Source organism: Stappia sp. 28M-7 (assembly GCF_014252955.1).
In the GTDB taxonomy this organism is placed as follows: domain Bacteria; phylum Pseudomonadota; class Alphaproteobacteria; order Rhizobiales; family Stappiaceae; genus Stappia.
On sequence record NZ_JACMIA010000001.1, the window covers coordinates 3,510,357 to 3,961,338 of the forward strand.

General features: G+C 66.9%; 421 protein-coding genes, 1 tRNA gene and 2 pseudogenes (2 of these 424 only partly in view). 202 read left to right on the forward strand and 222 right to left on the reverse strand.

Annotated elements, in window-relative coordinates; genetic code table 11:
- From H7H34_RS15710 to metH, 4 genes are all read left to right on the forward strand, one after another.
- Positions 1-1,608 carry the 3' portion of a mechanosensitive ion channel family protein gene (locus tag H7H34_RS15710; protein ID WP_185925726.1) on the forward strand. The gene continues 621 nt to the left of window position 1, outside the view, so only the last 1,608 of its 2,229 coding nucleotides appear in the window; its start codon lies off the left edge, out of view; its stop codon occupies positions 1,606-1,608.
- A gap of 239 nt (positions 1,609-1,847) precedes the next feature.
- The gene (locus H7H34_RS15715; RefSeq protein ID WP_245165097.1) at positions 1,848-2,900 is read left to right on the forward strand and encodes an ArsR/SmtB family transcription factor; all 1,053 of its coding nucleotides are present in this window, start codon (positions 1,848-1,850) and stop codon (positions 2,898-2,900) included.
- Position 2,901: 1 nt separating this feature from the next.
- Complete coding sequence (metF, locus tag H7H34_RS15720) at positions 2,902-3,819, forward strand: methylenetetrahydrofolate reductase [NAD(P)H] (RefSeq protein ID WP_120267117.1); 918 nt, start codon at positions 2,902-2,904, stop codon at positions 3,817-3,819.
- Between the two features lie 8 nt (positions 3,820-3,827).
- Positions 3,828-7,559 (forward strand): methionine synthase, encoded by a 3,732-nt coding sequence (gene metH, locus H7H34_RS15725; protein WP_120267116.1) that lies wholly within the window; start codon positions 3,828-3,830, stop codon positions 7,557-7,559.
- A 90-nt stretch (positions 7,560-7,649) separates the two neighbouring features.
- Here metH and H7H34_RS15730 read toward each other — a convergent pair whose 3' ends face one another.
- Positions 7,650-8,729: a DUF2336 domain-containing protein gene (locus tag H7H34_RS15730; RefSeq protein ID WP_185925727.1), complete on the reverse strand. Its 1,080-nt coding sequence runs from the start codon at positions 8,727-8,729 to the stop codon at positions 7,650-7,652.
- Between the two features lie 242 nt (positions 8,730-8,971).
- Between H7H34_RS15730 and tsaA the strand changes: the two genes are divergently transcribed.
- Entirely contained in the window at positions 8,972-9,520 is a 549-nt protein-coding gene (tsaA, locus tag H7H34_RS15735) for a tRNA (N6-threonylcarbamoyladenosine(37)-N6)-methyltransferase TrmO (protein ID WP_120267114.1), read from the forward strand.
- Here tsaA and H7H34_RS15740 read toward each other — a convergent pair.
- On the reverse strand, positions 9,498-10,574 hold the full coding sequence (locus H7H34_RS15740; RefSeq protein ID WP_185925728.1) for an acyltransferase family protein: 1,077 nt from the start codon (positions 10,572-10,574) through the stop codon (positions 9,498-9,500). The genes tsaA and H7H34_RS15740 overlap by 23 nt on opposite strands.
- A gap of 122 nt (positions 10,575-10,696) precedes the next feature.
- Here H7H34_RS15740 and H7H34_RS15745 point away from each other — a divergent pair, with 122 nt between their 5' ends.
- Together H7H34_RS15745 and H7H34_RS15750 are read left to right on the forward strand one after the other, a co-directional pair.
- Complete coding sequence (locus H7H34_RS15745) at positions 10,697-11,659, forward strand: LysR substrate-binding domain-containing protein (protein ID WP_371811406.1); 963 nt, start codon at positions 10,697-10,699, stop codon at positions 11,657-11,659.
- A 15-nt stretch (positions 11,660-11,674) separates the two neighbouring features.
- On the forward strand, positions 11,675-12,016 hold the full coding sequence (locus tag H7H34_RS15750) for a DUF2293 domain-containing protein (RefSeq protein ID WP_185925729.1): 342 nt from the start codon (positions 11,675-11,677) through the stop codon (positions 12,014-12,016).
- 10 nt (positions 12,017-12,026) lie between these two features.
- On the opposite strand, the gene H7H34_RS15755 is transcribed toward H7H34_RS15750, so the two are convergent.
- Together H7H34_RS15755 and ettA are read right to left on the reverse strand one after the other, a co-directional pair.
- Positions 12,027-12,641 carry an MOSC domain-containing protein gene (locus H7H34_RS15755; RefSeq protein WP_120267110.1) on the reverse strand — a complete coding sequence of 205 codons (615 nt, stop codon included), beginning with the start codon at positions 12,639-12,641 and terminating at the stop codon, positions 12,027-12,029.
- A 176-nt stretch (positions 12,642-12,817) separates the two neighbouring features.
- Positions 12,818-14,467: an energy-dependent translational throttle protein EttA gene (gene ettA / locus H7H34_RS15760; RefSeq protein WP_120267109.1), complete on the reverse strand. Its 1,650-nt coding sequence runs from the start codon at positions 14,465-14,467 to the stop codon at positions 12,818-12,820.
- Positions 14,468-14,727: 260 nt separating this feature from the next.
- On the opposite strand from ettA, the gene H7H34_RS15765 reads away from it, so the two are divergent.
- The 3 genes from H7H34_RS15765 to H7H34_RS15775 all read left to right on the forward strand — a co-directional run bounded on the left by H7H34_RS15765 (position 14,728) and on the right by H7H34_RS15775 (position 16,734).
- Positions 14,728-14,985, forward strand: a complete 258-nt coding sequence (locus H7H34_RS15765; RefSeq protein WP_185925730.1) for a hypothetical protein — start codon at positions 14,728-14,730, stop codon at positions 14,983-14,985.
- Positions 14,986-15,326: 341 nt separating this feature from the next.
- A complete protein-coding gene (locus tag H7H34_RS15770; RefSeq protein ID WP_185925731.1) occupies positions 15,327-15,989 on the forward strand; it encodes a sulfotransferase family 2 domain-containing protein in 663 nt (220 codons plus the stop codon).
- Positions 15,990-16,080: 91 nt separating this feature from the next.
- Entirely contained in the window at positions 16,081-16,734 is a 654-nt protein-coding gene (locus H7H34_RS15775; RefSeq protein WP_185925732.1) for an FkbM family methyltransferase, read from the forward strand.
- On the opposite strand, the gene H7H34_RS15780 is transcribed toward H7H34_RS15775, so the two are convergent.
- Positions 16,677-17,435 (reverse strand): hypothetical protein, encoded by a 759-nt coding sequence (locus H7H34_RS15780; protein WP_185925733.1) that lies wholly within the window; start codon positions 17,433-17,435, stop codon positions 16,677-16,679. The genes H7H34_RS15775 and H7H34_RS15780 overlap by 58 nt on opposite strands.
- Before the next feature lie 85 nt (positions 17,436-17,520).
- Between H7H34_RS15780 and H7H34_RS15785 the strand changes: the two genes are divergently transcribed.
- Positions 17,521-18,525 carry a glycosyltransferase 61 family protein gene (locus H7H34_RS15785; RefSeq protein WP_185925734.1) on the forward strand — a complete coding sequence of 335 codons (1,005 nt, stop codon included), beginning with the start codon at positions 17,521-17,523 and terminating at the stop codon, positions 18,523-18,525.
- A 19-nt stretch (positions 18,526-18,544) separates the two neighbouring features.
- Here the strand turns inward: H7H34_RS15785 and H7H34_RS15790 are convergent, their stop codons facing one another.
- Together H7H34_RS15790 and H7H34_RS15795 are read right to left on the reverse strand one after the other, a co-directional pair.
- Positions 18,545-19,582, reverse strand: a complete 1,038-nt coding sequence (locus H7H34_RS15790) for a hypothetical protein (RefSeq protein ID WP_185925735.1) — start codon at positions 19,580-19,582, stop codon at positions 18,545-18,547.
- Positions 19,583-19,735: 153 nt separating this feature from the next.
- On the reverse strand, positions 19,736-20,146 hold the full coding sequence (locus H7H34_RS15795) for a BA14K family protein (RefSeq protein ID WP_185925736.1): 411 nt from the start codon (positions 20,144-20,146) through the stop codon (positions 19,736-19,738).
- A 317-nt stretch (positions 20,147-20,463) separates the two neighbouring features.
- Here H7H34_RS15795 and H7H34_RS15800 point away from each other — a divergent pair, with 317 nt between their 5' ends.
- Both H7H34_RS15800 and H7H34_RS15805 read left to right on the forward strand, forming a co-directional pair.
- Positions 20,464-20,877 (forward strand): MbcA/ParS/Xre antitoxin family protein, encoded by a 414-nt coding sequence (locus tag H7H34_RS15800; protein WP_185925737.1) that lies wholly within the window; start codon positions 20,464-20,466, stop codon positions 20,875-20,877.
- A 2-nt stretch (positions 20,878-20,879) separates the two neighbouring features.
- Positions 20,880-21,620, forward strand: a complete 741-nt coding sequence (locus H7H34_RS15805) for an RES family NAD+ phosphorylase (RefSeq protein WP_185925738.1) — start codon at positions 20,880-20,882, stop codon at positions 21,618-21,620.
- A 9-nt stretch (positions 21,621-21,629) separates the two neighbouring features.
- Here H7H34_RS15805 and H7H34_RS15810 read toward each other — a convergent pair whose 3' ends face one another.
- Both H7H34_RS15810 and H7H34_RS15815 read right to left on the reverse strand, forming a co-directional pair.
- Positions 21,630-23,069, reverse strand: a complete 1,440-nt coding sequence (locus H7H34_RS15810) for a GGDEF domain-containing protein (protein WP_185925739.1) — start codon at positions 23,067-23,069, stop codon at positions 21,630-21,632.
- Between the two features lie 327 nt (positions 23,070-23,396).
- Positions 23,397-24,404, reverse strand: a complete 1,008-nt coding sequence (locus H7H34_RS15815; protein WP_371811407.1) for a L,D-transpeptidase family protein — start codon at positions 24,402-24,404, stop codon at positions 23,397-23,399.
- Positions 24,405-24,564: 160 nt separating this feature from the next.
- On the opposite strand from H7H34_RS15815, the gene H7H34_RS15820 reads away from it, so the two are divergent.
- Complete coding sequence (locus H7H34_RS15820) at positions 24,565-24,978, forward strand: MerR family transcriptional regulator (RefSeq protein WP_185925741.1); 414 nt, start codon at positions 24,565-24,567, stop codon at positions 24,976-24,978.
- A gap of 110 nt (positions 24,979-25,088) precedes the next feature.
- Positions 25,089-27,326 (forward strand): heavy metal translocating P-type ATPase, encoded by a 2,238-nt coding sequence (locus tag H7H34_RS15825; protein WP_185925742.1) that lies wholly within the window; start codon positions 25,089-25,091, stop codon positions 27,324-27,326.
- Positions 27,327-27,378: 52 nt separating this feature from the next.
- On the opposite strand, the gene secD is transcribed toward H7H34_RS15825, so the two are convergent.
- The 6 genes from secD to H7H34_RS15855 form a co-directional block, all read right to left on the reverse strand.
- Positions 27,379-29,901, reverse strand: coding sequence for a protein translocase subunit SecD (gene secD / locus H7H34_RS15830; RefSeq protein WP_185925743.1), 2,523 nt, complete (start codon positions 29,899-29,901; stop codon positions 27,379-27,381).
- Between the two features lie 77 nt (positions 29,902-29,978).
- Positions 29,979-30,392 carry a hypothetical protein gene (locus tag H7H34_RS15835; RefSeq protein WP_185925744.1) on the reverse strand — a complete coding sequence of 138 codons (414 nt, stop codon included), beginning with the start codon at positions 30,390-30,392 and terminating at the stop codon, positions 29,979-29,981.
- Positions 30,393-30,419: 27 nt separating this feature from the next.
- Entirely contained in the window at positions 30,420-30,632 is a 213-nt protein-coding gene (locus tag H7H34_RS15840; RefSeq protein WP_120267095.1) for a hypothetical protein, read from the reverse strand.
- 87 nt (positions 30,633-30,719) lie between these two features.
- On the reverse strand, positions 30,720-31,106 hold the full coding sequence (locus H7H34_RS15845) for a hypothetical protein (RefSeq protein ID WP_120267094.1): 387 nt from the start codon (positions 31,104-31,106) through the stop codon (positions 30,720-30,722).
- 53 nt (positions 31,107-31,159) lie between these two features.
- Positions 31,160-32,074, reverse strand: coding sequence for a methylisocitrate lyase (gene prpB / locus H7H34_RS15850; RefSeq protein ID WP_185925745.1), 915 nt, complete (start codon positions 32,072-32,074; stop codon positions 31,160-31,162).
- 158 nt (positions 32,075-32,232) lie between these two features.
- A complete protein-coding gene (locus H7H34_RS15855) occupies positions 32,233-34,548 on the reverse strand; it encodes an autotransporter domain-containing protein (RefSeq protein ID WP_185925746.1) in 2,316 nt (771 codons plus the stop codon).
- Positions 34,549-34,694: 146 nt separating this feature from the next.
- Here H7H34_RS15855 and H7H34_RS15860 point away from each other — a divergent pair, with 146 nt between their 5' ends.
- The 4 genes from H7H34_RS15860 to H7H34_RS15875 all read left to right on the forward strand — a co-directional run bounded on the left by H7H34_RS15860 (position 34,695) and on the right by H7H34_RS15875 (position 40,370).
- On the forward strand, positions 34,695-36,842 hold the full coding sequence (locus H7H34_RS15860; RefSeq protein WP_185925747.1) for a sensor histidine kinase: 2,148 nt from the start codon (positions 34,695-34,697) through the stop codon (positions 36,840-36,842).
- Positions 36,839-37,537: a response regulator gene (locus H7H34_RS15865; RefSeq protein ID WP_185925748.1), complete on the forward strand. Its 699-nt coding sequence runs from the start codon at positions 36,839-36,841 to the stop codon at positions 37,535-37,537. The genes H7H34_RS15860 and H7H34_RS15865 overlap by 4 nt, the downstream gene beginning before the upstream one ends.
- A 113-nt stretch (positions 37,538-37,650) precedes the next feature.
- The gene (locus H7H34_RS15870) at positions 37,651-39,612 is read left to right on the forward strand and encodes a PAS domain S-box protein (protein WP_185925749.1); all 1,962 of its coding nucleotides are present in this window, start codon (positions 37,651-37,653) and stop codon (positions 39,610-39,612) included.
- Positions 39,613-40,151: 539 nt separating this feature from the next.
- On the forward strand, positions 40,152-40,370 hold the full coding sequence (locus tag H7H34_RS15875; RefSeq protein ID WP_185925750.1) for a DDE-type integrase/transposase/recombinase: 219 nt from the start codon (positions 40,152-40,154) through the stop codon (positions 40,368-40,370).
- 239 nt (positions 40,371-40,609) lie between these two features.
- Here the strand turns inward: H7H34_RS15875 and H7H34_RS15880 are convergent, their stop codons facing one another.
- The 8 genes from H7H34_RS15880 to H7H34_RS15915 all read right to left on the reverse strand — a co-directional run bounded on the left by H7H34_RS15880 (position 40,610) and on the right by H7H34_RS15915 (position 49,136).
- On the reverse strand, positions 40,610-42,178 hold the full coding sequence (locus tag H7H34_RS15880; RefSeq protein WP_185925751.1) for an acyl-CoA synthetase: 1,569 nt from the start codon (positions 42,176-42,178) through the stop codon (positions 40,610-40,612).
- 119 nt (positions 42,179-42,297) lie between these two features.
- Positions 42,298-43,314, reverse strand: a complete 1,017-nt coding sequence (locus H7H34_RS15885) for a zinc-dependent alcohol dehydrogenase family protein (RefSeq protein WP_185925752.1) — start codon at positions 43,312-43,314, stop codon at positions 42,298-42,300.
- A 3-nt stretch (positions 43,315-43,317) separates the two neighbouring features.
- Positions 43,318-44,481, reverse strand: coding sequence for an acyl-CoA dehydrogenase family protein (locus H7H34_RS15890; protein ID WP_185925753.1), 1,164 nt, complete (start codon positions 44,479-44,481; stop codon positions 43,318-43,320).
- Positions 44,478-45,443, reverse strand: coding sequence for a branched-chain amino acid ABC transporter permease (locus H7H34_RS15895; protein WP_185925754.1), 966 nt, complete (start codon positions 45,441-45,443; stop codon positions 44,478-44,480). Before H7H34_RS15895 ends, H7H34_RS15890 begins: the two co-directional genes overlap by 4 nt.
- Complete coding sequence (locus tag H7H34_RS15900; RefSeq protein WP_185925755.1) at positions 45,440-46,300, reverse strand: branched-chain amino acid ABC transporter permease; 861 nt, start codon at positions 46,298-46,300, stop codon at positions 45,440-45,442. Before H7H34_RS15900 ends, H7H34_RS15895 begins: the two co-directional genes overlap by 4 nt.
- A 4-nt stretch (positions 46,301-46,304) precedes the next feature.
- Positions 46,305-47,525 (reverse strand): ABC transporter substrate-binding protein, encoded by a 1,221-nt coding sequence (locus tag H7H34_RS15905; RefSeq protein WP_185925756.1) that lies wholly within the window; start codon positions 47,523-47,525, stop codon positions 46,305-46,307.
- A gap of 67 nt (positions 47,526-47,592) precedes the next feature.
- Positions 47,593-48,294 (reverse strand): ABC transporter ATP-binding protein, encoded by a 702-nt coding sequence (locus H7H34_RS15910; RefSeq protein ID WP_158194542.1) that lies wholly within the window; start codon positions 48,292-48,294, stop codon positions 47,593-47,595.
- Positions 48,294-49,136 (reverse strand): ABC transporter ATP-binding protein, encoded by an 843-nt coding sequence (locus H7H34_RS15915; RefSeq protein WP_245165101.1) that lies wholly within the window; start codon positions 49,134-49,136, stop codon positions 48,294-48,296. Before H7H34_RS15915 ends, H7H34_RS15910 begins: the two co-directional genes overlap by 1 nt.
- Positions 49,137-49,200: 64 nt before the next feature.
- Between H7H34_RS15915 and H7H34_RS15920 the strand changes: the two genes are divergently transcribed.
- Positions 49,201-50,109, forward strand: a complete 909-nt coding sequence (locus tag H7H34_RS15920; protein WP_185925757.1) for a LysR substrate-binding domain-containing protein — start codon at positions 49,201-49,203, stop codon at positions 50,107-50,109.
- A gap of 132 nt (positions 50,110-50,241) precedes the next feature.
- Positions 50,242-50,373 (forward strand): hypothetical protein, encoded by a 132-nt coding sequence (locus tag H7H34_RS23635; protein WP_256431550.1) that lies wholly within the window; start codon positions 50,242-50,244, stop codon positions 50,371-50,373.
- A 47-nt stretch (positions 50,374-50,420) separates the two neighbouring features.
- Here the strand turns inward: H7H34_RS23635 and H7H34_RS15925 are convergent.
- Positions 50,421-50,582, reverse strand: a pseudogene (locus tag H7H34_RS15925) (IS3 family transposase); the annotation flags it as partial.
- Positions 50,583-50,589: 7 nt separating this feature from the next.
- On the opposite strand from H7H34_RS15925, the gene H7H34_RS15930 reads away from it, so the two are divergent.
- The gene (locus H7H34_RS15930) at positions 50,590-50,799 is read left to right on the forward strand and encodes a hypothetical protein (protein WP_185925758.1); all 210 of its coding nucleotides are present in this window, start codon (positions 50,590-50,592) and stop codon (positions 50,797-50,799) included.
- Here H7H34_RS15930 and H7H34_RS15935 read toward each other — a convergent pair.
- Together H7H34_RS15935 and H7H34_RS15940 are read right to left on the reverse strand one after the other, a co-directional pair.
- Positions 50,796-51,515 (reverse strand): imm11 family protein, encoded by a 720-nt coding sequence (locus tag H7H34_RS15935; RefSeq protein ID WP_185925759.1) that lies wholly within the window; start codon positions 51,513-51,515, stop codon positions 50,796-50,798. The two genes, H7H34_RS15930 and H7H34_RS15935, sit on opposite strands and share 4 nt — an antisense overlap.
- 143 nt (positions 51,516-51,658) lie before the next feature.
- A tRNA-Ile gene (locus H7H34_RS15940) sits at positions 51,659-51,734 on the reverse strand.
- Between the two features lie 180 nt (positions 51,735-51,914).
- Between H7H34_RS15940 and H7H34_RS15945 the strand changes: the two genes are divergently transcribed.
- From H7H34_RS15945 to H7H34_RS15965, 5 genes are all read left to right on the forward strand, one after another.
- The gene (locus H7H34_RS15945; RefSeq protein WP_120267089.1) at positions 51,915-52,997 is read left to right on the forward strand and encodes an AI-2E family transporter; all 1,083 of its coding nucleotides are present in this window, start codon (positions 51,915-51,917) and stop codon (positions 52,995-52,997) included.
- A gap of 333 nt (positions 52,998-53,330) precedes the next feature.
- Positions 53,331-54,314: a TRAP transporter substrate-binding protein gene (locus H7H34_RS15950; protein ID WP_120267088.1), complete on the forward strand. Its 984-nt coding sequence runs from the start codon at positions 53,331-53,333 to the stop codon at positions 54,312-54,314.
- A gap of 1 nt (position 54,315) precedes the next feature.
- Entirely contained in the window at positions 54,316-54,861 is a 546-nt protein-coding gene (locus H7H34_RS15955; RefSeq protein ID WP_185925760.1) for a TRAP transporter small permease, read from the forward strand.
- On the forward strand, positions 54,858-56,105 hold the full coding sequence (locus tag H7H34_RS15960) for a TRAP transporter large permease (protein WP_120267086.1): 1,248 nt from the start codon (positions 54,858-54,860) through the stop codon (positions 56,103-56,105). Before H7H34_RS15955 ends, H7H34_RS15960 begins: the two co-directional genes overlap by 4 nt.
- A gap of 234 nt (positions 56,106-56,339) precedes the next feature.
- Positions 56,340-57,080, forward strand: coding sequence for an SIMPL domain-containing protein (locus H7H34_RS15965; RefSeq protein WP_120267085.1), 741 nt, complete (start codon positions 56,340-56,342; stop codon positions 57,078-57,080).
- A 100-nt stretch (positions 57,081-57,180) separates the two neighbouring features.
- On the opposite strand, the gene H7H34_RS15970 is transcribed toward H7H34_RS15965, so the two are convergent.
- On the reverse strand, positions 57,181-57,780 hold the full coding sequence (locus tag H7H34_RS15970) for a GNAT family N-acetyltransferase (protein ID WP_185925761.1): 600 nt from the start codon (positions 57,778-57,780) through the stop codon (positions 57,181-57,183).
- A gap of 122 nt (positions 57,781-57,902) precedes the next feature.
- Here H7H34_RS15970 and speD point away from each other — a divergent pair, with 122 nt between their 5' ends.
- On the forward strand, positions 57,903-58,442 hold the full coding sequence (speD, locus tag H7H34_RS15975) for an adenosylmethionine decarboxylase (protein WP_120267083.1): 540 nt from the start codon (positions 57,903-57,905) through the stop codon (positions 58,440-58,442).
- Complete coding sequence (gene speE / locus H7H34_RS15980) at positions 58,439-59,311, forward strand: polyamine aminopropyltransferase (RefSeq protein WP_185925762.1); 873 nt, start codon at positions 58,439-58,441, stop codon at positions 59,309-59,311. The genes speD and speE overlap by 4 nt, the downstream gene beginning before the upstream one ends.
- A 562-nt stretch (positions 59,312-59,873) precedes the next feature.
- On the opposite strand, the gene H7H34_RS15985 is transcribed toward speE, so the two are convergent.
- The 3 genes from H7H34_RS15985 to H7H34_RS15995 form a co-directional block, all read right to left on the reverse strand.
- On the reverse strand, positions 59,874-60,971 hold the full coding sequence (locus H7H34_RS15985; protein WP_185925763.1) for an NAD(P)/FAD-dependent oxidoreductase: 1,098 nt from the start codon (positions 60,969-60,971) through the stop codon (positions 59,874-59,876).
- A gap of 50 nt (positions 60,972-61,021) precedes the next feature.
- On the reverse strand, positions 61,022-61,432 hold the full coding sequence (locus tag H7H34_RS15990) for a ketosteroid isomerase-related protein (protein ID WP_185925764.1): 411 nt from the start codon (positions 61,430-61,432) through the stop codon (positions 61,022-61,024).
- 132 nt (positions 61,433-61,564) lie between these two features.
- Entirely contained in the window at positions 61,565-61,996 is a 432-nt protein-coding gene (locus H7H34_RS15995; protein ID WP_185925765.1) for a VOC family protein, read from the reverse strand.
- 176 nt (positions 61,997-62,172) lie between these two features.
- On the opposite strand from H7H34_RS15995, the gene H7H34_RS16000 reads away from it, so the two are divergent.
- The gene (locus H7H34_RS16000) at positions 62,173-62,799 is read left to right on the forward strand and encodes a TetR/AcrR family transcriptional regulator (RefSeq protein WP_305792126.1); all 627 of its coding nucleotides are present in this window, start codon (positions 62,173-62,175) and stop codon (positions 62,797-62,799) included.
- Positions 62,800-62,818: 19 nt separating this feature from the next.
- On the opposite strand, the gene H7H34_RS16005 is transcribed toward H7H34_RS16000, so the two are convergent.
- Entirely contained in the window at positions 62,819-63,526 is a 708-nt protein-coding gene (locus H7H34_RS16005; protein WP_185925766.1) for a glutathione S-transferase family protein, read from the reverse strand.
- A gap of 125 nt (positions 63,527-63,651) precedes the next feature.
- Between H7H34_RS16005 and H7H34_RS16010 the strand changes: the two genes are divergently transcribed.
- On the forward strand, positions 63,652-64,527 hold the full coding sequence (locus H7H34_RS16010; protein ID WP_185925767.1) for a LysR family transcriptional regulator: 876 nt from the start codon (positions 63,652-63,654) through the stop codon (positions 64,525-64,527).
- Between the two features lie 15 nt (positions 64,528-64,542).
- Here the strand turns inward: H7H34_RS16010 and H7H34_RS16015 are convergent, their stop codons facing one another.
- From H7H34_RS16015 to H7H34_RS16045, 7 genes are all read right to left on the reverse strand, one after another.
- Positions 64,543-65,241 (reverse strand): hypothetical protein, encoded by a 699-nt coding sequence (locus H7H34_RS16015; protein WP_185925768.1) that lies wholly within the window; start codon positions 65,239-65,241, stop codon positions 64,543-64,545.
- 164 nt (positions 65,242-65,405) lie between these two features.
- Entirely contained in the window at positions 65,406-65,795 is a 390-nt protein-coding gene (locus H7H34_RS16020; RefSeq protein WP_120267075.1) for a DoxX family protein, read from the reverse strand.
- Positions 65,796-66,239: 444 nt separating this feature from the next.
- On the reverse strand, positions 66,240-68,390 hold the full coding sequence (locus tag H7H34_RS16025; protein ID WP_185925769.1) for a hypothetical protein: 2,151 nt from the start codon (positions 68,388-68,390) through the stop codon (positions 66,240-66,242).
- Positions 68,391-68,484: 94 nt separating this feature from the next.
- Positions 68,485-69,996: a DUF930 domain-containing protein gene (locus H7H34_RS23655; RefSeq protein WP_185925770.1), complete on the reverse strand. Its 1,512-nt coding sequence runs from the start codon at positions 69,994-69,996 to the stop codon at positions 68,485-68,487.
- Positions 69,997-70,420: 424 nt separating this feature from the next.
- Positions 70,421-72,466, reverse strand: a complete 2,046-nt coding sequence (gene rpoD, locus H7H34_RS16035) for an RNA polymerase sigma factor RpoD (protein WP_120267073.1) — start codon at positions 72,464-72,466, stop codon at positions 70,421-70,423.
- A 561-nt stretch (positions 72,467-73,027) separates the two neighbouring features.
- A complete protein-coding gene (gene dnaG, locus H7H34_RS16040; RefSeq protein WP_185925771.1) occupies positions 73,028-75,103 on the reverse strand; it encodes a DNA primase in 2,076 nt (691 codons plus the stop codon).
- A 171-nt stretch (positions 75,104-75,274) separates the two neighbouring features.
- Positions 75,275-75,730, reverse strand: a complete 456-nt coding sequence (locus H7H34_RS16045; protein WP_120267071.1) for a GatB/YqeY domain-containing protein — start codon at positions 75,728-75,730, stop codon at positions 75,275-75,277.
- Between the two features lie 243 nt (positions 75,731-75,973).
- Between H7H34_RS16045 and carA the strand changes: the two genes are divergently transcribed.
- The gene (gene carA, locus H7H34_RS16050; RefSeq protein ID WP_185925772.1) at positions 75,974-77,185 is read left to right on the forward strand and encodes a glutamine-hydrolyzing carbamoyl-phosphate synthase small subunit; all 1,212 of its coding nucleotides are present in this window, start codon (positions 75,974-75,976) and stop codon (positions 77,183-77,185) included.
- Positions 77,186-77,732: 547 nt separating this feature from the next.
- Here the strand turns inward: carA and H7H34_RS16055 are convergent.
- The gene (locus H7H34_RS16055) at positions 77,733-78,185 is read right to left on the reverse strand and encodes a MerR family transcriptional regulator (protein WP_120267069.1); all 453 of its coding nucleotides are present in this window, start codon (positions 78,183-78,185) and stop codon (positions 77,733-77,735) included.
- A gap of 455 nt (positions 78,186-78,640) precedes the next feature.
- Entirely contained in the window at positions 78,641-79,684 is a 1,044-nt protein-coding gene (locus H7H34_RS16060) for an AraC family transcriptional regulator (protein ID WP_120267068.1), read from the reverse strand.
- Positions 79,685-79,945: 261 nt separating this feature from the next.
- On the opposite strand from H7H34_RS16060, the gene H7H34_RS16065 reads away from it, so the two are divergent.
- The 3 genes from H7H34_RS16065 to greA all read left to right on the forward strand — a co-directional run bounded on the left by H7H34_RS16065 (position 79,946) and on the right by greA (position 84,349).
- A complete protein-coding gene (locus H7H34_RS16065; RefSeq protein WP_245165102.1) occupies positions 79,946-80,263 on the forward strand; it encodes a helix-turn-helix domain-containing protein in 318 nt (105 codons plus the stop codon).
- A 167-nt stretch (positions 80,264-80,430) separates the two neighbouring features.
- Positions 80,431-83,745: a carbamoyl-phosphate synthase large subunit gene (gene carB, locus H7H34_RS16070; RefSeq protein ID WP_185925773.1), complete on the forward strand. Its 3,315-nt coding sequence runs from the start codon at positions 80,431-80,433 to the stop codon at positions 83,743-83,745.
- Between the two features lie 130 nt (positions 83,746-83,875).
- Positions 83,876-84,349: a transcription elongation factor GreA gene (gene greA / locus H7H34_RS16075; RefSeq protein ID WP_120267065.1), complete on the forward strand. Its 474-nt coding sequence runs from the start codon at positions 83,876-83,878 to the stop codon at positions 84,347-84,349.
- Between the two features lie 1,551 nt (positions 84,350-85,900).
- On the opposite strand, the gene H7H34_RS16080 is transcribed toward greA, so the two are convergent.
- Both H7H34_RS16080 and H7H34_RS16085 read right to left on the reverse strand, forming a co-directional pair.
- Positions 85,901-87,694 (reverse strand): hypothetical protein, encoded by a 1,794-nt coding sequence (locus tag H7H34_RS16080; protein ID WP_185925774.1) that lies wholly within the window; start codon positions 87,692-87,694, stop codon positions 85,901-85,903.
- A gap of 211 nt (positions 87,695-87,905) precedes the next feature.
- Positions 87,906-88,376, reverse strand: coding sequence for an Lrp/AsnC family transcriptional regulator (locus H7H34_RS16085; protein WP_067217655.1), 471 nt, complete (start codon positions 88,374-88,376; stop codon positions 87,906-87,908).
- Between the two features lie 225 nt (positions 88,377-88,601).
- Here H7H34_RS16085 and H7H34_RS16090 point away from each other — a divergent pair, with 225 nt between their 5' ends.
- From H7H34_RS16090 to H7H34_RS16100, 3 genes are all read left to right on the forward strand, one after another.
- On the forward strand, positions 88,602-89,630 hold the full coding sequence (locus tag H7H34_RS16090) for a mitochondrial fission ELM1 family protein (protein ID WP_185925775.1): 1,029 nt from the start codon (positions 88,602-88,604) through the stop codon (positions 89,628-89,630).
- 20 nt (positions 89,631-89,650) lie between these two features.
- Positions 89,651-90,616 (forward strand): thioredoxin-disulfide reductase, encoded by a 966-nt coding sequence (gene trxB / locus H7H34_RS16095; protein WP_185926564.1) that lies wholly within the window; start codon positions 89,651-89,653, stop codon positions 90,614-90,616.
- 63 nt (positions 90,617-90,679) lie between these two features.
- The gene (locus H7H34_RS16100; RefSeq protein WP_185925776.1) at positions 90,680-91,576 is read left to right on the forward strand and encodes a LysR family transcriptional regulator; all 897 of its coding nucleotides are present in this window, start codon (positions 90,680-90,682) and stop codon (positions 91,574-91,576) included.
- 688 nt (positions 91,577-92,264) lie between these two features.
- On the opposite strand, the gene msrP is transcribed toward H7H34_RS16100, so the two are convergent.
- The 8 genes from msrP to H7H34_RS16140 all read right to left on the reverse strand — a co-directional run bounded on the left by msrP (position 92,265) and on the right by H7H34_RS16140 (position 103,823).
- A complete protein-coding gene (gene msrP, locus H7H34_RS16105; RefSeq protein ID WP_185925777.1) occupies positions 92,265-93,230 on the reverse strand; it encodes a protein-methionine-sulfoxide reductase catalytic subunit MsrP in 966 nt (321 codons plus the stop codon).
- Between the two features lie 148 nt (positions 93,231-93,378).
- On the reverse strand, positions 93,379-94,764 hold the full coding sequence (locus H7H34_RS16110) for an MDR family MFS transporter (protein WP_185925778.1): 1,386 nt from the start codon (positions 94,762-94,764) through the stop codon (positions 93,379-93,381).
- Between the two features lie 156 nt (positions 94,765-94,920).
- A complete protein-coding gene (locus tag H7H34_RS16115; protein WP_245165103.1) occupies positions 94,921-96,051 on the reverse strand; it encodes a PQQ-dependent sugar dehydrogenase in 1,131 nt (376 codons plus the stop codon).
- 135 nt (positions 96,052-96,186) lie between these two features.
- Complete coding sequence (locus H7H34_RS16120; protein WP_185925780.1) at positions 96,187-98,256, reverse strand: elongation factor G; 2,070 nt, start codon at positions 98,254-98,256, stop codon at positions 96,187-96,189.
- Between the two features lie 273 nt (positions 98,257-98,529).
- Positions 98,530-99,729 (reverse strand): pyridoxal phosphate-dependent aminotransferase, encoded by a 1,200-nt coding sequence (locus H7H34_RS16125; protein ID WP_185925781.1) that lies wholly within the window; start codon positions 99,727-99,729, stop codon positions 98,530-98,532.
- 146 nt (positions 99,730-99,875) lie between these two features.
- The gene (locus H7H34_RS16130; RefSeq protein WP_120267057.1) at positions 99,876-101,591 is read right to left on the reverse strand and encodes a TadG family pilus assembly protein; all 1,716 of its coding nucleotides are present in this window, start codon (positions 101,589-101,591) and stop codon (positions 99,876-99,878) included.
- Positions 101,592-101,605: 14 nt separating this feature from the next.
- Complete coding sequence (locus H7H34_RS16135; protein WP_199680957.1) at positions 101,606-102,034, reverse strand: TadE/TadG family type IV pilus assembly protein; 429 nt, start codon at positions 102,032-102,034, stop codon at positions 101,606-101,608.
- Positions 102,035-102,695: 661 nt separating this feature from the next.
- Positions 102,696-103,823: a nitrogen regulation protein NR(II) gene (locus H7H34_RS16140; RefSeq protein ID WP_120267055.1), complete on the reverse strand. Its 1,128-nt coding sequence runs from the start codon at positions 103,821-103,823 to the stop codon at positions 102,696-102,698.
- 254 nt (positions 103,824-104,077) lie between these two features.
- Between H7H34_RS16140 and H7H34_RS16145 the strand changes: the two genes are divergently transcribed.
- From H7H34_RS16145 to H7H34_RS16185, 9 genes are all read left to right on the forward strand, one after another.
- Positions 104,078-104,356, forward strand: a complete 279-nt coding sequence (locus H7H34_RS16145; RefSeq protein WP_185925782.1) for a hypothetical protein — start codon at positions 104,078-104,080, stop codon at positions 104,354-104,356.
- Positions 104,356-104,568: a hypothetical protein gene (locus H7H34_RS16150; RefSeq protein ID WP_185925783.1), complete on the forward strand. Its 213-nt coding sequence runs from the start codon at positions 104,356-104,358 to the stop codon at positions 104,566-104,568. The genes H7H34_RS16145 and H7H34_RS16150 overlap by 1 nt, the downstream gene beginning before the upstream one ends.
- A gap of 328 nt (positions 104,569-104,896) precedes the next feature.
- Positions 104,897-105,271: a DUF3775 domain-containing protein gene (locus H7H34_RS16155; RefSeq protein ID WP_245165104.1), complete on the forward strand. Its 375-nt coding sequence runs from the start codon at positions 104,897-104,899 to the stop codon at positions 105,269-105,271.
- A gap of 131 nt (positions 105,272-105,402) precedes the next feature.
- A complete protein-coding gene (locus H7H34_RS16160; RefSeq protein WP_158592601.1) occupies positions 105,403-105,561 on the forward strand; it encodes a hypothetical protein in 159 nt (52 codons plus the stop codon).
- Positions 105,562-105,619: 58 nt separating this feature from the next.
- Complete coding sequence (locus tag H7H34_RS16165; RefSeq protein ID WP_185925784.1) at positions 105,620-106,573, forward strand: DMT family transporter; 954 nt, start codon at positions 105,620-105,622, stop codon at positions 106,571-106,573.
- Positions 106,574-106,590: 17 nt separating this feature from the next.
- Positions 106,591-107,559 (forward strand): heparan-alpha-glucosaminide N-acetyltransferase, encoded by a 969-nt coding sequence (locus H7H34_RS16170; RefSeq protein WP_209006240.1) that lies wholly within the window; start codon positions 106,591-106,593, stop codon positions 107,557-107,559.
- A 180-nt stretch (positions 107,560-107,739) separates the two neighbouring features.
- Complete coding sequence (locus H7H34_RS16175; RefSeq protein WP_209006241.1) at positions 107,740-108,906, forward strand: anhydro-N-acetylmuramic acid kinase; 1,167 nt, start codon at positions 107,740-107,742, stop codon at positions 108,904-108,906.
- On the forward strand, positions 108,903-109,334 hold the full coding sequence (locus H7H34_RS16180) for a DUF6665 family protein (RefSeq protein WP_185925785.1): 432 nt from the start codon (positions 108,903-108,905) through the stop codon (positions 109,332-109,334). The genes H7H34_RS16175 and H7H34_RS16180 overlap by 4 nt, the downstream gene beginning before the upstream one ends.
- Before the next feature lie 167 nt (positions 109,335-109,501).
- A complete protein-coding gene (locus H7H34_RS16185; RefSeq protein ID WP_120267050.1) occupies positions 109,502-110,512 on the forward strand; it encodes a DUF1402 family protein in 1,011 nt (336 codons plus the stop codon).
- A 118-nt stretch (positions 110,513-110,630) separates the two neighbouring features.
- Here the strand turns inward: H7H34_RS16185 and H7H34_RS16190 are convergent, their stop codons facing one another.
- Both H7H34_RS16190 and H7H34_RS23750 read right to left on the reverse strand, forming a co-directional pair.
- On the reverse strand, positions 110,631-111,290 hold the full coding sequence (locus H7H34_RS16190) for an MBL fold metallo-hydrolase (RefSeq protein ID WP_120267049.1): 660 nt from the start codon (positions 111,288-111,290) through the stop codon (positions 110,631-110,633).
- 543 nt (positions 111,291-111,833) lie between these two features.
- Positions 111,834-112,538, reverse strand: coding sequence for a hypothetical protein (locus H7H34_RS23750; protein WP_245165563.1), 705 nt, complete (start codon positions 112,536-112,538; stop codon positions 111,834-111,836).
- On the opposite strand from H7H34_RS23750, the gene H7H34_RS23755 reads away from it, so the two are divergent.
- From H7H34_RS23755 to H7H34_RS16220, 6 genes are all read left to right on the forward strand, one after another.
- Positions 112,503-112,679 carry a cold-shock protein gene (locus H7H34_RS23755; RefSeq protein ID WP_067218356.1) on the forward strand — a complete coding sequence of 59 codons (177 nt, stop codon included), beginning with the start codon at positions 112,503-112,505 and terminating at the stop codon, positions 112,677-112,679. The two genes, H7H34_RS23750 and H7H34_RS23755, sit on opposite strands and share 36 nt — an antisense overlap.
- A gap of 249 nt (positions 112,680-112,928) precedes the next feature.
- On the forward strand, positions 112,929-113,450 hold the full coding sequence (locus tag H7H34_RS23505) for a GNAT family N-acetyltransferase (protein WP_185925787.1): 522 nt from the start codon (positions 112,929-112,931) through the stop codon (positions 113,448-113,450).
- On the forward strand, positions 113,447-114,298 hold the full coding sequence (locus H7H34_RS16205; RefSeq protein ID WP_185925788.1) for a 23S rRNA (adenine(2030)-N(6))-methyltransferase RlmJ: 852 nt from the start codon (positions 113,447-113,449) through the stop codon (positions 114,296-114,298). Before H7H34_RS23505 ends, H7H34_RS16205 begins: the two co-directional genes overlap by 4 nt.
- Positions 114,299-114,400: 102 nt before the next feature.
- Positions 114,401-114,847 carry a cytoplasmic protein gene (locus H7H34_RS16210; protein WP_185925789.1) on the forward strand — a complete coding sequence of 149 codons (447 nt, stop codon included), beginning with the start codon at positions 114,401-114,403 and terminating at the stop codon, positions 114,845-114,847.
- Between the two features lie 29 nt (positions 114,848-114,876).
- Entirely contained in the window at positions 114,877-115,575 is a 699-nt protein-coding gene (locus tag H7H34_RS16215) for a ribonuclease T2 family protein (RefSeq protein ID WP_209006242.1), read from the forward strand.
- Positions 115,553-116,626 (forward strand): DUF1176 domain-containing protein, encoded by a 1,074-nt coding sequence (locus H7H34_RS16220; RefSeq protein WP_185925790.1) that lies wholly within the window; start codon positions 115,553-115,555, stop codon positions 116,624-116,626. The genes H7H34_RS16215 and H7H34_RS16220 overlap by 23 nt, the downstream gene beginning before the upstream one ends.
- A gap of 12 nt (positions 116,627-116,638) precedes the next feature.
- On the opposite strand, the gene H7H34_RS23510 is transcribed toward H7H34_RS16220, so the two are convergent.
- Entirely contained in the window at positions 116,639-116,893 is a 255-nt protein-coding gene (locus H7H34_RS23510) for a hypothetical protein (protein ID WP_120267043.1), read from the reverse strand.
- A 309-nt stretch (positions 116,894-117,202) separates the two neighbouring features.
- Between H7H34_RS23510 and H7H34_RS23515 the strand changes: the two genes are divergently transcribed.
- Positions 117,203-117,817 (forward strand): glutathione S-transferase family protein, encoded by a 615-nt coding sequence (locus H7H34_RS23515; protein ID WP_185925791.1) that lies wholly within the window; start codon positions 117,203-117,205, stop codon positions 117,815-117,817.
- Positions 117,818-117,826: 9 nt separating this feature from the next.
- Here the strand turns inward: H7H34_RS23515 and H7H34_RS16235 are convergent, their stop codons facing one another.
- Together H7H34_RS16235 and H7H34_RS16240 are read right to left on the reverse strand one after the other, a co-directional pair.
- Positions 117,827-118,654, reverse strand: a complete 828-nt coding sequence (locus H7H34_RS16235; RefSeq protein WP_185925792.1) for a phosphate/phosphite/phosphonate ABC transporter substrate-binding protein — start codon at positions 118,652-118,654, stop codon at positions 117,827-117,829.
- Between the two features lie 153 nt (positions 118,655-118,807).
- A complete protein-coding gene (locus H7H34_RS16240; protein WP_120267040.1) occupies positions 118,808-119,479 on the reverse strand; it encodes an outer membrane protein in 672 nt (223 codons plus the stop codon).
- A gap of 390 nt (positions 119,480-119,869) precedes the next feature.
- On the opposite strand from H7H34_RS16240, the gene H7H34_RS16245 reads away from it, so the two are divergent.
- The 4 genes from H7H34_RS16245 to H7H34_RS16260 all read left to right on the forward strand — a co-directional run bounded on the left by H7H34_RS16245 (position 119,870) and on the right by H7H34_RS16260 (position 124,195).
- Positions 119,870-120,859 (forward strand): calcium/sodium antiporter, encoded by a 990-nt coding sequence (locus tag H7H34_RS16245; protein WP_185925793.1) that lies wholly within the window; start codon positions 119,870-119,872, stop codon positions 120,857-120,859.
- A gap of 67 nt (positions 120,860-120,926) precedes the next feature.
- Entirely contained in the window at positions 120,927-121,715 is a 789-nt protein-coding gene (locus H7H34_RS16250; RefSeq protein WP_245165105.1) for an SDR family oxidoreductase, read from the forward strand.
- A complete protein-coding gene (gene uvrC, locus H7H34_RS16255; RefSeq protein WP_185925794.1) occupies positions 121,712-123,802 on the forward strand; it encodes an excinuclease ABC subunit UvrC in 2,091 nt (696 codons plus the stop codon). The genes H7H34_RS16250 and uvrC overlap by 4 nt, the downstream gene beginning before the upstream one ends.
- A gap of 96 nt (positions 123,803-123,898) precedes the next feature.
- Positions 123,899-124,195 (forward strand): HlyU family transcriptional regulator, encoded by a 297-nt coding sequence (locus H7H34_RS16260; RefSeq protein ID WP_120267037.1) that lies wholly within the window; start codon positions 123,899-123,901, stop codon positions 124,193-124,195.
- Between the two features lie 7 nt (positions 124,196-124,202).
- On the opposite strand, the gene H7H34_RS16265 is transcribed toward H7H34_RS16260, so the two are convergent.
- Positions 124,203-124,916 (reverse strand): GNAT family N-acetyltransferase, encoded by a 714-nt coding sequence (locus H7H34_RS16265; protein WP_185925795.1) that lies wholly within the window; start codon positions 124,914-124,916, stop codon positions 124,203-124,205.
- 218 nt (positions 124,917-125,134) lie between these two features.
- Here H7H34_RS16265 and pgsA point away from each other — a divergent pair, with 218 nt between their 5' ends.
- The 4 genes from pgsA to H7H34_RS16285 all read left to right on the forward strand — a co-directional run bounded on the left by pgsA (position 125,135) and on the right by H7H34_RS16285 (position 127,833).
- Complete coding sequence (pgsA, locus tag H7H34_RS16270) at positions 125,135-125,707, forward strand: CDP-diacylglycerol--glycerol-3-phosphate 3-phosphatidyltransferase (protein WP_120267035.1); 573 nt, start codon at positions 125,135-125,137, stop codon at positions 125,705-125,707.
- 31 nt (positions 125,708-125,738) lie between these two features.
- Complete coding sequence (moaD, locus tag H7H34_RS16275) at positions 125,739-125,990, forward strand: molybdopterin converting factor subunit 1 (RefSeq protein ID WP_120267034.1); 252 nt, start codon at positions 125,739-125,741, stop codon at positions 125,988-125,990.
- Between the two features lie 7 nt (positions 125,991-125,997).
- Positions 125,998-126,492 (forward strand): molybdenum cofactor biosynthesis protein MoaE, encoded by a 495-nt coding sequence (locus tag H7H34_RS16280; RefSeq protein WP_185925796.1) that lies wholly within the window; start codon positions 125,998-126,000, stop codon positions 126,490-126,492.
- A gap of 105 nt (positions 126,493-126,597) precedes the next feature.
- On the forward strand, positions 126,598-127,833 hold the full coding sequence (locus H7H34_RS16285) for a multidrug effflux MFS transporter (protein ID WP_185925797.1): 1,236 nt from the start codon (positions 126,598-126,600) through the stop codon (positions 127,831-127,833).
- A gap of 83 nt (positions 127,834-127,916) precedes the next feature.
- Here the strand turns inward: H7H34_RS16285 and H7H34_RS16290 are convergent, their stop codons facing one another.
- Positions 127,917-128,819, reverse strand: coding sequence for a branched-chain amino acid aminotransferase (locus tag H7H34_RS16290; protein ID WP_185925798.1), 903 nt, complete (start codon positions 128,817-128,819; stop codon positions 127,917-127,919).
- 307 nt (positions 128,820-129,126) lie between these two features.
- Between H7H34_RS16290 and H7H34_RS16295 the strand changes: the two genes are divergently transcribed.
- Genes H7H34_RS16295 through H7H34_RS16305 form a run of 3 tightly spaced genes read left to right on the forward strand, consistent with a single transcriptional unit; the run spans position 129,127 to position 131,809 of the window.
- Positions 129,127-129,654 (forward strand): MarR family winged helix-turn-helix transcriptional regulator, encoded by a 528-nt coding sequence (locus H7H34_RS16295; RefSeq protein WP_120267030.1) that lies wholly within the window; start codon positions 129,127-129,129, stop codon positions 129,652-129,654.
- Between the two features lie 11 nt (positions 129,655-129,665).
- Positions 129,666-130,391 (forward strand): response regulator, encoded by a 726-nt coding sequence (locus H7H34_RS16300; protein ID WP_120268267.1) that lies wholly within the window; start codon positions 129,666-129,668, stop codon positions 130,389-130,391.
- Complete coding sequence (locus H7H34_RS16305; RefSeq protein ID WP_185925799.1) at positions 130,382-131,809, forward strand: ATP-binding protein; 1,428 nt, start codon at positions 130,382-130,384, stop codon at positions 131,807-131,809. Before H7H34_RS16300 ends, H7H34_RS16305 begins: the two co-directional genes overlap by 10 nt.
- A gap of 21 nt (positions 131,810-131,830) precedes the next feature.
- On the opposite strand, the gene H7H34_RS16310 is transcribed toward H7H34_RS16305, so the two are convergent.
- The 5 genes from H7H34_RS16310 to H7H34_RS16330 form a co-directional block, all read right to left on the reverse strand.
- On the reverse strand, positions 131,831-132,193 hold the full coding sequence (locus H7H34_RS16310) for a tRNA-binding protein (protein ID WP_120267028.1): 363 nt from the start codon (positions 132,191-132,193) through the stop codon (positions 131,831-131,833).
- A gap of 100 nt (positions 132,194-132,293) precedes the next feature.
- On the reverse strand, positions 132,294-132,995 hold the full coding sequence (locus H7H34_RS16315; RefSeq protein ID WP_185925800.1) for a TetR family transcriptional regulator: 702 nt from the start codon (positions 132,993-132,995) through the stop codon (positions 132,294-132,296).
- Positions 132,996-133,140: 145 nt separating this feature from the next.
- Entirely contained in the window at positions 133,141-133,962 is an 822-nt protein-coding gene (gene proC, locus H7H34_RS16320) for a pyrroline-5-carboxylate reductase (protein ID WP_185925801.1), read from the reverse strand.
- On the reverse strand, positions 133,959-134,459 hold the full coding sequence (locus H7H34_RS16325; RefSeq protein ID WP_120267025.1) for a type III secretion system chaperone family protein: 501 nt from the start codon (positions 134,457-134,459) through the stop codon (positions 133,959-133,961). The genes proC and H7H34_RS16325 overlap by 4 nt, the downstream gene beginning before the upstream one ends.
- A gap of 314 nt (positions 134,460-134,773) precedes the next feature.
- Complete coding sequence (locus H7H34_RS16330; protein ID WP_120267024.1) at positions 134,774-135,058, reverse strand: accessory factor UbiK family protein; 285 nt, start codon at positions 135,056-135,058, stop codon at positions 134,774-134,776.
- 180 nt (positions 135,059-135,238) lie between these two features.
- Here H7H34_RS16330 and lgt point away from each other — a divergent pair, with 180 nt between their 5' ends.
- The 7 genes from lgt (at position 135,239) to H7H34_RS16365 (ending at position 141,560) form a co-directional block, all read left to right on the forward strand.
- Positions 135,239-136,084, forward strand: a complete 846-nt coding sequence (gene lgt, locus H7H34_RS16335) for a prolipoprotein diacylglyceryl transferase (RefSeq protein ID WP_185925802.1) — start codon at positions 135,239-135,241, stop codon at positions 136,082-136,084.
- On the forward strand, positions 136,081-137,190 hold the full coding sequence (locus H7H34_RS16340; protein WP_371811408.1) for a class I SAM-dependent methyltransferase: 1,110 nt from the start codon (positions 136,081-136,083) through the stop codon (positions 137,188-137,190). The genes lgt and H7H34_RS16340 overlap by 4 nt, the downstream gene beginning before the upstream one ends.
- Before the next feature lie 68 nt (positions 137,191-137,258).
- Positions 137,259-138,029, forward strand: coding sequence for a peptidoglycan editing factor PgeF (gene pgeF / locus H7H34_RS16345; protein WP_185925803.1), 771 nt, complete (start codon positions 137,259-137,261; stop codon positions 138,027-138,029).
- Positions 138,030-138,032: 3 nt separating this feature from the next.
- On the forward strand, positions 138,033-139,190 hold the full coding sequence (locus tag H7H34_RS16350; protein ID WP_185925804.1) for a M24 family metallopeptidase: 1,158 nt from the start codon (positions 138,033-138,035) through the stop codon (positions 139,188-139,190).
- A 98-nt stretch (positions 139,191-139,288) separates the two neighbouring features.
- A complete protein-coding gene (locus H7H34_RS16355) occupies positions 139,289-139,807 on the forward strand; it encodes a hypothetical protein (protein ID WP_209006244.1) in 519 nt (172 codons plus the stop codon).
- Positions 139,808-140,052: 245 nt separating this feature from the next.
- Complete coding sequence (locus H7H34_RS16360; protein WP_120267020.1) at positions 140,053-140,985, forward strand: ribose-phosphate pyrophosphokinase; 933 nt, start codon at positions 140,053-140,055, stop codon at positions 140,983-140,985.
- A 170-nt stretch (positions 140,986-141,155) separates the two neighbouring features.
- Positions 141,156-141,560, forward strand: a complete 405-nt coding sequence (locus tag H7H34_RS16365; RefSeq protein WP_120268264.1) for a DUF411 domain-containing protein — start codon at positions 141,156-141,158, stop codon at positions 141,558-141,560.
- A gap of 6 nt (positions 141,561-141,566) precedes the next feature.
- Here the strand turns inward: H7H34_RS16365 and H7H34_RS16370 are convergent, their stop codons facing one another.
- From H7H34_RS16370 to H7H34_RS16385, 4 genes are all read right to left on the reverse strand, one after another.
- Positions 141,567-142,415 (reverse strand): ABC transporter permease, encoded by an 849-nt coding sequence (locus H7H34_RS16370; protein WP_185925805.1) that lies wholly within the window; start codon positions 142,413-142,415, stop codon positions 141,567-141,569.
- On the reverse strand, positions 142,402-143,175 hold the full coding sequence (locus H7H34_RS16375) for an ABC transporter ATP-binding protein (protein WP_120267018.1): 774 nt from the start codon (positions 143,173-143,175) through the stop codon (positions 142,402-142,404). The genes H7H34_RS16370 and H7H34_RS16375 overlap by 14 nt, the downstream gene beginning before the upstream one ends.
- Before the next feature lie 36 nt (positions 143,176-143,211).
- Positions 143,212-144,246 (reverse strand): ABC transporter substrate-binding protein, encoded by a 1,035-nt coding sequence (locus H7H34_RS16380; protein ID WP_185925806.1) that lies wholly within the window; start codon positions 144,244-144,246, stop codon positions 143,212-143,214.
- Between the two features lie 176 nt (positions 144,247-144,422).
- Positions 144,423-145,028, reverse strand: coding sequence for a hypothetical protein (locus H7H34_RS16385; RefSeq protein WP_185925807.1), 606 nt, complete (start codon positions 145,026-145,028; stop codon positions 144,423-144,425).
- A gap of 296 nt (positions 145,029-145,324) precedes the next feature.
- Here H7H34_RS16385 and H7H34_RS16390 point away from each other — a divergent pair, with 296 nt between their 5' ends.
- The 7 genes from H7H34_RS16390 (at position 145,325) to H7H34_RS16420 (ending at position 150,536) form a co-directional block, all read left to right on the forward strand.
- A complete protein-coding gene (locus tag H7H34_RS16390; RefSeq protein WP_120267015.1) occupies positions 145,325-145,945 on the forward strand; it encodes a 50S ribosomal protein L25/general stress protein Ctc in 621 nt (206 codons plus the stop codon).
- 44 nt (positions 145,946-145,989) lie between these two features.
- Positions 145,990-146,712: an aminoacyl-tRNA hydrolase gene (gene pth / locus H7H34_RS16395; protein ID WP_185925808.1), complete on the forward strand. Its 723-nt coding sequence runs from the start codon at positions 145,990-145,992 to the stop codon at positions 146,710-146,712.
- 6 nt (positions 146,713-146,718) lie between these two features.
- Positions 146,719-147,819 carry a redox-regulated ATPase YchF gene (gene ychF / locus H7H34_RS16400; protein WP_185925809.1) on the forward strand — a complete coding sequence of 367 codons (1,101 nt, stop codon included), beginning with the start codon at positions 146,719-146,721 and terminating at the stop codon, positions 147,817-147,819.
- 95 nt (positions 147,820-147,914) lie between these two features.
- A complete protein-coding gene (locus H7H34_RS16405; protein ID WP_185925810.1) occupies positions 147,915-148,274 on the forward strand; it encodes a hypothetical protein in 360 nt (119 codons plus the stop codon).
- A 60-nt stretch (positions 148,275-148,334) separates the two neighbouring features.
- Positions 148,335-148,793 carry a MaoC family dehydratase gene (locus tag H7H34_RS23520; protein ID WP_185925811.1) on the forward strand — a complete coding sequence of 153 codons (459 nt, stop codon included), beginning with the start codon at positions 148,335-148,337 and terminating at the stop codon, positions 148,791-148,793.
- Entirely contained in the window at positions 148,790-149,272 is a 483-nt protein-coding gene (locus H7H34_RS23525; protein ID WP_120267011.1) for a MaoC family dehydratase, read from the forward strand. The genes H7H34_RS23520 and H7H34_RS23525 overlap by 4 nt, the downstream gene beginning before the upstream one ends.
- Before the next feature lie 163 nt (positions 149,273-149,435).
- The gene (locus tag H7H34_RS16420; RefSeq protein WP_185925812.1) at positions 149,436-150,536 is read left to right on the forward strand and encodes a hypothetical protein; all 1,101 of its coding nucleotides are present in this window, start codon (positions 149,436-149,438) and stop codon (positions 150,534-150,536) included.
- A 12-nt stretch (positions 150,537-150,548) separates the two neighbouring features.
- On the opposite strand, the gene H7H34_RS16425 is transcribed toward H7H34_RS16420, so the two are convergent.
- The 10 genes from H7H34_RS16425 to H7H34_RS16470 form a co-directional block, all read right to left on the reverse strand.
- Positions 150,549-151,031, reverse strand: a complete 483-nt coding sequence (locus H7H34_RS16425) for a GNAT family N-acetyltransferase (protein ID WP_120267009.1) — start codon at positions 151,029-151,031, stop codon at positions 150,549-150,551.
- A gap of 53 nt (positions 151,032-151,084) precedes the next feature.
- Positions 151,085-151,771 carry a 5,6-dimethylbenzimidazole synthase gene (gene bluB, locus H7H34_RS16430; protein WP_209006245.1) on the reverse strand — a complete coding sequence of 229 codons (687 nt, stop codon included), beginning with the start codon at positions 151,769-151,771 and terminating at the stop codon, positions 151,085-151,087.
- Positions 151,768-152,316 carry an adenine phosphoribosyltransferase gene (locus tag H7H34_RS16435; protein WP_120267007.1) on the reverse strand — a complete coding sequence of 183 codons (549 nt, stop codon included), beginning with the start codon at positions 152,314-152,316 and terminating at the stop codon, positions 151,768-151,770. Before H7H34_RS16435 ends, bluB begins: the two co-directional genes overlap by 4 nt.
- A 124-nt stretch (positions 152,317-152,440) precedes the next feature.
- The gene (locus H7H34_RS16440; protein ID WP_185925813.1) at positions 152,441-153,316 is read right to left on the reverse strand and encodes an S-methyl-5'-thioadenosine phosphorylase; all 876 of its coding nucleotides are present in this window, start codon (positions 153,314-153,316) and stop codon (positions 152,441-152,443) included.
- 127 nt (positions 153,317-153,443) lie between these two features.
- The gene (locus H7H34_RS16445) at positions 153,444-154,328 is read right to left on the reverse strand and encodes a cytochrome c1 (protein WP_120267005.1); all 885 of its coding nucleotides are present in this window, start codon (positions 154,326-154,328) and stop codon (positions 153,444-153,446) included.
- A gap of 29 nt (positions 154,329-154,357) precedes the next feature.
- Positions 154,358-155,620 carry a cytochrome b gene (locus tag H7H34_RS16450; RefSeq protein WP_120267004.1) on the reverse strand — a complete coding sequence of 421 codons (1,263 nt, stop codon included), beginning with the start codon at positions 155,618-155,620 and terminating at the stop codon, positions 154,358-154,360.
- Positions 155,621-155,648: 28 nt separating this feature from the next.
- Positions 155,649-156,209: a ubiquinol-cytochrome c reductase iron-sulfur subunit gene (gene petA / locus H7H34_RS16455; RefSeq protein ID WP_245165106.1), complete on the reverse strand. Its 561-nt coding sequence runs from the start codon at positions 156,207-156,209 to the stop codon at positions 155,649-155,651.
- A 278-nt stretch (positions 156,210-156,487) separates the two neighbouring features.
- Positions 156,488-158,329, reverse strand: coding sequence for an ABC transporter ATP-binding protein (locus H7H34_RS16460; protein WP_185925815.1), 1,842 nt, complete (start codon positions 158,327-158,329; stop codon positions 156,488-156,490).
- Positions 158,313-158,759, reverse strand: coding sequence for a hypothetical protein (locus H7H34_RS16465; RefSeq protein WP_185925816.1), 447 nt, complete (start codon positions 158,757-158,759; stop codon positions 158,313-158,315). The genes H7H34_RS16460 and H7H34_RS16465 overlap by 17 nt, the downstream gene beginning before the upstream one ends.
- 675 nt (positions 158,760-159,434) lie before the next feature.
- A complete protein-coding gene (locus H7H34_RS16470) occupies positions 159,435-161,300 on the reverse strand; it encodes an ABC transporter ATP-binding protein (protein WP_371811409.1) in 1,866 nt (621 codons plus the stop codon).
- Between the two features lie 220 nt (positions 161,301-161,520).
- Here H7H34_RS16470 and H7H34_RS16475 point away from each other — a divergent pair, with 220 nt between their 5' ends.
- The 3 genes from H7H34_RS16475 to H7H34_RS16485 are packed head-to-tail and all read left to right on the forward strand — an operon-like array spanning position 161,521 to position 164,148.
- Entirely contained in the window at positions 161,521-162,012 is a 492-nt protein-coding gene (locus H7H34_RS16475; protein ID WP_185925817.1) for a tRNA (cytidine(34)-2'-O)-methyltransferase, read from the forward strand.
- A 51-nt stretch (positions 162,013-162,063) separates the two neighbouring features.
- A complete protein-coding gene (gene hemF / locus H7H34_RS16480) occupies positions 162,064-163,011 on the forward strand; it encodes an oxygen-dependent coproporphyrinogen oxidase (RefSeq protein WP_185925818.1) in 948 nt (315 codons plus the stop codon).
- 15 nt (positions 163,012-163,026) lie between these two features.
- Positions 163,027-164,148, forward strand: coding sequence for an AAA family ATPase (locus H7H34_RS16485; RefSeq protein WP_185925819.1), 1,122 nt, complete (start codon positions 163,027-163,029; stop codon positions 164,146-164,148).
- A gap of 18 nt (positions 164,149-164,166) precedes the next feature.
- Here the strand turns inward: H7H34_RS16485 and H7H34_RS16490 are convergent, their stop codons facing one another.
- Genes H7H34_RS16490 through H7H34_RS16505 form a run of 4 tightly spaced genes read right to left on the reverse strand, consistent with a single transcriptional unit; the run spans position 164,167 to position 167,012 of the window.
- Entirely contained in the window at positions 164,167-165,411 is a 1,245-nt protein-coding gene (locus H7H34_RS16490; protein ID WP_371811410.1) for a CCA tRNA nucleotidyltransferase, read from the reverse strand.
- Between the two features lie 25 nt (positions 165,412-165,436).
- Entirely contained in the window at positions 165,437-165,697 is a 261-nt protein-coding gene (locus H7H34_RS16495; protein ID WP_185925820.1) for a DUF6111 family protein, read from the reverse strand.
- Complete coding sequence (locus H7H34_RS16500) at positions 165,697-166,356, reverse strand: CoA pyrophosphatase (RefSeq protein WP_371811411.1); 660 nt, start codon at positions 166,354-166,356, stop codon at positions 165,697-165,699. Before H7H34_RS16500 ends, H7H34_RS16495 begins: the two co-directional genes overlap by 1 nt.
- A gap of 35 nt (positions 166,357-166,391) precedes the next feature.
- A complete protein-coding gene (locus tag H7H34_RS16505; RefSeq protein WP_371811412.1) occupies positions 166,392-167,012 on the reverse strand; it encodes a DUF1285 domain-containing protein in 621 nt (206 codons plus the stop codon).
- Positions 167,013-167,218: 206 nt separating this feature from the next.
- Between H7H34_RS16505 and H7H34_RS16510 the strand changes: the two genes are divergently transcribed.
- Genes H7H34_RS16510 through H7H34_RS16525 form a run of 4 tightly spaced genes read left to right on the forward strand, consistent with a single transcriptional unit; the run spans position 167,219 to position 174,106 of the window.
- Positions 167,219-168,223, forward strand: a complete 1,005-nt coding sequence (locus H7H34_RS16510) for an AAA family ATPase (protein WP_120266996.1) — start codon at positions 167,219-167,221, stop codon at positions 168,221-168,223.
- Positions 168,224-168,229: 6 nt separating this feature from the next.
- On the forward strand, positions 168,230-169,186 hold the full coding sequence (locus tag H7H34_RS16515; protein ID WP_120266995.1) for a DUF58 domain-containing protein: 957 nt from the start codon (positions 168,230-168,232) through the stop codon (positions 169,184-169,186).
- Positions 169,183-172,017, forward strand: coding sequence for a DUF4159 domain-containing protein (locus tag H7H34_RS16520; RefSeq protein WP_185925821.1), 2,835 nt, complete (start codon positions 169,183-169,185; stop codon positions 172,015-172,017). Before H7H34_RS16515 ends, H7H34_RS16520 begins: the two co-directional genes overlap by 4 nt.
- Before the next feature lie 10 nt (positions 172,018-172,027).
- Positions 172,028-174,106 carry a hypothetical protein gene (locus tag H7H34_RS16525; RefSeq protein WP_185925822.1) on the forward strand — a complete coding sequence of 693 codons (2,079 nt, stop codon included), beginning with the start codon at positions 172,028-172,030 and terminating at the stop codon, positions 174,104-174,106.
- A 91-nt stretch (positions 174,107-174,197) separates the two neighbouring features.
- On the opposite strand, the gene H7H34_RS16530 is transcribed toward H7H34_RS16525, so the two are convergent.
- Complete coding sequence (locus H7H34_RS16530) at positions 174,198-174,710, reverse strand: GNAT family N-acetyltransferase (protein WP_158193371.1); 513 nt, start codon at positions 174,708-174,710, stop codon at positions 174,198-174,200.
- 421 nt (positions 174,711-175,131) lie between these two features.
- On the opposite strand from H7H34_RS16530, the gene H7H34_RS16535 reads away from it, so the two are divergent.
- Positions 175,132-176,109 (forward strand): glutathione S-transferase family protein, encoded by a 978-nt coding sequence (locus H7H34_RS16535; protein WP_185925823.1) that lies wholly within the window; start codon positions 175,132-175,134, stop codon positions 176,107-176,109.
- 4 nt (positions 176,110-176,113) lie between these two features.
- On the opposite strand, the gene H7H34_RS16540 is transcribed toward H7H34_RS16535, so the two are convergent.
- Entirely contained in the window at positions 176,114-176,587 is a 474-nt protein-coding gene (locus H7H34_RS16540) for an NUDIX domain-containing protein (RefSeq protein ID WP_185925824.1), read from the reverse strand.
- A 489-nt stretch (positions 176,588-177,076) separates the two neighbouring features.
- Between H7H34_RS16540 and H7H34_RS16545 the strand changes: the two genes are divergently transcribed.
- On the forward strand, positions 177,077-177,988 hold the full coding sequence (locus H7H34_RS16545; protein ID WP_185925825.1) for a metallophosphoesterase family protein: 912 nt from the start codon (positions 177,077-177,079) through the stop codon (positions 177,986-177,988).
- 55 nt (positions 177,989-178,043) lie between these two features.
- Here H7H34_RS16545 and H7H34_RS16550 read toward each other — a convergent pair whose 3' ends face one another.
- Positions 178,044-178,664 carry a hypothetical protein gene (locus H7H34_RS16550; protein ID WP_120266989.1) on the reverse strand — a complete coding sequence of 207 codons (621 nt, stop codon included), beginning with the start codon at positions 178,662-178,664 and terminating at the stop codon, positions 178,044-178,046.
- A gap of 146 nt (positions 178,665-178,810) precedes the next feature.
- On the opposite strand from H7H34_RS16550, the gene H7H34_RS16555 reads away from it, so the two are divergent.
- Positions 178,811-179,284, forward strand: coding sequence for a YbaK/EbsC family protein (locus H7H34_RS16555; RefSeq protein ID WP_185925826.1), 474 nt, complete (start codon positions 178,811-178,813; stop codon positions 179,282-179,284).
- Positions 179,285-179,326: 42 nt separating this feature from the next.
- Here the strand turns inward: H7H34_RS16555 and H7H34_RS16560 are convergent, their stop codons facing one another.
- A complete protein-coding gene (locus H7H34_RS16560) occupies positions 179,327-179,950 on the reverse strand; it encodes a GNAT family N-acetyltransferase (protein ID WP_185925827.1) in 624 nt (207 codons plus the stop codon).
- 138 nt (positions 179,951-180,088) lie between these two features.
- On the opposite strand from H7H34_RS16560, the gene aguB reads away from it, so the two are divergent.
- The 3 genes from aguB (at position 180,089) to H7H34_RS16575 (ending at position 182,562) form a co-directional block, all read left to right on the forward strand.
- Positions 180,089-180,979: an N-carbamoylputrescine amidase gene (gene aguB, locus H7H34_RS16565; RefSeq protein WP_185925828.1), complete on the forward strand. Its 891-nt coding sequence runs from the start codon at positions 180,089-180,091 to the stop codon at positions 180,977-180,979.
- Positions 180,976-182,070 carry an agmatine deiminase gene (gene aguA, locus H7H34_RS16570; protein WP_185925829.1) on the forward strand — a complete coding sequence of 365 codons (1,095 nt, stop codon included), beginning with the start codon at positions 180,976-180,978 and terminating at the stop codon, positions 182,068-182,070. The genes aguB and aguA overlap by 4 nt, the downstream gene beginning before the upstream one ends.
- Before the next feature lie 147 nt (positions 182,071-182,217).
- The gene (locus H7H34_RS16575) at positions 182,218-182,562 is read left to right on the forward strand and encodes a hypothetical protein (RefSeq protein ID WP_120266984.1); all 345 of its coding nucleotides are present in this window, start codon (positions 182,218-182,220) and stop codon (positions 182,560-182,562) included.
- A 61-nt stretch (positions 182,563-182,623) separates the two neighbouring features.
- On the opposite strand, the gene flhA is transcribed toward H7H34_RS16575, so the two are convergent.
- The 9 genes from flhA to H7H34_RS23760 all read right to left on the reverse strand — a co-directional run bounded on the left by flhA (position 182,624) and on the right by H7H34_RS23760 (position 194,815).
- The gene (gene flhA / locus H7H34_RS16580) at positions 182,624-184,711 is read right to left on the reverse strand and encodes a flagellar biosynthesis protein FlhA (RefSeq protein ID WP_371811455.1); all 2,088 of its coding nucleotides are present in this window, start codon (positions 184,709-184,711) and stop codon (positions 182,624-182,626) included.
- Positions 184,712-184,878: 167 nt separating this feature from the next.
- The gene (gene flbD / locus H7H34_RS16585) at positions 184,879-186,252 is read right to left on the reverse strand and encodes a sigma-54-dependent transcriptional regulator FlbD (RefSeq protein ID WP_120266982.1); all 1,374 of its coding nucleotides are present in this window, start codon (positions 186,250-186,252) and stop codon (positions 184,879-184,881) included.
- A 19-nt stretch (positions 186,253-186,271) separates the two neighbouring features.
- Positions 186,272-186,619 (reverse strand): flagellar motor switch protein FliN, encoded by a 348-nt coding sequence (gene fliN, locus H7H34_RS16590; RefSeq protein WP_120266981.1) that lies wholly within the window; start codon positions 186,617-186,619, stop codon positions 186,272-186,274.
- A complete protein-coding gene (locus H7H34_RS16595) occupies positions 186,616-187,335 on the reverse strand; it encodes a FliH/SctL family protein (RefSeq protein WP_208996590.1) in 720 nt (239 codons plus the stop codon). The genes fliN and H7H34_RS16595 overlap by 4 nt, the downstream gene beginning before the upstream one ends.
- 24 nt (positions 187,336-187,359) lie before the next feature.
- The gene (gene fliG / locus H7H34_RS16600) at positions 187,360-188,424 is read right to left on the reverse strand and encodes a flagellar motor switch protein FliG (RefSeq protein WP_120266979.1); all 1,065 of its coding nucleotides are present in this window, start codon (positions 188,422-188,424) and stop codon (positions 187,360-187,362) included.
- Positions 188,421-190,049 carry a flagellar basal-body MS-ring/collar protein FliF gene (gene fliF, locus H7H34_RS16605; protein ID WP_120266978.1) on the reverse strand — a complete coding sequence of 543 codons (1,629 nt, stop codon included), beginning with the start codon at positions 190,047-190,049 and terminating at the stop codon, positions 188,421-188,423. Before fliF ends, fliG begins: the two co-directional genes overlap by 4 nt.
- 882 nt (positions 190,050-190,931) lie before the next feature.
- Positions 190,932-191,207: a CtrA inhibitor SciP gene (gene sciP, locus H7H34_RS16610; protein ID WP_067217848.1), complete on the reverse strand. Its 276-nt coding sequence runs from the start codon at positions 191,205-191,207 to the stop codon at positions 190,932-190,934.
- 306 nt (positions 191,208-191,513) lie between these two features.
- On the reverse strand, positions 191,514-192,179 hold the full coding sequence (locus H7H34_RS16615; protein ID WP_120266977.1) for a flagellar hook assembly protein FlgD: 666 nt from the start codon (positions 192,177-192,179) through the stop codon (positions 191,514-191,516).
- A 59-nt stretch (positions 192,180-192,238) separates the two neighbouring features.
- A complete protein-coding gene (locus H7H34_RS23760; protein WP_185925831.1) occupies positions 192,239-194,815 on the reverse strand; it encodes a flagellar hook-length control protein FliK in 2,577 nt (858 codons plus the stop codon).
- Between the two features lie 76 nt (positions 194,816-194,891).
- Here H7H34_RS23760 and H7H34_RS16625 point away from each other — a divergent pair, with 76 nt between their 5' ends.
- The 3 genes from H7H34_RS16625 (at position 194,892) to H7H34_RS16635 (ending at position 197,107) form a co-directional block, all read left to right on the forward strand.
- Positions 194,892-195,095: a hypothetical protein gene (locus H7H34_RS16625; RefSeq protein ID WP_158592598.1), complete on the forward strand. Its 204-nt coding sequence runs from the start codon at positions 194,892-194,894 to the stop codon at positions 195,093-195,095.
- A 123-nt stretch (positions 195,096-195,218) separates the two neighbouring features.
- Positions 195,219-196,403, forward strand: a complete 1,185-nt coding sequence (gene mnmA / locus H7H34_RS16630; RefSeq protein ID WP_185926577.1) for a tRNA 2-thiouridine(34) synthase MnmA — start codon at positions 195,219-195,221, stop codon at positions 196,401-196,403.
- A complete protein-coding gene (locus H7H34_RS16635; RefSeq protein WP_208996589.1) occupies positions 196,403-197,107 on the forward strand; it encodes a class I SAM-dependent methyltransferase in 705 nt (234 codons plus the stop codon). Before mnmA ends, H7H34_RS16635 begins: the two co-directional genes overlap by 1 nt.
- A gap of 93 nt (positions 197,108-197,200) precedes the next feature.
- On the opposite strand, the gene H7H34_RS16640 is transcribed toward H7H34_RS16635, so the two are convergent.
- From H7H34_RS16640 to H7H34_RS16650, 3 genes are all read right to left on the reverse strand, one after another.
- On the reverse strand, positions 197,201-199,372 hold the full coding sequence (locus H7H34_RS16640; RefSeq protein WP_185925832.1) for an esterase-like activity of phytase family protein: 2,172 nt from the start codon (positions 199,370-199,372) through the stop codon (positions 197,201-197,203).
- A gap of 105 nt (positions 199,373-199,477) precedes the next feature.
- Positions 199,478-200,299 carry a class I SAM-dependent methyltransferase gene (locus H7H34_RS16645; RefSeq protein WP_120266973.1) on the reverse strand — a complete coding sequence of 274 codons (822 nt, stop codon included), beginning with the start codon at positions 200,297-200,299 and terminating at the stop codon, positions 199,478-199,480.
- Positions 200,296-201,171, reverse strand: coding sequence for a metal-dependent hydrolase (locus H7H34_RS16650; RefSeq protein ID WP_185925833.1), 876 nt, complete (start codon positions 201,169-201,171; stop codon positions 200,296-200,298). Before H7H34_RS16650 ends, H7H34_RS16645 begins: the two co-directional genes overlap by 4 nt.
- 175 nt (positions 201,172-201,346) lie before the next feature.
- Here H7H34_RS16650 and H7H34_RS16655 point away from each other — a divergent pair, with 175 nt between their 5' ends.
- The 3 genes from H7H34_RS16655 to yghX all read left to right on the forward strand — a co-directional run bounded on the left by H7H34_RS16655 (position 201,347) and on the right by yghX (position 204,901).
- Positions 201,347-203,254, forward strand: a complete 1,908-nt coding sequence (locus H7H34_RS16655) for a PhoX family protein (protein WP_185925834.1) — start codon at positions 201,347-201,349, stop codon at positions 203,252-203,254.
- Positions 203,255-203,520: 266 nt separating this feature from the next.
- Positions 203,521-203,820 (forward strand): GNAT family N-acetyltransferase, encoded by a 300-nt coding sequence (locus tag H7H34_RS16660; protein WP_120266970.1) that lies wholly within the window; start codon positions 203,521-203,523, stop codon positions 203,818-203,820.
- Positions 203,821-203,980: 160 nt separating this feature from the next.
- The gene (gene yghX / locus H7H34_RS16665; protein ID WP_185925835.1) at positions 203,981-204,901 is read left to right on the forward strand and encodes a YghX family hydrolase; all 921 of its coding nucleotides are present in this window, start codon (positions 203,981-203,983) and stop codon (positions 204,899-204,901) included.
- A gap of 96 nt (positions 204,902-204,997) precedes the next feature.
- Here yghX and H7H34_RS16670 read toward each other — a convergent pair whose 3' ends face one another.
- The 8 genes from H7H34_RS16670 to H7H34_RS16705 all read right to left on the reverse strand — a co-directional run bounded on the left by H7H34_RS16670 (position 204,998) and on the right by H7H34_RS16705 (position 217,284).
- A complete protein-coding gene (locus H7H34_RS16670) occupies positions 204,998-208,672 on the reverse strand; it encodes a PLL family lectin (RefSeq protein WP_185925836.1) in 3,675 nt (1,224 codons plus the stop codon).
- Complete coding sequence (locus H7H34_RS16675; protein ID WP_185925837.1) at positions 208,641-209,588, reverse strand: hypothetical protein; 948 nt, start codon at positions 209,586-209,588, stop codon at positions 208,641-208,643. The genes H7H34_RS16670 and H7H34_RS16675 overlap by 32 nt, the downstream gene beginning before the upstream one ends.
- Entirely contained in the window at positions 209,581-210,681 is a 1,101-nt protein-coding gene (locus H7H34_RS16680) for a hypothetical protein (protein WP_185925838.1), read from the reverse strand. Before H7H34_RS16680 ends, H7H34_RS16675 begins: the two co-directional genes overlap by 8 nt.
- Before the next feature lie 6 nt (positions 210,682-210,687).
- Positions 210,688-213,036, reverse strand: coding sequence for a hypothetical protein (locus H7H34_RS16685; RefSeq protein WP_185925839.1), 2,349 nt, complete (start codon positions 213,034-213,036; stop codon positions 210,688-210,690).
- Positions 213,037-213,287: 251 nt separating this feature from the next.
- Positions 213,288-214,211: a metal ABC transporter permease gene (locus H7H34_RS16690; RefSeq protein ID WP_185925840.1), complete on the reverse strand. Its 924-nt coding sequence runs from the start codon at positions 214,209-214,211 to the stop codon at positions 213,288-213,290.
- On the reverse strand, positions 214,211-215,458 hold the full coding sequence (locus tag H7H34_RS16695; protein ID WP_371811413.1) for a metal ABC transporter permease: 1,248 nt from the start codon (positions 215,456-215,458) through the stop codon (positions 214,211-214,213). Before H7H34_RS16695 ends, H7H34_RS16690 begins: the two co-directional genes overlap by 1 nt.
- Positions 215,455-216,282 (reverse strand): metal ABC transporter ATP-binding protein, encoded by an 828-nt coding sequence (locus H7H34_RS16700; RefSeq protein ID WP_120266962.1) that lies wholly within the window; start codon positions 216,280-216,282, stop codon positions 215,455-215,457. Before H7H34_RS16700 ends, H7H34_RS16695 begins: the two co-directional genes overlap by 4 nt.
- 15 nt (positions 216,283-216,297) lie before the next feature.
- Entirely contained in the window at positions 216,298-217,284 is a 987-nt protein-coding gene (locus tag H7H34_RS16705) for a metal ABC transporter solute-binding protein, Zn/Mn family (RefSeq protein ID WP_185925841.1), read from the reverse strand.
- Positions 217,285-217,565: 281 nt separating this feature from the next.
- Between H7H34_RS16705 and H7H34_RS16710 the strand changes: the two genes are divergently transcribed.
- The 5 genes from H7H34_RS16710 (at position 217,566) to H7H34_RS16730 (ending at position 222,752) form a co-directional block, all read left to right on the forward strand.
- Positions 217,566-218,357: a DeoR/GlpR family DNA-binding transcription regulator gene (locus H7H34_RS16710; protein WP_185925842.1), complete on the forward strand. Its 792-nt coding sequence runs from the start codon at positions 217,566-217,568 to the stop codon at positions 218,355-218,357.
- Positions 218,357-219,436: an ABC transporter ATP-binding protein gene (locus H7H34_RS16715; RefSeq protein WP_185925843.1), complete on the forward strand. Its 1,080-nt coding sequence runs from the start codon at positions 218,357-218,359 to the stop codon at positions 219,434-219,436. Before H7H34_RS16710 ends, H7H34_RS16715 begins: the two co-directional genes overlap by 1 nt.
- A 131-nt stretch (positions 219,437-219,567) precedes the next feature.
- A complete protein-coding gene (locus H7H34_RS16720; RefSeq protein ID WP_199680944.1) occupies positions 219,568-220,863 on the forward strand; it encodes an ABC transporter substrate-binding protein in 1,296 nt (431 codons plus the stop codon).
- 159 nt (positions 220,864-221,022) lie between these two features.
- Positions 221,023-221,904 (forward strand): carbohydrate ABC transporter permease, encoded by an 882-nt coding sequence (locus tag H7H34_RS16725; RefSeq protein WP_185925844.1) that lies wholly within the window; start codon positions 221,023-221,025, stop codon positions 221,902-221,904.
- Positions 221,901-222,752, forward strand: coding sequence for a carbohydrate ABC transporter permease (locus tag H7H34_RS16730; RefSeq protein WP_097173785.1), 852 nt, complete (start codon positions 221,901-221,903; stop codon positions 222,750-222,752). The genes H7H34_RS16725 and H7H34_RS16730 overlap by 4 nt, the downstream gene beginning before the upstream one ends.
- 85 nt (positions 222,753-222,837) lie before the next feature.
- Here the strand turns inward: H7H34_RS16730 and H7H34_RS16735 are convergent, their stop codons facing one another.
- Complete coding sequence (locus tag H7H34_RS16735; RefSeq protein ID WP_185925845.1) at positions 222,838-224,814, reverse strand: vWA domain-containing protein; 1,977 nt, start codon at positions 224,812-224,814, stop codon at positions 222,838-222,840.
- A gap of 293 nt (positions 224,815-225,107) precedes the next feature.
- Here H7H34_RS16735 and H7H34_RS16740 point away from each other — a divergent pair, with 293 nt between their 5' ends.
- Positions 225,108-225,752, forward strand: a complete 645-nt coding sequence (locus tag H7H34_RS16740) for an AprI/Inh family metalloprotease inhibitor (protein WP_185925846.1) — start codon at positions 225,108-225,110, stop codon at positions 225,750-225,752.
- A 40-nt stretch (positions 225,753-225,792) separates the two neighbouring features.
- Here the strand turns inward: H7H34_RS16740 and H7H34_RS16745 are convergent, their stop codons facing one another.
- Together H7H34_RS16745 and H7H34_RS16750 are read right to left on the reverse strand one after the other, a co-directional pair.
- A complete protein-coding gene (locus tag H7H34_RS16745; RefSeq protein WP_185925847.1) occupies positions 225,793-226,845 on the reverse strand; it encodes a helix-turn-helix domain-containing protein in 1,053 nt (350 codons plus the stop codon).
- 75 nt (positions 226,846-226,920) lie between these two features.
- Positions 226,921-227,610 (reverse strand): MOSC domain-containing protein, encoded by a 690-nt coding sequence (locus H7H34_RS16750; RefSeq protein ID WP_185925848.1) that lies wholly within the window; start codon positions 227,608-227,610, stop codon positions 226,921-226,923.
- Between the two features lie 281 nt (positions 227,611-227,891).
- Here H7H34_RS16750 and H7H34_RS16755 point away from each other — a divergent pair, with 281 nt between their 5' ends.
- The 9 genes from H7H34_RS16755 (at position 227,892) to H7H34_RS16795 (ending at position 237,763) form a co-directional block, all read left to right on the forward strand.
- Positions 227,892-228,614, forward strand: coding sequence for a FadR/GntR family transcriptional regulator (locus tag H7H34_RS16755; protein ID WP_185925849.1), 723 nt, complete (start codon positions 227,892-227,894; stop codon positions 228,612-228,614).
- Entirely contained in the window at positions 228,604-229,629 is a 1,026-nt protein-coding gene (locus tag H7H34_RS16760; RefSeq protein WP_185925850.1) for an ABC transporter ATP-binding protein, read from the forward strand. Before H7H34_RS16755 ends, H7H34_RS16760 begins: the two co-directional genes overlap by 11 nt.
- The gene (locus tag H7H34_RS16765; protein ID WP_185925851.1) at positions 229,626-230,729 is read left to right on the forward strand and encodes an ABC transporter ATP-binding protein; all 1,104 of its coding nucleotides are present in this window, start codon (positions 229,626-229,628) and stop codon (positions 230,727-230,729) included. The genes H7H34_RS16760 and H7H34_RS16765 overlap by 4 nt, the downstream gene beginning before the upstream one ends.
- A 25-nt stretch (positions 230,730-230,754) precedes the next feature.
- Positions 230,755-232,266 carry an ABC transporter substrate-binding protein gene (locus H7H34_RS16770; protein ID WP_185925852.1) on the forward strand — a complete coding sequence of 504 codons (1,512 nt, stop codon included), beginning with the start codon at positions 230,755-230,757 and terminating at the stop codon, positions 232,264-232,266.
- A 65-nt stretch (positions 232,267-232,331) separates the two neighbouring features.
- Positions 232,332-233,279, forward strand: coding sequence for an ABC transporter permease (locus H7H34_RS16775; protein ID WP_185925853.1), 948 nt, complete (start codon positions 232,332-232,334; stop codon positions 233,277-233,279).
- Positions 233,280-233,305: 26 nt separating this feature from the next.
- Complete coding sequence (locus H7H34_RS16780) at positions 233,306-234,175, forward strand: ABC transporter permease (protein WP_185926580.1); 870 nt, start codon at positions 233,306-233,308, stop codon at positions 234,173-234,175.
- A gap of 49 nt (positions 234,176-234,224) precedes the next feature.
- A complete protein-coding gene (locus tag H7H34_RS16785) occupies positions 234,225-236,012 on the forward strand; it encodes a gamma-glutamyltransferase family protein (protein WP_185925854.1) in 1,788 nt (595 codons plus the stop codon).
- Positions 236,013-236,027: 15 nt separating this feature from the next.
- Complete coding sequence (locus H7H34_RS16790; RefSeq protein WP_185925855.1) at positions 236,028-236,780, forward strand: DUF1028 domain-containing protein; 753 nt, start codon at positions 236,028-236,030, stop codon at positions 236,778-236,780.
- Positions 236,781-236,845: 65 nt separating this feature from the next.
- Entirely contained in the window at positions 236,846-237,763 is a 918-nt protein-coding gene (locus tag H7H34_RS16795) for a glycosyltransferase domain-containing protein (protein WP_185925856.1), read from the forward strand.
- A gap of 18 nt (positions 237,764-237,781) precedes the next feature.
- Here H7H34_RS16795 and H7H34_RS16800 read toward each other — a convergent pair whose 3' ends face one another.
- The 5 genes from H7H34_RS16800 to H7H34_RS16820 are packed head-to-tail and all read right to left on the reverse strand — an operon-like array spanning position 237,782 to position 242,757.
- Entirely contained in the window at positions 237,782-239,251 is a 1,470-nt protein-coding gene (locus H7H34_RS16800) for an aldo/keto reductase (protein WP_185925857.1), read from the reverse strand.
- Positions 239,248-240,249: a branched-chain amino acid ABC transporter permease gene (locus H7H34_RS16805; RefSeq protein WP_120266945.1), complete on the reverse strand. Its 1,002-nt coding sequence runs from the start codon at positions 240,247-240,249 to the stop codon at positions 239,248-239,250. Before H7H34_RS16805 ends, H7H34_RS16800 begins: the two co-directional genes overlap by 4 nt.
- The gene (locus H7H34_RS16810; protein WP_067217926.1) at positions 240,246-241,157 is read right to left on the reverse strand and encodes a branched-chain amino acid ABC transporter permease; all 912 of its coding nucleotides are present in this window, start codon (positions 241,155-241,157) and stop codon (positions 240,246-240,248) included. Before H7H34_RS16810 ends, H7H34_RS16805 begins: the two co-directional genes overlap by 4 nt.
- The gene (locus H7H34_RS16815) at positions 241,154-241,927 is read right to left on the reverse strand and encodes a branched-chain amino acid ABC transporter ATP-binding protein (RefSeq protein ID WP_120266944.1); all 774 of its coding nucleotides are present in this window, start codon (positions 241,925-241,927) and stop codon (positions 241,154-241,156) included. The genes H7H34_RS16810 and H7H34_RS16815 overlap by 4 nt, the downstream gene beginning before the upstream one ends.
- On the reverse strand, positions 241,924-242,757 hold the full coding sequence (locus tag H7H34_RS16820; protein WP_245165107.1) for an ABC transporter ATP-binding protein: 834 nt from the start codon (positions 242,755-242,757) through the stop codon (positions 241,924-241,926). Before H7H34_RS16820 ends, H7H34_RS16815 begins: the two co-directional genes overlap by 4 nt.
- Positions 242,758-243,041: 284 nt before the next feature.
- Here H7H34_RS16820 and H7H34_RS16825 point away from each other — a divergent pair, with 284 nt between their 5' ends.
- Genes H7H34_RS16825 through H7H34_RS16845 form a run of 5 tightly spaced genes read left to right on the forward strand, consistent with a single transcriptional unit; the run spans position 243,042 to position 246,984 of the window.
- The gene (locus tag H7H34_RS16825) at positions 243,042-243,809 is read left to right on the forward strand and encodes a GntR family transcriptional regulator (protein WP_120266942.1); all 768 of its coding nucleotides are present in this window, start codon (positions 243,042-243,044) and stop codon (positions 243,807-243,809) included.
- Positions 243,806-244,186 (forward strand): TIGR04076 family protein, encoded by a 381-nt coding sequence (locus tag H7H34_RS16830; protein WP_120266941.1) that lies wholly within the window; start codon positions 243,806-243,808, stop codon positions 244,184-244,186. Before H7H34_RS16825 ends, H7H34_RS16830 begins: the two co-directional genes overlap by 4 nt.
- 13 nt (positions 244,187-244,199) lie before the next feature.
- Positions 244,200-245,252: an aldo/keto reductase gene (locus H7H34_RS16835; RefSeq protein ID WP_120268253.1), complete on the forward strand. Its 1,053-nt coding sequence runs from the start codon at positions 244,200-244,202 to the stop codon at positions 245,250-245,252.
- Entirely contained in the window at positions 245,249-245,692 is a 444-nt protein-coding gene (locus H7H34_RS16840; protein WP_120266940.1) for a hypothetical protein, read from the forward strand. The genes H7H34_RS16835 and H7H34_RS16840 overlap by 4 nt, the downstream gene beginning before the upstream one ends.
- A 17-nt stretch (positions 245,693-245,709) precedes the next feature.
- The gene (locus H7H34_RS16845; RefSeq protein ID WP_185925858.1) at positions 245,710-246,984 is read left to right on the forward strand and encodes an ABC transporter substrate-binding protein; all 1,275 of its coding nucleotides are present in this window, start codon (positions 245,710-245,712) and stop codon (positions 246,982-246,984) included.
- Between the two features lie 96 nt (positions 246,985-247,080).
- Here H7H34_RS16845 and H7H34_RS16850 read toward each other — a convergent pair whose 3' ends face one another.
- From H7H34_RS16850 to H7H34_RS16880, 7 genes are all read right to left on the reverse strand, one after another.
- On the reverse strand, positions 247,081-247,908 hold the full coding sequence (locus H7H34_RS16850; RefSeq protein ID WP_185925859.1) for a 3-oxoadipate:acetyl-CoA acetyltransferase: 828 nt from the start codon (positions 247,906-247,908) through the stop codon (positions 247,081-247,083).
- A 136-nt stretch (positions 247,909-248,044) separates the two neighbouring features.
- The gene (locus tag H7H34_RS16855) at positions 248,045-250,075 is read right to left on the reverse strand and encodes a putative bifunctional diguanylate cyclase/phosphodiesterase (protein WP_185925860.1); all 2,031 of its coding nucleotides are present in this window, start codon (positions 250,073-250,075) and stop codon (positions 248,045-248,047) included.
- Between the two features lie 4 nt (positions 250,076-250,079).
- On the reverse strand, positions 250,080-250,565 hold the full coding sequence (locus H7H34_RS16860) for a putative pterin-binding protein (protein WP_185925861.1): 486 nt from the start codon (positions 250,563-250,565) through the stop codon (positions 250,080-250,082).
- Between the two features lie 369 nt (positions 250,566-250,934).
- Positions 250,935-251,735, reverse strand: coding sequence for an FAD binding domain-containing protein (locus tag H7H34_RS16865; RefSeq protein WP_185925862.1), 801 nt, complete (start codon positions 251,733-251,735; stop codon positions 250,935-250,937).
- Between the two features lie 137 nt (positions 251,736-251,872).
- Positions 251,873-254,242, reverse strand: a complete 2,370-nt coding sequence (locus H7H34_RS16870) for a xanthine dehydrogenase family protein molybdopterin-binding subunit (protein ID WP_185924131.1) — start codon at positions 254,240-254,242, stop codon at positions 251,873-251,875.
- Between the two features lie 226 nt (positions 254,243-254,468).
- Entirely contained in the window at positions 254,469-254,960 is a 492-nt protein-coding gene (locus H7H34_RS16875; protein WP_120270924.1) for a (2Fe-2S)-binding protein, read from the reverse strand.
- A gap of 125 nt (positions 254,961-255,085) precedes the next feature.
- Complete coding sequence (locus H7H34_RS16880; RefSeq protein ID WP_185925863.1) at positions 255,086-255,823, reverse strand: SRPBCC family protein; 738 nt, start codon at positions 255,821-255,823, stop codon at positions 255,086-255,088.
- Positions 255,824-256,074: 251 nt separating this feature from the next.
- Here H7H34_RS16880 and H7H34_RS16885 point away from each other — a divergent pair, with 251 nt between their 5' ends.
- Positions 256,075-257,250: an FIST N-terminal domain-containing protein gene (locus H7H34_RS16885; protein ID WP_371811414.1), complete on the forward strand. Its 1,176-nt coding sequence runs from the start codon at positions 256,075-256,077 to the stop codon at positions 257,248-257,250.
- Entirely contained in the window at positions 257,247-258,599 is a 1,353-nt protein-coding gene (locus tag H7H34_RS16890) for a hybrid sensor histidine kinase/response regulator (protein ID WP_185925865.1), read from the forward strand. The genes H7H34_RS16885 and H7H34_RS16890 overlap by 4 nt, the downstream gene beginning before the upstream one ends.
- A gap of 23 nt (positions 258,600-258,622) precedes the next feature.
- On the opposite strand, the gene H7H34_RS16895 is transcribed toward H7H34_RS16890, so the two are convergent.
- From H7H34_RS16895 to phnG, 16 genes are all read right to left on the reverse strand, one after another.
- Positions 258,623-259,357, reverse strand: coding sequence for a response regulator (locus H7H34_RS16895; RefSeq protein ID WP_245165108.1), 735 nt, complete (start codon positions 259,355-259,357; stop codon positions 258,623-258,625).
- 146 nt (positions 259,358-259,503) lie between these two features.
- Positions 259,504-260,238: an FkbM family methyltransferase gene (locus H7H34_RS16900; RefSeq protein WP_185925866.1), complete on the reverse strand. Its 735-nt coding sequence runs from the start codon at positions 260,236-260,238 to the stop codon at positions 259,504-259,506.
- A 163-nt stretch (positions 260,239-260,401) separates the two neighbouring features.
- A complete protein-coding gene (gene phnN / locus H7H34_RS16905; RefSeq protein ID WP_185925867.1) occupies positions 260,402-260,983 on the reverse strand; it encodes a phosphonate metabolism protein/1,5-bisphosphokinase (PRPP-forming) PhnN in 582 nt (193 codons plus the stop codon).
- A 3-nt stretch (positions 260,984-260,986) separates the two neighbouring features.
- Entirely contained in the window at positions 260,987-262,126 is a 1,140-nt protein-coding gene (locus tag H7H34_RS16910; protein ID WP_120269300.1) for an alpha-D-ribose 1-methylphosphonate 5-triphosphate diphosphatase, read from the reverse strand.
- Positions 262,127-262,156: 30 nt separating this feature from the next.
- Positions 262,157-262,849: a DUF1045 domain-containing protein gene (locus tag H7H34_RS16915; RefSeq protein ID WP_185925868.1), complete on the reverse strand. Its 693-nt coding sequence runs from the start codon at positions 262,847-262,849 to the stop codon at positions 262,157-262,159.
- A 124-nt stretch (positions 262,850-262,973) separates the two neighbouring features.
- Positions 262,974-264,320, reverse strand: coding sequence for a phosphonate ABC transporter, permease protein PhnE (phnE, locus tag H7H34_RS16920; RefSeq protein WP_185925869.1), 1,347 nt, complete (start codon positions 264,318-264,320; stop codon positions 262,974-262,976).
- Position 264,321: 1 nt separating this feature from the next.
- Positions 264,322-265,179 carry a phosphonate ABC transporter, permease protein PhnE gene (gene phnE / locus H7H34_RS16925; protein WP_185925870.1) on the reverse strand — a complete coding sequence of 286 codons (858 nt, stop codon included), beginning with the start codon at positions 265,177-265,179 and terminating at the stop codon, positions 264,322-264,324.
- A gap of 81 nt (positions 265,180-265,260) precedes the next feature.
- Entirely contained in the window at positions 265,261-266,166 is a 906-nt protein-coding gene (phnD, locus tag H7H34_RS16930; RefSeq protein ID WP_185925871.1) for a phosphonate ABC transporter substrate-binding protein, read from the reverse strand.
- Between the two features lie 77 nt (positions 266,167-266,243).
- Positions 266,244-267,095 (reverse strand): phosphonate ABC transporter ATP-binding protein, encoded by an 852-nt coding sequence (gene phnC / locus H7H34_RS16935; RefSeq protein WP_120269304.1) that lies wholly within the window; start codon positions 267,093-267,095, stop codon positions 266,244-266,246.
- 122 nt (positions 267,096-267,217) lie between these two features.
- Entirely contained in the window at positions 267,218-267,838 is a 621-nt protein-coding gene (locus H7H34_RS16940; protein ID WP_185925872.1) for a DapH/DapD/GlmU-related protein, read from the reverse strand.
- Positions 267,839-267,848: 10 nt separating this feature from the next.
- Entirely contained in the window at positions 267,849-268,580 is a 732-nt protein-coding gene (gene phnL, locus H7H34_RS16945) for a phosphonate C-P lyase system protein PhnL (protein WP_185925873.1), read from the reverse strand.
- A gap of 2 nt (positions 268,581-268,582) precedes the next feature.
- Positions 268,583-269,359: a phosphonate C-P lyase system protein PhnK gene (phnK, locus tag H7H34_RS16950; protein ID WP_171901438.1), complete on the reverse strand. Its 777-nt coding sequence runs from the start codon at positions 269,357-269,359 to the stop codon at positions 268,583-268,585.
- 5 nt (positions 269,360-269,364) lie between these two features.
- Positions 269,365-270,294 (reverse strand): alpha-D-ribose 1-methylphosphonate 5-phosphate C-P-lyase PhnJ, encoded by a 930-nt coding sequence (locus H7H34_RS16955; RefSeq protein WP_185925874.1) that lies wholly within the window; start codon positions 270,292-270,294, stop codon positions 269,365-269,367.
- A complete protein-coding gene (locus H7H34_RS16960; RefSeq protein WP_185925875.1) occupies positions 270,291-271,409 on the reverse strand; it encodes a carbon-phosphorus lyase complex subunit in 1,119 nt (372 codons plus the stop codon). The genes H7H34_RS16955 and H7H34_RS16960 overlap by 4 nt, the downstream gene beginning before the upstream one ends.
- Positions 271,409-272,035 (reverse strand): phosphonate C-P lyase system protein PhnH, encoded by a 627-nt coding sequence (phnH, locus tag H7H34_RS16965; protein ID WP_120269309.1) that lies wholly within the window; start codon positions 272,033-272,035, stop codon positions 271,409-271,411. The genes H7H34_RS16960 and phnH overlap by 1 nt, the downstream gene beginning before the upstream one ends.
- On the reverse strand, positions 272,035-272,502 hold the full coding sequence (gene phnG / locus H7H34_RS16970; RefSeq protein ID WP_185925876.1) for a phosphonate C-P lyase system protein PhnG: 468 nt from the start codon (positions 272,500-272,502) through the stop codon (positions 272,035-272,037). The genes phnH and phnG overlap by 1 nt, the downstream gene beginning before the upstream one ends.
- 301 nt (positions 272,503-272,803) lie before the next feature.
- Between phnG and phnF the strand changes: the two genes are divergently transcribed.
- The gene (gene phnF, locus H7H34_RS16975; protein ID WP_185925877.1) at positions 272,804-273,550 is read left to right on the forward strand and encodes a phosphonate metabolism transcriptional regulator PhnF; all 747 of its coding nucleotides are present in this window, start codon (positions 272,804-272,806) and stop codon (positions 273,548-273,550) included.
- A 20-nt stretch (positions 273,551-273,570) separates the two neighbouring features.
- Here phnF and argE read toward each other — a convergent pair whose 3' ends face one another.
- On the reverse strand, positions 273,571-274,734 hold the full coding sequence (gene argE / locus H7H34_RS16980) for an acetylornithine deacetylase (protein WP_185925878.1): 1,164 nt from the start codon (positions 274,732-274,734) through the stop codon (positions 273,571-273,573).
- Positions 274,735-274,753: 19 nt separating this feature from the next.
- Positions 274,754-275,938, reverse strand: a complete 1,185-nt coding sequence (gene doeA / locus H7H34_RS16985) for an ectoine hydrolase DoeA (RefSeq protein ID WP_185925879.1) — start codon at positions 275,936-275,938, stop codon at positions 274,754-274,756.
- A gap of 180 nt (positions 275,939-276,118) precedes the next feature.
- Here doeA and H7H34_RS16990 point away from each other — a divergent pair, with 180 nt between their 5' ends.
- From H7H34_RS16990 to H7H34_RS17000, 3 genes are all read left to right on the forward strand, one after another.
- Complete coding sequence (locus tag H7H34_RS16990) at positions 276,119-276,604, forward strand: Lrp/AsnC family transcriptional regulator (protein WP_199681246.1); 486 nt, start codon at positions 276,119-276,121, stop codon at positions 276,602-276,604.
- Between the two features lie 144 nt (positions 276,605-276,748).
- Positions 276,749-278,236, forward strand: a complete 1,488-nt coding sequence (locus tag H7H34_RS16995) for an NAD-dependent succinate-semialdehyde dehydrogenase (protein WP_185925880.1) — start codon at positions 276,749-276,751, stop codon at positions 278,234-278,236.
- Positions 278,237-278,267: 31 nt separating this feature from the next.
- Positions 278,268-279,638, forward strand: a complete 1,371-nt coding sequence (locus tag H7H34_RS17000) for an aspartate aminotransferase family protein (protein WP_185925881.1) — start codon at positions 278,268-278,270, stop codon at positions 279,636-279,638.
- An 83-nt stretch (positions 279,639-279,721) separates the two neighbouring features.
- On the opposite strand, the gene H7H34_RS17005 is transcribed toward H7H34_RS17000, so the two are convergent.
- Positions 279,722-280,216 (reverse strand): MarR family winged helix-turn-helix transcriptional regulator, encoded by a 495-nt coding sequence (locus H7H34_RS17005; RefSeq protein WP_371811415.1) that lies wholly within the window; start codon positions 280,214-280,216, stop codon positions 279,722-279,724.
- A gap of 215 nt (positions 280,217-280,431) precedes the next feature.
- Between H7H34_RS17005 and H7H34_RS17010 the strand changes: the two genes are divergently transcribed.
- From H7H34_RS17010 to H7H34_RS17020, 3 genes are all read left to right on the forward strand, one after another.
- On the forward strand, positions 280,432-282,207 hold the full coding sequence (locus H7H34_RS17010; protein WP_185925882.1) for an N-acetylglutaminylglutamine amidotransferase: 1,776 nt from the start codon (positions 280,432-280,434) through the stop codon (positions 282,205-282,207).
- Positions 282,208-282,340: 133 nt separating this feature from the next.
- Complete coding sequence (ngg, locus tag H7H34_RS17015; protein WP_245165468.1) at positions 282,341-284,092, forward strand: N-acetylglutaminylglutamine synthetase; 1,752 nt, start codon at positions 282,341-282,343, stop codon at positions 284,090-284,092.
- Positions 284,089-285,255 carry an osmoprotectant NAGGN system M42 family peptidase gene (locus tag H7H34_RS17020; RefSeq protein ID WP_185925884.1) on the forward strand — a complete coding sequence of 389 codons (1,167 nt, stop codon included), beginning with the start codon at positions 284,089-284,091 and terminating at the stop codon, positions 285,253-285,255. The genes ngg and H7H34_RS17020 overlap by 4 nt, the downstream gene beginning before the upstream one ends.
- Positions 285,256-285,264: 9 nt before the next feature.
- Here the strand turns inward: H7H34_RS17020 and H7H34_RS17025 are convergent, their stop codons facing one another.
- Both H7H34_RS17025 and H7H34_RS17030 read right to left on the reverse strand, forming a co-directional pair.
- Positions 285,265-286,218 carry a dihydrodipicolinate synthase family protein gene (locus H7H34_RS17025; protein WP_185925885.1) on the reverse strand — a complete coding sequence of 318 codons (954 nt, stop codon included), beginning with the start codon at positions 286,216-286,218 and terminating at the stop codon, positions 285,265-285,267.
- A 5-nt stretch (positions 286,219-286,223) separates the two neighbouring features.
- Positions 286,224-288,434 (reverse strand): xanthine dehydrogenase family protein molybdopterin-binding subunit, encoded by a 2,211-nt coding sequence (locus tag H7H34_RS17030; protein ID WP_371811416.1) that lies wholly within the window; start codon positions 288,432-288,434, stop codon positions 286,224-286,226.
- Positions 288,435-288,605: 171 nt separating this feature from the next.
- On the opposite strand from H7H34_RS17030, the gene H7H34_RS17035 reads away from it, so the two are divergent.
- Positions 288,606-289,406 (forward strand): aspartate dehydrogenase, encoded by an 801-nt coding sequence (locus tag H7H34_RS17035; RefSeq protein WP_185925886.1) that lies wholly within the window; start codon positions 288,606-288,608, stop codon positions 289,404-289,406.
- Between the two features lie 53 nt (positions 289,407-289,459).
- A complete protein-coding gene (locus H7H34_RS17040) occupies positions 289,460-290,413 on the forward strand; it encodes a LysR substrate-binding domain-containing protein (protein ID WP_158193456.1) in 954 nt (317 codons plus the stop codon).
- Between the two features lie 7 nt (positions 290,414-290,420).
- Here the strand turns inward: H7H34_RS17040 and H7H34_RS17045 are convergent, their stop codons facing one another.
- The 6 genes from H7H34_RS17045 to H7H34_RS17070 form a co-directional block, all read right to left on the reverse strand.
- A complete protein-coding gene (locus H7H34_RS17045; protein WP_185925887.1) occupies positions 290,421-291,683 on the reverse strand; it encodes a TRAP transporter large permease in 1,263 nt (420 codons plus the stop codon).
- Positions 291,680-292,228 carry a TRAP transporter small permease gene (locus H7H34_RS17050; protein ID WP_185925888.1) on the reverse strand — a complete coding sequence of 183 codons (549 nt, stop codon included), beginning with the start codon at positions 292,226-292,228 and terminating at the stop codon, positions 291,680-291,682. Before H7H34_RS17050 ends, H7H34_RS17045 begins: the two co-directional genes overlap by 4 nt.
- Positions 292,229-292,342: 114 nt before the next feature.
- Complete coding sequence (locus H7H34_RS17055; protein ID WP_185925889.1) at positions 292,343-293,329, reverse strand: TRAP transporter substrate-binding protein; 987 nt, start codon at positions 293,327-293,329, stop codon at positions 292,343-292,345.
- A gap of 90 nt (positions 293,330-293,419) precedes the next feature.
- The gene (locus H7H34_RS17060; protein WP_185925890.1) at positions 293,420-293,962 is read right to left on the reverse strand and encodes a 3-hydroxyanthranilate 3,4-dioxygenase; all 543 of its coding nucleotides are present in this window, start codon (positions 293,960-293,962) and stop codon (positions 293,420-293,422) included.
- 248 nt (positions 293,963-294,210) lie between these two features.
- The gene (locus tag H7H34_RS17065) at positions 294,211-295,092 is read right to left on the reverse strand and encodes a MurR/RpiR family transcriptional regulator (protein WP_185925891.1); all 882 of its coding nucleotides are present in this window, start codon (positions 295,090-295,092) and stop codon (positions 294,211-294,213) included.
- Between the two features lie 46 nt (positions 295,093-295,138).
- Positions 295,139-295,528 (reverse strand): Rid family hydrolase, encoded by a 390-nt coding sequence (locus H7H34_RS17070; RefSeq protein ID WP_067335743.1) that lies wholly within the window; start codon positions 295,526-295,528, stop codon positions 295,139-295,141.
- A gap of 228 nt (positions 295,529-295,756) precedes the next feature.
- Here H7H34_RS17070 and H7H34_RS17075 point away from each other — a divergent pair, with 228 nt between their 5' ends.
- From H7H34_RS17075 to H7H34_RS17105, 7 genes are all read left to right on the forward strand, one after another.
- Positions 295,757-297,298 carry an ABC transporter substrate-binding protein gene (locus H7H34_RS17075; RefSeq protein WP_120269322.1) on the forward strand — a complete coding sequence of 514 codons (1,542 nt, stop codon included), beginning with the start codon at positions 295,757-295,759 and terminating at the stop codon, positions 297,296-297,298.
- A 115-nt stretch (positions 297,299-297,413) separates the two neighbouring features.
- A complete protein-coding gene (locus H7H34_RS17080; RefSeq protein WP_067219777.1) occupies positions 297,414-298,361 on the forward strand; it encodes an ABC transporter permease in 948 nt (315 codons plus the stop codon).
- 43 nt (positions 298,362-298,404) lie between these two features.
- Positions 298,405-299,256, forward strand: coding sequence for an ABC transporter permease (locus H7H34_RS17085; RefSeq protein ID WP_185925892.1), 852 nt, complete (start codon positions 298,405-298,407; stop codon positions 299,254-299,256).
- Position 299,257: 1 nt separating this feature from the next.
- Positions 299,258-300,259: an ABC transporter ATP-binding protein gene (locus H7H34_RS17090; RefSeq protein ID WP_185925893.1), complete on the forward strand. Its 1,002-nt coding sequence runs from the start codon at positions 299,258-299,260 to the stop codon at positions 300,257-300,259.
- Positions 300,256-301,257 carry an ABC transporter ATP-binding protein gene (locus H7H34_RS17095; protein WP_067219769.1) on the forward strand — a complete coding sequence of 334 codons (1,002 nt, stop codon included), beginning with the start codon at positions 300,256-300,258 and terminating at the stop codon, positions 301,255-301,257. The genes H7H34_RS17090 and H7H34_RS17095 overlap by 4 nt, the downstream gene beginning before the upstream one ends.
- Complete coding sequence (locus tag H7H34_RS17100) at positions 301,257-302,726, forward strand: M81 family metallopeptidase (RefSeq protein ID WP_245165110.1); 1,470 nt, start codon at positions 301,257-301,259, stop codon at positions 302,724-302,726. Before H7H34_RS17095 ends, H7H34_RS17100 begins: the two co-directional genes overlap by 1 nt.
- Before the next feature lie 17 nt (positions 302,727-302,743).
- Positions 302,744-303,823: an alanine racemase gene (locus H7H34_RS17105; protein ID WP_185925894.1), complete on the forward strand. Its 1,080-nt coding sequence runs from the start codon at positions 302,744-302,746 to the stop codon at positions 303,821-303,823.
- A gap of 25 nt (positions 303,824-303,848) precedes the next feature.
- On the opposite strand, the gene H7H34_RS17110 is transcribed toward H7H34_RS17105, so the two are convergent.
- Positions 303,849-304,550 (reverse strand): GntR family transcriptional regulator, encoded by a 702-nt coding sequence (locus H7H34_RS17110; RefSeq protein ID WP_185925895.1) that lies wholly within the window; start codon positions 304,548-304,550, stop codon positions 303,849-303,851.
- A gap of 269 nt (positions 304,551-304,819) precedes the next feature.
- Between H7H34_RS17110 and uxaC the strand changes: the two genes are divergently transcribed.
- The 10 genes from uxaC (at position 304,820) to H7H34_RS17160 (ending at position 315,224) form a co-directional block, all read left to right on the forward strand.
- Positions 304,820-306,226, forward strand: a complete 1,407-nt coding sequence (gene uxaC / locus H7H34_RS17115; protein WP_185925896.1) for a glucuronate isomerase — start codon at positions 304,820-304,822, stop codon at positions 306,224-306,226.
- 33 nt (positions 306,227-306,259) lie between these two features.
- Complete coding sequence (locus tag H7H34_RS17120; RefSeq protein WP_120269327.1) at positions 306,260-307,240, forward strand: TRAP transporter substrate-binding protein; 981 nt, start codon at positions 306,260-306,262, stop codon at positions 307,238-307,240.
- Positions 307,241-307,320: 80 nt separating this feature from the next.
- Positions 307,321-307,830, forward strand: coding sequence for a TRAP transporter small permease (locus tag H7H34_RS17125; protein WP_120269328.1), 510 nt, complete (start codon positions 307,321-307,323; stop codon positions 307,828-307,830).
- Positions 307,831-307,833: 3 nt separating this feature from the next.
- Positions 307,834-309,114: a TRAP transporter large permease gene (locus H7H34_RS17130; protein WP_158193470.1), complete on the forward strand. Its 1,281-nt coding sequence runs from the start codon at positions 307,834-307,836 to the stop codon at positions 309,112-309,114.
- Positions 309,115-309,132: 18 nt separating this feature from the next.
- Positions 309,133-309,450 (forward strand): cupin domain-containing protein, encoded by a 318-nt coding sequence (locus H7H34_RS17135; RefSeq protein ID WP_185925897.1) that lies wholly within the window; start codon positions 309,133-309,135, stop codon positions 309,448-309,450.
- Between the two features lie 30 nt (positions 309,451-309,480).
- A complete protein-coding gene (gene kduI / locus H7H34_RS17140; protein WP_185925898.1) occupies positions 309,481-310,305 on the forward strand; it encodes a 5-dehydro-4-deoxy-D-glucuronate isomerase in 825 nt (274 codons plus the stop codon).
- Complete coding sequence (kduD, locus tag H7H34_RS17145) at positions 310,302-311,045, forward strand: 2-dehydro-3-deoxy-D-gluconate 5-dehydrogenase KduD (protein ID WP_185925899.1); 744 nt, start codon at positions 310,302-310,304, stop codon at positions 311,043-311,045. The genes kduI and kduD overlap by 4 nt, the downstream gene beginning before the upstream one ends.
- Positions 311,035-312,483 (forward strand): mannitol dehydrogenase family protein, encoded by a 1,449-nt coding sequence (locus H7H34_RS17150; RefSeq protein ID WP_371811417.1) that lies wholly within the window; start codon positions 311,035-311,037, stop codon positions 312,481-312,483. The genes kduD and H7H34_RS17150 overlap by 11 nt, the downstream gene beginning before the upstream one ends.
- On the forward strand, positions 312,476-313,669 hold the full coding sequence (uxuA, locus tag H7H34_RS17155) for a mannonate dehydratase (protein WP_185925901.1): 1,194 nt from the start codon (positions 312,476-312,478) through the stop codon (positions 313,667-313,669). Before H7H34_RS17150 ends, uxuA begins: the two co-directional genes overlap by 8 nt.
- The gene (locus tag H7H34_RS17160; protein WP_185925902.1) at positions 313,662-315,224 is read left to right on the forward strand and encodes a UxaA family hydrolase; all 1,563 of its coding nucleotides are present in this window, start codon (positions 313,662-313,664) and stop codon (positions 315,222-315,224) included. The genes uxuA and H7H34_RS17160 overlap by 8 nt, the downstream gene beginning before the upstream one ends.
- 167 nt (positions 315,225-315,391) lie before the next feature.
- Here H7H34_RS17160 and H7H34_RS17165 read toward each other — a convergent pair whose 3' ends face one another.
- From H7H34_RS17165 to H7H34_RS17195, 7 genes and pseudogenes are all read right to left on the reverse strand, one after another.
- Complete coding sequence (locus tag H7H34_RS17165) at positions 315,392-315,601, reverse strand: cold-shock protein (protein WP_120269336.1); 210 nt, start codon at positions 315,599-315,601, stop codon at positions 315,392-315,394.
- Positions 315,602-316,037: 436 nt separating this feature from the next.
- Positions 316,038-316,952, reverse strand: a complete 915-nt coding sequence (locus H7H34_RS17170) for a LysR family transcriptional regulator (protein ID WP_185925903.1) — start codon at positions 316,950-316,952, stop codon at positions 316,038-316,040.
- A gap of 125 nt (positions 316,953-317,077) precedes the next feature.
- A complete protein-coding gene (gene arsH, locus H7H34_RS17175) occupies positions 317,078-317,812 on the reverse strand; it encodes an arsenical resistance protein ArsH (RefSeq protein WP_185925904.1) in 735 nt (244 codons plus the stop codon).
- Positions 317,809-318,234: an arsenate reductase (glutaredoxin) gene (gene arsC / locus H7H34_RS17180; RefSeq protein ID WP_185925905.1), complete on the reverse strand. Its 426-nt coding sequence runs from the start codon at positions 318,232-318,234 to the stop codon at positions 317,809-317,811. The genes arsH and arsC overlap by 4 nt, the downstream gene beginning before the upstream one ends.
- Positions 318,231-318,596 (reverse strand): annotated as a pseudogene (locus tag H7H34_RS17185) (ArsR/SmtB family transcription factor). Before H7H34_RS17185 ends, arsC begins: the two are co-directional and overlap by 4 nt.
- Positions 318,597-318,719: 123 nt before the next feature.
- The gene (locus H7H34_RS17190) at positions 318,720-320,450 is read right to left on the reverse strand and encodes a Na/Pi cotransporter family protein (protein WP_185925906.1); all 1,731 of its coding nucleotides are present in this window, start codon (positions 320,448-320,450) and stop codon (positions 318,720-318,722) included.
- Positions 320,451-320,467: 17 nt separating this feature from the next.
- Positions 320,468-320,716: a hypothetical protein gene (locus H7H34_RS17195; protein WP_185925907.1), complete on the reverse strand. Its 249-nt coding sequence runs from the start codon at positions 320,714-320,716 to the stop codon at positions 320,468-320,470.
- Here H7H34_RS17195 and H7H34_RS17200 point away from each other — a divergent pair.
- The 7 genes from H7H34_RS17200 to H7H34_RS17230 all read left to right on the forward strand — a co-directional run bounded on the left by H7H34_RS17200 (position 320,715) and on the right by H7H34_RS17230 (position 329,446).
- Positions 320,715-321,506, forward strand: coding sequence for an inositol monophosphatase family protein (locus H7H34_RS17200; protein WP_185925908.1), 792 nt, complete (start codon positions 320,715-320,717; stop codon positions 321,504-321,506). The genes H7H34_RS17195 and H7H34_RS17200 overlap by 2 nt on opposite strands.
- A 101-nt stretch (positions 321,507-321,607) precedes the next feature.
- Complete coding sequence (locus H7H34_RS17205; protein ID WP_120269343.1) at positions 321,608-322,651, forward strand: ABC transporter substrate-binding protein; 1,044 nt, start codon at positions 321,608-321,610, stop codon at positions 322,649-322,651.
- Positions 322,635-324,806 (forward strand): ABC transporter permease, encoded by a 2,172-nt coding sequence (locus H7H34_RS17210; RefSeq protein WP_371811419.1) that lies wholly within the window; start codon positions 322,635-322,637, stop codon positions 324,804-324,806. The genes H7H34_RS17205 and H7H34_RS17210 overlap by 17 nt, the downstream gene beginning before the upstream one ends.
- Positions 324,806-325,867 carry an ABC transporter ATP-binding protein gene (locus H7H34_RS17215; protein ID WP_185925909.1) on the forward strand — a complete coding sequence of 354 codons (1,062 nt, stop codon included), beginning with the start codon at positions 324,806-324,808 and terminating at the stop codon, positions 325,865-325,867. The genes H7H34_RS17210 and H7H34_RS17215 overlap by 1 nt, the downstream gene beginning before the upstream one ends.
- 248 nt (positions 325,868-326,115) lie before the next feature.
- On the forward strand, positions 326,116-327,297 hold the full coding sequence (locus tag H7H34_RS17220) for an acyl-CoA dehydrogenase family protein (RefSeq protein WP_067219714.1): 1,182 nt from the start codon (positions 326,116-326,118) through the stop codon (positions 327,295-327,297).
- Positions 327,294-328,613 (forward strand): MmgE/PrpD family protein, encoded by a 1,320-nt coding sequence (locus H7H34_RS17225; RefSeq protein ID WP_185925910.1) that lies wholly within the window; start codon positions 327,294-327,296, stop codon positions 328,611-328,613. The genes H7H34_RS17220 and H7H34_RS17225 overlap by 4 nt, the downstream gene beginning before the upstream one ends.
- Positions 328,610-329,446 (forward strand): HTD2 family dehydratase, encoded by an 837-nt coding sequence (locus tag H7H34_RS17230; RefSeq protein ID WP_185925911.1) that lies wholly within the window; start codon positions 328,610-328,612, stop codon positions 329,444-329,446. The genes H7H34_RS17225 and H7H34_RS17230 overlap by 4 nt, the downstream gene beginning before the upstream one ends.
- Positions 329,447-329,506: 60 nt before the next feature.
- Here H7H34_RS17230 and H7H34_RS17235 read toward each other — a convergent pair whose 3' ends face one another.
- Positions 329,507-330,445: a LysR family transcriptional regulator gene (locus H7H34_RS17235; RefSeq protein ID WP_067219707.1), complete on the reverse strand. Its 939-nt coding sequence runs from the start codon at positions 330,443-330,445 to the stop codon at positions 329,507-329,509.
- A gap of 21 nt (positions 330,446-330,466) precedes the next feature.
- Positions 330,467-331,591 (reverse strand): zinc-binding dehydrogenase, encoded by a 1,125-nt coding sequence (locus H7H34_RS17240; RefSeq protein ID WP_067219706.1) that lies wholly within the window; start codon positions 331,589-331,591, stop codon positions 330,467-330,469.
- 273 nt (positions 331,592-331,864) lie between these two features.
- Between H7H34_RS17240 and H7H34_RS17245 the strand changes: the two genes are divergently transcribed.
- The 8 genes from H7H34_RS17245 to H7H34_RS17280 all read left to right on the forward strand — a co-directional run bounded on the left by H7H34_RS17245 (position 331,865) and on the right by H7H34_RS17280 (position 339,854).
- On the forward strand, positions 331,865-332,830 hold the full coding sequence (locus H7H34_RS17245) for a cyclase family protein (protein ID WP_185925912.1): 966 nt from the start codon (positions 331,865-331,867) through the stop codon (positions 332,828-332,830).
- Positions 332,831-332,892: 62 nt separating this feature from the next.
- Positions 332,893-334,179, forward strand: coding sequence for an ABC transporter substrate-binding protein (locus tag H7H34_RS17250; protein WP_185925913.1), 1,287 nt, complete (start codon positions 332,893-332,895; stop codon positions 334,177-334,179).
- A 165-nt stretch (positions 334,180-334,344) separates the two neighbouring features.
- Positions 334,345-335,250, forward strand: coding sequence for a branched-chain amino acid ABC transporter permease (locus H7H34_RS17255; RefSeq protein WP_185925914.1), 906 nt, complete (start codon positions 334,345-334,347; stop codon positions 335,248-335,250).
- A 10-nt stretch (positions 335,251-335,260) separates the two neighbouring features.
- Positions 335,261-336,214 carry a branched-chain amino acid ABC transporter permease gene (locus H7H34_RS17260; RefSeq protein WP_185925915.1) on the forward strand — a complete coding sequence of 318 codons (954 nt, stop codon included), beginning with the start codon at positions 335,261-335,263 and terminating at the stop codon, positions 336,212-336,214.
- Positions 336,211-336,960, forward strand: a complete 750-nt coding sequence (locus tag H7H34_RS17265) for an ABC transporter ATP-binding protein (protein WP_067219696.1) — start codon at positions 336,211-336,213, stop codon at positions 336,958-336,960. The genes H7H34_RS17260 and H7H34_RS17265 overlap by 4 nt, the downstream gene beginning before the upstream one ends.
- Positions 336,960-337,637, forward strand: a complete 678-nt coding sequence (locus H7H34_RS17270) for an ABC transporter ATP-binding protein (RefSeq protein WP_185925916.1) — start codon at positions 336,960-336,962, stop codon at positions 337,635-337,637. The genes H7H34_RS17265 and H7H34_RS17270 overlap by 1 nt, the downstream gene beginning before the upstream one ends.
- Positions 337,637-339,091, forward strand: coding sequence for an aldehyde dehydrogenase family protein (locus H7H34_RS17275; RefSeq protein WP_185925917.1), 1,455 nt, complete (start codon positions 337,637-337,639; stop codon positions 339,089-339,091). The genes H7H34_RS17270 and H7H34_RS17275 overlap by 1 nt, the downstream gene beginning before the upstream one ends.
- A 13-nt stretch (positions 339,092-339,104) precedes the next feature.
- The gene (locus tag H7H34_RS17280) at positions 339,105-339,854 is read left to right on the forward strand and encodes an SDR family oxidoreductase (RefSeq protein WP_097174792.1); all 750 of its coding nucleotides are present in this window, start codon (positions 339,105-339,107) and stop codon (positions 339,852-339,854) included.
- A gap of 102 nt (positions 339,855-339,956) precedes the next feature.
- On the opposite strand, the gene H7H34_RS17285 is transcribed toward H7H34_RS17280, so the two are convergent.
- A complete protein-coding gene (locus H7H34_RS17285) occupies positions 339,957-340,796 on the reverse strand; it encodes an HpcH/HpaI aldolase/citrate lyase family protein (protein WP_185925918.1) in 840 nt (279 codons plus the stop codon).
- A gap of 242 nt (positions 340,797-341,038) precedes the next feature.
- Here H7H34_RS17285 and H7H34_RS17290 point away from each other — a divergent pair, with 242 nt between their 5' ends.
- The 3 genes from H7H34_RS17290 to H7H34_RS17300 all read left to right on the forward strand — a co-directional run bounded on the left by H7H34_RS17290 (position 341,039) and on the right by H7H34_RS17300 (position 343,791).
- On the forward strand, positions 341,039-342,172 hold the full coding sequence (locus H7H34_RS17290; RefSeq protein ID WP_185925919.1) for a CaiB/BaiF CoA transferase family protein: 1,134 nt from the start codon (positions 341,039-341,041) through the stop codon (positions 342,170-342,172).
- A complete protein-coding gene (locus H7H34_RS17295; RefSeq protein ID WP_371811420.1) occupies positions 342,159-342,863 on the forward strand; it encodes a class I SAM-dependent methyltransferase in 705 nt (234 codons plus the stop codon). Before H7H34_RS17290 ends, H7H34_RS17295 begins: the two co-directional genes overlap by 14 nt.
- A gap of 121 nt (positions 342,864-342,984) precedes the next feature.
- Positions 342,985-343,791: a class I SAM-dependent methyltransferase gene (locus H7H34_RS17300; RefSeq protein WP_185925920.1), complete on the forward strand. Its 807-nt coding sequence runs from the start codon at positions 342,985-342,987 to the stop codon at positions 343,789-343,791.
- Positions 343,792-343,794: 3 nt separating this feature from the next.
- Here the strand turns inward: H7H34_RS17300 and H7H34_RS17305 are convergent, their stop codons facing one another.
- Positions 343,795-344,727 (reverse strand): LysR family transcriptional regulator, encoded by a 933-nt coding sequence (locus H7H34_RS17305; RefSeq protein ID WP_185925921.1) that lies wholly within the window; start codon positions 344,725-344,727, stop codon positions 343,795-343,797.
- A 163-nt stretch (positions 344,728-344,890) separates the two neighbouring features.
- Here H7H34_RS17305 and H7H34_RS17310 point away from each other — a divergent pair, with 163 nt between their 5' ends.
- The 4 genes from H7H34_RS17310 to H7H34_RS17325 are packed head-to-tail and all read left to right on the forward strand — an operon-like array spanning position 344,891 to position 349,397.
- Entirely contained in the window at positions 344,891-345,859 is a 969-nt protein-coding gene (locus H7H34_RS17310) for a TAXI family TRAP transporter solute-binding subunit (RefSeq protein WP_185925922.1), read from the forward strand.
- 24 nt (positions 345,860-345,883) lie between these two features.
- Positions 345,884-347,749: a TRAP transporter permease gene (locus tag H7H34_RS17315; protein ID WP_185925923.1), complete on the forward strand. Its 1,866-nt coding sequence runs from the start codon at positions 345,884-345,886 to the stop codon at positions 347,747-347,749.
- Positions 347,746-349,083 (forward strand): acyclic terpene utilization AtuA family protein, encoded by a 1,338-nt coding sequence (locus H7H34_RS17320; protein ID WP_185925924.1) that lies wholly within the window; start codon positions 347,746-347,748, stop codon positions 349,081-349,083. The genes H7H34_RS17315 and H7H34_RS17320 overlap by 4 nt, the downstream gene beginning before the upstream one ends.
- Positions 349,084-349,085: 2 nt before the next feature.
- On the forward strand, positions 349,086-349,397 hold the full coding sequence (locus tag H7H34_RS17325; protein WP_067219676.1) for an AtuA-related protein: 312 nt from the start codon (positions 349,086-349,088) through the stop codon (positions 349,395-349,397).
- 7 nt (positions 349,398-349,404) lie between these two features.
- Here the strand turns inward: H7H34_RS17325 and H7H34_RS17330 are convergent, their stop codons facing one another.
- The 7 genes from H7H34_RS17330 to H7H34_RS17360 form a co-directional block, all read right to left on the reverse strand.
- On the reverse strand, positions 349,405-351,291 hold the full coding sequence (locus H7H34_RS17330) for a bifunctional sugar phosphate isomerase/epimerase/4-hydroxyphenylpyruvate dioxygenase family protein (protein ID WP_185925925.1): 1,887 nt from the start codon (positions 351,289-351,291) through the stop codon (positions 349,405-349,407).
- Positions 351,288-352,391, reverse strand: coding sequence for a Gfo/Idh/MocA family protein (locus H7H34_RS17335; protein WP_185925926.1), 1,104 nt, complete (start codon positions 352,389-352,391; stop codon positions 351,288-351,290). The genes H7H34_RS17330 and H7H34_RS17335 overlap by 4 nt, the downstream gene beginning before the upstream one ends.
- An 80-nt stretch (positions 352,392-352,471) precedes the next feature.
- Positions 352,472-353,998: a tripartite tricarboxylate transporter permease gene (locus H7H34_RS17340; RefSeq protein WP_185925927.1), complete on the reverse strand. Its 1,527-nt coding sequence runs from the start codon at positions 353,996-353,998 to the stop codon at positions 352,472-352,474.
- Between the two features lies 1 nt (position 353,999).
- Complete coding sequence (locus H7H34_RS17345) at positions 354,000-354,482, reverse strand: tripartite tricarboxylate transporter TctB family protein (protein WP_158592700.1); 483 nt, start codon at positions 354,480-354,482, stop codon at positions 354,000-354,002.
- Positions 354,483-354,549: 67 nt separating this feature from the next.
- A complete protein-coding gene (locus H7H34_RS17350) occupies positions 354,550-355,542 on the reverse strand; it encodes a tripartite tricarboxylate transporter substrate binding protein (protein ID WP_185925928.1) in 993 nt (330 codons plus the stop codon).
- 137 nt (positions 355,543-355,679) lie between these two features.
- Positions 355,680-356,606: a LysR family transcriptional regulator gene (locus tag H7H34_RS17355; RefSeq protein ID WP_185925929.1), complete on the reverse strand. Its 927-nt coding sequence runs from the start codon at positions 356,604-356,606 to the stop codon at positions 355,680-355,682.
- A gap of 60 nt (positions 356,607-356,666) precedes the next feature.
- Positions 356,667-357,446, reverse strand: a complete 780-nt coding sequence (locus H7H34_RS17360; protein WP_185925930.1) for an amidohydrolase family protein — start codon at positions 357,444-357,446, stop codon at positions 356,667-356,669.
- 87 nt (positions 357,447-357,533) lie between these two features.
- Here H7H34_RS17360 and H7H34_RS17365 point away from each other — a divergent pair, with 87 nt between their 5' ends.
- From H7H34_RS17365 to H7H34_RS17380, 4 genes are read left to right on the forward strand one after another with little or no spacing between them, the layout of a single operon-like run.
- A complete protein-coding gene (locus H7H34_RS17365; RefSeq protein WP_185925931.1) occupies positions 357,534-358,265 on the forward strand; it encodes a GntR family transcriptional regulator in 732 nt (243 codons plus the stop codon).
- A 29-nt stretch (positions 358,266-358,294) separates the two neighbouring features.
- Entirely contained in the window at positions 358,295-359,251 is a 957-nt protein-coding gene (locus H7H34_RS17370; protein ID WP_185925932.1) for a tripartite tricarboxylate transporter substrate binding protein, read from the forward strand.
- A gap of 1 nt (position 359,252) precedes the next feature.
- On the forward strand, positions 359,253-359,699 hold the full coding sequence (locus tag H7H34_RS17375) for a tripartite tricarboxylate transporter TctB family protein (protein ID WP_120269368.1): 447 nt from the start codon (positions 359,253-359,255) through the stop codon (positions 359,697-359,699).
- 1 nt (position 359,700) lies between these two features.
- A complete protein-coding gene (locus H7H34_RS17380) occupies positions 359,701-361,209 on the forward strand; it encodes a tripartite tricarboxylate transporter permease (protein ID WP_185925933.1) in 1,509 nt (502 codons plus the stop codon).
- Positions 361,210-361,481: 272 nt separating this feature from the next.
- Here the strand turns inward: H7H34_RS17380 and H7H34_RS17385 are convergent, their stop codons facing one another.
- From H7H34_RS17385 to H7H34_RS17415, 7 genes are all read right to left on the reverse strand, one after another.
- Entirely contained in the window at positions 361,482-362,897 is a 1,416-nt protein-coding gene (locus tag H7H34_RS17385; protein ID WP_371811421.1) for a M20 family metallopeptidase, read from the reverse strand.
- A gap of 1 nt (position 362,898) precedes the next feature.
- The gene (locus H7H34_RS17390) at positions 362,899-364,482 is read right to left on the reverse strand and encodes a gamma-glutamyltransferase (RefSeq protein ID WP_185925935.1); all 1,584 of its coding nucleotides are present in this window, start codon (positions 364,480-364,482) and stop codon (positions 362,899-362,901) included.
- A 42-nt stretch (positions 364,483-364,524) separates the two neighbouring features.
- A complete protein-coding gene (locus H7H34_RS17395; protein WP_185925936.1) occupies positions 364,525-365,547 on the reverse strand; it encodes an ABC transporter ATP-binding protein in 1,023 nt (340 codons plus the stop codon).
- Complete coding sequence (locus tag H7H34_RS17400) at positions 365,544-366,530, reverse strand: ABC transporter ATP-binding protein (protein ID WP_185925937.1); 987 nt, start codon at positions 366,528-366,530, stop codon at positions 365,544-365,546. Before H7H34_RS17400 ends, H7H34_RS17395 begins: the two co-directional genes overlap by 4 nt.
- A 5-nt stretch (positions 366,531-366,535) precedes the next feature.
- On the reverse strand, positions 366,536-367,435 hold the full coding sequence (locus H7H34_RS17405; protein ID WP_120269374.1) for an ABC transporter permease: 900 nt from the start codon (positions 367,433-367,435) through the stop codon (positions 366,536-366,538).
- 6 nt (positions 367,436-367,441) lie between these two features.
- Positions 367,442-368,359 carry an ABC transporter permease gene (locus H7H34_RS17410; protein ID WP_067219642.1) on the reverse strand — a complete coding sequence of 306 codons (918 nt, stop codon included), beginning with the start codon at positions 368,357-368,359 and terminating at the stop codon, positions 367,442-367,444.
- Between the two features lie 175 nt (positions 368,360-368,534).
- Positions 368,535-370,031, reverse strand: a complete 1,497-nt coding sequence (locus H7H34_RS17415) for an ABC transporter substrate-binding protein (protein WP_245165111.1) — start codon at positions 370,029-370,031, stop codon at positions 368,535-368,537.
- Between the two features lie 195 nt (positions 370,032-370,226).
- On the opposite strand from H7H34_RS17415, the gene H7H34_RS17420 reads away from it, so the two are divergent.
- Entirely contained in the window at positions 370,227-371,003 is a 777-nt protein-coding gene (locus H7H34_RS17420) for an IclR family transcriptional regulator (protein ID WP_120269376.1), read from the forward strand.
- Between the two features lie 46 nt (positions 371,004-371,049).
- On the opposite strand, the gene H7H34_RS17425 is transcribed toward H7H34_RS17420, so the two are convergent.
- Genes H7H34_RS17425 through H7H34_RS17450 form a run of 6 tightly spaced genes read right to left on the reverse strand, consistent with a single transcriptional unit; the run spans position 371,050 to position 377,024 of the window.
- Entirely contained in the window at positions 371,050-372,315 is a 1,266-nt protein-coding gene (locus H7H34_RS17425) for a four-carbon acid sugar kinase family protein (RefSeq protein WP_185925938.1), read from the reverse strand.
- 5 nt (positions 372,316-372,320) lie between these two features.
- Positions 372,321-373,619 (reverse strand): ribulose-bisphosphate carboxylase large subunit family protein, encoded by a 1,299-nt coding sequence (locus H7H34_RS17430; RefSeq protein ID WP_185925939.1) that lies wholly within the window; start codon positions 373,617-373,619, stop codon positions 372,321-372,323.
- 8 nt (positions 373,620-373,627) lie between these two features.
- Complete coding sequence (locus tag H7H34_RS17435; RefSeq protein ID WP_185925940.1) at positions 373,628-374,167, reverse strand: VOC family protein; 540 nt, start codon at positions 374,165-374,167, stop codon at positions 373,628-373,630.
- Between the two features lie 8 nt (positions 374,168-374,175).
- Positions 374,176-375,453 carry a TRAP transporter large permease gene (locus tag H7H34_RS17440; RefSeq protein ID WP_185925941.1) on the reverse strand — a complete coding sequence of 426 codons (1,278 nt, stop codon included), beginning with the start codon at positions 375,451-375,453 and terminating at the stop codon, positions 374,176-374,178.
- Positions 375,450-375,974 carry a TRAP transporter small permease gene (locus H7H34_RS17445; RefSeq protein ID WP_120269381.1) on the reverse strand — a complete coding sequence of 175 codons (525 nt, stop codon included), beginning with the start codon at positions 375,972-375,974 and terminating at the stop codon, positions 375,450-375,452. The genes H7H34_RS17440 and H7H34_RS17445 overlap by 4 nt, the downstream gene beginning before the upstream one ends.
- Positions 375,975-376,004: 30 nt before the next feature.
- Complete coding sequence (locus tag H7H34_RS17450) at positions 376,005-377,024, reverse strand: TRAP transporter substrate-binding protein (RefSeq protein ID WP_185925942.1); 1,020 nt, start codon at positions 377,022-377,024, stop codon at positions 376,005-376,007.
- A gap of 202 nt (positions 377,025-377,226) precedes the next feature.
- On the opposite strand from H7H34_RS17450, the gene H7H34_RS17455 reads away from it, so the two are divergent.
- From H7H34_RS17455 to H7H34_RS17475, 5 genes are all read left to right on the forward strand, one after another.
- Positions 377,227-378,240, forward strand: coding sequence for a LacI family DNA-binding transcriptional regulator (locus H7H34_RS17455; protein ID WP_185925943.1), 1,014 nt, complete (start codon positions 377,227-377,229; stop codon positions 378,238-378,240).
- 202 nt (positions 378,241-378,442) lie between these two features.
- A complete protein-coding gene (locus H7H34_RS17460) occupies positions 378,443-378,634 on the forward strand; it encodes a PLD nuclease N-terminal domain-containing protein (RefSeq protein ID WP_120269384.1) in 192 nt (63 codons plus the stop codon).
- 114 nt (positions 378,635-378,748) lie between these two features.
- On the forward strand, positions 378,749-378,943 hold the full coding sequence (locus tag H7H34_RS23765) for a NepR family anti-sigma factor (protein WP_120269385.1): 195 nt from the start codon (positions 378,749-378,751) through the stop codon (positions 378,941-378,943).
- Complete coding sequence (locus tag H7H34_RS17470) at positions 378,940-379,518, forward strand: sigma-70 family RNA polymerase sigma factor (RefSeq protein ID WP_120269386.1); 579 nt, start codon at positions 378,940-378,942, stop codon at positions 379,516-379,518. Before H7H34_RS23765 ends, H7H34_RS17470 begins: the two co-directional genes overlap by 4 nt.
- A gap of 1 nt (position 379,519) precedes the next feature.
- A complete protein-coding gene (locus tag H7H34_RS17475) occupies positions 379,520-381,157 on the forward strand; it encodes a sensor histidine kinase (RefSeq protein WP_120269387.1) in 1,638 nt (545 codons plus the stop codon).
- Between the two features lie 308 nt (positions 381,158-381,465).
- On the opposite strand, the gene H7H34_RS17480 is transcribed toward H7H34_RS17475, so the two are convergent.
- The gene (locus H7H34_RS17480) at positions 381,466-381,645 is read right to left on the reverse strand and encodes a DUF1328 domain-containing protein (RefSeq protein ID WP_067219609.1); all 180 of its coding nucleotides are present in this window, start codon (positions 381,643-381,645) and stop codon (positions 381,466-381,468) included.
- A 709-nt stretch (positions 381,646-382,354) separates the two neighbouring features.
- On the opposite strand from H7H34_RS17480, the gene H7H34_RS17485 reads away from it, so the two are divergent.
- The 3 genes from H7H34_RS17485 (at position 382,355) to H7H34_RS17495 (ending at position 383,783) form a co-directional block, all read left to right on the forward strand.
- Positions 382,355-382,900: a PRC-barrel domain-containing protein gene (locus tag H7H34_RS17485; RefSeq protein ID WP_158592702.1), complete on the forward strand. Its 546-nt coding sequence runs from the start codon at positions 382,355-382,357 to the stop codon at positions 382,898-382,900.
- Between the two features lie 107 nt (positions 382,901-383,007).
- Entirely contained in the window at positions 383,008-383,349 is a 342-nt protein-coding gene (locus tag H7H34_RS17490; protein ID WP_120269389.1) for an ElaB/YgaM/YqjD family protein, read from the forward strand.
- A 5-nt stretch (positions 383,350-383,354) separates the two neighbouring features.
- Positions 383,355-383,783 (forward strand): hypothetical protein, encoded by a 429-nt coding sequence (locus H7H34_RS17495; protein ID WP_120269390.1) that lies wholly within the window; start codon positions 383,355-383,357, stop codon positions 383,781-383,783.
- Positions 383,784-383,792: 9 nt separating this feature from the next.
- Here H7H34_RS17495 and H7H34_RS17500 read toward each other — a convergent pair whose 3' ends face one another.
- On the reverse strand, positions 383,793-384,332 hold the full coding sequence (locus H7H34_RS17500; RefSeq protein ID WP_120269391.1) for a sigma-70 family RNA polymerase sigma factor: 540 nt from the start codon (positions 384,330-384,332) through the stop codon (positions 383,793-383,795).
- Entirely contained in the window at positions 384,329-384,511 is a 183-nt protein-coding gene (locus H7H34_RS17505) for a NepR family anti-sigma factor (RefSeq protein WP_120269392.1), read from the reverse strand. Before H7H34_RS17505 ends, H7H34_RS17500 begins: the two co-directional genes overlap by 4 nt.
- Before the next feature lie 136 nt (positions 384,512-384,647).
- On the opposite strand from H7H34_RS17505, the gene H7H34_RS17510 reads away from it, so the two are divergent.
- Entirely contained in the window at positions 384,648-385,442 is a 795-nt protein-coding gene (locus H7H34_RS17510; protein ID WP_120269393.1) for a response regulator, read from the forward strand.
- A gap of 77 nt (positions 385,443-385,519) precedes the next feature.
- Here H7H34_RS17510 and H7H34_RS17515 read toward each other — a convergent pair whose 3' ends face one another.
- Positions 385,520-385,717 (reverse strand): CsbD family protein, encoded by a 198-nt coding sequence (locus H7H34_RS17515; RefSeq protein WP_120269394.1) that lies wholly within the window; start codon positions 385,715-385,717, stop codon positions 385,520-385,522.
- 171 nt (positions 385,718-385,888) lie between these two features.
- Here H7H34_RS17515 and H7H34_RS17520 point away from each other — a divergent pair, with 171 nt between their 5' ends.
- Positions 385,889-387,496, forward strand: a complete 1,608-nt coding sequence (locus H7H34_RS17520; RefSeq protein ID WP_185925944.1) for a CHASE domain-containing protein — start codon at positions 385,889-385,891, stop codon at positions 387,494-387,496.
- A 165-nt stretch (positions 387,497-387,661) separates the two neighbouring features.
- A complete protein-coding gene (locus H7H34_RS17525) occupies positions 387,662-388,801 on the forward strand; it encodes an AI-2E family transporter (RefSeq protein ID WP_208996731.1) in 1,140 nt (379 codons plus the stop codon).
- On the opposite strand, the gene H7H34_RS17530 is transcribed toward H7H34_RS17525, so the two are convergent.
- The 7 genes from H7H34_RS17530 to H7H34_RS17560 all read right to left on the reverse strand — a co-directional run bounded on the left by H7H34_RS17530 (position 388,768) and on the right by H7H34_RS17560 (position 396,138).
- Entirely contained in the window at positions 388,768-389,547 is a 780-nt protein-coding gene (locus H7H34_RS17530; protein ID WP_185925945.1) for an iron ABC transporter ATP-binding protein, read from the reverse strand. The genes H7H34_RS17525 and H7H34_RS17530 overlap by 34 nt on opposite strands.
- Positions 389,544-390,512, reverse strand: coding sequence for an iron chelate uptake ABC transporter family permease subunit (locus tag H7H34_RS17535; protein ID WP_256431593.1), 969 nt, complete (start codon positions 390,510-390,512; stop codon positions 389,544-389,546). The genes H7H34_RS17530 and H7H34_RS17535 overlap by 4 nt, the downstream gene beginning before the upstream one ends.
- 46 nt (positions 390,513-390,558) lie before the next feature.
- The gene (locus H7H34_RS17540) at positions 390,559-391,560 is read right to left on the reverse strand and encodes an ABC transporter permease (protein ID WP_185925946.1); all 1,002 of its coding nucleotides are present in this window, start codon (positions 391,558-391,560) and stop codon (positions 390,559-390,561) included.
- Between the two features lie 43 nt (positions 391,561-391,603).
- Positions 391,604-392,530 (reverse strand): siderophore ABC transporter substrate-binding protein, encoded by a 927-nt coding sequence (locus tag H7H34_RS17545; RefSeq protein ID WP_185925947.1) that lies wholly within the window; start codon positions 392,528-392,530, stop codon positions 391,604-391,606.
- Positions 392,531-392,577: 47 nt separating this feature from the next.
- The gene (locus H7H34_RS17550; RefSeq protein WP_185925948.1) at positions 392,578-393,573 is read right to left on the reverse strand and encodes an alpha/beta hydrolase; all 996 of its coding nucleotides are present in this window, start codon (positions 393,571-393,573) and stop codon (positions 392,578-392,580) included.
- A 6-nt stretch (positions 393,574-393,579) separates the two neighbouring features.
- Entirely contained in the window at positions 393,580-393,867 is a 288-nt protein-coding gene (locus H7H34_RS17555) for a DUF2218 domain-containing protein (RefSeq protein ID WP_067219570.1), read from the reverse strand.
- A 90-nt stretch (positions 393,868-393,957) separates the two neighbouring features.
- Entirely contained in the window at positions 393,958-396,138 is a 2,181-nt protein-coding gene (locus tag H7H34_RS17560) for a TonB-dependent siderophore receptor (RefSeq protein WP_185925949.1), read from the reverse strand.
- A 232-nt stretch (positions 396,139-396,370) separates the two neighbouring features.
- On the opposite strand from H7H34_RS17560, the gene H7H34_RS17565 reads away from it, so the two are divergent.
- Positions 396,371-397,375: a helix-turn-helix domain-containing protein gene (locus H7H34_RS17565; protein WP_185925950.1), complete on the forward strand. Its 1,005-nt coding sequence runs from the start codon at positions 396,371-396,373 to the stop codon at positions 397,373-397,375.
- 140 nt (positions 397,376-397,515) lie between these two features.
- On the opposite strand, the gene H7H34_RS17570 is transcribed toward H7H34_RS17565, so the two are convergent.
- The 12 genes from H7H34_RS17570 to H7H34_RS17625 form a co-directional block, all read right to left on the reverse strand.
- On the reverse strand, positions 397,516-398,325 hold the full coding sequence (locus tag H7H34_RS17570; protein WP_185925951.1) for a phosphodiesterase: 810 nt from the start codon (positions 398,323-398,325) through the stop codon (positions 397,516-397,518).
- Positions 398,326-398,352: 27 nt separating this feature from the next.
- Entirely contained in the window at positions 398,353-399,381 is a 1,029-nt protein-coding gene (locus tag H7H34_RS17575; RefSeq protein ID WP_185925952.1) for an ABC transporter ATP-binding protein, read from the reverse strand.
- On the reverse strand, positions 399,378-400,169 hold the full coding sequence (locus H7H34_RS17580) for an ABC transporter permease (protein ID WP_120269404.1): 792 nt from the start codon (positions 400,167-400,169) through the stop codon (positions 399,378-399,380). Before H7H34_RS17580 ends, H7H34_RS17575 begins: the two co-directional genes overlap by 4 nt.
- A gap of 4 nt (positions 400,170-400,173) precedes the next feature.
- A complete protein-coding gene (locus H7H34_RS17585) occupies positions 400,174-400,977 on the reverse strand; it encodes an ABC transporter permease (protein ID WP_120269405.1) in 804 nt (267 codons plus the stop codon).
- A 117-nt stretch (positions 400,978-401,094) separates the two neighbouring features.
- A complete protein-coding gene (locus H7H34_RS17590; protein WP_208996774.1) occupies positions 401,095-402,081 on the reverse strand; it encodes an ABC transporter substrate-binding protein in 987 nt (328 codons plus the stop codon).
- A 40-nt stretch (positions 402,082-402,121) separates the two neighbouring features.
- Positions 402,122-403,186 carry a LacI family DNA-binding transcriptional regulator gene (locus tag H7H34_RS17595; RefSeq protein ID WP_185925953.1) on the reverse strand — a complete coding sequence of 355 codons (1,065 nt, stop codon included), beginning with the start codon at positions 403,184-403,186 and terminating at the stop codon, positions 402,122-402,124.
- A gap of 303 nt (positions 403,187-403,489) precedes the next feature.
- Positions 403,490-404,587: an ABC transporter ATP-binding protein gene (locus H7H34_RS17600; protein WP_185925954.1), complete on the reverse strand. Its 1,098-nt coding sequence runs from the start codon at positions 404,585-404,587 to the stop codon at positions 403,490-403,492.
- A gap of 15 nt (positions 404,588-404,602) precedes the next feature.
- Positions 404,603-406,333: an ABC transporter permease gene (locus H7H34_RS17605; protein WP_083206194.1), complete on the reverse strand. Its 1,731-nt coding sequence runs from the start codon at positions 406,331-406,333 to the stop codon at positions 404,603-404,605.
- A gap of 96 nt (positions 406,334-406,429) precedes the next feature.
- A complete protein-coding gene (locus H7H34_RS17610; protein WP_185925955.1) occupies positions 406,430-407,713 on the reverse strand; it encodes an ABC transporter substrate-binding protein in 1,284 nt (427 codons plus the stop codon).
- 267 nt (positions 407,714-407,980) lie between these two features.
- Positions 407,981-409,330, reverse strand: coding sequence for a sigma-54-dependent transcriptional regulator (locus H7H34_RS17615; protein WP_209006246.1), 1,350 nt, complete (start codon positions 409,328-409,330; stop codon positions 407,981-407,983).
- Positions 409,317-411,431, reverse strand: a complete 2,115-nt coding sequence (locus tag H7H34_RS23770; RefSeq protein WP_185925956.1) for an ATP-binding protein — start codon at positions 411,429-411,431, stop codon at positions 409,317-409,319. Before H7H34_RS23770 ends, H7H34_RS17615 begins: the two co-directional genes overlap by 14 nt.
- A complete protein-coding gene (locus H7H34_RS17625) occupies positions 411,428-412,819 on the reverse strand; it encodes an ABC transporter substrate-binding protein (protein ID WP_185925957.1) in 1,392 nt (463 codons plus the stop codon). Before H7H34_RS17625 ends, H7H34_RS23770 begins: the two co-directional genes overlap by 4 nt.
- A 278-nt stretch (positions 412,820-413,097) precedes the next feature.
- On the opposite strand from H7H34_RS17625, the gene H7H34_RS17630 reads away from it, so the two are divergent.
- The 4 genes from H7H34_RS17630 (at position 413,098) to H7H34_RS17645 (ending at position 417,986) form a co-directional block, all read left to right on the forward strand.
- Positions 413,098-413,877, forward strand: coding sequence for a DeoR/GlpR family DNA-binding transcription regulator (locus tag H7H34_RS17630; protein WP_185925958.1), 780 nt, complete (start codon positions 413,098-413,100; stop codon positions 413,875-413,877).
- A 136-nt stretch (positions 413,878-414,013) separates the two neighbouring features.
- Positions 414,014-415,021, forward strand: coding sequence for an ABC transporter substrate-binding protein (locus H7H34_RS17635; RefSeq protein WP_185925959.1), 1,008 nt, complete (start codon positions 414,014-414,016; stop codon positions 415,019-415,021).
- 221 nt (positions 415,022-415,242) lie between these two features.
- Positions 415,243-416,301 carry a putative 2-aminoethylphosphonate ABC transporter ATP-binding protein gene (locus tag H7H34_RS17640; RefSeq protein WP_185925960.1) on the forward strand — a complete coding sequence of 353 codons (1,059 nt, stop codon included), beginning with the start codon at positions 415,243-415,245 and terminating at the stop codon, positions 416,299-416,301.
- On the forward strand, positions 416,298-417,986 hold the full coding sequence (locus H7H34_RS17645) for an ABC transporter permease subunit (RefSeq protein ID WP_185925961.1): 1,689 nt from the start codon (positions 416,298-416,300) through the stop codon (positions 417,984-417,986). Before H7H34_RS17640 ends, H7H34_RS17645 begins: the two co-directional genes overlap by 4 nt.
- Before the next feature lie 343 nt (positions 417,987-418,329).
- Here the strand turns inward: H7H34_RS17645 and H7H34_RS17650 are convergent, their stop codons facing one another.
- Positions 418,330-420,000 carry a sensor histidine kinase gene (locus H7H34_RS17650; RefSeq protein WP_185925962.1) on the reverse strand — a complete coding sequence of 557 codons (1,671 nt, stop codon included), beginning with the start codon at positions 419,998-420,000 and terminating at the stop codon, positions 418,330-418,332.
- Between the two features lie 281 nt (positions 420,001-420,281).
- On the opposite strand from H7H34_RS17650, the gene H7H34_RS17655 reads away from it, so the two are divergent.
- Complete coding sequence (locus H7H34_RS17655; protein WP_185925963.1) at positions 420,282-420,572, forward strand: BON domain-containing protein; 291 nt, start codon at positions 420,282-420,284, stop codon at positions 420,570-420,572.
- A 40-nt stretch (positions 420,573-420,612) separates the two neighbouring features.
- Here H7H34_RS17655 and H7H34_RS17660 read toward each other — a convergent pair whose 3' ends face one another.
- The 6 genes from H7H34_RS17660 to coxB all read right to left on the reverse strand — a co-directional run bounded on the left by H7H34_RS17660 (position 420,613) and on the right by coxB (position 427,333).
- Positions 420,613-421,326 (reverse strand): endonuclease/exonuclease/phosphatase family protein, encoded by a 714-nt coding sequence (locus H7H34_RS17660; RefSeq protein WP_185925964.1) that lies wholly within the window; start codon positions 421,324-421,326, stop codon positions 420,613-420,615.
- Between the two features lie 10 nt (positions 421,327-421,336).
- Positions 421,337-422,821, reverse strand: a complete 1,485-nt coding sequence (locus tag H7H34_RS17665) for a phospholipase D-like domain-containing protein (RefSeq protein WP_185925965.1) — start codon at positions 422,819-422,821, stop codon at positions 421,337-421,339.
- 271 nt (positions 422,822-423,092) lie between these two features.
- Complete coding sequence (locus H7H34_RS17670; protein WP_185925966.1) at positions 423,093-423,605, reverse strand: superoxide dismutase family protein; 513 nt, start codon at positions 423,603-423,605, stop codon at positions 423,093-423,095.
- A 118-nt stretch (positions 423,606-423,723) separates the two neighbouring features.
- Complete coding sequence (locus H7H34_RS17675; protein ID WP_120269419.1) at positions 423,724-424,053, reverse strand: hypothetical protein; 330 nt, start codon at positions 424,051-424,053, stop codon at positions 423,724-423,726.
- Complete coding sequence (gene ctaD / locus H7H34_RS17680) at positions 424,053-426,641, reverse strand: cytochrome c oxidase subunit I (RefSeq protein ID WP_185925967.1); 2,589 nt, start codon at positions 426,639-426,641, stop codon at positions 424,053-424,055. The genes H7H34_RS17675 and ctaD overlap by 1 nt, the downstream gene beginning before the upstream one ends.
- Positions 426,638-427,333, reverse strand: coding sequence for a cytochrome c oxidase subunit II (coxB, locus tag H7H34_RS17685; RefSeq protein WP_185925968.1), 696 nt, complete (start codon positions 427,331-427,333; stop codon positions 426,638-426,640). The genes ctaD and coxB overlap by 4 nt, the downstream gene beginning before the upstream one ends.
- Before the next feature lie 51 nt (positions 427,334-427,384).
- On the opposite strand from coxB, the gene H7H34_RS17690 reads away from it, so the two are divergent.
- Entirely contained in the window at positions 427,385-427,885 is a 501-nt protein-coding gene (locus H7H34_RS17690) for a DUF2231 domain-containing protein (protein WP_185925969.1), read from the forward strand.
- On the opposite strand, the gene H7H34_RS17695 is transcribed toward H7H34_RS17690, so the two are convergent.
- The 3 genes from H7H34_RS17695 to H7H34_RS17705 form a co-directional block, all read right to left on the reverse strand.
- The gene (locus H7H34_RS17695) at positions 427,866-428,360 is read right to left on the reverse strand and encodes a CopD family protein (RefSeq protein WP_245165113.1); all 495 of its coding nucleotides are present in this window, start codon (positions 428,358-428,360) and stop codon (positions 427,866-427,868) included. The genes H7H34_RS17690 and H7H34_RS17695 overlap by 20 nt on opposite strands.
- Positions 428,360-429,088 (reverse strand): cytochrome c oxidase assembly protein, encoded by a 729-nt coding sequence (locus H7H34_RS17700; protein ID WP_185925970.1) that lies wholly within the window; start codon positions 429,086-429,088, stop codon positions 428,360-428,362. The genes H7H34_RS17695 and H7H34_RS17700 overlap by 1 nt, the downstream gene beginning before the upstream one ends.
- 66 nt (positions 429,089-429,154) lie before the next feature.
- Positions 429,155-429,676, reverse strand: a complete 522-nt coding sequence (locus tag H7H34_RS17705; RefSeq protein WP_185926645.1) for a hypothetical protein — start codon at positions 429,674-429,676, stop codon at positions 429,155-429,157.
- 178 nt (positions 429,677-429,854) lie between these two features.
- Here H7H34_RS17705 and H7H34_RS17710 point away from each other — a divergent pair, with 178 nt between their 5' ends.
- Together H7H34_RS17710 and H7H34_RS17715 are read left to right on the forward strand one after the other, a co-directional pair.
- Entirely contained in the window at positions 429,855-430,043 is a 189-nt protein-coding gene (locus H7H34_RS17710; RefSeq protein ID WP_120269425.1) for a DUF3008 family protein, read from the forward strand.
- A gap of 81 nt (positions 430,044-430,124) precedes the next feature.
- Positions 430,125-430,403: a BON domain-containing protein gene (locus H7H34_RS17715; RefSeq protein WP_120269426.1), complete on the forward strand. Its 279-nt coding sequence runs from the start codon at positions 430,125-430,127 to the stop codon at positions 430,401-430,403.
- A gap of 69 nt (positions 430,404-430,472) precedes the next feature.
- Here the strand turns inward: H7H34_RS17715 and H7H34_RS17720 are convergent, their stop codons facing one another.
- Together H7H34_RS17720 and H7H34_RS17725 are read right to left on the reverse strand one after the other, a co-directional pair.
- Entirely contained in the window at positions 430,473-430,745 is a 273-nt protein-coding gene (locus tag H7H34_RS17720; protein WP_120269427.1) for a hypothetical protein, read from the reverse strand.
- A 254-nt stretch (positions 430,746-430,999) separates the two neighbouring features.
- Positions 431,000-431,302, reverse strand: a complete 303-nt coding sequence (locus H7H34_RS17725; RefSeq protein WP_185925971.1) for a hypothetical protein — start codon at positions 431,300-431,302, stop codon at positions 431,000-431,002.
- Between the two features lie 267 nt (positions 431,303-431,569).
- Between H7H34_RS17725 and H7H34_RS17730 the strand changes: the two genes are divergently transcribed.
- The gene (locus tag H7H34_RS17730; RefSeq protein ID WP_185925972.1) at positions 431,570-433,027 is read left to right on the forward strand and encodes an alpha,alpha-trehalose-phosphate synthase (UDP-forming); all 1,458 of its coding nucleotides are present in this window, start codon (positions 431,570-431,572) and stop codon (positions 433,025-433,027) included.
- 500 nt (positions 433,028-433,527) lie between these two features.
- The gene (locus H7H34_RS17735) at positions 433,528-434,523 is read left to right on the forward strand and encodes a lysylphosphatidylglycerol synthase domain-containing protein (protein WP_185925973.1); all 996 of its coding nucleotides are present in this window, start codon (positions 433,528-433,530) and stop codon (positions 434,521-434,523) included.
- Between the two features lie 58 nt (positions 434,524-434,581).
- Here the strand turns inward: H7H34_RS17735 and H7H34_RS17740 are convergent, their stop codons facing one another.
- From H7H34_RS17740 to H7H34_RS17775, 8 genes are all read right to left on the reverse strand, one after another.
- Positions 434,582-434,896 carry a hypothetical protein gene (locus tag H7H34_RS17740; protein WP_120269431.1) on the reverse strand — a complete coding sequence of 105 codons (315 nt, stop codon included), beginning with the start codon at positions 434,894-434,896 and terminating at the stop codon, positions 434,582-434,584.
- Positions 434,897-434,941: 45 nt separating this feature from the next.
- On the reverse strand, positions 434,942-435,991 hold the full coding sequence (gene pyrC / locus H7H34_RS17745; protein WP_067336113.1) for a dihydroorotase: 1,050 nt from the start codon (positions 435,989-435,991) through the stop codon (positions 434,942-434,944).
- Positions 435,988-437,271: a Zn-dependent hydrolase gene (locus H7H34_RS17750; protein ID WP_371811423.1), complete on the reverse strand. Its 1,284-nt coding sequence runs from the start codon at positions 437,269-437,271 to the stop codon at positions 435,988-435,990. Before H7H34_RS17750 ends, pyrC begins: the two co-directional genes overlap by 4 nt.
- A complete protein-coding gene (locus tag H7H34_RS17755) occupies positions 437,268-438,212 on the reverse strand; it encodes a dihydroorotate dehydrogenase (protein WP_067336119.1) in 945 nt (314 codons plus the stop codon). The genes H7H34_RS17750 and H7H34_RS17755 overlap by 4 nt, the downstream gene beginning before the upstream one ends.
- Positions 438,206-439,057 carry a dihydroorotate dehydrogenase electron transfer subunit gene (locus H7H34_RS17760; RefSeq protein WP_120269433.1) on the reverse strand — a complete coding sequence of 284 codons (852 nt, stop codon included), beginning with the start codon at positions 439,055-439,057 and terminating at the stop codon, positions 438,206-438,208. The genes H7H34_RS17755 and H7H34_RS17760 overlap by 7 nt, the downstream gene beginning before the upstream one ends.
- Complete coding sequence (locus H7H34_RS17765) at positions 439,054-440,340, reverse strand: TRAP transporter large permease (protein ID WP_185925974.1); 1,287 nt, start codon at positions 440,338-440,340, stop codon at positions 439,054-439,056. Before H7H34_RS17765 ends, H7H34_RS17760 begins: the two co-directional genes overlap by 4 nt.
- The gene (locus H7H34_RS17770; protein WP_120269435.1) at positions 440,337-440,840 is read right to left on the reverse strand and encodes a TRAP transporter small permease; all 504 of its coding nucleotides are present in this window, start codon (positions 440,838-440,840) and stop codon (positions 440,337-440,339) included. Before H7H34_RS17770 ends, H7H34_RS17765 begins: the two co-directional genes overlap by 4 nt.
- A 366-nt stretch (positions 440,841-441,206) precedes the next feature.
- Positions 441,207-442,229, reverse strand: a complete 1,023-nt coding sequence (locus H7H34_RS17775) for a TRAP transporter substrate-binding protein (protein WP_120269436.1) — start codon at positions 442,227-442,229, stop codon at positions 441,207-441,209.
- Positions 442,230-442,467: 238 nt separating this feature from the next.
- On the opposite strand from H7H34_RS17775, the gene H7H34_RS17780 reads away from it, so the two are divergent.
- Positions 442,468-443,388 carry a helix-turn-helix domain-containing protein gene (locus H7H34_RS17780; protein WP_245165115.1) on the forward strand — a complete coding sequence of 307 codons (921 nt, stop codon included), beginning with the start codon at positions 442,468-442,470 and terminating at the stop codon, positions 443,386-443,388.
- Positions 443,389-443,424: 36 nt separating this feature from the next.
- Here the strand turns inward: H7H34_RS17780 and H7H34_RS17785 are convergent, their stop codons facing one another.
- Positions 443,425-444,147, reverse strand: coding sequence for a GntR family transcriptional regulator (locus tag H7H34_RS17785; RefSeq protein WP_185925976.1), 723 nt, complete (start codon positions 444,145-444,147; stop codon positions 443,425-443,427).
- A gap of 177 nt (positions 444,148-444,324) precedes the next feature.
- Here H7H34_RS17785 and H7H34_RS17790 point away from each other — a divergent pair, with 177 nt between their 5' ends.
- The 6 genes from H7H34_RS17790 to H7H34_RS17815 all read left to right on the forward strand — a co-directional run.
- Positions 444,325-445,362, forward strand: a complete 1,038-nt coding sequence (locus H7H34_RS17790; RefSeq protein ID WP_120269439.1) for a C-terminal binding protein — start codon at positions 444,325-444,327, stop codon at positions 445,360-445,362.
- A gap of 84 nt (positions 445,363-445,446) precedes the next feature.
- Positions 445,447-446,463: a TRAP transporter substrate-binding protein gene (locus tag H7H34_RS17795; RefSeq protein WP_067219392.1), complete on the forward strand. Its 1,017-nt coding sequence runs from the start codon at positions 445,447-445,449 to the stop codon at positions 446,461-446,463.
- 98 nt (positions 446,464-446,561) lie between these two features.
- Entirely contained in the window at positions 446,562-447,161 is a 600-nt protein-coding gene (locus tag H7H34_RS17800; RefSeq protein WP_185925977.1) for a TRAP transporter small permease subunit, read from the forward strand.
- Positions 447,154-448,482, forward strand: coding sequence for a TRAP transporter large permease (locus tag H7H34_RS17805; protein WP_185925978.1), 1,329 nt, complete (start codon positions 447,154-447,156; stop codon positions 448,480-448,482). Before H7H34_RS17800 ends, H7H34_RS17805 begins: the two co-directional genes overlap by 8 nt.
- Before the next feature lie 43 nt (positions 448,483-448,525).
- The gene (locus H7H34_RS17810) at positions 448,526-450,133 is read left to right on the forward strand and encodes a GMC family oxidoreductase (protein WP_185925979.1); all 1,608 of its coding nucleotides are present in this window, start codon (positions 448,526-448,528) and stop codon (positions 450,131-450,133) included.
- A 50-nt stretch (positions 450,134-450,183) separates the two neighbouring features.
- Positions 450,184-450,982, forward strand: the 5' portion of a protein-coding gene (locus H7H34_RS17815; protein WP_185925980.1) for a fumarylacetoacetate hydrolase family protein. It continues 50 nt past the right edge of the window; 799 of the gene's 849 nt are visible here — the first part of the coding sequence; its start codon is at positions 450,184-450,186; the stop codon falls past the right edge of the window.

Genomic DNA, 450,982 nt, shown 5'->3' on the forward strand with positions numbered 1-450,982 from the left:
AGCCTCTATCGCTGGCTGATGGCGACCGGCGCCGTCTCCACCCTCGCCATTGCGCTGCACGAATGGCTGGATGCCATGGGCCTCGATCCAGGCGGCCACAGGCTGCTTGCGATCCTCTCGGTCGGCCTGACCTGCCTGATGCTGTCCGCGGTCGCCGTCGCCCATCGCGGCGCCCTCGGCCGGCTGCTCTCCGGCGGTCCGGCCGGCGGGGACAACGATCGCCGCCGGATGCTCCAGCGCGTCTGGCTGCCCCTGCTCCTGGTCTATTTCCTCGCCGCCTTCATCGTCTCCTCCGGCCGGCTTTTGCTGGAGCGCGAGGCCGCCATCGGCCTCGTCGGCGCGCCCGTTCTGGCCGGGGTGATCTGGGCGGCCGCCTACGGCCTCATGGTGCTTGTCATCGACCGCCTGCTGCTCCCCCGCCTCGACAGCACCGACCGCCAGACGCAGCGCAGCGAGGATTTGGCCCGGGCAGAAGAGGCCGCGGGCGAGCATCCCGACAGCGACGCGGTTGCGGCCCAGGCCACCGCCGAGGCGGTAGAGGCCGAGGGAGAACGCTCGCCCTACCGCGACCTGCTCGACCACGGCGCGGCGATCCTGTCGGCGGTGATAGCTCTCGCCTACGTGCTCGCACGCTGGGGGATAGATCCGCGCGACAAGAGCTCCATCGTCGGAAACCTCTTCGAGATCGGCGTCGTCACCTTCCTTGCCTATATGTGCTACCGGGCGGTGCAGCTGACCATCGACCGGCAAATCAACCGGGAGCGCGCGCTCTCGGGCGGGCGCAGCGAGGAGATGGAGGTGGGCGGCGTCGGCGAGAGCCGTCTTGCGACCCTGCTGCCGATCTTCCGCCATTTCCTGCTGATCACCATCGTCGTGATCGGCGGCATGATCGTGCTGTCGCAGCTCGGCATCGACATCGCCCCGCTCTTTGCCGGTGCCGGCGTCGTCGGCCTTGCCGTCGGCTTCGGCGCGCAGACGCTGATCCGCGACATCTTCTCCGGCGCCTTCTTCCTGATCGACGACGCCTTCCGCAAGGGCGAGTATATCGATCTGGGCAGCGTCAAGGGCACCGTGGAAAAGATCTCGATCCGCTCCATGCAGCTGCGCCACCACAACGGCCCGCTGAACACCGTGCCCTTCGGGGAAATCAAGCATGTGAAGAACTTCTCCCGCGACTGGGCGGTGATGAAGCTGGCTTTCCGCGTCACCTACGACACGGACGTGGAAAAGATGCGCAAGCTGATCAAGAAGTTCGGCGAAGGCCTGATGCAGCATCCCGACTACGGACCGAAATTCCTCCAGCCGGTGAAGTCTCAGGGCGTCACGGCGCTGGAGGATTCCGCCATGATCGTCCGCGTCAAGTTCATGACCCGTCCCGGCGACCAGTTCGAGCTGCGAAAGGTGGTCTATTCCGGCATCCGCGACCTGTGCGAGGCCAACGGCATCCACTTCGCCCATCGCGAGGTGACCGTGCGCGTCGCCCAGGATCCGTCCGATCCGCGCCAGTTCTCCGACGCGGAAAAGCAGGCGATCGCCGGCGCGGTGCGGCCCCTGCTGGATCAGCCTGCCGCGACGAACCCGCTGACGGATGCCTCGGAATCGCGATGAAAACAGCGGTTCTGCAGGCACAGAGCCATCCAGCGGGCCGGGAGCCTGTCCGCCACGCCCCCTGCGCCGTACCGGGGACAAGCAGCACACGTCACCAGCGCGGCGGCGCCCTCCGCCATGTGGACGGGCGCACACGCACAGCATCCGGCCCTTGCCTTAAGGGCGATACAGGTATAAAGATATCTTTATATCTTCCTGCGAGATCGCATTTCGAGCGGGACCGCCTTTCGAGGATGCGCATGACCACCAACGCGAACACTGCCGGCATGACTGCCGCCACCGGAGCCGGCGAGCCCTTGCTCAGCGCCGAACAGCTGCTGGCCGGCCTGCGCACGGTCGGCGAGGATACGCGGCTGCGCCTTCTCGCCTTGCTGGCCGACGGCGAGCTCACCGTGAAGGATGCGACCGTCATTCTCGGCCAGAGCCAGCCGCGCATCTCGCGCCATCTCAAGCTCCTGACCGAGGCCGGTCTCGTCCAGCGCTTCCCGGAAGGCGCCTGGGTATTCTATCGGCTCGGCGACGGCCCGATGGGCGATCTCGCCCGCCTGCTGCTGTCCCGCCTCGACCCGCAGGACGCGGTTCTGGCCGGCGACCGGGTGCGCCTTGCCGCCACCCGCCGCGCCAAGGCCGAGGCTGCCGCCGCCTTCTTCGCCTCGCGCGCCAAGACCTGGGACCAGGAGCGTTCGCTGCATGTGCCGGAAGCAGCCGTGGAGCAGGCCCTGCGCGAGATGGTCGGCGAGCGGCCGTTCCGCTCGCTGCTGGATCTTGGCACCGGCACCGGCAGCCTGATCTCGCTTTTTGCCGGCCAGTACGAGCAGGCGGTCGGCCTCGACGCCAGTCACGACATGCTGACCGTCGCCCGCGCCAATCTCGCCCGCCAGGGCCTGCGCAACGTGCAGGTTCGCCAGGGCGACATCTACGCGCTCAACATTCCGGCCGAAAGCCACGACCTGATCACCCTTCATCAGGTGCTGCATTTCCTCGACGACCCGGGCCGGGCCATCGAGGAGGCGGCGCGGGTGCTCAGGCCCGGCGGCCGGCTGCTCATCGTCGACTTCGCGCCGCACGAACTGGAGTTCCTGCGCGATCAACACGCCCATCGCCGCCTCGGATTCTCGCGCGATCAGATGGACCGCTGGCTGCATGCAGCCGGCCTCGAAGTGGTCGAGACCCGCGACCTCAACCCGGAAGCGGGCGAGGCCGACCGGCTCACTGTCACCATCTGGCTCGCCCGCGATCCGCGGATCATTTCCGATCTTCCAGAACTTAGCCTGACCCAGGAGGTCGCCTGATATGTCATCGCCCGAGAGATTCCGCCGCTTCGAGCTGGACCAGGGAACCGGGGTTTCCGTCTCCTTCGAATTCTTTCCGCCGAAGACCGACAAGATGGAAGCCTCGCTGTGGTCGGCCGTCCAGCGGCTTGAGCCGCTCGGCCCCTCCTTCGTCTCCGTGACCTACGGCGCCGGCGGCTCCACCCGCGAGCGCACCCACCGCACGGTCGAGCGGATGCTGACCGAGACGCGCCTGGCCCCGGCCGCGCATCTGACCTGCGTCGGCTCCTCCCGCGCCGAGGTGGACGAGATCGTGCGCGCCTATCACGAGATCGGCGTGCGCCACATCGTGGCCCTGCGCGGCGATCCGCTGGAGGGACTGGGCGCCATCTACCGTCCGCATCCGGATGGCTACGCCTATGCTTCCGACCTGGTGGCCGGCATCCGCCGCGTCTCCGACGATTTCGAAGTGTCCGTCTCCGCCTATCCGGAGCGCCACCCCGAGAGCCCCGACTGGTCGGCCGAGATTGACAACCTGAAGCGCAAGGTGGACGCCGGCGCGACCCGCGCGATCACCCAGTACTTCTTCGACAACGACCTGTTCGAGACCTTCATGGAGAAGGTGCGCGCGGCCGGCATCAACATCCCGATCGTTCCGGGCATCCTGCCGATCGTCAATTTCGAGACGACCATGGTGTTCTCCGCCAAGTGCGGCACCTCGATCCCGCACTGGCTGGCACGGCGCTTCGCCGGCCTCGACCAGGACGCGGAGACGCGCAAGCTGGTCGCCTCGGCGGTGGCCTGCGAGCAGGTGCTGGACCTGGTTGACCGCGGCGTGACCGACTTCCACTTCTACACCATGAACCGCGCGGACCTGACTTTCGCGATCTGCCACATGCTGGGCCTGCGCCCGGCTCCCCTGGAACAACAGGCGGCCTGAGACTGATCATGCAAGACAAGACCAAGACCGCGGCGTCGGCCCTGACCGCTGCCGCGCGCGACCGCATTCTCGTCCTCGACGGCGCCATGGGCACGATGATCCAGGCGCTCAAGCTGGATGAGGCCGGCTATCGCGGCGACCGGTTCAAGGACTGGTCGCAGGACGTGAAGGGCAACAACGACCTGCTCAACCTGACGCAGGGCCCGGCGATCCGCGACATCCACGTCGCCTATCTGGAGGCCGGTGCCGACATCGTCGAGACCAACACCTTCTCCTCCACCACCATCGCCCAGGCCGACTACGCCATGGAGGAGCTGGCCTACGAGCTGAACCTCGTCGGCGCCCGGCTTGCCCGCGAGGCCTGCGACATCGTCACGGCCCGCGACCCTGCGCGCCCGCGCTTCGTCGCCGGCGCGCTCGGGCCGACCAACCGCACGCTGTCGATCTCCCCGGACGTCAACAATCCGGGCTATCGCGCCGTCACCTTCGACGAGATGCGGGAAGCCTATGCCGAGGCGGTGCGCGGCCTGATCGACGGCGGCTCGGACATCCTGCTCGTCGAGACGATCTTCGACACGCTGAACGCCAAGGCCGCTCTCTTCGCCATCGACGAGGTGCTGGAGGAAAAGGGCGTGAGTCTGCCGGTGATGATCTCCGGCACGATCACCGACCTGTCCGGCCGCACCCTGTCCGGCCAGACGCCGGAGGCCTTCTGGTACTCGGTGCGCCATTCCAGGCCGTTCTCCATCGGCCTCAACTGCGCGCTCGGCGCCAAGGAAATGCGCGCCCACGTAGCAGAGCTTTCGCGCGTTGCCGACACGCTGGTCTGCGCCTATCCGAATGCCGGCCTGCCGAACGAGTTCGGCGAGTATGACGAAAGCCCCGAGGCGATGGCCGAGCTGGTCGGCGAGTTCGCCGCGAGCGGCCTCGTCAACATCGTCGGCGGCTGCTGCGGCACGACGCCGGATCATATCGGCGCCATCGCGCAGGCCGTTGCCGGCCACGCCCCGCGCAAGCCGGCCGAACCGCCGCGCCGCATGCGCCTGTCCGGCCTCGAGCCCTTCGTGCTGACGCCGGAGATCAACTTCGTCAATGTCGGCGAGCGCACCAACGTCACCGGATCGGCCCGCTTCCGCAAGCTGATCAAGGAGGGCAACTACGCCACGGCGCTGGAAGTCGCCCGCCAGCAGGTGGAGAGCGGCGCCCAGATCATCGACGTCAACATGGACGAGGGCCTGCTCGACTCCAAGGAGGCGATGGTCACCTTCCTGAACCTGATCGCCGCCGAGCCGGATATCGCTCGCGTGCCGGTGATGATCGACAGCTCCAAGTGGGAGGTGATCGAGGCCGGCCTGAAATGCGTCCAGGGCAAGGCGGTGGTGAACTCCATCTCCATGAAGGAAGGCAAGGACGCCTTCATCGCCCAGGCGAAGCTGGTGCGCCGTCACGGCGCCGCGGTCGTCGTCATGGCCTTCGACGAGCAGGGCCAGGCCGACACCCAGGCCCGCAAGACCGAGATCTGCCAGCGCTCCTACGAGATCCTGGTGAACGAGGTCGGCTTCCCGCCCGAGGACATCATCTTCGATCCGAACATCTTCGCCGTCGCCACGGGCATTTCCGAGCACGACAATTACGGCGTCGATTTCATCGAGGCGACCCGCTGGATCCGCCAGAACCTGCCGCATGCGCATGTCTCCGGCGGCGTGTCCAACCTGTCCTTCTCCTTCCGCGGCAACGAGCCCGTGCGCGAGGCGATGCACTCGGTGTTCCTGTACCACGCGATCGCGGCCGGTATGGACATGGGCATCGTCAATGCCGGTCAGCTCGCCGTCTATGACGACGTCGATCCGGAGCTGCGCGAGCTCTCCGAGGACGTGGTGCTCAACCGGCGCTCCGATTCCACCGACCGGCTGCTGGAGATCGCGGAGCGCTTCCGCGGCCAGGGCGGCAAGCAGAAGGTGCAGGACCTGTCGTGGCGCGAACGCGCCGTCGAGGACCGCCTGTCCCATGCGCTGGTCAACGGCATCACCGACTATATCGAGGAAGACGTGGAAGAGGCCCGCGCCAAGGCTGCGCGCCCGCTGCACGTCATCGAAGGGCCGCTGATGGCCGGCATGAACATCGTCGGCGACCTGTTCGGCGCCGGCAAGATGTTCCTGCCCCAGGTGGTGAAGTCCGCCCGCGTCATGAAGCAGGCCGTGGCCTACCTGATGCCCTACATGGAGCAGGAAAAGCTCGAGCAGGGGCTCGAGGACATGCCGAGCGCCGGCAAGATCCTGCTTGCCACCGTCAAGGGCGACGTCCACGACATCGGCAAGAACATCGTCGGCGTCGTGCTCCAGTGCAACAATTTCGAGGTGATCGATCTCGGCGTCATGGTGCCGGCGGCCAAGATCCTCGAGACCGCGCGCAAGGAGAAGGTGGATGTGATCGGCCTGTCGGGCCTCATCACCCCGTCGCTGGACGAGATGTGCCACGTGGCGGCCGAGATGGAGCGCGAGGGCTTCGACCTGCCGCTGCTGATCGGCGGCGCGACGACCAGTCTCATCCACACGGCGGTGAAGATCCATCCGAACTACCGCCGCTCCCAGGCCGTCTACGTGACGGATGCGAGCCGCGCGGTCGGCGTGGTGTCGAAACTGCTGAACAAGACGGACCGCGACGGCTATGTCGAGGCGCTGCGCGCAGACTATGCCAAGGCGGCGGAGGGGCACTCGCGCTCGCGCGGCCAGTCCCGCCGCACCAGCCTGGAAGAGGCGCGCAAGAACCGCTTCCGCCCGTCCTTCGACAGCTACCGGCCGCAGCGCCCCTCGTTCCTCGGCATCCGCCCGATCGAGGTGCCGCTGCAGGATCTGGTGGATGTCATCGACTGGACGCCCTTCTTCTCCACCTGGGAGATCAAGGGCACCTATCCGGCGGTGCTGACCGACAACCGCTACGGCCCGGCTGCCAAGGCGCTCTATGACGATGCCCGCAAGATGCTCGACGAGATCGTCCGCGACAAGCTGGTGCAGCCCAAGGGCGTCGTCGGCTTCTGGCCGGCGGCCGCGCGCGGCGACGACATCGTGCTCTACGAGGACGAGGAGCGGACCCGCGAGCGCACCGTGCTGCACACGCTGCGCCAGCAGATGGCCCGCGCCGAAGGCACCCGTGCCAACGTGGCGATGTCCGACTTCGTCGCGGCCGAGGACAGCGGCATCCCCGACTGGGTCGGCGGCTTCGCGGTGACCTCCGGCCACGGCGAGGAGGAGTTCATCTCGCGCTACGTCAAGGCAGGCGACGACTACAACAAGATCCTGGCCCAGGCCCTGTGCGACCGTCTCGCCGAAGCCTTCGCGGAGAAGCTGCACCAGATCGTGCGCACCTCGCTTTGGGGCTATGCCCCGCAGGAGGACGCGAGCGTCGAGGAGCTGATCGGCGAGAAGTATCAGGGCATCCGCCCGGCGCCGGGCTATCCGGCCCAGCCGGATCACACGGAAAAGGGCACGCTGTTCGAGCTGCTGGACGCCACGCAGACTGCCGGCATCCAGCTGACCGAGAGCTATGCCATGTGGCCGGGCTCGTCGGTCTCGGGCCTCTACTTCGCCCATCCCGACAGCCACTATTTCGGCGTCGGGCGCATCGAGCGCGACCAGGTCGAGGACTATGCCCTGCGCAAGGGCTGGGACCTTGCCACGGCCGAGCGCTGGCTCGCCCCGATCCTGAACTACGATCCGCACAAGCTGGAGGCGGCGGAGTAATCCGCCCCCTCGCAGCCTGCTGCAGAAAACACGAAGGGCGGGACCATGGTCCCGCCCTTTGTCGTTCAACGCTCTGGTTCGAGCCGCCGATCAGGCGACGCGGCCGTGCCACTGGCTCAGCAGCAGGCGCGCGGACTGCGGCTTGATGCCCTTGTAGCGGTCGAGGATGCGCGTGCGGTCCTCGGCCTGCAGGCGGTAGCGCCACGGCCCCATGCCAAGCAGTTTTTCCACTGTTGAAAGTGCGAGACCTGCCGCCTTGGCGACAATCAGGAACGGATCCGTGTCGGTGCGCACCATCCAGTGTTTGGCTTCCTCGATGCCGATATCACCGATCATCGCGAAGGTCGCGACCGCCTCGGGGAACCGGTCTTCCTCGGCAAACCGAACCAGCGTGTCCTCATTGATGCCGGGTCCGCGGGCCAGCGCATACACGCGGCCGATCGCGGTCTCGAAGTCGTAGCGGCCCAGCCAGAACTCGTTGGACAGCTTCTGCGCGGCGACACGGGCGGCACGCGGGACCTCGCCGCCCTCGGACGTGCTGGTTTCGAGCAGGCGCATGCGCACCCGCTCGCTGGCCAGCGCCGCCAGTGTCGACACCGCACGCTCGTCAAGGTCATCGCGGTCGGCAAGCGCCATCTGCAGGTCCTCGTCGAGGCCGGAAGACTGGATAAGCCCGAGAACGCCGCGGGCGGAAAGGCTCGCGCCGCCATTGCGCGCCACCGTGCGATGCACGGCCGCGCTGCCGGTCTCCACCAGAACGTCGGTGACCATCTCGGACAGGATCTCGCGGGCAGCGATGGCGACCTTGTGGTCCTCGCCGCGCTTGAGCGCGATATTCACCAGGTCCGAATCGCGCAGCACGGTGGACTGCTCCAGCACCGGGCGGGCAACCTCGATCTCGTCGTCGGCAAGACGGCGGATGGTTCCCTCCGGTGCCCGGCGCAGCGAGGCCAGACGGCCGGCGATGAAGGCGCGGGCCTGCATCTCCACCATGTCGGACAGGCGCACCAGCACCGCGTCGTAGACCTCGATCTGCTCATCCGAGCATTTCTCGGACGTCAGCGAGAAGAGAGTCGCCACATTGCGCGCAAGCTCGTTGCGCCGCGCCATGTCAGGCTCGTTCGCCAACGCCTCGAAGTTCACGAGCTCGGTATTTGGCATGTTTGACATTGCTATTTCCCCGACCGAGAAGCTTGATTTCGGCGTGAATAGCACGAGTCGATTAAACAAAAAGTCGACGGGAACAGCTCATTACTTACCTATATTTTATGAAAACACTTGATAAATACAAAGTAAGTTCGATTAAAATTTGAATCGTCGCAGGATGCGGCAAATCGCGAGCAGACGACGGCAGGAAGGCGTGGGATAACTGCCGGCAAGGAACGCAAGGGATCATCGGTGCGGAGGCCAAGGTGAGCGACAGATCTGACGATGAAACGGCAGCACGGCCCGGCGAGGAAGCGTTCGATCACGACCCGGCGCAAGGGCCGTTCGACGCCGGTCTTGTCTTCATCGGACATGTTGAAACGCCCTGGACGACGCGGGCCGAGTGCCCGCGCAACGGCCGCGCCACCGATGCCGTCTGCCGCGTCCGTCTCAAGCCGGAATATCGCAAGGGGCTGAAGTCGGTGGAGGAATGCAGCCACCTCATCCTGCTGTACTGGATGCACAAGGCCCGCCGCGATCTGGCGGTGCTTGCGCCCGGCTTTGCCGATGAGACCCATGGCTGTTTCGGCCTGCGCGCGCCGGTTCGCCCGAACCCGGTGTCCCTGTCGGTCGTGCAATTGCTGGACATGACCGAGGACGGCTTCCTGGTGCGCGGTCTCGATTGCCTGAACGGGACGCCGCTCGTCGACATCAAGCCCTATTTCGCAACCACCGACAGCGTGCCGGACGCGCAGGTGCGCTGGCGCGAGCGGCTGAAAGAGACAGGGGTGATCAGCCCGCCGGGCGACGCCTGAACGACAGGACCCGCAATCGCACCCACTCGCCTGCCCCGCGTATCGCTCGCGCCGCCGGCCGCTCCACGCCCACGGTCAAAAGCAGCGCCACAAGCGCGATCACAGCAAGAATGACAATGGCTGAAACGCCAAGCCCGAGCGCCGGCGCCAGCAGGAAGAAGCCCGCATAGCCGATGTGCTGGTGCAGCAGGTAGAACGGATAGGTCGCCCGCCCGGCCACCGCGACCGGCCCGACCGGCAGCCAGGGTGCGTCCAGCCGCGTTGCCAGCGCCAGAACGAGGAGCGAGACGGCGACGATGCCGGCAACGGCAAGCGGAGAAAACGGCTCGCCGCGATAGAGCTCGACCAGTCCGTCTGCGAACAGGATCGCTGCGGCGACGGCCTGCACGAAGGCCGCGGCAAGAACGAAGATCGCCCCTGCCTCCCCGCGTTCGCGCGCCCGCAGCATCATCCCGAAGGCGAAGAACCCGGCGAAGTCGGTCAGCAGAAGCCGGCGGAGGATGTCGCTGTCGATCACGGTCTGGTCGAGAGCTGCAATCGCCAGCCAGCCGAGGGCGATGGCGACCTGATGGCGCGACCACAGGCCGACGAGCATCAACAGCCCGACCCAGCCGTAGAACAGGATTTCGGCGACGATGGACCAGTAGGCCCCGTCCATGAACGGCTGGCCGAGAAACGGCGACAGCATGGTCAGGTTGGCAAGATACTGCGGCAGCGACAGCGGGAAGCCGAGCGCCGGCACGGCAAGGGTGACCAGCGCCGTGAGCGTCATCGCCACCACATAGACCGGCCACAGCCGCGCGATGCGGGCAACGGCGAAGGTGAAGGGATCGCGCCCTTCCGTCGAGATCGAGATGACGTAGCCGGAAATGGCGAAGAAGACGGAGACGCCGAGATAGCCGAACCGCGCCCAGTCGCCCGGCTCGCACGCCCCGGCGACAGGCCCGGCCTCACCGGTCACCTGCATGCGAAAGCCGTAGTGGAACCAGGCGACCGCCGCCACGGCCGCAACCCGCATCAAGTCGAGACCCGGCCGTCTTGCCGCAGCACTCATTACATCCCCCTCGCCTCAGGCCCCGAGTATCGCCATTTTCCGGTTAAGGGGAATTGAAACGGCAGGCCATCCGCCTGATCAGCACCAATCGCATTGAAGGCTGCCCGCGATAAGTTTATCCAATGACAATGATCACGCTTCGCCAGCTGCGCTATTTCGATGCGCTCGCCCGCCACCTGCATTTCGGGCGCGCCGCCGAAGCCGTTGCCGTGTCCCAGCCGGCACTGTCCATGCAGGTGCGCGAGCTGGAGGCGACCCTCGGCATCGCCCTGGTGGAGCGCCGCACCTCGGGAATCCGCCTGACGGCGGAGGGAGAGGAAATCGCCCGCCGGGCGCAGCGCATCCTGTCCGAGACGCGGGATCTTCTCGACTATGGCCGGCACGCCAGCGAGGTGATGAGCGGGACGCTCCGCCTCGGCATCATTCCCTCCATCGCCCCGTATCTCCTGCCGCGCATCCTGCCGACGCTGACCCGGAGCCATCCGCATGTCGAGCTGCAGCTGCGCGAGACGCTGACGCAGGCGTTGGTCGGCGAACTGCTGCAGGGCGAACTCGACGTCATCCTGGCGGCCCTGCCCGTCGCCGGCGCCGAATTCGAAACCCGGCCGCTGTTCCAGGATCGCTTCCTGCTGGCCGTGCAGTCGCGTCCCGATCTCGACGAACGCCAGCGCGTCGACCCGCGGACCGTCAACGGTTCCTCGCTGCTGCTGCTGGAAGAAGGGCACTGCCTGCGCGATCAGGCGCTGAACTATTGCGAGGGATTGCAGCCGACCGCCCGCTCCGGCTTCGGCGCCACCAGCCTGTCGACGGTGATGCAGATGGTCGCCGCCGGCTATGGCGTGACGCTGCTTCCCGAACTCTGCGCCTCGGTGGAGGTGCGCGACGAACGGGTGGCGCTGCTGCGCTTCGAGGAACCGCAGCCGCAAAGGACGGTCGGGCTGGTCTGGCGGCGCTCCTCCCCGCGCAAACGCGACTTCGAGGCACTCGGCAGCTGCATTCTCGAAGCTCTGGATCCCGGCGCCCAGCTTCTGCCGCCGCTCGCTGTCGGCGAGGATTTTCGCACCGGACAGCGCCCCGATGCCTGAGCGGACCAGGCCGGCATGATCCTAGGGCGAAAAGCCTCGGGCGGCACCCGCCGCCAGAAGGAGATGCGCAAGGCGCTGCGGGTGACGGTGCCGCGCATTCCTTTCGCGGATGCCGAACCGGTGCTGGCCGGGGCGCTCGCCCCGCATCTGCGGCACCTGCCGCCTTCCGTGGCCGTGTGGCTCGCGCTCGTCGCCCATGTCCGCCATGCCCATAGCGACTACGACGCGCTGCTCGACGACGGCTACGAGCGCGACGCGGCCCGCTATTTCGCGCTGACCTCGATCAACGACACCCTGCTCGACTGGGGCGCGACACGGCAGGTCAGTGCCGACGAGGACGAGATCAGCGAGGATTGAGGGCGAACTCTCAGCGATAGAGCCAGTGCTCGGGAATATGCGCGGTGACCGCCTCGCCGGGACGGATGACGCCGGGCCGTTCCACATAGGCGACGAGACCGCGGCGGCGGCGCGCCGTCTTGGGGAACAGCAGGTCGAGCCCCTCGCGGTCGGGATAGTGTTCGGCGATGGAAGCCCCGGCGATCCGGCAGGGCATGTTGTCGCCATCGACCCGGAGCACCGCGCCGCCAGCGAAGACGAGACGCGTGCGCGGCGGGACCAGAGACAGGCGCGGCAGGCCCTCCAGAAGGACGTTGCCGCCGATCCACTCCGCCTCGATGCGCGGGAGGCCCATGTCGGCTGCGACCTCAGCCAGTTCCTCGGCGGACAGGATCGACACCTGTCGCTCGTTGCACATCTCGGTACCGCGCGGATACCAGGGCTCGCGCGAGCCCGAGCGGCGGGTGTAGCCGGTGTGGCGCCCTCCGGGGATGCCCTCGAAGCAGAGCTTCAGCGCCGCCGTCCAGGTGGTGCGGAAATCATCCGGCGTCTGGGTGGCGAGCACCTTGACCGTCGTTGCTGCGAGCTTGCGCGCCGGCACGCTGTGCAACTCGTCCATGTGCTCGCGTCCGAACAGATCCGCCATCGCTCACCTTCCTGCCTCATCGCCCGCAGGCAAAACCGGTGCGGGAAACCGAGGGATACAATGAGTCCTACGGCGAGGAAAGCCGCCCCCTGCCGCCGGGAAGGGGAGCGGAAACGAAAACGGCGGCGCGAGAACCGCGCCGCCGTCTCCTGCCAGAAGGGCGTTCCGCCTGCGCCTCAGCGCGTCAGCGGCTTGTACTTGATGCGGCGCGGATCGGCCGCATGGGCGCCGAGGCGACGCACCTTGTCCTTCTCGTAGTCCTCGAAGTTGCCCTCGAACCACTCGACATGGCTGTCGCCCTCGAAGGCGAGCATGTGGGTGGCAAGACGGTCGAGGAACATACGATCGTGGCTGATGACCACGGCGCAGCCGGCATAGTTCTCCAGCGCGTCCTCGAGGGCCGCCAGCGTCTCGGTGTCGAGGTCGTTGGTCGGCTCGTCGAGGAGGAGGACGTTGGCGCCCTGCTTCAGAACCTTGGCCAGATGCACGCGGTTGCGCTGGCCGCCCGACAGGTTGCCCACCTTCGCCTGCTGGGCCGGGCCCTTGAAGTTGAAGGACGAGCAATAGGCGCGCGAATTGATCTCCTTGCCGTCGAGATAGATGATCTCGTGGCCGTCGGAAATCTCTTCCCAGACCGTCTTGTTCGGGTCGAGCTTGTCGCGCGACTGGTCGACATATCCAAGATGCACGCTGTCGCCGATGGTGACGGTGCCCGAGTCCGGCTGTTCCTGGCCGGTCAGCAGCTTGAACAGGGTCGTCTTGCCGGCGCCGTTCGGGCCGATCACGCCGACGATGCCACCGCGCGGCAGCTTGAACGTCAGGTTCTCGATCAGGAGGCGGTCGCCGAAGCCCTTGGAGACGTTCTCCAGATCGATGACGTTGTTGCCGAGCCGCTCGCCGACCGGAATGAGGATCTGCTCGATGGTCGGCAGACGCTCTTCCTGCTTGGCCAGCAGGTCCTCATAGGCACGGATACGCGCCTTGGACTTGGTCTGGCGGCCCTTCGGCGACATACCCATCCACTCGCGCTCGCGGGAGATCGCACGCGAGCGGGCCATGTCCTCGCGGCCCTCCTGCTCCATGCGCTTGGTCTTCTTCTCCAGATAGACCGAGTAGTTGCCCTCGTAGGGGATGCCCTGGCCGCGGTCGAGCTCCAGAATCCAGCCCGTGACGTTGTCGAGGAAGTAGCGATCGTGGGTGATGATCAGCACCGAGCCCTTGAACTCGCGCAGATGCCGCTCCAGCCAGTGCACCGTCTCGGCGTCCAGGTGGTTGGTCGGCTCGTCGAGCAGCAAGAGGTCCGGCTCGGAAAGCAGCAGCTGGCACAGCGCCACGCGGCGGCGCTCGCCGCCCGACAGGTTGTCGACCGCAGCATCGGACGGCGGGCAGCGCAGGGCCTCCATCGCCATCTCGACCTTGCTCTCGAGGTTCCACAGATCCTCGGCGTCGATGATGTCCTGGAGCTTGGCGCCCTCTTCCGCCGTCTCGTCGGAATAGTTCATCATCAGTTCGTTATAGCGGTCGACGATCGCTTGCTTGTGGGCAACGCCCAGCATGACGTTCTCGAGCACCGTCTTGGTCGGATCGAGCTGCGGCTCCTGCGGCAGGTAGCCGATACGTGCGCCCTCGGCCGCCCACGCTTCGCCGGAATACTCCTTGTCGAGACCGGCCATGATCTTGAGCAGCGTCGACTTACCCGCGCCATTCGGGCCCAGGATGCCGATCTTGGCGTCCGGGTAGAAGGACAGGTGGATGTTGTCGAGGACCTTCTTGCCGTTATAGGCCTTCGACAGACCGTGCATGTGGTAGATGAACTGGCGCGCCATAGGTGCTTGCCGCTCCATTCTGGACATGAGGGGAAACTGGCCGCTTCTTAGTCGATGGAGGCCTTCGGGGCAAGGGAAAGTCCCCGGACGCCAGCCCCCTGGCCCCGCCTGGCCCGCTTTCGCGCCCCGCCCGCTCCCGCATTGCCGCCACCTTGCAGATGTGCCGGATCGGCACGACGGGCGCCTCCCCCGCGTTTACCTCCCGTTCACCGTCGACCAGCATTCTGGCGACGGGCTGGGCGCTCAGAAGGATTCAAGTCATGCGTATCCCGAGACCGGCCGGTCTTGCCGGCATTCTTGCTCTCTCCCTGCTTGTCGCGGCCTGCGGCTCGAACCGTTTCGAGCGCGGCGTGACGGGTGGCGCAATCGGCGGTGCAGCCGGTGCAGGCGCGCTGGCCCTGGCCGGCGGCCCCGTGCTGGTCGGCATGGCGGCAGGCGCCGTCGGCGGTGCAGCAATCGGTGCGCTGACCAACGAGTGCCAGATCGACCTCGGACCGCAGCGCCCGAACAACTGCTGAGACGCCGGCGCTACCGCGCCGAGGCAGGCTTTCCCCGCACAGACACACCGTCGGGACCGGCATGTCCAAGGACATGCCGGTCCCGCGGTTTTCGCGCGTCCGGAAGTTACCGGCGCACCGATCGCAGGCGCTCGCCCAACGCCCTGATATCGCAAGCATCTTCCGGAAACTGCCGCTGCATCCAAAGCCAATCGAGAAGCAGAACCCCTGCAACAAATGACGATAGCCAGATTTACCTTGAGCACCTGTACATAATCAGGTCATATTTTCGCCAAACAAGCAGGACCAATAGCAAAAACAAGGTTGATCCAAAGCCGGCGCGAAACGGGGCGGACAGAGATTTGCTTGTTCCGAAGGACACAAGACGGAGCTTCTTCAGGCGGGAGAAGAAGAACATCCTTTTCCTGCATGTGCCGAAGTGCGGCGGATCCTTCGTGGAGCAGGCGTTCCTGCCCTGGATCCGCAAATGTCCCTCGCGCCGCCTCCGCGATGCCCGCGGTCACCTCACATATCGCGAATACTCCGAGGTCTTCGATCGGCACCGGGTCGACCTCTCCGCCATGCATGTCTTCACTGTCGTGCGCAATCCTTGGGACTGGCACGTTTCCTGGTTCCACTACCTCAAGGAAGATCGCGGCCGCGGCAGGTCCGGCATGCCGACGGAGGTGGAGCTGTTCCAGAGCTTCGACTTTTCCGACTACCTGCGCTGGCTGGCGGACGACGAGGCGCCGACCTCCCCCACCCGCTACATCCGCAAGCAACAGCTCGACTACCTGACGGATGCGAACGGCAGGCTCGCTGTCCACCGTGTCCTGCGGCAGGAGCGACTGGCGGAAGACCTCGCGAAGATGACCGCGGATCTGCACCTGGCCGTCACCGTTCCCGAGAGCCGCGCCAACCAGTCCTCGCATGGCCACTATCGCCAGTATTACGATGACTTCGGGATCGATCTGATCGCACAGCGTCACAAGGACGACATCAAGACCTTCGGCTATTCGTTCTGAAGCGTCCTGAAACGGGCTGCGGACTTGCAATTCGCCGTCCAAGCTGCAATGGCTCAGCCGTTCCGTCCCTATCGCGAGTTCACGATCCCCAATGGGCTTCAACCTGATCCGTTTCGCCCTCGACCCGCACTATCGGGCCGTCAAGCGCTGGAAACTTGCAAAAGGCGACGACCGCCTGCTGACCGACGTGCCGCTGGACGGAAGTTCGCTGGTTGTCGATGCCGGGTTCTACAAGGGCGACTTTTCCGCCCGCATCTCCCAGAAGGGATCGCCGACGGTCCTGGCCTTCGAGCCGGCGCCCGAATTCTGCGAACGCGCCCGCCCGTTGCTTGCTGCCATGCCGAACGTGACGCTGGATTGCGCCGGCCTGTCGGACTTCAACGGCACGGCGAAGCTCGTCTACGACAACGACGGCAGCAGCACCCAGCGACAGCAGCAGGGCGAGAGCGTCGAGGTGCAGCTGCGCCGTGCCTCCGATATCGTGCGCGCGGCCGGTCGGCCGGTCGACCTGATGAAGCTCAACATCGAGGGCGACGAGTATCCGGTTCTGGAAAACCTGATTGCCGAAGGCCTGATGGGCGAGGTGCGCCATCTCGTGGTGCAGTTCCACCTGATCGACCAGACCAGCCGCCAGCGCTATGAGCGCATCGCCGAGGGCCTGTCGAAGACCCACGATCTTGCCTGGCGTTATCCGTTCGTCTGGGAACGCTGGGACCTGCGCGACAGCGTCTCGCCGAGCAGGTAGAGGCGGCGGCGAACGCCGTCGCTGAAGCGCAGCCGGCGGCCATCGAGATGGCCGACCGTGCGCGGATGGGCGTAGGGGCCATAGATGTAGCCCCCGCCGACATAAAGGCACAGCCCGCCTTCCAGCCCGACCGAGCTGCCGTCCGGCCCCTTCAGCAGCGGCAGCACCACCTCGCGATACCGCGCAATGTCGAGAATATGCGGATTGTTCGACCGCCCGCTGATCCGGCACAGCGGAAAATCGGCATCGCCCGCCGGCTCCATTCCCAGATCGTAAGCCGCCGGCCGGTTCCGCCGCTTGTTGAAGCGCAGGTAATCGATACCGCGGGCCCGCATCTCGTCCACCATCTGGTCGAGCGAATGATGGATTCGGCTCTTCACGAAGACGAAATCGTGTTCGAGCTGCATGGCATAGTCGCCCTCGCACACTTCGAGCGAGCGGGCAAAGCCGTCCAGCATCCCGTTGGTTTGCACCAGCTCGAAGGGGATGTCCGGCAGCCCGTCGCGGATCGTCGCGACCCAGGCCTCGAACATGTCGGGATTCGGATTGGGATCGATGAAGATGCGGGTGACGATGCGGTGGCGGCTGTCCTTGCCGAAGACATCGAAAAACGAGCGCACGGCATGCTGAGCGAGGCAGTGGGAAGGATCCCGCGATGCCACGTTGGTGAAGACGTTGAGGTTGAAGACCTCGGACTTCATGCGGACTCCATGCTTGCTTTCCCGTTGCGCCGACCGTAAGCGTGGCGCGTCCTTACCTATTTTGCAGCCTTATAGGTGGCCCGACGTGTCAAAGCCAGTCCCGCGACGCTGGATGAAGCGGCTGGACGCCGTGCTGATGCCTGCTCCCTACCGGGCGCTGGCAAGCCGCCTGATGCTGCCTGCCTGGCCGCGGGCGCGCCTTGCCGAAAGCCGCGTCGAGCGCATCCGCGAGGACGTGACCTCGACCCGGCTGGGCGCTGATCGTGTCGGTTGCCTGCGCGTTGCCGGCCCGCTCGACATCGATCCGCTCTCCGGTCTTCTCTTCGACGATGCCCGCCTGGTTTCCCCCCAGCCGGGCGAGGAACTTCTGCCCTGGCCGCAGGCCCGGCCGGATGTGACCCGCCGGCTGCGGATGAACCCGGTGATGCGCCCGCCGCTGAGCGTGCTGCATCATGGCGACGACGGCTCGCTTGCCGCCTTCTGCTCCGACGTGCTGCCGCGCTTCTTCGCGCTCGACCATCTGGAGCTGCCCCAGGATCTCCTCCTTGTGGTTCCGGTTTCCATGGGCATGACCGACCGTTTCCAGGACGCGATCACCGACGGCGTGTTCCGTCCCCGCCCTGTCGAGCTGATGCGTCAGGGCCGGGTCACCCGCTCCGATACGGTCTATGTGATCGAGCGCCCGCTCGGCCATGCCGGCGTTCTTGGCCGGATCGCCGCACGCCTTGCCGAGGTCTATCCGGTAGACGAGACGGCAGACGCTCCGGTGGATGTGCTGCTGTGCGAGGGCGGCCCCTCGCGCGCCGAACGGTTGCTGGCAGGCCATGCAGATTTGCGCGCGGCGGTGGCGGAAGGCCGCCTCAAGGTCGTCGACCCGGCCGATCTTCCCTTGCGCGCGCTGGTGCAGCGCCTGCGCCGTGCCCGCACGCTATTCGCCCCGTCCAGCGGCGAGCTGTCCGCAGCCGTACTGGCCGGCGGTTTCCTCCAGCGTCTCGTCGAAATCGCCGCCCCGTCTGGCCGGACCGATCCGCGCCCGTCAGTGATCGCCGCCGGGCTGGGTCTCGATCTCGAGCGCCTCGCCTCCCGGTAAGATCAGGCCGCGTTGGTGCCTAGCCGCGCTCGAACAGCTCCACATGCAGCCGGTCGGCCGCCCGCCGGAACGGCCTCAACGCCTGCGTGAGCCGGCGATAGGGTGCGCGGGCCGGCGGGCGGATCGCCTCCGCCTCGGCCAACAGGGTCGGCGCCCCCTCCCCGCGCCCGGCAATCACCTTCTGGAGCACCGGAAACACCTGATGCTCCTCCATCAGCCGGCGGCGGTTTTCGCGCATCGCCTCCTGCACCTCGGGCCGCGATACCGGATCGGCCTCCAGCACGTCCAGGAGCGTCTTCAGCGCCGTCCGGGGCCGGGTGATGTCCAGCGCGGTGAACCCGAGCGGATCGAAATAGGTCTCAACCCCCGGGCCGCCGGCGATGATGGGATAGGTCCCGGCGAGGAGCGGGTCGGCGAGCTTCTCCGTCCAGCAATGCGGATCGAGATTGTTTTCCAGGACAAGGTGATAGCGATAGCCGTCGAGGCCCTCGGCCTTGTCGGCGACCTCGCGAAAGCCTCGGCCGTAAATGTCGAGTCGCTCGCCCAGTATCGCCTTGGCACGCCGCAGGAAGCGAAGCCTGCGGACCTGGTTGCGGTTCAGTGTCTTGGTCGAGCAGACGGCGGAAATCAGTCCGCGCGCCGGCTCGCACGGCACGGGACGCGCGGCAAGTTCTGCAAAGCCGAGCCGCGTCGCCCCGCCAGCGGAGGCCCCGAGCCCCGTCCCGTAGAACCAGGGCGAGGACGGCTGCATGTGAAGGGCCTCGCCGTCGAAGCCCGGCAGGGGTGAGGATGTGACGGCAATTCCGAACTGCGAGATGAAGGCCGGATCGTAATGCTTGATCGACACCGGCTCGGGCAGGAAGACGATGCGGCGCTCGCGCGGCAACCGCGTCGCCAGCCCCCGCGGCGGCTGGTCGTAGACCACCAGCCAATCCGCGTCCTCCCCCGTGCCATTGCCGGGCGCAAGCCGGATATCGTCCCAACATCCGTCTCCCTCGCGGCTCTGGCGCAGGAGAAAATCAAACGATTGCGCTGCCGCGAGCTGAATGACGGTCATGCCCGAAAAGCCATATGTTGCGAGTCCCGCTGGAAAATTCGACTTCCGCAGCGTTACCGCATGGCGACGCCTTGGCAAGGCCGGAATGAAAAAAGGCCGCCGCCGGAAGAGGTTCTGGCGACGGCCGTCGATCATGACGTCGTATGCATGCTCTTAGCGGATATAGGGCGAGATGCAGGGACGACGCGGCCCGTTATAGGGCTGGAAGCTGTTGTCATAGGCCCGGTAGGACCGGTACCGTTGGTTGCACCAGGCAAAATGGGCCCTCGGAAAGCCGCGCGCACGCGGCCGCACGCGATAGCGCGGACGCGGTGCATAGACCGGCGGACCCCAGCGATACCGCGGGCGCCAGCGGTGGCGCGGACGCACCCGGTGCGGCCGGCCGCGATGCCAGGTCTTCTCGACAAGGCCGCCCTGACGGGCATCGGGCGCCACATCGACGAGCGGAGCAAGCGCCCTCGCAGCATTGCCGGCTGCGGCAGCCTCGGCCGGCGCACCGGATCCGAAGCCGATCATGGAGGCAACGGCAATCGCCGCCACCGCGCAAGTGTGTCTGAAACGCATGGTCCTGTCTCCTTTCGGCCTTGCGGTCCGGACCGCTGGTCCGGCAGCAGGCGCTGCCGGCGGGGGAAAGCGATACGGACAATCTCGCGGCGCCTTGCAGAGGTCTTCCGCGACACGACCCGACGCCTCGGCGTCGCACACCATCGCGATCAGCGATCATGATGGAAGAAGTTTAGTCCCGCGAGCAGGGCAGGACTGTGACGCAGATCATGCCGGCGACGTTCACATCCTAGAACGCTGCGTCGCCTCGGGAAGTTCCGCACATCTTGCCATTTGGCGTGAAAATACTATATCCTGTCAAATGACAGGAGACCTCCATGCCCGCACTTCGCCCCGTATCGCCCGTAACGCCCGAACCGCTCCCCCAGTTTTCAACTGCGGAAGTCCGCGCCATGCAGCGGGCGGTGGTCAATCTCTTCGAGCGCTGGGGGATCACCGACGAGCAGGCCAGCCGTCTCCTCGGCGATATCTCGGTACGCACCTACCAGCGCTGGAAGGCGGGCTCGCCCGGCCGCGCCGGCATCGACCTTGCCGAGCGCATGTCCAACCTCCTGGGCATCCACAAGGCCCTGCGCCTGCTGTTTCGCGAGGCAGAGCGCGGTTATGGCTGGGTGACGCGCCCCAACGCGGACTTCGCGGGCCGCTCCGCCCTCGACGTGATGCTGGACGGACGCATCACCGACCTGATGCGGGTCCGCCGCTATCTCGACGCCAGACGCGGCCAGTGGTGACGATGTCTCCGCCCCTGCCCGCAAGCCTTGCCACCACGCGGCTCGCCTGGCCGCGCTATCACCGGCTGATCAGCTCCGCCTATCCGCCCATCGACCTGTTCGAGGATATTGCCGACCCGGCCGACTGGGAACTGCTCGCCGCCGCCGAGGCGAAAAGCAATCCGCGTGTCGCCGAGACGATCGGCTCGCTCGACCTCGTGCCGCCGGCGCGGCGGGTCAGCGGCCCCGGCGCCTCTTATGTGATGGCCCCGTTCACCCATGTCTCGCCGGAGCGCAAGGGACGGTTCCACGACGGCAGCTTCGGCGCCTTCTATGCGGCAAAGGCCTTCGACACCGCGCTGTTCGAGGTTGCCCATCATCAGGCGCGGTTCTTTGCAGCCACGGGCGAGGCGCCCGGCTGGATCGCCGACATGCGCGAACTGGTCGGGGAGATCGATGCGGAGCTGGTCGATCTGACCGCCGGAGATCCGGCCATCGCCCCCCTGCTCGATCCCGACGACTATGGCCCCTCCCAGGCCTTTGCGGCGGAAGCGCGCGCCGCCGGACACAACGGCATCGCCTATCCGAGCGTGCGCCATGCGGGTGGCACCTGCTTCGCGGCTTTCCATCCGGATGTGATGAGCGTGCCGATACAGGCGAGCCACCTCACCTGCCACTGGGACGGTGCCCGCATCGACATGGTCAAGATCCATGAGGCAGCGGGCGAAGACCGGCGTGGCCGGATCTTCCGCATCGAGGCCTGACCTGCAGCCTCAGGCCGGCAAGGTCTCGCCCGTTTCCACCCTGTCCCGGCCGTTCCTCTTGGCCGCATAGAGCAGCTTGTCGGCCACCGGCAGAAGCTCGTCGATACCGCGCCCATCTCCCTGCGGAATGGAGAGGAGGCCGATGCTTGCCGTCACCACCAGGAAACCGCCATTCTCCAGCGGGATGGGAGTGCTGACCAGGTTGCGGATACGCTCCGCGAGCCCCAGCGCGTGCTGCGGGCTGCAATTGGGCACGAGGATGGCGAACTCCTCGCCGCCCATGCGCCCCAGAAGATCGCCGGTGCGCAAACATCCTCTCGCATGCTCGCCGAAACAGGCCAGAGCCCTGTCCCCTGCCGCATGACCGAACCGGTCGTTGACCGCCTTGAAGTGATCGAGATCGACCATCATCAAGGCGAAGGGAACGTCTGCGCGCTTATCCAGAATGCCTTGCGCGGTCGCGCGGAAGGAGTCGCGGTTGCGCGCGCCTGTCAGCGGGTCGTGCATGGCCATGTGATGGAGACGCGCCAGCAACTCGTTGCGGCCCTGCATGACGCAGGCGAGCATGATCGGCGCGAGCGCGACCAGCGAAATCCCCAGCCGGATCGAGACCAGATCCACTTCGTTGTCCGGGACGAACTGGCTGCCGACCAGGCCCGTGGATACGGCAGCGAGCGTCCACACGCCGGAAATCAGGGTGAGAGCCGCTGTCGGGAAGATGGGGTAGACGATCGCGCACCAAAGCAGGGCGGGAACCGGAAAGGCGACGGAGCCGGCCCCGCCGATCAACGACGCGGCGCCTCCGGCTGCGATCACCGCCAGAACGGGCAAGATATCGGCGCCCCGGATGGAAAGCCGCGAGGTCTTCCAGCGCCCGGCCAGCGTCGCCAGGGGCGGAGCCGAGAGCAGGACGGGCAAGATGGTGACGTAGTTGACGAACTCCGTGGCGAACCAGAACGACCAGCCGGTCGCAATGCTGCGCTGAAACAGCAGCGGGTTCGCCAGCATGCCGAACAGACCGGCAGAGGCCGCCGCCGCAGCAGCAATGAAGGCCAGCCAGAGCACGGATACCGGCTCCTTGAGCGCGCGTATCCTGTCCGGATGCCACAAATGCACGGCATACCCCACGCCTACACCGAAGAGGTTCGCGGCGGTGAGAACCGCAGTCATCTTGAGCGACGAGCCGGTCATCAGATCTGCGGCCATGTAGGCGATCGCCGCGCAAATCCAGCCGGATAGCCGCGCCGCTCCGGGCACGCGGATGAGCATCGCGAGCAGGATCGCGTTGGCGGGCCAGAGAGTCGCAAGGAAATCAGCCGGCCGCGTGTAGATGCCGAACAGGCAGGCAACCAGAACCACCGCCCCTATCAGCAGCGGCGTTCCCAGAGCAAGCGCGCCGCGTCGCCCATCGGCGCTTCTTTCAGGCGAAGTATCGGCACTCAAGGACACGGCGCCTCTCACAGCACGGTTTGCAACCCGGCTCCCCTCGCGGAAACCAGATGAGAATTATGCGACATTTTGAATGAGATCAACGCCGAGCTGGCGGATACATTAATAAAAAGGACAAATACGAAAATATTCTAAATTCCCCCTGTCAAAACAAAGCAAAATCCCAGAAAAGTCAAATAAAAATCAGCAACCCCGGCACCAACGACAGCCTCCGCAGGAGAGCTACGCTTGTCACTGGACGTAGGGGAAAAGCACCGAATGCTCGAGGCATCGGCGCCCGTCCCGGGTCTCTTCCTGACGTGCGGAGTATTGTAATTTATACGGATGTCATTCTTGGGCCATATGCGGATCGGCAAGCGCCGCGCTCGGCCGGCTGACCGGCACCGACGTGCGGGAGGTACGCCGCGACAGGGCCTCCTCGCCATCGCGCTGCAACAGGCGGCGGAAGGCCGGGTGCATGCCGCCGTCGGAATAGGCCGGCGCGTTGAGGGCAAGACCGCTGGAGATCAGCGACTGCATCGCCACCCGGTCCGCCTCCGACTTGCTCGCCACCGCTTCCGGCACCTTGCTGACCGCCGGGGGGCAGGCCGCAAGCGGGTCCCTCGGCTCGCCGCCCACGAATTCCTTGTCGAAGACATAGCGGCCGCCGCACATGGAGACCTTCGGCGGCTGACGGGTGACCTCGAAAATGTCGTAGCCGGTCTTGAGATTGCTCCAGAACGCGAAATTCCCGTCGTTGCGGTGCCGCGCCATGTTCGCTGGCGTCATGCGGAAGGGAAACACCTGGACCTGGAAAGCGGACTGCCCGCCCTTCAGCGCCTCGCGCACCACCGGGTAGATTTCCTCCACGCCCTCGTCGGTGAGCGCGTAGCAGCCCGAGGACGAACAGGCCCCGTGCACCATCAGCGCGCTGCCGGAATACCCGAGAGCCCGTTCCAGCTTGTTGGGAAAGCCGAGATTGAAGGCCAGATAGTACTGCGAGCGCGGGTTCAGAAGGCCGGCATTGACGTGATAGAAGCCCTCCGGCGCCTGGCGGTCGCCCTGCTTGCGCTTGGGACCCAGCTTTCCGGACCAGCGGCAGATCGGATAGGTCTTGAGCAGGGCGAACCGGCCCGAGCGGTCTTTTTTCCAGACCTCGAGCTCGCTCTCCTGCTTGAAGATTCGCACCACGACGGGCGCGGACGGCGACATCGACTTCTCCGACATCATCGAAAGAAGCTTCGAGGGGATCGGCTTCGAGCCCCTGCCGTCATCGGCATACTCGCTCGTCGCGCAGCCGCTCAACAGGGCTGCGATAACCAGGAAGGCAGCCGCTTTTGCAGGTTTAAACATCATTCGCTTGCCAGGATCTCGTTCGTGCCGCCCCGCCCGCCGACAGATGTCCAGTCTCATCGGTCACGGTTAATGCCAAGTTGCTCGCGCCGCAATTCGCGATTGCGTGAACTTGACGCCGCACCGCCGGCAGGCCCATATCTCTAGAAACTGGAGGTTTGCGATGTACTCTATCGGCGATCTTTCGCGGCAGACCGGCGTCAAGGTGCCGACGATCCGCTATTACGAGCAGATGGGCCTGCTGGAGGCCGCCGGCCGTACCGAAGGCAACCAGCGGCGCTACGACGCGGCGCATCTCGACCGGCTCGCCTTCATCAAGCATGCCCGCGACCTCGGCTTCACACTGGAGGCGGTCCGCGAGCTGATCGACCTCAGCGGCCACCCGGAGCGCCCCTGCACCCACGCCGACGAGATTGCCGCGCGCCAGCTCGACATCGTCCGCGACAAGATCGCGCGGCTGCAGCGGCTGGAAGGCGAACTGGCCCGCATGGTCGGCACCTGTCACGGCGATCACGTCAGGGATTGCTACGTGATCCGCTCGCTGGCCAATCACGAGATGTGCAGCACCGACCATTGACCCCCGGCCCTCCCTGGATATCGCTCGAGGAAAAAACTGCGTTGCAGCCCTTGATCCTCTAGTCGCTAGAGGTCTTATGGTCCTGCTCCTGACCAACAGGAGTTGACGAAATGAGCGCTACCGACCGCCTTGCCCGCTTCCGCGTGGAAGGGATGGATTGCGCCAGCTGCGCTACCAAGATCGACCGCGCTGTCCGCCGCCTGCCGGACATCGCCGATGTCCGCGTGTCGGTGGTCGCCGGCACCATGACCGTGACCCATGGCGAGGCTGCCGATCTCGCCAAGGTCGCCCGCAAGGTCGACAGCCTCGGCTACCGGACCTCGCTGCTCGCCCGCGACGCGGCGGCCGACAAGACGGGCGAGGACGCCAACGACGGGGCCGCCAGCTGCAGCAGTCACGACCACCACGGCCACGACCATCACGGCCACGACCACAAGCACGACCATGGGAGCGACCATGGCCACCATCACGCGCGGATCGACGGCCCGTGGTGGCGCAGCCCCAAGGCGCGCCTGACGATCCTGTGCACCCTGGCGCTGGCCGCGGCCTTCGCTATTGCCCACATCTTCCCCCAGACTGCGTTCTGGAGCTTCACCCTCGCCATGGCGGTGGGTCTGGTACCGATCGCCCGCCGCGCACTTGCCGGTGCACTGAACGGCAGTCCCTTTTCCATCGAGACCCTGATGACGGTGGCTGCGGCCGGTGCCGTCGTCATCGATGCTGCCGAGGAAGCGGCCGTTGTCGTCGTGCTGTTTCTGATCGGCGAGCTGCTGGAGGGCATCGCCACCGGCCGCGCCCGTGCCTCGATCCGCGCCCTTGCCGACCTGATGCCGAAAACCGCCCTTCTGGAACGGAACGGCACGACCGAGACCGTCCCGGCCGACAGCCTTGCCGTCGGGGCTGTGGTGCTGGTGCGTCCCGGCGACCGGGTCCCGGCCGACGGCACCGTCCTGTCGGGTGAAAGCGCCGTCGACGAGGCTCCCGTGACCGGCGAATCCGTGCCAAAGCGCAAGGAGCCCGGCGACACGGTCTTTGCCGGCACGGTGAACCAGGAAGGCGTCCTGCGGGTGGAAGTCACCGCCGCAGCCGCCGACAACACCATCTCCCGCGTCATCGCCCTCGTCGAGGAGGCTCAGGAGTCCAAGGCTCCAACCGAGCGCTTCATCGATCGTTTCTCGCGCTACTACACGCCGGGCGTCATGGTCGTTGCCGCATTGATCGCCGTGCTCCCGCCGCTCGTCGGCGGGGCGGAATGGGCTACATGGATCTATCGCGGCCTTGCGGTCCTGTTGATCGGCTGTCCCTGCGCCCTGGTCATCTCGACCCCGGCCGCCATCGCCGCCGCGCTGTCGGCCGGTGCCCGCCGCGGCCTCCTGATGAAGGGCGGCGCCGTGCTGGAGGGGCTCGGCCACATCGATCATGCCGCTTTCGACAAGACCGGCACGCTCACCGAGGGCAAGCCGCAGGTGACGGATATTGCCGGCATCGGCATGGACGAGCGCGAGGTGCTGCGCCTTGCCGCCGCCCTGGAGGCGGGATCGAGCCATCCGCTGGCCCGCGCCATCCTCGCCCGCGCCGAGCGCGAAGGCATCGCCATCACCCCCGCCTCGGACGCGGCGGCCCTTGGCGGCAAGGGCGTTACCGGCACGCTGGACGGGCGCCGGCTTCTCCTGGCCTCGCCCCGTGCCGCCGCCGAGACCGCCCCGCTCGAGGGCGCTCTGGAGGCACGGGTCGCCGCGCTCAACGACGCCGGCAAGACCGTCTCGCTGCTGCTGGCCGACGGCAAGATCGTCGGCCTCCTCGCCCTGCGCGACGAGCCGCGCGAGGATGCGGTCGAGGGTCTCGCGGCCCTGCGCCGGCTGGGGGCAGAGGCGGTGATGCTGACCGGCGACAACGCCCGCACCGCGAAAGCCATTGGCGGGACGCTCGGCATCGAGGTCCATGCAGAGCTGCTGCCTCAGGACAAGCAGCGGATCGTCGGGGAGATGCGTGCGAAAGGCTATCGGGTCGCCAAGGTCGGCGACGGCATCAACGATGCTCCCGCGCTTGCCGCTGCCGATATCGGCATCGCCATGGGCGGCGGCACCGACGTCGCGCTGGAAACCGCCGACGCGGCAATCCTGCATGGCCGCGTCACCGACGTTGCCGACATGATCGCCCTGTCGCGGGCGACCATGCGCAACATCTGGCAGAACATCACCATCGCGCTCGGCCTGAAGGCCGTCTTCCTGGTGACCACCGTGCTCGGCGTCACCGGCCTGTGGCCAGCGATCCTTGCCGATACAGGCGCCACCGTTCTGGTGACCGCCAACGCGATGCGCCTGCTCGCCTGGCGCGGAATGAAGTGAAGAGGTGCTCCCCGGGGCCTGGCGACAGGTCCCGGGGAGCACATTTCCGCCCTCAGGCCGTGCGCTCGGCCTCAGGCGCGGCAGCGGCTGCCGCCTCTTTCCTCCGCGTCCACCAGTCGCCGAGCAGAAGCAGGATCGGAGCTGCGATGAAGATCGACGAGCTCGTCGCGATCACCACGCCGAACAGCATCGGCAGGGCGAAGTTCTCCACCGCATTGCCGCCCCATATCGCCATCGGCAGCATCGCCAGAAACGTGGTAGCCGAGGTGAAGAGACAGCGGGCCAGCACCTGGTTGATGCTGAGGTCGATAATCGACCTGAGATCCCGCTTCTTCGACATGCGGATGTTCTCGCGCATGCGGTCGTAGACCACCACCTTGTCGTTCACCGAATAGCCGATGATGGTCAAAAGCGCGGCAATCGCCGTCAGGTTGAAGTCCAGCCCGAAGAGGGCGAAGAACCCGACCGTCTTGGTGGTGTCGAGCACCAGTGTCGCGATGGCGCCGATGGCGAAGTTCCACTCGAACCGCCACCAGATGTAGACCAGCATGGCAAGGCTCGCGAGAACCACGGCGATGACGCCGTTGCGCGCGAGCTCGCCGCTGACCTTCGGCCCGACCACTTCCGTCCGCTCGATGCCGATGCCCGGATCGATCCGTTGCAGCGTGTCGCGGACCTCGCTCACCGCACGCGTCTGGGCCGTCTCTCCGCCCTCCTGCCGCTGGATGCGGATCAGCACGTTGTCGCCGATCTGCTGCAGCGACACCTCGCCGAGATCGAGCTTGCCGAGTTCATCGCGCAGGCTCGCCAGACTGACGCTCGCGGGCGTCGATGCCTCCACCTGAATGCCGCCCTTGAAGTCGATGCCATAGTTGAGGCCCGGCTTCATGAACAGGCCGATGGAGGCCAGCGACAACACGATGGAAAGCCCGATGCCGAAGAAACGCGCCTTCATGAACGAGATCGAGGTCCCGTCCGGCACGATGCGGATCAGCGGCTCGACCGAGATGGTCTTGAGCTTTCGCCGGCGCACCCACTCGGTCATCAGGATGCGCACCACCGCAACGGCGGTGAACATCGACACGCAGATGCCGATCATCATGGTGATCGCGAACCCGCGCACCGGTCCCGAGCCGAACAGGAACAACAGACCCGTTGCGATCAGAGAGGTCACGTTGGCATCGACGATGGTGGAATAGGCCCGACCGAAGCCCCGGTCGAGGGCGGCGAAGGCGCTGGCTCCGCCCCTCGCCTCCTCGCGTATGCGCTCGTTGATCAGGATATTGGCATCCACCGCAAGACCGATGCCGAGGATAATGCCGGCTATGCCCGGCAGGGTCAGCGTCGCGCCCAAGAGGCTGAGCAGGCCGACGGTCAGCGCCACGTTGAGGAACAGCGCGAAATTGGCGAAGAGGCCCCAGCCGCCATACAGCGCGACCATGAAGACCACCACCGCCGCAAAGCCGGCAAGGCCGGTGACCACGCCCATCTCGATGACGTCGCCGCCGAGATCCGGGCCGACCGTGCGCTCCTCGATGACGACGAGCGGCACCGGCAGTGCCCCGGCGCGCAGCAGCGCCGACAGCACCACCGTATCCTCGACAGTGAAGGACCCGCTGATCTGGCCGGTCCCGCCGGTGATCGGCTCGCGGATCACCGGGGCGCTCAGCACCTTGCCGTCGAGCACGATGGCGAAGGGCTTGCCGACATTCTGGCTGGTGATGCGCGCGAACTGCCGTGCGCCGGAACTGTCGAAACGGAAGCTGACGAGAGGCTCGCGCGTGCGCTGGTCGAAGCCGGCGCGGGCATCGGTCAGATGATCGCCCCCGAGCGCCACCCTGTCCTCGACCGCAACGCGCCGGCCGGTCTTTTCCTCCGGCAGCAGGCTGACGCCCGCCGGCAACCGCGCGCCCGGGACGACATCCGCCACCATGTGGAAGGACATCTGCGCCGTGGAGCCGAGCAGCTCGCGCAGCCGGGTCGGGTCGTTGAGACCCGGCAGCTGGACCAGGATGCGGTCGGCGCCAACCCGCTGGATCGTCGGCTCGGCAACGCCCACCTGGTCGACGCGCTGGCGGACGATCTCGAGGCTCTGGTCGATCGCCTGGTTCAACCGGTCGCGAAAGCCCGCCTCGCTGAAGCCGAGCCGGATGCGATCTCCCTCGGTCGTCATCTCGATATCGGAGACCTGCGCGCCGAAGCCGCCATTGGCGACCGGCGTTGCCAGATCGCGCAGCTGCTTGGCGATGCCGGCGCGGGCCGACGCATCGGGTACGGAGACCACCACGCCTTCGCCGACCTGGCGCACGGTGCCTGCTACCCGCTCCTTGCGCAGCAGCGCCCTCGCCTCAGCGACAAGGCTCTTGAGCCGGTCGGCCTTGAGCGCATCGGCATCGACCTCGAGGACGAGATGCGACCCGCCTCGCAGGTCGAGGCCGAGCGTGACCTGTTGTTTGGGGAACCAGCCCGGCATCCGGTCCAGCTGGGCGGGTGTGAACACGTTGGGCAATGCGGCAAGCAGCCCGAAGAGAATGATGAGAGTGTAGGTCACAAGGACCCATCGGGACGTTTTCATTGTCTGATCCGAAGCAAAAGATATCGGGCGGGCGCCCACGGGACGCCCGGCAGGAACCGGCTTGGAAAGCCGGACGATCAGACAGAAAGGGGTGGTCCCCGCGCCCGCGCACAAAGCGGACCGGACGCGCACGCGGCCTCCCGCCCCGTCGCATTGACGGACAAGAGGCGCTGCGTGGGCAGATCGACGGGATTGCCGGCAAGCTGGTCGTGCGGATCGGGGCCCGCCGATGTGTTCAGGCCCTGGCGACGCAGGCTCGCCTGGAGCTGGTGGCGTGCCCGGTCGCGGTCGAGGATCGCACGGGGCGTCGTCGCTCCGCTGCCCGGACGGCTTTCGCCGCTGGCCTGCGAGGAAGCTGCCGGACCATCTCCAGGCACAGCTCCGCCCCCCGCCGCCGCCAGCAGAAGCAGCAGCGCAGGCAGCAGCAGCCAGGGCAAAACGCCCGCAGAGGCGGCGCGGTTACGCCGCCAGACGATCCGAAAGCGGTTCATGTGGTGCCGACAGGCCCGCTGAGGGCCTTAGCCCGCGGCCGCCGGCAACACGATTTCGGCAACGCCGGAAACCGTCAGGATCACGCCGCCCATGAGAAGCGCGGTGATCGCCAGCGCCATGACCGAGGCCATGCCCGGCTGGGCGGCAAGAACGGCGAACATGCCCTTCTCGCGGGGGGTGCTGTAGACGATGGAAAAGATTGCGGCCACGAAAATGGCCAGCCCAACGGTGATCTGCATGGGAAGTCTCCGCGTCGGCACGCCGGCATCCTGATGCGGCACGTGCCCTGAAATCGTTCGGCCGCCCGAAGGCGGCATCGACAGGTTTCAGGCGGAAACGGGAGGCGCGCGCGGAGCATGCGCTGCCCCGGTGCGGCCCGGTAGAGCCGCGCAGCAGGCAATCAGCGGCAAGCCGCCCGCCGCCACGATTTCGGCGGGCATCGGCATCGCCATGACGACGGCGTCGTCCTGATCGCTGCCGGAAGGAGACGGCGCCGGGAGGGCTCGCTGGCGGATGTCGTGATCCAGCTTCGGCAGCACGGCCGAGGTGGCCGCTCCGCTGTCGCTGGTCAGAACCGGCTGGGCGAGTTTCGGCGTCGGATAGCGCGCGCCGTAGGGAACGGCGGCGGCAAACGCAAAAAGCACCGCCAGGAACGCGATGATCCATCGCTCCAGGCGGAGCGGGCGTCTGGCATCCGTTCCGTTTGTCGTCATCGGCAAAGTCTACACGAGCGCCGGGCAAAAGACGACGGGAATAGTGGCCAGGCTCAGCCCGCCCCCTCCGGCAGGACGGTGGCGACGATGGACGCATCGAGCGCTTCGTACTCGGCAAGCCCGATGGTCTGGTAGAGCTCTGCCCGGCTCTGCATCTCACCCAGCATCGCTTGTGTCGAGCCGTCGCGCGCCAGCACCGTGTAGAGCTTCTCCTGCGCCTTGTTGGCAACGCGCAGCGAGGACACCGGCCAGATCACCATCCGGTAGCCCATCTCCTCGAACTCGCTCGCCGTGAAGAAGGGCGTGCGGCCGAATTCCGTCATGTTGGCCAGCAGCGGCACGCCGGGCATGCGGGCGGCGAACTCGCGGAACATCTCGGCCGTCGTCAGCGCCTCGGGGAAGATCGCATCGGCACCTGCCTCCATGTAGAGCTTCGCCCGTGCGACCGCGCCGTCGATGCCCTCGCTCGCGGCCGCATCCGTCCGCGCGACGATGTAGAGATGCCGCCGTGCCCTCGCCGCCGCCGCGACCTTCGCCGCCATGTCTCTCGCATCGGCGAGCTTCTTGTCGTTGAGATGCCCGCACTTCTTCGGCAGCAGCTGGTCCTCCAGATGCACGGCGCCGGCGCCGGCATCCTCGAACGTGCGCACCATGTGCATGACGTTGAGCGCCTCGCCATAGCCGGTATCCCCGTCGACGAGCAGCGGAAGACCGGCCGCGCGGGTGATCTGGCGGATGAAGAAGGCAACCTCGTCCACCGTGATGATGCCGAGATCGGGAATGCCCATCGAGGCGGTCATCGCCGCCCCGGAAAGATACAGCCCCTTGAAGCCTGCCGCCTTCGCCTGCAGCGCCGCCATGCCGTTATGGGCGCCCGGCAGCCGGGCGATGCCGCCCTGCTCCACCAGCGTGCGAAAACGCTCCCCGGCGGGACTGTCGGGCAGATGGCTGGAAACGAGATAGGGCATCGGCTTTCCTCGTGCGGACCTGCGGTGCCCTCGTCATGATGGCACCGCTCTCCCGACCGAAATAGCCTGCCGGCGAGGCTCTGTCAGCCCCGCCCGCCCCTTCCCGCCATATCTCCTCGGCAAGCCGGATGCGTCCTTGCCCCGGCCCAGTTCGCGGATCAGAACGTCACGCGCCAGTTGGCAGCCAACCATGCGCTGGCGCCTTCGCCCTTGGTGGTGGCGTTGCCCATCACCGACAGCGTCGATCCAGACACATCGACCTCGAAGCCCGCACCGGCGCGCAGCCAGTCTTGCCGGTACTTGGCCGCGCCCAGGTTGAACGCCCCCAGGCCCACCACCTGCCCGGTGACGTTCGACCCGCTGCTCTCGAAGCGGTGGACGCCCTCCAGCGTGCCGATAAGGCGGAACTGCTCCATGAGCGGATAGCGGGCATCGAAGCCGTAGCGGACTTCGGTGCTGGCATCGCACAGGCTGTTGAACGCCGCCGGGAAGGCGCCGCCCGCCTCCGTATAGGCGCCGAGGCAGGTGCGGGCATAGGAGAGTTCGCCATAGGGAGACACATGCGGAAACAGGTTTTCCCACTGGAGACGACCGCGAATGCCGTAGCCTTCCACATCCGTCTTGCCGGTGGACGTGTTGACCACACCGCCGGAAAGGTAGTTGCGGGCGATATCGGCATTGCCCCAAAGGCCCGTGCCGGTCATCACGGCCCACAGACCGCTGTTCTCGTCGCCCGTGATCTGGCCAAGGGCCTCCAGCTTGACGTAGCCGGCGCGCACCTCGCTCGAGCCGCCCAGCACCGTCGTCTGCTCGGCGCCGGTATAGCCGGCGACACCGTTCAGCTGCACCGGGCCGAAATTGTAGCCGACGCCGATCTCGCCGAGCCCGAGGCTGCCGTCGCGGCTGCCATGATCGTCGCGGCCCCAGTCGCCGCCCGCCCACATCGTGAACTTGCCGTCCGGCGCGCGGCGGTCGAGCGGACGCGACCCGGCGCCGTTGACGATCACGCCCATGGACTTGACGGACATGGTGTTGGTGGCGCCGGCGGAGCCGAGGCTGCTTCCCAGCGCCTGCAACGTGATGATGCCGGTGCCGCCAGTTCCTCCGGTACCGCCTGCGCCGCCAGTTCCGCCCGTGCCGCCGGTTCCGCCGGTTCCACCCGTGCCGCCGGTTCCACCAGTGCCACCGGTGCCACCAGTCCCGCCCGTCCCGCCGGTACCGCCTGTCCCGCCAGTTCCGCCAGTTCCGCCGGTGCCAGTGGGACCTGTGCCGGTGCCGCGGGCGATATAGACCTCGTCATCGCGCGTCAGGCCGATGACGATCGAGCCGTCCTCGTTGGTTGCTTCGGCGGTCATGGTGATGTCTGACCGGTTCGGTTCGCTGGGGAGACTGCTCACGATCGTCGCGCCGCTGTTCCGCAGCCAGTCCTCGACGGTCAACATCCCGTCGCCTTCGGTCCAACGGAAGCCATGGCCGGTGCTGCCGCTGGAGATATTGCCGACGATGACCTCACCGTTGCCGGAGACCGCCTGCGCCCAGGACAGGACGCTGGACGCGCCGTCCAGGCCGCCCAGCGAGAAAATCTCGCCATCGACCCAGCGGACCGCCTGCGCCGCATATCCCTCTACGGAGTGGCCGACGATCACCCGCCCGTCCCAGGAAACGCCGGTCGCGCCGGAGATGTTGGAGCGCGCCGTGCTGTCGGTCAGCGTCGGCAGGGCCACCATACCCGTCCCCTCGGTCCAGCGGAACGCCCGGAACCGGTCGTCGCTCGACAGAGCCGAGCCGACGATCACCGAGCCGTCATAGGAGGTTGCCGTCGCCTGGTCATTGCCGTACGTATCGCGGCCGTCGAGCCAGCCGAGGCTCTGCATGCCGCCGCTTTCGGTCCAGCGGAAGGCCTCGCCGCCGGTTGCGCCGACATATCCGACGACGACATTGCCGTCGCCGGAAACGGCCGTCGCCTCGGAGAACGGGTTGGTGTTGCCCTCCAGCGAACCGAGCGGCTGGAAGCCGCCTGCAGACGTCCAGCGATAGGCGCGCAGGCCGAACTCGCCGCCGGACACGCCGGGCGCCGCCCGGCCGACGATGACGCCGCCATCGGCGGAAATGCCGTTGGCGTTGTAATTCTGGCTCCCGTTCAGCGGCCGGGCGACCGACGGATCGCCGACCGGCCTCACGCCGTCCTGGCCGGTCCAGACGAAACCGCTGGTGATGCTGTTTCCGTAGCTGCGATACACCGTGCCGACGAAGGTGCCGCCATCGGCCGTCATGCCGCCGATGCGGGCCGGGTCGGTCAATCCGGGGCTGTAGCCGGGCTCGTCCGGGTCGCCGTAGAACAGGCGGATCACATGCGCGGGGCTCAGCAGATTGATATCGGCAACTTCCTGTGCGGAAAGCGGATACGCTGCCAGAAGCGACAGGGACGCCAGTGCAGTCGACTGAAAAAGTCCCTTGTATTTCTCAACCCTCATTGACAACGTACCCTCTCACTCACGCCATTCCATTGAAGAAATTCCCGACAACCTAGTGGAACAGGCGACGGCACGGCATCACCTGAACAGGTGAGCGACACGTGCTCGCCTCGCCTGATACGTCTTTGCGCGGAGACGCAAACCAGGTGCTCAAGAGACTGACCCCCTTCACGGTGCTGGCCGTCACGGCGACAGCCGGACTGATCGCCGCAACCCTCGTGCTGGTCACGGTGCTGAACCAGCCCTGGCTCGGCGTGGGGCTTTCGGCCGACGCGCAGTCCGGCCTCGTGCGGGTCGCCACGGTCGCGCCCGGCGGTCCCGCAACCGCCCTGCCCGCCGGCGTTCCGCTTGCGGCGGTCGGCGGCATCCCGATCGAGGCGGGCGATCTGGTCGAGGAGCCCGATGTTGCGGAAAGCTACGCCGCGCTGGAGCGGTTCTTCGACCGGCAAGGCGCCCTCCATGCCGCTCTCGCAGGCGGCAGCGTGATACTCGAGACCGGCGGGCCATCGGGACTGCAGGTCGAGGTGACACCGATAGCCGGCCGGCCGCTGTCCAGCCTTCCGCCGACCGTCTGGGTGCAGCTTGTCACCGGTCTCGTCAGCGTGATCGTCGGCGCCTGGGTCTGGAGCCTGCGCCGCAACGAGCTTTCGGCCGCCCTCTTGGCGCTGGCCGGGCTTGCCATCCTCGTCTCCGCCTTTCCCGCCGCGGTCTATTCCTCGCGCGAGATCGCCATGCCGGGCGGGCTCTTCCGTGTGCTGTCGGCCACCAATCATTTCGGCGCGCTGGCATTCGGCGTCGCCATGGTGGCGCTCTTCCTGTCCTATCCGCGCCGCCTCGTCCCCGCTTCCCTGCTCTGGCTGCTGCCGGCCGTCTACGGCGCGATCTGGGCACTGGACACGATCTGGATCGGGTTTCCGGGTCCGGCCGAAGGCCACCACCTGCCCACCGTGACCCTCATGGCCGGCATCCTGCTCGGCGCGCTGCTCCAGTACCGGGCCAGCCGCGACGATCCGGCCGCGCGCGCGGCGATCCGCTGGTTCGCCCTGTCGGTCGGCCTGTGCGCGGGCACCTTCGTCACCGTCGTGCTGATGCCGAACCTGTTCGGGATGCAGCCGACCATCTCGCAAGGCTATGCGTTCATCCTGTTCGGCATGCTGTTTCTGGGCGTTGCCGCCGGCGTTGCCCGCTACCGTCTGTTCGAACTGGAAGGCTGGGCCTTCTCCGTCCTTTCCTATTTCGGCGCGGTTCTGCTGCTGGTGGTCTTCGATGCCCTGCTGATCTCCTTCGTTGCGATCGACCGCCCCGAGGCCTTCGCCGTGTCGCTGCTCGGCGTGGCGCTCCTCTATCTGCCGTTCCGCGACTGGCTGGCGCGGCGGCTGATCAAGCGGCGGGAGATCGACCGGGAGGAGCTGTTCACCCGGATCATCGACGTGGCCCTGACCACGGACGCCTCCCGCGAAAGCCGCTGGCGGGAGGTCCTGCGCGACGCCTTCACCCCGCTGCAGATGTCCGCCGTCTCGGCCCCTGCGCCCGAAAAGCCCGCAATCTCCGAGGACGGCCTGTCGTTGCTGCTGCCCGGCCTGCCGGGCCTTGCCCCGCTCAAGCTGTCGCATGCGCATTCGGGCCGGCGACTGTTCAGCCCACAGGACCGGCGGTTTGCCGGCGAGCTCTACGCCATGCTCGCCCACGCCATCGCCAGCCGCGATGCGCACGAAAAGGGCGCTGCAGAAGAGCGGGTCCGCATCGCCCGCGACATGCACGACAACATGGGCGCGCAGCTGCTTTCCGCGCTCCACAGCGAGCGGCGCGAGCGCAAGGACACCTTGATCCGCGAGACGATCTCGGACCTGCGCGACATCGTCAACAACGCTGCGCGGGGCGGCAAGACGGCCTCGGACCTGCTCGCCGACCTCAAGGTCGAGGCGCTGGAGCGCCTGGCCGCCGCCGACATCCGGCTCGACTGGCAGGACACCTGCGAGGACGGCGAGCGGACGCTCGCCCCCAATGTCGCCTATTCCCTCCGCTCCGTGCTGCGCGAGATCATCAGCAACACGATCCGGCATTCCGGTGCCGACGCGATGCGGGTACGGATCGACATAAGCGACGGCCTGCTTCATTTGCAGGCGAGCGACGACGGCAGCGGCCTTTCCGAGGGCGTTCAGGGGAAGGGCAATGGCCTGTCCAACCTTGAGGCTCGGCTGCTGGCGCTCAAGGGCACGCTCTCCCTGGAGGATGCGGGGCCGGGCCTGACCGTGCGTGCCAGCTTCCCGCTCGGCGGAGGTGACGCGAAATGACCCGGATCCTGATTGTCGAGGACCTGGCGGAAGCGCGCAAATGGCTGCAAGGCGTCGCGCAGGAAGCCTTCCCCGGCCCGCATGAGATCGACGCCAGGACCACCTTGCAGGATGGCCTGGCGGCCGCGGCCCGGCACGAATACGACGTCGCGCTCATCGACCTGCGCCTGCCGGACGGGTCGGGCATCGAGGTGCTGCGCGCCTTGCGCCAGCGCAATTCCAGGACGCTCTGCGTCGTCACCACCGCCATGGCGGACGACGTCCATATCGTTGCCGCCCTGTCGGCCGGGGCCAACGGCTACCTGCTCAAGGAACAGCCCTCGGGCATGATCGTGCGTCAGCTGTCGCAGCTCGCCGACGGCATTCCCGCCCTGTCGCCGGCCATCGCCCGCCGCATCATGGAGCATTTCCAGCTGACCGGCCCGGCTGCGGAACCCGAGGAGAGCCTGACCGAGCGCGAGAAGGAAGTCCTCGCCCTGATCGGCCGCGGCATGCGCAATGTCGACGTCTCCGAGCAGCTGTCCCTGTCGGGCAATACGGTGGCGACGCATATCAAGTCGATCTACCGCAAGCTCGGCATCTCCTCCCGCGCCGAAGCGTCCTGGCACGCGGCGATGCTGGGCCTTGCCCCCGGCAAGACGGACACGCCCGACACGCAGGCGCCAAGCGGGGCAACCGAGGGCACGGCCGAATAGCTGCGGTCCCGGTCTCGGGGCGGGAGGGAAACCGGGCTGGCTTTGGTTAAAGGTTCGGAAACCGCGTCGGTCGTATTCCTTGGTCCGCTCGCCTGAACAAGGGTTCCCTCCAGATGCCGCTCTTCTCCAGTAGAAATCATGACCTGATCGAGGCTATCGGTCGGTCTCAGGCCATGATTCATTTCAGGCCCGACGGAACCATTATCGACGCCAACGAAAATTTCCTTTCGCTGATGGGGTATTCGCTCGGCGAAATAGAAAACAAGCACCACCGTATGTTCGTGGACGCAGCTTATGCTGCGAGCGAAGCGTATCGTTCCTTCTGGAAAGAGCTCGCCAGCGGGGAATTCAAGTCCGACGAATTCATGCGCGTGACCAGCAGCGGCGCTCAGGTCTGGATACAGGCGACATACAACCCGGTGTTCGACGGCAAGGGCGAGGTCTACCGCATCGTCAAGATCGCGACCGATATCACGGCCGCCAAATTGAAGAGCTCGGATGCGCAGGGGCAGCTGGCGGCAATCAACCGCTCGCAAGCCGTCATTCACTTCGACCTCGACGGAACCATTCTGGAAGCCAACGACAATTTCCTGAAGGCGGTCGGCTACACGCTCGACGAAATCAAGGGCCGGCACCACTCGATTTTCGTCGCGTCCGACGAGCGCGAAACGCAGGAATACAAGGCGTTCTGGAAGCAACTCGGCGCCGGGCGCTTCATGGCGGGCGAGTTCAAGCGGATGACCCGGGACGGCGATGAGATCTGGATCCACGCCACCTACAACCCGATCCTCGACGCGGCCGGCCGGCCTTTCAAGGTGGTGAAATTCGCATCCGACATCACGGCCGAAAAGCGCAAGAACGCCGAACATGAAGGCCTGATCGCAGCAATCGGCCGCAGCCAGGCGGTGATCTCGTTCAGCAAGGACGGCATCATCCTGGATGCCAACGAGAACTTCCTGAAGGCGGTCGGCTATCGCCTCGACGAAATCAAGGGCAAGCATCACCGCATGTTTGTCGAGGAAAAGTATGCCCAGTCCGAGCAATATGCCGAGTTCTGGCAGACCCTCGCCGGGGGCAAGCACTTGTCGGCGATCTATCAACGCTTCAACAAGGCGGGAAATCCGATCTGGTTGCAGGCAAATTACAATCCGATCTTCGACGCCTCCGGAAACATCATGAAGGTGACGAAGTTCGCGACCGACATCACCCAGAACATGACGGCGCGACAGGCGGCCATCGAGGCAGCCGAGGAAACACTGAACACGGTAGGGCAGACGGCGCATTCCGCGCAGCATGTGAACTCGTCCGCGCAGGGCATTTCCCGCGGCATGGAGAAAGCCCGCACGGCCGTCGAGGCCATGCACGGGCGTTCCGAGATTGCCGAGCGGTCGACCGAAAAACTTCGCTTGGCCGCTGCCTCCATGGACGGCGTGGTGCAGCTCATTTCCAAGGTCGCGGACCAGATCAACCTGTTGTCCCTGAACGCGACCATCGAGGCCGCCCGGGCGGGCGAAGCCGGCCGCGGCTTTGCAGTCGTCGCCAACGAGGTCAAGACGCTCGCAAACCAGACCTCCCAGGCAACGACGCGGATCTTCTCCGAAATCGCTGAAATGCAATCGGTCGCAGGTGCGGTGGACGAGGCCTTGAAGTCCATCCGCAGTTCGATCTCCGACGTGCAGGACCTCGTTCTGTCGACCACCAATGCGACCGAACAGCAATGCGTGTCCACCGACGAAATCAGCGTCCGTCTCCAGTCGGCGTCCACCAGCGTCGCCTCCGTGTGCGAAAGCCTCGACAAGTGGGTGATCGGCATGGAGAACCGCCGCCGCGACGAGCGCAAGCGCGTCCACCGGGATTGCCTGATCGGCGGCATCAACGGGGAGAAGATCCGCGGCTCCCTGCGCGACATCTCGGACTCCGGCGCGAGGATCTACGTCGCCGATGGCTCGGCGATCCCCGATCAGGTCGTCGTGGAACTGGAAGACAAGAGCGTGAAGCGCGGCACGGTCGTGCGCCGCAACGGGCGGGAGCTCGGCGTCGAATTCCGCACTGAAGCGGCCACCTTCGCAGCCTAGGTCGCGGCACGGGGAAGCAGAATCACAAGGCCGCGGCCCGGGCTCTTGCCTCGCTTCCCTTTGCGCGGCGAAGCGGGTTTCGCGTGAGCGAAAAGATGGTGGACGTGCTCGGCGAGACGTCAAACTAGGTGTTCGCTGAACTCGCCGAATGGGAAGCGCTCTTGAACGACACGTCGCGGGCAAAGCGGCCCGGTCCGCCGACATCTCCTCCGACACCTTGAGCGAAGTGCCGACATGTCCACGAAGACGCGTATGGCTGGCCCTGACAGGGCCAGGCCGAAGACCACACCCTTTTCCATCTCGCTCACCAAAGACGAGAAGCGTATCCGGCGGCTGGTGCGCCTGATGGGGCTCATGCCGACCTACCGCAGGCCCAACACCAGCAGGCCGGCGAAAGGACACAAGACCTGTCCCTATCTGCAGGCAGGTCTGCGGGTGGATCGTCCGAACCAAGTCTGGTGCTAGGACATCACCTGTCTGCCAATGTGGCGCGGGTTCCTCTACCTGTTGGCGATCATGGACTGCGCACTCGAAAGGTCTTGGCTTGGCGCATCTCGATTACGCTGGAGGCCGACTTCTGTCTCGACGCGTTGAACGAGGCCGTCCACAAGTTCGGGCCGCCGGAGATCATGAATACCGATCAAGGATCACAGTTCACGTCCTTCGCCTGGACCGACAGTCTGCGCCGGAGCGGTGTGCAGATCTCGATGGACGGCAAGGGGCGGTTCATCGACAACATCTTCAGCGAGAGGCTGTGACGAACCCCGAAATACGAGAGCGTCTACCTGCGCGCCTGGGAGACAGGATCGGAAACGAAGATGACCAGCCGGAAATGGATGACCTTTTACTAACAAGCAGCGCTCTCACTCAGCCCCGATCAGCAAGTGCCACGAGTAGCTTGAATTACGCCAGATCCCGTTCAAAGGATCGGGAGTAGGCCACCCTCTACAGCAATGACACACCGCGCCTGTGAGGCGACAAAGACCGGCAGGCTTCTCTATCCGGTGGAAAGCGCGGAGGGAGCGCCCTCAGGGGATTTCGCCGCCTGCCGATACTCCTGTTGCAACAGGCGCTTCAGCAGCTTGCCATTGGGCTCACGTGGCAGACGGAGGCGGAAATCCACCGTTCGCGGACACTTGATGGGGGACAACCGCATCCGGCAAAAGGCGATCAACTCTTCAGCCAGCGCCGGTGACGGCTGCGCTCCGTCCACGAGTTCGACGACCGCTTTCACCTCTTCTCCGAAGTCGGCGTTGGGCACGCCGAACACTGCCGCGTCGGCCACCGCCGGGTGCGTGACAAGAATGTTCTCGGTCTCCTGAGGATAGATGTTCACACCGCCGGAGATGATTACAAAGGACTTGCGGTCAGTCAGGTAGAGATAGCCGTCTGCATCGACCCGCCCGATATCGCCCAGCGTCGTCCAGCCCAGACGATTGCGTGCCTTGCGGGTCTTGTCCGGATCGTTGTGATACTCGAAGGGAACGCCGTTGGCGAAGTAGACCTCGCCTTCGCAACCGGGCGGCAGTTCTTCCCCCTCGTCATCGCAGATGTGTAGCCTGCCCAGCTTGGCACGTCCCACCGACCCGGGATGGGCCAGCCATTCTCCGGTATCGAGAGCGCAGAAACCATTGTTCTCCGTGCCCGCGTAATATTCCATCAGGATCGGCCCCCACCAGTCGATCATCTGCCGCTTGACCTCGATGGGGCAGGGAGCGGCGGCATGGACCGCCATCTGCAGGGAAGACAGATCGTAGCGGCGGCGCACCTCGTCCGGCAGCTTCAGCATCCGCACGAACATCGTCGGCACCCACTGGCTGTGCGTAATCCGATGCGCCTCGATGAGAGCCAGGGCTTCTTCCGCGTCGAACTTCGGCATGATGACCGCCGATCCGCCGCGCTTCAGCGTCGTCATGGTGTGTCGCAACGGCGCGGCATGGTAGAGCGGCGCCGGATTGAGGTAACGGGTCTGCGCGCCATAGCCGAACAGATCGCACAGAAGCTCGATCAGGAAGGTCATCCGGCCGGGAGGCTGCGCCGGCAGCGGCCATTTCACGCCCTTGGGTCGGCCCGTGGTCCCCGACGAATACAACATGTCGAGCCCTTGAGCCGGATCGGCAATCTCATGCGTGGGCATGTCCCGGCACATATCGTCCCAGCAGGCTGCGCCCACGCAGGGCTCACCCACCATATAGATCGGGACCTCCGGCGGCAGCTGGGCACGCAGCATGCTGGCGACCTCGGCAAATCGCCCGGAGGTGATCACCAGCTTCGCGCCGCAATCGCGCGCGATGTAGAGCACTTCGTCTGCGGAAAGCTGGGTGCTGGCCGTCGTGTAGTAGAGCCCCGACCGATCGGCAGCGAAACAGGTTTCCAGAAACTCGCGGCGATTCTCCATCAGGATGAGAATGTGGTCGCCGACGACAAGACCCTGCGCGCGCAGAAGATGCGCCCCCTGGTTGGACCGCCGGTCGAGTTCTGCGAAGGTAACGGTCTCTCCCGTGTCCGCCATGACATAGGCGAGCCGGTCCGGGTCGCGCCTGGCAACCTGATCGATGTACAACATGTTCGTGCTTTCGCTGGCTGGAGCCCGTCGGCCGGTCACACCCGGCTGGGATCTTTCTCGATAGACGGAGGCCGCTCGGCGGCCGGACCTGGAGCGCGCCGACTTTTCATGGAATTGCTCTAGAACTCGATGACTGTCTTGCCGAAGCGATCGGCCTGCGCGAAATGGGCCATTGCCTCCTTCAATCCCTCGAAGGGGAAGGAGCTGCCGACGAGCGGACGCACCTGATGCGCTGCCATCGCTCTCAACATGGCCTCGAAGTCGTCGCGATGGCCTACTGTCACCCCCTGAAGGCGGATCTGCCGGGTAACGATCGGACCCAGCGACATGCTCAGGTCCAGACCACTCAAAACACCGATCATCGCAATCGTACCGCCGGGTCGGATCGCCCTGAGCGATTGGCCCAGTGTCTGAGCTCCGCCCAGTTCCACGATTGCATCATACCCGCCCCGCTCGGCCACCAGCGCCCGGGTCGCGCGGGCCCAGTCGGCGTGCTCCCGGTAATTGACGAGATGGTCCGCGCCCATCTCGGCAACACGCGCCAGTTTCTCGTCGCTGGAGGACAGCACCGTCACGGTCGCACCGTGCAGCTTGGCGAACTGCAATGCGAAGAGCGCCACCCCGCCGGTACCCTGAAGGAGCACGTGATCGCCGGGGCGCAGCCGGGCTTCTCCGGACACCGCACTCCAGGCGGTCAGTGCCGCACACGGCAGGCTCGCGGCTTCCGCATCGTCCAGATACTTTGGTACTTTCACCACCCCCTCTTCCGACAGGCACACATATTCGGCCATCACGCCATCCAGAGGCCCACCCAACGCCGATGCGAAGGCTGCTGCCGAAGGAGACCCGGCCACCCAGTTCTGGAAGAAAGTCGGACAGACACGGTCGCCCAGCGCCACGCGGGTTACGTCGGCACCGACCTCCACCACCTCTCCCACGCCATCGGACAGCGGGATTAGCGGCAACTCGCCCGTAGCTCGGCCGTATCCACGCTCCGGCACGATCAGATCGCGGGCATTCAACGCAGCACGGCGCATCTTCAGCAGCACCTGCCCCCGCCCGGCTCGCGGCACTTCGCGCTGGCCCGGACGCAGATTGTCCAGCCCCCAGTCATCCCTGATTTCAAATACACGCAAGGTTCATCCCTCCCGAAAAAGCTCGGTTTTCCGGCGCCCGGTCAGCGCCGCCACCCGCTCCAGCAGCATCTCGGTCGAGCCATCCACCAGCCCCACCACCTGGGTCGCGGCCAGATGCGCCTTCATCGGCGTTTGTCCCGACAGTCCCGCCGCTCCCAGCGCATGGAGAAGCTCCGGCATCCAGCGCCCCAACGCGTGCGTTGCGGCGATTTTCGCCTGGGCTGCCAGAAGCTGGGCCGACGCTGCCTCTTGGGCGACGGCCTCTACCGCCGCCGCAGTCAGAGCCCGCGCCGCGGCAAGCGCAACCTCGCCCTCTGCCATCCGCAAGCGCCAATGCTGATGGGCTTGCAACGGTTGACCGAAACTCCTGCGTTCGCGACCGAAGCCGTGCGCACTCTCCAGCGCGGCAGCCAACATCCCGCAGCACATGGCCGCCACATAGGCACGCGCGCCGTTTATCTCGTTCAGGATTGCCCGGAATGCCCCACCCGGCGGCAACAGCATCTCACCCTCGGGCACCCGATAGGCGTCCAGCGTGAAACCGCCTGTAGGCGCCGGCACAAAGGCATCGACCGAACAAGCCGTGCGGCTCACCGCCGGATCGTCAAGTCTCACGAGGAAGGCTGCGATCCCATCCCGCTCGCCGACCATTCGGGTCTGGGCGTAGACAATCGACAGGCCCGCGACCGCTCCATTGGCGATCCACGCCTTCTCGCCGTGGAGGCACCAGCCGTCCTCGGTACGCTGCGCCATCGTGGAAATCGCAAAGAAGTCCGATCCGGCATGAGGCTCGGTCAGCGCGGTGCAGGCATGGTGCCGTCCTGCCAGAAGGTCCGGCAGGAGACGCGCCGCCAGCTCGGCCGGGGCCGTGACAGCCAACCTGGCCGCCACGTTGTGCGTATTGACCAGCGACAACGCAAAGCCGAAATCGACGCCTGCCAGGATCTCGCAGGCCTTGGCCTTTTCACGAAAGCCCAATCCAAGCCCGCCGACTGACCGGGCCACTTCGATACCGGTCAGCCCCAGATCGGCAGCCCGTCGCAGAAGCTGCGCATTCACTGCTGCGTCGAGCGGTCCCGCCGCCGCCTGTTCCGCCAGTTCCCCGGCGGCGAAGGCGCGCACCTGATCCAGGAACCCCCGGTCGCACTCCCAGTCGAGACCGGTCATCGCGCACGCCTCTTCTTCAGGAGGCCAAGCGCATCGCTGGCCAACCCGACGATCCCGCGCGGCATGAAGATCGTCGCCAGGATGAGAATCAGGCCATAGATCACCAGACGGAAGCTGTCGGCGAACCGCAGATATTCCGGCAGAAAGACGATTGCGAAGGCACCGATGATCGGCCCCGTGATCGTCCCGCTCCCCCCCAGGATCACGGCAAGAACCGCATCCATGGATTGTGCGATGGTGAAGATCTCGGGATTGATGAAGCTCTGGTAGTGGGCATAGAGCGCCCCGGCAAAACCGGCAAACATGGCGCTGACGACAAAGGCAAAGAGCTTGTACTTCCAGGCAGCCAGCCCGGCGGCTCCGACCAGTGTTTCGTTCTGACGGATCGCGACCAGGACCCGGCCCAGCCGGGAATTGACGATCAGGGCAGTCAGCGCGGTCACGCCCGTCGCTGCGATCAGAACAAAATAATAATAGGTCGTGCGGTCGGCGAAATTGATCACCCCGTCCTTGCCGGCGCCGGGCTTGGGAATCCCCATAAGGCCAGCCTCGCCATTGGTCAGATCGGTCAGATTCAGCAAGACGATGAAAATGACCATATTGAAGGCCAGCGTGACGATGGCGAAATAATGCCCCTTCACACGCAGGCTCGGATACCCCGCGACGAGCGCGAAAAGAGCCGTGATCAGCGGCGCAGACAGGATCGTCAACCAGACCGGAAGGCCGAAGTTCAGCCCCAGAAGGGCCGTTCCATAGGCCCCGATCCCCATGAACCCGGCCTGGGCAATCGACACATAGCCGGTGAAGCCCTGAATCAGGTTCTGCCCCTGCGCAACAATTACCCAGATCAGCGCAAGGACCGAGAGGTGGATGTAGTATTTAGTCGAAATGAAGGAAGGGAGGACGATCAGTCCGGCCAGAATTACCAGATAAAGCAACCCGTTTTTCCTGGTGAGCGTCATTTCGCGCCTCCGAGCAGACCTTGCGGGCGGAACAACAGGACGACAATCATCACGACGAAGGCAATGACGTCCTTGTAAGCTGAGGACAGAAAGCCGGCCGCAAGCGCCTCTGTGACGCCCAGCACGAGGCCGCCGATGATTGCTCCGGGAATAGAGCCGAGCCCCCCCAGGATCAGCACGGCAAAGCCCTTCACGACCATCGCCTCGCCGACACCCGGCGCGATGGCGAAGAGGGAGCCGACCATGACGCCCGCCGCAACGCCGAGCATGGTGGACATCGCGAAAACGATCAGCGGGATGCTGCGGACATTCACGCCCATCAGGATCGCCGCATCGCGGTTCTGCGCCACCGCCCGGATCGCCTGGCCGGTCTTGGTTCCCTCCACGAAGGCGGTCATGGCGATGACCAGCACCGTCGCAGCCAGGATGACGTAGAGCCGCGTTTCGGGGATGGTCACCCCCGCGATCTCGAACACCCGGTCGAAGCCGGTCGGGATCACCACCTGATCGGCCCCGAAAAGCTGGAGATTGATCCCTTCGACCATCATGGTCAGCCCGAGCGCGATGATGAAAGCATTGATGTGATTGGCGTTTCTGACCGGGCGGTAGGCAAGAAACTCAATGAGCCCGCCCACCCCCATGCCCACGACCAACGCGACCGGAATGGCAAGCCAGAGCGAAACGCCCTGGGAAGCCACGAGCACATAGACCAGATACCCGCCGAACATCGACACCGACCCGTGTGCGAAATGCGCGATGCCGAGGATGCCGAACACCGTGGTCAGGCCGAGGGCGATCAGCACATAGACACTGCCGATCGCCACGCCATTCGTGATCTGCTGAACAAGCTCCAGCATGGTCTCAACCGTCGATGGAGCTGAGGAAGCGGGAATAGTCCTCGGCAACCGAAGGCAACTCCTGCACGAACACCCATGCACCGTCCTGCCACTGGAACGCGCCGTTGGTGGTGTAGGCCTGTCCGTTGCCATCGAACATGCGTCCGTCGATGGGGATGTATTGCATCACCGCCTCCTTCGGCACCGGCAGGTCCCGCAGGGCCTTGGCCACGGCCGCGGCATCCTCGACCGTCCCGGCCTTCAGGATCGCATCGCGCAGCGCATAGAGTTGGTCATAGGCATAGGGCGAGCTTGGCGAGGGCTGGACACCAAAACGTGCCGTGAAATTCTCGTGGTAGGCGCGACCGGTTTCGCCCGTCGACTGCAGGGTCAGTTCGGTCGGCCGCAGGTCCCACACGCCTTCCATCTGCTCGGAGGAGGCGACGCGCAGGAACTGTTCCTCGCTGCCGCTGGTAAAGCCGTAGCGCGGCACATCGAGCCCCAGTTCCACCGACTGCCGGTAGACGAAGGCCGCTGGCTCGACATACCCGACTACCAGCAACGCATCCGGCTCCAGCGCCCGGATCTTGGTCAGTTGCGGGCTCATGTCGCGATCTTTCAGGCCAAAAGCCTCGCGCGTGACAATCTCACCGCCGCCTTTGACGAACTCGCGCTCGAAAGCGTCGACATACATGGCGTAGAACGAGGTTTCGAGGGCCCCGATCACAGCAACCCGCTTGTGGCCCTTCGAGGCGACGAAGGTTCCGGCTGCCGCCCCCGTGTAGTCGGCGGGCGGGCGGGTACGCACCAGATTGTCTATCCCGCGCGTGGTGATCGAGCGTTCGGCGGCATTGCCGACCAGCATCACCGCATCTTCATTCTGGATGAAGGAGGCCACCGCGCCGGTTGCCCCGGAACAGCAGAAGCCCAGCAGGAACCGCGCGCCATCCCGGTCGATGAGCTTGCGCACGCTGTTCGAGGCCTCGGTCGGATTGGCCTTGTCGTCATAGGACAGGACCGTGATCTTGTAGGTATCCTCGCCGAGGCGGATGCCGCCGGCTGCATTCACCTCTTCCGCGGCCAGTTCCACCGCCCGTGCCTGAGGCACGCCATAAACGGCGGCGGGCCCGGTCAGCGCATCGCTGACACCGACCACCAGGTCCTTTTCCGCCGCGCCGGCCAGAGACGTGGAGGCTGCGAGCACGGCAGCAGCAAGCCCCGCGCCGATCGTGGATCTGCGTTTCATGAGTTCCTCCCTAGTGTTGTTGTTCACGCCCGGTTCCGCCGGACGGTTTCGGTCTCCCGCGCTCCGCTCAATCGCCGAGATAGGCGCGGGCGACGTCCGGGTTTTGCTGCAACGCCTCGCCGGTTCCCTCCAGAACCACCTTGCCGACCTCGAAGAGGTAAGCGCGGTCCGCCAGCTTCAGCGCCATCAGCGAATTCTGTTCGACAAGCAGGATGGTCATGCCCCTCGCCTTGATCCGGGCGATGGTCTCGGCCACTTCCGCGACGATTTTCGGAGCCAGTCCGAGCGACGGCTCATCGAAGATGCACACTTTCGGTCGCGCCATCAGGGCACGGGCAATCGCCAGCATCTCCTGCTCGCCGCCCGACAGGGTGCCCGCGGCCTGCCGCGCCCGTTTCCGCAGGATCGGAAACATCTGCATCATTTCATCGAGATCGTCGGCCTGCTCCGCGTCGCGGCGGGTGTAGGCCCCCAGCTTCAGATTCTGGAGCACCGTCATTTCAGGAAAGACCTGACGCCCCTCCGGACACATGGTGATGCCCGCCCGCACGATCTCGTGACCGCTCGCTCCGGTGATGTCGCGGCCCTGGAACCGGACCGTTCCGCCGCGCGGCTTTACCAGACCGCAAACGGTTTTCAGCGCCGTGCTCTTTCCCGCGCCATTGGCACCGATCAGCGCAACGCATTCCCCCTGGTTGACGTGAAAGTCGATGCCGTGCAGCACCTCGATCTGGCCATAGCCAGCCTTCAGTCCGCTGACCTCCAGCATCACGCGGCCTCCCCGAGATAGGCGTCGACGACCCTTTGATCGGACCGGATTTCCCGTGGCGACCCTTCGGCGATCTTCTCTCCGAAATTGAGCACGGTGATGCGGTCGCACACTTTCATGATCAGGGACATGTGATGCTCGATCACCAGCACCGCGTGCCCGCGTGCCCCGAGCGCAAGAATGAGATGGCTCAACCGGTCCCGCTCATGCGAAACCATGCCGGCCGCCGGTTCATCCAGTAGAATGACCGCTGGGTCGGCGGCCAGCGCCGTGGCGATCATCAGGAATCTCTGATCAGCGGCAGAGACTTCCGCGATCCGGGTATCGGCGAGATCGGCAAGCCCGGTCAGTTGCAGGATCTCGTCCAGCCGGCCCCACAATTCCGGTTCCATGCGCGCCCCGGAGCGGAGCATCGACCAGACGCCGCGCCTGGTCCTCGCCGGCTCCGCGCCCAGCAGAACCTGCTCGCGAACCGTGAATTCGGGAAAGACACTGGCCGTCTGGAAGGTCCGCGTCAGGCCGGCCTGCACCCGGGCATATTCCGGCAGATGGTGCACCGGCTTGCCACGCAAGCGGATTTCGCCCGAGGTCGCGGGAAAGACCCCGGCCAGTGTGTTCACCGTGGTCGACTTGCCGCTGCCATTGGGCCCGATCAGTCCCATCACCTCTCCCCGGGCGATGCCGAAGGACAGGCCGTCGAGCGCCTTCACGCCGCCAAACGTCTTTCCGAGATCGCGAACGTCTAGTGCAAGGTCCACCGCATCCTCCCTGCCTGCGTCTCCTCCACGCAGGCCTCCATCCATCGGCACCTTAGTCAGCCTCCCTCCGGCGCGGAATTTCAAAAAACTGTCAAACTATCCAAAAATTCGATAGCCTGACGGCAAAGCGCGACGCCTCAATTCAGAATTGCAGAACGGAAGCCGACACTTGGATCAGATCAGAAACCTGAATTCTCTTCAGATTTTCTTCGCCGTTTCGGAGCTGAAGAGCGTCAGTGCGGCAGCGCGGGCCCTGACGACCAGCCAAAGCGCGGTCAGCTATCATATCAAGAAATTAGAGGATGACCTCGGCGTGCCGCTGTTCGACAGACGCTTCGACGGGCTGGAGCCGACGGCGTTCGGCAGCCTGCTCGCCAGCCATGTCGGCAAGGGATTTGCCGAGATCCGCGCAGGGCTCAAGAACATCGCCAGCCTGCGCAATGGACGCGAGGTCTGTGTGGCCATGGTTCCGATGTTCGCCAGCCGCTGGCTGGCCCCGCGCATTGCCCATTTCTGGGAGGCTCATTCCGATGTCCAGCTGAGCTTCGTTCACCATGGCAACAACTACACCGAGCTGCCGCGCGGCACCCTGAATGCGGACATGGGCGTGCAATGGGGCCTCGGCAGATGGCCGGGTTTTACCGCGCAGGAGATTTTTGCCGACGACCTCGTCGTTGTCTGTAGCCCCGTCTATCTGGAGCGAACCTGTATCAGAACGGAGGCGGACCTTGCCCATTGCCGGCTGCTGCATGTCAACGATCACGACCTGTGGGGCGAATGGTTCGGGGAGGTGCTCGGCTTCCCGCCCGATCCCCGGAACCGGATGCTGCTCGAGGACCGGAGTTTTCAGCTCAGTTCTACCCTCAACGGCGTCGGCGTCTCGCTGATGGTCAAGAGCTTCGTGCAGGATGAACTGGCCGCCGGAACCCTGGTCAACCCGCTGGGCCGCACCTATCCAACGCAGTGCCGCTATTATCTGGTCCAGCCGGAGAATTTCGCCCTGTCCGGGCCGGCCCGGAAATTCCGGTCCTGGCTGTTGCAGGAGACCAAGGGGTAGGCCTGTCGGCCGATCCACACCACGCCCGGTGCAACGCCGGCACAATAGCCGGCGTCGCTGCGCAGCGGCCGGCGCCCCACCTGGCCGATGAAATCCTGCCCCGAGCTCGCCTGACAGGAGGCGATCACCTGCATGGTCGGGGACCGTCTGGTCCCCGACAACGGCTTCGGCAGCCCCATCTTCAGGTCGCGCCAGATCGTGACCGTGGGCACCGCGCACCGGCAAGGCTTTCGCCCCGGTCGCCTGAACCGCGCCGATGAATGATCTCGGCGTTATAATGAATAGCACCGACTTTCGCGGATGCCCTTGGGTTACATTTCCTGCTGCGGTTCAAACTCTACGGGTGGAAGCATCCCGTTCCTGACGTTTTTGCGCTTTGGGCTGTAGAACATCTCGATATAGTCGAGCAGCCCCCGCCTCGCCTCCTCGCGTGTTCAGCAGGTCCTGCGCCGTATCCGCTCGCGCTTGAGGAGCCAGCCGATGACCGCCTGCTGGTCGAAGGGCCGCACGAAGCATTACGACTACTATCTTTGCGATACGCGCGATTGCCCCGATCACCGAAAGTCGGTACGCAAGGAGATCATCGAGGGCGAATTCGAAACGCTGTTGGCCGCGCTCAAGCCGAGCACGCATCTCTCCCACGCGATCTACGAGATGCCGCGCGACCAGCGGAAAAGCCGCCTTTTCTAAAGCTCGAGCTTTCCACGCGATGCGAGTGTTTGAGCGCGCAACTTCGGGCGGTATCCCCACAGCTCTCCCTTTTCCGCCTCCCAATCCAGAGCCGGCAGGATGTTTTCCTCGGGAAGCCAGGGGACGTCGATCTCCCTGCAGTAGGTTTGCTTAAGGAAGCGAATTTTTTCCTTTTTCAACGCTTTCTCGAACGCGTCGGAACAGAAGACCCCGCTACCAATCGGTTGCAGATAGAGACCTTTCCATAAATGACGCGTCTCGATTGCCATCCGGCTCAGTACAATTTCCTTTTCACGATCTATATCTATGCAAGGCTTGTCTATCTCCTCAAACCGGCCCCATCGAAATCTAGATTCTTTTACAAGAACAGTATCGACGGAGGTCATGCAGTTAAATACATAATAATTTTGCTCAATCGAAAACCCGCTTTTTCTTCGCAATTTCAGCGGAAAGAACTGGTGTATGCCGGGCTCAAATTGCTCGACCAGGTCCTTGAAGCGTTGACTGACTGCGTTGCATCCCGGCATCGGAAAGACGTCGGGCACTCGCTTCTTTGTCGTTTGCTGAGCAGAAACGGGGATTTTGGTGGGATCAACCCAAAACCCCAAGCTGAGCCCAAAAGCCTTATCGCCTCGGTTGCCAAACTTCTCCTCGTCGTCGAATTTGAATTGAGGAGTCGACCAAGCTTGGTAGACCAACTCAAGCAGCCATGCCATCGAGTTGCCCCTCTCCGCCTTTCAAAAGACCACACCCTTTTTCATGAGTGAATGTTTCCGATAGCAAACTGAGGCCGAGCATCGCTTGTCTGCCCGCCCTCGCGGAGCAAGCGAGCGAAGCGGGTTTTGCGTGAGCGAAAAGATGGTGGGCCCGGCAGGACTCGAACCTGCAACCAATCCGTTATGAGCGGACGGCTCTAACCATTGAGCTACAGGCCCATCGACAAGCTGGATGCCCGTCGCGCCGGGCGGGGCGGGAACGGCAATGCCCCGCGCGGCGTGCGATCCTTCCTACAACACCTTTTCGAGGGGTTGCAAGGCGGGGCGCGACGCGCGACAAGCGGAAATGCGCAAGGCTAGGCGCAGCGCCCGGGCCGCATGCGAGCAACAGGGAGCCCCATGCCGCAATTTCCGCTCCTGGTCGCCACGACGCTGGTGTCCATCACCCTGTTCGGCTGGCTTCTCGTGCTCGGCCGCTCGCTGCTGATCCCCTTCGTCATCGCCCTGCTCGTCTGGTATCTCATCGTCGCCCTGGCCGAGGCGATCCGCACCCTTCCGCTCGGCCGCGTGCGCCTACCGCGCCTCGTTGCGGTGCCGGCCGCGCTGGCCGTCATCTTCATCGTCTTCAGCATGGCAGTCGACATCCTTGCCGCCAACTTGACCGAGCTTGCTCGCGATGCGCCGGTCTACCAGGCCCGGCTCGACCAGCTTCTCGAGAGCGGCTCGATCTGGGTCGGCCTTGCCGACCCGATCCAGATGCGCGATCTCGTGCCCGACAACGCCCTCAACCGGGCGCTCAGCGCCGGCGCCAACGCGATCACCCAGATCGCCGGCTCCGCCTCGCTGGTCTTCATCTACGTGCTGTTCCTGCTGCTCGAACAGTCCACCTTCGACCGCAAGATGGCGCGGCTGTTCTCCTCGCGCGAGCGCATGGAGATCGCCTTCCTGATGCGCGAACGCATCACCGGGGCCCTGCGCCATTATCTCGGTATCAAGACCGCGGTCAGCGTGCTGACCGGCGCGCTGACCGCCGGCCTGCTGACGCTGCTCGATCTGCCCTATGCCGCGCTGTTCGGCTTCATCGCCTTCGCGCTCAACTTCATCCCCACCATCGGCTCGCTGATCGCGGTGATCTTCCCCAGCCTACTGGCGCTGGTGCATTTCGAGACGCTGACCCCCTTCCTGGTGATCAGCCTCGGCCTCGGCACCATCCAGTTCCTGATCGGCAACCTGCTGGAGCCGCGCCTGATGGGCAACAGCCTCAATCTCTCCGGCCTGGTGATCATGCTGTCCCTGTCCTTCTGGGGAGCGGTTTGGGGCGTTACCGGCATGCTGCTCTGCGTGCCGCTGACGGTGATGGTGCTGCTCATCTGCGCCCAGTTCCCGGCCTCGCGCCCCGTCGCCGTCCTGCTGTCCGCAGACGGCGAGGTCGGGGCCCCGATGGTGCCCAGCCGCCCCGGACCGCCCTCGCCGCCGGCGTGAGGCGTGCCGGCACGCCCCTCCCCGCACACGCCAGACCGCCACCTTGCAAATCCGCGCAAGGATCCTGCGCAATTGACCCTTTCCTCCGCCGAAATCGCCCCCAAACCAAGCAATTTCTAGCCTGGCACCGCACAACCAATCGTTATAAATACCTAAAATACCATCCTTGACGCGAAACGCTTGGCCAGTTTATGAAACCATGTGACCCTGACGTCGACGAAAGACTAATTCGGGAATGTCAGCCCCATCATTCACAGAACAAAGACACGCTTGCGGGTGTCGATTGACTTTGTGTCCTTCGCACACTCTTTAAACAATTTAGGAGGAAACAGGATGAATATCTTGAAGGCAGCCGCCGCTGCCGTGATCACGCTTGGCATCAGCGCGGTCCCGGCGCTCGCCGAGATCGACACCGTGAACCTGCGCCTGGCGCATGTCGTGAACGAGCAGGACGGCTTCCATGCCGCCGCGACCAAGTTCAAGGAGCTGGTTGCCGAGCGCTCCGACGGCAAGATCACCGTCGAGATCTTCCCCAATGCCACGCTGGGCGACGAGCGCACCCTGCTCGAGGGCATGCAGATCGGCACCGTGGACATGGGCGTGATCACCAACGGCCCGGTGTCCAACTTCCTGGAAGAGATGGCCGTGTTCGAGCTGCCCTTCCTCTTCCCCTCGCCCGAGGCCGCCTACAAGGTGCTCGACGGCGAAATCGGCCAGGAGCTGCTCGACCGCCTGTCGGAGGTCAACCTCAAGGGCCTCGCCTATGCCGAGCGCGGCTTCCGCAACCTGACCAACTCCAAGCGCCCGATCAACACCCCGGCCGATCTCAGCGGCCTGCGCGTGCGCGTGATGGAGAACCCGGTCTATATCGACAGCTTCCGCGAGCTGGGCGCCGACGCCATCCCGATGGCCTGGACCGAAGCCCTCACCGCCATGCAGCAGGGCACGATCGACGGCCAGGAGAACCCGGTCGGCGTCGTCTACTCGTTCAAGCTGAACGAGACCCAGACCAACATGACCATGACCCGCCACACCTATGCCCCGGCGATCTTCGTCATGGGCATGCCGAAGTGGAACGAGCTGTCGGAAGAGACCCAGCAGATCGTCCGCCAGGCGGCGCAGGAAGCGGCCGAATACGAGCGCGCGCTCAACGCCCGTCTTGAGGGCGAGCAGCTCCAGGCGCTCAAGGATGCCGGCATGACCGTGGTCGAGAATGCCGATCTGTCCGCCTTCTCCGCCGCCGTTCAGCCGGTCTACGAGAAGTACGGCGAGAAGTTCGGCGACTACCTGCCCCGCATCCAGGAGGCGCTGAAGTAAGATGCTGGCAGGGTTGGCGTGGATTGACCGTCTTCTGGGCGAGACGCTCAAGCCCGTGGTCTTCGTGGGGATGGCTGCGCTCGTCGCAGTCATCACGCTCCAGATCGTCTCGCGGGTGTTCTTCACATCCGTGAGCTGGACGGAGGAAGTCGCCCGCTTTCTCCTGATCTGGATCACCTTCCTCGGCGCCACGCTGGCCTATCAGCAGGGGCGGCATATCGCGGTCACGATCATGCGTGACAGCCTGCCGCCCGCGTTCAAACGGATCGTGACGGGGGCCGCAATCCTCGTCACGATCGCCTTTCTCGTGGCCCTGGCCCGGGTCGGCTGGCAGTACACGATGCTGCAGAGCTTCCAGAAGTCTCCCTCGCTGCGACTGCCGATGAACTACGTCTATGTCGTCATGCCGATCTCTGCCGCGCTGATTGCCTTCCTGTCGTCCATCGACCTGATCCGGCTGCTCGCTGGCGGCGGCATGCGCGAGACCCCGTCCGAGATCGACGTCGAGCTCGAAACGCAGATCCACGGGAAGGATCGCCGGGTATGAGCCTCCTTCTTTTCGGACTGTTCGTCCTGTTCCTGCTCATGGGGCTGCCGGTCGCCATCGTGATCGGGGCGGCCACCATGACGGCCCTCCACACGGACGGCACCTCGCTGATGGCCGTGCCGCAGCAGATGTTCTCGGGCATCAACTCCTTCGCCCTGGTCGCCGTGCCGATGTTCATCCTGGCCGGCGACGTCATGGCGCAGGGCGAGATTTCCAAGCGCCTCGTCGCCTTTGCCGACAGCCTCTTCGGCTTCATCAAGGGCGGGCTGTCCATCGTCTCCGTCTTTGCCGGCATGTTCTTCGCCGCGATTTCCGGCTCGGGCGCGGCGACCACGGCCGCCGTCGGTGCGAGCCTCGTTCCCGAACTGAAGCGCAAGGGCTACGACCCGGCCTCCGCCGCCTCGCTGATCGCCGCCTCCGGCACCATCGGCGTCGTCATTCCCCCGTCCGTGCCGATGATCATCTATGCGGTGATCGCCCAGGAATCGGTCGCCAAGCTCTTCCTCAACGGCTTCATTCCGGGCGTCGCCATGGGCGTCGGCCTGATCATCATCGCCGTGATCCAGGGTCACCGCCGCGCCTATCCCCGCGGCACGGAGCTGAACCCGCGCATCATCTGGCGCACCTTCGTCGCCGCCAGCTGGGGCCTGATGGCGCCGCTGATCATCCTGGGCGGCATCTTCTCCGGCATCTTCACCCCGTCGGAAGCCGCCGTCATCGCGGTGAACTACGCGATCCTGATTTCCTTCGTCATCCATCGCGACATGACGATGAAGCAGCTCTACGACATCGTGCTGCGCGCGGGCGTGACCACGGCGGTCATCATGTTCGTCATCGCGGCTTCGTCGGTGCTGAGCTGGACCCTGTCGAGCTGGCAGGTGCCGAACCAGATCGCCACCGCCGCCCTGTCGCTGTCGTCCAACCCCTATGTCCTGCTGCTGTTGATCATGGCGGTGATCCTGGTCGCCGGCGTCTTCCTGGAAACCGCCTCGGCGCTGATCATCCTGACGCCGATGCTGCTGCCGCTCGCGGCCCAGCTCGGCCTCGACACGGTGCATTTCGGCATCATCATCGTGGTGGGCCTTGCCATCGGCATGGTGACCCCGCCGGTCGCCATCAACCTGTTCGTCGCCTCGACCATCGCCGGGCTGCCGATCGAGCGGATCGCCAGGGCGGTGATGCCCTATCTCGCGACGCTGCTGGTGGTCTATCTGCTGATCGCCTTCGTGCCCTTCGTCTTCTGACGGGGGCCGCGCATCGACGTTTTCGGAACGGCCGCCGCGATCCTGTCGCTGCGGCCGTTTTCGCATGCGGCCCCATGCCGTCCGGCCGGGCCATGTGGATTGACCCGAAACGACCCGAAAACCACCGGGCGAGCGCCTTCCGTCCGCCGCAATTGCTCGCGATGGTCGCGCCATTCCGCGTCCTGCGCCCGAGGGCTGCGGCGGACCGATTCCGTTTTTTGAAGGAGATATTCGATGACCTCGCTCCAGACCGCCGCTCGCCTTGCCTTCGTCGGCTCGCTTGCCCTGGCCGCCGCCACCCTGCCCGCACGGGCGCAGGAGACGCCGCGCATCGCCACCATCGACATGGTCGGCACCGGCATGGTTAGCGCCGCCCCGGACATGGCGATGATCACCAGTGGTGTTGTCAGCGATGCCGACACCGCCGCCGAGGCGCTGGCCGCCAACACCGAGGCGATGTCCGCCGTGATCGCCCGCATCAAGGAGGCCGGCATCGAGCAGCGCGACATCCAGACCTCGGGCTTTTCCGTGCAGCCGCGCTACCGCCAGGTGAAGAGCTCCGCTCCGGAAGAGTACCGCAGCGAGGTGTTCGGCTACCGCGTCTCCAACAATGTCGGCGTGCGCGTGCGCGACCTTGCCAAGCTCGGCGGGCTGATCGACGTGATGGTGCGCGACGGCGCCAACCAGGTCGGCGGCGTCACCTTCATCGTCAGCGAGGAAGGCAAGCTCAAGGACAGCGCCCGCAAGGAGGCCATGGCCGACGCGATCCGCAAGGCGGAGATCTATGCCGAGGCGGCCGGCGTCAAGCTCGGCCGGGTCCTGTCGATCAACGAGCAGGACTTCGGCGGCCCGCGTCCGGTGATGATGATGGCCCGCGCCGAAATGAAGATGGACGGCGCGCCGGCGCCGATGGAAGCGGGCGAGAGCTCGCTCGAGGTGCGTGTCAACGTCACCTGGGAGCTGGTCCAGCCGTAACGGCTGCCTGCCCCCGCAAGACGCTCTCCGGCGCGGGTCATCCCGCGCCGGACTTGTTTTTACCGCCCGCTGCTACGCCGTCACCTTGCGCCGGCCGCTATCAGCCGGATAGCAGCCCATCGCGCATCCACACCTGCATCTGCTTGCGGCTGGAGGCCGTCTCGCCGACATCGGGCCAGTCGAAGCCGACCTTCAGCCCCTCCAGCGGCAGATAGCCGCGCTTGCGCCAGAACGGGTCGAGCGGGCTGTAGTCCTTCGGCCGCTCCGGGTGGTCCGCCGGGCGGATCACCGCGCAAAAGGCCGCGCGGTCGAAGCCGAGATTGCGCGCATGCGCCTCGCGGCCCTCGAAGAAACCGTGCCCCAGCCCCTGCCCCCGATACTGCGGATCGAGCACGGATTCCGCGAAATAGAAGACCGTCGCCGGATCGAGGCCGGCGGCCGCGAACGGGTCGCGGAAATCCGCGACTTCTTCGCCAAGGGGCTGTCCGGTCGCCGCGCCGACAAGTCTTTTGCCGGCTAACGCACCGACGACAACGGCGCCCTTTCCTTCCGCATATCGACGCAGGTAGCCACGCTCGTAGTCCAGCGATCCTTCGTAGAGATACGGCCATTCCCGGAACACCCTGACCCGCAATTCCGCTAGGTCGTCGAGCACCTTGTGAATTTCCTTACCCGTCAAAGTAACAAGCTCTGCCGTCATCGCCTCTCGCCGGTTTTCGGGGACTTGCGGAAAAACGTCCATTGCATCGCAGCACGAACCACCCTATAGCACCCCCGTTCGGGACTGAACCCGGGTTTCATCTGCTGGTTGGGGAGACCGCCATGTCTGACGACGGCCTCTTCCAATTGGGGATGGACTTGGAAGCACGTCACCATGAAGGCGCCGACGCATCGTTTGCGGACGCATATGCCTTCGACGTGCCGAGAAGCACCACCCATACGGAAGACAACGACACTACCGCGCCTGCGGCCAACACGCAGGACGACCGGCTCGATCACTTCATCGAGCGCGAGGGCGTCCGCTGTGCCGGTTCGCATCTGATCATCGATCTCTACGACGCCACGCGTCTCGACGATCTTCCCTTTATCGAGGAGACGTTGAAGACCTGCGTCACGGAGGCCGGTGCAACGCTGCTGCACATCCACCTGCACCCGTTCGAGCCTACCGGCGTGAGCGGCGTCGCGGTGCTGGCCGAAAGCCATATCTCGGTCCATACGTGGCCCGAGGCAGGCTATGCGGCCTTCGACGTGTTCATGTGCGGCGATGCCCGGCCGGAAAAATGCGTGGAGGTTCTCGAGCAGGCCTTCCGCCCCGGTCGCACCAGCGTCAGCGAATTGCTACGCGGCAAGGAGGTCGCATGAGCGACGGGCTGGTCTTCCGCGAGACGCTCTATCCTGGCGTCCAGGTGCAGTATTCGTGCGACGACATCCTGTACCAGGATCGCTCCGAGCATCAGGACCTCGTGCTGTTCGCCAATCCGGTGTTCGGCAAGGTCCTGATGCTCGACGGCGTCACCCAGGTCACCACCGCCGACGAGTTCATCTATCACGAGATGATGGCGCATGTGCCGATCCTCGCCCATGGCGAGGCGCGCGAGGTGCTGATCGTCGGCGGCGGCGACTGCGGCATGGCCGAGGAAGCTCTGAAGCACAAGGGCATCGAGCGACTGACCCAGGTGGAGATCGACGACGCCGTCGTCGAATTCTCCAAGGAGCATTTCGCCGATTTCAACGCCTCCGTCTTCCAGGATGACCGCTTCGATCTGGTCATCGCGGACGGTGCGCGCTTCGTGGCCGAGACCGACCGCCGCTTCGACGTGGTGATGGTGGATTCCACCGACCCGATGGGGCCGGGCGCCGTGCTCTTCACGCCCGAGTTCTATCGCGGCGTTCACCACTGCCTGAAGCCGGGCGGCGTACTGGTCACCCAGAACGGCGTCCCCTTCCTGCAGAAGGGCGAGCTGGTGTCCTCGATCGGCCACTTCTCGAAGATCTACCGCGACGCCTATGCCTATGTCGCGGCGATCCCGACCTATTTCGGCGGCCACATGGCGCTCGGCTGGGCAAGCGACAATCCTGCCCTGCGCCGCCAGCCGCTCGACGTGCTGGAACAGCGCTTCGAGGCAGCCGGCATCGACACCCGCTACTACACGCCGGAAGTGCACCAGGCCGCCTTCGCGCTGCCGCGCTTCATTCGCGATGCGGTCGCGGAAGGCAAGAGCGGCGCCTGACGCCTCTCTCCTTGCCGAGAACAGAAAAGCCGCCGCCCCTCGGGACGGCGGCTTTTTTCATGGCCTGACGCTGGGGGCGTCGTGCCTTCACGCCATCTTCTTCGTCTTTCCGGCAGGCCTCTCCTTTCGTCTTCCCGGACGAGGCCGAAGGCCGAAGATCCGGGACCGGAGAGCCACGGTGCCCGAGGCAGGCGTGAAGCGGTTCCACGAACGCCCTCGGCGCTCCGATCCCGCATCTCCGCTGCGCTGCGTGCGGGATGACGAGGAGAGGGTTTCCGGTATCCTCGCTGCCGCTCTGGCAACCAATAGGCCCCGGCTCGCGCTTCGCTTGACCGGGGTGACGGCAGAGGGGATGCAAGGCTTTTGCCAGTCTCTTCGGCTGTCATCCCGGCCGCGCGCAAGCGCAGAGACGGGACCCATTGGCACCCTCAGCGGGCGTGAGGCGGGAGCGCATCGCCACCTCCACGGCTGTCATACCTGCGAAGGCAGGTATCCAGTATCCACCGGGGCGGATGGTGCCGCGAAGCTAGCCGCCACCGGCGTTCTCGCGGCAACGCCCCCCTCAGTCGCGCGCCTCGAGCCACTCTCTCAAACCGGCCCGGTCGCCGGACAGAACCCCCTCGGCCACCCGCCGCCCGACCGCCGCGCCGAACTTGTAGCCATGGCCCGAGCAGGCCGAGACCACCGTCAGCCGGTCTTCTCCGGCGACGAAGAAATGCTCGTCCGCGGTGAACGTGTAGGCGCAGGTCACCACCTCGCTCACCCGGTACTCCTCGATGCGCGCGAACGGCGGGCCGAAATGACCGCGCAGCCGCTCGCCCTCGCCGGGCTCCGGCACACGCCGCTCGTCGGCGCCCGAGCGCACCTTGTGGATGCCCGCCCCCACCTTCAGCCCCGTGCCGCGCACCGGCGGCAGCACATAGCCGTCGACCGTGCCGCCGACATCGAGGATCACGGGCGAGGCCTCCCAGGCGGCAACGAGATCCGCCGGCGGGTCGAGATAGGCGACCGCCGTGCGATAGGAGGTCAGCCGGTCGGAAAGCTGCGGGAACAGCTGCAGCACCCAGGCCCCGGCCGTCACCACCACATGGTCGCCGGCAAGCTCCTCGCCCCCGGCAAGCCGCACCTTGCCCGACGCCGCATCCACCGCCTTCACCCGCGTTTGCGGGCGGATCGTCACGCCGGCGCGCTGCAGGAAGGCCAGCAGATCCTGCCCGATATGCCGGCACAGCAGCACGCCGCCTTCCGGGCTGGAGGCCGCCGAATGCACGCCGCCGGGATCGAGGAACGGGTGCCGGCGCACCGCCTCATCGCAGCTCAGGTCTTCCACCGGATAGCCGCCGGCCAGCAGGCTGTCGCGATACTCGATGGAGGAGTCCCGCCCGGTCTGCGACACCAGCAGGAACCCCGTATCGGCCAGATGCTTCGCGCCGAGGTCGGCCCACATCTCGTCCCAGGCCGCATAGGCCTCGTCGATCCGCCGCTGATAGCCGCCCTGCGCCCCGTAGGCACGGCGGATGATGCGGTGATGGTCGCCAGAGGCCGACAGCGGATTGGGGATCGGCCCCTGCTCCAGCAGCACCACCTCGACGCCGCGCTTTGCCAGCGACCATGCGGTGGACAGGCCGGCGATGCCGGCCCCGACGACGATGACCTTCATGGGAACTTGCCTCCTTGCGGGCGTGGGCCGCCTGCGGCTGCGGGCTCAGATCAGGCGCCGACCTGGGCGATCCACTCCTGCAGATTGTAATAGGTGGTGATGCGGGCGATCCGCCCCTCGCGAATGTCGAAGAACGTGCCGGCCGGCAGGCGATAGGTCTGGCCCGCCGCCGGCGGCAGGCCCTCGTCGGTGACCAGATAGGTGCCGGAGACGATGAACTCGGCCGCTGCGCGTGTGCCGTCATCGCTGGCGAAGATGACGATTTCCGACAGCTCTTCCTTGTAGCAGCGCGTCATGTGGTCGTTGAACGCGGCGAACAGCGCCTTGCCCTGCCGCCGCTCGCCCTGGTTCACGTCATGGGCGATGTCGTCGGTGACGAGCTCCAGCATCGCTGCCGTGTCGCCCGCGTTGAAGGCGGCATAATAGGCGTCGAGGAGCTTGAGGGTCGCAGCGTGCGGCATGTCTGGTTCCGGTGTTCGGGAGAGAAGAAGGCAGGCGTTGCGGCCGCATTCTGGCCTTCCCGTCCCGGCCTTGGCAAGCCGCAGCCATCCCCCTTGTCCACACCGTCCGCACCGTGCTCCCGCACCCGGCCCTCACTCGGTCGGAACGGCATCCTCCGCATACTGCGCCAGGAACGCCGCGCTCGGCGGGATCGGCTTGATCATGTCGATCAGCACGCCATTCGGATCGCGTGTGATAAAATGCCGCTGGCCGAAATCCTCGTCGCGGATATCCAAGAGGATCGGCAGGCCTGCCGCCTTCAGCCGCGCGTATTCGGCATCGACGTCCGCCACCTCGAAATTGAGCAGCAGGCCGGCGACCGACTGCCCGCGTGCAGGCGCCGGGATCGTCTCATGGCTGCCGTCCAGCACGGCAAGGTTCACGGACGGATCGCTTTCCGACTGCAGATGCACGTACCAGTCGGCGCTGAAGGCCCGGCGAAAGCCGAAATGCGTCTCGTAGAACCGCGCGGTCGCTTCCACCTCGCCGGTCATCACCACCGGATAATAGCTCGTCACCTTCATGGCCCGTCCTTCCTTGCTTTCCATCGGCAGCGCGCCCGCCGCCCCTGCGGCCCGGCCGCCTTGCCCGTCCCTTGGCGACAACAGCAAACCCTTGCCTGCCGGCGCCGCTCCATGTCACATACATGCAGCATGTATCCATATACATACAAACAGCCTGTATGTAAATAGGTGACCCGATGGACCACACGATGACGGAAAAGCCCGACCGGCGGCGCGGCAAGGGCCGGGGCAATTCCGAGCGCTCCGCCGAAATGCGCGGCGAGCTGATCGCCGCCGGCCGGCGGCTCTTTGCCGAAAAGGGCTTCGCCGACACCTCAACGCCGGAGATCGTTGCCGCCGCCGGCGTGACGCGCGGCGCGCTCTATCATCACTTCGCCGACAAGACCGCGCTCTTCGCCGCTGTTTTCGAGGCGGAGAGCCGGGAGGTCGCGCGCGAGATCGAGGACGAGTCGAACGATGCCGCATCGGCGCGCGAGGCGCTGCTTGCCGGCGCGCGGGCTTACTTTACGGCGATGCGCGCGCCCGGCCGCTGCCGCATCCTGCTGGTCGACGGCCCGGCGGCGCTCGGCCCCAATGAGGCCATCCGCCTCGACGCCCTGCATGCCGGCCGCACCCTGCGCGAGGGGCTGACGGAAGCCCTCGCGCAAGGAGCGCTGCGCGCCCTTCCCCTCGATGCGCTGACCGGCGTGCTCTCCGCCGCCTTCGACCGCGCCGCCCTCGACATCGCCTCGGGCGCGGACGAGACCGGCTTCCTCGCCGTCTTCGCAGCGCTTGTCGACGGGCTGCTCACCCCGGAGCGGTAAGACCCGCTCCGGGCACGCCTCAGGCCAGCCCCAGTTCCTTCAGCGCTTCCTCCAGCCTCACATGGCCGAGGAACCCGCCCGCGGAGGCCGCCTCCTCGCCCGCTTCCACGCCGGCGGCAAAGCGCACCGCCGGATCGTCCGCAAGCCGCGCGAACAATACCTGCAAGCGCGGGAAGGCGCTGCGATCCGGCACGCCGTGATATTCGGCCCAGCGCGCGATCCCGTAGAAATAGGCATCGGCCAGCGTCCGGCTCTCGCCCAGCAGATACGCCCCCTCGCCCAGCATTCGCTCCAACTGCGCATGGGCGCCCGTCAGCTTTGCCTGCGCATAGGCGACGAGCACCGCCTTCGCCTCGCCTTCGACGCCATGCTCATAGGCATGCCAGAGCGGGCTGAACCCGTCGAACAGCGCCGTGTTCAGAAAGGCCAGCATCTGGTTCAGCCGGTCGAAGCCCGCCGTTCCCTGGCGAAAGCCGAGACCTCTTTCCGCCCCCTGCGGCGCCAGATGGTTGAGGATCGCCATGCTCTCCGCCACCAGCCGGCCGTCGGCGGTGGCAAGGCTCGGCGTCTCGGCGACCGGGTTGATGCGCCGATAGGCCTCGCTGCGGATCTCCTCGCCGGCCATGTCGATGCGGCACAGCCGATAGGGGATCTGCAGCCATTCCAGCGCGACGATCGAGCCGAAGGAGCAGCCCGCCGGCACACCGTAGAACAGGATGGGGGTCATGATGTCTTGTCCCTTTGCTTGCGGGGCGAGAGGTCTCGCCCGGATGCCGGGACTATGCAATCATGGACGCTGGCTCTGTAGCCCACGATATGCCCGCTTCAAGTCCACAAATATGGACGCTGCCGATGTACAATCTCAACGACCTGCGCTTCTTCGTCCGAGCGGTGGAGGGCGGCGGCTTTGCCGCTGCGAGCCGCCTGTCCGGCACGCCGAAATCCACCGTCGCCAAGCGCGTTGCCGAGCTGGAGCGCCAGCTCGGCGCCCGGCTGGTGCATCGCAGCTCCCGCAGCTTTCGCCTCACCGATGTCGGCCGAGACGTCTACGAGCATGCGCGCGCGGCGGTGATCGAGGCGGAAGCGGCCGAGGCCGTCGTGCGCCGCCGTCTTGCCGAGCCGAGCGGCACGGTCCGCCTCACCGCATCCGTACCGGTCTCCCGCTTCCATCTGGCGCCGAAGCTCGCGACGATCCTGCAGCGGCACCCGAAACTCTCGGTGAAGCTGCATGTCAGCGACCGCTTCGTCGACCTTGCGCATGAGGATTTCGACATCGCCGTGCGCAGCCACCGCGCGGCGCTGCCCGATTCCGGGCTGATGCAGCGGCGCCTGTCGGAGGAAGCGGTGATCCTGGCCGCGGCGCCGGCCTATCTCCAGCGCACCGGTACGCCGCAGACCCCGGCCGACCTCGCCGGCCACGAGCTGATCGACATCGGCGACGGTGCCCCCTGGCAGCTCGAAGGGCCGGACGGCGCCCGCGCCGAAGTCCGCCCCGGCTCCCGCCTGTCGCTGAACGAAGCCGGCATGCTGCTTGCCGCCGCCTGCGCCGGGCTCGGCATCGCCTGCCTGCCGCAGCAGGTCGCCGCCGGCGCTCTGGAGCGGGGCGAGCTGCTCCCCCTCCTGCCCGGCTGGCGCGCCGGCACCATCACCACGACCATCCTCACTCCGCACCGCCGCGGCGTGCTGCCGGCCGTGCGCGCAGTGATCGAGGCCCTTGTCGAGGCGTGAGCTGCGCCCGTCCGGTCACGCCATGTCGAGCGGCACCAGGATGGCATCATCGTCGAGCCGCACCGGCGTTCTCGCCGGCCGCACGTCGTCCGGCACGGGTGCCGACAGCAGCTTCACCGGCAGCGGAAACGGCACCGAACGGCCCTCGGCCTCGATCTTCGCAAGCACCCCCTGAAGCATCTCGAGATGCTGGTGATTGGCATGGGTGCTCGGCCACATCGTCTGCTTCAGAACCGGCCCGGCGAACCCGCCCCCTTCCGAGCGCTCGCAGATCGCCCGCAGCAGGCGCACCTCGTCGCTGTCGTTCGGATCGAAGCCACTCCGGGCCCATCTCGTTCCGCCCGATGCGAGGTCGAGCGTCACGTCGTCGCTCATCAGGCTCAGGATGTCGATTGCCGTTGCCGCATCGCAGTCCGGCTGGCGCACCACCCACAGCAGGATCGGGTGTAGATGCTCCGCATGGTCCCAGTTGAGGTCGGGCAATATGTGCCAGAGATCCGGGCTTCGCGGCGCCCGCGTCTGCAGCCAGGCCAGGATCTCGGGCATTTCGATACGCGTCATGGCCGGCGGCTCTTCCGGCCGGGCAATGGTGGCGGCGGGCACGCGCTGCTGCGTCCGCCGCCTGGCTACGCGTGGCAGATGGCGAACGACCAGAAAGGCCGTTCCCGCGATCACGACAAGGTACCAGAACCAGATCGGCAATCCGTCGAGCATGGCAATCACCTCAAGAAAGCAATGCCACGACCATGCCGGCACGGCCTTAAGCCGGCCCTAACCCGCGCCCCAAAACTCATGGCCCAAAAACTCAGGCCCGAAAACGCAAACGGGCGCGGCAATGCTGCCGCGCCCGAAAGGGTCATGGTCTTGCGAAAACAGCCTCAGGCCGCGCCGCGCATCCGGTCGATGCTGATCGGGCCGGGGCCCGCCGCCGACAGGTACAGGAAGGCGAAGCAGTAGAGCGCCGCCAGCTCGCCGCCGTTGAGGAGCGGGTAGAAGTTCTGCGGCGCATGCACCATGAAATAGGCGACCGCCATCGTGCCGGAGGCGAGGAACGCGGCCGGCCGCGTGAACAGGCCGAGCACGATCAGCGCGCCGCACACGAGCTCGATCAGGCCGGCAGCGCCGCCCATGGTCATCGGCGAGGCGCCCGACATCTGCGTCGGCGGCAGGCTGAGATACTTGGTCGTGCCGTGCTGCAGGAACAGCAGGCCCGCCGCGATGCGGAAGACGCTGAGAAGCGGTCCGGAATAGCTCTTGAGGAACGTCATTCAAGCCTCCTTCGTGCCGCGCTCCCGATTGTGGGCGCCCGCCCTGCAAACAGGATGCAGGCAACGTCCCGGCACGGCAAGCGCCAGCCTAAGCCGATTTTCTCGGCGAGCGGGAGCCCCCTGACACGAATGTGAGGGGATAACCGGTGCGCGCGCCAGACCATAGCGCGGCCGCGCAGCCCTCGGCCGTCATTTCGCTCTCTGCCGACAGAGAGAGGCAGCGGCGCTGAAAACGCTCCGCCCTCGCGGTTCGTCCTCCCGGACGGCGCGCAGCGCCGAGCCGGGACCGGAGAGCCGAGCGCCTCTCGGCCACGCTCCCGAAAGACACCAGACCCGCCGTGCAGCAGTACACCAGCAGCGCCCCGGCGCGGCAATCACCAGCGCAACCCGATTTTCTCCCGAAACGGGAGTACCCCTGGCACGTATGTGAGGAGACAACCGGGATCAGGTGGCGGAGCCGTCATCGTCGTCGTCCGCCTCGGCTCTCGTCTTCGCCGCCTCTTCGTTCTCGGCGGTGTCGGGAGGAGCATTCTCCTTCTCCCACTTCTCAAGCAACTTGTCGGCCAGCTTCAGCAATCGGTCCACCTTGCCGAAACCGGCGGCCGCCGCCGCAACGCCAGCAACCGGGCCAAAGACCACCCCGATCAGTGACGAGATCGCAATGATCGTGGCGGGTCGCGCCATGGCTCCAACGCCATCGGCGATGCCATCGACGACCTTGGCCCGCGCCTTGTCGTAAACATCGGACGCAAGTCGCTTGGCCTCCCGAGTAAACGCGTTGTCGAGGGCAACACGCGCAACCGACGAGACCGAGTTGCGAACGACAAGTGCGTAGTCGGCAATCCGCTTCTGCCGCACAGCCGGAGGTGCAGGCTCGTTCGCCAGTGCCTCCATCGTGCGCAAGGCTTCGACGGCCGACGGCCCCACGACTTCGGGATGCCCGGCTGCCTCATCGACGATCTCGTCAAGACGAGCTTTGACGGCCTCAACCTCCGACGGTTCGATGGCAAGCGCCGTGATCTCGGCTTCCAGCTCGCGCAGCGAGGGAAAATAGCCTTGCAGATCCCTGGCCGTTTCGGACAGGTCTATCAGCGCCGCCAGCGCGTCCGGATAAAGGAACTGTTCCTCGTCGCCCGGACTGGAATACGCCTGAGCGTCAGCCTCCACCGAGCGGGCACGAGAGCGCAACAATGCCGGCCGCAAGTCCGCAACATTCTCGGGCAGTACAGAAATAAGGCCCTGAACGGACGTAAGGACCCGCTTGTCGGCGTTGCTCCGCTCCAGTCTTTCCGCCAGGGACCCAGCTTTCCGCCTCGTTTCATCCAGCAGGATCTGGGCACCTTCCGGATCGGACGCGATGTCCGCTGGAGGCACCGCTTCCAGTCGGTTGTCCTGCCAGCGGAAACGATAGGCGGCCGGCGCCTGCGCCTCGACATTGTGCAGGGCTTCGTCGACGGCGTGGGCCAGCTTCGCTTCGCCGTCCTCAGACGTACCGGCGGTTCTACCACCCTCCTCTTGCCACTTCGGATGGACGTAGACACCGGGCGCCGTACGGATGATCCGTCCGCTGCGCGCAAGATCGCTCAGCCGACCACGGATGGTGGTGTCTGCCGGTGGCGCCTCGAATGTCGCGAAATACCCCCGGATCTCGTCAAGCGACGCCGGACGGCCAACCTCTTCAAGAAACGAGACGATAAGCTCCGGGAACGTGCCCCCCTCGCTACGCTTTGCGTTGGACAGCCGGTAGTTCGCGATCTCCGCAATTTCACTCAGGATATCTTCAGCGGACCGCTCGTCAGTGATGGTCCAGAACTCGTTCGGCTGGGTGGCGATGGCGATATCCGCTGCCCTACCAAAAAGGCTGCGGGGGTTCGCGCTCTTCGGCTCGGGCAGAATCGCGCGATACCAATCGACGATCAGTCGCCATGGACCGTTCTTGACTTCATCTCGTGCAGCAAAACGGTCGAACGGATCGCGGACCCAAGGCGGAGAATGTTGTTGAAAAGAACTATCGTCTCGAAGGTCTGAAAAAATCCAGAGTGGCTCATTAATCAACTCACCGACTTCGCCAGTAAGTTGCAGCCAACTGCAATCATTGGAAGCAGCCATCCGAACAAGATTACCAGCTCCAACTGGTGAAATATTGACTGCAGAAGCAGCAGACCTGGCCGCCAAAGCGCTAATATTTACAGTAAAAGCAGCAGCAGCTCCATTGACGCTACCGCCACCAAACGCTCCACTGGCTGCTTGCGTAGCTCCAAGTGCCGCAGAAAAACGAGCATCAGCGACTGCCGCCGAAATGGATTTATAGGAGCTTATTGGCTGACTATGTATATCGGAGCGTTTATATTTTAACTTAATAATAGAAATAAAAATATCTCTAAAAGAAAAAATGACTAAATCACCCTTCTTGCGAGGATCTCCATCAAATTGAATTTGCTTGCCATATGCGGCATGAGCCCAAAACACCAGCGGAAACACCCGCAGTGCCGCGCGCACGGCAATGACCTGCGCCCACTCAGCCGGCTTGTCCGCCAGCCACGCTTCCAGTGCTTCCGGACTGTCGATCTCCGGCCGTTTTACGTCGTCCGCCAAGCCTGCCCCCGCAGTGCCGCGCCGCAGCGCGTTCCCCAACGCCAGTCTGGCGGGAGCCTCAAAAAACAACAACCTCTTTTCAGGGGGGTGAGGCTCAGTTGCCGGGGAAGCCGCGGGCCGACCATTCCGAGCGCGGGACCGGCGCGCCGACGCGGAAGGTGAAGCTTTCCACCCGCGTCACCTGCGTGTTCAGCTCGCAGCGGAAGGCAAGGTCGTACCACTGCCCGCCGGCGCGGAAGGCCGCCCGGCGCGGCTGCAGCACCGTGCCGCTTTCCAGCCGGAAAGAGGGCAGGAGATCGGGCTGATAGGGCGGCGTTGCCGTGCGCAGCTGCGCCCGCAGCTCGGTCATGCACAGAAGATCGACGCGCGCGGCCTGCGGCATGCCGTTCATCGCCGTACGCATGCGCGGATCGTCGGAAATGTCGCGCGAGAACAGGCGCGTTGCCGTGGTGCCGCCGGCCAGCTCGCCCTCGCCGCCCCCGCCGCTCGGCCGGGCAAAACTCAGCCCGCCGGAGCCCGGCGTCGTTGCGGCGATCGCCCGCGCCACCGCCTCGGCCTCCGATTGCGGATCGGCGCGGGAGCCTGCAAACAGCGGGATTTCCGCCGGCTTTGCCCGCGGCACGGCCGTCCCGCCCGCCGGCACACCGGCCCCTTCCGTCGGCGCGGCCAGCACGTCGAGATCGCTCGGTCCTTGCGCCTCCGCCTCGCTCGGGTCGGTCAGCGCCGCAACTTCCGTCTCCGCCTCGCTCTCGGCGTCCGGCGCGCTTTCGGGTGCGGCCTCGGGAGCAGCTGCGCCCTCCTGCGGCATGCCCTCTTCCTCGGCGCCCGGCGTCTCGGCCGCAAGCTCCTCGGCAGTGCCCGTCTCGCCGCTGTCCGCGGTTCCCTCGCTCTCCGCCTCGCCGGGACCTTGCTGCGCGCTGTCGCCTTCGGCCTCGCCCGCGGGCTGGTCCTGCCCCTCCGCGCTGGCGGACGTCTCGGGCGCCTCTTGCGGGGCGGTCTCGGCCGGCTCGTCCAGGCCCTCGCGCAAGGTAATCTCGCCGGCCTGGTCCTCGCTGCCGCTGTCCTCCTCGGCAAACTCGGTCACCGGCATCAGCACGCGCGGCACCGCCGCCTCGGCGGCTACCTCCGGCGCCTCGGGCGTTTCCGGTGTCTCTTCCGGCGTCTGTTCTTCCGGAGCCGGCGGCGGAGGTGGTGGTGGCGGCGGCGCGGCCTGCGCCTCCTCCTTCCGGCACGTCCTCTTCTTTCGGCGACAGGGGCGGCGGCGGGGCGGCGGCGGTGCGGGCGGCTCGGCCTGCTCTTCCGCCTGCTCCTCGGCTGCGGGCGGCTCGATCAGCACCACCTCGATAGGCTCGTCGACGGTCGGCGGCAGCGCGCGCACCGCGCCGGGGCCGAAGAACACCAGCCAGGCGGCCGCCCCGTGCAACAGCAGCGAAAGGGCAAGCCCCGCCCCGATTCGCCGCCGCAAGCCGGTTCCGCGCGCCGCCACGTCCGCCGTCTCGCCGGCAGCGCTTTCGGCAACGGGATCGGGCGCGACCTGCGGCAGGTCCTGCGACGCGGGCACGGCTTCGCCCCGCCGCTCGCCCGCCCGCTCGCTAGCGGGTGGCAAGGACGTGAAACCCGGCTCCTGCTTGTCGATTGGCTGTCTCAGGGTCAGGCCCCGTCGCTCCGTTCGGTGTGGTCGGGCACGGTGTTTCGTGCGCCCGCTGCTACGCCTACCCCAGCTTCGGGGAAAAAGGGAGGCCGCACCTGCGCGCACCGCCCGTCTCGCGCCTACGTGATCGACGCTCTCCCGCCTCATGCCTGCCAAAGGTGCCAATGGGTCCCGGGGCGCGCTTCGCTTGCCCTAGATGACAGCCCGTGAGACTGGCAAAAACCTCGCATCCCTTCTGCCGTCCCCCCGGACGAGCATCGCGAGATCCGGGGCCCAATCGTTCCCAGAGCGGCTGCGAGAGCAGCCCCCAAAAAAACACAGGGCCCGGCGTTGCCGCCGGGCCCCGAAAAATGCCTGAGCCCTGGCTCCGCCAGCGTCCTCAGCTGTCGAGGAACGAGCGCAGCTTGCGCGAACGCGAGGGGTGCTTCAGCTTGCGCAGCGCCTTCGCCTCGATCTGGCGGATACGCTCGCGCGTCACCGAGAACTGCTGGCCGACTTCCTCCAGCGTGTGGTCGGTGTTCATGCCGATGCCGAAGCGCATGCGCAGCACGCGCTCCTCGCGCGGGGTGAGCGAGGCCAGAACCCGCGTCGTCGTCTCGCGCAGGTTCGACTGGATCGCCGCGTCGATCGGCAGCACCGCGTTCTTGTCCTCGATGAAGTCGCCCAGGTGGCTGTCTTCCTCGTCGCCGATCGGCGTCTCGAGCGAGATCGGCTCCTTGGCGATCTTCAGCACCTTGCGGACCTTCTCCAGCGGCATCTGCAGCTTTTCGGCCAGCTCCTCCGGGGTCGGCTCGCGGCCGATCTCGTGCAGCATCTGGCGCGAGGTGCGCACGATCTTGTTGATCGTCTCGATCATGTGCACCGGGATGCGGATCGTGCGGGCCTGGTCGGCGATCGAGCGGGTGATCGCCTGCCGGATCCACCAGGTCGCATAGGTGGAGAACTTGTAGCCGCGCCGGTACTCGAACTTGTCGACCGCCTTCATCAGGCCGATATTGCCTTCCTGGATGAGATCCAGGAACTGCAGGCCGCGGTTCGTGTACTTCTTGGCGATGGAGATGACGAGGCGCAGGTTGGCCTCCACCATCTCCTTCTTGGCGATGCGCGCCTCGCGCTCGCCCTTCTGCACCATCGAGACGATGCGGCGGAACTCGGCTGTCTCCAGGCCGGTCTCCGAGGCAAGGCTCTGGATTTCCTGGCGCAGCTCGCGGATCGTTTCCTTCTCCTGGGCGACGAAGTTCTTCCAGCCCTTGGAGGCAAGGTTCGCGACCTTGCGGATCCAGTTCGGATCGAGCTCGTTGCCCTGGTACTGCTTCAGGAAGTCGCCGCGGTCGACGCCGTGGCTGTCGGCAAGGCGCAGCAGGCGCCCCTCGTAGCCCATGAGCCGCTTGTTGATGTCGTAGAGCTGCAGGACCAGCGCGTCGATGCGCTGCTGGTTGAGCGACAGGCTCTTCACATCGACGACGATGTCTTCCTTGAGCTTCTTGTAGCGGCGCTCCTGGGACGGCGACAGGGTCTTGTTGGCGAGCTTGTTCTCGACCAGCTGGTCCTGCAGGCGGCGCAGCTTCTTGTAGTCGTCGGCGATGCGGTCGAAGGTCTCCAGAACCTTCGGCTTCAGCTCGGCCTCCATCGCGGAGAGCGAGATGTTCGCCTCGAACTCGTCGTCCTCCTCGCCGTCGCCCTCGCCCTCGGTCTCGCCGGAGGCTTCGCCATCGCCCGCCGGGCGGGCAGAGCCCTCGCCGCGGGCCGTCGTCTCCTCGCGGGCCGTTCCCGATGCGCCGGAAGCGCTCGTCTCGCCCTCAGAAGCACCCTCCTCCTCGCTCTCCTCGGCATCGTCGCCGCGGAAATCGGGGCCGGCATAGGTCGCCTCGAGATCGATGATGTCGCGCAGAAGGACCTTGCCCTCGTTGAGCTCGTCCCGCCAGATGATGATGGCCTGGAAGGTCAGCGGGCTTTCGCAGAGCCCGGCGATCATCGCCTCGCGGCCGGCCTCGATGCGCTTGGCAATGGCGATTTCGCCCTCGCGCGACAGGAGCTCGACCGAGCCCATCTCGCGCAGATACATGCGCACGGGGTCGTCGGTGCGGTCCGTCGGCTCCTTGGCCGTGGTCTTGGCGACGGTGGTCGGTCCGGCCTCGACGATCTCGCCGCCCTGGTCGTCCGCCTGGGCCTCTTCGGCCTCTTCTTCCTCGATGACGTTGATGCCCATGTCGGACAGCATCGCCATCGTGTCCTCGATCTGCTCGGACGTGACCTCCTCGGACGGGAGCACCTCGTTGAGCTCCTCGTAGGTCACGTAGCCGCGCTTCTTGGCGAGCTTGATCATCCGCTTTACAGCGGCATCGGAAAGATCCAGAAGCGGACCGTCAGAGGTCTCGGTCGCGGTTTCCTGGGTCTCTTCCGCCTGGGTCGATTTGGCTGCCATGGTTGTCTCCGGCCCCGCCGGCCCGCGGGCCTGGCGCTGTCGTTCGTGTCACGCTCGTTGCCCGCCAGGCGGGCCCGGTTTCCGCTTTCCGCGCCTCAGGGCGCCGTGAAAGCCGGAGGACCGGCTGATTCATTTCGCGGCTGAATGCCGGATCCTTTCCCGGCCACGGCCTTGCGGCCATGCAGATCCCCTCCCTGCGACGCGCCGCCACGCCAGCCGGGACAGAATGTCAGTCTTAGTCGCTGTCCGTTAAGTGCCACTTAACCCTGCAACCCGGTTCGACAAGACAAGACACCGGACCAAGCCGTCGCACAATGAAGGCTCCGGCCGTCCGGTTCCGCACGGGATATCGGCAGGCAAGGTGATTTCGGGCCGCCGTGTCGGCTCCTGTCATGTCTTGCGACCTCTTGTCTCCTGGACCGGGTCTGCATGACGGGCCTGTCGCGGCTCTGGATGCTGCCTGAATTGCTTATGTAGCGCAAAGGTTCGGATTCGCAAGAGTGATTCGTTGGACGTCAACCAAAGAGGCGGCGCGATCCACAGCCGCGCGCCCCTCGTCCGTCAGCCGCCGGCGCCGGCAACCGCCCCGTGCGTGCCCCCGCCCTGCACACCTGCACCCTGGGCCATCGCGGCCCGGGCGCGCGCCGCAGCTCCCGCCGGGCTGGAGGACACCGGACGGGCCGAGCGGAAGACCTTGCCCCGCTCGGCGATCTCCTGCTCGTCGCGCGCACATTCCTCGCGCCGCCGGGCAAGGTCCTGCGAATGGGCGCGGATGCGCTCCCAGTCCGCCTCGTCCAGCCCGTCGCCGAGTGCGGCCAGCTCCGCCTCCAGATCCTGCTCCAGCGCCCGCAGCTCCAGCACGTCGAGATAATGGCAGAACAGATCCTCGATGAACTCCACCGGCGGCTCGTGCCGCAGGATCGGCAACCGCTGCAAGAGGTCGTGGAAGCGGGTGATCAGCCCGCGGCCTCCGCCGCCCCCGGCCTCCTCCGGCCCGTCCAGCGCCTCGGACAGGATCTGGAAGAAGCGCGTGTCCAGCGTCTCGAAGAAGCCGCTCACCGGCACGTCCTGCAGCTCGGTGGCGATGCGGCACAGCTCGTCGCGGAAGCGCGCATGCAGCACATCGCCGAACTGCGCCTGCGACAGCCGCTCCACATGCCGCTCCAGCAGCTCGGGATATTTCAGGCACAGCCCGCACAGCATCCGCTCATGGCCGAACATCGAGCTTTCGGGCAGGTCCGATCCGCGCGCCTGGCCGGAGGGCGCCTTCTGGGCGCCGCCCTGGCCGAAGCCCTGCCCGCCCCCCTGTCCGTTGCCCTGCCCACTGCCCTGGCCCCGCGCGGCACGCGCCTGCCGGTAGAACAGGTTGGACAGCCGCAGCCGGATATCGAGCTGATAGCCCCGGCGCACCCGCTCGTCGGCGATGGTGCGCACCAGGTCGTCGAGGCTCTTTTCCAGGGCCGCGCGCCGTTCGGGCGTGTCGATGCGCGCCGCATCCACCTCGCGCGACCACAGGACGTCGATCAGCGGCTGCGAGCCCTCCAGCGCCTTGGTGAAGGCGGCCAGTCCGCCGTCGGCGATCAGGTCGTCCGGGTCCTTGCCGTCGGGCAGGAAGACGAAGCCGAAGGAATGGCCGCTGCGCAGTCCCGGCAGGATGCGGTCGACCGCCCGGTGGGCGGCCGAGGTGCCGGCGGCATCGCCGTCGAAGCAGATCACCGGCTCCGGCGCCAGCCGCCACAGCCGGCCGACCTGCTCCTCGGTGAAGGCGGTGCCGAGAGCCGCGACCACATTGCCCATGCCCGCCTGGGCGATGGCGATGGCATCCATGTAGCCTTCCACCACCACCGCCTGGCCGGTGCGATGGGCGGGCTCGCGCGCCCGGTGGAAGTTGAAGACCATCGTGCCCTTGTGGAAGAGCGGGGTCTCGGGCGAGTTGAGATATTTCGGCTGGCCGTCCGGGTCGAGCGTGCGCCCGCCGAAGGCGATCACCCGGCCGCGCTCGTCCTGGATCGGGATCATCAGCCGGTTGCGGAAGCGGTCGTAGGTCGGCCGGCCGTCATCGGGGCGGATCACCAGCCCCGCCTCCACCATCGAGGCCTCGTCGACGCCCTTGCCTATCAGGTGACGCTTCAGCGCATCGCGCCCGTTCGGGGCATAGCCGATGCGGAACTCGCGCACCGTGTCCGGGCGCAGGCGGCGGCGGGAGATGTAGTCGCGCGCCTGCTCGCCGCCGCTCATCGCCAGCGCATCCTGGAAGAAGCGCGCCGCCATCTCGCAGATTTCCGCAAGGCTGGCGCGCTCGGCAGCACGGGCCGCCGCCTGCGGATCGGGCGCCGGCAGCGCCACGCCCGCCTGCTCCGCCAACCGCTCCACCGCCTCGGGAAAGGACAGCCCCTCCGTCTCGGTCAGGAAGCGGAAATGGTCGCCCGAGGCGCCGCAGCCGAAGCACTTGTAGCGGTTGCGCCGGTCGTCGACGTGAAAGCTCGGGGTCTTTTCCTGGTGGAACGGGCAGCAGGCCCAGAAGTCGCCGCGCGCCGGCTGGGACTTGCGCCGATCCCAGCTCACCCGCCGCGCGACCACCTCCGACAAAGGCACTCGGGCACGAATCTCATCGAGGAGACCGGGTGAAAATCGCATGGGCTTACAGGCTTTCGAAAACGGAGGATCGCCGGCGCGCGGCCCCCGGCGAGGGCGGCGGCGCCGAGCATCGGTTTCAGGGTAGGACAGCCGGGCGGAGATTTCCAGTCGCCGAGAGGGCGCGCCGCCATGCGGCCGTCCGGTGCGGGGCGCGAGACGGCTCGCGCCGGGCTATTCGCTGCGCAGCAGGTCCTTGACCAGGCAGCTTGCCCGCACGAAGTCCATCTGCCCCGGAAAGCGCTCCTTGAGCGCGCTCATGCAGCGGCCCATGTCGCGCAGGCCCCGCGCATTGATGTCGCGCACCACGTCCTCGCAGGCATCCTGCATCGCCCGCTCGTCGAACTGGCGCGGCAGAAACTCCTGGATGACCGCCATTTCCTCGCGCTCCTGGGAGGCAAGGTCCAGCTGGCCGGCTTCCTCGAAGTCGCGCACGGAGCTTTCGCGCTGGCGCAGCATCTTGTTGAGGATCTCGCGGATCTCCGCATCCGGCACGACGTCATGGCCCAGCTCGCGGGAGCGCGCATCGCGGTCCTTGATCGCCGCCAGCATAAGCCGCAGCGTCGCCGCCCGGCGCTTGTCGTCGCTCTCCACGGCGTCCTGCAACGCCGCATCGATACGTTCACGCATGATCTGCCCTGCCGTTTGCCCGGGCCGGAAGCGCGGAAACTTTCCTCAAAGCTTCGGCTCCACTGCCGGACACCTCGTTCATCATGTTGATTTACAAGGATTATTTTTGTATTGTGTGTTGGTTGACCCTCACGCGCGCTTCCCCTAGAGTGCCGCGCGACACGCACCGTTGACAGCCGAGCCCCGCTCCGTCAAGGCGCGTTCAGCGAAATCATGTCATCGAACCGATCGAGAAAGCAAGATATGACGACCGCCGACGTCTGGTCCGCGCCGCCGACCACGGCCGTTCTCGTCCTGGCCGACGGAACAGTGATCGAGGGCAACGGCTTTGGTGCCACTGGCCAGGCCTGTGCCGAAGTCTGCTTCAACACCGCCCTTACCGGTTACGAGGAGATCCTCACCGATCCCTCTTATGCCGGTCAGATCGTTACTTTCACGTTTCCGCATATCGGAAATGTGGGGACGAACGAGGAGGATGTCGAGACCGTCAACATGGCCTCGTCCTCCGGCGTGCGCGGCGCCATCGTGCGCGCCGATGTCACCGAGCCGGCCAACTACCGTGCCTCCCGGCATTTCGATGCCTGGTTGAAGGCGCGCGGCATCATCGGCCTGTCGGGCATCGACACCCGCGCCCTGACCGCCCTGATCCGCGAGACCGGTGCTGCCAACGCGGTCATCGCCCACGATCCGGACGGCAATTTCGACATCGAGGCCCTGAAGCTTGCCGCCCGCAACTGGCCGGGCCTCGTCGGCATGGACCTTGCCAAGGACGTCACCTCCTCGCAGAGCTACGGCTGGACGCAGACCCCCTGGGTCTGGGACCAGGGCTACGGCGAGCGTGAGGACGGCGAGTTCAACGTCGTTGCCATCGACTACGGCATCAAGCGCAACATCCTGCGCCTGTTGACCGATGCCGGCTGCAAGGTGACGGTGCTTCCCGCCGATGCGAGCGCCGAGGACGTGCTCTCGCGCAAGCCCGACGGCATCTTCCTGTCCAACGGTCCCGGCGATCCGGCGGCAACCGGCGAATATGCCGTGCCGGTGATCCGCGACCTGGTCGCCAGCGGCCTGCCGGTCTTCGGCATCTGCCTCGGCCACCAGATGCTGGCGCTCGCCCTTGGCGGCGAGACCGAGAAGATGCACCAGGGCCATCACGGCGCCAACCATCCGGTCTTCGACCGCACCACCGGCAAGGTCGAGATCACCTCGATGAACCACGGCTTCGCGGTCAACGCCAAGAGCCTGCCGGAGACGGTCGAGGAGACCCACGTCTCGCTGTTCGACGGCTCCAATTGCGGGCTGCGGCTCAAGGGCAGGCCGGTCTTCTCGGTGCAGTACCACCCGGAAGCCTCGCCCGGCCCGCGCGACAGCCACTACCTGTTCCGCCGCTTCACCAACCTGATGCGCGCCCGCGCCGGCACCCCGGCGCTCCCGGAAAAGGACGCCGCCGCCTGACAGGCGCGCCCCGGCCGAACCGGACATGATCACGACACGCCGCCCGCCTTGCGGGCGGCGTTTTCTTTTGCCCCCGGGAAGACGCGACGAGAGAAGCACGACCTCTCCTCCCCTCTGCCGTCACCCCGGCCAGGCGCAAGCGCAGAGCCGGGGCCTATTGGCTGCCAGAGCGGCGGCGAGGACACCGAAACCTCTCCTTCGTCATCCCGGACGGCGCGTCAGCGCCGAGCCGGGACCGGAGAGCCAAGGGCGTATGAGGCGCGCTCCCGAACGACACCGCCGCCGTGCCTCCCCGGTCCCGGATCTTCGGCCTTCGGCCTCGTCCGGGAAGACGCCAGCTGAGGCCGAAGCAGAAGGAAAGGCGCAGCAGGAAGGGCGTGAGCCCCAACGCTCCCCTCTCTCCCCCCAAAAAAATAGATGAGGGGGAGACAGCCGACAGAGGGGGGTGAACAGCGACAGCAACACCCGCCCACAACGAAAAGCGCCGCCCGGGGGGCCCGGACGGCGTTCGGTATCTTGCTCAGCCTGGGCGCGGTGGCCCGTCGGCTCAAGCCTGCGGATTGGCCTCGATCAGCGCGTCCAGCGCGGCGACCACTTCGGCGGTTTCCTTGGCCTGCTCCTTGAGCTGGGCCAGCTGCTCGCTCAGCAGTTCGTCCTGACGCGCGCACATCTCGCGCAGCGAACGCAGCTGCGACATGCGGCTGGTCTTGCCTTCGAGCAGGCCGATCACATCCCTGATCTCGACCAGGGTCAGGCCGATCCGCTTTGCCTGCAGGATCACCTTCATCCGGCCGATCTCGCGAGCGCCGTAGAAACGGCGCGCGCCTTTTCGCTCCGGGCGCAGCAGCGCCTTTTCCTCGTAGAAACGCAGCGCACGCAGAGTGACCCCGAAAGTCTCGGCCATCTCGGCGATGGAGAGCCGCGCCTCGTTCTTGCCGTCGATCTGGATCGGTCCCGCAAGGTCCGGTCCGAACGCAGAAGTCCTGGAGAGTTCCGTCATTTCACTATCCGTAATTCCCGATCGAAAGGCGCGGCCCGGAACGCGCACAACGGAAGGAACTATGCCATCGGCTTCGCATTTCGGCCTTCTCTTCCGGTGCCATTTTTTTATCCCTGCGCTCTTTTTCGAAAAAAACTCGCAGAAAAACAGCTCCGCGCAAAGAAGCGCTCAGGATGCCGGCTCGCGCCTCTGCGTCGAGAAACGCGTTATCTACCCGCGACAGCTTGCCGCTGTTTGAAATCTTCTTGGCAAAAACACGACCTACGCGAAGTCAGTAGAGCGACAAGCGCCAGATTAACGCGATGGTATACAAAATACAGTCGCGGCATCTTCGAGATAAACATTACATAAAACTAAAGTATATACGTGGTTAGACGGGCGGAAGCCCGCCTCCAGCGCGCAAGGCTGTAAAGTTGCTGGCCGCAACCGTTCTGGGATGAGGATTATCGCGAAGTTCACACTTTCAGGTCGCCGTTGCGGCATTCGCTGGGCGGACGCCCGAACCAGCGCCGCGCCGCCCGCGAGAAATTGCCCACCGCCGAAAAGCCCAGGCGGAACGCGATCTCCGAGATCGGCAGGTCGGTCTGCACCAGATAGTCGGCGGCCATGCGCCTGCGCACCCCGTCATGCAGGGCGTTGAACGTCGTGTCGCGCTCGGCCAGCTTGCGCTGCAGCGCCCGCACGCTGATCGCCATACCCCTCGCCACTTCGGAAATCGTCAGCAACGGATCGGCGATGCGCTCGGCGATGGCATCGTTGACCATCGCCACGAAATCCTCCGCCCGCCGCCGGTCGTCGAGCCGCCGGCGGTTGAGCTCGCAGAGCGCGTCGAACAGGTCGTCATCGCGCAAGGGGTTCTCTCCCCCTTGCGGATCGATACGGAAATGCAGGCTGTTGCGCGGCGCGCCGAAGCGCACCGGCACGCCGTAGAACATGTCGTGCAGCGTCACGTTGAGGGGGCGCGAGCGCGCCAGGCGCACTTCCAGCGGCTGCACGCTGCCGGCGCCGATGCGCATCAGCCGGCCGAACACCTTGCTCGTCACCCGGTCATGCAGCTGGTCGCGGCACACCAGTTCGGGAGAGAACCCGAAGGCGAGTTCCGCGGTCTCCCCGTCGAATTCGGCCCGCACCTCGGCCACATCGGCGACGATCCGCATGAAGCGCGCGCTCACCTCCAGCGCGGTGCGGAAATTCGGCGCATGCCGGACCGCCAGCGACACCGTGTCTTCCGGACCGTTGCCCAGCGAGCGGGTCCAGCCGAGGCCGAACGTGTCGTCGTCGGCCAGCCGGCTTGCCGCCTCCAGGGCGCTGGAATGGGCGCGCAGGCTGATGTGACCGCCCAGCGATGCGCTCACCGTCTCCGCCTCCAGCCCGCTCTCGCGCAAGACCGCGTCGAAGGGCACGCCGCGCAGCCGGCAGTAGTCGGCCAGTCCGATCTGGGCGCGAGAATGTATGAGAAGCGTATCCGCCGGCGCGGCCGCGTCGAATCTCATCAGCATTGCAGACACGATCCGTCAAAGGAGCCCGGCGGACTGCGCCGGAAGGGCAAGACCCGGGAAGCGGGCCGCCGCGCACATTATAAGAAAATGTCGGCATTATGTAAGTTCGCGTCGCCCGCGACCCAATCAGGGTAAATGGCCCGATTGCCGTTTGACATTTGCTCCGGCGCGTTGGATCAAGTCGGGCGCAAAAGTTGCGCTTCAGGCGCAGCGTTCCCCACCGGAACCGCAACAGCCCACGCAAGACCGACGAGACGGCCCATGGCGCCCCCTGCCCTCACAGCCACGATGACGCCCGAGCTGTTCCGCAAGTGGCGAAAGTCGCTCGGCCTGAAGCAGAAGGATGCCGCCGAGGTGCTCGGCCTCAAGAAGCGGATGATCCAGTATTACGAGAAAGGCGACCGCAACGGCCGCCCCGTCGAGATCCCCAAGGCCGTGCGCCTTGCCTGCTATGCGCTGACCGCCGGCATCGCCGATTTCGACGGCCTGACCCCGGTCCGCGGCCCCGTCCAGCCTGCCTCCCCTCCTGCCGCCGGACGCCCAGCGCGCGCCGCTTCCGACCCGGGTGCCGGCACGTGACAGCCCCCCGCCGCATCAGGAGCTGGAAACATGGCGAGGATGGGGTTTCACCTTTCGCGCTTTTTGCCTATAAGGCGCGCTCAGCCGTAGATTTCACCCAGTAAGACGCCAACGACCGGTTCCCGCCCGCGCGGAAGGATCCGGCGAAGGCCAGCCGCGAGCCCAGTATGCCCAGACGCACAGATATCTCCTCGATCCTGATCATCGGCGCCGGGCCGATCATCATCGGCCAGGCCTGCGAGTTCGATTACTCGGGAACCCAGGCCTGCAAGGCGCTGCGAGAGGAAGGCTATCGGGTCATCCTGGTCAATTCGAATCCGGCGACGATCATGACCGACCCGGATCTGGCCGATGCCACCTATATCGAGCCGATCACGCCGGAAATCGTCGCCAAGATCATCGAGAAGGAGCGCCCGGACGCGCTTCTGCCGACCATGGGCGGCCAGACCGCGCTGAACTGCGCCCTGTCCCTGAAGAAGATGGGCGTGCTGGAGAAGTTCAACGTCGAGATGATCGGCGCCACCGCCGAGGCCATCGACAAGGCCGAGGACCGCGAGCTGTTCCGCACGGCGATGGAAAAGATCGGCCTGGAGACGCCGCGCTCGCGTCTCGCCCATTCGCTGGGCGAGGCGCTCGACGCGCTCGACGACATCGGCCTGCCGGCGATCATCCGCCCCTCCTTCACGCTGGGCGGCACCGGCGGCGGCATCGCGTACAACCGCGAGGAATATCTCGACATCATCGAGCGCGGCCTCGACGCCTCCCCGACCACCGAAGTGCTGGTCGAGGAATCGGTGATCGGCTGGAAGGAATACGAGATGGAGGTGGTCCGCGACCGCGCGGACAACTGCATCATCATCTGCTCCATCGAGAACATCGACCCGATGGGCGTGCATACCGGCGATTCCATCACCGTCGCGCCGGCGCTGACGCTGACCGACAAGGAATACCAGATCATGCGCGACGCCAGCCTGGCGGTGCTGCGCGAGATCGGCGTCGAGACCGGCGGTTCCAACGTCCAGTTCGCGGTCAATCCGGAGAACGGCCGTCTCATCGTCATCGAGATGAACCCGCGCGTGTCGCGCTCCTCCGCGCTCGCCTCCAAGGCGACCGGCTTCCCCATCGCCAAGGTCGCGGCGAAGCTCGCCATCGGCTACACGCTGGACGAGCTGGAGAACGACATCACCGGCGGCGCCACCCCGGCCTCGTTCGAGCCGTCGATCGACTATGTCGTCACCAAGATCCCGCGCTTCGCCTTCGAGAAGTTCCCCGGCGCCGAGCCGACCCTGACCACCGCCATGAAGTCGGTCGGCGAGGTCATGGCCATCGGCCGCACCTTCGCCGAGAGCCTGCAGAAGGCCCTGCGCGGCCTGGAGACCGGTCTGACCGGCCTCGACGAGGTCGAGATCCCCGGCCTTGGCCAGAACGACGACAAGAACGCCATCCGCGCCGCGCTCGCCTCGCCGACGCCGGACCGCCTGCTCAAGTGCGCCCAGGCCTTCCGCCTCGGCACCGACCTGGAGCAGGTCTACCGCTCCTGCCATATCGACCCGTGGTTCCTGCGCCAGATCAAGGCCATCGTCGACGTCGAGGAGAAGGTGCGCACCCACGGCCTGCCGGACAACGCGGTCGCCATGCGCCAGCTCAAGGCGATGGGCTTCTCCGATGCCCGCCTCGCCTCGCTCGCCGGTCTCGACGAGGCCGACGTCAAGAAGCTGCGCGGCACGCTCGACGTGCACCCGGTCTACAAGCGCATCGACACCTGCGCGGCCGAGTTCGCCTCGCCGACCGCCTACATGTACTCCACCTACGAGACGCCCTTCGCCGGCAAGCTCGCCGACGAGGCGCGCCCGAGCGACAAGAAGAAGGTGGTGATCCTTGGCGGTGGCCCGAACCGGATCGGCCAGGGCATCGAGTTCGACTATTGCTGCTGCCATGCGGCCTTCGCGCTGCAGGATGCCGGCTTCGAGACCATCATGGTCAACTGCAACCCGGAGACCGTCTCCACCGACTACGACACGTCGGACCGGCTCTATTTCGAGCCGCTGACGGCCGAGGACGTGCTGGAGATCATCCGCACCGAGCAGACCAACGGCACGCTGCACGGCGTCATCGTCCAGTTCGGCGGCCAGACGCCGCTGAAGCTCGCCCAGGCCCTGGTCGAGGCCGACGTGCCGATCCTCGGCACCGCGCCGGACATGATCGACCTCGCCGAGGACCGCGACCGCTTCCAGAAGCTGCTGCATCGCCAGGGCCTCAAGCAGCCGCAGAACGGCATCGCCTATTCGGTGGAGCAGAGCCGGCTGATCGTCGCCGAGCTCGGCCTGCCGCTGGTCGTGCGCCCGTCCTATGTGCTCGGCGGCCGCGCCATGCAGATCATCCGCGACGAGGACGCGCTCAACGCCTACCTGCTCGGCACCCTGCCCGAGCTGGTGCCGGCCGACGTGCGCGCCAAGTACCCGAACGACAAGACCGGCCAGATCAACACGGTGCTCGGCAAGAACCCGCTGCTGTTCGACCGCTATCTCGACGGCGCCATCGAGGTCGATGTCGACGCGCTGGCCGATGGCAAGGACGTCTTTGTCTGCGGCATCATGGAGCATATCGAGGAGGCCGGCATCCACTCGGGCGACAGCGCCTGCTCGCTGCCGCCCTACTCGCTCTCCGAGGAGATGGTGGCCGAGCTCACCCGCCAGACCGAGGTGCTGGCCAAGGCGCTCGCCGTCGGCGGCCTGATGAACGTCCAGTACGCCATCAAGGACGGCGAGATCTTCGTGCTGGAGGTCAACCCGCGTGCCTCGCGCACCGTTCCCTTCGTCGCCAAGACCATCGGCGCGCCGATCGCCAAGATCGCCGCGCGGGTGATGGCCGGCGAGCCGCTCGCCTCCTTCGGCCTCAAGACCGAAAAGCTCGACCATGTCGCGGTGAAGGAGGCGGTGTTCCCCTTCGCCCGCTTCCCCGGCGTCGACACGGTTCTCGGCCCGGAGATGCGCTCCACCGGCGAGGTCATGGGCCTCAACGGCACGTTCGAGGTGGCCTTCGCCAAGTCGCAGCTGGGCTCGGGCACGCGCGTTCCCACCAGCGGCACCGTCTTCGTTTCGGTGCGCGATGCGGACAAGGAGCGGGTGCTCGATCCCATCCGCCGCCTGGCCAGGACCGGCTTCAGGATCATCGCCACGCACGGCACCCAGACCTTCCTGGAGAAGCAGGGAATTTCCTGCGACAAGGTCAACAAGGTGCTTGAAGGCCGGCCGCACATCGTTGATGCTATCAAGAACGGAGAGGTTCAGCTCGTCTTCAACACGACCGAAGGCGCACAGGCTCTCTCCGACAGCAGGTCGCTGCGCCGCGCGGCCCTGCTGCACAAGGTTCCGTATTACACGACCTTGGCTGGTGCGATCGCGGCCGCAAAGGGGATCGAGGCCTACGCTTCGGGCAACCTTGAAGTGGTTCCGTTGCAGGCCTATTTCACCAAGGCCTGATAGCTTCTGGTCCGGCTTGCCGGGCCTTAGGGAAATGTGGAACGTTCCGGCTGGGACACCCCCTGCCGGACGTCATTTTTTTTGACGCGAGACGCCTGCGGGCGGCGCGAAGAAGAAGGGTCGAAGACCTATGGAAAAGGTTCCGATGACAGGCGCTGGCTACGCCATGCTCGAGAAGGAGCTGAAGCAGCGTACGTCGGAAGAGCGGCCGCGCATCATCCAGGCGATCGCCGAAGCGCGCGCCCATGGTGATCTGTCGGAAAATGCCGAGTATCACGCCGCCAAGGAACAGCAGAGCCTGAACGAAGGTCGCATCAGCGAGCTTGAGGACAAGCTCGGCCGCGCCGAAGTGATCGACGTCAGCAAGCTGTCGGGCGACACCGTCAAGTTCGGCGCCACGGTGACCCTCATCGACGAGGACACCGAGGAAGAGAAGAAGTACATGATCGTCGGCGATGTCGAGGCCGACGTGAAGCTCGGCCGCATCTCGATCTCCTCGCCCATCGCGCGCGCGCTGATCGGCAAGGCCGTCGGCGACAGCGTCGAGGTGACCGCCCCCGGCGGCGCCCGCGCCTACGAGATCATCAACGTCACCTTCGGCTGATCGCCGCCCGATCGTCCGTTCCGGACAATCGGCCCCTTCCGGTCACATCGTAGATCGCTCATCCCACGGCTTCGCCGGGCCCATGCCCTGCGAAGCCGTTTTGCTGTGCGGGCGGCGCCGCCGGGCCGGTGAGGGAGAGGCAGGCCGGTACGCCTGGCGCTTGCGATGGCCGGGCCGGCAACCGGCGAGCCACGACGCCGCCCCCCTCGCAAAAAGCGCCTCCGCAGTCGCCCTCGGCTCTCCGGCACGACCTCTCCTTTCGTCATTCCGGGCAAGGCGAAGCCGCGACCCGGAACCGGAGAGCCACAGAGTCTGCCTCTATTGGCAAAGCACCTCCGCGACCGCCCTCGGCTCTCCGATCCCGGCTCGGCGCGATGCGCCGTCCGGGAAGACTATGGAAGAGTTGCGCGGGATCGCGCCGGCTGGCTCGCAGAACCATCGTGGCCGCTCTGGAAACGAATGGCCCCCGGATCTCCGGCTTCGCCTGCGTCCGGGGTGACGTCAGAGAGGGAGGCACCGCCACGCGCTACCGCGGCTCTCGCCGAGCATCAGGCTGCGCACGGGACCGACCGGGCGGCCGAAAGGGTGCCAAGCCGCTCCTCACCGCTCTGCCGTCATCCCGGGCAAGCGCAGCGCGACCCGGGATCCATTGGCACCCTCAGCAGACACGAGAGGGCAGAGCGCCCACCGCCCGCTCCCGCCCCTGCGGAGGGGGAGCCGCGCAGCCGATGGCCAGACCGGGAACCGGTGGCGCTACAGGTGCGTCGATTGTCTGACAGGACGAACCAATCGGCCTGTTCGGAGCCGCCGTCTCGATTTCAGCGGATTTCGAGAGCGATTTTCGCAAAATCCTTATCGAAATTTGCGACGCTAGATCAGGTCGAATAATCTAATTATTTCAATATCATAAACCTGAAAATCACACACCCGCTCGATTTTTTCGAGACACTGCTCTCAATCGCCGCCCGCTACTTATACCCGCGGCGGAAGCCGCCTATCCCCGCCGGGGGAAATCATCTATCCCCGTTTTTGCAGCCCTCTGGCGCATACCGCCAAGACCCCGCTTCGGGGCACTTTGTCCCCGCTCCCGCAGCCCTCGCGACGCCCACGCGCCCCTCCCGTCGTCATTCCGGGCATGGCGCAGCCACGACCCGGAACCGGCGAGCCACAGAGGCTGCCTCTCTTGGCAAAGCGCCTCCGCTAACGCCCTCGGCTCTGCGATCCCGCATCTCCGCTGCGCTGCGTGCGGGATGACGCTGGAGAGGTGTGCGAGAATGATTGGAAGAACGCTTTCGAGCACGCCGACAGGCTCTCAAGCCCATCGCGACCGCTCTGGGAACGAGTGGCCCCCGGATCTCCGGCTTCGCCTGCGTCCGGGGTGACGTCGAAGAGGGTGGCGCGGCCATGCGTCGGCAGTCATGCGTCGTGCCGCTCACGCCTCGCCAGCCTCCGCCCCGTCGAACAAATTTTCCGACAGACGAATACCATCTCCGCACACCTCTTCAAAGTATCGTATTTACTATCTAAAATAATTCATACGAAGAATCAATTTTATCTACACGTTCTAAGCGAGTATTTCTCACGAAATTCTAAGATAATTTCTTTCTGTGATTTAGAAAGACGATAATCCTCATTCTGAATAATAGATAGCCGATCGAAGTCGTCAAAATCCGTGAGTGCTACTATTTTCAAGAAAGTGAGATCTCCCACAACCGATTCGTCATCCAAAAGCTGATGGATCGCAGCGCTATTGATTTCCCCGACTTCTGCCAATCGGCACAGAGCCACCACTGCGGTTCGATAGCTTCCTGCCTGCCAGGTACGAAAAGACGAGTATTTCGGGGTGTCACGAGTCTCGAAGGCGGTTTTGGACGATCGAAATACCGCACGCAGAATAGGAAACGCTTCCTTGCCCAGAGCGGGAACACCAGCGAAGGCGAAAAAGGTCGCATCGATGGTGAGCGGATCATTCGCGAGCGTTGCCAATTGATTTTTGTGCTTCAAGAACTGGTCTGGCGGCAATTTTGCGATTGCGCGACCTGTGGAGCTCAAAGAGCTTCGAACTTTCTGGAGACCTTCGCTGTGCGCTATGTCTGCGTAATGCCGTGCGGCGGTAAACAGGCTCTCCGATAGAATAGACCATTGTTCAGTCGTATTCGGATTTAAGGCCTCGATCAGGCCAGGGGCGAGGTTGTGGGAAGCGAAGTCCTCCGACTCGATGAGGTTTCTCGCAATTTCAAAAGCGACTGCGGATCTATCATGTCCTTTTAGAACAACGCTTCTCACGTAACTCCAAACCACGGACTTTTGTTGAGTGGTGAGCTGCCCCTTCTTCAGGAGAGCCAGAACTCGGTTTCTGTAGGCCGGGTCTTGTAGAACGCTACGCGCTTCTAACAGTTGTTGTTCGGAGAGAAACAGATGCTCAAGCGCACGCATTGCCTGTATTGTGATCCTGCGACGGATGTACCCGCGTTCCGCGCTGGTTTGAGGTCCTCTTGCAATCGAAATTGGTGCCAAAATCGGCTTCGGCGGAAATGCGGACGTCGCGGTAAATTGAAAGATCTTGGAATATTTCCCGTCCGATAGCGCGAAAACGCTTGTTCTTTCGGCGTATATCGCCTCCGCAAAAGGATTAAACCCTAAAACTTTGATATTTTTGGTAGATTCTCTCTTATCACGTGTCACAAGGATAAGATCCGGCACAATTGTTTCGCCTACAAATTTCCTGATGCAACGGCCATTCTCGGCAAAATACGTTCTCAAATCGCCAGCAATACCCCATGCGGGATATTCACAAGAACCCAAATTCACCGGTAAAAGCTCGAACGAGTTACCCTTGAATTCGATCGGAAGCTCACCTTCCGCGGGACCTTTCGAGAAGGTAACTTTACGTGCGCCAGCCAAGAAAATCAGCGTCTCGCAGACGTGACCGCATTTATTTGCCGAGCCTTCACCAATTACAAAAACCGACTTTCCTGAAAAATCAATACTCTGAATGATATCCTCCGATGTGAGAGTCTTGGCCGTTGCAGTCAAATGAATTTCCATGATTTGGCAAATAACGGCGGATAAACCCAACGCAAGCAGGATACTCAATATTATGCTTCTTCCGATCTTGGAAGGCCAAACATAGACTTGCAGGAAGTAGAATGGCAGCGAAAGAGCCAGCGTCAGACCAACGGTCGGAATTACCCCAACAATGACTGCGACAGGGATCGTGATAAGCCCCATCAGAAGATGGAGGGTAAAAGTGGACCCCGGACCAAGCATAAAAACACCATAAATCACGACGAGGAAAACAAACGCAGGATAGGCGAAGACGGAAAATCTGCTGTTTGACGTCATATCATAGTCTCATTTCATTTATTTCTGATTTAAGCTTGCAAAAATTAATAACCCCAACGTAAAATTAAATCGTCTGGAGCAGGTTGATGTGGTTCCTGGATACTCCCACGCTGTTTGGCGAAGCGGATTGTTCGCGTTCCGTCCTGAGTTTCCTTTGCGCTGCGCCAAAGTCCTTGTGCGAACTCTCTCTGGAAGGAGTAGCACGCCCCCCTCACTCCTTCACCGGCACCACGGGTTCGTTCTTGGTCTGACGGATGGTGAGGGCCGTGCGCACGCTGTCGACATTGGGCGTGGCGGTGAGTTCGCGGATGATGAAGTTCTGGAAGGCCTGCAGGTCCGGCACCACGCATTTCAGGAGGAAATCTACCTCGCCGGACAGCATGTAGCTTTCGCGTACCTCGGGCCAGCTCTTGACCTTGTCCTCGAAGGCGTTGAGGTCGCTTTCGGTCTGCGAATGCAGGCCGACCATGGCGAAGGCGGTGACGTCGTAGCCGAGCTGTTTCTCGTCCAGCAGGGTGCGGTAACCGGTGATAAGTCCGGCCTCCTCAAGCGCGCGCACGCGGCGCAGGCAGGGCGGCGCGGAAATGCCGACGCGCCGCGCCAGCTCCACATTGGTGATGCGGCCATCCGCCTGCAGCTCTTTCAGAATGTGCCAATCAATCGCGTCGAGGCGAATTTTCACGCTGGTCTCCTTCACAAATCGCTGGCACAGACATGTCGTCACCCCATCCGCCACCGCGGCGGCCGGGCCGGTCGCCTCGCCCACGTTCCGGCAGGCGGGAGGACCGGCCGGACGGGCAAGGGACGCGGTGCCAGGCGCACGATGGGGCCGACAGATCGTGCCTCCTGGTCATCCGGGCACTTATGATTCTTTGCCGAAACCTGCAATACTATATCAACACAGGTCATGACGAAGAAATATCCGGAAAGCAAAACCTCACAGGAACCGGCGACCGCCTGGGTGCTGACCGACGGGAAGGCCGGCGACGAGACGCAGTGCCTGGCCGTGGCCGAAGCCCTGGGGCTGGCGGCCGAGCGTCGGCGCGTGGCACCGCGCGCGCCCTGGTCCTGGATCATGCCGCGTCTCGGCCTGATCGACCCGCGCGAGGCGCCCTCGCGCCCCGGCAGCCCCATCGCCCCGCCCTTTCCCGATCTCGTCATCGCCTCGGGGAGGCGCGCGGTCTCCTATCTCGCCCGCATCAAGCGCGACAGCGGCGGGCGCACCTTCACCGTGTTCCTGAAGGATCCGCGCACCGGAACGGGGGCGGCGGACCTGATCTGGGTGCCCGAGCACGACCCCTTGCGCGGGGAAAACGTGATCGCGACGGCAAGCGGCCCGCACCGGTTCTCGCAAGACCGCCTTGCCGCCGCGCGGGCTGCGCCCCTGCCAGACATCGCCGCCCTGCCCCATCCGCGCGTTGCCGTGCTGGTCGGCGGCGACAGCCGCAACCACCGTTTCACCGACGGGGACATGGCTGAGCTTGCGCGCGGGCTGGCGCAGATTGCCGAGGAAGGCGCCGCGCTGATGATCACCGCCTCCCGCCGCACCCCGCCGGCGCTGGCGCGCGCGCTTCGCAAGCTCGCGGACAGCGGGCCGCATGTGATGTGGAACGGGCACGGGGACAATCCGATGCTCGATTACCTTGCCAATGCCGATGCGGTGGTGGTGACGGCGGACAGCGCCAACATGGTCGGCGAGGCGCTGGCGAGCGGGCGGGCAGTACATGTTTTCCACCCCAGCGGTGGACACCGCAAATTCGATGCGTTTCTGGGGGCAGTTTCGGCAAGGAACGCCGTGCACCCCTTTCCCGGACCGCTTAAAGTGACTACCTACGAGCCGGTGGATTCTACCCCCGTGATCGCCGAGGCGATCCGGCAGCGCCTGGCAGCGCATCGCGCGAGCTTCGCGCAAGAACCGACCGGCGAACGAACATGACAGGCAAGGACGACGAGGCGATGGCCGAACAGCACCACAAACTCCTGATCGTCGGCTCCGGCCCGGCCGGCTATACCGCAGCCGTCTATGCGGCACGCGCCATGCTGGAGCCGGTGCTGATCACCGGCATCCAGCCGGGCGGCCAGCTGACCATCACCACCGAGGTGGAGAACTACCCCGGCTTCGCCGACCCGATCCAGGGTCCCTGGCTGATGGAAGAGATGCGCAAGCAGGCGGAAAACGTCGGCACGACAATCGTTTACGACACGATCCTGTCGGCCGACCTGTCGGTTCGCCCGTTCCGCCTGACCGGGGATAGCGGCACGGTCTACACCTGCGACGCGCTGGTGATCGCCACCGGCGCGCAGGCCAAGTGGCTGGGCATCCCGACCGAGCAGGAGTTCATGGGTGCCGGCGTGTCGGCCTGCGCCACCTGCGACGGCTTCTTCTATCGCGGCAAGGAAGTCATCGTGGTCGGCGGCGGCAACACCGCCGTGGAAGAAGCCCTGTATCTCTCCAATCTCGCCTCCAAGGTGACGGTGGTGCACCGGCGCGATTCCTTCCGCGCGGAGAAGATCCTGCAGGACCGCCTTGCCCGCAACGACAAGATCGAGGTGATCTGGGACAGCGTGGTCGAGGAAGTGCTGGGCGGCGGCATGCCGAAGGCGGTCACCGGCGCGCGCATCCGCAATGTCCACACGGGCGAGACCCGCGACATTTCCGCCGACGGCTTCTTCGTCGCCATCGGCCACGCGCCGGCGGCCGAGCTGTTCAAGGAGCAGCTGAAGATGAAGCCGTCTGGCTACATCTGGACCGCGCCGGACAGCACGGCGACCTCCATCCCCGGCGTTTTCGCCGCTGGCGACGTCACCGACGAGATCTACCGCCAGGCGGTGACAGCGGCCGGCATGGGCTGCATGGCGGCCCTGGAATGCGAGCGCTTCCTCGCCGAACTGGAGATTGCGGAAGTGCAGGCCGCCGAATAGGCTGTCTTCCGGGAGGCTTCGGCCTAAATCGCTGGAAACTGACGAGAACAGGCAGAGGGTGTCGTGCCGCTTGACTGGGACAAGCTGAGGATTTTCCACGCGGCCGCGCAGGCCGGCAGCTTCACGCATGCCGGTGACATGCTCAACATGAGCCAGTCGGCGGTCAGCCGGCAGGTCAGCGCGCTGGAGCACGACCTGAAGGTCCCGCTGTTCCACCGGCATGCGCGTGGCCTGCTGCTGACCGAGCAGGGCGAGGTGCTGTACCGCACCGCGCGCGAGGTGTTCATGAAGCTGGAGGCCGCGCAGGCCCGGCTGACCGACAGCCGCGAAAAGCCGACCGGCGCCCTCCGCATCACCACCACCGTCGGCCTCGGCTCCACCTGGCTGACCGAACGGCTCAACGAGTTCATCGACCTCTATCCGGAGATGGACCTCAGACTGATCTTCGACGACGACGAGCTCGATCTGGGCATGCGCGAGGCGGACGTGGCTATCCGCCTGCGCCAGCCCACCCAGCCGGACCTCATCCAGCGCAAGCTGTTCACCGTGCATTTCCACGTCTATGCCGCGCCGAGCTACATCCAGCGTTTCGGCGCTCCGAAGTCCGTCGCCGCCCTCGACGGCCACCGGATCGTCACCTTCGGCGAGCATGCCCCGCCCTATTTGCGCGACATGAACTGGCTGGAAACCGCCGGTTTGTCGCCGGGCGAGCAGCGGCGTTCGGTGCTGCGCGTCAACAACGTGGTGGCGATCAAGCGTGCGGTCCAGCGCGGCATCGGCATTGCCATGCTGCCCGATTATATCAACGAGGACAGCTCCGGCCTCGTGCAGCTGCTCCCCGAGGCGGAGGTGCCGAGCTTCGACACCTATTTCGTCTACCCTTCCGAGCTGAAGAACACTGCGCGCATCGCCGTGTTCCGCGACTTCCTGCTGGCCAAGGCAGAGCGCTGGACCTACTGAGCCAGGCTCGCCCCGCGCCCCTTTCTTGCTGCACCGCAAAATTGCGAAACAGGCCCCAATGCACCCCTCCATGCGGTCGTTCGAGCATCCTTGCGGGCAATCCTGCGAACATTTCGAATGCCGACGCAGCAGGCATCGGCGTCTCCGCTGCCGCATCCGGCGGCACGGAGCAGCTGCGACAGGCTGCCGCACTGGCGTGAAATCAGGCACTTCGCCCGCCATACGGGCAAGATATCCGGCCGATATGAACCCCTGCGCAGGGCTGACGCGACCGCCTTGCGGAATATGCATAGCAGCCCTGCAAGAGTGCTTCTTGCATAGGCGCGTTGTGCACTGCATATAAGCAACAGGCTGTTGGTCTGCTTCGTCGCTACCTCCTCCCAGCGACGTATGATGCGACCAGCTGTTCCCCTCTGGAAGGTGATTTCGCCACGCATGTGGCAAAATCGAATAACTGCCGGGCCTCTTGGCCCGGCATTTTTTTTGCCCGGATCACAGCCGCTTGTTATGCTGAGGACAGGGCCTGCCGTTTTCGGCCGCCCTCCCATTATGCCACCAGCCCCCAAGGCGGTGGATTAGATTTCCGGTATGCTGGCGCCTTGCCCTGAGGACGCGCCAAGCAAAAGGCCCGGCGCAGAGCACCGGGCCTTCGGATCGTCTGGAGAGAGCGGCCGAGTGGGGCGCACCCTCACATGTAGAGGTTCTCGCCCTCCAGCCCCTTGTAGAGGGCGGCGACCTGCTCGCCATAGCCGTTGAAGAGCTGGGTCGGCACCTGCTCGCCCGTCGGCAGCAGCTGCTCACGCGCCTGGCTCCAGCGCGGATGCGAGACCTCCGGATTGACGTTGGCCCAGAAGCCGTACTCCGCCGACTGGATCTCTTCCCAGAAGCTCACCGGGCGCTCCTCGACGAAGGAGAAGCGGACAATCGACTTGATCGACTTGAAGCCGTATTTCCACGGCACGGCAAGGCGCAGCGGCGCACCGTACTGCTTGGCGAGCGGCTTTCCGTAAACGCCGGTGACCATGAAGGCGAGCTCGTTGGTCGCCTCGGCCAGAGTCAGCCCTTCCACATAGGGCCAGGGATACCAGGACGCCCGCTGGCCGCTGGCCGTGTCGGGATCCATGAAGGTCTCCATGCGCAGGTACTTCGCCTCCGGCTTGGGCGAGGCAAGGCGCACCAGCTCGGCAAGGGGGAAGCCGGTCCACGGCACCGCCATCGCCCAGGCCTCGACGCAACGGAAACGGTAGAGCCGCTCCTCCAACGAGACCTTCTTCATCAGATCGTCGAAATCCAGCACCTGCGGATTGTCGCAGAGCCCGTCGATCTTCACCTCCCACGGGCGGATCTTCAGCGCCTGCGCGGCGGAGGCGATCTGCTTGTGCGAGCCGAACTCGTAGAAATTGTTGTAGACGGAGGTAACACCTTCCGGCGTGATCTCGCGGTCGAGCGTGTAGGCCTCGTTGCGGTTTGCCGGATAGAGCCCCGCATTGGGGTCTTCCTCGGCAAAGGCGCGGCGCGGGAGCCCTGCCCCGCCGGCAATGGAAGCGCCGGCGATGCCGAGCCCGGCAAGAACCGAACGGCGATTGAAGAAGACGGCCTCGGGCGTCGCCTCGCGCTCGGGCAGTTCCCAGCTGCGTTTGCGGATGATGTTCATCGTGATGCGTCCTCTTCCAGTCCCTTCAGGACGCCCTTTGCAGACGTCTGACACCGTTTGACCTAGCGTGCGCACCCCATCCCGGCAAATCAAGTGCGGTTGAACGGCCCGTGCGGACCCCGTGAGCGAGCGCCGCCGGCACCCGGTGTCACGGCATCTCGCGCAGCCGGTGGCCCGAGGCTTCCTGCCCCGCCGAAGCAGGCAGGAAGGCGAATATCGGCACGGAGATCAGCGCCAGCACCGCTGTCACCGCAAAGGCGACATGGAAGTTGACGAGGCCCAGCGTGTCGCCGGTGACCCAGCCCGTCGCCTCCAGCACGAAGCCGGCCAATGCCACGCCCAGCGCCAGCGAGACCTGCTGGAACACCGAACTGAGCGCCGTCGCCTGACTGGCCTCGTTCTCCTCGATGCTGGTGAACGCCAGCCCGTTCGACGAGGTGAAGAGGAAAGAGCGGGTGAGACCGGCGCCATAGAGCACCAGGACGAAGATCCAGATCGGCGTGCCGGGCACGAAACCGATCATGGCGAAGGTGAGCAGCGCGCCGCCCAGCGAGGCGATCACCAGCGCCATGCGGAAGCCGACGGCCGCAAGAGCCCGCTTGACGATGAACTTCATCGAGATGGCGCCGAACGCCCCGGTGAAGGTGATGAGGCCGGACTGAAACGCGTTGTAGCCGAAGCTCGTCTGCAGCATCAGCGGCATCAGGAACGGCATGGAGCCGGACGAGATGCGGAAGATGTTGGTGCCCAGCAGCGTCAGGCCGAAGGCGCGGTTGCGCAGCAAGGCCGGATCGAGGATCGGGTTCGCCCGCCGCCTTGCATGCAGCAGATAGGCAAGCAGGGCGGCAAAGCCGATGATCGTCGTCACAAGTCCCACCGCCGGCGGCAGGGCCGGCAGGCTGATCACCGAAAGGCCGAAGACGATGCCGGCGGCCGCCGTTCCGGTCAGCAGGAAGCCGGTCCAGTCGAGCTTCGAGGTCTCGCGCCTCGGGATCTCCGGCAGGTAGATGCCGCAAAGCCAGATGCCGGCGAAGCCGATGGGCACGTTGATGATGAAGATCCAGTGCCAGGACAGGTAGGTGGTCAGGAACCCGCCGAGCGGCGGCCCCGCCATCGGACCGATCAGCCCGGGAATGGTCATCAGCGTCATCGCATGCACCAGATCCTTCTTCTGGAAGGTCCTGACGAGGATGAGCCGGCCGACCGGCACCATCATCGAGCCGCCCATGCCCTGCAGGAAGCGCGAGAGCACGAAGGTCAGCAGCGAATTGGAGAAGGCGCAGGCGACCGAGCCGATGACGAAGACGACGATGGCCCAGCGGAACACGCGCTTGGCGCCGAACTTGTCGGCCACCCAGCCGCTGACTGGAATGAAGATGCCGAGCGCCACCAGATAGGACGTCAGCGCCAGCTTCAGCGCAATGGGGCTGGTGCCCAGGTCCTCAGCGATCACCGGCAGCGAGGTGGCGATGACGGTGGAATCCATCATCTCCATGAAGAACGCAAAGGCGATGATGAGGGGGATGCTGTTCATGTCGACCGGAGGCGCGGCAGGGGAAGGGATCGGGGCCGCACGTCCTCAATAGCCCGAAAGCGATTGTCTGCAAATGCATGAAACGGCAAAAGTGCCGCGACCGGAGAGCTGAAAGGCCGGGCAGATGCCCGGCCCTCCTGCCCGTTGTCGGCGCGATCAGGGCGCGCCGGAAATCCGGTAGATCCCGCCCTCGCCCTCGTCGGTGGAAAACCACAGGGCGCCGTCCGGCCCATTGCGCAAGGTGCGGATGCGCCCGTACTCGCCAGCGAGCAGCCAGTCCTCGGTAACGATCTTGCCGTCCGCCACTGCGAGCCGCGAGATCAGTTGATCTTTCAGGGCCCCGACGAACAGGTTTCCGCGCCACTCCGGCACTGCATCGCCGGTGTAGAAGGCCATCCCCGACGGGGCGATGGACGGATCCCAGTAATACACTGGCTGTTCGTAGCCCTCCGCCTCGGTGCCGACGCCGATGCGGAGCCCGGAATAGTGGCGGCCGTAGGAGATCACCGGCCAGCCGTAGTTCTTTCCCGCTTCCGGAATGTTGATCTCGTCGCCGCCTCGTGCCCCATGCTCCACGATCCACAGCCTTCCGGTCTTCGGCTCGATGGCCGCGCCCTGGATGTTGCGATGACCGATGGACCAGATCTCCGGCAGGGCCTCGCCACTCCTCGCAAACGGATTGTCGGGCGGGATGGACCCATCTGCGGCAATCCTGAGCACGGAGCCGGCATGATCCTGCGGATCCTGCGCACGGTCCTGCTGGCCGCGGTCGCCCAAGGTGACGAAGAGCGTCCTATCGGGCGCCGGGACGATGCGCGAGCCGAAATGCCGTCCGCCGGACGTCTTGCGGTTCATGCTGACGAGGACCTTCACGTCCTCCAGCTGCGCGGCACCGTCTGTAACCACAAGACGGGCGCGTGCGGCGGCCGTGCCTGTCCCGCCCGGCCCCGGCTCGGAGAATGTAAAATAGATCGTGCGCGTGTCATCGAAATCCGGAGCGGCAACGACATCAAGCAATCCGCCCTGCCCGGAGGCGCGAACCTCCGGCACGCCGGCGACCTCGATGCGGCTGTCGCCGTCGGGCGAGACGATGAGCATCCGTCCCTCGGCCTCGTTCACCAGAAAGGAGCCGTCTGGAAGAATGTCGAAGCCCCAAGGATAGGACAGGTCGCCGACGACCTGAGTGACCGAGAAACGGGTGTCGCCGGACGTATGCACGGTCTGGGCGGAAACGCTGACGCAGGCCGCGGCAAGAACTGCGCTGCCCGCAAGGACGGTGGTGACCAATCGCAAAGACATTCTCCCTCGGCATGAAATCCGAACCCCGCGGAAAATAGCTAGGGTGCAGGCAAGCGAAGACAATCTATCATTGTAAAAGAACGGGCGGGGCGCGCCAACGGCACGCCCCATGCCCCTGTCGTGTCACGCGGCCTGACGGCCGTGCCGGGCAAGCACCAGATCGGCAGCCTTGCCCGTCAGCTCCGCCAGGTGATCGAAGCGGCTGGAATAGGTGGCGACACCCGCCGTCGCCGAGCGCAGCTCGACGATGAGGCCGGACAGCTCGGTCGCCGGCATCAAGGCCTGCACCTCGTCCCAACCGCTCCATCCCGGCCTTGCATCGAAGCCGAGCAATTGCCCGCGCCGCGCGGAGACGATGGCATTGATCCGCGCCGTCGCCTCGCTGGGGCAGGCGATGGTGACCTGGTGGACCGGCTCCAGCAGAACCGGCCGGCAGTCCGGTAGCCCTTCGCGCATCGCCTGGATCGCCGCCATGCGGAACGCCTGGTCCGAGGAATCGACGCTGTGATAGGACCCGTCGGTGAGCGTCACCGCGATGTCGACGGTGGGAAAGCCCAGCGTTCCGCTCTTCAGCGCCTCCTCGACACCGGCCCGCACCGACGGGATATACTGCTTGGGGATGACGCCGCCGGTGATTGTGTCGTCGAAGACGAAGCCCTCGCCGCGCCCGAGCGGGCGGATATCGATGGCGACATCGCCGAATTGGCCATGGCCGCCCGACTGCTTCTTGTGCCGGGCGCGCACGGAAGCCCCAGCGCGGATCGTCTCGCGATAGGGGATTGCCGGCTCGCCGGTCTCCACCGCAAGGCCGTATTTGGCGGTCAGCCGTTCCAGCGCGACGCGCAGGTGCATCTCGCCCTGACCATCAAGACGGGTCTCACCGGTGTCCTGGGCCTGCGTGACGACAAGCGCCGGATCCTCCTCGCACAATTTGGCCAGGGCGGCGGAGAGCTTCACCTCGTCGCGGCGCTCGCGCGGCGAGATCGCAAGGCCGAGAACCGGCTGCGACATCTCCAGCGGAGCAAGCTGCGGCGCCGGGGCCGTACCGCCCAGCGTATCGCCTGTCCTGACGCCATCGAGCTTGCCCAGCCCGACCGTATCGCCGGCCTCCGCCTGCGGGCGTTTGGTCGCCTGCTGCCCGTTGACCCGGTAAAAGCCGGAAATGCGCACCTGCTCGCCGTCGGGCCGGGTCAGCGTGTCGGCATCGGCAAGCGTGCCCGCAATCAGCCGCGCGATCGACAGCTTGCCGGCATGCAGCGTGTGCACCGTCTTGAGGATCTGCACGATCGGGCCGGCCTCGTCGTCGATGCCGAGGCGCGCGCGTGTGGCGGCAACACCTGGCGCATCGTGTCGCAGCGCCTTGAGCAGCCGGCCGATGCCGTTGCCGTGCTCTGCAGAGCCGAACAGCACCGGGCAAATCAATCCCCCGCGCATCTCGGCGCCGATATCGGCAAAGATCCGCTCGCGCTCGGGCGAGATATCCTCCAGCAAGGATTCCATCAGAACGTCGTCGTGATCGGCCAGCGTCTCCAGCATCGAGAAGCGCGCCTCCACCTCCCGCGCCATCGTCTCGTCGGGGATATCGATCACCTGGCTTTCGGCATGCTCGCGGTAGACATAAGCCCGCTCCAGCGCCAGATCGATGAAGCCGGTGGCGATGCCATCGTTCCAGATCGGGATCTGGCGCAGCACCAGCGGCACCGCCGAGGCCGGCTGCAGCATGGCCAGCACGTCGCGCAGCCGCGAAGACGTGCGGTCGATCTTGTTGAGGAAGAGCAGGCGCGGAATGCCGCGATCCTCGAGCTGCTTGAGGATGACCTGCAACGCCGGCACCTTCTTCTCATCGGCCTCCGCCACGACGATGGCGAGGTCGATGCCGGGCATGACCCCGGCCATGTCGCCGAGAAAGTCGACGGCGCCGGGGCAGTCGAGAAAGGTGAAGCGCTCGCCCAGATGCTCCGCCTCGGCCACGTTGACCTCGACGCTCATGGCATGGGCCCTGGCTTCCGGTGCGCCGTCGCCCACCGTGTTGCCGGCTCCCACTGTTCCCTGTCTTGCTATGGCCCCCGTGCGGGCGAGCACCGCTTCCAGCAGCGTGGTCTTGCCGCTGCCGAACGGCCCGAAGATCCCGATGCACCGGGGCCCCGTTTCCCTGCCGCCGGCTGCACCGCCATTCACCCTGTCTGCGCCCATGTCGCGTCTCCTTCTCCCGTCGGCCCCGCAGGGCCGCTTGTTGTCAGGAGGAGCCGGGCGCGGCTAACCTAGCGGCACCGCGCACCGGCGCCGCCGCCCGCCGACAGCGGGCGGACGTTCATCGTCGCGCCGATGCCGCGGCGAACGCAAGGGAAACCTGTGCCGCACTGCCGCAATCCGGGCGCTTTGTGCCCCGCAACCATGCACAAAAGAAACGGCCGGCGACATCGCTGCCGCCGGCCGGAGGAAAGGCTCGAAAGCGCCTTGCGCGGCTTACTTCAGATTGCCGCAGAAGCGCTGGATGCGGGTGCAGGCTTCCTCCAGCGCCTCGGTCGAGGTCGCGTAGGAGATGCGGAAGTTGGGGCCGAGACCGAAGGCCGACCCCTGGACCACGGCAACGCCCTCGCTCTCCAGCAGCTCGGTGACGAAATCCTCGTCGGTCTCGATCACCTTGCCGGACGGCGCGGTCTTGCCGAGCGTGCCGGCGCAGGACGGGAAGACGTAGAACGCGCCTTCCGGCGTCGGGCAGCTCAGGCCCTTGGCCTGGTTCAGCATCGACACGACGAGATCGCGGCGGGCCTTGAACACCTCGTTGTTGGCCGGGATGAAGTCCTGCGGACCGTTCAGCGCCTCGACCGCCGCCCATTGGGCGATGGAGCTCGGGTTCGACGTAGACTGGGACTGCACCTTGGCCATCGCCTTGATCAGCTCGACCGGGCCGCCGGCATAGCCGATGCGCCAGCCGGTCATGGCATAGGCCTTGGAAACGCCGTTCACCGTCAGCGTGCGGTCGTAGAGCTTCGGCTCGACCTGCGCCGGGGTGGTGAACTCGAAGCCGTCATAAACAAGGTGCTCGTACATGTCGTCCGACATCACCCACACCTGCGGATGACGCAGCAGCACGTCGGTCAGCGCCTTCAGCTCGTCGCGCGTATAAGCGGCGCCCGACGGGTTGGACGGCGAGTTGAAGATGAACCACTTGGTCTTCGGCGTGATCGCCGCTTCCAGCGCCTCGGCGGTGATCTTGAAGGTCGACTTGTCCGCCTCCACGATCACCGGCTCGCCGCCGGCCAGCAGCACCATGTCCGGGTAGCTGACCCAGTAAGGGTTCGGCACGATGACCTCGTCGCCCGGATTGATGGTGGCGATCAGCGCGTTGTAGAGCACCTGCTTGCCGCCCGTGCCGACGGTGATCTGCGACGGCTCGTAGGAGAGGCCGTTCTCGCGATTGAACTTGGCGCAGATCGCCGCCTTCAGCTCGGGGATGCCGTCGACGGCCGTGTACTTCGTCTTGCCTTCGGTGATCGCGGCGATCGCCGCCGCCTTGATGTTCTCCGGCGTATCGAAATCGGGCTCGCCCGCGCCCAGGCCGATGACGTCGCGCCCGGCGGCTTTGAGTTCGCGAGCCTTGTTGGTCACGGCGATGGTAGCGGACGGTTTGACGCGCGAAAGTGCGTCGGCGATGAAGCCCATGATGCTCTCCCGATGAGGCAGGTGCCCGATGAGGCAGGTGGTTGAAGGCGCGCGGGAGACTACTTCCCGCGCTCCTGCCATGCAAGGGAGGATGGCCGCAATCTCGCGGATTTCCGCGGAAGCCGGCTCGCCGCCGGCTATCGGCTTCAGCCGGCCAGCATGCCGCCGCCGCAATGGGCGCCATGAACGCGGATGTCCGCTTCGCCCAGGTGCAGCCCAAGGGTCGACAGCACGCCGTAGACGACCGCATCCAGCGGCTCTGCCACGGTGCCGAGCAGATCGCCCACCGCCGCCAGCAGCGGTCCGGGCAGAACGAGGCCCAGCGTCACGACCTGCACCTCCATGTCGAGATTGCCGACCAGGGTGCTGACCAGCGAGCTGATCACGGAATTGGTGCTCACCCGCTTCACCGTTCCGCGCTCGATGTCGAGGCCGGTGAAGTTCAGCCGCGTCTCGGCAAGATTGCCGGCCGTGACATGGGCACGCCCGTCGACCCGGATCAGCGACGCATCGATGATCTTCGCCCGCGCCAGCTGCGGCGTGCGCGAGAAATCGTTCAGGTCCGCATCGCGCAATTCGCCGATCCAGGCCTCGGCGATGCCGGGCCGCGCGGCCACGGTCACCCGGGACGGTCCGCTCGAGGAACAGGCCATAGAGGCAAGTTGCGCCTGAGCATGGGCAAGATCCAGCACGAGCGGCAGGTTGACGCTCAGGTTCTTCAGGAGCCCCTGCCCGCCCATGGAGGCGACGATCCGCAGCCGCGCCTGCGCGGTCCGCACGCGGGTCGAATTGGGGCCGATGGCGATCATCGCCGTGCGCTGCGGCATTTCGCCGATGGCAAGGTCCACCTTGAGGCCGAGCAGGCCCGGCACCTCGGCCCCGAGATCGATCTGCACCTGCCGCTTGCCATTGGCCAGGATCGCCGAGGACGACAGGATCTGCATCGCCGAGACGCGGGCATCGAAGCCCGGTGCCGGATCGCCGATGGCGACGGTCGAGAACGGGCCGAGGTCGATCAGCGAGGACAGGGGAACCTTCGCCCCGAGCCCCCCGCCGAGCAACAGCCGCTTGAGAGCAAGGTTGGCCGCTGCATCGCCGCTCTCACCCGTCACCTTGGCCATTGCGGCGACGAGATCGCCGGCGGTGACGGACGCATCCAGCACATCCTGGAAGGTGCCGGCCTTCAGGTCGATCTGGGATGCGACCGCATCCATCATCCGTGCCACCTGAACATCGGCCGAGGCCAGGCCCTGGTAGTCCATCACCGTCAGCTCGACCCGGGTGCCCAGCAGCTTGCCGAGCAACTGGTTGGCGACGCCGTCGCGAAGAGCCAGCAGGCGCGAACCGACCGAAAATGCGGCGAGCTCGGAATTGGCTGCCAGGGACCGGACGCCGAGCGTCGCCGTCTGCGCGTTGAAGACCTTGGCGAAGTAGAGGCGCCCGGCCTTTTCCAGCGACACCTGGACCGCGTTGTAGGGGGTCGCGTTGGCGGCGAAACGCTGGGTGTGATCGATCTGCGGATCGGCGACATAGCGACCCCGCACGATGGTGTAGCGGGCATCCACCTGATTGGCGGCAAGCGTTGCTGCGACCGCCTCCTCCGCGCGTGCGATATCCGAGGCGCCGGCCACGGCGGCGATGTCGGCAACCCCCTGCAGGGACCGCCGCTCCAGATAAAGCGAGGCCATGTCGATGGCGATGGCCAGAAGTCCCATCATCACGAAGAAGAAGAAGCCGGTCATGATCGCGACCGATCCGGCGCGATCGCCGAAAAACCCGCCAGTGCCGCGCCAGCGTACCAGCCGCCTGGCGGCTTTCGCAGGAGCGGGAGAAGACGTGCCGGGAGGAACAGGGACGGGCATGGTCGGTCTCCTGGTCAATATCCGCCGCGCTTGATCACGGCGACACGCCGGATCGTCTGGTTCGGCAGAGGAAGAATGGGACCCAGGGTCCAGATCGGCAGGCGGCTGGCGTCATAGACGACCGCCACCCGGAACTGGGTGACATCGCCTGCGACCGGACCCGCATCGACGGAGACGTTGCCGGCGTCGATCAGTGCGTACTGGCCGGCGTTGCGCTGTACATGCTCGGTGACGATGCGAACCCGCTCCTGGTCGGTCAGGCCCGCGATCGACGCCCGCGCCGCATCGGCGGCGAGCTGGGCGACACTGTGGGTGGCACCGAAATAGATGCCGTATGCGATGATCCCGAGCATCACCAGAATGAAGACGGGAAGAACCAGGGCGAACTCGACGGCGGACGCGCCAGACCTTGCACGCAGGAAATGTTTTAGAACTGCAAGCACCTCAGCCTCCATTCCTTCAGAATGGCGGTGCAACATGCTACGGCCGTGCGCAGCATCGTCATCGCGACGGGAAGCCCCCGTCTCTCAACGATGATGCCGAGAACTTCAAATCCATTCTCGGCAAATACTTTACTCACAAGCCACAACAATCAGACATGAAGCACCAATGAGGCAAGTATAATTCATATGTTCATATAAGATTGCGTAAACGTTGCGGTATGTTAATAATTTCCCTCCGCAACATTTTAGAAAATTAGAATAAGTACCTACGAAAACCAACATCAGTTCCGTAGAGGAAATTTGGCTATCGGTTTGATGTAACGAAGGGTTTTTGCACGCACAGGTCGGCAGGGTCGGATCGCACCCTCACCCGCGGGTGAGCCTGGGATGGCTGTCCGCCGTTAAAAAAGTGCGTGCCGAAGGTGTTGAAAACGATGCGGCGCCCCACAGCCGGGCCGCAAAAACGACTCGGCCCGCAACAAAGCCCACCGTGCCCCTCATGCAGCCGCACATGGCACTGGCTGCGGGCACGAACGGACGCGCGCGGTTCAGCGCCTCCTCTGGTGCCGGAGCGGTCTGAAGCTCGGCACAACGCAAAACACGCGCCGGGCTGTGCCGCGGCGCGTGTGAATGAGCAATCGCAGGACGGGAAGTATGCGACCTAGTGCTTGGTCTCGATGAGCAGGTAATGGGTCGGGCCGCTCTCGATCAGCATGACCCGCATGCGCTTGCTCCGCGTCACGCCGTCGAAGCCGCTCACGGTCGCCTGCAGCGGCGTGCTGCCGCCCTTGCGCGCATGTTCGATCAGGCTGACGAAGGTCTTCGGGTGCAGCATCGTCTCGGTGATGGGCGCCGATTCCATCAGCTGCTCGGTCACCGCGAAGGTCTTGCGCGCCGAATTGTTCGCCGAGACCAGCATGCGTGTGCGCACATCGATCACCAGCATCGGCGCATGGACGCAGTTGAATATCTGCTGGAAGTCGACCCCGCGCTCCTTCACCTTGGTCGCGGAGAAGACCACGCCGCCGAGCCCCGCCGACACCCGGAACGGGATCACGTCGAAGTTCAGCGTGAAGGAATCGCCGCTGGCCAGGAAGAAGCGCTTGCTGCCATCCATCGGCGCGCGCCGCGCCAGCGCGGTCAGCACCACTGACGCCAGCGTCTTGCCGACGCGATTGGGAATGTGCGCGATGTTGCGGCCGATGCACAGCGACGAGTCGCCGATCTCGAACAACTTGTTGAACGGGTCGTTCGCGTATCGCAGATACCCGAAACTGTCGACCACGAGCACCGCCTTCTCGCTGTCTTCCACCAGATGGCGGATGAGGGGCGCGACACCGCGAACCGCCGTACCATTCGCCTCGTCCTCGACCTCCGCGCCGGACACGGCAATCACAAACGTGCGCCCGCCCTCGACCTGGTAGCGCATCGCCAACAGCGACAAGCCGGCGCCCAGATCGTCGCCGCCGAGCTCGATCGGACCGGCCGTGCCGTTCTTCACCGCCTGCTGGATAAGTCCGAGGATCTGCTTCTGGTCGTTTTGCGCCATATGGCGCAATGCGGTCGACAGCGACGCCTCATTCAGCCCCGAGCGGTGTTCGAAATCGAGCGAGCGCGGCTCCAGCCAGATGACCCTCTTCGCCTGGATGTCGACCGTGAAGAAGGACAGGCCGGCAATCGACATCGCCGGCGCCCCATTGCCGGCATTCGCGGCAACCGCCGCAGCCTCGCCCTCCGCCTCGGTCGCGGCAACAGCCGCAGGCCGGGCAGTCTTCTCCATTGCATCCATTTGGCTTTTCCGGTTGCTCTTATGCGGGCCGGAATCGGCACGCACATGACCCTGATCTATCTGGGAATGATCCTGTCAAAAAAGCTCCTGATATTCGGTAAAGGGGACGCACCAAATTTACAGGATCTGTTAACCGGACCGCCACGGTTCTGCCGCGAAATGACACAGGAAGCGCCCGATTGGCGGCTTTGGGAAGTCCAACTCGCCAGTCACTTTCTCCCCATCAGGCAAGTCCGAATGGACGGAGAAAAGTCATGCGTTCCACATCCAGCTCGTCCCGCCGCCGTTCCGGCACCCGCTTCGGCAAGACGCTCAGCGCCCTTGCCATTGCCGTCCTCGGAGCTTTGCCCGCCCTGCTGATCGCCTCCAGCGCCCGCGCCTCCGGCAGCCTCATCGTCGAGGACTGGACGATGGGCGTCCTGCTTGCCGCCTTCGGCAGCATGCTGGTGCTGGTGACCGTGCTCGGCAAGCGCCTGTCGCACGGTCTTCTGGCCAGCATCCGCTCCCGCTCGAACGACCACAGGAATTCGTGATGCGTACCCTCTCCCTCAGCGCCGCCGCGGGCCGCAGCGTCCGTGCCACCAGCCGGAACCGGAGCGACGAGGAACGGGCAGCCATGCTGCTGGCCACCGCCGTCGGCGTCGGCCTGCTCTTCGCCGCATCGCTCACCCTGTTCGGTGGCCCGCTGACCCATTCGCTCAAGGACCTTGCCCCGCCCAAGGTCGCGGTCACCCAGGACCGCTGACGGCACGGGGGCGCCCTGCGCCCCCCCTTCACTGGAAGGCCTGTCGCCTCGAATGAGGCCACTGGCAAAGCACCCCGTCAGCGCGTAGGCTCATCCGGGCAAGCCGCCGGCAAGCCCACAGGGGATAACCTGCCGGCTCGCGACACGTTGTTGCGATGGATCAAGGTACCGGCTGCGGCTTGCAGCAAGTGTCCGGACAGGGACGGACTTCGGCACGAGACTGCGCGGCGCGATCCCCCGCCAGCCAGGCCGACACCGCCCCGCGCAAGACGGGAGCTGAATGCAAGCCATGGCGGTCAATCTGACACTTTCTCCGGCGACAATGCGCATGCTGGTCCAAAAGGCCCGCGCAGCCTCGGCCTCGGACCTTGACGGCGGCTATGAAGACGGTCGCGACCGGGAGATCGAGTTCGACACCGACACGCTCCAGGACAGCCATGCCCATGACGGGCTCGCCGAAGAAGAAACCGACGACCTGTCGGCCGAGGAACTGGCCGAACTGATCGCGGATCTTAACGTCGACGAGGCCGCCGAGCTTGTGGCGACCGTGTGGATCGGCCGCGGCGACTACGAAGCCGACGATTTCGAGCAAGCGGTCGACGATGCCCGCGACCGGGCCTTCCGATCAACGGCCAAATACTTGATCGGCATGCCGCTTTTCGCCGATCACCTGGAGGCCGGCCTGGACGCGCTGGACCTTTGACGCCGCTGCGTCACCCACAGGCAAAGACGATTTCTCTGGATATCCTCTCTCCCGCCTCCCTTCGCCATTTACACATTGTTAACCATGACGGTTAACTCTTCGTTGGCGAGGGAAGAGGTCGGAGATACCGCATGAACTTCACGGACCGCATACAGGCAGACGAGAACACCGACCTTCACGCCGATACGCTCAGCGTACAAAAGCCTTCGCCTTGGCCGATCGCCCTTCGCGTCACCAGCGCTGCCTTCTTCCTGACGCTGGTCTTCTGCTACGCCTTCCCCAACGGCTGATTTTCAACGCTCCATCAAGGCGCTTGCGGGCGCTCCGCCTTTCCGGTAGCGGAGGCAGATGAGCCGCTCACTCGCCAACACGCTTCTGCTTCTGACCGCCCTGATCTGGGGGTCCGCCTTCGTGGCGCAGTCCACGGCGATGGAGCATGTCGGACCGCTGACCTTCACCGGCATCCGCTTCCTGATGGCAGCGCTCGCGGTCCTCCCCTTCGCCCTTTTCGAATCGCGCCTGCGCCGGGACCGGCCGCTCGACCTGCGAACCGCCGGTGCCTTCACCGCGCTCGGGCTGGTGTTCTTCGCGGCGATCTCCCTGCAGCAGATCGGCCTGCTCACCACCACGGTGACCAATGCCGGCTTTCTCACCGGCATCTATGTGGTGCTGACGCCGCTGGTCGCCCTGCTGGCCTTTCGCGAAAAACCGCATCCGGTGGTGTGGCCCGCCTCTCTGATCACGCTGGGCGGCATCTATCTGCTGGGCGGCGGCGCGCTGTCCGCGCTGACCACCGGCGATATCCTCATGCTCGTCTGCGCGATCTTCTGCGCGCTGCATGTCGGCATGATCGGCAGCGTGGTGCGCCACTGCGCGCGCCCGGTCTTGCTGTCGGTCTGGCAGTTCGCGGTGGTTGGAACGGCAGCGATCATCCCCGGCCTGCTGCTTGAGCCGGTCAGCATGGGCGCTGTGATGGCAGCCGGCCCGGAGCTTCTCTATACCGGCCTTGTTTCCGGCGGCCTTGCCTTCACCCTGCAGGCCATCGGCCAGCGCTGGACGCGGGCGGCGGACGCCGCGATCCTGCTGTCCTCCGAGGCGCTGTTCGCCGCCCTTTTCGGAGCCCTGCTGCTGGGCGAGCGGCTGGGTCCGGCGGGACTCGTTGGCTGCGCCCTGATATTCGCGGCGATCCTGGCGGTGCAGCTGGTGCCGATGTTCTCGCGCGCCCCGCGCGAGGTCGCAGCAGGTCCCGCCATCGTGCCGCCTGTCGTCCCGCCCAAGACCGAGCCGGCCAGCCCGGCCTGACAGCACGGGAGACGATCGTGACCGACACCGACACCGCATCCGCCCTTCCCCATTCCGGCAGGATCGATGCGCTGGACGTGGCGCGCGGGATCGCGCTCGCTGCCATGGCGGTTTATCACTTTTCCTGGGACCTGAAGTGGTTCGGAGTGGTCGACTGGCCCGTCGATTCCGGCCTCGGCTGGCGGCTCTTCGCCATATCCATCGCGGCGAGCTTTCTGTTCCTCGTCGGCGTCGGCCAGGTCCTCACCCATCGCAAGGGACTGCGGCTGGAGCGCGCCCTGCGCCGCGCCGGCAAGATCGCCCTTGCGGCCGCGGCCATCAGCCTGGCCACCTATTTCGCGCTCTCCGGACAATATGTCCGCTTCGGCATCCTGCATGCGATCGCCGCCGGTTCGCTGCTGGCGCTGCCGGCGCTTCGCGCGCCGCTCTGGCTGGTGGCCGGGCTGGCGATTGCCGCTCTCGCCCTGCCCCACGTCATTTCGCTGAGCTTTCCCGGCGATGCCTGGCTGGTGTGGACGGGCCTTCTCGCCGCCCCGCCGCTGGCGGTCGACTACGTGCCGCTCCTGCCGTGGATGGCGGCGATCCTGGCGGGCATCGTCGCGGCCCGGCTGGCGCTCGCCTTCGGGCTCTTCGCGCGCCTCGCGGCCTGGACCGCACAGGGGCCGGCAACGCGTCTTGCCGCACTCGCCGGACGCCATTCGCTGCTCGTCTACCTGGTGCACCAGCCGGTCCTTTTCGGCCTGGTGTGGACGGCGGCAGCCCTCGGCCTGACGCCGGACCGCTCGGCCGAGACCTTTGTCGAGCAATGCGTGCAGAGCTGTACCTTCACCGGAGAGGAAGCCGCCTGCCGCGCCACCTGCAGCTGTACGGTGGAGAGCTTGCGCGCCGACGGCACCTGGGACGCGCTGCTCGCCCGGCCCGAGGACCCCGGCCTCAACGACCTGCTGGCCGAGCGCTACCGCATGTGCCGATCCCGGGCAAACTGAAGGCCCGGCTCTCACCGGAACGTGACACAGGTCACTTCGCCGCCCGCCTCAACCGGTCATTCTCATGCTACACTTATGACGCGATTGAGGAATATCGCGAGCGATGACGGCGATTGCGCAAGTCGTGCGGCAGGCCAGCAGGGCCCGGCGGCGGCGCAATAGCCGGAGGGGAGCCTTTGAATGATCCGGCAGGAATGGACCGTCGGCCTGATGACCGGCACGGTGCTCGACGGCAATATCGACGTGGCGCTGCTGCGCAGCGACGGCGAGACGATTTCCGAGTTCGGCCCGTGGACGCTGGCGCCCTATCCGGCTGACCTGCGCCCGCTGCTGGTCGAAACCCTCGCCCAGGCTGCCGACTGGGGCTTTTCCGGCGACGAGCCGGAGATCTTCGCCAAAGCCGAAGCCCGCATCACTGAAGCCCAGTCCGAGGCCGTCGCAGCCTTCCTGGAGGAGGTCGGCCTACCGCATGCAGAGGTCGCCGCCGTCGGCTTCCACGGCCAGACGGTGCTGCACCGGGCTCCGACCGTGGCGCGGACCGGCCGCACCCGCCAGCTTGGCGATGGCGCGGCGATGGCCCGCCGCCTCGGCATCACCGTCGTCAACGATTTCCGCAGTGCCGACATGGCTGCAGGCGGCCAGGGGGCACCGCTTGCCGGCATCTATCATGCCGCGCTGCTGAAGCGCGCGGAAGCCGGCCCTGAGACCGCCGTGCTCAATCTCGGCGGCGTTGCCAACATCACCTGGGTCGATGCAGCCGGAGTGCCGCATGCCTTCGACACGGGCCCGGCCAACGCCCCGCTCAACGACTGGATCGGCCGCAAGGGACGCGGCAGCATGGACCGCGACGGCCGCATCGCCGCCGCCGGACAAGTGGACGAGGACCGCCTCGCCCGGCTGCTTGAACACTCCTATCTGACCGCGCCCTACCCGAAGTCTCTCGACCGCAACGACTTCACCTCCGCCATGGCCGACGGCCTGTCGGACGAAGACGGCGCCGCCACGCTGACCGCCTTCACCGCCGGCGCGGTCGCCAAGGCGCTCGACCGGCTGCCGGCCCGCCCGCAGCGGCTGGTCCTGTGCGGCGGCGGGCGCCACAATCCGGTCATGCGGCGCGAGATCGCAACCCGCGCCGGGGTCGAGGTGCTGATGTCGGAAGACTTCGGGTGGCGGGGCGATGCGGTCGAGGCCGAGTGTTTCGCGCTTCTCGCCGCCCGCACCTTGCGCGCCTTGCCGATCAGCTTTCCCACCACGACCGGTGTCGCCAGAGCCCAGGGCGGCGGGGTGATCCACACAGCGACGGCGCATGGGCAGACGAACACGCAGGCAAAGGCGGGCGGTTCATGACGCTCCGTCTCCCCGAAAGCCTGCGGCGGCGCCAGCCCGACGAAATGCTCGGCGACCTCTTCCGCGAGGAGGCCGAGACGGAGCGCATCGCCACCCTGGTGCGCCTCAACAAGGCGCTCGCAGCCTCGCTTCAGCGACTGCAGGCGAGCGCTCGGCGGTTTCACGAGGCCGAACCGGAAGCTGCAGATGACGCACGCCGGCGCTGGCATCGACGCCATGCGGAAGCTGGAGAGGCCCTGTGGAACGTGCTGATCCAGCGCGAGATATGCGGCCTGCGCCGACACGAGGCTTTTCTGCGCGAATTCGACGTGCCGCGCTCGGTCCAACTGCTGATGGGGCCGGCGGCAACGGCCATCGCCCCTCCCGATCCGCAACTGCCTGCCCACACCGCCCCCACCGCAAACGACCAGACACAGCGATCCGCATGACCTTTTCCTCCCCCCTCGCCAGTCTCAAGCCGTGGGCACGGCGCAACACCTTGAGAAATGTTCGCCCGCGTGAATGCAGGACCCTGCAACAACCCTTCCCACGCATCGGTTTGCCGGTATATGGACAGGGCATCCTGAACCCGCAGCGCCGGACAGCCGTGGCAACCATGAACAGACTTATTGCCCGAGGCCGGAAAACGGCTGTCAATGCGGTCCTCGCCACCGTGTTGCTCGCCTTCATGCCTGCGCCCGACGGATCCGACGGTTTTCCCGCCCTGACCAGCGAGGCGAACGCGGCAACCGCTGTCCCGCCGGGCAATCGCCATGCGACGCAGCCGCGCATTCCCTTCGCCTCTGCCCGTCGGACAGCCGCCGGCAATGCCGGCTATGACGCCAAGTTCGAGCGAATCGTGGGCGTCCTGCGCCGCGACAGCCGGTTGATCCGCGACATCAAGCGCGTGGCCGGGCTCTATGGCATCGACCCGGTACACATGCTGGGCGCCATCGTCGGCGAGCACACCTACAATTACGACAGCCTCGACAGTGCCCAGTCCTATTACGTCAAGGCGCTGAGCTATGCGGGCATCCGCATGGAGTTCTCGCTCGGCGGGGAACATGTCGAGGACTTCGTGAAGCGCCCGCAATTCGAGCGCTGCAATGCCGGGCGCAAAGACACCAACACGCTCTGGAACTGCTACCAGCGGGTGTGGGACAGCACCTTCCGCGGCAAGCGCGTCGACGGCACCCGCTTTCCGCCGAAGACCTTCAACGAGGCATTCTTCCAGCCGCTTTTCGCCGGCCAGAGCTTTGGCCTCGGCCAGTTGTCGCCGCTGACCGTGCTGATGATGAGCGACAAGGTGGCCAAGACCAGCGGGCTGGACAAGCTGTCACCGGCCAACGAGCAGGAGATCTATCGCGCGGCGATGGATCCGGGCCGCTCGCTCCACTACATGGCCGCGATCCTGCGAGACGCCATCGACGCCTACAAGGTCGTCGCCAATGTCGACATCTCGAAGAACCCGGGACTGACCGCCACGCTCTACAATCTCGGCGACCCCTGGGCGCGTGCGTCCGAGTATCGCCGCCGCCGGGCAGCAGGGACGCAGGCCTGGCCGGTCGAGAACTATTATGGCTGGCTGGTGAACGACAAGATCGAGGTGCTGCGCAGCCTGCTGTAACCGGGCAGGCCGGTCGCACGGGAAAAGCACCGTCCCCGACCTGCCCCCCAGCCGACATGCGGTCCGGCCGGAAGTGCCCGCCGGACCGCAACAGGGCTTGCTGCAAGGCGCAGCGCTCTCACCTCAGATACGGATTGGTCCGCCGTTCGTGACCGATGGTCGAGGCCGGGCCGTGGCCGGGCAGGAACGTGACGTCGTCGCCGAGCGGCAGCATCTTGTCGCGGATCGAGGCGATCAGCGTTTCATGGTTGCCGCCGGGCAGATCGGTGCGGCCGACGGAGCCGGCGAACAGCACATCGCCCGAAATCGCGAACCGCAATTCGGGATCGAAGAACACCAGATGCCCCGGCGCGTGGCCCGGGCAGTGCAGGATCTGGAAGCTGCGCCCGGCCATGGTCAGAGCATCGCCTTCCGACAGCCAGGTGTCGGGCTCGACCGAGCGCACGTCGCCCACGCCGAACTCGCGCGCCTGCTGCTCCACCCGCTCAAGAAGCGGCCGGTCCGCCTCATGCGGGCCGAGCACGGGAACGGACAGCCTTTCGGCAAGCTCCGCCGCCCCGCCCACATGATCGATGTGGCCATGGGTCAGGACGATCTTTTCCACCTTGACCCCGTGCTCCTCCAGTGCGCCGAGAATGCGCTCCACATCGCCGCCCGGATCGATCACCGCACCGGCCTTTGTCTCGCGGTCGAAGATGACCGAGCAGTTCTGCTGGAAGGCGGTGACCGGGATGACGATGATCTGGATGGGGGGCTCCTGGCCCTGCATTTCCGACATGACGGCTCCCGTCGGCTGAATGGGATGAATGCGCCCGGCCGCTGGACTTGCGCTGGCCGAACCTGCGGTCGCTGAAAGGTCTGCGCGCTCCCCCGGAGCCGCCACAGACACTGGCGCTCAGGTAACCCGCCCGCAGGCGGTCTGGCAACCGCCGGACACCGAAATGCCCGGCCGCGGGCACCGCACCTGTCATTTCGGTCAGGGCAAATGCCGCTCGCCCCCGTCTCGCATTTGCGAAAATGCCGCCGGCGACACGGGTTGCAAGGGTTTTCCTTGCCCGGAAGCCTCACAAGACCGTATGATATACGCGCGGTTGGCAAGGCTGGAGCGGTGCGCGGGTGCCGAAATCGTGAGTTCGGACGGTTCGGCAAGACACAAGTCATCGAAATTGGTCACGCTGCACGGTCGCGGCGGAATTCCTCTGGGGAAGTCGTGCGACGGAGTGTGGCTGACAGCCGCATATGGAACCTGGCGTGGCAAGGACTGAGAAGGCAGCCCTGCGCCGGACGATGAAGATCTGCGAGCGGCTGCTGCGGCAGGCTCTTACAAGGTGATGTGAACATGGAAGACTGGCGTTCGGACAATCGTCGGCAGGGAAAGCGGCGCGGCGGTTCGAAGGACTATGGTGGGGACGGGGACGAATTCGACGCTGGTTTCGACCATGGCAAGCGCAACAAGCCCGAACGGGGCGGACGGCGCGACAGTTTCGGCGAAGCTGGTTGGACTGCTCCGGAGCCGGGATTCGTGCCGGAAGAGCCGTTTGCGTCGGGCGACCGCTTCGGCGGCGGTGGCGACCGCGGTCCGCGCGGCGGCGGTGATCGTTTCGGCGGCCCGCGTGAAGGCGGTGGCGACCGCTTCGGCGGCGGCGGCGATCGCGGCCCGCGTGGCGGCGGTGACCGTTTCGGCGGCGGTGGCGACCGTGGTCCGCGCAGTGGCGGTGATCGTTTCGGCGGTCCGCGTGAAGGCGGTGGCGACCGCTTCGGCGGCGGCGGTGATCGCGGCCCACGCGGCGGCGGTGACCGGTTCGGTGGCGGCGATCGCTTCGGCGGTGGCGGCGACCGTGGTCCGCGCGGCGGCGGTGGCGGTGATCGCTTCGGTGGCCCGCGTGAGGGCGGCGATCGCGGCCCGCGTCGTGGACCTCCGGTGGAGCGCGGCCCGCGCCAGACTGGCGTCGTGAAGTTCTTCAAGTCCGACAAGGGCTTCGGCTTCATCATGCCGGATAACGGCGATGCCGATGTCTTCGTGCACATCTCGGCGGTCGAGCGCTCCGGCCTCACCAGCCTGGACAGCGGCCAGCGCGTCTCGTTCGAGACCGAGCCGGACCGGCACGGCAAGGGCCCGAAGGCCGTCGAACTGAAGATCGAGGAAGGCGGCGACGAGGAGGCGTAAGCCGCCTCGTATCGCTTGAACCTTACCGGGCTGCCGCGCCCCTGGCTTGCGGCACCCGAGCGAACAGATATGGCGGCGGCCAGCGATGGCCGCCGTCTTTCATTTTTCATGCCCCCTCACACAGCCCTCTCCCTCGCCACGCGCGCGGGAGACCTTCCTGCCCTCGCGCGCCTTGTGCCGTCCCGGCCTTGCAGCAGTCGCGAAATTGGAGGGCTTGCAAGGCGGGCGGCAAGCAGCCATAGACCGGACATGATCGACATTCGCCCCTTCACGCCCGCCGATACCGACGGAGCGCTCGCCGCAAACGAGGCGAGCCTGCCGGCGGTCAACAGCCTTGTCCCCGAGGAGCTGCGCGCCCTGGCAGCCCAGAGCCGCCACACGCTGGTCGCCGTGGGTCCGGACGGGGTCGTCGGCCTGATGGTCTGCCTCGACGAGACGGCCGAGTACGACAGCCGCAACTTCGCCTGGCTGAAGGACAATCTCGGCCGCTTCTCCTATGTCGACCGCATTGCCCTTGCGCCGGCTGCGCGCGGGTCCGGCACCGGCGAGCGCCTTTATCGCGCGTTGCTCGCCCTGCTGGCCGCCGATCCCGACAGGGCGGCCCAGCCGCTCGCCTGCGAGGTCAACACGCGGCCGGCGAATCCAGGCTCCCTGCGCTTTCACCGGCGGCTCGGCTTTACGGAGATCGGCGCCAACGACCATGGCGACAAGGCGGTCGTCTACCTGGCCCGGGCGGTGGTGCCTGCGGAACAGCAAGGAGTTTCAGCGTGAACTATCGGCACGCCTTTCATGCGGGCAATATCGGCGATGTGCTCAAGCACGCAACCCTTGCCCGCATCCTCACCTATCTGAAGACCAAGGACACGCCCTTCCGGGTCATCGACACTCATGCCGGTCTCGGCCTCTACGACCTGACCAAGGGCGATGCCCAGCGCACCGGCGAGTGGAAGCAGGGCATCGCCCGGGTGCTGGAGACGCCGCAGCCGCCCAAGGTGGCGGAACTGCTGGCGCCCTGGCTCGACGTGGTGCGCGAAGTCAACGGCGAAAGCGGCAAGCTGACGCTCTATCCCGGCTCGCCGCTGCTCGCCCGCAAGCTGATGCGCGAACAGGACCGGCTGACGGCGACCGAGCTGCATCCGCTCGATGCGGCCAAGCTCGCCGAACTCTTCGCCGGCGACTACCACACCAAGGTGATCGAGCTCGACGGCTGGCACGCGATCAAGAGCTTCGTTCCGCCGAAGGAAACGCGGGCCCTCGTCGTCGTCGATCCGGCCTTCGAGGAACAGAACGAATTCGAACGCATGGCCTCCGGCCTCTACAAGGCCTGGCGCCGTTTCGGCACCGGCGTCTACATGGCCTGGTACCCGATCAAGGACCGCAAGCTGGTCAAGCGCTTCTATGACGCCATGTCGGTCTCCGGCATCACCCGGATCTCGGTCGTCGAGCATTTCGCAGGCCGGCCGGCCCCCGACAAGCCGATGGCCGGCAGCGGCCTGATCATGATCAACGCCCCATGGGTGCTGCGCAGCGAGTTGCAGACGCTGCTGCCCTGGCTGACCGAAACCCTGCAGCAGGGACGCGGCGCCGAGTGGAAGGTCTTCGACCTGACCGGCGAGTAGCCGCGGACGAACGACCCGGTCGAGGCATCCGGGCGCTTGACCGGGGCAATCCGCTGACGCATCGTCCACGGGTCCAGTCCTGGCCGCCGAGGAGATCGCCGCATGACCGATTTTGCCCGCCCGCTTCTGCGCAGCCTGTCCGGCGCCGTCCTGGCCGTCGTCCTGGCCCTGCCTGCGGCCGCCGGCGAGCGGCCCTATTTCTCCTGGAACGGCGAGCCGCGCGTGCCCGACTGCGAGGCCATGTCCGTCCAGGGCGCCGTCATGGGCCACATTGCCGGCGCCGATCCGGTCTATAGCGGCGGCCTCAAGATCCGCGAGATGCATCGCATCGTCGAGACGGGCTACAAGGTCGACCAGCCGAGCCCCTATGCCCGCCGCTACTGCGAGGCGCGGGCGCAGATGAGCGACGGGCGCGAGCGCCGCGTCTACTACGCCATCATGGAGCACAGCGGCTTCGTCGGGGTTTCCTGGAACCTCCAGGCCTGCGTTGCCGGCGTCGACCCGTGGCGGGTCTATGACGCGCGCTGCCGGACGGTTCGCCCCCACTGAGCAGCCCCCGACACGGCAGGACAGGCATGATGCGGCAGACCGTCCGTTCGCAGCTTCGGAAGGGCTGCGCCCGCGCCTTGGCAGTGGTCCTTGCGATGGCAGCCCTTGTGCTTCTGGCCCCGACCGGGCCGATGCGCGCGGCGGCCGACGAGGCGGGCCGCTTCGACTACTATGTTCTGTCGCTGTCCTGGTCCCCGTCCTACTGCGCCCGGGCCGGACGCTCCGCAGACCCGATGCAGTGCCGGACCACTCGCCCATTCCGCTTCGTCCTGCATGGGCTTTGGCCGCAATACGAACGCGGCTATCCCGAATTCTGCCGCAACGACTACGGCCGCGACCTTTCGCACCGCACGGTCGACGGCATGCTCGACATCATGCCGAGCCGGGGCCTTGTCCGGCACCAATGGCGCAAGCATGGCAGCTGCAGCGGGCTGAGCCCGGAGGCCTATTTCGACCTCTCCCGCAAGGCACTGCAGAAGCTGCGGATCCCGGCCGCCTTCACGAACCTGGAGGCCGGCGGCCGCGTTGCGCCGGACGCGGTGGAGACCGCCTTCCGCCTCGCCAATCCGGGCCTGCGCGACAATGCCATCGCCGTCACCTGCGAGGCCGGACGGCTGAGCGAGGTGCGTGTATGCTTCACGCGAGACCTCCAGTTCCGCTCCTGCCGCTGGGTCGACCGGCGCGGCTGCACGCAAAGGCAGATCAATGTCCCCGCACCCGGCCGCTAGGCGGCACGAGCCCCGCGCACGCCTCTCCCTCCTCCGGGCGGCCGCCGTTGCCTTCTGCCTGCTGGCCGGACTGTCACCCGCGCCCGTTCGCGCCGAGGTCTTCGCCGACTGGCAGCTCGACTGCGAAACGCGCGAGACCTGCCGTCTGGCGACACAGGGTCGCGAGGAGCTGAGCGGCGAACCGCTTTTCGCACTCGCCCTTTCCCCCAGCGGCGATGCGCTCGCGCTGGAACTTGCTGTTGGCGCCGCTCGCCCGGACGACATCCGCGCCATGCAATGGGAGGTCGACGGCAACCTCGTCCATGTGCTGCGCCCCGGCGAATTCGCCCTTCATGGCGACGTCCGCCGCTTCTTCGTCACCGATGGCGCGACCGGGCGCAAGCTGCTGACCGCCATGCGCGGCGGCGCGCGCCTGCGCATCTCCTATCTCGATGCGGTCGCCGAGGCCCATGATGCGGTCTTCTCGCTGGACGGTCTGACGGCCGGACTGGAGGCGATGAGCGCACAGATGAGCCTGCCCGCCTCGCCGAAGGTCGCAGCCCCTGCTGCCCTTGCCGAGGTCGCCGCCCCCACGCGCAGCGAAGCGGTCGCCGCGCTCGGCATTCCCTACGCCGTTCTGGAGCGCCATGCCCGCAGCAGCGACTGCGAGGCAACGGACAGCGACGCCTTCCGCAGTGTCGGCGTCCCCATCGCCGCGCTGGGACAAACGGCGGTGCTCTATGCCATTCCCTGCACCGCCTCGGGCACGACGGTGACCTATCGCCTCTACATGCGCGACACCGGCGAGATCGGCGGCATCGAAACGCTGCACTTTGCCCTGCATGATCCGCGCTTCGGCTGGACCGGCACCGACCTTCTGTCGAATGTCCGCTTCGACCATGCCACCGGCCTGCTGGAGGCCGAGTATGTCGGCCCAGGCGACCGCGTGTGCGGCTATCGCGCCAGCTGGTCCTGGCAGGACCACGCCTTCAGGATGGAACGGTTCGAGGGGCCGGACGATTGCCGCAATGCCTCCAGACCCAACAGCTGGACGCGCCAGCATCCCCGCTGAGGCGCAAGCGGCTCAACGGCGCAGCATGCCCTCGATTTGCTGGCGGACGTGATGGGGCGATGCCTTCAGCGGCTCCGTCACCATCGCCAGCATGGGCGTCTGGTCGGAGAGCATCTCGTTGACCGCCTGATGATAACGGCTGAGCGGCAGGTCGATGATGTCCGGACGGTACGGGGCGAGCGACGGGCCGGACACCGCATAGACCGCGGCCGACAGGCAAAGCGCCTTGCAAAACGCTCCGAACGGAGTGTGAAGCGAAAGCCGCATGTCGGATCCTTAGTGAGTGGCGGACAAGGGGCGAGACGGGCCCGCAGCCCCGGTTTCCGCCACGCTAGGAACCGCCCTTTAACGAGACCTTACCGTCGCTCCGACAATTCGTATCAACAACGTGCTGAAACCTCTGTTGTTTTTCAAGCCGTGGACAGACAACGCAAAACCGCGTTAACCAGAGAACGTCGCTGCCAGCGAAAATTTCGGCAACGCCACGTCCCCCACCGTGCCGCAAGCCTGCCCTGCGACCGGGCTCCCCGATCCGCAGCACTGTTCCCGCGCCACAACAAAACCGGAGGCTCCCCCGTGCTCGTGCTTCGTTCTTCCCCGCCCTCGCCCTTCGGCCGCAAGATCAAGATCGCGGCAGCCAGCCTCGGCCTGAAGGACCGTATCAAGGTCGAGATGACCGACACGCTCGACCCGCAGGATTCGATCCGCGGCCAGAACCCGCTCGGCAAGATCCCTGCCCTCGTTCTGGAGAACGGCAAGGTGCTGTTCGACAGCCGTGTGATCCTGGAATATCTCGACCATCTCGCCGGCGGCGGACGGATCATTCCCAACGGCGAAGCCCGCTTCGACGCGCTGTGCCTTGCGGCCCTTGCCGACGGGCTGATGGACGCCGCCCTGCTGCAGGTCTACGAGGCGCGCTTCCGGCCCGAGGAACGCCGCCATGCCGACTGGCTGGCCTATCAGGGCGAGAAGGTCACCCGTGCGCTCAGCGTTCTCGAGGCGACCCCGCCGGTAGCGGTGCCGGCCGGCGGCACGCCCGATGTGGGTCAGATCGGCGTCGCCTGCGCTCTCGGCTACCTCGACCTGCGCTTTGCAGGCAGCTGGCGGGCAGATCATCCCAAGCTCATCGCCTGGCTCGACGCCTTCGAAGCGGCCGTGCCCTCCTTCGCCGAAACGCGCATCACCGCCTGAGGACGCAACTCAGGCAAGCACAGGATAACCGAGCGCGGCCGCATGCCGGTCGCGCTCGGCGATGACCTTGTAGTCATCCGCATCGAAGGCGGCAAAGCCGTGCAACGACAGCGCCGTGCGCAGGTCCTGCGGCGCGGCCGCAATCGCCGCCGCCGCAGCCTGACGCAGCATCGGAACCTTGTCGCGATTGCCCCGTGCGGTGATCATGGGAAGGCCCGGCGTCGGAGGCGTCGCCAGCAACACCCGGACGCTGCGCGCGGCTGGCTCATGCGCCTGCGCCAGCCGGTAGCTCATGGCATCGAGCGTCGCCGCATCCGCCTCTCCTGCGGCCACGGCCTTGAGTGCGGCCCGGTGAGATCCGGTCTCCATCACCGACGAAAAGAACGCCTTGCCCTCGGCAATCGGTGCAAGCACGTGCCGCAGCGCCCCCTCCCCCGACTGCGAGCCGGGGTGATTGTAGGCCAGCCGGCGCCCGCGAAGCTCGGCGAGCGAAGCCGCCGGGTCCTCCTCGCGCACCACAACGACCGAGCAATAATGGCCGGGCGGACAATCGGGCAGCCCGTAGTCGGGCGATCCGAGCACGCAGACACGGTCCAGGAGATGGCGCACCAGGGGCAGGCCGCACGTCTGGCCTAACAACAGGGACGGATCCTGCCAGCCGTCCATCAGCTCGCGCCCGCGCTCCAGCTGCTGGGGCGCACCGAGCCCGAGGTCGGCGAACGCTTGGCACAGGAGCGACCACAGGCGGTCGGTCTGCGTGCGGACTTCCGGCCAGTCGTACATCGGCAGGAAGGCGAAGATCTCGGAACTGTCGGGAGAAGGGGTGGTGTGGGGCAATGGGGAACCTCTTGCTGGGTTCCTTGAGGCTAGGAAGCCTTCACGCGGCTGGCAAGGCGCGCAAGCCGCTCGTCAGCGACCGAACGGTCCCCGAAAAGCGACAAGGGGAGCCGCATTGCGACTCCCCCTGGCGTCTGTTCGTCCCGGGAGGGATCAGAACTTGTAGCTGAGACCGAACCGAACCTGGTTGTTGTCCAGCTTGTTCTTGTAGGTCTGGCCACCGAGACCGAAGTTCGTGGTGCCGTAGTCCTGATACTGGTACTCGAGGCGAGCCGTCACGTTCTGGGTGACTGCACCCTCGACACCGGCACCCGCCGTCCAGCCGATACGGGCCACGCTATCGGAAGCGCCGTTGGCGGACGCATCGACGTCGGCGATCGCAAGGCCACCGGTACCGTAGACCAGGAAGCGGTCGAAGGCCCAACCGGCGCGTGCGCGCACCGTGCTGTTCCAGCTGCTCGAGGTCTTGTAGTTGACGCCGGCGACAGTGCGCGACTTCTCGATGTCGCTGAGGCTGAAGTCGGCTTCGGCACCGAGCAGGAAGTTCGGCGTGACCATGTAGTTGTAACCGGCATGGACACCGCCGGTGACGCCATTGTCATGGTTGTTGAATCGACCGGTTACACCGTTGGAGACGCTATAGTCGGACCAGTTCCAACCGAGATGCCCACCGAAATAGAACCCGGACCAGTCGAACCGTTCCGCAGGAACCGGATCCGTGTAGGTGTAGGGCTGTTCGGGCTGCGGAAGGTCGGCCGCGAAAGCCGGGGCACTCGCCGCAAATGCGGCGGCCGCAGCAAGGCCGGCAGCAGCTAGACGCTTCATGTGAATACTCCAGTTACCACGTGGAACAAGCGGGCATGCAGGACAGAATCCCGAGCACACCCGGCCCCCCAGACGCTCATCTATGACGGGTGAATGTGGCGCTGCCCGAGACAAAATGGGGAGATCCCGTGGCAATGGATGATTTTTCGGTGACATGGTAACCGATTGGTTACCATAGGGCATCGATAGAACAGACAGGGTCCGCGGCGCAGGGGAACGGGACCGCCCCACCACGACCGGGCTTTTCATCTCCGGGTAAATGCATATATAGGGCAGGTCTTCAGCGGGCAGCGCCCAGGCGCCGTCTGGCGCACCGCGCGAGACCGCAAAGTCCTTGCTGACCAGCACGTACGACAATCCGTCCACCTCGCAGCCGGGTGCCACAGCTTCATGCTCATCGACTATGTCAGCCTCGTGGGAGGTCTCGTCGTCCTGATCGTCGCCGGTGACGTTCTGGTTCGCGGGTCGGTGAGTGTTGCGGAGCGGCTCGGCATTCCCACGCTTGTGATCGGCCTGACGATCGTCGCCTTCGGCACCAGCGCTCCCGAGCTCGTGATCTCACTGCGCGCGGCAATCGATGGCCTCTCGGGCATCGCCATCGGCAATGTGGTCGGGTCCAATATCGCCAATGTGCTGGCGGTTCTCGGTTTGCCGGCCCTGTTCGCCGCCACGTCCTGCGACGAGAACGGCGCGGTCCGCAACTCGGTGTTCATGGTGGCGATCACCGCCATCTTCATCGGCATGGCCTTCCACAGCCCGATCTCGCGCCTCGACGGGACGATCCTGTTGGTGCTGCTTGCGCTCTTCCTGTGGGAATCGATGCGCGCCACCCGCAGGCACCGCGCCCAGAATGTCGGCGCCGCGGCCGTTGCCGACGGCGACGAGGACCTGCCCTTCGACGAGGTCGAGGGCGTGCCGGACAATATCGGCCTTGCCATCCTGTTCATCGTCCTCGGCCTGATCGGCCTGCCGCTCGGCGCGCATTTCACCATCGAGGGCGCCTCGGCACTGGCTCGCGACTGGGGCGTCTCCGATGCGGTGATCGGCCTGACCGTGGTCGCTCTCGGCACGTCGCTGCCCGAGCTCATGACCTCGCTGATGGCCGCGATTCGCGGTCACGCGGCCGTCGCGCTCGGCAATGTCATCGGCTCCAACATCTTCAATCTGGTCGCGATCATGGGCATCACCTCGATGGTCGTGCCGCTGCAGGTGCCGCCGGAAGTCCTGCGCCTCGACCTGTGGGCGATGCTTGCCTGCGCCCTGCTGGTGCTCGCCTTCGCCGCGTTCAAGGTGACCATCCGCTGGCCATCCGGTATCATTCTTTGCGCGTTGTACGCCCTGTACATTTTCGTCGTATTCCAGACGGGCAAGATCGCCTGATCGGGCTGTCCCGAATTCGCGTAAGACCCGCTGATCTCTCGTCCATTTCGACAACCAGCGAGTCGCCATGTCCGTTTCCCAGATGCCCGCCAGCAACGAGCAGTCTCCCGTAGCCCTGGTGACGGGCGCGGCCCTGCGCATCGGCAGGTCGATCGCCGAGGATCTCGCGGCCAACGGCTTTCGGGTGGCGATCCATGCCCACCGCTCGCTGTCCGAGGCGGAAGCCCTGGCAACCGATATCGCCGCACGTGGCGGGCGCGCCTGCATCGTTGCCGGTGACCTGACGCTTCCCGACACGCCGGGACGGATCATGGCAGCGGCCCGCGCGCAGCTCGGCCCCGTCCGCCTGCTGGTCAACAGCGCCTCGATCTTCGAAAAGGACGAGATCGGCGAACTGGAGCTGGACCGCTACGAAAAGCACATGGCGATCCATACCCGGGCACCGATCTTCCTGACCCAGGAGATGGCCAACGCCCTGCCGCAGGGGACGACCGGGCTCGTGGTCAACATCATCGACCAGCGCGTGTGGAAGCTGACGCCGCAGTTCTTTTCCTACACCCTGTCCAAGGCGGCGCTGTGGGCCGCCACCCAGACGCTGGCCCAGGGCCTTGCCCCGCGCATCCGCGTCAACGGCATCGGCCCGGGCCCGACCCTTGCCAACACGCGCCAGCAGGCGTCCGATTTCGCCCGCCAGTCGGAGGCGGTGCTGCTGGGGCGCGGCCCCTCCCTCGCAGAGTTCGGCCGGACGATCCGCTACCTTTGGGAAACGCCCTCGATCACGGGTCAGATGATCGCGCTCGATGGCGGCCAGCATCTTGCCTGGGAGACCCCGGACGTCGTAGGCATCGCCGAATGAGCGGACGCAAGAACGACCTCCCCCCCAACAACGAGCTGGCCGACGACGATCTGCCAGACGATGCGGTCGATGATCTGGACGCCGACGAGACCGCCGAGACCGGGGACGGTGCGACCGGTGAGGGCGGCGGGCGCGTGCCCATGCCGGTCTTCGAGGCAGAGCCCTCTCCGCTCGGCCCGGACGCGCGTGGCGTCGACGTCATCTCACATTTCGTGCGAAGGCTTCCGCTCGGGCCGGGCGTCTATCGCATGCTCGACGAGGAAGGCACCGTTCTTTACGTGGGCAAGGCGCGCTCGCTGAAGAAGCGGGTGACCAGCTACACGCGCCTGCAGGGCCAGTCCAACCGCATCATGCGGATGATCATGGCAACCGCGTCGATGGAGTTCGTGACCACGGGCACGGAAACCGAGGCGCTGCTGCTCGAGGCCAACCTGATCAAGCGCCTGCGGCCGCGGTTCAACGTGCTGCTGCGCGACGACAAGTCGTTCCCGTACATTCTCGTCACCGGCGACCACGAGTCCCCCGCTCTCGTCAAGCACCGCGGCGCCCGCCGGCGCAAAGGCAGCTATTTCGGCCCCTTCGCCTCCGCCGGTGCGGTCAACCGGACGATCAACGCGCTGCAGAAGGCGTTCCTGATCCGCAACTGCACCGACAGCTACTACGCCAATCGCAGCCGGCCCTGCCTGCTCTACCAGATCAAGCGCTGCGCAGGTCCGTGCACCGGCGAGATCGACCAGGAGGATTATGCCGGCCTCGTCGCGGAGGCGAAATCCTTCCTGTCCGGCCGCAGCCAGATGGTGAAGAAGGATCTCGCCCGCCAGATGGAGGCGGCCTCCGAGACGCTCGATTTCGAGCGCGCGGCGGTCTATCGCGACCGTCTCGCCGCCCTCTCCCATATCCAGTCGCACCAGGGCATCAACCCGCAGAACGTGGAAGAGGCGGACGTCTTCGCCATCCACGAGGAAGGCGGGCAGTACTGCATTCAGGTGTTCTTCTTCCGCACCGGCCAGAACTGGGGCAACCATGCCCTCTTCCCGCGCGCCGACCGCTCGCTGGACGTGGCGGAGGTGCTGGAGAGCTTCCTGGCGCAGTTCTACGACGACAAGCCGGTGCCCCGGCTGGTGCTGCTGTCGCACGAGATCGAGGAGCGGGCGCTGCTCTCCGCCGCCCTTTCCGAGCGCGCCGGACACAAGGTCGAGGTCGCCGTGCCCCAGCGGGGCGAAAAGCGCGAGCTGGTCGAGCACGCCCACAAGAATGCGCGCGAGGCGCTCGGGCGGCGGCTCGCCGAGACCAGCAGCCACGCGCGCCTGCTCAAGGGGGTGGGCGAGGCCTTCGGCCTGGCCGCAACGCCGCGCCGGATCGAGGTCTACGACAACTCGCATATCATGGGCACCAACGCGGTCGGCGGCATGATCGTCGCCGGGCCGGAAGGCTTCGCCAAGGGCCAGTACCGCAAGTTCAACATCCGCTCCGAGGACCTCGTTCCGGGCGATGACTACGGCATGATGCGCGAGGTGCTGACCCGGCGCTTCTCGCGCCTGCTCAAGGAGCATGCCGACGAGCGCAAGGCGGCGGCAGCGCCCGCCCCAGAAACGGCAAATCCGGACGAGGAGACGGCCGAGGACACCAGCGCTATTCCGGCATGGCCGGACCTGGTCTTCATCGACGGCGGCCTGGGACAGCTCAATGCGGCGCGCGAGACGCTGACCACCCTCGGCATCGAGGACGTGCCGCTGGTGGGCATCGCCAAGGGCCCGGACCGCGACGCGGGACGGGAGAAGTTCTTCATCCTGGGCAAGCCGTCCTTCATGCTGCCGGAGCGAGATCCGGTGCTCTACTTCGTCCAGCGGCTTCGCGACGAGGCCCACCGCTTCGCCATTGGCACGCACCGGGCGCGGCGCAAGAAGGACATCGCGCGCAGTCCGCTCGACGAGATCGCCGGCATCGGCCCCAGCCGCAAGCGCGCCCTGCTGCGCCACTTCGGCACGGCCAAGGCGGTCTCGAAGGCCGGCATCGACGACCTGATGGCTGTGGACGGCGTCTCCGAAACGGTCGCGCGCACGATCTACGACCACTTTCACGAATAGTGGCGGCGGTTCCAGGTCGCCGGCGAGGTTGAAGCGGCCGGCGGGACAGCAGACACTTGCCCCGGCGCGGGGCAGACAAAGACGGAAGGACGGGCAATGGTTTTCGGGAAGCTCTTCGGCGGACTGTTCGGCGGCGGCGGCGACAAGGGCCCGGCAGCCTCGCGCCACCAGACGCAGGAGTACAAGGGCTACCTCATCACGCCGGCGCCGACCGCGCGCGACGGCCAGTGGCAGGTTGCCGGCTCCATCGCCCGCACCTTCGACGACGGCGACACCAGGACTCACGACTTCATTCGTGCCGACCTGATGCCGAGCGAGGAACAGGCAGCGGAGTTCGCCGCGCGCAAAGCCCGTCAGATCATCGATGAGCAGGGCGACCGCATGTTCGACTGAGTCGCTCTCAGCGCGCCTGCGACCGGATATCCTCCAGACGCTGGATCTGCCGGCCCTGCAGGTCGAAATTCTCCGGCGCGAGCCAGGCTTCGCATGCCGTGCGCAGATGCGGCCACTCGCTGTCGAGGATCGAGAACCAGGCCGTGTCGCGGTTGCGCCCCTTGTAGATCATCGCCTGGCGGAACGTGCCCTCGTAGGAGAAGCCGAGCCGCCCGGCGGCCCGCCGCGAGGGAGCGTTCAGCGCGTCGCATTTCCACTCGTAGCGGCGATAGCCCAACTCGTCGAACACCCGCCGCATCATCAGGTACATCGCCTCTGTCGACTGCACGCTGCCTTGCATGAGTGGTGAGAAGTTGATGTGCCCGACCTCGATCACACCGTTCGCCGGGTCGATCCGCAGGTAGCTGGCAACGCCCAGTTCGCGCCCGTTCGCCTCATCCACCACCACATGGAACAGCGGATCCTCGCCCGTATAGGTCGCCTCGGCGAATTTCTCGAACTCCGCCTGCGTCGCGGCGGGGCTGTACCCGAGATAGGTCCAGTTGCGCCCTTCCCCATCCTCGCGATAGGCGGCGAAAAGCCCGGCGGCATGGCGTGGCTCATACGGCTCCAGACGGCAGGTCCTGCCCTGCATGGGCGTGCGCGGCGGCCGGGGACGCAGCGTCCAACCCGCAACCTCCGGCCCGATGGCCTGTCCGAATCCGTTCCGCCTCTCGATCATTTCGCGCCCTCGCCGACTGCCCGTGACCGTCTGTCACTGTCCCCAGATATACCCCTCCTTCATGTGGAAGGGAGCACCGGCCGGCCGCAGTTTCAGGGCACCGGTAGGGCCCCTGCACGCGCCTGCGTCAAGGAGGCCCGATTGACGCGATGGGGCCCGCATGCTTCAAGGACCATACCTATCCCTGCCACTCATGCAGTGCGAGACCCTGAAGCGACATGTCTCAATCCCATGTCTGGAGCCTTCCCAACATCCTGACCTACGGGCGCATCCTTGCGGTACCCGCGGTCATGATCTGCTTCTATTTCCCCGGCCACGGCCCGCGCTGGGTGGCCCTTGGCATCTTCATCGTCGCTGCCATCACCGACTTCTTCGACGGCTATCTTGCCCGGGCCTGGCAGCAACAGTCCCGCCTCGGCCAGATGCTCGACCCCATCGCCGACAAGCTGCTGGTCGCCGTGTGCCTGCTGCTGCTGGCCGGACAGGGTGACATCGGCGGCTGGTCGATGATCGCGGCAGCGATCATCCTGTGCCGCGAGATCCTGGTTTCGGGCCTGCGCGAGTTTCTGGCGGACCTGCGGGTCAGCGTGCCAGTCACCAAGCTCGCCAAATGGAAGACCACGGTCCAGCTCGTTGCCATGGCCTTCCTGCTGGCCGGCCCCGCCGGCGAGGTCGTGCTGCCCGGAACGCAGCTCCTTGGCCTGATCGCCCTGTGGATCGCCGCCCTGCTGACGCTATATACCGGCTACGACTACTTCCGGGCCGGCATCGGCCACCTGGTGCGGGACTAGGATACGAACCGCCGCAAGGACGGAGACGAGAATGCAGCTGCGCTACTTCGCCTGGGTCCGCGAGCGGATCGGCAAGGACGCCGAGACCGTGGACCTGCCCGGCGACATCACCACCGTCGCCGGCCTGCTCGACTGGCTGGCCTCCCGCGACGAAGGCTATGCCGGCGCCTTCGCGGACCGCGAGATCATCCGCGTTGCCCTCGACCAGGAGCATGCCGAGCATGATGCACCGCTGGCGGGCGTGCGCGAGGCAGCCTTCTTTCCGCCGATGACCGGCGGCTGAGCCTGCCATGACCGCTACGTCGAGCCCGTCCTCTGATGGCCTGCCGCCGGTCGAGGTCCGCATCCAGAGCGGCGACTTCGACGTGGCTGCCGAGATCGAGCAGCTTCGGCAGGCCAACCCGAATATTGGCGCCGTCGTCACCTTCACGGGCCTTTGCCGCGACGAGGGCGGGCGCCTTGCCGCGCTCGAACTCGAGCACTATCCCGGCATGGCCGAGGCGGAGATCACCCGCATCGCCCAACAGGCCTGCGCGCGCTGGCCGCTCGACGGGCTGACCGCGATCCACCGCCACGGCAAGATCGAGCCGGGCGGCAACATCGTTCTTGTGGTCGCCGCCTCCCGCCACCGCCGCGCCGCCTTCGAGGCGGCCGAGTTCCTGATGGACTATCTCAAGACCCGTGCGCCCTTCTGGAAGAAAGAGCACCTGAAAGACGGCAGCAGCGGCAACTGGGTGGACGCCCGCGACAGCGACACGCGCGACGCCGACCGCTGGAAGGCTTGACCTGCCGCCCATAAGGGAGGAAGTCTTGCCTATTCGTGGCAGACACGCCCCCCCTCCCAAACAGGCGCGCCCCGGATTGCCCCGGGGTCTGCGACCGGACCGCTCATGAACACCACAGCTACGCCCGTCGAGGTGATCGACGGCCCGCGCCACGGCCTTGGCTTCACGGAATTTGTCGTGATCGTCGCCGCACTGATGGCGCTGAACGCCCTCGCCATCGACGTCATGCTCCCCGCGCTCGGCGATATCGGCCGTGCCTTCGCCATCTCAGATCCCAACGAACGCCAGAAGATCGTCATCGTCTATCTGATCGGCTTCGGCTCCGCACAGCTCGTCTGCGGTCCTTTGTCGGACCGCTTCGGCCGGCGCCCCGTCCTGCTCGGCGGGCTCACCCTTTATGCCCTCGCCGGGCTTCTCAGCGTCTTCGCCCCGAACATGGAGCAGATGCTGCTTGCCCGTCTGCTGCAGGGCATCGGATGCGCCGCCCCGCGCGTGGTGGCGCTGTCGGCCGTGCGCGACTGCTATTCCGGCCCGCGCATGGGCAAGGTCATGTCGCTGGTCATGATGGTGTTCATGAGCGTGCCTGTGATCGCACCGTCCATCGGACAGTTGATCCTCTTCGTCGCGCCCTGGCGGGCCATCTTCCTGATGCTCACCTTCGGCGGCTTCGCCATGCTCGGCTGGTGCCTGCTGCGGCTGCGCGAGACGCTTCCCGTGGAGGAGCGCCGGCCGCTTTCCGTCGGCACCGTACTCGGCGCCTATCGCACCACGCTCGCCACCCGCACCACCTTCGGCTACATGTTGGCGACGACGCTGATCTTCGGCGCACTGTTCTCCTTCATCGCCTCTGCTCAGCAGGTCTATGTCGACCTGTTCGGCCTCGGCGCCGCCTTCCCGCTCGTCTTCGCGATGATGGGACTGGCGCTCGCGGCCTCGTCCTTCCTCAGCGCCTCGCTGGTGGAGCGCATCGGCCTGCGCCCGCTGTCGCACTGGGCGCTGGTCGCCTACGCGCTGCTCAACATCGTGCAGGTGGTCGCCGCGCTGACCTTCGGCTCGAACTTCTATGTCTTCACCGGCCTTCTGGTGCTTGGCGTCTTCTCCTTCGGGCTGATCGGTCCGAGCTTCAATGCCATCGCGATGGAGCCGCTCGGCCATATCGCCGGCGCCGCATCCGCCATGCTCGGCTTCGTCACCACCAGCGGCGGGGCGGCGCTCGGCTTCCTGGTCTCCAGCCGCTTCGACGGGTCGGTGCTGCCGCTCACTCTCGGCTTCGCCTGCTTCGCCCTGTCGGGTCTTGCTGTCGTCGCCTGGACCGAGCGCGGACGGATGTTCACCGTCTAGAGGCGCAAGATCCGGTTCCGAAACGCAAAAGGGCGGCCAAACGGCCGCCCTTCGCATATTCCGCGGTGAGATCCGAGGGGATCTCAGCCGGCAGCGGCGATCTTCGCCGCGGCCTTCGGCTGCACCTCGACGTGATAGTCTTCCATCAAGGTCTTGGTGATCGCATCGACGGTGAACGTGTACGGACCGACCTCGGAAACCGGGGTCACTTCCGCCGCCGTGCCGGTGAGGAAGCAGGCCTCGAAGCCCTCCATCTCGTCCGGCAGGATCGCCCGCTCGATCACCTCGAAGCCGCGCCGCTTGGCCAGGTCGATGACCGTGCGGCGGGTGATACCGTCGAGGAAGCAATCCGGCTTCGGCGTGTGGATCTTGCCGTCCTTCACGAAGAAGACGTTGGCACCGGTCGCCTCGGCGACCTGGCCGCGCCAGTCGAGCATCAGGGCATCGGCATAGCCCTTGCGCTCGGCCTCGTGCTTGGAGATCGTGCAGATCATGTAGAGGCCGGCCGCCTTGGAGCGCGAGGGGGCCGTCATCGGGTCCGGACGGCGATAGGCCGCCATGTCGAGACGGATGCCCTTCAGCCGCTCTTCCGGCTTGAAGTAGCTCGGCCACTCCCAGGCGGCAATCGCCAGGTGAATGGTGTTGGACTGGGCCGACACGCCCATCATCTCGCTGCCGCGCCAGGCCACCGGACGGACGTAAGCGTCGACCAGGTTGCCCTTGGCCAGCAGTTCGCGCGTCGCCTGGTTGATGGTTTCGGCGCTGTAGGGAATCTCGAAACCGAGAATACGGGCCGACTCGTGCAGGCGCTCGGTGTGCTCGCCGAGCTTGAACACCTCGCCGCCATAGGCGCGCTCGCCCTCGAAGACACTGCTGGCATAGTGCAGGCCGTGGCTCAGTACGTGGAGCTTGGCCTCGGCCCAGGGCACGAACACGCCATCATACCAGATGTGGCCTTCGCGTTGGTCAAAGGGCAGCTGCGCCATATGAACTACTCCCGAAACAGGCAACGGGCTCGATCCCGTTTGCGTTTGAATGAGATACCGGTCCGGCCGGCACCGTCAGGACTGCAATGTGGTTCCGTCTCGCGGCTTTGCGCGGCTCGTCAACTGTTTGTATGGTGACGGGCCGCTTGGCGCCTGAACACGCACGACACCGGAGTCGCACGCCTAGCCCGGAAAGCCGCGTTCTGCAACGCCTACGGACAACATCTACCATGCTTGAAGGGCGATGACGTACGATCGTTTCGCTGCAGACTGGATACGTGTAACAATCGGTCGGAAATAAGTCAATATGGCTGACGTAAATTTCTCGCAGGGCGCGAAACAGGGCCAGTCGGCCACCTCGGCGGAGATCCCCATCGACCTCATCGAGCTGCTGTTCTTCGCCTATCGCGACTTCACCGCGGATCCGGATGCGGCACTTGCCGAATTCGGTTTCGGGCGGGCCCATCACCGCGTGCTGCACTTTGTCAGCCGCAATCCGGGCCTGCGCGTCACCGACCTGCTGGCGATTCTCAAGATCACCAAGCAGAGCCTTGCCCGGGTACTGAAACAGCTGGTGGAGGAGGGCTATATCCTGCAGGAACCTGGCCCCCAGGACCGCCGCGAACGACTGCTCTTTCCGACAGTCGAGGGAGAGCAGCTGGCGGCTCGCCTCACCGACCTGCAGTCCCGCCGCATCCGCCGGGCGCTCGGTGCCATGCCGGCCGAGAGCCACGATATCGCCCGCCAGTTCCTGTACCATATGATCGATCCGGATCAGCGCGGCGACGTTGCCCGCCTGATTGACCGGCCGGCCCAGACGAGGGTGAGCCCGTGACGACCGACAGCATCGAGACCCAGGCCACCACCGGGACGCCGCCGGCCGCAAATCTGCAGGACGATGCGCCGCACCTGTTGCTGGTGGACGACGACACCCGCATCCGCACCCTGCTGAAGCGCTTCCTGACCGAACACGGCTTCCGCATCACGGTGGCCGCCTCGGCAGCCGAGGCGCGCCGGCGCCTGAACGGGCTGGCCTTCGATCTGCTGGTGGTCGACGTCATGATGCCGGGCGAGAGCGGGCTGGAACTCGCCGCCGACCTGCACGCCCGTTCCGACGTGCCGATCCTGATGCTGACGGCCCGCTCCGACGCCGCCGACCGGATCGCCGGACTGGAAGCGGGCGCCGACGACTATCTGGTCAAGCCGTTCGAGCCGCGCGAGCTGCTGCTGCGCATCCGTGCGATCCTGCGCCGGCGCTCCACTCCGGAAGTTCCCGAGCCGACCGATATCCGCTTCGGGCCTTACGTTTTCGATGCCGCGCGCCGGGAGCTTCGCCGCGGGGACGAGGTGATCCGCCTGACCGATCGGGAGAAGGAGATCCTGACGCTCTTCACCGAAAAGCCCAACGAGACCGTGCCGCGCACCGAAATCGTCGGCGACGACAGCGGCCTTGGCGAACGCACCGTCGATGTGCAGATCAACCGGTTGCGGCGCAAGATCGAGACGGATCCCGGCAACCCGCTCTATCTGCAGACCGTGCGCGGCATCGGTTACCGGCTCGTATGCGACTGAGCACACCGTTTCGCGGCGCCCTCGCCCGCCTTGGCGCCTTGCCTCTTCCGGCGGGCCTGCGGCGGATCGGCGAATTGCTGGCAGCTCCTTACCGCGCCCTGGCCGGCGCGCTGTACCGGCGCATGCCGAAAGGCCTTTTCACCCGCACGCTGCTGATCATCATCACCCCACTGGTGGTCATGCAGGCCGTGCTCGCCTTCGTCTTCATGGAGCGGCACTACAATCTCGTCACCCAGCGGCTTTCGGATGCGGTCGTGCGCGACATTGCGATGATCGTGCGACTGACCGAGGCCAGCCGCAGCGAGGAGGAGTTCCAGAAGATCACAGAGATGGCGCGTGCCGACGTCGGGCTTGCCATCACCTTGTTGCCGCCCGAACCGTTGCCGCCACCGCGCCCCAAACCCTTTTTCGACATCCTCGACCGCTATCTGTCGCAGCAGGTCGCGTCCCGGATCGGCAAGCCGTTCTGGATCGACACCGTCGGCCGCTCCAGCTTCGTCGAGCTGCGTATCAAGCTGGAAAACAACGTGCTGCGGGTCATCGCGCGTCGCAGCCAGACCTACGCGTCCAATTCGCATCTCTTCATCGTGTGGATGGTATCGACCTCGCTCGTCCTGGTGATCCTGGCCATGCTTTTCCTGCGCAACCAGACCCGCCCGGTGGAACGGCTGGCCAATGCGGCGGAGAGCTTCGGCAAGGGGCGGCCGATCGAGGATTTCCGCCCCAGTGGCGCGCGAGAGGTGCGCCGCGCCGCCCAGGCCTTCATTGAAATGCGGCGGCGGATCGAGCGCCAGATCGAGCAGCGCACGGCGATGCTGGCCGGCGTCAGCCACGACCTCAGAACCATCCTGACGCGCTTTCGGCTGCAGCTCGCGCTCTTCCCCGACAGCGAGGAAGTGCGCGCCCTACAGCGCGACGTCGACGAGATGAAGACGATGCTGGAGGACTACCTCGCCTTCGCCCGCGGCGAGGGAGACGAGCAGGCCCACCCCACCGATATCGGCCTGCTGTTCGAGGAATTGGAGGCGGAAGCCGAGATTCTCGGCGCCTCGGTGTCCTCGCACCTTCAAGGCCCTGCCGAGGTGACCTTGCGGCCAAGCGCCTTCAAGCGGGCGCTGACCAACCTGGTCACCAATGCGGCCCGGCATGGCAGCCGGCTCACCATCGAGGGGCGCAATGCAGATGGCTGGCTGACGATCACCATCGACGACGACGGCCCCGGCATCCCGGCCGAGGAGCTGGAAAACGTGTTCCGCCCCTTCTACCAGCTCGATCAGGCGCGCAACCGCGACAGCGGCGGCAGCGGCCTCGGGCTTGCCATCGCCCGCGACATTGCCCGCGCCCATGGCGGGGACATCGTGCTCGGCGACAGCGAAACGCTGGGCGGCTTGCGCGCCCGCGTCCGCATCCCGGTCTAGGTCGCGGACGCGGGCACGTCCTTAGTACAGACGGCCGCCGAGCGGCACGTCCTTGTCGGGCACCAGCAGCACGACCTCGCCATCCGCATCCGGAACACCGAGCGTCAGGACTTCCGACATCATCGGTCCGATCTGGCGCGGCGGAAAGTTGACGACCGCCATCACCTGGCGACCGACCAGCTCTTCCGGCGTGTAGTGGCGGGTGATCTGGGCGCTGGACTTCTTGAGGCCGATCTCGGCGCCGAAATCGATCATCAGCTTGATCGCCGGCTTGCGCGCCTCGGGAAAGGGCGCGGCCTCGACAATACGGCCGACGCGGATGTCGACCTTGAGGAATTCATCAAAGGAAATGGCCGGCGAAGCGGCCGCATGGTCTTTCGTCATGGTGGATAATGTCCTGGACGACAGTAGGCGGGAACGTGAAAGCCCGCGCGGACCTTTCGGTCGGCGCGGGAGGGGCGCGGCGCTCCCGCTACCTTAGTCGTCAGGCTGCGTTCGGGGAAGCCCCGGAGGGGGCAGCAGCCTCATCCCCGGCATCTGCCGTGCCGGGCGGCGGTGTCTCCTGCCGCGCACCGCGCTCGCGCGCCCTCGACAGGAACGGCTTCAGGAAGCGGCTCACCCGGTCGAGCCGGCCCATCCACACCTCGCCTTCGTCGAGCTGGCGGGCGAGCGCCGACATGGTACGGGCAAGGCCGGGATCCTTGTCGTCCAGCCACACATCGACGACGCGGGCAAAAGCCACGACAAGCGCTTGCGACATGACCGCAGCGCGCGGCCCGGCCGCCGGAATGCCCGCCGCCGTCAGCATCCAGCGCTGCGAGGTGACGGCCTCGCGGTTGATCTTGAGCGCCAGCTGCGGATCGCGCTGCACCGCCTTTCGCAGGGCGCGGATGGCATCCTTGTGAGGAGACAGGGTGTCCAGCCGCGTCATCAGCACGTCGAACAATCGCTCGCGCGCCGGTTCGCCCTCCATGTCCGGATCGATGGCATCGAGGACCTTCTGGTCCACATCGGACAGGAACGCCCTCAGGCATGCCGTCTTGCCGGGAAACTCCGCACGCAGCACGGACAGCTTGACGCCCGCCTCGCGCGCGACATCCGCCATCTCAAAGCCGTGCCAGCCCTTGTCGCCCAGGAGCGAAAGGAAGCTCGCGACGATCTTCTGCCTGGTTTTCGCGGTGGCCATGCTCATCTCCGGATCACGTGTGACCGCGTTTCAGCCGCAGCTGCGACAGGCCGGTCACGAACACCTGATGAAGATGTAGGAAACCCGGAGCGACTTTTCGAGCCTTGGCGGAAGAAAGCAGATGCGGCGGCGCAAGGCCGGCTGTTCAGCCGGCCAGCTCCTGCGAGCGCTTGCGCGCGGCCGCCACGGCCTTGTCCATCACCGGCTGCAGGCCGCTTTCCGGCTCCATCAGCACGGCGAGCGCGGCAGCGGTCGTCCCGTTCGGCGACGTGACGTTCTGGCGCAGCTCCGCTGCCGGCAGATCGGAGCGATACAGCAGCTCCCCTGCGCCGCACACGGTCTGGCGGGCGATACGCATCGCCAGGTCTTCCGGCAGGCCGGCCTTGACGCCGGCAGCGGCCAGCGCCTCGGTCAGGTAGAAGACATAGGCAGGGCCCGAACCGCTGACGGCGGTCACGGCATCGATCTGCTCTTCCTGCTCGATCCAGTCGGAAGCGCCGATGGCCGAAAGCAGCGCATCGACAGTCGCCCGCTGATCTCCGTCGGTGCGGTCGTTGGCATAGGCAACGCTCATGCCGCGGCCGACCTGGGACGGGGTGTTCGGCATGACGCGAACGATCGCCACATCGCCGAAGGCCTTGCGGAACGCCGCGACCGGCGTCCCGGCAGCGACCGAGACCACCAGCGTGTCCGCATCGACGGCGGGCGCCAGGCTCGGCAGCACGCTTTCCATGATCTGCGGCTTCAGGGCCACCAGCAGTACGCCGGCCTTCAGCCCTTCGGTGACGGCCTCCGCATGGCGGATACCGGACCTGGCCACCATATCGAGCAACTCGGCCGAGGGCTTCGGATCGACGACGAGAACGGATTCCGGCTCGGTGCCGGCAGCAAGCCAGCCCGACAGCATCGCGCCACCCATCTTGCCGGCTCCGACAAGGACGAGCGGACGCTCCTTCGAAAAACTCATGCTTCCCCCGCGGTTTCGAACAAGGCGGTGTCGATTGCCTCGGAGGCGCTTTTACCCGCCCAGACCACGAACTGGAAGGCCTGGTAGTAGCGCTCGCAGGAGTCGAGCGCGTTGGTGAGCAATCCCTCGATCTGCTTGGACGTCGCCTCGGCACCGCCGGCAAGCAGCAGCGACTGGCGGAAGATCACCACGCCTTCTCGGTTCCACAGGTCGAAATGCCCCATCCACAGCTGCTCGTTGACGAGCGCCAGCAGGCGCACGACCTCGGTGCGGCGCGGATCCGGCACCTTTAGATCGAAGGCGCAGGCCAGATGCAGCGCCTCCAGGTCCTCCATCCAGGAGAACGAGACGTGATAGTCGCACCAGTGGCCGGCAACGGAAATCGTGATCTCCTCGTCGCAGGAGCGCTCGAAGGACCAGTCGTTGATGGCGGCGATGTGCTCGATCGTGTCGACGGGGTTGGCGGGCCGTTCGAAGTCGATGTCGATGAGGCTCATGGGAGGTTCCTCTCGGCTTGCGGGCCATGCGCGGCGCTGCCCCAGCGCGTGGCCACCGTGTCGGTCCGCAGGGTGCTGGCCTGCCGCGAGCGAATGTCCGCGAGCCGCGATGACTGTTCGTGCCCCTCGGCATCGCCGTCCCGCGAATCTCCGCCTGACTTCAGTATATAGGGAGAACTTATTTCAAGGATATGTTCACTTTTCCTTTACGGATTTGAAGCTGTGGACGGCGAGCTGCCGCTACGGCTTTCTCCGCACCCGGCGAAAGACGCCGGGTGATCATCCTGCACCGATTCGCTCGTGCCGCCTCAGCCTCAGTCGTCTGCGGCTTTCGGCTTGGTCGAGCGCGGCTTGGCCGTCGGCGTCTCCAGCGCGGCGATGCGTGCCTCGAGCTCGTCGATCCGGTCGAGCGCACGTGCCGCCATATCCTTCACGACATCGTGTTCTTCGCGCTTGACCAGGTCCATGTCGGCCAGAAACCGCTCGGCCTGTGCCCGGAAGGCGGTCTCCACCTCGCGCCGCGCGCCCTGGGCGACACCGGCCATGTCCGTCATCAGCTTGGCGAAATCGTCGAGAACCCGGTTCGGTCCCTGTGTCATGGCCAGTCCTTCTCTGCTGCCGGCCCATCGGGCCGTGTCGTACTTTCTCCTAGGTAGTGCGCTTTTGTGCGCGACGAAACACCCCATCTCGGAGAAATCGCCGCAGCCTTGACGCACGCGGCCCGGAGCGGCAACGTCGCGCCGCATGTCGTGCCGGTCCGCCGGCCAGCCGGAGCCCCCATGCCGATCCTTGCCCTGCCCTTCCCCGCCATCGATCCCGTGCTGATCGAGCTCGGCCCCTTCGCGATCCGCTGGTACGCGCTCGCCTATATCGCCGGGCTGCTGCTCGGCTGGCGCTACATGCGCGGCCTCGTCTCCCGCGACGAATTGTGGGGCCGGACACCTCGCCCGTCCCTGCTCGATGTCGACGATTTCGTCGTCTATGCGACGATCGGCACGATCCTCGGCGGACGGCTCGGCTACGTGCTGTTCTATTCGCCCGGCTACTACCTGCAGAATCCTCTGGATATCCTCCAGGTCTGGACAGGCGGCATGTCCTTCCACGGCGGCTTCCTCGGCGTCGTCGTCGCCATGATCGTCTTCGCCTGGCGACGCGGCATCCCGCTTTGGACGCTGTTCGACCTCGCCGGCGCCGTCGCGCCCATCGGCCTGTTCTTCGGACGCCTTGCCAACTTCATCAATGGCGAACTCTGGGGCCGGGTCACCGACGTGCCCTGGGCCTTCGTCTTTCCCGGCGCGGGGCCTGATCCCCGCCATCCGAGCCAGCTTTACGAAGCCGCGCTCGAAGGCCTGCTGCTGCTCGTCGTCGCCCGCATCGTGGTGCTGCGCGGCGGCTTCCGCCGGCCGGGCCTCGTTGCCGGTACCTTTGCACTCGGCTACGGCCTGTCGCGCTCCTTCGTCGAGTTCTTCCGGGTGCCGGACGCCCATATCGGCTATCTCGGGCCGGGCCTGACGATGGGCATCCTGCTGTCGCTGCCGATGATCGCTGCCGGCCTGTGGGCCATCGCCCGGGCACTACGCAAGCCGCCCGCCGACGCCGACGCAACACCGGGCGGGCCTGCGTGACGTCCCCCGAACCGCAAGCGACACCGCTCGGCGCACGCATCCGCGCGCTGATCGAGGCGAGTGGCCCCATGTCCGTCTTCGACTTCATGGGCCTTTGCCTCGCCGATCCCGAGCATGGCTACTACATGCAGGCCGAACCTTTCGGAGCGGATGGCGACTTCATCACCGCGCCGGAGGTCAGCCAGTTCTTCGGCGAACTGGTCGGCGCCTGGGTCGTCCAGACCCATGCCGCCCTCGGCAGCCCGAAACCCTGCCATCTCGTCGAGCTCGGGCCCGGCCGCGGCACCTTGATGGCAGACATGCTGCGTGTCGCCGCCCTGCGCCCGGCCTTTCGCGAGGCAGCTTCTCTGCATCTGGTGGAGACCAGCCGGCGGCTGCGCGCCGTCCAGCGCACCACCCTGGGCGAGGCGGGAGCACGCACCCACTGGCACGACCGGATCGCCGACCTGCCCATGGACGCGCCGCTGATCGTCGTCGCCAACGAGTTCTTCGACGCCCTGCCCGTACGCCAGTATGTCAGGACCGCGCAGGGCTGGCGCGAGCGGGCCGTCGGTCTCGACGCCAGCCGCGCCCTGCACTTCGTCGCCGGCACCGGCAGCCTCGATCCCGGCTCGCTGCCGGCCGATCTTGCCGGTGCGGCAGAAGGCGCGATCCTGGAGACCCAGCCGCTCGCCAATGCGCTGATGGAGGAGCTTGCCGCCCGCATCGCCCGGCAGGGCGGCGCCCTGCTCGCCATCGATTACGGCTATGCCCGCGCCGCCACCGGCGAGACGCTGCAGGCCCTGCGCGCCCATCGCCATGTCCCGGTTCTCGCAGAACCGGGCCGGGCCGATCTCACCGCCCATGTGAACTTCGAGGCGCTGGCCCGCGCCGCCCGGACCGGCGGACTGCACCCGCGCCCGCTGATGACGCAGGGCGACTTCCTGCTCCGCCTCGGCCTGCTGGAGCGCGCCGGCCAGGTCGGCGCGGGCCGGTCTCCGGAAGAGCAGGAGCGCATCCGCGGCGAGGTCGAGCGGCTGGCAGCGCCCCAGGAGATGGGCGAGCTGTTCAAGGTGCTGGCGGTGGCACCAGATGATGCCGCGCTGCCGCTCTTCGATGGCGTTTGACAGCGGCTCCGCTTCAACCCACCATCCCGGCAAACTTACTCCCGCCACGAAACAGGCTGACAGGCCCCATGCTCACCTCCCCGGATCTTGCCGGCCTCCCCGGTATCTCGCACGGCTTCTTCACCCGGCAGGGCGGCGTCTCCGGCGGCATCTACGCCTCGCTCAACATCGGTCTCGGCTCGCAGGACGAGCGCGCCGCCGTCCTTGAAAACCGCACCCGCGTCGCCAGTCTGATGGGCGTTGCTCCGGGGGCCCTGCTCTCGCCCTACCAGCACCATTCTCCGGACGCGATCGTGGTCGATGCCCCTTGGGAAGCCGGCGCGCAGCCGCGCGGCGATGCGCTGGTGACCGATCGGCCCGGCATCGCGCTCGGCATCTCCACCGCCGACTGCGGCCCGGTGCTCTTCGCCGATCCGCAGGCCCGCGTCATCGGCGCGGCCCATGCCGGCTGGCGCGGTGCGTTTACCGGCGTCCTCGAGGCAACGCTTGCCGCCATGCAGCAGCTGGGAGCACGCAACGAGCGGGTCGTCGCCGTGCTCGGCCCGACGATCTCGAAGGAGAATTACGAAGTCGGCGAGGAATTCGTCACCCGCTTTCTCGAGGCGGACACCGCCAACCAGCGCTTCTTCTCTCCCTCGGAAAACGCCGGCCATGCGATGTTCGACCTGCCGGCCTACATCCTGGCGCGGCTGCAGGCGGCAGGTGTGGCAATCGCCGCCAATCTCGACCGCTGCACCTATGCGCAGGAGGACCTGTTCTTCTCCTACCGCCGCGCCACCCATCGCGGCGAGCCGGATTACGGCCGCCTCGTCTCCGCCATCACCCTCTCGGGAAGCTGATCCATGTCGCTCGCCTTCACGCGGGAGGAGTATGCCTCCCGGCTGGACGCCCTTCGCACCCGCATGACTGAGACCGGCCATGACGCCATGCTGCTCTTCGCACAAGAGAGCATGTTCTGGCTGACCGGCTACGACACGTTCGGCTTCTGCTTCTTCCAGTCGATGGTGGTGACCCGCGACGGGGCCATCGTCCTGCTCACCCGTTCGGCGGACCTTCGCCAGGCGCAGATCACCTCGGTCCTGGACGATATCCGCGTGTGGGAGGATCGTGACGGCGCCTCTCCGGTGCTGCAGCTGCGCGACCTGCTCGCGGAACTGGGTCTTGGCGGCGCGCGCATCGGCGTCGAATACGACACCCACGGCATGACCGGCCGCATCGCCATCGATATTGCGACGCTGATGTCCGACTTCGCGCGCCTGGAGGACGCCTCCATGGTCGTCCAGCGCCTGCGGGCAGTAAAGTCGCCGGCCGAGATCGCCTATGTCCGCCGTGCGGCCAGCCTGACCGATGCCGCCTATGAGGCCGCGCTGCCGCTGATCAAGGAGGGTGCGCGCGAGGGCGAGATCCTCGCCGCCATGCAGGGCGCGGTCTTTGCCGGCGACGGCGACTATCCGGGCAACGAGTTCATCATCGGCTCCGGGCCCGAGGCCCTGCTGTGCCGCTACCAGACCGGCCGCCGGGTGCTGGACCGCAACGACCAGCTGACGCTGGAATGGGCTGGCGCCTTCCGCCGCTACCATGTTGCCGCCATGCGCACGGTCATCGTCGGCGAACCGACCGGCCGGCACGTGGCTCTTTACGAGGCGGCCCGCGCCGCGCTTGCCGCGGTCGAGGAGTGCCTCGTTCCGGGCCGCACCTTCGGCGAGGTCTTCGAGGCCCATGCCCGCGAGATCGACGCGCGCGGGGAAGGCGCTCACCGGCTCAATGCCTGCGGCTATTCGCTGGGCGCACGGTTCGCGCCCAGCTGGATGGACTGGCCGATGGCCTATCGTGCGAATCCGGCGAGGATCGTGCCCGGCATGGTCATCTTCACGCATATGATCCTGATGGATTCGGACAGCGGCGCAGCCATGTCGCTCGGCCAGACCTACCTGACGCATGAGGGGCGCGCGGAGTGTCTTTCCAAGCTCCCCCTCGACCTGCCGGTCAAGGCGGGCTAAACGAAGAAACCTGAAACCGGTGCCGCGGACGCCAAGAGGCGCGTTCGATCCGCGGCCGGGCAAGGACCGATGACGGACACGGGGACCAGCAAGGCCAGATGAACGCGTTCCATTTCACCAGAAAAACCGTTCTGCGTGCCGCCGCGCCGGCATTCGCGCTCCTGCTGGCCGCCTGCGCCGGCAATCCCGTTCCCCCCGCCTATGTCTCCGATACACGGACACAGGCCTCGGCAACGCCCGTGCCCAGCGTCCCGGCCGACCAGGCGACCTTCGCCTTCGAGCCCTTCACCGGCGCTCCCGGCAACATCGCCGACGCCCTTTCGCGCCAGATCGGCGCCGAGGCGCGCAACCAGAATCTTCGCCTCGTCCGCCGCGTCGGGGCTCCCGCGACCTACCGCATCAACGGCTATCTGTCCGCCTCCGGCGACCAGTCGCAGACGACGCTCTTCTATGTGTTCGACGTCGTCGATGCCGGCGGCAACCGGCTCACCCGCATCGTCGGTCAGGAATCGGCCCCCGGTTCCTCCGGCGATCCGTGGTCGGGCATCGACGATGAGGCGCTGAACCGGGCTGCCCGCCGTTCCATCGCAGAACTGGCCGCCTGGCTGCGCCGTTGAGCGCGCCGAACGCCCAAATCAAGGAAAAATAGCCGACAGGTGCACTGGCCGGTTGTGCAAGGCGGGAGGCGTTGTTAAAACGCCGCCGCCTGTAGGAGGAAGGCTCGCCAATGCCGGACTCCGGTCTGGCCTGCCGCGCTTCGACCTAGGCCACGAAAGAAGACCAGACAGACCACCGTGTGACCCTGTCGTGCCGGCGCTGCGTTCCCCGTGCGGCGGCGGACCCAAGAAAGGACTTGCGGGCCATGAAGATCGTCGCGGGCAATTCCAATCGCGCGCTTGCAGAGGAAATCTCGTCCTATCTCGGGGCGCCCCTGGCAAAGTGTCAGGTGCGCCGTTTCGCCGACCAGGAGATTTTCGTCGAACTGCAGGAAAACGTGCGCGGCGAGGACGTTTTCGTCCTGCAGTCGACCAGCTTTCCCGCCAATGACCACCTGATGGAGCTGCTGATCGTCATCGACGCTCTGCGCCGCTCCTCCGCCAAGCGCATCACTGCGGTCGTGCCGTATTTCGGCTACGCCCGTCAGGATCGCCGCGCATCCGGCCGTACGCCGATCTCGGCCAAGCTGGTTGCCAACCTGATCACCCATGCCGGAGCCCACCGCGTGCTGACGCTGGACCTGCATGCCGGCCAGATCCAGGGCTTCTTCGACATCCCGACCGACAACCTGTTTGCCGCTCCGGTGATGACCCGCGACATCAAGGAGCGCTACTCGACGGACAACGTCATGGTCGTCTCCCCGGATGTCGGCGGCGTGGTGCGCGCCCGCGCGCTCGCCAAGCGCATCGACGCGCCGCTGGCGATCGTCGACAAGCGCCGCGACAAGCCTGGCGAGTCGGAAGTCATGAACATCATCGGCGACCCGTCGGGCCGCGACTGCATTCTGGTCGACGACATCGTCGATTCCGGCGGTACCTTGTGCAACGCCGCCGAGGCGCTGCTCGCTCAGGGCGCCAAGTCGGTCACCGCCTACATCACCCACGGCGTGCTGTCCGGCGGTGCGGTTGCCCGCGTGTCCTCGTCCAAGCTTAAGGAACTGGTCATCACCAATTCCATCGAGCCGACCGCAGCGGTCCTCGCCGCGCCGAACATCCGCACCATCTCCATCGCCCCGCTCATGGGCGAGGCGATCTCGCGCACCGCGCTCGAGCAGTCGGTGTCCAGCCTGTTCGGCTGACGGCAACGAAACAGCCGAAGATCTCTCGAATGCCCGGAGCCCTGCTCCGGGCATTTTCGTTTGACCTTCCCCCTGCTGGAAGGGCCACACTCGGGACGTTTCAACGCAAGGTCAGGAGACTTCCCGTGAAAGCGCGTCTTGCAAGCACACTCCTCGTTCTCGGTTCGCTGATGGCCGCCTATCCGGCCCTTGCCGGCGAAAAGGACATGACCGTGTGGAAGTCGCCATGGTGCGGCTGCTGCGAGGCCTGGAGCGAGGCGATGAAAGCCGCCGGCTACACCGTGCGCATCGAGAATCGCGAGGACCTTGCCCCGATCAAGGCAAAGGCCGGCGTGCCCGCCGACATGGAAGGCTGCCACACCGCGATGATCGACGGCTATTTCCTGGAAGGCCACGTACCGCTCTCGTCCGTGCAGCGTCTGCTGTCGGAGCGCCCCGCCGTTGCCGGACTGGCGGTACCGGGCATGCCGACCGGCTCTCTCGGCATGGGCGAGGACCCCGCGGCCCGCTACGACGTCCACTATGTGCAAAAGGACGGCGGTACCGGCATCTTCGAGGAAGTCGGGGCGCGCTGAGCAGCCTCAGCCGCGCCAGGCCAGCAGCCAGCGCTCGAGCCGGCCGATCAGCCAGCTGACGATCAGGCCGAGCACCGACAGGATCGCGACGCCCGCCAGCAGCTGGTCGGTGGCGAACAGGCTGCCGGCCATCAGGATATAGGCGCCGACGCCGTATTCGGCGCCGATCATTTCGGCCGCCACCAGCAGGATGATGCCGATCGAGGCGGAGATCCTGCAACCCGACAGGATCGCCGGCATGGCGCCCGGCAGGATGATCTTGCGCACGATGGACCACCAGGACAGGCCGAAGGACTGGCCCATGCGCACCAGGGTGCGGTCGACATTGTCGACGCCGCCATAGGTGGCGATGACGGTCGGGAAGAACGAGCCGAAGAGGATCGTCGCGACCTTCGAGCCTTCGCCGATGCCGAACCAGATCACGAACAGCGGCAAGAGGGCAATCTTCGGGATCGGAAACAGCGCCGAGACCAGCGGCAGAAGGCCGGCCCGCGCCAGCGAGAAGAGACCGATGGCGAGCCCGACGGCGATGCCGAGCGCGGTGCCCAGCGTCCAGCCGATCACGAGGCGCTGCAACGAGGCGGAAAGATGCCGCCAGAGCTGCCCCGATTCGACCAGATAGCTGAAGGCCTCGAAGGCCTCGCTCGGGGCCGGCAGCACCAGGTTGCTGATGACGCCGCTGCGCGAACAGGCCTCCCACAGCGCGATGATCGCCAGGAAGACGAGCGGGCCGATCAGCCGGATCGGCGCGGGACGGAATCCGCCCCCGCGATAGGGAACGGGGCGCAGGCCATCGCGCGGCGCCTCGCCGTCGCCGGTTGCCGCGCTGCCGGACGCCTGGTCAAGCGACGTCATGGGCGATCTCCCTGTCGGCGGCGCGCGCCTCGTCGCGCAGGAGCTGCCAGAGCTCGCGCTGCACCGCGTCGAGCTTCGGGTCGCCCGCCTCGCGCTCGCCGAGATCCCGGTCGATCTCCACGATGGTGCGGATACGCCCCGGCCGGCGCGACAGCACGACGATGCGATGGCCGAGCCGCACGGCCTCGGCCAGATTGTGGGTGACGTAGCAGGCGGTGAAGCGCTCGCGCTGCCACAGGGCGACGAGATCGTCCATCAGGAGTTCGCGGGTCTGGCTGTCCAGCGCCGACAGCGGCTCATCCATCAGCATCACCGCCGGGCGCACGCTGAGCGCCCGGGCGATGGCGACGCGCTGCTTCATGCCGCCGGAGAGCTGCCGCGGCAGCGCCTTGCGGAAATCGGAAAGCCCCGTGCGTTCCAGCACGTCGGCGACGATCTCCTCGCGCTCCGCCGCGGACAGCGGATGGTCTTCCAGGACCAGCGAGACATTCGCCTCGACGCTGCGCCAGGGCAGCAGCGCAAAGTCCTGGAAGACATAGGTCAGCGGGTTGAGCGAGCCGGCGGGCACCGGGCCGGCGAGCAGCACCTCTCCCTCGTCCGGCCGTTCCAGCCCGCCGATGAAGCGCAGCAAGGTGGACTTACCGCAACCGGACGGACCGATGATGCACACGATCTCGCCCTCGCTGACCGCAAGGTCGATCCCGCTCAGCACCTCGGTCGCACCATAGCGATGCGTGATCCCGCGCAGCAGGAGATCCATCGGCTGCGTTCCTTGCCTGCCCCAGCTCGTTCCGGCTCAGTTCGTCTCGACGAAGCTCGGATCGACGAGAAGGTCCATCGTCACCGTCTCGGGCACCAGCTTCTCCGACTTGAACCAGTCGAGCTGGTCGGCAATCGAGGTCATGTTGAGCTTGGCGCCCTCGTTGATCCGCATCGCGCCGTTGCGGATGGAGGGGGCCGCCTTCTCGTAGGGCTGGTCGTTGTAGACATACTTGTGCAGCAGCTGCACCAGCGCCTCGGCTTCCTCCTCGCTGGCCGTCTTGTCGATCAGCGCCGCGTTGAAGTCGGCCGCCCCCTTGGAGAAGGCCGCGAGGAAACGCTTGACCAGGTCCGGCTTGTCCTTGGTCATCGTGGTCGAGGTGAAGACCGTCGTCACCTGATAGTCCGGGATGTAGTCGGCGACCATGCCGATCGACTCGATCTCCGGCCCGGCGGCCAGCGGCTTGGCGATATGCGGGACGATGGCCCAGGCGTCGATCTGCCCGGTCTTCAGCGCGCCGATCACCGCGCCGACCTTCTGCAGCGGCCGCAGGGTGATCTCCGAGCGAGCGAAGCCTTCCTTGTCCGCGATCTTGTGGGCGATGTAGTGGAACGAGGAGCCGGTCTGGGTGATGCCGAAGCTCTTGCCCTTCAGCTGTGCCGGCGTGGTCAGGCCGGCATCGAAGGCGGCCTTGGAGACCAGGATCATCTGTCCGTCGACGCCCGGCTCTTCCTGGAGACCGCCGCCGACCACCTTGATCGCGCCCTTCTCGGCCAGGTTGATCAGGCCGCCGGAAATCGCGGTGATGCCGAAATCGACGTCGCCGGAGGCGATGGCCACCGCCATCGGCTGTGCCGCCTGGAAGAACTCGAAATTCACCTCCAGCCCCTCGTCGGCGAAATAGCCGCGCTCGAAGGCGATGAAGCTCGGCGCATGCGAGGTGAAGCGCAACGCCCCGACCGTGATCTCGTCGGCGGCGAAAGCCGTGCCGAGCGGAGCGATGCTCACGCCGGCGGCGATGCCGGCCGCTGCCGCCAGTTTCACGAATCCGCGTTTGGTCAAAGCCCTCATGTCACCCTCCCATATGGCCGGAAGTCCGCTCCGGTCCTGTTCAGTCCGTCGTGCGGACATCTTGCTGATATGTCGGCGCATCCCGCCGCGGGACGGCAAGGCGCCGGGGCAGGTGACCGCAGCAGGTCGGCCTTGTCAATCTGTGCAGGGTCGTTTCCCCTGCGCCGAGCGAAGGTTCACAGTTCTTCCACATCGACGCCGAAGGTCAGCGCGCCGATCACCTCTTTGGTCTGCGGATCGACGACCGGCAGACTCACCTGGCTTTGCACCGTGCGGGTCGAAAGGTCTTCCTCCAGAGCGCCGATATGCAGACTGTTCGGCCCGGCGAGGAAGGTCTTCTGCCATTTGTCCTCGTCGCCCTGCCAGTAGTCGGAGGTCGTCTGGCTGATGCCGACATTCAGACCGCGGGCGTCCATCAGGATGATTTCGGTGAACAGGCCCTGGCTCCGCTCCTGGATCTGGCGCAGGTAAAGCGACACCGGCCGGCCCATCGTCTCGGCGATCAGCGGACCCGCCTCCCCGCCTTTCTGCTCGGCCGCAGCCTCGGCCGCCCATTTCTCGTCCAGTTCCGCGATCCTGGCATCGGGGTAGGCCCCCGTCGCCCGGTTCTGCTCGCGCACGGCCTCCACCACCACGGGCGAGCGGGCGACCTCCACCAGCCGCGTCCTTGCCAGTTGTCCCAGTTCCGTCTCGAAGACGTTAAGCCCGACTGCGGCGTTGGGCCCCGTCAGCCCAACCACAAAAGCGCCCGCGATCGACAGCCTTGCAAACCAGCTCCTCATGCTCCCCCGATCTCCCCCTCGGCCCTTGCCTGGCGCACCCCGGCAAGCCTTTTGTCGGCATGGTCTTTCCAGTGCGCCGCAGACATGAAAATCCGCATTGCTGAAAACATGCAAGGTGAGAAAGCTCCGCAGCGTCATCGGGACTTGCGAAAACCCGCCTCGCGCTTGCCCTTTTCCGCGGCTTCCGCTATAGCACCGGCGCGCACCTGCACCCCTGGAGGCGGCGCAATCGGGTCGGCATTGAGGCCAGAGCACTGGCAGCCGCCCGCTTTCACGAAACATCAAGGAGAACTACCATGGCTGAAGGCTATGTGCTGAAGGCTTCGGTGAGGGACCGGGTTGGCAAGGGGGCCGCTCGTGCACTTCGCCGTGAAGGCCTCGTCCCCGCCGTGATCTACGGTGAGAAGAAAGCTGCCCTGCCGATCGCGATTCCGATCAAGGAGTCCACGATCGCCCTGCACCGCGGCGGCTTCATGACCAACCTCGGCACCATCGAGGTCGACGGCGTCGCTCACCGCGTCATCGCAAAGGACTACCAGCTCGATCCGGTTCGCGACGACCTGATCCATGTCGACTTCCTGCGCGTGTCCAAGGGCGCGACGCTGACCGTCGACGTGCCGGTCCACTTCATCAACGAAGAGAAGTGCCCGGGCATCAAGGCAGGCGGCGTGCTGAACGTGGTTCGCCACACGGTCGAGATGACCGTGCCGGCCGACGCCATTCCGGATGCGCTCGTCATCGACCTGGCCAAGGCCAAGGTCGGCGACTCGATCCACATTTCGGCCGTGGAGATCCCCGCCGGTTCCGCCCCGACCATCACCGATCGCGACTTCACCCTCGCGACGATCGCTGCTCCTGGCGGCGGCGCCGGTGCGTCGGATGAGGACGAGGCTGCCGAGGACGAGAGCGAGGACTGAGGTCCCGCTTGACCACCGGCGAGGGGAAGTGACGGGGAGTACCCATGCGCCTCATCGTCGGTCTCGGCAATCCGGGCGAGAAATACGCCCGCAATCGCCACAATATCGGTTTTCTGGCCGTGGACGCGATCCACGGCCGGAATTCCTCCTTCGCCCCCTGGCGAAACCGCTTCCAGGCGGAAATCAGCGAGGGCCTTCTCGACGGCGAGAAGGTGATGCTGATGAAACCCCAGACCTACATGAACGAGTCCGGCCGGTCGGTCGGCGAGGCCGCCCGCTTCTATAAGCTCGCGCCCGCCGATGTGATCGTGCTTTACGACGAGCTCGACCTGCCGCCGGGCAAGGTTCGCACCAAGGTCGGGGGCGGCAGCGGCGGCCATAACGGCATCCGCTCCATCGACGCCCATCTGGGCAAGGAATATTCGCGCGTGCGCCTGGGGATCGGGCATCCGGGGCACAAGGACCGCGTCACCGCGCATGTCCTCGGCGATTTCGCCAAGGTCGATGCCGAATGGCTCGACCCGATGCTCGACGCCATCGCCGCCGAAGCCGGCCTTCTGGTCGGCGGGCATCATTCGGAATTCTGCAACCGGCTGCATCTGGCGCTGGCCCCCGCAAAGGCGCAAAAGCCCCGCAAGGAGCAAGGCGCGGCCTCGGGCGGCACCTCCCGCAACCCGAACCCGCCGCTGCCGCGGCGCGGCAAGGACAGCGCGCCTAAGGGAGCGCTCGCAGAGCAGCTGGCACGCATGTTTGGAAAGAAGGACTGAGACGAGATGGGATTCCAGTGCGGCATTGTCGGCCTGCCGAATGTGGGCAAGTCCACGCTGTTCAACGCGTTGACCAAGACCGCTGCGGCTCAGGCGGCGAACTATCCCTTCTGCACCATCGAGCCGAACACCGGCGAGGTGGCGGTGCCGGATCCGCGCCTGAAGGACATCGCCCGCATCGCCAAGTCCGCCAGCATCGTGCCCACGCGTCTCACCTTCGTCGACATTGCCGGCCTGGTACGCGGCGCCTCCAAGGGCGAGGGCCTCGGCAACCAGTTCCTCGCCAACATCCGCGAGGTCGACGCCATCGCCCATGTGCTGCGTTGCTTCGAGGATGACGACATCACCCATGTCGACGGCCGCATCGACCCCATCGCCGATGCCCAGACCGTCGAGACTGAGCTGATGATCTCCGACATGGAGAGCCTCGAGCGTCGCTTGGCGCCGCTCAAGAAGAAGGCGACCGGCGGCGACAAGGACGCCAAGGCAGTGATCCCGATCATGGAAGGGGCGCTGGAGCTGCTGCGCGAGGGCAAGCCCGCGCGCCTGCTCGACGTCTCCACCCCCGAGGAGCGCAAGATCCTTGTCGGCCTCAACCTGCTGACCACCAAGCCGATTCTCTATGTCTGCAATGTCGAGGAGTCCTGCTCGGCCACCGGCAACGCCCAGTCCGAGCGCGTGCGCGAGATGGCAGAGGCGGAAGGGGCGGCCTGCGTCGTGATCTCCGCCGCCATCGAGGCCGAGATCGCCCAGCTCGACGATGCGGAACAGGCAGAGTACCTGGAGACCATGGGTCTCGAGGAGCCGGGCCTCGACCGTCTCATCCGTGCCGGCTACGACCTGCTCGACCTGATCACCTATTTCACCGCAGGCCCGAAGGAAGCGCGCGCCTGGACGATACGCAAGGGCACCAAGGCCCCGCAGGCGGCCGGCGTCATCCACAGCGACTTCGAGCGCGGCTTCATCCGCGCCCAGACCATCGCCTTCGACGACTACGTCACCCTCGGCGGCGAGGCTCCGGCGAAGGAAGCCGGCAAGGCCCGCGACGAAGGCAAGGAATACGTGGTCAAGGACGGCGACGTGCTGCTGTTCAAGTTCAACACCTGACCGACAGCCTGTTGATCGCACTCGCAGTTTCCCGGAAGACAGTCTAATGTCGAAACCGCCGCCGTCGTGGCGGTTTCGTCCTAAAAGGAAACTGCATGTTCCATCGCATGCTCGCGACCGCTTCGGCGGCGCTGCTTCTTTGCGCGTCCGCCGCATTTGCCGGCACGGGTGCCGAGGGCTACTTCCAGATCTACAACAACACGGACGACAACACCGTCGTCGGTTTCTACACCAATGATGGCAACGGCTGGTCGAGCAACTGGCTCTCCAGCAGGATCGGCCCGGACGAGTCGGCGCGCGCCGAGTTCACGGACGACAGCGGCTCCTGCGCGCAGACTTTCCGGGTCGGCTGGCTCGGCACCGATGGCGGCGAGGTGCTCGACGAGCCGATCGACATCGATATCTGCGAGGCCAGCAACGTCTATCTCGACGACAACGAGATCTATTACGACTGAGTGTCGGCGCGCGGCCGGAGGCTCTCGACAGCAGCCTCCGGCTGCGTATAGATCGATACCATGAGCACGTTCAGAAGCTTCGAGGACTTCGAGCCGGGCGAGACCATTGCCCTCGGCTCCAAGACCGTCACCCGCGAAGAGATCATCGCGTTCGCGGCCGAGTTCGATCCCCAGCCGTTCCATCTCGACGAGGCGGCGGGCGAGGCCTCCCTTCTCGGCGGTTTGGCGGCGTCCGGCTGGCACACGATTTCCATGCTGATGCGCCTGCTGTGCGACAACCTGCTGCTGAATTCCAGCGGCAAGGGCTCCCCCGGCGTCGATGAAGTGCGCTGGATGCGCCCGGTGCGCCCCGGCGACGTGCTGACCGCCAGCGCCGAGGTGATCTCCGCCCGGGTCCTCAACTCCCGCCCCGATCTCGGCATGGTCGACTTCCTGTTCACCGTCATCGACCAGACAGGCGCCACCGTCATGACCCAGCGCAACAAGATCCTGTTCGCACGGCGGGCGGGCGCGCAATGACCTGGTTCGAGGACATGGTCATCGGCGAGCGCCGCGAGCTCGGCAGCTATCATTTCACGCCGGACGAGATCATCCGCTACGCGCGCGCCTTCGACCCCCAGCCCTTCCACCTGTCGGACGAGGGGGCGGCGCAGACCCATTTCGGGCGCCTGTGCGCCTCCGGCTGGCATACCGGCTCGGTGTGGATGAAGCTGATGGTCGCACATATCCAGGCGGAATGCGAAAGGCTGGGCACGCCCTCGCGCCTCGGCCCCTCCCCCGGCTTCACCGACCTGAAGTGGATCCGCCCGGTCTTCGCCGGCGACACGATCACCTACAGCTCCACCCTGCTGGAGAAGCGCGAAATGCGCACGAGGCCCCAATGGGGCCTTGCGATCCACGGCAACGAAGGCGTCAATCAGGACGGCGTGACGGTCTTCTCCTTCACCGGCAAGGTGCTGGTCGCCCGCCGCTCCGAGACGGACGACACGGGCGGCTGAACCCACCGCAAGTGCAGACCTGCGAGCACGTCCCTGGCCGAGACCGCGGCCTGGGCCCAGGCAGATGTGGTGCCGTTAACGTCTTGTTCACCATTAACTCTTTTTTAACAGGTGTCAGCCGATACACATTGCATCTGATGGTTGCAAGGCCTTCCATGCCCCTGTGCCGACGGTCCGGTGCCATGCGGGCGATGATGTTGGCCTCCATCCCGGGCCGGAGGACGTCGCAGTGTCGGTGCTATCCTTTCTCAATACGGCCTCGACCCTTGCAGGGCTTCCCTCCCGCTCCAACGACCGCCTGTCCAACCCGTTCGCGAACCAGACCAATGCGACACTGGGACGGCTTGCCGATAGCGGCATCACGTTGAGCGAGGACTCGGTCAAGGAGATCGAGGATACCGTCGAGATCAGCCAGCAGCTGCAGCGCGCGGTTGACCAGATGAAGGACGATTCACGCTCGAACAAGGCCAGCGAGATCAAGCAGAAGATCGAGGAGCTGAAGCAGCGCCTGCAATTCGCGACGCCGAAGCAGGCCAAGGCGATGCTGCGCGAACTCAAGGCGCTTGCGCAGGACTTCAAGGGCGCGGCCTCGCAGCTGGGCGCGGATGCTGCCGAGCTGTCATCGGGCACCTCCGGCGTGAGCATGTCCCAAGCGCAAGGTGCAGCGGCCTCAGACGATGCAACAGGCCCGACGGCCTCGGGCGAAGCGCAAGGCACGGCCCAGCCCGGAGAGACGCAAGAGACCGAAGCAGCGGGCAAGGCAAGCAACGGGGCGAAGCCGTCCGGCGAGCCCGGAGAAGAGAGCGATGCGAACGCCACGGGCCAGAGCGACGACGAGCCGAGCCAGGAAGAGCTGAAGTCCGCCCTGCAGGCCTATATCGGCGCGCAGCACAAGGAAGAGGAGGCGGCAAACCGCTCCCGCGCCGTGGGGACGAAGAAAGAGCGCGAAGATCTGAAGACGCTCGGCGAGGAACTGAAGCAACTGGCGAAGAGGATCGCGGACCTCGCTCGCCGCGACCGAACAGACGAAACGGAAAGCCGACGCGACAAGTCGTCGATCGATCAGGCCGTCAACGACGCCAGGCAAGCCCTCAACAGCCCCGAGCTAACCCGGTCGCTCGGCCTGGCGCTTTCCGAAGGGCCGGGGAGCGCCAGGGCTCAGGTGTCGGGAGCGGCCACCGTCGCGCCCGCGCAGGCAAGCCTTGCCTATACCGCCGGGGTGGGCGTTTCGTCCCTCGCCTCCCCGCAGGCTCTGATTCTTTAGAGCACCCTGTCTTTAGAGCGCCCTGGCGAAGACCACCTCGTCGCGGATCGGAATGCCGTATTCGCCGAGCATCGGGATCTCCGGCTTCAGCTTGCGCTCCTCGTCGATCGCGCCGGGGACAATCTTCTCCAGCCGGAAGTCGCGGCGCTGGTAGAAGCGGAAGGCGTCGAGATTGTCGTTGGAGGTGCGCACCAGCAGCCGGCGGATCCCGTTTTCGACGGCAGCGCCGGCCACCGCCTTGAGCAGCAGCGTGCCGACCCCGCCCCAGCGGTTCAGCGAATCGAGCGTCAGGATCTCCCACTCGCTCTCCCGCTGGATCAGCGTAACGAGACCGACGATCTCCTCCTCCTCGTCCACCGCGATGAAGCCGGGCAGGCGCGAGGCATCGATCATCTCGCCCTCGATCAGGATGTCCGGGCTGGTCCATCGTCGGGTCAAAAGCTCGACCATCGCCGCGTGGTCGTCCTCCGTCGTGGCACGAATGGTTACGGTCATGACAGCGTCCTCGTGATGGGCGGGCACCGCGCCCGCCAGACTTGTACGAAAGATTAGCGCCGGAACAGCCGTTCGCCGAGCCCCTGCCGTGCCTGCCAGCCGGCACGCTCCAGTTCCGGATCGTCGTGCTCCTCCTGCGGATAGCCGATGCACAGATAGGCGATCAACCGCCAGCTGCCCGGCACATCCAGCGCTTGCGCAACTTCCGCAGGATCGATGATCGACACCCAGCCAAGGCCAATGCCCCGCGCCCGCGTGGCCAGCCACAGCGTGTTGACGGCACATACGCAGGAGTATGCGAGCATTTCCGGCATGGTCCGTCGGCCGAGGCCCTCGCCCTGATCCGTGCCCTCGTCGCAGAAGACGGCCAGCTGCACCGGCGCGACCGTCAGCCCTTCCAGCTTCAGCCGGGCATAGAGCTCGGCCCGCTCGCCGTCATAGGACGCCAGCGCGTCGGCATTCGCGGCAAGAAAGCTGCCCCGCACCGCCTCGCGCCGGGCGGGGTCGTCGACCAGCACGAAGCGCCAGGGCTGGCTGTTGCCGACCGACGGCGACATATGCGCCTGTGCCAGCAGCGTTTCCAGAAGCCCGTCCGGCAGGGCGCGCGGATCGAACCGCCGCACGTCCCGCCGCCAAGCCAGCAATGTCTGGAAGCCGGTCAGAAAGGCATCGTCGAACGCCGGCACTCCGCCGCCTTGCCCATCGCCGTGGGCCGGGTCGCGGGTGCCCTGCCCGGTCAATGGCCCGGAAATTCCACCAGCGTGCGCACCGGAACGCCAAGAGCTTCCAGTCGCGCCCGCCCGCCGAGATCCGGCAGATCGACGATGAAACAGGCCGAGACCACCTCGGCGCCCATCTGCTGCAGCAGCTTGGTCGCCGCTTCCGCCGTTCCGCCGGTCGCGATCAGGTCGTCCACCAGGATTACCTTCTCGCCCGGACGGATCGCATCCTTGTGCATCTCCATCTCGTCGAGACCGTATTCCAGCGAATAGGCGATGCGCACCGTCTCATGCGGCAGCTTGCCCTTCTTGCGGATCGGTACGAAGCCGGAGGACAGCTGATGCGCCACCGCGCCGCCGAGGATGAAGCCGCGCGCCTCGATACCCGCGACCTGGTCGACCTTGGAGCCGGCCCAGGGCTGTACCAGCGCATCGACCGCACGGCGGAACGCCCGCGCATTGCCGAGCAGCGTGGTGATGTCGCGAAACAGGATGCCCGGCTTGGGATAATCCACGATGGTGCGGATCGCCGCCGTCAGTTCCTGCGAGACCGTCTCAGTCGTCATTGCACGTCCGTCTTGTTGCTTGGGGCGCGCGTGCCCGACAGGCAGCCGCGCGACCGTTTGGTAAGGGAGTTTGCCACATTCGCCGGTTCGGCAAAGCGGTTTCGTTCGCAGCGCCTTGGTCGCCTCAGCGGGAGAGCACGCGGCCGGCGACCGCGTCCAGCTTCGCCACCAGCTCGGGATCGCGCGCCTCCGGTGCCGTCATCAACGCGTATTCCAGCGCCGTGTCGGAGCCGACCGGACACACCTCATGCGTGCGCGGCAGGTCCTGCGCCAGCCGCGCGACCAGCCGGCGGGCATTGTCCGCATTGTCGTGCAGAACCTTGATGATCGACTGGATGTCGACCGACCCGTGGTCGGGATGCCAGCTGTCGTAGTCGGTGACCATGGCGACCGTCGCGTAGCAGATCTCCGCCTCGCGCGCGAGCTTCGCCTCCGGCATGTTGGTCATGCCGATGACGTCGCAGTTCCAGCTCCGGTAGAGGTTGCTCTCCGCCAGCGAGGAGAACTGCGGGCCTTCCATGGCCAGATACGTGCCGCCCCGGTGGAAGGTCAGATCCTCCGCCTCGGCCGCCGCCGCGATATGGCCGACAAGGCCCGGCGAGACCGGCTCGGCCATCGACACATGGGCGACGCAGCCCTTGCCGAAGAAGCTCTTTGCCCGCGCGAAGGTACGGTCGATGAACTGGTCGACCAGCACGAAATGCCCCGGCGCCATCGCCTCGTTGAGCGAACCGACGGCCGAGACCGAAACCAGCGAGGTCACGCCGCAGCGCTTCATCACGTCGATATTTGCGCGGTAGTTGATGTCGGAGGGCGCGTAGCGGTGGCCACGGCCATGACGCGGCAGGAAGACGACCTTCAGGCCGTCGATCTCGCCGATCCGCACCGCATCCGACGGCTCGCCCCAGGGGCTTGCGACCTCGACCCATTCCGCGCCTTCAAGCGCCGGCAGGTCGTAAAGCCCCGATCCGCCGATCACACCCAGTACAGCCTTGTTCATCCGCGCAACTCCTCTGCCGTGCCTGCTGCGATAGCATTCCCGCCCCGCCCGTCAACCGGGAAGCGGACATGAAAAGGCCGCCGGATTGCTCCGGCGGCCGGTTTTTCAGGACTTTCGTCGGGGCCGCTTAGTGCTCGACGTCGCGCCAGATCGACTTCTTGGTGAAGTAGAGGAGCGAAGCGAAGATGACCAGGAAGATCATCACGCGGAAGCCCATGCTCTTGCGCTCCTCGAGCTTCGGCTCGGCAACCCACATCATGAAGGCAGAGACGTCGTGGGCGTACTGGTCCACGGTCATCGGCGTGCCGTCGGTGTACTCGACCTGCTCGTCGGACAGCGGCGGTGCCATGCCGATCGGGCCACCGGTCAGGGGCTGGCCGTGGCATTCCTCATTGGTGATCGAGCCGCCGATGAACTTCTCGTTATAGTAGCCCGAGAAATCCTCGCCGAAACAGGCCGGCGCGTCCTTGTAGCCCGTCAGCAGGTTGTAGATGTAGTCTGGGCCATGCTCCTGGTACTGCGTGAACATGTCGAACACGAAGCCCGGGAAGCCGCTGGCGACGGCACGAGCCTTTGCCAGCGTCGAGAAGTCCGGCGGATAGGCGCCGCCATTGGCGGCACGGGCCGCCTGCTCGTTCGGGAACGGCGAAGGCCAGCGGTCGGAAGGGATCGCTGCGACCTCCTCCATCTCGCCGTCGTCGTTCGGGCCCTTCATGACCGTGTACTCGGCGGCAACTGCCTTGACCTGGTCTTCGGTGAAGCCCGGGCCGCCCTCTTCCGCCAGGTTGCGGAAGGAGAGCAGCCGTGCGCCGTGACAGGAGGCGCAAACCTCCTTGTAGACCTTGAAGCCGCGCTGCAGCTGGGCCTTGTCGTACTGGCCGAAGGGGCCGGAGAACGACCACTGCTGGCGTTCGATGTGCGGGGCTTGGCCCGCGGCCATTGCCGGTGCGGCGACCGCCATTGCGGCCACGGCCAGCAGGGCGCCACGCACGGATTTGATCATCGTCTTCATTGAGGAGAACTCCCAATCCCGTCCGTGGTTCACTTCGTTTCCGGCGCCGCGACCGCACCGGCCGGCTTGCCGCCGCCGCTGAGCACGGCTTCCGAGATCGAGGCCGGCAGCTCCTTCGGCTTCTCAAGGAAGCCCAGCAGCGGCAGGATGATCAGGAAGTGAGCGAAATAATAGGCCGTCAGGATACGGGCCGCGATCACGTAGCCGCCTTCCGCCGGCATGGCGCCGAGGTAGCCGAGACCGACGCAGACAGCGGCGAAGATCCAGAAGAACTGCTTGAACAGCGGACGGTAGGTGCCCGAACGGACCTTCGAGGTGTCGAGCCACGGCAGGACGAACATCACCGCGATCGAGCCGAACATCAGGATGACGCCGCCGAGCTTGTCCGGAACCGCGCGCAGGATCGCGTAGAACGGCAGGAAGTACCACTCGGGAACAATGTGCGTCGGAGTGACCAGCGGATTTGCTTCGATGTAGTTGTCGGCGTGACCCAGGAAGTTCGGGATGTAGAACACGAAGTAGGCGAACAGGATCATGAACACCACGATCGCGAACAGGTCCTTCACCGTGTAGTACGGGTGGAAAGGGATCGTGTCCTGCTTGGTCTTCGGGTTGATGCCCGTCGGGTTGTTGTTGCCGGTGGTGTGGAACGCCCACACGTGCAGCAGAACCACGCCGAAGATCATGAACGGCAGCAGGTAGTGCAGCGAGAAGAAGCGGTTCAGCGTCGGATTGTCGACGGCGAAGCCACCCCACAGCCAGTTCACGATCGGCTCGCCGACCAGCGGCAGCGCCGAGAACAGGTTGGTGATCACGGTGGCGCCCCAGAAGGACATCTGGCCCCAGGGCAGCACGTAGCCCATGAACGCGGTCGCCATCATGATCAGGAAGATCACGACGCCGAGGATCCACGAGATCTCGCGCGGCGCCTTGTAGGAGCCGTAATACATGCCGCGGAACATGTGGATGAACACGGCGATGAAGAACATCGACGCGCCGTTGGCGTGCAGGTAGCGCAGCAGCCAGCCGAAGTTCACGTCGCGCATGATGTGCTCGACGGACGCGAAGGCCATCGCGGTGTTCGGCGTGTAGTGCATCACCAGCACGATGCCGGTGATGATCTGCGCGATCAGCACGAAGAACAGGATACCGCCGAAGGTCCACCAGTAGTTGAGGTTCTTCGGGGTGGGGAAGTCGACGAAGGAACCGCGAACGAGCGAAATAACCGGCAGGCGGCTCTCGAGCCACTTAGCCGCCGCGCTCTGCGGCACGTAATTGGAATGTCCAGCCATGGCTGCCTCTCCTGTGGATTGCCGCGTATCAACCGATCTGAATCACGTTGTCCGAGATGAACTCGAACGGCGGGATCAGGAGATTCTCGGGCGCGGGTCCCTTGCGGATGCGGCCGGCCGTATCGTAATGCGAGCCGTGGCAGGGGCAGAACCAGCCGCCGAAATCACCGGACTGACCGAGCGGAATGCAGCCAAGATGGGTGCAGACGCCGACCATGACGATCAGCGCCTCGCGACCTTCGACGCCGCGGTTGGCATCGGTCGCCTCCGCGTCGGCGGCAAGGTTGGCATTGCGCGCGTTCGTGTCGGGAAGATCGGAAATCGGGACGGCGTTCGCCTCCTCGACTTCCTTGGCGCTGCGGTTGCGGATGAAAACCGGCTTGCCGCGCCACATCACCTTGATTTCCTGCCCCTCCTCGATCGCCGAGACGTCGACCTCGATGGAGGCCAGCGACAGGGCAGACGCATCCGGGTTCATCTGGTCGATGAAAGGCCATGCGAGCGCGGCTGCGCCAACCGCCCCCATCGCACCGGTCGCGATATAGAGGAAATCGCGGCGAGTGGGTTCGACCGTATCCTGCTGTGCCAAGGTCGCGTCCTCTTTTAACCTATTTGCCCGACGAGAACGGCAAACGCCGCCGTCCCTGGCCCGGCCGAAACGGGGACGAAGGTCGGCGGAGTGCGTCGTCTGGGCGGCAGATGCGGCTGTCCGCATCTTTCCAAGCGGGGCTGTTATTGGCACCCTTGCCCGCGCTTGTCCAGATGATCATCGGTGTAGACGACTCTTTGTCGCGGTTTTTTGCCCAATGATTGCAGCAATCACGCCCGATTTTAGCCATGCGGGCGCCGCGACGGCCGCGGGCGGTATCACACCGCCTCGCGACCGCTGTCGATGAAGCCTCCCGACTGCCGGCTCCACAGGCTGGCATAGAGCCCGCCGCGCGCCAGAAGGTCCTCGTGCCCGCCATCCTCGACGATCCGCCCGCGATCCATGACGATCAGGCGATCCATCGCCGCGATGGTCGACAGCCGGTGCGCGATGGCGATCACCGTCTTGCCGGCCATCAGCTCGTTCAGGCTTTCCTGGATCGCCGCCTCGACCTCCGAATCGAGCGCCGAGGTCGCCTCGTCCAGCACCAGGATCGGCGCGTTCTTCAGCAGGACCCGGGCAATGGCGATCCGCTGACGCTGGCCGCCGGACAGCTTCACGCCCCGCTCGCCGACATGCGCCATCAGCCCTTTGCGCCCTTCCGGGTCCTCCAGGCTGTCGATGAAGCCGGCCGCATGGGCCCGCCGCGCCGCCTCCATCGCCTCCTGCTCGCCCGCGCCGGGCTTGCCGTAGACGATGTTGTCGAGCACCGAGCGGTGCAGCAGCGAAGTATCCTGCGTCACCATGCCGATCTGTGCGCGCAGGCTCGCCTGCGTCACCGAGGCAATGTCCTGCCCGTCGATCAGGATGCGCCCGCTTTCCACGTCATAGAAGCGCAGCAGCAGGTTCACCAGCGTCGACTTGCCCGCTCCCGAGCGCCCGACGACGCCGACCTTCTCGCCCGGACGGATCGTCAGGTCGAGTTGGTCGATGACGCCGGACTCCTTGCCGTAGTGAAAGCGCACGGCCTCGAACGCGATCGCACCCTTCGTCACGGCCAGCGCCGGAGCCTGCGGCCGGTCCGTCACCTCCCGCTCGCGCGAGATCGTGGTGATGCCGTCCTGCACCGTGCCGATGTTCTCGAACAGGCCCGACACTTCCCACAAGATCCACTGCGACATGCCGTGCAGGCGCAGCACCAAGGCCACCGCCACCGCGACATCGCCGGTGGTCACTGCCCGGGCCTGCCACAGATAGATGGACACCGCGCCGATGCCGAACAGCAGCAGCACGTTGATCGTGTGAAGCACCGTGTTGAGCACCGTCACCAGCCGCATCTGCCGGTATACGGTCTTCAGGAAGTCCCACATGGACGAGCGGGCGTAGTCTTCCTCCCGGTCGGTGTGGGAGAACAGCTTCACCGTGGAGATATTGGTATAGGCATCGACCACGCGCCCGGTCATCAGCGAGCGCGCGTCGGCCTGCACCTGCGACAGCTGCTTCAGCCGCGGCACGAAGAAGACCAGAACCGCCAGATAGGCGAGGAACCAGAGCATCAGCGGCACGGCCAGCCGCACATTCGACTCGCCGATCAGCAGCACCGCCGAGACGAAGTAGACCGACACATAGACCAGCACATCGAGAACGCGGGTCACGACCTCGCGCACCGCCAGCGCCGTCTGCATCACCTTGGTAGCGATGCGGCCGGCGAAGTCGTTCTGGTAGAAGCCGATGCTCTGGCGCAGCAGGTAGCGATGCACCTGCCAGCGGATCGCCATCGGATAGTTGCCGAGCAGCGTCTGGTGGAACACCAGTTCCCACGCCAGCGACAGCGCCGGCATGATCACCAGGATCACCACGCCCATCCAGACGAGCCGCCCGGCATTGTCCTCAAAGAAGGTCTCGCGATCCGCCGTCGACAGCCAGTTCACCAGGTCGCCGAGGAACGAGAAGACCATCACCTCGAAGATGGCGACGGCCGTGCCCAGCAGGCACACGCACAGCAGGATCGGCCAGATCGGCCGCGTGTAGTGCCAGCAGAAGGCCAGCAGCCCGGCGGGAGGCGCCGTTACCGGCTGCTCCCGGAACGGGTCGATGAGTTTTTCAAACCGGTCGAACATTGGGAAGATCCTCGTGAGACCTGCGCGTGCGATCCGTCCGCCGCTTTACCGCGTGCCGCCCGGCGGGAAACACCGGACGCTCCGCCGCCGGTGTCATCAGCACCGACAGGATGAACGCGGACACGGCGGCGGCAAGCACCGTCAGTCCCAGAAACAGGGTGAACAGCCTTTCGGCGAACTCGGTTGCGGGCACGCTGACGCCGGCGGAGACGACCGCATCGAGGCGGCCGAACTCCTGCAGGGCCTGCGGCACGAAGAGCGCAAGCGACAACGACAAGGTCAGCCCGACCGTGGCGCCGACGACAAGCACGGCATCGGTCAGGCGCCCCTTGCCATGGCCGGGGCTCTGGTTGCGATCGCGGGGACCGCCGGCTTGCGACAGCGGGGTTTCGGGCCGCGCGAACGGATCGAGCGGAAAACGGGAGTCCATGGGTAAGCTCCTGCGGAACTCGGCATCGGACAGTCCCGCAACGGACACGGACGTAAAGACCAGTGCATTCGCCGCGGATCGGCGAATTGCGTGCGGGACGGGACAGGCAGGGAACCGGCCGGAGCCGGATCGAAGGGGAAAACTAGACTGGCTGGAAAAGCTGGCGGCCTAAGCGCCGCGCACCGCAGATCCGGTCATTGGCGCCCCGGCAACCGGAGCGAGGGCGCACATGGAGGTGCGGAAATTGACTGCGATAAATGCCATCATGCACTCCCTCCTTGCTGTTGCGACCTGGTATGACCTGCGGGTTCAAAGGCGAACGGGCGTCCGCCGGCCGGTGTGCCCACGCATCCGCGTCATCGACGCTGAGGATGCCAGGAAACCGACACCGGCGACCATACACGATGACCGTCGGTTGCAAAGCGACAATTCGAACCCGAATGATTGAAGACGAGGCACTGTTGCGTTCATGCAACGTTCTCGCGCTGGTCTTGGCCAGCGCGGGGCAACGTTCTCGCACAGGCCCCGGCCAGCGCGGGGCAACGTTCTCGCATAGGCCCCGGCCAGCGCGGGGCAACGTTCTCGCATAGGCCCCGACCAGCACGGGGCAACATTCTCGCGCATGCCCCGGCCAGCGCGGGGCAAGATTCTCGCGCATGCCTGCAGAAGAGCGGCCTACACCACCTCTTCCGTGCCCTCCTCGTCGACGGCCAGAAAGCCGCCGGACTGGCGTGCCCACAACTCGGCATAGAGCCCGCCGCGCGCGATGAGATCCTCGTGGCGTCCTTCCTCGGCGACCCGTCCCTCGTCCAGCACGATCAGGCGGTCCATCGCCGCGATGGTCGACAGCCGGTGCGCGATGGCGATCACCGTCTTGCCGGCCATCAGCTCGTTCAGGCTTTCCTGGATCGCCGCCTCAACCTCGGAATCGAGCGCCGAGGTCGCCTCGTCCAGCACCAGAATCGGCGCATTCTTCAGCAGGACCCGGGCAATGGCGATGCGCTGGCGCTGACCGCCGGACAATTTCACGCCCCGCTCGCCGACCCGCGCATCGAAGCCGGTGTGGCCGCGACTGTCGGCCAGCGCCTCGATAAAGTCGAGCGCATGCGCGCGCCGTGCCGCCTCGCGGATTGCCGTCTCGTCCGCGTGCCTCGCCCCCAGGCCGATATTGTCGCGGATTGAGCGGTGCAGCAGCGAGGTATCCTGCGTCACCATGCCGATCTGCGCGCGCAGGCTCGCCTGCGTCACCGCGGAAATATCCTGCCCGTCGATCAGGATGCGCCCGCTCTCCACGTCGTAGAACCGCAGCAGCAGGTTCACCAGCGTCGACTTGCCCGCCCCCGAGCGTCCGACCAGCCCCACCCGCTCGCCCGGCCGGATCGTCGTCGTCAGGTCCTCGATCACCCCGCCCTTCTTGCCGTAGTGAAAGCGCACGCCCTCGAAATCGATCCGCCCGGCCTCGACCCGCAGCGCCGGTGCCTGCGGCAGGTCGGTCACGGTCACCGGCCGGGTGATCGTCTCGGCGCTGTCCTGCAGCGTGCCCAGCGCCCGGAACAGCCCGTTGAGCGTGCCGAGCAGCCGGCCCAGCAACACGTTGAGCCGCAGCACCAGTCCCAGCACCAGCGCCACGTCGCCGGTGGTCACCCGGCCCGCCTCCCACGCGAACACCGCCAGCACGCCGATGGCGGCGATCATGACGCCCGACAGCACGCTCATCACGCTGCGCACCGCCGTCAGCGTGCGGGTAAACCGGCGGATCGCGACAAGGAAGGTCTCGTAGCTCTCGCGGGTGCCGATCCCCTCGCGCTCGGTATCGCTGAACAGCTTGATCGTCTGGATGTTGCCATAGGTGTCGACGAACCGCCCCGTCACCCCGGACGAGGCATGGGCGCTGTCCTTGGCGGACTTGCGGATGCGCGGCACATAGATGACGGCCAGCCCGGCAAAGCCGACCAGCCACAGCGCCACGACGAGGCCGAACCACGGATCGAGCGCGGTCACCAGCGCCAGCGTCGACACCGCGAAGACGACGATGAACCAGATGATCTGCAGCAGACTGACCATGAAGTCGCCGGCCGCCTGTCCCGACTGCCAGACCTTCTGCGAGATGCGGCCCGCGAACTCGTCCTGGAAATAGGCCAGCGACTTGCCCACCACCTGCGCGTGGCCCTGCATGCGCACCAGGTTGAAGAAGCCGGGCACCACGACCTGCTCCTCCACCAGCGCGGTGAGCGCGGCGATGAGCGGGCGGACCACCAGCACGGTCAGGCCCATCAGGATCAGGATCGTCGCGTTCCCGGAGATAAAGTCCGCCCGCGTTCCGGCCTGCATCATGTCGACCAAGTCGCCGACGAAGACGTAGAGCGCCGCCTCGATCAGGGCGGTGATGCCGCCGAGCACCAGCATCACGAGAAAGGTCAGCCGCGCCTGCGAGACGAAGAACCACAGATAGCCGAAGCCCGTGCCCGGCACCGGACGGTCGGGGAGCGGGGCCAGCGGGTCGAGCCGCCCTTCGAACCAGGCGTACAGTCTTTCGAGCACGGAGGGCGGGTCCTTTGCTGTTGCCGGGAGGGCGAGGCGCGGGCAAGAAGGGGCGCAAGGGAGGTGCGCCCGAAAGCCTGCCCGGGAAACAGCCCCGGAAAACAGTCGGCAACCGATGGCGAAAGGCTACGGTCTGCGCCGGCAGGATGCAGGCGGATGGCGCTGCCCGCAACTGCATATGGGGCACCTCGCCCCGCTTCCAAGTCCGGACCTTACGCGCATGCCCGACCTTGTGCTTTTCCAGCCCGACATTCCGCAGAACACCGGCACGATCCTGCGGCTCGGGGCCTGTCTCGGGGTGACCGTGCATGTGATCGAGCCGGCCGGCTTCCCCCTGTCCGATCATGCCCTGCGCCGCGCCGGCATGGACTATCTGGAGCGCGCCGCCATGGTCCGCCATGTCGACTTTCCCGTCTTCGAGGCCTGGCGCAGGGAGCAAGACCGCCGGCTGGTGCTGCTGACCACTTCCGGGGCGACCTCGCATCTTTCCCATGCGTTCGAGGAGAGCGACCTGCTGATGTTCGGGCGCGAATCCTCCGGTGTTCCGCAAGACGTCCATGCCCTTGCCGATGCCCGTGTCACCGTGCCGATGGTCGCCGGCATGCGCTCGCTGAACGTGGCGGTCACCGCCGCCATCGTGCTCGGCGAGGCGCTGCGTCAAACCGGCGCCTTTCCCCCTCTCTCCCCCGCCTCCCCTTCCACCGGGCAGTGAGTTCTGCCATGAAGCGGGGACAGGACGCCCCATAGGACGAGGATTTCAGGAATGAGCGCAGCAACCACGGAAACCAGCGGCGAGACGCGCGGGGGCGCCATTCCGGACGGGATCGACGACAAGAAGGTCCAGGCCGAGACCTGGTTCCGCAGCCTGCGCGACCGCATCTGCGCTGCGTTCGAGGCGATCGAGGACGATTCCGCCGAGCACGCCGCCCTGCCGGGCGAGCTTGCCGATGAGCCGGCCGGCCGCTTCGAGCGCACGCCCTGGGAGCGCACCGATTCGACCGGGGCCAAGGGCGGCGGCGGCATCATGTCGATGATGAAGGGCCGGGTCTTCGAAAAGGTCGGCGTCCACATCTCCACCGTTCACGGCGAGTTCTCGCCCGAGTTCCGCGGCCAGATCCCCGGCGCCTCGGAGGATCCGCGCTTCTGGGCGTCCGGCATCTCGCTGATCGCCCACATGCACAATCCGCATGTGCCGGCGGTGCACATGAACACCCGCATGGTGGTCACCACCCGCCAGTGGTTCGGCGGCGGCGCCGACCTGACGCCGGTGCTGGATGCCCGCCGCACCCAGGAGGACGCCGACACACTCGCCTTCCACGCAGCCATGCAGGGCGCCTGCGAGGCCCATGCGGTCGCCGACTATCCCCGCTACAAAAAGTGGTGCGACGAGTATTTCTTCCTCAAGCACCGCAACGAGGCGCGCGGCATCGGCGGCATCTTCTACGACTATCTCAACTCCGGCGACTGGGACGCGGATTTCGCCTTTACCCAGGATGTCGGCCTCGCCTTCCTCGACATCTATCCCAAGCTCGTGCGCGCCAACTACCACAAGCCCTGGGGCGAGGCGGAGCGCGAGGAACAGCTGATCCGCCGCGGGCGCTATGTGGAGTATAACCTGCTCTACGACCGCGGCACGATCTTCGGCCTGAAGACCGGCGGCAATGTCGCCTCGATCCTGTCGTCCATGCCGCCCTTGGTGAAATGGCCGTGAGGCGAGGCTGACCCCATGTCCTTGCCGCCGCTGACATCCCTGTCGGTCACCGGCTACCGCTCCTTGAGCGCGCTGCACATGCCCGTCGGCGCGCTCAACGTCTTCGTCGGCCGCAACGGCACCGGCAAGACCAATCTCTACCGCGCCCTCTCCCTGCTGCAACAGGCGGCCCTCGGCCGCATCACCCGCGCCATCGCCGAGGAAGGGGGCGTGGAGAGCGTGCTGTGGGCCGGCACCCGCAAGCGCGGCGCCCCGGTGCGGCTGATCCTCAAGGCCCGGCTCGGCGACATGACCTATTCCATCGAGGTCGGCCTGCCGAACAAGATCTCGGATGCGGCGCTGCCGCTGGAACCGCTGGTCAAGGAAGAGAGCCTGACGCTCGCCACCGGTGCCCGCGAGGTGACCTTGATGCAGCGCGGCGGCCCCACGGCCTGGCTGCGCGCCGCCGACGGCACGAGGCTGACCTACGAGAACGAGCTTCTCGGCTCGGAAACGGCGCTCGGTGCCTTTCGCGACGGCGCCCGCTTTCCCGAGCTCGACATCGTGCGGCGCACCTTCGCCGACTGGCGCTTCTATCACGGCTTTCGCACCGACGAGGCCTCGCCGCTGCGCCAGCCGGCCCTTGCCCTGACGACGCCGACCCTCTCGTCCGACGGATCGGACCTTGCCGCCGTCCTCGCGACGCTGACCCTGGTGCGGGGCGATGCCCGCGACATGGAAGCCGCCATCGACGATGCCTTTCCCGGCGCCCGCCTCGGGGTCGAGGTCGTAGAGGGAACGGCGCGCCTGTCGCTGCGCTTTGCCGACATGCCGCGCGACTTCTCGGCCCGCGAGCTGTCCGACGGCACGCTCAACTATCTGGCGCTGGCCGGCGCGCTGCTCGCCTATCGTCTGCCGGCCTTCATCGCGCTGAACGAGCCTGAGGCGAGCCTGCATCCCGAGCTCCTGGCCCCGCTCGCCCGTGTCGTGGCGCGGGCCTGCGAACGCACGCAGGTCTGGATCGTCACCCATTCGCAAGACTTCGCCGACGCGCTGGCGCGCGAGGCCGGCGCCGTACCGCGCACGATCCTCAAGACCGAGGGCGCAACCAGCGTCGAGGGGCTGAAGATCACGGGCGAATTCGCCGACGACGACTGATTGTGTGCCCGAGCAGTCTCAGGCCCGGCCGAGCACCGCCGAAACCAGCGCCGCCCGGTCCAGCGAGAAGCCGCTGTCGATCCAGCGGCTCTCGGCCAGCCGCAATCCCTCGCCGACCTTCGGCCCCGGTGCGACGCCGGCCTTCGTCAGGTCGCCGCCCGAGACCGGCAGCCTTGGAACATCGAGTGCCGTCACCGCCTCCAGCAGCGCGCGCAGGGCCATATCCTCCGCGGCCAGTCCCGCCTCGGCAGCGGCCAGCAGCACACCGTCGCAGGCTGCCTCGCGGCCATGGCGATAGAGCAGCTCCAGCGCGGAAAGGCGCACCGCCTCGGGCTCCGCAGACCCGAGCTTTCCTCGCGCCATGTCGGCCGCAAGACGAGCCGCCTTCATCCGCCGCCGCTCGGCATTGGAGAGCCGCAGCCGGTCGGCCAGCGCGTCCAGCTCCGCCTCGCCCCCCTCGCTGAGGGCGGCGAGCGCCAGCGCCGGCTCGCGCGTGTTCACGCCAAGACCATCGAGTGCCCGCAAGCCCCTGAACGGGGCGAGCCCACCATGCGGCACCATCACCAGCGGCATGATGCCGGCGTCCGCCATCGCCTCCAGCGTCGCGACCGCGCAGCGCGCGCCGACCAGCTTGCGCATTTCCATGCCGATGCGCTCAGCCGAAAGGCCGGACAGCCCGTCCTTCAGCCTGGCACAGGCGGCCAGTCCCTCGGCATCGGGGGTGCCTTCGCCGTATTGGGCATGAAAGCGGAAGAAGCGCAGGATGCGCAGGTAGTCCTCGCCGATGCGCCGGTCCGCCTCGCCGATGAACCGCACCCGCCGCGCCGCAAGGTCGGGCAACCCGCCGACCGGATCGAACAGGACACCGTCGCGTGCGGCATAGAGCGCATTCATGGTGAAGTCGCGCCGCTCGGCATCGTGCTGCCAGTTGCGGCCGAAGCGCACGGTGGCGTGACGTCCATGCGTCTCCACGTCCTCGCGCAAGGTGGTGACCTCGAACGGGCGCCCGCCGCTGACCACCGTTACGGTGCCATGGTCGACGCCGGTCGGCACCGCCTTCAGCCCCGCCGCCTCGACCCGCCGGATGACGGTGGTAGGCTCGGCCGTGGTGGCGATGTCGATATCGCTGACGGGAACGCCGAGCAGCGTGTTGCGCACCGCTCCGCCGACCACCCGTGCCGCATCGCCCTCCTGCTCGAGCGCGTCAAACACGGCCTGCAGGTCGGGCGCGCCCAGCCAGTCGGCCTTGATCGAATCGTTCATGCCGCCTCCCAGCAACTGCTGCCGGCTATTCGTAGCGGCCGGGGATGAACTGGCCGTCGCGCATTTCCGCCGGCCGATAGCTCATCCCCTCCGGCAGGCCGCCATGCATCGTCAACATCACCAGGCCGCCGATGACCAGCAGGCCGCCGGCAATCACCAGCCACAGCATCGGCCCATCGCGCCAGTTCTCGGAGGTCTGGGCCTTCTTGTTGAGGAACAGCCAGATCGCGAAACCGATGAAGGGCAGCGAAAACAGCAGGAGTTGAGTGAGAATGATACGCAGCATCAGCGGCACACCGTGTCATAGAGGAGACGGAGGATACCGGCGGTAACCCCCCAGATGTACCGTTCGCCATAGGGCATGGCATAGAAATAGCGGGGCTTTCCGGCAAAGATCCGGGACTGCCGGAGGTGGTTGACGTCGTTCATCAGGAAGCGCAGCGGAACCTCGAAGACCTCCGCCACCTCGTCCGGATTGGCGGAGATTGACGCTTTCGGCGACACCAGGCCCAGCACCGGCGCGACCCGGTAGCCCGAGCCGGTCAGATAGGTCGGCAGCACGCCGATCGGCTGCACGGCCCGCGGCGCAAGGCCGATTTCCTCGTTCGCCTCGCGCAGGGCCGCATCGATGGGCCCGTTGTCCTCCGGGTCGATCTTGCCGCCGGGCAGCGAGATCTGCCCCGCATGGCTGGTCAGGTGATCGGTGCGCTGGGTGAGAATGATGGAGGCCCCGGCCGGCCGGTCGACCACCGGGATCAGCACCGCGGCATCGCGCGGCGGGCGCTTGGCGAAGGCGAACGGCCCCATGTCCGGATTGAGGATGTGGTCGCCCACCTCGTCCATCGCGGCAAGCGCAAGACGCAGCCGCGCCTGCTCGGCAAAGGCTTGGGCACTGTCCAGCACGGCGGCCATCTCCGGCGCCATGCTCGATGACAGGTCCGCCACTGCCCGCTCCTTGCGTTCCCGCTCGATATCCAGGCTCACCCTGCCCCGCCCGTTTCCATATTCGCCTCGCCGGCCGCAACCGCCGGAAAGAAGACGCCGCCGCTCCACACGCCGAGCATGGCGCGTCCATCGACGTTGTGTTCCTCGAAGAGTTCGGCCAGCTCATAAAGGAGCGGCCGCGCCAGCAGCGCATCCAGCCCCCCACGCACCCTGATATAGGGTTTCAGGCCGTCGGTACCAACTTCCCGTTCGAAACGAAGGGGATGGTCGGCATCCGCCTTCACCACATCGCCGACATTGGTGCGCAGGGTCAACAGCCGGTCGCGCCCCTCGCCTTGCGCATGCATCTCCACCGCGATGAAGGGCGCATCCTCGACCGTGATGCCCACCCGCTCGACCGGCGTCACCAGATAATGCCGCCCGTCCTCGTCGCGCCGCAGTACGGAGGCGAACAGCCGCACTAGGGCCTCGCGCCCGATGGGCGAGCCCATGTAGTACCAGCGGCCGTCGCTTGCGATCCGCATGTCGATGTCGCCGCAGAAGGGAGGATTCCAGTGTTCGACCGGCGGCGTGCCTCGCGTTTTGCCGGCGCGGGCGACGAGATCGGCCAGTCCGGCGGGCATCGTGCTCGTGTCCTCCGCCTGCCTTCGCGTCATCCCTGTTACATCTCCCATTGTCGCCGCCATCATTTGGCCCATACCCTATCATGACATGGGTTACCATTGCCGCATGGCTGGGTGAGTCCCGGACCGTTTCCCGCCGCAAGACTGCAACGGGGAGACGGCGGATGGCAACCGCGGGCCGGCCCCGGCGGAACGAGCGATGTCGCAGCTGCCGCGTGATCAGGAGGTATGAATCGACCATGAGCGCCGTCACTTCACCGGAAGTTGATCACGAGCAGGTCGCCCGCGATGCGGAGGCTGCGATGGAAAAGATCACCGCCGCCCGCACCGAGATCGCCCGCATCATCTTCGGCCAGGAAAGCGTCGTCGAGCGCGCGCTGGTGACCTTGCTGGCCGGCGGTCACGGCTTGCTGGTCGGCGTGCCCGGCCTTGCCAAGACCAAGCTGGTGGAAACGCTCGGCACCGTCCTCGGGCTCGATGCCCGGCGCATCCAGTTCACGCCGGACCTGATGCCCTCCGACATTCTCGGCGCCGAGGTGATGGACCAGGGCCGCGACGGCAGCCGCGCCTTCCGCTTCATCAAGGGGCCGATCTTCTCGCAGGTCCTGATGGCCGACGAGATCAACCGCGCCAGCCCGCGCACCCAGTCGGCCCTGCTGCAGGCGATGCAGGAATATCATGTCACCGTCGCCGGCCAGAGCTACGACCTGCCGCGCCCCTTCCATGTGCTGGCGACCCAGAACCCGCTGGAGCAGGAAGGCACCTACCCCCTGCCCGAGGCGCAGCTCGACCGCTTCCTGATGCAGATCGACGTGCACTATCCCGACCGCGAGGCGGAACGGCGCATCCTCATGGAGACGACCGGCGCGCAGGACGCGAAGGCGACAGCCGTCATGTCGGCGGAGGATCTCGTCACCTGCCAGCAGCTCGTGCGCCGCATGCCGGTCGGCGAGAGCGTCGTCGAGGCGATCCTCGAGCTTGTCCGCTCCGCCCGTCCCGGCGAGAGCGACGACGAGATCACCAGCCAGATCGCCTGGGGTCCGGGGCCGCGCGCCAGCCAGGCACTGATGCTCACCGTGCGCGCCCGCGCCCTGGTCGACGGGCGCCTCGCTCCTTCCGTCGATGACGTGCTGGCGCTGGCCGAGCCGGTCCTGCAGCACCGCATGGCGCTGACCTTCGGCGCGCGTGCCGACGGGCAGACGATCCGCGGGCTGATCGGCCGCATCAAGAGCCGGATCGGATAACGGCTCATGAGCGGCCTTGGGCGCTTCTCGCTCTCCTCGCCAGGCTCCGCGGCGCAGGACGATCATCAGGGAGCCGCCTGGCCGCAGGTCGTGGCCGGCGCGCGCTCGCTCGCCGAGGCCCTGCCCGATCTGCTGGTCGAAGCCCGCCAGGTGGCCATGACGATCAATGCCGGCTGGCACGGCCGCCGCCGCTCCGGCACCGGCGAGAATTTCTGGCAGTTCCGTCCCTTCATCGCCGGCGAGCCGGTGCGCCGCATCGACTGGCGCCGCTCCGCACGCGACGATCATCTTTATGTCCGCGAGCGCGAATGGGAGGCCGCCCACACCGTCTGGCTCTGGGCGGATCTCTCGCCCTCCATGGGCTTTCGCTCGCATCTGTCGCAGGTCCTGAAGCGCGACCGCGCCCTCGTGCTGCTGCTGGCGCTTGCCGACCTTCTCGCCGATACCGGAGAGCGCATCGGCCTGCCTGGTCTGCGCCGCCCCGCCGCCGACCGTCACGCGGCCGAGCGTATCGCCGATTCCCTCGGGCATCTCGCCGACCCGGTCAGCCTGCCGCCGACGGAGGACATCCGCCGCTTTTCGGAAGTGGTGCTGATCGGAGACCTGCTCGATCCGGTCGAGGAGACGCTGACCTGGATGCGCAAGGTCGCCGCCACCGGTGCCCGCGCCCATGTGGTCATGGTCCTCGATCCGATCGAAGAGACCTTCCCCTTCACCGGCCGCACCGAGTTCCGCGATCCCGAAACCGGCTTCAAGCTGACCAGCGGCAAGGCCGAGCAGTGGCGGCGCGCCTATCGCGACCGGCTGGAGGCGCATCGGCAGGCGCTGTCGGATGCCGCACGCCGCGCCGGCTGGACCTTCGTCGTCCACCACACCGACCGCCCGGCATCCGAGCCGATGCTGCTGCTGCACAGCCGCCTCAGCGGCATTCCGATCCACGGACCGGGAGGCGCCGGCCGATGAGCTCCTTCCTGCCCCTCGGCTTCACCGCCCCGCTCGTGCTCGCCGCCCTGCTGCTGCTTCCGGTGATCTGGTGGCTGCTGCGGCTGATCCCGCCGAGCCCGCGCCGCGTCTCCTTTCCGCCCGCACGCCTCCTCGCCGATATCGACAAGCGCGAGGAGACGCCGGACAACAGCCCCTGGTGGCTGACCCTTTTGCGCCTGCTGCTCGCCGCCGCGATCATTCTTGCCCTTGCCGGGCCGATCTGGCGCCCGCTTGCCGATGCACCCTCCGGCTCCGGTCCCCTGTGGATCGTCCTCGACAACGGCTGGGCCTCCTCCTCGGGCTGGGAAACCCGCCGCCGCACGGCAGAACGGCTTGTCGAGACCGCCGCCGACACCGGCCGCCCGGTCCTGCTCGCCGCAACCGCGGAAGGGGCCGACCAGCCCCTCGTGCCTCAGAACGCCCGCGTCGCGCTGGAGCGGCTGCGCGTGCTCGAGCCGCGCTCCTGGCCGGCCAACCGGGGCGAGCTGACCATCGGCCTGCGCAAGGCCGCGCAGGAAACCCGTCCCGGTTCCATCGTCTGGCTGGCCGAGGACGCGGCGAATGCCGGCACCGCGCGCTTCGTCGCGGATCTCGGCGCCCTTGCCGGCGAGAACGAGCTCACCGTCATGACCGGTCTCGGCCGGCCCACCGTGCTGGCCGATGCCCGCAACGACATCGAGGCGCTGACCGTCTCCGTGCGCGCGGACGCCCCGTCCTCCACGCCGCGCACCATCCGCGCGCTCGACATGCGCGGCCTCACCCTGGGCGAGACGGATGCCTCCTTCGACGAGGACGGCGTGACCGGATCGGCCCGGTTCGACTTCCCCGTCGAGCTGCGCAACGACGTCGCCCGGCTGGAGCTGGTCGGCGAGGACAGCGCCGCCGGCGTGCAGTTGCTCGACGACCGCTGGCAGCGCCGCACCGTCGGCATCGTCTCCGGCGCCTCCGCCGATCAGGCACAGCCGCTGCTGTCGCCGCTTTATTATCTGGAGCGTGCGCTCTCGCCCTTTGCCGAGTTGCGCCGCCCGCGCGAGGAGAACCTCGCCGAAGCCCTGCCGGACCTGATCGAGCAGGGCGTCTCCGTCATCGTGCTGGCCGATGTCGGCCGCCTGCCGGAAGGCGCGCTGGAGGCGGTCGCGGCCTGGGTCGAGCAAGGCGGGGTACTGGTCCGCTTCGCCGGCCCGCGCATGGCCGGCGGCACCGACGATCTGGTGCCCTCGCCCCTTCGCGCCGGCGACCGGACGCTGGGCGGCAGCCTGTCCTGGGAACAGCCTCAACCGCTGGCAAGCTTTTCGGACACCTCGCCCTTCGCCCGCCTTGCCGTTCCGGCCGACGTGACGGTCAACCGGCAGGTGCTGGCCGAGCCCGGCCCCGATCTTGCCGACCGCACCTGGGCCTCGCTGGCCGACGGCACGCCGCTCGTCACCGCGTCGGCGCGCGGACGCGGCACGCTGGTCCTCTTCCATGTCACCGCCGACACCGGCTGGTCGAACCTGCCGATCTCCGGCACCTTCGTCTCCATGCTGCGGCGGATCGTGGCGCTTTCCTCGGCCTCCGGCGCAAGGGGCGATGGCAACGGCACCGCCGCCGCCTCCGGCACCGTGCAGGAGCCGGCAGAGGTCCTTCTGCCGCCCGTGCGCGTGCTCGACGGGCGCGGCCGTCTGGGCCCGCCGCCGGCCTCCGCCCTGCCCGTCTCCGCCCGCCAGGGTGAGGTCGAGGCCAGCCGCCGTCATCCTCCCGGCCTTTACGGCAGCGACGATGCATTCCGCGCGATCAACCTCTTCACCTCCCTCGATCAGGTCATGCCGCTCGACCTCGCCCCGATCGAGGGCGCCGCGACGGTCGCGCGCTATCCCACGACGGAGGCAACGGACCTGCGCCCGCTGCTCTTCATCGCCGCGCTGCTTCTGCTCTTCGCCGACGCAATCGCGATGATGTGGCTACGCGGCGATGCGCAGGGGCTGCGCAGCCGCCTGTCCCGCGGCGCGGCCGTGCTGCTTCTCGCCGGCATTGCCGCAGCGCTCGTCCAGCCGCAGACGGCAAGGGCGCAGGACACGTCCGACGATCTGGCAGCGCTGGAGGCGACGCTCGACACCCGCCTTGCCTATGTGCTCACCGGCCAGCCGGACCGCGACGCCACCAGTCGCCAGGGCCTGCTCGGCCTCACCCGCTACATCTCCACCCGCACGGCGCTGGAGCCCGAGGCGCCCGTCGGCGTGGACATTGCAACCGACGAGCTCGCCTTCTACCCCGTGCTTTACTGGCCGATCTCCGAGACGACGCCGGTACCCTCGCCCGAGGCGCTGGCACGCATCGACACCTATATGCGCAACGGCGGCACCATCCTGTTCGACACCGCCGACCAGCTTTCGGCCGGGATTTCCGGTTTCGGAACCTCGCCGTCGGTGCTGCGCCTGCGCCAGGTGCTCGACGGGCTCGACATTCCCCCGCTGGAACCGGTGCCCGCCGACCACGTCCTGACCAAGGCCTTCTATCTGCTCGAGAGTTTCCCCGGCCGCTATGCCGACGGGCCGCTCTGGGTCGAGGCGACGGAAACCCAGACCGCCGGTGACCGCCCGGTGCGCGCCGGCGACGGCGTCTCCCCGCTCCTGATCACCGGCAACGACTTCGCCGCCGCCTGGGCCGTGGACGAGGCCGGCAACCCGCTGTTCCCGACCATTCCCAACGATGCCATGCAGCGCGAATACGCCTACCGCTCCGGCGTCAACATCGTCATGTACGCCCTGACCGGCAACTACAAGGCCGACCAGGTGCATGTTCCGGCATTGCTGGAACGGCTCGGCCAATAGGAGCGATCCATTGATCTGGTCCCTCTCCTTTGCCCCTCTCGTGCCGCTCTGGGCGCTCATTGCCGCCGCTGTGGCGGCCTTGCTGCTCGTCGTCGGCGCGCTGGTGCTGCGCCTGCCGGCCTGGCCGTTGCGGGCGCTTGCCATGGCCCTGCTGCTTCTCGCGTTGACCGGCCCGGCGCTCGAGCGCGAGGACCGCGAGCCGCTCTCCAGCGTCGTCTCCGTCATCGTCGACGAGAGCCAGAGCCAGCGCCTTGCCGACCGCACCAGCGCCGCCGCCGAGGCCCTGACCGCCCTGGAACAGCGCTTCGCCGGCCTGCCCGGCTATGAGGTCCGGGTGACGCGGGCCGGTCGCGGCGACGGCGCCACGGCCGATGGCACGGCCCTGTTCTCCGCACTCGCCGACAGCCTGTCCGACGTCCCGCCGGATCGCATCGGCGGCGCGGTGATGATCACCGACGGCCAGGTGCACGACATTCCCGCCCGCGCGGCGGACCTTGGCTTCAACGCGCCGCTGCACGCGCTGATCACCGGCCATGAGGACGAGATCGACCGCCGCCTTGCCATTGGCCGCGCCCCGAAATTCGCGCTCGTCGGCTCGCAGCAAGTCGTCACGCTGCAGCTGCAGGATCGCGGCATGACAGACTCCGGCGGCCGGGTGCCCATCGTGGTGCGGCGCGACGGCGAGGTCGTCTCCCAGCAGATGGCCCAGCCCGGCGCGAGCATCGACATTCCCGTCACCATCGCCCATGGCGGCAACAACATCTTCGAGTTCTCCGCCGAAGTGCTGGACGGCGAGCTCACCGACATCAACAACCGGGTCGTCGTCACCATCGAGGGCATCCGCGAGAACCTGCGCGTCCTGCTGGTCTCCGGCAGCCCGCATGCGGGCGAGCGTACCTGGCGCAACCTTCTGAAGTCCGACGCCTCCGTCGACCTCGTCCACTTCACAATCCTGCGCCCGCCCGACAAGCAGGACGGCACGCCGATCAACCAGCTCTCTCTGATTGCCTTCCCCACGCGCGAGCTGTTCTCGGTGAAGATCGACGAGTTCGACCTGATCATCTTCGACCGCTACGAGCGGCGCGGCGTGCTGCCCCTGCTCTATTTCGACAACATCGCCCGCTATGTGCGCGAGGGCGGCGCCGTGCTCGTCGCCGGCGGCCCCGACTACGCGGAAGGCGGCAGCATCTACCGCACGCCGCTCTCGCCGGTCCTGCCGGCAGAGCCCAGCGGCATGATCTACGAGGAGCCGTTCCGCGCCGGCATTTCCGAGGTCGGCAACCGCCACCCGGTGACGCGCGCCCTGCCCGGCTCCACGTCGGAGCCGCCGGCCTGGAGCCGCTGGTTCCGCCTGGTCGATGCCACCATCCGCAACGGCGAGACGCTGATGACCGGCGCCGAGGACAAGCCGCTGCTCGTGCTCAGCCGCGAGGGCGAAGGCCGCGTCGCGGTGCTCCTGTCGGATCATGTCTGGCTGTGGGCGCGCGGCTACGAGGGCGGCGGCCCGCATGTCGCGCTGCTGCGCCGCCTCGCCCACTGGCTGATGAAGGAACCGGATCTGGAGGAAGAGGCCCTGCGCCTCACCTCGCGCGGACCAGAGGTCGTCGCCGAGCGCCAGACCATCGGCGAGGCCGTCGGCGACATGACGCTGACCCTGCCGGGCGGCGAGACGCGCAACCTCACCCCGACCGAGGTGTCGCCCGGCCTGTGGCGCGCCACCGCCCCGGCCCCCGATCTCGGCCTTTATTCCGTCGACGACGGCACCCGCAAGGCGCTGGTCCATGTCGGCCCGCCAAACCCGCGCGAATTCACCGACGTGCTGTCGACGGTGGAGACGCTTGCCCCTGTCGCCGGCGAAACCGGCGGCAGCGTCCGCCGCCTCGCGGGATCGGACGACCGGATCGTCGTGCCCCGGGTGGTGCCGATGCGCCGCGCGACCAGCTTTGCCGGCGACGGCTGGATCGGCTTCCGCACCACGGAAGCCAGCATCCTGCGCGGCATCGACCGCTATCCCCTGTTCCAGGGCCTGCTCGGCCTCGCCCTGCTGCTCGGCGGCGTGTCGTTCTTGTGGTATCGCGAAGGGCGCTAGGCCGCGCTCCCTCGCAGGCCGCGCTCCCTCGCAGGGCCTGCGGTATCGCGGGATGGGGGCGCCAGGTCGCGCTATCGGGCGTGAAGGCGTATCAGGCCGCGACCGCGTCGCGGCCGCCGCGCACCTTGCCATGCGGCATCTCGCTGCCCGGCACCAGATTGGCGACCAGCAGCCGCGCCGGATCGACCGGCCCCGGCAGGGTGATCCGCCCCATCGGCACCGGCGCGAAGCCGAGCGGCCCGTAATAGGGCGCATCGCCGACCAGAAGCACGCTCTTTTCGCCAAGGGCCTGCGCCGTCTTCAGCGCCTGGTTGACCAGCAGCCGGCCCAGTCCCCGGTTCTTGAAGGCCGGCGCCACCGCCAGCGGGCCAAGCAGCTGCGAGGGTGCATCGCCGATGGTGATCGGCGTCAGCCACACTGAACCGGCGAACACGTCGCCGCTCATACCCACGAAGCTCAGCCGACGGTCGTGCTCGATCCCCTCGCGCAGACGGAAGGCCGTCTTGGCGAAGCGGCCCGGGCCGAAGGCTTCGGCCTGCAGGTCGAGAATGGCGGGAAGGTCGGAAGGCAGTTCGTTCCGGATAAGCCAGGACAGTGCGAGCATGGGTCGGATCTCGGTGATCGGTACGGTCAGGCGGAAACTTGTGCCCTCGATCCGCTCCGCCGGTTCATCCCCAACGCTCTAGACGGATCTCAAGGCACACGTGTGACGACGCGCGAGGGCTGGCCTCGTCGCAAGTCTCGTCGTCGCTGCCGTTCGATCCTGTTCATCGCGTCCTGCTCTCGCGGCATGCCCTTCGGCATCCGCAGCAACCGGTTTCGGCCCGACCCGCATCCCGTGACTGGAATGTGTATCATGACCGGATGGGGTCGGTATCATGCAATGCCCGGACCGTAAAGCGCTTTTACGGCCCGAACAATCGTTCACTCTCCGTGAATGGTCCATTCGCGCGGTTGAAGGCGCGCGCCGTGGCCCCATCTCCTATCGTGAACGAACAACGACACGGAAAAAAGGGACGCGCGACATGGGCATGCTGGTGGACGGAGTGTGGAAGGACGTCTGGTACGATACCAGCTCGACCGGCGGACGGTTCGAGCGAAAGGAATCCTCCTTCCGCAGCTGGGTCACCCGCGACGGCGCGCCCGGACCCAGCGGCGACGGCGGTTTTGCCGCCGAAAGCGGCCGCTATCACCTGATCGTCTCGTTCGCCTGTCCCTGGGCGCACCGCACGCTGATCTTCCGCAAGCTCAAGGGCCTGGAGGACAAGATCTCGCTTTCCGCGGTCCAGCCCCTGATGCTGGAGAACGGCTGGACCTTCGCGGAAGCGGAACCCGAGACCCGCGCCGAGGCCGCCTGGCAGGTCTATGTGAAGGCCAACCCCGACTATACCGGCCGCGCCACCGTGCCGATCCTCTGGGACCGCAAGACACAGACCATCGTCTCGAACGAATCGGCGGAGATCATCCGCATGTTCAACTCCGCTTTCGACGACCTGCCCGGCGTCGACAGCGGCCTGGACTTCTTCCCTGAAGGCCTGCGGTCCGAGATCGAGGAGGTCAACGCCCGCGTCTATGACGAAGTCAACAACGGCGTCTACAAGGCCGGCTTCGCCACCACGCAGGATGCCTACGAGGAGGCGGTGACGACCCTGTTCACCGCGCTCGACTGGCTGGAGGACCGCCTGTCGCGCCAGCGCTATCTCGTCGGCGGCCAGCTGACGGAGGCCGACTGGCGGCTGTTCACCACGTTGCTGCGCTTCGATCCGGTCTATGTCGGCCACTTCAAGTGCAACATCCGCCGCATTGCCGACTATCCGGCGCTGTCCGGCTACCTGCGCGAGCTCTACCAGCACCCGGGCGTCGCCGACACGTGCGACTTCGCCACCATCAAGAAGCACTATTACGGCTCGCACGGCACCATCAACCCGACCGGCATCGTGCCGCTCGGCCCGGTGCTCGATCTCGACCGCCCGCATGGCCGCGACGCCCTGCCGAAGGGCTGACTTCCTACCAACAGGGCGACGGCGGGCTTTCTCCGGAAAGCTCCGCAATGCGCCTCAGTGTCGCCGGGCTGGTGTCCGGCGGCAGCGCACCCGGCGCGAAGAACCCGGCCTCGCGGATCTCCCGATTGGGCGCCAGCGCGCCGTCGGGCACCTCCGCCACCGCCACCCGGTAGAGCGCGACATGGTCGCGGATATGGTTGCGCCGGTTGTGGTAGACGGCGAACAGCACCGGCTCGCCGCCGATCACGCCGGTCTCCTCGTGCAGCTCGCGCAGCGCGGCCTCCGCCAGCGTCTCGCCCGCATCCACCGCCCCGCCCGGCATGTACCAGCCGGCCAGATAGGTGTGGCGCACCAGCAGCAGCCGCCCCTCCCCGTCCGTTGCCGCAACGCGCACACCGAGCGTCATCGCCCGCTGATAGCGCGTGAGCGAGAGCGCCAGCCGTCTCAGCGCCTTCATGCCCGGCAGGCTTCGCCTCATGCCTCGCTGTCCCTTTCCATGGCTCCCCGCCTCCCATCCGGCGGGCAGAACCGCAAGGTTTGCTTAACCCACCATGCGCGCCCTGCATGGGAGCACTGCCCGAATCGCGCTTGTTCCAGCGCCCGATTCCGCCAATTGTGCCATCGCAGCCGAAGGAGCGGCACCCGGACGAGAGCCCGATGATACGGGCGCCGGGACGAAGCCCGTCTCCAAGCTGCGTTCTCGAAGGAGAGACCCATGTTGTCGGCCCTGTTCCCGGCCTTCGCCCGTCGCCGCTATGTGTGGCGCCCGGCGGTCGACCTGACCAACCCGCGCATCGCCGCGGTGCTGACCACGTTCAGCAGCAACTGACAGGACGCCCGGCAAGGCGCGCATCGCGCCGCCGCCGAGCCTTTGTGAGCACCGTCCGCATGGGACGGATGGAAGCGCCCGGACCCTCCGCGGCGCTTTTTGCTTGACCGCTCCCCCTCCTGTTCCTGATGTGGGCACATGTTTCGCCTCGCCCATCTTTCGGATCCGCATCTGGGGCCCATGCCCGATGCCAGCTTCCGCGATCTCGTCTCCAAGCGGGTCATCGGCTACGTCAACTGGCACCGCTCGCGCGCCCGCTCGATGACCGCCAGCTGGCTGGACCTGTTGCTCGACGACCTCAAAGCCCAGTCACCGGACCACGTCACGGTCACCGGCGATCTGGTCAACATCGCCCTCGACATGGAGATTTCGGCCGCCCGCCACTGGCTGGACGATCTCGGCCGCCCCGACGATCTCACGGTCGTGCCCGGCAATCACGATGCCTATGTGCCCGGCGCCCTGCGCCGCGCGGTGCACGCGTGGGGGCCCTACATGACCGGCGACCTGCCGTTGCAGGAGGGCTTTCCCTTCATCCGCCGCCGCGGCGAGGTCGCCCTTGTCGGCGCCTCGAGTGCCAGGGCCAGCGGGCCGTGGTTCGCCACCGGCCGCCTCGGCAGCGGCCAGTCCCGGCGCCTGCGCGATCATCTCGGCCGCCTCGGCGAGGAAGGCGCGTTCCGCGTCCTGCTGATCCACCATCCCCCGCAAAGCGGCGCCACCTCGTGGAACAAGCGGCTGACGGATGCCTCGCGCGTGCGCGCCGCCGTCAAGCGCGCCGGCTGCGAGCTGGTGCTGCACGGCCATACGCATCTGGCGACCCGCACGCAGATCGAGGGGCCGAACGGCCCCGTGCCGGTGATCGGCGTGCCGTCCGCCTCCAACGGTCCGGGCCGCAAGCGCCCGGCCGCCCGCTACAATCTCTTCTCGATCTCCGGAGAGCCCGGCGCCTGGCAGTGCGAGATGGAGGAGCGCGGCATCCCCTCGACGGCCGGCCGCGACGGACCGGCCGGGGTCGAGTTCATCGCCCGGCACCAATTGAAAATACCCGGCTGACGCGGCTGCGTCCCGGGCACCGGCCGTGCGCCGGAGGCTGTCCGTTGGGAAAGCGTCAGTTCAGGGGATTGGCGAACCACGCATAGCCGACCAGCGCCGCGGCGCCGACCAGAATGCCGATGGCGAAGGCCGCGAACGGGCCCCACAGGCCGCGCACCGTCGGAACGGTGCCTGCGGCCGGTGCCGCCGGCTGCGGCTGCACGGCGGCCTCGGGCTGCGTCGTGCGCGGCGGTTCCTTCAGCCGCTTGTTCAGCCAGTCGCCCTCGACCGCGCGCTCGCGCTCCAGCACCCGCTCGGCGATGTATTCGGTGATGCAGTCGGCCATGTCGTCGAGCTCGGGCGTCTCGAGGATGACCGTGCGGCCGAGCCTGGTGTCCTTGACGAAGCGATAGGTGCGCTTGTCGCGGCCCATCGCCACGTGGCTGGTGATGTCGATCCACAGCCGCGGCAGGTTGCCCGGCACAATCTGGAAGGAGAACTGGTCGTCGTCCTCCGGTACTTCCTTGAAGACGTCCTGCAGCTCCTCGGCGAGGAGTTCCAGACGGGCCCGCTCCGATTCCTGCAACTCCACCACCACATCGGTGCGCTCGACCTCGGCGAACTTGACCTTCCGGATTGCCTCCCGAAGGCTGCGCACCTTGGCGTGCGGCACTACATTGTCACGCGGTCTGGTCATACATCGTTCCGATTCGAGTCAGGTAAACGAACCCTTAATAAAATTTGTACCATAGACTCGCATTAACCGCAGCATCGCCAGCTGCTCAACACGATTCGTCCACGGACAAACAAGTAGACATGGTTAACGGGGATTAAGACTTCTCCATGGCAACAAGCAGTATAGACCGCGTCCGCCAGGCCGCCGCGGAGGCCGGCCTCACCATCGAGATCCGCGAGATGCCGTCCTCCACGCGCACGGCGGAAGATGCGGCCAATGCCTGCGGCTGCTCCGTCTCCGAAATCTGCAAGTCCCTCGTCTTCCTCGGCAAGTCCAGCGGCGAGATCGTCCTGCTGCTGGTCAGCGGCTCGAACCGTGTCGATGAAGCCGCCGTCGCCCAGCGCATCGGCGAGGAGCTCGGACGGGCCGACGGCCGCACCGTGCGCGAGCGCACCGGCTTTGCCATTGGCGGCGTAGCTCCCCTCGGGCACCTCGCGCCGGTCAAGGTCTATCTCGACGAGGACCTTACCCGATTCGAAGGGATCTGGGCGGCCGCAGGCGCCCCCAATGCGGTGTTTGCCACAACTGCGAGCGATCTTCTGAAAGCGACGGGCGCCACCGTCATCCGCATGACGCCCTGACCGGGGCATCGCCCCGCCTCGCTTGCCGCCTCGCTCGCCCCCTCACTCGCCTTCAATCACCGGAACATGGCCTGCCGCCTCGCGCGGCAGCACGCCGGCAAGGCGCGGATCGTCGGCGATCTCGATGGCCCGCTTGTAGGGCGTGAAGCCGCTCGCCCGGTAGAAACCCAGCGCCTGCGGGCTGTCGGCGGTGCAGGTATGCACGAACAGCCGCCGCGTCTGCGGCCGCGACCAGACCCGCGACAGCGCCTCGTTCATCAGCCAGCGTCCCGCGCCGTTGCCGATTTCCTCCGCCACCAGACCGAAATAGGCGAGCTCCACATTGGCGGGATCGCCGAAGTCCAGTTCCAGCAGGCCGACCGGCTCGCCGCCCCGGCCCTTACGGCAGAAATAGACCTCGTGCCCGGGCCGCGTCAGGTCGGCGACGAGATCCGCATCGCTCCCCGTAAGCCGCCCAAACCACAGCCACTCGTCGCCGATCCGGCGGAACAGGGCGCGATATTCGGTCGGGTCCGGATGCTCGATCCGCTCCAGCGACAGATCCGGCCGCTCGGCCCGGCGCGGCAGCGGACGGGCGTGCATCTCCAGATAGGTGACGATGGTCGCGACCTTGCCGGCCGGCAGGTCGGTATAGCCCGACAGGTCAACGGTGATCGACGACGTCATTCTCGCTCCTTACGCGCTGCGATGCGGCACGGCTTGAGGTAGTCCGTCCCGCCCCGGCGATCAAGCGCCCCGCGTTGGCGTGCGCACCGCCTTGCGCTAGGCTCCCTCGCGAAAGCGCCGCCCGCCAAAGGAGCCTCGATGAGACAGGTTACCCTCGCCGCCCTGCAGATGGCCTGCAGCCCCGACCGGCAGGACAATCTCGCCCGCATGGAGAGCCTGATCCGCAAGGCGGCGGCCGACGGCGCCCAGATCGTGCTGCCGCAGGAGCTGTTTGAGACCCCTTATTTCTGCCAGGACGAGGCGCCCGACCTGCTGCTGCACGCGGAACCCGCCGAGGGCCATCCCGCGATCACGCGCATGCAGGCGCTGGCCGCCGAGCTCGGCATCGTCATTCCGGTCAGCTTCTACGAGCTCGCCGGCCAGGCCCGCTTCAACTCCATCGCCATCGTCGATGCGGACGGCAGCACCCTCGGCATCTACCGCAAGAGCCACATCCCCCAGGGCTCCGGCTATCAGGAGAAGTATTACTTCTCTCCCGGCGACACCGGCTTTCGCGTCTGGTCCACCCGGTTCGGGCGCATCGGCGTCGGCATCTGCTGGGACCAGTGGTTTCCCGAGACCGCCCGCGCCATGGCGCTGATGGGTGCCGAAATGCTGTTCTTCCCCACCGCCATCGGCTCGGAGCTGCTGGACCCGCAGTGGGATTCCGCCGCCCACTGGCAGCGCGTCATGCAGGGCCATGCCGGCGCCAACCTGATGCCGCTGGTCGCCTCCAACCGCATCGGCACCGAGCCGGGCCGCAGCGGCACGCAGCTGACCTTCTACGGCTCCTCCTTCATTGCCGATGCCACCGGCGCCAAGGTCGCGGAGGCCGACCGCACCTCCGAGAGCATCCTGCTGCACACGTTCGATCTCGACGCGCTCGCCGCCTTGCGCGCCTCATGGGGCGTCTTCCGCGACCGGAGGCCGGAGCTTTACGGCCCGATCGCCAGCCTCGACGGCGCCACCCCCAAGGGCCCTCGCGCATGAGCGCGCCGCTCGCCTCGCTGCCCGCCGCCGACGGCTTCCGCATGCCCGGCGAGTTCGCGCCCCATTCCGGCTGCTGGATGGCCTGGCCGGAGCGGCCCGACAACTGGCGCGAGGGCGCCGGCCCCGCCCGCCGCGCCTTCGCGGCGATTGCCGCTGCGATCCACGCCAGCGATCCGGTCACCGTGACAGTCTCCTCGGCGCAAGGGCGCGAGAGTGCGCAGGCCCTGCTGCCCGCCGGCATCCGCATCCTCGACATTCCGTCAAACGATTGCTGGATGCGCGACATCGGGCCGACCTTCCTCACGAGTCCGGGCGGCAAGATCCGCGCCGTGGACTGGCGCTTCAACGCCTGGGGCGGCGACGTGAACGGCCTCTACTCCCCCTGGGACCTGGACGATGCCATGGCCGCGCGCGTCGCCGAGGTGGAAGGGGTCGAGCGCCACCGCGCGCCCTTCGTGCTGGAGGGCGGCGCCATCCATGTCGATGGCGAGGGCACGGTCTTCACCACCGCCGAATGCCTGCTGTCGGCGGGCCGCAATCCGCAGATGACCAGGGCCGAAATCGAACAGGGGCTGAAGGACTGGCTCGGCGCCACCACCGTTGTCTGGCTGCCGCGCGGCGTCCATCTCGACGAGACCGACGGCCATGTCGACAACCTGCTGCATGTCTGTGCGCCCGGTACCGTCGCCCTCACCTGGACGGACGACAAGGGCGACCCGCAATACGAACGCTCGGCTGAGGCGTTGGAGCATCTTTCCGCCTGCCGCGATGCACGCGGCCGCCCCTTGCGCATCGTGCGCCTGCCGATGCCCGGCCCGCTCCACATGAGCGCGCAGGAAGCGACCGGCATCGCCGCCGGCGACAACGGCATGGCCCGCAGTGCCGGCGAGCGGCTGGCCGGCAGCTACGCCAATTTCTACATCGCCAACACGCGCGTGGTGTTTCCCCTGCTCGACGAGCGGACCGACACGCAGGCCGCCGCCATTCTTGCGGAGCTGTTTCCAGGCCGCGAGATTGTCGGCGTGCCGGGGCGCGAGGTGCTGCTCGGTGGCGGCAACATCCACTGCATCACCCAGCAGGTCCCGGCCTGAGGGTCGGGCCGCGCTCCCCGGGGTCGCATTCCGCAACAAAGTGCCGATACGGCAGGTTTTTTGCTAAGACTTTGTTAACCGGATTGCGGCGAGACTGTTTCCGAACATCTCGTACTCGCACAGGCTCAGGGACCTCATTCCACCGCCATGCCTCTCATCGGAAAATCTTTTGGCGGCGGCTATGGCAGCACCAAGAAGGTGTCCGGCTATCAGCAGATCCAGCAGTGGAAGGCCAAGCAGAAGGCCCATTCCCAGAAGTTCCTGAATCAGCAGGCCGTTGCGAGCAACGTCTTCTCCGTCGGCGTCAGCGAGACCCAGACCGCCACCGAGATGCTGTTCAACAACGTCGCGGCCCGGGTGAAGAAGGCCGCCCAGGCCAAGATCGCCGAGCAGAACGAGGGCATCGACAAGGCCATCGAAACTCTCGATCTCGCCAAGTCCGACAGCAAAACCGACGAGAAGAAGACCGAAGGCGTCGACGTCACCGTCTGAGCGCCCGTTCTTCAGGCCATCAATCGCATTTCCGGCGCTCCGCTTGCGGGGCGCTTTTTCGTTACACCGATCCGACCGTCTTCAGCCTTGCGCGCGGATGCACCTCGTTCTGGCTCATCACGGTCGTGTGGGCGCGGAACCGCTCGACGATGGAGCGCACGAAGGGCCGGGTCTGCGGCGAGGTCAGCAGCACCGGCACCTCGCCCAGCTGCGCCGCCTGCTCGAACGCATCGCGCACCAGGCGGACGAATTCCTGCAGTTTCGACGGCGCCATGGCCAGCGAGCGTTCTTCGCCCTCGCCGACGATCGACTCGATGAAGGCCTGCTCCCACTGCGGCGACAGGGCGATCAGCGGCAGGTAACCGCCCGGCGCCTGGTTCGACGCGGTAATCTGGCGCGCCAGCCGCGAGCGCACGTGCTCGGCGATGGTGGCCGGATTGCGGGTGAAGCCGGTCGCCTCGGCGATGCCTTCCAGGATCGTGCCGAGATCGCGGATCGAGATCCGCTCGGCCAACAGCGCCTGCAGCACGCGCTGGATGCCGGAGACGGTGATCAGCGAAGGCACGATGTCCTCCACCAGCTTCGCCTGCTCGCCGGGGATTTCCTTCAGCAGCTTCTGAACGTCCGCATAGGTCAAGAGCTCGGAGACATTGCCGCGGATCGTCTCGGTCAGGTGCGTTGCCAGCACCGTCGCCGGGTCGACGACCGTGTAGCCGCGCAGCGCCGCATCCTCGCGATACTGCCCCTCCACCCAGGTCGCCGGCAGGCCGAAGGTCGGCTCCGTCGTATGGGTGCCCGGCAGCTTCACCTGATTGCCGCTCGGATCCATCACCATGTAGTGGTTCGGGTAGAGCTGGCCGCTGCCGGCCGGCACTTCCTTGACCTTTATGACGTAGTCGTTGGCGCCCAGCTGGATGTTGTCGAGGATGCGCACCGGCGGCATCAGGATGCCGAGATCGGAGGCCAGCTGGCGGCGCAGCGCCTTGATCTGCTCGGTCAGCTGGTCGCCTTCCGCGCTCTGGTTGATCAGGGCCAGCAGCGCATAGCCGAGTTCGATGCGCAGCTCGTCCATCTTCAGCGAATCCGTCACCGGCGGCTCGCTCGGCTTCGGCGGCTCCGCCGCCGCCACCTCGGCGATGCGCACCTGTTCGGCCGCCACCTTCTGCGTTCTGCCCGAGCGATAGGCGAGATAACCGGCAAGACCGGCAAGGCTGAGGAACGGGATCATCGGGATGCCCGGCAGCATCGCCAGCGTCGCCATCACAAAGGACGACATGCCGAGCGCCTTGGGATAGCCCGAGAGCTGCTGGCCGAGCGCCTTGTCGGCCGAGCCGGCAACGCCGGCCTTCGACACCAGCAAGCCAGCGGCGGTGGAGACGATCAGCGCCGGGATCTGCGAGACGAGGCCGTCGCCTACCGTCAGCAGCGTGTAGGAGGCCGCCGCCTGCGAGAAGCTCAGCTCCATCTGCGCGACGCCGATGATGATGCCGCCGATGACGTTGATGAAGGTGATCAGCAGGCCGGCGATGGCATCGCCCCGGACGAACTTCGAGGCACCGTCCATGGCGCCGAAGAAGGAGCTCTCGTCCTCCAGCTCGCGGCGACGCTGGCGCGCGGTCCCCTCGTCGATGAGACCGGCGGACAGGTCCGCGTCGATGGCCATCTGCTTGCCCGGCATCGCATCCAGGGTGAAGCGCGCGGCCACTTCCGCGATACGGCCCGAACCCTTGGTGATGACGACGAAGTTCACGATCACCAGGATCGCGAAGACGATGATGCCGATGACGAAATTGCCGCCCATCACGAAGTTGCCGAAGGCCTGGATGACCTCGCCGGCAGCGTCCGTGCCCTCATGGCCATTGGCCAGGATCAGGCGCGTGGAGGCAAGGTTCAGCGCCAGCCGCAACATGGTCGCGATCAGCAGCACGGTCGGGAAGGACGAGAATTCCAGCGGCTTCTGGATGAACAGGCCGGTCATCAGGATCAGCACGGAGAAGATGATCGAGATGGCCAGGAACAGGTCGAGCATCATCGCCGGCATCGGCAGGATGAGCACCACCAGGATGACCATGACGCCGAGCGCCAGCGCGATGTCGCCGCGCCGGATCGTGTCCCAGGCAGCGGCAAGGTTCAGCCCGCCGAGAGACATGCGGAAACCGCCGCCGCCGGTGCCGCCCGGCGCCGGCTGAGATGCCGGAACCGGGGCCAACCCCTGGCCGCCCTTGCCCTCGCCTGCGGTCACATCGCTCATGCCACGCCCTTCGTCACAGCTTGCGGCCCGCCCGGGCCGTCAACAGAACCACTTCTCCGCCGCCCTCAGGCGACGGCGACCCGCGCCTCGCCCGGACCGGGGACGTTGACCCCTTCGTCGGTATACTGATTCAGCTTGTTGCGCAGCGTGCGAATGGAGATTCCGAGAATCTTCGCCGCATGGGTGCGGTTGCCGAGGCAATGGTCCAGCGTGTCGAGGATCAGGTCCCGCTCCACGTCGGCGACCGTGCGCCCGACCAGCGCGCGGCTGACCGCCTCCGCCGTTGCCGCGACATCGGCGGCAAGGCGCGCATCGGCGCTGCGGCCCGGTGCGATCGGGCTGCCGTCCGGCATGCGGATCGCGTCGACATCGATCTCGTCGCCCATCGCCAGCAGCACCGCGCGGTGCATGGTGTTTTCCAGCTCGCGCACGTTGCCCGGCCAGGGATTGGCGAGCAGCATCCGCCGCGCCTCTTCCGAGATCGGGCGCCGGCGCACGCCGTTCTCGCGGGCATAGCGCTCGACGAAATGCGAGGCGAGCTCGACAATGTCCGTCGGCCGCTCGCGCAGCGGCGGCAGCTTCAGGTTCACGACATTGAGGCGGTAGAGCAGATCCTCGCGGAACGTGCCGGCGCGCACCGCCTCGGCAAGGTCGCGGTTGGACGTTGCGATGATGCGGATGTCGACGGGCACCGGCTTGCCGCCGCCGACCCGGTCGATCACCCGCTCCTGGATCGCGCGCAAGAGCTTCGCCTGCAGCCGCACGTCCATCTCCGAGATCTCGTCCAGCAGCAGCGTACCGCCATTGGCTTCCTCGAACTTGCCGATGCGCCGGGCGATGGCGCCGGTGAAGGCGCCCTTCTCGTGACCGAACAGCTCAGATTCCAGCAGCTGCTCGGGGATCGCCGCGCAGTTGATGGAGATGAACGGACGATTGGCGCGGGACGAGCGGGCATGCACGTAGCGGGAGATCACCTCCTTGCCCGAGCCGCTTTCGCCGGTCACCAGCACCGAGGCATCGGACGGCGCGATCTGCTCGGCAAGCCGCACCACCGCCCCCATCGACGGGTCGCGGTAGATGATGCTCGACTGGTCGCGCGCCACCGCCGCCAGCACGGCGGCGATCATCTCCGGATCCGGCGGCAGCGGGATGTATTCCTTGGCGCCGGCGCGGATCGCCCCGACCGCCGCCGTCGCATCCGTCTTCACGCCGCATGCGACCACCGGCAGATGGAAGCGCTCCGCCTCCAGCCGCTCGATCAGGTCGGCGATGTCCAGCCCGACATCGGCCATCACCAGATCGGCGCCGCGCCCGGCGCGCAACACCTTCAGCATCTCCTCGATGGTCGCCGCATGGGTGACGGAGGCGCCGCGGTCCATGGCGATCTTCGAGGCGGTGATCAGCTGGCCTTCCAGCGTGCCGACGATCAACAGTCGCATGGGTCTTCTCCTGTTCCGATCAGCGATCGGACTTGATGATTTCCGTCATGGTCACGCCGAGCTTGTCCTCGACGAGGACGACTTCGCCGCGTGCCACCAGCCGGTCGTTCACGTAGATGTCGATGGCCTCGCCGACCTTGCGGTCGAGCTTCAGCACCGTCCCCGGCGCCAGCCGCAGCAGCTCCGACACATGCATGCGCGAGTGTCCGAGCACGGCCGAGATCTGCACCGGAACGTCGAACACCGCCTCCAGATCGGCGGCGCTGCGGGCCTGCGAATGGTCGCGCTCGCCCTCGCGGGGGGCGTCCTGCGCTTCCATGTCGGTGAGCTGGAAGCCGGTTTCCTGCACTTCGTTGGTATCGCTCATCCGTCACTCCGCTCCTCGGCGGTCTCCTGGTTGAGGGCCGCTTTGTGCCCCTTGCCGGCGCGCCGGCCTTCGAAGTAGCGCTTCGCCGCCTGGTCGACCTGCCGCTCGATCGCCTTGCGGTCGCGCACGATGCCCCCGTCCGCCCATTCGATGCGGCAGTCTCCGGCGGCGATGTCCGGCTCGCCGAGCAGCACCAGCCGCCCGTCGAAGCCCTTTTCCGCGACCAGCGGGTCGAGCCGCGGCTTCAGGTCCGCCAGATCGCTGTCTCGGACCCGGATCACCAGATGCGGTGCCCGCCGCAGCGGACCCAGGCACTCCGAGATCAGCGCGATCACCTCGCCCAGCGGCTCGCGGGCGATCAGGTGGGCGCAGATCCGCCGCGCCACCAGAAAGGCCAGGGCCACCGCATCCTTCTCGTGCCGCGCCTGCTCGACATCGAGCTGGCCGATCAGCGCCGAAACGGATTCGGCCAGGCGCTCGGCCTCGTCGGCAAGGCGGCTTTCCTCGCTCTGCTGGCGCTCGCCCAGCGCCTCGGCCCGCCCGCGCTGGAACGCCGCCTGCTCGGCGATGGCCAGCAGCGCCTTGTGCTCGGCCAGCGTCATCGTCGGCTCGACCGGCTCGATGACCTCCTCGACCTCTTCCTCTTCCGGAAGCTCGACCGCCGCGAAGTTGCGGTCGAAGAGGAAACGGTGGACCTTCATTTGCGTGCTCGCCATTCTCGTCGCCATTGCTCAGGCCACTCAGTAGATGATCTCGTCGTCGCCCTTGCTCTTGGAGAGCATCAGCTCTCCCTTTGCGGCGAGATCCTTGGCCGTTGCGACCATGCCCGACTGAGCCTCGTCGACATCGCGCAGGCGGATCGGCCCCAGCGCTTCCATGTCGTCCTGCAGCATCTTCGCGGCGCGCGACGACATGTTGGAGAAGAAGAACTCGCGCACCGATTCCGAGGCGCCCTTGAGTGCGATGGCCAGGCGATCCTTCTCCACGTTGCGAAGCAGGGTCTGGCAGCTGCCGGCATCCAGCTTCATCAAGTCGTCGAAGGTGAACATCAGCGTCTTGATGCGTTCGGCCGAGTCGCGGTTTTCTTCCTCCAGCGCGGCCAGGAAGCGGGCCTCGGTCTGGCGGTCGAAGTTGTTGAAGATCTCGGCCATCATCTCGTGGCTGTCGCGCCGCGAGGTGTTGGTCAGGTTCGACATGAACTCGACGCGCAGCGTCTGCTCGACCTTCTCCAGCACTTCCTTCTGGATCGCTTCCATCTTCAGCATGCGCGAGATCACCTCCAGCGCCAGTTCCTCCGGCAGGATGCCGAGGACCTTGGCGGCATGGTCGGGGTCGATCTTCGACAACACCACGGCGACGGTCTGCGGGTATTCGTTCTTCAGGTAGTTGGCGAGAACGTTCTCCTGCACGTTGGAGAGCTTCTCCCACATGTTGCGGCCCGCCGGCCCGCGGATCTCTTCCATGATCAGCGACACCCGGTCGCGCGGCAGGAAGCTCGACAGCAGCCGCTCGGTCACGTCGACATTGCCGTTCAGCGCGCCGTTGCTGGAGATCTTGCGCACGAAGTCGACGAACAGCTCGTCGAGCATGTTCGGCGTCACCGGACCCAACCGCGACATCGCGGCGGAGACCTCGCGCACCTCCATCTCGTCCAGCTGCTCCCAGATGCGCCGGCCGTGCTTTTCGCCGAGCGCCAGAAGCAGCACGGCGACGCGCTCGACGCCGCGCAGATCGCGCTCCTTCTCGGTCGCGCTGATCGTCAGATGGGTGCCAGGGCCGGCCTGGATGCTGCCTGCGATACTCATGCTGCCTCATTCATCCAGCCGCGGATGATCCCCACTGCCTCGTTCGGATACTCGTCGATGAGGGCGCCCACCTTGGCGATGGTTGCGACCTGCACGGCGCCCTGCGCCTGAGCCTCTTCCAGCCATTCGATGCGCGGCGTGCCGTCGCCCTCGTCCTCGCCGGCGCCCGCCGAATGATCGGCGAGCAGCGCCGGCTCCAGCGGCTGGCCGTCGGCACCCAGCAGCACGGGAGCGGCCTCTTCCTCCTTGGCCAGGATCCGCTTGACCAGCGGACGCACCGCAAAGAGCGTCAGCAGCAGGGCGATCAGGAACAGCACGCCCAGCTCGACGAAGCGCATCAGGTCGGCGCGGGTGAACTCGAACAGCCCCGCATCTTCCTCGCCCGCCAGCATGTTCGGCGCCTGTGCGAAGCGCAGGTTGACCACCTCGACCTTGTCGCCGCGCCGGTCGTCGAAGCCGACCGCCGACTGCACCAGGGTCTGGATGCGCGTCAGTTCCTCGTCGGTGCGCGGGGTGTAGACCATGTCGCCATTGGCATCCGGCGCATAGACGCCGTCCACCAGCACCGCGACGGACAGCCGGCGGATGCCGCCTGCTTCCACCACCTCGGTCTTCACCGACTTGGAGATCTCGTAGTTGACGATTTCCTCGGACTGGTTGGAGAGGTCGCGGTCGCCGCCCTCGCCCGTCTGCTGGTCGGCGCCCGGCACCTGGTTGCCCGCGGTCACGCCGCCCTGCCGGCCTTGCGTGGAGGAGTTCTCCTCCCGCGACTGGGTCGAGCGGACCACCTGGCCTTCCGGATCGAAGGTCTCCTGGGTCTCGGAAATGCGCGTGTGGTCGAGTTCGAGAGCCACCCGGACCCGCGAGCGGCCGACGCCGACCACCGAGTTCAGGATCTCCTCGATCTGGTTGCGCAGCCGCGCCTCCATCGACTGAGTGCGCTCCTGCAGCGAGGAGGCGAGGAAGCCTTCGCCCTCGTCGCCCGCGCCGCTGGCCAGCAGCCGGCCGGTCTCGTCGACGATGGACACGAAATTCGGCTGCAGCCCTTCGACCGCGGTTGCCACCAGGTGCTGGATCGCACGGATCTGGCCCGGCTCCAGGTCGCCGCGCACCGACAGCACGATGGAGGCCGACGGCGGCTGCGAGTCGCGCTGGAACAGGCGGCGCTCGGGCAGCACGAGGTGGACGCGGGCCGACTTGATGCGGCCGATGGAACGGATCGTGCGGACCAGCTCGCCTTCGAGTGCCCGCGTGCGGTTGATGTTCTGGACGAAGCTGGTGGAGCCCAGCGTGTCGGCCTTGTCGAAGATCTCGTAGCCGACCGAGCCGCCGAGCGGCAGGCCCTGCTCCGCCAGCCGCATGCGGGTGCGGAACACGTCAGCCTCCGGCACCAGCAGCGTCGCTCCCTCGTTCTGGATCTGGTAGGGCACCGCCAGGCTGTCGAGCTGGGAAATGATCGCCGAGGAATCCTCGAACGTCAGGTCCGTATAGAGCGGCGTCATCTGCGGCGTGGTCACACGCAGCATGATGAAGGCGAAGACGCCCACCAGGATCGCCGCCACGGCGCCCATGGCGCCCAGGCGCGCCGGGCCGAGTGCTTTCACAAGATCCGCAAGTCCGTTCACGTGCCCACCCGTCGATGCTGTCGCGGAAACCCTTTGGCGAGACCGGGCCACCCAGGGCAGCTTCTGGGGATGAGGGGATGGAAAAAAGCCACCCCGGATGGCCGGTAGGCAATTTTTGCCCGCCAGATGGTAAACGAGTGGTTAACGCGCGTTAGGAAAGGGTAAATATCTCGGGATTTCCATCGGTTATCGTCGCGAAATGCGATAGAGGACCGGCAAAATCGACCGGGTTCCGTTAACCTTTCGCCAAGCGTAATGAGTCGCGGCACCGCCCCCTCGGCCGTCACCCCGGCCAAGCGAAGCGCCCGCCGGGGCCTATTGGCTCCCAGAGCGCCAGCCTTCCTCTCCCACCGCCCCCCGCGTTCGTCATCCCGGGCAAGCGCACGCGCGACCCGGGACCGGAGAGCCGAGGGCGTATGAGGCGCGCTTCGGAACCATGCCACGACCACGGTGCCTCCCCGATCCCGGATCTTCGGCCTTCGGCCTCGTCCGGGATGACGCCACGCAGAGGCCTCCCACCACACGCCGGCTGAGGGCACCAATGGTTCCCGGCTCTCCGGCTTCGCCTGCGGCCGGGATGACGTCGGAGAGTAGGGCGCGGCCGGGAAGAGAGCCGAAAGCGACGGAATGCCGGGATGACGGCCTGAGAATGACGCACCCGCCCCGCATCCCCTCGGCCGTCACCCCGGGCAAGCGCAGCGTGACCCGGGGCCTATTGGTTCCAAGAGCGGCGGCGAATTACGCGGGCGGAGCAACGGGCTCCCCCTCCCCGCGTGACCCGCAAACGTCAAAAGGCCGGCACAGGGGCCAGCCTTCTGGAGATATCTTCGTACTTGATCTGCGGGACGGGCCGTTGCGGGGAAGCGAGCCGGCCGGGTCCGGTCAGTTCCGGTATTGCTGGACGCGCGTCGCGCGCAGTCCGGCAAGGCCGTGACGGTCGATCGAACTCTGCCAGGACAGGAATTCCTCGACGGTCAGCGTATACCGCTTGCAGGCCTCGTCGAGGGACAGCAATCCGCCACGGACAGCAGCCACCACTTCGGCCTTTCGCCGGATCACCCAGCGCCGGGTTGTCGCCGGCGGAAGATCGGCAATCGTCAACGGCGAACCGTCTGGGCCGATTACATATTTGACACGCGCACTCGCTCGGTCGGTCATTGTACACTCACACTCAACATGACCACGTTGACTATGAATGTAACGGTTTGCCTTTAAAAATTACCTAAGCGAGAAGCAACAATTCGGTAAGAATTTGAACGACTCGAGCCCGGCAAGACATGTCGTAAGCCGAGGGAAACCCTGCCTCCGTGCCCAAAAGGCCCAAGTCGCAAAATGGGAGGAAAGGAACGCCGTCGAAAATTTCTCAGCCCTTCGCAAGATTTCGACGGGCAAGGAATCGCCGGACCGGCATCTGCTGCCGGCCCGGAATCGGGCGAGAGAGAATCGGTGAGGGGAAAACTCGGCTCAGTCCCGGTTGACCGAAAGCACCGCGCCGGCGGACACGTAAACGCCGCCGATCTTCAGCACGGCGCCGGACGAGGTGAACTCGATCCCGTCGACGGTGCCGGAAATTTCGGTCGCCACCGGCACGGTCGGCCGGTTGTTGGCGTCATACCGAGCGATGGAGATGGTGTATTCGCCTTCAGGTGCCGTCGATCCGGCCGTCGTGCGCCCGTCCCAGCTGTAGGTATTGCGCCCGTAGGACAGTTCTGCGTCCTCGGAAAACACCACCGCACCGAGATTGTTGCGCACTTCCACGCGCGCCTTGCCCGATTCCGGCGTGTCGTAGGTCCACTCCGCCTCGCCGTCCTTCAGGCTGGTTGTGTTGCCGGCGGCGGTAACGTGCGTGCCCAGGTAGCTGACATAACCGGAAGCGGTCGTGGCAGCCATCACCGACAGCAGGTCACCCAGCTGATCGTTGGTCTTGATCTGCTGCTCGACCGAGGAATACTGCACCAGCTGCTCGGTATATTTGGACGAGTCCATCGGGTTGAGCGGATCCTGGTTCTGGATCTGCGTCGTCAGGATCGACAGGAACAGCTCGTAATTGTTCGACAGCGCCGCCAGCGAGGAGGACGTTGTCGTCGCCCCGCCGCTGGTGCCGTTTCCGCTAATGCCGCTCGTCGCCATCTCGTGTCACTCCTGTCGCCGCCCGCCTGCTAAGCCGCGGCGCCACCGTTCGAGCGTTTTCAGATCTGTATGTCGAGGGCGCCGCTCGCGCCGCTGACATAAGCCCGCGCTGCCGCACTCGGCAGCGTGTCGCCGTCCTCCTTCTGGAGGCCGCCGCTTTCTCCCGAGGCGAAGCGGCCTTGACCGCCCTCGCCCTGGTCGAACCCGGCGAAACCATTCTGGTTTTTCAGCGACATTTCCAGTCCTCCGCTCTCCAGCTTGAGGCCGGCGGCATCGAGTGCCCGTTCCAGCCCGCGCTGGTCGCGCAGGAACATGTCCAGCGTCTCGCTCCGCTCCACGGAAAGGTGTGCCTTCACCGTGCCGTCGCGCGAGACTTTCAGTTCAACGTCCACCCGGCCGAGTTCCGGCGGGTCCATACGGATCTGGAAGCGCGTTTGCCCCTTCTGGGCAAACCTGGCGACTTCCGCCGCCAGATGAGCGCTTGCCACTGCCACATTCTGTGGCAGCGCCGCCGTCGATCCGCGCAAGGCGGCGGTTGAAACATGGGCCTGCGCCTCGGCACGGCCGATCTCTATGCGTCCATCGAAGCTGCCGTCCAGCGACGCTTCGTTGCCGGCGGTATCGCCCGGCCGGTCGGACATGGCCGCGGCGAAGGCGAGCGCGGCAGCGCTCACGCCCGGCCGCTGCATGTCGGCGGCGGCGGTGCCCTGCGTTGCCTGGGCCTGCGGCTTGGCGCCCGGCACCGGCGTGTCGCCGTCGCCATCGCCGCCATCCGAAAGGCTGGCGCTGAGGTCGGCCGCCGCAAGGCTCTCCACCTCGCCGATCGCCATGTTGCGCGCCTCGGCCGAAGCCGTCCCGCGCGGCAGGGCCGCAGCTGCGGCAGCTTCCACGGCCGGCATCTGCGCCTGGGCTGCAGCCGTCTGCGGCCGCGTTGCGGATGTCTCGGCCTTTGCCGCGCCGGCGGCATCGCCGTTGTCGACCGTTACCGACGCCTTCGCATCGGCCGGCATCCCGTTATTCTGGTCCGCGCCGCCGCTCACCGCCGCGCGGGCGGCAACAGCTGCGCCCGCTGCCCGTGCCGCCGCCTCGCTGACGCTGATGGTGACGCCTTCCGGCTTGGCCTGCTCGCCGGCCTGCCGGGCGCTCGCCGCGCCGGCCGAAGACTGGTCATTGGTCGCGGCGGAAACCGTCGCCTCGTCCGAGGCCTGACCGGCGGCACCTGCCGCCGTCGACGCCGTGACTGCGACCTGCGGAGAAGCTGCCGGCGCAGATGCAACAGCGACCTCGGCGGCCACTGCCGATGCGCTCGGCACTGCCGGTGCGGATGCACGTACCGGCGAAGCCTGGGCCAGGGCCTGCTCGCGCCTCATCCGGGCCACATCCGCCTGCACCTGGCTCGCCGTCACCTGGCCTGTGCGGCCTGTCGCCTGATCCTTGTCGGCCTGCACCGAAGCCCCAGCCTCGGCGGCGCCACTGCCGCCCGTCGTTGCGGCGCCGGACTGCGGAGCTGCCGCCGTCTCGCCTTCCGCATCTCCATCCGTGCCGGCGGCAAGGCCGGCCGCAATCGTCGCCGGCCCGGCTTGCGTCTCGCGCGCCGTCGTCGTTTCACCCGCCGTCTGCTGACCGGCAACCGGCTGCGGCGTCGGCGCGCTGGTGGCGATCGTCTCGCCGCCGCGCTTGGCGGCCATGGCCAGCCTCAGCGCTTCCGCAGCGGCATCGCCCTCGCCTTCGCTGGTCGTCGCCTCGGTCTCGGCCCCGGTCCCAGCTGTCGTCCCGCCGCCCGTGGTGATCGTACCCGCAGCCTCGCCATCGCCGGCCTTGTTGCCAATTCCGGCGGCGCGCTCCAGATCGCTGGCAGCGCCGGCAGCTTTCGCAGCCAGCGAGATCGCGGCAGCATTGTCCACCTCACCGGCGGCCTCGCCCGCAAGCCCGGTCACGGCCGCGCTCCCCGGCACAGACGTTCCGCCAGCCGTCTCGCCCTCCGGCGACGGCGCCGTCACCGCACCAATGACGGCGGCCGATGCGTCCTGCCTGGCGCCGGCCGGCGTCGTCGGCAGCACCTCCGCCGCCTTGCCGTTCTGCGCGATCAGTCCAGAGAGAATGCCGGCGATCCCGGTGGCGCCGTCGGCCTTGCCCCGACCGGCCGCAGCCGGATCGCTATCGCCTGCCCCTGCTTCGATCTGGCCGCCCTCGGGATCACCCGCACCGATGTCGCCAGGTGCGGTCTCGCCGATCACGAGCGGGAAAGTCACCTCGCCGCCTGCGGCAAGCTCGGCCGGCAGGTCCCGGCCCGTTCCGGCCATCAGGCCTTGAAGAAAGTCCAGCGGCAGGGCGCTGCCCGTCTCGCCGAGCTCGACCCGGGTCGCGGTCGCGGCCTGGATCTCCCGCCCGGCCGAAACCGGCACCGAGCCCGAGGCAAGGCGCACGAAGCCGTTGGCGATGCCGGCGACCGCCGTGCCCGCCGCCTGCACGGTTCCCTGCGCTGCCGCGCCGCCGGGCACCGCGCCCAGCAGGGCCGCGAATGCCGACATGGCGCCGGACGCACCGGCCGGGCTGTCGCCGCCACCGGCAAGGCCGGTGCGGGCAGCCGCCATGACGCCTGTCGCGATCATCGGGATATGGCCTGCGAGGTTCACGCGTTTCTCCGCCACACTCTCGGCACGGGCATCGGAATGTCTGCCTCGCGCCATCTTTCGCAAGGAAGGAGAGCAAATGCCGGGCCAGATCGAAAAACGCGCGGAAATGCTCGCTTTTTCGGTGAACGACCTCTTGCGGAATCGCCGCATGCGCCTCACATGCCGGGTAAAGTTTGCCGGGTATGGCAAGCTTTGCCGGGCTCAATGGGTGAAAAGCGCCCTGTCGCGCGTCGGCGTCCCCTTTCCCATTGACCGGGTGATCCGCTATAGTCGCGGGTAACAGAAGCGGGCCGCCAGATACAGTGACCTCACGCGCGTCCTCCAGCACCGTCCGCGCAGAGCCCCGAAGCCGCCGCGCAGCGGCCGCCGGCCCGCATTCCGACAGGACCGCAAGGTGACATTCATGCTCAACAGTCTCGACATCCCGAAGCGACCGGAGGACACCCGCGTCGTCGTTGCCATGTCCGGCGGCGTCGATTCCTCGGTCGTCGCCGGGCTGATGCAGCGCGAGGGCTACGACGTCATCGGCGTCACGCTGCAGCTCTACGACCATGGCGAGGCGGTGCACCGTGCCGGTGCCTGCTGCGCCGGCCAGGACATCCAGGACGCCCGCCGCGTCGCCGAGCGCCTCGGCATCCCGCATTACGTGCTCGATTACGAGGACCGGTTCCGCGAGAAGGTGATCGAACGCTTCGCCGAAAGCTACATCGCCGGCGAGACGCCGATCCCCTGCGTCGCCTGCAACCAGACCGTCAAGTTCTCCGACCTGCTGGAGACCGCGCGCACGCTCGGCGCCGACGTGCTGGCCACCGGCCACTATGTCCGCTCCCGCCTCCTCGACGGTCACCGGGCGATGTTCCGCCCGGTCGATCTCGACCGCGACCAGAGCTACTTCCTCTTCGCGACCACCCAGGAGCAGCTCGACTTCCTGCGCTTCCCGCTCGGCGGGCTGACCAAGCCGCAGACGCGCGAGCTCGCCCGCGAGTTCGGCCTCACCGTCGCCGAGAAGCAGGACAGCCAGGACATCTGCTTCGTGCCGCAGGGCCGCTATGCCGACGTCATCGAACGGCTGAAGCCCAATGCCGCCGAGCCGGGCGAGATCGTCCATGTCGACGGCCGGGTGCTCGGCAGCCACCAGGGCATCATCCACTACACGATCGGCCAGCGCCGCGGCATCGGCATCGCCACCGGCGAGCCGCTCTATGTGGTGCGCCTCGATGCCGAGGGGCGGCGCGTCGTCGTCGGCCCGCGCGAGGCGCTCGGCACCCGCGAGATCGTGCTGCGCGAGGTCAACTGGATCGGCCCCGGAAGCCTTTCCGACATCCCGCCGGAAGGCATCGAGCTGCACGCCAAGGTCCGCTCCACCCGTCCGCCCAAGCCTGCCGTTCTGCGCCTCGTCGAGGGCCGGGCGGTGATCGATCTCGTCGACGGCGATACCGGCGTGGCGCCGGGCCAGGCCTGCGTCTTCTTCGACGACGACGGCGATGGCGCCCGCGTTCTCGGCGGGGGCTGGATCGAACGTACCATTCCCGTCAATTCCGGCCTCGCCGCCCCGCGCGCCGAGCCCGCCACAGCGGTATCCCTGTAATGAGTGTCGAGTTCTTCCCTGTCAGCCGCCTGCGTCGCCTTGCCGAACGGGTCGCCAAGCGCCTGGGCCTTGCCCGCGTCGCCGGCCTGTCCACCGGCTCGGTGGAAAGCGCCTATGCCCGCTGGGCGCCGGTCTATGACTGGGTGTTCACCGCGCCGCTGGTCTTCGGCCAGCGCGCCGCCGCGCGCGAGGCCAACCGGCTGAGCGGCGAGCTGGTGGAAGTCGGCGTCGGCACGGGCCTGTCCCTGCCGCTGTACGGGGAGAACCTGACCGTTACCGGCATCGACCTGTCGAAGCCGATGCTGGAGCGCGCGCGCGAGCGCGTGCGCCGCAAGAAGCTGAAGAACGTCGCCACCCTTCGGGCGATGGACGCCTCCGAGATGGATTTCGACGAGGCCCGCTTCGACATCGCCACCGTCATGTATGTGATGACCGTGGTGCCCGATCCCTCCGCCGTGCTCAAGGAGCTGGAGCGGGTGGTGAAGCCCGGCGGCACGGTGATCATCGTCAACCATTTCGCCGCCGACAAAGGCCTGCTGGCGCTGATCGAGCGTGGCCTTGCCCGCTTCGCCTCGACCCTCGGCTGGGACCCGCTGTTCCGCCGCGAGACGGTGCTCGACAACACCTCGATGGAGCTGGTCCAGGAAGAGCGCCTCGGCCCGCTCGGCCTCTTCACGATGATGGTCTTCCGCCGCCAGGCCTGACCGGCCACACCATCAGACCGGCACCCATGATCGGCAACCGCTGAGCGCTCCCGCCGCCGCCTTTTCGGGCGACGGCGGCAGGCCTGTGCCGTGTCACATCTTGCCGGTGGAGAAGAACAGCGTCTCGCCGTTGCTGTCGTCGACGCCGTCATTGTCGGTGACCGCATAGCCGGTGCCCGAGGCATCGACCGTGAAGCCCTCGATCTTGTCGACCACATAGCCGCCGGTCGCCTTCAGGTCCGGGATGAAGTCGCGCAGCTCTTCCTTGGCAACCAGCGGCAGTTCGCCGCCGAGCGGGGCCGGCACCAGCGCGGAGACCGGCACGCGGTAGAGCTTCTTCAGCCGGGCATTGTCGCCGATCTGGTTGTCCCGCTCGATGAGGTAGACGTGCTCGCCGTGGAGCGCGATCTCCGACAGGCCGACCCAGCCCGTCTCCGCCCGCTCCAGCGGATAGCGCACCGCGCCCCATTCCTTCGTGGCGGTGTTGTAGGAAACCAGCTTCACCGTGTCCTTCGGGTCGTCCTTCCACGGACGCTGGATCGCGATCCACAGCGTGTCGCCGATCAGCGTCACGCCTTCAGCGCCGAAGCGGGTCTCCACCGCCAGCAGTTCCGGCGGAAAGGCGACCTGCGCCTTGATCTCGCCCTTGCCGTCGACGCGGTAGAGCGCATGCGGCACCAGCTTGTCGGAGCGCCCTTCCGAGGCGAGCCAGAACCCGCCCTTGCCGTCGGCGACGATGCCTTCCAGATCGAGCAGCTGCGCCGGCTGGCCGGCCCGCGTCACGCGGATCGCATCGGTGATGCGGGCGGGATGGGCGCTTGCATCGATGCGGAAGATCGTCGGCTGCATGCCGTAGGCGCTGTCGTTGATGGCGTAGAGAATGCCCGGTTCGCTCGGGTCCGCGGCCAGACCGGACAGCGCGCCGAAGCCGATCGGCCGGCCCGCATCATCCATCCGCGACACGATCATCGGATAGGCGGCGGTGCCTTCCGCCCGCTCATACAGCGTCACATGCGAGCGCAGGCCCGTCTCCTCGACAAGGTCCGCCTCGTTGGAGACGGCGAAGAGGTTGCGTCCCGGAATGGCGACCGCCCCTTCCGGCGCAACGCCGGTCGGCAGCAGTTGGACGAAGTCCGGCGCCGCACCGGTATCGCGATAGACGCCGATGGCCGAGCCGCGCTCCGACAGCACGAAGATCAGCGTCTCCTCGCCGAAGCGGTCGACCTCCAGCCCCTCGGGCTCGGCGCCCTTGTTGCCCGAACGCTTCTCTGGATAGTGACCGGCCATCGCGACGCGGTACTCGAAGTCGAGACCGCTCTCGTGGAGCACCTCGCCGGACTTGGATAGAATTGTGAAGCCGCGCGAGCCGCCCTCGTAGTCGCCCTCGTTGGCGATCACCAGCCGCTCGCCGTCCAGCCACTTCACCGCATCGGGCTCGCGGGCAACGCCGGTCAGCGTGCCGTCGAAGGTCAGTGCCCCCTCTTCCTCGACGTCGACATTCTCCAGATCGACGGTCCCTGCGGAGAAATGCGAGAGGATCTCGCCGCTGGCCCCATCGACGATGACGATGTGGTTGTTTTCCTGCAACGTCACCGCGACCTCGTTGGCCGTGTTGATGTCGACGAACTCCGGCTCCGGATCCTCCGGGGCGATGGCAGCCAGGCCCGTCAGGTCGACCTTGCGGGCATTGGCGCAGTCGGGCAGCCCGTCCGTCACCGGCAGCAGCACCAGGAAGCCCGCCGGCATCTGCGGCAGCGCGCCGTCGTTCAGGTCCTCGTCGCGCTCGTTCTCGATGGCGACGGCAACGAGGTCGCCGGAGGGCGACAGGGCGACGGAGTCGGGCTGGCCGCCCAGATCGCAGGACGCCCCGACCTTACGTGTGGCAATGTCGATCGTCACCAGCCGGCCGGACGGCGCGGTGTAGCTCTTCGAGGTGTTGACGCCGGCGAAGACCTGGCCGCCCAGCACCGCTACCGAGGTCGGCTCGCCGTCGAGGCCGACGAAACCGGCCGGCTTCGGTGCTGCCGCATCCGTGATGTCGATGAAGCCGACGCCGCCCAGCGGGCTGTCGGAATAGACGAGCGTCATCCCGTCGGCGGTCGCGGCGATGATCTCGGCCGAGGTTTCGGTCTTGCCGTCCGTGCCGGCCGGGAGATTGGTGTTGACCGGGAAGGAAGCGACCCGGTTGAACACCGGATCGGCGGAGGCCGCGACGGTCGAGCCGAGAAGCGCGGCGGCAAGCGCGCCGAGCACCGAGAATTTCATGGATGGTTCCCCCGAAAATGGCAGGCGGCGCCTACGCCGGTCCGGCAGTGTTACGGGGTGGACATGACATCTGCTTGACAGCCGGGGCGGGCCGCCAAAACCCTTTTACGCCAGAGGCTTGCGGTAGCGACGGGCAAGGTACACGACGGCTCCGGACTTCAAGGTGCCATAGAGGATCGAGCCCTTGGCGCCGGAAAACTCCTTCAGGAACCGCCGCATCATGGCGGTCTTCTGGATGCGGCTCATCTTGCGCTCGTTGACCGCGTCGAGCGCGCTGACCACGCCCGGCGACAGATTGGTTTCGCTCTCCAGCACCAGGCCCGATGCGCCGAGATCCCGGTCCAGCCCCTCGATCATCGTCGAGGCACGCATGTCGGCCCAGGTGAAGCAGCCGCCCGGCGCCAGCACCCGCGCCACTTCGCGGGCGAAGGCCGGCACATTGGCGTAGCAATGGGAGGACTCGATGTTGACGACGATGTCGAAGCTGGCATCCGCAAAGGGCAGCGCCTCCGCATCGCCCACCTCGAAGGTAAGGTTCGGCGTGTCGCTGTTGAGCTGCCGCGCCCGCCGCACCGTCTCGGGCGAGTAGTCGAGGCCGGTCACCGCGGCCGGCGCCATGTAGCGGGCGATGTAGCGCGCTCCGCCGCCCCGGCCCGAGCCCACTTCCAGAACGCGCGCGCCCTCGACTGCGAGCCCGGCCATCGCCTGATGGTAGAGCCCGATGAAGGCGCGCTCCGGCTCATCCTCCGCCGTCAGCGGAAAGGCGTCGCCCGCCGGCATGTAGCCGTAGTTCATGAAGCGCCAGTCGCTATCGCGCCAGGTTCTGGAGAGGATGTTGTAGAGCCGCTTCCACGCCCATTTGCGGCTCTTCGGGAAGGCGCCGCGCTCGACCGCACGCAGGATGTAGACGAAGGCGCGGCTGGTCATCGGGCGGGGGTCTCCTGCGCCGCGCCGTCGGCGGCATACTCGTTGGCGAGCCAGGCTCGCCCCTTGCGGATGAGGTCGCTGTCGTCGACCTTTCGCGGATCGTAGCCCGGCATGTAGTAGCACAGGAAGGACCAGAGGCTGACCCGCGTATAGCCGGGCGAGACCATCTGCAGCCAGGCGAAGCGCGACCAGAACCGGAAGCCGGTGCGGATGCCGTCGGCCTGCGCGTGCAGGCGCACGTTGCGCAGGAAGATCCGCACGAAATGGACCGCCGTGAGGTTCATCGCCGAAACGCGAAGCCCGTAGCGCTTCCAGGCCGGCATGCCGGCCGCTGCCCGCTTGTAGACGTCGAGCGCAACCGCCTTGTGTTCCAGCTCCTCCAGCGCGTGCCACATCCACAGGCGCCGATAGGCCGGGTGCGCGCTGGAGAGGATTTTCTGGTGGCGCAGCGTCATGGTCGAGAAGTTCGCCGTCAGATGCTCGACCGCACAGGTCACCGCCAGCCGCAGCAGTGGCACCTTGACGCTGCCGAGCACCGACTTCACCGGCCGCTCCATCGCCTCCACGTCGTAGCCGAGCCTCACCAGCGTGCGGTTGTAGTCTTCGTGCTCGCGCGTGTGGAACGCCTCCTGCACCGCGTAGCCGTTGATTTCCTTGATCAGTTCCGGGTCGCCGAGCTTGGACGCATAGTGCTTCAGCGAGCGGATGAAGAACCGTTCTCCCTCGGGCAGAAAGATCGAGAAGGCGTCGAACATCGCGGTGCGCATCGGGTCGCCGCCGAACCAGTGGCGTTCCGGATTGCTGGAGATGTTGAAGCGGATGTCGCGCGGCACGATCTCGTCGTCGTCATGCTCGCCTGCCCAACCGGGCATGGTTGCGCTCGTCATTAATACGGACCTTATGGAGTGTTGGACGTAAGGTAAAATGAGCGAGTTGCCCTTGCAAGACGTCCCGAGCCTCCGTCACACATATGAGTCACACCGGCGCTAGGGTCCAGCCAGAGGCCGCCGATGCGGCCCGCTTCCGGCCAGCGACAGGAGAGCCAGCATGGATCGCGACACCCAGCCCGACATCGATTTCGAGGACTTTTCCTTCGACGCGTTCGACGAGGCCCGCCGGCCCGGCCCGCAGGCAACCGGCTTCGACCAGGTGGTCGAGCGCGCACTGAGCCGCCGTGGTTTCCTGGGCGTTCTGGCCTATGGCTCGGGCGCTGCCGCCATGGGCCTCGGCACGGGCATGACCGGCCTGCTGTCGTCCGTCTCGGCCGAGGCCGCGACCTCGCGCTTCGCATTCACGCCGATCCCGATCGCCACCGACGCCACGGTCCACGTGCCCGAGGGCTACACCTGGCAGGTGCTGGCGCGCTGGGGCGACCCGCTGTTTTCCGATGCCGGCGAGTTCGACCACGAGACCGGCGGCGATGCCGCCACCTCCAGCCGCGTCTTCGGCGAAAACACCGACGGCATGGAGCTGTTCGTCGTCGGCGGCCGCCAGGTGATCGCGGTCAACCACGAATACGTCAATCCGAAGCTGAACCTGCCGAAGAACGACAAGGGCACGCCGGCAAGCGCCGAGGACGTGCGCAAACTGCAGAACCTGCAGGGCGTCACGGTGATGGAAGTGACCGAAAGCGAGACCGGCTGGCGGATCGTCGTCGACAGCCCGCTCAACCGGCGCATCGACCACAACACCGAGATGCGCCTTTCCGGTCCGGCCGCCGGCCACGACCTTCTGAAGACCGAGGCCGATCCGACCGGCACCGCCTCGCTCGGCACCTTCAACAATTGCGGCGCGGGCCGCACCCCGTGGGGCACCTACCTGACCTGCGAGGAAAACTTCAACGGCTACTTCGGCTCGACCGACGAGGCCTTCGCCCTGCCCGAGCACTACAAGCGCTACGGCATCGGCGCCAAGAGCGTCTATTCCTACGAAAAGTTCGACGCCCGCTTCGATGTCTCGAAGAACCCGAACGAGCCGCACCGCGCCGGCTACATCGTCGAGATCGACCCGTCCGACCCGGGCTCCGTTCCGGTCAAGCGCACCGCCCTCGGCCGTTTCAAGCACGAGAACGCGGCGCTGACGCTGGCCCGCGACGGCCGCGTCGTCGTCTACATGGGCGACGACGAGCGCGGCGAGTTTCTCTACCGCTTCGTCTCGAACGGCCTCTACACGCCGGGCGCCGACACCTCGGCGCTGCTGGACGAGGGCACGCTCTCCGTCGCCCGCTTTGCCGACGACGGAAAGGGCGAGTGGGTCGCGCTGACGCCGGAGGCGACCAGCATGTCGGCCGCCGAGATCGCCGTCTTCACGCGCGTTGCCGCCTCGAAGGTCGGCGCCACCACGATGGACCGGCCGGAATGGGTCGCGGTCAACCCGGTCGCGGTCGAGGCCTACTGCGCGCTGACCAACAACACGCGCCGGGGCGTCAAGCCCAATGCCGGCGGCGACGAGACGCCGGTCGGCGGGCCGAACCCGCGCGCCGAGAACCAGTACGGCCAGATCGTGCGCTGGTATCCCGAGAACGACGACCACGCCGCCGACAGCTTCGCCTGGGACCTCTTCGTCATGGCCGGCAACCCGGCCGTGCACAAGGATGCCTATGGCGGCTCGGACAACGTCAACGAGGGCAACATGTTCAACTCGCCCGACGGGATGATGTTCGACACGACGGGCCTTCTGTGGATCCAGACCGACGGCGACGACGACAACGAGGGCGACTTCGCCGGCCAGGGCAACAACCAGATGCTGGCTGGCGACCCGGTGACGGGACGCATCGAGCGCTTCCTGACAGGCCCGAACGGTTCGGAGGTGACCGGCCTCACCTGGTCGGCCGACCGGCGCACCATGTTCGTCGGCATCCAGCATCCCAAGGCCCCCTTCCCGGATGGGGAAGGCACGCTCGGCCGCTCGAGCATCATCGCGGTGAAGCGGGCGGACAACGCACCGGTCGGCTGAGGCTGCCCCGGATCGCACTTATCCCCGCCTTATCCCCGTTTCGGGGCTGGGCGATATTCTCCGGCGCGCCGCGAAATCGGCGCGCCGGATTTCGAGACGATTGAGAGCGTTTGGAGCGCCGTTTCTCGAAATTTCGCAAAATTTTGCAAAATCGCTCTCAAGGCGTGCAGAAAGGCGATTTCGAGCCGGCGCTTGCGCCCGCGCCTTCCTAGCTGACAGGATTGCGATCGCGAAACGGCCACAAGGGCCGGTCCAGGAGACAGACGATGACCGACGCGATCACCATCGAGCTCGAGCAGTCCGGCAGCAAGGGACGCTACGTCGCCCGTGTCGAGGGCCGCGAGGGCGAGGCCGAACTCACCTTCTCGGTCGCCAGCGACACGCTGGTCATCGCCGACCATACCGGCGTGCCGGAGACCATGCGCGGCACCGGCATCGGTCTTGCCATGGTCGAGCGTCTGGTTGCCGACGCGCGCGAAAAGGGCTTTCGCATCATGCCGCTCTGCCCCTTCGTCAACGCCCAGCGCAAGAAGCACCCCGAGTGGGCGGACGCCTTCAACGTCTGACTGTCCCGACAGCCTCACCGACCCTCATCCCGGGCACTCCGTCGAAAACACCGATGGAAAGGAGCTTTTTTCCGTCGAACTCCATGTCATAGTCTGCAGTCTCACCACATCACGGGAGTCGGCGGCGCTGGACGGAGCCTCGCGCGACGGAGGAGAACCGATGGACGACTTGTCTGGGATCGACGGCGCGCCTGCCCGGCGGAAGACCGCGAAGGACTTTCCGCAAGAGCTGCTGGAGCTCTACGATTTCTACGCTCACGGCCGGATCGATCGCCGCGAATTTCTCGACCGCGCCGCAAAGTTCGCCGTCGGCGGCGTCACCGCGCTGGCGCTGCTACGCCAGCTTTCGCCCGACTACGCGCTCGCCCGGCAGGTCGCCCCGGACGATCCCGCGATCCAGACCTCCCGAATCGCCTACCCTTCTCCGAACGGCCATGGCTCCGTCGACGCCTACCTGGTGCGCCCGGCCGGCATCACCGGCAAGCTGCCGGCGGTGCTGGTGATCCACGAGAACCGCGGCCTCAACCCGTATATCGAGGACGTCGCCCGGCGCATGGCCAAGGCCGGCTTCATGGCACTGGCGCCCGACGGGCTGAGCTCGGTCGGCGGCTACCCGGGAGACGATGATCGCGGCCGCGAGCTGCAGCGCACGGTCGATGCGACCAAGCTGCTGAACGATTTCTTCGCCGGTTTCGAGCATCTGGCCGCCCGCGACGACAGCACCGGCAACGTCGGCGCCATCGGCTTCTGCTATGGCGGCGGCGTGGTCAACGCGCTGGCGGTCGCCTATCCGGAACTGAGCGCGGGCGTCGCCTTCTACGGCCGCCAGGCGCCGATTGACGGCGTATCGTCGATCGAGGCACCGCTGCAGCTCCACTATGCCGGCCTCGACGAGCGCATCAACACCGGCTGGCCCGCGTATGAGGCGGCCCTGCAGCAGCACGGCAAGAGCTACGAGGTGCACTTCTATCCCGGCGCCAACCACGGCTTCCACAACGACACGACGCCGCGCTACGACGAGACCGCGGCGAAGCTCGCGGAAGAGCGCACCATCGCCTTCTTCCGCAAGCACCTGATCTGAAAAGAAAAAGCGGGCGGAGCATCGCCCCGCCCGCTGGCCGGAATGGGCCCGGGAGAAGGGCGCCGCCCCTCCTCCCGGACCGCCGCTGGCGCCGTCTCACTCGTCCTTGACCACTTCCGTGAGTTCCCAGACGGCGACGCCGGCGGAGCCGAGATTGCCGACGACGATCAGCGCCTCGCCGATGATCGCCGGGATGTAATAGGTCGCTTCCTGGATATCCGGAACGAACAGGAAGCGGGTGGCCTGGCCCGGAATGACATTGGTCAGCGCCCTGGACAGGCCGAGCTTGGCAAGCTTGTCCTTGTTTTTGCTGGCCGCGTAATTCCATGAGATCATTCCGATATTGGCAAAGCCCCACAGAGTGATGGTCAGCTCCGCCGTATAGGTGCGCGCCTTGCCGCCCGGAAACGCCAGGATCAGCAGTCCGCGTGTCGGCCCGGCCAACACCTGACAGATCCAGATGACGCCGGCGAAGCCGGGGTCGCCGGCCGGGCAGTTCGGCGCCGGCGAGCCGGGCCGGATCAGCCAGGGCATGGTCGCGAAGGTGGTGACATAGCGCATCAGGACGGCAGCAAGGCCGGCGAGGTTCTTGCCCTTCGGCGTCCAGCTCTTCGAGTAGGTCTTCAGCCCTTCCGGCACCTTGCTGCCCTCATCGGGGATCGCCCCGGTGGAGCTGAGGAAGCCGGTGAGCCCGTCGGTGAAGATGCGCACGACCATGGCGGCGGCGTAGATGCCGAGCGAGACGCCCGCCACCACCTTCTCCGAGGTGCTGTCGAGCAGCACCTGTTTTTGCGTCGTCATGCCGAACTTCGATTTCACCCAGTCGACGGTGACGTAGTTCTTGTAGGCATCGAGCGAGGCCTGGTCGGGGAACGGCGCCTTGCCGGTGGCCAGCTTGTAGATCAACGTCGCCGGGATCGCGACCAGCCAGGAGGCGATCTGGCTGACCCGGATCGACAGGCTCTTGCCGGTAAAGAACTTGTAGAGCTGCGACAGGACCGGAATTTCCCATTCCGCGAACAGCACGTCGCGGAAGGATTCCACCACCTCCCGCACGAGATCCATCAGCGTCGCGATGACGCCCTTGGCCGCGTCGAGCGCGAACAGGGCAACGCTCTCCATCAGCTTGATGACGCCGCTCATCAGGAGGTTGAGGGCATCATTGGGATTGTCGCCGATGGCGGTGAAAAAGGTCAGCGCCTCGTTGAAGGCTTCCTTGCCGTCGCCGAACTGGAAGTTGTTGGCAAGGTCCTCCATCATCGCGACCAGATCGTCGAGCGAACTCGACAGCGCGCTGGAACTCATCAGGCTGACCGCTCCGCTGCCGCCTTTCTCTTCCGCCTTGCCGCCATTCTGCTCGTAGGCGTTGGAGAACAGATTGTGCTCCATTTCGTAGGCCTGATCGTCGGTCATCTCCTGCTGCGACGAGAACTGGTCGTAGGTCGGGTTGTCGTCCTTGTTGAGCTCGTCGATCATCGTGTCGACGACCGACTGGAGCGAGTCCTTCAAGGTGTCGATGCCCGACAGGATCATGTCCTTGACGTGGTCGACCCCCGCCGCCGTGAAGTCGAGCAGAACCCGGGTGTTGTGTTCCACCGCCTCGGCCATGCGCTGGAAGTCGCCGAGGTTGAACAGGAAGGCGAGCCACTCGAACAGCTGGCGCAGCTTCACCTTCAACCAGTTCCAGACCCCTTGCACGAAGTCGAAGGCCTGCTGGACGAACTCAATGATCGCCTCGAACACCTTGCCGGCGATCTCGAACAGAACCCGGCCGATACCGTCGATGATCTCGACGACGATCTTGGTCAGCCCGTCGATGACGTAGTTCGCAGCGTTCTTGATGCCGTTCCAAACATCGCCCCAGTCGATGCCGAGGAACCCGGCGACCTCGGCGCTGTCGTCATTGGCCGCCGAGGCCCGCATCACTGCCAGCCGCTCGCCCTTCCAGTCGGCCACCTGCGCGAGCGTCATCGGCTGATACTGCGGAAACCCGGAGGTGAAGTCGATGGACCAGGCCGTGCCGGACATGGCCCTGAGATCCAGCCGCGGGTCGAAGCCCCGCGCCGCCTTGCGCCGGGAGACCGTGTGGTAAACCACCCGCGCGGCGCGCGTCTCGCGCTGGCCGGCGATCTCCATCGAGGCCTGGGTGATCTGCTGCAGGCTCTGCGCATACTCGTCGCTGCTGCGATATTGGGCCGGCAGCAGGTAGTTGCCGGCCGCATCCTTGGCGTTCTTGATGTCGGTGACCGAAAGGCTGGCAAGCTTTTCCTGCAGCTGCAGGTTCGGCTCCACCACGATGGGCGTGCCGGCCAGTGTTCCCGGCGTCTCGATATAGACCGTCGCCGCCGCCAGCGCCGTCGCCTGCTGGTAGATCACCAGCTTGCCGCCCGGCCCGGTCTGGGCCGCAACCCGGTTGAGCTGGCTGCAACGGTAGGAGCGGCCGTCGACGAACAGGGTCACCAGGAACGAGGCCTGGATCGAGACCGGCGCGAAGGACAGCGGCATGCCGTCTTCGTCCAGAACCACCACCTCCAGCGCATGGGTCTCCACCGGCACCATGTCGTTGTCCTGGCGCAGCAGGTCGATGCGCTGGTCGAACCACTGGCGCGAGGTCGGCGACTGCCAGAAGCGGGTGAGATCGCCGCCCGCCGAAACGGTATAGGCCTCCGCATAGCCCGCCCGGTCGCGCCCGACGGTGAAGATCGTCGCCTTGGAGCCCGGATCGGCCGGGATCTCGTTGCCCAGCGGAAACAGCGTCTGCCACACAGGCTCGGCGCTGCGACCGCTGCCCGCGGCCTGCCCGGCGCGCCACAGCCGCCCGTCGGTGCCGATGCCGAACACCTGCAGCAGGTCGTCGAAGGTGACGGAGGCGTAGATCTCCGTCAGCGGCACGCTCTGCGCGGGATCGACCTGGATCCAGTCGTCGAACTGCTTCACCGTGCCCGACTGGTACTTTTTCTCCTTCTTCAGCAGCAGCTTGCCGGTGCCCAGCTCGACCGCGAAGATCGCCAGCCGGTCATTGGCATCCGCGACGACATAGAGCGCCGTCGCCTTCTTCGGCCCGAGCGCGCGCAGCGCCGAGGTGCGGTCGCTGGTCTCGCTGAACAGGACCGAGTTGTCCTTGCCGATGGCGAAGATCGCCGACTGCACGGAGCTGTTGGCCACCATCGCGATACTCTTGACCTGGGCCTGCGTACCGCCCGGCCCCATCACCGGCGCCCAGACGGGACCTGCCCATTCGCTGGTGCCCGGCTTGAAGAAATTGTTGGCGAGCAGGCCGTAGTCCTCGCCCGGCACGTCCAGCATGACGTTGACATAGACATTGCCGGTGATGCCCCGCGCGCCGCGGAACTGGCGGATGGTCTCGCCCGCATCGCGCGGCTTGGTCTCGCGCTGGTAATAGGTGCCGGTGGTCGCCTGGTGTTCGGCCAGCGACAGCTGCCCGCTGTCGCCCAGCGTCATGATGTTGGGCGTGTCGCTGCCTTCCGTGCCGGAGGTGTAGAGGAACAGCTGACGGCCGCGAATGTGCAGATCGGTGTCTTCGTAGGGCGCCATCGACTTCTCGCCCCGACGCAGGCGGTAGATCTCGCCTCCCGTACCGATCGTGTAGAGGTCGAGATCGCCCGCGCCATTGGCGTAGGTGACGATATCGGTGCCGCCGAGTGCCGGCCGGGAGAGCTGGAAAGTCTCCATGTATTTGGTGCTGGCGCGCGCCGCCGGGCGCTCGCCCGTATCGAGTTCAGCAAAAACGGACCTGGGCATCGCAATCATGGAAACCTCCCGAAAATCTGGCCGGTGAAAGAGACAGGTCGAAAGGGGCCGACGCCCGGTCGGCAAGTTGCCGGGCGAGTTGCAGCGCCGGTGCGCGCCAGAGCGGGCGGCCGTGGGCGTTGCAATAGAGCGGACGGTCCTGCGGGCGGCGGGCGGCGCGGTCGCGCGCGTCCACCGGGGCAAGCGATGCGGCCATGCCGTCGAGGCCGGCAGCCCCGCAGGCCCTCGCCCGCAGCGCGGCGATCGCCAGTTCCGCAGGATCGGCGTAAAAGGGGCTGAGCACGCGCATCGCCGAGCGGGTCGGCGCATGCGGCGCAAAGGCTGCGGAGATGCGCCCGGCAAGCCGCGGCATCAGGGCGGTCAGCCCACAGCCCGAGCGCCCCGCACCGCAGGCGCCGAGCGCCGCCAGCACGTTGAGATTGGCCGTCAGGTCGACGGGACCCGGATCGCTTTCCTGAAACCAGGTGCGCAGGAGCGGCGCCCGCGCGAACGGCGGATCGCCGCGCCGCAGCGGCCCGCAGACAAGGCGCGGCAGCAGGCCCGCAAGCCGCACCAGCCCTTCGCGCGCCTCCCGGCGGCGGCCAGCAACCAATGCCATCCAGGCGAGCGCCGTGTCGTCCGCATCCGGCGGCAGGCCGTCGATCAGGCGGGGGCCGCTTCGCTCTTGCGGATAAAAGCGGAAGGCCCCCGGCAGGCTGTCATCCTCGCAAGTCTCGAGAAAATCGAGCGCCCGCGCATGGGCATGGGTCGCCGCCTCGCTGCGGCCCAGCGCCGCGAGCAACAGCGCCACCTGCGCGGTGACGAAGCAACTTTCGTCGGCAACACACCCTGCCGGCGTTTCCACCTGCGAGGGGAACGCCCCGGACGGAGCCTGAAGGGCCAGAAGATCGGCAAGACGCGGGGCAGGCTCAACCATGGCCGGGCTCCCTCTGATATCCTGGCAGGGCCAGCGTTGCCGTCACGCGCGGCGGGGCCTCAAGCGCCAGCACCATGCCGATGAGCCCGTGCCGCTGCAGCGGGACCTCGTCCTCGCTGTGCCGGGTGTCGCAGGCTGCGAAGGCCTGTCGGTAGGCCGTCATGTCCCAGCCGCGCGCCGCCCCCTCCGCGAGCAGCGCATCGGCGATGCGCGCATCCGGGCCGAGCAGGGCAGCGGCGTTCGAATAGAAGGTGAAGGCGCACGCATGGGCGCGCCGCGACCTGCCCTCGCCCGCCATCCGGAAGGCGACGGAAAAACCGATGTCGCTGGAGGGGATCTCGAAGCGGACGCTGCGCCCGGTCAGCCGCTCGACCAGCCGGCGGACCTCCTGCCCCTGCGGGACAAGGCCGAACCGGCGCATCAAGGTGTCGAGATCGCCGGGAAACAGCGGGTCGGTGCGATAGTAGAGCTCCAGCAGCCCGCCGTCCGGCGTCAGCCCAGCCATGGTCGGCCTCAGGTTCCGGCCCGTGAGAACCGGCGGCGCGCCGGCAAGCCACTCCTCGAAGCCGGCCCAGAGCGGACGGCCCCGTGAATCGGCGACAGGCGCCACCTCAAGATAGAGCTTGGCCGCAAGGTCGCCGGCCTCGCCCTGGCGGAGGCCCGCCCAGGCGCCGTAACGGCACCCCGCCCGTTGCTGCCAGCAGGACAACCGCGCGGCGAGCCGCAACACGTCGGGCGCCGGCTCAGTGCCGGAGACCGACCGGCAGAGCGACAGCGCGGCCTCGAGCCGGCTTTCGGGCTGGGCCCCGGGAGCAGGATCGAGACTGATGCGCGGATCGCAGCCGGCTTCACCATCGGCCCAGACGAAGGCCGCCTCGACCGGGGCGCCCGAAGGCGTCAGGTTGCTTGCCGGATGGGCCGCCTCAAGGAGTTCCAGCGGCAGCACCATACGGACAGCTGCGAGCAGGCGGTCGAGCGAGGAGACGGCCGCAGCCGGGTCAGCCCCCGCCCGCAAGGAGGGGAGCGGTGCCGGGGGTGCACCCCCCGGCCCCTGCTGCAACCGCACGCTCCCGGAGGAGATCGGCGGCTGCATGACAGATCACCCGCCCTGGCGCATCCGCGCAGCAAGCGCCTCAGGCTCGATCACCTGGTGCACGAGGCCGGGCGTCACGGTCGCCGGCGGCAAGGCCGGCAGTTCCACCGACAGGCGGCCCGAGACTTCCTGGTTTGCCAGCTCGCGGGTCGTGCCGTCCTTCAGCACATAGACGGCCGTGTAATAGAACTCGATCGTCGGTTCGGCGATCGGCCGCTGGATGCCGTAGAACCGCTCCAGATCGTCGACGACGACACCGGACGGCGCTCCCAGCAGGCTGAACAGGATGACGTTCTGCTGCGAGGCCTCGGCTTCCACCCGCTCCGCCCGGCTCATCTCGTGGCGCGGCCGGGTCAGGAAGGCCGGCAGGGCCTTGCCGAAGGTCTTGCGAGCCTGCGGCTTGAGTTGAAACATCGTGAGATTGACGCTGGAAACCTGCGTCCAGTCGATGAGGCTGCTGTCGACCTTGATGCTGTAGTTCTGCACCGTGTTGGTGACCGTCATGGTCTTGTATTCGCTCGACTGACGATAGCCATCGAGGGTGAAGCTCTCGCCATTCGAATAGAAGATCGTGCCCGAGATGTTGAAATAGGCGTTGTTGGTGTTGTCGACCGCCTGGAAATTCCAGCGCGGCTCGGCGAAGCTCAACAGCCCCGTCGGCTGCCAGTTCGACCAGGTGTTCTCCGCCAGCCAGCTGTCGCCGTTGTTGAGCGGGTCGAAATACTGGGCGTTGACGTCGACCAGCAGCAGCGTCGTCGTTTCCGTCGTGTAGTTGAACGCACGCAGCGTGAACTGGGTGAACAGCCCCTTCGGGTCGGCCACGAACACGATGTCCGCATTGCCCGATCCCGTGAAGTCGGGTGCCGACGACAGGGCGCCGGGCGGTTCCGAGACGATCTCGCTGTTGTCGGCCATCTGGTAGCGCAGCCGATAGCTGTAGTTCTGGCCGATGGGCAGATTGTAGAAGCTGTCGAACCGGACGCCGTTCTCCACTCCGTTGCCGGTCAGGGTCTTGGTCTGGACGATGGCCGGGTTGCCCGCCGGCGGCGCGAAGAAGAAGTCGATATTGACCTCCCGCACGCCGGCCGGACCGGTAAAGGGAATGTTCTGGCCGATGAAGGTCACCTGCCGCGTTCCGAAAACGTTCGGTGTGATGTTGACCAGCGTTTCCGTCGTGGTGATCGGGTCGCTCTGGAAGGTCTTGCCGTCCTTGAAGTTGATCACATAGCTGTAGGTGAATTCCGGATTGTAGCTGCCCCCGGAAAAGTCGCCCGGCGCCTCGTAGATCTTCGAGGACTTGTCGCCATCGGTGACGATCAGCGTGAACGTGTTGTCGGTCTTGCGGCTCGGATAGGTGACAGTGACCGTCACCGTCTCGGCAACCGGATCATCGGTCCCGGAGCGGTTGAGTTCGCCGATCAGGTTGAACACCACCGAGAGCTTGCGGTTATCGACCCTGGTGAAGACCTGCTTCCACTCGTCGGAGGAGAAGCGGCGCATGAAGCTGCTCACCGGCGTCGACCAGTCGATCACCGTATCTTCCTGATAGGTCTGGTTGAACGAGGTCGTCGCCGAGACGGGATTGGGGCCCGTCGCCATGACGGCCGCCGCCGCCACCGTGTTGGCCACCTGGTTTTCCAGCGTCGTCCAGCCCCAGTCGCGCACCCGCTGGGCCAGCTCGTCGCTGCTGCCCGGTCCGAGCTCGACCTTCACTTCGCCCGCGCCCGACTGGCGCAGCACCTGCTTGACCTCCTGCAGGACCTGCTTCTGGTTGCCCCAGGTGTCGCGGACGGTCTTGTATTTCTTCTCGTATTCGATGGCCGCCTCGGCCGTGTAGATTACCGTGGCCTTGGCGCCGAGCAGCTTGGTCAACACCTGCATCTCGTATTCGACGCGGAAGGTCGAGGCGCCGCCTGCATCACCGCTGAAGGCGTTCTTGAAGCTGTTGACCGCCTCCGGCGTCGCCAACTCGATCTGGAAGGCCGCGACATTGGTGCCATAGAGCGTCGGCTCTACCGCAAGAACCTGATTTTCGCCCGCGATGTCGTAGTAGAAATAGGCCGTACCGCCCACCCACACGAAACCTCCCCAGGAGATGTCGGTGCCGAGGATCTCTTCGGCCGCGCGGCGCGCCTCGATCGGCTGCACGAGCTCCATCTCGAAGGTACACAGGCCCGCGATGCCGCCGCCATTGGAGGTGTACTCCGTCAGACCGAAGGAGGGGGCGCCGTCCAGCGTCCGCAACCTCGGAACCGGCACCATGTACCAGAGCTTGGGATTGTCGTGATCCTGGTAGACATAGGTGACGCCGCTGGCGCCGTACTCGATCTCGCGAACGCTCGAGACGTCGAACATCACAGCCCTCCATCGAAAAAATTGAATGAATTTCAATTACACCCTATGCGCGAATGTTCGCATCGCGCTCAGGCATAAACAATCGACAGAAGCTGCAATATTGATCCTATTTTCGACATTGAACGCGAATTTCAAGTCGAAATTAAAATTATCGTTTTATAAAAACTGTCATATTGACGCAGAGGAATCTCATAAATTGGAATAAATACGATGATATATCGATAGATATAAATTCTTCATCGGTGAAAATATCAGGCCGAAGGCTCGCCGATACGCCGGCGATGCGGCGCAAAGAGGCAGGCGACAGCCAGGATTGCACCGGACACAGTGGCAATCATGCCGGCAGCGCTGACCGCGTTGGCAGCGCCGAGCCATTGCGGCCCGTAGCCGGCCAGCACATAGCCGAGCACCGCAGAGAGCGCGGCGAAGACAGCGCTCCAGGCGACCTGACGCTCCAGCCGCTCGGTCATCAGCCGCGCGGTCGCCGGCGGGCAGATGAACATGGCGATGACGATGATCGAGCCAACCGCGTCGAAGGCCGCAACCGCCGCAACGGCCGAGGCGGCGACCAGCGCCAGACCGATCAGCCGCACCGGCAGGCCGAGTGTCGCGGCAAACCCCTCGTCGAAGGTGGACAGTTTCAACGGGCGCCAGAATACCAGCATCAGGACGGTCATCACGGCGGCGACCAGCGCGATGCGCGGCAGCTCGGGCGGCAGTCCGGCAAGGGCCGCCGGATCCAGCAGCGAGCCCCAGCCGGTCGCGTCGAACCAGATCAGGCTCTCCAGGTTGCCCATCAGCGCGTGCTCGACATCGAGGTGAACGCCACTGGTGTCGCTCTGTTCCAGCAGCAGCACGCCCCCGGCGAACATCGCGGTGAACACGACGCCCATGGCCGCGCCCGGCTCGATGCCGCCGAGCCGGCGGATCGTCTCGATCAGCAGGACCGCAACCAGCGCCGCTCCGGCGGCGCCCAGCAGCATCGGCAGGCTGGCAAGACTGCCGGTGACCAGGAAGGCGACGACGATACCGGGCAGCACCACATGACTGATGGCATCGCCGATCAGCGCCTGCCGGCGCAGGATCAGGAAATTGCCCGGCAGCGCGCAGGCGATGGCCGAGAGCACGCCGATCAGGATCGGCGTCAGCGACAGCTGGACGAACTCGGCACCCATCAGACAGCTCCCTCCTTGCGCCGCAGCTTCGCCGCCGCCGCCAGCATGCGGTCGATCTCGTCGATCTCGTCGCCCGTCAACACCGCCGAGATGGGCGTCAACCCGTCGTAGCGATGGCTGAGCGGATCGTCCTGGTGGATCCGGCGCGCGACCTCGAAGCGGCGCTCGTCGACCAGCGCCCGGCCGGCCTCGACACGCCCGGCCTCGGTCGGCACCCGGTCGGGGCGGATCAGCCCCTCGCGGCGCAGGACCTTGAGCGTCAGCGGATCGAAGATCGGCTCGCCCCGCGCCAGCGACAGAAGACCCTGACGGCGATGCAGACGCAGCTGGAAGCGCCGATGGCGGATGGCAGCGGCCAACACGCCGCGCCCGGGCGCAAAGGCGAGCGAAAGCAGGAATAGCGAGAAGGCGAAGAGCACGATGATCGGCCCCGTCGGCAGACCTGGCGCGGCAGCGGACATGGCCGCCCCCGCATAGCCCGACACGCCGCCGATGGCACCGGCGATCAGCACCACATGGTCGGTCCGCTCGCTCCACAGGCGGGCAGCGACCGGCGGCACGATCAGCAGCGCCACCACCAGGACGAGGCCGACGATCTTCAGCCCCGTCACGGTGACGGCCAGCACCAGCAGCATCATGGCAAGATCGATGCGGCGGGTGTTGAGACCGAGCGCGGCCGCAAAGCCCGGATCGAAGCAGACGAGCGTCATCGGCCGCCGCAGCACGACAAGAGCGACAACCGCGAGCGCGCCGCCGACCGCTATCACCACCGCGTCGGAATAGAGCATGCCCGCCGTCGAACCGAGCAGGAAGCCCTCGAGCCCGGCCTGCCGCCCCTGCGACTGGGTCTGGATCACCGTCAAAAGGACGATGCCGAAGCCGAAGAAGACGGACAGCACAGCGCCGATCGCCGTGTCCTCGGCAAGGCGGGTGCGGCGGGTGATCCATTCGACGCACAGAAGACCGAGCGCGGCCGACAGGGCCGAGCCCGCCAGCAGCCCGACCAGGCTGCGGCCGTCCAGCCCGAAGCCGACCATCACGAGAAAGGCGATGCCAACGCCCGGCAGCGTCGCATGGGCGATGGCATCGCTGACCAGCGCCCGCTTGCGCAGGAACAGGAAGGTGCCTCCCGCCCCCGCGGCAATGCCGAGGAGCCCAGCGCCGATGGCGACCAGCGCCGCGTTGTAGCCGGCCTGGAGCAGGAGCGCGGAAACGAACGCCTCCAACGGAGTGCTTGGCACGCTCACCCCCCGTGCTCCGAGAGCCGCAGCTGGTCGATATGGGCGGAGGCCAACCGGCCGCCGTAGGTCGCCTGCAGGTTCTCGGCCGTGAAGACTTCGGCGACCGGCCCTTCGGCGATGCGGCGGGTGTTGATCAGAAGCACCCGGTCGAAATAGTCGGTGACAGTCGCAAGGTCGTGATGCACGCAGACCACCGTGCGCCCCTCGCGCTTCAGCTCCTTCAGCACGTCGATGATCGCCTTCTCGGTCGCCACGTCGACACCGGCGAAGGGCTCGTCGAGCAGGTAGAGATCCGCCCCTTGCGCCAGCGCGCGGGCAAGGAACACGCGCTGCTGCTGCCCGCCGGACAACTGTCCGATCTGACGCGTGGCAAAATCCGTCATGCCCACACGGGCAAGGCAGGCAAGAGCACGCTCGCGGTGGCCGGCCCGCACCAGGCCGAGCAACCCGAGCTCGCGGTAAAGGCCCATCATCACCACATCGATGACGCGGGTGGGGAAGTCCCAGTCGACCGAGGCGCGCTGCGGCACATAGGCGACCCGCTCGCGCGCCCGCTCCAGCGGCGCACCGAAGACGGAGACGGTGCCGGACAGGCGCGGCACGACACCGAGCGCGGCCTTCAGCAGGGTCGACTTTCCGGCCCCGTTCGGCCCGACGATGGCAATGAGGCTGTCGCGCGGAAACGTGGCGTCGACGGAGAACACGGCCGGGCTTTGGCCGTAGGAAACCGTGATCTCCCGCAAGGCCATCGCCGCGCGCGCCGCCTCCGCCCGTGCCGCCGCCTCGGCCTCCGGACCCTGCACCAGTTCGATCCTGTCCCGCACCTGCATGGCCCTCGTGCTCCCTCAGCTTCCGCTCGCCAGTCGCCCGGACATGCCGCGCTCGGGCGCGGCGCCGCCAAGGGCGCGGGAGATAATCGTGGCGTTGTGGTCGATCATGCCCGGATACGTGCCCTCATAGGTGCCGTCCGCCCCCATAGCGTCGGAAAACAGCTCGCCGCCGATGATCACGGTATGGCCCCTGGCCGCCGCACCCTCGATCAGGGCCCGCACCGACCGGTCGGAGACCGAGCTTTCCACGAAGACGGCGCCGATCTTGCGCTGGACGAGAATGTCGACGAGCTCCGCCACCCGCTGCAGCCCCGCCTCGCTCTGGGTCGAGATGCCCTGGATGCCGAGCACCTCGAAGCCCTGGGCCCTGCCGAAATAGCTGAAGGCATCATGTGCGGTCACCAGAACCCGCGCAGTTTCGGGCACGCTGGCAAAAACCTTGTCGGAGTAGTCGGCAAGCTGGGTCAGCTCGCCGAGATAGGCTTCGGCATTGGCCGCGAAAACCTCCGCGTCCTCGGGCCGGGCCGCGACCAGCGCCTCGCGCACCGTTTCGACCACCCGCGACCACAGGCGCGGATCCATCCACACATGCGGGTCGAACTTGTCGGAATAGTCGACGTGAGAGATCAGCAGCTCGCGCGGCAGGCTTTCGGCAACCGCAACGACCGGCTTGCGGGCGCCGAGCTCCCTCAGGAACTCTTCCATCTGCGCCTCGAGATAGAGCCCGTGCCACAGGACCAGGTCGGCCCGGACCATGGCGGCGATGTCAGTGCGGGTCTGGCGATAGGCATGCGGATCGACACCCGGCCCCATCAGGGCGCGCACGCTCACCCGGTCGCCGCCGATCTGCCGGGCTGCGTCCGCGATCATGCCCGTGGTCGCAACGACCGACAGCGGGGCCTCTGCCCGCGCCTCGACGGGTGAAAAGACACCCAGCGCTGCCAGTGCGAGCGCCCCCGCCATCGCGATCCGTCGGAGCCTGCTGAAGACCGTCCTGCGCATGTGCCGTCATCCCGTGGTTCTGCCGCGGCCGCCGAGCGAAACGGGCAGCAGCCTTCTTCCTTTTAATGATTATGAGAACCATTTGCAGTTTGTCAATGCAATTGCGAACCATTTGCAAAAACAAACTCGCAAGCCGCTGCGGAGCGGTGTCCGGACCAGGAGACCCCACTGATTTCCAACAAGGTGAATTCTGTCATTGTATGTTCATATGAACGTTGTGCTATGTTCATATGAACGAAGTAGAGACGGAACGTCCGCATTCGGGAGGAACACAGTCGCTCATGACCAGCGGCCTGGCCATAACTGCGCGCCAGCGCGAGATCGCCGATCTCGTGCAGTCCAACGGCTTCGCCTCGGTGGAGTCGCTGGCCGAGCGCTTCGACGTCACCACCCAGACCATCCGGCGTGATCTCACGCGGCTGTGCGAGCACGGCATCCTGCGCCGCACCCATGGCGGTGTCGAGCCCCCCGCGCCCGCCGGTAACCTCCACTATGCGCGCCGCCAGATCCTGAACCTGCCGCAGAAGCGCGCGATCGCCGAAACGGTGGCACGCGAGGTTCCGAACGGAGCCTCCCTTGCCTTTTCCATCGGTACGACCCCCGAAATCGTCATGCAGGCGCTGGCCCGCCATCAGGGACTGCGGGTCTTCACCAACAACCTGCATGTGGCCTTTTCCGCCTCGCAGAACCCGGATTTCGAAGTGACCATCGCCGGCGGGCGCCTGCGCCACGGCGACCGCGACATCCTGGGCGCCGATACCGAACGCTTCTTCTCCGCCTACAAGGTCGACATCGGCGTCTTCGGCGTCGCCGGTGTCGATGCCGACGGCACCCTGCTCGACTTCCACGAGGACGAGGTCGCCGCGCGCCAGGCCATCCTGGCCAATTGCCGGCGCGCCTTCCTGGTGCTCGACGCCAGCAAGTTCGGCCGGCCCGCGCATGTACGCGGCGGTCATATCACCGACGTTGCCGCGGTCTTTTGCGACACCGCCCTGCCCGCCTCCGTCGAGGCGTTGCTGGCGGCAGCCGGACGCGAGAGCGTGGTGTGCACCAACAACAACGAGGAGCGCTGATGAACACGCCCGCGACAGACGGCCGCCCGGGGGGCCAGGAAATCCTGCTTGAAAATGTCTCGAAGGTCTGGGGCGCCCACAAGGCGGTCGACGACCTGTCGATCCGCGTGCCCGCCGGCACGTTCACCGTCCTGCTGGGACCGTCGGGCTGCGGCAAGTCGACGACCCTGCGGATGATCGCCGGCCTGGAAAGCGCCGATGCAGGACGCATCCTGATCGGCGGGCGGGACGTCACCCACCTGCCGGCGGCCGAACGCGACCTTGCGATGGTGTTCCAGTCCTATGCGCTGTTTCCTCATCTCGACGTTGCCGAGAATATCGTCTTCGGCCTGAAGGTGCGCCGCGTGGCGAAGGACGAGCGCGAAGCGCGTCTGAAGCGTGTTGCCGAGCTGCTGGGCCTGTCCGCCCTGCTCGACCGCAAGCCCTCGCAGCTGTCGGGCGGCCAGCAGCAGCGCGTGGCGCTGGGGCGCGCCATCATTGCCGAACGGCCCGTCTGCCTGATGGACGAACCGCTGTCCAATCTCGACGCCAAGCTGCGCCACGAGATGCGGGTGGAGATCCGCGCGCTGCAGAAGAAGCTCGGCTTCACCATGGTCTACGTCACCCACGACCAGGTCGAGGCCATCACCATGGCCGACCAGGTGGTGCTGCTGAACGGCGGCCGGCTGGAGCAGGCGAGCGATCCGCGCGCCCTCTACCAGCGACCCGAGACGCCGTTCGCCGCCCGCTTCATCGGCGTTCCGCCGATGAACGTGCTGCCGGGCGCGCTGCTGGTCGACCTGGATGCGGATCTTGCCGCCCACAAGGTCGGCCTGCGCCCCGAGGCCTTGACCCTGGCGGATCGCGGGCCGCTCGCCGCACGGGTGGCGAGCCTGGAATATCTCGGTGCCGACATGCTGATCGACTGCGAGGCCGGCGGGAGCATCTTCACCGTCCGCCTGCCGGGCGACCACGACATCGCCGCCGGCACGGACATCCGCCTCGGCTTCGCACCGCAGGACCTGCACGTCTTCGACGGCTCCACCGGTCATCGCCGCGACGATCTCGCGGCAGCTGCCGGAAGCCGCTTCGCCAGCTGAGGCGAACGGGAAACACACGAACAGGGGGCTGGCAACGGCTCTCCACACAGGAACGCTTCCGCGCCGCACGCGGAACGTCAAGCCGGCAAAGCCACCGCTAAGCGGCCGGCACAACATGAGGGAAGGCAGACATGTTGAAATCGATGCTGATGAAGGCCGTCGCCACGGCGACCCTTTCGACCGGACTGGCACTCGGCACATGGGCCTCCGCCCAGGCCGTCGAGCTGCAGTTCTTCTTTCCGGTGGCTGTCGGCGGCAAGGCCGCGGAGACCATCCAGTCCCTGACCGACGAGTATGTCGCGAACAACCCGGACGTGAAGATCGACGCCGTCTATTCCGGCTCCTACCAGGACACCATTGCCAAGGTGATCACCGCCTCGCGCGGCGGTACCCCTCCGCAGCTGTCCATGGCGCTGTCGGCCGACATGTTCACCCTGATCGACGAAGACCTGATCGTCCCCTTCGACGACTACCTGAAGACCGATGAGGACAAGGCCTGGCTCGAGGGCTTCTATCCCGCCTTCATGGAAAACAGCCAGACCGGCGGCAAGACCTACGGCATCCCGTTCCAGCGCTCCACCCCGGTGATGTACTGGAACAAGGAGGCCTTCAAGGAGGCCGGCCTCGATCCCGAGACGCCCCCGGCGACCTGGGAAGAGCTGGTCGAGTTCGGCAAGAAGCTGACCAAGAAGGACGCCAACGGCAACGTCACCCAGTGGGGCGTGCGCATCCCGAGCTCCGGCTTCCCCTACTGGCTGTTCCAGGGTCTGACGACGCAGAACGACGTCATCCTGGCCAACAGCGAGGGCAACAAGACCAATTTCGACGACCCGAAGGTCGCCGAGGCGCTGCAGTACATGGTCGACCTGTCGACCAAGCACGGCGTGATGGAGCCGGGCATCATCGAGTGGGGCGCAACGCCGAAGGCCTTCTTCGAGCGCCAGACCGCGATCATGTGGACCACCACCGGCAACCTGACCAACGTGCGTGACAACGCGCCGTTCGAGTTCGGCGTCGGCATGCTGCCCGCCCACAAGCGCCGCGGCGCGCCGACCGGCGGCGGCAACTTCTATCTCTTCAAGGGTGCGTCCGAAGAGCAGCTGACCGCGGCCGCCAACTTCGTGAAGTGGATCACCGGTCCCGAGCAGGCGGCCAAGTGGACCATTGCCACGGGCTATGTCGCGCCGCGTCCGGACGCCTGGGAGACCGAGGCGATGAAGACCTACGCGGCCGACTTCCCGCCGGCGACCGTTGCCCGCGACCAGCTCGAGTTCGCCGTCGCGGAGCTGTCCACCTACCAGAACCAGCGCGTGACGACGATCTTCAACGATGCGCTGGCCGCTGCGATCACCGGCCAGAAGGACGCGGCGACCGCTCTGAAGGACGCGCAGGCCCAGGCCGACGCGATCCTCGCCGAGTATCGCTGACGCCTGACGGTGACCGGGCAACCGGGTCACGATGAACAAGGAGACCGGCAGCCGTCGCTGCCGGTCCCCATCCCGGTTCGAGGCAGGACGAGCCGACAGGGTTGCGAGGGAAGGAACAAGGACAAGATGACGACCGCGACAGGCCGCACGAGAGTGCCGATGCTGATACGCAGCCGCGAATGGATACACGCGTGGCTGCTGCTGCTTCCCGCCCTCTTCTTCCTTTTCGCCTTCACCCATGTGCCGGCGGTGATGACGCTGTGGAACAGCTTCCACTCCACCCCGCGCGGCCGGCGCCCCGCCCGCTTCATCGGCCTCGACAATTACGAGCGGATGATGGGCGATCCCATCTTCTGGAAGGTGCTCGGCAACAATCTGTGGTTCGCCTTCGGCACGATCCCGCTCTCCGTCGGCATCGCCATCGTCATGGCGCTCTGGGTCAATGACCGCCTCACGGGGCGCGGCTTCGTGCGCATGGCCTATTTCACCCCGACCGTGCTGCCGCTGATCGCCGTCGCCAATATCTGGCTGTTCTTCTACACGCCGGGTTTCGGCCTGATCGACCAGGTCGGCTCCGCCCTGTTCGGCTGGCCGCAGACCAACTGGCTCGGCGATCCGGCCACCGCCCTCAACGCCGTCATCGTCGTCACGGTGTGGAAGGAGGCCGGCTTCTTCATGATCTTCTATCTGGCGGCCTTGCAGGCGATCCCGCCCTCCCTGGTGGAGGCGGCCAAGATCGAGGGCGCCGGCCGCTGGACGATCTTCTGGCGCATCACCTTCCCGCTGATGATGCCGACCACGCTCTTCGTATCGATCAACGCGGTGATCAACTCGTTCCGCCTGGTCGATCACATCTTCATCCTGACCAATGGCGGCCCGGACAACGCCTCCTCGCTGCTGCTGTTCCACATCTACGAAACGGCCTTCAAGTACTGGGAGACCGGCTACGGCGCGACGCTGACCGTCGCAATGCTGGCGATCCTGTGTGCGCTCGCCATCGGCCAGTTCTTCTTCTTCGACCGCAGGGTGCACTACAAATGACCGCCGCAGCCGACGCTCCCGCCCGCCCGCGCCGCCGGCGCTTCGACCTCGACCGGACGCTCAACACGCTCGCTGCCTGGGTGCTGGCCCTGATGTGGATCCTGCCGCTCGCCTTCGCGATCTGGACGGCGATCCACCCGTCGGCCTACGAGGCCCGCTTCGAGTTGCTGGCCCCGCTCACCTTCGAGAATTTCGAGAAGGCCTGGGCGGCCGCCCCCTTCGCGCGCTACTTCCTCAACACCTTCATGCTGGTGACGCTGATCCTCGCCGGCCAGTTCCTGCTGTGCACGCTGGCCGCCTATGCCTTCGCGCGCTTCACCTTTCCTGGCCGCTCGATCCTGTTCACGCTGGTACTGCTGCAGCTGCTGGTGATGCCGGATATCCTGATCGTCGAGAACTACAAGACCATGCGCATTCTCGGCCTGGTCGACACGATCCCGGCGATCGCGCTGCCCTACATCGCCTCCGGCTTCGGCATCTTCCTGCTGCGCCAGACCTTCATGACCGTGCCGCGCGAACTCGACGAGGCCGCGCGCATTGAGGGCTCCAGCATCCTCGGCATCCTGTGGCGGGTCTACATCCCGCTCGCCAAGCCGACCTACCTCGCCTACGGCCTCGTCTCGGTCAGCCACCACTGGAACAACTTCCTGTGGCCACTGATCGTCACCAACTCGGTCGACACCCGCCCCGTCACGGTCGGCCTCAGCGTCTTCTCGGCCATCGATTCCGGCATCGAATGGTCGGTGATCAATGCAGCGACGCTGATGACCTCCGGACCGCTGCTGATCGCCTTCCTGCTGTTCCAGCGCCAGTTCGTGCAGAGCTTCATGCGCGCCGGTATCAAGTAGGACGAAGTGCCTTCGCCGAAATGCAAGACACCCCGACAGGCTGGCCGCCTGCCGGGGTGTTTTCTTTTCCAAGGCAGACTCGTGCCTATTTCACCGTGACCGGGACCCGCGCGACAACCCGTGGCTCGCCGGTGGCGATGACATAGCGCAGTTCGTACTGGCCCGGTTCCGTCGGCGCCATGACCGAGATCCGGCCGTCCGCGATGTTCTCGGCGCTGTTCCAGGCCCCGCCGACATAAGCGGCTTCGCCCTCGCCCGGCAGGGCGAAGCCCACCCAGTTGGCGCCGGCCATCGGCCCTTCGGCGATCACCTGCACCTCGCTGCCGGCCGCGACCTCGGCGGGTGCCTCCAGCTTCACCTCGGCTTCCGCCACCGTAACGGGAAGAGAGGCCAGCACCTTGGGCCCTTCCGAGGCCGAGAGCACGTAGCGCAGCTCGTAGTCGCCCGCGATCCCCGGCGTCGGCAGGCGGACGCTGGTCCCCTCGGGCGTCGCCCAGCCGAGATACTCGGCGGCCGGCGCGCCGACCGAGGCAAAGCCGACCCAGTCGGACCCGCCTCCGGGGCCGGTCCAGGCCACGTCCACATGACTGCCGACCACGAGCGGCCCCTCGAACGAGACCGTTGCAGGCGAAGCCACCACCTTGAACGGCGTGCGGAGCATCACCTGCCCGTCATTGCCGGCGACATAGACCGCCTCGAACTCGCCGGGCTCGGAAGGAGCTTGCATCGACAGAACCGCGCCATCGCGCACATAGGCATAGCGGCCGTCGTGATCGTCTCCCGTCTCGCCGACGGGAACGAAGGCGAGATAGTCGCCCTGCCCGTTCGGGCCGCGCCAGGAGACCTTGGCCGTTGTGCCGGCAGGCACCTCTGCCGGCAGCTCGATGGCAAGGTCGGCCGGCGTCACCTCGATCGCCGCCGTGGCGATGCTCCGGTCGCCGCCCTTTGCCCAGACATAGGCGACCGCATAGCGGCCGGGCTCGGAAGGAAGGCGCATGGACAGCGGGTTGCCGTCGCGCACCCAGACCCAGCTGTCGGTTTCCAGCCGCTCCCCGTCGGGACCGGTGATGCGCAGGAAATCGTCATCCTCCATCGGCCCGGTGAAGGCGATCGACAGGCTGGACGAGGCGGGAGCGGAGGTCGCAGCCGGGGTGACGGTCGCCTGCGGCACGTCGCTGGCGAGCTTGACCACGACCGACGCACCCTGATCGTTCACGCTGACCTCGACTCCGCCGGCGCGCTCCCCGGACGTCGCGGTGACGAGATAGTCGCCCGCCGGCAGCTCCATCTTGGCATCGTTGCCGCCGAGCGTCGCCACGAGCTGCTCGCTCGACGCATCGACGACCGTCCAGTCGACCGCACCAGTGATCGCATTGCCGGTCTCGGCCTCGACCGCGCTGAAGGTGACGGGGAAACCGGCCGGTTCGGCCGGCGCTGCCTCGGTCGAGCTCTTCAGCGCCTCCGACAGTTCGCCCGCATTGCGCGCGTTGAAATAGCGCCCACCGGTCGCAGAGGCGATGCAGGCGATCTTCGCCTGATCGGCGCGCGAGGCGATGTCGAAGCCGATGACATGGGCGGTGAAGTCGATGCCCCCGGCCGCCAGCTCTCGCGCAAGAGCGCAAGGATCGCCGCCGCAGGTCTCGATGCCGTCGGAGATCAGCACGAGCCGGGCCGGCCGGTCATTGGCATTGAGCCCGGCGGCCGCCTGCCGCAGCGCCTCTGTGATCGGCGTCTTGCCGCGCGGCTTCATCGCCGCCACGGCGCGGGTCAGCGCGGCGCGGTCGAGCGGGGTAACCGGGACCACCTGCTCGACATCACCGCAGTCGCCGGTGCGCCGGTGACCATAGGCCATCAGACCGGTCGGCGCGCCGTCGGGAAGGGTTTCCACCAGCCCGGCCAAGGCCTCGCGGGCGATCTCCACCTTGGCCACGCCGTCGATCTGTCCCCACATCGAGTTGGACATGTCGATGACGAGCAGCGTGTCGGGCTGCGTCTCCTGCGCTGTCGCCGCGGGCACGGCCAACGCCGCTGCCAGCAGGGCAGCAAGTCCTGTCTGTCGCAAATGAACCTCCACCGGATGCATCAGGCACCGCACGCGAGCGCACGCGGCGCTTTTCACCATGACCGGCCCAACCACCCAGTGATGTGACACCCGTCACGCAGCGAGCGTCGGCATGTTCGCGAGCTTGCAGCGCGTCCGTTTTTTTCGACGCTGCGTCCGGCAGACGGGGATGACGCTTGGCCGCCGGCCCGGCTGCCGACAAGAAAGACGGGCGTGCCAACCGCCGCGTCGAGGGGGGCGATGTGGCACGGATCCCCGAAACGGACGTCCACACCGGATTTCAGGATACGCGCATGACCCTTTCCCGCACCGCACGCCCGGCTCCCCGGGCGACCGCCGCCCTGCTTTTTGCCGCCGCCCTTGCCGGCTGCCAGGCCCCTGCCAGCTCCGGCCCACCGCCCCCGCCTCCCGCTTTTGCTGCTCCGAATTTCGTATCCCCGTCTTTCGGCAGCACCAACCAGGCGTCCTCCATGTCCCCGATGCAGCGCACCACCACGCTGTCCTCCTCCTCGAAGTCATGGGTGACACCGGACGGCACCCGCCACACCAAGTCGTCCAGCACCACCGCCTCTGTGCGCGTCGACCCCAACGCGATGGGCAATGCCGCAGCGATGCTGTTCGGCGCGATGGTGGGTCAGTCCGCGGCTCCCGCCCCGGTCACCAAGGGCCAGATCGCCGGCGACTGGAACGTCGATGTCGATGGCAAGCAGTGCCGCCTGTCGCTGCGCCCGACCGGCGCGGGCATGGGCGACTTCGCATCCACGTTCGGATGCATGGGCACCGACCTGCAGAGCGTTTCCAGCTGGTCCCTGCGGGGCAACGAAGTCGTGCTGACTGGCATGATGAGCCGGCGCGTTGCGGTGCTTGCCCTCAAGGGCACAAACCGCATGGACGGTACGGCGGATGGGTCGTCCGGCAGGATCATCGCCTGGCGCTGACACGTAAGCACGGCGCGGGACCTGTCCCGCGCCGCATGGCTCAGGCGCTGAGAAGGCGGATCCACTCCTCGTAGCGGCGGTCGAGATCGCGGTTGAAATCGCTGCTCACCCGCTCCGCTCCCGCGGGCGCTGCCCGCATGTCCCGCGCCGTGGTGCCGAAACGGGCGCGGAAGGCACGTGAAAACGCGCTGTCATTGGCAAAGCCGCAAGCGGAGGCCACGGCCGAGATCGGCCATTCGGCGAAGCGGTGGTCGATCAGCATGCGCAGGGCCAGCCGCAACCGCTGTTCGCGGATATAGGCAAGCACTCCGCCGAAGGGCTCGAACATCTCGTAGAGACGGGTTCGGGAAACCCCGGAGAGACGCGCCACCCGTGCCGGCGAAAGCTCCGGATCGCGCAGGTGCTCGGCAATGCGCTGACGCGCGCGCACCAGCAGCGCAAAGGCGATGCCCGCCTCGCCCTGCCCGTCGTCGCGGCGGCTGGCATTGAGGCAGGCCGCCGTCAGCGCCACGGTCGCCGCGCTCGCTTCGGTGCCTTGCGAAAGGTTCATGTTCGGCGCCAGCGCCTTCAGCGTTGTCATGTGGTCGATCAGCAGGCGGGCAAGCGGATTTCCCTGCGCCTGGATGACCTGCATGTGCCGGTCGCCGGCCTGCTTGAGCTGAGGCTCGATGAGCGAGCGCGGCACGAGAAGCGACAGGTTGGTGAAGTCGCTGGTCTGCGACTGCATTTCCTGCGCCAGATCGAAGACCACCAGCGCATCCTGGGTGAAGACTTCCTCCCGCCCGCGATGGCTGAACTCCATCCGGCCCTGCTCGTAGATCTGGATCATCAGGTGATCCATGCCGTCACGCGCGATGGTCGCCGACGAGCGCGCCCAGGATTGGGCCTCGGTTCGGGTGCGGGCCAGCGCCACATCGCCGATCACATGGGCATCCAGTTCCGCGCGAAATCCTTGGGCCCGACGCTCCTGCGGAACGCCCACCTCGAAGAGACAGCCAATACTCTCGCGCCAGACCTCGAAGCGGTCTGCGAGCGGAACCGCATCCAGCGAAAACACCGAATGCGGAACGCGGGAAATGTCTTCCGTCGTCAAAGCCCCCTCCTCGGGATTTGCGCCGGGGAATTTAGCAGGTGCTGGCAACGCCGCAAGGGACCACGACGCGCCGGCTCATCCCCCCTGGAGGCGGGCGGAGGTGTCTTCGGAAAAGCCCGCCTGCGACTTCTTCACGAACGCCGCACGCCACGACGCGGACAGCGGCGCCAACGCGGCAATGGCATCGGCCACCTCCGGATCGAGGCGCGGATCGAAGCGGGCGGCGATCACCTTGTCGAGCGGCCAGTCGGGACAGGGACGGGCGGTGAGTTCCATCTTGTCGCCGACCGTGATCCGGCCTCCTTCCAATACCCGGTAGTACCAGCCGGTGCGCCCGCTCTTCTGCATGGCCATGGCCATCTCGTCGATCCCCGTATGCGCGGGCAGCTTCCAGCAGGGCTGGCGGCCCTGGCAGATCTCTACGAGAGTCGAGCCGATGCTGAACCGGTCGCCAAGGCAAACGTCGGCCTCGGTAATGCCGAGAGTGGAGATGTTTTCGCCGAAGCCGCCGGCAACGAAACGCTCGACATGCTCGGGCCACCGCGCCGCCCAATACGCATAGTGATCGGCGGGATAATGATGCAGCGCCTTTTCGGGCCCGCCATGTACTGCCCGGTCCGCCTGTTCGTCGTCTTCGAACCCGTCGAGGCCGAGTTCCAGGGGGCCGCGGACGGATTGCTTGCCGATCGCCGAAGGCGGCTTGCCCTCCCAGCGCTCGCGCGCCTTGCCGATGTAAAGGCCAGTGACGGTGGCAGTCGTCTGCATGGGAAAGCTCCGATAGGCGGCAGGACCGGCACTTTACGCCCCCGCCCTCCGCCCCTCAAGCGACCCGCCGCCGCACCCCGGCGACAGCACGAACCAATAATTGATTGGTTCCACATCACAACATGCTCACCCCGCCGGCATCGCCCCATCAATGACGCTGAAAATTTCGCCACAGCCGCTCATTTCGCAAGCATCGCAAACCAACCCCGCCACGGCGGCTTGCCAGACCGTTTCTTTCGCGCCATTAATGGAACCAATAGACAAAAAGGTACGAGGCGGGCTTGGCTTCCACGGCGGACGATACCCAGACACAACGCAACTCCAGCCTTGCCCTGGAGCGCCTTCGCATCATCGTCGACCAGCTGGAGCGGGAAGCGCGGGACCAGCTGCCCACGGAACGCGAGCTGGCCGAGGAGATCGGCGTGGGACGGCGCGCGGTACGCCGCGCACTCGACGTCCTGGAGGCAGAGGGGCGCATCTGGCGCCGCCAGGGGGCCGGCACCTTCATCGCCGCTGCTCGTGGGCGCGCTGAAAGCCGCATCCGCCACCTGCCGGAAATGAGCAACATGTTTGAGGTGATGGAGGTCCGGCTACGCATCGAGCCGGCGCTTGCCCGCCTCGCCGCGCTCCGGGCCACCGCCGCCGACATCGCGCGCATGCGCGAGATTTCCGAAAAGGTCGCAACCGCCCCGGACATGGACAGCCGCGAGCTGTGGGACAGTTCCCTGCACAGGGCCGTTGCCCTGGCCGCAGGCAACACGCTGTTCCTGGCCCTGTTCGATGTAGTCGACCGGGTGCGGCAGGACGAGAACTGGCGCCATGTGCGCGAGGCGCTGCGCACACCCAGCTCGCAAAGGCTCTACCATTCCCAGCACGAGGAGCTGGTCGACGCGCTGGAAAGGCGCGATCCGGTGGCTGCCGAGCGAACGATGCGCAAGCACCTGCTCAGTCTGCAGGAGCGGCTGATGCTGCAGACCGTCGAGGGCAATGCCGATGCAGGCTGAGACGGGCACCACCCAGACCCTTGCGATCCGCACGCCGCTGCTGGTCGTCGAGGACCTTGCCCTCCGCTTCGGCGGTGGCCCCTCCAACGTGGTCGACGGCGTCAGCTTCGACGTCGCCGCTGGCGAGACCCTGTGCATCGTCGGCGAGAGCGGCTGCGGGAAGTCGGTGACATCGCTCGCCCTCATGGGGCTGCTGCCGATGCCCCCCGCCGAGATCGTGCGCGGCCGCGCCCTGTTCGAGGGGCGCGATCTGCTGGCCCTGTCTCGCCGCGAGATCGGCAGGCTGCGCGGCGACCGCATGGCGATGATTTTCCAGGAGCCGATGACCTCGCTGAACCCGGTCTACACGGTCGGAGAACAGATTGCCGAGATCGTCCGCCGGCACCGGCCGGTCGGACGGGCAGAGGCGCGGGCACGGGCGCTCGAAATGCTGGAGCGGGTCAAGGTGCCGGCGGCAAAACGCCGGCTCGACGACTACCCGCACCAGATGTCAGGCGGCATGCGGCAGCGGGTGATGATCGCCATGGCGCTTGCCAACGATCCACGCCTGCTGATCGCCGACGAGCCGACCACGGCGCTCGATGTGACGATCCAGGCCCAGATCCTTGACCTGATGCGCGAGCTGCAGCAGGAAACCGGCACGGCCCTCATTCTCATCACCCATGACCTCGGCGTCGTCGCCGAAGTCGCCGACAAGGTGGCGGTGATGTATGCCGGGCGCATCGTCGAGACCGGGCCGGTGGCCGCGATCTTCGACGACCCGCAGCACCCCTATACGCTCGGCCTGATCAGTTCCGTGCCCTCGCTCGGCGAGCGCGGCGGGCGCCTTGCGACGATCCCCGGCATGGTGCCGACCGTCGAACGCATGCCGGCCGGCTGCCGCTTCGCCCCGCGCTGTCCCTTTGCCGATGCCGGCTGCCGGGCGGAGGTACCCCCGCTGACGCAAATCGCCAAAGGCCACTCGGCCGCCTGTCGCTACGCCCCGCTGGAACGCCATTTCGGAGACGCGGCATGAGCAGCGAAACCCGCGACGTCATCCTCGAAGCCAGAGGCCTTGCCAAGCGCTTCCCCGTCGGCATGAAGCTTTTCGGCGAGCGCCAGAGCGTGCGCGCGGTCGACGGCGTGTCGCTGAAGGTCCATCGCGGCGAGACGCTGGCCGTGGTCGGCGAAAGCGGTTGCGGCAAGTCCACCCTCGCCCGGCTGCTGCTGCGCCTGATCGACCCGAGCGAAGGCGAGGTGCTCTACGGCGGCAAGGACATCGCCTCCCTGCCCAAGGGCGAGATGCGACGGCTGCGCAAGGATCTTCAGTTCGTCTTCCAGGACCCCTTCTCATCGCTGAACCCGCGCATGAGCGTCGGTGCCATCATCGAGGAGCCGATGCGCGTCCATGGCCTTGGCAACGCCGCATGGCGCCGGGAGGAAGTCGCGCGCCTCCTGACCCGCGTCGGACTGACGGCCGAGTTCGCCGACCGCTACCCGCACGAGTTCTCCGGCGGCCAGCGCCAGCGTATCGGCATCGCCCGGGCTCTCGCCAGCGGTCCCAAGGTGCTGATCGGCGACGAGCCTGTCTCCGCGCTCGACGTGTCGATCCAAGCCCAGGTGATCAACCTCCTGGAAGACCTGAAGCAGGAATACGACCTGACGCTGGTGCTGATCGCCCACGATCTCGCCGTCATCCGCCACATGAGCGACCGGGTCGCCGTGATGTATCTCGGAGAGATCGTCGAGGAAGGCGCGACCGCCGCCCTCTATACGGCTCCGCTTCACCCCTATACCCGCGCCCTGATGCAGGCGATCCCGATCCCCAGCCCGCGGGCCCGCAAGGCCGCAGTCAAGCTGACCGGCGATGTGCCCTCGCCTCTTGCTCCCCCCTCCGGCTGTCGCTTCCACACCCGCTGCCCGCTTGCCGACCTGCGATGCGCCGTGGACCGGCCCGCCCTTCAGGACGTGGAGCCCGGCCGCCGCGTCGCCTGTCATCACTGGCAACGCGTGGCGAAGGAAGGGACCGCCGCCCTTGCCGAACCGGAGGCCTCGCAGGCCGCCCGCCGCCGTCTTTCGCTTTACCGGGACAGAAGCGAACGCCAGCAGAACTCCGTCCCGCAATCTGAATCATAAGAACCTGACCAGAGGAGCCTTGAGAATGCGACAGAGTCTTCTTGCAGCCCTGCTGCTGAGCGCCAGCGCCCTTGTGGCCCTGCCCGCTGCCGCGGCCGACCTGAGGATCGGCCTTCAGGAGGACCCGGATGTGCTCGATCCGGATCAGTCCCGCACATTCGTCGGCCGTATCGTCTACGCCTCGCTTTGCGACAAGCTGGTCGACATCACGCCGGACCTCGAAATCATCCCGATGCTCGCGACCGCATGGACGTGGTCGGAGGACGGCAAGGTCCTGACCATGGACCTGCGCGAAGGCGTCACGTTCCATGACGGCACCGCCTTCGACGCGGAAGCGGTGAAGGCCAATATCGAGCGCTCAAAAGGGCTGCCGGAAAGCCGTCGCAAGAGCGAGGTCAAGTCGATCGAAAGCGTCGAGGTGACCGGCCCGCTGCAGGTGAAGATCACCCTCGGCCAGCCCGATGCGACGCTGCTCGCCCAGCTCGCCGACCGCGCCGGCATGATGGTCTCGCCCACGGCCGCTTCCGCCGCCGGGGCCGACTTCGGCTCCAACCCGGTCTGCTCGGGTCCCTTCGCCTTCAAGGAGCGCGTCCAGCAGGACCGCATCGTGCTGACCCGCTTTGCCGACTACTGGAACGCCGACGCGATCCATTTCGACAGCGTGACCTTCCTGCCGATCCCCGACACGACCGTACGCCTCGCCAACCTGCGCTCCGGCGATCTCGACATGCTGGAGCGCCTGGCCGCCACCGATGCGGCCTCGGTGAAGGCCGACTCCGGGCTCGTCTATGCGGATGCGGTCAGCCTCGGCTACCAGGGCATCACCATCAATGTCGACAATGGCGAGCGCGGCAACAACCCGTTCGGCAACGACCCCAGGCTGCGTCAGGCGTTCGAGCTGACGCTCGACCGCGAGGCGATCAACCAGGTCGTGTTCGAGGGCGTGTTCGCGCCGGGCAACCAGCCCTTCCCGCCGACCAGCCCCTGGTACGACAAGGAGACACCGATCCCGGCCCGCGACATCGCCAAAGCCAAGGAGCTGATGAAGGAAGCCGGACACGAAACCTTCGATCTGGAGGTGCAGGTCGCCAACAACCCGGTGCAGACCCAGCTGATGCAGGTGGTGCAGTCGATGGCCGCCGAGGCCGGCTTCAACGTCAAGCTGAAGTCGATGGAGTTCGCCAGCCTGCTCGCCGACCAGACGGCTGGCAACTACCAGGCGAGCCAGGTGGGCTGGTCGGGCCGTACGGACCCGGACGGCAACATCCACCAGTTCATGACCTGCAAGGGCGGCATCAACGACAGCAAGTACTGCAATCCGGAGGTCGACGCGCTGCTCGACAAGGCGCGCACGAGCAACGACACGGCGACCCGCAAGGCGAGCTATGACGCGGCCCGCAAGATCCTCGCGAAGGATCTGCCGATCATCTACCTCTACCACCAGACCTGGATCTGGGCGCTGGATGACAAGGTCGAAGGCTTCGTTCCCTATCCGGACGGCATGATCCGCCTGCAGAACGTCAAGTTCAAATCCTGACGCAAACACCCGCGGGGCCCGGATGACCCGGGCCCTGCACCCCTTTTTCCGGATACGGCCCGTTCATGCTGACCTTCATCGCAAGACGCCTGCTGATCGCGATCCCGACCCTGCTTCTGGTGTCGGTCTTCGTGTTCACGCTGCAAAAACTCCTGCCCGGCGACCCCGCGCTGGTCCTGGCCGGTGAGGAGCGCGACCCGGAAGTGCTCGCCTTCATCCGCGAGAAATACCGGCTGAACGATCCGATCTTCTATCAATACGCCTACTGGCTCGGCGGTCTGGTACAGGGCGATCTCGGCATCTCCCTGCGCACCAACCAGCCGGTGCTGCAGCTCATCCTCGACAAGCTGCCCGTCACCATCCAGCTCGCGGTGATGGCGATGATCATCGCCATGGTTATCGGCATCCCGGCCGGCATCCTGTCGGCGGTGAAGAAGGGCGGCCCCATCGACTACATCGCCAATTTCGTGGCGCTGTCGGGCCTGTCGATCCCGAATTTCTGGCTCGGGATCATGCTGATCCTGCTGGTGTCCGTGGAGCTAGGCTGGCTGCCGGCCTCCGGCTACACCTCGCCGCTGGAGGATCCCGTGCGATCCTTCCAGACCATGATCATGCCCGCCTTCGTGCTGGGCACGGCGCTGGCCGCCACCTTGATGCGGCACACGCGCTCGGCCATGCTCGGCGTGCTCAAGGCCGACTATGTGCGCACCGCCCGCGCGAAAGGCCTGGGCGAGCGCATCGTCATCCTCAAGCATGCCTTCCGCAACGCCCTGTTGCCCATCGTCACGCTCGGCGCGTTGCTGTTCGGCGAACTGCTGGCCGGCGCGGTGCTGACCGAACAGATCTTCACCATTCCCGGCTTCGGCAAGCTGATCGTCGATGCGGTCTTCACCCGCGACTACGCGGTGGTGCAGGGCGTCGTACTGTGCACCGCTGCCGGCTTCATCCTGATGAACCTGATCGCCGACGTGCTCTACTTCCTGCTCAATCCGCGCATGAGGGCGACCCTGTGACCACGCCCGCCAACGCCGCCCCGCCCGTGTCCGCCGCCGCCGAAGACAACGCCCTGCCCGCGCGCAGCGGCAGCCGCGCCTGGAAGAAGCTGAAGCGCAACAAGAGCGCGCTCTTCGGCTTCCTGCTGGTCGCCTTCTTCGTCGGCATCGCCGTGCTGGCGCCGATCCTGCCCATCGCCGATCCCGCCGCCACCAGCTGGTCGGCGATCCGCAAGCCACCGTCCGAACTCTACTGGCTGGGCAGCGACGAGATCGGCCGCGACATTCTCTCCCGGATGATCTGGGGCGCCCAGGCCTCGCTGCTCGCCGGCGTCGTCTCGGTGCTGATCGCCGTGGTCGTCGGCGTGCCGTTCGGCCTCTTGGCAGGCTATTTCGGCGGCTGGACCGACCAGATCATCTCGCGCATCACCGACGCGCTGCTGGCAACGCCGTTCCTGATCCTCGCCATCGCGCTCGCCGCCTTCCTCGGCCCCAGCCTGACCAATGCGATGATCGCCATCGGCCTGTCGGCGACACCGATCTTCATTCGCCTGACCCGCGGCCAGGTGCTGTCGGTGAAGACGGAAGACTATGTGGAGGGCGCGCGCGCCGTCGGCCTGTCGGACGTCGCGATCATGTCGCGCTACATCCTGCCGAACGTCTTCGCGCCGGTTCTGGTGCAGGCAACGCTGACGGTCGCGACCGCGATCATCGCGGAGGCGAGCCTTTCGTTCCTCGGCCTCGGCCAGCAACCGCCCGATCCCAGCTGGGGGTCGATGCTCAACGTTGCGAAGAATTTCATGACCCAGGCGCCGTGGATGGCGTGGTGGCCCGGTGCCGCCATCTTCCTCGTCGTCCTTGGCTTCAACCTGCTCGGCGACGGGTTGCGCGACGCGCTCGACCCGCGCGAGAGCTGACCCGCGCTTCGGCCCGGCAACAACACGGGAAACCCCCAAGGGAGATCGGATGTCCACCTTCACCACCAGACCGGAAATCCGGGGCACATTCGGCGTCGTCACCTCGACCCACTGGATCGCCACGGCCGTCGGCATGAGCATTCTGGAAAAGGGCGGCAACGCATTCGACGCGGCAGCCGCCACCGGCTTCGTGCTGCAGGTGGTCGAGCCGCACCTGAACGGCCCGGGCGGCGACCTGCCCGTGATCCTGCACGACGCCGCCAGCGGCAAGATGGAGGTGATCTGCGGCCAGGCTCCGGCACCTGCAGGCGCCACCATCGAGCACTACCGCCGCGAGGGCCTGTCGCTGATCCCCGGCGATGGGATGCTGGCGACCGTCATTCCCGGCGCGTTCGACGGCTGGATGCTGATGCTGCGCGACCACGGCAAACTGCCGCTGCGCGATGTCCTGGAACCGGCGATCCACTACGCCCGCAATGGTCATCCGATGCTGGCGCGCGTCTCTGCGACCATCGCCGGCCTTGCGGACTTCTTCGAAAAGGAATGGCCGACCTCCCACGCCACCTGGTGCCCGGGCGGCAAGGCTCCGGCAACGGATGAGCTATTCTGCAATCCCGCCCTTGCCGACACCTGGGAACGTTTGCTGAGGGAAGCAGAGACGAAGAGCGGCCGCGAGGCGCAGATCGAGGCCGCGCGCGATTGCTTCTATCGTGGCTTCATCGCCGAGGAGATTGCCGCCTTCGTCGAAAAGACCGAGGCGATGGACGCCAGCGGCACGCCGCACAAGGGCGTGCTGACCGCCGACGACCTCGCCAATTGGCGCGCGACGACGGAAACGCCGCTGACCTACGACTATCACGAGTGGACCGTGGCCAAGACCGGCCCCTGGGGACAGGGCCCGGTTCTGCTGCAGGCGCTCGCCTTGCTCAAGGGCACTGCCATCGGCGAGGTCGATCCGGTCGGCGCCGACTTCGTGCATCTGGTCGCCGAAGCCATGAAACTCGCCTATGCCGACCGCGAGGCCTATTACAGCGACCCCGCCTTCACCGACGTGCCGATGGAGCACCTGTTGTCCGACGCCTACAATGCCGGACGGCGTGCGCTGATCGGCGAGACCGCCTCCTTTGACCTGCGCCCCGGCATCGTGCCGAGTCACGAGGCGCAGGTGCAAAAGGCGATGCAGGTGATTGAGGGGCTCGGCACCTCGGCGACCGGCGTCTATGAGCCGACAATGGCGCATCTGTCGGAAAAGCGCGGCGACACGGTGCATATCGACGTCATCGACCGCTGGGGCAACATGGTCTCCGCCACCCCGTCCGGCGGCTGGCTGCAGTCCTCGCCGATCATTCCCGCACTCGGCTTCTGCCTCAACTCCCGCGCCCAGATGTTCCTGCTGGAGGAGGGGCTTCCCACCTCGCTGGCACCGGGCAAGCGGCCGCGCACCACGCTGACTCCGAGCCTTGCGCTGAAGAACGGCGTTCCCACGCTTGCCTTCGGCACCCCTGGCGGCGATCAGCAGGACCAGTGGCAGCTGTCGCTGTTCCTGCGCCTCGCCCATCACGATCTCAACCTGCAGGAAGCGATCGACCAGCCGCTGTTCCATACCACCCACTTCCCGGCTTCGTTCTATCCGCGCCAGCGTCAGCCGGGCCACATCATGGTGGAGGAGAGCTTCGGCAAACCGGTGCTCGACGCGCTGCGCGCGCGCGGTCATGCTCTCGACGTGGCGCCCGCCTGGACCATCGGCCGGCTGACCGCCGCCCGCCGCGACCCGAACGGGTTGCTGCGCGCTGCCGCGACGCCGCGACTGATGCAGGCCTATGCGGCCGGACGCTGACGGGAGACCGCCTGAATGACCTACTCGATTGTGGCCCGCGACGCCGCGACCGGTCAGTTCGGCATCGCCGTCGCCAGCCGCTTCTTCGCGGTCGGCGCGATCGTCCCGCACATGGCAGGCGGTGTCGGCGCCATTGCCACCCAGGCCTTCATCTCGCCGCTCTACGGAACGGACGGGCTGAAGATGCTGCAATCCGGTGCGTCGGCCGAGGAGGTCGTCGCGGCGATGACCGGACGCGATGCCGGGGCCCATTCGCGGCAACTCCACGTGCTGGATGCAGCCGGACGCAGCGCCGTCTTCACGGGCGAGAAATGCGTTGCCTGGGCAGGACACCGCGTTGCCGAGGGCGTTTCGGTCGCAGGAAACATGCTGGTCGGTCCAAAGGTGCTCGACGACACCCTCCAGGCCTATCTCGACCATCCGCAGAAGGCCTTTGCCGACAGGCTTCTCACCGCCATGGAAGCCGGCGAGGCGGCCGGCGGCGACAGGCGCGGCAAGCAGTCGGCAGCCCTGAAGATCGTGCGGGGCGAGGCCTATCCCTGGCTCGACATCCGCACGGACGACCATCCAGATCCCTTGCCGGAACTGCGCCGGCTGATGACGGTGGCTGCCGAGCGATACCTGCATGTCGCCGAGACGCTGCCGACCTCCGACAACGTTTCGGGCATGCTCGACCGGACGGTCATCGACCTGAAGATCGCCCAGCTGGAAGCCGAGCGGATCAAGGAAGGGCGTCCCTCCGCCTCCTTCGCAACGCCGCTAACCTGAAAGCCTTTGCCCGGCCCGACCGGCCGGAGTAAACGCTTTCGCTCAAGCATTTGGCGGAGGGCGCGATGAACGAGCGGGAACAGCAGGGCGGGACCGCCGCATCCGTGCCGCGTTTCGTCACGCTCGCCTCGCACGAGGGACCTGGGCTGGCCCGCTACCGTGCCTCGCTCGCCCGTTTCGGCGTCGAGCCGGACGTCGTGTGGACCGGCAAGCCCTATCCCGGACACCTTGCCGCCATGCGGATGCTGGGCGAGCATCTGGCGCGCCTGCCCGCCGACGAGCTCGTCGTGTACACCGATGCCTTCGACGTGGTGCTGATCCGCGATCCGGCGGAGCTTGCCGCACGCTATCGCGCCTTCGCCAGTCCCATCGTCCTCTCTACCGAGCCCGGCTTCACCTGGAAGCTGCCCGGGCGCCTTGCCGCCTCCCGGGCCTACCCGCCGGCCGGCGGCAAGAGCGGCATGTATCGCTATCTCAATTCGGGCGGTTATGTCGGAACGGCGGGCGCGCTTGCCGCCATGCTTGGCGAGCTCGACTATGCCAGCGCCGTCGACTGCGACCAGTCGCTGATCAACAAGTGGTTCATGGAAAACCCCGGCCGGGCCGCGCTCGACTACGATCAGGAGATCTTCGCCAGCTCGGCCTGCCAGTCGGGGCTGGAACGCAAGCTCTACCGGTTCGACGGCACCCACCTGACGAACACCCGCACGGGCGGCAAGCCGTTCTTCTTCCACTTCCCGGCCGAGAACCGCCTGTGCACGAAGCATGTGCTCGACATGCTGCCCTTCGAGCTGCCACGCCTGCCCGTCCGCCCGCGCGACCGGCGCAAATACATCCTCAACGTGATCGAGAGCCGGCCGACCTTCTGGTTCGACCGGCCCGCCTACCCGCTGGAGGATATCGTCGGCCTCATCGCCTTCCGGCTGCTGCCGGCAGGCGCGCTTGCCGGCCTAGGCTATCTGGCCTGGCGCGCCATCGGCTGAGCGCGGGCGACCTGCGTCTTACTGCGGGTCGAGCACCGCCTCGACCTCGATCTCCACCTCGTAGCCACCGATGAGATCACCGACGGCCAGCATGGTGTTGGCGGGACGGATCTCGCCGAAAACCCTCCCATGCGCACGCGACGGGCCTTCCCATGCGCCGACATCCTGCAGGTAGACCCGCGTGCGCACCACGTCCTCCATCGAACCACCGAAAGCGGTAAGCGCCGCGGCGATCTTGTCGAGGATATAGGTGGTCTGGGCCTCGGCATCGCCCGGCGCGACGCAATGGTCGGCGCCATGGGTCGCGGTCGTGCCGGAGACGAGAACCCGGTCGCCGATGCGCATCGCCCGGCTGAAGCCGGCAAGCGGCTCCCAGATGCTGCCCGACGACAGGCGCCAGCGGTTGGGCCGGCCCGGCACCGGCTCCGGCGTATAGACGCTGGGGATCTGGTCGAGGTGGTGGCTGAGATCGCCCGAAGCGGTGAGGAAGGGCGGGCGGCGGTACTCGTCGCCGCAATCGCCGGGGATCGGCTGCATCGCGCCGAAAGCACTCTCCAGACGGGCACGGTCCTCGTCATCGAGCGCAAAACCGAAGAGGCGGAGATTGTCGGCCCGGTGCTCGCTCTCGCCGACCCGCGCACCGATGATCACCCCGGCAACGGAGGGCGTTTCCAGCACCCAGCGGGTCGCGACGTTGGACAGGGAAACTCCGTGCTTGCGGGCGATGTGATCGAGTGCCGAAAGCAGCCCCTGAAAGGCCTGCCAGCCGCCAGCCGTGTCGATGAAGCGCTTGTACTTCATCCGGCTCCAGTCGGCGATCTGGGTCGGTTCCTGCTTGCCGAGCCAGCGTTCGGACAGGAACCCGCCGCACAGCGTGCCATAGGCGAGAAGACGCACGCCTCGCTCCTGGCAAAGGGCGGTCAGGGCACCGGCCGCCCGCCGGTCGACCACCGAGAAAGACACCTGGTTGGAAACGATGGGCAGGTTCTCGGCCAGCGCGACGCGCAGATGGCCCGCGTCGAAGTTGGTCACGCCGATCTCGCGGATGAGCCCTTCCTCGCGGAGCTTCGCAAGATGCTTGAGAGCATCGAGCCAGCCCGGATGTTCGAAGGTCCACCAGTGGAACTGCAGCAGGTCGACGCATGCAACGCCGAGCCGGTCGAGCCGCTCCTGAACGCCGGCACGCACCACCTCCTCGGTCATCGGGCCGGGCTCGGGGCACCATTTGGTGAAGGCGAGCGGGCGGCCCTCCCCCTCGCCGTGGCGCGCCAGCAGACGACCGGCAACGAGCTCCGCATTGCCGTAATGGTCCGCCATGTCGAAGGTGGTGAAGCCGGCGGCCGCGTAGTCTGCGAGATGGCCGGCTGCAGCGTCCAGATCGACGGGCGTTCCGTCCTTCTCGATGTCGGCGATCTGCCAGAGACCGGTCAGAATTCGGCTGATTTCGAGGTCGGGGCCGAGTTTCGTCGTATCGGGACGGCTGGTCATGTGCGGTCGGATCCTGTCGTGGCGGCGGGTGTGCCGCGCCATCTGTGAAGAAAAGGCAAGCGGCGACGTGCGCCGCCAGGCTCGGGAAGCAGCCCTTGCGGGCGGAAGAGAAGGATGGCGCAAAGTGCGACACCGATGATCACGGTCTGCAGCGAGGCGGCGCGGGCCTGCTCCCCGGCGGGAGCCAGCGCCTCGACCACGGCGGACGATGCCGCCCACAGCGCCCAGACCAACAGCGCGCCGAGGATGGCGCCGCGATTGTTGCCGGAACCGCCGACGATGAGCATCGCCCAGACCTGGAAAGTCAACATCGGCAGGTAGTTCTCCGGCGCGATGAAGCCGATGAAATGCGCCTGCGCCGCACCTCCAAGGCCCATGATCGCCCCGCCAAGCGCAAAGGCCTCGATGCGGAAGCGGCGCGGGCTCTTGCCGAGCGCCTCTGCCGCCACCTCGTCCTCGCGGATCGCCCTCAGCGCACGGCCCCAGGGGCTTTTCGCCAGATGCTGGAGCATCAGATACAGGCCGAACACCACGGCGACGAGAAGCGCCAGATTGGCGAGAGAGAAGGCGAGCGAGCGGCCGACCAGATCGCCGAAGGGACGCGGGATGAGGCTGATGCCGAAAGGACCGCCCGTGATGCCCTCGAGATTGAGTACGGCAAGTTGCACGGTGACCGCAATGCCGAAGGTGGAAATCGCCAGATAGTCGGCGCGCAGTCGAATGGTCATCCAGCCGATCAGCGCCGAAAGCAGCCCGGAGGCAACGAAGGCACCCAGCCAGCCGACGATGATCGGCAGGTCGAAGCCGCCGACGCGCCCATCCACCGCCGGCGAGGTCAGCAGCGCCGAGACATAGGCCCCGACGGCAACGAACCCGGCGACGCCGACATTGAACAGCCCCGTCTGGCCCCACTGCACGTTGAGACCGAGAACGATCACCGCATAGGTCAGCGCGACGGTCAGGAAGAAGGCGCAATAGGCGAGGAGTTCCAGGCTCATGCCGCCCTCCCGAACAGGCCCGTGGGACGCAGCACCAGCACGGCGGTGATCACGGCGAAGGCAACGGCCGCCCGCCATTCGGCGCCGATCGTCTGCACCGCCAGCGCCTCGCACAAACCGACCAGCAGCCCGCCGAGCATGGCGCCGGGCACCGAACCGATACCGCCAAGGATGACGGCGGCGAAAAGCGGCAGCAGCAGGTCGAAACCCATATAGGGACGGATCTGCACCAGCAGGCCCGACATGGTGCCCGCCGTACAAGCCAGTGCGCCGCCGATGATCCACACCGCGCGCACGATCTTCGCCGTATCGATGCCGACGACACCGGCGAGCGCGGGGTTCTCGCTGACAGCGCGCATGGCCCGGCCGAGATCCGTGCGGGTGAGCAGCAGATGAACGGCGATCACCGCCACGAAGGCCAGACCGATCAGCAACAGCTGGTCGGGCGTTGCGCGAATGCCGCCGGGCAGCGGCATGGCGATCTGCAGTTCGCGGGAATAGTAGGCGGGCTTCGAGGTGTAGAAGAATTCCAGCAGGCTGCGCAGCGCCATGGACGCTCCGAAGCTGGCCATCACCACGATGATCGCGGTTGCCCCGCGCCGTCTCAGCCTGGCGAACAGGAGATGGTCGACGGCGAGCGCCAGAACCGCGGTGAGCGCCATGGCCAGCAGCCCGGCGAGGATCAGCGCCACCGACACGCTGAACGGATCGAGCGGGGCTAGGCTGGCGCCGGACACCGCACCGATGGCCAGCGACAGGCTGAGCGAGAGATAGGCGCCCCAGCTGAGCAACTCGCCATGGGCGAAATTGGCAAAGCGCAGGATCGAATAGGTCAGCGTCAGGCCGACCGCACCGAGGCCGATCATAGCTCCGGCAAGCAGGCCCTCGAGCAGGATCTGGCCGCTCATCGTGTCCCCTCCCCGGCGGTAGCGGCGCCGTCCGCATGGGCGCCAAGGAACAGGCGGCCGATATCCGGATCGGCGGCGAGATCCGCCGCCGGTGCATCGTGGCGCAGCAGGCCGTCCACCAGGATCACGGCGCGCGAGGCAATCGCCAGAGCCGCCCTGACATTTTGCTCGACCAAAAGGATCGGTACGCCGCTACGATTGATCTCGACCAGCCGCGCAAACATTTCCGAAACCGCCTTGGGCGACAGGCCCGCAGACGGCTCGTCGAGGATCAGTACCTTCGGCTCGACAAGGAGCGCGCGTGCGGTCGCCAGCATCTGGCGCTGTCCCCCGGACAGACCGCCGGCAAGCGCGCCCGGCCGACTTGCAAGATCGGGATAGGCCGCGAGCATCGCGTCGATGCGCTGCTGGCGTTCCGCCTTGGGCAGGACGGCGGCGGCCACCTGCAGGTTCTCGCGGATCGTCAGGGTCGCGAAAATGTTCTCCGTCTGCGGCACGAAGGCCAGCCCCTGACGCACGAGTTCATGGCGCGGCAGGCCGGTAATGTCCCGACCGGAGAGATGCAGAGAGCCGCCATGCAGCGGCACGAGCCCGGCAATCGCCTTGACGAAGGTCGACTTGCCGGCCCCGTTCGGCCCGAGCACCGTGACGAATTCGCCCGGCGCCAGAGTGAAGTCGATCCCCTTGACGATAGGCAGGTCCGGCTCGTAGCCGGCGACGAGGCCGCGGGTCGCAAGCGGCGCCCTCGGAGCGGATGCGGCCGTCGTCATGGCGCGACCTCCGGCAAGACTTCGCCGAGATAGGCTTCCGCGACCTCGCGGTTGGCCATGATCTCCGCCGGAGTGCCAGCCGCCAGCTCCCGCCCGGCCGCCATCACGACGATCCGCCCGCACAGACGGGCGATCATGTCCATGTTGTGCTCGATGAGGAGGATACTGACGCCCATCCGGTTGATCTCGACGATCCGGTCGATGATGACATCGAGCAGCGCCGGATTGACGCCCGCGGCCGGCTCGTCGAGCAGGATCACCGCCGGCTCGGCCATCATCACGCGGGCAAGCTCCAGCAGCTTGCGCTGACCGCCGGACAGGACGCGGGCCGGCTGGTCGACGAGATGGCCGAGGGTCACGAAATCGATCAGCGCCCTCGCCCGTTCGCGCGCCGCACGCTCCTCCGCCCGAACGGTACCGGGCTGCAGGAAGTTGCGCAGGATGCTCTCGCCGGTCTGGTTTTGCGCCGCCGCCATGACATTGTCGAGGATGCTCATGCCGGCGAAGGGACGCGGGATCTGGAACGTGCGCCCCAGCCCCATGGCCAGTCGCCGCGAGGCCGTCTGGCGTTCTATCCGCTCTCCCTTGAGGCGGATTTCGCCCGCATCCGGCACGAGACTTCCGGCGATCAGGCTGAAGAAGGTGGTCTTGCCTGCGCCGTTCGGGCCGATCAGCCCGACGATCTCCCCGGCCTGGAGGTCCAGCGACATGCCGTCCACCGCCCGGTTCCCGCCGAACCGCCGGGCAACGCCCCTGGCCGACAGAACCGGCGGCACTCCGCCGGCCGATCTGTGCACTGCCCCGTCCGCAGCGCTGCTGACTGACTGCAAGGATCCGCTCCTTATCCCGGCGCCCGGCGGCAGGGTCTTTACGCCCTGTCTGTCACGACCTCCAAAAGGCAATCGACAGCCACCAAAGGACCGCCTCGCGATCCGTGATGTTTGATCAAACATATCTTGATCACAGATCGCGTTTGATTGTAAAGATGGAACAGACAGGTTTTTCGGCAGGCTTCGAGGGGAGCGAGACCACCGCCTTGTGGGGTGCTTCGGCCGCATTCCGGCACCCTCACACCTCGCGACCTGCCCCGGAGGGGGAAGCCAAGGAGGAGGCGATGGCTGCAAGGACGGCTAGCAGACCGCTGCGTGTTGCAGGCGCCGCGACCGAGGCTGGCGACACCGAAGGCGCGCTGGCTCCGCTCAATCCGGTCGGCCGGCGCACGGTTCAGGACAGCGTCTATGACGAGCTGCGCCGATCCCTGATCCAGGGCCTCTTCGACCCCGGCGAAGTCCTGCGCATCGTCGACGTCTCCAACCGCCTCGGCACCAGTACCATGCCCGTGCGCGAGGCTCTGGCCCGCCTGATCTCGGAGCAGGCACTTGAGGCGATGCCCAACCGCTCCGTCCGCGTGCCGCTGATCTCCCGCGACCGCCTGGAGGATCTGGCCCGCGCGCGCGCGATTATCGAGAGCGAGATCATCGGCCTTGCCATGCCGAACGTCACGGATGCGCTCGTCGAGGAACTGGTGCATCTGACCGATGCCTGCGATGCCGTACTGGCAACCAGGGGCCGGGAAATCTCCGGCGAGGCGGCCGACCTCAACCACGCCTTCCACTTCACGCTCTATCGCGCGGCCGGATCGCAGGTGATGATCCCGATCATCGAGAGCCTGTGGCTGCAGTCGGGCCCGTATCTGCGCGCCTCCGCCCGCCTCTTCGATCCCGTCACCGACCGATCCGCCACCCACTTTCACCGCGAGATCGTCGAGGCCGTAACCCGGCGCGACACGCCGGCCGCACAAGCCGCGCTCAAGGCGGATATCGGACGTGCCTTCGACATCCTGCGCAAGCACCTGACCGAAACCGGCGAGGAAACCCGATGAGCCACGAGGCGAACGACGACAGCTTCGAGCTCTACGATCTGCGGGTCGAAGCGGTGATGCCGGAGGACGGCGGCAAGGTCTATTGCGGGGCAAAGCCGGGCGATCACTTCGAGCTGCGCGGCGAGATGTTGCACATGCCGCCCGGCCAGGGCTTCTCGATCTATTCCATCGCGGCCGTCCTGCCCTTGCTGGCGGCAAAGCAGCGCCCGACTCATCCCAACGACTGGATGACCAGCGACGCGGATGTCGCCTGCCCCGATCCCAACTGCGCCAGCCGGTTGCGCATCACGCGGCTCGGTCTGCGCCGTTTCTCCCATGCGGCGACCACTGCCGTTCCCCTTCCAGATGCCGCTGGCGACAGCGCAAACGGCGAGTGACCCCGTGACCAAGATGGAAACCCATGTCCTGAAAGACGATCACGTCATCTCCCGCGTCATCCGCGGTGGCTGGCAGCTCGCCGGTGGGCACGGCGCGGTCGACCGCGACACGGCAATCGACGACATGGTCGCCTTTGCCGATGCCGGCATCACCACCTTCGACTGCGCCGACATCTACACCGGCGTGGAAGAACTGATCGGCGCCTTCCGCGAGCGCTACCGTGACTTGCGGGGAGAGGAAGCCCTGTCCCGGATCTGCGTCCACACCAAGCTGGTGCCGGATCTCGACCGCTTGATCGGCATCGACCGCGCGCATGTGGAAGAGCTGGTCGACCGTTCGCTGTCACGGCTGCGCTGCGAGCGGCTGGACCTCGTGCAGTTCCACTGGTGGGACTACAATGCTCCCGGCTGGCTGGATGTCGCCCTGTGGCTGAAGGAGCTGCGCCAGGCCGGTAAGATCCGCAATATCGGCGTCACCAATTTCGACAGCGATCATGTTGCCGCCATGCTGGCTGCAGGCGTGCCTCTCGTCTCGGCACAGGTGCAGTATTCCCTGCTCGACACGCGCCCGGCCAAGCGGCTTGCCGGCATCGCCCGCGACAACGGCATGTCCTTCCTGTGCTATGGCACGGTCGCTGGCGGTTTCCTGAGCGAGAAGTGGCTGGGCCAAGCCGAGCCGGTTGCGGACCTGGAGAACCGCTCGCTGGTCAAATACAAGCTGATCATCGAGGATTTCGGCGGTTGGGACCTGTTTCAGGCACTGCTGGCCGCCCTCAAGCAAGTCGCCGACAAGCACGGCACCGACATCGCCAGCGTTGCCAGCCGCTGCGTGCTGGACCGCGATCAGGTCGGCGCGGTCATCGTCGGCGCGCGCAACCGGGCGCACCTTCCCTCCAATCTCGGCCTTTGCGAGATCGCCCTGGATGCCGGCGACCGCGCGAAGATCGCTGAGGTTCTCGCCTCCGCCCGCGAGCTGGACGGCGATGTCTACACGCTGGAGCGCGACCGCCACGGGCGCCACGGACGCATCATGAAATACAACCTCAACGACGAGAAAGCCGCATGACGAACACAGGCGACATCGGCGCTGCCGCCGCGCGCGAGATCGTCGCCCGGCACGAGTTCTTCGTCGACTGGTTCGCCGGCCGGCTCGAAGACAGCGCCTTTGCCGCCGCGCTTGCCGCATTCGAACCGGACTTTCATCGCATCGGCCCAGACGGCGCCCTACAGGACCACGAAGGCCTGACGTCGATGCTGGCCGCCGCAAGGGGGCGCTTTGCCGAGGGTTTCGCGATCGCCATCGAGGATGTGGCGGTTCTGCGTGAGACCGGCGACGACGCCCTGATGACCTATGTGGAACGGCAGGAGCACGGCGGAAGGACCACCTTCCGCCGTGCAGGCGCGCTGTTCTCCAGAAATGCCGACGCTCCCCTGGGGGTGGCGTGGCGCTTCGTCCAGGAAACCTGGATCAATGACCGCACGGACGAACAACCGGCGGCAGAATGACGAGAAGGGGAACAGCAATGAGCAAGTTGAAATGGACTTCCGCGCTTGCCGGCGGCGTCCTCGCCGCATTGGCGGCAGGTTCGGCGGCGCAGGCCTGCGAGGTCACCGTCGGCCTCGTCCTCGAACTCACCGGCCCTGCCGGCCAGTACGGCCAGGCCGGCGCCAAGTCGGTCGAGATGGCGTTTCGCGATCTCAATGATGCCGGCGGCGTTCTGGACGGCTGCAAGCTGGTGACAGACACCCGCGACAGCCAGAGCCAAGGCAATGTCGCCGTGGATCAGGCCACCCAGTTGGTCAACATCAAGAAGGTGCCTGTCGTCATCGGCGGCATCATCTCCTCGGTCTCCATCCCGATCCTGACCTCGGTCACCGCCCCGGCCGGCGTTGTCCAGGTCTCGCCTGCCTCCTCCTCGCCGACGCTGACCCAGCTCGCCCGCGACGGCAAGAGCGGCGGCTACTTCTTCCGCACGATCACCTCCGACGCCCTGCAGGGCACCGCGGCGGCGAAATACGCCATCGACCAGGGGTTGAAGAAGCTCGCCATCATCCATGTGAACAACGACTTCGGCGTGAACATGGTGCGCGAGTTCTCATCCGCCTTCGAAAAGCTCGGCGGCACCATCACGTCCACGACCCCCTACAACGAGAAGCAGGCGAGCTACTCGGCCGAAGCGTCCGCCGCAATGGCGGGCGAACCGGAAGCGCTCTATCTCGTCAGCTATCCGGTCGACGGCGCCACCATCGCCCGCGCCTGGATCTCGCAGGGCGGACCGCAGACCTTCCTGCTGAACGACGGCATGAACTCCACCGACTTCATCGAGAGCGTCGGCGCGAAGTTCCTCGACAAAGCCTTCGGCACGTCGTCCGGCACCACGCCGACCAAGTCGACGGAATATTTCTACGGCGCCTACAAGGACTTCTCCGGCGGCATCGAGCCGAGCGCTCCGGCCGCCGACCGTTCCTACGATGCCGGCGCCATTGTCGGCCTCGCCATCGCAAAGGCAGGCTCCGCCGAAGCCGATGCGATCAAGGCCGCCATCCCGCAGGTGGTTGCCGCGGACGGCGAGCCGATCTTCGCGGGCAAGGATGAGTTCGCCAAGGCGCTTGAACTGATCAAGGCCGGCAAGCCCATCAAGTACGAAGGCGTCATCGGGCCGGTCGGCTTCGACGAATACGGCGACATCACCGGTCCGTTCCGCCTGTGGCGGATCTCGTCCGGCGAGGTCACGACCGTCGGCGAGATGTCGGCGAAAGACGTGATGAGCCTCAAGGACGAACTGGCCGGCAAGTAAGCTTGCCGCTTCCGAAAAACAAAGGGCCCGTACCGATGCCGGTACGGGCCTTTTTTATTGTCCATGCCACGGGCTCCAGGCGCCCCCGGCCGGATCTTACGCGGCAAGCCCCAGAAGCGCGCGCGCCTCGGCAACGCTCGCCGGATGGCGGCCGTATTCCGGGCAAAGATCGACGACCCGCTGCACCAGCGCAGCGTTGGAGGGCGCAAGCCGCTCCTTGTCGAGGCGCACATTGTCCTCAAGGCCGGTGCGGCAATGGCCGCCAAGCTCAAGGCTCCAGCGGTTCAGCTCGATCTGGTTGCGGCCAATGCCCGCGCCCGTCCATGTCGCCTCCGGCATCAGCCGCTTCAAGGTCTCGACATAGAATTCGAAGACCTTGCGGTCGGCAGGCATGGCATTCTTCACGCCCATCACGAACTGGACATGCAGCGGCCCCTTGAGCCGGCCATCCTTGACCATGGACGCGGCCTGGAAGACATGCGAGAGGTCGAAGGCCTCGATCTCCGGCTTGACGTTGTAGGTCAGCATTTCCGAGGCCAGCCAGTCGACGAGGTCCGGCGGGTTCTCGTAGACCCGCGTCGGGAAATTGTTGGAGCCCACCGAAAGCGACGCCATGTCGGGCGCCAGCGGCAACATGCCGCCCCGCGCCTTGCCGGCACCCGAGCGCCCGCCGGTCGACAGCTGGATGATCATGCCGGGGCAGTGCTTCTTCAGCCCCTCGACCAGCCCGGCAAAGCGCTCCGGATCGGAGGTCGGCTTGCCGTCCTCCTCGCGCACGTGGCAATGGGCGATGGTTGCTCCGGCCTCGAACGCTTCCTGCGTGCTCTCGACCTGTTCCGCAACGGTGATCGGCACCGCTGGATTGTCCGATTTCTGCGGCACGGAACCGGTGATCGCCACGCAGATGATGCAAGGTTCGGACATGGGACGCACATACCTCCTGTGAAGAAAATGCGGCTTGAGGCAAGCCGCGCCCCGGCGCCCATCCCTCCCGGACAGGCGGTTCACGGGCACCTTCGATCTGGTTAGCAGCTTCGCCGAAGATCGGCAAATGGGTGGATCAAAGCAGACCGCGCGCAGGCGTCACGACCGCTGGCAACGCGAAGTTTTCCAACCCGCCACCCACCCTGCCGCCACGCGCCAGAAGCGCAACGAGATCGGTCGCCGGCACAGGGGCGCCGAACAGGAACCCTTGCGCCACCCGGCAGCCGGCACCGGTCAGCAGCGCGACCTGCTGCTTCGTCTCCACCCCTTCCACAGTCACGCCGATATCGAGCCGTGCGGCCAGTTCCAGGATCGACGTGACGATCGATAGGCTGTGACGGTCGCTCTCCAGCGAGCGCACGAAACTGCGGTCGATCTTCAGCTCGTCCCACTGGAAACTGCGCAGATAGGACAGCGCCGAATAGCCGGTTCCGAAATCGTCGAGCGAGATCGAAACGCCGAGGGCCTTCAGTTTCTTCAGGGTCGCGATCGCCCGGCGCGTGTCCTTCATGACGACGCTTTCGGTCACTTCCAGTTTCAACCGCGACGCCGGCAAGCCGAAGCGCAACAGCACATCGGCAACGGTCTCGGCCAGATCCTCGCGCGCAAGCTGCGCCACCGACAGGTTGACCGCGACCGGCAGCTCGATGGGCAGCGCCAGCGTGTCGCGGCAGGCCTGCTCCAGGATCCGCTCGCCGATCTCGACGATCCGTCCCGACGCCTCGGCAATGGGAATGAACTCGCTGGGAGGCACCCAGCCGAGCGCCGGATGACGCCAACGGGCCAGCGCCTCGAGCCCGACGATGCGTCCGGTCAGCATGTCGACCTGAGGCTGGTAGTGGGTCGCGATGTCCCCGTCCTCCAGCGCCTGGGTGATGCCTTCCTCGATCTGGCGGCGACGTGTTGCGTCCGCGCGCATGGAAACGTCGTAGAGCTGCACGCGGCCCTTGCCGGTTGCCTTGGCATGGCTCAACGCCAGATCCGCGTTCTGCAGCATCGACGAGCCGCTCTCGTCGTCTTGCGCCAGCGCAACGCCGATCGTCGCGTTGACCACCACATTGCCGCCGCTCAGCGTATGGGCCTCGTGCAGCCCGTCGATGAGCAGCTTGCCCCTGGACACGGCCTCCTCTTCTCCGCCGGAAAGCCGGGTCAGCACCGTGAACTCGTCGCCGCCAAGCCGCGAGACCACGTCGCGCGGGCCCCAGTCGGCAACGATCCGGCGCAGCCTGTCGGCGACCGAACGCAGCAGATCGTCGCCGGACGCATGGCCGAGAATGTCGTTGACCGCCTTGAACCCGTCGAGATCGAGCGCAAGGACGGCAAGCCGTCCGCTCTCTCGCGGCCTGGCAGTCGATATCGCCTGCTCCAGCGAATCGTGGAAGGCGATGCGGTTGGGCAAACCCGTCAGCGGATCATGGCGAGCGGCGAACTCGAACTCGCGCGCTGTCTGCTCGGCTGTTGCCCTCGCCCGGCGCAGCGAGCGGGCCTGGATAGACATGAACAGCAGCAGCACGGCACCGGTACCGACCAGCACCTCAACCAGAATGTTCTGCAGCCTCTGGCGCTCGAGCAATGTGGCGCGGGTTTCGGCGGCCTCGACAAGATTGTCCATCAGCGCCTCGCCGCCGATCCGGTCGATCACGCCCACAGCCTTTTCGAGCACCGCATCGATACGCGCCAGCGCCGCCCGATCCGGCAGGGCTGCATAGTCGCTTTCGATCGATGCCACGTCCTGGGACAGTTCGTCGAGCATGGCCTTACGCCGCGGCGATGCGGCAACGAAGGCACCGAACGCCCCCGACGACCAGGTCTCGATACGGCTCGCCAGAATATTGTAGAAGAGCCAGGCCTCTTCCGCGTCCGATATGCGGCCGGTCGCTGCATATTGCGAGATGCGCTGCCGTGCCGTCATCGCGTCGACACGTCCGTTGAGCCCCGACATGGCGATGTCGTAGCGCATCGACTTGTCCACCGCCCCCCCGGTCGTCAATACCGCCTCGGCGTGCAACAGAACCGCCAGCACCAGAACCACCAGGACCGAAATGGCCAAATGGCGGAAGCGGTCACCGACGGCAGTCGCGCGCTTGAGGAGGATCGACAGGGTCATCGGCTCACTTCAACTTGATACGACGCAACTGCCAGATCGAACGGGAGTAATAGAGCTCGTTTCTCAGCTCCGGAAAGCGGTCGAAGGGATAGATGACGAAAAGCGGCCCCTTGTCGCGAACCCCGAGATAGGCACCGTCCGCCTTGAACGCCAGAAGAACGCCGTAGGCCGTCGCGTCGGATACCGGAATCTCGGTGTAGAAATTGTTGAGCGCGACACCTTCGATCATCTCGCCCTTGCTGCCGAGCTTGTCCAGAAGATCGGACAGGAGAATTCCTTCGAAGGTAACCACCTTGTCATGCCATGGCGTCGAGGTCTTGACCTTGCTGACGCCCATGGCCTCAAGATCGGCAATTGTGAAATCTCGGGATGCGTTGCCCTCGATATTGCCCTCGACTGTCAGAACGACGGGGCCGGACGCGTGGGCCGCGGGGACGGCGAGCAACCACATGCCTGCAACAAGTGACAAAAGGAACCGTGCAAGTGACATGACCGTTCTCCGTTATTGTACCTATTATTCAATCGAAAGTCGCGTTTTACTTCTTGACACCCAGCGCCGCCCCTTCGATTCAAGCGACACTATAGTACGTTCCGGAGGGAATTTTTAGATTAAATACTTGTCACCACTGCTAAATCCTTACCATTTGTTAACCATACCATCAGTGGAAAACGGAAAACCAAGGCGAGATACCGTTTCGTCAGCGAGGCAGCGGCGGCGTGAAACATTCCCGGACGCTCGTTCCAAAGCAAAACAGCCCGGATGGTTTTCCATCCGGGCTGTGGTGTTTTTGTGGTGCGGGCGCAGCGCTGTCCGGGCCAATGCCGGTCCTGATACCCCGTCGACGTGCGGCGTGGTTTGTCAGCCTGCGAGTTTAGCGACTGCTCGTTTGGCCATTACGGTGATGAGGTTTGCGCGGTATTCGGCCGAGCCGTGGATGTCGGAGATGAGGTCGTCGGCCTCGGTTGCGACGGCGGCCGCGGCCTCCGGCGTGAAGCTCTGCGACAGCGCCTGTTCCAGCCCCTCGTGGCGGAAGACGCCGTTCGACCCGGCGCCCGTCACCGCGACCCGTACCCCGTCCTCGGTGCGGGCGATGAACACGCCGGCCATCGCATAGCGCGAGGCCGGGTTCGGATACTTGGCATAGGCGCAGGCCGCGCAGGCGGGGATTTCCACCGCCGTCACGATCTCCCCCTCCTCCAGCGCCGTCTCGAACAGACCGGTGAAGAACTCCTCAGCCGCAAGCCGGCGCTTGTCGGTGACGATCGTCGCCCCCAAGGCCAGCATCGCCGAAGGATAGTCCGCCGCCGGGTCGTTGTTGGCGATCGACCCGCCGATCGTCCCGCGGTGGCGCACATGCGGATCGCCGATATGGCCGGCAAGCTCCGCAAGCCCCGGCGCCAGGCGCCGCACGCTCTGCGAGCCGGCAACCTCCGCATGGGTCGTCGCCGCCCCGATCCGCAAGGCACCGCCCGTCTCCGCGATCCCCTTCAGGTCGGCGACATGCGTCACGTCGACAAGATCGGACGGCGCCGCCAGCCGCTGCTTCATCGTCGGCAGCAAGGTCATGCCGCCAGACAGGATCTTGCCGTCCTCGCTGCCGGCGATCTTCGCCGCCGCATCGGCGACGCTCGTCGCCCGGTGATAGGTCGTCTCGTACATCCCGGTTCTCCCTCGCCCGGCAGTTCCGACCGGGCCTCTTGCTCGTCTGGTGAGGCGCCCCCGGGGCCTAGGGCCGTCCGGGAGCGCCGTCCTCAAGGATTGCGTGGGCGTCTGTTCCGCCGTGCTGCTCCGCTGCCCTATTCGGCGGCCTGTGCCGGCCGGACCGTCTTCAGCGCCGCCCACACCGCCTGCGGCGTTGCCGGCATCTCCAGCGCGTTGGTGCCGATCGCGTCGGTGATCGCGTTCATCACCGCCGGCGGCGAGCCGATCGCCCCCGCCTCGCCGCAGCCCTTCATCCCCAGCGGGTTGCCCGGGCACGCCGTCACCGTCGTCATCAGCCGGTAGGACGGCACGTCGTCGGCGCGCGGCATCGTGTAGTCCATGTAGGACGCCGACAGCAGCTGACCGTCCGCGTCATAGGACGCGTTCTCCAGCAGCGCCTGGCCGATGCCCTGCGTCAGACCGCCATGCACCTGCCCTTCCACGATCATCGGGTTGATGATCGTCCCGAAGTCGTCCGCCGCAACGAAGTCGACAATCTCGACCTTGCCCGTCTCCGGGTCCACCTCCACCTCGCACACATAGGTGCCGGCCGGGAACGTGAAGTTGGTCGGGTCGTAGAACGCCCCCTCCTTCAGGCCCGGCTCCATCCCGGCGGGCAGGTTGTGCGCCGTATAGGCGGCAAGCGCCACCTGGAAGAACGGCAGCTCCTTGTCCGTGCCGGCCACCTTGAACGTGCCGCCCTCCAGCGCGATGTCCCCTTCCGAGGCCTCAAGCAGGTGCGCTGCGATCCGCTTCGCCTTCGCCTCCACCTTGTCCAGCGCCTTGACGATCGCCGACATGCCGACCGCGCCCGAGCGCGAGCCGTAGGTGCCCATGCCGAACTGCACCTTGTCCGTGTCGCCATGCACGATCGCGACCGTGTCGAGGCCGACGCCGAACCGCTCCGCCACCAGCTGCGCAAAGGTCGTCTCGTGGCCCTGGCCATGGCTGTGCGAGCCCGTCAGCACCTCGATCGTGCCGACCGGGTTCACCCGCACCTCCGCCGATTCCCACAAGCCGACGCCCGCTCCCAGCGAGCCGACCGCCTGGCTCGGCGCAATGCCGCACGCCTCGATGTAGCAGGACAGCCCGATGCCGCGCAGCTTGCCCCGCCGCGCCGCCTCCGCCTTGCGCGCCGCAAAGCCCGCATAGTCGATCGCCGACAGCGCCGCCTCCAGCGAGGCATCGTAGTCGCCCGCGTCGTAGCACATGATCACCGGCGTCTGGTGCGGGAACGAGCGGATGAAGTTCGCCCGCCGGAACTCGGCCGGGTCCATCCCCACCTCGCGCGCCGCCGTCTCCATCATCCGTTCCAGCAGGTAGGTCGCCTCCGGCCGCCCCGCCCCGCGATACGCATCCACCGGCACCGTGTTGGTGTAGACCGTCTTCACGTTGCAGTGGATCGCCGGGATCGCATACTGGCCAGACAAGAGCGTCGCGTAGAGATAGGTCGGCACCGACGAGGAGAACAGCGACATGTAGGCGCCGAGATTCGCCACCGTCTTCACCCGAAGCCCAAGGATCCGGTTCTGCGCGTCCAGCGCCATCTCCGCTTCCGAGTAGTGGTCGCGGCCATGCGCGTCCGTCAGGAACGCCTCCGTGCGCTCGCACGTCCACTTCACCGGGACGCCCGTCTTCTTCGACGCCCACAGGCACACCATCTCTTCCGGATAGATGTAGATCTTCGACCCGAAGCCGCCGCCCACATCCGGCGCGATCACCCTGAGCTTGTGCTCCGGCGCGATGTTGTAGAAGGCCGACAGCACCAGACGCGCCACATGCGGGTTCTGCGAGGTCGTCCACAGCGTGTAGTGCTCGTCCGCCTCGTCGTACTGGGCAAGGGCCGCGCGCGGCTCCATCGGGTTCGGCACCAGCCGGTTGTTGCGGATCTCCATCCGCGTCACATGCGCCGCAGAGGCGAAGGCCGCCTCGGTGGCGGCCGCATCGCCGATCTCCCAGTCGTAGATCAGGTTGCCCGGCGCTTCCTCGTGCAGCTGCGGCGCGCCGTCCTTCAGCGCGTCCAGCGCATCCACCACCGCGGGCAGCGGCTCGTACTCGACCTCCACCGCATCGGCGGCATCGCGCGCCTGGCCCCGCGTCTCGGCGATCACCACCGCCACCGCCTGGCCGACATGGCGCACATGCTCGCTCTCCAGCGCCCGCCAGGCGCCCATCTTCATCGGGCTGCCGTCCTTCGAGTGGATCATCCAGCCGCAGATCAGGTTGCCCACCCCGTCCGCAACCAGTTCCTGCCCGCTCAGCACCGCGATCACGCCCGGCATGGCCCGGGCCGCATCCGCATCGATCGACACCACCTTCGCATGAGCATGGGGCGAGCGCACGAACACCGCATGCGCCATGCCCGCCACCGTCATGTCGTCCGTGTAGCGGCCCTTGCCGGTGATGAAGCGCTTGTCCTCGCGGCGCTGCACGCGCGCGCCGATACCTTCAACCGAACCTGCCATCTCGTCCTCCCTCGCGGATGCCCGCGGCCGCCGGCCTCCTCGCCGCGCCGCACTCCGCTTCGACATTGTCCTTGCTCGAACTGTCCTTGCCCGAAGTTCTGGCCCGAAGCCCTGATCCGGACGATGCGCCCGGACACCCTGCCCGGCAGGCCCGCCGCAGGGCCGTTCCCCCCAGAACGCCCCAGAACGGCCGCGGGCCTTGCACCGGCAGGGCGGCTTCAGCGCCCTATTCGGCCGCCGTCTTCATCCCGGCCATCGTCTGGCTCGCGGCCGCGATCGCCTTGACGATGTTGTGGTAGCCCGTGCAGCGACAGATGTTGCCTTCCAGCTCGGCCCGGATCGTCGCCTCGTCCAGCGGTCCCCCGCCATGGCGCGCGATCATGTCCACCGCCGCCATGATCATCCCCGGCGTGCAGAAGCCGCACTGCAGCCCGTGATGCTCCTTGAACGCCGCCTGCACCGGGTGCAGCTCACCCCCGGACGCAAGACCCTCGATCGTCGTCACGTCCGACCCCGAGGCCTGCGCCGCAAGCATCGTGCAGGACTTCACCGCCTTGCCGTCCACATGCACCACGCACGCCCCGCATTGCGACGTGTCGCAGCCCACATGCGTCCCCGTCAGGCCAAGACCCTCGCGCAGGAACTCAACGAGAAGCGTCCGGTCCTCGACCGTCCGCGTCACCGTCCGCCCGTTCACGACCATGCTCACTTCGGCCATGCAAATCCTCCCTCGTTCCAAAAGGCCTGTTCCAACGCCCCTTCAGGACCCGGCCGGCCATCTTCAAACCTGTTGCCCAAACCAGTGCGCGCCAACACCGGCGCGCCAAACTCAGCGCGCCAACCTCACCGTGTCAGCGCCAGGATCACGATCACCACCGCAAGCGCCGCAAGCCCCCACACCATCGGGCCGCCGAGAAAACCCCGGCCCGCCGCCGCCTCGACCTCGGTCTCGACCTCGCGCGCCGTCTTCACGACCCGCTCCTCCGCCTCGTGCACCGCATCAGAGACCGCCTCGCCGACATCGCCGGGAAGCCGCGACAAAGCCGCGCTCTTCGCCGCCTCGATCTCGCCCGCATCCGGCTCGTCCGCAAACGCCGCAGCACCAGCGCCAGCAGCAGCACCAGTCTCGCCCGACGCCGCGCCGCCCTCCACGATCTCCTTGAACTTGCCGAAGAACTCGTCCGCCATCTTGCGCGACGTCGACACGATCAGACGGCTGCCAAGCTGCGCCAGCTTGCCGCCGACCTGCGCCTTCACCGTGTAGCTCAGCACCGTCTCGGCCCCGTCCTCGGCCAGCGACACATCCGCCGCACCCTTGGCAAAGCCGGCAACCCCGCCCTTGCCCTCGCCGACGATCGTGTAGCTCTCAGGCGGGTTCAGGTTCTCAAGCGTCACCGCACCCTTGAACGTCGCCTTCACAGGCCCGATCTTCGCAACGACCGTCGCCGTCATCTCCCGATCCGAAACCTTCTCAAGCTCCTCGCAACCGGGAATGCAACGACGCAAAACATCCGCATCGTTCAGCGCGGCCCAAACCGCCCCGCGACCTGCCAAAATCCGATACTCACCCAACAAATCCATGGAAGCTCCTCCCGGCCCGGCCTCTGGCGTCAAGATGCCTGGCAGGCCGTTTGCCCGGTCTCCCTCCAGGCGCCCTCAGGAAAAGGCAGCGCTCCCCCCTTGTACACTGTACTTTCGGTCAAAGCCGAACGTCTGCTTGTCACGTCGAAGCGAGCGGACCTAGACTGGGCCGTCGCCACAGCGCCATCCGGGAGCCGGTCTTGCCGGCAGTCCGGAACGGGGAGATGGCGGGCGGCGCGAGGGAGGAAAACGTGCAGCCGAACGGCGGCATCGAACACGCCTGCGGCGTCATCGCACTCGATTGCGACGACCCGGGCGATGCGGGATACTGGGTTCGCGTGGCCGCCGCGCGCGAGCGCAATCGTGCGGGCTTTGCCCTGGTGTTCTTCTCTTCGGCGCGCTTTGCAGCCGAGGATGTGACAGCGGCACTGGCCGCGATATGCCCCGACCTGCCCTATGCGGCCTGCTCCACTGCAGGGGAGATCACCCGAAGCGGCATCTGCGAGGGCAATCTCGTCGTCATTCTCTTCCCGGCCGCCCGCTTTCGGATCGCAGCCCACCGGATCCTGGACATTCGCCGCGCCGGCATGGAAAGGATCGTGGCACAGGTCAGCAAGGCCAAGCGCGGATTTCTCGGATCCGCCGCAAGCCCTGCCAACACATTCGCCCTGTGCCTGATCGACGGCCTGTCATTCGCCGAGGAATCCGTCACCGCCGCGCTTCATTGGGGCCTCGACGACATTCCCCTTCTGGGCGGGTCGGCCGGCGATGACATGCGCTTCGGCGCGACGACCCTGCTCCTGGACGGGGAACCGGCAAGCAATGCCGCGATCCTGATCCTGGTCGAGACGCAGGTTCCCTTCCACATCTTCAAGACCGACAATTTCGTCCCCACACCGGACAAGCTGGTGGTGACCCGCTCCGATCCCGACAGGCGCATCGTCCACGAGTTCAACGCAGCCCCAGCCGCAGAAGAATATGCCCGTGTGATCGGCATGGATCCGCAGAGCCTGTCGCCGATGAGCTTCGCCTCGCATCCGCTCGTCGTACGGGTCGGCGGGGAGTACTACTGCCGCTCGGTCCAAAAGATGAACCGCGACGGCTCGCTTTCCTTCTTCTGCGCCATCGACGACGGCATCGTCATGACCGTTGCCGAACCGGCCGGCATGACCCGCACCACGCGCGCCGCCTTCGACGCGGTGCGCGAGCGCATCGGCGGCATCGACTTCGTACTCGGCTTCGACTGCGTTCTGCGGCGGATCGATGCCCGCAACCGCCAGGTGACACACCGCATCGCCGCGATCTATCGTGAGAACAAGGTCATCGGCTTCAACACCTATGGCGAACAGTACCTGTCGATGCACCTCAACCAGACCTTCACCGGCATTGCCTTCGGTCTGGGACAGAGCGGCGGGAGCGGTCCATGAGCATTCTCGACATCGACGATGCGGAACGCCTGAAGCGCATCAACGATGCGCTGATCAATCGCGTCGAGCGCGCGATGGATCAGCAGCGCAACGCCTTTTCGCTGTTTCAGACCGCCATCGCGCTGGAGGGACAGGTCCGCAGGCGCACAGACGAGTTGACCTCCACCCTGCGCAATCTCGAGAAGACCAACGCGGAACTTGCCCGGCAGAAGGAAATCTCGGAGCGCGCCGACCAGTCGAAGACACGGTTTCTCGCTGCCGCAAGCCATGACGTGCTGCAACCCCTGCACGCGGCCCAGCTGACCATGTCGGCGCTCTACGACCTGCAGAAGAGCGAACGCGGCCGGGCGATGGTCATGCAGGTCGAGCGCTCGCTCGACACCATGAACGAGCTTCTGCACACGCTGCTCGACATTTCCCGCCTCGATGCCGGAGTGATGGTACCCGACCCCACGGCGGTGCCGCTGGTCCCGGTCATCGAGTCGCTGCTGTCCGATCTGCGCCCCATCGCCGAAGCGAAGGGCCTGCGCCTGCAGACCTCGATCACCGGGGACCATGTGCGCTCCGACCGGACCATGCTGCGGCGCGCCCTGCAGAACCTGATCTCCAACGCCATCCGCTACACCGACCGCGGCGGCGTGCTGATCGGCACCCGGCGGCGCGGCAACATGGTGGCCATCGAAGTGGTGGATACGGGCTGCGGCATCCCGCTCGACCAGCGCGAGCTGATCTTCGACGAATTCCACCGTGGGCCGGCGGCCAAGGGCCATGCCGGGCGCGACGACGACTGCGCTCTCGGCCTCGGCCTGTCCATCGTGCGCCGCCTAGTGACGGCACTCGGCCACGAACTCAGCCTGACATCGGAAGTCGGCAAAGGCAGCCGTTTCCGCATTCTCGCCGAACGGTGCGAGCCGCCTTCGCCCGGCAAGGCCAGGCCGCAAGCGGCCCAGCGGCCGGCCTGCGACGCCACCCTTGCCGGCCGGCGCATCCTGCTGCTGGAAAACGACATCGAGGTGACCCGCGCAATGTCGACCCTCCTCGACGGATGGGGATGCGAACACCGGATCGCAGCCTCGCAGGCCGGAGCGGACGAACTGCTGGACGAAGGCTTCGTGCCCGAGCTGATCATCGCCGACCAGCATCTCGACCATGGCGACCAGGGCACGCGAACGGTCGCGGCACTGCTGCAGCGCCTGCGGCGCCGGGCCCCGGTGATCCTTGCCACGGCGGATATCTCCGAGGCAGTCGTGAAGGACGCGGCGAACCTTGGCGCGGAATTCATGGCCAAGCCGGTGAAACCCGCACAGCTACGAGCGCTCATGGCGCATCTTCTGGCCGCGGCACCGTAGAGGCGGCCAGCAAGTGAGGACGGTCAGGCGCCGGCCTTGCCGCTCTTGCCGTGCGCAAAGGGGTCGAAGAGATCGGGGCCCGAAATCTGTTCCAGCTTCGACATCTCGATCACCACCTGGGTGCGACTGAAGACGTTGAGCTTCCGCAAGATCTCCGAGACGTGCGCTTTCACGGTGGTTTCCCCCACCTCCAGCTGGTAGGCGATCTGCTTGTTGAGCAGCCCGTCGCAGATCATCCGAAGCACCTTGAGCTGCTGCGGCGTCAGCGTTGCCACCCGGTCGATCATGTCCTGGGCATGTGCGTCGATCTGGTCATCGCTGCCCGCCAGAAGATCGTCGGGCACGAACACCGCACCGTTGATGACTTTCTGGATTGCGTCAGCCAGGGCCGCCTTCTTGGCCGATTTCGGGATGAACCCGGCCGCCCCGTAGGCGATCACCTGCGAGATGACCTTCCGCTCCTCATGTCCCGAAACAACCACCACCGGAAGACGCGGAAAATTGGTCCGCAGGTGCAAAAGCCCGTCCATGCCGCGCACTCCCGGCAGGTTGAGGTCGAGCAGCGCTAGGTCGAAACCGCCTTCCGCGGCGAGAATATCACAGGCTTCCGACAGCGATGCGGCGTCCTGGGTATCGGCATCCGGATAGGCCTGCGTCACCGCACTATGCAGAGCCTCTCGAAACAACGGATGATCGTCGATGATCAGGAATTTGGCCATGGCACCAGATTGAACTGACATGTCGGTCTCTCCGACCATCGCATCAAATGCGTGATCTTCAAAGGCTTTGTCCGCAAGAGGCCGACAAGCGCCGGCACACCCTGACAAGGAGTGTCGCCAAGCATCGACACCCCGACAAGCGGACTAAAGAACGAGAGGTGTGAAGCGCAGGGTCGCGGGAACGCTCAGGCGAAGCGGGTAAAGAGCTCCGCCTCGCTGCTTTCGCTGTCTCCGACGGCCTCGAAGCACACGACCGGCCCCTCCGACAGGGCGGCATTGTAGGCAAAGCCTTCCGCGCACAGGCCGGAGAAGATCTCGATCATGCCGGCCTTGCCGATCTTGTGCGGATGCACTTCCAGCACGATGCGCTTGAGGCCACCGACACGCAGGTTTCTGAACAGGTCGAGTTCCGCGCCCTCGATGTCGGCGATGAGAACCGTGATCCCCTTTTCGGCAATAAAGGCCGAGGCATCCACTGCCGGCACGCGCACCGTCTCTGTCACGCCCTCCTGGTCCTGGCCGATGCCGGAGCGCCAGAACTCACGGTGCAGGGTGAACTCGACGAAACCCGTCTTGAGGATCTGCGGATCGGACACGAAGGCCGCATTGATCACCTCGACGCCGGACACACCGTTCTTGCGGTGCGTCTCGCGAATATGCGGGATGAGACGGGCATCCGCCTCTACGGCGGCGTAGTAGGCAGGGCCGACATTGCGCATGACGCCGGCCGAGATGAAGCCGATGCCGGCGCCAAGCTCCAGCACCCGGTCGTCCTTGCGCACGAAGCGCGAGGCCATCGACAGCTCGGACGCCTCGTAGCGGCCGCGCCGGATTTCCTCGATGATCCGATCATTGGCAACGGTCTCGTCCAAAGACAGCACCAGCCCGCTGGTGCGATGGGTTACCAGTTGCCCCGACATCCGATCCACTCCGTCCTTCGGCATGCGATGGCGCCACGGCCCGACCCGCAACCAACCGCATCCGTATTTTTGTCAATGCTCGCAATGCGAGCAATTCCACACTTCTTGTCGCAAAGCTTCGGGCCTTGCGCAAGAGCCGCAGTGGATGGCGATACCGAGAAGATCAGCGGGGTGCCGGATCGGCCAGTTCGAGAATGGCGGCAACCAGAGCTTCGGCCGCCTCGTCGAGTTCGCCGCTATTGTCGATGGTGCAGGCGGGGGCGACCGGAAGCTGCTCCTTGGCCCGCGCGATGCGGGCGGCAATCTCGTCCGCGCTCTCACGCCCGCGCGCGGCCAGCCGCGCGGCGAGCACCTCCGGCGCTGCGGTGATCTGTATTACCGCGAATGTAGGAAACCGCTCCTTCATGCCCGCCAGAGCCTTGCGCGACCCGTTGATCACAGCGGGATGCCCTCTTGCCAGATGGTCAGACAGGGAGGCAGGAAGCCCATAGCCTAGCCCATGCGCCCGCCAGCAATAGGCGAAGGTACCCGCGCGCTCCGCCTCATCGAACGCTTCTGCCGTGATCGGCACATGCTCCTCGGCATCCACACTGGCCGGCCGGGTGATCGACCGGCGCACGAAAAGAACATCCGGTCGATCGGACAGGGCGGCGCGTGCCCGCGAAAGCAGCGTGTCCTTGCCGACCCCGCTCGGCCCGACGACGGCGATCAGCGGCCCCTGCCCGCCCGAAGCTGCCCCCTGCATCGGTCAGACCACCCGGTTGCCTTCGCGCCACACGGTGCGCACGATCGGAATGTGCTCCTCGACCCGGACACGCACCAGGTCGGCGCGCTTGCCGATGGCAATCTCGCCGCGGTCGTCGAGCCCGGCGGAGCGGGCCGGCGTGCGCGTGACCATGGCAATCGATTCCGGCAGATCGATCCCGTCGACCACCTCGCCCAGGAAGAAGGCGGACTGGATGAGGCTGAAGGGGATGTAGTCCGACGACAGGATGTCGAGCAGGCCGTTGGCCGCAAGATCCCGCGCCGAAACATTGCCGGAATGCGAGCCGCCCCGCACCACGTTGGGAGCGCCCATCAGGACCGCCAGCCCCTGCGACTTGGACGCCCGCGCGGCCTCCAGCGTGGTCGGGAATTCCGCAACGCGGATCCCCAGTTCCACCGCCTCGTCGACATGGGCGTCAGTCGCATCGTCGTGGCTGGCCAGCATGACCCCACGCGCCCTGGCGCGCTCGGCGACGATCTTGCGGTTCTTGTCGGACCAGGTTGCCGACTGGGCCATCCGCCGCTCGCAGAAGTCGTTGAACTCCGCGTCGCTCATGCCCCGCTTACCCTTGTAGTAGACCGCGTAGGCTTCGAGGCTAACGAACTGGCGCTGCCCGGGCGAATGATCCATCAGCGAGGCGATGCGCACGCGCGGATCGTTCTCGAAAACCTCGAAGCTCTCCAGGCAATTGGGCGCGGACACTTCGCAGCGCAGATGGATGAAATGCTCCGCCCGCAGCCGATCCTTCGCCATGCCCGCCTCGATGGCATCGGCCAACCGCCGCATGTCGGCATCGGTGATGTCGGTGTCCTCGTCGAGCCCGACGCGCAGGGCATCGAAGACCGTGGTGATGCCGCTGGCAGCGATCTGCGCATCATGGGCGCAGACGGCCGCGATAGGATTCCACCGGACCTTGGGGCGCGGCGCATAGTGGTTTTCCAGATGATCGGTATGCAGTTCGACCAGCCCGGGGATCACATAGTCGCCGCCCATGTCCTGCGCGCCCGGCAGCGACGAGGGGCCGCTGTCGATACCCGCGATGCGGCCGTCGCGCAGATGCAGCGAGCCCTCGACAACCTGGTCGGCCAGCACGATCCGGGCATTGGTCAGTATGGTATCCATCGGTCCGTCTTTCTCGAAGGGAACGGTCTGTCAGCCGCCTGTTCCCGCAAGCGGCGCCTGATGCAGGCAGATGAAGGGAGCACCTGGAGCCGGCTCGGCGAAGATCGCCAGCCGGTCGAAGGCGACCGGGGTCGCCACCAGTGCATCGAACTGCTCGTCCAAAGCCCGGCGAACGGCAACTGCCGTCTCGCCGTCCAGCCGGCCGCTGAGCGTCATGTGGAAGCGGAATGCGTCGAAAATATAGGGGTAGCCCCAGCTCTCGAGCAGCTCCCGCTGGTGCGGCGACAACCTCTCCGGCCTGCGGCGCGCGATCTCCGCCTCGGTAAGAGGCGCCCGGAACGGCTCGAAGTGCCGCACGATGCCGCTAGCCAACCCGTTCAGCTCGTCCACCGGGCCGGCGGGCGTCAGCGCGAAGAAGCCGTCGAGGTTCGACAGCTTCAAGCTCACGGGAGCGATGGGCCGCGTCGTGCCGCAGAAGGCATCGAAAGCGGCAACCAGTTCGTTCTCGCTCCGCCCTGCAGCCAGACGGAACGGCGCCTTCAGCGTCCCGTGAAAGCCGTAGCGCACCGCAGAGGCGATCAGGCCGGCCCGGGCCTGCGGCGAGAACCCGCCGATATTCGCCGGCTCGACCGTACGGCCGAATGCGCTGCGGCCGAGCCAGTCTTCGGCGGCGCGGACCAGCGGATGCCCGGCATCGGGCGTGAAGTAGATCGCGTATCGCATACGTTCCGCTTTTCGTGGAGCCGAGAGCCGGTCAGGACATCTGCGCCAGGGGCCGCAACGCCATGCACCGGCCCCGGTGACGGGCAGGACCTGCCGGGACAGCCCCGACAGTAAGCCGTCAAACTTACGTCCGACCGGTCCGACCGATCAACAGGCCTCTGAGCCATCCGGACAGGCTGTCCATCGCCATCACCATCAGAATGATGAGGACGATGTAGTAGCTGACCTCCTCCCAGTCCTTCTGGGTGATGATCGCCTGGGTGAGCAGCAGGCCGATACCGCCGCCGACGATGGCACCGATCACGGTGGCGCTGCGCGTGTTAGATTCCAGGAAGTAGAGAACCTGGCTGAGCAGCACCGGCACGATCTGCGGCATCACGCCGAAGCGCGCCTGCTGGATCGGCGAGGCGCCGGTCGACTGGACACCTTCTACCTGCTTGCGGTCGATGTTTTCCAGCGCCTCCGAGAACAACTTGCCGAAGGAGCCGGTGTCCGTCATCAGGATCGCCAGCGATCCCGTCAGCGGACCGGGCCCGAAGGCGCGGCTGAGGATGATGGTCCAGATCAGCCCGTCGACGCCGCGCACGAAGTCAAACACACGCCTGAGCGCAAAGCGCACGATCCGTGCGGGCGTGAAGTTGGACGCGGCGAGGAACGCGAGCGGCAGTGCAACCAGCGCCGCGCCCATGGTTCCCAGGAACGCCATCAGTACCGTCTCGAACAGAGCCCAGGCGACGTCACCGTGCCGCCACATCTTGTTGGTCCAGAATTCCGAAAGCATGTAGGCGATGTTCGGCCTTGCCGGATCGATGCGCTCGCCCGAGACGGCGAGACCTGCCAGCTCGGACACCGACCGGCCGCTGAACGGGCTGTCGAGCGTGAAGAAGAACAGCTCCCAGCCCGGCTCGTAGCGGAAAGTCTCGGTCCGGTTGCGGGTCATCGAGAACCGCCCCTGCGGTGTCGTCGCGGTGACGCGGGCGGACGATGCGTTGATCCAACCCGGAACCTCGCCCTCCGGCAGTTCCAGACGGATGCCCCGCCCCTCCGGCTCGACGCGGATCACGCCGTAATCGGGAACGGTGAAACGCGCGCCCTCGCCCTCGTAGACGACTTCGTAGCCCTCGCCGAGATCGATCCGCGTGACGCCATCATGCATGCCCACCCAGTCGGGCAGACGGCCGGGCGGATAGGTGCCCTTGTTCTCGCCTTCGATGGCCACGGTGACGTCGCCGGTGCGGTTGTCCCGCGTGACATGGGTCTTGTGGCTCCAGAAGTCGGACAGGAGGATCGCCGCATTGTCGGTCCTCGCATTGGCGACGATGCCCGGAATGTCGAAGGCGAAGAACACGTAGGCCAAGTAGAGGAGAACCACCGCAGGGATGGTGAAGGCAAGCCGCCGCTTGCGGTCGAAGGCGGCAACCGCCGCGTCGCCGAGCGAGCCGGCCTGCGCTGTGGAGATCATGGCAGCCATGTCAGTGCCCCTTCACCAGCTTGTGCCGGAAATGGCTCGAAACCTGGTCGATGACGACGATGGTGGCGAAGAGCAGCAGGAAGATCGCGACAACCTGGTCGTAGCGGCCCTGCCCCCACTGCATCGCAGTCTTGAGGTCGTAACCGATGCCGCCAGAGCCGACGAAACCCAGAATGGCGGAGGCACGCACATTGATCTCGAAGCGCAGGAGCGCATAGGAAAGCCAGTTCGGCAGGACCTGCGGCAGCACGCCGAGCCACATCGACTGGCTCCAGCTCGCGCCCGCCGAGGCGAGCCCCTCGACAGGCTTGCGGTCGGCATTCTCGCTTACTTCCGAGAACAGTTTGCCCAGTGCCCCCGTCGTGTGGAAGGCGATGGCGATCATCGCCGGCACCGGCCCGCCGCCGAGCAGAAAGATGAGCACGAGGGCGATGACGATCTCGGGGATCGCCCGCATCGCATCCATCAGCCGCCGGAACACGGGGATCAGCGCGGGAAACCGCGCCAGCCCGCGCGTCGACAGCAGCGACAGCAGCGCGCCCCCACAGGCTCCGATCAGCGTCGCCACGCCGGCAATGTTGATGGTCTCGATCAGGGACGGCAGAAACGTCCACATCAGGCCCGGCAGGTTGCCGGCCTTGGCAATCGCCTCGCTCACCACCTCGGACGGGAAGTCGAAGAACTGGTGGATGCCGGTCCAGAAGCCGCCGGCATTGCGGGCATCGGCAAGCTGGAAGCCCGATACCATCAGCAGGGTGAAGACCAGCAGCAGGATGCCGCTGTACATCTGCCGCTGGCGGGCATGGGCGAGATAGTCGGCGCGGATATCGCCCGACCTAGCGGAAGCCGTGTCCGTCATGAAGTCCTGCTACCATTGGCATGGGCCAAAGCGCACGGGCGGGACCAAGGGTCCCGCCCGGCTGTCACGAAGATCAGTCGATCAGTTGCTCTTGGCCTTGCGGACCGCGATGATCGACTCGTAGGCATCGTGGGTGATCGGGGCGAAGCCCGCGGTCTCGCCGGCGGCCACGTTGTAGGCGCACTCCGGATCCTTGCCGTGCAGGTCCTTCAGGAGCTGCGTGACCTTCTCCTTGACGTCGGCTGGCAGGGCGCGGCGCAGGACGACCGGGCCTTCCGGGATCGGCTTCGAGCGCCAGATCTCGACCAGGTCATTCATATCGACGAGACCGGCATCGACCGCCTTGCGAAGGGCGCCGGAATTGTAGCCGTCGATCCACTCGCCCTGGCCGTCGGCCCAGGTCACGCCACCGTCGACATCGCTGTTCTTCACGGCAACGATGGTCTGCTCATGACCGCCGGTGAAGACCACTTCGCCGAAATATGCGCCGTTTTCCATGGAAGCGCCGGTCTGCTGCGGGATCTCGATGGACGGGATCAGGTAGCCGGAGGTCGAGTTCGGGTCACCGAAACCGAACTTCTTGCCCTTCATGTCGGCCAGCGAGGTGATGCCGCTGTCCTTGCGAGCAAAACCGATGGAGTGATACGAGAACGAGCCGTCGAGGTTGGTCTTGACCAGCACGACGTCGACCGCTTCCGGATCGGTCAGGTAGGTCTTCGCGTAGCCCGAAGCGCCGAGCCAGGCCAGGTCGATGGAGCCGCCGAGCAGGCCCTGGATCACGCCGTCATAGTCGGCCGGGGTGAAGATCTTGGTCTCGACGCCGAGCAGGTCCTGCACATAGGAGCGCAGGCACTCGTTGGAGGCCAGGCGGTCCTGGGCGTTCTCGCCGCCGAGAACGCCGATGCGGAACTCGGTGATCTCCTGCGCCGTTGCACCGACAGACATGGTCGCGACCGCAGTGGCGGCCAAGAGAAGCTTCCTGAGCATATGACGTCTCCTGAAAGAGGTCGTTTGGTGTTCGTTGCGTGTGACCGCGCGCGGAGAGCCGCGCCGGATCCTGCGGCTCAGGCGGAGGCGGAGGCCGTCCGCAGCATGGCCGGGGATGGGGAGACCACCGCAGCCGGCATCGGCGTGGCGGTGATGCTGGTCGAGGTGATGGCCTCGGAGATTTCGTTGCCCTCGCCATCGGTGCCGTAGATCTCGCGCACCGCTTCGGCTGTCAGCTCATTCGCGGTGCCGTCGAACACGACCCGCCCCAGCGACATGCCGATGATCCGCTCGCAATAGGTGCGCGCGGTGTCCAGCGTGTGCAGGTTGGTAATGACGGTGATCCCTTCGCGCTCGTTGATGTCCTTGAGCGCGTCCATGACGATCTTGGCATTCAGCGGGTCGAGCGAAGCGATGGGCTCGTCAGCAAGCAGCACCTTCGGCGATTGCATCAGCGCGCGGGCAATCGCCACACGCTGCTGCTGGCCACCCGACAGGGCCTCGGCCCGCTTCAGCGCATGCTCGGCCACGCCCAGCCGCTCCAGGATGTCGATGGCGCGCAGGATGTCGGCCTTGGGAAACAGGTTGAACACGGTCGAAAGCGTCGAGCGGGCATTCAGCGTGCCATGCAGCACGTTGGACACGACGTCGAGGCGAGGCACGAGGTTGAACTGCTGAAACACCATCGCGCAGTCGCGCCGCCACGAGCGCAAAGCGGATCCCGACAGCGCCGAAACCTCGGTATCGCGGAACAGGATCCGTCCGCCATTCGGATCGACCAGCCGGTTGAGCATCCGCAGCAAGGTGGACTTGCCGGCACCCGAACGGCCGATGACACCGACCATCTGTCCGTCCGGAATGTCCAGCGTCACGCCATCCACCGCGGTCAGCAATCCGAACTTTCGCGTCACACCGTCGAGCTTGAACATTTGCGCCTCAATCCTGATGATTGAAGCTTGCGTATCCTGTATAGATGACAGGGAATCTGCGGTTTTATGACAATTCCCTGACGTTTCCCGGCTCCGAAAAAGCAATGCGCCGGCTTATGACTTCACTGAATTGCCTCGTAACGGTCCAGAAACGCCTGAGGATCGAGATTTCGAAAGTCTTCGAGCGTTTCGCGCAAGCGTTCATGGCTCCAGTCCCACCAGGCAAGCGCCTGCATGCGCGCCACGACATCCGCCGGAAAGCGCTCCCGGATCAACCGCGCGGGAACGCCGCCGACAATGGTGTACGGCGCGACATCGCGCGACACGACGGCCCCCGATCCGATCACCGCGCCATCGCCGACCGACACGCCGGGCAGGATGGTGGCACCGTGGCCGATCCAGGTGTCGTGACCGATCCGGACCCGCAGCGCACGGCGCCGCCGGAAGAAGTCGGCCTCCTGCTCGGCATCGTCCCAATAGTCGTTCGCGCGATAGGTGAAATGGTGCAGCGTTGCCCGCTCCATCGGATGATGGGTGGCATTGATCCGCACGCAGGCGGCGATGTTCGCGAACTTGCCGATCTCCGCGTTCCAGATCATCGCGTCGCGCATCACATAGGAATAATCATCCATGCGGGTCTCGCTGATGCTGACCCGCGCATCCACCTCGGTGTAGCGGCCGAACTCGCAGTCGCTGACCTCGGCGGTCGGATGGATGAACGGAGTTTCGGAAAGTCGTGCCATGCCCCGCCCCTCAGGCTGCGCGCGCCGGCGCGAAGCCGCGCACGTCGATGATCCGGTCTGCGACAGCCTCGCGCACTTCCTCGTCGTGGAAGATGCCGATCTGCGCGACGCCCTGCGCCTTCTTCTGAGCGATCATCTCGATCACCACGCGCCGGTTGGCCGCATCGAGCGAGGCGGTCGGCTCGTCGAGCAGCAACACCGGGTGATCGGTGATGAAGCCGCGGGCGATGTTCACGCGCTGCTGCTCGCCCCCGGAAAAGGTCGCGGGCGGCAGCTGCCAGAGACGCTGCGGCAGGTTGAGCCGTTCGAGCGTTTGAGCTGCCCGCTCCCGCGCGGTGGCTGCGTCGATGCCGCGCGCAACCAGCGGCTCGGCGACCACGTCGATTGCCGCAACGCGCGGAACGGTGCGCAGGAACTGGCTGACATAGCCGAGGGTCTCGCGGCGGATGGCCAGCACCAGCCGCGGCGAGGCCGCAACCAGATCGACCATCGCCTCGCCGTGGCGGATCAGGATCTCGCCGCCCGTTGCGGCATAGTTGCCATAGAGCATCTTGAGGATGGAGCTCTTGCCGGCGCCCGACGGGCCGCCGAGCACGACGCATTCTCCGGCATGCACCTCGAAGGACGCACCCTCCACCACCGGCAGTTCGAGACCGCCCTGCAGGTGCATGCAGAAGGACTTGGACAGGGCACTTGCCCGCACGGCGACGGTGCCGGCTTCGCGGCTGACGAGATCGGACATGGTCACACCTGCAGAATGGAAGAGACGAGAAGCTGGGTGTAGGGCGCCTGCGGATCGTCGAGCACCCGGTCGGTCAGTCCTTCCTCGACCACCCGGCCATCCTTCATCACGATCATCCGGTGCGACAGCAGCCGGGCGACCGCGAGATCGTGGGTGACGACGATGGCAGCAAGTCCGAGGTCGTTGACGAGACCACGCAGCAGATCGAGCAGACGCGCCTGCACCGACACGTCGAGCCCACCGGTCGGCTCGTCCATGAACACGAGGCGCGGGCCAGTCACGAGGTTTCGGGCGATCTGCAGCCGCTGGCGCATGCCGCCGGAAAAGGCGCGCGGCTGATCGTCGATGCGGTCGGCGGCGATCTCCACCCGCGACAGCCAGTGGGTGGCGGTGTCGCGAATGCGGCCGTAGTGGCGCTCGCCGACGGCCATCAGCCGCTCGCCGACATTGGCGCCGGCCGACACGGTCATGCGCAGCCCGTCCGCCGGGTTCTGGTGCACGAAGCCCCAGTCCGTGCGCATCAAGAGGCGCCGTTCGGCCTCGCTCATCCGGTAGAGATCGCGGCTCTCGCCGTCCCGCATGCGGTAGCTGACGCTGCCCGCACTTGGCTCCAGCCGTGTCGAGATGCAGTTGAGTAGCGTCGTCTTGCCCGAGCCGCTCTCACCGACGATGGCCAGCACCTCGCCCGGGTAGACCTCGAACGAGACATCCCGGCAGCCGACCCGCTCACCGTAATAGCGCGACAGTCCCGCAACGCTCAGCAGCGGCGTTTCATCCAGCATCGTCATCGCGCCGTCTCCCCTTCGCCCTTGCCATGGCCCGAATAGGCCTCGTCCGGCGACATACTGCCGCGATGGCCGGCCGCGCGGCGGTCCTCGCAATGGTCGGTATCCGAGCAAACGAACATCCGCCCGCCGCGGTCGTCGAGGATCACCTCGTCGAGATAGACGCCCTCCGCGCCGCACAGAGCGCAGGGCTCGTCGAATGTCTGGATCTCGAAGGGATGGTCCTCGAAATCGAGGCTCACCACCCTTGTGTGCGGCGGAATGGCGTAGATCCGCTTCTCTCGGCCCGCGCCGAACAGCTGCAGCGCCTCGCTCATGTCCATCTTCGGGTTGTCGAACTTGGGCGTCGGCGAGGGATCCATCACATAGCGACCAGACACCAGCACCGGATAGGCATAGGTGGTCGCGATATGGCCGTGACGGGCGATATCCTCGTACAGCTTGACGTGCATCAGGCCGTATTCCTCGAGCGCATGCATCTTGCGCGTCTCGGTCTCGCGCGGTTCCAGGAAGCGCAGCGGCTCGGGGATCGGCACCTGGTAGACCAGCACCTGTCCGGCCTGCAGCTTCTCTTCCGGGATGCGGTGGCGCGTCTGGATGATCGTCGCCTCGCGCGTTTTCGTGGTCACCGCGACGCTGGCCACCTTCTGGAAGAACGCACGGATCGACACCGCATTGGTGGTGTCGTCCGCCCCCTGGTCGATGACCTTCAGGACGTCCTGCGGCCCGAGGATCGAGGCAGTCACCTGCACGCCGCCGGTGCCCCAGCCATAAGGCATGGGCATCTCGCGACTGGCAAAGGGCACCTGGTATCCGGGAATGGCGATGGCCTTGAGAATGGCCCGGCGGATCATCCGCTTCGTCTGCTCGTCCAGATAGGCGAAGTTGTAGGTGGCGAGGTCGTCGCCGAGTGCGGTTGCAGCGCTCATTCGGCAGCCTCCTGCGTGTCGCTTTCACGTGTCTGCCGCGCCTCGAACTCGGCCCGCATCCGGCGGACGAGATCCAGCTCCGCCTGGAAGTCGACATAGTGCGGCAGTTTCAGATGCTCGACGAAGCCCGTCGCCTGGACGTTGTCGGCATGGGAGATGACGAATTCCTCGTCCTGCGCCGGGGCAACGCGGTCCTCGCCCAGCTCGCCGGCGCGCAGCGACCGGTCGACGAGTGCCATCGCCATCGCCTTGCGCTCCGACTGGCCAAACACCAGGCCATAGCCGCGGGTGAACTGCGGCGGCAGTTTCGCCGAGCCGGCGAACTGGTTGACCATCTGGCATTCGGTCACGCGGATGCGGCCGAGCGAGACGGCAAAACCGAGCTCGGGCACGTCGATCTCTACCTCAACCTCGCCGATGCGGATCTCGCCGGCGAAGGGGTGCGTGCGCCCGTAGCCGCGCTGGGTGGAATAGCCGAGAGCCAGCAGAAAGCCCTCATCGCCGCGCGCAAGAGCCTGAAGGCGCAGATCGCGCGCCATCGGAAACTCCATCGGCTCGCGCGTCAGGTCGCCGGAGGGTTCCTGAGGCATCTCGGCCGGGTCTTCCGAATAGGCCCGCTCGATCAGGTCTTCCTGCGCCAGAATGTCGGCGACGCGGGTCAGCGGCTCGCCTTCGCTTTCGCGCGCCGGGGCCGGCGCCACCGTCTCGTCGCCGGCAAGGGCAGGATCGAGCAGGCGATGCGTGTAGTCGAAGGTCGGACCGAGAACCTGTCCCCCGGGCAAATCCTTGTAGGTGGCCGAAACCCGCCGCTCGGCAACCATCTCGCCGGTCTCGACCGGCAGCGAGGCACCGAAGCGCGGCAGGGTCGTGCGATAGGCGCGCAGCAGGAAGATCGCTTCGATCATGTCGCCCCGCGCCTGCTTGACGGCCAGCGCGGCAAGCTCAGGCGCGTAGAGGGAGGCTTCCGCCATCACCCGGTCGACGGCCAGCGCCAGCTGCTCGACGAGCTGTTCGACGGTGATCGAGGGAAGGGACCGGTCGCCGCGGCGACGGTCGGCCAGCATCTTGTGGGCGTTGGCAATGGCCGCCTCGCCGCCCTTGACTGCGACATACATCAGCCCGCCTCCGTCTCGTTGGCATGGGATACGACCGTGCTGCGCGGCAGCGCCATCATGCGCAGCCCCGCGACGAGCACGACATCGACACCGCGCGGAAAGAGCGCCCGGTTCGCGGCGCGTTGAGCCACGAAATCTTCCGGCAGACCGACCGGCCCCACGATCCGCTGACCGTCGATGCCGGGCCCCTCCAGCATCAGGCGCACGCCGCCCTCCAGCGCCTCCACCTCGACCACCAGCGTCGTCGAGCGGTCGGGATATTCCTGCGTTCCGACGGCAAAGGCGTCCATTGCCGGCATGTTCGCGCCCCTTGCGAAGGCGAAAGCGGACCTTTCGGCCCCCAGCACCACCGGCGCACCGCACTGGAAGGACAGCCAGGCCCGCACGCTCTCGCTGTCGGCCCCTTCGCCGAGCCAGACCGGCGTATCGGGATCGCACATCGCCAGCGCCACTGCCCCGGAGCCCTGCCCCAGCGGCGCGGGCGGCGCGATGGAGACGGGAAGATCATGAACGGTGCCGGGGCGGGCCATCGCATCCATCAGGGCGCGAAAGACGGCCTGCGCCTCGAAAACCGGACCGTTGAAGCCGCCGGAGACGGCAACCGTGGAAAGAAGGGCTTCGGACATCAGTCGTCTCCCCGGACCATTGTGAAGAAGTCGACGCGGGTGGCCGCCGCCTCGCGCTTGACGCGGGAGATCTCGCCCGCACGGGCCGCTGCCAGCGGCGCCAACACGTGCGCCTCGATGTCGTCGCGGCGCGCGCCGTCGCTCCACATGGCAGCAAGCACCGCAGAAAGGCGCGCCTTTGCCCTGTCCTGTCCCAGCGCATAGGCGTGGCCGACGGTGCCGCCGGCGAGCCGGACGGTGGCCCGCGTCACCGCCGCCTCTCCAAGGTTGAAGGGGGCACCGTCGCCGCCGATGCGGCCGCGCACCATGACCAGCCCGATCTCGGGTCCGCGCACCGGCATCGCCTCCGGCAGGTCGCCGAGCGCCGCCGCGCAGGCCGCGATCTCCACGCCGGGAGAGGCCGCCAGCACGTCCATCAGCCGCTTGAGGCCAGGCCCCGCCTCGCTTTGCGTTTCAGCTTCCGCCATCTGCCGCTCCGTTCCTGAATTCGCACTTGCCCGGACGATTGCCAGTCTCCGCAACCGCGGCGGCATGCCCTTAGAGCTCCAGGCTGACTACACCCGCCACTCATATTTGTCTAGTATTATAGACAACCGACAGAATGGAGCCTACAAGTTCCGCGTGACGACGGCATGACAGCGCCGGCCCGCCCCCTCGTCCTTGGGCATGGGCCTGGGCATGGGCAAGCACATGCCCCGACAGTTGTTGGCTGTCAGCGCCCGGCCTTGCTAGAAGAGCGAGGGCCGAAGCGGCGGCGAAGGGACATGCATGAGCGGAATTGAACGGCAGACGGGGGTCGCCCTGTGGCGGCAGATCGCCGACGAAATTCGCGCTGCCATCGGCAATGGCGATCATGACGACACGGGGCGCCTGCCGACCGAGGCGGTGCTGGCCGCGCGCTTCGACGTCAACCGCCACACGGTACGGCAGGCCCTGGCGGCACTTGCCCGGGAAGGCGTCGTGGAGACCGTACAGGGGCGCGGCACCACCATCGTCCCGCGTCGTCGCGTCACCTACCCGATCGGCACCCGCACCCGCTTTTCCGCCGGCCTCGGCGGGCAGGTGGCTCAGGCCGTTACGCGCCTCGTCGGCGTCTCGCAGGAAAGCGCGACACCGGAACTTGCGGCTCAATTGCGGCTCGCCGAGGGGGCCCCGCTGCTCCGGCTCGAAACGCTTGGCGAGGCGGACGGGGTCCCCCTGTCCCGCGCCGTCCACTGGTTCGACGCCGAACGCTTCGCCGGACTGCCCGACGCCTATCGCCGCGAAGGATCGATCACGCGGGCGCTGGCGGCCTGCGGCGTCGCCGATTATGTGCGTCAGTCGACGGAGATTTCGGCAGCCCCGGCCACCGCCTCCGACCGGGCGGACCTTGCCCTGCAGCCCGGTGCCGTGGTCCTGCTCACCCGTTCGCTCAACGTCGATGCGCAGGGGCATCCGATCCAGGCCAGCCACAGCCGCTTTGCCGCAGACCGCGTCAGCCTCTCGGTCGCAACCGAGCCCGGCTCGTCGTCCTGAGCAGAGGAGCGTTGTGCAGCCTAGGAAGCGCGCAGGCGGCCAGCCAGCCGCTCGAGCATCGCAAGACATGCTCCGAGCTGATCGAGCGATACGAACTCGTCCGGCTTGTGGGCCTGCGCGATCGAGCCCGGGCCGCAGACGACGACCGACATTCCCAGCTGCTGGAACAGGCCGGCCTCCGTCCCGAAGGAGACGACATCGGCACCGTTGGCGCCCGTCAGTTCGGCGACGATGCGGCGCGCCTCGTTGTCATCCACCGGCTCCAGCCCAGCGACCTCACCCACCACTTCGCGGCGGATCGAAGCTTGCGGGTGCACGGCGCGCATGGCCGGCAGCAGCTCGTCGTGGACATAGGCATCGATGGCTTCGCACACATAGGCACGGTCGGCCTCGGTGACGGGGCGCATCTCCCAATCGAGGCTGGCCAGCCCGGGAATGACGTTGTGCGCCACGCCGCCCACAAGCCGCCCGAGCTGCAGCGTCGTCCAGGGCGGATCGAAGCGGCTGGCCGCAGGCGCCCTCTCCTTCAACTGCTCCTTCAGCTCCATCAGCCGCATGCCGTAGCGCAGCGCATATTCCACCGCGTTGACGCCGGCATCGGGAGCCGAGCCATGCCCCTCCAGGCCGCGAAAACTCGTGGTGTACTCGCAGCAGCCCTTGTGCCCCTCGATGATCCGCATTTCCGTCGGCTCGCCGATGACGGCGAGCGCCGGCCGCACGCCCATGCCGGGCAACTCGCTCACCAGTTTGCGAGCACCCAGGCAGCCGACCTCCTCGTCATAGGTCAGGCAGATATGCACCGGTCGCGACAGCTTCGACGCGGCAAAGAGCGGCGCCGTCGCCAGGACCGCGGCGATGAAGCCCTTCATGTCGCAGGCACCGCGCCCGTACAGCAGCCCATCCGCCTCGCGCATGCGGAACGGATCGGACGACCAGTCCTGATCCGCCACCGGCACCACATCGCTATGGCCGGACAGCACGATGCCGCCATCCTCGTTCGGACCGATGGTCGCGAACAGGTTGGCCTTGCTCCCGGTCTCGTCGACCATCACCCGGGTCTCGGCGCCTAGGTCTCCCAGCCGGTCCGCGGCCCAGGCTATGAGCTCCAGATTGCCGTCGCTCGAAACGGTGGCGAAGGAGATCAGCTCCCCGAGCAGGGTCTTGGTGTCGTCGATCAGTGCCATACCGGTCCGTCCTGCCGCCTTAATCCTTGACGAAGAGCGCGCGCGGACGGTTGCACAGGCACTCCGCCGGGCCGTCTTCGCGGATCAGGATGCTCTCGGTGATCTCCAGCCCCCAATTGTCCATCCACAGGCCCGGCATGAAGTGGAAGGTCATGCCTGCTTCCAGCACCGTGTCGTCGCCCGGACGCAGCGAGATCGTCCGCTCGCCCCAGTCCGGCGGATAGGACACGCCGATCGGATAGCCGCAGCGCGCGGCACGGTCGATGCCGGCCCGCTCCAGCGGAGCGCCCAGCGCCTGTGCGATATCGCTGGCCCGGTTGCCGGTGCGCGCGGCCTCAAGACCAGCCTCCAGCCCCTCGACCAGCGCCTTTTCCGCATCCAGCAGAAATTGCGGCGGCTTGCCGAGATAGACCGTCCGGCAGAACGGCACGTGATAGCGCCGGTAGCAGCCGGCGATCTCGAAGAACGTCGCCGTATCGGCGGCGATGTGCCGCCCGTCCCAGGTCAGGTGGGGCGCCGCCGCATCCGATCCGCTCGGCAGCAGCGGAACGATCGAGGGATAATCGCCCCAGGCGTCCTCCGTGCCGCGGATCGCGTCGGCGTAGATGTCGGCGACCAGATCCGTCTTGCGCATGCCGGGATGGATCCGGTCGAAGATGCCGTCGATGATCTTCTCCGAAATCCGCGCGGCCCGGCGCATGAACACAAGTTCCTCGTCGGACTTCACCGCACGCTGCCAGTTCACCAGCGCTGTCGCGTCGACGAAGGTCGCCTGTGGCAGTTCCTCCTGAAGGGTCAGGAAGGCCTTGGCGGAAAAGTAGTAGTTCTCCAGCTCCACGCCGATCCGGGCCTTGCCGAGCCCGGCCTCGCGGATCAGCTCCGCCAGCGTCTGCATCGGATGGCGAACGGTCGATTGCACATAGTGGTCGGGATAGAACGCCACCCGCTCATCGGGCATCCACACGGTGCGCACCGCTCCGTTGGCGTCCTGCCGGCGGCCCCACCAAAGGGGATCGGCGTCATGGAAGACGAGGACGCCCTGATGGACGTAGAATGACCAGCCGTCATAGCCGGTCAGCCAGGCCATGTTGGCAGGATCCTCGACGAACAGAACGTCGATGTCCCGCTCGCGCATTTCCTTGCGCACCTTTTCGAGTCGCCTGGAGAATTCCGCATCGGAAAACGGAAGTTCGGTGGCCGGCATTCCTGTCACTCCCCAACGGCCGGACATTCGCATGGCGATCCGGCAGATCATCGGCGCACTGTGCACGCTCCCCCTGCCATTTGAAAACCCGTCAGAATGAACCATCGCGGCCGCGTCTTGAACGCCGTGGCATCCTCTGGCAGATGGACTCTCCTGCCCCAACCCCGCTATGACCCTTGCATGATCCGCCTCGACGACCGTGACATCGCCATCCTGAAGGTCCTTTCCCGCGAGGGCCGCCTGTCCAAGGCGGAGCTCGCGCGGCGCATCAATCTCAGCCCGACGCCCTGCTGGGAGCGGCTCAAGCGGCTGGAAAAGGCCGGGGTCATCGAGGGCTATCGGGCCGAGGTCGCCCTGCGCAAGACCGCCCCCCACGTCACCGTCTTCGTCACGCTCGAGCTGGAAAACCACAGTTCGGCGGCCTTTCAGGCCTTCGAGCGTGCGGTGGAGACCTATCCGGAGATCGTCCAGTGCTGGGCGCTCGGGGGTGGGTTCGACTACCTGCTGCAGGTGGTCACGCGCGATGTCGACAGCTATCAGCGGCTGATCGACCGGCTGCTCGACCAGGGGCTCGGGCTGGCCCGCTACTACACCTACATCGTCACCAAACCGGTGAAGACGGGACACGCCCCGCCGCTCGATCTGCTGCTCGGCAAGGCAGACTGATCGGCCTGCCGGCCAGCCGCAAAAAAGACGAATCGTCTCCCTCGCCGGGCCGCTTCAGACGCTTGTTCCTCCGTTTTCGCGCCATGGTGTCCCCGTCGCGGCGAACAGCGCCGCATCGACCCAGTCACATGCGGGAGACGGAACATGACGGCACCGGTCACCAGATCCGCGGAACGGACCGCCCCTCTTCTCGAGGACGCCCGCCTGCTCAGGCAGTTCTCCTATGTCGCCGGACGCTGGTCGGCGGCAACGGACGGCCGCACCTTCCCGGTGCGCAACCCCGCCGACGGCAGCCGGCTCGGCGATGTGGCCAGCCTCTCCGCGGATGAGGCGCGCGCTGCCATCGACCCCGCGCACAAGGCCTTCTCCAGTTGGTCGGCCCTCCTGCCTCAGGAGCGCACGCGTCTTCTGCGCCGCTGGTTCGAGCTCATCTGCGACAATCGCGAGGATCTCGCCCGGCTGATGACGCTGGAGCAGGGCAAACCGATTTCCGAGGCGCGCGGCGAGATCGACTATGCGGCTGCCTTCGTCGAGTTCTACGCCGAGGAAGCCCGCAGGCCGGATACGCAGAGCGTCACCTCGCACCTGGCGGATGCGGAGATGGAGACCTGGCTTGAGCCGGTTGGCGTCGCGGCCCTCGTCACCCCGTGGAATTTCCCTTGCGCGATGATCACCCGCAAGGCCGCGGCGGCCCTTGCCGCCGGCTGCACCGTCCTCGTCCACCCCTCGCACGAGACCCCGTTCTCGGCGCTTGCGCTGGCGGAACTGGCCGAGCGCGCCGGCTTTCCGGCAGGCGTCTTCAATGTGGTGACCGGCGATGCGGCGACCGTGGTCGGCGCCTGGATGGACGACGCCCGCGTGCGCGCCGTGTCCTTCACCGGCTCCACCGAGATCGGCCGCCTGATCTACCGGCAGGCCGCCTCGACGGTGAAGCGCCTTGTGCTGGAGCTGGGCGGCCACGCGCCCTTCCTCGTCTTCTCCGATGCGGATCTGGAGCGTGCGGTGGCAGAAGCCGTCAAGGCGAAGTTCGCAACCTCGGGCCAGGACTGCCTCGGCGCCAACCGCTTCCTCGTGGCGCGGCCGCTCTACAAGGCCTTCTGCAAGCGCTTCGCCGAGGCGACGGCCGCGCTTACCGTGGGACCGGGACTGGAAGACCCGGCCATCGGCCCGTTGATGAACGAACGCGCCGTCGCCAAGCAGGAGACACATGTCGCCGATGCGCTGGAGCGCGGCGCGAAGCTGCTCACCGGCGGCAAGCGTCTTGCGGCCGGCCCGCTCTTCTACGCACCGACGGTGTTGTGCGACGTGCCGGACGATGCGCTGATCATGCGCGAGGAGACTTTCGGCCCCGTTGCGGCGATCCGCCCCTTCGACAGCGAGGAAGAGGCTGTCAGGATCGCCAATGATAGCGAGTACGGCCTGATCGCCTATGTTCACAGCGAGGATCCGCGCCGCATCTACCGCCTGTCGCGGGCCCTGCGCTACGGCATGATCGCCGTCAACCGGACCAAGGTGACCGGCGCGCCGATCCCCTTCGGCGGCATGAAACAATCCGGCATCGGCCGGGAAGGCGCCGCCGATGGCATGCGCGCTTTCATGGACCTCAAATACGTCTGCCGCGACTGGGCCTGATGCCCGCCGGCCTCAACCAAGGGAGCTATTCATGCTGACCAACGACCAGCTCGACAAATGGGACCGGGAGAACTTCTTCCACCCTTCTACCCATCTGGCACAGCACGCACGCGGCGAAAGCCCCTCGCGCATCGTCACCGGCGGTGACGGCGTGTTCATCGAGGACCGGGACGGCAACCGTCTGCTCGACGCCTTTGCCGGCCTTTACTGCGTGAATGTGGGCTACGGCCGCACCGAGATCGCCGAGGCGATCGCTGCGCAGGCGAAGGAGCTCGCCTACTATCACGCCTATGTCGGTCACGGCACCGAGACCTCCATCACGCTGGCGAAGATGGTCTTGGACCGCGCGCCGTCCAACATGTCAAAGGTCTATTTCGGCCTCGGCGGATCGGACGCCAACGAGACCAACGTAAAGCTGGTCTGGTACTACAACAACATCCTGGGCCGGCCGGAGAAGAAGAAGATCATCTCGCGCTGGCGCGGCTATCACGGCTCCGGCCTGATGACCGGCTCGCTCACCGGCCTGGAGCTGTTCCACAAGAAGTTCGACCTGCCCTTTGCGCAGGTGCTCCATACCGAAGCGCCCTACTATTTCCGCCGTCCGGACCTCGACATGAGCGAAGCCGACTTCACGGCCCATTGCGTCGCCGAGCTGGAAGAGCTGATCGCCAATGAGGGCGCCGACACCATCGCCGCCTTCATCGCAGAGCCGGTCCTGGGCACGGGCGGCATCGTGCCCCCGCCGGCCGGCTACTGGAAAGAGATCCAGCGCGTGCTGAAGAAGCACGACATCCTGATGATCGCCGATGAGGTGGTCACCGGCTTCGGCCGTCTCGGCACCATGTTCGGCTCCGATCACTACGGCATCGAGGCCGACATCATCACCATCGCCAAGGGCCTGACCTCGGCCTATGCGCCGCTGTCCGGCTCGATCATCTCCAAGAAGGTCTGGGAGGTGCTGGAACGCGGCACCGACGAGAACGGCCCGATCGGCCACGGCTGGACCTATTCCGCCCACCCGATCGGCGCTGCAGCCGGTGTCGCCAATCTCAAGCTGATCGATGACATGGGCCTGGTCGCCAATGCCCGCGAGACGGGCGCCTATTTCAACCAGGCCATGAGCGCGGCCCTTGCCGGCCATGCGAAGGTCGGCGACGTGCGCGGCGAAGGCCTTCTGTGCGCGGTGGAATTCGTCGACGGCAAGGCCTCGCGCCGCTTCTTCGATCCGTCCGCCAAGGTCGGCCCGGCGGTTGCCAGCGCCCTGCTGAAGCGCGGCGTCATCGGCCGCGCCATGCCCCAAGGCGACATCCTCGGCTTCGCGCCGCCGCTGTGCCTGACCCGGGCCGAGGCCGACCGCATCGTCGAGGAGACGCGCGCGGCCGTCACCGAGGTCTTTGCCTGAACCGGCAAACCACCGTCACGATACGAAAAGGGCCGGAGCACATGCTCCGGCCCTTTTTCCGTTTTTGAACTCCGAAAGGCGGATCAGGCCGGCAGGCCGGCCTCCGCCGGCCCGCTTCCCCCCGCCGGTTCGTCCGGTTCCAGCAGGTCGGCCACCGTATGGAAGGCCCGGATGATCGAGGCCTGATCCTCCGCACTCATCGCCGCCATGCCGGAAAAGAAGCGCTTGTGAATGAGCGGAGGAGCATCGGCCAGCACCGCCTTGCCGGTTTCGGTCAGCTCCGTATGGACAATCCGTCGGTCGACGGTGCTCCGGCGCCGGGTGATGAGACCGCGCAGCTCCAGCTTTTCCAGGATCGTCACCGTCGTCGGCGGGCTGATATTCGCCACGCGCGAAATCTGCGCGGTCGTTGCCGCCTCGAAGTCCCGCACGGCATTCAGCACGACGATCTGCGGGATCGTCAGACCGGTTTCGCGCGCCACCCGCTTCGACCGCACGTCCATCGCCTGCACGATCCGCCGGATCGAGCGAATGACATCGCTTGCATCCTTTTGGGCTGCTGCGCGTTCGTCCGTCACGGGCTCTCTCCTTGGGTTGATTCTCGTCGGATAGCTCGTAGAAATAATTACACCACAAAAGATTTGATTTCAAATAATTTGTACACTAACTAATAACGCAAGCCAGCCACCGGATCCGGTGGGCCCTGTGCCCGCCCCGATGGCAGAAGTCATCCGCAAGCCTCGGAAAACCGGACCTTGCGGCAACACGAGAAGCAGCAAAGGGGCTTCCTTTCATGTGCGGTATTGCCGGCGAATTTCGCTTCGATGGACAGTTTGCGGATGCGGAGGCAGTCGCCCGGATGACCGAGCGTCTGGCGCCGCGCGGTCCCGACGGATCCGGCGTGATGGCACAAGGACCCGTGGCGCTCGGCCATCGGCGGCTGAAGATCATCGACCTGTCGGAGAAAGCGGCCCAGCCCATGGCCGATCCGGCGCTGGAGCTCTCCATCGTCTTCAATGGCTGCATCTACAACTACCCGGAGCTGCGCAAGGAGCTGGAGGCCAAGGGCTACAGCTTCTTCTCGCACGGCGACACCGAGGTGATCCTCAAGGCGTTCCACGCCTGGGGCGCCGACTGCGTGAAGCGCTTCCACGGCATGTTCGCCTTCGCGGTCCATGACCGCCGCGACGGCTCGATCACGCTGGCGCGCGACCGCTTCGGGATCAAGCCGCTCTACCTTGCAGAAAAGGGCAAGCGCCTGCGCTTCGCATCCACCTTGCAGGCGCTGCTGGCCGGCGGCGATGTCGACACCGGCATCGACCGGGCGGCGCTGGCCTGCTTCATGAGCTTCCATGCGGTCGTGCCCGCCCCGCGTACGATCCTGTCGGGCGTGCGCAAGCTGCCGCCCGCGACCGTGCGCCGGATCGAGGCCGACGGGAGCTCCAGCGAACATCGCTACTGGAACGCTTCCTACACCCGCCGCGAAGAGGACAACGGCCTGTCCGCCGACGACTGGCGCGACCGGGTACTGGAGGCGCTGCGCCTCGCCGTGCGTCGGCGCATGGTCTCGGACGTTCCGGTCGGCGTGCTGCTGTCCGGCGGCGTCGACAGCTCGCTGATCGTCGGCCTCCTTGCCGAGGAGGGGCAGAAGGACCTGATGACCTTCTCCATCGGCTTCGAGGAAGCCAATGGCGAGAAAGGCGACGAGTTCGTCTATTCCGACCTGATCGCCGAGCGCTTCGGCACCGACCATCACAAGATCTTCGTGCCCTCGGCCGATCTGATGACATCGCTGCCGGACACCATCGCCGCCCAGTCCGAACCGATGGTCTCCTACGACAATATCGGCTTCTTCCTGCTCAGCCGCGAGGTCTCCAAGCACATCAAGGTAGTGCAGTCGGGCCAGGGCGCCGACGAAGTGTTCGGTGGCTATCACTGGTATCCCCCACTCGCCGGCTCCAATGATGTGGTCGCCGACTATGCCCGCGTCTTCTTCGACCGCTCGCGCGAGACGATGGGCCAGCACCTGTCGCCCGAGTGGATGGCGGACAAGGACGAGGCCCTCGACTTCGTCGCCGCTCACCTGATGCAGGGCGGAGCCGAAACCCCGGTCGACCGGGCTCTGCGCCTCGATGCCGAGATCATGCTGGTCGACGACCCGGTCAAGCGGGTCGACAACATGACCATGGCCTGGGGCCTGGAGGCGCGCGTTCCCTTCCTCGACCATGAGCTGGTCGAGCTCGCAGCACGCATCCCGCCTGAGCTGAAGCTGGCCCAGGGCGGCAAGGGCGTCCTGAAGGAAGCGGCCCGCAAGGTCGTCCCGCACGAGGTGATCGACCGCAAGAAGGGCTACTTCCCGGTGCCGCAGCTCAAGTACATCCAGGGCCCCTATCTCGACATGGTGCGGGATGCCCTGACCTCGGCTCCGGCACGCGAGCGCGGGCTGTTCCAGAAGGACTATCTCGACAGCCTCTTTACCGACCCGACGGCCCACATCACGCCGCTCCAGGGCTCCGAGCTCTGGCAGGTGGCCCTGCTCGAGCTCTGGCTGCAGACCAACGACATCTGAGGACACGACGATGACGGCAAGCAAGACCGGCGGTTCCGGGGGGAAGCGCGGCGAAGGATCGGGGCGCACGCCCCGCGACGCCCGCCAGAAGGACGCACGGCACCGGGACGCCTATTCGCACCGGCTAAAGCGCATGCGCGAGCACGGCCTGAAGCCGCCGATCGACAACCAGTCCAGCGACGCACCGGCGGTCACCGCCGAATGTGCGCTGGATCTCGGCTGGGGGCGCCTGATCTTCGGGCAGACCTTCTCCGAGCCGGAACGGCTGGTCGCGACGCTGGAGGGCGAGCTGCCCGACCGTCGCGACATCGCCGTCTATGTGCGCGATCCGCACGTGCTTCTGGCAAACGCCCCGCAGGAGATCTTCCTCGATCCCTCGCATACGTTTCGTCTCGACCTCTCCACCTACCGGGCGTCCAAGCGGGCGCCTTCCGGCTTCTTCCTGCGCCGCCTGACCTCGCAGGCCGATGCCGAGGAGATCAACCGCATCTATGCCGGGCGCGGCATGGTCCCCGTGCCGCCGGACTTCTTCTGGTCCAAGCGCGATGCCCGCTCGATCTGCTACTTCGTGGCCGAGGACGAGGTCAGCGGCGAGATCCTCGGCACCGTCACCGGCGTCGACCACTTCCGCGCCTTCAACGATCCCGAGCGCGGCGGCTCGCTGTGGTGCCTTGCGGTCGATCCGCAAGCGCGCCATCCCGGCGTCGGTCAGGCCCTGGTGCGGCACCTTGCGGAGTATTTCGCGGCACGCGGCCTTGCCTATCTCGACCTTTCCGTCATGCACGACAACGACCAGGCCATCGCGCTCTACGAAAAGCTCGGCTTCCACCGGGTGCCGTATTTCACCGTCAAGCGGAAGAACCTGATCAACGAGACCCTCTATACCGGCCCCGATGTCGACGACGCGCTGAACCCCTACGCCACGATCATCGTGCGCGAGGCGCGCCGCCGGGGCATCCGGGTCGAGGTCACCGATGCCGAACACGGCTTCTTCTCGCTGTCCCAGGGCGGCCGCACGATCCGCTGCCGCGAAAGCCTCAGCGAACTGACCAGTGCCGTCGCCATGTCGATCTGCGACGACAAGACCGCAACGCGAAAGGTGGTCGAGGGTGCCGGCGTGCATGTGCCTGCGCAGATCCTTGCCAGCGCCGGCGACGACGCGCTGGAGACCTTCCTGCGGGATCACGGCAAGGTCGTCGTCAAGCCCGCACGCGGCGAGCAGGGGCGCGGCGTCTCCGTCGGCCTCACCTCCATGGACGACATGCGCGCCGCCATCGATGAGGCCCGCCAGCTCTGCGACACGGTGCTGGTAGAAGAATGCGTCGAAGGCCAGGACCTGCGCCTGATCGTCATCAACTACCGGCTGGTTGCCGCCGCCATCCGCCGGCCGCCGACAATCGTGGGCAACGGCCGCAGCACCATTCGCGAGCTGATCGAGGCGCAGAGCCGCCGCCGCGGCGCGGCAACGGGCGGCGAGTCCCATATTCCGCTCGACGCAGAGACCGGGCGCACCATTGCCCAGGCCGGCTATACGCTGGACGATGTTCTGGAGAGCGGGACGCAGCTGCAGGTGCGCCGGACCGCAAACCTGCATACCGGCGGCACGATCCACGACGTCACCGACATCGTCCACCCCGTGCTGGTGGAAGCGGCGGTCCGCTCCGCGCGCGCCATCGATATCCCGGTGACCGGTATCGACCTGATGGTCGCCTCCCCGACCGAGGCCGACTACCGCTTCATCGAGGCCAACGAAAGGCCGGGCCTGGCGAACCACGAACCGCAGCCGACCGCCGAACGCTTCGTCGACCTGCTGTTCCCGCTGTCCATGCCGTCGACAGCCCGTCAGGTCGTCGCCGACCAGCATGCCAACCAGGGGGCCACATGACACGACTGAACATCGACACGGACTATCTCGCCGACACCCTGAAGGCGCTGCTCGCGATCCCCAGCCCCACGGGCTACACCGACACCGTGGTTCGCTATGTCTCGACCGAGCTGGAGCGCCTCGGCCTTCCGGTCGAGCTGACCCGTCGCGGCGCCATCCGCGCGATCTGGTGCGGCCATCAGGCCCGCGGCGCGCGCGCGCTCGTCTCGCATCTGGACACGCTCGGCGCGCAGGTGAAATTCCTCAAGGAGAACGGCCGGCTGGCTCTGGTTCCCATCGGCAACTGGTCGGCACGCTTTGCGGAAGGCGCGCGCGCCACCCTGTTCTCCCATTCGGGCGCCTATCGCGGCACCATCCTGCCGCTCAAATCGTCGGGCCACACCTTCAACGAGGAGATCGACACCTCTCCCATCGGCTGGGACCATGTGGAGCTGCGCGTCGATGCCCTCGCCTTCGGCCGGGCGGATCTCGACCGCCTCGGTATCGAGGTGGGCGACATCATCGCCATCGACCCGCAGCCGGAGTTTCTCGAAAACGGCTTCATCATCTCCCGCCACCTCGACAACAAGGCCGGCGTCGCGGTCATGCTGGCGGCGCTGAAGGCGATGACCGAGGCCAAGGCAGAAACGCCGGTCGACATCCACTGGCTCTTCACCATCGCCGAGGAAGTCGGTGTCGGCGCCTCCTCGATCATCACCCACGACGTCGCCTCGCTGGTCGCGGTCGACAACGGCACCACGGCACCGGGGCAGAATTCGAGCGAGTTCGGCGTCACCTTCTCGATGGCCGACCAGACAGGCCCCTTCGACTATCACCTGACGAAGAAGCTCGTGGACCTCTGCCAGGAGCACGACATCCGCTACCAGAAGGACGTCTTCCGCTACTACCGCTCGGACTCCGCATCCGCCATCGAGGCGGGCGCAGACGTGCGCACCGCCTTGATCACCTTCGGCATCGACAGCTCGCACGGCTACGAGCGTATCCACATGCATGCGCTGCGCTCGCTGGCCGAGCTGATCACTGCCTATGCGGCCAGCCCGGTGGAAATTCCCCGGGACTACGAGGAAACGGCCGGCGTTTCCGGCTTCACCCGTCAGCCGACGGCGGAAGCAGAACAGACCCTGACACCGGATGCGGAAAACACCGACCTGCCCCAGGGCTGAGACGCGCCCTCAGAGCGCGAGGCCGCATGCCTCGAACGCGGCGCGGGTCGCCTCGCGCTCCGCATCGGTCAGCTGCAGCAGCGGCGGGCGCACAGGCCCGCCAACCTGACCCAGCAGTTCCTGCCAGTATTTCTGGTGCGCCTGCGGCTTGCCGCCCGGCCGTGTGCCGCGCAGCGCCTTGCGCACCGGATCGAGGCTGGAGCTGATCGCCTTTGCCCGCTCGGCATCACCGGCAAAGGCGGCCTGCGTGTAGTCGTGCATGCGCCGGTCCTTCGCCGTCTGCAGCAGGTAGGGAGGCGAGGAACACAGGTAGAGCTGCCAGCCGAGCTCGAGGATATTGTCGAGCCACTCTTCTTCGGAAGCGGTGGAGACCAGGATCTTGTCGCCGACCATCTCCGTCAGCTGGACATACATCGGCCGCGGCACGCTGTACTTGATGGCGACGATGTTCGGCAGTTCCGCTACCCGGGCGCACAGCTCCGGGCTCATCAGATAGCCCGAATCCGGGTGGCTCCACATGGCGATGCCGATGTTCACCCGCTCGCAGATCGCCTTGTAATACTCGTAGACCGTGTCGTCCTGATCGCTGATGAAATGCAGGACCGGCGCATGCACCACGATGTAGTCGGCACCCACCGCTTCCGCGTGGCGGGCGAGCTCGATCACCGTGTCGAAGTTCTGGTCCGAACAGGACATGATCGTCCCGGCCTTGCCCGCCGTCTCCTCCACCGCGATCTCGAAGTTGCGCTTGCGCTCGGCGAGCGACATGGAGAAGAACTCGCCCTGCTTGCCGGCGATGAACAGCCCGGCGATGGCGAGATCGTCCACCCAGTGACGGATGTTCGACCGCAAGCCTGCCTCGTCGAAGGAGAAATCCTCGCGGAAGGGATTGAGCGCCGCTGCCCAGATCCCCTTCATGTTGGCGCGGGCATAGGCCTTGGCGTCGAGCCTCGAATAGTTCATTTCGGTCACCTCGTTGGAGCCGAGCGCAGGGCGCGCCACAGCGCCTCGGCGGTCAGCGGCATGGACAGGATCGCGGCGCCATGGGGGCGCAGCGCGTCATTGGCGGCATTGAGGATTGCGGCCGGGGCGCCGATGGTGCCGGCCTCGCCGACCCCCTTGGCACCCAGCGTGTTGGCGGGCGAAGGGGTCGACATTTTGCCGATGGAAAGGTTCGGCATGTCTGACGCGCGCGGCAGCGCGTAGTCCATTAGCGAGCCGGTCAAGAGCTGACCGTCGGCGTCGTAGACGATGCGCTCCATCAAGGCCTCGCCGATCCCTTGCGCGAAGCCGCCCCGGATCTGGCCCTCGACCATCATGGGATTGATCACCGTGCCGATGTCGTCGCAGCAATGCGCCTCCTCGATGGTCGGCGTGCCGGTGTCCGGATCGATGGTCAGAAGGACGAGATAGGCGCCATAGCCCCAGGCTTCGCCCTTGGCCTCGTAGACCACCTCGGCGCTCACCGGCTTGCCGCGATCTGCGCCGTCTTCGAGCTTCGCCAGCAAAGCGTCGCAGGCCTCGGCAAGCGCACTTCCGCCGATCGGTGTGCTGCGGCTGGCCAGCGCCCCGATGCCGGTCGGACAGTCGTCGGTGGACCCGTGCAGCACGCGCACCCGCTCGAGCGGCAGGGACAGCCGGTCAGCGGCGATCTGGGCAAAGGCCGTCTCGCGGCCGTGGCCCTGGCTGCTGCCGCCTGTCTCCACATCCGCGCTCCCGTCCGGATGCAGCGTCACCCGCGCGCTCTCCCAGCCCGTTCCGCAGGGCTCGACATAGAAGGCGAGGCCAAGACCGGCGACACCACCCTCGGCCCGGGTCCTGTCTCGCGCCGTCTTCAACCGATCGTAATCCGCGTCCCGCGCCAGCTTGTCGAGCAACTCGGCATAGCGGCCGGAATCGAGCTTTGTACCGGTCGGCCCTGTGTGGGGCAGTCGGTCGGGGGATAGAAGGTTGCGCCGGCGGATCTCCAGCGGATCGATACCGCTGGCGCTGGCGGCCTCGTCGACGAGCCGCTCCATCAGGCAGTTGGCCTCCGGCCGCCCCGCACCGCGATAGATGCCGACCGCCGCGCTGTGCGACAGGCGCGCCCGCGAACGGATGTCGACCGCCGGAATGTCGTAGCCGCCCGGCAGGATACGCCCGGCATTCCAGGCCGGAATGCCGGCGCTGTTGGGCAGCCAGTGGCCAAGCGGACAGTCGACGGCGGCCTCGAGCGCCAGGAAGCGGCCCTCGGCGTCGAGCGCCAGCCGTCCCCGGCTGCGCGCGCCGCGTCCATGCGTTGCGGAAATCAGGTCCTCGCTGCGGCTCGACGCCCAGCGAACGGAACGGCGAAAGCGGAAGGCGGCCCAGACGGCGAACACCTCTTCCGGGTACAGCGAGGCCTTCATGCCGAAGGCACCGCCGACATCCGGCGCCCGGACCGCGATGCGCGCCTCTTCGATGCCGAGTATCCGGCAAAGCTCACGCCGCGCCCGGTGCGGCGTCTGGGTCGAGTACCAGACCAGCGCACGATCCCGCTCCGCGTCGTAGTCGACAGCGATGGCACGCGGCTCAAGCGGGGATGGGGCAAGGCGCGGGTGCTCCACCTCCACCTCGACCACGAGGTGCGCAGCGGCGAAGCCGGCGGCCACGTCTCCGCAGGACCAGTCCCCGCGAAATCCGGGCGCATCCCCGTTGGAATAATCCGGTGCCGCACCGTCCTCGTCGATGTCGACGCCGATCAGGTCCGCCGCATCCTGCGCGGTGGCCCTTTCGCCTGCCAGCACCGCCGCGACCGGCTGGCCGACGGCCGCGACAGAGCCGCATGCAAGGACGGGGAACTCGGCCTCGCCCTCGAACGGCAGGACCGGATTGACGGCGAGCCGGCCAAGGGCCTGGCCATCGCGCGCGCCGAAGCCCGAGAGATCGTTCCCTGTCACCACATGGGCGACGCCGGCCATCTCCCGTGCAGCCTCTACATCGCAGCCAAGAATGGTGCCGCGCGGCAAGGGACTGCGGACGAAGGCGAGATGCAGCGCATCGTGCAGCGGAATGTCGGAAACGTAGCGGCCCTGCCCGGTCACAAGTGCATCGTCCTCGCGGCGACGCACGGCACGTCCGACAAGCGCATTGGCGTCGGCTACGCCCTCGTCCCGCACCGTCTGCGAAGCATGCCCGGTCTTCATCGTCACAGCGGCCACCCGTCCTCCCGCGTCCTGCCCTGACAGCGGGCCGGCGTCTGTTGGGCGGAGAGTGGCGTCGTTCAGATATCGCAGCAAATACCATGTTTCAAATCTGCTATCTGGATATTGGATAGCAAATCACCTGCTGTTCGCGCAGGATGGAAGGCAGGATATCCTTCGGAGCCTTGCATGAAACACGTCGCGATCATCGGCTACGGTGCCATCGCCAGCCATGTCATCCGTGCCATTTCCTCATCCTCCGCCGTACGGCTCGGCGGCGTGATCGGTCGTGCCGAACGCCTCGCGGCGGCACGGGAAGCGGTCGGACCGAACGTCGCCGTGGTCGAGAGTATCGACGGTCTCGCGGCGCGTCCCGACCTTGTACTGGACTGCGCCGGCCATCCGGGCCTGATCGCCCATGGTGCCGTCATCCTGGAACGCGGCATCGACCTCGTCAGCGTCTCCGCCGGAGCACTGGCCGACGCGGCGCTTTACGAAACGCTGGCGCGCGCAGCTTCCGCTTCCGGAGCGCGCCTTCGCATCGCCTCCGGCGCCATCGGCGGTCTCGACGTCCTGTCGGCGGCGCGGCGCGGCGGGCTCGACCGGGTGACCTATCGCGGCCGCAAGCCGGTCGCCAGCTGGCGCGGCACGCCGGCGGAAACCGTGCTCGATCTCGACACTCTCAAGGATGCCCGGATCCATTTTCGCGGCACGGCACGCGAGGCCGCGCGCCTTTATCCGAAGAACGCCAACGTCACCGCCAGCGTCGCCCTTGCCGGCATCGGCTTCGATGCGACCGAGGTGGAACTTGTCGCCGACCCGACCTGCACCTCCAACTGCCACGAACTGGAGGCGGAAGGCGCCTTCGGCAATTTCTCGCTGCGCCTCAACGGGTACCAGCTGGCCGACAATCCGAAGTCGTCGGCCCTCACCGCCATGAGCATGATCAACGCCGCGCTCTCGCTTGAAGAGCCGATCCTGGTTGCGTGAGCCCGGTCGATCAGGTACCGGCTGAGGGCGCGCCCCTCGCGCAAGGACGGCCGATGAGCGAACCGACACCGAAGCATTTCCGCATCGTCGAGCGGATCCTGACCCGGCTGAAGCTCAAGCAGCTTCGCCTGCTGGTGGCGGTCGAGCGGCACAATTCGATCCTGCATGCCGCACGCGAGCTGAACCTGTCGCAGCCGGCCGCAACCAAGCTGATCAAGGATCTGGAGACCGACTTCGGCGTCATGCTCTTCGAGCGGACCAACCGGGGCGTCGTCCCGACTATCTACGGCGAGGCGCTGGCCCGCCACGGCAAGCTCATCTTCGCGCAGATCTCGCACGCCGCACAGGAACTCGACGACCTGTCGGAAGGCTCCAGCGGCCGGATCGTCGTCGGCACCCTGCTGGCCGCCTCCGCCTTGCTTCTGCCCCGCACCATCGCCCGGGTCCTCGCCGAAAAGCCCAACCTGTCGATCAAGATCCAGGAAGGCACCAACGAGGTGCTGATGCCGGCTCTGCGCTCCGGCGAGCTCGATCTGGTGGTCGGGCGCCTGCCCACGCACCGGCACCGCGACGAGTTGCTTCAGGAACGGCTCTACGAGGAGAAGGTCATCGCCGTCACCCGCGTCGGACACCCGCTGCAGGAGCGCAAGAAGGTCACCTTCGCCGACATGATGGAGTACGGCTGGATCCTGCCGCCGCCCGAGACCACCCTGCGCCGGCAGATCGACATGGTCTTCCTCGACCACGGCCTGTCCTCGCCGATTAATGCGGTGGAATCGGTGTCGTTCCTCGCCAATCGCAGCCTGCTGGTCAATTCCAGCATGATCGGCGTGCTGCCGAGCCACGTCGCCGAGCAGGACATCGCCGCCGGCATCCTCGCCCGTGTCCCATGGGACGTGCCGATCCCCATCGGCCCGGTCGGCGTCTCCTACCGCAAGGGCCGCAGCCTGACGCCGGCCGCGAGCTTCTTCCTGGAGCAGCTGCGCCAGGTCGCCGCAACCTTCTGAGAGGGTTTCAGCGGATCAGCACGGTCGAGATCGACGGCGCCCAGCTCAGCAGCAGCAGCACCGCAGCGACCGCCGCCAGGAACGGATAGAGCGCGCGGAAGATCGCCATCGGCTTCGCCCCGCTCATCGCCGAGGCGATATAGAGCCCTGCTCCCACCGGCGGGGTCAGAAGACCCAGCACCAGGTTGAGGCAGACGATCACCCCGAACTGGAACGGGTCGATGGCATAGTGGGTCTGCGCGATCGGCAGCAGGATCGGCACCACCAGGATCACCGCGGCGATGCCGTCGATCACCATGCCGATCAGGAACAGCGCCAGATTGACGATCAGCAGGAAGACGAAGGGATCCGAGGTCAGCGTGGTGATCTGCGCCGCCAGCTTCTGCGGAATCGCCTCGTAGATGATCACCCAGCCGAAGACATTGGCCGAGGCGATCAGAAAGATCACCAGGCTGGAATTGGCGGCGGTGCGCACGAACAGCGCGCCGAGCCGGGTGATCTTCAGCTCGCCATAGACGAAACGGCCGATCACGAAGGCCACCAGCGAGGCGACGGCCGCCGATTCCGTCGGAGTCGCGATGCCCAGGAGAATGCCGCCGACGATGGCCAGCGGAATGAGCGCGGCCGGCAGGCAGTCGCGGATCGCGGTAAGCGCCACTCCCGGCGACATCCACTCGCCCTTCGGGAACTGCTCCTTGAGGCCGACCAGCGCGACGATGACGAAAAAGCTCGCGGAGAGAAGCAGGCCCGGCAGGATGCCGGCCATGAACATGTCGCCGATGGGGATCTGCGCCAGCACGCCATAGATGACGAACAGCATGGACGGCGGAATGATCGGCGACAGCAGCCCGCCGGCCGCCGTCGTGGCGGCGGCGAATTCCCGGCGGTATCCCTCCTCCTCCATCGCCGGCACCATGGCCCGCGACATTACCGCGATCTGCGAGGCGGCCGAGCCGATGATCGCCGCCATGAACATGTTGGCGAGCAGGTTGATATAGGCAAGGCCGCCGCGAAAGCCGCCGACGAAGACCCGCGCCGCCTGGATCAGCCGCTGGGTCAGGCCGCCCTCGTTCATCAGCTCGCCGGTCAGCATGAACAGCGGGATCGCGAGCAGTCCGTAGCTCTCGACGCCGGCGAAAAGCTGCTGCGCGAAGCTGGAATACAGCACTGTGTTACCGCTGGCCTGGATGTACCAGACCGCCGACAGGCACAGCACCAGGCTGATCGGGACGCCCGCGAAAAGCAGGACGAGAAAGACGACGCCGGTCATTCGCCGCTCCTGCCGGGAGCAGCGAGCGCGGGAAGCGAACGCGACAGGTTGGCCGCCGCGTGCAGCAGGAAACCGAAGGTGAAGAGGATCATGATCAGCCAGACCCAGGCCTTGCGGATCCCCAGCGTGGTGGTCGGCTCCGCATAGATGAAGTTGAAGGTGTTGCCCTGGAAGGCCTCAATGTCGAAGCCGGCGGCCGCAAGGCCCGCGGGATCGAACCACAGCCAGCAGAACCAGCCGAGCGCGACGCCGAAGCCCAGCGCCACTAGGTCGAGCACGGCGACAAGGCGCGCCTTCGCCCGGTCCGACAGCATGTCGCCGACCAGCGTCACCGCCACGGCGCTGCGATCATGCACGGCAGCGGAAGCGGCGAGGAAGGTCATCCAGATCATCGTGTAGATCGCCGCCTCGTCGATCCAGTAGATCGCCATGCGGGCGGAGCGGGTGGCGACGTTGATCAGGATCAGGACGGTGATCATCCCCGCAAGCAGGGCGGCCACGGCGATCTCGCAGCGCGCCCACAAGGCCGACAGGCGGTACAGCATCGCGGGACCTCCCTCCCTCTGACGCGACAGCGCGGGCGGCGATGTCCGCCATCCCGCGCCGGCAATCTCCGGCAGAACGCCGGGCGGCGACAAGCCGTCCCGGCGCGGCCTGCCTCAGCGAGTTTCTTCGGCCACCTTGCGCAGGCCGGCAAGAGCCGGAGCCTTCTCGGTCCAGATCGCCTCCCACTTGGCAATGGCATCGGCAAAGAACGCGGCATCCGCCTCGACGACCGTCTTGCCCGTGCCTTCGATGGACAAAAGCCACTCGCCTTCCTTCTGGACGTAGGTGTCGATGGCCCCGTCGAGATGGCGCTTCATCAGCTCGGCCACCGTCTTGCGATCGCCCTCGGACAGGCCCTGCCAGACCTTGGCCGAGACCAGCCCGACCATCGGGAACATCATGTGGTTGGACAGCAGGATCGTGTCGGCGTGCTCGTAGTACTTGAGCCCCCAGATCAGCTCCGCGTCCATGTCGATGGCATCGACCTGGCCGTTGGCGAGCGCATCATAGACCGCCGGCAGCGGCATCGGCGTCGAGGCGGCGCCCAGCGCGTTGTAGAAGTCCTTGATCGGTTCGAACGGGGTAATGCGCAGCTTCTTGCCCGAAAGGTCCGCCGCCGTCGTCACCGGCGACCGGCTGACGATCTGGCGCAACCCGCCCATCGAGTAGCCGATGCCGACGACACCGGCCTTCTGCGGCAGGCCCTGGAGCAGGCCGGTGGCGACGTCAGAGCGCAGGATGCGGGCAGCATGGCCCACATCATCAGCCAGGTACGGCGCGTAGAAGGCACCGAAATCGGGCACCCGGTTAGACACTTCGGCGATGGTCAGGAAGGCCATGTCGAGCGCGCCCGTCTGCAGCTGCTGCATCATCTGCGCCTCGTTGCCGAGCTGCTGCGAAGGAAACACGGTGACGCTGTGCTCGCCGCCGGAGGCCGACTTCAGCTCGTCGGCGAACGAGTTCGCCGCAACCGTCCAGATATGCGGCGGCGGGGTGATCAGGCCGAGGCGGAATTCCTTCGCCTCCGCAAGGCCGGCGCCCAATGTCGCCATGGCAATGGCTGCGGGCAAGAGACGGGCAAGATGCTTGGCTTTGGTCATATCATGCTCCTCCCGGCACGGCGCTGCCCCGGCGGGCGGGCCGGCCGTCTTCAGTCGATGGGAATGGTCGGGACGCGGCGCCCGGTTCGTTCAGAGAACGACCCAGCCTTCCGGCGGCTCCTTGCCGGGATGCAGCGTGCCGCAGTTCGGGCAGGTACGGTCTTCCTCGGAGGCGTAGAACGCCTTGTAGACCGGCGGCAGGTCATCGACGATCGACTCAAGGTCGAGCTCGGCGCGATGCACCAGGTGCTGGCATTCGAAGCAGTACCACTCGATGGCATCGAGCGCGCCTTCGGGGCGCGACGGCTCGATGACGAGGCCGATCGATCCCTCCTGCGGGCGCTGCGGCGAGTGGCGCACATGCGGCGGCAGCAGGAAGATCTCGCCCTCGCGGATCGGCACGTCGTAGAACTCCTTGCCGTCGTAGAGCTTCAGGACCATGTCGCCCTTGAGCTGGTAGAAGAACTCCTCGACCGGATCGTCGTGATAGTCGGTGCGCTTGTTGGGCCCGCCGACCACGGTGACCATGAGATCCGCGTCCTTGAAGACCTGCTGATTGCCGACCGGCGGCTTCAGCAGGTGCTTGTGCTCGTCGATCCATTTCTGGAAGTTGAAGGCCGCAAGTCTCGACATTTAAAGCTCCCCGCACTGGCTGGCTCGCGCACGGCGCCGCTTCTTTCAGGGCCCCCGCCCCACGGTCGTCCGCACGTTTTTCTCAGCCAAGGAGACGGCAGAGTGGTATGTCAATCAAATACCAATATTCGAAGCAGATATAACGAAACCGGATATCCGAACCTTGCGTCGCGTCCGTTTGCGCACAAGGCCCGGCAGCACCGCACGAGGTACGCCTTGCAGCAGCGGTATATCGCCGGAAGAGCTGGTCAGTCGCCGATGGGCTTGGGGCCCACATCCTTGGACAGCGGTACCAGCGAGGTGCGGATACGGCGCAGATACTCGCGCACGCGCTCGGGCCGCTTGCGCGCGGCGCCGGCAGCCAGCACGTCGATGATCGCCACATAGGCAAGCCGCGAGGCGCTCGGCTTGTAGATGTCCTGGTCCTCCGGCAGATCGAGGCCAAGCGCGATGTCGGTGGCGCCGGCAAGATCCGATCCGGCCTTGGTCAGGCTCAGCGACTGCGCCCCGTACTGGCGGGCGATGGCGACGCTGTCGAGCAGTTCGGCCGGCGTGCCGCTGGCCGAGATCGCGAAGACCACGTCGCCGCGCTCCAGCGTCGAAGCGATCATCCGCTGCAGGTAGCCGTCCGAATGCGCCTCCGCCGGCACGCCCAGGCGGAAGAAGCGGTTCGCCCCCTCGCGCGCAACATTGGCCGAACCGCCGCCGACGCCGAAGAAGACGATCCGTCGCGCCCCGGCCAAGAGGTCGATCGCCGCCTCCACCGCAATCGGGTCGAGCTGCGCCCGCGCCCGGTTGAGCGTGTCCATCAGCGCGCCGAACACCTGAGACACCAGCGCATCGGACAGGGATCCGCTGTCGGGCGCATGCACGTCCATGTATTGCAGCGAGACGGCCACACTCTGGGCGAGGCGGATCTTGAAGTCCTTGAACCCGTCGCAGCCGAGCGTCTGGCAGAAGCGGTTGACCGTTGCATCGGAGACGCCTGCGCCCTGGGCGATCTCGCTCTGGCGCTGGTAGGCGATGGTCTCCAGGTTCGCCAGCACGTAGTCGGCGACACGCTGCTCGCGCTTGGGGAAGGCGCCGTCGAGCCGCCTGAGCTGCGCGATGATGTCGATCACCTTGGCCACGCCCCGGGCCCCTTCCCTGCCATCTGCCCCAGTCTGCGGGGCGAGATTAATCGGCTTTGTAGGCGATGACATCCATCTCGACCTTCGCATCCACCATCAACGGCGACTGCACCGTGGAACGTGCCGGAGGGTGGGCCCCGAAATGCCGCTCGAACACGGCGTTGAAGCTGGAGAAATCACGGGCGTCATCCAGCCAGACATTGACCTTGACCACATGCTCCAGTCCGCAGCCGGCCAGCGCCAGCACCGACTTGATGTTCTCGATCACCTTTTCGGTCTGCGCGACGATGCCGCCGGTGATGATCTCCCCCCCTTCCACCGGCACCTGGCCGGAGACATAGACGAACCCTCCGGCGGTGACCGCCTTGGCGAACGGGCGCTTCTGTCCACCGGCTGCGAGGTCGGCGGTGTCGTGACGGGTGATGCCCTTGGTCATGGAAATTCTCAGCTCCGTATGAAAGTTTCTTTCATTATCTACCGCGGTTTGGCGGGAAACTCAAATTCCCGTTTGACAGTTTAGGTAGATTATGAAAATTTTTTACACAACGAACAGCCGGCGCAGACACGGCAGATCGTGGGATGGCTGCACGGCCGGCGAATGCACGTCGCCTGCCCGTGTAGCCCATCCGGGCTACCCAGAGGACCCTGTATTTGGAGGAGTGGAATGTTTCGGAACACCCGCTGGAAAACCGTGTTCGCCGCGGCGATCGCGACATCCATGGCCAGTACCGCCTTCGCGGCCGGCACCCTGCGCTACGCCACGGTCGGCGAGCCGCCCAGCCTCGACCAGCACGTCGTCACCTCGGACCTTTCGACGACCATCGCCCACCACATGTTCGAGGGTCTCTACACCTTCGACGCCAGCAATTCGCCGGTGCCGCTTCTGGCCGAGAGCGACCGGCTGGAGGATGACGGACGCACCATCGTCATCACCCTGCGCAAGGACGTGACCTTCCACAACGGCACCGACATGACCTCGGCCGACGTGGTTGCCTCGCTGAAGCGCTGGGGCGAGTTCGGTTCGCGCGGCAGCCTGCTGTTCTCGAATGTCGACAGCATCGAGGCGACCGGCGACCATGAGGTCACGCTGCGCCTGAAGCAGCCGTTCGGCCCCTGGAAGAACCTGCTGGCCTTCATCAACGGCGGCCCGGCGATCTATCCCGCCTCCGTCATGGAAGGCGCCGGCAAGGAGCCTATCGCACCGGAAAACTACATCGGCACCGGCCCCTACCGCTTCGGCGAGTGGCAGCCCAACCGCCATGTCGAGCTCGTCCGCTTCGACGACTATGATTCGCCCGAAGGCGAGCCGAATGGCTATGGCGGCACCCGCAAGGCCGAGTTCGATGCGCTGCGCTTCATCCCGGTCCCCGACGTCGGCACCCGCGTCAGCGGCCTGCAGGCCGGCGACTACGACTATGCCGAGAACATCCCGGGCGACCTCTTCGATGCCCTCGATTCCAGCCCGGACGTCACGACGATCCTGAACGGCGGCCCGATCTTCGGCCTGGTCTTCATGAACTCCAAGGAAGGCCCGCTGAAGGAGAACTTCGCCCTGCGCCGCGCCATCCAGACGGCCATCAACAAGACGCCGGCGCTCCAGGTCTCGATCGGCCCGGAAAAGCTGTGGCGTGCCAACGGCTCGTTCATGCCGCAGGGCAATGTCTGGTACACAGAATCCGGCGCTGACAACTTCAGCAAGGGCGATGCGGCCGCGGCGAAGGAGCTGGCCAAGGAAGCCGGCTACAACGGCGAGCCGATCAAGTTCATGGTGTCGACCAACTACCCGTTCCACTACGACACGGCGATCGTCTACACCAAGCAGCTCGCCCAGGCCGGCTTCAACATCGACCTGCAGGTCTACGACTGGGCAACGCTCATCAAGAAGCGCGGCGAACCGGACCAGTGGGACCTGTTCTTCACCCATCACGGCTTCGTGCCGGATCCGATCCTGATCTCGGTGATGAACCCCAACTACCCCGGCTGGTGGGCCACCCCGGAAAAGACCGCGCTGTCGGAGAAGTTCACCGCCTCGGCCGATCCGGCGGAGCGGCAGAAGCTGTGGGGCGAGCTGCAGGCGCTCGTCTACGAGCAGGTCCCGACCATGAAGACGGGCGACATCTACACCTACAACATCGCCTCCCCGGCGCTTAAGGGCCTCGGCGAAGCAACCCTGATCTGGCCGCACTTCTGGAACGTCTCGAAGTAACGCACGATCCCGTCGTCCCCCTCCGGCCTTTGCGAAAGTCCGTCCGACGGACAACACTCGCAAAAGGCCGGGGGCGGGCTGGCCGCCTCCCGACATTTCGCGGAAAGTCACGCTCATGCTCGGATATGCCCTGCGGAGACTGCTGACGCTCGTGCCGACGCTGCTCGCCGCCTCGCTGCTGGTCTTCCTTTTCGTGCACCTGATCCCCGGCGATCCGGCTGCCGTCCTGCTTGGCGATAGTGCCACGCCCGAGGAAATCGCCAGCCTGACGCGCGAGCTCGGTCTCGACCAGCCGCTCTACACGCAGTACCTGCTATGGCTCGGCAACGTGTTGCAGGGCGACTTCGGCACGTCGATCTTCTTCCGCGTTCCCGTCACCTCGGTGATCGCCGACGGTGCGGAGACCTCGATCCTTCTCGCCCTGATGACGATGGTCTGGATCGTCATTCTCGGCGTCCCCATCGGCGTCGTCGCCGCCAGCTATCGCGGCACCTGGGTCGACCAGGTCACGTCCGGCGGCGCCATGCTCTTCGCCTCCGTGCCGACCTTCTGGCTCGGCCTCTACCTGATCCTGATCTTCTCGGTGACGCTCGGCTGGCTGCCCTCGTCCGGCTTCCCGTCCGTGACCGACGACGGCGGGCTCGCGAACCTGCGCTATCTGCTGCTGCCGAGTTTCACGCTCGCTGCCCCCAACGCCGCGCTGATCATCCGTCTGGTGCGTGCCTCCATGCTCGACGTGCAGCGCGAGGATCATGTGCGCACCGCCCGCGCCAAGGGCCTCGCCCCGTGGAAGGTCTCGGTGAAGCACGTCTTCCGCAACGCGCTGATCGCCGTCGCCGCCGCCTTCGGCTTCACCTTCGCCGCCCTCGTCTCCGAGGCGGTGGTGACCGAAACCGTCTTCTCGCTGCCCGGCATCGGCCGCCTCGTGGTGCAGTCGATCCTGCGCCGCGACTACCCCGTCATCCAGGGCGTCATCCTGGTGATCGTCGTCCTCTACATGGTCATCAACCTCCTGGTCGACCTCGCCTATGCGCGCCTCGACCCCAGGGTGTCGCTGAAATGACCCGGACCCGTTCTCTCAAGCCGCAAAGCCAGGGAGCTGAGGCATGACCGCGATCCTCACCATGGGCCGCATCTTCCGCGGGCGCTGGCTCGCCACCGCCGGACTGTGCTGGCTGATCCTGGTCGCACTGGCCGCGATCTTCGCCCCGCTCGTCGCGCCCTACGACCCGCTCGAGCTCGACCCGCTCGTGCGCCTGTCGCCGCCCAGCCTCGAGCACTTGTTCGGCACCGACCACTATGGCCGCGACAGCTTCTCGCGCAGCCTCTACGGCGCCCGCATGGCCATCATCATTGGCATCGGCAGCGTTGTCGTCGCGCTGGTCGCCGGCGGCCTTGCCGGCATGGTCTCGGCCTATTTCAACCGCCTCGGCCATGTGATCATGCGCGTCGTCGACGTGCTGATGGCGTTCCCGGCGCTGCTGCTCGCCCTCGTTCTGATGACCCTGCTGGAGCGCAGCGTCGTCAACACGGTGATCGTGATCGGCATCGTCTACGCCACCACCACCGCCCGCATCCTCTTCGGCATGACCTTGAAGCTGAAGGGCGAGGTTTTCGTAGATGCCGCGACCTGTTCGGGTGCCGGCCATGGCAGCATCTTGTTCCGCCACATCCTGCCGAATCTCGTCTCGCCGCTCCTGGTGCAGGCAAGCTTCATCTTCGCCTTCGCCCAGCTGCAGGCGGCGGCGCTCGACTTCCTCGGCCTCGGCCTCCCGCCGGAAGTGCCGAGCTGGGGCAACATGCTGTCGGAATCGCGCATCTACGTCACCCGCGCTTCCTGGCTGCTGCTGTTCCCCGGCGCGCTGATCATCCTGTCGGTCTTTTCCATGAACCTGGTCGGCGACGCCCTGCGCGACAGCATCGACCCGCGGTTCCGCAACGACATCAAGGGGGTGTGAGATGACGCGCCCGAATGCAGACACACGCGACCTGTTGCTCGACATGCGCGGCCTGACGCTCGGCGTCGCCACGCCCGACGGCATTCTGCCGGTGGTGCAGGACCTCTCGCTCAGCCTGTCGACCGGCGAGACGCTCGGCATCGTCGGCGAAAGCGGCTGCGGCAAGAGCCTCACCTCGCTCGCCATCATGGGACTGCTGGAGGGAACGCCCGTGCGCGTTCTTGCAGGCGAGATCTTCTTCCGCGGCCGCGATCTCCTGCGCCTGTCGCCGCGCGAGCGCCGCGCGGTCATGGGCAACGAGATGTCGATGATCTTCCAGGAGCCGATGACCTCGCTCAATCCGGTCTACCGGATCGGCGACCAGATCATCGAGGCGATCCGCGAGCATCAGCCGATGTCGCGCCGCGCCGCCCGCGACCGGGCGCTGGAGCTGCTGACCATGGTCCGCATCCCCGACCCGGCGGGGCGCATCGACAGCTTCCCGCACCAGCTGTCCGGCGGCCAGCGTCAGCGCGTAATGATCGCCATGGCGCTCGCCGGCTCGCCGCGCCTCCTGATCGCCGACGAGCCGACCACCGCCCTCGACGTCACGGTGCAGGCGCAGATCCTCAAGCTCATCGTCGAGCTGCAGAAGGAAACCGGCATGGGGGTCATGCTGATCTCCCATGACCTCGGCGTCATCGCCGAGACCTGCGACCGCATCGCCGTGATGTATCGCGGCCGCGTGGTCGAGACGGCGGGTGCGCGCGAGCTCTTCCAGGACATGCGCCATCCCTACACGCGCGGCCTGCTGGACTCGATTCCCGAGGCCGACGAGGACGTCGACCGGCTGTCCGCCATTCCCGGACGCGTCCCGACGCTCGACGAGACCATCACCGGCTGCGCCTTCCATCCGCGTTGCGCGCGGGCGGGCGCCGGTTGCGACAGCGACCAGCCGGCGCTCGCCGCCTTCGCGCCCACCCATTTCGCCCGCTGCCACTACCCGCTGGAGCCGGACGCATGACCGACGCAGCCCCCCTCCTCCAGGTCCGCGACCTGAAGACCCACTTTACCTTCCGCGCGCCCTCAACCGGCGTGTTGCCGGGCCCCAAGCGCATCCTCAAGGCGGTCGACGGCGTCTCCTTCGACCTTGCCGAGGGTGAGGTGCTGGGCATCGTCGGCGAGAGCGGCTGCGGCAAGTCCACGGTAGGACGCACGCTGACGAAGCTCGAGCCGGCGACGAGCGGCGAGGCGCGGTTCCGCGGCCGCGACATTCTGGGGCTTTCGGCGGGCGCCTTCCGGCCGCTGCGCCGCGAGATCCAGATGATCTTCCAGGACCCCTTCGCCTCTCTCAATCCGCGCCTCACCATCGAGCAGACGCTGGCCGAGCCGGTCCGCATCCACGGCCTTGCCCGTACCCGCGAGGAGGTGCGCGCCCGCATCGCCGACACGCTGGTGAAGGTCGGCCTCGATCCGAAGGTGATGACCCGCTATCCGCACGAGTTCTCCGGCGGCCAGCGCCAGCGCATCGGCATCGCAAGGGTGATGATCGTCGAACCGCGCCTCGTCATCGCCGACGAGGCGGTCTCCGCACTCGACGTGTCGATCCAGGCGCAGGTGCTCAACCTCATCAAGGACCTGCAGCGCGACAGCGGCATCTCGATGCTGTTCATTTCCCACGACCTTGGCGTCGTGCGGCACATCTCCGACCGTGTCGCCGTCATGTATCTCGGCCGCATCGTCGAGACGGCCCCCAAGGCCGCCATCTTCGAAAAGCCGGCGCATCCCTACACGCGCCTGCTGCTCGCCTCCATCCCGCGCATCCGGCCGGGACGGCAGCCGGTCGCCGATCTCGGCGAACCGGCAAGCGCCGCCTCGCCGCCCTCCGGCTGCGCCTTCCATCCACGTTGCCCGCTGGCCACCGACATCTGCCGCTCGACGCGGCCCGATCCGGTGGACCTCGGCAACGGACGTTCCAGTGCCTGCCACCATGCCGGCCAGCTTCTCGGGGAGGCCGCCTGATGGCCGAAATGAAACGCGTATTCGTCGGGTCCCTGGCAACGGAGACCAACACCTTCTCGCCCCTGCGCACGGACCTGCAGGACTTCCGCGACAGCTTCTATGCCGGCCCCGGCGAGCATCCCGCAACGCCGACCCTGTGCAGCGCGGTCTTCCCGGTCGCCCGCGACCGCGCGCGGCAACACGGCTGGCACGTGATCGAGGGCACCGCGACCTGGGCGGAGCCGGGCGGCCTCGTCAACGCCCGCACCTGGGAGCTGCTGCGCGACCAGATGCTGGCCGAGATCCGCGCCGCGCTGCCGCTCGACATCGTGCTGCTCGGCCTGCATGGCGCGATGGTCGCCGACGGCTGCCTCGACTGCGAAGGAGAGATCCTGGAGGCGGTGCGCGCCATCGTCGGGCCGGACACGATCGTCGGCGCCACCTTCGATCCGCACAGCCACCTGTCGGCAAAGCGCACCGCCAATGCCGATCTGCTGGTCGCCTTCAAGGAATTCCCGCACACCGATTTCGTCATCGCCGCCGAAAGCCTCATAGATCTCGCCCACCGCACCTCGGTCGGCGAGGTGAAGCCGGAAATCTCCGTCTTCGACTGCCGGATGATCGAGGTGCTGCCGACCAGCCGCCAGCCGATGCGCGGCTTCGTCGACAAGCTTAAGGCGCTGGAAGGACATGACGGCGTCCTGTCGGTTTCGGTGATCCATGGCTTCATGGCCGCCGACGTGCCGGACCTCGGCTCCCGCCTCGTCGTCATCACCGACGGCGACCGGCCGAAGGGCGATCAGCTGGCGCGCGAACTCGGCATGGAGCTCTTTTCCTATCGCGGCCGCACCCGGCCGGATTTCCTCACCCCGGCGCAGGCGCTCGACAAGGCGGCCGAGACCGACGGCCATCCGGTCGTCATCGCCGATGTCTGGGACAATCCCGGCGGCGGCGTGCCGGGCGATTCCACCATCGTGCTGCGCGAGATGATCGCACGCGATCTCACGGATGCCGCCCTCGCCTCCATCTGGGACCCGGTCGCGGTGCGCACCTGCATTTCCGCCGGCGAGGGCGCGACGTTGCCCTTGCGCTTCGGCGGCAAGATGTCGGCAGCCGCGGGCGAGCCCATCGATGCCGAGGTGACGGTGGAGAAGGTGGTGCGCAACGCGGTGCAGAGCTTCGGCACCAGCGTCGTGCCGTTGGGCGATTCGGTGACGATCCGCATCAAGGGGCTGCGCGTGGTGCTCAACACGGTGCGCTCGCAGATCTTCAGCCCGGACGCCTTCGCCAACATGGGGATCGACCCGACGGCAATGAAGATCCTGGTTGTGAAGTCGACCAATCACTTCCACGATGCCTTCTCGCGGATCGCCTTCGACATCCTCTATGCGGCGGTCGACGGGCCCTACCCGAACGATCCGGCGACCAACACCTACCACACCCTCACGCGCGCCATCTGGCCGCGCGTCGAGGATCCCCACGCCGCCTGAGACGAACGGACCACGCCATGACCGCCGACGCGCCCTTCCAGCCCGAAACGCCCGCCCTCGTGCTGGACGAGGCGGTTGCGCTCGCCAACATCGCCCGCTTCCAGGCCCATTGCGACCGGCTCGGCCTCAAGAGCCGGCCGCATATCAAGACGCACAAGCTGCCGCGCTTCGCCAGGGCGCAGATCGAGGCCGGCGCGCGCGGCATCACCTGCCAGAAGATCGGCGAAGCCGAGGTCATGGCCGATGCCGGCATCGACGACATTCTCATCACCTTCAACATCCTTGGCGAGGCCAAGCTTGCGCGGCTGAAGGCGCTTGCCGGGCGCATCGCCCGCCTTGCCGTCGTCGCCGACAGCCAGACGACGGTGGACGGCCTCGCCGCCGCCTTCGCGGACGGTGCGGCAACGCTGCATGTGATGGTGGAATGCGATACCGGCGCCGGACGCTGCGGCGTCCAGACGCCGGCAGAGGCGGCAGATCTCGCCGCCCGCATCGCGGCTGCGCCCGGCCTCGTCTTCGCCGGACTGATGACCTACCCCGCCCCCGGCAAGGCCGGCAATGTCGAGCGTTTCATGGGCGAGGCGCTCGGCCTGCTCGCCGCGCGGGGCATCGAGTGCCCGGAAATCTCCAGCGGCGGCTCGCCCGACATGTGGCATGCGGGGGAAGCGGAAGGCGGGTCCCGCAACCTCGTCACCGAGTACCGGGCCGGCACCTACATCTATAACGACCGCTCGCTGGTCGAGCGCGGCGCCTGCGCCCTCGACGACTGCGCCCTGACCGTGCACGCCACCGTGGTCAGCCGGCCGACACCGACGCGTGCGGTGCTGGATGCCGGCTCCAAGGCGCTGTCCTCGGACCTGCTCGGCCTCAGCGGACACGGCACCATCATCGGCCATCCGGATGCGCATATCGCAGCGCTCAGCGAGGAACATGCGGTGGTCGATATCCCTGCCGGCAGCCTTGCCGTCGGCGACCGCGTTCGCATCGTGCCGAACCATTGCTGCGTGGTGACGAACCTGTTCGACAGCGCCTGGCTGCTCGGCGCCGACGGCAGCGTTCAACAGATCGATATCGCCGCGCGCGGCCGCATGACCTGACGGACTGACCGGCGCGACCCACTCCTCAAGCCTCGTCGGGATCGAAATAGTCTGCGTGGGCGGCCCGAATGTCGTCGATGATGCCGGCGATGCGAGCCAGATGCGAGCGCATCCGCGCAATTGCCGCGTCCTGATCGCCGCCGCGCACCGCCGCCAGGATCGAGATGTGGTCCTCCAGCGCCAGCCGGGCGCCGTTTTCCAGCGACAGATAGCGGACCCGGTCCATATGGGCCTTGTGATCGCGGATCAGCGCCCACACGTGCCCCTGCCCGGCGATCTCGCAGATGCGGTTGTGAAAACTGTCGTCGAGCGCATGGAACCCGGCCCGGTCGTCGCGATCCACCGCCTTTTCCTGCTCGCCGATCATGTCTTCCAGCTCGCCCATCTCCGCCTCGGTCATGTTGGCCATGGCCGCGCGCATCGTCTCCAGTTCGAGCGCGGTGCGGATGAAGCGGGCACGGTGCACCGCCTCCACCGAGATCGGCGTCACCACCGTGGCGCGCTGCGGACGGATCAGCAGGAAGCCCTGCTGCGACAGCCGGTAGAAGGCATCGCGCACCGGCTGCCGGCTGACCCCCATCTGCTTGGCGACTTCCGCCTCCGACAGCTTTGTGCCGGGCAGAAGATCGAGGCCAACCACCCGATTGTAGAGTTCGGCAAACACCAGATCGGTCACGGACGGCACGCGCGACATGTCGAGCGTCCTGAGCTTGATCTGTTCCGTCATCCACCTGCCCTCCCTGCGACCACCGCAGCCCGCCCGCAAGATCGGACGAGGCCTTGGCGCCGCGCTGCCGGACGTGTCGTCCGCGCCGGTTTTCCGGCATTTGCCGGGAGGCTCGTCCTAGCGACTGCCGCCCGGTTTGACAATTCGCCGCCCCCGTTCCGGCGGGCGTTGACTCAACTTGCAGACTAACATATTAGATTACTAGTTAGTTCGCCAGCCCCAAGAACGAGACGCTGACAAACGCGACAGGGCCGGCAGGGAGGATCGGAATGGCGCTACTGGACGAGGACCGGCTGTTTCCGGTGGAGCCGCGCACGCGCGGCCTTGCCCGCGACATTTACCGGACCATCCGCGACCTGCCGATCGTCAGCCCCCACGGCCATACGGACCCGGCCTGGTTCGCGCTGAACGAACCGTTCCCCGACCCGGCCGAGCTTTTCGTGGTGCCGGATCACTACGTCTTCCGCATGCTGTGCTCGCAGGGCATCGCGCTGACCGATCTCGGCGTTCCCCGCGTCGACGGCGGGACAAGCGAGCGCGATCCGCGCCGCATCTGGCAGCTCTTCGCCGACAATTTCCACCTCTTCCGCGGCACGCCCTCCGCGCTCTGGCTGAACCACGCCTTCCAGGAGGTCTTCGGCATCGACGAGCCGCTGGGTCCGCAGACCGCGACGCGCATCTACGACCATATTGCCGACTGTCTCGCTCGCCCCGAATTCCGACCGCGTGCCCTGTTCGACCGGTTCAACCTCGAGGTCATCGCCACGACGGAATCGGCGCTGGACCCGCTGGAGCATCATCGCACGATCCGCGACAGCGGCTGGGGCGGCCGGGTCATCACCGCTTATCGGCCGGACGCGGTCATCGATCCCGAGTTCGAGGGCTTTGCCGCCAACGTCGCTCGTCTCGGCGAGATCACCGGCGAGGACACGACGAGCTGGCACGGCTATCTCGCCGCCCACCGGGCCCGCCGGGCCTTCTTCAAGCAGCACGGCGCCACCTCGACCGATCACGGCGCGCCCAGCGCCCGCACCGAGGACCTTTCGCCGACTGAGGCCGCAGGCCTCTTCGACAAGGCGCTGGCCGGGCGCTGCACGGCGGAGGAAGCCGACCGGTTCCGCGGCCACATGCTGACCGAGATGGCGCGCATGAGCCTCGACGACGGGCTGGTGATGCAGATCCACCCCGGCGCCTTCCGCAACCATTCCCCTGCCGTGATGGCCCGGCACGGCCGCGACAAGGGCTTCGACGTCCCGACGCGCACCGACTACGTGCGCGCGCTCAAGCCGCTGCTCGACGCGGTCGGACACGAGCCCGGCCTCACCATCATTCTCTTCACCCTGGACGAGACCTCCTACGCCCGCGAGCTGGCGCCCCTTGCCGGCGCCTATCCGGTGCTGCGCCTCGGCCCGCCCTGGTGGTTCCACGACAGCGCGGAGGGCATGCGCCGTTTCCGCGAGATGGCGACGGAAACCGCCGGTTTCTACAACACGGTCGGGTTCAACGACGACACCCGCGCCTTCTGTTCCATCCCCGCCCGCCACGACGTGGCCCGGCGGTCGGATGCGGCATTCCTTGCCACACTCGTCGCCACAGGGAGGCTCGGCGAGGGCGAGGCATACGAGGTCGCACGCGACCTCACCTACACCCTGGTCAAGGCCGCCTACAGGCTGTGACCGGGCTGAAACTGCTCTAGGGAGGAACTGAACATGAAACACTGGAAGACCATGACGGCAGCCTTCGGGCTGCTCGCCGCCTCCGCCATGACGGTGCAGGCGGCCGACATCGTCCTGCGATCCTCGGACACCCATCCGGACGGGTATCCGACTGTCGAGGCGGTCAAGTATCTCGGCGAGCTCGTCAAGGAGCGCTCCAACGGCCGCATCGAGATCGAGGTGTTCCACTCGGCCCAGCTCGGCCAGGAGAAGGACACGATCGAGCAGACCCAGTTCGGCGTGATCGACATGAACCGCGTCTCGCTCGGGCCGTTCAACAACATCATCGAGGAGACCCAGGTTCCCTCGCTGCCCTACATCTTCCGCTCCGTCGACCACATGCACAAGGTGATGGACGGTCCGATCGGCCAGGAGATCCTCGACGCGTTCTCCGACCATGATCTCGTCGGCCTGGTCTTCTACGACGCCGGCTCGCGCTCCTTCTACAACCGCCAGAAGCCGGTCGAGAACATGGCCGACCTGTCGGGCATGAAGTTCCGCGTGATGCAGTCGGACCTGTTCGTGGACATGGTCAACGCGCTCGGCGCCAACGCGACGCCGATGCCCTATGGCGAGGTCTATTCCTCGATCCAGACCGGCGTCATCGACGGCGCCGAGAACAACTGGCCGTCCTTCGAGAGCTCCGGCCACTTCGAGGTCGCCGGCTACTACACGCTCGACGAGCACCTGATCGTGCCGGAAGTCCTGGTCATGTCGAAGAAGAGCTGGGACAAGCTCTCGGCCGAGGACCAGGCCTTGATCCGTCAGGCTGCCAAGGACTCCGTCCCGCACATGCGCAAGCTGTGGGCCGAGCGCGAGGCCGCCTCCGAGGCCAAGGTCCGCGAGGCCGGCGTCAAGATCGTCAGCGAGATCGACAAGACGCCCTTCATCGAGGCGATGAAGCCGGTCTACGAGAAATACGTGACCTCCGACAAGCTGAAGGACCTCGTCGCCCGCATCCAGGCGACCGAGTGATCCCTGCCTGACCTCGAACCCGCGGCGGCCGGTCCGCCGCGGGTTTCTTCTTGCCGGGAGGACGCATCTTGCAAGGGACAATGCGCGACATCGCGCGGATCACGGGCACCCTGGGCCGCATCGCCCTGTGGCTGTCGGGCACGGGCCTCGTGCTGATGACCGCATTCATTTCGGTCCAGGTCTTCTGGCGCTACGCGCTCAACGACAGCCAGTCCTGGACGGAGCCCGCCTCGGTGATGCTGATGGGCTGGTTCATCTTCCTGGGCGCTGCCGTCGGCATCCGCGAGGGCTATCACCTGTCCTTCGACGTGCTGCTCTACGTGCTGCCGCTGAAGGTCAAGCTGGCGCTGCATTCGATCTCGGACGCCGTGGTCATCGCCTTCGGTGCGGGCATGGTCTGGTACGGGGCCGAACTCGCCGCCAAGACCGCCGGCAACAAGCTTCCCTCGCTCGGCATTTCCGGCGCGTTCGACTTCCTGCCCCTCGTCGGCGGCGGGATTCTCATCGTCCTCTTCTCGCTCGAGCGCCTCGCCCGCCGCGCTGCCGGCCTGCCGACCGCCCGCTTCGGCGAAACCGAACTGGAGGATTGAGCGATGGAACTGTTGATCCTCTTCGGCACCTTCACCGTCCTGCTGCTGATCGGCACGCCCGTCGCCTTCTGCCTCGGCGTCTCGTCCTTCGCCACCATCGCCTATATGGGCCTGCCGCCGGTGGTCGTGTTCCAGCGGCTGAACTCCGGCGTCTCGGTCTTCGCGCTGATGGCGATCCCCTTCTTCATCTATGCCGGGGAATTGATGGTGCGCGGGGATATCGCCCGCCGGCTGGTGGCGCTGGCCGGTGCGCTCGTCGGCCATCTGCGCGGCGGCCTCGGCCAGGTCAACATCACCGCCTCGGTGCTGTTCGGCGGCATTTCCGGTTCTGCCGCGGCCGACGCCTCTGCAATCGGCGGCCTGATGATCCCGCAGATGAAGGCGCGCGGCTACGACGTCGACTACGGCGTCAACGTCACGGTGGTCTCATCGATCATCGCGTTGATGCTGCCGCCCTCGCACAACATGATCATCTATTCGATCTCCGCCGGCGGGCGCATCTCCATCGCCGACCTGTTCACCGCCGGCATCCTGCCCGGCCTGCTGCTGGCGCTGTCGCTCATGTTCGCGGCCTGGTACGTCGCCAAGAAGCGCAACTACCCCATCGACCCGTTCCAGGGCTGGGGCATGGTCGGCCACCTGCTGATCAACGCGACCCCCGGCATCCTGCTGATCGCCATCATCTTCGGCGGCGTGCGCTCCGGCATCTTCACCGCCTCGGAAAGCTCCTGCATCGCGGTCGTCTACGCGCTCTTCATCACCGCCGTCGCCTACCGCACCATGCACTGGCAGAACTTCGTTCTGGCGACCACCGCAGCGGTGCGCACCACAGCCATGGTGCTGCTTGTGATCGGCTGTGCCGCCTCGTTCGGCTGGCTGCTCGCCGTTCTGCGCGTACCCGCGACGCTCGTCGCCGTCATGCAGGACGTCTCGCAGAACCCGCTTCTGGTGCTCTTGCTGATCAACGTGATCCTGCTGATCCTCGGCACGTTCATGGACATGTCGCCGCTGATCGTCATCACCACGCCGATCTTCCTGCCCGTTGCCCAGGCCTTCGGCGTCGACCCCGTGCATTTCGGCGTCATCCTGATCCTCAACCTCGGCATCGGCCTTTGTACCCCGCCGGTCGGCGCGGTGCTCTTCGTCGGCTGTGCCGTCGGCCGGATCACCGTCTGGGATGCCGTCCGCACGATCTGGCCCTTCTACTTCGCCGCCGTCGGGACCCTGCTGCTCGTCACCTATGTGCCGGCGCTGTCGCTCTGGCTGCCCTCGCTGTTCCACTGATCACATCGGAGCCCGTCCATGTCTCCCCTTGCCGTCTTTCCAGAAGTCGCGACCGGCCCCGGCGTCACCCGTCGCGTCGTCGCGGACAGTCCGCAGATGATGGTCGTCGCCTTCACCTTCGAAGCCGGCGCGGAAGGCCCGCTGCATAACCATCCGCACATCCAGTCGACCTATGTGGAGAGCGGCCGCTTCATCTTCTCCCTCGACGGGGAGGAGTTCGAGGTCGGCCCCGGGGACAGTTTCGTCATCCCCTCCAACGCGGTGCACGGCTGCCGCTGCCTTGAGGCAGGGCGCCTGATCGACGGCTTCACGCCGCGCCGCGACGATTTCCTCTGATCCCGAAACCCACCCCTTCAAGGAGCCGCCATGCTGAGCGTCGAGACCCGCCACGCCGTCCACCAGGACCATGCCAAGGGCATGGACACGGACGAGCTGCGCCGCCACTTCCATGCCGGAGGCCTGTTCCGCGACGGCGAGATCCGCCTCGTCTACACCCATTACGACCGCTTCGTGCTGGGCGGCGCGGTGCCGGGCACCGGCACCCTCACCCTCGACAAGGTCGAGGAGACCCGCACCGCCACCTTCCTGGAGCGGCGCGAGATGGCCGTCGTCAATATCGGTGCGACCGGTGAGGTCTCAACGCGGGGCGGCAGCTGGACGCTGGAGCGCGGCGACGTGCTCTATCTCGGCATGGGTGCCGGCCCGGTCACCTTCTCCGGCGGCGGGCGGTTCTACATCACCTCCGCCCCGGCCCACCGCTCCCTGCCGTCGCGGCTGATCCGCCTGTCGGAGGCCAACAGTCTGAAGCTCGGCGCTACCGAGACCTCCAACAAGCGGACCATCAACCAGTTCGTCCATCCGCTCGTGATGGAAAGCTGCCAGCTCGTGCTGGGCTACACCACGCTGGAGGACGGCTCGGTCTGGAACACCATGCCGGCCCACGTCCACGACCGGCGGATGGAAGCCTATCTCTACTTCGACATGACGGAGGATCAGCGCGTCCTGCACCTGATGGGCGAGCCGCAGCAGACCCGCCATCTCATCGTCGCCAATGAGGAAGCCGCCATCTCGCCGCCCTGGTCGATCCACTCGGGCGCGGGCACCGGCAGCTACACGTTCATCTGGGCGATGGCCGGGGACAATGTCGACTACACGGACATGGATTTCGTCAGCATGGCGGAGATGAAATGAGCACCTCCTTCTCGCTCTCCGGCCGCAAGGCGCTGGTGACCGGCGCCAATACCGGCATCGGCCAGGCCATCGCCCTCGCGCTGGCCGCCGCCGGCGCCGAAGTGACCTGCGCCGGCCGCCGCTCCTGCCTTGAGACCGTCGCCGCGATCGAGGCTGCCGGCGGCAGCGCCTCCTCGCTGACCCTCGATCTTGCCGATCCGATGGCGGCGCGCGACGTCTTTGCCGGCACGGGACATTCGCTCCTCGTCAACAATGCCGGCATCATTCGCCGTGGGGACAGCGTCGACTTCACCGAAGACGACTGGGACGCGGTAATGGACGTCAATCTCAAGGCGCTGTTCTTCACCACCCAGGCCTTCGCCCGCGACCTGCTGGCGCGCGGCGAGGGCGGCGCGGTGGTCAACATTGCCTCCATGCTGTCCTTTCAGGGCGGCATCCGCGTGCCGTCCTACACCGCCGCCAAGCACGGGGTTGCGGGGATAACCAAGATCCTCGCCAACGAGTGGGCGGCAAAAGGCATCAACGTCAACGCCATCGCGCCGGGCTACATCGCCACCAACAACACCAAGGCGCTGCGCGAGGATCCGGATCGCTCCGCCGCGATCCTCGACCGCATCCCGGCCGGCCACTGGGGCGCGCCCGAGGATATCGCCGGCACCGCCGTCTTTCTCTGCTCCCCGGCCGCCCGCTACGTGCACGGCGCGGTGATCCCTGTCGATGGAGGCTGGCTTGCCCGCTGACCTGCCCCGCCTGAAACCTCGCCACGAAGGCCCCCGTCCCGGCACCGGCATCGTCCATCTCGGCCTCGGCGCCTTCTTCCGCGCCCATGGCGCCCTCTATGTCGCCGAGGCAATGGCCGCATCCGGCGGCGACTGGGGCATTGTCGGCGTCTCGCTGAAGCGGCCCGACCAGCGCGACCGGCTGGCGCCGCAGGACTTCGCCTATACCGCGCTGGAGCTCGCTCCCGGCGGCGAGGTTCCGCGTATTGTCGACGTGCTGGCCGGCGTCCTCGTCGCGCCGGAAGACCCGGAAGCGGTGGTCGCGCTGATGGCCGCCCCCGCCACCCGGATCGTCACCCTTACCGTCACCGAAAAGGGCTATTGCCACGAGCCGGCGACCGGGCGCCTGTCGCTCACCCATCCCGACATCGCGGCCGATCTTGCAGATCCGGCGCGGCCCGCCTCGGCCCTCGGCTTCCTGGTACGCGCGCTCGCCCGCCGCCGAGATGCAGGGATGAAGCCCTTCACCGTGCTGACCTGCGACAACCTTCCCCACAACGGCGCGATGCTGCGCGGCCTGGTGCTGGAGCTGGCCGAGCGGATCGACCCGGCCCTTTCCCGGTGGATCGCGGCGGAGGGGCGGTTCCCCTCCACCATGGTCGACCGCATCGTGCCGGCGACAAGCCCGGCCGATCTCGACCGTGTCGCCCGCCTGATCGGCTGCCGCGACGAGAGCCCGGTGCTGCACGAGCCCTTCCGCCAGTGGGTGATCGAGGACGATTTCGTCGGCGGCGACCGGCCGGACCTTGGCGCCAGCGGCGCGGAACTCGTCGCGGACGTCGCCCCGTACGAGCTGATGAAGCTGCGCTGCCTCAACGGCACGCACAGCTCGCTCGCCTATCTCGGCTATCTCGCCGGGCACGAGACCATCGCCGACACCGTCGCGGATCCGGCCTTTGCTGCGTTTCTCGACCGCCTTTGGACCGAGGAAATCCTGCCGGGCCTCACCCCGCCTCCAGGCGTCGACCTTGCCGCTTATGCCGCCCGGCTGAAGGAGCGCTACGCCAATCCGGCGATCCGCCACCGCACCTGGCAAATCGCCATGGACGGCTCGCAAAAACTGCCGCAGCGCATCCTCGGGCAGCTGGAGGAAGGACTTGCCGCCGGGCGGCCGATGTCCGGCCTTATCCTCGCGGTCGCCGCCTGGATGACCTATGTCGGCGGCACCGATCTTTCGGGGAAATCCATCGACGTGCGCGATCCCATGTCCGACCGCCTGCGCGCCCTGTGCGATGCGGCGGACGGCTCGGCGGCGAAGGTCGCCGCCCTTTTGGAGCTTCGCGAGATCTTTCCGGCAAGCCTTGCCGGCAACACCGCGTTCCGAACCCGTCTCACCGAGGCCCATGCGGGCCTTGCCGAGCGAGGCGCCCGCGCAATGGTCGAGGCCTGTCATGCTTGAGAGCTGGCGCTGGTACGGACCGCTCGACCGCATCGGGCTTCACGAGATTTCGCAGACCGGCGCGCGGGGAATAGTCACCGCGCTGCACGAGATCCCTTACGGAGAGATCTGGAGCCGCAAGGCCATCGCCGCCCGCAAGGCGATGATCGCCGCCAGCGGTCTGGACCTCTCCTGGCAGGTGGTGGAGAGCCTGCCCGTGCACGAGCGCATCAAGCGCGGCGAGGGCGACCTTGCGCCGCTCTTTGCCAACTACCGCCAGTCGCTGGCGAACCTTGCGGCCGAGGGCATCTTCACCGTCTGCTACAACTTCATGCCGTTGCTGGACTGGACGCGGACCGACCTTGCCAGTCCGGTCCGGGGCGGCGGCACCTGCCTGCGCTTCGATGCCGCGCGCATGTGCGCGCTGGAAATGTTCATGCTGGAGCGCGAAGGCGCCGAGGACGACTACCCGGAGGAGGTGCGCCACCGCGCCCGCCAGTGGTTCCAGGCAAGCGATACGGCCGCCCACGAGGACCTCGTCGCATCGATCATGGCGGGGCTTCCCGGCGCCTACGACCGCTACGACATCCCGGCCCTGCGCCAGGCGCTGACACTGTATGACGGCATCGACGCCAACGCTCTGCGAGCGAATTTCGCCCGCTTTCTCAAGGAGGTGGTTCCGGCCGCGACAGAACTCGGCATGCGCCTGTGCGTCCACCCGGACGACCCGCCGCGCGACATCCTCGGCCTGCCGCGCATCGTCTCGAACGCGGAGGATATCGCCTGGATCCTCGACCAGGACGAGGCGACGGCGAACGGCCTGACCCTGTGCTCCGGCTCGCTCGGCGCCAATCCGGAAAACGACGTGCCGGCGATTGCCCGGCGTTTTGCCCCGCGCATCCACTTCGCGCATCTGCGCAATGTCGCGAAGGAGCCCGACGGCAGCTTCGAGGAAGCCGCCCACCTTGCCGGCGACACCGACATGGTGGCGCTCGCCGCCGTGCTGCTGGCCGAGGAGCGCCGGCGCCGGGACGAGGGCCGGGCGGACGCGGAAATCCCCTTCCGCCCCGACCATGGACACGCGCTGTTGTCGGACTTCGACCGCGACACCCATCCAGGTTATCCTCTGATCGGACGCATGCGCGGCCTTGCCGAACTGCGCGGCGTCATCACGGCCCTCTCCCATCCTGGAACCCGTCATGCCTGACAACGCAACCGGCCTTGCCGACCGCCCGCCGCTCGTCCTTTCGGAACGCGACAATGTCGCGGTGCTTGCCGCCCGCGCGGAGGCCGGCAGCGATCCGCTGGAGTTGGGAGCGCCGCTTTCGGCCGCCGTCGCGCCGGGGCACAAGATCGCCCGCCGCCCGATCGGGGCGGGCGAGCCGGTCGTCAAATACGGGCAGGTGATCGGCTATGCCACGGCCGCAATCGCCGCCGGCGAGCATGTCCATTCGCACAATTGCGAGATCGGCGAGCACGAGCGCGCCTACCGCATCTCCGACAAGCTGGCCGAGGCGCGCGCCGCGATCCCGCGCCTCAACGACGGGGATATCGCGGGCCGCTTCCTCGGCTACCAGCGCGCCGACGGGCGCGCCGGCACGCGCAACATGATCGCGCTGGTCGCCACCGTGAACTGCTCGGCGACGGTGGTGCGGCGGGCCGCCGACATCCTCAATGCCTCCGGCATGCTGGACGACTGGCCGAACATCGACGGGGTCGTCGCTTTCGCCCACGGCACCGGTTGCGGCATGTCGTCGAGCGGCCCGGGCTGGGAGATTCTCCAGCGCGTGCTGTGGGGCCACGCCACCCATCCCAATGTCGGCGCCGCGGTTTTTGTCGGCCTCGGCTGTGAGGTGATGCAGGTGGCGCGGATGAAGGCGCTCTACTCAGATGGCGCGGAGACCCGCTTTCACGGCCTTGCGATCCAGGAAAACGGCGGCACCCGTGCCACCATCGAGCGGATCGTCGAGACTGTGCGCGAGCTGCTGCCGGAGGTGAACCGCACCGCCCGCCGGCCGACGCCGGTTTCGGCGCTGAAGCTCGGTCTGCAATGCGGCGGATCGGACGGCTGGTCGGGGATAACCGCAAATCCGGCGCTCGGGATCGCCTGCGACCTCCTGGTGGCGCAGGGCGCAACCGTCGTCCTGTCGGAAACCCCGGAAATCTTCGGCGCCGAACAACTGCTTCTGTCGCGCGCGGCCTCACAAGAGGTCGCCGACCGCCTGATCGAGCGCATCCGCTGGTGGGAGGACTATGCGGCAAAAAACGGCGCCTCGCTCGATCAGAACCCCAGCCCCGGCAACAAGGCCGGCGGCCTCACCACCATCCTGGAAAAGTCGCTGGGGGCTGTTGCCAAGGCCGGCGCCACGCCGCTGAACGAGGTGGTCGGTTACGGCGAACAGGTGAAGGGGCCGGGCCTCGTCTTCATGGACACGCCGGGCTACGACCCGGTCTCGGCGACGGGACAGATCGCCGGCGGCTGCCAGCTCGTCGCCTTCACCACCGGGCGCGGCTCGGCCTTCGGCTCCAAGCCGGCGCCGACCCTGAAGATCGCCACCAGCGACCGGCTCTACCGCGCGATGCGCGAGGACATGGACGTCAATGCCGGAGACGTGCTGGAAACGGGCGTTTCGCTGGCCGAGAAGGGCCGCGAGATCCATGATCGGCTGATCGCCGCTGCCTCGGGCGAACAGACGAAGTCGGAGGCCCTGGGCCTCGGCGACCACGAATTCGTGCCCTGGCAGATCGGCGCGGTGCTTTAGGGATAGGCCCTGGCGCCTGTCTCCAGACGCAAAAAAGGCCGGGCGAACCCGGCCTTTCCCAAGTGCCTCGATGAGTGCTGCCAGTACATCCGTGGTCAGCGCTCAGAAGCACAATTGCGTTGTCAGGCTGCGCGCTTCAGGAGCGCGCTGCCCGACCCTGCGGGTCGTTACGCGACCTGCAGGTTGTCAGCAGCAGCCTTGCCGCTGCGGCGATCGGTGACGATCTCGAAGCTGACCTTCTGGCCCTCGACGAGGCTGGTCATGCCAGCGCGCTCGACCGCGGAGATGTGAACGAAGACGTCGGGCTGACCGCCGCCCTGCTCGATGAAGCCAAAGCCCTTGGTGGAATTGAAGAACTTAACGGTACCGGTGTTCATGGCGATTTCCTTTTCAGATCGCGAACGGGTATGTGCCTGCCGCGCGCAGAACGCATGGCAAACGGTTCAGATCGATTTTGAGAGAGGAAGATCGCCGGTCGCGCGCCAAGCGCGCTCAGGAACAAAGTTCAACAGCCAAGATCGATGACACACATATGGACGGCAACGGTGTTCAAAACAAGGCCGCATTCTCAAGGGGGGCAAAATAAATCCGGCGGCGACCGGGAATAACCTGCCGCCGGTGGCGGAACCGCGCGGGGATAACCCGCATCCGGCGGCCCACGCGGTTTTGAGAGACCCAGCGCGGAAAAGGCTCAAGAAATGCAAATACGCTCATGATTTCAATGTTTTGAGCGCAACGAGAAATTGAGACGGATTTTGCGAAATTCCGTCTCGAAACGCCCCGAAATTGCAGTTTGCCGTCTCAAAACCGGCGTCAGGCGGCGTATTGGCGGGCAACGTCCGACAAAGTGGCCAGAAGCGGCGTCAGCGGCTCGCGCTGCACCATGACCAGGCCGACAGGCTCGCCCTCGTCCTCGTCCCGGGCGGGCGACTTACCCCCGCTCCGCTCGGTGGAAATCGGCACGGCGGCGATGGAGCCGGCGGAGACGAACATGCCGGCGAGCTTTTCCGGCACGACCGACGCCCACTTGCCGGTCATGACATGACCGACGAGCGCGATGATCGAGTTGGACTCGATCCGCGCCTTCGGCGTGACGCCGGCCGCTTCGAGATGGCGGTCGACGATGGCCCGGTTCTGCATGTCGGGGGTAAGAAGGCAGAGCTGCTCGCCGCCGAGCTCGTGCCAGCCGACCCGGTCGCGGGCGGCCAGCGGGTCGGAGACGGCGACCAGCAGTCGGTAGCGCTCGCGGTAGAGCGGCAGCACGGTACGCCGGCGCCGCGCGTCGGCATCCAGGTAGGTGATGCCGGCGTCGAGATCGAGCCGGTCCATCTGCTCGAGAATTTCGGCCGAGGTGCGTGAGAAGATCTGGAATCGCACCTGCGGATGGCGCAGCGCGTAAGGAGAGACGAGATCGGCGACCATCGGCAGTGCCGTCGGGATGACGCCGATGCGCAAGGTGCCCTCGAGGTCGGAACGCACGGCGCGCATCTCGTCGCGCAGGGCCCGCATGTCGCCGACGATCCGCAGCGCCAGCACATGCACCCGCTCGCCCTCCGGCGTCAGCCCCTGGAAGCGCGAACCGCGATGCACGAGCTGGACGTTGAGCTGGTCCTCCAGCTGCCGGATGGCTGAAGACAGCGTCGGCTGGGTGACACCGATGCTCTCCGCCGCACGCCCGAAGTGGCGCTCGCGCACCAGCGCAATGAACATTTCCAGCTTGTCGATCATTCCCGCCGCACCCGTTTTCCCCCTTATCGACGATCTGCCCTCAGGCGACCGTCGCGATTGCGCCGGACGATAGCACGGGCACGACCGGGGTGGGGGTGCGGACGGCAAGAGCGGTGGAAAGCGGATCAGATCGAACGCTGGTTGACGCGCAAGGAGACCTCGGCCGCCGTCTCGACCCGCTCCGAATAGCGGTCGACCAGCGCGCTGGAGCGCCCGCGCACCATCAGCGTGAACTTCACCAGTTCCTCGGTGACGTCGACGATCCGGTTGTAATAGGAGGACGGCTTCATCCGGTCGTCCTCACCGAACTCGGCAAAGGCGCGGGCGACGGAAGACTGGTTGGGGATGGTGACCATCCGCATCCAGCGGCCGAGAATGCGCATCTGGTTGACCGCGTTGAAGCTCTGCGAGCCGCCGCAGACCTGCATCACCGCCAGCGTCTTGCCCTGGGTCGGGCGGATGCCGCCGAGCGACAGAGGCAGCCAATCGATCTGCGTCTTCATCAGGCCGGTCATCGCACCGTGCCGCTCCGGCGAGACCCAGACCATGCCTTCCGACCACATGGCGAGCTCGCGCAGCTCCTGCACCTTGGGATGCCCGGGATCGGCCCCGTCGACGAGGGGCAGGTCGTGCGGATCGAACATCCGCGTCTCGCAGCCGTGCCAGTCGAGCAGGCGGCGCGCCTCCTCGGCGACCAGGCGCGAGAAGGAGCGCTGCCGCAGCGACCCGTAGAGCAGCAGGATGCGCGGGGCATGGAAGGCCTCGCCCGGCACGGCGTAGTCGGCCGGATCGACCCGCCGCATCTGCGAGAAATCGATGTTCGGCAGGTCGGCGGCGGCAAGATCGGCGACGGAACTCACGAGGCGTCTCCGGAAGCGGAGCCGGCCACGACGACCTCGCCGTCCTCCTTGCGGAACGTGCCGATCGCCGCATTGGGCAGGATCTCCAGAACCGTCTCCGACGGACGGCACAGGCGAATGCCCTTTTCCGTGACGACGATGGGCCGGTTGACCAGAACCGGATGCTCCAGCATGGCGGCGAGGATCGTCTCGTCGTCGACGGACGGATCGGTGAGACCGAGTTCCTCGGCCGGCGACTTGGCAACGCGCAAGGCGGTGCGCGGCGTCAGCCCGGCGCCGGCGAACAGGGCCAGAAGCTGCGGCCGGGTCCAGCCGGTCTTGAGGTATTCGATGACGACGGGCTCCTCGCCGGAGGCGCGGATCATCTCCAGCACGTTGCGCGAGGTGCCGCAGTTGGGATTGTGGTGAATGACGATGGTCATGAGCTTCCTTCGCATGTGGCAGGTCCCGGCGCGCAACAGGCCGGCAGCGCCGCCAGGACGGGACGGCAGACATCGGGCGCGCCGCCGCAGCAATCTTCCATCAGGAAGGCAAGCAGCGCCGTCAGTCCGCCCATGTCGGCGAAATAGCGGATCGTGCGCCCCTGCCGGCGACTGTGCAGCAGGCCGGCACGGGTGAGGATCGCAAGATTGGTGGAAAGCGTGTTCTGCCGAACCTCCAGGGCAGCGGCGATGTCGCCGGCCGTCATGCCCTAGCTCCCTGCGCGGATCAGCAGGCGCAGGACGTCGAGACGGGTTTCCTGCGACAGGGCCGCGAAGGCCGAAAGGGCATCGTTCTTTTCCATATTTCGAGAATACTAGATATATTAGACCCGTCAAGGCCGACCGTGGAGCGAGGCATGAATGCAAAACGGCCGCGCGAGGAACCGCGCGGCCGTCCTGGCCGAAATTCGGGAAAAGCGGAGCCGTCAGGCGGGCTGGGCGCCGCTGGTGCTCGTGTCGCGGAACTCTTCGGGCTTCGTCTCGCGACCACCCGGCGTCGGCGCAGGCGCCGAGGCGCGCAGGCGCGTGTCCGAAAGCTCGCCGCAGGCCTCCAGGATCGGCTGGGCGACGACAACGAAATGGCCATGGATGCGCTTCAGGTCGCGCAGCACGTCCATGTGGATCGAGGTCGTCTCCATCGACAGCTTCACCCCGTCGCGCAGCCGGGCGTAGTGGCGCTCGGCATAGTGGCGCTCCAGATCGCGGATAGTGGTCTTTTCGGCGAAGAGCCGACGCGCCAGATCCGCATCGCCAGTGGCGAAGACATTGAGCGCGGTGGCGAAGTTCGACGCGATCCGGGCATGGAAGGCGCGAAGGTCCGCAAGGCCCTCCGACGAGAAGGCGAGGTTGCCGCGCCCCTTCTTCTCCGCCAGTTCCAGCAGCTGCTTGTCGATGACGTCGCCGATATGCTCCAGGTTGGTGGTGAAGGAGAGGATCTCCATGAAGCGGCGCGAATCCTCCTCCGACATGCCCTTGCGGGACATGCGCACCAGGTGCAGCTTGATCGCCTCGTTGACCGCATCGACCGCATCGTCGGACGTGCGGATCTCGCGGATCAGCTTCGGATCGCCGGTCTCCAGCGCCTCCATCGACTTGACCAGCATCGCCTCGACCCGGTCGCCCAGCGCCAGCGCCTCGCGATGGGCGGCGGCCAGCGCCTCGGACGACATGTCGGTGGCGGCGCTGCCGAGATAGCGCGGGCGCTTGGGATCGGCCGGCTGGGCCGCGGCGGGAACCAGCCGCTCCAGCAGGCGCGACACCGGGCCGACCAGCGGAATGAAGATCAGCGCGACAACGATGTTGAAGGCAAGGTGCGCATCGACGGTCAGCCGCGCGCCGACCAGCCCGTGGCTGGTGGCGATGTCGGCGAGCACGCCGGAAAACGGCACCAGCACCGCCGCCACCGCACCGCGCATCAGCATGTTGCCGAGCGGCACGCGCTTGGTCTCCGGCGCCCCGCCCCAGTTGGCGGAGAGCGGCGCGGCAGCCGCGCCGACATTGGCGCCGAGCACGGCGGCGATGGCCAGCGTCGGCGTCACCGCCCCGGTGAGCGCCAGGGTGGCGATGACGAGGACGACGGCAAGCGAGGAATGCGCGGCCCAGGTGATGCCGGCGGCAAGGATCGCGGCCAGGATCGGCTCGCTGCCGAGGGCGGCGAGGACGAGGCCGAAGGTCTCGGATTCGGTCAGCGGCACCACGGTCAGCCGCAGGGTCTGCAGCGACAGGGTGAGCAGGCCGAGGCCGATCAGCGCCCGGCCGATGCACTGGGCCCGGTCGGCCTCCATCGACAGGAAGGTGAAGACACCGGCGGTGACGAAGACCGGCCAGAGATAGGAGACGTCGAGCGACAGGATCTGCGCGGCGATGGCCGAGCCGACATCCGCGCCCAGCACCACGGCCAGCGCCATGGCGAGCGGCACCAGGCCGCTGCGCGAGAAGGAGGTCAGCAGCATCGCCGTCGCCGTCGCGCTCTGCATCAACACGGTGACGCCGGCGCCGGCCATCGCGGCCATCGCCCGGTTGCGCGTCGCCGACGCAAGAACCGCCCTGAGGGAGGAGCCGAAAGCCCGCACCACCCCGGTGCGTACCATCCGCACGGCCCAGATCAGCAGCGCCACGCCGCCGATCAGCTGCACGAAGACCGCACTCGCACTCATCATCGTTCTGTCGTCCTCTAGTCGCGCCGGCTCTCGTCGCAATGGCCGATGCCGCTTTTCGGGCTCTTGTCCCGGGAGCAGCAATCGCCGATTGCTATTGGCGCCGGCGCCATGATCCGGTGTCCTGCCTCCAATTTTCCGGCCAGATTGATGATTCTGACAGGGAAAAATGGCGGCAACGTGCCGAGGAAATCGCTTTTCCATCGGCCGAATACGTGGAAAAACAATGATGACAGATATTTGTCGGCTAAGTAAGAGGAAAGCATGAGCGGATCCGCCAACCCGGAAGTGACGTTGCGTTTTCTTGCTCTTCAGGGACTTGCCGCGGAAGCCGCGGCCCTGGCAATGCGGTATTTCGAGAACCGCGACGCCATGGCGATCTCCCTGAAAGGCGCCCAGGACTGGCTTACCGAGGCCGATGGGGCCGTGGAAGCGCTGATCCGCTCGCGCATCACCGAGGTCTTCCCGCAGGACAGCGTGCTGGGCGAGGAAGGCGGCGGCGAGGTGAGCGAGCGCATGTGGATCGTCGACCCCATCGACGGCACCGCCAATTTCGCCCATGGCGACAACACCTGGTGCATTTCCATCGGCTTCCTGCTCGACGGTACGCCGGAGCTCGGCTGCATCGCCGCGCCCGCGCTCGGCGAGACCTTCCTTGCCCGCCGCGGCCACGGCGCCACGCTGAACGGCAAGCCGATCCAGGTCGCCGCCACCGACACGATCACCCGTGCCACGCTGGAGCACGGTTGGTCGCCGCGCCTGCCGGTCGCCAGCTATATCGACAATGTCCGCGCCCTGTTCGAGGCCGGCGCCAACGTCAAGCGCTCCGCTTCCGGCGCGATGGGCCTTGCCTCCGTCGCCTGCGGACGCAGCGACGGCTATCTGGAAGGCCACATCAACTCCTGGGACGTGGCCGCCGGCGTGGTCATTGCCAGCGAGGCGGGCGCCCGCGTCAGCAACTTCTTCAGCGGCGACTGGACGCGCGGCAATCCGATCGTCGTCGCGGCCCCCGGCGTTGCCGACGAGGCAGCCCGCGTCACCGGCCTGCCCCTGTAACCTTCCGCTAAGACAGGAGATTGACGACCGGCCCTGCGCCGTTCAAGCTGAGCCAACGAATGCACAGCTTTGCAATGATGCATCGTAATGGGAGGAGAACCATGAAGATCAACGTCAGCCTGCAGGTGCTTGCGTCAAGCGCCGCCCTTGGCCTGTCCGGACTGATGTGGGCGGTGCCCGCATCGGCCTCCGGCGAGCTCACCGTCTACTGCTCCGTCCAGGAGGAGTGGTGCCGCCCGATGGTCCAGGCCTTCGAGCGCGAGACCGGCATCAAGGTCAACATGACCCGCAAGTCGTCCGGCGAGACGCTGGCACAGGTCAAGGCGGAAGCGGCCAACCCGCGCGGCGACGTGTGGTGGGGCGGCACCGGCGATCCGCATCTGCAGGCCGCCGAGGAGGGCCTGACGGTCGAATACAAGTCGCCGATGCTGGACCAGCTGCAGCCCTGGGCCGTGTCCCAGGCCGAGCAGTCGGGCCACAAGACCGTCGGCATCTATGCCGGCGCGCTCGGCTACTCGTTCAACACCGAAATGCTGGCCTCCACCGGCGCGCCGGAGCCGAGCTGCTGGTCGGATCTCCTGCGCGAGGAGTTCCGCGACGAGGTGCAGGTCGCCAACCCGAACTCGTCCGGCACGTCCTACACGATGGTCGCGACGCTGGTGCAGCTGATGGGCGAGGACAAGGCCTTCGAGTACATGAAGGCCCTGCACAAGAACATCAACCAGTACACCAAGTCGGGCGCCGCGCCGGCGCGTGCCGCCGCCACCGGCGAGACGCTGATCGGCATCACCTTCCAGCACGACGGCGTCACCCAGGTCGTCCAGGGCGCCCCGATCAAGGTGGTGTCCCCGTGCGAGGGCACCGGCTACGAGATCGGCTCCATGTCGATCATCAAGGGCGCCCCGAACATGGACAACGCCAAGAAGTGGTACGACTGGGCGCTGACCCCGGCCGCGCAGGAAATCGGCGCGTCGGCGAACTCGTTCCAGGTGCCGTCCAACAAGGGCGCCAAGGCTCCCGAGCAGGCCCCGGACCTGTCGTCGGTCAAGCTGATCGACTACGACTTCGCCAAATACGGCTCGTCGGCCGAACGCACCCGCCTGCTGACCAAGTGGGATGCGGAGGTCGGTGCCGCGCCGAAGTAAGGCGCGCACCGTCCCCGACAGCGACAGCATCGCGATGATCGACCGTTTTCCGGTGATCCTGGCCGCTGCCGGGCTGATCGGCCCGGCGGTGCTGGCCTACCATGCCGACGACGGAACCCGCCTGGCCGGAGCGCTTGCCTCCGGCCATGTGGCGCCCGCGCTCGGCTGTCTGGCGCTGGTCCTTGCGGCCGGCGCGAGCCTTGCCGGGGCCCAGCGCGCAAGCGCCCTTGCAGGGGCGATCGGCGGCACGCTGGCGCTCCTCGCGATGATCCTCGCCGGCTTCTTCCCGGCCTTGGCCGTCGGGATCGGCTTCGCCGGAACCGAGGTCGGCCGCGCCATCGGCCCGGGCGCGGGCATTCTCGCCCTTGCCCTGGTCGCGCTCGTCGCCGGCGCCATAGCCCGCTTCGGCGCCTTCCGCAACGACCGCTTCGTCTCGGTCAGCGTCATCACCATCGGCGCGCTGGTGGTGATGTTCGTGTTCTGGCCGGTGCTGCGGATGCTGTCCGAGGCCTTCCACGGAGAAAGCGAGGCGCGCGCCGCCGTCTTCCTCGACCGGCTGCTGCAGGGCGATATCTGGTCGCTCGCCTGCCTGTGGTCGACGGCCCGCTGCGGCGTTGCGCCCAACACCGTCATTCTCGGCGTTCTCGCCGCCTTCTTCTCGACAACGCTGGCGCTCGGCCTTGCCCTGATCGCGGTGCGCACCAATGTGCGCTTCCCGCGCGCCTTCGACGCGCTCGCCATCCTGCCGATCATCACGCCGCCCTTCGTCATCGGCCTTGCGCTGATCGTTCTGTTCGGGCGCACCGGCCTCATCACCACCGCCCTGTGGGACTGGTTCGGCATTCCCCGCTCGCGCTGGCTCTACGGCCTGCCCGGCGTGTTGCTGGCGCAGGTCCTGTCGCAGGTGCCCCTGTCCTTCCTGATCCTGGTCGGCTCGCTGAAGGCCCTGTCGCCGACGCTGGAAGAGGCCGCGCAGACCCTGCGCGCCACCCGCACCCGCATTCTCCTGACCGTGACGCTGCCGCTGCTGCTGCCGGCCATTGCCAACACCTATCTGCTGGCCTTCGTCGAGAGCCTTGCCGACTTCGGCAACCCGCTCGTGCTCGGCGGCAATTTCGAGGTGCTGTCGACCAAGATCTTCTTCGCCGTCGTCGGCGCCCAGCACGAGCCGGGCCGCGCCGCAGTGCTGGCCATGGTGCTGCTCGCCTTCACGCTCGCCGCCTTCCTGGTGCAGATGCGCCTGCTCGCCAACGCCTCCTTCGTCACCGTGTCGGGCAAGGGCGACAGCGGCGTACCGGCCGCCCTGCCCAAGGGCCTGCCCGCCGGCCTGTGGAGCATCATCATTCCGTGGATCGGCCTGACCATCGCGGTCTATTCGATCGTGCTGATCGGCGGCTTCGTGAAGGATATCGGCCGCTTCGACATGACGCCGACGCTCGATCACCTGCGCACCGGCTTCCTGGTGGAATGGACCGACAACGGCCTGTTCTGGGCAGGCTCGGCCTGGGACAGCTTCTGGACCACGGTGCTGGTCTCGGCCGCCGCCGCCCCGCTGACGGCGATCATCGGCCTCCTGACCGCCTATGTGCTGGCGCGCCAGAAGTTCCGCGGACGCAGGTCTCTGGAATTCCTGACCATGCTGTCCTTCGCCATTCCCGGCACGGTGATCGGCGTCGCCTATATCCTCGCCTTCAACGTGCCGCCGGTGGAGATTACCGGCACCGGCTTCATCCTCATCGCCTGCTTCGTCTTCCGCAACATGCCGGTCGGCGTGCGGGCGGGCATCGCCGCGCTGTCGCAGATCGATCCCTCGCTCGACGAGGCCTCGGCCACCCTGCGCGCCAGCACGGGGCGCACGCTGATGACCGTGGTACTGCCCCTGATGAAGCCGGCCATCGTCGCGACGCTGATCTTCTCCTTCGTCCATGCGATGACGGCGGTCTCGGCGATCATCTTCCTCGTCACGGCGCGCTACAACATGGCGACCGCCTATATCGTCGGCCGGGTGGAGGCCGGCGAGTACTCGCTCGCCATCTCCTACTGCGCCTTCATGATCGTCTTCATGATCGCTGCCATCGCGATAATCCGCCTCCTCGTCGGCGAGGCACGGCTGGGCCGGCGCGGCAGCGAAACCATCGCCGCAGGGGGACACTGATGGGACCGGCAAGCCTCGACTTCATCGGCGTCACCAAGCGCTACGGCGCGGTGACCGCCGTCGACGACGTCTCGTTCCGCTGCGAGGCCGGATCGCTGACCACGCTGCTCGGCCCCTCCGGCTGCGGCAAGACCACCACCTTGCGCATGATCGCCGGGCTGGAGCTGGCGAGCGAGGGGAAGATCCTGATCGACGACAAGGACGTGACGCATCTGTCGGCGGCCGAGCGCGACGTCACCATGGTGTTCCAGTCCTATGCGCTGTTCCCGCATATGAACGTGCTGGACAATGTCATGTACGGCCCGCGCTCGTCCGGCATCGGCAAGGCGCAGGCGGCCGAGATGGCGCACAAGAAGCTGAAGCTCCTGGGCCTGTCCGGCTTCGAGAGCCGGCTGCCGTCGGAACTGTCCGGCGGCCAGCAGCAACGCGTCGCCGTCGCCCGCGCGCTGGTGCTCGAACCCTCGATCCTGCTGTTCGACGAACCGCTGTCGAACCTCGACGCGCGGCTGCGCCGCCAGGTGCGCGAGGACATCCGCGCCCTGCAGAAGGATCTCGGCCTGACGGTGGTCTATGTCACCCACGACCAGGAGGAGGCGCTGGCCGTCTCCGACGAGGTCATCGTCATGTCCAATGCCCGCATCGCCCAGAAGGCGACCCCGCGCGATCTGTGGAACGCCCCGGCGAACCTCTTCGTCGCCGACTTCATCGGCGATGCCAATGTGGTCGACGGCACCATCACCAGCATTGCCGGCGAGACGGCGGTGCTCGACATGGCCGGCGCCAGCGTCGAGGCACCAGCGCGCGGCCTCGCCCCCGGTCCGGTGAAGATCGCCGTGCGGCCCGACGCACTGCGCCTGGCGCCGCTTCAGGCGGGCGATGCCGGCGGGCTGACCGGAACGGTCAGGACCGCAAGCTATCTCGGCAAGCACATGGAATACGAGATCAAGACGCCGCTCGGCGAGCTCTTCATCACCGCCCCCGCCGATGGCGACGAGGTCGGGGTGGGCGCCGCGGTGCGCCTGCTGCCCAAGGGGCACGGCATCGCGGTCATTCCGCAATAGCCGGACCGGCTCCGCCCGATCCGCAGGCGTGGGGAAAAACCCCGCCGCGCCCGCGACATGACCGGTGGATGGCAGGCGTCCGCCCCCATGCCCCGGCTGCCACGGCGCCGCACGGGCTATAGGGCTGCGCAATAGCTCCGTGCATGCAAAGATATTTCCAGCCGGCCGCCGGACCTGCGATTTTGCGGCCAGCCAATTTCAGGGGCCGGCCCGCGTGCCGCGGCCCGCTCGAGTTCTCAGGGAAAACCATGAACGCCTTCGATCCGACAGCCGAATACAGTGCCATTCGCGACGGTGTCGCCAAGGTCTGCGCCGAGTTCCCCGGCGAGTACTGGCGCGACCTCGACGCGCGCCGCGCCTATCCCAAGGACTTCGTCGACGCCCTGATCCGCGAGGGCTATCTCGCCGCAATGATCCCGGAGGAATACGGCGGGTCGGGCCTGAACCTGTCGGCTTCCGCCGTGATCCTGGAAGAGATCCACCGCAACGGCTGCAACGCCGCCGCCTGCCACGCGCAGATGTACACGATGGGCACGGTGCTGCGGCACGGCAGCCCCGAGCAGAAGCAGCAATACCTGCCCGGCATCGCCGACGGCACGCTGCGCCTGCAGGCCTTCGGCGTGACCGAGCCGACCAGCGGCACCGACACGCTGGCACTGAAGACGACCGCGCGGCGCGACGGCGACGACTACATCGTCAACGGACAGAAGATCTGGATCTCCCGCGCCGAGCACTCCGACCTGATGGTGCTGCTGGCCCGCACGACGCCGCGCGACCAGGTGAAGTCGAAGACCGACGGACTGTCGGTGTTCCTCATCGACCTGCGCGAGCTCAAGGGCAACGGCGTCGAGATCCGCCCGATCCGCACGATGATCAACCACGCGACGACGGAGATCTTCTTCGACAACGCGCGCATCCCCGCCTCCAGCCTGATCGGCGAGGAAGGCAAGGGCTTCCGCTACATCCTGTCCGGCATGAACTCCGAGCGCATCCTGATCGCCGCCGAGTGCATCGGCGATGCCAAGTGGTTCATCGAGAAGGGCTCCAATTACGCCAAGGAGCGGGTGATCTTCGGCGCCCCGATCGGCCAGAACCAGGGCGTGCAGTTCCCCCTCGCCCGCGCCTATGCGCACATGATGGCGGCCGAGGCCATCGTCTACCGCGCCGCCGCCATGTACGATGCCGGCCACAATCCGGGCGTGGAGGCCAACAGCGCCAAGATGCTGGCCGCCGACGCCAGCTGGGAAGCGGCCGAGGCCTGTTTGCAGACCCATGGCGGCTTCGGCTTCGCCGAGGAATACGACGTGGAGCGCAAGTTCCGCGAGGCGCGGCTGTACCAGGTGGCGCCGATCTCCACCAACCTGATCCTGTGCTTCATCGCCGAGCAGGTGCTCGGCCTGCCGAAATCCTACGGGGCCCCCAAGGCATGACGCTGATCGACCGCATCCTCGACCTTGCCATGATGCCCGCCGGCGAGTTGCCGGCCGGCGCGCTCGCCATGGCCCGCTTCTCGCTGTTCGACTGGCTGGTCTGCGGACGGGCCGGCATCGATGAGCCGCTGGCGGGCAAGCTGCGCCAGCTTGCGGACGAGGAAGGCGGTCGCGGCACGGCCTCGGTGTTCGGCGGCGCGCCCGCCCCGGCGCGCATGGCCGCGCTGGTCAACGGCGCAACGAGCCACGCACTCGACTACGACGACACCCATTTCGGCCATATCGGCCACACCTCCGTCGGCATCTATCCGGCCGCCCTTGCCGCCGGCGAGACGGTCGGCGCCAGCGCCCGCGCCGTGGTCGAGGCCTTCCTCGTCGGCGCGGAAGCCTCGGTGCGTATCGGCATGGCGCTGGGGTCCGTCCACTACAATCGCGGCTTCCACCAGACGGCGACAGCCGGCGCCTTCGGCGCGGCGATCGCCGCCGGGCGCCTCTTCGGCCTGACCCGCGACCAGATGCGCGTCGCCATCGGCCTGTGCGCTACCCGCGCCTCCGGCCTCAAGTCGCAGTTCGGCACGATGGGCAAGCCGTACAATGCGGGCATCGCCGCCGCCAATGGCGTGGAATGCGCAAGGCTCGCGGCCCTCGGCTTCACCTCCGCCGACGACGGGCTGATGAACGCGCAAGGCTTCATCCCCACCCATTCCGACAAGCCCGATCCGGACGCTGCCTGGCAGTCGCCGCCGCCGGAGACGTTCCTGTTCGAGGACATCAAGTACAAGCTGCATGCCTGCTGCCACGGCACCCATGCGATGATCGAGGCGCTGCGCACGGTGCGTGGGCAGGAAGGCCTCGGCATCGGCGATGTCGAGGCGATGGTGCTGCACACCAACCCGCGCTGGCTGTCGGTCTGCGACATCAAGGCGCCGCGCACCGGGCTGGAGGTCAAGTTCAGCTACAACTGGCTGGCCGGCATGGTGCTGGAGGACCGCGATACCGCGCGCGACGACACCTATACCGACGCGCTGGCGACCGACGCCGGTCTTGCCGCCTTTGCCCCGCGCATCACCGTGGACGGCGACCCGGCCTTGAGCGACATGCAAGCCAAGGGCCTGCTCCGGCTGAAGGACGGGCGCAGCATCGCCTTCTCGCACGATCTTGCCCGCCGGCTCGGCGAGGCGGAGCTTTCCGCCGGGCTCACCGCCAAGGCGAAGGCGCTGCTCGGCGAGGAAGGCGAACGGCTGCGGCAGGCGGTCGAAAAGCTCGACCGGCTTACGGCCGCCGATCTCGGCGCCCTGGTGGGAGCACGGGCATGAGCGACTATGCGGACTGGATCGGCAAGCAAAGGCGGGTGAGCGAAGCGCTCGACCGCGAGCTGCTGGAGCGCTACCGGGCAACCCTGTCGGGCATGCTGTGGCAGACCGACGTGCCGGCCGGCGTGCACTGGTGCCTGGCACCCGACGTGGTGGAGCCGGCGGAGCTCGGCCGCGACGGCCATCCGCGCACCGGCATCTTCCTGCCGGCACTGCCCCTGCCCCGGCGCATGTGGGCGGGCGGCCACCTGGAATACCGCAAGGCCTTTTCGCCCGGCGACGAGGTGACCCGCGTGACGACGATCCGCGACGTGACCTTCAAGCAGGGCCGCAGCGGGCCGCTCGGTTTCGTCACGCTGGACCATGTCTACGAGGTGGCGGGCGAGGCCCATGTCGTGGAGCGCCACGACATCGTCTATCGCGAAGACCCCAAGCCGGGCACGGCCACCATGCCACAGCGGGGGCCGCAGCCGGGCGAGGACTGGCAGGCGCTGGCGCGCTGGCAGGTGACGCCGACGCCGACGCTGCTGTTCCGCTATTCGGCGCTGACCTTCAACGGCCACCGCATCCACTACGACCAGCCCTACGCCACCGGCGTGGAAGGCTATGACGGGCTGGTGGTGCACGGGCCGCTGCAGTCGATCTGGATGCAGAACCTTGCCGCCTCGCTGCTCGGCAAGCTGCCGGGCGCCTTCACCTATCGCGGCCTGTCGCCGCTGACCTGCAATCGGCCGGTGAGCGTCGAAGCGCGCGAGGGCGAGGACGGCGCCCTGGAGCTGCGCGTGCGGCGCGACGAGGATGGGGTCGTCACCATGCAGGCCACCGCGAAAGCCTAGGCAACTCACCCCCGGCGGCCGTCTGGCGCGCCGGAGCGAGTTTTGGAGCATTGCCGAGGGCTAGCTCTCGATCAGGTTGCCTTCCCAGATGCCGCGGCGCACCAGGTCGCGCGCGACCTCCAGCGTGATCTGCTCGACGGCCCGGCAGGCCCGGCTCGTCGAGCGGGAGGGTTTGCTGACCAGATAGACCGGGCGCGAGATCGTCGGCTCGACGATGGGCGCCTTGAGCAGCTCGCCCCGGGCGACGAAATCGTGGACGGCGGCGGGGGCGAAGATCGTGTGGCCGGAGCCGCGCGCCACCAGTTCCTTGATCTGGGTCATCGCGTCCATCTCGATGACGACGTTGAGATTGACGTCGCAGGCCGCCGCGTGCCGCTCGATGGTCTTGCGCAGCCCGTGCGAGACGCCGGGCAGGATCATCTCCAGCTTCTCCAGCGCCTGCATCGGCACCGGCGCGCCGGGCGGGGTGTCGAGCGGCCAGGTATCGGGCGCGGAGAAGAAGAACAACTGCTCGTCCAGCACATGGATGATGCGGAAATGCTCGACCTTCTCCAGGTCGTAGATGAAGCCGATATCGACCGTCTCGTCCTCGATCCAGCTCTTGATGTAGCCGCTCATCGCCTCGATGGCGCGCAGCCGCACATCCGGCAGCTCGACCCGCACGGTCTCGGCCAGCGGCACCGACATCACCATCGACACCGACGGCGGCATGCCGAAGCCGACCTTGCCGCGAATGCCGCCGCCAAGGTCGCGCATCTCCGAGATGCAATGCTCCATGCTGGCGCAGATCTCGCGCGCATGGCGCACCAGCAGGTGCCCTTCTTCGGTCAGCACCGTGCCACGCGGCGAGCGCTCGACCAGCTGCACGCCGAGCTCCTGCTCCATGCGCTGGACGTATTGCGACAGGGACGGCTGGGCAACGCCCAGGACCTGCGCCGCCGCGGAGAGCGACGGCGCCTCGGAAATGGCGATGAAGTAGCGAAGGTGACGAATGTCCATGGAAGGCAGATTAGCCGGTTTTCAGCCGATCTCCACCACCTGACGGATCGCCGATCCGTCCTCCAGCCGGTCCATGGCGAGGTTGATGTCGGCCAGCGGCAACCGGTGGCTCAGCATCTTTTCCACCGGCAGCAGGCCGCGGCGATGCAGGGCGAACATGCGCGGCAGGTCGCGCTGCGGCACGCAGGAGCCGATGTAGCTGCCCTTCAGCGAGCGCTCCTCGGCAACCAGCTTGAGCGCATTGAGCGCCATGCGCGAATCCGGATGCGGCAGGCCGGCGGTGACGGTGGTGCCGCCGCGCCGGGTGATGTCGTAGGCGGTCTCCAGCGCCCGCACCGAGCCGGCCAGCTCGAACGCGTAGTCGACGCCGCCGCCGGTGAGGTCTCGCACCGCTTCGACGACGCCCTCGCCCGCCTTGACCGCATCGGTCGCGCCCATCTGGCGGGCGACCTCGAGCTTGTTCTCGAACGGGTCGATGGCGACGATCTGCCCGGCCCCGGCCGCCGCAGCGCCCAGGATCGCCGCCATGCCGACACCGCCGATGCCGACCACCGCGACCTTGGCCCCCGGCTTGATATGGGCGGTGTTGAACACCGCGCCCGCGCCCGTCAGCATGGCGCAGGAAAACAGCGTCGAGATGTGCGGGGCGATGTCCTGGTCGACCTTGACCAGCGACTGGCGCGCGACGACCGCATGGCTGGCAAAGGCGGAAATGCCGACGTGATGATGCACGGGCCGCCCGTCCATCGACAGCCGGCGGTGGCCGGTCATCAGCTCGCCGACGCCGTGATGCTTGGCCGCCTTCTCGCACAGGGCCGGCCGGCCTTCCGCGCAAGGGGTGCAGCGGCCGCAGCCGGGCGCGAAGATGCACACGACATGATCGCCGGGCGCAAGATCGTCGACGCCCGCGCCGACCTCCTCGACATAGCCGGACGCCTCGTGGCCGAGCACCATCGGCAGCGGGCGCGGCCGGGTGCCGTTGATCACCGAGAGGTCGGAATGGCAAACGCCGGCGGCCGCGATGCGGATCAGGACCTCGCCGGGACCTGGCGGCGCCAGCTCGACCTCGCGCACGGTCAGCGGCTTCTCCGCAGCGTAGTTGCCCTTGACCTCGCCCCGCTCCAGCACCGCCGCCGTGATCTTCATGTCTCCACCCTCTTGCTAGTCGGCCTGCCGCCGCCGCCGAAGCGCGGCATTGCCCGTTTCATCCCGATGGTGCACCCTGAAGCCCTCCCGGCCGACGGGTCGCACCCCGCTGTCGGGCGGATGCTAGCGGCAAACACGCGTGAAGACAGAGCTTAAATGGCTTTTCGGCTTCGGTCATAGGTTTTTGCAATAGCCGAGCACCAAGCAAATTATTGGTGCACCCTGTCGGCAATACCTAGGCTTCTTCATCTCACATGCTTTGGGAGGAAAGCCATGAGGGTCTTCAACTGCACTGCGGCGCTCGCCGGGCTCGCGCTCGTCGTCGCCACCAGCCTTGCCCAGGCCGACAATCATAATCACCAATGGACGGAATCGCGCTGGGGCAAGGACGACCAGATCGGGTCGGCGAACCTGATGACGCCGGAGCGCGTCAAGCTCGCCGCCGAACTCGTCACCACCGGCAAGGTCTACAGCCTCGGCATGATCGTGGGCAGCGACACGCCGGCCTTTCCGCCGCGCAGCCTGTCCGTGACGGTGCTCCAGCCCAACCAGATCACCAATAGCGGGCTGGGCGAAAACGCCTTTACCTACAACGACGACATCTTCATGGGCTGGCTCGGCATCGGCCCGCAGATCGACGGTCTCGGCCATGCCGGCATCGACCATGTCTACTACAACGGCCACAAGGCCGGCGACTTCGCCAAGGCCGCGGGCCTGACCGAACTCGGCCTGCACAACCTGCCGGGCCTCGTTGGCCGCGGCGTGCTGCTCGACATGGCCAAGTTCTACGGCGTCGACATGGTCGAGGAAGGCAAGGCCTACACTGCCGACGACATCAAGGCCGCCGCCGCCCAGCAGGGAGTCGAGCTGCGCGAGGGCGATGTCGTCCTGTTCAACTCCAACTGGATGAACCTGCTCGACGGGCCGAACGCGGATCCCAAGCGCTTCGGCGCGGCGGAACCGGGCCTCGGCGTCAGCGGCGCCGAATATCTCGCCGAGCTGGGCGTGATGGCGGTGGGCGCCGACACCTGGGGCATGGAGGTCGTTCCGGCCGAGGTCGAGGGCGAGGCATTCCGCGCCCACCAGATCCTGCAGCCGCAGAACGGAATCTACATCCTGGAGAACATGGATACCCGCGAACTGGCGAAGGACGAGGCGTACGAGTTCCTCTTCGTTCTCGGCCAGGCCCGCCTCAAGGGCGCGGTACAGATGATCATCAACCCGATCGCGATCCGCTGACCGGGCAAACAGACACGCGGGCGGCACGCAATCGCCCGCGGCTACTCGAAGGGAGTGAAACCATGCGGAAATTCCTGCTCACCACGGCAGCGATCCTCGCTGCCCCGATCGCCGCGCTGGCGGCGGAGAAGCCGGCCGAGCTCAAGGTCGGCGTCACCACGTTCCTCACCGGCCCGGCCTCCGTGTTCGGCGTGCCGGCGCGCGATGCCGCCGAGATCATCGTCGGCAAGCTGAACGCCGAAGGCGGCATCGGCGGCGTGCCGGTCGCCCTGTCCTTCATCGACGAGGGTGCCGGCGCCGAGGCGCTGACCACCGAGTTCCGCCGCCAGGTCGAGGGCGGCGCGCATGCCATGATGGGCGCGATCTCCTCCGGCAACTGCCAGACGCTCGCCCCGCTGGCCGAGGACCTCCAGGTCCTGAACCTGATGTGGGACTGCGGCACCCAGCAGATCTTCGAGAAGAACGACTACAAGTACGTCTTCCGCACCCAGGCCAATGCCACGCCGGAAATGCTCGCCACCGTGCTCTACCTGCTGAAGGTGAAGCCGGACTTCAAGACCATCGCCGTCGTCAACCAGGACTACGCCTGGGGCCGTGACAGCTGGCAGATCTTCTCCACCGCGCTGAAGGCCCTGAAGCCGGACGTCGAGGTGGTCGGCGAGTTCTTCCCCAAGTTCGGCGCCGCCGACTTCTCGACCGAGATCTCCCGCCTGCAGGCGATGCAGCCCGACGTCATCCTGTCGACCTCCTGGGGCGGCGACCTCGACACGTTCATCCAGCAGGCGGCCCAGCGCGGCCTGATGAACACCTCGACCTTCGTCATCCCGCTGGCCGAAAGCTCCCTGGAGCGTCTCGGCTCGACCCTGCCGGCCGGCCACATCGTCGGCGCGCGCGGCGACCACTACTTCCTGCATCCGGACCGTCGCGACGACGCGGACTTCAAGGAGTTCATGGCAGCCTTCGAGGAAAAGACCGGCGCCCATGCGATCTACCCGGTCTTCCACATGTCGCAGGCGCTTGCCGCGCTGAAGGCGGCCTACGAGAAGGCGATCGCGGCCAAGGGCGGCGAGTGGCCGGAAGAGGACGAGGTCATCGCGGCCTTCGAGGGCCTGACCTTCCAGGGTCTCGGCCGTGAGGTCACCATCCGCGAGGACAACCAGGGCATCGAGGCCCAGCTCCTCGGCATGAGCGTCCAGAGCGGCGAATACCCCTTCGCCACGCTGGAAAACATCATGATCTTCGACGGCGCCGCACTGACCACCCCGGTCGGCCAGGAGTCGGTCGAATGGGTCAGCAAGCTCACGCCGGAATACGCCGCGAGCGTGAAGGTCGACAGCTACGAGAAGTAAGAAGCGCCGGGACAGAACGAGCGGATCTGGGCAGGCGTGCCCGGGTCCGCTCTCCCCGGCCTTCCTCCCGGCCCGCCCCGGACGGCACCCCGTCCGGGGCGGTTGCCGAACACGCCGCCGCAGAAGACCTGCGGACTGTTCCGCCCATCGACCGAATGGACGACCATGAACCTCACCATCTTCCTTCTGGCCCTGTTCGACGGCATCGCCTATGCGGCCCTCGTCTTCAGTGTCGCCGTGGGGCTCACGCTGATCTTCGGCGTGATGCGCATCCTCAACGTCGCGCACGGTTCGCTCTATGCGGTCGGCGCGTATCTGACGGCCACGCTCACCGGCTACGTGCTGGCGCTCGGTTTCGCGCCGCTGCTGGCCTTCCCGCTGATGATCGTCTCGGCGGTCCTGGTCGGCGTGCTGCTCGGCGGCCCGATCGAATGGCTGCTGCTGCGCCGGATCTACAACAAGCCGGAAGTGCTCCAGCTGCTGGTCACCTTCGCCGTCTTCATGATCCTGGAGGACGTGCAGCGGCTGGTCTGGGGCACCCAGCCCTATTTCCAGGCCTCGGCGCTGCAGGCGCTCGGCATGGTGAAGGTGTTCGGCGTCAACTACACCGTCTACCAGCTGATCCTGTTGCCGCTGCTGGCGCTGACGCTGCTGGTGGGCCTGCGCTTCTTCCTGCGCCACACCATCCTCGGCAAGCTGATCCTGGCGACCACCGAGGACCGCGAGGCGGCCCAGTCCATCGGCATCGACGCCGACAAGGTGTTCCTGGTGACCTTTATCGTCGGCGCGGCCCTTGCCGGGCTCGGCGGCGCGCTGGCCTCGCCCACCACCTCGATCCTGCCGGGCATGGGCGCGGACATGATCGTGCTGTCCTTCGCCGTGGTGGCGACCGCAGGCCTCGGCCAGATCGAGGGCGCGGCCTTCACCGCGCTGCTGATCGGCCTCGGCCGCTCCTTCGCGGTCTATGTCTGGCCCGAGACGGCGGTGCTCGTCCCCTATCTCATCATGCTCGTCGTCCTGCTGGTGCGCCCGGAAGGGCTGTTCGGCAGCCCGACCGCGCGCAAGATCTGAGGAGGAACGGATGACCTTTCGTCTGGCCATTCCGGCCCTTCTCGTGCTCGCCATCGCCGCGATCCCCTTTGCCGCGCCGCAGCTCCAACTCCTGATGAACCTGGCGCTCGCCAAGGGCATCGCCGTCGTCGGCGTGACGGTGCTGCTGCGCGCCGGCCAGGTGTCCTTCGGCCACGCGCTCTACTTCGCCATTGCCGCCTATGCCGCCGCCTTCCTGTCGGCCTCCATGCCCGGCGCGGACCTCATTCTGGTGCTCGTCGTCGCGGTCGCCGGCGCGGTGCTGTCCGGCGTCATCGTCGGCCTGTTCGTGGTGCGCTACCGCGGCATCTTCTTCGGCATGCTGAACCTTGCCTTCTCGATGATCTTCTGGTCGATCCTGGAGAAGTTCTACCACTACACGGGCGGCGCCGACGGCATCCGCCTGCCGCGCCCGACCGTGTTCGGCATGGCGCTGGAGCGCGGTCCGTTCGAGCTGATCATGTTCTACCTGTCGGTGGCCCTGGTGCTCCTGCTCGGCTGGTTCACCATGCGCTGGTTCGCCTCGCCCGCCGGCCAGATCTTCCAGACCATCAAGACCAACGAGACCCGCCTGCAATATCTCGGCGTCTCGCCGCAGCGCGCGCTGCTGTCCGGCTACATCCTGTCGGCGGCCCTGTGCGGCACCGGCGGCGTCATCATGGGCATCGTCCAGGGTGTCGTGACGCCGGAATTCGCCTGGTGGATCCGTTCGGGCGAGATGGTCTTCATCGCCGTGCTCGGCGGTGCGGGCTCGGTCGCCGGCGCCTTCGTCGGCGCGGTCATCTACGAGACCATCCGCACCTACGCCTCGGCCTTTGCCGGCGACGTGTGGCAGATGGTGCTCGGCGGCTTCCTGCTCGTCATCATCCTGTTCGCACCCAAGGGTGTGATCGGCATCTACGACGCGGCGCTTGCCCGCCTGACCGGCAAAGGGAGGTCGGAATGAGCGAGATTCTTCTCGAAGCCCGAAACCTGCAGATCAGCTTCGGCGGCGTGGTCGCTGCCGACGACGTGTCGCTCGCCATCGAGCGGGGCAAGAACCTTGCGATCATCGGCCCGAACGGCGCCGGCAAGACGACGTTCCTGAACATCTGCACCGGCTGGATCAAGCCGACCAAGGGCAAGGTCTATTTCGAGGGCCAGGACGTCACGCCGCTGCCGCCGCGCCGCATCGTGCGGCTCGGCGTAGCCCGTGCCTTCCAGATCCCGCAGCTGTTCACCGAGCACACCGCGCTGGAGAACCTGCTGATCTCGGCCGCCGCCCGCGAGCAGCTGCGCCATCCGCTGCAGGACCTGCACCGCATCCGCGAGCGGGCCGAGATGCTGCACCTGCTCGACATGGTCGGCTGCGCCGATGTCGCCGACCGGCTGGTGGTGGAGCTCTCGGAAGGCCAGCGCAAGCTGGTCGACATCGCCGTGGCGCTGGCCCTGCGGCCGAAACTGCTGCTGATGGACGAGCCGACCTCTGGCGTCGCCTCGTCGGAGAAGTTCAAGATCATGGAAATCCTGGTCAAGGCCCTGTCCGAGGCGAAGGTGACGAGCGTCTTCGTCGAGCACGACATGGGCATCGTCTCGCGCTACGCCGACGAGGTGGCCGTGTGGGCCGCCGGCCGGCTGCAGATGCAGGGATCGCCGGAGGAAATCCTGCGCCATCCCGACGTGATCCGCGACGTCATCGGGGAGGCCGTGTGATGCTGGAGCTGAGCAATGTCGGCGCCTCGATCGGCATCATCCCGATCCTGCGCAATCTCGACGTCACCGTCGGCGCCGCCGAGACCGTTGCCCTGATCGGCCGCAACGGCGCCGGAAAGACCACCTTCCTGCGCTCGATCATGGGCTTCACCACGGTCACCGGGTCGATCCGCTTCGAGGGTGAGGACATCACCGGCCTGTTGCCGGCGAAGCGTCCGGGCCTGGGCATCGGCTACGCGCCGGAGGACCGCCGCCTGTTCTCTGCCTTCACGGTGGAGGAGAACATCCTGCTGCCGGCGCAGGTCGCCAAGCTGGATGCGGCCGAGACCAAGCGCCGGCTCGACCGGGTCTACGACATCCTGCCGGAGCTGAAGACCATGGCCGGCCGCCCGGCCGGCAACGTCTCCGGCGGCCAGGGCAAGATGGTCGCGCTTGGCCGCGCCCTGATGCTGGGCACGCGCCTCGTCATGCTGGACGAGCCGTTCCAGGGCCTCGCCCCGGCACTGGCGCTGCGCTACGCCGAGGCGCTGAAGGCGCTGCGCGACGCCGACCGGACGGTGACCCTGATCATCACCGAATCCAACCCCTCCCTGCTGCGCGGCTTTGCCGGCCGCACGCTCCTGATCGAGCGCGGAGAAGTCTCCGAAAGCTCGCTCGAGCACGAAAGGACACACTGATGACTGCCACCAACGCGCCGCTGCCGCGCGCCCTCAACCTGATCGACGGGACATGGGTGCCGGCGGCTTCCGGCAAGGAGATGGACGTGCGCTCGCCGATCGACGGCGAGGTCTTCACGAAGATCGCCGACAGCGGTCCCGAGGATGTCGATGCCGCGGTCATGGCCGCCCGCGCCGCCTTCGATGGCGGTCCCTGGTCGAAGCTGACGGCGGCCGAGCGCGGCCGGCTGATGGTCCGCCTCGGCAACCGGATCCTGGAAGAAGCCGAGGCGCTTGCCCGGCTGGAGACCATGGACAACGGCAAGCCGATCAAGCAGTCGCGCGCCGACATGATCGCCACCGCCCGCTACTTCGAATATTACGGCGGCGCGGCCGACAAGGTGCATGGCGAGGTCATTCCCTTCCTCAACGGCTACAACGTGCAGGTCTTCCGCGAGCCGCACGGCGTCACCGGCCACATCATCCCGTGGAACTACCCGGCGCAGATGTTCGGCCGCTCGATCGCCCCGGCGCTGGCCATGGGCAATGCCACCGTTCTGAAGCCGGCCGAGGATGCCTGCCTGACGGCGCTGCGCATCGGCGAGCTGGCGATGGAGGTCGGCTTCCCGGCCGGAGCCATCAACATCGTCACCGGCCGCGGCGAGGTCGCCGGCAAGGCCCTGTCCGAGCACCGCCAGGTCGACTTCCTGTCCTTCACCGGCTCGCCGGAAGTCGGCGTGCTGATCCAGACGGCAGCGGCGCGCAACTTCATCGGTTGCACGCTGGAGCTCGGCGGCAAGTCGCCGCAGATCATCTTCGACGATGCCGATCTCGACGCGGTCTATCCGGTGCTGGTCAACGCCATCATCCAGAACGGCGGCCAGACCTGCTCGGCCGGCTCGCGCGTGCTGCTGCAGCGCGGCATCTACGACAAGGTGATGGCCGAGCTGAAGACCCGCTTCGAGGCGGTCGCGGCCTCCGATTCCGGCGAGGATGCCGTGCTCGGACCGCTGATCTCCGCACGCCAGAAGAAGCGGGTGGAGACCTATATCGCCGAGGCCGATGCGCCGCTGGTCGCCCGCGGCACGGTGGCCAAGGGCTCGCCGGAAGGCGGCTACTACGTCGCCGCGGCCCTGTTCGGCCCCTGCGACCCGAACTCGAAGATCGCCCAGGAGGAAGTGTTCGGCCCCGTGCTGTGCGCCATTCCCTTCGAGGACGAGGCGGACGCGATCCGCATCGCCAACGGCACCGAATACGGCCTTGTCGCCGGCATCTGGACCCGCGACGGCGGCCGCCAGCAGCGCATGGCCAAGGCGATGCATTGCGGCCAGGTCTTCATCAACGGCTACGGCGCGGGCGGCGGCATCGAACTGCCCTTCGGCGGCATCCGCAAGTCCGGCCACGGCCGCGAGAAGGGCTTCGCGGCGCTGCACGAGTTCTCCCACATCAAGACCGTCGTCCACAATCACGGCTGAGGACAGCAAAGACATGCGACTTCAAGGAAAGACCACTCTCGTCACGGGCGCTGCCTCCGGCTTCGGCAAGGGCATCGCCGAGACCTATGTGCGCGAAGGCGCCAAGGTGGCGATCGTCGACCTGAACGAGGACGGCGCCAAGGCCGTGGCCGCCGAGCTCGGCGATGCAGCCATCGCCATCAAGTGCGACGTCTCCAAGGCCGAGGACGTGGCGGCGGCCGTGGCGAAGACCTGCGATGCCTTCGGCTCGCTCGACATCGTCGTCAACAATGCCGGCTGGACCAACCCGAACCGTCCGCTGATGGAGACGGACGAGGCGACCTTCCGCAAGATCTACGACATCAACGTGCTGTCGATCTTCCACATGACCAAGACCTGCGTGCCGGTGTGGCGCGAGCAGGGCGCCGGCGTGATGATCAATGTCGGCTCGACCGCCGGCATCCGTCCGCGCCCGGGCCTGACCTGGTACAACTCGTCGAAGGGCGCGGTGAACCTGATGACCCGCAGCCTTGCCGTCGAGCTGGCGCCCGACAAGATCCGCGTCAACGGCATCGCCCCGGTGATGGGCGTCACCGGCCTGCTGGAGCAGTTCATGGGCATGCCGGACACGCCGGAGAACCGGGCGAAGTTCCTGGCGACCATCCCGCTCGGCCGCCTGTCGCAGCCGCGCGACATCGCCAATGCCGCGCTCTACCTCGCCTCGGACGAAGCCGACTTCATCACCGGCGTCATCCTCGAGGTCGATGGCGGCCGCACCATCTGAACAAAAGGCAGCCCGGGGTCCCCTGCCCCAACCACTGAAAACGCCCGTGCCGATGGCACGGGCGTCTTTTTTTGCGCAAGTCCCGAGGGACAGCCGGCCGGATCAGCCGGCGGCGGAACTCGCCCGCGCCAGGATCTGCCGGGCCTTGATGATCACCGGCGCATCGACCATCGCGCCGTCGACGGCGACTGCCGCAGCGCCCCCTTCCACGGCCGCAAGCACCCGCTGCGCCCACTCGCACTCGGCCTCAGACGGCGCGAAACCCCGCCGCGCCGGGGCGATCTGCGCCGGATGGATGATCAGCTTGCCGGCAAATCCCATTTCCACCGCATGGCGGCAGTCGGAGGTGATCAGGTCCTCGTCCTTGAGCGCGGTCGTCACCCCGTCGATGGGGCCGGACTGGCCGGCAAGGCGCGCGGCCATCGCCAGCGCGAAGCGGGCCGGGCGCAGCACCTCGCGCTCATGCGCCATGCCGAGATCGGCGGCAAGATCGATGGAGCCGAAGGCCATCCGGGCGCTGGCGCCGGCGACCTCACCCGCATTGGCAAGGCCGCGGGCGCTTTCCACCAGGGCGATCACCGGCAGGCCGGTGGCCTCCGCAACGCCGGCGCAATCGGCCGCCGTCTCCGCCTTGGGCAGGACGACGCCGGCAAGGCCGGCAATGCCGGCGCAGGCGGCAAGGTCCGCCGCGTGCCAGGGCGTGCCGCTGGCATTGACGCGCACCAGGATGCTCGCCGCGCCGACCAGCGGGGCCAGCGCCTCGGCGAGACCGGCGCGCGCGGCCTCCTTGGCGTCCGGCGCCACCGCGTCCTCCAGATCGACGAAAACCGCATCGGCGCCAGCGGCGACCGCCTTGGCGAAACGCTCCGGCCGGTCGCCGGGCACGAAGAGCGGCAGGGTGATGCGGTCGACCTTCTCGGTCGTCTCGTTGGGATGTGTCATGATGGGGTCCGCCAGATGGGTTGGTCAGAAGTGCAGGCGCCCAAAAGAACCCGAGCGGCGCCCGCGTGCCAATAGCGAATTGCGCCCGCCCTCATTGATTGCGGCTATGGCGGAGGCGGGCGGCAGAGCCAGAATGAGTGCCGGGGCATAGATTGCGGCAATAGCTGCGGGCGCTCCCCTCTATTACTCCCGATGCCCCGCTTCGGGCATACTGGCGCCACTTACAGGGAGAAGCTTTGAAAATGCAGGGTGATCTTTCCGGTCTCTTCGTGGTGTCCGTCGAGCAGGCGGTGGCCGCGCCCTATCTGTCCGGGCGGCTGGCGGAAGCCGGCGCGCGCGTCATCAAGGTGGAGCGGCCCGAGGGCGATTTCGCCCGCGCCTACGATCATCTGGTGCATGGCGAGAGCGCCTATTTCGTCTGGCTCAACCGCGGCAAGGAATCCGTCTGCCTCGACCTTCGCGACGATGACGACCGCGCCCTCTTGGCGGCGATGATCGCCAAGGCCGACGTCTTCATCCAGAACCTTGCACCCGGCGCCATCGACCGCCTCGGCTTCGCGCCCGACCGGCTTCGCCAGGAGAACCCGCGGCTGATCACCGTGTCGATCTCCGGTTATGGCGACGAAGGCCCGTTCCGCGACCTGAAGGCCTACGACCTCCTGGTCCAGGCGGAAAGCGGGCTGTCGGCGATCACCGGCAATGCGGAAGGCCCGGCGCGCGTCGGCGTCTCCGTCTGCGACATCGCCGCCGGCATGACCGCGCATCAGGCCGTGCTGCAGGCGTTGTTCGCCCGCGAGCGCACCGGCGAGGGCCGGCATATCGCCGTGTCGCTGTTCCATGCGCTCTCCGACTGGATGAACGTGCCCTACCTGCAGTTCGCCTATGGCGGCAAGGAGCCGGAGCGCAACGGCCTCAACCACCCGACCATCGCCCCGTATGGCGCCTATTCGGGAAGCGACGGCAAGGACGTGCTGTTCTCGATCCAGAACGAGCGCGAGTGGGTCAACTTCTGCCGCGACGTGCTGGAGCGCCCCGAGGTTGCGACCGACAGCCGCTTCACCAGCAACTCGCGCCGCGTCGCCCACCGCGCCGAGCTGGACGCGATCATCAACGAGGTGTTCTCCGGCCATCCGCGCGATGCACTGGCCGACCGGCTGCGCGATGCCCGCATTGCCTTCGGCCGGGTGAGCACGATGGACGACCTGGTCCGCCACCCGCAAAACCGCCATGTGGAGACCGACACGCCGACCGGCCCGGTGCGCCTGCTCGCCCCCGGCGCGCTGGTCAACGGCAAGTCGCCGGAGTTCGGCCCGGTGCCGGCGCTCGGCGCCGATACCGACAGGGTCCGCGCGGAGTTCTCCCGTGTCGACGCCTAAGGCGCTTCCCGTCCCGCAGACCGGCGAGCGGCTGCTGGAGATCCTGAAGGACCGCAAGGCCCGCAACGTACTGGACATCGGCTGCGGCCACGGCGCGCTGTCGCGCTCGCTGGCCGCCAAGGGCTTTGAGATGACCGGCATCGACCCGGACGAGGACGCCGTTGCAGCCGCCCGCAAGGCGGTACCGAATGCGCGGTTCGAGCGAGCGACCGCCGAGGCCTTGCCTTTCGCGGACGGGAGCTTCGATGCCGCGATCTTCCTCAACGCCCTGCACCACGTGCCCGAAACGGTGATGCGCCAGGCGCTTGCCGAGACCCGGCGCGTGCTGAAGGACGGCGGCGCACTGATCGTCGTGGAGCCGCTCGCCCGCGGCACCTTCTTCGAGGTGATGCGCCCGGTCGAGGACGAGACGGAGATCCGGGCCGCAGCACTGCGCGCGCTCGATGCCGACATCGCCAGCGGAAACTGGCACGTCGCCCGGCACGACACCTACGACCGCCTGTCGGACTTCGCCGCGCTGGAGGAGTTCATCGACTATCTCGTGGCCGTCGACCCGGCGCGCAAGACGGTGGCGCAAGAGCGCCGCGGCGAGCTGGACGCGCTGTTCAAGGCCAATGCAACGGCGAGCGAGAAGGGCTTTCGCCTGATCCAGCCGCTCACGCTCTACGAGCTGCACCCGGCCGCCGGCTGACGTCCGCCCCTTGCAAGTCTCGCCAGCTTGCCCGCTTTGCGGTGCGGTGCTTAACTCGCAAGGCCCACCCAGGGGCCGGTCCGTATCGGCCGGCCACTCCCAAGCCATGCAGGAGCGCGCCATGCCGGAGACCCCGGTTGCCGACCAGTACCGCACGAGCGGCAATCTCAGGGCGCGCGGCGGGTTGCACGCGCGCTACGCCAACCGAAACTGGTTCGACTGGGTGGGCGCGCAGCTGGAGCTGACGCCGGACAGCGACGTGCTCGATATCGGATGCGGCGCCGGCTGGTTCTGGCTCTCCGCCGGCAACTCCTGCCCCTCCGGCCTGCGACTTACGCTCACCGACAATTCCGCCGGGATGGTGTCGGAAGCGATCGCCAATCTGGAGCGAGACGGCCGCATCCCGTCGCTCGCAGGCAAGACCTGCGACGCGGCCGACCTGCCCTTCGCAGACGCCAGCTTCGATGCGGCCATCGCAATGCACATGCTCTATCACGTGGAGGACGCCGGACGGGCGCTCGACGAGATGGCCCGCGTGTTGCGCCCGGGGGGCCTTGCCGCCGTCACCACCAATGGCGAGGACAATCTCGGCGCGCTGTTCGATCTCGGCAGCCGCGCCTTCGGCGGTGCCCCGCGCGATCCCGCCGCCCGCATCTTCGGCCCCGGTCGGGCGCTCGAATTGTTCGGCGAGCGGTTCGATGATGTCGCCCTTCACCGCTTCCAGGACGTCTATGTCATCGCCGACGCCGACGACATCGTCCAGTATCTGACGTCCTACCCGCCCGGAAACCGGGCCGGCGAAGTGGAAATCGCGGCACTACGCCGGCTCGTCGCCGCGCGGCTGGACGAGGCCGGCGGCGTGCTGAACGTTGCCCGCGAGGCGGTTCTCGTGTGCGGCCGCGCCCGAGATGCCCGGCCGGCACGCTGAAGCTCAGCCGGTGCCGAACGGGTCCGGAACCTCGCTGGAGAGGTCGGAATTTCGCACCAGATCCAGAAAGGCGGTGGCGGCCGGCGAGAGCACATGGCCGGCCCGCCAGATGATGCCGACATGGCGCAGCACCTCCGGCTCCACCAGCCGGCGATAGATCAGATTGCCCGAACTCAGCACCGGCAGCGTCAGCACCGGCAGGGCGGTGACGCCCAGCCCCTGCGACACGAAGGCCCCGGCGGTGGCGAGATGCGCCACCTCGAAACGCGGGCGGAACGGCAGGTTCTGCTGCGAGCAGGCCGCATCGATCAAAAGCCGCACGCTGGTGCCCTTCGCCATGGCGACCAGCGGCATCTCGGCCAGCTCCCGCCAGGTGCAGCTGTCGCGATCCTCCAGAATGCCGCCGGCGGCCCCCACCGCCACGAACGGGTCCGACAAGAGGGTGCGGAACGAGATCCGGTCCGAGCTTTCCACCGCGCCGGCCGTGAAGCCGAGATCGGACTCGCCCTGCTCGACCGAGCGGATGACGCTGTCGGAGAGGGCGTCGTTGATCTGCACGTCGATATCGGGATGGCGGGCGAGAAACCGCGCGACCAGCGAGGGCAGCAGGCCGGCGGTCACCGAGGGCAGGCCGGCAATCGTCAGCCGGCCGCGCCGCGCGGCGAGATAGGCGTCGAACTCCGCCCCCGCATTGGCGGCGGTGTTGAGCACCTGCTGCGCCAGGCGCAACAAGGTGTGCCCCTGCGGGGTCAGCGAGACGTTGCGGGTATCGCGGTTGAACAGGCGGGTGCCGAGCCGCTCCTCCAGCCGGGCAATCTGCCGGCTGAGCGCCGAGGCGGACATGCCGATCTCGTCGGCGACGGCGCGAAACCGCCCGCCGGTGGCGAGGCTGGAAAAGACCCGCAGATCCTCCAGATCGAATTTGTTGCGATCCATGCATCAATTATCGCAAAATAAGCACTTCTGACAACAAAGAACCTGGGACACTCTTGCAGGCGGGTACAGGTCCGCGGCAGTGCGGGCGCCGGAGGAGCGGCGTCCTGCCGAAACGGCCGACCCGAGATCGCTGCCCGCCAAGGGCACATGGGAGGAAATCACGATGCGACTTTCACATCTCGCCATGGCGGGCGCGCTTGCGCTTGCGCTCGCCCAGCCCGCCAGCGCCCAGGAGAAGCTGCTGATCGGCTCCACCTCGGCCTCGTCCAGCCATTACGGCTATTTCGTCGCCGTCGCCAAGCTGGTGAACGAGAAGGCGGAGGGCCTGGAGGCTTCCGTCGTGGAGACCGGAGCGACGCTCGACAACCTGCGCCGCATCGAGCGCGGCCAGGTCGACCTCGGCCTCGTCACCACCAATGTCGCCCAGCACGCCCATGCCGGCACCAACGAGTTCGACGGCCGGCCGATGAAGCTCGGGCTGCTGTGGGTCTATACCGGCGCACCGCAGAACGTCATCGTGCGCCAGGACGCCGAGGTCGGCAGCCTCGCCGAGCTGAAGGACGTGCGCTTCAACCCGGGCATCAAGGGCTCGGCGACCGAGAGCACCACCGAGGCGGTGTTCGAGGCGCTCGGCCTGTCGGCCGACTACGTGCGCGGCTCGACCACCGACGTCGTCGACATGATCAAGGACAACCGCGTCGCCGGCTACGTGAAGTCGGGCGCCGGCACCAAGCTCGACGGCTCGACCCTCGACATCGCCACCTTCACCCCGATCAAGGTGCTCGGCCTCACCGACGAGCAGAAGGCAGTGCTCGCCGAGAAGATGCCGGACGTGTCCATCGTCGACGTGCCCGCCGGCGCTGCCGACGGCATTCCGGCCTATTCGACCTGGAGCTTCGGCGTCGGCGCGGCCGCCGGCCCCGCCCTGTCGGAAGAGGCGGCCTACAAGATCGTCAAGGCGGTGATGGAGGACAAGGAGGCCCAGGGCGCGGCGCTGGCTTCGGTCAAGGGCGCGGATCTGGCCCAGCTGACCCTGCAATACGCCACGATCCCGCTGCATCCGGGCGCCGCCCGCTGGTACCGCGAGCAGGGCATCGAGATCCCGGCCCGCCTGCAGCCCACCGCCAACTGACGTTCGAGCCTCGGGAGGATCGCCGTGCTGAACCGGACCCGCGACGCCCTGGCGCTGCTGACGGGCATCTTCGTCTTCTACACGGCAGCGACAGGCCCGTTCGAGAGCCTGATCCAGCGCGCGATCTTCCTGGCGCTCGTCGTCTGCCTCGGCCTTGCGGTCTATCCGCTGGGCCATGGCCGGCGCTGGCGCCCGCTCGGCCTTGCCGTCGACCTTGCGGCCGCCGGCATCTCCATTGCCGCCTGCGGCTACATCGTCGTCAACTACGACCGGATCATGACGACCCTGCCCTGGGCGACGACGCTGGACATGGCGCTGACCCTCGGCCTCGTCGCCTCGGTTCTGGAGATCGGCCGCCGGGCCGTCGGCATCATCTTCCCCGCCCTCGTTCTCGTCGGCCTCGCCTATGCGCTGTTCGGCGACATGCTTCCGGGAACGCTGGCCCATCGCGGCTTCGACAGCGCCTTCGTCACCGAGACCATCTTCCTCGGCGACCTCGGCATCTGGGGCATGCTGACGGGCGTCGCCGCCACCGTCATCGCCGCCTTCGTTCTGTTCGGCTCGCTGCTGCTGCATACCGGCGGCGGCCAGAGCTTCATGGATCTTGCCATGCGCATCGGCGGCCGCCAGGCAGGCGGCGCGGCCAAGATCGCCACCATCGCCAGCGGCCTGTTCGGCATGATCTCCGGCTCGGCCGTGGCCAATGTGGCGACCACCGGCAACTTCACCATCCCGATGATGAAGCGCCTCGGCTATCCGCCGGCCTTCGCCGCCGCCGTCGAGGCCGTCGCCTCCACCGGCGGCCAGCTGGCCCCGCCGATCATGGGCGCGGCCGCCTTCGTCATGGCCGAGATCCTCGGCGTCTCCTACATCCAGATCATCACCGCCGCGATCATCCCGGCGCTGCTGTTCTATCTCTCCGTCTTCGTCACGGTGCACATCGTCTCGGTGCGCAAGAACCTGACGCTGGTGCCCGAGGACGAGTTGCCGGCCTGGTCGACGATCCTCGCCCCGCGCCGGGTGCTGCCGATCCTGGCCGCCATCGGCGGGCTGGCCGTCGGCGTCTATCTCGGCCGCTCGGTCGCCACCACCGCCTTCTACGGCATCACCGGGCTGATGATCGCCTTCGTCGCCACCTCGATCGGCCAGATGCCTGCTTCGAAGATGGCGAGCCTCGTCGTCGCCGGCATCAAGGACGCCGGCAAGGGCATGGTGATCATCGGCGTGCTGCTGGCGGGAGCCCAGATCCTCGTCTCGATGATCAACCTCACCGGCATCGGCGTCACCTTGAGCTCGATGATCGTCTCGCTGGCCGGCGACTCCGCCCTGCTGGTGGCGCTGATCGTCGGCGGCGTCTGCCTGATCATGGGCATGGGCCTGCCGACCACGGCGGCCTATGTGCTGGTCGCCGCGGTGCTGGCGCCGGCCATGACCGCCGTCGGCATCGACCCGCTGGCGGCCCATCTCTTCGTCTTCTACTTCGCCACCATCTCGGTGATTACCCCGCCCGTCTGCGTCGCCGTCTTCGTCGGTGCCGGCATCGCCCAGACCAACTGGCTGCCGGCGGCGATGGAGGCCGTGCGCCTAGGCGCGGTCACCTATGTGGTGCCCTTCATGCTGCTACTCTATCCCGGCATGACGGCACAGGGCGACTGGATGGCCATCGGCAACGCGCTCCTGTCGGGGCTGGTGCTGGTGATCGCCATTCCCGCCGTGCTGAGCGGGCAGAAACTCTTCGCCATTCGCGCCCTGGACATCGCCGTGTTCGCCACCTCCATCGCCCTCGCCATCTGGCCGCACCCGGCCGCACCGCTGATCGCCGGCCTGCTGCTCGCCCTGTCCTGGCATTTCGGCAAGGCGCGCCGGCCCCTGAGGGGAGCCGCAGGATGAAAAGCCTGAGGATCGGAACCGGCGCCGGCTTTTCCGGCGACCGCATCGAGCCGGCGGTGGATCTCGCCGCGCGGGGAGAGCTCGACTATCTCGTCTTCGAGTGCCTGGCCGAACGCACCATCGCGCTGGCCCAGCAGGCACGGCGCGCCGACCCGGAGGCCGGCTACGACCCGCTGCTGGAGCGGCGCATGCGCGCGGTGCTGCCCAAACGCGGGGCAAACGGCCCGCGCATCGTCTCCAACATGGGCGCCGCCAATCCGCTGGCCGCCGCCCGCAAGACGCTGGACATCGCCCGCGAGCTGGGACTTCGGGGGCTGAAGATCGCCGCCGTCACCGGCGACGACGTGCTGGCCGCCGTCGAGGGATCGCAGCTGGAGCTGCTGGAGACCGGCGGCACGGTGCGCGACCTCGGCCGGCCGCTGCTCTCCGCCAATGCCTATATCGGCGCCGCGCCCATCGTCGCCGCGCTGGAAGCGGGCGCCGACATCGTGCTCACCGGCCGCGCTGCCGACCCGGCGCTTTATCTCGCGCCGCTGGTTCATGCCTTCGGCTGGGCGATGGACGACTGGCCGCTGCTCGGGCGCGGCACCCTGGTCGGCCACCTGATGGAATGCGGCGGCCAGATCACCGGCGGCTATTTCGCCGACCCCGGCTTCAAGGACGTTGCCGATCTCGCCCGCCTCGGCTTTCCCATTGCCGAGGTCGAGGCGGACGGCACCGCGATCATCACCAAGCTTGCCGGCACCGGCGGCGCGGTCACCGAGGCGACCTGCAAGGAGCAGCTGCTCTACGAGGTGCACGATCCGGCCGCCTATCTGCAGCCCGACGTCATCGCCGACTTTTCCGGCGTCAAGATCGCGGCGGAAGGTCCCGACCGGGTGCGCATCTCCGGCGGGTCGGGCCGCGCCCGCACCGGCACGCTGAAGGTCTCGCTCGGCTATGTCGACAGCCATGTCGGCGAGGGGCAGATCTCCTATGCCGGGCCGGGGGCGGAAGCGCGCGGGCGGCTGGCGCTGGAGATCCTGCGCGAGCGGATCGCGAAAGGCCCCGTGCCCTATCTGGAGACGCGCGGCGAGCTGATCGGTGTCGACGCGATCCTCGGCGGATCGACCTCCGCCGCCCATGAGGCGCGCGAGGTGCGGGTGCGCTTTGCCGCGCGTGCAAGCACGGCGGAGGACGCCCGGCTGGTCGCCGACGAGGTGGAGAGCCTTTATCTCAACGGCCCGGCGGCCGGCGGCGGCGTGACGCGCCAGGTGCGCGAGATCGTCGGCATTCTCTCCACCCTGATCCCGGAGACCGAGGTCTCCCCCGCCCTGACCCTGATGGAAAGCTGACCATGCTGCTGCGCGACATCGCCCATTCGCGGACCGGCGACAAGGGCAACATCTCCAACGTCTCGGTCATCGCCTACGAGATGGCGAACTGGCCGCTGATCGAGGCGGAAGTGACGCCCGAGCGGCTGCGCGCCCATCTTGCCTGGCTGGAGATCGGCGAGATCGAGCGCTTCGCCCTGCCGCGGCTCGGCGCGCTCAACTTCGTGCTGCACGGCGCGCTGAAGGGCGGCGTCACCCGCTCGCTCGCGCTCGACGCGCATGGCAAGTGCCTGAGCTCGGCACTGCTCGACATGGAGATCGCCGGGCCGGCGTGACGCGCGCTCAGCGGCGCGGCACGGTCTCGGGTCGCAGGTGACGCTTCTGCGCGGCGATGCGGAACTGCGCATTGGCCGCGCCATAGCCGCGATAGCCGCCGCGCCGCTCGACGATCTCGAAGAAGAAGCCTTCGCCGTAGTTCGGGCCGTAGAGCTGGAAATATTCGCCCTCCCCGTCCCGGTCGTAGAGGATGTTCTCGGCCCTCAGCCTGTCGGCGAAGTCGGGATCGAGGCCGAAGCGCGCCTCCAGGTCGTCATAATAGTTGCGCGAGATCTCCAGCGCCTTGAAGCCGCAGGCCTTCAGCGCGGCGGCGGTCGCGAAGATGTCGCGGCTTTCGAAGGCGACATGCTGGACCGCCGAGCCGAAGCTTTCGGCGATGAAGCGGCCGGCGAGCGTGCGCCGGTTCTCCGCCCCGTTCAGCGTGATCCGCAAGGCCCCGTCCGCCGTCTCGATGGCCTGGCTGCGCACCAGCCCGGCCGGGTCGACCACATCCACCATCGGCGTCTTCGCCGTCGCGAAGATCGAGGTGTAGAACAGCGTCCAGGTCAGCATCTCCTCGTAGTTCATCGTCTGTGCCAGATGGTCGATGGAGACGAGCCCGGCGGCAGCGGACGCCTTGCCGCCCTCGACTAGGCGGAAATCGGTCTCCCAGAGCCCTGCGAGCTTCTCGTCGATGAAGTGCATCACGCCGCCGCCGACGCCCCGGATCGCGGGAATGGCAAGCTCGCCCGGCCCGACCGGCTGGTCGAACGTGTCGGCGCCCAGCGCCCGCGCGCGCGCCACCGTCGCAGCGGCATCGGCGACCTTGAGGCCGATGGCGCAGACCGACGTGCCGTGCACCAGGTAGGAGGAATGGGCAAAGCCCTCCCGCTCGGTGTTGATGAGCAGGTTGATCCCGCCCTGCTGCCACAAGGTGACGTCCTTGGAGACATGGCGGCCGGCCTCGACGAAGCCGAGGCTGGCGAACATGCGCGCCAGTTCCTCCGCCTCCGCCTCATCGGCGGCGAACTCGACGAACTCGATGCCCTGCGCCTCGATCCGGTCGGGCATTTCCGGCAGCGGGATGCGCACGTCCGGCTCGCGGCGGCGCACCTGGTCCATCAGGTAGACGAGCGAGCGGTGGCCGTCGACCGCGATGGATTTCGGCGAGCCGCCGCGGAACTGGTCGTTGAAGATCTCTAGCGACAGCACCCCGTCATAGCCGGTCGCCGCGACCGCCCGCATGAAGTCGGTGACCGCAAGGTCGCCCTCGCCCGGCATGTTGCGGAAATGCCGGCTCCAGTAGAGCAGGTCCATGTCGATCAAGGGCGCGTCGGCCAGCTGGACGATGAAGATCCGGTCGCCGGGTATCGCGCGGATCGTGTCGACATCGGTCTTGCGCGCCAGCGTGTGGAAGCTGTCGAGGATGATGCCGACATTGGGATGATCGGCGCGGCGCACCACCTCCCAGGCATCGCGATGGTCGTTGACGTGCCGGCCCCAGGCCAGCGCCTCGTAGCCGACGCGAAGGCCGCGTGCCGCCGCGCGCGCGCCGAGCTCGGCGAAATCGTCGGCCGCGCGGTTGATGCCCCCGAGCGAGACCGGCGAGACGTTGGAGCAGACCAGCATCAGGTCGGTGCCCAGCTCCTGCATCAGGTCGAACTTGCGCTCCGCCCGGTCGAAGGCGCGCGCCCGGTGCGGCTCCGGCATGCCCTCGAAATCGCGGAACGGCTGGAACAGCGTGATCTCCAGCCCGGCATCGCGGATCATCGCGCCGACATCGCGCGGACTGCCGTCGAAGGCGAGGAAGTCGTTCTCGAAGATCTCGATCCCGTCGAACCCGGCGGCCGAGATCGCCGCCAGCTTTTCCCGAAGGTCTCCGCTGATCGAGACGGTGGCGATGGACGTCTTCATGGGGCACCGGCCTTGCTGTGAGAGGAAAGGGAAACGCCTGCGGCAGGCGGAACGGCGAGGCCCAGCGGCGGGGGAACCTTGACCTCGCCGCCGGTCTCGGCCGCCCGGCGGATGGCGGCGAGCACGTCGAGCGTCGCAAGGCCTTCCTCGCCGGGGACCAGCGGCACGGCCCGGTCGAGCGCGACCTCGCAGAAATGGCGCATCTGCAGCGCGAAGGGGTCGCCGCCCTGCCGGGTCAGCACCTTGCGCGAGATCGGCTGCGCCCAGTCAGCAGCCCCCTCGTAGTGCCAGAGCCCGAGATCGGGCAGCGACAGCGACCCTGACGTGCCGCCGATCGTGTAGCAGCTGGCCGAGGTTTCCGGGTAATCGGGGTTCTCGCCGGCCGTCAGCTCCCAGCTCCAGGGCGCGGCGACGGCATCGGAAACGGTCATGGTGCCCAGCGCGCCATTGGCAAAGCGCAGGAGCACCGCGGCAGTGTCCTCCACCGCATGACCGCGCGCCAGAGACGAGGAGCGCGCCTGCACGCTGGCGACATCGCCGCACAGGTGGCGGAGCAGGTCGATGTCGTGGATCAGGTTGGTGAGGATCGGCCCCCCGCCCGGTTGGGTGCGCCAGGGTACCTCGAAATAGCTGTCCGGCTTGCGGAACCAGCACAGCGCGTTGACCGCGACCAGCCGGCCGATGGCACCGCTGGCGATCTCCGCCCGCGCCGCCGCGATCAGCGGATTGTGCCGCCGGTGATGGCCGACAAGCAGCGCAACGCCGGCCGCACGCGCGGCCACCACCACCTCGCGCGCCGCCTCCGCCGTGTCGGCCAGCGGCTTTTCCACCAGCACCGGCACCCGGGCCGCGATACAGGCGAGCGCCTGCGGTGCATGCAGCCGGTTCGGCGTCGCCAGCACCACCCCGTCTGGCCGCAGCCGGGCCAGCATCTCGTCACAGCTGTCGAACCACGGCACGCCAAAGGCCTCCGCCGCCTGGCGCCCGTCCGCGGACGGGTCGGCGACGCCGGCAAGTTCGCCCTCGCGGGCGGCGTGGGCCATGTGCACGCGGCCGATCTTGCCGGCCCCGACAATGGCGATGCGGGCTTTCGTCTTCATCTCTTCGCTCTTTCGCGCCATGAGGCCCGCCCCTTTCCGGGCGCGGCCTCAGGTCTCCGGCAGATCGGCCCTGCCGGCGGTCATCCCGCCCCGCGCCCCTGCGCCCGCCTTCCCCGCCACGCCTCGCGCGCCATGCGGCCGAGCGGCGTCTGCGAGATCAGCAGCGCCAGGAAGGCGATCAGCAGCACGCAGGAAATCGGATGCGACAGGAAATCCCAGATGAAGGTCGCCGGATCGTTGCGCGCCCCGATCATCGCCCGCCGATAGTTGGAATCCATCATCGGACCCAGGATGACGCCGAGGATCACCGGCCCGACCTGGAAGCCGTAGACCTTCAGGAAATAGCCGAACACGCCGAACAGCAGCATCCAGTAGATATCGACCGGATTGTTCTGGATGGCGTAGGAGCCGACCGCCGACAGGATGATGATCAGCGGCAGCAGGATCGCCTTCGGGCACTCGACGATCTTGGTGAAGATGCGGATGCCGGTCAGGCCGAAGATCAGCAGGAAGATGTTGGCGAGCGCCAGGTTGCCGACCGTGAACCAGAACAGGTGCGGGGTCTCGACCAGGAGCAGGGGGCCGGGCTTCAGCCCGTGGATGAACAGCGCGCCGATGATGACGGCGGTGACCGCATCGCCCGGAATGCCGAGCGTCAGCATCGGCACGAAGGCGCCGCCCACGGCCGCGTTGTTGGCCGCTTCCGGCGCCACCAGCCCTTCCTTGGCGCCCTCGCCGAAAGGCACTTCCGGGTTCTTCGTCGCCCGCTTGGCATCGTCATAGGCCAGCAGGGCGGCAATGTCGCCGCCGGTGCCCGGCAGCGCGCCGATCACCGTGCCGATGCCCGAGGCGCGCATGGCGACGCGGAAATAGCGGCGCACGTCGGCAAGGCGCGGGATTACCCGGTCGATCTTCTGTTTCACCGCCGGCAGGTCGAGCTGGTGCAGCTGCACGAAGGCCTCGGCGACGCCGAAGAAGCCGATCATCGCGACCACGTAAGGGATGCCGCCCATCAGGGTGATCGTGTCGAAGGTGAAGCGCCCTTCCGCCGTCATCGGGTCGAGGCCGACCATGCCGATCAGCACCCCGAGCGCACCGGCGAAGACGCCTTTGGCGAAGCTTTCGCCGGACAGGGTGCCGACCAGCAGGATGCCGATCATCGCCAGCAGCAGGTAGTCGCGCGAGGTGAACATCAGCGCGAAGTCGGCGAGCATCGGCGCGAACAGGGCGAGCGCCGCAATGCCGACGAAGCCGCCGAACACCGACATCACGGTGGTCAGGCCGACCGCCTCGCCGGCCTCGCCGCGCTTGGCCATCGGGTAGCCGTCGAGCGCAGTGGCGATGGCGCTCGGCGCGCCGGGAATGTTGAGCAGGATCGCGGTGCGCGACCCGCCATAGACGCCGCCGACATAGACGCCGGCGATCAGCGCCAGCGCGTCGTTGACGCTCCACTTGAAGGTGAAGGAGATCAGGATCGACACGGCCATCGTCACCGACAGGCCGGGAATCGCCCCGACATAGATGCCGGCGAGCGTGCCCGCCGCCGTCAGCATCAGCAGCCAGGGGTCGAACCAGGAGATTGCCAGGTATCCGAAGGACTCGAGCATGTCAGAACAGCCCCTGCAGCAGGGTTCCCTTGGGCAGCACCACCTGGAAGACGAGGCTGAACACCACGTGGATCGCCGCCAGTCCGGCAAGGCTGACCAGAGCCGTCAGCCAGGGGCTGCGCCGCCACAGGAACTGGATCGACACGAACAGGAAGACGCCCGAGGCGGCGAGGAAGCCGAGGTAAGGCATCGCCAGGATGTAGAGGCCGACCAGCACCACCATCACGGTCTGGCGCAGCGGCGTGATATCGGCGAGGAACCGGCGCAGGCCGCCGCCGGCTGGCGTCATCGCCAGCGCCTTCAACAGGATCACCAGCGAGCAGACAACCATCAGCCCGGTCGCCAGCATCGGAAAGATGCCCGGGGTCGACAGGCCGGAAAAGCCGGAAATCTTGTAGGCCTCGCTGAACAGCCACAGGCTGAGCGCGAGAAGGGCGACGGCGAAGGCGAGCTCGCCCGGCCGCCGCTGGGCTCGCGAGGACATCATGACCCTCCTGGCAGCATGAGGGCTGCGGCCGGAACCCCGTCGTCCCGGCCGCAGCGCTGAGGCGTTACGGGCGCGGGATGCCCAGGCTCTCCGGGCTGACCTTGGCGGCGCCCGTGTCCTGCAGCGCCCAGGCCGTGACCTGCTGCCACTTGGCAAGGAAGGTCTCGGCCTCCTCGCCGGAGATGTTCATCATGACGTTGCCGCGATTGGCCATCAGCGTCTTGAACTCGTCGCTGCCGGCCGCCGTTGCGAAGGCGTCGACCAGCTTGGCCTTGACGTCGTCCGGCGTGTCCTTGCGCACGAAGACGCCGTAGAACGGGCCCCAAGGCAGGTAGGCGGACATGCCGGGGATCGTGTCGGTGACCGCCGGAACGCCCGGCAGCGTGTCGACCGGCTCGGCATTGACGACCGCCAGCGCGCGCATCGTGCCGGCCTTGATCTGCTCGGCCGCCGCCGACAGGCCCGACGGCATGAAGTCGACCTCGCCGCCCAGCATCGCGGTCAGGCCGGGGCCCTCGCCGTCGAAGGGAATGGCGGTGACGTCGAAGGGCGCGGAGTTGGAAAGCAGCGCGCTGACCGTCGAGGGCAGGCCGCCGGGGCCGGTGGAGCCCATCTTGACCTGGCCCGGATTGGCCTTGATGTCGTCCAGCAGCTCAGCCAGCGTCTGGTACTTGGAGGCCTGCGGCACGACGATCACGGCAACGCCGCGACCCAGAATGTTGACCGGGTAGAAGTTCGAGTAGTCGAGCTTGCTGACGCCCATGATCGGGTGCAGCTGCGGGTTCTCGGCGCCATAAAGGAACGTGTAGCCGTCGGCAGGCGCGGCGTTCACATAGGCGGTGGAGATGGCGCCGGCGCCGCCGGACTTGTTCAGCACCACGATGGGCTTGCCGAGTGCGGCCTCCGCGGCCGGGTTGACCGCACGGGCGACGACGTCGGTGGCGCCGCCCGCGCCCCACATCACCACGCCCAGCATCTCGCGCTCGGGGAAGTCGGCGCTAGCAACGCCGGCGGACAGGGCAAGAGCAGCGACTGCTCCGGCAAGACTGCGGATCATCATTTCCTCCCAGGATCGTTGTTGCGGTCCGCCCGGTCCTCCCAGACCGTGAGATGGCAGCCGCTATTGCATGTCAAAAATCGCATGCCGAAAAACTTAACGCAAATACCAATAATGCAGAGATCAATAACCTGTGGTTATGTCGCCGTGCGCCGGGTCGCCGCGTCCATTTCGCCCCGCAGCAGCTCGATGAAAGCCTCGGCGAAGCCGGAGATCTCCAGGTCCGAACGCCGGGCCACATAGGTTCGGAACGGCGTTGGCTCACAGATCGGGATCAGACGGATGTCCGGCTCGACGCGCGGCAGATCGGCGACCGTGAAATTGTCGAGAACGGCAACGCCGAGGTTCTGCCGGACCAGCCCCAGGACCATCGTGCCGAAGCGGGCGCGGATCTCGATATGGAAGTCGAGACCCTGGCGGGCGAAGATCTCGGCGAGGATCGCGCCGTAAGGGTCCGCCGGGTCGATGCCGATCAGCGGAAAGGCGGCGATCTCCGCCGCGCCGACGCTGCTGCGTGCGGCAAGCGGGTGGTCGCGATGGGCGACACAGAACAGGTGCCCCTGCGCCAGCGGCTCGAAGACGATCGAGGAATGCTCGAAGCGGTGGCTCATGCACACGAACTGGCCCTTGCCGAGCAGCAGGAAGTCGATGGCCTCCTCGATCTTCAGGATCTCGATGTTCATGCGGATGTCGGGATAGCGGGCCTTCAGCCCGGCCGCCGCCAGCGGCACCATCACATTGGCGATGCTGGGCACGGAGGCGAGCGAGATCTCGACATCGTGGCCGCGTTCCAGCTGGCCGATGGAGACCTGCAGGTGGACGAGCTTCTTGTGGACCTCCTGCAGCTGCAGGAACACCTGCTGCGATTCCGGCGTCGGCACGTAGCGGCCGCCGCTGCGGGTGAAAAGCTTGATGCCGAGCGAAGCTTCCAGATGCTTCATCGTCCGGCTGATGCCGGGCTGGGCGACGTTGAGAATGCGCGCGGCACCGGCAATCGAGCCCGCTACCATGACGGCGCGTAGCACTTCGATCTGGCGGAGCGTCAGCGGGGTCTCGTTGGCCATGCGCGGGCAAGGCTACAGCCGCGCCCGCCGCTTGGAAAGCGGCAGCTCGCCAAAGGCCCCTCAGGCGAGGGAAAGGCCGTAGAGCGCCTTCACCGCCGCAGCATCGTCGCCGATGCCGAAGGCCTCGCGGCCGACGGCCGCCCGGTCGTAGTCGATGATGGCTTCGTGCTGGGTGTGCGGCCAGTCCGTGCCCCAGACCACATGGTCCGGCGGCAGCAGGTCAAGCAGCGCGCGGGCATGCGGGGCGACATCGACCGGCGAGCGGTAGGGAGCGGAGAATTTCACGAAAAGCCGAGAAACGTCGCCGGCCTGCGCCAGCGCGCAAAGCCAGGGATCGCGGGCCGGATCCGCCTCGTCCGGCAGGCCGAAATGATCGACCACGACCGTGACGCCGCGCGACAGCAGCGGGCCGACGATGGTCGGCAGGCGCGGCCCCTCCAGCTGGATCTCCACATGCAGGCCGCGCTCGCGCAGGTGCTGAAGCAGCCCGGCGACGGCTGGGCTCTCAAGGTCGGGGAGCGGCGCCCCGCGCACCAGGTTCCAGCGGATGCCGCGAATGCCGGCGGCGACCAGTGTATCGAGCGCGGCCGCCTCGACATCGTCCGGCACGACCGCGACGCCGGCAAAGCGCTGCGGATCGAGCCGCGACAGGGCATCCAGCAGCTGGGAATTGTCGAAGCCGAGAAAACTGACCTGGACGATGACGCCGCCGGACAGGCCGTGCCGCGCCATCCCGGCCTGCCAACCGGCCAACGGCGCCGGCACCGCCGGCACGTAGCGCGCACCGCGCGTCGCCGTCACTTCCTCATAGACATGAACGTGGCAATCGAACCGGATCATCCGCAACTCCCGAGAAGAATTCATATATATGACTAGTTGACTGAATGGGTCAACATCCGCTAAGGAAGATGCGCAGGAGGAGACGGAATGGCCCACAGGATACCCAGCGCGGACGAGCGGCTGCCGGCCTATGCGAGGCTGCGCGACGCCCTTGCCTCCCGCATTGCCAGCGGCGAATGGGGTCCGAACCACCCGATCCCTTCCGAGGCGCGTCTGGCGCGCGAGTACGGCATCTCCATCGGCACGGTCCGCAAGGCGGTCGACGGGCTGGTGGCGGAAGGCCTGCTGGAACGGCGCCAGGGCTCGGGCACCTATCTGCGCCGCCCGTCCTTCGACGCGACGCTCTTCCGCTTCTTCCAGGTGCGTGGCCCCGACGGCGCCCCCTCCTCCATCCCGACCAGCGAGCTGATCCTGCGCGCCCGCACCAAGGCGCCGAAGGAAGCCGAGACGGCACTCGGCACCGGTGACGTCATCGGCATCATCCGTCTGCGCTCCCTGTCGGACGAGCCGGTCCTCTTCGAAGAGCTCTACATCCGCGCGGATCGCTTTGCCGGCTTCGAAAGCCTGCCCGACAGCGCCTTCGGGCCGCTGCTGTATCCGCTCTACTTCGAGCGCTTCGGCGTGCTGGTGAAGCGCGCGACGGACGACCTGTCCTTCGGCCGCGCCGACGAGCAGGTCGCCGCCCGGCTGAAGCTCAAAGCCGGCGACCCGCTGGCGATCATCCGGCGAACCGCCTTCGATATCGACGGAACGCCCGTCGAGTGGCGCATCGCCCGCGGCAGTGCCGCGCAATTCCACTACCGCAGCGAAATCGGCTGACAAAAGCCGCCTCACGGGAGAGAAACAACATGAAAATCAACAAGATCATTGTCGCAGCAGCCCTGCTCGGCTGCACCTCCATGCCCGCTCTTGCCGACTATCCCGAGCGCCCCATCGAACTCACCATCCCGGCCGGTGCCGGCGGCGGCACCGACACCAGCGCCCGCAAGCTGGCCCTGCTGCTGGAAGAGAAGCTCGGCACCTCCATCGCCGTGCTCAATGTCGGCGGCGGCGGCGGCTCGGTCGGCGCCTCGCAGTTCATGCAGGCCAAGCCCGACGGCTACGCGCTCTTCGCCACCTGGAACAGCCCGCTGACCACCGTGCCGCAGGTCCAGAACGTCGCCTACACGCTCGACAGCTTCACGCCCATCGCCTCGACCTCCGAGACGGCCTACACGCTGTGCGTCCATCCTGAGTTTCCGGCCGAGACGGGCGAAGAGTTCCTGGCCGAGCTCGCCGCCAATCCGGACAAGTACACCTACGGCAACGACGGCATCGGCGGCACGATGCAGCTGGCGGCTGAACGCATCTTCCAGGCCCGCGGCATCAAGGCGGTCGCCATCCCGTTCGGCGGCGCCGGCGAGACGCTGCAGAACTTCCTCGGCAAGCATGTCGACATCTATGGCGGCTCGATCTCGCCGGTCCTGCCTTACGTGGAGTCCAAGGAGGCCAAGTGCCTCGTGGTGACCTCGGCCGCGGACGTGCCGGCGCTGCCGCAGGCGGCCGGCCTCGAAAGCCTCGGCCTCGGCGACAAGGAAACCCTGCTGTGGCGGGCGATCCTGGGTCCGAAGGGTCTCGACCAGGCCATCGTCGACAAGCTCGCCGCCGTCATCGACGAGGCGGTCAACGACCCGTCCTATGTCGAGTTCCTGGCCTCCAAGGGCGAGGTCCCGAACGTGGTCAAGGGCGAGGCGCTCGGCGAGCGGCTGAAGGCCGAGTTCGACGCGCTGGCCGTCGTCTCCAAGAACCTGGGCCTGGCGAAGTAAGATGGAGCGCAGCCAGGACCTGGCCCTTGGCCTGCTCTTCGCGGGCCTCGGCCTGGCGGCCGCGTGGCAGGCCGGCTCCTATCAGGGAGCCGGCGGCACCTACCCGATGGTGCTGGGTCTGGTCCTGGCGCTGTGCGGCGCTCTGGTGATGCTGCGCGCCGCCCGTTCGAAAACCGATGCGCCGCGGCGGCTCGTCGACGTGCCGGCCAACCTCGTGAAGGCGCTGGCCGCCGGCGTGATCTACGTGGCGCTGATCCTGCCGCTCGGCTTCTACACCGCCTCCGCGCTGCTGATGCTGGCGCTGCCGCCGGTGCTGGGCTTCCGCCGCCCGCTCTACACGGCGATCGTGGCGGCAAGCTTCGTCGCGCTGGTCTGGATCGTCTTCTCGCTGGTGCTCAACAAGCCGCTGCCGCCCGAGCTGTGGGCCGCCTCGCGCCTTGGAGGCTGAGATGGACTTTTTCCTGAACGCCGCCTCCGCCGTGATGGCGACCGGGCCACTGGTCGCCATGCTGGGCGCGACGCTGCTCGGCGTGCTGATCGGCGCCCTGCCTGGCCTCAACCCGGTCATGGCCATCGCCCTCTTGCTGCCGCTGACCTACTCGATGGACCCGCTGGTGGCCCTTGCCATGGTCGCCGGCATCTACAACGGCTCGATGTATGGCGGCGCGATCCCGGCGATCCTGCTGCGCATTCCGGGCACCCCGGCTTCCATCGCCACCACCTTCGACGGCTTCCCGATGGCCGAGAAGGGCGAAGCGGCCAAGGCGCTGAAGATCGCCTGCTGGTCGTCGGCCATCGGCGGCATCGCCAGCGCGCTGGCCCTGATGACCGTCGGGCCGCTGCTGGCCCGCGCGACGCTCTATTTCGGCCCGGCCGAATATTTCTGGATCGCCATTTTCGGCATGGCCTCGGTCGGCGTCATGGTCGGCAGCGACCCGGTCAAGGGCATCATGGCGGCGGTGCTCGGTCTGCTGCTCGGAACGGTCGGCATCGACCAGCTGTCGGGCCAGGCGCGCTACACGTTCGACCAGCCATGGCTGCTCGGCGGGCTCGACCTGGTGGTCGTGCTGGTCGGCCTCTACGCCTTGCCGCCGGTCCTGCAACTGGCCGAAAAGTGCGATTTGAAAGGCCTTTCGGCCGCCCAGCTGCGGCTTTCCAGCGTGCCGTTCCGCAAGGGCGAGGTCAAAGGCCTGCTGCCGACCTGGGGCCGCTCGTCGCTGATCGGCATCTTCGTCGGCATCCTGCCGGGCGCGGGCGGCAACATCGCCGCGTTCCTGAGCTACAACGCCGCCAAGAACGCCAGTTCCGAGCCCGACAGCTTCGGAAAGGGCAACCCGCAAGGCGTGGCGGCGGCGGAATGCGGCAACAATGCCGACAACGCCGCCTCGATGATTCCGGCTCTGACCCTTGGCATTCCTGGCAATGTGGTCGCCGCGCTGGTGCTGAGCGCGCTGATGATCCACGGGCTGCAGCCGGGGCCGCAGCTGTTCCACCAGAACCCGGTGCTGGTCGGCGGCTTCATGATCGAGATGCTGCTGACCTCGGTGCTGATCCTGCTGGTCGGCGGCGCTGCCGCGACACGAATTTTCGCGCAGATTCAAAGGCTTCCGGGCGTCCTTCTGGTGCCCTCGATCCTGGTGCTGATGTGCGTCGGCGTCTATGTGATCAACGGACGGCCGGTCGACCTGTGGGTGATGCTGGCGGCGGGTGCTGCCGGCTACCTGCTCGAAAAGCTGAACGTGCCGCTGGCGCCGATCATCCTGGGCATGATCCTGGGACCGATGGCCGAGCAGAGCGTGCGCCGCGCGCTCTTGATCAGCCGGGGCGATCCGGTGGAGCTGCTGACGCGGCCGATCTCGGCGGTGCTGGCCGCGGCGACGCTGGCGATGATCCTGTGGCCCGTGATGAAGGCACTGAAGCGCCGCCGCACCAAAAAGATGAGCGAAAACAACGCTTGAGAGAATTTCGAGAATTTTCGAGACGGATTTTGCAAAATTTCGAGAAATCTTGACGCAAGCGCTCTCAATCGTCTCAAAAAACGACGCCCGGACGGTGTTCCGTCCGGGCGTTGTCGTATGCGAGGATATCTCGAACCTATCCCCGGAAGCGGGCGACGACCGGCTGTACGCTTATCCCCGCCAGCAGTTTTCCAGTAATCCCCGCCGGTCCGACCCGTGGCATGATGGCGACGGATCGGACGAGCAGGTTTGCCGATTGAAGCGGCGGCGTCTCAGGCGGTCGCTTCGGCCGTCTTGCCGGCGCGGGCCGCGTTCGCCTCGCCGATGTCCCAGAACAGGCCGGCCATCATCGCCAGCGCTTCGCGGGTCATGGAATGGAGCGCGTGCTCGTTCGGCGCGTGCTGGGAGCAGCCGGGGTAGGAATGCGGCACCCAGACGGTCGGCAGGCCGAGAATGTCGGCGAAGGTCTCGTTCGGCAGCGAGCCGGCGAGATTCGGCAGGATCGCCGGCTTCTTGCCCGTAGTCGCCTCGATAGAGGTCTTGACGCGCGTGACCCAGGGATGGTCGGGGTCGAGGCGCGTTGCATGGAAGAAGCCGCGGTCGGCCGGGACGATCTCGACCATCTGGAAGCCGTTGGCATCGAGATGGCGACGCAGCGCCGGCAGGATGTCGTCGGGATCCGTGCCGACCACATAGCGCAGCTGGCAATGGGCATGGGCTCGGCCCGAGATGGCGTTGACCGGAGCGGACGGCACGCCGCTCGTCTGGGCCAGAATGGCGAAGCTGTTCCAGCCGAAGACGCGCTCGGACGGGGTGAGGCTCTCCTCGCCCCAGTCGGTGTCGACGGAGGGGCCGTCGAAACCGCCGACCGGGCAATCCTTCAGCGCCTCGCGCACGGCCGGCGTCAGGCTGGTCGGGCGCCATTCCGGCACCTGGATCTGGCCGCGGCGGTCGGTGATGGAGGCGAGTGCATGGGCCAGCACCATGGCCGGGTCGCGCAGCAGCCCGCCCCAGTTGCCCGAATGGTGGGCGCCCTCGCGCAGCTCGACGCGCAGGTCGAAATTGACCGCGCCGCGCGAGCCCATGAACAGGGTCGGACGGTCGGGATGCAGGCGCGGGCCGTCGGAGGCGATCAGCACGTCGGCGGCGAAGGTCTCGCGGTTCTGCGAGAACAGCTCGGCAAGGCCGGGCGAGCCGCATTCCTCGCCCATCTCGATGATGATCTTGCAGTTGAAGCCGAGCGAGCCGCGCTCCTCAAGGATCGTCCGCAGCGCCGCGATATTGATGCAGTGCTGACCCTTGTTGTCGGCGGTGCCGCGCCCGTAGAGCTTGTCGCCCTCGCGCACCAGGCGGAAGGGATGCAGCCCCTCGCGCCACTGGTCGGTCTGGGCGCGGATGACGTCGCCATGGCCGTAGGTGAGCACGGTCTCGAAGGCCGGGTCCTCGATGCGCTCGGCGAAGAGGAAGGGCACGGACGGGTCAACCGGGTTGGTCATGATGCGGCAGGTGAAGCCGAGGCCGGTGAGCTTGGGCTCCATCTCCTCGACGAGGTAGCGCATCAGCTCCGAGCGGCGGGACGGATCCTGGCTCTCGGTCTCGAAGGCGAGCATGCGGGCAAGCTCGGTCTCGTAGCCGCCGCTCGAAAGGAAATTGTCGATGCGCGCGATGACGCTGTCACGGTTTGCCACGTCAGGCTCCCTCGGTTTCGGGCACGGCGTCGCCCCATGGCGACATGATCTCCGTGCACCCCATGTTGATGCCGTCCTGCCGCAGCACGCCCGCCGGGCAGGCGAAGGCATACGGGAAGACGGTGCGGCGGGTGGCCGTCACCGGATGGACGGCGGACAGCGCGGACACGACCGACTGCGGCAGCGTCTCGTCGGCGAGGATCGCCTCGCCGCCGCTGTTGTCGATGCGCGGCTGGTGGAAGGCCCCTTCCAGGGACATGTCGAAGTCCATCAGGAAGGAGGTGAGGTTGAGCACGGCCGGCAGGATCTTGCGGCCGCCGGACGCGCCGATGGCGAAACGCCGGCCATCCTTCTCGCCGATGGCCGGGCAGACGTTCATCAGGCAGGCCTTGTTGGGCGCCAGCGAGTTCGGCTTGCCGGGCTCCGGATCGAACCACATGATGCCGTTGTTCATCAGGAGGCCGGTCGACGGCGAGACGACGCGCGAACCGAACACCGCCAGCAGCGTCTGGGTGACCGCGCACATGTTGCCGTGCCGGTCGACGACGCTGAAATGGGTGGTGCAGGACGGGGTGCCGGAGCCCTCCGCCTCGCCCGTGTCGCCCATTTCGCGCAGGCGCCGCTCGTAACTGGCCGACAGGGCGCGGGCCATCTCGGAATAGCTGGTGCCGTCCGGCGCGGAGGACGGCGTGAAGGCGGCCTCCATCATCGCCAGGCATTCGACGAGATTGGCGCCCGCCGTCAGGCCGCGCGCGGCATGGACCGTGCCGCCGCGATAGGAGGTCTCCAGCGCGGGAGCGAGAACCGCCCGGTAGGCGGCAAGGTCGGCCTGCGACAGCGAACCGCCCTTGGCCTGGACGTCGGCGGCCATCGCCGCGGCGATGTCGCCCTCGTAGAAGTCGCGCGCGCCGGCCTCGGCAATGCGCCGCAGCGTGCCGGCCAGCCGGGTCTGGTCGAGCCGCAGGTTGGGAACCGCGGTCCAGCCGGAGGATTTCGGCCAGATCCCGTCGTCGAGGAACATGGCCGCGGCATCGGGATCCTTGGCAAGCTCGCGCGCCACGGAGGAGATGATCAGCGAAGCGTACCAGTCGACCAGCATGCCCTCGGCGGCAAGGTCGGCGGCCGGCATGACAAGGTCCTTCCACCCCATCCGGCCCCAGGTGGCATGCGCCAGTTCCATGCCGGCAACGGTGCCGGGAACCGCGATCGCCGTGGCGCCCTGGACGTTGCGGTCCTCGACCACGGACGGCCAGGGGAAGAGGTCGTTCGACTTGCCCGCACCCGACAGCGGGTAGTCGGCCGGATCGAGGGCGGCGGGCGAGCGCATGCCGAAATTGATGCTGTGCGCCTTCTGCTCGTCCTCGCGCCACAGGACCATGGCCCCGCCCCCCGCAGGGCCGCTCATCCACGGCTCCAGCACGCCGACGGCGAAGGAGACGGCAACCGCCGCATCCACCGCATCGCCCCCGGCGGCCAGGACGGCGGCGCCGGTCTCGGCGGCCACCCGGTGCTGGGAGGCGACGACGCCGCCCCTGGTCTCGATCACATGCTTGCGCATGGACTGGGTGCGCGAAAGATTGCTCATGGGCGGCTCCTCACCACAGACGGGACGACGGTGCGGCGATGATCAGCTGGCGGGCGCCGCGTGCAGATGGCAGTCGACATGGCCCTGCGGCCCGGCGACATGAGGGGGCGGGGTGGTCTTGCAGATGTCCATGACCTTCGCGCAGCGCGGATGGAAATGGCAGCCGGACGGCGGGTCGATGGGGTTGGGATAGGTCGCGCCGAGATGGGTGTCGGGCACCGAAAGGTTCGGGTCCGGCGTCAGCACGGATTCCAGCAGCGCCTGCGTATAAGGGTGGCGCGGGCCGGCGAAGAGTTCGGACGCCGGGGCCTCCTCGACGATCTTGCCGAGATACATGACGGCAACGCGCGTCGCCAGATGCTCGACCACCGCCAGATTGTGGCTGATGAACAGATAGGTGAGGCCCAGTTCCTCGCGCAGGTCGCCGAGCAGGTTGAGGATCTGCGACTGCACCGACACGTCGAGCGCCGAGGTCGGCTCGTCGCAGATGACGATTTCCGGGTTCATCACCAGCGCGCGGGCAATGGCGACGCGCTGGCGCTGGCCGCCCGACAGCTGGTTGGGATAGCCGCGCAGCACGCGCTGCGGCAGGCCGACGAGATCGAGCATGCGTGCAACGGACTTGGCCCGCGAGGCGCTGTCGCCGATCTTGTGGACCACCAGCGGCAGGGCGATGATGTCCTCGATGCTCTTGCGCGGGTTGAGCGAGGAGTACGGGTCCTGGAAGATCGGCTGGATCCGCCGGGCGAGCACGGTGCGCTCGCGCGCGGTGACCTCGCGCCCGTCGATCAGCACCTTGCCGGAGGTCGGCGCCTCCAGACCCAGCAGGATCTTGGCGAGCGTGGACTTGCCGCAACCGCTCTCGCCGACGAGGCCGAGCACGTCCTTGCGGTGGATCTTCAGGTTGACGCCGCCGAGCGCATGCAGCGGCTTGGGGGCGGAGAACATGCCCTGCTTGACCCGGTAGGTCTTGGTGACGCCGGCGAGTTCCAGGACCGGAACGGCGCTGGCGTCGGACGCGGCGGCCGGGGCCGCGGCAGCTTCGGTCGTCGTGGTGGGGCTCATGACGGCGCTCCTGCCTGGACCTCGTGGATGCAGCGATACATGTGATCCTCGCCGGTCCGGCGCACCGGCACCTCCGAGGCACACACGGCCTCGGCCACGTCGCAGCGCGAACGGAAGGCGCAGCCTTCCACCTTGCCGATCAGCGAGGGCACGATGCCCGGGATCGAGCCGAGATGCTCGCCGGGCTTGGTCTTGCCCGGGACCGGGATGCAGCGCAGCAGGCCGCGGGTGTAGGGATGGCGCGGGTTCTCGAAGATCTCGCGGGCGCTGCCCTTTTCCACCACCTCGCCGGCATACATCACCACCACCTTGTCGGCGATGCGGGCGACGACGCCGAGATCGTGGGTGACCAGGATCATCGCCATGTTCATCTCGCGCTGGAGATCGGCGAGCAGGCGCAGGATCTGCGCCTGGATGGTGACGTCGAGCGCGGTGGTCGGCTCGTCGGCGATGATCAGCTCCGGCTCGCACATGAGGGCCATGGCGATCATGACGCGCTGGCGCAGGCCGCCGGAGAGCTGGTGCGGATACTGGGAGAGCCGGCTTTCCGCCGCCGTGATGCCGACCTTGCCGAGCAGCTCGATGGCCCGGGCCCGCGCCTCGGCGCGGCTGACCGGACGGTGCAGCTGGAGCGCCTCCATCAGCTGGTCGCCGATGGTGTAGGCCGGGTTGAGCGAGGTCATCGGCTCCTGGAAGATCATCGCCATGCGGTCGCCGCGCAGGGCGCGCATGGCCCGCGGCGACTGCTTGCGCAGGTCGATGCCGGAAAAGTTCAGCCCGGCCGCGTTGCAGCGCATCTTCTTCGACAGAAGGCCCATGATGGCGAGCGAGGTCAGCGACTTGCCGCTGCCGCTCTCGCCGACGATGCACAGGGTCTCGCCGCGCTTCAGCTCGAAGTCGATGCCGCGCACCGCGTGCAGGGTGCCCTGCGCCATCGGGATGTCGATGGTGAGGTTGTCTACCTTGAGGACAGGTTCGCTCATGGATCTCAGCCCCTGTTTTCCGGTGCGGTGACGTCGCGAAGCCCGTCGCCGAGAAGGTTGATGGCCAGAACCAGGATGAACAGCGCGACGCCCGGAATGGCGATCAGCCAGGGCTCGAACAGCATCATCTGCTTGCCTTCCGAGATCATCAGGCCCCAGGACGGGGTGGGCGGCTGCACGCCGAGGCCGAGGAACGAGAGCGCGGCCTCCAGCAGGATGGCGTGGGCCATTTCCAGCGTCGCGACGACGATCAGGTTGTTGACCACGTTCGGCATGATCTCGCGCAGGATGATGCGCCGGGTCGAGCAGCCGATGGCCTTGGCGGCGTTGACGTATTCGAGGTCGCGCACCTGCAGCACGGAGGAGCGCATGACCACCGCGAACCGGTCCCACAGCAGCAGGCCGAGCACGCAGACCACCACCTGCAGCGAGCCGCCGAGGATGGCGACGACGGCCAGCGCCACCAGCACCACCGGCATGGCGAGGCGCACGTTGATCAGGAAGGTGACGACGAGATCCACCCGGCCGCCGAAATAGCCGGCGGCAACGCCCATCGCCGTACCGATGAGGCCGGAGATCAGCGCCGCGAACAGGCCGATGGCGAGCGAGATGCGGGCGCCGTAGAGCAGCCGCGCGAGATAGTCGCGGCCGAGGAAGTCGGTGCCCAGCAGATGGTTGGGGTCGGCGCCCGGCATCCAGAACGGCGGCTTCATGCGCGCCAGGAGGTCCTGGGCATACGGATCGTGCGGCGTCAGCAGCGGGGCGAACAGCGCCAGCGCGACGATGATCGCAAGGACGACGACGCCGAAGACGAGACCGTAGTGACCGAAGATGCGCTTGCGCAGGATCGCGGCCGGGCTCGGGGTGCGGAGGTCTTCCGCGACGGTTTCGATGGTGCGTGCCATGTCGGATCAGCCCACCCGGATGCGCGGATCGAGCCAGGCATTGACCAGATCCGACAGGAACGTGAAGACGATGTAGAACAGCGAGAAGATCAGGATCAGCGCCTGCACGGTCGGCAGGTCGTTGCGGGCGATCGACTCCCAGGCGAGATAGCCGGCGCCATGCAGGGCGAAGATGGACTCCACGACGATCGAGCCGCCCAGCATGAAGCCCATCTGCACGGCGGCGAGGCTGACCACCGGCACCACCGCGTTGCGCAGCGCATGCTTGAACATCACCCGCGTCTCGCTGGCGCCCTTGGCGCGCGCGGTGCGGATGTAGTCGGCGTTGAGCACCTCCAGCATGCCGGCGCGCGTCAGGCGCATGATCGCCGGCATGGCGTAATAGCCGAGCACGACGGTCGGCATGATGAAGTGCTTCCAGGTCGCCGAGCCGGACGGCGGCAGCCAGCCGAGCTGGATCGAGAAGACGACGATCAGCACCAGGCCGAACCAGAAGCTCGGCATCGCCTGGCCCATCACCGACAGGAACAGCGCGGTGCGGTCGATCAGCGAGTTCGGGCGCATCGCCGCGGCAACGCCGAGCGGAATGGCGGTGACCAGCGCGAAGGAGATGCCGCACACGCCGAGCAGCATCGTCGTCGACAGGCGCTCGCCGATCAGCTGGGCGACCGGGACGCGGAAATAGTAGCTCTGCCCGAAATCGCCCGACAGCGCCCCGAACAGCCAGTCGGCATATTGCACGAGGAAGGGCCGGTCGAAGCCGTAGAGGACGCGGATCGCCTCGATGTCGGTGGCGGACGCGTTCTCGCCGGCAATGGCCGAGGCCGGATCGCCGGACATGAACAGCAGGCTGAAGCTCAGCAGCGACACGGTGAAGGTCACCAGAATGGCGAGCCCCAGCCGTTTCAGGGTGAACATAAGCATCTCGGGTTCCGATCGTCAGGCGGCCGCGGCACGCGGGGGCGGAGCGAAACGGGCTCGCCAATACCCGGAAGACCGCGCTCCCTTGCGGGGTGCGGACGGCCGGTCACGGCAAGCTGCGAAAGGCACGATCCGCGCCCGGCGAGAGGAAGGCCGGGCGCGGGTCGCGGCTTGGCGCTTAGTTCCAGCGAACGTGGAAGAAGCGCACGACCTCGTCCGGGGTCGGGGTGAAGGTGGCCTCCTTCGTGAACACGTAGTTCGCGTTGTAGGAGAACAGCGGCACCCAGTAGGCCTCGTCGGCGATCTTGTTCAGCGCCTTGGAGTAGTTCTCCTTGCGCACTGCCGGATCGACCGAGGTGTCGGCGACGTTGAGCCACTCCAGGACCTCGTCGTCACGGGCGAAGTCTTCCTTGCCGTGCTTGAAGAACTGGCTGGTGATCGCCGAGGCGTCGTTGACCGAGTAGGAGCCCCAGGTCTGGAAGCTCATGCTGGTCTCGCCCTTGTGGCGCATGTCGCGCAGGGCCGAGTACTGCAGGAACTTCAGGTTGGCCTGGATGCCGACATTGGCGAGGTAGGACAGCATCGCCTCGGCATAGGGACGGTCGCGATAGGCGTAGAAGTCGACCGAGAAGCCTTCCGGATAGCCGGCTTCCGCGAGCAGGGCCTTGGCCTTCTCCGGGTCGAACTCGTACTTGGTCACGTCCACATCGCAGCCGAACTGGCTCGGGAAGCAGGCCGAGTGCACGACCTTCGAGGCGCCCTTGAGCAGGTTGTCGACGATGGCCTGGCGGTCGATCGCATGGGCGATGGCCTGACGCACCTTGGTCTTGGTCATCGGGTTGTCGGCGCCGCTGCGGCCCGCAGCGTCGAGCTCCAGATAGCCGACGCGCATGGTGCTCTCGTTGACCACGTTGACGCGGTCCATCATCGCCAGCTTCTCGGCCTGATCGGCCGGGACGCCCCAGATGAAGTCGAGGCCACCACTGAACAGCTCGGCGAGCTGGGTGTTGACGTCGGGAATGGTGCGGATGTCGATGGTGCCGATGCTCGCCATGCCCTTCGGGCCGCCGTGATAGCCCTCGTACTTCTTCAGCACGAAATGCTTTCCGGGCTCGACGCTCTCGACCTGGTAGGGACCGGTGCCGACCGGCTTCAGCGCCATGCCGGCGGGACCGGCCTCGGCGTAATACTCGTTCGGATAGATCGAGACCGGACCGGCGAGATACTCGAGCGCGGCCGGGAACGGGCCATTGGTGAAGATGCGGACGGTGTACTTGTCGACCTTTTCCGCGCCCTTCATCCAGTTGACGTTGCGCTGGACGACGACGCCGTTCTCCGGCTTGGCGACGAACTCGACCGTGTAGACCACGTCGTCGGCGTCGAACTCCTCACCGTTGTGGAACTTGACGCCCTCGCGCAGCTTCAGCTCCAGCGTGGTGTCGTCGACCCAGGTCCAGGAGGTCGCGAGGTTGCCCTCGTACTCGCCGGTCTCCTGGTTGAGATAGAGCAGGCCGTCCCAGATGGACCGCTGCAGGATCACGCCCTCGCGGGCGGAATTGAAGTAGCTGTCGACCGATTCCAGTTCCTTGGTGAAGGCGGCGTTCAGCGTGTCATTGGCCTTGTCGGCCATGGCGCTGCCGGCAGTCATGACGACGGCCAGGGCAACGGTGCTCATCAGGAGGCGTGTCTTCATCTGCTCATTCAACCGGCGCGGCACCGGTCCCTCTGGTTTTCGATTATTATATAATAATACGTTTGACCGTATTATGGTTGAGCGTATTGTCCAGTTTGGAACGTGTCAAGAATCCAAACCTCACGCTATCCGCAAGATTCTTGCGCGAAAGACGGAACGAAGGAACAGGGGAGGTCTATGCCGAAGGGAAAGCAGGACACTTTGTTCGTCGGCTCGCTCGACAAGGGCTTGCGGGTGCTTAGCCTGTTCAACGAGCACAACACGGTGCTGGGCCTGACCGAGATCGCCGAGCTGACGGGCCTCGACAAGAGCGCGGCGCAGCGGCTGACCAACACGCTGCACAAGACGGGCTACCTCAACAAGGACCCGGAATCGCGGCGCTACAGCCCCTCCATCAAGTTCCTGGAGCTGGGCAACGCCTATCAATGGGCCGACCCGCTGGTGCAGCTCGCCATGCCCAAGGCGATCGAGCTCGGCCGCACGCTCGGCGAACGGGTCAACGTGGCGCGGCTCGCCGGCCAGGAGATCGTCTACGTCATCCGCATCCCGACCCAGCTCACCGCCTTCGGCGCGATGGTGGCCGGGCGCCGGCTGTCGGCGCTGACCACCTCGAGCGGGCGGGCCATGATCGCAAGGCTGAGCGAGGCCGAGCGCAAGGAGGCGGTCGAGACCTGGCCGATCAAGCCGCTGACGCCGAAGACGACGACGGACCGGAGCAAGATCGCCGAGGCCATCGAGGAGGCGGTCGCCTATGGCTACGGGCTGACCCACAGCGAAAACATCATGAACGAGATCGGCATCGCCGCACCGATCATGTCCGGCGACGGCCGGCCCGTCGCCACGGTGCAATGCTCGGTTTCGAGCATGAAATGGAGTGTGGAGAGGGTGCGCGGGGAACTGGCCCCGCACCTGATCGAAGTCGCCAACTCGATCCACCTGCCGCGCGGCGCATAGGGCCGCGCCTCATGTCCTGCACGGTGACGCGCGCTTGCGCGTCACGTCAGGCGGCGAACCGGTCGAAGAGGTCGAGAGGGCCGACCTGCCCGCCCTTGAGCAGCAAGCGCATGCCCTCCAGCAGCGTGCCCGGCGCGTGGCCGCGGCATACGGCAACGCCGGAGCCGGCGCGCGCCTCGAAGGAGAGGCTGTCGAAGCCGAGCCGGCGCACCACCGCCCCCGAGGTATCGCCGCCGGCGACCGCCAACGCGGCAACGGGATGCAGCGCCAGGATGCGCGCGGCAAGCTCGGCAAGGCTTTCGGACAGCGCATCGGGCGCAAGACCGTAATCCGCCTCCGGATCGAGATGGGCGAGCACGTTGGTGCCGGCGGCCAGCATCTGCGCGCAGCGCGCGGCACAGGCCTCCCGCCCCTCGCCCGCAATATCTTTCGCACCGAGCGGAAGGCGCGTGTAGCGCGATGCGGCAGCGACCTGGGCCGCCGTCGCCGCAGAACGGCTGCCGGCAAGCGCAAGGCGCGGCCCGGCAACCGGTCCGAGCGCCGAGGCACCGGACCCCGCTGCCGCTGCCTTGCCCGCAACCGCCTCAGCAACGCCGCTGGCCCCGACCAGCAGCAGCGGCCGGCCGTGGGTTTCCAGCAGCGACAGGGCAAGGCCCAGCATCTCGATATCCGTATCGTCGACCGCATCGACCAGCACGCGGCGCCCGCCGCCCTCGGCCATGGCCGCAAGAACGGCGGCGGCACCGGCAAGCTCGGGCCGCGCCAGCAGCGCCAGATCGCCGAGCCCCTGTGCCGCCAGATGCCGGCGCAGGTCCGCCTCGCCCATCGGCGTGACAGGATGCCGGCTCATCACCGGATGGCGGTCGATGCGATGCACCGCCCCGTCGGGCGCACGCGCGAACAGCGTGCCGAACAGGCAGAAGCGCTGCAGGCTGGGCTGGCCGCCGAGGATGACGGTGAGTGCCGGCGACAGCTCCTCCTCCAGCACGGCGACAGCCGCGCCGACATTGCCCACATGCGGGGCGGAATCGAAGGTGGAGCAGATCTTGTAGTGCACGAAACGGGGCTGGCGCGCGCGCACCATCGGCATCAGGGCGCGCAGGCGCGGCTCGACCGCCTGCGGCGCGCAGGCGCGAAAGTCCGTGGCGATGCCGACGGCCGGAAACGCCCCCTGCCCGCGCGGCGTCTCGGGCAGACGGGACAGCGAGGGCCCTTCCACGCACAGGCGGGCGGCGATGCCCGCCTCGGCCAGCGTCGCCAGCGTGTCGGACGCGCCGGTAAAATCGTCTGCGATGAAGACGTAGCCGCTCATGCCCGTTACCCGGCCTTTTTCCCGAAGAAGGAGAGCGCCCCGGCGAGCTCCGGCCGCGAGCTTGCTGCCTGTTCCAGATCCTCGTTCGCGGCCACCGCCTCCCACGCCTGGCGCAGGCTGGCGACACCAGCCGCCGGGCCCGAAGGATGGGCGAGGATGCCCCCGCCCGCCATGAACAGGAAGTCGCTGGACCCGGCCGCACACGCGGTCACCGGCAGGGTGCCGGCCCACTGGCCGGAGGAGAACGCGGGCATCACCGCATCCGAGGCATCCGGCGCATCAAGGGCGAGCGGCTGCAGGCAGCGGCGCGCTGCCTCCTCGACTTCCCGAGGTGCGTCGGAGAACTTGCCGCCGATGCCGTGCACATGCATGTGGTCGACGCCGGCAAGGCGATAGAGCGCCTGATAGGCGTCGAAGCCGATGCCGAGCAGCGGATGGCGGGCGAAGGCGCCGTAACCGTTGCGATGGCCATGCACGACGAGCGGCGTGGAGCGGCGCAGCGACTGCATCGCCGACAGTCCGCACCAGTTGAGGCTGGCCATGACGCAGGACCCGCCCTCGCGCTCCACCAGGTCCGCATGGCGGCGCATGGCGTCGAGCTCGTCGGTGATGTTGAAGGCGACCATGACAGTGCGACCGGTGCGCTCGCGATAGGCGCGCACCTGCGCCATCACCGCGCGAACGCGCTCCTCCAGCGGCGCATGGACCGGATCGGCGCAGATCTCGTCATCCTTGATGAAGTCGACGCCGGCCTCGCACAGATCCGCGACCAGCGCGGCGATCTCGTCGGCGCTCAGGCCAACATTCGGCTTGATGATGGTGCCGAAGAGCGGCCGGCCGGAGACGCCGAGCGCGGAACGGGTGCCGGCGACGCCATGCCGGGGCATGTCGAAGCGGGTGCGATAAGCCTGCGGCAGGGCGACATCGACGAGGCGAAGGCCCGTGACCTCGCCGAGATCGTAGAGATTGCCGGCAACCGTTGCGGCAAGGGTCGGCAGGTTGGCGCCGACATTGGCGAGCGGATAGGCGATGCGCACCCGCGCGCGCCGCCAGGGACCGGACGTGCCCTGCCGCTCGAGCCAGGCGCTGGCAAGGCTCGGGGCGCTGGCCGGCTCCAGCTCTTCCACGACGAGAACCTCGGCGCCGGCACGGGCGCGCAGCTCGTCGCTCTCGCCGGCAACGCGCACGAAGGTGCCGCAGCTCTGCTCGCCGGCCATGATCGCCGCGACCTTTTCCGGCGCGAGCGGCGTCTCGACCAGATAGGTCGCCTCGACGCTGTCGGGCTTTAGGGGGATCGTCCGCATCGCGCGCCTCAGATCGAGGTGAGGTCGGGGAAGGGACGGACCGGATCGCTGCCGTCCCACCCTTCGGAGGCGGCGCGGATCAGGTCGAACATGCGGCCCTTCGGCCCCATCACCTCCGACAGCTCGATCACCGTGCCGGGATGGGCCTCGCGGTCGAAATAGGCAAAGCGTCCGTTGGCCCCGACCTTGCCGCTCATCTTCACGCGGAAGCCTTCGGCCTCCATGCGGGCGAGATCCGCATCGTAGGCTTGCGTCCAGTAGGCGACGTGCTGCAGCCCGCGATGACCGGCAAGGCGGAAGTCGCGATACATCGACGGGGCGTCGTTGCGGGTCTGGATCAGCTCGACCTGAACCGGGCCGCTGTTGGCCAGCGCGACGGAATTGTGGACCTCGAAGGACTGGCCGTCATAGCGGTAGTCCTCGATGGGCACCTTGGGATTGTAGTACCACGGGCCGACGCCCATGACCTTGCACCAATGCTCCATCGCCGCTTCGATGTCGTCGACCACGTAGCCGAGCTGGCGGATTGCGCCGAGAAACCTGCTCATGAAGAACCCTATTGCGAGAGAAGTCGGGGAAGCCACGTCGACACCGCCGGCACGGCCGAGACGACCAGCAGCGACAGCGCGAGGGGCAGGAAGAAGGGCAGCACGCCGCGAATGACCGAGTGGACCGGCATCTTGGCGACGATGGAGACCATGTAGAGGCTCATGCCGATGGGCGGCGTCAGCAGCCCGATCATCAGATTGAGCACGAAGACGATGCCGAGCTGCAGCGGATCGACGCCGGCCTGGTGCAGCGCCGGGGCGACGATGGGCGCGATGATCAGGATCGCCGCGATGGATTCCAGGAACATGCCGACGACGAGCAGCAGCAGGTTGACCAGAAGCAGCAGCACCAGCGGATTGTCGGAGAGGCCCAGCAGCACCTGGCCGGCCATCGCCGGCACCTGGTCGAGCGTGAGCACCCAGGCGAAGACGGCCGCCGTCGACACGATGAAGAGGATGCCGGCGGTCGCCTCCACCGTCTCGCGCAGGCTCTCCCACACGGCGCTGAAGGTCAGCGTGCGGTAGACGAGGAAGCCGATGGCCAGCGCATAGGCGACCGTGACGCCGGCGACCTCCGTCGGACCGAAATAGCCGCTGAGCAGGCCGCCGATCAGGATCACCGGGGCGACCAGCGCCGGCAGCGAGATCACCGCCTTGCGGGCGACGGCGGAAAGCGACGGGCTGACCGTGTCGCGCGGCAGGTTGTAGATGCGCGCCATGACGGCGACCTGAACCATCAGGAAGAGCGTGATCAGCAGCGCCGGCACGATGCCGGCGACCAGCAGCTGCACCGCCGAGACATTGGTGACGCTGGCATAGATGATCAGCGGGATCGAGGGCGGGAAGATCGGCCCGATGGTGGCCGCGGCGATGGTGATGCCGGCGGCAAAGTCGCGCCGGTAGCCCTGCCCCGACATCTGGTCGATCTGGATCTTGCCGAGCGCGCCGATATCGGCGAGCGCGGCGCCCGAGACGCCAGAGAAGATCAGGCTGACGAGGATCGACACCTGCGCGACCGCGCCGCGGATGCGCCCGACGACGAGGCGCACCAGGTCGAAGATATGGGTGGTGACGCCCATCGCGTTGAGGAGGCTGGCGGCCAGGATGAACAGCGGCACGGCCAGCAGCGGTGTGGAATCGAGCGCGTTGATGCCGCGCTGCGCCAGGACATGCACCGGCAGGTCGAAGCCGACGATGGCCACCGCCGAGGCAAGGCCGAGGGCAACGGCGATCGGCGCGCCGAGCAGCAGCGCGGCGGCGAAGACGAGGAGAAGCACGAGGCTCATGGCAGGGCCTGATCGGAACCGGGGAGCGTGTCGCCGCGCAGGAGGGCGAGAAGACGGGCAAGGGTGACAAGCGCCAGCAGCACCATGGCGACGATGGCGGGCGCGTAGAACACCCAGTTGGGAATGCCGAGGGTCGGGGTGGCGAATTTCCACGCCCGGCCGAGAAAACGGTAGAGCCCATAGAGAAAGAAGAGCGAGAAGGCGAGCACGCAGAGCTCGACCAGCACGCCGGTCCAGCGACGGGCGGGCGCCGGCAGCGTCATCGGCACCAGCTCCACCGCCACGTGCCGTCCCTGCAGCGCCAGCAGCGGCACGCAGAGAAAGACCAGCGCGACACCGCAGAAGCGGGCGAGCTCGTCCGCCCAGGGCATGCCGAGATCGAGAAGGTTGCGGCCGAGCACCTGGCCGACCACCAGCACGCTCATCGCCGCCAGCAACAGGACGGCGAGAGTGCGGCAGCATGCCGCCGCACCCGCAAGGAGCCTGCCGCCCGGCGGGACGGGTTCAGTCGTGCCGGTCATGGCCGCACCTCTCGCTCACTGTTCGGGCGATCAGGAGATCGCCCGGATCTTCTCGTAGAGGGCACCGTATTTTTCGCCGAAGCGGGCGTCGACGACCTTGCTGACCGAGGCGCGGAAGGCCTCCACGTCGAGACCGTCCTCGGGGCCGATCACCGTCATGCCGGCATCGCGCAGCGCCTGGGTGTCCTTGGCCTCGTTGTCCTGGATCGCCCTGGTGGCGCGCTCGCGGATCTCCAGCGCGGCGGCGGCAACCGCCTCCTTCTGCGCCGGCGACAGGGCCTGCCAGGCGTCCTCGTTCATCACGACGACCTCGGCATTGGACATGTGGCCGGTCAGCATGAGATGCGACTGCACCTCGTAGAGCTTGACGTTGAGGATGACGTTGACCGGGTTCTCCTGGCCAGCGACGACGCCGGTGGCGAGCGCCGTCGGCACTTCCGACCAGTCGACCGGGACGGGCGCGGCGCCCATGCCCTCGATGGCGGCCTGGTAGATCGGGAAAGGCACGGCGCGGATCTTCTCGCCGGCAAGGTCGGCCGGCTTGTACACGGCCTTGTTGGCGGTGAGATTGCGGCGGCCGAAATAGTGGGCGTAGATCACACGGACATTCGCCGCCTGGATCAGGCCCTGGTTGAGCTCCTGCATCACCGGCGAATTGATGTCCATCACCTTCATCAGGTGGTCGACGTCGCGGTAGAGATAGGGCGTGTCGAGCGCGGCGAAGGGCTCATAGAGCGAACCGATGCCGCCGGCGGTGTTGTGCGAGAAGGCGATGGTGCCGAGCGAGACCGCCTCGGCCAGCTCCTGCAGCTTGCCGAGCTGGGAGGAGGGATAGACCTGCACGGCGATGTCGCCGCCCGAATGCTTGCCCACCGCCTCGGCGAACCAGTCGGCCTGGGCGCCGGCGACGCTGGCCGGCTCGTTGTTGTGGCCGTAGCGCAGGGTCACGGACTGGGCGCGGGCAAGGCCGGGCACCATGGCGAAGGCACCCGCGCCGAGACCGAGCGCAAGGGCGCCGCGCCGCGTGACGGAAAACAGCTGTCTGGTCATTGCATCCTCCCAAGATGGTTTCAAGGCTCGTTATTTCGGTGAGCCATGAGGTATTTTGACGGCCTTCACTCCATGAAGATCGCCGAAATCCGTATCTCTTGACAAAAGGCTACGAAGCCGTGAGCATCACGTCAAACATCAAATATTGAGGTATTTTGAGGTGCCCTCAGGAGAGATCCAGCTCCCCTCCCAGATCCCTTCCATGGCGGACCTGGCCGAAGCGGCAGGCGTGTCGCTGGCAACCGTCGACCGGGTGCTGAACCGCCGCAAGGGGGTGAAGGAGCGCACGGTCGCCCGGGTGCTGGCCGCCGCCGTGGAGCTCGGCTACATGAGCGCGGAGGAGCGCGCGAAGCTGGACGGGCAGCGCCCGCCCAATGTCGCCTTCCTGCTGCCGATGGGCACCAACCCCTATCTGCGCCTGCTCGGCGAGAAGGTGCGCGCTGTCGCCGACACCCAGACCCGCGATGCCTGCCCCTTGCGCTGCTTCTTCATCGACAGTTTCGATGCCGGCGCGCTGGCCGCCGCGCTGCGCCACCACGCCCGCTGGGCCGACGGCATAGCCTTCATGGCCATCGACCACCCCTTGGTGCGCGAGGCGGCGGAAGAGGTGAGCGCGGCCGGCACCCGGCTCGTCACCATCGTCTCCGACCTGCCGCATCCGGCGCGCGAGACCTATGTCGGGCTCGACAACCAGGCGGCCGGGCGCACCGCCGCCCTGCTGCTCGGCCGGTTCTGCGGCGCACGCGAGGGCAGCGTCGCGCTGGTCGCCGGCAGCCGCACCTACCGCGCCCATGCGGAACGCGAGATGGGCTTTCTCGGCCTGCTGGAAGAAGCCTATCCGGACCTGAGGATCGTCGGCATGCGCGAGGGCCACGACGACCGCAACGAGAACTACAACCACACCCGCTCGCTGCTGGAGCAGAACCCGGATCTCGTCGGCATCTACAATGTCGGCGGCTCGTCCGACGGCATCGCAAGGGCACTCGCCGAAAAAGGCATGGGCGAGCGGGTGGTGTTCATCGGCCACGGCCTGACCCAGGACACCCGCCGCCTGCTGATCGAGGGCACGATGGACGCGGTGATCAACTCCGACCCGGACCAGGTGATCGGCGAGACGCTGGCCCGCTTCGCCCGTCCGGCCGAGGCCGCGGGGCTGCGCCCGCCGCTGAAGATGGACCTGATCTTCCGCGAGAACATCCCCTCGCAATATCTTTAACCGGCAAATCCAGACCCACCCTGAAGCCGCTGACACGGCTTGCAAACTTTCCCCTACGTCCGGGGAACCAAATCACCCCGACGGACGTTCACCTCCCGACTACCGAGTACGCCGCCGCAGCGCAGGGCCGAACCTCCGGCCCGCCAGGCGCCCGGCGGACAAGAGTACATGCCGCTCCGGCGGCCATGAAAGGAGTGCGAACATGGGTATCGAGGTGGGGGGCCTGCTCGGCCTCGTCATTCTGGTTCTGGACGTTTACGCCATCGTCAAGATCATCGGCTCGGGCGCCTCCACGCTCGCTAAGGTCATCTGGATCGTGCTCATCCTGGCCCTGCCCGTTCTTGGCTTCCTCGTGTGGCTCGTGGCGGGTCCGTCGCGCCCGGCAACGGCCTGATTCAGGCCTGTCACCGCCCCACGCAATTCGTATCGGCAAAAAGTTCAAGGCCAGGTGGAACCAAATCCTCACTGGTGCGTTGTCGGTGCGGAGCTGAAGAAGGATTTGCTGCCTATGCTAAATTACAGCGAGAAACCCCGGAACGGAGAGCCGCCCAAAGCCTCGGACACCGACGTCCACTCTCGCATCAGCAATCAGCTGCAAACCTACTACAACGAGGTGCTGACCCAGCCTCTGCCCCAAAGGTTCGAGGATCTGCTGAAACGTTTGGACGAACAGAGCGGTTCCGAGGGGGAGGCCCGGTCATGAACGAGCACAGTCTCGAGCTGAAAGACGAGATGGTGTCCTGCATTCCCAGCCTGCGCGCCTTCGCGGCGTCGCTGGTGGGGATGGGCGACCGCGCCGACGATCTGGTCCAGGAAGCCCTGATGAAGGCCTGGTCCAACCTCGGCCGCTTCGAGCCGGGCACCAACATGAAGGCCTGGCTGTTCACGATCCTGCGCAACACGCTCTACTCGACGCATCGCAAGCGCAAGCGCGAGGTGCAGGACGTGGACGGACGCTACTCGGCAACGCTCGCCTCCCATCCGAATCAGACGGGTCATCTCGACCTCGACGACTTCTGCCGGGCGCTCGACCAGCTCCCCGACGACCAGCGTGAAGCGCTGATCCTCATTGGTGCTTCCGGCTTTTCTTATGAGGAAGCTGCTGAAATTTGCGGTTGTGCCATCGGCACGGTAAAAAGTCGCGTCAACCGCGCCCGTGCCCGGCTGGCCGACATCATGGGGACAGAGTCGACGAGCGAGTTCGGACCGGATCGAGCCGTGGAAGCTGTTCTCGCCCTCTCTCCCGCCTCGACGGTGAAGATCAGTGCCATGGAGTAAATTGCCGCCCAACAGCACCCGGCTCGATCGACGGCTGTTCGCCCATATCGCGGCAGCCCTGATCCCCCTTGCCGCTCTTGCCTTCCTGCTGTCCTACTCCGATCTCGAGCGACGCTCCCAGGATGAACACCGACGCTTCCTGGACTATGCCCGCCTCATCGGACAGTCCAGCGCGAAGGCAATTGCGCGTGCTGAAGGCTATGCAAGCGCCCTGACCTCCCTGGACCCGCAGGCCCTGGGAGAGTGCCGGCGCGTATTCTCCGCCATGCGCGAGGACCTGATCGAGGCGACGGAGCTCACCATCTTCCGCGGCGAGGCGACGATCTGCGCCATCGGCCTGGGCGAAGACGGCAAGATGATCCAGCGCCAGCTCGACGCGCCGAGCGAGGCCGTCACCGGCCCCGCCGCCAAGACGATCACCATCTCCCGCACCAACGAGGCCAACGGAACCCGCATCGACATCGGCCTGCGGCCGCAGACGCTGCTGATCGCCCCGATCACCGCGACCGCGGCGACGAATATCGGCTTTGCCCTGGTCGACAAGAACAGCGCGGTGCTCGCCTCCCATGTCTATGAGGAGAACGACATCGGCAGCTTCCTGCAGGTGGTCGGCGAGACGCGTGCGGACGGGGCGGATTTTTCCGAAAGCGACAGCGGCTGGTTCATCGGCTCCAGCGTGCTGCCGGGCACCGAGTACCGGGTGGTCACCGCCAGCCGGCCATCGGAGCACCGGCTGGAACTGTGGCTCACGGTGCTGCGCGCCCTGCTGCCGCCGCTCATCCTGCTGGCGGTGGTTTTCGTGGTTCTGCGCTACGGCATCCAGCGGTTCCTGCTGCGCTATCTCAGCCACATCTATTCGACCTTCCGCCAATACGGCACCGGCAACACGCGCGCGCGCGTCGGCCAGCTGGCGGCCGCACCGCCCGAGATCGACCTCCTGGGCGTGACCTTCGACATGATGGCCGACCGCATCGAACGGCGCACCCACGACACCGAGGCCGCGCTGGCCGAACAGCGCCGCCTCAGCCGCGAATTGCATCACCGCATCAAGAACACCCTTCAGATGATCATCAGCCTGGTGAGCATGCAGCGGCGCGATGCGACGGGCCCGCGCGAAAAAGCGGCCCTGCGGGTGACGCTGGAACGGATCCTGGCGATCTCCGCCGCCTATCGCGTCTCCTACGCCTCGACCGAGGGCACCAACGTGGCACTGACCGCCCTGGTGCATGAAGTGGTGGAGGCCTTGCGCGGACCGGCATTGCTGCCGCAGGGCCGGGTCCGGATCCAGACCAATGCGGGCGCCAACGCGGCGGAGATCGATCTCGACCGCGCGATTCCGCTCGCCTTCATCCTGGCCGAGCTGCTGCCGCCACGGTTCGACTGCCTGCTGCCGGGAGAGGTCCTCACCATAGAGCTGACCGGGGCCGACAGGATCGCCATGGTGATTTCCGGCGCCAGCCAGATCAACGACACGCTGGACGGCAACGAGACGGGCACACCCGCCTCGCTGCGCTCGCGCCTGGTCCATGCCTATCTGCATCAGCTCGACGCGACCTGCGGCATGGAAGACGCCATGGCGCGGCTGGAGATCCCGCTGCACCCGGTTCCCGGGCCGCAGGCGTCTGCCTCCATGCACTGACCGCAGGGCGCTTACGGCTGCGCGGCGCGGCAACCCGGGAACGCCGCGCGCGCTGCTTCCCACACCCCAGCCTCTCAGCCATGCCCCACAACCATATGGCGTGCCCTCGAGCGCGCCTTTGCTTGCAGCCGATGGGACAGCCCGTCGGCTGCGAGCGTTTCGGCCGGCAGGAATCGCACGGGCCAGAGCCCCCGGTACCAGCCACAAAAAAGGCGCCGCGGGAGGGAGGCCCCGCGGCGCAGAAAGCAGACGGACAAACGAGGGAGGAGTGAGCAGGCCGCCTGCGTCGACAGGTCGATCGGCCGCAATCAGACCGTCGGAGGACGACGGCCGCTGATCAGGCCATAGACCAGCGAAATCACGAAGAGGATGATCGCCACGACGAAAATCAGCTTGGCGATGCCCATGGCCGTACCGGCAATGCCGCCAAAGCCCAACACCGCCGCGATAAGCGCGACAACCAGGAAGGTCAGAGCCCAACCAAACATGTTATTTCTCCTTTGAACAGCTTCCCGATTGCCGCGAACTTTCTTGGCGGAACCGGTACTCATGTCCCATGCGGTGGCAAGAACGGGCCGATTACTGAAGCAACCCCACTTGCCTTACGCTTGCACCATCGTGCATGGTCATGAAGTCAACCCACCAGCGGCGAATTTGTTCAATCTGATCTGAACTTTTTTGAAGGGCCGCCGCTCCCGTCTTGCAGAGCACCGTTTTTCCGCGCCCAGGACAGCCGGCCTTCGAGGCACGGCGCGGGCGTCTTTCATGCGCTTTCGGCCTTGCGGATTTTTCCTGGCGCCCGTTTTCGCCCCCTCGACCCTCGCATACCGGCCCGCCGGTTCCTTGATCGGATTTTTTGCCGCCGGCGTTTTTCCCAAAACGGCGATCTCAAAAAAATATCGCGGCAAAAAACATCCCGCCGGAACGGGGGCGAGACGGGTCCCCCTATACGCGCGTGTATCGCGCGCGCGTGCGCGCGTTCCTCTTACAGGCCGGCGCAACCACGATGACGGCAAGGCATCGCCAGGACATCAGGCGAAAAAGAAAAGCACACGTAAAAATCGAAAAATCGGGAACGCGGCCGGAACCTTTCTCCCGCGAGAGGGTTCTTCTACCGTGACCGGAACGAAACCTGAGCCGAACCCAAGATCGGCACGCAGGTTGGGTCACAAGCCAACAAATCAGGAGACTAAAGACATGATCCGCACGCTTCTGACGACAACCGCCCTTGCCGCCGCTCTGACCACCGGCGCCCTCGCTCAGGACCAGAAACTGAACGACGATGCCGGCATGACCCCGGCGGCTCCCGAGATGAACGCGACCCAGCCGGCTCCGGCAGGTGACGCCGCGACCCCGAGCATGGACGCTCCGGCGACCACCGGCGACACCGCCACCGCTCCGGCCGTCGAAGAGCGCGACATTCTCGCCGAGGTCGGCGTGACCACCGCCGAGGAGCTGATCGGCAGCACCGTCTACAGCGCTGACGACAGCGACATCGGCGAGGTTTCCGACGTGGTCGTGTCGAGCGCCGGCAAGATCGAGGCGATGGTGATCGACGTCGGCGGCTTCCTGGGCATCGGTGCCAAGCCGGTTGCCGTGGAGCTCTCCTCGCTGGAGGTTCGCCGCGACGAGAACGGTGACCCGCGCATCTACACCACGCAGACCCAGGAGACCCTGGAGGCGATGCCGGAATACTCTGCTGACGCCGTTGACGGTGTCCGCGACGCCGCGCCGGTCGAGTAATCGAGCGACACAGGCAGTCAAGGGAGGCGCCGGCGCAGTCGGCGCCTCCTTTGTCCGTGCCCCCGCCGCATGACGGCGGGCGCGCTTCTTCCATCAAGGAGACTTCCATGCCGACCACCGCCGACACCAAGACCGCTGCCAAGGCCGCCCGCGCCGAGGACGAAGCCGCGACCATCCAGGAGAATATCGAGCGCCTGCGCGGCGACATCTCCTCCCTCGCCAAGTCGATCTCGCGCTACGGCACCGAGAAGACCGGCGAATATACCGAGCGCGCCAGCAAGGCAGGCAAGGACATTGCCGATGTCTCGCAGCAGACGCTCGACAGCCTGACCGAGGAGCTCAACCGCCTGGAGCGGTCGCTGACCTCGCATGTTCGCCGCAAGCCGCTGCAGTCGCTCGGCATCGCTGCCGGCATCGGCTTCCTGATCGCCCTGCTGTCGCGGCGTTGACCGCAATGTTGCGTCTTGCCCCGATCCTGGCATCGATGCTGTCGGTGGACCTCGGCGCAGCCCTGCGCCGAGCCCGCCGCTCCGCCCTGTTCTGGGCCTTGGCCGGGCTGTTCGCCCTGGCCGCCTACGCAGCGGCGCTCGTCTCCGCCGGCCTGGCGCTCGCAGCGCACTATCCGCCCGCGACCGCGGCGCTGATGGTCTGCCTGTCGCAGCTGGGCCTGGCCGCACTCGCCCTTCTGGGCCTTGCGATCAGCAATGCGGTGGAGCGACGCCGCCGGAGAAAGAACGACAGCCAGCGCACCCTGGCAACGACGGCGGTGATCGCCGCCGCGCTGCCGATGCTGCAGTCGCGCAAGGGGCTGGCCTTCGCCGCCCTGGCCGGACTGGCGGTGATCCTGGCGACCCGCGGCGGCGGCGACAGCGACGCGGAGTGACGCGCGGCCTCAGGTCGTGGAGCCGACCGGCTCGTTCCCCTCTCCCTCGGGAAGGACCATGAGCTCGCGCAGCCGCGCCCGCGCCCGGTGCACGCGGCTTTTCAGCGTGCCGGTGGCGCAGCCGCAGATCTCGGCCGCCTCCTCATAGGAAAAGCCGGAAGCGCCGACGAGGACGATCGCCTCGCGCTGGTCGCTCGGCAGGGCGTCGAGCGCAGCCCGGAATTCGTTCATGGCAAGGGAGGCGTGCTGGCTGGGCGCCACCGCGAGCTGCCCGGCGAGCTTTTCATCCTCATCCTCGACCTCTCGGGAGGACTTGCGCAGCAGGCTGTAGAAGCAGTTGCGCAGGATGCGAAACAGCCAGGCCCGCATGTTGGTGCCGGCAATGAAACTCTGCCTCGCCTTCCAGGCATTGAGGATCGCGTCCTGGACAAGATCGTCGGCAAGATCGGCGCGCCCGCAGAGCGAGACGGCAAAGGCTCGCAGGGCCGGAAGCTGTGCCAACATCTCGCGCTTGAAATCCGCCGAGGAGAGCGCCGGCCCAGTCGTCATTTGTCGTTTTTCTCCGAGGCCGCCTTTTCTGCCTCGTCGAGCTGCGCCAGAAGATCGAGGAACCGCCCCGGCGTGCCCTCGTCCTGCACGGTGTCGTAAAGCTCACGCAGCCGCTGCGTGATATATTCCTGACTTGCAGCAGCAGCGCCCCCCGCTCCCGTCTTTTTTGTTCCGTTCATTCCACAGCACCCGGTTTGTCCGTTTCGCCCACTATAGCTGGCAATGAAAAAAAATGGTGCGAGGGAGGGAACTTTTCTCCCCGGCCCACGTTAGAGTGAGTGTTGAGCGCCCGGACGGGCAGACAGGGAGTTCCACATGCCACTTTCGAACCGCATCGCGCCCCATCTCCCCTACTTGCGTCGATACGCAAGAGCGGTGACCGGGTCGCAGCAGTCAGGCGACGCCTATGTCGCCACCACGCTGGAGACGCTGATCGCGGATGTCTCCTCGTTCCCCGAGACCGGCAGTGATCGCGTATCCCTGTACAAGGTTTTCGCGGCCGTCTTCGGATCCGTCCAGATGGACATTCCGGCCCTCGATTCGCCCTTCGCCTGGGAACGCCGGGCCACGGCGAATCTCGCCATGCTTCCCTCCCCCGAGCGGCAGGCGTTTCTGCTGACCTCCGTGGAAGGCTTCACGCCCGAGGAAACGGGCAAGATCCTCGACGCGACGGTCGAAGAGGTCGAGGCGCTTCTGTCGGATGCGGCCCGCAACATCTCCCAGCAGATCGCGACGGACATCCTCATCATCGAGGACGAGCCGCTGATCGCCATGGATATCGAGCATATCGTGACGGAGCTGGGTCACCGGGTCTGCGGCGTTGCCCGCACCCACAAGGAAGCGGTCGAGCTGTTCACGCGCAAGAAGCCGCGGATGATTCTCGCCGACATCCAGCTGGCCGACGGCAGCTCGGGCATCGACGCGGTGAACGACATCCTGAAGAGCGAGCCGATGCCGGCCATCTTCATCACCGCCTTCCCCGAGCGTCTGCTGACGGGCGAGCGCCCCGAGCCGGCCTTCCTGATCACCAAGCCGTTCAATCCCGACATGGTGCGGGCCCTGATCAGCCAGGCGCTGTTCTTCGACCAGACGGTCGAAGCCGCAGCCTGATTGGTGTTACCCGTCCAAATCCGGCCCCGCGCCACCTCATCGGTGGCGCGGGGCATTTCATGCAAAGCGCCGGAAGCTTACGAACGGCTCAGCCAGTCGTCGACCTCGCGCTGGGCCTTCTCCTCGGCCATGCCGTATCGCTCCTGGATCTTGCCGACCAGCTGCTTGCGATTGCCGGCAATCACGTCCACGTCGTCGCCGGTGAGGTGTCCCCAGCGCTCCTGGACCTTGCCCTTGAATTGTTCCCAGTTGCCTTCGATCTGGTTCCAGTTCATGAAACTCTCCTTGTAGTTCGATGCGAGCCAACCTCGCATCAAATCAACCCTTGGTCGGGCGAAAGGTTCCCGACCGGGCCTGAAGACGTGCCGTTCCCGCAGGGGCCGTAGTGGGGCGGAGCGCAGGCGAGGCTGCGCAAGCGAGGGATTTCGGCACTATGGAAAAATGACGTGATCCGGCTTCTGCCTGCGAGCATTCTGATAATCGTCGCCCTGGCCGGCGCAGGGATGACAATGGTCGTCTACCGGGCCGAAAACGCCGCCGACCGGATCCGTTTCGAAACCATCGCGCATGCCGCCGCAGACCGCGTCGTCAACCGCACCCGCCAGCACATCGCCCTGCTCGTTTCCACCCACGCCTTCTTCGTCGCCCACGAGAGCGAAGTCTCGCGCGATGCCTTCGCGCGCTTCACCGCCTCGCTGAGCCTGGAGAAGGATTACGAGGGCATCCGCGGCATCGGCTATGCCCGGCTGATCCGCACCGGCGAAGAGGCCGAGGCCGAGCGCGACATCGCCGCCGCCTATGGCATCGAGCGCAGGATCTGGCCGGAGACGACGCTGGACCGTCGCACCCCCATCGTGATGCTGGAGCCGCCGGACGAGATGAACCGGGCCGCTCTCGGCCTGGACATGTTCGCCGAGCAGCACCGGCGCGAGGCGATGCTGGCGGCGCTGGAAAGCGGTGCCCCGCGCGCCAGCGCGCCTGTCGAGCTGGCCCAGGAGATCACCGAGGACAAGCAGGCCGGCTTCCTCGTCTACATCCCCTTCCGCCCGCGCGCGGACGGGCCGGCCGCCGGCTTCGTCTATGCCCCCTTCCGTGCCGGAGACCTTCATGCCGCCGCCCTCGGCGGCCCGGACCGCCTGCCGCTGACCTTCCAGACCCTGGACACGACGGGCGAGGAGGCAGTGCCACTGTACCGCTCGCAAGGCTATGGCGAGAGCGAGGCCTACAAGAACCTGAAGACCCAGAGCGTGGTGGACGTGGCCGGGCGCCAGTGGACCTTCAATGTCCATGCAACGCCGGAGTTCCGGAGCCGGGTCCAGCATCTCTATTCCATGGTGACGGGCGCAATCTCGCTACTGCTGGCGCTCGCGCTGGCCATGTCGACGCGCTTCCAGATCAAGTCCGTGCAGGCGGCGCGCGCGCTGCAGGCCGCCTCGCACAAAGCGGTCCAGGAAAAGGACCTGATGCTTCAGGAGATGAAGCACCGGATCAAGAACTCCATCGCAAGGGTGCTGGCCATCGCCCGCCAGACCGCCGCGGTCTCCGAGACCATCGACGATTTCTCCCAGTCCTTCTCCGCCCGCCTGTCCGCGATGGCGAACGCCCAGGACATGCTGACCCGCTCGCACTGGCGCCAGGCGGACCTGCGCGAGCTGCTGGCCACCGAGCTGAAGCAGGTCCTGGGATCCGACTTCGACGAGCGGATCGACGGGCCGAAGGTGCTGCTCGACGAACGCACCACCCAGGCGCTTGGCCTGACCTTCCACGAACTGGCCACCAACGCCCTGAAATACGGCGGCATCTCCTCCGGCGAAGGCGACCTGCGCATCTCCTGGACGGTGACCGGCCGGCGCAAGCACCGGGAGCTGCGGCTTGACTGGGTGGAAACCTCGTCGGTCCCGATCGAAACCGCCGGTGGGTTCAGCACCGGCTCCGGCTTCGGCACACGCCTGATCGACGCCAATATCCGCGGCGAACTGGGCGGCCAGCTGGAGCGCGAGCTGCGGCCCGAAGGGATGAGCGTGCGCATGGTGATCCCGCTGCACGACGCCTGAACAGGGCCCTCCACACCCCGCCTTTCCGGGAACCTTTTGCCGGCTGCCGCGTTGATACAGGCAAGCCGTTTGCCGCCGTTATCGGGACAGCGCGAACGGCCGGACCGACGCATCGCGGGCAAGCCCGGCGGGGCGGTCCGGAAACCCCGGGGGATGGAGACGCTCTTGTCCGCGACGGATTGGGAAACGGTGCTGGCCAACGCGGCGCGCCTGTCGGTAATCGTGATCGGTCTGCTCGTGGCTATTACCGCCATCGACTACGCCCAGATGATCCTCGCCCCGATCTTCCTTGCCGTGGTCATCGGGCTGATGTTCGGCCCGCTCTCCGACACGATCGAGCAGTTCGGCATTCCCACCTGGATCTCGGCGCTCGGCGTCGTCGCAGCCTTTCTCACCCTCATCGCCATCACCGGGACGGCCTTCGCGGTGCCGCTGTCGGACTGGATGGACAAGCTTCCGGACATCTGGGAGAAGCTGCAGTCGCAGCTGACCAGCTGGCAGGGCGTCATCGCCTCCTTCGGCGGCATACAGGAGGAGCTGCGGTCCGCGCTCGGCCAGACGACCGGCATGAAGGTGGAGGTGGACGACACATCGGCGGTGGAGAGCGTCGCCTATTTCGCCCCGGCGCTGATGGCGCAGATCGTGCTCTTCCTGGCCAGCATGTATTTCTTCATCGCCACGCGGAAGCAGTTCCGCGAAGCGGTGCTCGCCTTCTGCCCGACCTCGGCCCTGCGCGCCAGCGCAAGGCGCATCTTCGAGGACATCGAGACCCGGGTGTCGCGCTATCTGCTGTCGATCACCGCGGTCAACATCATCCTCGGCCTCGCCGTGTCGCTGGCCCTGTGGGTGCTGGGCGTGCCCTCGCCGATGCTGTGGGGCCTGCTCGCCGGCGTGCTCAACTACGTGATCTATATCGGCCCGGCGGTCATGGCCCTGCTGCTGACCGGCGTCGGCCTGGCCACGTCGGACACGACCTTCGGCATCCTCGCCCCGCCGCTGGTCTATCTGTCCCTCAACCTGCTGGAGGCGCAGTTCCTGACCCCGGCAGTGCTGGGCCGCACGATGACGCTCAACCCCTTCGTGGTGCTGCTGGCCATCGCCCTGTGGATCTGGCTGTGGGGACCGGTGGGCGGCTTCATCGCCGTCCCCTGCCTGCTGATCCTCGACACGGTGCTGACCAACATGCTGCCGCTGAACGAGGTGACCGACGCAGCGCAAAGCGAAGCCTCGCCCATCGGCGTGGCCGTACCGCCGCCGAGCGCCGGCCCGTCTCAGGCGCCGGCCGCCCCCTCCGGCAGCGCATAGGTGGTCACGAACTGGCCCTCCAGCCGGTGCGCCGCGATGGGAATGTCGTAGATCGCCGTCAGGTTGGCGCCGGTCATGACCTCCTCGGCGCTGCCGTGGCACAGGACCCGCCCCTGTTTCATGCCGATGACGCGGTCGGAGAAATTGCCCGCGATGTTGATGTCGTGCAGCACGACCACCACCGCCTTGCCGAAGCGCCGCGAGGCATCGCGCAACAGGTGCATCATCGACACCGCATGGCGGATGTCGAGGCTGGCGAGCGGCTCGTCGAACAGCATGTAGTCCGTGTCCTGCGCCAGCACCATGGCGACATAGGCGCGCTGGCGCTGGCCGCCGGACAGCTCGTCCAGGAAGCGGCCCGCAATCGGCTCCAGCCCGAGATAGGAGAGCGCCCGGCCGATCATCGCATGGTCCGCCTCCCCCAGCCTCCCGCGCGAATGCGGATAGCGGCCGAAGGCGACCAGATCGCGCACGGTGAGCCGGGCGGCGATGCTGTTGTCCTGCTTCAGGACCGACAGGCGGCGCGACAGCTCCTCCCCAGGCGTGGCGGCGACATCCAGCCCGTCGACGGTGACCGTGCCGCGATCGGCAGCAAGCAGCCGCGCGATCAGGCCGAGCAGCGTCGACTTGCCCGCCCCGTTCGGCCCGATGATGCCGGTGAGCCCGCCGCGCGGGATGGTCAGGCTGACGCCGTCGACGACGACATGCCCGTCATAGGCCTTGGTCAGTCCCTCGATCTCGATCAACGCGCCATTCCCCTCAGCAGCATGACGATGAACAGGATGCCGCCGATGAACTCGGTGACGATGCCGACCGCCGAGCCGAAGCCCAGCAGCTGTTCCAGCACCAGCTGGCCGCCGGCCAGCAGCAGGATGCCGATGAGCGCCGCCCCGGCCAGCACATGCGCATGGCGGAAGCCCGGCACCAGGAGATAGGCAACATTGGCGACCAGCAGGCCGAAGAAGCTGACCGGCTCGAAGCCGTTGAGCGGGCCGACAAGGGCGGTGGCGACGCAGACCTGCAGCGAGACGAGGATCAGGATCAGCGAGACGGTGCGCCGGTAGTCGATGCCCAGATTGATCGCCTGGTCGCGGCCGAGCAGCAGCACGTCGAGCCGGCCGCGCAGGCGCCACAGCACCACCGACACGGCGACAATCACCAGCGTGGCGATACCCAGAAGGTCCGGCGCGACGCCGTTGAAGCTGGCGAAGAGGCGGTCCTGCAGCACGACGAATTCGTTCGGATCGATGATCCGCTGCAACAGCACCATGGTGCCGCGGAACAGCAGGCCGAAGACGACGCCGACCAGCAGCAGCACCTGCAGGCCCCGCCGCGCGCCGAGGAACAGCCAGCGATAGAGCACCAGCGAGAACGCGAGCATCGCCGCCGTTTCCACCACGAAGAGCAGCCGGGTGTCGACGCTGGCGAGCCGCGCGGAGCCGAGGAAGAAGACGAAGCACGTCTGCAGCAGCGCATAGAGCGCGTCGAACCCCATGATCGACGGGGTGAGGATGCGGTTGCCGGCAATCGTCTGGAAGATCACCGTCGAGATGGCGATGGCGCTCGCCACCACGCAGATCGCCAGCAGCTTGCGCCCGCGAAAGGCGAGCGCGAACTCCCAGTTGCCCTTGACCCCGACGGTCATGAAGGCAACCGCGACGACGAGAACCGCCAGCGCCAGCAGGGACAGGACCACGGCGGGCCGGCGCAAGCTGTCCTTGAGGCCACGGCCGGAGGGCGCGGCCGGGAGAGCGCGATCATGCGGCACGGGAGGGACGTCCCAGTAGGAGGTAGAGGAAGACGAGACTGCCGAGCACGCCGAAGACGGTGCCGGCCGGGATCTCGTAGGGCGCGACGATGAGGCGGCCGGCAATGTCGCAGGCGAGCACCAGACCGGCACCGCAAAGCGCCATCCACGGCAGCGAGCGACGCAGGTTGTCGCCCATGGCAAGGCTGACGAGATTGGGCACCACCAGCCCGAGGAAGGGAATCGAGCCGACGGTCGTCACCACCAGCGCCGAGATCAACGAGACGATGACGAGGCCGACAATGAGCGTGCGCCCGTGGTCGAGGCCGAGATTGCGGCTCATGTCGCGCCCGAGGCCGGCAATGGTGAAGCGGTCGGCGGCGAGATAGGCAGGGACGCTCAAGGCGAGCGTCAGCCACAAGAGCTCGTAGCGGCCGGCAATCACCACCGAGAAGTCGCCGTTGCGCCAGGCGCCGAGCGACTGGATCAGCCCGTAGTGATGGGCGATGTAGGCGGTGAGCGAGCCGATGATGCCGCCGAACATGATGCCGGTAAGCGGCACGAGAAGCGGCGAGCCGGGCGGTATCGCACGCAGCAGGCGCAGGAACAGCGCCGTGCCGGCGCAGGCAAAGCCGGCGGCGACCAGCGACTTCACCACCACCGGGCTACCTGGAAAGAACAGCAGCATCACCAGCATGCCGAGGCCGGCGGCCTCCGTGGTGCCGGCGGTGGTCGGCTCGACGAAGCGGTTGCGCGTCAGCATCTGCATGATGACGCCGGCAATCGCCAGGCACGAGCCGGCAAGCATCAGGGCGGCGGTGCGCGGCAGCCGGCTCTCGAGAAGCGCGACCAGGGCCGCCTCGCGCGTTGCCGGGTCGAGTAGCCGGCCGGGGGTGAGGTCGGCGACGCCGACGAAGAGGCTGACGCTCGCCAGCGCCAGCAAGGCAAGCAGCCCTGCGGCAAGGCCTCCCGCAGCCCAGCCGTCCGGGGAGCCGAAACGTCTCGTCGCCATGTCAGGTATCGCTGTTCATCGAAGGGGCCGCACGACGGGACGCTCAGTCGAGCGCTGCGGCGATCTCGTCCACCATCGCCTGCATGGCGGTGAGGCCGGTGCCGCTCAAATACCAGCTGTCGGGATCGAGATACACCACCCGGCCGTTGGTCCAGGCCTTGGTCCTGCGGACGATCTCGTTGTCGAGCAGGACGCTGGCCGCCTGCCCGCGCCGGCCGATGGCCGCATCGCGGTCGATGACGAAGAGCGTGTCCGGGTCGGTCTTGAGGAGGAATTCGTAGGAGACCGCCTGGCCGTGGGTCGCGACCGCAAGGTCGGCAGCAGCCGGCGCAACGCCGAACACCGTGTGGATGATGCCGAAGCGCGAACCGGGACCATAGGCGCTCATGCGCCCGCCCGTGGTCATGAGGATGAGGCCGGTGCCGGCGCCCTTCGCCTTGCCCTTGAGCGCAGCGATGGAGGCATCGAGCGCGGCGATGCGGCGCTCGGCCTCCTCCTCGCGCTGGGTGATGCGCGCCAGGAGCCGCACCTTGTCCTTGGCGTCCTCGATATAGCGGGAGGCATCGACCGTGACGTCGACGGTCGGGGCGATGCCGGCAAGCTCGGCATATTTGGCGGCCGAGCGTCCGCCGGTGACGATGAGATCGGGCGCGGCGGCCGCCACCGCCTCGAAATCCGGCTCGAACAGCGAACCGATCTTGGGATAGGCGGCCTCATCGTATTTGCGGAGATAGGCCGGCTTCACCCCTTCCGGCACGCCGGCAACGGGAACGCCCAGCGTATCCAGCGTGTCGAGCGCGGCAAGATCGAAGACGAGGATCGTCTTGGGGCCGAGCGGCACCTCGCTGGTGCCCTGCGCATGTTCGACCGTGATCGTCTCGGCGCGCAGGGGCGCGGCAACGCCGAGCAGCAACGCGCAGGCCGCAAGGGCGGACAGCAGGGAGAAGCGGAAGCGGGGAGCAACTGACATGTCATCCATCCGTTGGATGTGGGAAACGGTCGGCGGGCGAAGCAGGCTCACTCGGTGCAATCGATGGCGAGTTGCACCGCATCGAGCGCGGCAAGGATGCGGGACGTCTGGTGGGTGCGGCCCTCGTATTCCTCGTAGGAAAAGCGCAGGTGACCCTCGCCCTTTTCTTCGACAAGGCCTGCAAGCGCGCGGGCATTGGTCACCATCGCGTTGTTGGCGACCCAGCGGCGACGGGCCTCCACCTCCTCGCCGGCGCGCGCGTCCTGTGGGCCGAACTCTTCCTCCGCGCCTCCGACGGTGACGCGCAGGCCCGGCACGGGCGCATCGGCGGAAGCTGCCGGCGGGCGGGCGAGAAGACGGTCAAGGTCGGCCAGGATCTGACGGTCGTCGACCCAGATCGACGGGCTGCTGGCCGCATAGCAGGCAAAGCTGTCCGGATCCGTGACGAGGCGGTGCAGCACCATCAGCCCGCCGAGCGAATGGCCGAACAGGGTCTGCGGCCCGGTCCGACCGCCCAGCGCCTCGCGCACCAGCGGCTTCATCTCGTCCTCGATGAGGGCAAGGAAGGCATCGCCGCCGCCGAGTTTCGGCCAGGGCCGGCCATTGGGTCGCTCCGGCATGACATGGACGCCGTCCGCTCGCGCGGTCGGCGGGGTCATGTCGTAAACGCGCCGGTCGACGCTGGCGCGGCCCCTCGGCCAGGCGATGGCGGCGACCGCGACCGGCGAACGGCCCGTGCGGGCCGCGAGCCCGTTGAGCGTGCGGGCAATGTCGGCGAGAAGCGCGAAACTGTCCTCGCCGTCGAAACTGTAGAGCACCGGCCAGCCGCCGGCCGGCGCCTCTCCGTCCGGGCGCAACAGCAACAGGCGGAACGGCTCGCCGCTCGCCTTCGCCGTGAAGGCGATCTCCTCCGCCCCCTCGATCCGCACGGGCTCGGAGGCGCGCGCAGGGGTGCCGGCCGCGATCAGCGCGGCAAGAGTGCCAGCCGCGATCAGCGCGGCGAGGCAAGGCACGATCAGGGATCGCAGGGCAGGCAGCGACATCGAGGCTCAGTCCTTGGGTTGCCAGACGATCTCCGGCTTTTCCCGCCAGGAGAAGCGCTCGAGATGGTCGTGGACGACGAACTTGGTGCGCGCCAGCGTCTCCTCGGTCTCCGAGACGCATTCGATCTTCAGCTGCTCCGCATCCGCCCACAGGCGGCAGTCGCCGAAGGGAAAGTCGACCTCGCCGCGGGTCGCATCGAAACGGGCCTCCACCTTGTGGGCGAAGTGCTTGCACAGCTGCTGCAGGTAGCGCGATGCGTTGGCGGTGGTCACCGTTGTCTGAATGCCCGGCATGAATGGCTGTCCGCTATCAGGTTGCGCGGGACGGGGCGAAGAGAAGTCTCCGTCCCGTCCGTGTCGTTTGGTGCTTCCCCGGGGAAGCGATCAGAACTTCGCCGAGAGCCGGAAGGTCGCGCTGCGCGGCTCGCCGTAGAAGTTGAACACCGAGTTCCCGCCGACGCGCGAATAGTACTTCTCGTCGAAGATGTTGTTCACGTTCAGCGTCGCGGTGAAGTTGTCGTTGATCCGGTAACCGGCCATCAGGTCGGCGGTGACATAGCCCGGCGCCTTGATGGTGACGCCGCCCGACACGCTCGAGAACGAGCTGAACGCGGTGACGCCGCCGCCCACGAACACGCCCTCGAAGGCCCCGAAGCGCTCGTCGAACGAGTACTTGGTCCACAGCTGGAACATGTGCTGCGGGGTGTAGGTGCTGAAGGTCTGGCCGGCCTGGGCCGTGTTGAGATAGGTGCTGTCGGTATAGGTGTAACCGCCGGCGATCTCCCAGCCCGGCAGCGGCGAGCCCGACGCCTCGAACTCGATGCCCTGCACCTCGACCTCGCCCTGGGCGATGGAGGCGCCCGGCGTGGTCGGGTCGGCGACCGCGCGGTTCGTGTCGCGCAGGTTGAAATAGGCGAGCGAGGCGTTGACGCCGCTGTCGAACAGCTCCGCCTTCAGGCCCGCCTCGTACTGCCGGCCCTCGCGCGGGTCGATCATGTTGCCGGCCACGTCGGTCGCGGTCTGCGGCTGGAAGATCTCCGTGTAGCTGGAATAGGCGGAGAGCCAGTCGGTCAGGTCGAAGACGACGCCGGCATAGGGCGTGAACTTGGCATCGACGTCCTGCTTGCTCGTGACCGCGCCTGTGACGAGGTTGGTCGTCGAGGCGCTGTACCAGCTCAACCGGCCGCCGCCGATCAGGGTCAGCCGCTCGATCGGCTTCACCCGCAGCTGGCCGTAGACGCCGAAGCGGTCGGAATCGGTGCCCGTCTGGACGTTGTAATTGACCACCGGCTCGGGCAGCGCGGAGTTCCAGTTGTAGATGTTCTGGTTGCCGGCGATGGTGCCGGCGCCCTGCAGCAGCGTGGCGTCGGTGTTCTGGTAGTCGACGCCGACGATGATGTTGTGTTCCTGGCCGAACAGCTCGAACGGCTTGCTGACATGCGCATCGAGAGCGAGCGAGCCAGCCTTGTAGTCGCGCGCCAGCCAGCGGGTGTCGGCCGTGTCGCCGCCGCCGGAGATGATGTTGCCGCCCGCGCCCACATAGCCGTTGGCCCAGGCGTAGAGGAAGTCGACATCCGTATCCTGGTAGCGGGCCGAGACCTTGGCATGGCCGCCGTCGTCGAACTTGTGCTCCAGCTCGGCGATGTAGTCGGTGACGGAATTGTCGAACTGGTTCCAGTCGGCGCCGGTGAAGGTGGAGCGGTCGAGGTCGAGCAGGCCGCCCGTCTGCGTCGTCGGCAGGCCGTTGAACGGGGTGATGTCGCGGACCTGGTGGCTGACCGAGAAGGTGGCCGTGGTGCTCTCGCCGATATCGGCCTGGATCGTGCCGTAGGCGACGCCGACGCCGTTCTCGGTCGTGTCGACGAAGCCCTTGTCGTGCTGCAGCACGCCGACGAAGCGGCCGCGCACCGAGCCCGATTCGTTGAGACGGCCGGTCACGTCGACCTCGCCGCGCTTGTGCTCCCAGGAGCCGAAAGCGCCCTCGAAGCGGGCCTCGAAATCGCTCTTGGCCTGCTTCAGGCGCATGTTGATGGCGCCCGCCGGCTCGCCCGCCCCGCCGAACAGGCCGGCCGGACCGCGCAGGATTTCCACATGGTCGATGATTGCCATGTCGGGCTGGGTGCCGTAGACGCTCGACAGCGGCGCAGGCAGGCCGTTGAAGTAGAGATTGTCGAACTCGAAGCCGCGCGAGAACAGGCTGGACCGGCCGTTGTCGTTGTTGAGCACGACGATGCCCGGGGTCTCCCGCAGGGCCGTGTCGAGCGAGGTGTAGCCGCCGTCCTCCAGCCGCTCCCGGGTCAGGACGGTGGTCGACTGCGGGATCTGGCGGACGGGCACGACGTCCTTCTCGCCGACGCTGACGAGATTGGTGGTGTAGCTGTCGCTCTCGTCCGTCTCGTAGCTGGCGCCCTGCACGACGATGCGATCGAGCACCGTCGGTGCCACGTCCTGCGCGAGCGCCGTAGCGGGAAGGACGAGACCGAGAGCGGTCGTCGCGAGCAGAAGCCGGCCAATCCGGGGCGAAGCCTCGCCCGGTACCGCCTGGTGGCCAATCTTCGTAACCATGTACACCCCCATACACTGCCCGGCAGCCGGTGCCGAGCAGAAACTTGATAAAAACACTCATGTTTGTTAGAGGAAGCACCTGACCAATGCCACCGCCGGACCTTTGCGCAGGCGTCAAAGATGTTTGCGCGGCGCGCGGTGCCCGCAGGACAGGCGGCCGAGCGGTCCGCCGCCGCAGATCGAAGCAGGACCGGAGGCCGTTACCGGCACAATTGTGAGTCCACGACCGAAGATGGCGACCGGCTGCAATATCAGGGACAACGACGTTCTGGCGAACGACCTGCAGGACTGCGCGGCCGTCACGGGCCCCGGGTTCCAGCTGCTGCGGCCGCTGACCTCCTCGCGCTCGGCGGTGCTGCACGGCGACCACCGCATGACGCGCCTGCGCACGGGGCTGAACGTGCACACCTCCGACACGGTGACGCTGCAGGACATCGCCACCACCATCGAGCAACCGCCCGGCCTGACGCTGATGCTGTTCCTGGACGGCGGCGTCGACGCGACCATCGGCGGGGTGCCGCTCAATGTCGGCCGGCACGAGAACGAGCCGGTGCGCGGCGTGATGATCTCGCGCACCCGGCCCGACCGGTTCGTCCGACATGCCCGCAAGGGCGACCGGCTGCGCAAGGTGATCGTCACCATGTCACCGCAATGGCTGGCCGAAAGCGGCATCGACGACATTGCCGGGCGCGAGACGGTGCGCACGTTCTGCGACACCCATCTTGCCCGCTTCGACTGGGTGGCCAGCCCGGCGATGATCGCCATTGCCGAGCAGATGCTGCATCCCCCGCATGACGGCAGCTTTTCCGAGAGCCTGTATCTGGAAAGCCGGGCGCTCGACCTTGTCGCCGAGGCCTTCGCCGCGCTGGCAAGCGAAGGACGCGAGGCGCTGCGCACCGAGCTGTCGCCGGTCGAGCAGCGCCGCCTGCAGGCGATCAAGGACGTGCTGGCCGACCCGGAGGCCGAGGGCCTGTCGCTGGATCAGCTCGCCCGGCAATGCGGGGTCAGCCTCAGCAAGATGCAGCGCCTGTTTCGCCTCGCCCATGGCGGCACGGTGTCGGAATATGTCCGCAGCACCCGTCTGGTGCGGGCCCGCCAGCTGCTGGAGCGCGAGGGCATCACCGTCGCCGAGGCCGCCCATGCCGCCGGCTACAGCAGCCCGGCCAACTTCGCCACCGCCTTCAAGCGTGCATTCGGCATCTCCCCGCGCGAGGCGCGGCGCAGCGCCCGCGCCTGAAACGGGGCTTCAGCCAGGACGCCGGGCTCCGGCCCACCCACCTCATGCAATCGGCCCGAAAACCGGAAGAAGTTTTCGGGCCGATGCAGGTCTTCAGATCGATCTTTCGTCCTGTGCGCCCTGGAAGGCGCGGCGCGATCTCAGACGCCGAGGAACGGATGCGGCCCGTCGAAGCGGCCGACCGGGATCCAGTGGCTGAGCAGCACGCCGTCGCGTAGCTCGTGCAGCATCATCGCGCCCGGCTCCACCGTCAGGCTGTTGCCGGCATTGGCGCGCTGGTCGAGCGTCACCGCATGCGAGGTGCCGGGGCAGACCTGGCAGATGCGCCCGTCGAGAAGGCCGGCGATAGAGCGGTGCAAGTGACCGCAGACGATCCGCACCTCGCCCTTGTAGCCGGCGATCACGTCCCGAAGCGCGCCCGCATTGTGGAGGTTGTTGGCGTCCATCGCGGCAATGCCGGAAGTGATCGGCGGATGATGCAGGCCGAGCAGCACCGGCTTGTCGCCAAGGACGGCAAGGCGCGCCGACAGGCTCTCCAGGCTCTGCGGCGCCAGCTCGCCATGCGGGCGACCCTCGACCAGGGTATCGAGGCAGATCACCGCGAGGTCGTCGAACTCCGCCACCCAGTCGATGGGACCGCTCGCCGGCATCCAGCCGCTGGAGGCAAGGCTCGCGCGCATCGGCTCGCGGGCGTCGTGATTGCCCGGCACGGCGCGCCAGGGCAGCTGCAGCGGCGCCATGATGTCCTGGAAACGGCGGTATTCCTCTTCGGTACCGTGCTCGGTCACGTCGCCGGTGACGATGACCATCGCCACCGGGCCGATGGCCGGCAGCCAGCGGTTGATGGTGGCGACCGTATCGGCAAGCGCTGCTGCGGTATCGACCTTCTCGTAGGCCAGCTGGCCCTCGGGAACGATATGAATGTCTGAAATCTGGATGATCTTGGTCATGCGAAGAACAGCTCCCTGAGCTGGGATTTACGAACGGTCCTGGGGAAGAACGAGAAGATCGCCGGCATCGATACGCAGGCGAACCGCCTCGCCCGGACGCGGCGCCTGCCGGCCGGGATGCGTGGCGAACAGCGTCTCGTTCGTAACGCCGGCAATGCCGATCCGGTAGTGCCCGCCGGAAAAGGCGACCGTCTCGACCGTGCCCGACAGCGGGCCGGCCTCGTCCAGATGCACGTCCTCGGCACGCACGAACACCTCGACGCCGGCCGATCCGGCCGGCAGCGGCAGGTGGCCGCCGGGCAGCACCAGACGCCCGTCGACGATGGAGCCGGGAAGCGGCATGGCATTGCCGATGAAGCGGGCGACAAAGGCGGAAACCGGCGTGCGGTAAAGCTCCTCCGGCGGTCCGACCTGCTGCATCTGTCCATGCGACATGACCGCGATGCGGTCGGCGATGGCAAGCGCCTCAGCCTGGTCGTGGGTGACGAAGACGGCGGTGATGCGGAACTGGCGCAGCATGGCGGCGAGCTCGTCGCGCAGGCTGTCGCGCAGCGCCGCATCCAGCGCCGACAGCGGCTCGTCGAGCAGCAGGATGCGCGGGCGCGGCGCCATGGCACGGGCCAGCGCCACGCGCTGCCGCTGGCCGCCGGACAGCGCGGTCACCGCACGCTCGGCATAGTCGCCGAGCCGGCACAGGGCCAGCACCTCGTCGACGCGCTGCTCGCGCTCGGCCTTCGGGACCTTCCGCACCTTGAGGCCATAGCCGATATTCGCCCTGACCGACATGTTGGGGAACAGGGCGTAGGACTGGAACACCATGCCGACATTGCGGTGCTCGACAGCAAGACGGGTCACGTCCTCGTCGTCGAAACGCACCTCGGTACCGGCATCCGGCGTCTCCAGCCCGGCGATGATGCGCAGCAGCGTGGTCTTGCCGCAGCCCGAGGGGCCGAGCAGCGACAGGATCTCGCCCTCGCCGACCGTCAGGTCGGTCGGCAGCAGGGCACGGGTGCCGTCGGGATAGGTCTTGCTGGCGTTGCGAATGGTCAGCGTCATCGGGAAATCCTCTGTGCCCTGTCGGTGGCCCACTGCATCGCCATCAGCAGCGGCACGATCATCACGAAGAAGACGAGCGTGTAGGCCGAGGCGATCTCCAGGCGCATCGAGGCGTAGCTATCGGCCAGGCCCACGGGCAGCGTCTTCAGATAGGGGGTGTGCAGCATCCAGGTCAGGTTGAACTCGCCGATCGACAGCGTGACCACGGTCAGCGCGCCGGCGAGAATGCCCGGCATGGCATTGGGCACGACGATGGTGCGGAAGCGCGTGGGAGCCGAAGCGCCGAGCGTTGCCGCGCTCTCTTCCAGCGACTTCAGGTCCATCGCCATCAGCACGGCCAGCACCGACCGCACCATGAAGGGCAGCGTGTAGAGCACATGGCCGACCAGGATGAAGGTCCACGACGTGCGGAAGCCCGTCATCGAGCCGTAGAGCTGCAGCAGGGCGAGCGCCAGCGCAAGGCCCGGCACCGCCAGCGGCAGCGAGATGAACTCCTCGAGAACCCGCGACATGCGGCCGGGATTCTTGGCCAGCGCATAGGCCGCCGGCACGCCGATCACCAGGGTCACGGCAAGACAGGCGATGGCAAGGCCCATCGACAGCAGGATGCTGTCCGCATAGAGCCGCCAGACCTCGTCGACCCAGCGCAGGGTCATGCCCGACGACAGGCCGCGGAAATAGTTGACGGTGAGGCCGGCAAGGATCGACTGGATCGCCGGGACGATGAGGAAGGCGGCCGTCAGAAGGGTGACGGCCAGCTGCAGGAAACGGGGGAGGGTCAGGCGCATCGCATCAGCCTCCCGCCGCGACGGTGGCACCGGCGAAACTGCGCGCGACCAGCAGCAGAACCCAGGTGGCAATGCCGAGCAGCACCGACAGGGCCGAGGCCATGGCGATGTTCGCCGACAGGGTGAACTCGGTGTAGATCACCATCGGCAGCACGTCGATGTCGGTCGCCAGCGTGAAGGCCGTCCCGAAGGCGCCCATGGCGGTGGCGAAGGCGATCGCGCCGGCTGCGACCAACGAGGGCGCCAGTCCGGGCAGGATCACGTCGAAGATGATCCGGTAGGGCGAGGCACCGAGCGTGCGCGCGGCTTCCTCCAGCGAGGGATCCAGCTTCTCCGTCGCTGCCATCACCGTCAGCAGCACACGCGGGATCGAAAAGTAGAGATAGCCCAGGAACAGGCCGAGCAGCGAATAGGCGAAGACCACATGGCCCGGCAGCATCATGTTGAACAGGCCCTGGCGGCCGCCCAGCAGGATGATCAGGAAGCCGACCACCACGCCGGGAAAGGCAAGCGGCAGGGTCAGGATCGACAGCAGCGCGCCGCGTCCGGGAAAGCGGTTGCGGGCCAGGAACAGCCCCGCGGTGGTGGAGATCGCGAGTGCCACGACGCTCACCGCCAGCGAGACGAGCACCGTCTGCAGCAGCGTCTGGAGATAGCGCGGTGTCTGCAGGATCTGCAGGTAGATACCCCAGCCCTCGGCCCCCTCGCCAGACGCCATCACCAGCCGCACCAGGGGCAGGGCAAGAAAGGCGAGCGAGAAGACGGCGAGCGGCAGCAGGCAGAGCGCAATGAAAGTGCGATTGGCCATGGCGGTCCGTCGTCATGTTCATGTCGGAAAGCCCGCGCCGAAACCGGCACGCGGGCGAGAACCACGGATGCCGGGCGCGCGTTGCCGCACGCCCGGCCCCATGGGAGGATGGCAGCGTTACTTGACTTCGTTCAGGTAGCGCTCGCCGAAGGTCGCCTGGGCCTTTTCCATCTCGGCATAGTCGACCGCGACGGCCCGCTCGTAGTCCGAGGCCGGCAGGAACTTGGCGGCAACATCGGCCGGCAGCTCGACCGGACGGGCCGGCTGCAGGTAGGCGTTGGTCCAGATCGCCTGGCCTTCGTCGGAGAGGATGAAGTCGAGCACCTTCTTGCCCGTCTCCTCATGCGGCGCGCCGGCCACAAGGCTCATGACGTAGGGAACGCGGATCGAGCCCTCGCACGGCAGGACGAACTCGAAATTGCCGTCCTCCTCGTACTTGCCGCGATAGGCGTTAAAGTCGTAGTCGAACAGGATCGGGATCTCGCCGGACACGACGCGCGCGAACGAGGTCTGCTTGGGGACCATCGGATCGTTCTGCGCCAGCTCCTTGAAGAACTTGATGGCCGGATCGAAATTCTTCAGGTCGCCGCCGAAGGCGATGTTCGCGGCCACCGCGCCGGCATAGCCGACAAAGGCCGAGGACGGATCGAGATAACCGACCATGCCGCGATACTCGGGCTTCTTCAGGTCGGCGAAGCACTGCGGCACCGGAGCCCCGCCCAGCGCGTCGACATTCACGAAGAAGCCGAGCGTACCGTAATGAACGGCGAACCAGCGGCCGTCGGCATCCTTGAGGCCCGCGGGGATCTCGTCGAAGCCGGCCGGCTTGTAGGCGGTCGCGACGCCCTCGTTGGCGGCCTTGATGCCCGTGGTCACGCCGTAATAGGCAACGTCCGCAACCGGGCTCGCCTTCTCGGCCAGCAGCTGGCTGAGCGCCTGGCCCGAGTTCTTGTTGTCATGCGGCATCTTGACGCCGAGCTTTTCCTCGACGGCCTTCAGCATCGAGGCCCAGTCTGCCCATTGCGGCGGACAGTTGTAGCAAACAGCGTCTTCGGCCTGAGCCGGCAAAACGGCGACCATTGTCATTGCAGTTGCAAGAAGCATATGTTTCACGGCGGTGACTCCTGCGGTTCGGTAGCTCGGGTTACTGTCTCGACGGCGGGGAAGTTGCCGCTTCTCCGCCGTCTGTGCTTCCCGGCGCTGGCGGTCCGAGACTGCCGCCCTGCCGGAAACTGAAAGTCCTGGCCGGATTCGGCCGCGCCGGCGGCGTCTTGCCGGCTAGCCGTGCCAGGACGGTTCTTGCCGCCCCCTCGCCCATAGCCCGCGGATCGGTCACCACGGTGGCAAGGTTCGGCTCCACCATCAGGCCCGTCGAGATGCCGTCGAAACCGACGATCGACAGGTCCTGGGGAATGCGCATGCCAAGGCCTCGCGCCGCCTTCATGGCCGCGAGCGCCAGATAGTCGTTCGATGCGAAGATGCCGGTGACGTCCCTGTGCGCGGACAGCAGCGCGCGCAGCAGCTCCAGCAGCTGGCCCTCCTGCTCGGCGATCTCCAGCAGCACGGGCGGCGCCATGCCGAGCGCAGCGCAGGCCTCGGCAAACCCCTCGAAGCGCTCGCGCGAGCGGTCCGAGCGGCCGAATTCCAGCGCCAGAAAACCGGTGTGCCGATGGCCGAGCCGGGAGAACTCTCGCGCAACGGCGGCCGCGGCCGCCCGGTTGTCGACCGTCCAGGCCGGAAAGCCCTCGCAAGAGCGGTTGTAGACCAGCGCGCAAGGCACCCCGCGCGCCACCACCTGCTGCAGCCCCTCGCTCTCGTCGGCATTGCCGACCGTGACGATCAGCCCGTCGACCTGCTTGGCGAGCAGGGTGCGGATCGCCCGGCTTTCCAGCTCGGCGTCGTAGTCGGAACAGGCAAGGATGAGCTGATAGCCGGCGCGGTTGGCCTCGGCCTGGGCGGCCTGCACCACGTCGGCGAACACCGGATTGGCGAGCGAGGGCACCACGCAGCCGATCGTGCGGGTCGTGCTGCTTTGCAGGGAGCGTCCGAGATCGCTGAACTCGAAGCCGAGTTCGGCGGCGGCGGCGAGCACCTTCTCGCGCGTCTTCTCGCTCGTCGACCCCCGTCCGTTCAGGACGCGGCTGGCCGTCGCGATACCGCAAGCGGCGCGCTCTGCCACATCCTTGATCGTAGGTGGTCGAATTTTCACCAGTCCCTCCCAAGCCGGCTACGGATCGGTACAATACCGCCGAAATCGGAAAATGGAAACGTTTCCATTACACATACAGCGCGCAAATGTCAGTTTGATGAAAGCAAGCGCCTGCCCAAGACGCAGGCAGCCCCGCCCACGGAAGCTGCCGAAACGGCGGCCTCGCCTGTCGTATCAAGGCCTTGGCAGATTTCTGGAGGGTCGGCGCAGGGCGCGAACGGGCGCGCCCTTGCGAAAAAATCTCGAAACAAAAAATGGCGCCGTCCGGGGACGGCGCCATGATCTTGCGCGAAGTGCTCTCCCTCAGCGGGCGAGGATCACGCCCTGCCCCGGCACCACGCGCAGCATCACCTTGGTGCCGGCCGCACGCCGGTCGCCGCCGCGCCGGTGCACTTCGTCCACCAGCACCGAGCGGTCGCCGATCTCCACGAAGTAGCGAATCGTGTCGCCGAGGAACTCGCTGCCCGAGATGGTGCCGGCGATCTCTCCGGCGCCATCATCGGCGAATTCCAGCCCGCGCGGCCGCAGCACGAAGCTCGCCTCGCCTTCGCCATGCGTCCCCTGCAGCGGGATCGACGAGCGCTCGTCGAGCACGAAGCGGCAGGCGCCGTCGCGCACGATCACGCGGCCGTCGAGGATGTTGGCGGTGCCCAGGAACCGCGCCACGAAGCTGTTGGCCGGCTGGTCGTAGACATGGTCGGGCTCGCCGACCTGCTGCACCACCCCGTCCGACAGCACCGCGATTCGGTCGCAGATCGTGTTCGCCTCTTCCTGGTCGTGGGTCACGAAGATCGTCGTGATGCCGAGCCGCCGCTGCAGGGCCAGAAGGTCCTGCCGCATCTGGACGCGCAGGTTGGCGTCGAGATTGGACAGCGGCTCGTCGAGCAGCAGCACCTTGGGCTCGATCACCACGGTGCGGGCCAGCGCCACGCGCTGCTGCTGGCCACCCGACAGCTGCGAGGGATAGCGGTCGGCATAGGCATCGAGCCCGACGAGCTCCAGCGCCTCGCGCACCCGGCGGCGGATCTCCTCCGCCGGCCGACGCCGTTCCTCCAGCCCGTAGGCGACGTTCTGGCGAACGGTCATGTGCGGCCACAGCGCGTAGCTCTGGAACACCATGCCGACATCGCGCTTCCAGGGCTGGAGCCCGATGACGTTGCGCTCGCCGAGCAGGATCTCGCCGCTCGGCCGTGGTCCGAAGCCGGCGATCGCCCGCAACAGGGTCGACTTGCCGGAGCCGGACGGGCCGAGGAAGGCGAAGAACTCGCCGGCCCCGATATCGAGGTCGATGCCCTTGAGCACCTTGGTGGTGCCGAAGGACAGGGTCAGGTTGCGGATCCGGATCGGCGTCGCGCCGCCGGAGGTCCCGGACTGACCGGTGGTCTCAATCGCTTGAAGCATGATCGTGCTCCGTTGTCAGTGCGAGCCGGCGGACGCGGATTGCTCCCGTCGCGCCTTCTCCACGAGATGTTGGGCGAAGTAGGTGGCAAGGCCGACGATCACGACCGTGATCACGCCGAGGGCCGCACCGGGACCGCGCCCCGCCGCCGACTGCATGAACAGGTAGAGGCCGTAGGCGAGCGGCGCGTCGCTTTCCTGCGCCACCAGCATGATCGTCGCCGACAGTTCGACGGCGGCCGTCGCGAAGCTGGTGACAAAGCCGGCGACGAGACCGGCGGCCATCAGCGGCAGCACGATCCTGCGCACCGTGCGCACCTTCGGAGCACCGAGGTTTTCCGAGGCCTCCTCCAGCGACGGGCTCACCTGCTGCAGCGCCGCCGAGCACGAGCGCAGCGCGTAAGGCAGTCGCCGGGTCGCCAGCGCGATGACGATGATGCCCCACCATGTGGCGAGGGGCGCACCGGTGAACGGCATGTCGACGCTGTAGAACAGGCGCAGATAGCCGATGCCGAGCACGACGCCGGGAACCGCGAGCGCGGCCATGGCGATATAGTCCAGCCACTTGCGCCCGATCAGCGTCGTGCGCGCCGCCAGATAAGCGATGGCCGTGCCCAGCAGCACGTCGATCAGCGCGGCGATGCCGGCATAAAGCAGCGTGTTCTTGATGAACGGCCAGGCCTTGTTGACCGCCACCGCATAGTGCTCGGTGGTGAAGCCGTCCGGCAGGACCGAGAAGGACCACACCGTGCCGAGCGACAGCAGCAGCAGGCCGATATGCGGCGCCAGCACGATGGCCAGCAGCGCCAGCACCACGAGATAGCAACCGGCCGTTTCCAGTGCGCCGAGATCCCGCTTGGACAGGCCCCCGCCGCCCTTCTGGGTGGTGGAATAGTCCTTGCCGCGCATCGCGCTGATCGACACCCACATGGCGAAGATCGAGCAGACGATGAGGATGACCGAGATCACGTAGCCCATCGGGTCGGAGATGCCGACCGAGGAGATGCGCAGGTAGGCCTGCGGCGCCAGCATGTTGTTGACGTTCAGCAGCAAGGGCGTGCCGAGGTCGTCGAACACCTTGACGAAGACCAGCGAGGCGCCGGCGATGTAGCCGGGCATGGCCAGCGGCAGCACGATGCGGCGGAACAGCCGCATGCCGTGCGAGCCCAGCATCTGCGCAGATTCCTCCATCGACCGGTCGATGTTGCGAAGGCTCGCCGACAGGTTGATCAGGATGAAGGGGAAGTAGTGGATCGACTGGACGAGGATCACCCCGTTCAGCCCCTCCATGAAGGGCAGCGTGATGCCGAACCAGTCACGCAGCAGCAGGTTGACGCTGCCGTTGGAGCCGAACAGAAGCTGCATCGCCACCGCGCCGATGAAGGGCGGCATGATCAGCGGAACGAAGCCGAGCGTCTGGATCAGCACCGCGCCGCGGAAGTTGAAGCGCGAGGTGATGTAGGCGAGCGGCAGGGCGAAGATGGTGGCGAGCACCACCGACATCGCGGCCACGTAGAAGGAATTGTAGAAGGACTCGCGGAACAGCGCGCTCCGGAAGAAGTCCATGAAGTTGGCCAGCGTCAGCTGGCCGCTGCCGGGATCGGTGAAGGCGACATAGATCACCATCGCCACGGGCAGGATCAGGAAAGCGACAAGGAAGAGCAGGATACCGAGCGCGGCCGTCAGCGGCCCCCAGGATATGCGCTGCCCGAAACTTGCACGCGAAGGGACGGTCGACAGCGCAGCCATGCGCGGTCCTCCTCATCAACGGGCGGATTGTGTGGGACTGAAGGAACCGGAGCGGGCGATCCCGTGCCGGGACCGCCCGCAGACGCTGGTCTTGCGTCAGTTCGCGGACTTCGCCTTCTCGGCCAGGTCCACCGCCTTCGCATAGTTCTCGACGATGCGGGCGTCCCACTCCTGCTCGACCTCGGCCTGGCGGCCGCTGGACTTGTCGTCCTCGCTCTTGCGCTTGGTCGTGAAGATGGCGCCGAAGGCCGGATCGTTCGCCGTCTCCAGGTCGACCGGGGTCCAGGCCACCAGGGCGCGCGCCTCTTTGATCAGGTCCTTGGCCGCCTGCGAACCGCCCTCACCCACGGCCGCCTCGGCCTCGTGGATGGCCTTCACGGCCGCGGCCAGCTCCTTGTGGCGATAGGTGATCATGCTGTCGAACAACGCGTTGACCGCGTTGTAATGCGCCTTGGAGGCTTCGCTGTCGAAGCTCACGCTGGCCTTGATCGTGTCGCCGACGAACGGGTTCGGGAAGCCCTCGGGCGCGTTGGCATAGGCTTCCGGATTGACCGGCAGACGCATGATCTTCGGGTCGAGCAGCAGCTCCTGGCCCTTCGCCGACAGCAGGAAGTCGACGAACTTCTTGGCATTGTCCTCGTTCGGCGCGTTGCTGACGACGCCGACATTGGCCGGCACCAGGGCGGTCACGTCCGGATAGACGAAATCGACCGGGAAGCCCGAGGAACGCGAGGAGAAGCCGAAGAAGTCGATCACCACGCCGAAGCCGAAGGAGCCGGTGTTGACGCCGTCCGGCACGCCGAAGGAGCGCTCGGTGATGGTGTAGGAGTTGCCGCCGATCCACTTGATCTGCTCCCAGCCCTTCTCCCAGCCCTCGCCCTGCAGGATCGTCTCGATCGTCAGGTGCGTGGTGCCGGAGCGCGAGGGCGAGGAAATGCCGACATGGCCGAAATACTGCGCCTTGGTCAGGTCCGACCACTGCTTCGCCGGCTCAAGGCTGTAGGACTGGGCATAGCGGGTGTTCCACATGATGCCGTAGCCCGACAGGGCAAAGCCCGTGTAGAAGCCGTCCGGATCGTTGATCGGATAGGCGCCGATCTTCTCCGGCAGGCCCTCGACCGACGAGGTGTACTTGACCAGGAGGCCATCGGCCTTCAGCACCTCGAACGCGTCCGGAGCCGAGGCCCAGAAGATGTCGGCGGAATTGTTCGACGTCGTTTCCTTCAGGAACTTCACGCCCGAGCTGGTGCTCTTGTTGACCACCTCGACGGTGACGCCGGGATGGGCCTGCTCGAAGGCGTTCTTGTAGACGTCGGTGACGTCGGCCGGATAGGACGTGACGATGGTCAGCTTGTCGCTGGCGAGCGCGAGCGTTGTCATGGACACACTCGCGAACAGAGCGGCCGCCCCCGCGGCTGCTTTCAGGGCAAAAGAGCTCACTTGTATTCCTCCCAATGGATCCGACCTTTGACGGCCGGTGCCCTTTCCCCTCTCAAATGCCGTGCCAGATCCGGAAATCCGGCCGAGAAAATCGATAATCAAAGGATTTCAATCGAATAGAAAATCCGACCGCGGAGGACGGCCGACAGGGCTGTTCCGGAAGTGACTCACCTCAGCAGCAAGAGGTGAGTCGAAATCGACTCACTGTCAGGTGCCGCGCTCGGGCAGTTCGATGCCCAGCTTCTCCATCCTGAGATAGAGCTTCTTGCGCGGGATGCCGAGCTGGCGGGCGACCGCCGACAGATTGCCGGACGAGGCCTCGATGGCCTCGCGGATCGCCGCTTCCTCGAAACTGTCGAGCCGCTCCGGCAGGCTCGCCGCGGCCCCGCTCTCACCCGCCGGCTGGCGGGAGCCGAGGCCCAGCGCCAGCCGTTCGGCCCGGTTGCGCAGCTCGCGCACATTGCCCCGCCACCGCTCGCCGATCAGCCCGGCCATCACCGCCGGCGCGATCGCCGGGCATTCGCGCTGACGCGAGGCCGCCGCCTCGCCCGCGAAATGGCGGAAGAGAACGGGAATGTCCTCCGCCCGCTCGCGCAAGGGCGGAATGCGGATCTCGGCCATGTTGAGGCGGTAGAACAGGTCCTCGCGGAACGTGCCCGCATCCGCCGCCTCGCGCAGGTCGACCTTGGTCGCCGCCACCACCTTGACGTCGATGGGCACCGGCTCGTTGCTGCCGACGCGCTCGATGGCCCGCTCCTGCAACGCGCGCAGGAGCTGGGTCTGGAGGTGCAGCGGCATGCTCTCGACCTCGTCGAGAAACAGCGTTCCCCCCGAGGCATGCTCGAACCGGCCGATGCGCCGCTTCACCGCGCCGGTGAAGGCGCCGGCCTCGTGGCCGAACAGCTCGCTGGCGATCAGGTTCTCCGGGAGCGCGCCGCAGTTGATCGCGACGAACTGGCCATGCCCGCGCGGGCTGAAGCGGTGCAGGCACCGCGCCACCAGCTCCTTGCCGGTGCCCGTCTCGCCGTGGATGAGCGTGTCGACATCGGCCGCGGCCACCGCCAGCACCTCGTCGCGCAGCAGCGCCATCGCCCGCGAGATGCCGATCAGGACGCCGGATATCTCGCGATCCGCTTCCCGCTGGCCGCGAAGGCGCCGGTTGTCGAGCTCCAGCGCCCGCAGCCGCAGGGCATTGGCCGTGAGCGCGATCAGGTAGTCAGGATCGGCCGGCTTTTCCAGGAAGTCGAAGGCGCCGGAGCGCATCGCCTCGACGGCGCGCGGCACATCACCATGGCCGGTCACCAGGATGAAGGGGATCGACGGATCGGCGCCATGCACCCGCGCCATCAGCTCCAGCCCGTCCATCTCCGGCATGCGCAGATCCGAGATCACGACGCCAGCAAAGCGGCTGTCGAGCCCGGCAAGCGCCGCCAGCGGCTCGCCATGGGCACGCACCGAATACCCCTCCAGCACCAGGGTCTCGCGCATGGCCTCCAGCACCGCAGGATCGTCGTCCACCAGCACCACCGTGCCGCCAATGTCCCTAGATCCCGCCATGCGCCGCGCCTCGTGCCTCCTCGTCATCCGCCAGGTGCAATTCCAGGATCGCACGCGTGCCGCCGCCCTCGGCATCGGCAAAGCGCAGGCTGCCGTCGAAATCGCGGACGATGTTGTAGGAGATCGACAAGCCGAGACCAAGCCCCCGGCCCGGCCCCTTGGTGGTGAAGAACGGATCGAACACCTTGGCGAGCACACCTTCGGGAATGCCGCAGCCATTGTCCGCGACCTCGATCTTCACCCGGTCTTCGGCCGCCCGCACCGCGACGGCGACCCGCGGCGCCTCGCTTGCCTCCACCGCGTCGACCGCATTGCCGATGAGGTTGATCAGCACCTGCTCAAGCCGGTTGGCGTCGGCCCGCACCATCGGCCCGCCTGCCTCCTGCGGCAGGTCGAAGGCGATGCGCGCCGCGCCGGGCTGCATGCGGAACAGCTCCGCTGCCCGCAACACGATGGGCACCGGATCGCAGCTTGCCGCCTCGCGGGTGCGCCGGCGCGCCAGCGTCTTCAGGTGGTTGGACGTGTCGGCCAGCCGCAGCACCAGGTCGGAGACCTGCTCCAGCTTCTCCTGCACCTTCCCCGTGTTGGCCTGGTCGAGATAGCGCCGCGCATTGTGCAGGTAGGAGCGCATGGCGGCGAGCGGCTGGTTGAACTCGTGCGCGATGCCCGCCGACAGCTGGCCGAGCGCCGCCATCTTGCCCGCCTGCACCAGCTCCTCCTGGGTCTCCAGCAGCTTGGCCTCCACCTGCCGGCGCTCGCCGATCTCGTGGGTGAGCCGCTCGTTGATCTCCACCAGCTCCAGCCGCCGCCGCCGGGCGAGCTGGCTGCGCCCCTGCAGCGTGCGCAGCGCATCGGCGAGCTGGCCCATCTCGTCCCGCCCGGTGACGTTGACCGGCGCGTCGAGCTCGCCTTCCGCGATTGCCCGCATGGATTTCAGCAGGCTGGACAGGCGCGGAATGAACTGCCGGCCGACCGTCAGCCAGCCGACCACCAGCGCCACCACGGCGAGCGAGCCGCCGAGCCCGAGCAGCAGCACCGTGCCGCGCGCCAGCGCATCGCGCGCAGACGCCGCCGCCTCGACCGAACGCCGGCCGGCGGACGCGACCGCCCCGCTGACCAGGCGCGACAGCCGGTCGAGCTTGTCGCCCGCCTCGTCGACGATCACCGCGCTCTCGCCCGCCAGCGCCGCCTCGCTCAGCTTCAGATCGAACAGCTCGCCCCCCGGCGCGCCGAGCCTTGCGATATCCGCCAGCGCCTGGCGCAGGGTCACCGTGCTCGCCGCCTGCGCCAGCAGCGAGACCATGTCTCCGGTGCCGGCCACCGCCTCGCCGACGTCCTGGCGCAGCAGTTCGATCACGTCGCGGTCCTGCGCCTGGGCAACGCGCAACAGCTTGCCGATCAGCAGGTTGACATGGGCATGCGCGCTCCACAGCGTCTCGGCAAAGCTCAGCTCGCCCTCCAGCAGCTCCGTCTGGGGAGCCGCCCCCTGCACGGCGGGCGCTGCGCTCTCCATCGCGTCCAGCGCAACGCGGATGTTGAAGTCGGTGTCGACGATCAGCGGCTCGATCTCGCGCAGAGCCTCGTCGTGCAACCGGTTGAGGCGCACGACCAGCGCATCCACCTGCTGGCGGATCTCCAGGTGCCGGGCGACATTCCCGTCGATGCGGGCGATGTCGCCGGCCAGCGCCTGCGGCAGGTCGGCGGCAAGGTCCGCACTGCCCGGCAGCTCGTCGTTGAGCGTGCGGCCGATGCGCTCCAGCAGATCGGCAAGGCTCGCCACCGCCGCCTCGAGCCGCGCCCGGCTTTCCTGCCGGGTTTCCGTGCTGCGGGCGAAAACGAGGCGCGGCATGTCGGCGCGAATGCCCGTCGCCACCTCGGCGAAGCGCGAGATGTCCGCCTGCCGCCCGCTCTCGATGGCGACGAGATCGCTCACCGTCTCGCCGTAGCTGGAAAAGACGTAGACGGAGAGCGCTGCCGTGCCTATGCCGACCGTCGCGATGATCGCCAGCGCCGCGATCAGGCGGAAGCCGATGAAGGAATGCAGCCGCTCCGGCCGCGGTGAACCGCCGTCCTGCCCACCGCCATTCATGAGCGCGGTCACCGTGACGCCGGCGAAACGGCGACAGCGGCCGCCATGCGGCGCTGCGCCTGCTCGACCAATGCCCCGGCCTCGGCAAGCCGCTCGCGCGTCTCCCGGTGCCAGCTTTCCATCAGCCGCTCGCGAAAGGCGCGGTTTTCCAGCCGCTCGGGACCGCCGGGCGAGAACACCCGCACCAATGCCGGATCATGCGCCATGAAGGCACGCACCGGCACGCCGGTCGCCCGGCGATAGGCCTGGTCGAGCAGGGAGCGCGCCTCGCGCGCGGCCCCTCCATCTCCCGAAACCGTCGCGTCGACCTCCCGCCAGCGTCGCCAGAACCGCCGGTGCTCGTCGAGCTGGTAGGTCACCAGCTGGTCGAACAGCGCCACCACCACGTCGCGCCGGGTGGAGGCGAGCAGATAGTCGAACCGCTCCTCGAAGGGCGTTGCCTGCCGGGCAGCGGCCAGCGGAATGCGCGCCACCTGCGGATCGGCCAGCAGCGCCTGACCCGCTTGCCCTTGCAGGAATGCGACGAAGCGGCGCGCGCCCTGCGCATGACGGGCGGTGCTGAGCGCGGCAACGCCGGCCGGCAGCATCACGTCCTCGGGCGCGGCGAGAAAGGCGAGCTGCTCGCCGTTCGTCGGCTGGGTGCGGGCAAGGAACCCGACGCCGATGCCGACCGGGAAGCGGCCATGGGCCAGCCCCTCCGGCACGCCGAAGGAGCGCGCCGTCACCGTCGCCAGATTGCCGGCCAGCTGCTGCAGATAGGCCCAGCCTTCGTCCCAGCCGAGCGATTGCAGCACCAGTTCGACGAAGAGCAGCGTCGTACCCGAACGCGCCGGCGCGGACATGGCGACCATGCCCGCATAGTCCGGTGAGAGCAGCGATGCGAGATCGGCTGGCGCAGGCAGGCCCCTGGCGCGCATCAGGTCGGGCCGCCACATGATGCCGAGCTGCGAATAGGCGAAGGCATGAAGCCGCGGGGCAGAAGGCTCCGGCTCGCTCGCCGCCGCCTCGCCCGCCCGCTCCGGCCGCGCCAGCAGCCGCGCCCGTGCAAGCTCCGCAATGGCGATCGGCGAGCTGGTCCACACCACGTCGGCGCGCGGCAGGCGCTCGCTCGTGACATGCTCGATGAGCGCGTGGGTCGACTTGTGCAGGAAGCGCAGTTCCTCGCCCGGATGAGCGCGCGAATAGGCGACTGCCACCGCCTGCGCGAACGGCTCGGGATAGGACGTCAGCACGATGGTCGGCGGGCCGCCGGCTAGTGCAGCGGGCGGGCCGGCATCCTGCGCGACCAGAGGGCGGGGCAGCAGGGCAAGGGCGAGCGCTACCAATCCGGCAACGATCTTCCACGGGCGGCCGCCCCCTCCTCCCGGGGCGGACCGGACTGCAAGACGTGAGAGTGTCATTGTCTTTCCTGTGCCCGGTCCGGCGCGCTGCTCCTCCGCAGCGCCCGCGATACCGGTCACGGTGATCACGATTGCGGCATTTGGCCACAAGGACGCCGGCTCTTCAAGGCGCACAACCCGGCTCTTCCACCATGGGAAGTTCTGACCAGGCTTGCCTTGACGGCCGGACCGTGCCCCTATTCCCAATGAGACAAATGTTCGATTTCGAACAAAATAGCGAAACCGAGGGGCGATCGAGAGATCGTCGAGGGACCCGGGGGCGGCAAGAGAAACAGCGGATGCGGACGGACGAAAACCCCAAGAAGAAGACCCTGCGCCAGCAGGAAGTCATGAGCTTCCTGGAGAAATCCGGCTATGCCTCGGTCGAGGAACTGACCCAGCGCTTCGCCGTGACGTCCCAGACGATCCGCCGCGACATCGGCGAACTGGCGCAGACCGGCCGCGTGCGGCGCCATCATGGCGGCGTCGCGCTGGCGAGCCCCATCGACGCCCATACCTACCGCCAGCGCCGTGTCGACCGGGCCAGCGCCAAGCGCCGTATTGCCCGCCGTGTCGCGGAACTGGTCCCTGACGGAGCCTCGGTTTTCCTCGACACGGGCTCGACCTGCGAGGCGGTGGCCGAGGCCCTGTGCGAGCGCACCGGCCTGCGCGTCGTCACCTACGGCCTGCGGGCGGCCGTTACCCTGATCGACCGGACGGACTTCACGGTCGCGGTTCCCGGCGGCTTCGTCCAGAACGTCGCCGGCAGTGTGATGGGCGAGGACATCGCGGAGTTCATTCGCCGCTTCCGCTTCGACGTGGCGATCATCGCCGTCAGCGGCATCGCCGAAGACGGCGGCATGGGAGACGATGACCAGAACGAGGTGTCGATCGTCCGCGCTGCCATCGGCCAGGCACGCTCGACACTGCTTGCGAGCGATTCCAGCAAGTTCTACCGCACTGCACTGGTGCATCTGGGACCGGTGACGGAGGTTTCCGACCTCGTGACCGATGCGGCGCCGCAAGGTGCACTGCAGCAGATCCTTGCCTCATCTGAGGTCAGGTTGCACATTGCGTGATCGCAAGCTCGCCGAAAATCCGTTCGGCGGCTAAAAAATCTCGAAACTTGTATTTAGACTGTTGTGAAGCCGCGCCATTTGAGCGTTAAATGTCGCAAAAAGAAAAATGTTGCCTTTCGAACAGAGGAGAACGGAGATGCACCTGACAAAGAGGTCCGCACTGGCCGCCCTTGCAGCGATGATGCTGTCGGGCACGGCAATGGCCGACACGATCACGGTCTACACGTCCTATGAGGAGGACGAGGCCGCGGCCTTCCTCGAGGAGGCGAAGAAGGCGCTTCCCGATCTCGAGGTGAACATGCTGCGCCTGTCGACCGGCGACCTGGCTGCGCGCATCATCGCCGAGAAGGCCAATCCCCAGCACGACGTGCTGTGGGGCTTTGCCGTCACCTCGATGGTCAATCCGGAAATCCTCGAGGGTCTGGAAACCTACAAGCCGGCCGGCATCGACCAGGTTCCCGAGCGGTTCCGCGATGCGGACGGCAAGTGGTTCGCCGTCACCGGCTACATGGCCGCGCTCTGCGTCAACAACGAGCGGCTGAAGGACAAGGGCCTGAAGATGCCCACCTCCTGGGCCGATCTGACGGACCCGTCCTTCAAGGACGAGGTGGTCATGCCCAATCCGGCCAGCTCCGGCACCGGCTACATCCAGATCAACTCGCTGCTGCAGCTGATGGGCGAGGAGAAGGGCTGGGAATTCCTCGACAAGCTCGACAAGAACGTCGCCCAGTACATCAAGTCGGGCTCGCGGCCCTGCAACGCCGCGTCAGCCGGCGAGTACACGGTCGGCGCTTCGTTCGGCCTGCGCGCCGTCAAGAACATCGAGGAAGGCTATCCGATCACGCTCGTCGTCCCGTCCGAGGGCGCCGGCAACGAGATGGAAGCCAACGCCCTTGTCGCCGCCTCCAAGAACAAGGACGCTGCCAAGCGCTTCCTCGACTGGACCCTCAGCGAACAGGCCGCCAACGTCTATTACGACTGGAAGGCCATCGTCACCGTGCCGGGCGGCAAGATGCCCGAGCGCTTCACCTCTGCCGGCCTGCCGGACGACGTGTCGAAGGTGCTGTTCCCGGTCGACTTCAAGGCCGCAGCCGAGGAGCGCGCCCGGATCGTCCAGACCTGGCAGGAAAAATACGAGCGTTGAGAACGGCTTGAGCCGGCTCCCGGCCGGCTCTGCGACCGGCTTTCCGGCGGTCTTGCGCAAACGCTGGACCGCCGGTTGAGCCCGGCCTCGTAAACCGCTGCCGCCGGCGCCGGCCCTTGCGGGACGGTGCCGGCCGCGACCTTCGGGCGGTTCGGGCCCCTGGCCCGCGCGCGCCTTGCCCGGCCGTCATCCTTTCGAACACACGCCCGCAGGAAAGCCTCATGGACCTTTCTATCCACGATCTCGTCAAGCGCTTCGGCAAGCTTACCGCGCTCGACCATGTCTCGCTGGAGGTGGCCCAGGGCTCCTTCGTCTGTTTCCTCGGCCCCTCGGGCTGCGGCAAGACCACCTTGCTGCGCGTCATCGCCGGGCTGGAGGAGGCCGACGGCGGCAGCATCCGTCTCGGCGGTTCCGACCTGTCCGCAATCCCCGCCAGGAACCGCAATTTCGGCGTGGTCTTCCAGTCCTACTCGCTGTTTCCCAACATGACGGCCGCCCGCAATGTCGGCTACGGGCTGGAATGCCGGGGCTGGGACAAGGCGCGGATGCAGGCCCGCATCCGGGAAATGCTCGACCTCGTCCATCTTGCCGACCAGGCCGAGAAGTTGCCCTCGCAGATGTCCGGCGGCCAGCAGCAGCGCATCGCGCTGGCGCGGGCGCTGGCTCCCGACCCGTCCGCCCTGCTGCTCGACGAACCGTTGTCCGCGCTCGACGCCAAGGTTCGCGAGGAACTGCGCATCGAGATCCGCGCGGTCCAGAAGCGCCTGGGCATCACCACCATCATGGTCACCCACGACCAGGAAGAGGCGCTGGCCATGGCCGACCTGATCGTCGTCATGAGCAAGGGCCACATCGAGCAGATCGGCACGCCGCAACAGCTCTATCGCGAGCCGGCCACCGCCTTCGTCGCCGACTTCATCGGCCGCATGAACGTGCTGCCGCTCGACCCGGGAACGGCCGGCGGATTCAGCTTCGGCGGCGTCCCGCTGGAAGTGGCAACGCATGCCAACGGCGGCAAAGGTCCCGCAACGCCGGCCGCCCTCGGCATTCGTCCGGAAGCCGTCGCACTGACCGACGTGGGCACCAGCGGGGCAAATATCCTCCCCGCCAGCGTGCGCTCGGTCTCCTTCCTAGGAAACATCACCCGCGTCGAACTGGAGCCGGAAAACCGGCCGGAAACCGGCATTGTCGCCGAGCTGCACGGCACCGCCGCCATCCCGGAAGCAGGAGCCCGGCTGGCCGTGTCTCTCCCCGCCGACGCGCTGCGGGTGCTGTCATGAGCACGGCGGCCGCACGCGGCGCGCAATCGGTCGGCAGAACCGCCGGCTGGGCCAGCGACCGCTCGATAACCATGGGCCTGTCGGTCCTCGCGGCGATCCCGATCCTGCTGTTCCTGCTGCTGCCTCTGACCGGCATCCTGCTGCGCGGCTTCGAGACGCCGACCGGCTTCGGCATCGGCAATTTCACCGAGACCTTCGGGGCCGAACGCTTCTGGCGGCTGGTCCTCAACAGCATTTCCATGTCGCTGACCGCGACGCTGGCCGCCGTCGGCCTTGCCTATTTCTACGCTTATGCCCTGCAGCGCGCGGCCATTCCCTTCAAGCCGTTCCTGCGGATCGCGGTACTGACACCGCTGTTCGCCCCCTCGCTGGTGCAGGCGCAGGGACTTATCCTCCTGCTCGGCCGCAACGGCGTGTTCAACCGCTTCCTCGGCTTCGACATTGATATCTATGGCTTTTGGGGAACGGCAATCGCCAACGCGCTCTATGCGTTTCCCTATGCCTACCTGATCCTGTCCGCGGCGCTCGCCGTCGCCGACGCCCGCATCTACGAGAGTGCCGAGACGCTCGGTGCGGGGCCGGCGCGGATCTTCCGTGACGTAACGCTGCCGGCGACGCGCTTTGGCCTCGCGGCGGCGATCTTCGTCGTCTTCACCCTGGTGATGACCGATTTCGGCAACCCGATGGTGATCGGCGGCGACTTCAGCGTCCTGGCCACCGAGGTCTACAACCAGGTCATCGGGCAGGCGCAATTCGGCCTCGGTGCAGTGATCGGCATCGTCCTCCTGGTGCCCGCTATCCTCGCCAAACTGATCGAGAAGCGCATCTCCAGCCGCCAGCACGCGCTGGTCACCGCCCAGTCCAAGCCCCTGGAAGTAAAGCCCTCTCGCGGCCGCGACCTCGCCTTCTCGCTCTATGCCTACGTGATCGTGTCGCTGATCCTCAGCGTGCTTGTCATCGTCGTGGTGGCGAGCTTCGTGCGGCTGTGGCCCTACAACATGAGCTTCACGCTCAAGCACTACGAGTTCGACGTCCAGAACGGTACGGCGCCGCTGTGGAACAGCGTCGGTGTGTCGCTGGCCACCGCCATCGCCGGCGTCGCGATCACCGGCCTGACCGCCATCGTGGTGCAGAAGTTCCGGAACCCTCTCACCGGGCCGCTGTCGCTGCTGGCGATCCTGCCGGCGGCCGTTCCCGGCATGGTGCTGGGCCTCGGCTACGTGCTGACCTTCAACGAGCCGGCCAACCCGCTCAACGTGCTCTATGGCAGCTTCGCGCTGATCGTTATCCTCAGCGTCTACTACAACCACGCCCACGCTTTCCTGATCTCCTCGACCAGTCTCAAGCAGATAGGCCCGGTCTTCGACGAGGCCTCGACAACGCTCGGCGGCAGCACGCTGACCACCCTGCGCAAGGTGACGCTGCCACTTCTGTGGCCGACGCTGCTCGGCGTCGGGGTGTTCTATTTCATGCGGACGATGGTCTCTCTGTCGGCAGTTATCTTCCTGGTGACGCCGTCGACGCAGCTCGCCGCCGTCTCGGTCCTGCAGCTGTCCGACCGGGGCGCGGTCAACCAGGCGGCCGCCTTTTCGGTCTGCATCATGGCCATCGTGATCGGGTGCCTGTTGATCGTGCGGGCGATCCTCTGGCTGGCGGGCGCGAAGAACGTCACCCTGATCCGCTAGGCATCGAGACCAAAAACAAAAGCGGATGCAAGGGCTTGCGCCTTTGCGTCCGCAGGCGGGGCGCGACTTGTCCCCCTTGCGGAAACTTGAGAAATTTCGAGACGGATTTTGCAAAATTCCGCGCCGAAATCGCCGAAATTCGAGAAACGCGTCGCAATTCCCGCTCGCGTGCCGGATCGCTCGGTTCGCCGCAACAAACGCAAGACAAGCACGCAGGCCGACAAGCAGACGGGCGCGCCGCCCGCACGGGGACAAGTGCGCACGAGGCCGGGGACAAACCGCCGAAACGCCGATGCCCCGGCCCGCAGCCGTGCCGTCGACCGGGCGCGCCGTCAGCTGCCCGCTACTCCGCTGCCTTGTAGGTGAGGTTCTCGGAAACCGCGTCGAGCGGGTTCGAGCTTCCCTCCTTGCGCAGCTCCGACCAGGGCGCGTGCATCGACCAGTAGAGACCGTCCGGACGATACTCCAGCGTCACGCTGGCCGAAAACGCCGCGGCCGCGTGGCGCTCGATGATGACCGAGCCGAAGCCGCTCCGCTCGGGCGGTGTGACGGCCGGGCCGCCTTCCTCGCGCCATTCCAGCAGCACGCCGGGCTCGTCCCGCCGCTCGCCGGCACTGGCCCAGGAAATGCGGATGCAGCCGAGCGGGCTTTGCAGCGCACCGTACTTGATCGAGTTGGTGGCAAGCTCGTGCAGCACCAGGCCGAGATTCTGCACCGCGCTGACGCCGAGCACGAAATCCTCGCCCTCGATCGCCCGCTGGTCGGGCGACACGCCAACGGTCGACAGGTGCTGGTCGATCAGGCTGTGTATCGACACGCCGTACCAGTTTTCCTGGGCCAGCAGTTCGACGGACTGGGCAAGGCCCTGCAATCTGGTGTCGGCCGCCTCCTGGAACTCCTCCTTGGTGGCGGACTGGCGCGCGATCTGGCGCAGGATCGCCTGCACCAGGGTCAGGACGTTCTTGGTGCGGTGGACCAGTTCGCGCAGCAGCAGATGCACGCGGTTTTCGGCCTCGCTGCGGTCGAAGGACGCGTTGCACAGGGCAACCGCGATCTGGTTGACCTCGCTCACCCTTGTTTCCAGCGGCGCGACGATCTCGCCCCGCCCCATCCGCTCCGCCATCCGCGAAAGCTGCCGCACGGAGCGGCTGAGCTGGCGGGCAACGAGATAGGCGAGCAGCATGCTCATGGCGATGAAGGCGATGCTGCCGAAGAGCAGCAGCTTCCACGTCACGACCTGCGACTGAACCGAGGCGACAGGCCCCGACACGACCACCACCCAGGGGAAGTTCGGCAGCCGGGCGTAACCGCTCACCATCGCCTCGCCGGCCTGCTCGAACTCCATGGAACCGCTGAAACTGCCGAACCCGCGATGCGGGGTGCCGGGAAACGGAGTGGCGATCGGCAGGCCGTTGGCGCCGCTGGATGCGATGACCATGTCGTTCTGGTCGATGACGGCCGCGCTCCAGCCCGGCGGGATCACCTCGCGGGACAGCACCGCCTGCACCTGGTCGGTGCCCTGGGTCAGGATCAGCGCGGCACCGACACCGCGCAGGGTTTCGGGCAGCGGCATGGTGACGTTGAACACCCACTCGCCGCTCGTCTTGCCGAAGAAGATGTCGGAAACGCTGATCTTGTCGCTGGCAAGGGCCGCCTCCAGCGCGGCCAGATTGGAGGTGATGCCGAGCGGCGTGCCGTAGGGAACCCGGGTGTTGAGCAGTTGCTGGCCGTTCTCGTCCATCAGGATGAGATACATGGCGTGCGACGACAGGATGTGCTGCGTCCGGTTCTGGAAGCCCTGGAGGTCTCCGTCCTCCAGCTCCGGAAACACGGAAAGCAGCCGGAGCGTCGACGTCATGTCGGTAAGATGGCGCTCGACGATGCGTCCGAGCGTGCGCGCATCGGTGGTCGCCCGCTCGCGCAGCTCCTTGCGTTCGTTGGCCTCGATCTCAACGAAGAGAAAGGTCGCGACCGCGATCAGAGGCACGGCGATGGCAGCCGCGAGAAACGTCAAATACGACGTGATGGACGCCGTGGGCGGCCTGAATGGCAGTCTCGATGACAGCTTGCGCAAACGTGTCCGGTGCCGCTCGTATCCACACATGCCCCCATGCGCAGCCTTCCAGCCAGCACCCCTTTCCGGCTAGACGTTTACCCCCCGATCCGCTGCAAAACGTACTATCAAAATACAGACTTGGCCATAACGCCATTTTTGCGAAGCTGTGCAGAAAGGAACAAAAGCGCGTGCCCGCCGTTCGAGAGATATCGAAGGATCGAACACGAGAGGAGCACGACATGGCAGGACCCGAGCACGGGAGCGGACCGGAGACGCCGGCAGGCGCGATCCCGGATGCGCACATCAGCGAGCACGTTCGCGAGCGGCTGGACGAGGATCCCCATCTGGAGGACGGCGCCATCGATATCGACGTGAAGGACGGCGAAGTCACGCTGAGCGGCCTCGTCGACCACCCCCATGACAAGCAGCGGGCCGAAGAGTGCGCCGGCTCCGTTCGCGGCGTTGTCGGCGTGCGCAACAACCTGCGCGCCCGCCCGCATCCGGTGCCCCCGCAAAGCGATCTGGCGTAAGCGGCGAGGGTCTGCCGTCTTGCGGCGGCCGGCCCCGCCCTCAGCTTCGCTCGATGGTCGCAAGCAGCGGCAGGTGGTCGGAGGCAAGACGTGCAAGCGGCGTGCGCAGGGCCGTGCAGTCGAGGCACCGAAGACCTTTCGACAGGAAGATGTGATCGAGCCGCAGCAAGGGAAAGCGCGCGGGAAAGGTCGGGCCGGCAAGCCGGTCGGTTCTCGGCCGGGCAAGCTGAAGCGCGCCGGCGATCTGCGCAAAGCTGCGCGAGGACGGCAGCGAGTTGAAATCCCCCATCAGCACCGTGTCCTCACCCCGGCACCCCGGATGGCCGAGCCAGCCGGGTCCGAGCAGCGCGCGCGCCTGTGCCAGCCGCTCGCCCCGCCACAGGCCCAGGTGCGTGTTGAAGACGTTGATCGGACGGCCCGCGTGCTCGATCCGGCACCAGATCGCGCCGCGCGGCTCGCCCCGCGACGGCAGCGGCCCGGCCTTGACCACCTGCATCGGCAGTGCGGTGAGGATGGCATCGCCGTATTTCTCCTCCGCCACATGCATGGCGGGGTGGAAGACGGACGTCATCTCCAGCGCGGCCGCGATCTGCTCGGCCTGGTCGACGCCGCCGCTGCGCGAGCGGCCGACATCGAGCTCCTGCAGGGCGACGACGTCCGGCCGCGCCTCGGCGATCACCTCGACGATGCGGGAAAGGTCGAGCCGCCGGTCGCCGCCGACGCAGCCATGGACGTTGTAGGACAGCAGTCTCAAGGGCCCGGTCCTAGAACCACGCCTTCAGCATGCCGGTCAGGCGCGAGGCGGCGAAGCTGCCGACCTCGCGAAAGCGCTGCAGCGGCCAGTAGCGGCGCTTTGGATCGACGATGCCCGAACCGAGATGCAGCAGGCCGGCGCGCTTGCGCGGATTGACCCGGTAGGAGCGCAGGCCCCGCGCATTGACGTTGAATTCGTCGATCACGGCGGCCAGCGAGCCGGTGCGCTCCACCACCTGCGCGACCGCAGCCGGATCCGCGTCGAGATGTTCGGCCATGAGCGTGTTGCGCAGCCGCGTGATGGCCTGCCGGCAGGCCTCGCCCTGCGCCTCGATCGCAAGGTCGCACTCGCTGTCGAAGCCTTCCGAGCGGTTGTTGAGATTGGCCGAGCCGACCCGCACGAAGCGGTCGTCGACGATCACCAGCTTGGCGTGGATCAGCACTTCCTGCTCGCCGCCCTTGCCGTCGGGAACGACCGCATAGGCAATGCGCAGGCGGCTGAAGGTGTCGGCCCGCATCAGCCGGCGGATCGCCAGCGTGCGGCCATAGCCCATCGTCCACTGCTCCAGCAGGCCGCGCGTATCGCGGGTGACGAGGATCACCACTTCCGGCCCGCCTTCCTCGCGCAGGCGCGCCGTCAGATGGCGCACCACCCGCGTGGAGGCGAGATACTGGGTCTCTATATAGATGTTGTCGCGCGCCGCATCGATGGCATCGCACGTGAGCTGGATCGGGTCGGTGCGCCGCTTGTGATCGCTGCCGCCCGCCTCGGCAAGGGCGACGGCCACGTCGCAGCCGGTGATGTGCGGCTCCAGCTCGCTCGGCCAGAACTCGCCCGGCGCCTCGGCGGCGGGAAGCTCGCCAGAGACCACCCGCCCCCAGCGCCGCCGCACCACATCCGCAATCACGCGCGCGCCCTCGCCCGACAGCGCCACCTGGATGTCGTGCACCGGGCCGTAGGGGTCGCCGTTCGGACGCCGGCGCAGCGGGTTTTCCGCCAGATGGTCGGGCGTGTCCCAGCGCTGCGAGGTGAGGTCGATGCCGCCGACGAACGCGAGTTCCTCGTCGATCACCACCAGCTTCTGGTGATGGGAGGCGCGCAAGGGATGCTCGAAATCGTAATGCAGCGCGATGCGCGGGTGCTCGCACCAGTCCGTGTCCTGGAGGACCGGAATGCGGCCGCTGGAATAGACCGGCCCCTCGCCCCACACGAGGATGCGCACGTCGAGATCCGGCGTTTCCTCGACCCGCGAGCGCAGCAGCTCGCCGAGGGTCATCGCGTCTTCATTCTGCGGCTGCAGGAGGATGTCGGGATCGAAATCCCAGCCGACGATCCAGATGGACCGGCGCGCCTGCCGCAAGGCCGTCTCGACCTGGCGGTAGTAGGCATCCGCGTCGACGAGAAAGGCGAGACGATCCGCCCGCGCCACCCGCCAAGCGTTGCGGTCGGTGTCGATGATGGAAGAAGCGTCGGAAAAGGTGTCTGTGCTGGTCATCCAGTTGCTGCTGCCTGCCGTGGGTCTTCGGCGAAGAGGGGGCGCAGGATGCGCCGCGTCCGTCCGCCAATTCGAGCAGGAGCGCGCATGCGCCCCCGCGTGCTGCGGCCGTCTGTGCGGCGATCACGCGATCGCCCGCTCGGCCTTGTCCCTGGCTGGATAAGTCGTCAGAGGGAAAATCGTTCCCTCCCGGCCCCGCCCGCAGGACGGAAGGGGCGCGCCCGGCGGCGGAAAACCGCCGCCGGAACGCATGCGCGAAAGCTCAGGCGGCTTACTCGATGACCGCGCAGGCGCGGCGGTCGCCGGCATCGCCGGTAGGCTGGCTGGAATAGTCGTCCTTGCCGCCATGGATCATCAGCGCCTTGCCGCGGATGGCCTGGTCGCCGTCGAGCGTCACCATGGCGTTGAACACCTGCGCCCGCAGCGTGCCGTCCGCGTCGACCCACTGGTTGGGCATGTCGCCGGCATGGGGCCCGTTTTCCGAAAGATAGCCGTGCTCGGCACCGCCCGGATTGAAATGGCCGCCGGCCGACTTGTGGCCGCCCGCGGCATCGCATGTGCCGGTCTCGTGCACATGGAAAGCGACCCACTGGCCGGCGGGCAAGCCGCTCACCTCGACATCGATGAGCACGCCGGCCGAGGTGCCGGTGAGGGTCGCGCGGCCCGCCTCCTTGCCGTCCTGGCCAATGAAGGTGGCGGTCGCCTCCTGCCGCTCCTGGCCCTGCGCAGCCGCCGGCAAGGCGGCGATGGCGACGAGGCCGGCGGCGATCATGGCAGTTTTCATCCCTGGATCTCCTGCATTTGGCGATGACGGCAGCGCAGCCCGCAAGAGGCGCGCACCGCCCATCATCACACAACGGCCGAGCGCCCGACATGTTCCATGCGCGGGTCCGCCCGGCGCCCTACAGGCAGGTGGTCAGGAAGAAGACGCCGGCGAAGGAAAAGACGCTGGCACCGAGCGCGGCGATCGCCGCGAAATAGGCGATGGGGTAGAGGAACCCGCTCCCCCTCCGCCGCCGCAGCGCCGCGATCACCGCAGCTCCCGCCGCAAGGTGCACCAGGAAGATCGCGATCAGCTGCAGGCGCTGCAGCGACATTCCGCCGGCCATGTCGAGCACGACCGTGTCCCAGCCGAAGCGGCAGCCGACCGACAGCATGGCATAGAGCGCCACGAAGGCGAGCGCCCATACCGTGAAGCCGGCGCCCAGAAGAAGCGGCGAGGTGCGTTTCATCAGCCCGCCCCTCCGGTTGCCGCCAGCCAGGCGAAGGCGAAGGCAGCGCCAAGGCCGAGGATGCCGGTCGCGGCCGCATAGTCGTGCCAGACCCGGCCGATGCGAAGATCGAGGCTGCGCGCCGCCGACAGGAAGCCGGCCCGCCAACGCCAGAGGCCATAAGCGGCGAGCAGCGCGCCGAAGCCCGCGCGAAGGCCGCACAGGGCCAGCAGCACCAGCGCGGTGGCGTTGTGCGCATGGGCCGTCGGTGTCGGCACGCTTGCCGCCATCAGCGCGAACAAAAGCGCCGCCCCGCCATGAGCCGCCAAGCACAGGGCAAGCCGCGGGGCGGGCGAGCGCTGCCGCAGGAGACGCGAAAGAGCGCCCCGGCCGGCCAGCGCGGCAAGCCCCAGAAGGGCCAGGCAGGTGGCGGCAAGCGCGGGATCGGGCAGCGCCGGGCGGGCCGGCGGCCATTGCGGGGCGACCAGCCACAGGAACAGCCCGCCGAACAGCAGCGAGGAGAACAGCGTCGCCTCGGCGGCGCAGGCGAGCACCATCGCCCACCAGGACGGCGCGCCCTCGCTCTCCCAATGCGGGCGGGCGGAGGCGCCGTTGCCGATGGGAAGCGGCCCCGTGTCCTGCCGCGCGCCGGTGGCGGAGGTCCAGGCCAGCAGCGAGACGACGACCGCAAGGAAGGCGAAGAGCGCCAGCCAGTAGACCTTGGCGAGCAGGCACAGGACGACGGCGGCGGTGAGGAGCCCGCTCCACAGCGGCAGGAAGGTCTGGCGCGGCAGGATGATGAGCTGCTCCGGCCGGCCGGTGACCATATCGACGCCGAGCGTCTCCATCCAGCCGTTGCGGGTGAAGCCGAGATAGCCGCGCCCGGCGGCGAGCCGTGCCCCCTCCTGTTCGGGCGCAAGGCGGTCGCCGCGCTCGGTGATGTGCGGCAGCGAGGCGAAGCCATAGGAGGTCGGCGGCGTCGGGATCGCCCATTCCAGCGTCCGCGCGCCCCAGGGATTGCGCCGGAACCTGCGCCCGAAGCGCAGATGCACGACGAGGTCGATGACGAAGAGCGCAAAGCCGATGGTCATCACGAAGGAGCCGACGGAGGACAGAAGGTTGAGCCAGTCGAGCCGCGCCTCGACCGGGTAGGTGTCGACACGGCGCGGCATGCCGCGCAGCCCCGTCAGGTGCATGTGGAAGAACGTGAGGTTGAAGCCGATGAAGATCGCCCAGAAGGCCGGCTTCGACAGCCGGTGCTCGGCAAGGCGCCCGGTGAAATGCGGCAGCCAGTAATAGGCGGCGGCCATCATCGGGAAAACGAAGCCTCCGACCAGAACGTAGTGCAGATGCGCGACGACGAAATGCGTGTCGTGCGCCTGCCAGTTGAACGGCACCATCGCCAGCATGACGCCGGTCAGCCCGCCGATGACGAAGACGAAGAAGAAGCCGCCAAGATAGAGCATCGGCACGTCGAAGCGTGGCCGCCCGGCCGCGAGCGTCGCGATCCAGGCGAAGATCTGCACCGCCGTGGGAATCGCCACCAGCCCGCTGGCGGCGGAAAAGAACGCCAGCGCCAGATGCGGGATGCCGACGGTGAACATGTGGTGGACCCACAGGCCGAAGGACAGGAAGGCCATCGCGATCACCGCGACGATGACCGCCCGGTAGCCGACCAGCTCGTGCCGGGCGAAGGTCGGGATCATCATCGAGATCGCCCCGGCCGCCGGCAGGAAGATGATGTAGACCTCCGGATGGCCGAACAGCCAGAACAGGTGCTGCCACAGCAGCGAGTCCCCGCCCCTGGTGGGATCGAAGAACGGCAGGTCGGCGGCGCGCTCCAGCTCCAGCAGGACCGAGCCGAGGATCAGCGGCGGGAAGCCGAACAGCATCATCAGGGCGGTGATCAGCAGGTACCAGGCCATGATCGGCATGCGCGCAAGGCTCATGCCCGGCGCGCGCAGCTTCAGCACCGAGACGGTGATCTCGATGGCCGCCGACAGGGCCGAGATCTCCACGAAGGTGATGCCGAGCAGCCAGACATCGGCATTGATGCCGGGCGTGTAGGTGGAGGAGGACAGCGGCGTGTACATGAACCAGCCGCTGTCCGGTGCAACGCCGGCGACCATGGCGCAAAGCAGGATCGAGGCGCCGAAGATGTAGCACCAGAAGCCGTAGGCGGTGAGCCGCGGAAAGGCGAGATCGCGCGCGCCCAGGAGCTTGGGCAGGAGGTAGATCGCAAAGCCCTCGAACATCGGGATCGCGAACAGGAACATCATCACCGTGCCATGCATGGTGAAGAGCTGGCCGTAGACCTCCGGCCCGACGAAGGCCGTGCTCGAGGTGGCGAGCTGCACCCGGATCAGCATGGCGAGCAGCCCGCCGACCGCGAAGAAGAAGAAGGCGGCAAGGATGAAGCGCTTGCCGAGGATGGAATGATTGACCGCCCCGAGCTGCTGCCAGCCGGCCGGCGTGTCCCACAGGGCGGCGAGCTCCCGGTGCAGGCGGATCGGGTTGACGGGGGCCTGGTTGACGGGGGCCTGGTTGGGGGCCTGGTTGACGGGGGCCTGGTTGGGGGCCTGCTCCTGCGGCGGTGCGTTCCCGCTCATCGTGCGCCCTCCCCGTCCGGTACGGCGCCTGTCGCCGCGCCCTCCCGAAGGCCGACGAGACGCGCGAAGGCGTCTTCCTCGTGCGCCTCGACGGAAAAGCGCATCGGCGCATGGCCGATGCCGCAATATTCGGCGCAGACCCCGCCATAGGTGCCGGGCCGGTCCGCCCTCAGGCGGATGACGTTGACATGGCCGGGAATGGCATCGAGCTTGCCGCCCAGACGCGGCACCCAGAACGAGTGGATGACATCCTCGCTGGTCAAGGCCACGTCGACATCCCGCCCCGCCGGCAGGTGCAGAAGATCGTGGGTTTCGTGCCCGCCGGGATAGCGAAAGCGCCAGCTCCACTGACGGGCCGTCGCCTCGATGCGCAGCGCCTCGCCCTGGCGAACCACCAGCACCTGTTCGCCCAGCGCGAAGGCCGCCGTCACCAGGCCGGCCAGGATGACGAGGGGAACGACCAGCCCGCCCCACAGGATCAGCCGCGTTTCGCCGAAGCGGCGCAGCCAGGCGGGGCGGACGAAGGCCAGCGTCAACACCGCGGCGACGGCAAAAAAGATCGCCGTTCCGGCAAACAGCATGACCCACCACAAGGTCCCGATGCCGCGCGCCGCCGGCCCTTCGGGCTGCAGCGCCGACAGCGGTCCGGTGCAGGCGGCAAGGGCAAGGCCCGCGCCGACAAGCGCGCCCATGCGGAACAAAACGCCCCCGCGAGCGCTTTCCCTGCCAAAGGAAGGACCACGATGAACGAAATGGACGACACCGACAGCCCCGTCATCGAGGAGGTCGCCAGCGAGCCGGTCGCCTCCGCCGTTGCCGTCGCCGGACATCCGCTGCATGCCATGAGCGTGCATTTTCCCATCGCGCTGGTGATCGCCACGCTCGGCTGCGACGTCTTCTACTGGTGGTCGGGCGATCCGTTCTGGCTGCGCGCCGGCCTGTGGTCCTCGGGCTTCGCCTTCCTGGCCGGCCTCGGCGCGGGGCTGGTCGGCACGGCCGAGCTGCTGCTCGTTCCCGGCATCCGCATCCGCGCGGCCAGCTGGACCCACGCCGTTGCCGCGATGATGCTGATCGCCACCGCCGGCACCAACTGGGGCCTGCGGCTGACCGATCCGGACGCGGTGCTGCCGCACGGCCTGATGCTGTCGGTGCTGGCCAGCGTCTTCACCGGCCTGGCAGGCTGGCATGGCGGCAAACTCGTGTTCGATCACGGCATCGGCCTCATCATCTCCGAAAAGGATTGAGCTCGCCCACAAGGCGCTTCAGGGCGCCGGGCTCCGACAGGGCTTGCGGCAGCAGGCCCTCCAGGTCGGGCTTTGCCAGCACCACCACCAGGATGGCGGCGGCCGTCGCCGTGACGGCAGCGATGGCGACCAGCCCGCGAAGCAGCGAATACTCGCCGCCATCGCGGAACAGACCGACGACGACCGCCCCGGTGAGAATGTGCAGCACCACCAGGACGCCGACGAAGGCGAGCTTGAGCTGGAACCAGGCGTCGAACGCCTGCTGCAGGAAGATCAGCGCCGTGCCGCTGCCCACGGCAATGAAGGCGGCCGGCGAGATGATCCCCACATACAGGTAGCGCACTGTCGCATGCAGGGAGTGGAACGCCTCGTCGTGCCCGACCCTCTCGCGCCGCAGATAAAGGCCCGGCAGGCAGACCAGCCCGGCAACCCAGATGGCGATGGCGGCGATGTGCAGCCCCTTGACCCAGAGCATCAGCGCACACGCCGCGATGCGGGCGCCAGCTGCGCTGAGAGCAGCAGCAGCGCCGCAACGAGATAGGGGAGCGAGGCGGGCACCCACATGATCAGGCCGGCCAACTGCTGGTCGGCAAGCGGCGACAGGCCGAAAGGCTGCGTGGTGCCGAAATGCGCCGCATAGAGCGGGGCGCGGGCGAAGGTGAGCAGCGCGCCGAGCATGCCCATCTGCACCATGGTCGCGAGCAGGGCGAAGATCGCCGAGCCGGGATGGGCAGCGGGCGCGAGCACCGCGCGCCACAGGGCGAAGGCCGCGCCAAGCAGGCTGAGCTGCATGGTCCAGTAGGGCAGCGTCCCGACGATTGCGACCTCGTAGACCTGCGGCACATGCCAGAACCACAGAAGCAGCGCGTTGACGGCAACGAGAGCGCTGAGCGGCAGGGCAGGTGCGGGAAACCGCACCTTGCGAAAGGCGAGCGCCAGCAGCGGCGCCGCGACGGCGATCAGCAGGGCGTGATGGGCAACGCGGGCGGAAAACAGCGAAACGGTGAGCGCGCAGAGCGGCGACAGGAACAGCAGCGCCAGAAAAAAGGTGCCGGCGATCAGGGCCGGGCGGCCCTCGCGCGAACCGGAAAAGCGATGAAGCCCCAGCAGGGCGGCGCAAAGCGCAAGCGCGATGAAATCGAAATTCCACGCAAAGAGCAGGGTTTGCGGCGCTGGAGCCGGTCCGCAATAGACGTCAGGCATATCGGTTTCACCTCGCGATCGAAACCGAAACGCCTCGCCGCGGTGAATCGTTCCCCTGCCCGGCCGTCAATCGGTGCCGGTGCCGCCCGTGTCCTCATCCTTTTTCTCGTCCCGCTGGCGGGCGAGCGCGGCGTCCAGCTGACGCGCGAGATCGAGAAGCCGGTCCGGCACCGGCTCGCTTCCGATGTTCTTCAGCAGGTCGGCAAAGTAGCGGCCGCCAAGGAGGCTCGGTGCTCTCGGGCGGGGGATCTCGTCGGGGTCCTCGTCGTCGTCAGGAAGGGTCATGTTTCTCCTGCGCTCCTGCCTGCGGGCATCACTCAAGGTACCACACCACACCTCCGCCACTTGCGGACGCGCGCCCTGGAGCATGCAGCCGCCGGCGATTCGGCGCAATGCGCCGGATAAGCTTCCCGGACGAACATGCTGGGGCGGTTGGTCGGCTTCGTCCGGGTTCGGCAACGGATCCTCGTCCGGCAACCGGTCGGGATCCGGCTCGCGCACCGGCTGCGGCGGAAAAGGCGGCGGCGGGAAAGACGGCGCACCCGGCTCGGGCCGGGGAGTGCCGGGATCGGGATGTTCGTCGGTCATGGCAATGCCTCCTCTTGCATAACCTGACCAGGCCCGGCTTGTTCCCGTTTCGCGCGGATCTTTTCGCAAAAATGCAACGCGACCTTGCCTGCCGGCGGGCGGAAACCGGCGGCAAGAGGGAACATTCGCGCGCGCGGGCCGTTGAGGAAGGTGTGACGAACCGAATGGGAGAGAACCGATGCCCGCGAAATCCAAGTCCCAGCAGAAGGCCGCCGGCGCCGCCCTTTCGGCCAAACGCGGCGAAACCGACAAGAGCGACCTGAAAGGCGCCTCCCGGGAAATGCTGGAGTCCATGAGCGAAAAGGAGCTGGAAGACCTGGCCTCCACCCCCCGCAAGGGCAAGCCGGAACACGTGTCCAAGTCATAGGCCCCAGGTCATAGGCCACGGCCGCGACAAGACCCACGTCACGCAATCCCGGTCGCAAGACCCGCATCAAAGGAGACGGACATGGCTCACAAGGACAGACGCTTCTTCGGAAAACCTGCCGAGTTTCTTTCCGAACGCACGGCCGCCGCGAACCTGGAGGTTCAGGTCGCCTCGGCGCTGGCGAGCGACGGCAAAGTCGATGCCTCGGATGTGGTGGTGACCGCCGATCACGGCGGCGTCACCCTGGCCGGAACGGTGGCCAGCACGCAGGAGATCGCCCGGTGCTCGCAGATCGCACTGGAGATCGCCGGCGTGCGCCACGTTCGCAATATCATCGGCGTATGGGGATCGAAGATCTAGGTTTCGAACATGAAACGGGGACGGACCTTTTGCGAACCGGCCCGATCCCGCAAGCCGCGAGGACCCGACCTATTCGGTCGCGCCCTCCGGCTCGCGCTTCAGCGATTCATCCGGCAGAACCGGCGACGAAGGCTGGGATTGCGTGCTGCCGGTCGTTTCGACGGCAGGCTCATCGGGCGCGAGCGCCGCTTCCCGGTAGATGTCGACACCCCACCAGGCGATCAGCGCCAGGACGAGCGAGACGACCAGCAGGATCAGGATGCGGGGCGAGCCCGTTCCCTGACGCGCCTCGCCCGGTGCCACTTCGAGCGGCTCGTTTCGTCTGTTCTGGTCCTCTTCCATCGTGTGTCCTTTCCTTGACGGTTGTCCGTTGCCGGCGACCACGCCCCTTCCGGCAGGCCGCGAGCGGGCGCCGAAAGGGTTGGAACGTGCCGGCGAGCCTCAGCCCAGGCCGAGGAACGACAGGATGGCAAGCACGACCACGATGAGGCCGACGAGATAGATGATGCTATGCACGGAATGTCTCCTCGTTGCTGAACTGTCCACTCAACGCCGCGACCGGCCGGGTTGTTCCATCTCGGCCGCGCTTCGCGTCCTCAAACCTCGTCGAAACGCCCGCCTTCCCGCGAGGGATTGCGGCGGATCACCGCTTCGGCCTCGTCGTCCGGCAGGGCCTCGTCGCTGCGCTGATAGGGGTTGTCGGCCCCCTCGCCGGGCAGTTCGCCATCCGGCTCTGACGGGGGCAGCTCGGGAAGCGGGCGCCCGTTCGCATCCGCCGGTACCCGATCGGTGAAGGGCGCTGCGCCTTCCAGCTCTTCCCAGTCCTGCTGCTCCAGCTGCGGGGCTTCGTCCCGCAGCGCCTCGTCTGCCGGACGGGCGGGTTTCTTCAGCGGATCCATGGTGCGTCTCCTCAAGGCTGATTGCGAAAGACCGGGCCGGTCCGCAGCGCGCGCCGCCCCGTCTGCCTTACCAACCCGCCGGGGGCGCACAAGGTTCCTCCGCCCTGCGCCGTCGAGGCGGAACAAAACGGCTTCCGGCCGCGTTGGTCGTGCGACGGGATATCCGCCAGCTCCAGCAGGAAGCTTCGCTCCATGACCCCACTGACGCACTCTCCAGCCTCCCCTTTGCGGAGCCATAGCCCGCTGCCGCCAACAGGCGCGGCCGCCATGCCGGATGCGTCCGCGCAGCTGGAGAGCATCGGCAAGGACGCGCCGGCCGGCCGGCTGGTCATCGTCTCCAACCGGGTCGCAAACCTGCGCAACACCGGACAGGCCGGCGGCCTCGCCGTCGGGCTCGCCGAGACGCTGAAGGAGCGCGAAGGCATCTGGTTCGGCTGGAACGGCGCGCCGGACGGGGTGACCGGCGGCGAGGTGCAGGTGGAGCGGGTAGGCCCGGCCGAACAGGTGACCGTGCCGCTGTCGCCGCAAGACGTCGCCGACTACTATCTCGGCTATGCCAACAGCGTGCTGTGGCCGCTCTTCCACTACCGGCTGGACCTCGTCGACTACCGGCCGGCCTTTTACGAGGGCTACCAGCGGGTCAACGAGACCTTCGCGCGCCAGCTCGCGCCCCTGCTCAAGGACGACGACCTTATCTGGGTGCACGACTATCACCTGATCCCGCTCGCCCGGTGCCTGCGCAAGGAAGGCTGCCGCCAGCGGATCGGCTTCTTCCTGCACATCCCCTTCCCCTCGCCCGACATCCTCTTTGCCGCGCCCCATCATGGCGAGCTGGTCGATGCGCTGCTCGACTACGACGTGATCGGCTTCCAGACCCATACGGATGCCGGCAATCTGAAGGCCTATCTCGCCGAGCACAGCTCCTCCGTGCAGCTGGACGACACCCGGTTTCGCGTCGGCACCCGCACGGTGGTGATCGACCGCTTCCCCATCGGCATCGATGCCAAGGGCTTCGCCGCCATGACCCGCCAGGCGGACGAGGAGGTGCAGATCGACCTGATGCGCCGGAAGGTGCTCGGGCGGCGCCAGATCATCGGCGTCGACCGGCTCGACTATTCCAAGGGCCTGCCGGAGCGGCTAAAGGCCTTCGACCGGTTGATGAGCCAGCATCCGGAGCTGGAAAAATCGGTGACCTATCTGCAGGTCGCCCCGCCGACCCGCGAGGAAGTGGGCGCCTATGGCGACATCCGTGCCGAACTGGAGGCGCTGGTCGGCTCGATCAACGGCCGGCTCGCCGACTTCAACTGGACGCCGATCCGCTACATCCACCGCAGCGTCGACCGCGCCAAGCTGGCCCCCCTGATGCGCGGCAGCCAGGTCGGCTTCGTCACGCCCTTGCGCGACGGCATGAACCTGGTCGCCAAGGAATACGTGGCCGCGCAAGACCCGGAAGACCCCGGCGTCCTCGTCCTGTCGCGCTTCGCCGGCGCGGCGGAGGAGATGCGCGAGGCGCTGATCGTCAACCCCTACGACATCGACGAGATGGCGCGGAAGCTCTACGAGGCGCTGACCATGCCGCTGGCGGAACGCCGCCGTCGGCACGCGGCCTTGCTCGACCATGTCATGCGGCAGGATTCCCGCGCCTGGCTGGAGGCTTTTCTCGCCGCGCTGGGTGGCGGGACCGCCGGTGCGCCCCGCGCGCGGCAGGCACCTCCACCCTCATGACGCCTGCCCCTCGCACCCGGCAGCGGACGGACCTTTTCCCCTGCCCACGGCAAAAGCGGACGAGAGGTGACATATCGAGGGAACAAACGCCGCCGAGAGGCGTTCGCATTTCGCACGGCCCGGCGGTGACGGGCGTGACAAGGACAACGGCAAGCCGGGAACGACCCGTCGGGAACCTGATCCCCGACAGACGGCAGGAGGAGGTGTTCCCCGCCGGCGAACGCGCCCCGGCGCCTGACTTTCGGCATGGGCCTGCCGGCTCCTTGCCCGCGAGCGGCAAGCCTTGCGCGCGCCGCCCGCAGCGCCAGAAGGACCATCCGCACCGCCGGCAGGCCCGGCGGGACGGATGGCCGGCAACTCATGCCGAACCGCCCCGGGCCGCAGCTCAACACCCTGTACCGGCCCGGGGCGGACCCGTTTGCGCCCTGCCGGCGCAGGGAAGAGAAAAGCGGGGATGCCGCAAGGGATCCGCCCGAGAAGACCTGTCAGAAAGGGCCCCCATGCCGATCTCCCGATTGTTGCTTCGCCTGGTGATCGTGGTGGCGATCGGCATCGCGGCCTATCTGCTCTACCGCACGCTCAGCCAGTATTCGCTCGACGAGATCATCGAGTCGGTGCGCGCCATTCCGGCCGCGCATCTTGCCCGCGCCTTCGGCTTTGCCGCCGCCTCCTATCTCTGCCTCAGCTTTTTCGACTGGCTGGCCGTGCGCTATGCCGGCAAGCCGCTCGCCTGGCACCGCACCGCGCTTACCTCCTTCACCGCCCTGTCGATCGGCCACAATGTCGGGGTCGCGGCCCTGTCCAGCGGCGCGATCCGCTACCGCTTCTATGCGCGCTGGGGTCTCGGCGTCGGGGATGTGGCCAAGGTGATCCTGTTCTGCGGCATCACCGTCGGCCTCGGACTTGCGACGATGGGCGGGCTCGCCCTGTTGCTCTATCCCTCGACGGCGGAAGGGCTGATGGGCGTCAACGGGCCGGAGCTGAAGGGCATGGCGGTCGTCTGCCTGTCGCTGCCCCTGGCCTGGATCGTCCTCTCCGCCTTCGTGCGCGGCGAACTGTCGGTCCGCAAATGGTCGCTGACGCTGCCGCCGCTGCCGCTCGCCATCGGTCAGGTCGCGGCGGGCACCGCCAACTATGCCTGCGTCGCCGCCTGCCTGCACCAGCTGCTCGCCGCAACGTCGGAAGTGAACTATCTGGAAGTGGCGGCGATCTACGTGATCGGCATTCTCGCCTCGCTGATCAGCCACGTGCCGGGCGGGCTGGGCGTGCTGGAGGCAACCGTGCTCTATCTGCAGCCCGGCGCGGAAGCGGTCGGGGCATTGCTGGTGTTTCGCCTGGTGTATTTTCTGGTGCCGCTGGCGCTCGGCCTGCCGACGCTGCTGGCGAGCGAGTATGTCCTGCGCTCACCGGAGAAACGCAAGCAGGGCAGGCGCAAGCCGGCAAAGGATGCGGATGTCCCTGCCGGGGCGACGACCGCCGCCGACGGCCGCTCCTGATCCGCAGTGCCGAAAAACGGAAGGGATCGGGCCGGCGCGAGCGGCCGGCCCGTCAGGATCACATGGCGTTGAGACGCAGCGCGATCTTGTTCAGCGCCTCGACCTTGGCCTCGGCGGAGCCGCCGGCATAGGCGGTCTCGAGCGTCTGCAGCAGATCGCGGAACTGCTCCAGCGCCTGGCCGGCGACGTCGAGCGTCAGCGGCTGGTCGTCATAGGCATCGACAAACGCCTGGGCCGCGCGAGACACCAGCAGCCAGGCAACGGCATGCTCCGGCTCGCCGGCGATACGCTCACGAGCCTCGCGCGCGCACGCCTCGAAGCTCCGCACGCTCGCGCTGTGCTCGTTCAGACCATTGGCAACCTCAATGAACATTACGCTCTCCCTTGAAGAGGACTGTGGCCGGCTTCCTGCCGGCCTTTACGACCTGCGGGCCGCGACCGTCCAGCGGACCGGCACCATGGGATCGAAAACCGTGACCGTACCGTCGCCCGTCACCACCTTGTCCGGCACCGGGACCGGCTCCTCGCGCTTTTCCAGCACCAGCTGGCCCTCGTTCGGCGGCAGGCGGTAGAAGGCCGGCCCGTTGAGCGAGGCGAAGGCCTCGAGCTTGTCGAGCGCGCCCTCCTCCTCGAAGACATGGGCAAGGCAGGCCATCGCGTTCGGCGCGGTGTAGATGCCGGCGCAGCCGCAGCCGCATTCCTTCGCCGGATCCACATGCGGTGCCGAATCGGTGCCGAGGAAGAAGCGCGCGTCGCCCGAGGTCGCGGCCTCGCGCAGCGCCAGCCGGTGCTCCTCGCGCTTGGCCACGGGCAGGCAGTAGTAGTGCGGGCGGATGCCGCCGGCGAAGATGGCGTTGCGGTTGATCATCAGGTGGTGAACCGTGATCGTCGCGGCGAGATCCTTCTCCTGCGAACGCACATACTCGACGCCGTTGCGCGTCGTCACATGCTCCAGCACGACGCGCAGGCCCGGAATGCGCCGGCGCAGCGGATCGAGCACCTTTTCCAGGAACACCGCTTCGCGGTCGAAGATGTCGACGTCAGGATCGGTCACCTCGCCGTGCACGCAAAGCGGCAGGCCGATCTCGGCCATGCGCTCCAGCACCGCGGTGACCTTGGAGAAGTCGCGCACGCCGCCATGCGAATTGGTGGTGGCGCCGGCCGGATAGAGCTTCACCGCCTTGACGAGGCCGCTGCGAAAGCCCGCCTCGACGTCGTCCGCCTCGGTGCCTTCGGTCAGATAGAGCACCATCAGGGGCGTGAAGTCGTGCCCCTCGGGCAGGGCGGCGAGAATGCGCTGGCGATAGGCTTCCGCCTGGGCGGTGGTGACCACCGGCGGCACGAGGTTCGGCATGATGATCGCACGCGCGAAATCGGCGGAGCTGTGCGGCAGGACGCCGGCGAGCATCGCCCCGTCGCGCAGGTGGAGATGCCAGTCGTCGGGCGTCCGGATCGTCAGCTGTGTCATGGCGCAACCATAAGATATTGATGGACGATATCGGTGGCGGAAAGGAGATCGGGCAGCTCCATCGCCTCCTGCGGATTGTGCGAGCCGTTGCGATTGCGCACGAAGACCATGCCGGCCGGCACGCCGGCGGCCGAGAAGACCGCCGCATCGTGTCCGCCGCCGCTCGCCATCACGAACGGCTCCTGGCCGACTGTCTCCATGGCCTTGCTCAGGCGCGCGACGAGACCGGCATCGCACAGGGCGGGGGCAACGCGCAACTCCTCGTCGAGCTCGAACCGCACTTTCCGGTCCCGCTCGATCTGCGCCATCTCCGTCTTCAGCAGGTCGCGCATCTCGTCCAGCACCCGGGCGCTCTGGCTGCGGATGTCGAGACTGAAGGACACCTGGTCGGGAATGCGCGTCATCGCGTGCTTTTCCGGGTCAGTGCCGACGATGCCGCTGGTCAGCACCAGATCGTCGCCCTTGGCGAGAATCGTTGCCCAGCTTTCGTCGAGCCGCACCAGGAGATCGGCCATGGCCAGCACCGGATCGCGGCGGAAGGCGCGCGGCACGGCGCCCGAATGGCCGGCCTCGCCGATGCAGCGCAGGGAGCGATAGCGGATGTTGCCGCGAATGCCCGACACCACGGCGGCCGGAACCGCCTTGCCGATCAGCAGCGGCCCCTGCTCGATATGCACCTCGAGATAGGCCTCGATCCGCGACAGGTCGATCAGCGGCTTTCCGGCGCGCACCGGCGCCATGTCGATGCCGATGGCTTCCATATGCGCATCGAGCGTGCGGCCATCGCCCTTGTGGCGGGCGGCAAGGTCGGAGGCGGACAGCGTGCCGGTCAGCGCCTTGGAGCCGATGTAGCACGGGCCGAACCAGGCGCTTTCCTCGCCGCGCATGGCAAGCACATGCACCGGGAAGGCGAACTTGGCCCCCTCGCGCCGCGCCCGCACAAGGCACAGCAGACCGGCGACGACACCGGCGAGACCGTCGAAATTGCCGCCGAAGGGAACGCTGTCGACATGCGAACCGATGACCGTGTAGCGCTCCGCATCGCGGTCGCCCGGCAGGCAGAAATTGGCGTTGAGCCCGGCGTCGTACCAGACCTCCAGCCCCTCGCGACGGGCGAAGTCCTCCAGGAAGGACAGCGTCTTCGTCTCGATGTCGGAAAAGGCCGGACGGCTGACGCCTTCCACGTCCGGCGACATGCGCGCGATCTCGTCGAAGAGGAAGCCGGCAAGGCGCAGCTCCTCGGCGCGGTCGTAGGCCCCGGACTTCCTCAGCGCGGTCACGGTGCTGCCTCCATGAACACGACGCCCTCCTTCTGCTCCTCGTCGATCAGCGTGCCGATCAGGTCGCGGACGGACGAGAGCTTCTCGCGCTCCAGATAGCGCTCCAGCTCGGCGATGACGGTCACCATCGCGGTCGGATTGATGAAGGTGGCGGTGCCCACCTGCACGGCGGTGGCACCGGCGATGAGGAACTCGATCACGTCCTCGGCGGTGGAGATGCCGCCGCAGCCGATCACCGGAATGGTCGTCGACTTGGCGCACTGATAGGCCATGCGCAGGGCGATGGGCTTCAGCGAGGGGCCCGACAGGCCGCCCATCAGGTTGCCGAGCTTCGGCCGCCGGGTGCGGATGTCGATGGCCATGGCCAGCAGCGTGTTGGCGACGACCAGCGCGTCGGCGCCGCCTTCCTGCGCCGCGCGCGCCACTTCCGGCGTCTCGCCGGTGTTCGGCGTCAGCTTCGCCCACAGCGGCAGATGCGTCGCCGCGCGCAGCTTCTGCATCACGTCGTAAGTCGAGGAGGGACGGATGGCGAAGGCCTTGCCGTCTTCCTCGATGTTCGGACAGGAGATGTTGACCTCGATGGCGGCAACGCCCTCCACCGTCACTTCCGAGCACAGGCGAGCGAACTCGTCCGCCGTGTTGCCGGAGATCGAGACGACCAGCGGCGTCTCGTAGGCCTGGTAGAACGGCACCACCTTGTCGAGGAACGCGCCGACGCCCTTGCTCGGGATGCCGATGGAATTGAGCATCGACGAACCGACCTCGCACACGCGCGGCGTCGGATTGCCGTCGCGCAGGCCCCGGGTGATCGTCTTGGTGACATGGGCGCCGAGGCACTCGATGTCGAAGACCTCGGCCAGTTCCTCCGAGAAGGTGCCCGAAGCCGGCATGATCGGGTTCTTCAGCGTCAAGCCGGCGATGTCGACGGACAGGTCTACCATGGCATGGCCTCCTGGATATCGAAGACGGGACCTTCGCGGCACACGCGCAGCTGCACGGTCTTGTCGCCCTTGCGGAACGGCCGGACGCAGCAGTGGCACATGCCCAGACCGCAGGCCATCTGCTGCTCCAGCGCGATCTCGCCCGGAATGCCGTGGCGCTTGCCGATGCGCTGCAACAGGGTCAGCAGGCGGTTGGAGCCGCAGGTGTAGAAGGCGTCGATGCCGGGATCCGCGATCCGCTCCTCGATCACCGTCTCCAGATGTTCGAGCGACGAGGTGCCTTCCGCGTCGGTGACCGGAACGATCTCGGCCCCCAGCTCGCGGAAATAGTCGATGGACATCAACAGGTCCGGATGGCGGGCGCTGCAGATCGCGGTCAGATGGCGGCCGAGGCGGTTGGCCTCCAGCGCCAGCGGCGCGAGCGTTGCAAGGCCGACGCCGCGGGCGACGAGCACCAGCCGCTGCCAGTCGTCGTCGATGCGGAAGCCCTGGCCGAGCGGACCCATGACGTTGAGCGCATCGCCCTCGCGCAGCTGGGCCAGCGCCCGGGTGCCGGCGCCTGCCACCTTGTAGAGGAAATGCAGCTCGCCGCGCTCGGGATAGAAGCCGTAGATGCTCATCGGCCGGCGCAGATAGGGCGTCTCGCCGCCGAGCACCGGGCACAGCAGGTTGAAGAACTGGCCGGCACGGCACAAGTCGAGCATCTCGCGCGGGGCGGCCAGGACGAGGCGCATGTACTCGCCGTTGACCGGATCGTTGGAGAGCACGTCGAGGTCCCGCTCGAAGACAACGGGTTGCGGCCGTCCGCCGAGGGCGGACGCGGGTCTTGTCAGAACGCTGGTCATCCGAACACCAGATTGGGCAGGAAGGTGGAGATCGACGGGATGTAGGTGATGATCCCGAGGGCCACGAGATTGGCGATCACGAAGGGCCAGATGCCGGAAATGATCGTCATCACCGGCTTGCCGAGCGTCGAGGACGCCACGAACAGATCGAGCCCGAAGGGTGGCGTGATCATGCCGGCGGAGATGTTCAGCGTGACGATCATGCCGAAATGCACCGGGTCGATGCCCATCGCCATCGCCACCGGGTAGAGCGGCGGCACGAGGATCAGCAGCGCCGAATTCGGATCGATGAACATGCCCGCGATCAGGAAGACGACGTTGACCACCAGCAGGAAGACGATCGGTCCCGCATCGACGGCAGCCAGGAACTCCAGGATCTGCCCGGGGATCTGCGCCAGCGTGATGAAGTAGGAGAGCAGGCCGCCGAGCGCCAGCAGGATGAAGATGATGGCGGTGGACACGGCCGCCCGCTCGGTCACCTTGAACAGCTTCTTCAAGGTCAGCTCGCGGAACACCACCATCTCGACGAAGATGGCGTAGACGACGCTGACGGCAGCGGCCTCGGTCGGGGTGAAGACGCCCGAATAGATGCCGCCGAGGATGATCGCCGGCATGCCGAGCGCCCAGCCGGAATGCGCCACGGCGCGCAGACGCTCGCCCCAGGACGTGCGCTCGCCGGCCGAAACCCCGGCGCGGCGCGCCTCGATGGCGACCATGATGGCGAAGACGAGGCCCAGCACCAGGCCGACCGCCATGCCGGCGACGAACAGGCGCGCGACCGAGGTGCCGGTCATCCAGCCGTAGATGATGAAGGTGATCGACGGCGGGATCAGCAGCGCCGTCTCGGCGCTGGAGGCGATGAGGCCGAGCGAGAACTTGTCGCTGAAGCCGGCCTTGCGCATTTCCGGATAGACCAGCCGGCCCATCGCCGCCACCGTCGCCGGCGCCGAGCCGGACACGGAGCCGAAGGCCATCGAGCCGCCGACGATGGTGTAGCCGATGCCGCCCTTGCGATGGCCGAGCAGCGACTGGACGAGGCTGGTGAGACGGCGGGCGATCTGGCCCTCGCCCATCAGCTCCGCCGCCAGGATGAAGAAGGGAATGGCGAGCAGCGTCGAATGATTGATGCCGCCGACGATCTTCTGCACCACGACCGGATCCGGCAGGGTGCCGTAGAAGAACTGCTTGACCAGAAGCGCCGGCACGCCGAGCACGAGAAACATCTCGAAGCCCGCGATCAGCAGCACCACGGCAAGCGCAACGATGAGGAAGAGAAGAATCATGCCTCGTCGGCCTCCCGTGCCGGCGTGCGATCGATCAGCCCGAGGAAGCTCAGCAGGTAGCGCAGGGCAAGCAGCCCGAAGCCGACCAGGGGCGCGACATAGATCCAGCCCATCTTGAGGCCCAGGGTCGGGCTTTTCTGGCCGGACCCGAAGACGAACAGCGTCATCTTCCAGGCGAGCCAGACGAGATAGAGCGAGAAGAGGAAGCCGACGGCATCGATGATGCGCTGGACCGGCAGGTGGGTCGCCTCGGCGATGCGCGTGCGCCAGGTATCGACGGCGACGTGCCGGCCGATTTCGAGCGCATAGCCGAGCGCGAGGAAGACCAGATAGAGGTTCATCAGGCGGACCGCCTCCTCGATCCAGCCGAGGCTGGAGGCAAGGGGACTTCCCGAGGCGCGAACCAGGACGTTGACGAAGTAGAGCCCCGCCATCGTCAGAAAAATCGAGACGAGTGCGCACCGTTCGACGGTGCGCAGGACCGAAAGAGCACTGCGCATAGATTTGCTCCAGACATCCGCCGCAAGGGCCATCCCGTCCTCCGCCGGACGGTGATCAGGACGATACCTGCGGGCGCGGTCCGAACCGCGCGGACAACCAGGTCGGTACTGACGCCGGCCGATACGGCCCGGATCGCCTTCGCCCGCCGCGAGCGGAGAACGGAAAGGCAGGAACGGGCGGCATCCTGGGCCGCGTGTCCGCCGCGGACAGCGGCAGAGAAAAAGCTAGGGCCTTGTCCTGCCCGCACCGCCATGGAGCCTCAGGGCACCGGTTGCGGCAGGCAGAAAGATGTCCCCCCAAGATCGGCAGGCAACGAGCCTGCCTGCGGGCGCGGTCCGGGCCGCGCCCGCGGGCAACGCCAACGATTACTTGGTAACCGTAGCGTATTCCTGCTCGTACAGGTTCACCAGCTCGAGGCCTTCCTCGCCGGCGCCCTGGATGTAGGCGTTACGGGCTGCCGGATACATGGCATCGCGGAACGCGGCCTTCTCCTCAGCCGAGAGCTCGCGCACCTCGACGCCGGCTGCCTTGATCTCTTCCAGCGAAGAGGCGACGGAGGCCTTCTTGTGGGCGATCAGGTCCGGGATGACCTCGGCGAAAGCGTCGGTGATGATGGTGCGGTACTCTTCCGGCAGACCGGCCCAGAAGGTCGGGTTGAAGAGGATCACGTCCTCCATCGCGCCGTGGTTGGAGAGCACCAGGTACTTCTGCACCTCGTAGAACTTCATCGCGCGGATGGTGTCGAGCGGGTTCTCCTGGGCATCGACGACGCCGGTCTGCAGCGAGGTGTAGAGCTCGCCGAAGGGCAGCGCGATGGCCGAAGCGCCGACCGCCTTGAACTGCTCGATCAGGATGCTGGAATCCATCACGCGGAACTTCTGGCCGGAGAAGTCTTCCATGCTCGCCAGCGGCTTGCTGGAGGAGAAGTTCTTACGGCCGTTCGGCCAGAGCATCAGGCACTCGACGCCGCGGCTCTGGAAGGACTCGCAGAGCGCCTTGCCGAACGGGCCGGTGCGCAGCTCCTGGGCCTTGGCATCGTCTTCCGGCAGCAGGAAGGGAATGTCGAGGATCGACACGACCGGGTTGAAGCCGCCGAGGAAGGCAGCCGGAGCGACGGTCGCCTCAAGCGAACCGAGCTGCACGCCCTCGGTCATCTCGCGCTGCTGGCCGAGCTGGCCCTGCGGGAAGATCTGGAACTCGACGGCGCCGTTGGTGCGCTCGGCGACCAGTGCAGCGACCTTTTCCAGGTGCACGTGGCGGGACTGCTGGGTCGACTCCAGATGGCCGATCTTGGCGACGAAATCCGCCGCGAAGGCACCGGCCGAGAAGGCGACGCCAGCGACGGCGAGCACGGCCGTCGCGGCCAGATTACGAACAGTATGTGTCATAGGGCTCCACCTCTAAGGCTAACAGGCACTGGATACGCTTTTGTTTCTTGGCGCGATACAGGCGCGGAAGGGAATAGCGTATTGAGCGATCCGGATGCTGTCAACGACTCATCTCAAAAATGAGACAATTGGACAATTCATCCAAGAACTGATTATCATACCAGGAATTGAACGGCCCGCTCCGGTCGACCGGCCACCGCGCCGGCACAGCCCGCGCCCAAGCCCACGGGACCCCGATTTGACCCAGGACGAAGACCCCATCCGGTTCAGCGACATAGGCGCAAGGCTGAGGGCTCATCGCCTCGGCAAGGGCCTGACGCCGGAGGTCCTGGCGGAAAAGCTCGGCATCTCCCGCGCCGCCCTCTACCGGGCCGAGAAGGGCGAGATCCGCAAGATCGAGATGCTCACCTCCATCGCCGACGAACTCGGCGTGTCGCTGCCCAGCCTGCTGGGCGTCGGGGTGGAATATGTCAGCACCTCCATCGGCTTCTTCGAGCGCATGCGCCAGCTGGAGGACGACTGCCAGCAGATCATCGGCCTGTTCAGCCCCATGTCCTACCTGCTGACCTCCGACGGCTACGACGACATCCTCAAGGAGGTGCTGCTCGAATCGATTCCCGAAGGCACGGATCCTTCGGGCGAGGCGGCGGAGGCGGTGGAACGCCTGCTGGAGATCCTGCATGCGCGAAAGGACGCCTTCCGCCTGCGCCGGCCGCTGATCGTCAGCCTGATCTCCTCGGCCGACCTGGAGCGGTTCCTGCTGCACGGGCTGATCGGCCGGCACGACCTGTCGCCGGAGACGACCGACCATCGCCGGCTGATGGCGCGGCGCGAGGCCGAGTATCTGCTGTCGATGCTGCGCGACCAGCCCATCGGCATCCAGATCGGCATCGTGCGCGGCCCGGTGCCGGCAACCAGCTTCCAGATCTTCCGCCAGACCAACCGCTCGGTGCTGGCGATCAGCCCGTTCCGGCTCGGCGAACAGCCGAATGTGCGCCTTGGCGTGGCCTTGATCACCTCGGCCGCCGAGGCGATGAGCCTACACGAGGACATCGCCGAACGCCTGTGGGGCGACGCCCTCAAGGGCGCCGAGGCGATCGCCTATCTGGAAGCGATGATCGAGAAATACGCGATCGCGGAGCCGTCCGCCTCGCGCTAGAGGGCGGCGGCGAGGCTGCCTTACGGCAGCGCCGACCTAAGGAAGTACGGGGGCGGACAGCGCCGCCAGGCACTCCTCGTCCGAGCGCCGCTTGCCCTTCTGCCGCGCGGACGGCCCCGCCTGCAGCCCGTTCTCGGGCAGGGCGAGCGAGCGGTTGATCACCAGGATATGCTCGCGCAGCAGGGCATGGGCCGCATCGAACTCGCGGCGCACGATGAGATCGCGCATCTCCACATGCTCGGAGAAGGACCGGCTCCAGAAATTGCCCTCGCCCGATTGCAGCCGCGCGCGCAGCGCCTCCAGCGCCGTGGCGGTGAGGTCATAGGCCTTTTCCAGGAAGCGGTTGCCGGCCATCTGCAGGATGACCCGGTGATAGGCGCTGTCGGCCCGGCTGTAGAGCCACCATTCACCCACGTCGATGGCATGCTGCATCTGCGCGATAGCCCCGTTCAGCCGGTGCACCAGCGCGTCCGGGTCGCGCGCCAGCGCATCCTGCAGCGCCTCGCGCTCCAGCATCGCGCGAAAGCGGCTCATCTCCGCAACATCCTGCCGCGAGGGCGTGACCACATAGGTGCCGGCCTGCGGCACGATGGTGACGAGCCCCATGTCGCGCAGATCCATGAAAGCCGCTCGCACCGGCGCCTTGCTCATGCCCAGGGCCCGGGCGATCTGTTCTTCCGACAGCCGCTCGCCGAACTCGAACTTGCCCGACACGATGGCATCGCGCAGCCGCTCGCAGGCCTCCTGAGTGAGTGACAAAGCTCTCTCCTTCCCGGTCCGGTCGCAGTCCCATCGCGGATGAACAAGCCTGAGATCACCTGATTTCCGGACTTTTTCAAGCGCGATAAAAACCGTTTGACATTCCATGAAATTCTAGAATTCTAGAATAGAAACGTCAACAACCAATCGCGTCTCGAGAACTCCAAGAGGTTCCCCATGTCCCGCCTTCGCCTGCTGACCCCCGACGCCCAATACCCGGATGACGCCCTGATCGAGAGGGCAACGGCGGGCGACGAGGTCGACTGGGACATCCACCGGGAGCGCAGCTTCGACCGGCTGCCCGATGCGGTGCTGCGCGGCTGCGATGCGATGGTGGTATGGCACGAGATGCCGGTGACGCGCGAAATGATCGCCCGGCTGGAGCGTTGCCGCATCATCGTGCGGGCCGGCGTCGGCTTCGACCATATCGACCTGGACGCGGCGGCGGCTGCCGGCATCCCGGTCTGCAACACCCCCGACTACGGCACCAGCGAGGTGGCCGACCACGCCATCGCCCTGATGCTGACCCTGCGCCGCGGCATCGGCTCCTATCACCGCAACCTGATGGCCTCGCCGCAGGAGGGCTTCGACCATGCCCGCGCCCCGCTGCTCGCCCGCCTGAGGGGCAAGACCTTCGGCGTCGTCGGACTGGGCCGCATCGGCATCGCAGCGGCGCTGAGGGCAAAGGCCTTCGGCATGCGCGTGCTCGCCTATGACCCGCTGGTCTCGCGCGGCACGGAGATCGCCGCCGGCGTCGACCGCTGCGACCGGCTGGAGGAGCTGCTGGCGCAGGCGGACGTGGTCAGCCTGCACTGCCCGCTGACCCCGCAGACGCTGAAGATGATCAATGCGGAGCGCCTGGCGCAGATGCAGCCGCACGCGGTGCTGATCAACACCGCCCGCGGCGCCATCATCGACATGGACGCGTTGCTCGAGGCGCTGCGCAAGGGCACCATCGCCGGCGCCGGCATCGACGTGCTGCCGGTCGAGCCGCCCTCGCCTGCGGACGCCATCGCCCTTGCCTATGCGAACGGTGCCGACCCCATCGTCGGGGAGCGCCTGTTCGTCACCCCGCATGCCGCCTGGTCCAGCCCGGAAAGCGTCGCCGATGCCCGCCGCCTGTCGGTGGAGACGGCCATGCAGTTCCTGCGCGAGGGACGGCTGCGCAACCTGGTGAATTCGCCTGTCGCGACACCGCTGAGCGGCGTCGCCTGACGTGGCAGACTGCGCGGGAAACACCCGCGACACGATCCAAGGACATGGGATCATGACAAACATGTCCGCCCTGGGAGGAAAACCATGAGAAAGACGCTTGCAACCGCCATCCTGGCGACCGGCCTTCTGGCCGGCACCGGCGCCCTGGCACAGGAGTTCGAGTTCAAGTTCCAGTCGGTCGACCCGGCCGGCAACCCGAACTTCGCCATCCAGCAGGCCTGGACCGAGCGGGTGAAGGAAATGTCCGGCGGCCGTCTCGTGATCGAGCTGCTGCCGGTCGGCGCGGTCGTCGAATACAACGAGACGCAGGACGCCGTCGGCGCCGGCATTCTCGACGGCCACATCACCGACGTCAGCTACTTCTCCGGCAAGGACCCGGCCTTCGGCCTGATCGCCAACCCGACCGGCGCCTGGTCGTCGCCCGACGAGATGTTCCGCTTCATCAACTATGGCGGCGGCCACGAGCTGATGAACGAGCTGGAAAACCCCTATGGCCTGCGCTTCATCGGCGCCACCACGACGGGCCTTGAGGGCTTCGTCTCCGCCCGTCCGCTCGACGGTGTCGACGACCTCAAGGGCCTCAAGGTCCGCGCGCCCGAAGGCCTGATCCAGGAAGTCTTCGCCGCGGCCGGCGCCGTGCCGGTGAACCTTCCCTATTCGGAGGTCTACACCGCGCTCGACAAGGGCGTGATCGATGCCGCGGACTCCACCGTGTTCTCGACCAACCACCAGCAGGGCCTGCACAAGGTGGCGCCGCACCCGGTCTATCCCGGCTTCCACTCCATGCCGCTGGTCGAGGTGTCGATGAACCTCGACAAGTGGAACGCCCTGCCGGCCGACCTGCAGGCGATCCTCACCGTGTCGGTCCGCGACTTCGCGCAGGACTCCGTCGCCATCCTGTCGATGAACGACCTGAAGACCTTCGCCGAAGCCTCCGCCGATCCGAACATCACCGTCCATAACTGGCCGGCCGAGGAGCGCGCGCGCTTCCGCACCATCGCCATGGACCAGTGGGCCAAGATCGCCGACCGCTCGGACAATGCCCGCAAGGTCTACGATACGCTGACGACCTACCTGAAGAGCCAGGGCCTGCTGAACTGAGGCAAGGCCCGCATGACCCGGGCGCGCCGACCGCGCGCCCGGGCGATGCGCAAGACAACGTCCCGACAGCACCGTGCACCAGAGCGGAGTGGCACCCCATGTCCGAAGCCCCGGACCCGCGTCCCGACATCGCCGGCATCGCCAGCCCTCCCGCCAGGCGGCTCGAACACCTGCCGGAAGCCGGACGGCTCGGCTGGGCGATCACCCGGATCGCGCGCCTTTTCGCCGTCGGCATCATCATTGCCATGGCGGTGCTCGTGCTGGAGATCTTCCTGCGCTACGTCTTCAACTCGCCGACCACCTGGGCGCACGAGACGACGACCTTCCTCAGCGCCCTCACCTTCATCTTCGGCGGCCTCTACTGCGTGGCCCGCAACAGCCATATCCGCGTGGTGCTGATCTACGACATCGTCGGCAAGCGCCTGCGCAACCTGCTCGACGTGCTGATCTCCCTCGCCTGTCTCGGGGCCAGCCTGTTCTTCGCCTGGGCCGCCTGGCTGATGGCGAGGAAGGCGGTCTACCGCCCCGACGGCAGCTTCGCGCTGGAAACCAGCGGCAGCGCCTGGAACTCGCCCGCCCCGGCGGTGCTGAAAGTGTTCCTGTTCGTCGTCCTCGTGACGATGAGCCTCCAGTTCCTGGTCCTCACCTTCAATTACCTGCGCGGCCTTGCAAGGCCTGAGAGGCAGACCGATGCTTGACCTTCTCGACCTCGGCCTGAACCTGAAGGCGCTCGGCATCGAATACGGCACGGTGGTGCTGTTCGCCCTGCTGGTGGTGCTGCTGCTGACCGGCATGCCGCTGGCGCTGGTCACCCTGCTGGTGGCGCTGGTCTTCGCCATCGGCTGGTTCGGTCCCAACTCCGTGCCGCTGATCACCAGCCGCGTCTATTCCTTCGTCTCCTCCTTCGTCTTCGTCTCCGTGCCGATGTTCGTGCTGATGGCGGCGATCCTCGACCGCTCCGGCATCGCCCGCGACCTGTTCGACGCCATGAAGCTCGTCGGCGGGCGCCTGCGCGGCGGCGTGGCGGTGCAGACCGTCTTCGTCGCGGTGATCCTGGCGGCGATGAGCGGCATCATCGGCGGGGAGATCGTGCTGCTCGGCCTCGTCGCGCTGCCGCAGATGCTGCGCCTGGGCTACGACCGGCGCCTGGCCATCGGCGTCGTCTGCGCCGGCGGCTCGCTCGGCACCATGGTGCCGCCCTCCATCGTGCTGATCATCTACGGCCTGACCGCCAACGTCTCGGTCGGCGAGCTGTTCACCGCCGCCTTCGTGCCGGGCTTCATGCTGGCCGGCCTCTATATCGGCTACATCCTGTTCCGCTCCTACACCGATCCCACGGTCGCGCCCCCGCCCCCCGACGAGCGCCCGTCGCTTTCGGAAATGCTGCCGCTGCTGCGCGGCCTCGTCCTGCCCGTGCTCGTCGTCTCGGTGGTGCTCGGCTCGATCTATGGCGGCATCGCCTCGGTGACGGAGGCCTCGGCCATCGGCGTTGCCGGCGTCATCGTCTCGACGATCCTGCGGCGCGAGTTCTCCTTCTCCATGCTGCTCGACGCGGCCATGCACACGCTGGCGACCGTCGGCATGATCATGTGGATCGGCATCGGCGCCAGCGCGCTGGTCGGCGTCTACAATCTGATGGGCGGCATCCGCTTCATCTCCTCGCTGATCACCGGCGTCTCGGACTCGCCCACCGTCATCATCCTGCTGATGATGGGCATCCTCTTCGTGCTCGGCATGTTCCTGGACTGGGTCGGCATCGCGCTGCTGACCATGCCGATCTTCGTGCCGATCGTAATCAGCCTCGGCTACGACCCGGTCTGGTTCGGCGTGCTCTTCGCCATGAACATGCAGGTGTCGTTCCTGACGCCCCCCTTCGGTCCGGCCGCCTTCTATCTCAAGAGCGTGACGCCGCCGGAGATATCGCTCGGCGAGATCTTCCGCTCGCTGGTGCCCTTCATCTGCCTGCAGGTCCTGGCGGTGGCGATCCTGATCCTCTTCCCCGGCATCGCCCTCTACTGAGCCGCCCCGCACCGCCTGCAACACAGCCCCTTCGGATACCTTCATGACGTCCACTCTCGACGGCGACTACGACTACATCATCATTGGCGCGGGAACCGCCGGATGCGTGCTCGCCAACCGCCTGAGCGAAGACCCGCGCACCCGCGTCCTGCTGCTGGAGGCCGGCGGCCGGGACACTTATCCCTGGATCCACATTCCGGTCGGCTATCTCTACTGCATGGGCAATCCGCGCACGGACTGGATGCTGCGCACCCAGCCCGAGGACGGGCTGAACGGCCGCTCGCTCGCCTATCCGCGCGGCAAGGTGCTGGGCGGCTGCAGCTCGATCAACGGCATGATCTCCATGCGCGGACAGGCCGCCGACTATGACGGCTGGGCAGCGCTCGGCAACACAGGCTGGAGCTGGGAGGATGTGCTGCCGCATTTCCTGCGCTCGGAAGACCGGCCGGGCGGCGACGGCCGGCTGCACCGCGAGGGCGGCGAGTGGAAGGTCGCGCGCCAGCGGCTGAAATGGCAGCTGCTGGAGGACGTGCAGACGGCGGCGGCGGAAATGGGCATTCCCCGCAGCACCGACTTCAATGCCGGCGACAACGAGGGCGCCGGCTATTTCGAGGTCAACCAGAAGAACGGACGGCGCTGGAGCGCCGCCCGGGCCTTCCTGAAGCCCGCCCTCAAACGCCCCAACCTGCGCCTTCTCACCCATGCGCAGGTGGAGCGCATCCTTGTCAAAGACGGACGCGCGGCCGGTGTCGCCTTTACCCGCGGCAACAGGCGGAGCGAGGCGCGCACGCGCGGCGAGGTGCTGCTGGCGGCGGGCGCGATCCACTCGCCGGTGCTGCTGGAGCGCTCCGGCATCGGCCAGGGCGCGCGGCTGAAGGAGGCCGGCATCGACGTCGTGCAGCACATGGAGGAGGTGGGCGAGAACCTGCAGGACCACCTGCAGCTGCGCATGGTCTTCCGCGTCGAAAACGCGCTGACGCTGAACCAGATCGCCAACTCGCTGACCGGCAAGATATCCATGGCGACGGAATATCTGTGGCGCCGCTCGGGCCCGCTGTCGATGGCGCCGAGCCAGCTCGGCATCTTCACCCGCAGCGGCCCGGACCAGGCAACGCCGGATCTGGAGTATCACATCCAGCCGTTGTCCACCGACCGGCTCGGCGAGCCGCTGCACCCCTATCCGGCGGTCACCGTGTCGGTGTGCAACCTGCGTCCCGAAAGCCGGGGCAGCGTGCACCTGGCCGACAGCACGCCGGGGGCCGCGCCGCGGATCGCGCCGCGCTACCTGACGACGGCCGGCGACCGCGAGATCGCCCGCCGCTCGCTGCTGCATGCCCGCAAGCTGATGACCATGCCGGCCTTGCGCAAATACGCTCCGCAGGAGGCGCTGCCGGGCGCGGAGATCGTCTCCGATGCCGAGCTGATCCACGCGGCCGGCGACATCGGCACGACCATCTTCCACCCCGTCGGAACCTGCCGCATGGGCGTCGACGAGCAGGCGGTGGTCGATCCGCAGCTGCGCCTGCGCGGCCTGAAGGGCCTGCGCGTGGTCGATGCCTCGATCATGCCGCGCATCGTCTCCGGCAATACGGCAACGCCCGTGGTGATGATCGCCGAAAAGGCCGCCGACATGATCCTGCGCCCCGCCTGAGTGCTGCCGGCAGCGCACGCATCCCATTTCAAGACCCGAAAGGACGACCCATGAAGTTTCTCCGCTTTGGACCGGCAGGCGCGGAAAAGCCCGGCTGCCTCGACGCCACCGGCACGATCCGCGATCTCTCCGGCCTCATCGACGATTTCACGCCGGAAACGCTTTCCTGCAAGACGCTGGAGCGGCTCAAAGACGCCGACCTTGCCGCGCTGCCGCAAGTCCCGGCCGGCACCCGCATCGGTCCGTGCGTCGGTGCGGCGCGCAACTTCTTCGCGGTCGGGCTGAACTATGCCCGCCACGCCCGCGAGACCAACAACCCGGAACCGGCCGAGCCGGTGCTGTTTTCCAAGGCGACGTCCTGCATCTGCGGGCCGAACGACCCGATCATCCTGCCGAAGGGCTCCGTCAAGACCGACTGGGAAGTGGAGCTCGGCATCGTCATCGGCCGCGCCTGCGAGCATGTGGCGGAGGCCGATGCCCTCTCCCATGTCGCCGGCTACTGCACGATCAACGACGTCAGCGAGCGCGCCTTCCAGATCGAGCGCGGCGGCCAGTGGATCAAGGGCAAGTCCGCCCCGAATTTCGGTCCCATCGGCCCCTGGCTGGTGACGCCGGACGAGGTGGGGGATCCGCAGGACCTTGCCCTCACCCTGTCGGTCAACGGCGAGAAAATGCAGGACAGTTCGACCTCGGACATGATCTTCGGCGTTGCCACGATCATCTCCTACATGTCGCGCTTCATGCGGCTGATGCCCGGCGACATCATCGCCACCGGCACGCCGGAGGGCGTCGGCCTCGGCTTTACCCCGCCGCGCTTCCTGCGCGAGGGCGATGTGGTGGAGCTGTCGG

Coding starts and splice junctions, on each gene's coding strand:
- H7H34_RS15715 (WP_245165097.1), top strand. CDS start 1,848: ATGACCACCAACGCGAACACTGCCGGCATGACTGCCGCCACCGGAGCC.
- metF (WP_120267117.1), top strand. CDS start 2,902: ATGTCATCGCCCGAGAGATTCCGCCGCTTCGAGCTGGACCAGGGAACC.
- metH (WP_120267116.1), top strand. CDS start 3,828: ATGCAAGACAAGACCAAGACCGCGGCGTCGGCCCTGACCGCTGCCGCG.
- H7H34_RS15730 (WP_185925727.1), bottom strand. CDS start 8,729: ATGTCAAACATGCCAAATACCGAGCTCGTGAACTTCGAGGCGTTGGCG.
- H7H34_RS15740 (WP_185925728.1), bottom strand. CDS start 10,574: ATGAGTGCTGCGGCAAGACGGCCGGGTCTCGACTTGATGCGGGTTGCG.
- H7H34_RS15745 (WP_371811406.1), top strand. CDS start 10,697: ATGACAATGATCACGCTTCGCCAGCTGCGCTATTTCGATGCGCTCGCC.
- H7H34_RS15750 (WP_185925729.1), top strand. CDS start 11,675: ATGATCCTAGGGCGAAAAGCCTCGGGCGGCACCCGCCGCCAGAAGGAG.
- H7H34_RS15755 (WP_120267110.1), bottom strand. CDS start 12,641: ATGGCGGATCTGTTCGGACGCGAGCACATGGACGAGTTGCACAGCGTG.
- ettA (WP_120267109.1), bottom strand. CDS start 14,467: ATGGCGCGCCAGTTCATCTACCACATGCACGGTCTGTCGAAGGCCTAT.
- H7H34_RS15765 (WP_185925730.1), top strand. CDS start 14,728: ATGCGTATCCCGAGACCGGCCGGTCTTGCCGGCATTCTTGCTCTCTCC.
- H7H34_RS15775 (WP_185925732.1), top strand. CDS start 16,081: ATGGGCTTCAACCTGATCCGTTTCGCCCTCGACCCGCACTATCGGGCC.
- H7H34_RS15780 (WP_185925733.1), bottom strand. CDS start 17,435: ATGAAGTCCGAGGTCTTCAACCTCAACGTCTTCACCAACGTGGCATCG.
- H7H34_RS15790 (WP_185925735.1), bottom strand. CDS start 19,582: ATGACCGTCATTCAGCTCGCGGCAGCGCAATCGTTTGATTTTCTCCTG.
- H7H34_RS15795 (WP_185925736.1), bottom strand. CDS start 20,146: ATGCGTTTCAGACACACTTGCGCGGTGGCGGCGATTGCCGTTGCCTCC.
- H7H34_RS15800 (WP_185925737.1), top strand. CDS start 20,464: ATGCCCGCACTTCGCCCCGTATCGCCCGTAACGCCCGAACCGCTCCCC.
- H7H34_RS15805 (WP_185925738.1), top strand. CDS start 20,880: ATGTCTCCGCCCCTGCCCGCAAGCCTTGCCACCACGCGGCTCGCCTGG.
- H7H34_RS15815 (WP_371811407.1), bottom strand. CDS start 24,404: ATGATGTTTAAACCTGCAAAAGCGGCTGCCTTCCTGGTTATCGCAGCC.
- H7H34_RS15820 (WP_185925741.1), top strand. CDS start 24,565: ATGTACTCTATCGGCGATCTTTCGCGGCAGACCGGCGTCAAGGTGCCG.
- H7H34_RS15825 (WP_185925742.1), top strand. CDS start 25,089: ATGAGCGCTACCGACCGCCTTGCCCGCTTCCGCGTGGAAGGGATGGAT.
- secD (WP_185925743.1), bottom strand. CDS start 29,901: ATGAAAACGTCCCGATGGGTCCTTGTGACCTACACTCTCATCATTCTC.
- H7H34_RS15835 (WP_185925744.1), bottom strand. CDS start 30,392: ATGAACCGCTTTCGGATCGTCTGGCGGCGTAACCGCGCCGCCTCTGCG.
- H7H34_RS15840 (WP_120267095.1), bottom strand. CDS start 30,632: ATGCAGATCACCGTTGGGCTGGCCATTTTCGTGGCCGCAATCTTTTCC.
- H7H34_RS15845 (WP_120267094.1), bottom strand. CDS start 31,106: ATGACGACAAACGGAACGGATGCCAGACGCCCGCTCCGCCTGGAGCGA.
- prpB (WP_185925745.1), bottom strand. CDS start 32,074: ATGCCCTATCTCGTTTCCAGCCATCTGCCCGACAGTCCCGCCGGGGAG.
- H7H34_RS15855 (WP_185925746.1), bottom strand. CDS start 34,548: ATGAGGGTTGAGAAATACAAGGGACTTTTTCAGTCGACTGCACTGGCG.
- H7H34_RS15865 (WP_185925748.1), top strand. CDS start 36,839: ATGACCCGGATCCTGATTGTCGAGGACCTGGCGGAAGCGCGCAAATGG.
- H7H34_RS15870 (WP_185925749.1), top strand. CDS start 37,651: ATGCCGCTCTTCTCCAGTAGAAATCATGACCTGATCGAGGCTATCGGT.
- H7H34_RS15880 (WP_185925751.1), bottom strand. CDS start 42,178: ATGTTGTACATCGATCAGGTTGCCAGGCGCGACCCGGACCGGCTCGCC.
- H7H34_RS15890 (WP_185925753.1), bottom strand. CDS start 44,481: ATGACCGGTCTCGACTGGGAGTGCGACCGGGGGTTCCTGGATCAGGTG.
- H7H34_RS15895 (WP_185925754.1), bottom strand. CDS start 45,443: ATGACGCTCACCAGGAAAAACGGGTTGCTTTATCTGGTAATTCTGGCC.
- H7H34_RS15900 (WP_185925755.1), bottom strand. CDS start 46,300: ATGCTGGAGCTTGTTCAGCAGATCACGAATGGCGTGGCGATCGGCAGT.
- H7H34_RS15905 (WP_185925756.1), bottom strand. CDS start 47,525: ATGAAACGCAGATCCACGATCGGCGCGGGGCTTGCTGCTGCCGTGCTC.
- H7H34_RS15910 (WP_158194542.1), bottom strand. CDS start 48,294: ATGCTGGAGGTCAGCGGACTGAAGGCTGGCTATGGCCAGATCGAGGTG.
- H7H34_RS23635 (WP_256431550.1), top strand. CDS start 50,242: ATGGTCGGGGACCGTCTGGTCCCCGACAACGGCTTCGGCAGCCCCATC.
- H7H34_RS15930 (WP_185925758.1), top strand. CDS start 50,590: ATGACCGCCTGCTGGTCGAAGGGCCGCACGAAGCATTACGACTACTAT.
- H7H34_RS15935 (WP_185925759.1), bottom strand. CDS start 51,515: ATGGCATGGCTGCTTGAGTTGGTCTACCAAGCTTGGTCGACTCCTCAA.
- H7H34_RS15945 (WP_120267089.1), top strand. CDS start 51,915: ATGCCGCAATTTCCGCTCCTGGTCGCCACGACGCTGGTGTCCATCACC.
- H7H34_RS15950 (WP_120267088.1), top strand. CDS start 53,331: ATGAATATCTTGAAGGCAGCCGCCGCTGCCGTGATCACGCTTGGCATC.
- H7H34_RS15955 (WP_185925760.1), top strand. CDS start 54,316: ATGCTGGCAGGGTTGGCGTGGATTGACCGTCTTCTGGGCGAGACGCTC.
- H7H34_RS15960 (WP_120267086.1), top strand. CDS start 54,858: ATGAGCCTCCTTCTTTTCGGACTGTTCGTCCTGTTCCTGCTCATGGGG.
- H7H34_RS15965 (WP_120267085.1), top strand. CDS start 56,340: ATGACCTCGCTCCAGACCGCCGCTCGCCTTGCCTTCGTCGGCTCGCTT.
- H7H34_RS15970 (WP_185925761.1), bottom strand. CDS start 57,780: ATGACGGCAGAGCTTGTTACTTTGACGGGTAAGGAAATTCACAAGGTG.
- speD (WP_120267083.1), top strand. CDS start 57,903: ATGTCTGACGACGGCCTCTTCCAATTGGGGATGGACTTGGAAGCACGT.
- speE (WP_185925762.1), top strand. CDS start 58,439: ATGAGCGACGGGCTGGTCTTCCGCGAGACGCTCTATCCTGGCGTCCAG.
- H7H34_RS15985 (WP_185925763.1), bottom strand. CDS start 60,971: ATGAAGGTCATCGTCGTCGGGGCCGGCATCGCCGGCCTGTCCACCGCA.
- H7H34_RS15990 (WP_185925764.1), bottom strand. CDS start 61,432: ATGCCGCACGCTGCGACCCTCAAGCTCCTCGACGCCTATTATGCCGCC.
- H7H34_RS15995 (WP_185925765.1), bottom strand. CDS start 61,996: ATGAAGGTGACGAGCTATTATCCGGTGGTGATGACCGGCGAGGTGGAA.
- H7H34_RS16000 (WP_305792126.1), top strand. CDS start 62,173: ATGGACCACACGATGACGGAAAAGCCCGACCGGCGGCGCGGCAAGGGC.
- H7H34_RS16005 (WP_185925766.1), bottom strand. CDS start 63,526: ATGACCCCCATCCTGTTCTACGGTGTGCCGGCGGGCTGCTCCTTCGGC.
- H7H34_RS16010 (WP_185925767.1), top strand. CDS start 63,652: ATGTACAATCTCAACGACCTGCGCTTCTTCGTCCGAGCGGTGGAGGGC.
- H7H34_RS16015 (WP_185925768.1), bottom strand. CDS start 65,241: ATGCTCGACGGATTGCCGATCTGGTTCTGGTACCTTGTCGTGATCGCG.
- H7H34_RS16020 (WP_120267075.1), bottom strand. CDS start 65,795: ATGACGTTCCTCAAGAGCTATTCCGGACCGCTTCTCAGCGTCTTCCGC.
- rpoD (WP_120267073.1), bottom strand. CDS start 72,466: ATGGCAGCCAAATCGACCCAGGCGGAAGAGACCCAGGAAACCGCGACC.
- dnaG (WP_185925771.1), bottom strand. CDS start 75,103: ATGCGATTTTCACCCGGTCTCCTCGATGAGATTCGTGCCCGAGTGCCT.
- H7H34_RS16045 (WP_120267071.1), bottom strand. CDS start 75,730: ATGCGTGAACGTATCGATGCGGCGTTGCAGGACGCCGTGGAGAGCGAC.
- carA (WP_185925772.1), top strand. CDS start 75,974: ATGACGACCGCCGACGTCTGGTCCGCGCCGCCGACCACGGCCGTTCTC.
- H7H34_RS16055 (WP_120267069.1), bottom strand. CDS start 78,185: ATGACGGAACTCTCCAGGACTTCTGCGTTCGGACCGGACCTTGCGGGA.
- H7H34_RS16060 (WP_120267068.1), bottom strand. CDS start 79,684: ATGCTGATGAGATTCGACGCGGCCGCGCCGGCGGATACGCTTCTCATA.
- H7H34_RS16065 (WP_245165102.1), top strand. CDS start 79,946: ATGGCGCCCCCTGCCCTCACAGCCACGATGACGCCCGAGCTGTTCCGC.
- carB (WP_185925773.1), top strand. CDS start 80,431: ATGCCCAGACGCACAGATATCTCCTCGATCCTGATCATCGGCGCCGGG.
- greA (WP_120267065.1), top strand. CDS start 83,876: ATGGAAAAGGTTCCGATGACAGGCGCTGGCTACGCCATGCTCGAGAAG.
- H7H34_RS16080 (WP_185925774.1), bottom strand. CDS start 87,694: ATGACGTCAAACAGCAGATTTTCCGTCTTCGCCTATCCTGCGTTTGTT.
- H7H34_RS16090 (WP_185925775.1), top strand. CDS start 88,602: ATGACGAAGAAATATCCGGAAAGCAAAACCTCACAGGAACCGGCGACC.
- trxB (WP_185926564.1), top strand. CDS start 89,651: ATGGCCGAACAGCACCACAAACTCCTGATCGTCGGCTCCGGCCCGGCC.
- msrP (WP_185925777.1), bottom strand. CDS start 93,230: ATGAACATCATCCGCAAACGCAGCTGGGAACTGCCCGAGCGCGAGGCG.
- H7H34_RS16110 (WP_185925778.1), bottom strand. CDS start 94,764: ATGAACAGCATCCCCCTCATCATCGCCTTTGCGTTCTTCATGGAGATG.
- H7H34_RS16120 (WP_185925780.1), bottom strand. CDS start 98,256: ATGGGCGCAGACAGGGTGAATGGCGGTGCAGCCGGCGGCAGGGAAACG.
- H7H34_RS16125 (WP_185925781.1), bottom strand. CDS start 99,729: ATGGGCTTCATCGCCGACGCACTTTCGCGCGTCAAACCGTCCGCTACC.
- H7H34_RS16130 (WP_120267057.1), bottom strand. CDS start 101,591: ATGCCCGTCCCTGTTCCTCCCGGCACGTCTTCTCCCGCTCCTGCGAAA.
- H7H34_RS16140 (WP_120267055.1), bottom strand. CDS start 103,823: ATGGATGCAATGGAGAAGACTGCCCGGCCTGCGGCTGTTGCCGCGACC.
- H7H34_RS16145 (WP_185925782.1), top strand. CDS start 104,078: ATGCGTTCCACATCCAGCTCGTCCCGCCGCCGTTCCGGCACCCGCTTC.
- H7H34_RS16150 (WP_185925783.1), top strand. CDS start 104,356: ATGCGTACCCTCTCCCTCAGCGCCGCCGCGGGCCGCAGCGTCCGTGCC.
- H7H34_RS16155 (WP_245165104.1), top strand. CDS start 104,897: ATGCTGGTCCAAAAGGCCCGCGCAGCCTCGGCCTCGGACCTTGACGGC.
- H7H34_RS16160 (WP_158592601.1), top strand. CDS start 105,403: ATGAACTTCACGGACCGCATACAGGCAGACGAGAACACCGACCTTCAC.
- H7H34_RS16165 (WP_185925784.1), top strand. CDS start 105,620: ATGAGCCGCTCACTCGCCAACACGCTTCTGCTTCTGACCGCCCTGATC.
- H7H34_RS16175 (WP_209006241.1), top strand. CDS start 107,740: ATGATCCGGCAGGAATGGACCGTCGGCCTGATGACCGGCACGGTGCTC.
- H7H34_RS16180 (WP_185925785.1), top strand. CDS start 108,903: ATGACGCTCCGTCTCCCCGAAAGCCTGCGGCGGCGCCAGCCCGACGAA.
- H7H34_RS16185 (WP_120267050.1), top strand. CDS start 109,502: ATGAACAGACTTATTGCCCGAGGCCGGAAAACGGCTGTCAATGCGGTC.
- H7H34_RS16190 (WP_120267049.1), bottom strand. CDS start 111,290: ATGTCGGAAATGCAGGGCCAGGAGCCCCCCATCCAGATCATCGTCATC.
- H7H34_RS23755 (WP_067218356.1), top strand. CDS start 112,503: ATGCCGGATAACGGCGATGCCGATGTCTTCGTGCACATCTCGGCGGTC.
- H7H34_RS23505 (WP_185925787.1), top strand. CDS start 112,929: ATGATCGACATTCGCCCCTTCACGCCCGCCGATACCGACGGAGCGCTC.
- H7H34_RS16210 (WP_185925789.1), top strand. CDS start 114,401: ATGACCGATTTTGCCCGCCCGCTTCTGCGCAGCCTGTCCGGCGCCGTC.
- H7H34_RS16215 (WP_209006242.1), top strand. CDS start 114,877: ATGCGGCAGACCGTCCGTTCGCAGCTTCGGAAGGGCTGCGCCCGCGCC.
- H7H34_RS16220 (WP_185925790.1), top strand. CDS start 115,553: ATGTCCCCGCACCCGGCCGCTAGGCGGCACGAGCCCCGCGCACGCCTC.
- H7H34_RS23510 (WP_120267043.1), bottom strand. CDS start 116,893: ATGCGGCTTTCGCTTCACACTCCGTTCGGAGCGTTTTGCAAGGCGCTT.
- H7H34_RS16240 (WP_120267040.1), bottom strand. CDS start 119,479: ATGAAGCGTCTAGCTGCTGCCGGCCTTGCTGCGGCCGCCGCATTTGCG.
- H7H34_RS16245 (WP_185925793.1), top strand. CDS start 119,870: ATGCTCATCGACTATGTCAGCCTCGTGGGAGGTCTCGTCGTCCTGATC.
- H7H34_RS16250 (WP_245165105.1), top strand. CDS start 120,927: ATGTCCGTTTCCCAGATGCCCGCCAGCAACGAGCAGTCTCCCGTAGCC.
- uvrC (WP_185925794.1), top strand. CDS start 121,712: ATGAGCGGACGCAAGAACGACCTCCCCCCCAACAACGAGCTGGCCGAC.
- H7H34_RS16260 (WP_120267037.1), top strand. CDS start 123,899: ATGGTTTTCGGGAAGCTCTTCGGCGGACTGTTCGGCGGCGGCGGCGAC.
- H7H34_RS16265 (WP_185925795.1), bottom strand. CDS start 124,916: ATGATCGAGAGGCGGAACGGATTCGGACAGGCCATCGGGCCGGAGGTT.
- pgsA (WP_120267035.1), top strand. CDS start 125,135: ATGTCTCAATCCCATGTCTGGAGCCTTCCCAACATCCTGACCTACGGG.
- moaD (WP_120267034.1), top strand. CDS start 125,739: ATGCAGCTGCGCTACTTCGCCTGGGTCCGCGAGCGGATCGGCAAGGAC.
- H7H34_RS16280 (WP_185925796.1), top strand. CDS start 125,998: ATGACCGCTACGTCGAGCCCGTCCTCTGATGGCCTGCCGCCGGTCGAG.
- H7H34_RS16285 (WP_185925797.1), top strand. CDS start 126,598: ATGAACACCACAGCTACGCCCGTCGAGGTGATCGACGGCCCGCGCCAC.
- H7H34_RS16290 (WP_185925798.1), bottom strand. CDS start 128,819: ATGGCGCAGCTGCCCTTTGACCAACGCGAAGGCCACATCTGGTATGAT.
- H7H34_RS16295 (WP_120267030.1), top strand. CDS start 129,127: ATGGCTGACGTAAATTTCTCGCAGGGCGCGAAACAGGGCCAGTCGGCC.
- H7H34_RS16305 (WP_185925799.1), top strand. CDS start 130,382: ATGCGACTGAGCACACCGTTTCGCGGCGCCCTCGCCCGCCTTGGCGCC.
- H7H34_RS16310 (WP_120267028.1), bottom strand. CDS start 132,193: ATGACGAAAGACCATGCGGCCGCTTCGCCGGCCATTTCCTTTGATGAA.
- H7H34_RS16315 (WP_185925800.1), bottom strand. CDS start 132,995: ATGGCCACCGCGAAAACCAGGCAGAAGATCGTCGCGAGCTTCCTTTCG.
- proC (WP_185925801.1), bottom strand. CDS start 133,962: ATGAGTTTTTCGAAGGAGCGTCCGCTCGTCCTTGTCGGAGCCGGCAAG.
- H7H34_RS16325 (WP_120267025.1), bottom strand. CDS start 134,459: ATGAGCCTCATCGACATCGACTTCGAACGGCCCGCCAACCCCGTCGAC.
- H7H34_RS16330 (WP_120267024.1), bottom strand. CDS start 135,058: ATGACACAGGGACCGAACCGGGTTCTCGACGATTTCGCCAAGCTGATG.
- lgt (WP_185925802.1), top strand. CDS start 135,239: ATGCCGATCCTTGCCCTGCCCTTCCCCGCCATCGATCCCGTGCTGATC.
- pgeF (WP_185925803.1), top strand. CDS start 137,259: ATGCTCACCTCCCCGGATCTTGCCGGCCTCCCCGGTATCTCGCACGGC.
- H7H34_RS16350 (WP_185925804.1), top strand. CDS start 138,033: ATGTCGCTCGCCTTCACGCGGGAGGAGTATGCCTCCCGGCTGGACGCC.
- H7H34_RS16355 (WP_209006244.1), top strand. CDS start 139,289: ATGAACGCGTTCCATTTCACCAGAAAAACCGTTCTGCGTGCCGCCGCG.
- H7H34_RS16360 (WP_120267020.1), top strand. CDS start 140,053: ATGAAGATCGTCGCGGGCAATTCCAATCGCGCGCTTGCAGAGGAAATC.
- H7H34_RS16365 (WP_120268264.1), top strand. CDS start 141,156: ATGGCCGCCTATCCGGCCCTTGCCGGCGAAAAGGACATGACCGTGTGG.
- H7H34_RS16370 (WP_185925805.1), bottom strand. CDS start 142,415: ATGACGTCGCTTGACCAGGCGTCCGGCAGCGCGGCAACCGGCGACGGC.
- H7H34_RS16375 (WP_120267018.1), bottom strand. CDS start 143,175: ATGGATCTCCTGCTGCGCGGGATCACGCATCGCTATGGTGCGACCGAG.
- H7H34_RS16380 (WP_185925806.1), bottom strand. CDS start 144,246: ATGAGGGCTTTGACCAAACGCGGATTCGTGAAACTGGCGGCAGCGGCC.
- H7H34_RS16385 (WP_185925807.1), bottom strand. CDS start 145,028: ATGAGGAGCTGGTTTGCAAGGCTGTCGATCGCGGGCGCTTTTGTGGTT.
- H7H34_RS16390 (WP_120267015.1), top strand. CDS start 145,325: ATGGCTGAAGGCTATGTGCTGAAGGCTTCGGTGAGGGACCGGGTTGGC.
- pth (WP_185925808.1), top strand. CDS start 145,990: ATGCGCCTCATCGTCGGTCTCGGCAATCCGGGCGAGAAATACGCCCGC.
- ychF (WP_185925809.1), top strand. CDS start 146,719: ATGGGATTCCAGTGCGGCATTGTCGGCCTGCCGAATGTGGGCAAGTCC.
- H7H34_RS16405 (WP_185925810.1), top strand. CDS start 147,915: ATGTTCCATCGCATGCTCGCGACCGCTTCGGCGGCGCTGCTTCTTTGC.
- H7H34_RS23520 (WP_185925811.1), top strand. CDS start 148,335: ATGAGCACGTTCAGAAGCTTCGAGGACTTCGAGCCGGGCGAGACCATT.
- H7H34_RS23525 (WP_120267011.1), top strand. CDS start 148,790: ATGACCTGGTTCGAGGACATGGTCATCGGCGAGCGCCGCGAGCTCGGC.
- H7H34_RS16425 (WP_120267009.1), bottom strand. CDS start 151,031: ATGACCGTAACCATTCGTGCCACGACGGAGGACGACCACGCGGCGATG.
- H7H34_RS16435 (WP_120267007.1), bottom strand. CDS start 152,316: ATGACGACTGAGACGGTCTCGCAGGAACTGACGGCGGCGATCCGCACC.
- H7H34_RS16440 (WP_185925813.1), bottom strand. CDS start 153,316: ATGAACAAGGCTGTACTGGGTGTGATCGGCGGATCGGGGCTTTACGAC.
- H7H34_RS16445 (WP_120267005.1), bottom strand. CDS start 154,328: ATGAAGACGATGATCAAATCCGTGCGTGGCGCCCTGCTGGCCGTGGCC.
- H7H34_RS16450 (WP_120267004.1), bottom strand. CDS start 155,620: ATGGCTGGACATTCCAATTACGTGCCGCAGAGCGCGGCGGCTAAGTGG.
- H7H34_RS16460 (WP_185925815.1), bottom strand. CDS start 158,329: ATGTTCGACCGGTTTGAAAAACTCATCGACCCGTTCCGGGAGCAGCCG.
- H7H34_RS16465 (WP_185925816.1), bottom strand. CDS start 158,759: ATGGACTCCCGTTTTCCGCTCGATCCGTTCGCGCGGCCCGAAACCCCG.
- H7H34_RS16475 (WP_185925817.1), top strand. CDS start 161,521: ATGCCCGACCTTGTGCTTTTCCAGCCCGACATTCCGCAGAACACCGGC.
- hemF (WP_185925818.1), top strand. CDS start 162,064: ATGAGCGCAGCAACCACGGAAACCAGCGGCGAGACGCGCGGGGGCGCC.
- H7H34_RS16485 (WP_185925819.1), top strand. CDS start 163,027: ATGTCCTTGCCGCCGCTGACATCCCTGTCGGTCACCGGCTACCGCTCC.
- H7H34_RS16490 (WP_371811410.1), bottom strand. CDS start 165,411: ATGAACGATTCGATCAAGGCCGACTGGCTGGGCGCGCCCGACCTGCAG.
- H7H34_RS16495 (WP_185925820.1), bottom strand. CDS start 165,697: ATGCTGCGTATCATTCTCACTCAACTCCTGCTGTTTTCGCTGCCCTTC.
- H7H34_RS16505 (WP_371811412.1), bottom strand. CDS start 167,012: ATGACGCGAAGGCAGGCGGAGGACACGAGCACGATGCCCGCCGGACTG.
- H7H34_RS16510 (WP_120266996.1), top strand. CDS start 167,219: ATGAGCGCCGTCACTTCACCGGAAGTTGATCACGAGCAGGTCGCCCGC.
- H7H34_RS16515 (WP_120266995.1), top strand. CDS start 168,230: ATGAGCGGCCTTGGGCGCTTCTCGCTCTCCTCGCCAGGCTCCGCGGCG.
- H7H34_RS16520 (WP_185925821.1), top strand. CDS start 169,183: ATGAGCTCCTTCCTGCCCCTCGGCTTCACCGCCCCGCTCGTGCTCGCC.
- H7H34_RS16530 (WP_158193371.1), bottom strand. CDS start 174,710: ATGCTCGCACTGTCCTGGCTTATCCGGAACGAACTGCCTTCCGACCTT.
- H7H34_RS16535 (WP_185925823.1), top strand. CDS start 175,132: ATGGGCATGCTGGTGGACGGAGTGTGGAAGGACGTCTGGTACGATACC.
- H7H34_RS16540 (WP_185925824.1), bottom strand. CDS start 176,587: ATGAGGCGAAGCCTGCCGGGCATGAAGGCGCTGAGACGGCTGGCGCTC.
- H7H34_RS16545 (WP_185925825.1), top strand. CDS start 177,077: ATGTTTCGCCTCGCCCATCTTTCGGATCCGCATCTGGGGCCCATGCCC.
- H7H34_RS16550 (WP_120266989.1), bottom strand. CDS start 178,664: ATGACCAGACCGCGTGACAATGTAGTGCCGCACGCCAAGGTGCGCAGC.
- H7H34_RS16555 (WP_185925826.1), top strand. CDS start 178,811: ATGGCAACAAGCAGTATAGACCGCGTCCGCCAGGCCGCCGCGGAGGCC.
- H7H34_RS16560 (WP_185925827.1), bottom strand. CDS start 179,950: ATGACGTCGTCGATCACCGTTGACCTGTCGGGCTATACCGACCTGCCG.
- aguB (WP_185925828.1), top strand. CDS start 180,089: ATGAGACAGGTTACCCTCGCCGCCCTGCAGATGGCCTGCAGCCCCGAC.
- aguA (WP_185925829.1), top strand. CDS start 180,976: ATGAGCGCGCCGCTCGCCTCGCTGCCCGCCGCCGACGGCTTCCGCATG.
- H7H34_RS16575 (WP_120266984.1), top strand. CDS start 182,218: ATGCCTCTCATCGGAAAATCTTTTGGCGGCGGCTATGGCAGCACCAAG.
- flhA (WP_371811455.1), bottom strand. CDS start 184,711: ATGTCTCTCGGCGGGCTGAACCTTGCCGCTGCCTGGGACACGATCCGG.
- flbD (WP_120266982.1), bottom strand. CDS start 186,252: ATGCGACTGTTGATCGTCGGCACGCTGGAAGGCCAGCTGATCACCGCC.
- fliN (WP_120266981.1), bottom strand. CDS start 186,619: ATGAGCGATACCAACGAAGTGCAGGAAACCGGCTTCCAGCTCACCGAC.
- H7H34_RS16595 (WP_208996590.1), bottom strand. CDS start 187,335: ATGGCGAGCACGCAAATGAAGGTCCACCGTTTCCTCTTCGACCGCAAC.
- fliG (WP_120266979.1), bottom strand. CDS start 188,424: ATGAGTATCGCAGGCAGCATCCAGGCCGGCCCTGGCACCCATCTGACG.
- sciP (WP_067217848.1), bottom strand. CDS start 191,207: ATGACCGACCGAGCGAGTGCGCGTGTCAAATATGTAATCGGCCCAGAC.
- H7H34_RS16615 (WP_120266977.1), bottom strand. CDS start 192,179: ATGGCGACGAGCGGCATTAGCGGAAACGGCACCAGCGGCGGGGCGACG.
- H7H34_RS16625 (WP_158592598.1), top strand. CDS start 194,892: ATGCCGGGCCAGATCGAAAAACGCGCGGAAATGCTCGCTTTTTCGGTG.
- mnmA (WP_185926577.1), top strand. CDS start 195,219: ATGCTCAACAGTCTCGACATCCCGAAGCGACCGGAGGACACCCGCGTC.
- H7H34_RS16635 (WP_208996589.1), top strand. CDS start 196,403: ATGAGTGTCGAGTTCTTCCCTGTCAGCCGCCTGCGTCGCCTTGCCGAA.
- H7H34_RS16640 (WP_185925832.1), bottom strand. CDS start 199,372: ATGAAATTCTCGGTGCTCGGCGCGCTTGCCGCCGCGCTTCTCGGCTCG.
- H7H34_RS16645 (WP_120266973.1), bottom strand. CDS start 200,299: ATGACCAGCCGCGCCTTCGTCTACATCCTGCGTGCGGTCGAGCGCGGC.
- H7H34_RS16650 (WP_185925833.1), bottom strand. CDS start 201,171: ATGCCCGGTTGGGCAGGCGAGCATGACGACGACGAGATCGTGCCGCGC.
- H7H34_RS16655 (WP_185925834.1), top strand. CDS start 201,347: ATGGATCGCGACACCCAGCCCGACATCGATTTCGAGGACTTTTCCTTC.
- H7H34_RS16660 (WP_120266970.1), top strand. CDS start 203,521: ATGACCGACGCGATCACCATCGAGCTCGAGCAGTCCGGCAGCAAGGGA.
- yghX (WP_185925835.1), top strand. CDS start 203,981: ATGGACGACTTGTCTGGGATCGACGGCGCGCCTGCCCGGCGGAAGACC.
- H7H34_RS16670 (WP_185925836.1), bottom strand. CDS start 208,672: ATGATTGCGATGCCCAGGTCCGTTTTTGCTGAACTCGATACGGGCGAG.
- H7H34_RS16675 (WP_185925837.1), bottom strand. CDS start 209,588: ATGGTTGAGCCTGCCCCGCGTCTTGCCGATCTTCTGGCCCTTCAGGCT.
- H7H34_RS16680 (WP_185925838.1), bottom strand. CDS start 210,681: ATGCAGCCGCCGATCTCCTCCGGGAGCGTGCGGTTGCAGCAGGGGCCG.
- H7H34_RS16685 (WP_185925839.1), bottom strand. CDS start 213,036: ATGTTCGACGTCTCGAGCGTTCGCGAGATCGAGTACGGCGCCAGCGGC.
- H7H34_RS16690 (WP_185925840.1), bottom strand. CDS start 214,211: ATGGGTGCCGAGTTCGTCCAGCTGTCGCTGACGCCGATCCTGATCGGC.
- H7H34_RS16700 (WP_120266962.1), bottom strand. CDS start 216,282: ATGCAGGTGCGGGACAGGATCGAACTGGTGCAGGGTCCGGAGGCCGAG.
- H7H34_RS16705 (WP_185925841.1), bottom strand. CDS start 217,284: ATGCGCAGGACGGTCTTCAGCAGGCTCCGACGGATCGCGATGGCGGGG.
- H7H34_RS16710 (WP_185925842.1), top strand. CDS start 217,566: ATGACCAGCGGCCTGGCCATAACTGCGCGCCAGCGCGAGATCGCCGAT.
- H7H34_RS16715 (WP_185925843.1), top strand. CDS start 218,357: ATGAACACGCCCGCGACAGACGGCCGCCCGGGGGGCCAGGAAATCCTG.
- H7H34_RS16720 (WP_199680944.1), top strand. CDS start 219,568: ATGTTGAAATCGATGCTGATGAAGGCCGTCGCCACGGCGACCCTTTCG.
- H7H34_RS16725 (WP_185925844.1), top strand. CDS start 221,023: ATGCTGATACGCAGCCGCGAATGGATACACGCGTGGCTGCTGCTGCTT.
- H7H34_RS16730 (WP_097173785.1), top strand. CDS start 221,901: ATGACCGCCGCAGCCGACGCTCCCGCCCGCCCGCGCCGCCGGCGCTTC.
- H7H34_RS16740 (WP_185925846.1), top strand. CDS start 225,108: ATGACCCTTTCCCGCACCGCACGCCCGGCTCCCCGGGCGACCGCCGCC.
- H7H34_RS16750 (WP_185925848.1), bottom strand. CDS start 227,610: ATGCAGACGACTGCCACCGTCACTGGCCTTTACATCGGCAAGGCGCGC.
- H7H34_RS16760 (WP_185925850.1), top strand. CDS start 228,604: ATGCAGGCTGAGACGGGCACCACCCAGACCCTTGCGATCCGCACGCCG.
- H7H34_RS16765 (WP_185925851.1), top strand. CDS start 229,626: ATGAGCAGCGAAACCCGCGACGTCATCCTCGAAGCCAGAGGCCTTGCC.
- H7H34_RS16770 (WP_185925852.1), top strand. CDS start 230,755: ATGCGACAGAGTCTTCTTGCAGCCCTGCTGCTGAGCGCCAGCGCCCTT.
- H7H34_RS16775 (WP_185925853.1), top strand. CDS start 232,332: ATGCTGACCTTCATCGCAAGACGCCTGCTGATCGCGATCCCGACCCTG.
- H7H34_RS16785 (WP_185925854.1), top strand. CDS start 234,225: ATGTCCACCTTCACCACCAGACCGGAAATCCGGGGCACATTCGGCGTC.
- H7H34_RS16790 (WP_185925855.1), top strand. CDS start 236,028: ATGACCTACTCGATTGTGGCCCGCGACGCCGCGACCGGTCAGTTCGGC.
- H7H34_RS16795 (WP_185925856.1), top strand. CDS start 236,846: ATGAACGAGCGGGAACAGCAGGGCGGGACCGCCGCATCCGTGCCGCGT.
- H7H34_RS16800 (WP_185925857.1), bottom strand. CDS start 239,251: ATGACCAGCCGTCCCGATACGACGAAACTCGGCCCCGACCTCGAAATC.
- H7H34_RS16805 (WP_120266945.1), bottom strand. CDS start 240,249: ATGAGCCTGGAACTCCTCGCCTATTGCGCCTTCTTCCTGACCGTCGCG.
- H7H34_RS16810 (WP_067217926.1), bottom strand. CDS start 241,157: ATGAGCGGCCAGATCCTGCTCGAGGGCCTGCTTGCCGGAGCTATGATC.
- H7H34_RS16815 (WP_120266944.1), bottom strand. CDS start 241,927: ATGACGACGGCCGCATCCGCTCCGAGGGCGCCGCTTGCGACCCGCGGC.
- H7H34_RS16825 (WP_120266942.1), top strand. CDS start 243,042: ATGGCTGCAAGGACGGCTAGCAGACCGCTGCGTGTTGCAGGCGCCGCG.
- H7H34_RS16830 (WP_120266941.1), top strand. CDS start 243,806: ATGAGCCACGAGGCGAACGACGACAGCTTCGAGCTCTACGATCTGCGG.
- H7H34_RS16835 (WP_120268253.1), top strand. CDS start 244,200: ATGGAAACCCATGTCCTGAAAGACGATCACGTCATCTCCCGCGTCATC.
- H7H34_RS16840 (WP_120266940.1), top strand. CDS start 245,249: ATGACGAACACAGGCGACATCGGCGCTGCCGCCGCGCGCGAGATCGTC.
- H7H34_RS16845 (WP_185925858.1), top strand. CDS start 245,710: ATGAGCAAGTTGAAATGGACTTCCGCGCTTGCCGGCGGCGTCCTCGCC.
- H7H34_RS16850 (WP_185925859.1), bottom strand. CDS start 247,908: ATGTCCGAACCTTGCATCATCTGCGTGGCGATCACCGGTTCCGTGCCG.
- H7H34_RS16855 (WP_185925860.1), bottom strand. CDS start 250,075: ATGACCCTGTCGATCCTCCTCAAGCGCGCGACTGCCGTCGGTGACCGC.
- H7H34_RS16860 (WP_185925861.1), bottom strand. CDS start 250,565: ATGTCACTTGCACGGTTCCTTTTGTCACTTGTTGCAGGCATGTGGTTG.
- H7H34_RS16865 (WP_185925862.1), bottom strand. CDS start 251,735: ATGTACGAGACGACCTATCACCGGGCGACGAGCGTCGCCGATGCGGCG.
- H7H34_RS16870 (WP_185924131.1), bottom strand. CDS start 254,242: ATGGCAGGTTCGGTTGAAGGTATCGGCGCGCGCGTGCAGCGCCGCGAG.
- H7H34_RS16875 (WP_120270924.1), bottom strand. CDS start 254,960: ATGGCCGAAGTGAGCATGGTCGTGAACGGGCGGACGGTGACGCGGACG.
- H7H34_RS16880 (WP_185925863.1), bottom strand. CDS start 255,823: ATGGATTTGTTGGGTGAGTATCGGATTTTGGCAGGTCGCGGGGCGGTT.
- H7H34_RS16890 (WP_185925865.1), top strand. CDS start 257,247: ATGAGCATTCTCGACATCGACGATGCGGAACGCCTGAAGCGCATCAAC.
- H7H34_RS16895 (WP_245165108.1), bottom strand. CDS start 259,357: ATGGTCGGAGAGACCGACATGTCAGTTCAATCTGGTGCCATGGCCAAA.
- H7H34_RS16900 (WP_185925866.1), bottom strand. CDS start 260,238: ATGTCGGGGCAACTGGTAACCCATCGCACCAGCGGGCTGGTGCTGTCT.
- phnN (WP_185925867.1), bottom strand. CDS start 260,983: ATGCAGGGGGCAGCTTCGGGCGGGCAGGGGCCGCTGATCGCCGTCGTC.
- H7H34_RS16910 (WP_120269300.1), bottom strand. CDS start 262,126: ATGGATACCATACTGACCAATGCCCGGATCGTGCTGGCCGACCAGGTT.
- H7H34_RS16915 (WP_185925868.1), bottom strand. CDS start 262,849: ATGCGATACGCGATCTACTTCACGCCCGATGCCGGGCATCCGCTGGTC.
- phnE (WP_185925869.1), bottom strand. CDS start 264,320: ATGGCTGCCATGATCTCCACAGCGCAGGCCGGCTCGCTCGGCGACGCG.
- phnE (WP_185925870.1), bottom strand. CDS start 265,179: ATGACGGACACGGCTTCCGCTAGGTCGGGCGATATCCGCGCCGACTAT.
- phnD (WP_185925871.1), bottom strand. CDS start 266,166: ATGCTCAGGAAGCTTCTCTTGGCCGCCACTGCGGTCGCGACCATGTCT.
- phnC (WP_120269304.1), bottom strand. CDS start 267,095: ATGTTCAAGCTCGACGGTGTGACGCGAAAGTTCGGATTGCTGACCGCG.
- H7H34_RS16940 (WP_185925872.1), bottom strand. CDS start 267,838: ATGGCACGACTTTCCGAAACTCCGTTCATCCATCCGACCGCCGAGGTC.
- phnL (WP_185925873.1), bottom strand. CDS start 268,580: ATGTCCGATCTCGTCAGCCGCGAAGCCGGCACCGTCGCCGTGCGGGCA.
- H7H34_RS16955 (WP_185925874.1), bottom strand. CDS start 270,294: ATGAGCGCTGCAACCGCACTCGGCGACGACCTCGCCACCTACAACTTC.
- H7H34_RS16960 (WP_185925875.1), bottom strand. CDS start 271,409: ATGTATGTCGCAGTCAAGGGCGGCGAGGCGGCCATTGCCAACGCCCAC.
- phnH (WP_120269309.1), bottom strand. CDS start 272,035: ATGTCCGAAGCCCTTCTTTCCACGGTTGCCGTCTCCGGCGGCTTCAAC.
- phnG (WP_185925876.1), bottom strand. CDS start 272,502: ATGGCGGAAGCTGAAACGCAAAGCGAGGCGGGGCCTGGCCTCAAGCGG.
- phnF (WP_185925877.1), top strand. CDS start 272,804: ATGAGCGGAATTGAACGGCAGACGGGGGTCGCCCTGTGGCGGCAGATC.
- argE (WP_185925878.1), bottom strand. CDS start 274,734: ATGGCACTGATCGACGACACCAAGACCCTGCTCGGGGAGCTGATCTCC.
- doeA (WP_185925879.1), bottom strand. CDS start 275,938: ATGCCGGCCACCGAACTTCCGTTTTCCGATGCGGAATTCTCCAGGCGA.
- H7H34_RS16990 (WP_199681246.1), top strand. CDS start 276,119: ATGATCCGCCTCGACGACCGTGACATCGCCATCCTGAAGGTCCTTTCC.
- H7H34_RS16995 (WP_185925880.1), top strand. CDS start 276,749: ATGACGGCACCGGTCACCAGATCCGCGGAACGGACCGCCCCTCTTCTC.
- H7H34_RS17000 (WP_185925881.1), top strand. CDS start 278,268: ATGCTGACCAACGACCAGCTCGACAAATGGGACCGGGAGAACTTCTTC.
- H7H34_RS17010 (WP_185925882.1), top strand. CDS start 280,432: ATGTGCGGTATTGCCGGCGAATTTCGCTTCGATGGACAGTTTGCGGAT.
- ngg (WP_245165468.1), top strand. CDS start 282,341: ATGCGCGAGCACGGCCTGAAGCCGCCGATCGACAACCAGTCCAGCGAC.
- H7H34_RS17020 (WP_185925884.1), top strand. CDS start 284,089: ATGACACGACTGAACATCGACACGGACTATCTCGCCGACACCCTGAAG.
- H7H34_RS17025 (WP_185925885.1), bottom strand. CDS start 286,218: ATGAACTATTCGAGGCTCGACGCCAAGGCCTATGCCCGCGCCAACATG.
- H7H34_RS17035 (WP_185925886.1), top strand. CDS start 288,606: ATGAAACACGTCGCGATCATCGGCTACGGTGCCATCGCCAGCCATGTC.
- H7H34_RS17040 (WP_158193456.1), top strand. CDS start 289,460: ATGAGCGAACCGACACCGAAGCATTTCCGCATCGTCGAGCGGATCCTG.
- H7H34_RS17045 (WP_185925887.1), bottom strand. CDS start 291,683: ATGACCGGCGTCGTCTTTCTCGTCCTGCTTTTCGCGGGCGTCCCGATC.
- H7H34_RS17050 (WP_185925888.1), bottom strand. CDS start 292,228: ATGCTGTACCGCCTGTCGGCCTTGTGGGCGCGCTGCGAGATCGCCGTG.
- H7H34_RS17055 (WP_185925889.1), bottom strand. CDS start 293,329: ATGACCAAAGCCAAGCATCTTGCCCGTCTCTTGCCCGCAGCCATTGCC.
- H7H34_RS17060 (WP_185925890.1), bottom strand. CDS start 293,962: ATGTCGAGACTTGCGGCCTTCAACTTCCAGAAATGGATCGACGAGCAC.
- H7H34_RS17070 (WP_067335743.1), bottom strand. CDS start 295,528: ATGACCAAGGGCATCACCCGTCACGACACCGCCGACCTCGCAGCCGGT.
- H7H34_RS17075 (WP_120269322.1), top strand. CDS start 295,757: ATGTTTCGGAACACCCGCTGGAAAACCGTGTTCGCCGCGGCGATCGCG.
- H7H34_RS17080 (WP_067219777.1), top strand. CDS start 297,414: ATGCTCGGATATGCCCTGCGGAGACTGCTGACGCTCGTGCCGACGCTG.
- H7H34_RS17085 (WP_185925892.1), top strand. CDS start 298,405: ATGACCGCGATCCTCACCATGGGCCGCATCTTCCGCGGGCGCTGGCTC.
- H7H34_RS17090 (WP_185925893.1), top strand. CDS start 299,258: ATGACGCGCCCGAATGCAGACACACGCGACCTGTTGCTCGACATGCGC.
- H7H34_RS17095 (WP_067219769.1), top strand. CDS start 300,256: ATGACCGACGCAGCCCCCCTCCTCCAGGTCCGCGACCTGAAGACCCAC.
- H7H34_RS17100 (WP_245165110.1), top strand. CDS start 301,257: ATGGCCGAAATGAAACGCGTATTCGTCGGGTCCCTGGCAACGGAGACC.
- H7H34_RS17105 (WP_185925894.1), top strand. CDS start 302,744: ATGACCGCCGACGCGCCCTTCCAGCCCGAAACGCCCGCCCTCGTGCTG.
- H7H34_RS17110 (WP_185925895.1), bottom strand. CDS start 304,550: ATGACGGAACAGATCAAGCTCAGGACGCTCGACATGTCGCGCGTGCCG.
- uxaC (WP_185925896.1), top strand. CDS start 304,820: ATGGCGCTACTGGACGAGGACCGGCTGTTTCCGGTGGAGCCGCGCACG.
- H7H34_RS17120 (WP_120269327.1), top strand. CDS start 306,260: ATGAAACACTGGAAGACCATGACGGCAGCCTTCGGGCTGCTCGCCGCC.
- H7H34_RS17125 (WP_120269328.1), top strand. CDS start 307,321: ATGCGCGACATCGCGCGGATCACGGGCACCCTGGGCCGCATCGCCCTG.
- H7H34_RS17130 (WP_158193470.1), top strand. CDS start 307,834: ATGGAACTGTTGATCCTCTTCGGCACCTTCACCGTCCTGCTGCTGATC.
- H7H34_RS17135 (WP_185925897.1), top strand. CDS start 309,133: ATGTCTCCCCTTGCCGTCTTTCCAGAAGTCGCGACCGGCCCCGGCGTC.
- kduI (WP_185925898.1), top strand. CDS start 309,481: ATGCTGAGCGTCGAGACCCGCCACGCCGTCCACCAGGACCATGCCAAG.
- kduD (WP_185925899.1), top strand. CDS start 310,302: ATGAGCACCTCCTTCTCGCTCTCCGGCCGCAAGGCGCTGGTGACCGGC.
- uxuA (WP_185925901.1), top strand. CDS start 312,476: ATGCTTGAGAGCTGGCGCTGGTACGGACCGCTCGACCGCATCGGGCTT.
- H7H34_RS17160 (WP_185925902.1), top strand. CDS start 313,662: ATGCCTGACAACGCAACCGGCCTTGCCGACCGCCCGCCGCTCGTCCTT.
- H7H34_RS17165 (WP_120269336.1), bottom strand. CDS start 315,601: ATGAACACCGGTACCGTTAAGTTCTTCAATTCCACCAAGGGCTTTGGC.
- H7H34_RS17170 (WP_185925903.1), bottom strand. CDS start 316,952: ATGATCGACAAGCTGGAAATGTTCATTGCGCTGGTGCGCGAGCGCCAC.
- arsC (WP_185925905.1), bottom strand. CDS start 318,234: ATGACCATCGTCATTCACCACAATCCCAACTGCGGCACCTCGCGCAAC.
- H7H34_RS17190 (WP_185925906.1), bottom strand. CDS start 320,450: ATGAGTGCGAGTGCGGTCTTCGTGCAGCTGATCGGCGGCGTGGCGCTG.
- H7H34_RS17200 (WP_185925908.1), top strand. CDS start 320,715: ATGAGCGGATCCGCCAACCCGGAAGTGACGTTGCGTTTTCTTGCTCTT.
- H7H34_RS17195 (WP_185925907.1), bottom strand. CDS start 320,716: ATGCTTTCCTCTTACTTAGCCGACAAATATCTGTCATCATTGTTTTTC.
- H7H34_RS17205 (WP_120269343.1), top strand. CDS start 321,608: ATGAAGATCAACGTCAGCCTGCAGGTGCTTGCGTCAAGCGCCGCCCTT.
- H7H34_RS17215 (WP_185925909.1), top strand. CDS start 324,806: ATGGGACCGGCAAGCCTCGACTTCATCGGCGTCACCAAGCGCTACGGC.
- H7H34_RS17220 (WP_067219714.1), top strand. CDS start 326,116: ATGAACGCCTTCGATCCGACAGCCGAATACAGTGCCATTCGCGACGGT.
- H7H34_RS17225 (WP_185925910.1), top strand. CDS start 327,294: ATGACGCTGATCGACCGCATCCTCGACCTTGCCATGATGCCCGCCGGC.
- H7H34_RS17230 (WP_185925911.1), top strand. CDS start 328,610: ATGAGCGACTATGCGGACTGGATCGGCAAGCAAAGGCGGGTGAGCGAA.
- H7H34_RS17235 (WP_067219707.1), bottom strand. CDS start 330,445: ATGGACATTCGTCACCTTCGCTACTTCATCGCCATTTCCGAGGCGCCG.
- H7H34_RS17240 (WP_067219706.1), bottom strand. CDS start 331,591: ATGAAGATCACGGCGGCGGTGCTGGAGCGGGGCGAGGTCAAGGGCAAC.
- H7H34_RS17245 (WP_185925912.1), top strand. CDS start 331,865: ATGAGGGTCTTCAACTGCACTGCGGCGCTCGCCGGGCTCGCGCTCGTC.
- H7H34_RS17250 (WP_185925913.1), top strand. CDS start 332,893: ATGCGGAAATTCCTGCTCACCACGGCAGCGATCCTCGCTGCCCCGATC.
- H7H34_RS17255 (WP_185925914.1), top strand. CDS start 334,345: ATGAACCTCACCATCTTCCTTCTGGCCCTGTTCGACGGCATCGCCTAT.
- H7H34_RS17260 (WP_185925915.1), top strand. CDS start 335,261: ATGACCTTTCGTCTGGCCATTCCGGCCCTTCTCGTGCTCGCCATCGCC.
- H7H34_RS17265 (WP_067219696.1), top strand. CDS start 336,211: ATGAGCGAGATTCTTCTCGAAGCCCGAAACCTGCAGATCAGCTTCGGC.
- H7H34_RS17270 (WP_185925916.1), top strand. CDS start 336,960: ATGCTGGAGCTGAGCAATGTCGGCGCCTCGATCGGCATCATCCCGATC.
- H7H34_RS17275 (WP_185925917.1), top strand. CDS start 337,637: ATGACTGCCACCAACGCGCCGCTGCCGCGCGCCCTCAACCTGATCGAC.
- H7H34_RS17280 (WP_097174792.1), top strand. CDS start 339,105: ATGCGACTTCAAGGAAAGACCACTCTCGTCACGGGCGCTGCCTCCGGC.
- H7H34_RS17285 (WP_185925918.1), bottom strand. CDS start 340,796: ATGACACATCCCAACGAGACGACCGAGAAGGTCGACCGCATCACCCTG.
- H7H34_RS17290 (WP_185925919.1), top strand. CDS start 341,039: ATGCAGGGTGATCTTTCCGGTCTCTTCGTGGTGTCCGTCGAGCAGGCG.
- H7H34_RS17300 (WP_185925920.1), top strand. CDS start 342,985: ATGCCGGAGACCCCGGTTGCCGACCAGTACCGCACGAGCGGCAATCTC.
- H7H34_RS17305 (WP_185925921.1), bottom strand. CDS start 344,727: ATGGATCGCAACAAATTCGATCTGGAGGATCTGCGGGTCTTTTCCAGC.
- H7H34_RS17310 (WP_185925922.1), top strand. CDS start 344,891: ATGCGACTTTCACATCTCGCCATGGCGGGCGCGCTTGCGCTTGCGCTC.
- H7H34_RS17320 (WP_185925924.1), top strand. CDS start 347,746: ATGAAAAGCCTGAGGATCGGAACCGGCGCCGGCTTTTCCGGCGACCGC.
- H7H34_RS17325 (WP_067219676.1), top strand. CDS start 349,086: ATGCTGCTGCGCGACATCGCCCATTCGCGGACCGGCGACAAGGGCAAC.
- H7H34_RS17330 (WP_185925925.1), bottom strand. CDS start 351,291: ATGAAGACGTCCATCGCCACCGTCTCGATCAGCGGAGACCTTCGGGAA.
- H7H34_RS17335 (WP_185925926.1), bottom strand. CDS start 352,391: ATGAAGACGAAAGCCCGCATCGCCATTGTCGGGGCCGGCAAGATCGGC.
- H7H34_RS17340 (WP_185925927.1), bottom strand. CDS start 353,998: ATGCTCGAGTCCTTCGGATACCTGGCAATCTCCTGGTTCGACCCCTGG.
- H7H34_RS17345 (WP_158592700.1), bottom strand. CDS start 354,482: ATGTCCTCGCGAGCCCAGCGGCGGCCGGGCGAGCTCGCCTTCGCCGTC.
- H7H34_RS17350 (WP_185925928.1), bottom strand. CDS start 355,542: ATGATCCGCAGTCTTGCCGGAGCAGTCGCTGCTCTTGCCCTGTCCGCC.
- H7H34_RS17355 (WP_185925929.1), bottom strand. CDS start 356,606: ATGGCCAACGAGACCCCGCTGACGCTCCGCCAGATCGAAGTGCTACGC.
- H7H34_RS17360 (WP_185925930.1), bottom strand. CDS start 357,446: ATGATCCGGTTCGATTGCCACGTTCATGTCTATGAGGAAGTGACGGCG.
- H7H34_RS17365 (WP_185925931.1), top strand. CDS start 357,534: ATGGCCCACAGGATACCCAGCGCGGACGAGCGGCTGCCGGCCTATGCG.
- H7H34_RS17370 (WP_185925932.1), top strand. CDS start 358,295: ATGAAAATCAACAAGATCATTGTCGCAGCAGCCCTGCTCGGCTGCACC.
- H7H34_RS17375 (WP_120269368.1), top strand. CDS start 359,253: ATGGAGCGCAGCCAGGACCTGGCCCTTGGCCTGCTCTTCGCGGGCCTC.
- H7H34_RS17380 (WP_185925933.1), top strand. CDS start 359,701: ATGGACTTTTTCCTGAACGCCGCCTCCGCCGTGATGGCGACCGGGCCA.
- H7H34_RS17390 (WP_185925935.1), bottom strand. CDS start 364,482: ATGAGCAATCTTTCGCGCACCCAGTCCATGCGCAAGCATGTGATCGAG.
- H7H34_RS17395 (WP_185925936.1), bottom strand. CDS start 365,547: ATGAGCCCCACCACGACGACCGAAGCTGCCGCGGCCCCGGCCGCCGCG.
- H7H34_RS17400 (WP_185925937.1), bottom strand. CDS start 366,530: ATGAGCGAACCTGTCCTCAAGGTAGACAACCTCACCATCGACATCCCG.
- H7H34_RS17405 (WP_120269374.1), bottom strand. CDS start 367,435: ATGGCACGCACCATCGAAACCGTCGCGGAAGACCTCCGCACCCCGAGC.
- H7H34_RS17410 (WP_067219642.1), bottom strand. CDS start 368,359: ATGCTTATGTTCACCCTGAAACGGCTGGGGCTCGCCATTCTGGTGACC.
- H7H34_RS17415 (WP_245165111.1), bottom strand. CDS start 370,031: ATGAGCACCGTTGCCCTGGCCGTCGTCATGACTGCCGGCAGCGCCATG.
- H7H34_RS17420 (WP_120269376.1), top strand. CDS start 370,227: ATGCCGAAGGGAAAGCAGGACACTTTGTTCGTCGGCTCGCTCGACAAG.
- H7H34_RS17425 (WP_185925938.1), bottom strand. CDS start 372,315: ATGAGCGGCTACGTCTTCATCGCAGACGATTTTACCGGCGCGTCCGAC.
- H7H34_RS17430 (WP_185925939.1), bottom strand. CDS start 373,619: ATGCGGACGATCCCCCTAAAGCCCGACAGCGTCGAGGCGACCTATCTG.
- H7H34_RS17435 (WP_185925940.1), bottom strand. CDS start 374,167: ATGAGCAGGTTTCTCGGCGCAATCCGCCAGCTCGGCTACGTGGTCGAC.
- H7H34_RS17440 (WP_185925941.1), bottom strand. CDS start 375,453: ATGAGCCTCGTGCTTCTCCTCGTCTTCGCCGCCGCGCTGCTGCTCGGC.
- H7H34_RS17445 (WP_120269381.1), bottom strand. CDS start 375,974: ATGACCGGCACGACTGAACCCGTCCCGCCGGGCGGCAGGCTCCTTGCG.
- H7H34_RS17450 (WP_185925942.1), bottom strand. CDS start 377,024: ATGACCAGACAGCTGTTTTCCGTCACGCGGCGCGGCGCCCTTGCGCTC.
- H7H34_RS17455 (WP_185925943.1), top strand. CDS start 377,227: ATGGCGGACCTGGCCGAAGCGGCAGGCGTGTCGCTGGCAACCGTCGAC.
- H7H34_RS17460 (WP_120269384.1), top strand. CDS start 378,443: ATGGGTATCGAGGTGGGGGGCCTGCTCGGCCTCGTCATTCTGGTTCTG.
- H7H34_RS23765 (WP_120269385.1), top strand. CDS start 378,749: ATGCTAAATTACAGCGAGAAACCCCGGAACGGAGAGCCGCCCAAAGCC.
- H7H34_RS17470 (WP_120269386.1), top strand. CDS start 378,940: ATGAACGAGCACAGTCTCGAGCTGAAAGACGAGATGGTGTCCTGCATT.
- H7H34_RS17480 (WP_067219609.1), bottom strand. CDS start 381,645: ATGTTTGGTTGGGCTCTGACCTTCCTGGTTGTCGCGCTTATCGCGGCG.
- H7H34_RS17485 (WP_158592702.1), top strand. CDS start 382,355: ATGATCCGCACGCTTCTGACGACAACCGCCCTTGCCGCCGCTCTGACC.
- H7H34_RS17490 (WP_120269389.1), top strand. CDS start 383,008: ATGCCGACCACCGCCGACACCAAGACCGCTGCCAAGGCCGCCCGCGCC.
- H7H34_RS17495 (WP_120269390.1), top strand. CDS start 383,355: ATGTTGCGTCTTGCCCCGATCCTGGCATCGATGCTGTCGGTGGACCTC.
- H7H34_RS17500 (WP_120269391.1), bottom strand. CDS start 384,332: ATGACGACTGGGCCGGCGCTCTCCTCGGCGGATTTCAAGCGCGAGATG.
- H7H34_RS17505 (WP_120269392.1), bottom strand. CDS start 384,511: ATGAACGGAACAAAAAAGACGGGAGCGGGGGGCGCTGCTGCTGCAAGT.
- H7H34_RS17510 (WP_120269393.1), top strand. CDS start 384,648: ATGCCACTTTCGAACCGCATCGCGCCCCATCTCCCCTACTTGCGTCGA.
- H7H34_RS17515 (WP_120269394.1), bottom strand. CDS start 385,717: ATGAACTGGAACCAGATCGAAGGCAACTGGGAACAATTCAAGGGCAAG.
- H7H34_RS17540 (WP_185925946.1), bottom strand. CDS start 391,560: ATGGCGACGAGACGTTTCGGCTCCCCGGACGGCTGGGCTGCGGGAGGC.
- H7H34_RS17545 (WP_185925947.1), bottom strand. CDS start 392,530: ATGTCAGTTGCTCCCCGCTTCCGCTTCTCCCTGCTGTCCGCCCTTGCG.
- H7H34_RS17550 (WP_185925948.1), bottom strand. CDS start 393,573: ATGTCGCTGCCTGCCCTGCGATCCCTGATCGTGCCTTGCCTCGCCGCG.
- H7H34_RS17555 (WP_067219570.1), bottom strand. CDS start 393,867: ATGCCGGGCATTCAGACAACGGTGACCACCGCCAACGCATCGCGCTAC.
- H7H34_RS17560 (WP_185925949.1), bottom strand. CDS start 396,138: ATGGTTACGAAGATTGGCCACCAGGCGGTACCGGGCGAGGCTTCGCCC.
- H7H34_RS17565 (WP_185925950.1), top strand. CDS start 396,371: ATGGCGACCGGCTGCAATATCAGGGACAACGACGTTCTGGCGAACGAC.
- H7H34_RS17570 (WP_185925951.1), bottom strand. CDS start 398,325: ATGACCAAGATCATCCAGATTTCAGACATTCATATCGTTCCCGAGGGC.
- H7H34_RS17575 (WP_185925952.1), bottom strand. CDS start 399,381: ATGACGCTGACCATTCGCAACGCCAGCAAGACCTATCCCGACGGCACC.
- H7H34_RS17580 (WP_120269404.1), bottom strand. CDS start 400,169: ATGCGCCTGACCCTCCCCCGTTTCCTGCAGCTGGCCGTCACCCTTCTG.
- H7H34_RS17585 (WP_120269405.1), bottom strand. CDS start 400,977: ATGGCCAATCGCACTTTCATTGCGCTCTGCCTGCTGCCGCTCGCCGTC.
- H7H34_RS17590 (WP_208996774.1), bottom strand. CDS start 402,081: ATGCTTCTTGCAACTGCAATGACAATGGTCGCCGTTTTGCCGGCTCAG.
- H7H34_RS17600 (WP_185925954.1), bottom strand. CDS start 404,587: ATGCTTCAAGCGATTGAGACCACCGGTCAGTCCGGGACCTCCGGCGGC.
- H7H34_RS17605 (WP_083206194.1), bottom strand. CDS start 406,333: ATGGCTGCGCTGTCGACCGTCCCTTCGCGTGCAAGTTTCGGGCAGCGC.
- H7H34_RS17610 (WP_185925955.1), bottom strand. CDS start 407,713: ATGACAACGCTCGCGCTCGCCAGCGACAAGCTGACCATCGTCACGTCC.
- H7H34_RS17615 (WP_209006246.1), bottom strand. CDS start 409,330: ATGGCGGGATCTAGGGACATTGGCGGCACGGTGGTGCTGGTGGACGAC.
- H7H34_RS17625 (WP_185925957.1), bottom strand. CDS start 412,819: ATGACACTCTCACGTCTTGCAGTCCGGTCCGCCCCGGGAGGAGGGGGC.
- H7H34_RS17630 (WP_185925958.1), top strand. CDS start 413,098: ATGCGGACGGACGAAAACCCCAAGAAGAAGACCCTGCGCCAGCAGGAA.
- H7H34_RS17635 (WP_185925959.1), top strand. CDS start 414,014: ATGCACCTGACAAAGAGGTCCGCACTGGCCGCCCTTGCAGCGATGATG.
- H7H34_RS17640 (WP_185925960.1), top strand. CDS start 415,243: ATGGACCTTTCTATCCACGATCTCGTCAAGCGCTTCGGCAAGCTTACC.
- H7H34_RS17645 (WP_185925961.1), top strand. CDS start 416,298: ATGAGCACGGCGGCCGCACGCGGCGCGCAATCGGTCGGCAGAACCGCC.
- H7H34_RS17655 (WP_185925963.1), top strand. CDS start 420,282: ATGGCAGGACCCGAGCACGGGAGCGGACCGGAGACGCCGGCAGGCGCG.
- H7H34_RS17665 (WP_185925965.1), bottom strand. CDS start 422,821: ATGACCAGCACAGACACCTTTTCCGACGCTTCTTCCATCATCGACACC.
- H7H34_RS17670 (WP_185925966.1), bottom strand. CDS start 423,605: ATGAAAACTGCCATGATCGCCGCCGGCCTCGTCGCCATCGCCGCCTTG.
- H7H34_RS17675 (WP_120269419.1), bottom strand. CDS start 424,053: ATGAAACGCACCTCGCCGCTTCTTCTGGGCGCCGGCTTCACGGTATGG.
- ctaD (WP_185925967.1), bottom strand. CDS start 426,641: ATGAGCGGGAACGCACCGCCGCAGGAGCAGGCCCCCAACCAGGCCCCC.
- coxB (WP_185925968.1), bottom strand. CDS start 427,333: ATGGGCGCGCTTGTCGGCGCGGGCCTTGCCCTTGCCGCCTGCACCGGA.
- H7H34_RS17690 (WP_185925969.1), top strand. CDS start 427,385: ATGAACGAAATGGACGACACCGACAGCCCCGTCATCGAGGAGGTCGCC.
- H7H34_RS17695 (WP_245165113.1), bottom strand. CDS start 428,360: ATGCTCTGGGTCAAGGGGCTGCACATCGCCGCCATCGCCATCTGGGTT.
- H7H34_RS17700 (WP_185925970.1), bottom strand. CDS start 429,088: ATGCCTGACGTCTATTGCGGACCGGCTCCAGCGCCGCAAACCCTGCTC.
- H7H34_RS17705 (WP_185926645.1), bottom strand. CDS start 429,676: ATGACCGACGAACATCCCGATCCCGGCACTCCCCGGCCCGAGCCGGGT.
- H7H34_RS17710 (WP_120269425.1), top strand. CDS start 429,855: ATGCCCGCGAAATCCAAGTCCCAGCAGAAGGCCGCCGGCGCCGCCCTT.
- H7H34_RS17715 (WP_120269426.1), top strand. CDS start 430,125: ATGGCTCACAAGGACAGACGCTTCTTCGGAAAACCTGCCGAGTTTCTT.
- H7H34_RS17720 (WP_120269427.1), bottom strand. CDS start 430,745: ATGGAAGAGGACCAGAACAGACGAAACGAGCCGCTCGAAGTGGCACCG.
- H7H34_RS17725 (WP_185925971.1), bottom strand. CDS start 431,302: ATGGATCCGCTGAAGAAACCCGCCCGTCCGGCAGACGAGGCGCTGCGG.
- H7H34_RS17730 (WP_185925972.1), top strand. CDS start 431,570: ATGCCGGATGCGTCCGCGCAGCTGGAGAGCATCGGCAAGGACGCGCCG.
- H7H34_RS17735 (WP_185925973.1), top strand. CDS start 433,528: ATGCCGATCTCCCGATTGTTGCTTCGCCTGGTGATCGTGGTGGCGATC.
- H7H34_RS17740 (WP_120269431.1), bottom strand. CDS start 434,896: ATGTTCATTGAGGTTGCCAATGGTCTGAACGAGCACAGCGCGAGCGTG.
- pyrC (WP_067336113.1), bottom strand. CDS start 435,991: ATGACACAGCTGACGATCCGGACGCCCGACGACTGGCATCTCCACCTG.
- H7H34_RS17755 (WP_067336119.1), bottom strand. CDS start 438,212: ATGGTAGACCTGTCCGTCGACATCGCCGGCTTGACGCTGAAGAACCCG.
- H7H34_RS17760 (WP_120269433.1), bottom strand. CDS start 439,057: ATGACCAGCGTTCTGACAAGACCCGCGTCCGCCCTCGGCGGACGGCCG.
- H7H34_RS17765 (WP_185925974.1), bottom strand. CDS start 440,340: ATGATTCTTCTCTTCCTCATCGTTGCGCTTGCCGTGGTGCTGCTGATC.
- H7H34_RS17770 (WP_120269435.1), bottom strand. CDS start 440,840: ATGCGCAGTGCTCTTTCGGTCCTGCGCACCGTCGAACGGTGCGCACTC.
- H7H34_RS17775 (WP_120269436.1), bottom strand. CDS start 442,229: ATGACACATACTGTTCGTAATCTGGCCGCGACGGCCGTGCTCGCCGTC.
- H7H34_RS17790 (WP_120269439.1), top strand. CDS start 444,325: ATGTCCCGCCTTCGCCTGCTGACCCCCGACGCCCAATACCCGGATGAC.
- H7H34_RS17795 (WP_067219392.1), top strand. CDS start 445,447: ATGAGAAAGACGCTTGCAACCGCCATCCTGGCGACCGGCCTTCTGGCC.
- H7H34_RS17800 (WP_185925977.1), top strand. CDS start 446,562: ATGTCCGAAGCCCCGGACCCGCGTCCCGACATCGCCGGCATCGCCAGC.
- H7H34_RS17805 (WP_185925978.1), top strand. CDS start 447,154: ATGCTTGACCTTCTCGACCTCGGCCTGAACCTGAAGGCGCTCGGCATC.
- H7H34_RS17810 (WP_185925979.1), top strand. CDS start 448,526: ATGACGTCCACTCTCGACGGCGACTACGACTACATCATCATTGGCGCG.